The sequence below is a fragment of the Mesorhizobium sp. Cs1299R1N1 genome, from assembly GCF_037179655.1.
Classification (GTDB): Bacteria; Pseudomonadota; Alphaproteobacteria; order Rhizobiales; family Rhizobiaceae; genus Mesorhizobium; species Mesorhizobium salmacidum.
Map to the genome: position 1 here is coordinate 165,819 of NZ_JAPYKR010000003.1, position 425,167 is coordinate 590,985.

General features: G+C 63.8%; 429 protein-coding genes, 1 tRNA gene and 7 pseudogenes (1 of these 437 running past the window's edge). 229 read left to right on the top strand and 208 right to left on the bottom strand.

Translation table 11 applies throughout. The features are described from left to right. The 6 genes from O7A70_RS07645 to O7A70_RS07670 form a co-directional block, all read left to right on the top strand. On the top strand, window positions 1-680 hold the 3' portion of the coding sequence (locus O7A70_RS07645) for a carbohydrate ABC transporter permease (RefSeq protein ID WP_337140207.1). Its footprint begins 235 nt before the window's first position; the window shows 680 of its 915 coding nt (coding positions 236-915); the start codon falls outside the window, past its left edge; the stop codon is at window positions 678-680. A 1-nt stretch (window position 681) separates the two neighbouring features. Beyond that, entirely contained in the window at window positions 682-1,506 is an 825-nt protein-coding gene (locus tag O7A70_RS07650) for a carbohydrate ABC transporter permease (RefSeq protein ID WP_337139830.1), read from the top strand. Window positions 1,507-1,612: 106 nt separating this feature from the next. Beyond that, window positions 1,613-2,356, top strand: coding sequence for a DUF899 family protein (locus tag O7A70_RS07655; RefSeq protein ID WP_337139831.1), 744 nt, complete (start codon window positions 1,613-1,615; stop codon window positions 2,354-2,356). Window positions 2,357-2,429: 73 nt separating this feature from the next. Further along, window positions 2,430-2,987 (top strand): DUF4142 domain-containing protein, encoded by a 558-nt coding sequence (locus tag O7A70_RS07660; protein WP_337139832.1) that lies wholly within the window; start codon window positions 2,430-2,432, stop codon window positions 2,985-2,987. 301 nt (window positions 2,988-3,288) lie between these two features. Further along, complete coding sequence (locus O7A70_RS07665) at window positions 3,289-3,753, top strand: cupin domain-containing protein (protein ID WP_337139833.1); 465 nt, start codon at window positions 3,289-3,291, stop codon at window positions 3,751-3,753. A gap of 236 nt (window positions 3,754-3,989) precedes the next feature. Further along, complete coding sequence (locus O7A70_RS07670) at window positions 3,990-4,382, top strand: RidA family protein (RefSeq protein WP_337139834.1); 393 nt, start codon at window positions 3,990-3,992, stop codon at window positions 4,380-4,382. A 149-nt stretch (window positions 4,383-4,531) separates the two neighbouring features. On the opposite strand, the gene O7A70_RS07675 is transcribed toward O7A70_RS07670, so the two are convergent. The 5 genes from O7A70_RS07675 to O7A70_RS07695 all read right to left on the bottom strand — a co-directional run bounded on the left by O7A70_RS07675 (window position 4,532) and on the right by O7A70_RS07695 (window position 12,358). Next, complete coding sequence (locus O7A70_RS07675; protein ID WP_337139835.1) at window positions 4,532-6,373, bottom strand: NACHT domain-containing protein; 1,842 nt, start codon at window positions 6,371-6,373, stop codon at window positions 4,532-4,534. Window positions 6,374-6,536: 163 nt separating this feature from the next. Then, window positions 6,537-10,034, bottom strand: a complete 3,498-nt coding sequence (gene carB / locus O7A70_RS07680; RefSeq protein ID WP_337139836.1) for a carbamoyl-phosphate synthase large subunit — start codon at window positions 10,032-10,034, stop codon at window positions 6,537-6,539. A 199-nt stretch (window positions 10,035-10,233) separates the two neighbouring features. After that, entirely contained in the window at window positions 10,234-11,013 is a 780-nt protein-coding gene (locus O7A70_RS07685; protein WP_337139837.1) for an SH3 domain-containing protein, read from the bottom strand. Between the two features lie 157 nt (window positions 11,014-11,170). Further along, window positions 11,171-11,941, bottom strand: a complete 771-nt coding sequence (locus O7A70_RS07690; protein ID WP_337139838.1) for a metallophosphoesterase family protein — start codon at window positions 11,939-11,941, stop codon at window positions 11,171-11,173. Window positions 11,942-12,001: 60 nt separating this feature from the next. After that, window positions 12,002-12,358, bottom strand: a complete 357-nt coding sequence (locus tag O7A70_RS07695; protein ID WP_027143252.1) for an ArsR/SmtB family transcription factor — start codon at window positions 12,356-12,358, stop codon at window positions 12,002-12,004. Window positions 12,359-12,552: 194 nt separating this feature from the next. On the opposite strand from O7A70_RS07695, the gene O7A70_RS07700 reads away from it, so the two are divergent. Continuing rightward, complete coding sequence (locus tag O7A70_RS07700; protein WP_337139839.1) at window positions 12,553-13,731, top strand: MFS transporter; 1,179 nt, start codon at window positions 12,553-12,555, stop codon at window positions 13,729-13,731. Between the two features lie 31 nt (window positions 13,732-13,762). Here the strand turns inward: O7A70_RS07700 and O7A70_RS07705 are convergent, their stop codons facing one another. Further along, window positions 13,763-14,227: a MarR family winged helix-turn-helix transcriptional regulator gene (locus O7A70_RS07705; protein ID WP_337139840.1), complete on the bottom strand. Its 465-nt coding sequence runs from the start codon at window positions 14,225-14,227 to the stop codon at window positions 13,763-13,765. 212 nt (window positions 14,228-14,439) lie between these two features. Here O7A70_RS07705 and O7A70_RS07710 point away from each other — a divergent pair, with 212 nt between their 5' ends. Beyond that, the gene (locus tag O7A70_RS07710; protein ID WP_337139841.1) at window positions 14,440-15,234 is read left to right on the top strand and encodes an SDR family NAD(P)-dependent oxidoreductase; all 795 of its coding nucleotides are present in this window, start codon (window positions 14,440-14,442) and stop codon (window positions 15,232-15,234) included. Between the two features lie 87 nt (window positions 15,235-15,321). On the opposite strand, the gene O7A70_RS07715 is transcribed toward O7A70_RS07710, so the two are convergent. Next, window positions 15,322-15,921 (bottom strand): LysE family translocator, encoded by a 600-nt coding sequence (locus O7A70_RS07715; protein WP_337139842.1) that lies wholly within the window; start codon window positions 15,919-15,921, stop codon window positions 15,322-15,324. Window positions 15,922-15,978: 57 nt separating this feature from the next. Here O7A70_RS07715 and O7A70_RS07720 point away from each other — a divergent pair, with 57 nt between their 5' ends. Further along, a complete protein-coding gene (locus O7A70_RS07720) occupies window positions 15,979-16,887 on the top strand; it encodes a LysR family transcriptional regulator (protein ID WP_337139843.1) in 909 nt (302 codons plus the stop codon). A gap of 297 nt (window positions 16,888-17,184) precedes the next feature. On the opposite strand, the gene O7A70_RS07725 is transcribed toward O7A70_RS07720, so the two are convergent. The 5 genes from O7A70_RS07725 to O7A70_RS07745 form a co-directional block, all read right to left on the bottom strand. Further along, a complete protein-coding gene (locus tag O7A70_RS07725) occupies window positions 17,185-17,835 on the bottom strand; it encodes a dihydrofolate reductase family protein (RefSeq protein WP_337139844.1) in 651 nt (216 codons plus the stop codon). A 109-nt stretch (window positions 17,836-17,944) separates the two neighbouring features. Beyond that, the gene (locus O7A70_RS07730) at window positions 17,945-18,781 is read right to left on the bottom strand and encodes a protein-L-isoaspartate O-methyltransferase family protein (RefSeq protein ID WP_337139845.1); all 837 of its coding nucleotides are present in this window, start codon (window positions 18,779-18,781) and stop codon (window positions 17,945-17,947) included. 54 nt (window positions 18,782-18,835) lie between these two features. Continuing rightward, window positions 18,836-20,200, bottom strand: coding sequence for an Nramp family divalent metal transporter (locus O7A70_RS07735; RefSeq protein ID WP_337139846.1), 1,365 nt, complete (start codon window positions 20,198-20,200; stop codon window positions 18,836-18,838). A gap of 263 nt (window positions 20,201-20,463) precedes the next feature. After that, window positions 20,464-21,993: an FAD-dependent monooxygenase gene (locus tag O7A70_RS07740; RefSeq protein ID WP_337139847.1), complete on the bottom strand. Its 1,530-nt coding sequence runs from the start codon at window positions 21,991-21,993 to the stop codon at window positions 20,464-20,466. Further along, window positions 21,990-22,145 carry a hypothetical protein gene (locus O7A70_RS07745; protein WP_337139848.1) on the bottom strand — a complete coding sequence of 52 codons (156 nt, stop codon included), beginning with the start codon at window positions 22,143-22,145 and terminating at the stop codon, window positions 21,990-21,992. The genes O7A70_RS07740 and O7A70_RS07745 overlap by 4 nt, the downstream gene beginning before the upstream one ends. 84 nt (window positions 22,146-22,229) lie before the next feature. Between O7A70_RS07745 and mntR the strand changes: the two genes are divergently transcribed. The 3 genes from mntR to O7A70_RS07760 all read left to right on the top strand — a co-directional run bounded on the left by mntR (window position 22,230) and on the right by O7A70_RS07760 (window position 23,936). After that, entirely contained in the window at window positions 22,230-22,679 is a 450-nt protein-coding gene (gene mntR, locus O7A70_RS07750; RefSeq protein ID WP_027145749.1) for a manganese-binding transcriptional regulator MntR, read from the top strand. Between the two features lie 208 nt (window positions 22,680-22,887). Continuing rightward, window positions 22,888-23,076 carry a hypothetical protein gene (locus tag O7A70_RS07755; protein WP_337139849.1) on the top strand — a complete coding sequence of 63 codons (189 nt, stop codon included), beginning with the start codon at window positions 22,888-22,890 and terminating at the stop codon, window positions 23,074-23,076. Between the two features lie 26 nt (window positions 23,077-23,102). Continuing rightward, window positions 23,103-23,936, top strand: coding sequence for an alpha/beta fold hydrolase (locus O7A70_RS07760; protein WP_337139850.1), 834 nt, complete (start codon window positions 23,103-23,105; stop codon window positions 23,934-23,936). Between the two features lie 53 nt (window positions 23,937-23,989). On the opposite strand, the gene O7A70_RS07765 is transcribed toward O7A70_RS07760, so the two are convergent. After that, on the bottom strand, window positions 23,990-26,059 hold the full coding sequence (locus tag O7A70_RS07765; protein ID WP_337139851.1) for a hypothetical protein: 2,070 nt from the start codon (window positions 26,057-26,059) through the stop codon (window positions 23,990-23,992). 198 nt (window positions 26,060-26,257) lie between these two features. Here O7A70_RS07765 and ypfJ point away from each other — a divergent pair, with 198 nt between their 5' ends. Together ypfJ and O7A70_RS07775 are read left to right on the top strand one after the other, a co-directional pair. Further along, entirely contained in the window at window positions 26,258-27,181 is a 924-nt protein-coding gene (gene ypfJ / locus O7A70_RS07770; RefSeq protein ID WP_140505115.1) for a KPN_02809 family neutral zinc metallopeptidase, read from the top strand. A 155-nt stretch (window positions 27,182-27,336) separates the two neighbouring features. Beyond that, the gene (locus O7A70_RS07775) at window positions 27,337-28,602 is read left to right on the top strand and encodes a TCR/Tet family MFS transporter (protein ID WP_337139852.1); all 1,266 of its coding nucleotides are present in this window, start codon (window positions 27,337-27,339) and stop codon (window positions 28,600-28,602) included. 165 nt (window positions 28,603-28,767) lie between these two features. Here O7A70_RS07775 and carA read toward each other — a convergent pair whose 3' ends face one another. Further along, the gene (gene carA / locus O7A70_RS07780; RefSeq protein WP_337139853.1) at window positions 28,768-29,973 is read right to left on the bottom strand and encodes a glutamine-hydrolyzing carbamoyl-phosphate synthase small subunit; all 1,206 of its coding nucleotides are present in this window, start codon (window positions 29,971-29,973) and stop codon (window positions 28,768-28,770) included. Window positions 29,974-30,248: 275 nt separating this feature from the next. On the opposite strand from carA, the gene O7A70_RS07785 reads away from it, so the two are divergent. Further along, window positions 30,249-30,698 carry a GatB/YqeY domain-containing protein gene (locus O7A70_RS07785; RefSeq protein ID WP_337139854.1) on the top strand — a complete coding sequence of 150 codons (450 nt, stop codon included), beginning with the start codon at window positions 30,249-30,251 and terminating at the stop codon, window positions 30,696-30,698. A gap of 62 nt (window positions 30,699-30,760) precedes the next feature. Here O7A70_RS07785 and O7A70_RS07790 read toward each other — a convergent pair whose 3' ends face one another. After that, window positions 30,761-31,687 (bottom strand): LysR family transcriptional regulator, encoded by a 927-nt coding sequence (locus tag O7A70_RS07790; protein ID WP_337139855.1) that lies wholly within the window; start codon window positions 31,685-31,687, stop codon window positions 30,761-30,763. A 99-nt stretch (window positions 31,688-31,786) separates the two neighbouring features. On the opposite strand from O7A70_RS07790, the gene O7A70_RS07795 reads away from it, so the two are divergent. Then, on the top strand, window positions 31,787-32,578 hold the full coding sequence (locus O7A70_RS07795) for an alpha/beta fold hydrolase (protein ID WP_337139856.1): 792 nt from the start codon (window positions 31,787-31,789) through the stop codon (window positions 32,576-32,578). Between the two features lie 27 nt (window positions 32,579-32,605). Here O7A70_RS07795 and O7A70_RS07800 read toward each other — a convergent pair whose 3' ends face one another. Next, window positions 32,606-33,589 carry a hypothetical protein gene (locus tag O7A70_RS07800; RefSeq protein ID WP_337140208.1) on the bottom strand — a complete coding sequence of 328 codons (984 nt, stop codon included), beginning with the start codon at window positions 33,587-33,589 and terminating at the stop codon, window positions 32,606-32,608. Between the two features lie 285 nt (window positions 33,590-33,874). Here O7A70_RS07800 and O7A70_RS07805 point away from each other — a divergent pair, with 285 nt between their 5' ends. Continuing rightward, window positions 33,875-34,432, top strand: a complete 558-nt coding sequence (locus O7A70_RS07805; protein ID WP_337139857.1) for a GNAT family N-acetyltransferase — start codon at window positions 33,875-33,877, stop codon at window positions 34,430-34,432. Between the two features lie 57 nt (window positions 34,433-34,489). Here O7A70_RS07805 and O7A70_RS07810 read toward each other — a convergent pair whose 3' ends face one another. The 4 genes from O7A70_RS07810 to O7A70_RS07825 form a co-directional block, all read right to left on the bottom strand. Further along, a complete protein-coding gene (locus O7A70_RS07810; RefSeq protein ID WP_337139858.1) occupies window positions 34,490-35,527 on the bottom strand; it encodes a DmpA family aminopeptidase in 1,038 nt (345 codons plus the stop codon). A 1-nt stretch (window position 35,528) separates the two neighbouring features. After that, a complete protein-coding gene (locus O7A70_RS07815; protein WP_337139859.1) occupies window positions 35,529-36,713 on the bottom strand; it encodes an MFS transporter in 1,185 nt (394 codons plus the stop codon). A 94-nt stretch (window positions 36,714-36,807) separates the two neighbouring features. Next, a complete protein-coding gene (locus tag O7A70_RS07820; RefSeq protein WP_337139860.1) occupies window positions 36,808-37,017 on the bottom strand; it encodes a DUF2061 domain-containing protein in 210 nt (69 codons plus the stop codon). Window positions 37,018-37,150: 133 nt separating this feature from the next. Further along, window positions 37,151-38,815, bottom strand: coding sequence for a Na/Pi cotransporter family protein (locus tag O7A70_RS07825; RefSeq protein WP_337139861.1), 1,665 nt, complete (start codon window positions 38,813-38,815; stop codon window positions 37,151-37,153). 380 nt (window positions 38,816-39,195) lie between these two features. On the opposite strand from O7A70_RS07825, the gene O7A70_RS07830 reads away from it, so the two are divergent. The 7 genes and pseudogenes from O7A70_RS07830 to O7A70_RS07860 all read left to right on the top strand — a co-directional run bounded on the left by O7A70_RS07830 (window position 39,196) and on the right by O7A70_RS07860 (window position 46,257). After that, window positions 39,196-39,576, top strand: a complete 381-nt coding sequence (locus tag O7A70_RS07830; protein WP_337139862.1) for an RcnB family protein — start codon at window positions 39,196-39,198, stop codon at window positions 39,574-39,576. Window positions 39,577-39,714: 138 nt separating this feature from the next. Further along, a complete protein-coding gene (gene dnaG / locus O7A70_RS07835; RefSeq protein ID WP_337139863.1) occupies window positions 39,715-41,670 on the top strand; it encodes a DNA primase in 1,956 nt (651 codons plus the stop codon). A 426-nt stretch (window positions 41,671-42,096) separates the two neighbouring features. After that, the gene (gene rpoD / locus O7A70_RS07840) at window positions 42,097-44,121 is read left to right on the top strand and encodes an RNA polymerase sigma factor RpoD (protein WP_337139864.1); all 2,025 of its coding nucleotides are present in this window, start codon (window positions 42,097-42,099) and stop codon (window positions 44,119-44,121) included. A gap of 210 nt (window positions 44,122-44,331) precedes the next feature. Then, entirely contained in the window at window positions 44,332-44,625 is a 294-nt protein-coding gene (locus tag O7A70_RS07845; protein ID WP_140505142.1) for a GYD domain-containing protein, read from the top strand. A gap of 123 nt (window positions 44,626-44,748) precedes the next feature. Further along, a complete protein-coding gene (locus tag O7A70_RS07850; protein ID WP_337139865.1) occupies window positions 44,749-45,021 on the top strand; it encodes a putative hemolysin in 273 nt (90 codons plus the stop codon). 20 nt (window positions 45,022-45,041) lie between these two features. Beyond that, window positions 45,042-45,409, top strand: a pseudogene (locus tag O7A70_RS07855) (thiol-disulfide oxidoreductase DCC family protein). A 155-nt stretch (window positions 45,410-45,564) separates the two neighbouring features. After that, window positions 45,565-46,257, top strand: a complete 693-nt coding sequence (locus O7A70_RS07860; protein ID WP_337139866.1) for a PadR family transcriptional regulator — start codon at window positions 45,565-45,567, stop codon at window positions 46,255-46,257. A 93-nt stretch (window positions 46,258-46,350) separates the two neighbouring features. Here the strand turns inward: O7A70_RS07860 and O7A70_RS07865 are convergent, their stop codons facing one another. Further along, entirely contained in the window at window positions 46,351-46,611 is a 261-nt protein-coding gene (locus tag O7A70_RS07865) for a YiaA/YiaB family inner membrane protein (RefSeq protein ID WP_337139867.1), read from the bottom strand. Between the two features lie 63 nt (window positions 46,612-46,674). Then, window positions 46,675-47,352 (bottom strand): PspA/IM30 family protein, encoded by a 678-nt coding sequence (locus O7A70_RS07870; RefSeq protein WP_337139868.1) that lies wholly within the window; start codon window positions 47,350-47,352, stop codon window positions 46,675-46,677. Between the two features lie 178 nt (window positions 47,353-47,530). Here O7A70_RS07870 and O7A70_RS07875 point away from each other — a divergent pair, with 178 nt between their 5' ends. Both O7A70_RS07875 and O7A70_RS07880 read left to right on the top strand, forming a co-directional pair. Continuing rightward, a complete protein-coding gene (locus O7A70_RS07875; RefSeq protein WP_337139869.1) occupies window positions 47,531-48,172 on the top strand; it encodes a TetR/AcrR family transcriptional regulator in 642 nt (213 codons plus the stop codon). Between the two features lie 44 nt (window positions 48,173-48,216). Further along, window positions 48,217-48,510, top strand: coding sequence for an HlyU family transcriptional regulator (locus O7A70_RS07880; RefSeq protein ID WP_027145774.1), 294 nt, complete (start codon window positions 48,217-48,219; stop codon window positions 48,508-48,510). A 108-nt stretch (window positions 48,511-48,618) separates the two neighbouring features. Here O7A70_RS07880 and O7A70_RS07885 read toward each other — a convergent pair whose 3' ends face one another. Further along, a complete protein-coding gene (locus O7A70_RS07885) occupies window positions 48,619-49,653 on the bottom strand; it encodes a class I SAM-dependent methyltransferase (RefSeq protein WP_337139870.1) in 1,035 nt (344 codons plus the stop codon). A gap of 199 nt (window positions 49,654-49,852) precedes the next feature. Between O7A70_RS07885 and O7A70_RS07890 the strand changes: the two genes are divergently transcribed. Continuing rightward, entirely contained in the window at window positions 49,853-51,946 is a 2,094-nt protein-coding gene (locus tag O7A70_RS07890; protein ID WP_337139871.1) for a putative bifunctional diguanylate cyclase/phosphodiesterase, read from the top strand. Window positions 51,947-52,085: 139 nt separating this feature from the next. On the opposite strand, the gene O7A70_RS07895 is transcribed toward O7A70_RS07890, so the two are convergent. Together O7A70_RS07895 and O7A70_RS07900 are read right to left on the bottom strand one after the other, a co-directional pair. Continuing rightward, window positions 52,086-53,288, bottom strand: coding sequence for an MFS transporter (locus O7A70_RS07895; RefSeq protein WP_337139872.1), 1,203 nt, complete (start codon window positions 53,286-53,288; stop codon window positions 52,086-52,088). A gap of 171 nt (window positions 53,289-53,459) precedes the next feature. Next, window positions 53,460-53,918: an Lrp/AsnC family transcriptional regulator gene (locus O7A70_RS07900; protein WP_140505199.1), complete on the bottom strand. Its 459-nt coding sequence runs from the start codon at window positions 53,916-53,918 to the stop codon at window positions 53,460-53,462. A 171-nt stretch (window positions 53,919-54,089) separates the two neighbouring features. Here O7A70_RS07900 and O7A70_RS07905 point away from each other — a divergent pair, with 171 nt between their 5' ends. Both O7A70_RS07905 and O7A70_RS07910 read left to right on the top strand, forming a co-directional pair. Then, window positions 54,090-54,824 carry an AzlC family ABC transporter permease gene (locus O7A70_RS07905; protein WP_337139873.1) on the top strand — a complete coding sequence of 245 codons (735 nt, stop codon included), beginning with the start codon at window positions 54,090-54,092 and terminating at the stop codon, window positions 54,822-54,824. Further along, window positions 54,821-55,120, top strand: a complete 300-nt coding sequence (locus O7A70_RS07910) for an AzlD family protein (RefSeq protein ID WP_337139874.1) — start codon at window positions 54,821-54,823, stop codon at window positions 55,118-55,120. The genes O7A70_RS07905 and O7A70_RS07910 overlap by 4 nt, the downstream gene beginning before the upstream one ends. Window positions 55,121-55,175: 55 nt before the next feature. Here the strand turns inward: O7A70_RS07910 and O7A70_RS07915 are convergent, their stop codons facing one another. Beyond that, window positions 55,176-55,811, bottom strand: coding sequence for an FMN-dependent NADH-azoreductase (locus tag O7A70_RS07915; RefSeq protein WP_337139875.1), 636 nt, complete (start codon window positions 55,809-55,811; stop codon window positions 55,176-55,178). 106 nt (window positions 55,812-55,917) lie between these two features. On the opposite strand from O7A70_RS07915, the gene O7A70_RS07920 reads away from it, so the two are divergent. Further along, window positions 55,918-56,880, top strand: coding sequence for a LysR family transcriptional regulator (locus O7A70_RS07920; protein ID WP_337139876.1), 963 nt, complete (start codon window positions 55,918-55,920; stop codon window positions 56,878-56,880). Window positions 56,881-57,121: 241 nt separating this feature from the next. On the opposite strand, the gene O7A70_RS07925 is transcribed toward O7A70_RS07920, so the two are convergent. From O7A70_RS07925 to O7A70_RS07935, 3 genes are all read right to left on the bottom strand, one after another. Continuing rightward, window positions 57,122-57,733, bottom strand: coding sequence for a TetR/AcrR family transcriptional regulator (locus tag O7A70_RS07925; RefSeq protein WP_337139877.1), 612 nt, complete (start codon window positions 57,731-57,733; stop codon window positions 57,122-57,124). Between the two features lie 144 nt (window positions 57,734-57,877). Continuing rightward, window positions 57,878-60,988, bottom strand: a complete 3,111-nt coding sequence (locus O7A70_RS07930; RefSeq protein WP_337139878.1) for an efflux RND transporter permease subunit — start codon at window positions 60,986-60,988, stop codon at window positions 57,878-57,880. Between the two features lie 2 nt (window positions 60,989-60,990). Continuing rightward, window positions 60,991-62,103, bottom strand: coding sequence for an efflux RND transporter periplasmic adaptor subunit (locus tag O7A70_RS07935; RefSeq protein WP_337139879.1), 1,113 nt, complete (start codon window positions 62,101-62,103; stop codon window positions 60,991-60,993). Window positions 62,104-62,187: 84 nt separating this feature from the next. Between O7A70_RS07935 and O7A70_RS07940 the strand changes: the two genes are divergently transcribed. From O7A70_RS07940 to O7A70_RS07975, 8 genes are all read left to right on the top strand, one after another. Then, entirely contained in the window at window positions 62,188-62,763 is a 576-nt protein-coding gene (locus O7A70_RS07940) for a TetR family transcriptional regulator (protein ID WP_337140209.1), read from the top strand. A 72-nt stretch (window positions 62,764-62,835) separates the two neighbouring features. Next, a complete protein-coding gene (fabF, locus tag O7A70_RS07945) occupies window positions 62,836-64,140 on the top strand; it encodes a beta-ketoacyl-ACP synthase II (protein ID WP_337139880.1) in 1,305 nt (434 codons plus the stop codon). A 100-nt stretch (window positions 64,141-64,240) separates the two neighbouring features. Further along, entirely contained in the window at window positions 64,241-65,101 is an 861-nt protein-coding gene (locus O7A70_RS07950; RefSeq protein WP_337139881.1) for an oxidoreductase, read from the top strand. A gap of 248 nt (window positions 65,102-65,349) precedes the next feature. Beyond that, on the top strand, window positions 65,350-65,973 hold the full coding sequence (locus tag O7A70_RS07955) for a TetR/AcrR family transcriptional regulator (RefSeq protein WP_337139882.1): 624 nt from the start codon (window positions 65,350-65,352) through the stop codon (window positions 65,971-65,973). Window positions 65,974-66,123: 150 nt separating this feature from the next. Then, the gene (locus O7A70_RS07960) at window positions 66,124-66,627 is read left to right on the top strand and encodes a DUF302 domain-containing protein (protein ID WP_337139883.1); all 504 of its coding nucleotides are present in this window, start codon (window positions 66,124-66,126) and stop codon (window positions 66,625-66,627) included. Next, the gene (locus tag O7A70_RS07965) at window positions 66,627-69,233 is read left to right on the top strand and encodes a xanthine dehydrogenase family protein molybdopterin-binding subunit (RefSeq protein WP_337139884.1); all 2,607 of its coding nucleotides are present in this window, start codon (window positions 66,627-66,629) and stop codon (window positions 69,231-69,233) included. Before O7A70_RS07960 ends, O7A70_RS07965 begins: the two co-directional genes overlap by 1 nt. Further along, a complete protein-coding gene (locus O7A70_RS07970) occupies window positions 69,226-69,705 on the top strand; it encodes a (2Fe-2S)-binding protein (RefSeq protein ID WP_337139885.1) in 480 nt (159 codons plus the stop codon). Before O7A70_RS07965 ends, O7A70_RS07970 begins: the two co-directional genes overlap by 8 nt. A gap of 10 nt (window positions 69,706-69,715) precedes the next feature. Beyond that, complete coding sequence (locus O7A70_RS07975) at window positions 69,716-70,573, top strand: FAD binding domain-containing protein (RefSeq protein ID WP_337139886.1); 858 nt, start codon at window positions 69,716-69,718, stop codon at window positions 70,571-70,573. 382 nt (window positions 70,574-70,955) lie between these two features. Here O7A70_RS07975 and O7A70_RS07980 read toward each other — a convergent pair whose 3' ends face one another. Further along, a complete protein-coding gene (locus tag O7A70_RS07980) occupies window positions 70,956-71,549 on the bottom strand; it encodes a TetR/AcrR family transcriptional regulator (RefSeq protein ID WP_337139887.1) in 594 nt (197 codons plus the stop codon). A gap of 66 nt (window positions 71,550-71,615) precedes the next feature. Here O7A70_RS07980 and O7A70_RS07985 point away from each other — a divergent pair, with 66 nt between their 5' ends. After that, complete coding sequence (locus tag O7A70_RS07985; RefSeq protein ID WP_337139888.1) at window positions 71,616-72,041, top strand: VOC family protein; 426 nt, start codon at window positions 71,616-71,618, stop codon at window positions 72,039-72,041. Window positions 72,042-72,050: 9 nt separating this feature from the next. Here O7A70_RS07985 and O7A70_RS07990 read toward each other — a convergent pair whose 3' ends face one another. After that, window positions 72,051-73,001: a S1C family serine protease gene (locus tag O7A70_RS07990; protein WP_337139889.1), complete on the bottom strand. Its 951-nt coding sequence runs from the start codon at window positions 72,999-73,001 to the stop codon at window positions 72,051-72,053. A 226-nt stretch (window positions 73,002-73,227) separates the two neighbouring features. Between O7A70_RS07990 and O7A70_RS07995 the strand changes: the two genes are divergently transcribed. Together O7A70_RS07995 and O7A70_RS08000 are read left to right on the top strand one after the other, a co-directional pair. Next, entirely contained in the window at window positions 73,228-74,100 is an 873-nt protein-coding gene (locus tag O7A70_RS07995; RefSeq protein ID WP_337139890.1) for a S1C family serine protease, read from the top strand. 8 nt (window positions 74,101-74,108) lie between these two features. Then, on the top strand, window positions 74,109-74,747 hold the full coding sequence (locus O7A70_RS08000) for a helix-turn-helix transcriptional regulator (protein WP_337140210.1): 639 nt from the start codon (window positions 74,109-74,111) through the stop codon (window positions 74,745-74,747). 8 nt (window positions 74,748-74,755) lie between these two features. Here O7A70_RS08000 and O7A70_RS08005 read toward each other — a convergent pair whose 3' ends face one another. Both O7A70_RS08005 and O7A70_RS08010 read right to left on the bottom strand, forming a co-directional pair. Further along, window positions 74,756-75,145 (bottom strand): type II toxin-antitoxin system VapC family toxin, encoded by a 390-nt coding sequence (locus O7A70_RS08005; RefSeq protein WP_337128653.1) that lies wholly within the window; start codon window positions 75,143-75,145, stop codon window positions 74,756-74,758. Next, complete coding sequence (locus tag O7A70_RS08010) at window positions 75,142-75,408, bottom strand: type II toxin-antitoxin system VapB family antitoxin (protein WP_140505177.1); 267 nt, start codon at window positions 75,406-75,408, stop codon at window positions 75,142-75,144. The genes O7A70_RS08005 and O7A70_RS08010 overlap by 4 nt, the downstream gene beginning before the upstream one ends. Before the next feature lie 177 nt (window positions 75,409-75,585). Here O7A70_RS08010 and O7A70_RS08015 point away from each other — a divergent pair, with 177 nt between their 5' ends. Beyond that, window positions 75,586-76,452, top strand: a complete 867-nt coding sequence (locus O7A70_RS08015) for an SDR family oxidoreductase (protein WP_337139891.1) — start codon at window positions 75,586-75,588, stop codon at window positions 76,450-76,452. Here the strand turns inward: O7A70_RS08015 and O7A70_RS08020 are convergent. The 3 genes from O7A70_RS08020 to O7A70_RS08030 form a co-directional block, all read right to left on the bottom strand. After that, window positions 76,449-76,742 carry a type II toxin-antitoxin system RelE/ParE family toxin gene (locus O7A70_RS08020; RefSeq protein ID WP_337139892.1) on the bottom strand — a complete coding sequence of 98 codons (294 nt, stop codon included), beginning with the start codon at window positions 76,740-76,742 and terminating at the stop codon, window positions 76,449-76,451. The genes O7A70_RS08015 and O7A70_RS08020 overlap by 4 nt on opposite strands. After that, window positions 76,742-76,975, bottom strand: a complete 234-nt coding sequence (locus O7A70_RS08025) for a type II toxin-antitoxin system ParD family antitoxin (protein ID WP_027145795.1) — start codon at window positions 76,973-76,975, stop codon at window positions 76,742-76,744. The genes O7A70_RS08020 and O7A70_RS08025 overlap by 1 nt, the downstream gene beginning before the upstream one ends. Before the next feature lie 452 nt (window positions 76,976-77,427). Further along, entirely contained in the window at window positions 77,428-79,737 is a 2,310-nt protein-coding gene (locus tag O7A70_RS08030; protein ID WP_337139893.1) for an OmpA family protein, read from the bottom strand. A 196-nt stretch (window positions 79,738-79,933) separates the two neighbouring features. Here O7A70_RS08030 and O7A70_RS08035 point away from each other — a divergent pair, with 196 nt between their 5' ends. Continuing rightward, window positions 79,934-80,380 (top strand): YcgN family cysteine cluster protein, encoded by a 447-nt coding sequence (locus tag O7A70_RS08035; RefSeq protein WP_027146015.1) that lies wholly within the window; start codon window positions 79,934-79,936, stop codon window positions 80,378-80,380. A 149-nt stretch (window positions 80,381-80,529) separates the two neighbouring features. After that, entirely contained in the window at window positions 80,530-80,919 is a 390-nt protein-coding gene (locus O7A70_RS08040) for a hypothetical protein (protein ID WP_337139894.1), read from the top strand. Between the two features lie 321 nt (window positions 80,920-81,240). On the opposite strand, the gene O7A70_RS08045 is transcribed toward O7A70_RS08040, so the two are convergent. Continuing rightward, complete coding sequence (locus O7A70_RS08045; RefSeq protein ID WP_337139895.1) at window positions 81,241-81,951, bottom strand: SIMPL domain-containing protein; 711 nt, start codon at window positions 81,949-81,951, stop codon at window positions 81,241-81,243. Between the two features lie 134 nt (window positions 81,952-82,085). Between O7A70_RS08045 and O7A70_RS08050 the strand changes: the two genes are divergently transcribed. From O7A70_RS08050 to O7A70_RS08065, 4 genes are all read left to right on the top strand, one after another. Beyond that, window positions 82,086-82,161 (top strand) — tRNA-Ile (locus tag O7A70_RS08050). A gap of 444 nt (window positions 82,162-82,605) precedes the next feature. Continuing rightward, window positions 82,606-84,183: an HD domain-containing phosphohydrolase gene (locus tag O7A70_RS08055; protein WP_337139896.1), complete on the top strand. Its 1,578-nt coding sequence runs from the start codon at window positions 82,606-82,608 to the stop codon at window positions 84,181-84,183. A 90-nt stretch (window positions 84,184-84,273) separates the two neighbouring features. Then, window positions 84,274-84,546: a hypothetical protein gene (locus O7A70_RS08060; protein WP_337139897.1), complete on the top strand. Its 273-nt coding sequence runs from the start codon at window positions 84,274-84,276 to the stop codon at window positions 84,544-84,546. An 87-nt stretch (window positions 84,547-84,633) separates the two neighbouring features. Beyond that, window positions 84,634-85,767 carry a substrate-binding protein gene (locus tag O7A70_RS08065; protein WP_337139898.1) on the top strand — a complete coding sequence of 378 codons (1,134 nt, stop codon included), beginning with the start codon at window positions 84,634-84,636 and terminating at the stop codon, window positions 85,765-85,767. 377 nt (window positions 85,768-86,144) lie between these two features. Here O7A70_RS08065 and O7A70_RS08070 read toward each other — a convergent pair whose 3' ends face one another. The 10 genes from O7A70_RS08070 to O7A70_RS08115 form a co-directional block, all read right to left on the bottom strand. Continuing rightward, the gene (locus O7A70_RS08070; RefSeq protein WP_337139899.1) at window positions 86,145-88,286 is read right to left on the bottom strand and encodes a beta-galactosidase; all 2,142 of its coding nucleotides are present in this window, start codon (window positions 88,284-88,286) and stop codon (window positions 86,145-86,147) included. Between the two features lie 24 nt (window positions 88,287-88,310). Then, entirely contained in the window at window positions 88,311-89,213 is a 903-nt protein-coding gene (locus tag O7A70_RS08075; RefSeq protein ID WP_337139900.1) for a carbohydrate ABC transporter permease, read from the bottom strand. After that, window positions 89,213-90,139, bottom strand: a complete 927-nt coding sequence (locus O7A70_RS08080) for a carbohydrate ABC transporter permease (RefSeq protein WP_337139901.1) — start codon at window positions 90,137-90,139, stop codon at window positions 89,213-89,215. The genes O7A70_RS08075 and O7A70_RS08080 overlap by 1 nt, the downstream gene beginning before the upstream one ends. Before the next feature lie 71 nt (window positions 90,140-90,210). Continuing rightward, window positions 90,211-91,518: an ABC transporter substrate-binding protein gene (locus tag O7A70_RS08085; protein WP_337139902.1), complete on the bottom strand. Its 1,308-nt coding sequence runs from the start codon at window positions 91,516-91,518 to the stop codon at window positions 90,211-90,213. A 109-nt stretch (window positions 91,519-91,627) separates the two neighbouring features. Then, complete coding sequence (locus O7A70_RS08090; protein WP_337139903.1) at window positions 91,628-92,812, bottom strand: ROK family transcriptional regulator; 1,185 nt, start codon at window positions 92,810-92,812, stop codon at window positions 91,628-91,630. Window positions 92,813-93,186: 374 nt separating this feature from the next. After that, window positions 93,187-93,699, bottom strand: a complete 513-nt coding sequence (locus O7A70_RS08095) for a sarcosine oxidase subunit gamma family protein (RefSeq protein WP_337139904.1) — start codon at window positions 93,697-93,699, stop codon at window positions 93,187-93,189. Continuing rightward, on the bottom strand, window positions 93,692-96,646 hold the full coding sequence (locus O7A70_RS08100) for a sarcosine oxidase subunit alpha family protein (RefSeq protein ID WP_337139905.1): 2,955 nt from the start codon (window positions 96,644-96,646) through the stop codon (window positions 93,692-93,694). The genes O7A70_RS08095 and O7A70_RS08100 overlap by 8 nt, the downstream gene beginning before the upstream one ends. Continuing rightward, window positions 96,643-96,909, bottom strand: a complete 267-nt coding sequence (locus O7A70_RS08105) for a sarcosine oxidase subunit delta (protein WP_027146709.1) — start codon at window positions 96,907-96,909, stop codon at window positions 96,643-96,645. Before O7A70_RS08105 ends, O7A70_RS08100 begins: the two co-directional genes overlap by 4 nt. Before the next feature lie 14 nt (window positions 96,910-96,923). Continuing rightward, window positions 96,924-98,180 carry a sarcosine oxidase subunit beta family protein gene (locus O7A70_RS08110; RefSeq protein WP_337139906.1) on the bottom strand — a complete coding sequence of 419 codons (1,257 nt, stop codon included), beginning with the start codon at window positions 98,178-98,180 and terminating at the stop codon, window positions 96,924-96,926. Window positions 98,181-98,189: 9 nt separating this feature from the next. After that, window positions 98,190-99,338 (bottom strand): M24 family metallopeptidase, encoded by a 1,149-nt coding sequence (locus O7A70_RS08115; protein ID WP_337139907.1) that lies wholly within the window; start codon window positions 99,336-99,338, stop codon window positions 98,190-98,192. Window positions 99,339-99,711: 373 nt separating this feature from the next. On the opposite strand from O7A70_RS08115, the gene ehuB reads away from it, so the two are divergent. The 5 genes from ehuB to O7A70_RS08140 are packed head-to-tail and all read left to right on the top strand — an operon-like array spanning window position 99,712 to window position 103,523. Beyond that, entirely contained in the window at window positions 99,712-100,581 is an 870-nt protein-coding gene (gene ehuB / locus O7A70_RS08120) for an ectoine/hydroxyectoine ABC transporter substrate-binding protein EhuB (RefSeq protein ID WP_337139908.1), read from the top strand. A 53-nt stretch (window positions 100,582-100,634) separates the two neighbouring features. Next, window positions 100,635-101,363: an ectoine/hydroxyectoine ABC transporter permease subunit EhuC gene (gene ehuC / locus O7A70_RS08125; RefSeq protein ID WP_337139909.1), complete on the top strand. Its 729-nt coding sequence runs from the start codon at window positions 100,635-100,637 to the stop codon at window positions 101,361-101,363. After that, window positions 101,360-102,019: an ectoine/hydroxyectoine ABC transporter permease subunit EhuD gene (ehuD, locus tag O7A70_RS08130; RefSeq protein WP_027146714.1), complete on the top strand. Its 660-nt coding sequence runs from the start codon at window positions 101,360-101,362 to the stop codon at window positions 102,017-102,019. The genes ehuC and ehuD overlap by 4 nt, the downstream gene beginning before the upstream one ends. Next, the gene (gene ehuA / locus O7A70_RS08135; protein WP_027146715.1) at window positions 102,016-102,795 is read left to right on the top strand and encodes an ectoine/hydroxyectoine ABC transporter ATP-binding protein EhuA; all 780 of its coding nucleotides are present in this window, start codon (window positions 102,016-102,018) and stop codon (window positions 102,793-102,795) included. Before ehuD ends, ehuA begins: the two co-directional genes overlap by 4 nt. Beyond that, window positions 102,792-103,523 (top strand): GntR family transcriptional regulator, encoded by a 732-nt coding sequence (locus O7A70_RS08140; protein ID WP_337139910.1) that lies wholly within the window; start codon window positions 102,792-102,794, stop codon window positions 103,521-103,523. The genes ehuA and O7A70_RS08140 overlap by 4 nt, the downstream gene beginning before the upstream one ends. Window positions 103,524-103,535: 12 nt before the next feature. Here the strand turns inward: O7A70_RS08140 and O7A70_RS08145 are convergent. Together O7A70_RS08145 and O7A70_RS08150 are read right to left on the bottom strand one after the other, a co-directional pair. Further along, window positions 103,536-103,643 (bottom strand): annotated as a pseudogene (locus O7A70_RS08145) (hypothetical protein); the annotation flags it as partial. Between the two features lie 180 nt (window positions 103,644-103,823). Next, on the bottom strand, window positions 103,824-104,861 hold the full coding sequence (locus tag O7A70_RS08150; protein WP_337139911.1) for a LacI family DNA-binding transcriptional regulator: 1,038 nt from the start codon (window positions 104,859-104,861) through the stop codon (window positions 103,824-103,826). A gap of 284 nt (window positions 104,862-105,145) precedes the next feature. On the opposite strand from O7A70_RS08150, the gene O7A70_RS08155 reads away from it, so the two are divergent. From O7A70_RS08155 to O7A70_RS08185, 7 genes are all read left to right on the top strand, one after another. Continuing rightward, the gene (locus O7A70_RS08155) at window positions 105,146-106,153 is read left to right on the top strand and encodes a sterol desaturase family protein (RefSeq protein WP_337139912.1); all 1,008 of its coding nucleotides are present in this window, start codon (window positions 105,146-105,148) and stop codon (window positions 106,151-106,153) included. A gap of 101 nt (window positions 106,154-106,254) precedes the next feature. Beyond that, window positions 106,255-107,235 (top strand): sugar ABC transporter substrate-binding protein, encoded by a 981-nt coding sequence (locus O7A70_RS08160; RefSeq protein ID WP_337139913.1) that lies wholly within the window; start codon window positions 106,255-106,257, stop codon window positions 107,233-107,235. Window positions 107,236-107,403: 168 nt separating this feature from the next. After that, a complete protein-coding gene (locus tag O7A70_RS08165) occupies window positions 107,404-108,408 on the top strand; it encodes an ABC transporter permease (protein WP_337140211.1) in 1,005 nt (334 codons plus the stop codon). Beyond that, the gene (locus tag O7A70_RS08170; protein ID WP_027146656.1) at window positions 108,405-109,229 is read left to right on the top strand and encodes an ATP-binding cassette domain-containing protein; all 825 of its coding nucleotides are present in this window, start codon (window positions 108,405-108,407) and stop codon (window positions 109,227-109,229) included. The genes O7A70_RS08165 and O7A70_RS08170 overlap by 4 nt, the downstream gene beginning before the upstream one ends. Window positions 109,230-109,338: 109 nt before the next feature. Beyond that, window positions 109,339-109,650, top strand: a complete 312-nt coding sequence (locus O7A70_RS08175) for a MocE family 2Fe-2S type ferredoxin (RefSeq protein WP_337108742.1) — start codon at window positions 109,339-109,341, stop codon at window positions 109,648-109,650. A 1-nt stretch (window position 109,651) separates the two neighbouring features. Next, window positions 109,652-110,434, top strand: coding sequence for a hydroxypyruvate isomerase family protein (locus tag O7A70_RS08180; RefSeq protein WP_337139914.1), 783 nt, complete (start codon window positions 109,652-109,654; stop codon window positions 110,432-110,434). Between the two features lie 9 nt (window positions 110,435-110,443). Beyond that, entirely contained in the window at window positions 110,444-111,256 is an 813-nt protein-coding gene (locus O7A70_RS08185; RefSeq protein ID WP_337139915.1) for a 3-methyl-2-oxobutanoate hydroxymethyltransferase, read from the top strand. A gap of 359 nt (window positions 111,257-111,615) precedes the next feature. On the opposite strand, the gene O7A70_RS08190 is transcribed toward O7A70_RS08185, so the two are convergent. Continuing rightward, complete coding sequence (locus tag O7A70_RS08190) at window positions 111,616-113,175, bottom strand: winged helix-turn-helix domain-containing tetratricopeptide repeat protein (protein WP_337139916.1); 1,560 nt, start codon at window positions 113,173-113,175, stop codon at window positions 111,616-111,618. 412 nt (window positions 113,176-113,587) lie between these two features. Here O7A70_RS08190 and O7A70_RS08195 point away from each other — a divergent pair, with 412 nt between their 5' ends. Continuing rightward, window positions 113,588-113,836, top strand: coding sequence for a hypothetical protein (locus O7A70_RS08195; RefSeq protein ID WP_337139917.1), 249 nt, complete (start codon window positions 113,588-113,590; stop codon window positions 113,834-113,836). Between the two features lie 339 nt (window positions 113,837-114,175). On the opposite strand, the gene O7A70_RS08200 is transcribed toward O7A70_RS08195, so the two are convergent. Together O7A70_RS08200 and O7A70_RS08205 are read right to left on the bottom strand one after the other, a co-directional pair. Then, window positions 114,176-114,643: a DUF2267 domain-containing protein gene (locus O7A70_RS08200; protein ID WP_337139918.1), complete on the bottom strand. Its 468-nt coding sequence runs from the start codon at window positions 114,641-114,643 to the stop codon at window positions 114,176-114,178. Window positions 114,644-114,767: 124 nt separating this feature from the next. Continuing rightward, window positions 114,768-115,235 carry a YbhB/YbcL family Raf kinase inhibitor-like protein gene (locus tag O7A70_RS08205; protein WP_337139919.1) on the bottom strand — a complete coding sequence of 156 codons (468 nt, stop codon included), beginning with the start codon at window positions 115,233-115,235 and terminating at the stop codon, window positions 114,768-114,770. A gap of 182 nt (window positions 115,236-115,417) precedes the next feature. On the opposite strand from O7A70_RS08205, the gene O7A70_RS08210 reads away from it, so the two are divergent. The 3 genes from O7A70_RS08210 (at window position 115,418) to O7A70_RS08220 (ending at window position 118,163) form a co-directional block, all read left to right on the top strand. Continuing rightward, window positions 115,418-117,403 carry an erythromycin esterase family protein gene (locus O7A70_RS08210; protein WP_337139920.1) on the top strand — a complete coding sequence of 662 codons (1,986 nt, stop codon included), beginning with the start codon at window positions 115,418-115,420 and terminating at the stop codon, window positions 117,401-117,403. A gap of 22 nt (window positions 117,404-117,425) precedes the next feature. Next, window positions 117,426-117,815, top strand: coding sequence for a dienelactone hydrolase family protein (locus O7A70_RS08215; RefSeq protein ID WP_337139921.1), 390 nt, complete (start codon window positions 117,426-117,428; stop codon window positions 117,813-117,815). Window positions 117,816-117,941: 126 nt separating this feature from the next. Then, window positions 117,942-118,163, top strand: a complete 222-nt coding sequence (locus O7A70_RS08220; RefSeq protein WP_337139922.1) for a hypothetical protein — start codon at window positions 117,942-117,944, stop codon at window positions 118,161-118,163. A gap of 166 nt (window positions 118,164-118,329) precedes the next feature. Here the strand turns inward: O7A70_RS08220 and O7A70_RS08225 are convergent, their stop codons facing one another. Together O7A70_RS08225 and O7A70_RS08230 are read right to left on the bottom strand one after the other, a co-directional pair. Next, a complete protein-coding gene (locus O7A70_RS08225) occupies window positions 118,330-119,520 on the bottom strand; it encodes an NADH-quinone oxidoreductase subunit D (RefSeq protein ID WP_337139923.1) in 1,191 nt (396 codons plus the stop codon). Between the two features lie 65 nt (window positions 119,521-119,585). After that, on the bottom strand, window positions 119,586-119,999 hold the full coding sequence (locus O7A70_RS08230; protein ID WP_337139924.1) for a hypothetical protein: 414 nt from the start codon (window positions 119,997-119,999) through the stop codon (window positions 119,586-119,588). Between the two features lie 185 nt (window positions 120,000-120,184). Between O7A70_RS08230 and O7A70_RS08235 the strand changes: the two genes are divergently transcribed. Further along, a complete protein-coding gene (locus O7A70_RS08235) occupies window positions 120,185-122,596 on the top strand; it encodes a phosphoketolase family protein (protein WP_337139925.1) in 2,412 nt (803 codons plus the stop codon). Continuing rightward, window positions 122,593-123,768 (top strand): acetate/propionate family kinase, encoded by a 1,176-nt coding sequence (locus O7A70_RS08240; protein WP_337139926.1) that lies wholly within the window; start codon window positions 122,593-122,595, stop codon window positions 123,766-123,768. Before O7A70_RS08235 ends, O7A70_RS08240 begins: the two co-directional genes overlap by 4 nt. A gap of 200 nt (window positions 123,769-123,968) precedes the next feature. Here O7A70_RS08240 and O7A70_RS08245 read toward each other — a convergent pair whose 3' ends face one another. Next, window positions 123,969-125,147, bottom strand: coding sequence for a GGDEF domain-containing protein (locus tag O7A70_RS08245; protein ID WP_337140212.1), 1,179 nt, complete (start codon window positions 125,145-125,147; stop codon window positions 123,969-123,971). A 265-nt stretch (window positions 125,148-125,412) separates the two neighbouring features. Between O7A70_RS08245 and O7A70_RS08250 the strand changes: the two genes are divergently transcribed. Then, window positions 125,413-126,345: an NADP-dependent oxidoreductase gene (locus O7A70_RS08250; protein WP_337139927.1), complete on the top strand. Its 933-nt coding sequence runs from the start codon at window positions 125,413-125,415 to the stop codon at window positions 126,343-126,345. Between the two features lie 35 nt (window positions 126,346-126,380). Here O7A70_RS08250 and O7A70_RS08255 read toward each other — a convergent pair whose 3' ends face one another. Continuing rightward, entirely contained in the window at window positions 126,381-127,490 is a 1,110-nt protein-coding gene (locus O7A70_RS08255) for a branched-chain amino acid ABC transporter substrate-binding protein (RefSeq protein ID WP_337139928.1), read from the bottom strand. Window positions 127,491-127,862: 372 nt separating this feature from the next. Between O7A70_RS08255 and O7A70_RS08260 the strand changes: the two genes are divergently transcribed. From O7A70_RS08260 to O7A70_RS08340, 17 genes are all read left to right on the top strand, one after another. Further along, a complete protein-coding gene (locus O7A70_RS08260; RefSeq protein ID WP_337139929.1) occupies window positions 127,863-128,537 on the top strand; it encodes a cytochrome c3 family protein in 675 nt (224 codons plus the stop codon). Continuing rightward, on the top strand, window positions 128,521-131,499 hold the full coding sequence (locus O7A70_RS08265) for a TAT-variant-translocated molybdopterin oxidoreductase (protein WP_337139930.1): 2,979 nt from the start codon (window positions 128,521-128,523) through the stop codon (window positions 131,497-131,499). Before O7A70_RS08260 ends, O7A70_RS08265 begins: the two co-directional genes overlap by 17 nt. Next, the gene (gene nrfD, locus O7A70_RS08270; protein WP_337139931.1) at window positions 131,492-132,871 is read left to right on the top strand and encodes an NrfD/PsrC family molybdoenzyme membrane anchor subunit; all 1,380 of its coding nucleotides are present in this window, start codon (window positions 131,492-131,494) and stop codon (window positions 132,869-132,871) included. The genes O7A70_RS08265 and nrfD overlap by 8 nt, the downstream gene beginning before the upstream one ends. Further along, entirely contained in the window at window positions 132,868-133,395 is a 528-nt protein-coding gene (locus tag O7A70_RS08275; protein WP_337139932.1) for a DUF3341 domain-containing protein, read from the top strand. The genes nrfD and O7A70_RS08275 overlap by 4 nt, the downstream gene beginning before the upstream one ends. Then, window positions 133,392-133,931 carry a c-type cytochrome gene (locus tag O7A70_RS08280; RefSeq protein ID WP_337139933.1) on the top strand — a complete coding sequence of 180 codons (540 nt, stop codon included), beginning with the start codon at window positions 133,392-133,394 and terminating at the stop codon, window positions 133,929-133,931. The genes O7A70_RS08275 and O7A70_RS08280 overlap by 4 nt, the downstream gene beginning before the upstream one ends. After that, entirely contained in the window at window positions 133,928-135,067 is a 1,140-nt protein-coding gene (locus O7A70_RS08285; RefSeq protein ID WP_337139934.1) for a hypothetical protein, read from the top strand. Before O7A70_RS08280 ends, O7A70_RS08285 begins: the two co-directional genes overlap by 4 nt. After that, window positions 135,060-135,557, top strand: a complete 498-nt coding sequence (locus O7A70_RS08290; RefSeq protein ID WP_337139935.1) for a hypothetical protein — start codon at window positions 135,060-135,062, stop codon at window positions 135,555-135,557. The genes O7A70_RS08285 and O7A70_RS08290 overlap by 8 nt, the downstream gene beginning before the upstream one ends. After that, complete coding sequence (locus O7A70_RS08295; RefSeq protein ID WP_337139936.1) at window positions 135,554-136,309, top strand: SCO family protein; 756 nt, start codon at window positions 135,554-135,556, stop codon at window positions 136,307-136,309. Before O7A70_RS08290 ends, O7A70_RS08295 begins: the two co-directional genes overlap by 4 nt. Then, window positions 136,306-137,265, top strand: coding sequence for a cytochrome c oxidase subunit II (gene coxB / locus O7A70_RS08300; protein ID WP_337139937.1), 960 nt, complete (start codon window positions 136,306-136,308; stop codon window positions 137,263-137,265). Before O7A70_RS08295 ends, coxB begins: the two co-directional genes overlap by 4 nt. Further along, complete coding sequence (ctaD, locus tag O7A70_RS08305) at window positions 137,262-138,902, top strand: cytochrome c oxidase subunit I (protein ID WP_337139938.1); 1,641 nt, start codon at window positions 137,262-137,264, stop codon at window positions 138,900-138,902. The genes coxB and ctaD overlap by 4 nt, the downstream gene beginning before the upstream one ends. Beyond that, window positions 138,902-139,540 (top strand): cytochrome c oxidase subunit 3, encoded by a 639-nt coding sequence (locus tag O7A70_RS08310; protein ID WP_337139939.1) that lies wholly within the window; start codon window positions 138,902-138,904, stop codon window positions 139,538-139,540. The genes ctaD and O7A70_RS08310 overlap by 1 nt, the downstream gene beginning before the upstream one ends. Continuing rightward, window positions 139,537-139,791 (top strand): cytochrome C oxidase subunit IV family protein, encoded by a 255-nt coding sequence (locus tag O7A70_RS08315; protein ID WP_051442783.1) that lies wholly within the window; start codon window positions 139,537-139,539, stop codon window positions 139,789-139,791. The genes O7A70_RS08310 and O7A70_RS08315 overlap by 4 nt, the downstream gene beginning before the upstream one ends. A 122-nt stretch (window positions 139,792-139,913) precedes the next feature. Then, window positions 139,914-141,017, top strand: coding sequence for a glycosyltransferase family 2 protein (locus tag O7A70_RS08320; protein ID WP_337139940.1), 1,104 nt, complete (start codon window positions 139,914-139,916; stop codon window positions 141,015-141,017). 2 nt (window positions 141,018-141,019) lie between these two features. Continuing rightward, a complete protein-coding gene (locus O7A70_RS08325; protein WP_337139941.1) occupies window positions 141,020-142,192 on the top strand; it encodes a glycosyltransferase family 2 protein in 1,173 nt (390 codons plus the stop codon). A 6-nt stretch (window positions 142,193-142,198) separates the two neighbouring features. Continuing rightward, entirely contained in the window at window positions 142,199-145,216 is a 3,018-nt protein-coding gene (locus O7A70_RS08330; protein WP_337139942.1) for a trifunctional glycosyltransferase/class I SAM-dependent methyltransferase/polysaccharide deacetylase, read from the top strand. After that, window positions 145,213-146,202 (top strand): glycosyltransferase family 2 protein, encoded by a 990-nt coding sequence (locus O7A70_RS08335; RefSeq protein ID WP_337139943.1) that lies wholly within the window; start codon window positions 145,213-145,215, stop codon window positions 146,200-146,202. The genes O7A70_RS08330 and O7A70_RS08335 overlap by 4 nt, the downstream gene beginning before the upstream one ends. A gap of 101 nt (window positions 146,203-146,303) precedes the next feature. Further along, window positions 146,304-148,013, top strand: a complete 1,710-nt coding sequence (locus O7A70_RS08340) for an ABC transporter ATP-binding protein (protein WP_337139944.1) — start codon at window positions 146,304-146,306, stop codon at window positions 148,011-148,013. A gap of 62 nt (window positions 148,014-148,075) precedes the next feature. Here the strand turns inward: O7A70_RS08340 and galE are convergent, their stop codons facing one another. Continuing rightward, window positions 148,076-149,047: a UDP-glucose 4-epimerase GalE gene (gene galE / locus O7A70_RS08345; protein ID WP_337139945.1), complete on the bottom strand. Its 972-nt coding sequence runs from the start codon at window positions 149,045-149,047 to the stop codon at window positions 148,076-148,078. Continuing rightward, on the bottom strand, window positions 149,044-150,018 hold the full coding sequence (locus tag O7A70_RS08350; RefSeq protein WP_337139946.1) for a UDP-glucuronic acid decarboxylase family protein: 975 nt from the start codon (window positions 150,016-150,018) through the stop codon (window positions 149,044-149,046). The genes galE and O7A70_RS08350 overlap by 4 nt, the downstream gene beginning before the upstream one ends. 372 nt (window positions 150,019-150,390) lie before the next feature. Between O7A70_RS08350 and O7A70_RS08355 the strand changes: the two genes are divergently transcribed. Next, on the top strand, window positions 150,391-151,887 hold the full coding sequence (locus tag O7A70_RS08355; RefSeq protein WP_337139947.1) for an aldehyde dehydrogenase family protein: 1,497 nt from the start codon (window positions 150,391-150,393) through the stop codon (window positions 151,885-151,887). 134 nt (window positions 151,888-152,021) lie between these two features. Then, window positions 152,022-152,300: a hypothetical protein gene (locus O7A70_RS08360; RefSeq protein ID WP_337139948.1), complete on the top strand. Its 279-nt coding sequence runs from the start codon at window positions 152,022-152,024 to the stop codon at window positions 152,298-152,300. A gap of 66 nt (window positions 152,301-152,366) precedes the next feature. On the opposite strand, the gene O7A70_RS08365 is transcribed toward O7A70_RS08360, so the two are convergent. Together O7A70_RS08365 and O7A70_RS08370 are read right to left on the bottom strand one after the other, a co-directional pair. After that, window positions 152,367-152,867: a peptide deformylase gene (locus O7A70_RS08365; RefSeq protein WP_337139949.1), complete on the bottom strand. Its 501-nt coding sequence runs from the start codon at window positions 152,865-152,867 to the stop codon at window positions 152,367-152,369. A gap of 84 nt (window positions 152,868-152,951) precedes the next feature. Continuing rightward, entirely contained in the window at window positions 152,952-154,037 is a 1,086-nt protein-coding gene (locus O7A70_RS08370) for a CaiB/BaiF CoA transferase family protein (RefSeq protein ID WP_337139950.1), read from the bottom strand. A gap of 118 nt (window positions 154,038-154,155) precedes the next feature. Here O7A70_RS08370 and O7A70_RS08375 point away from each other — a divergent pair, with 118 nt between their 5' ends. Together O7A70_RS08375 and O7A70_RS08380 are read left to right on the top strand one after the other, a co-directional pair. Continuing rightward, window positions 154,156-155,178: an LLM class flavin-dependent oxidoreductase gene (locus O7A70_RS08375; protein WP_337139951.1), complete on the top strand. Its 1,023-nt coding sequence runs from the start codon at window positions 154,156-154,158 to the stop codon at window positions 155,176-155,178. Between the two features lie 48 nt (window positions 155,179-155,226). Next, a complete protein-coding gene (locus O7A70_RS08380) occupies window positions 155,227-155,874 on the top strand; it encodes a ThuA domain-containing protein (protein ID WP_337139952.1) in 648 nt (215 codons plus the stop codon). Window position 155,875: 1 nt separating this feature from the next. Here the strand turns inward: O7A70_RS08380 and O7A70_RS08385 are convergent, their stop codons facing one another. The 3 genes from O7A70_RS08385 to O7A70_RS08395 all read right to left on the bottom strand — a co-directional run bounded on the left by O7A70_RS08385 (window position 155,876) and on the right by O7A70_RS08395 (window position 159,401). Further along, on the bottom strand, window positions 155,876-156,295 hold the full coding sequence (locus tag O7A70_RS08385; RefSeq protein ID WP_337139953.1) for a VOC family protein: 420 nt from the start codon (window positions 156,293-156,295) through the stop codon (window positions 155,876-155,878). A 52-nt stretch (window positions 156,296-156,347) separates the two neighbouring features. Beyond that, complete coding sequence (locus O7A70_RS08390) at window positions 156,348-158,366, bottom strand: amidase (protein WP_337139954.1); 2,019 nt, start codon at window positions 158,364-158,366, stop codon at window positions 156,348-156,350. A 108-nt stretch (window positions 158,367-158,474) separates the two neighbouring features. Next, window positions 158,475-159,401: a LysR substrate-binding domain-containing protein gene (locus O7A70_RS08395; protein WP_337139955.1), complete on the bottom strand. Its 927-nt coding sequence runs from the start codon at window positions 159,399-159,401 to the stop codon at window positions 158,475-158,477. An 84-nt stretch (window positions 159,402-159,485) separates the two neighbouring features. Here O7A70_RS08395 and O7A70_RS08400 point away from each other — a divergent pair, with 84 nt between their 5' ends. The 4 genes from O7A70_RS08400 to O7A70_RS08415 all read left to right on the top strand — a co-directional run bounded on the left by O7A70_RS08400 (window position 159,486) and on the right by O7A70_RS08415 (window position 161,505). Further along, window positions 159,486-160,316 carry a class I SAM-dependent methyltransferase gene (locus tag O7A70_RS08400; protein WP_337139956.1) on the top strand — a complete coding sequence of 277 codons (831 nt, stop codon included), beginning with the start codon at window positions 159,486-159,488 and terminating at the stop codon, window positions 160,314-160,316. Window positions 160,317-160,327: 11 nt separating this feature from the next. Next, window positions 160,328-160,837, top strand: coding sequence for a hypothetical protein (locus O7A70_RS08405; RefSeq protein ID WP_337139957.1), 510 nt, complete (start codon window positions 160,328-160,330; stop codon window positions 160,835-160,837). A 25-nt stretch (window positions 160,838-160,862) separates the two neighbouring features. After that, window positions 160,863-161,225: a hypothetical protein gene (locus O7A70_RS08410; RefSeq protein WP_337139958.1), complete on the top strand. Its 363-nt coding sequence runs from the start codon at window positions 160,863-160,865 to the stop codon at window positions 161,223-161,225. 79 nt (window positions 161,226-161,304) lie between these two features. Next, window positions 161,305-161,505, top strand: coding sequence for a hypothetical protein (locus O7A70_RS08415; RefSeq protein WP_027145617.1), 201 nt, complete (start codon window positions 161,305-161,307; stop codon window positions 161,503-161,505). Window positions 161,506-161,580: 75 nt separating this feature from the next. Here the strand turns inward: O7A70_RS08415 and O7A70_RS08420 are convergent, their stop codons facing one another. Then, entirely contained in the window at window positions 161,581-163,587 is a 2,007-nt protein-coding gene (locus O7A70_RS08420; protein ID WP_337139959.1) for a DNA/RNA non-specific endonuclease, read from the bottom strand. Between the two features lie 493 nt (window positions 163,588-164,080). Between O7A70_RS08420 and O7A70_RS08425 the strand changes: the two genes are divergently transcribed. Then, on the top strand, window positions 164,081-165,784 hold the full coding sequence (locus O7A70_RS08425) for a phospholipase D-like domain-containing protein (protein ID WP_337139960.1): 1,704 nt from the start codon (window positions 164,081-164,083) through the stop codon (window positions 165,782-165,784). Window positions 165,785-165,879: 95 nt separating this feature from the next. Here O7A70_RS08425 and O7A70_RS08430 read toward each other — a convergent pair whose 3' ends face one another. From O7A70_RS08430 to O7A70_RS08440, 3 genes are all read right to left on the bottom strand, one after another. Continuing rightward, complete coding sequence (locus tag O7A70_RS08430; RefSeq protein ID WP_337139961.1) at window positions 165,880-167,106, bottom strand: alpha-D-ribose 1-methylphosphonate 5-triphosphate diphosphatase; 1,227 nt, start codon at window positions 167,104-167,106, stop codon at window positions 165,880-165,882. 508 nt (window positions 167,107-167,614) lie between these two features. Then, window positions 167,615-167,992: a hypothetical protein gene (locus O7A70_RS08435; RefSeq protein ID WP_337139962.1), complete on the bottom strand. Its 378-nt coding sequence runs from the start codon at window positions 167,990-167,992 to the stop codon at window positions 167,615-167,617. A gap of 202 nt (window positions 167,993-168,194) precedes the next feature. Further along, window positions 168,195-168,779: a hypothetical protein gene (locus O7A70_RS08440; RefSeq protein ID WP_337139963.1), complete on the bottom strand. Its 585-nt coding sequence runs from the start codon at window positions 168,777-168,779 to the stop codon at window positions 168,195-168,197. Between the two features lie 228 nt (window positions 168,780-169,007). Here O7A70_RS08440 and O7A70_RS08445 point away from each other — a divergent pair, with 228 nt between their 5' ends. Further along, complete coding sequence (locus tag O7A70_RS08445; RefSeq protein ID WP_337139964.1) at window positions 169,008-170,273, top strand: S8 family peptidase; 1,266 nt, start codon at window positions 169,008-169,010, stop codon at window positions 170,271-170,273. A 158-nt stretch (window positions 170,274-170,431) separates the two neighbouring features. Next, window positions 170,432-171,367 carry a DUF1501 domain-containing protein gene (locus O7A70_RS08450; RefSeq protein WP_337139965.1) on the top strand — a complete coding sequence of 312 codons (936 nt, stop codon included), beginning with the start codon at window positions 170,432-170,434 and terminating at the stop codon, window positions 171,365-171,367. A gap of 405 nt (window positions 171,368-171,772) precedes the next feature. On the opposite strand, the gene O7A70_RS08455 is transcribed toward O7A70_RS08450, so the two are convergent. Beyond that, window positions 171,773-173,524, bottom strand: a complete 1,752-nt coding sequence (locus O7A70_RS08455; protein WP_337139966.1) for an adenylate/guanylate cyclase domain-containing protein — start codon at window positions 173,522-173,524, stop codon at window positions 171,773-171,775. Window positions 173,525-173,656: 132 nt separating this feature from the next. On the opposite strand from O7A70_RS08455, the gene O7A70_RS08460 reads away from it, so the two are divergent. Continuing rightward, window positions 173,657-174,895, top strand: a complete 1,239-nt coding sequence (locus O7A70_RS08460; RefSeq protein WP_337139967.1) for a YcaO-like family protein — start codon at window positions 173,657-173,659, stop codon at window positions 174,893-174,895. Between the two features lie 170 nt (window positions 174,896-175,065). Here O7A70_RS08460 and O7A70_RS08465 read toward each other — a convergent pair whose 3' ends face one another. Further along, on the bottom strand, window positions 175,066-175,194 hold the full coding sequence (locus tag O7A70_RS08465; protein WP_337139968.1) for a hypothetical protein: 129 nt from the start codon (window positions 175,192-175,194) through the stop codon (window positions 175,066-175,068). A 59-nt stretch (window positions 175,195-175,253) separates the two neighbouring features. Here O7A70_RS08465 and O7A70_RS08470 point away from each other — a divergent pair, with 59 nt between their 5' ends. Further along, window positions 175,254-175,796, top strand: coding sequence for a GNAT family N-acetyltransferase (locus O7A70_RS08470; RefSeq protein ID WP_337139969.1), 543 nt, complete (start codon window positions 175,254-175,256; stop codon window positions 175,794-175,796). A 65-nt stretch (window positions 175,797-175,861) separates the two neighbouring features. Here the strand turns inward: O7A70_RS08470 and O7A70_RS08475 are convergent, their stop codons facing one another. Further along, the gene (locus O7A70_RS08475) at window positions 175,862-176,872 is read right to left on the bottom strand and encodes an aminopeptidase (RefSeq protein ID WP_337140213.1); all 1,011 of its coding nucleotides are present in this window, start codon (window positions 176,870-176,872) and stop codon (window positions 175,862-175,864) included. A gap of 165 nt (window positions 176,873-177,037) precedes the next feature. Then, window positions 177,038-177,277 carry a hypothetical protein gene (locus O7A70_RS08480; protein WP_337139970.1) on the bottom strand — a complete coding sequence of 80 codons (240 nt, stop codon included), beginning with the start codon at window positions 177,275-177,277 and terminating at the stop codon, window positions 177,038-177,040. Between the two features lie 169 nt (window positions 177,278-177,446). Between O7A70_RS08480 and O7A70_RS08485 the strand changes: the two genes are divergently transcribed. Continuing rightward, window positions 177,447-178,199, top strand: a complete 753-nt coding sequence (locus O7A70_RS08485; protein WP_337139971.1) for an SDR family NAD(P)-dependent oxidoreductase — start codon at window positions 177,447-177,449, stop codon at window positions 178,197-178,199. Then, window positions 178,196-179,122, top strand: coding sequence for a sigma-70 family RNA polymerase sigma factor (locus O7A70_RS08490; protein ID WP_337139972.1), 927 nt, complete (start codon window positions 178,196-178,198; stop codon window positions 179,120-179,122). The genes O7A70_RS08485 and O7A70_RS08490 overlap by 4 nt, the downstream gene beginning before the upstream one ends. A 78-nt stretch (window positions 179,123-179,200) precedes the next feature. Here O7A70_RS08490 and O7A70_RS08495 read toward each other — a convergent pair whose 3' ends face one another. After that, window positions 179,201-179,824, bottom strand: coding sequence for an FMN-binding negative transcriptional regulator (locus O7A70_RS08495; RefSeq protein ID WP_337139973.1), 624 nt, complete (start codon window positions 179,822-179,824; stop codon window positions 179,201-179,203). Between the two features lie 27 nt (window positions 179,825-179,851). Between O7A70_RS08495 and pdxR the strand changes: the two genes are divergently transcribed. Then, the gene (gene pdxR, locus O7A70_RS08500; protein ID WP_337139974.1) at window positions 179,852-181,342 is read left to right on the top strand and encodes a MocR-like pyridoxine biosynthesis transcription factor PdxR; all 1,491 of its coding nucleotides are present in this window, start codon (window positions 179,852-179,854) and stop codon (window positions 181,340-181,342) included. A 2-nt stretch (window positions 181,343-181,344) separates the two neighbouring features. Here pdxR and O7A70_RS08505 read toward each other — a convergent pair whose 3' ends face one another. After that, window positions 181,345-182,493 carry an amidohydrolase gene (locus O7A70_RS08505; RefSeq protein ID WP_337139975.1) on the bottom strand — a complete coding sequence of 383 codons (1,149 nt, stop codon included), beginning with the start codon at window positions 182,491-182,493 and terminating at the stop codon, window positions 181,345-181,347. A gap of 97 nt (window positions 182,494-182,590) precedes the next feature. Next, window positions 182,591-183,046 carry a hypothetical protein gene (locus O7A70_RS08510; RefSeq protein ID WP_337139976.1) on the bottom strand — a complete coding sequence of 152 codons (456 nt, stop codon included), beginning with the start codon at window positions 183,044-183,046 and terminating at the stop codon, window positions 182,591-182,593. A 213-nt stretch (window positions 183,047-183,259) separates the two neighbouring features. Here O7A70_RS08510 and O7A70_RS08515 point away from each other — a divergent pair, with 213 nt between their 5' ends. From O7A70_RS08515 to O7A70_RS08530, 4 genes are read left to right on the top strand one after another with little or no spacing between them, the layout of a single operon-like run. Continuing rightward, window positions 183,260-184,120, top strand: a complete 861-nt coding sequence (locus O7A70_RS08515) for an FAD binding domain-containing protein (RefSeq protein ID WP_337139977.1) — start codon at window positions 183,260-183,262, stop codon at window positions 184,118-184,120. Continuing rightward, the gene (locus O7A70_RS08520) at window positions 184,120-184,596 is read left to right on the top strand and encodes a (2Fe-2S)-binding protein (RefSeq protein ID WP_337132657.1); all 477 of its coding nucleotides are present in this window, start codon (window positions 184,120-184,122) and stop codon (window positions 184,594-184,596) included. Before O7A70_RS08515 ends, O7A70_RS08520 begins: the two co-directional genes overlap by 1 nt. Window positions 184,597-184,606: 10 nt before the next feature. Further along, window positions 184,607-186,871, top strand: a complete 2,265-nt coding sequence (locus O7A70_RS08525) for a xanthine dehydrogenase family protein molybdopterin-binding subunit (RefSeq protein ID WP_337139978.1) — start codon at window positions 184,607-184,609, stop codon at window positions 186,869-186,871. 17 nt (window positions 186,872-186,888) lie between these two features. Then, complete coding sequence (locus tag O7A70_RS08530; RefSeq protein ID WP_337108784.1) at window positions 186,889-187,134, top strand: MoaD/ThiS family protein; 246 nt, start codon at window positions 186,889-186,891, stop codon at window positions 187,132-187,134. Window positions 187,135-187,208: 74 nt separating this feature from the next. On the opposite strand, the gene O7A70_RS08535 is transcribed toward O7A70_RS08530, so the two are convergent. Next, the gene (locus O7A70_RS08535) at window positions 187,209-188,546 is read right to left on the bottom strand and encodes an FRG domain-containing protein (protein WP_337139979.1); all 1,338 of its coding nucleotides are present in this window, start codon (window positions 188,544-188,546) and stop codon (window positions 187,209-187,211) included. Between the two features lie 212 nt (window positions 188,547-188,758). Between O7A70_RS08535 and O7A70_RS08540 the strand changes: the two genes are divergently transcribed. Together O7A70_RS08540 and O7A70_RS08545 are read left to right on the top strand one after the other, a co-directional pair. Continuing rightward, window positions 188,759-191,317: an SIR2 family protein gene (locus O7A70_RS08540; RefSeq protein WP_337139980.1), complete on the top strand. Its 2,559-nt coding sequence runs from the start codon at window positions 188,759-188,761 to the stop codon at window positions 191,315-191,317. Continuing rightward, window positions 191,283-192,785 (top strand): hypothetical protein, encoded by a 1,503-nt coding sequence (locus O7A70_RS08545; RefSeq protein ID WP_337139981.1) that lies wholly within the window; start codon window positions 191,283-191,285, stop codon window positions 192,783-192,785. The genes O7A70_RS08540 and O7A70_RS08545 overlap by 35 nt, the downstream gene beginning before the upstream one ends. A gap of 67 nt (window positions 192,786-192,852) precedes the next feature. Here the strand turns inward: O7A70_RS08545 and O7A70_RS08550 are convergent, their stop codons facing one another. The 3 genes from O7A70_RS08550 to O7A70_RS08560 all read right to left on the bottom strand — a co-directional run bounded on the left by O7A70_RS08550 (window position 192,853) and on the right by O7A70_RS08560 (window position 194,611). Next, window positions 192,853-193,071: a hypothetical protein gene (locus O7A70_RS08550; protein ID WP_337139982.1), complete on the bottom strand. Its 219-nt coding sequence runs from the start codon at window positions 193,069-193,071 to the stop codon at window positions 192,853-192,855. Between the two features lie 75 nt (window positions 193,072-193,146). Next, complete coding sequence (locus tag O7A70_RS08555; protein WP_337139983.1) at window positions 193,147-194,100, bottom strand: ornithine cyclodeaminase family protein; 954 nt, start codon at window positions 194,098-194,100, stop codon at window positions 193,147-193,149. Window positions 194,101-194,164: 64 nt separating this feature from the next. Beyond that, on the bottom strand, window positions 194,165-194,611 hold the full coding sequence (locus tag O7A70_RS08560; RefSeq protein ID WP_337139984.1) for a DOPA 4,5-dioxygenase family protein: 447 nt from the start codon (window positions 194,609-194,611) through the stop codon (window positions 194,165-194,167). A gap of 212 nt (window positions 194,612-194,823) precedes the next feature. On the opposite strand from O7A70_RS08560, the gene O7A70_RS08565 reads away from it, so the two are divergent. Beyond that, window positions 194,824-194,967, top strand: a complete 144-nt coding sequence (locus tag O7A70_RS08565) for a hypothetical protein (protein WP_337139985.1) — start codon at window positions 194,824-194,826, stop codon at window positions 194,965-194,967. Between the two features lie 13 nt (window positions 194,968-194,980). Here O7A70_RS08565 and O7A70_RS08570 read toward each other — a convergent pair whose 3' ends face one another. Together O7A70_RS08570 and O7A70_RS08575 are read right to left on the bottom strand one after the other, a co-directional pair. Next, on the bottom strand, window positions 194,981-197,188 hold the full coding sequence (locus tag O7A70_RS08570; RefSeq protein WP_442921172.1) for a cation:proton antiporter domain-containing protein: 2,208 nt from the start codon (window positions 197,186-197,188) through the stop codon (window positions 194,981-194,983). 219 nt (window positions 197,189-197,407) lie between these two features. Beyond that, on the bottom strand, window positions 197,408-198,100 hold the full coding sequence (locus O7A70_RS08575) for a DUF2270 domain-containing protein (protein ID WP_337139987.1): 693 nt from the start codon (window positions 198,098-198,100) through the stop codon (window positions 197,408-197,410). Window positions 198,101-198,384: 284 nt separating this feature from the next. On the opposite strand from O7A70_RS08575, the gene O7A70_RS08580 reads away from it, so the two are divergent. The 7 genes from O7A70_RS08580 (at window position 198,385) to O7A70_RS08610 (ending at window position 201,850) form a co-directional block, all read left to right on the top strand. Next, window positions 198,385-199,113, top strand: coding sequence for a gamma-glutamylcyclotransferase (locus O7A70_RS08580; protein ID WP_337139988.1), 729 nt, complete (start codon window positions 198,385-198,387; stop codon window positions 199,111-199,113). A 357-nt stretch (window positions 199,114-199,470) separates the two neighbouring features. Then, entirely contained in the window at window positions 199,471-199,794 is a 324-nt protein-coding gene (locus O7A70_RS08585) for an ArsR/SmtB family transcription factor (protein WP_027146469.1), read from the top strand. Further along, entirely contained in the window at window positions 199,791-200,222 is a 432-nt protein-coding gene (locus O7A70_RS08590) for an SRPBCC family protein (RefSeq protein ID WP_337139989.1), read from the top strand. Before O7A70_RS08585 ends, O7A70_RS08590 begins: the two co-directional genes overlap by 4 nt. A gap of 87 nt (window positions 200,223-200,309) precedes the next feature. Then, window positions 200,310-200,702 (top strand): VOC family protein, encoded by a 393-nt coding sequence (locus tag O7A70_RS08595; protein ID WP_337139990.1) that lies wholly within the window; start codon window positions 200,310-200,312, stop codon window positions 200,700-200,702. A gap of 37 nt (window positions 200,703-200,739) precedes the next feature. Then, entirely contained in the window at window positions 200,740-200,961 is a 222-nt protein-coding gene (locus O7A70_RS08600) for a hypothetical protein (RefSeq protein ID WP_337139991.1), read from the top strand. Window positions 200,962-200,973: 12 nt separating this feature from the next. Then, a complete protein-coding gene (locus O7A70_RS08605) occupies window positions 200,974-201,417 on the top strand; it encodes a DUF1801 domain-containing protein (protein WP_337139992.1) in 444 nt (147 codons plus the stop codon). A 34-nt stretch (window positions 201,418-201,451) separates the two neighbouring features. Further along, on the top strand, window positions 201,452-201,850 hold the full coding sequence (locus tag O7A70_RS08610) for a DUF1801 domain-containing protein (RefSeq protein WP_337139993.1): 399 nt from the start codon (window positions 201,452-201,454) through the stop codon (window positions 201,848-201,850). A 177-nt stretch (window positions 201,851-202,027) separates the two neighbouring features. On the opposite strand, the gene O7A70_RS08615 is transcribed toward O7A70_RS08610, so the two are convergent. From O7A70_RS08615 to O7A70_RS08635, 5 genes are all read right to left on the bottom strand, one after another. After that, window positions 202,028-204,010, bottom strand: a complete 1,983-nt coding sequence (locus O7A70_RS08615; RefSeq protein ID WP_337139994.1) for a glycoside hydrolase family 127 protein — start codon at window positions 204,008-204,010, stop codon at window positions 202,028-202,030. 22 nt (window positions 204,011-204,032) lie between these two features. After that, complete coding sequence (locus O7A70_RS08620) at window positions 204,033-204,890, bottom strand: carbohydrate ABC transporter permease (RefSeq protein WP_337139995.1); 858 nt, start codon at window positions 204,888-204,890, stop codon at window positions 204,033-204,035. Then, entirely contained in the window at window positions 204,890-205,816 is a 927-nt protein-coding gene (locus O7A70_RS08625) for a carbohydrate ABC transporter permease (protein WP_337139996.1), read from the bottom strand. The genes O7A70_RS08620 and O7A70_RS08625 overlap by 1 nt, the downstream gene beginning before the upstream one ends. Before the next feature lie 377 nt (window positions 205,817-206,193). Next, the gene (locus O7A70_RS08630) at window positions 206,194-207,441 is read right to left on the bottom strand and encodes an ABC transporter substrate-binding protein (RefSeq protein WP_337139997.1); all 1,248 of its coding nucleotides are present in this window, start codon (window positions 207,439-207,441) and stop codon (window positions 206,194-206,196) included. A gap of 75 nt (window positions 207,442-207,516) precedes the next feature. Next, the gene (locus O7A70_RS08635; RefSeq protein ID WP_337139998.1) at window positions 207,517-208,560 is read right to left on the bottom strand and encodes a LacI family DNA-binding transcriptional regulator; all 1,044 of its coding nucleotides are present in this window, start codon (window positions 208,558-208,560) and stop codon (window positions 207,517-207,519) included. Window positions 208,561-208,923: 363 nt separating this feature from the next. Between O7A70_RS08635 and O7A70_RS08640 the strand changes: the two genes are divergently transcribed. The 3 genes from O7A70_RS08640 to O7A70_RS08650 all read left to right on the top strand — a co-directional run bounded on the left by O7A70_RS08640 (window position 208,924) and on the right by O7A70_RS08650 (window position 209,618). After that, window positions 208,924-209,130, top strand: a complete 207-nt coding sequence (locus tag O7A70_RS08640; RefSeq protein WP_337139999.1) for a hypothetical protein — start codon at window positions 208,924-208,926, stop codon at window positions 209,128-209,130. A gap of 4 nt (window positions 209,131-209,134) precedes the next feature. After that, window positions 209,135-209,326: a hypothetical protein gene (locus O7A70_RS08645; protein WP_027146264.1), complete on the top strand. Its 192-nt coding sequence runs from the start codon at window positions 209,135-209,137 to the stop codon at window positions 209,324-209,326. Between the two features lie 73 nt (window positions 209,327-209,399). Beyond that, window positions 209,400-209,618: a DUF6500 family protein gene (locus tag O7A70_RS08650; RefSeq protein ID WP_337140000.1), complete on the top strand. Its 219-nt coding sequence runs from the start codon at window positions 209,400-209,402 to the stop codon at window positions 209,616-209,618. Here the strand turns inward: O7A70_RS08650 and O7A70_RS08655 are convergent, their stop codons facing one another. Both O7A70_RS08655 and O7A70_RS08660 read right to left on the bottom strand, forming a co-directional pair. Beyond that, entirely contained in the window at window positions 209,619-209,885 is a 267-nt protein-coding gene (locus tag O7A70_RS08655) for a DUF1488 domain-containing protein (protein WP_337140001.1), read from the bottom strand. Next, window positions 209,882-210,136 (bottom strand): hypothetical protein, encoded by a 255-nt coding sequence (locus O7A70_RS08660; RefSeq protein WP_027146267.1) that lies wholly within the window; start codon window positions 210,134-210,136, stop codon window positions 209,882-209,884. The genes O7A70_RS08655 and O7A70_RS08660 overlap by 4 nt, the downstream gene beginning before the upstream one ends. Window positions 210,137-210,379: 243 nt before the next feature. On the opposite strand from O7A70_RS08660, the gene O7A70_RS08665 reads away from it, so the two are divergent. From O7A70_RS08665 to O7A70_RS08685, 5 genes are all read left to right on the top strand, one after another. Then, window positions 210,380-210,694 carry a co-chaperone GroES gene (locus O7A70_RS08665; RefSeq protein WP_337140002.1) on the top strand — a complete coding sequence of 105 codons (315 nt, stop codon included), beginning with the start codon at window positions 210,380-210,382 and terminating at the stop codon, window positions 210,692-210,694. Between the two features lie 58 nt (window positions 210,695-210,752). Beyond that, a complete protein-coding gene (gene groL, locus O7A70_RS08670) occupies window positions 210,753-212,369 on the top strand; it encodes a chaperonin GroEL (protein ID WP_337140003.1) in 1,617 nt (538 codons plus the stop codon). 123 nt (window positions 212,370-212,492) lie between these two features. After that, window positions 212,493-212,651, top strand: coding sequence for a hypothetical protein (locus O7A70_RS08675; RefSeq protein ID WP_337140004.1), 159 nt, complete (start codon window positions 212,493-212,495; stop codon window positions 212,649-212,651). A 282-nt stretch (window positions 212,652-212,933) separates the two neighbouring features. Then, window positions 212,934-213,248, top strand: a complete 315-nt coding sequence (locus tag O7A70_RS08680; protein WP_337140005.1) for a GYD domain-containing protein — start codon at window positions 212,934-212,936, stop codon at window positions 213,246-213,248. A gap of 182 nt (window positions 213,249-213,430) precedes the next feature. Continuing rightward, window positions 213,431-213,928 carry a GAF domain-containing protein gene (locus O7A70_RS08685; protein WP_337140006.1) on the top strand — a complete coding sequence of 166 codons (498 nt, stop codon included), beginning with the start codon at window positions 213,431-213,433 and terminating at the stop codon, window positions 213,926-213,928. 16 nt (window positions 213,929-213,944) lie between these two features. On the opposite strand, the gene O7A70_RS08690 is transcribed toward O7A70_RS08685, so the two are convergent. The 6 genes from O7A70_RS08690 to O7A70_RS08715 all read right to left on the bottom strand — a co-directional run bounded on the left by O7A70_RS08690 (window position 213,945) and on the right by O7A70_RS08715 (window position 218,698). After that, on the bottom strand, window positions 213,945-214,994 hold the full coding sequence (locus tag O7A70_RS08690; protein WP_337140007.1) for an alpha/beta hydrolase family protein: 1,050 nt from the start codon (window positions 214,992-214,994) through the stop codon (window positions 213,945-213,947). A gap of 178 nt (window positions 214,995-215,172) precedes the next feature. Further along, window positions 215,173-216,222, bottom strand: coding sequence for a helix-turn-helix domain-containing protein (locus O7A70_RS08695; protein WP_337140008.1), 1,050 nt, complete (start codon window positions 216,220-216,222; stop codon window positions 215,173-215,175). 204 nt (window positions 216,223-216,426) lie between these two features. Continuing rightward, a complete protein-coding gene (locus O7A70_RS08700) occupies window positions 216,427-217,488 on the bottom strand; it encodes a YeiH family protein (RefSeq protein WP_337140009.1) in 1,062 nt (353 codons plus the stop codon). 148 nt (window positions 217,489-217,636) lie between these two features. Then, window positions 217,637-217,921 (bottom strand): type II toxin-antitoxin system RelE/ParE family toxin, encoded by a 285-nt coding sequence (locus tag O7A70_RS08705; protein WP_027146272.1) that lies wholly within the window; start codon window positions 217,919-217,921, stop codon window positions 217,637-217,639. Continuing rightward, a complete protein-coding gene (locus O7A70_RS08710) occupies window positions 217,918-218,199 on the bottom strand; it encodes a type II toxin-antitoxin system ParD family antitoxin (RefSeq protein WP_032936299.1) in 282 nt (93 codons plus the stop codon). Before O7A70_RS08710 ends, O7A70_RS08705 begins: the two co-directional genes overlap by 4 nt. Window positions 218,200-218,320: 121 nt before the next feature. Next, window positions 218,321-218,698, bottom strand: a complete 378-nt coding sequence (locus O7A70_RS08715; RefSeq protein ID WP_337140010.1) for an ester cyclase — start codon at window positions 218,696-218,698, stop codon at window positions 218,321-218,323. 347 nt (window positions 218,699-219,045) lie between these two features. Between O7A70_RS08715 and O7A70_RS08720 the strand changes: the two genes are divergently transcribed. From O7A70_RS08720 to O7A70_RS08740, 5 genes are all read left to right on the top strand, one after another. Then, on the top strand, window positions 219,046-219,531 hold the full coding sequence (locus O7A70_RS08720) for a GNAT family N-acetyltransferase (RefSeq protein WP_337140011.1): 486 nt from the start codon (window positions 219,046-219,048) through the stop codon (window positions 219,529-219,531). A 2-nt stretch (window positions 219,532-219,533) separates the two neighbouring features. After that, window positions 219,534-219,917, top strand: a complete 384-nt coding sequence (locus O7A70_RS08725; RefSeq protein WP_337140012.1) for an ACT domain-containing protein — start codon at window positions 219,534-219,536, stop codon at window positions 219,915-219,917. 166 nt (window positions 219,918-220,083) lie between these two features. Then, window positions 220,084-221,517 (top strand): aldehyde dehydrogenase family protein, encoded by a 1,434-nt coding sequence (locus O7A70_RS08730; protein ID WP_337140013.1) that lies wholly within the window; start codon window positions 220,084-220,086, stop codon window positions 221,515-221,517. 253 nt (window positions 221,518-221,770) lie between these two features. Beyond that, on the top strand, window positions 221,771-222,181 hold the full coding sequence (locus tag O7A70_RS08735) for an MbcA/ParS/Xre antitoxin family protein (RefSeq protein ID WP_337140014.1): 411 nt from the start codon (window positions 221,771-221,773) through the stop codon (window positions 222,179-222,181). Then, window positions 222,175-222,873 (top strand): RES family NAD+ phosphorylase, encoded by a 699-nt coding sequence (locus tag O7A70_RS08740; protein ID WP_337140015.1) that lies wholly within the window; start codon window positions 222,175-222,177, stop codon window positions 222,871-222,873. Before O7A70_RS08735 ends, O7A70_RS08740 begins: the two co-directional genes overlap by 7 nt. 21 nt (window positions 222,874-222,894) lie before the next feature. Here O7A70_RS08740 and O7A70_RS08745 read toward each other — a convergent pair whose 3' ends face one another. Then, window positions 222,895-223,767, bottom strand: coding sequence for a LysR substrate-binding domain-containing protein (locus O7A70_RS08745; RefSeq protein WP_337140016.1), 873 nt, complete (start codon window positions 223,765-223,767; stop codon window positions 222,895-222,897). Between the two features lie 124 nt (window positions 223,768-223,891). Here O7A70_RS08745 and O7A70_RS08750 point away from each other — a divergent pair, with 124 nt between their 5' ends. Next, window positions 223,892-224,095 carry a hypothetical protein gene (locus O7A70_RS08750; RefSeq protein WP_337140017.1) on the top strand — a complete coding sequence of 68 codons (204 nt, stop codon included), beginning with the start codon at window positions 223,892-223,894 and terminating at the stop codon, window positions 224,093-224,095. 27 nt (window positions 224,096-224,122) lie between these two features. Next, the gene (locus O7A70_RS08755) at window positions 224,123-224,872 is read left to right on the top strand and encodes a sulfite exporter TauE/SafE family protein (protein ID WP_337140018.1); all 750 of its coding nucleotides are present in this window, start codon (window positions 224,123-224,125) and stop codon (window positions 224,870-224,872) included. Window positions 224,873-224,932: 60 nt separating this feature from the next. Here O7A70_RS08755 and O7A70_RS08760 read toward each other — a convergent pair whose 3' ends face one another. Beyond that, on the bottom strand, window positions 224,933-225,502 hold the full coding sequence (locus O7A70_RS08760; protein WP_337140019.1) for a DUF308 domain-containing protein: 570 nt from the start codon (window positions 225,500-225,502) through the stop codon (window positions 224,933-224,935). A 77-nt stretch (window positions 225,503-225,579) separates the two neighbouring features. Beyond that, window positions 225,580-225,720 carry a hypothetical protein gene (locus O7A70_RS08765; protein WP_337140020.1) on the bottom strand — a complete coding sequence of 47 codons (141 nt, stop codon included), beginning with the start codon at window positions 225,718-225,720 and terminating at the stop codon, window positions 225,580-225,582. On the opposite strand from O7A70_RS08765, the gene O7A70_RS08770 reads away from it, so the two are divergent. Further along, window positions 225,719-226,618 carry an AraC family transcriptional regulator gene (locus tag O7A70_RS08770; RefSeq protein WP_337140021.1) on the top strand — a complete coding sequence of 300 codons (900 nt, stop codon included), beginning with the start codon at window positions 225,719-225,721 and terminating at the stop codon, window positions 226,616-226,618. The two genes, O7A70_RS08765 and O7A70_RS08770, sit on opposite strands and share 2 nt — an antisense overlap. A gap of 37 nt (window positions 226,619-226,655) precedes the next feature. Here the strand turns inward: O7A70_RS08770 and O7A70_RS08775 are convergent, their stop codons facing one another. After that, window positions 226,656-227,105: a universal stress protein gene (locus tag O7A70_RS08775; RefSeq protein ID WP_337140022.1), complete on the bottom strand. Its 450-nt coding sequence runs from the start codon at window positions 227,103-227,105 to the stop codon at window positions 226,656-226,658. Window positions 227,106-227,366: 261 nt separating this feature from the next. On the opposite strand from O7A70_RS08775, the gene O7A70_RS08780 reads away from it, so the two are divergent. Further along, on the top strand, window positions 227,367-227,948 hold the full coding sequence (locus O7A70_RS08780; protein WP_337140023.1) for a histidine phosphatase family protein: 582 nt from the start codon (window positions 227,367-227,369) through the stop codon (window positions 227,946-227,948). A gap of 236 nt (window positions 227,949-228,184) precedes the next feature. Here the strand turns inward: O7A70_RS08780 and O7A70_RS08785 are convergent, their stop codons facing one another. From O7A70_RS08785 to O7A70_RS08830, 10 genes are all read right to left on the bottom strand, one after another. Next, window positions 228,185-228,586: a VOC family protein gene (locus O7A70_RS08785; protein WP_337140024.1), complete on the bottom strand. Its 402-nt coding sequence runs from the start codon at window positions 228,584-228,586 to the stop codon at window positions 228,185-228,187. A gap of 76 nt (window positions 228,587-228,662) precedes the next feature. After that, the gene (locus O7A70_RS08790) at window positions 228,663-229,721 is read right to left on the bottom strand and encodes an RNA polymerase subunit sigma-70 (RefSeq protein ID WP_337140025.1); all 1,059 of its coding nucleotides are present in this window, start codon (window positions 229,719-229,721) and stop codon (window positions 228,663-228,665) included. Window positions 229,722-229,761: 40 nt separating this feature from the next. Further along, window positions 229,762-230,508 carry an SDR family oxidoreductase gene (locus O7A70_RS08795; RefSeq protein ID WP_337140027.1) on the bottom strand — a complete coding sequence of 249 codons (747 nt, stop codon included), beginning with the start codon at window positions 230,506-230,508 and terminating at the stop codon, window positions 229,762-229,764. Window positions 230,509-230,616: 108 nt separating this feature from the next. Further along, a complete protein-coding gene (locus O7A70_RS08800; RefSeq protein WP_337140028.1) occupies window positions 230,617-230,835 on the bottom strand; it encodes a hypothetical protein in 219 nt (72 codons plus the stop codon). A gap of 250 nt (window positions 230,836-231,085) precedes the next feature. Next, window positions 231,086-231,838 (bottom strand): pseudouridine synthase, encoded by a 753-nt coding sequence (locus tag O7A70_RS08805; RefSeq protein WP_337140029.1) that lies wholly within the window; start codon window positions 231,836-231,838, stop codon window positions 231,086-231,088. 101 nt (window positions 231,839-231,939) lie between these two features. Further along, window positions 231,940-232,326, bottom strand: coding sequence for a VOC family protein (locus O7A70_RS08810; protein ID WP_337140030.1), 387 nt, complete (start codon window positions 232,324-232,326; stop codon window positions 231,940-231,942). 46 nt (window positions 232,327-232,372) lie between these two features. Then, window positions 232,373-233,191: an alpha/beta fold hydrolase gene (locus O7A70_RS08815; RefSeq protein WP_337140031.1), complete on the bottom strand. Its 819-nt coding sequence runs from the start codon at window positions 233,189-233,191 to the stop codon at window positions 232,373-232,375. After that, window positions 233,181-233,681 (bottom strand): SRPBCC family protein, encoded by a 501-nt coding sequence (locus O7A70_RS08820; RefSeq protein ID WP_337140032.1) that lies wholly within the window; start codon window positions 233,679-233,681, stop codon window positions 233,181-233,183. Before O7A70_RS08820 ends, O7A70_RS08815 begins: the two co-directional genes overlap by 11 nt. Beyond that, entirely contained in the window at window positions 233,678-234,013 is a 336-nt protein-coding gene (locus O7A70_RS08825; protein ID WP_337140033.1) for an ArsR/SmtB family transcription factor, read from the bottom strand. The genes O7A70_RS08820 and O7A70_RS08825 overlap by 4 nt, the downstream gene beginning before the upstream one ends. Window positions 234,014-234,145: 132 nt before the next feature. Continuing rightward, complete coding sequence (locus O7A70_RS08830) at window positions 234,146-235,027, bottom strand: aldo/keto reductase family oxidoreductase (RefSeq protein WP_337140034.1); 882 nt, start codon at window positions 235,025-235,027, stop codon at window positions 234,146-234,148. Between the two features lie 93 nt (window positions 235,028-235,120). On the opposite strand from O7A70_RS08830, the gene O7A70_RS08835 reads away from it, so the two are divergent. Both O7A70_RS08835 and O7A70_RS08840 read left to right on the top strand, forming a co-directional pair. Further along, window positions 235,121-236,026 (top strand): LysR family transcriptional regulator, encoded by a 906-nt coding sequence (locus tag O7A70_RS08835; protein WP_337140035.1) that lies wholly within the window; start codon window positions 235,121-235,123, stop codon window positions 236,024-236,026. A 123-nt stretch (window positions 236,027-236,149) separates the two neighbouring features. After that, the gene (locus O7A70_RS08840; RefSeq protein WP_337140036.1) at window positions 236,150-238,063 is read left to right on the top strand and encodes a diguanylate cyclase; all 1,914 of its coding nucleotides are present in this window, start codon (window positions 236,150-236,152) and stop codon (window positions 238,061-238,063) included. Window positions 238,064-238,174: 111 nt separating this feature from the next. On the opposite strand, the gene O7A70_RS08845 is transcribed toward O7A70_RS08840, so the two are convergent. Further along, window positions 238,175-238,396 (bottom strand): hypothetical protein, encoded by a 222-nt coding sequence (locus tag O7A70_RS08845; RefSeq protein WP_337140037.1) that lies wholly within the window; start codon window positions 238,394-238,396, stop codon window positions 238,175-238,177. Between the two features lie 113 nt (window positions 238,397-238,509). Next, window positions 238,510-238,737, bottom strand: coding sequence for a hypothetical protein (locus O7A70_RS08850; protein ID WP_027146293.1), 228 nt, complete (start codon window positions 238,735-238,737; stop codon window positions 238,510-238,512). An 844-nt stretch (window positions 238,738-239,581) separates the two neighbouring features. On the opposite strand from O7A70_RS08850, the gene O7A70_RS08855 reads away from it, so the two are divergent. After that, on the top strand, window positions 239,582-239,878 hold the full coding sequence (locus tag O7A70_RS08855; protein WP_337140038.1) for a DUF1236 domain-containing protein: 297 nt from the start codon (window positions 239,582-239,584) through the stop codon (window positions 239,876-239,878). Between the two features lie 238 nt (window positions 239,879-240,116). On the opposite strand, the gene O7A70_RS08860 is transcribed toward O7A70_RS08855, so the two are convergent. Next, entirely contained in the window at window positions 240,117-240,596 is a 480-nt protein-coding gene (locus O7A70_RS08860; protein ID WP_337140039.1) for a DUF2127 domain-containing protein, read from the bottom strand. A 47-nt stretch (window positions 240,597-240,643) separates the two neighbouring features. On the opposite strand from O7A70_RS08860, the gene O7A70_RS08865 reads away from it, so the two are divergent. Together O7A70_RS08865 and O7A70_RS08870 are read left to right on the top strand one after the other, a co-directional pair. After that, complete coding sequence (locus tag O7A70_RS08865; RefSeq protein WP_337140040.1) at window positions 240,644-241,186, top strand: phosphatase PAP2 family protein; 543 nt, start codon at window positions 240,644-240,646, stop codon at window positions 241,184-241,186. Between the two features lie 52 nt (window positions 241,187-241,238). Next, a complete protein-coding gene (locus O7A70_RS08870) occupies window positions 241,239-241,691 on the top strand; it encodes an SRPBCC family protein (RefSeq protein ID WP_337140041.1) in 453 nt (150 codons plus the stop codon). 12 nt (window positions 241,692-241,703) lie between these two features. Here the strand turns inward: O7A70_RS08870 and O7A70_RS08875 are convergent, their stop codons facing one another. Then, window positions 241,704-242,555, bottom strand: coding sequence for a helix-turn-helix transcriptional regulator (locus tag O7A70_RS08875; RefSeq protein ID WP_337140042.1), 852 nt, complete (start codon window positions 242,553-242,555; stop codon window positions 241,704-241,706). 90 nt (window positions 242,556-242,645) lie between these two features. Here O7A70_RS08875 and O7A70_RS08880 point away from each other — a divergent pair, with 90 nt between their 5' ends. After that, window positions 242,646-243,530 carry an SDR family oxidoreductase gene (locus O7A70_RS08880; protein WP_337140043.1) on the top strand — a complete coding sequence of 295 codons (885 nt, stop codon included), beginning with the start codon at window positions 242,646-242,648 and terminating at the stop codon, window positions 243,528-243,530. Between the two features lie 46 nt (window positions 243,531-243,576). Here the strand turns inward: O7A70_RS08880 and O7A70_RS08885 are convergent, their stop codons facing one another. From O7A70_RS08885 to O7A70_RS08895, 3 genes are all read right to left on the bottom strand, one after another. Continuing rightward, entirely contained in the window at window positions 243,577-244,275 is a 699-nt protein-coding gene (locus O7A70_RS08885) for a RibD family protein (RefSeq protein ID WP_337140044.1), read from the bottom strand. Between the two features lie 253 nt (window positions 244,276-244,528). After that, complete coding sequence (locus O7A70_RS08890; protein ID WP_337140045.1) at window positions 244,529-244,960, bottom strand: type II toxin-antitoxin system HicB family antitoxin; 432 nt, start codon at window positions 244,958-244,960, stop codon at window positions 244,529-244,531. A gap of 5 nt (window positions 244,961-244,965) precedes the next feature. After that, window positions 244,966-245,154 (bottom strand): type II toxin-antitoxin system HicA family toxin, encoded by a 189-nt coding sequence (locus O7A70_RS08895; protein WP_140763548.1) that lies wholly within the window; start codon window positions 245,152-245,154, stop codon window positions 244,966-244,968. 306 nt (window positions 245,155-245,460) lie between these two features. On the opposite strand from O7A70_RS08895, the gene O7A70_RS08900 reads away from it, so the two are divergent. The 4 genes and pseudogenes from O7A70_RS08900 to O7A70_RS08910 all read left to right on the top strand — a co-directional run bounded on the left by O7A70_RS08900 (window position 245,461) and on the right by O7A70_RS08910 (window position 249,255). Next, window positions 245,461-246,408: a substrate-binding domain-containing protein gene (locus tag O7A70_RS08900; protein WP_337140046.1), complete on the top strand. Its 948-nt coding sequence runs from the start codon at window positions 245,461-245,463 to the stop codon at window positions 246,406-246,408. A gap of 322 nt (window positions 246,409-246,730) precedes the next feature. Continuing rightward, a pseudogene (locus O7A70_RS34180) lies at window positions 246,731-247,159 on the top strand (ATP-binding cassette domain-containing protein); the annotation flags it as partial. Next, a complete protein-coding gene (locus tag O7A70_RS08905) occupies window positions 247,133-248,242 on the top strand; it encodes a sugar ABC transporter ATP-binding protein (RefSeq protein ID WP_442921173.1) in 1,110 nt (369 codons plus the stop codon). The pseudogene O7A70_RS34180 and the gene O7A70_RS08905, both read left to right, overlap by 27 nt. Further along, the gene (locus O7A70_RS08910; protein WP_337140049.1) at window positions 248,239-249,255 is read left to right on the top strand and encodes an ABC transporter permease; all 1,017 of its coding nucleotides are present in this window, start codon (window positions 248,239-248,241) and stop codon (window positions 249,253-249,255) included. The genes O7A70_RS08905 and O7A70_RS08910 overlap by 4 nt, the downstream gene beginning before the upstream one ends. Window positions 249,256-249,517: 262 nt before the next feature. On the opposite strand, the gene O7A70_RS08915 is transcribed toward O7A70_RS08910, so the two are convergent. Beyond that, window positions 249,518-249,880, bottom strand: a complete 363-nt coding sequence (locus O7A70_RS08915; RefSeq protein ID WP_337140050.1) for a hypothetical protein — start codon at window positions 249,878-249,880, stop codon at window positions 249,518-249,520. A gap of 180 nt (window positions 249,881-250,060) precedes the next feature. Here O7A70_RS08915 and O7A70_RS08920 point away from each other — a divergent pair, with 180 nt between their 5' ends. Beyond that, window positions 250,061-250,363 (top strand): hypothetical protein, encoded by a 303-nt coding sequence (locus O7A70_RS08920; RefSeq protein ID WP_027146301.1) that lies wholly within the window; start codon window positions 250,061-250,063, stop codon window positions 250,361-250,363. Between the two features lie 206 nt (window positions 250,364-250,569). Here the strand turns inward: O7A70_RS08920 and O7A70_RS08925 are convergent, their stop codons facing one another. Further along, complete coding sequence (locus O7A70_RS08925) at window positions 250,570-251,265, bottom strand: XRE family transcriptional regulator (RefSeq protein WP_027144203.1); 696 nt, start codon at window positions 251,263-251,265, stop codon at window positions 250,570-250,572. 576 nt (window positions 251,266-251,841) lie between these two features. On the opposite strand from O7A70_RS08925, the gene O7A70_RS08930 reads away from it, so the two are divergent. Continuing rightward, on the top strand, window positions 251,842-252,477 hold the full coding sequence (locus tag O7A70_RS08930; protein WP_337140051.1) for a GcrA family cell cycle regulator: 636 nt from the start codon (window positions 251,842-251,844) through the stop codon (window positions 252,475-252,477). A gap of 115 nt (window positions 252,478-252,592) precedes the next feature. Here the strand turns inward: O7A70_RS08930 and O7A70_RS08935 are convergent, their stop codons facing one another. Both O7A70_RS08935 and O7A70_RS08940 read right to left on the bottom strand, forming a co-directional pair. Continuing rightward, entirely contained in the window at window positions 252,593-252,901 is a 309-nt protein-coding gene (locus O7A70_RS08935) for a DUF982 domain-containing protein (RefSeq protein WP_032935350.1), read from the bottom strand. A gap of 93 nt (window positions 252,902-252,994) precedes the next feature. Further along, a complete protein-coding gene (locus O7A70_RS08940; protein WP_140508531.1) occupies window positions 252,995-253,276 on the bottom strand; it encodes a DUF982 domain-containing protein in 282 nt (93 codons plus the stop codon). A gap of 92 nt (window positions 253,277-253,368) precedes the next feature. On the opposite strand from O7A70_RS08940, the gene O7A70_RS08945 reads away from it, so the two are divergent. From O7A70_RS08945 to O7A70_RS08955, 3 genes are all read left to right on the top strand, one after another. After that, window positions 253,369-254,028 (top strand): YdaU family protein, encoded by a 660-nt coding sequence (locus O7A70_RS08945; protein WP_337140053.1) that lies wholly within the window; start codon window positions 253,369-253,371, stop codon window positions 254,026-254,028. Then, window positions 253,949-254,254, top strand: a complete 306-nt coding sequence (locus O7A70_RS08950) for a hypothetical protein (RefSeq protein ID WP_337140054.1) — start codon at window positions 253,949-253,951, stop codon at window positions 254,252-254,254. Before O7A70_RS08945 ends, O7A70_RS08950 begins: the two co-directional genes overlap by 80 nt. 74 nt (window positions 254,255-254,328) lie before the next feature. After that, the gene (locus tag O7A70_RS08955; protein ID WP_337140055.1) at window positions 254,329-254,922 is read left to right on the top strand and encodes a DUF6456 domain-containing protein; all 594 of its coding nucleotides are present in this window, start codon (window positions 254,329-254,331) and stop codon (window positions 254,920-254,922) included. 82 nt (window positions 254,923-255,004) lie between these two features. Here O7A70_RS08955 and O7A70_RS08960 read toward each other — a convergent pair whose 3' ends face one another. From O7A70_RS08960 to O7A70_RS08970, 3 genes are all read right to left on the bottom strand, one after another. Further along, a complete protein-coding gene (locus O7A70_RS08960) occupies window positions 255,005-255,340 on the bottom strand; it encodes a hypothetical protein (RefSeq protein WP_027144208.1) in 336 nt (111 codons plus the stop codon). A 198-nt stretch (window positions 255,341-255,538) separates the two neighbouring features. Then, a complete protein-coding gene (locus tag O7A70_RS08965; protein WP_337140056.1) occupies window positions 255,539-255,841 on the bottom strand; it encodes a hypothetical protein in 303 nt (100 codons plus the stop codon). Window positions 255,842-256,190: 349 nt separating this feature from the next. Next, window positions 256,191-256,826, bottom strand: a complete 636-nt coding sequence (locus O7A70_RS08970) for a TetR/AcrR family transcriptional regulator (RefSeq protein ID WP_337140057.1) — start codon at window positions 256,824-256,826, stop codon at window positions 256,191-256,193. Window positions 256,827-256,979: 153 nt separating this feature from the next. Here O7A70_RS08970 and O7A70_RS08975 point away from each other — a divergent pair, with 153 nt between their 5' ends. Next, on the top strand, window positions 256,980-257,981 hold the full coding sequence (locus tag O7A70_RS08975) for an NADP-dependent oxidoreductase (RefSeq protein ID WP_337140059.1): 1,002 nt from the start codon (window positions 256,980-256,982) through the stop codon (window positions 257,979-257,981). A gap of 57 nt (window positions 257,982-258,038) precedes the next feature. On the opposite strand, the gene O7A70_RS08980 is transcribed toward O7A70_RS08975, so the two are convergent. The 7 genes from O7A70_RS08980 to O7A70_RS09010 form a co-directional block, all read right to left on the bottom strand. Beyond that, window positions 258,039-258,704, bottom strand: a complete 666-nt coding sequence (locus O7A70_RS08980) for a GntR family transcriptional regulator (RefSeq protein ID WP_337140060.1) — start codon at window positions 258,702-258,704, stop codon at window positions 258,039-258,041. A gap of 331 nt (window positions 258,705-259,035) precedes the next feature. Continuing rightward, window positions 259,036-259,413: a hypothetical protein gene (locus O7A70_RS08985; protein WP_337140061.1), complete on the bottom strand. Its 378-nt coding sequence runs from the start codon at window positions 259,411-259,413 to the stop codon at window positions 259,036-259,038. Window positions 259,414-259,609: 196 nt separating this feature from the next. Next, window positions 259,610-260,641: a hydroxyacid dehydrogenase gene (locus O7A70_RS08990; protein WP_337140062.1), complete on the bottom strand. Its 1,032-nt coding sequence runs from the start codon at window positions 260,639-260,641 to the stop codon at window positions 259,610-259,612. A gap of 349 nt (window positions 260,642-260,990) precedes the next feature. Then, window positions 260,991-261,218, bottom strand: a complete 228-nt coding sequence (locus O7A70_RS08995; RefSeq protein ID WP_245262156.1) for a hypothetical protein — start codon at window positions 261,216-261,218, stop codon at window positions 260,991-260,993. A 33-nt stretch (window positions 261,219-261,251) separates the two neighbouring features. Further along, complete coding sequence (locus O7A70_RS09000) at window positions 261,252-261,455, bottom strand: hypothetical protein (protein ID WP_140508552.1); 204 nt, start codon at window positions 261,453-261,455, stop codon at window positions 261,252-261,254. 206 nt (window positions 261,456-261,661) lie between these two features. Continuing rightward, complete coding sequence (locus O7A70_RS09005) at window positions 261,662-262,864, bottom strand: FAD-dependent oxidoreductase (protein WP_337140063.1); 1,203 nt, start codon at window positions 262,862-262,864, stop codon at window positions 261,662-261,664. 98 nt (window positions 262,865-262,962) lie between these two features. Next, window positions 262,963-264,486 carry a glucosamine inositolphosphorylceramide transferase family protein gene (locus O7A70_RS09010; protein ID WP_337140064.1) on the bottom strand — a complete coding sequence of 508 codons (1,524 nt, stop codon included), beginning with the start codon at window positions 264,484-264,486 and terminating at the stop codon, window positions 262,963-262,965. A gap of 283 nt (window positions 264,487-264,769) precedes the next feature. On the opposite strand from O7A70_RS09010, the gene O7A70_RS09015 reads away from it, so the two are divergent. Together O7A70_RS09015 and O7A70_RS09020 are read left to right on the top strand one after the other, a co-directional pair. After that, window positions 264,770-266,914, top strand: a complete 2,145-nt coding sequence (locus O7A70_RS09015; RefSeq protein ID WP_337140065.1) for a GumC family protein — start codon at window positions 264,770-264,772, stop codon at window positions 266,912-266,914. Window position 266,915: 1 nt separating this feature from the next. Continuing rightward, window positions 266,916-268,262, top strand: a complete 1,347-nt coding sequence (locus O7A70_RS09020; RefSeq protein WP_337140066.1) for a VpsF family polysaccharide biosynthesis protein — start codon at window positions 266,916-266,918, stop codon at window positions 268,260-268,262. Window positions 268,263-268,270: 8 nt separating this feature from the next. Here O7A70_RS09020 and O7A70_RS09025 read toward each other — a convergent pair whose 3' ends face one another. Together O7A70_RS09025 and O7A70_RS09030 are read right to left on the bottom strand one after the other, a co-directional pair. Beyond that, window positions 268,271-269,539, bottom strand: a complete 1,269-nt coding sequence (locus tag O7A70_RS09025; RefSeq protein ID WP_337140067.1) for a glycoside hydrolase family 5 protein — start codon at window positions 269,537-269,539, stop codon at window positions 268,271-268,273. Next, complete coding sequence (locus O7A70_RS09030) at window positions 269,536-270,705, bottom strand: glycosyltransferase (RefSeq protein ID WP_337140068.1); 1,170 nt, start codon at window positions 270,703-270,705, stop codon at window positions 269,536-269,538. The genes O7A70_RS09025 and O7A70_RS09030 overlap by 4 nt, the downstream gene beginning before the upstream one ends. Before the next feature lie 439 nt (window positions 270,706-271,144). Between O7A70_RS09030 and O7A70_RS09035 the strand changes: the two genes are divergently transcribed. The 11 genes from O7A70_RS09035 to O7A70_RS09085 all read left to right on the top strand — a co-directional run bounded on the left by O7A70_RS09035 (window position 271,145) and on the right by O7A70_RS09085 (window position 283,048). Then, complete coding sequence (locus O7A70_RS09035) at window positions 271,145-272,314, top strand: glycosyltransferase family 4 protein (protein WP_337140069.1); 1,170 nt, start codon at window positions 271,145-271,147, stop codon at window positions 272,312-272,314. Next, window positions 272,311-273,612 carry a hypothetical protein gene (locus tag O7A70_RS09040; RefSeq protein ID WP_337140070.1) on the top strand — a complete coding sequence of 434 codons (1,302 nt, stop codon included), beginning with the start codon at window positions 272,311-272,313 and terminating at the stop codon, window positions 273,610-273,612. The genes O7A70_RS09035 and O7A70_RS09040 overlap by 4 nt, the downstream gene beginning before the upstream one ends. 9 nt (window positions 273,613-273,621) lie before the next feature. After that, the gene (locus O7A70_RS09045) at window positions 273,622-274,842 is read left to right on the top strand and encodes a GNAT family N-acetyltransferase (RefSeq protein WP_337140071.1); all 1,221 of its coding nucleotides are present in this window, start codon (window positions 273,622-273,624) and stop codon (window positions 274,840-274,842) included. Between the two features lie 109 nt (window positions 274,843-274,951). Next, complete coding sequence (locus O7A70_RS09050; RefSeq protein WP_337140072.1) at window positions 274,952-275,176, top strand: hypothetical protein; 225 nt, start codon at window positions 274,952-274,954, stop codon at window positions 275,174-275,176. Between the two features lie 94 nt (window positions 275,177-275,270). Next, the gene (gene ligD, locus O7A70_RS09055) at window positions 275,271-277,763 is read left to right on the top strand and encodes a DNA ligase D (RefSeq protein ID WP_337140073.1); all 2,493 of its coding nucleotides are present in this window, start codon (window positions 275,271-275,273) and stop codon (window positions 277,761-277,763) included. Between the two features lie 269 nt (window positions 277,764-278,032). Then, window positions 278,033-278,938, top strand: a complete 906-nt coding sequence (ku, locus tag O7A70_RS09060; protein ID WP_337140074.1) for a non-homologous end joining protein Ku — start codon at window positions 278,033-278,035, stop codon at window positions 278,936-278,938. After that, window positions 278,935-280,068, top strand: coding sequence for a tetratricopeptide repeat protein (locus O7A70_RS09065; protein WP_337140076.1), 1,134 nt, complete (start codon window positions 278,935-278,937; stop codon window positions 280,066-280,068). The genes ku and O7A70_RS09065 overlap by 4 nt, the downstream gene beginning before the upstream one ends. A 190-nt stretch (window positions 280,069-280,258) precedes the next feature. Then, window positions 280,259-280,903 (top strand): alpha/beta hydrolase family protein, encoded by a 645-nt coding sequence (locus O7A70_RS09070; protein ID WP_337140077.1) that lies wholly within the window; start codon window positions 280,259-280,261, stop codon window positions 280,901-280,903. Window positions 280,904-280,908: 5 nt separating this feature from the next. Continuing rightward, window positions 280,909-281,679 (top strand): exodeoxyribonuclease III, encoded by a 771-nt coding sequence (locus O7A70_RS09075; RefSeq protein WP_337140214.1) that lies wholly within the window; start codon window positions 280,909-280,911, stop codon window positions 281,677-281,679. 308 nt (window positions 281,680-281,987) lie between these two features. Beyond that, window positions 281,988-282,446 (top strand): mobile mystery protein A, encoded by a 459-nt coding sequence (locus O7A70_RS09080; protein WP_337140078.1) that lies wholly within the window; start codon window positions 281,988-281,990, stop codon window positions 282,444-282,446. Then, a complete protein-coding gene (locus O7A70_RS09085; RefSeq protein WP_337140079.1) occupies window positions 282,443-283,048 on the top strand; it encodes a mobile mystery protein B in 606 nt (201 codons plus the stop codon). The genes O7A70_RS09080 and O7A70_RS09085 overlap by 4 nt, the downstream gene beginning before the upstream one ends. Before the next feature lie 621 nt (window positions 283,049-283,669). Here the strand turns inward: O7A70_RS09085 and O7A70_RS09090 are convergent. Then, entirely contained in the window at window positions 283,670-284,410 is a 741-nt protein-coding gene (locus tag O7A70_RS09090; RefSeq protein ID WP_337140080.1) for a sulfotransferase family protein, read from the bottom strand. Between the two features lie 214 nt (window positions 284,411-284,624). Here O7A70_RS09090 and O7A70_RS09095 point away from each other — a divergent pair, with 214 nt between their 5' ends. Both O7A70_RS09095 and O7A70_RS09100 read left to right on the top strand, forming a co-directional pair. Continuing rightward, window positions 284,625-284,870 carry an exopolysaccharide production repressor protein gene (locus O7A70_RS09095; protein ID WP_337140081.1) on the top strand — a complete coding sequence of 82 codons (246 nt, stop codon included), beginning with the start codon at window positions 284,625-284,627 and terminating at the stop codon, window positions 284,868-284,870. 553 nt (window positions 284,871-285,423) lie between these two features. After that, window positions 285,424-285,723 (top strand): DUF1236 domain-containing protein, encoded by a 300-nt coding sequence (locus tag O7A70_RS09100; RefSeq protein ID WP_140508581.1) that lies wholly within the window; start codon window positions 285,424-285,426, stop codon window positions 285,721-285,723. Window positions 285,724-285,809: 86 nt separating this feature from the next. On the opposite strand, the gene yghU is transcribed toward O7A70_RS09100, so the two are convergent. Beyond that, window positions 285,810-286,676: a glutathione-dependent disulfide-bond oxidoreductase gene (gene yghU, locus O7A70_RS09105; RefSeq protein WP_337140082.1), complete on the bottom strand. Its 867-nt coding sequence runs from the start codon at window positions 286,674-286,676 to the stop codon at window positions 285,810-285,812. Window positions 286,677-286,924: 248 nt separating this feature from the next. Between yghU and O7A70_RS09110 the strand changes: the two genes are divergently transcribed. Together O7A70_RS09110 and O7A70_RS09115 are read left to right on the top strand one after the other, a co-directional pair. After that, window positions 286,925-287,830 (top strand): S1C family serine protease, encoded by a 906-nt coding sequence (locus O7A70_RS09110; protein WP_337140083.1) that lies wholly within the window; start codon window positions 286,925-286,927, stop codon window positions 287,828-287,830. Window positions 287,831-287,852: 22 nt separating this feature from the next. Beyond that, window positions 287,853-288,839 (top strand): LysR family transcriptional regulator, encoded by a 987-nt coding sequence (locus O7A70_RS09115; RefSeq protein WP_337140084.1) that lies wholly within the window; start codon window positions 287,853-287,855, stop codon window positions 288,837-288,839. Here O7A70_RS09115 and O7A70_RS09120 read toward each other — a convergent pair. Further along, window positions 288,836-289,564, bottom strand: coding sequence for an SDR family oxidoreductase (locus O7A70_RS09120; protein ID WP_337140085.1), 729 nt, complete (start codon window positions 289,562-289,564; stop codon window positions 288,836-288,838). The two genes, O7A70_RS09115 and O7A70_RS09120, sit on opposite strands and share 4 nt — an antisense overlap. A gap of 129 nt (window positions 289,565-289,693) precedes the next feature. After that, window positions 289,694-290,149, bottom strand: a complete 456-nt coding sequence (locus O7A70_RS09125) for a MarR family winged helix-turn-helix transcriptional regulator (RefSeq protein WP_027144235.1) — start codon at window positions 290,147-290,149, stop codon at window positions 289,694-289,696. Window positions 290,150-290,214: 65 nt separating this feature from the next. Between O7A70_RS09125 and O7A70_RS09130 the strand changes: the two genes are divergently transcribed. After that, window positions 290,215-290,688 carry a cupin domain-containing protein gene (locus tag O7A70_RS09130; RefSeq protein WP_337140086.1) on the top strand — a complete coding sequence of 158 codons (474 nt, stop codon included), beginning with the start codon at window positions 290,215-290,217 and terminating at the stop codon, window positions 290,686-290,688. Between the two features lie 27 nt (window positions 290,689-290,715). On the opposite strand, the gene O7A70_RS09135 is transcribed toward O7A70_RS09130, so the two are convergent. Continuing rightward, complete coding sequence (locus O7A70_RS09135) at window positions 290,716-291,060, bottom strand: VOC family protein (RefSeq protein ID WP_337140087.1); 345 nt, start codon at window positions 291,058-291,060, stop codon at window positions 290,716-290,718. Window positions 291,061-291,258: 198 nt separating this feature from the next. On the opposite strand from O7A70_RS09135, the gene O7A70_RS09140 reads away from it, so the two are divergent. Continuing rightward, window positions 291,259-291,858 carry a YdeI/OmpD-associated family protein gene (locus O7A70_RS09140; protein WP_337140088.1) on the top strand — a complete coding sequence of 200 codons (600 nt, stop codon included), beginning with the start codon at window positions 291,259-291,261 and terminating at the stop codon, window positions 291,856-291,858. Between the two features lie 5 nt (window positions 291,859-291,863). On the opposite strand, the gene O7A70_RS09145 is transcribed toward O7A70_RS09140, so the two are convergent. Further along, window positions 291,864-292,493, bottom strand: a complete 630-nt coding sequence (locus O7A70_RS09145; protein ID WP_337140089.1) for a glutathione S-transferase family protein — start codon at window positions 292,491-292,493, stop codon at window positions 291,864-291,866. A 170-nt stretch (window positions 292,494-292,663) separates the two neighbouring features. Between O7A70_RS09145 and O7A70_RS09150 the strand changes: the two genes are divergently transcribed. Both O7A70_RS09150 and O7A70_RS09155 read left to right on the top strand, forming a co-directional pair. Then, window positions 292,664-293,356, top strand: coding sequence for an SDR family NAD(P)-dependent oxidoreductase (locus O7A70_RS09150; protein ID WP_337140090.1), 693 nt, complete (start codon window positions 292,664-292,666; stop codon window positions 293,354-293,356). A gap of 220 nt (window positions 293,357-293,576) precedes the next feature. Beyond that, complete coding sequence (locus O7A70_RS09155) at window positions 293,577-294,701, top strand: transporter substrate-binding domain-containing protein (RefSeq protein WP_337140091.1); 1,125 nt, start codon at window positions 293,577-293,579, stop codon at window positions 294,699-294,701. 95 nt (window positions 294,702-294,796) lie between these two features. On the opposite strand, the gene O7A70_RS09160 is transcribed toward O7A70_RS09155, so the two are convergent. Both O7A70_RS09160 and O7A70_RS09165 read right to left on the bottom strand, forming a co-directional pair. Further along, on the bottom strand, window positions 294,797-295,108 hold the full coding sequence (locus O7A70_RS09160) for a hypothetical protein (RefSeq protein ID WP_337140092.1): 312 nt from the start codon (window positions 295,106-295,108) through the stop codon (window positions 294,797-294,799). A gap of 132 nt (window positions 295,109-295,240) precedes the next feature. After that, on the bottom strand, window positions 295,241-295,555 hold the full coding sequence (locus O7A70_RS09165; protein ID WP_015316871.1) for an EthD family reductase: 315 nt from the start codon (window positions 295,553-295,555) through the stop codon (window positions 295,241-295,243). Window positions 295,556-295,828: 273 nt separating this feature from the next. On the opposite strand from O7A70_RS09165, the gene O7A70_RS09170 reads away from it, so the two are divergent. After that, the gene (locus O7A70_RS09170) at window positions 295,829-297,451 is read left to right on the top strand and encodes an ABC-F family ATP-binding cassette domain-containing protein (RefSeq protein ID WP_337140093.1); all 1,623 of its coding nucleotides are present in this window, start codon (window positions 295,829-295,831) and stop codon (window positions 297,449-297,451) included. A 27-nt stretch (window positions 297,452-297,478) separates the two neighbouring features. Here the strand turns inward: O7A70_RS09170 and O7A70_RS09175 are convergent, their stop codons facing one another. Together O7A70_RS09175 and O7A70_RS09180 are read right to left on the bottom strand one after the other, a co-directional pair. Further along, complete coding sequence (locus O7A70_RS09175; protein WP_337140094.1) at window positions 297,479-297,916, bottom strand: nuclear transport factor 2 family protein; 438 nt, start codon at window positions 297,914-297,916, stop codon at window positions 297,479-297,481. Window positions 297,917-297,990: 74 nt separating this feature from the next. Beyond that, window positions 297,991-298,431, bottom strand: a complete 441-nt coding sequence (locus O7A70_RS09180) for a hypothetical protein (RefSeq protein ID WP_027144247.1) — start codon at window positions 298,429-298,431, stop codon at window positions 297,991-297,993. A gap of 225 nt (window positions 298,432-298,656) precedes the next feature. On the opposite strand from O7A70_RS09180, the gene O7A70_RS09185 reads away from it, so the two are divergent. Continuing rightward, window positions 298,657-299,022, top strand: coding sequence for a hypothetical protein (locus tag O7A70_RS09185; protein ID WP_337140215.1), 366 nt, complete (start codon window positions 298,657-298,659; stop codon window positions 299,020-299,022). 72 nt (window positions 299,023-299,094) lie between these two features. Here O7A70_RS09185 and O7A70_RS09190 read toward each other — a convergent pair whose 3' ends face one another. Then, window positions 299,095-299,796 (bottom strand): hypothetical protein, encoded by a 702-nt coding sequence (locus O7A70_RS09190; protein ID WP_337140095.1) that lies wholly within the window; start codon window positions 299,794-299,796, stop codon window positions 299,095-299,097. A 503-nt stretch (window positions 299,797-300,299) separates the two neighbouring features. Between O7A70_RS09190 and O7A70_RS09195 the strand changes: the two genes are divergently transcribed. After that, entirely contained in the window at window positions 300,300-301,280 is a 981-nt protein-coding gene (locus O7A70_RS09195) for a GlxA family transcriptional regulator (protein ID WP_337140096.1), read from the top strand. Window positions 301,281-301,299: 19 nt separating this feature from the next. Here O7A70_RS09195 and O7A70_RS09200 read toward each other — a convergent pair whose 3' ends face one another. The 6 genes from O7A70_RS09200 to O7A70_RS09225 form a co-directional block, all read right to left on the bottom strand. Beyond that, a complete protein-coding gene (locus O7A70_RS09200) occupies window positions 301,300-302,454 on the bottom strand; it encodes an ABC transporter ATP-binding protein (protein ID WP_337140097.1) in 1,155 nt (384 codons plus the stop codon). Then, window positions 302,447-303,589, bottom strand: coding sequence for an ABC transporter substrate-binding protein (locus tag O7A70_RS09205; protein WP_337140098.1), 1,143 nt, complete (start codon window positions 303,587-303,589; stop codon window positions 302,447-302,449). The genes O7A70_RS09200 and O7A70_RS09205 overlap by 8 nt, the downstream gene beginning before the upstream one ends. Further along, window positions 303,586-304,428: an ABC transporter permease gene (locus O7A70_RS09210; protein ID WP_084636714.1), complete on the bottom strand. Its 843-nt coding sequence runs from the start codon at window positions 304,426-304,428 to the stop codon at window positions 303,586-303,588. The genes O7A70_RS09205 and O7A70_RS09210 overlap by 4 nt, the downstream gene beginning before the upstream one ends. Window positions 304,429-304,441: 13 nt before the next feature. Further along, on the bottom strand, window positions 304,442-305,320 hold the full coding sequence (locus O7A70_RS09215) for an ABC transporter permease (RefSeq protein WP_337140099.1): 879 nt from the start codon (window positions 305,318-305,320) through the stop codon (window positions 304,442-304,444). 223 nt (window positions 305,321-305,543) lie between these two features. Further along, window positions 305,544-307,436 (bottom strand): molecular chaperone HtpG, encoded by a 1,893-nt coding sequence (htpG, locus tag O7A70_RS09220; RefSeq protein WP_337140100.1) that lies wholly within the window; start codon window positions 307,434-307,436, stop codon window positions 305,544-305,546. A gap of 361 nt (window positions 307,437-307,797) precedes the next feature. Next, complete coding sequence (locus tag O7A70_RS09225; protein WP_337140101.1) at window positions 307,798-308,682, bottom strand: hypothetical protein; 885 nt, start codon at window positions 308,680-308,682, stop codon at window positions 307,798-307,800. 174 nt (window positions 308,683-308,856) lie between these two features. Between O7A70_RS09225 and O7A70_RS09230 the strand changes: the two genes are divergently transcribed. Further along, entirely contained in the window at window positions 308,857-310,866 is a 2,010-nt protein-coding gene (locus tag O7A70_RS09230; RefSeq protein ID WP_337140216.1) for an ABC transporter ATP-binding protein/permease, read from the top strand. Between the two features lie 51 nt (window positions 310,867-310,917). Here the strand turns inward: O7A70_RS09230 and O7A70_RS09235 are convergent, their stop codons facing one another. Beyond that, the gene (locus tag O7A70_RS09235) at window positions 310,918-311,640 is read right to left on the bottom strand and encodes a haloacid dehalogenase type II (protein WP_337140102.1); all 723 of its coding nucleotides are present in this window, start codon (window positions 311,638-311,640) and stop codon (window positions 310,918-310,920) included. 48 nt (window positions 311,641-311,688) lie between these two features. Further along, a complete protein-coding gene (locus O7A70_RS09240; protein WP_337140103.1) occupies window positions 311,689-312,624 on the bottom strand; it encodes a DMT family transporter in 936 nt (311 codons plus the stop codon). A gap of 192 nt (window positions 312,625-312,816) precedes the next feature. Between O7A70_RS09240 and O7A70_RS09245 the strand changes: the two genes are divergently transcribed. After that, a complete protein-coding gene (locus tag O7A70_RS09245; protein ID WP_337140104.1) occupies window positions 312,817-313,707 on the top strand; it encodes a LysR family transcriptional regulator in 891 nt (296 codons plus the stop codon). A gap of 655 nt (window positions 313,708-314,362) precedes the next feature. Here O7A70_RS09245 and O7A70_RS09250 read toward each other — a convergent pair. Further along, complete coding sequence (locus O7A70_RS09250) at window positions 314,363-314,902, bottom strand: hypothetical protein (protein ID WP_337140105.1); 540 nt, start codon at window positions 314,900-314,902, stop codon at window positions 314,363-314,365. Between the two features lie 118 nt (window positions 314,903-315,020). Here O7A70_RS09250 and O7A70_RS09255 point away from each other — a divergent pair. Then, window positions 315,021-315,263: pseudogene (locus tag O7A70_RS09255) on the top strand (LysR family transcriptional regulator); the annotation flags it as partial. 67 nt (window positions 315,264-315,330) lie between these two features. On the opposite strand, the gene O7A70_RS09260 reads toward O7A70_RS09255, so the two are convergent. The 6 genes from O7A70_RS09260 to O7A70_RS09285 form a co-directional block, all read right to left on the bottom strand. Continuing rightward, entirely contained in the window at window positions 315,331-316,080 is a 750-nt protein-coding gene (locus tag O7A70_RS09260) for a glucose 1-dehydrogenase (protein WP_337140106.1), read from the bottom strand. Window positions 316,081-316,133: 53 nt separating this feature from the next. After that, on the bottom strand, window positions 316,134-317,138 hold the full coding sequence (locus tag O7A70_RS09265; protein WP_337140107.1) for a sugar-binding protein: 1,005 nt from the start codon (window positions 317,136-317,138) through the stop codon (window positions 316,134-316,136). A gap of 52 nt (window positions 317,139-317,190) precedes the next feature. Further along, complete coding sequence (locus O7A70_RS09270; RefSeq protein ID WP_337140108.1) at window positions 317,191-318,252, bottom strand: ABC transporter permease; 1,062 nt, start codon at window positions 318,250-318,252, stop codon at window positions 317,191-317,193. Window positions 318,253-318,307: 55 nt separating this feature from the next. Further along, window positions 318,308-319,048 (bottom strand): ATP-binding cassette domain-containing protein, encoded by a 741-nt coding sequence (locus tag O7A70_RS09275; RefSeq protein ID WP_337140217.1) that lies wholly within the window; start codon window positions 319,046-319,048, stop codon window positions 318,308-318,310. A 426-nt stretch (window positions 319,049-319,474) separates the two neighbouring features. After that, window positions 319,475-320,641 carry a sulfite oxidase gene (locus O7A70_RS09280; protein WP_337140109.1) on the bottom strand — a complete coding sequence of 389 codons (1,167 nt, stop codon included), beginning with the start codon at window positions 320,639-320,641 and terminating at the stop codon, window positions 319,475-319,477. Between the two features lie 359 nt (window positions 320,642-321,000). Beyond that, the gene (locus O7A70_RS09285) at window positions 321,001-321,792 is read right to left on the bottom strand and encodes an SDR family NAD(P)-dependent oxidoreductase (RefSeq protein WP_337140110.1); all 792 of its coding nucleotides are present in this window, start codon (window positions 321,790-321,792) and stop codon (window positions 321,001-321,003) included. A gap of 100 nt (window positions 321,793-321,892) precedes the next feature. Between O7A70_RS09285 and O7A70_RS09290 the strand changes: the two are divergent. Beyond that, a pseudogene (locus tag O7A70_RS09290) lies at window positions 321,893-322,000 on the top strand (IS5/IS1182 family transposase); the annotation flags it as partial. 79 nt (window positions 322,001-322,079) lie between these two features. Here the strand turns inward: O7A70_RS09290 and O7A70_RS09295 are convergent. From O7A70_RS09295 to O7A70_RS09310, 4 genes are all read right to left on the bottom strand, one after another. Next, complete coding sequence (locus O7A70_RS09295) at window positions 322,080-322,529, bottom strand: OsmC family protein (RefSeq protein WP_337140111.1); 450 nt, start codon at window positions 322,527-322,529, stop codon at window positions 322,080-322,082. Then, window positions 322,526-323,155 carry a GntR family transcriptional regulator gene (locus O7A70_RS09300; protein WP_337140112.1) on the bottom strand — a complete coding sequence of 210 codons (630 nt, stop codon included), beginning with the start codon at window positions 323,153-323,155 and terminating at the stop codon, window positions 322,526-322,528. Before O7A70_RS09300 ends, O7A70_RS09295 begins: the two co-directional genes overlap by 4 nt. Window positions 323,156-323,227: 72 nt before the next feature. Further along, window positions 323,228-324,886 carry an acyl-CoA synthetase gene (locus O7A70_RS09305; RefSeq protein WP_337140113.1) on the bottom strand — a complete coding sequence of 553 codons (1,659 nt, stop codon included), beginning with the start codon at window positions 324,884-324,886 and terminating at the stop codon, window positions 323,228-323,230. A 154-nt stretch (window positions 324,887-325,040) separates the two neighbouring features. Then, window positions 325,041-325,934 carry a LysR family transcriptional regulator gene (locus O7A70_RS09310; RefSeq protein WP_337140114.1) on the bottom strand — a complete coding sequence of 298 codons (894 nt, stop codon included), beginning with the start codon at window positions 325,932-325,934 and terminating at the stop codon, window positions 325,041-325,043. A gap of 103 nt (window positions 325,935-326,037) precedes the next feature. On the opposite strand from O7A70_RS09310, the gene O7A70_RS09315 reads away from it, so the two are divergent. After that, window positions 326,038-326,793 (top strand): SDR family oxidoreductase, encoded by a 756-nt coding sequence (locus tag O7A70_RS09315; protein ID WP_337140115.1) that lies wholly within the window; start codon window positions 326,038-326,040, stop codon window positions 326,791-326,793. Window positions 326,794-326,862: 69 nt separating this feature from the next. Beyond that, window positions 326,863-327,075, top strand: coding sequence for a tautomerase family protein (locus O7A70_RS09320; RefSeq protein WP_027144271.1), 213 nt, complete (start codon window positions 326,863-326,865; stop codon window positions 327,073-327,075). Between the two features lie 179 nt (window positions 327,076-327,254). Here O7A70_RS09320 and O7A70_RS09325 read toward each other — a convergent pair whose 3' ends face one another. Both O7A70_RS09325 and O7A70_RS09330 read right to left on the bottom strand, forming a co-directional pair. Further along, entirely contained in the window at window positions 327,255-328,070 is an 816-nt protein-coding gene (locus tag O7A70_RS09325; protein ID WP_337140116.1) for an oxidoreductase, read from the bottom strand. Window positions 328,071-328,121: 51 nt separating this feature from the next. Then, a complete protein-coding gene (locus O7A70_RS09330; RefSeq protein ID WP_337140117.1) occupies window positions 328,122-328,418 on the bottom strand; it encodes a YciI family protein in 297 nt (98 codons plus the stop codon). Window positions 328,419-328,531: 113 nt separating this feature from the next. Between O7A70_RS09330 and O7A70_RS09335 the strand changes: the two genes are divergently transcribed. Further along, window positions 328,532-328,984, top strand: a complete 453-nt coding sequence (locus O7A70_RS09335; RefSeq protein ID WP_337140118.1) for a winged helix-turn-helix transcriptional regulator — start codon at window positions 328,532-328,534, stop codon at window positions 328,982-328,984. 57 nt (window positions 328,985-329,041) lie between these two features. On the opposite strand, the gene O7A70_RS09340 is transcribed toward O7A70_RS09335, so the two are convergent. Further along, the gene (locus O7A70_RS09340) at window positions 329,042-329,953 is read right to left on the bottom strand and encodes a transcriptional regulator GcvA (RefSeq protein ID WP_337140119.1); all 912 of its coding nucleotides are present in this window, start codon (window positions 329,951-329,953) and stop codon (window positions 329,042-329,044) included. A 215-nt stretch (window positions 329,954-330,168) separates the two neighbouring features. Between O7A70_RS09340 and O7A70_RS09345 the strand changes: the two genes are divergently transcribed. The 3 genes from O7A70_RS09345 to O7A70_RS09355 all read left to right on the top strand — a co-directional run bounded on the left by O7A70_RS09345 (window position 330,169) and on the right by O7A70_RS09355 (window position 332,623). Then, on the top strand, window positions 330,169-330,351 hold the full coding sequence (locus O7A70_RS09345) for a DUF1127 domain-containing protein (protein WP_337140120.1): 183 nt from the start codon (window positions 330,169-330,171) through the stop codon (window positions 330,349-330,351). Beyond that, window positions 330,348-331,244: an NmrA family NAD(P)-binding protein gene (locus O7A70_RS09350; RefSeq protein WP_337140121.1), complete on the top strand. Its 897-nt coding sequence runs from the start codon at window positions 330,348-330,350 to the stop codon at window positions 331,242-331,244. The genes O7A70_RS09345 and O7A70_RS09350 overlap by 4 nt, the downstream gene beginning before the upstream one ends. 278 nt (window positions 331,245-331,522) lie before the next feature. Continuing rightward, window positions 331,523-332,623, top strand: coding sequence for a KamA family radical SAM protein (locus O7A70_RS09355; RefSeq protein ID WP_337140122.1), 1,101 nt, complete (start codon window positions 331,523-331,525; stop codon window positions 332,621-332,623). An 8-nt stretch (window positions 332,624-332,631) separates the two neighbouring features. Here the strand turns inward: O7A70_RS09355 and O7A70_RS09360 are convergent, their stop codons facing one another. The 4 genes from O7A70_RS09360 to O7A70_RS09375 all read right to left on the bottom strand — a co-directional run bounded on the left by O7A70_RS09360 (window position 332,632) and on the right by O7A70_RS09375 (window position 338,221). Continuing rightward, window positions 332,632-333,276 carry a 4'-phosphopantetheinyl transferase family protein gene (locus O7A70_RS09360; protein ID WP_337140123.1) on the bottom strand — a complete coding sequence of 215 codons (645 nt, stop codon included), beginning with the start codon at window positions 333,274-333,276 and terminating at the stop codon, window positions 332,632-332,634. Beyond that, complete coding sequence (locus O7A70_RS09365) at window positions 333,273-333,719, bottom strand: GNAT family N-acetyltransferase (protein ID WP_337140218.1); 447 nt, start codon at window positions 333,717-333,719, stop codon at window positions 333,273-333,275. Before O7A70_RS09365 ends, O7A70_RS09360 begins: the two co-directional genes overlap by 4 nt. Window positions 333,720-333,778: 59 nt before the next feature. Then, complete coding sequence (locus tag O7A70_RS09370) at window positions 333,779-337,894, bottom strand: Pls/PosA family non-ribosomal peptide synthetase (protein WP_337140124.1); 4,116 nt, start codon at window positions 337,892-337,894, stop codon at window positions 333,779-333,781. 201 nt (window positions 337,895-338,095) lie between these two features. Continuing rightward, complete coding sequence (locus tag O7A70_RS09375) at window positions 338,096-338,221, bottom strand: hypothetical protein (protein WP_337140125.1); 126 nt, start codon at window positions 338,219-338,221, stop codon at window positions 338,096-338,098. A gap of 297 nt (window positions 338,222-338,518) precedes the next feature. Between O7A70_RS09375 and O7A70_RS09380 the strand changes: the two genes are divergently transcribed. From O7A70_RS09380 to minE, 11 genes are all read left to right on the top strand, one after another. Next, window positions 338,519-339,490, top strand: coding sequence for an MBL fold metallo-hydrolase (locus tag O7A70_RS09380; protein ID WP_337140126.1), 972 nt, complete (start codon window positions 338,519-338,521; stop codon window positions 339,488-339,490). 31 nt (window positions 339,491-339,521) lie between these two features. Continuing rightward, window positions 339,522-340,001: a tetratricopeptide repeat protein gene (locus tag O7A70_RS09385; RefSeq protein WP_337140127.1), complete on the top strand. Its 480-nt coding sequence runs from the start codon at window positions 339,522-339,524 to the stop codon at window positions 339,999-340,001. Between the two features lie 321 nt (window positions 340,002-340,322). Next, window positions 340,323-340,817 carry a DoxX family protein gene (locus O7A70_RS09390; protein ID WP_337140129.1) on the top strand — a complete coding sequence of 165 codons (495 nt, stop codon included), beginning with the start codon at window positions 340,323-340,325 and terminating at the stop codon, window positions 340,815-340,817. 121 nt (window positions 340,818-340,938) lie between these two features. Then, window positions 340,939-341,535, top strand: a complete 597-nt coding sequence (locus O7A70_RS09395) for a BA14K family protein (RefSeq protein WP_337140130.1) — start codon at window positions 340,939-340,941, stop codon at window positions 341,533-341,535. A 120-nt stretch (window positions 341,536-341,655) separates the two neighbouring features. Further along, complete coding sequence (locus tag O7A70_RS09400) at window positions 341,656-341,979, top strand: DUF2934 domain-containing protein (RefSeq protein WP_337140131.1); 324 nt, start codon at window positions 341,656-341,658, stop codon at window positions 341,977-341,979. A gap of 363 nt (window positions 341,980-342,342) precedes the next feature. Then, a complete protein-coding gene (locus O7A70_RS09405) occupies window positions 342,343-342,630 on the top strand; it encodes a PRC-barrel domain containing protein (protein ID WP_337140132.1) in 288 nt (95 codons plus the stop codon). 50 nt (window positions 342,631-342,680) lie between these two features. After that, window positions 342,681-342,830 (top strand): hypothetical protein, encoded by a 150-nt coding sequence (locus O7A70_RS09410; RefSeq protein ID WP_140509404.1) that lies wholly within the window; start codon window positions 342,681-342,683, stop codon window positions 342,828-342,830. A 450-nt stretch (window positions 342,831-343,280) separates the two neighbouring features. Beyond that, on the top strand, window positions 343,281-344,528 hold the full coding sequence (locus O7A70_RS09415) for a glycosyltransferase (protein WP_337140133.1): 1,248 nt from the start codon (window positions 343,281-343,283) through the stop codon (window positions 344,526-344,528). Window positions 344,529-344,732: 204 nt separating this feature from the next. Beyond that, window positions 344,733-345,575 carry a septum site-determining protein MinC gene (gene minC, locus O7A70_RS09420; RefSeq protein WP_337140134.1) on the top strand — a complete coding sequence of 281 codons (843 nt, stop codon included), beginning with the start codon at window positions 344,733-344,735 and terminating at the stop codon, window positions 345,573-345,575. 158 nt (window positions 345,576-345,733) lie between these two features. Further along, window positions 345,734-346,549: a septum site-determining protein MinD gene (gene minD, locus O7A70_RS09425; protein ID WP_027144292.1), complete on the top strand. Its 816-nt coding sequence runs from the start codon at window positions 345,734-345,736 to the stop codon at window positions 346,547-346,549. Further along, window positions 346,546-346,818: a cell division topological specificity factor MinE gene (gene minE, locus O7A70_RS09430; protein ID WP_027144293.1), complete on the top strand. Its 273-nt coding sequence runs from the start codon at window positions 346,546-346,548 to the stop codon at window positions 346,816-346,818. The genes minD and minE overlap by 4 nt, the downstream gene beginning before the upstream one ends. Window positions 346,819-346,904: 86 nt before the next feature. Here the strand turns inward: minE and O7A70_RS09435 are convergent, their stop codons facing one another. Beyond that, window positions 346,905-347,552 carry a sulfotransferase family protein gene (locus O7A70_RS09435; RefSeq protein WP_337140135.1) on the bottom strand — a complete coding sequence of 216 codons (648 nt, stop codon included), beginning with the start codon at window positions 347,550-347,552 and terminating at the stop codon, window positions 346,905-346,907. A gap of 206 nt (window positions 347,553-347,758) precedes the next feature. On the opposite strand from O7A70_RS09435, the gene O7A70_RS09440 reads away from it, so the two are divergent. The 3 genes from O7A70_RS09440 (at window position 347,759) to O7A70_RS09450 (ending at window position 351,347) form a co-directional block, all read left to right on the top strand. Further along, window positions 347,759-349,225, top strand: a complete 1,467-nt coding sequence (locus O7A70_RS09440; RefSeq protein ID WP_337140136.1) for a hypothetical protein — start codon at window positions 347,759-347,761, stop codon at window positions 349,223-349,225. A 415-nt stretch (window positions 349,226-349,640) separates the two neighbouring features. Continuing rightward, window positions 349,641-350,327 (top strand): aspartyl/asparaginyl beta-hydroxylase domain-containing protein, encoded by a 687-nt coding sequence (locus O7A70_RS09445; protein ID WP_337140137.1) that lies wholly within the window; start codon window positions 349,641-349,643, stop codon window positions 350,325-350,327. A gap of 138 nt (window positions 350,328-350,465) precedes the next feature. Then, window positions 350,466-351,347: a DMT family transporter gene (locus O7A70_RS09450; protein WP_337140138.1), complete on the top strand. Its 882-nt coding sequence runs from the start codon at window positions 350,466-350,468 to the stop codon at window positions 351,345-351,347. A gap of 45 nt (window positions 351,348-351,392) precedes the next feature. Here O7A70_RS09450 and O7A70_RS09455 read toward each other — a convergent pair whose 3' ends face one another. Continuing rightward, window positions 351,393-355,658, bottom strand: a complete 4,266-nt coding sequence (locus tag O7A70_RS09455; RefSeq protein ID WP_337140139.1) for an autotransporter domain-containing protein — start codon at window positions 355,656-355,658, stop codon at window positions 351,393-351,395. A 174-nt stretch (window positions 355,659-355,832) separates the two neighbouring features. Then, window positions 355,833-356,006 (bottom strand): AraC family transcriptional regulator, encoded by a 174-nt coding sequence (locus O7A70_RS09460; RefSeq protein WP_442921171.1) that lies wholly within the window; start codon window positions 356,004-356,006, stop codon window positions 355,833-355,835. Between O7A70_RS09460 and O7A70_RS09465 the strand changes: the two genes are divergently transcribed. From O7A70_RS09465 to O7A70_RS09480, 4 genes are all read left to right on the top strand, one after another. Next, on the top strand, window positions 355,939-356,079 hold the full coding sequence (locus O7A70_RS09465) for a hypothetical protein (protein WP_337140220.1): 141 nt from the start codon (window positions 355,939-355,941) through the stop codon (window positions 356,077-356,079). The genes O7A70_RS09460 and O7A70_RS09465 overlap by 68 nt on opposite strands. 257 nt (window positions 356,080-356,336) lie before the next feature. Continuing rightward, complete coding sequence (locus tag O7A70_RS09470; RefSeq protein ID WP_337140140.1) at window positions 356,337-356,696, top strand: SPW repeat protein; 360 nt, start codon at window positions 356,337-356,339, stop codon at window positions 356,694-356,696. 271 nt (window positions 356,697-356,967) lie between these two features. Then, entirely contained in the window at window positions 356,968-358,371 is a 1,404-nt protein-coding gene (locus O7A70_RS09475) for an NfeD family protein (RefSeq protein ID WP_337140141.1), read from the top strand. Next, a complete protein-coding gene (locus tag O7A70_RS09480; RefSeq protein WP_027146329.1) occupies window positions 358,368-359,129 on the top strand; it encodes a slipin family protein in 762 nt (253 codons plus the stop codon). The genes O7A70_RS09475 and O7A70_RS09480 overlap by 4 nt, the downstream gene beginning before the upstream one ends. 52 nt (window positions 359,130-359,181) lie before the next feature. Here the strand turns inward: O7A70_RS09480 and O7A70_RS09485 are convergent, their stop codons facing one another. Then, a complete protein-coding gene (locus O7A70_RS09485; protein WP_337140142.1) occupies window positions 359,182-360,111 on the bottom strand; it encodes a LysR family transcriptional regulator in 930 nt (309 codons plus the stop codon). 98 nt (window positions 360,112-360,209) lie between these two features. On the opposite strand from O7A70_RS09485, the gene O7A70_RS09490 reads away from it, so the two are divergent. Beyond that, the gene (locus O7A70_RS09490) at window positions 360,210-361,220 is read left to right on the top strand and encodes a zinc-dependent alcohol dehydrogenase family protein (RefSeq protein WP_337140143.1); all 1,011 of its coding nucleotides are present in this window, start codon (window positions 360,210-360,212) and stop codon (window positions 361,218-361,220) included. Window positions 361,221-361,299: 79 nt separating this feature from the next. Here O7A70_RS09490 and O7A70_RS09495 read toward each other — a convergent pair whose 3' ends face one another. The 6 genes from O7A70_RS09495 to O7A70_RS09520 all read right to left on the bottom strand — a co-directional run bounded on the left by O7A70_RS09495 (window position 361,300) and on the right by O7A70_RS09520 (window position 369,046). Next, the gene (locus O7A70_RS09495) at window positions 361,300-363,708 is read right to left on the bottom strand and encodes a xanthine dehydrogenase family protein molybdopterin-binding subunit (protein ID WP_337140144.1); all 2,409 of its coding nucleotides are present in this window, start codon (window positions 363,706-363,708) and stop codon (window positions 361,300-361,302) included. Then, a complete protein-coding gene (locus O7A70_RS09500; protein ID WP_337140145.1) occupies window positions 363,705-364,688 on the bottom strand; it encodes an FAD binding domain-containing protein in 984 nt (327 codons plus the stop codon). The genes O7A70_RS09495 and O7A70_RS09500 overlap by 4 nt, the downstream gene beginning before the upstream one ends. Continuing rightward, window positions 364,685-365,167: a (2Fe-2S)-binding protein gene (locus tag O7A70_RS09505; protein WP_027146334.1), complete on the bottom strand. Its 483-nt coding sequence runs from the start codon at window positions 365,165-365,167 to the stop codon at window positions 364,685-364,687. The genes O7A70_RS09500 and O7A70_RS09505 overlap by 4 nt, the downstream gene beginning before the upstream one ends. A gap of 78 nt (window positions 365,168-365,245) precedes the next feature. Further along, window positions 365,246-367,504: a xanthine dehydrogenase family protein molybdopterin-binding subunit gene (locus O7A70_RS09510; RefSeq protein ID WP_337140146.1), complete on the bottom strand. Its 2,259-nt coding sequence runs from the start codon at window positions 367,502-367,504 to the stop codon at window positions 365,246-365,248. Then, window positions 367,494-368,552 (bottom strand): FAD binding domain-containing protein, encoded by a 1,059-nt coding sequence (locus O7A70_RS09515; RefSeq protein ID WP_337140147.1) that lies wholly within the window; start codon window positions 368,550-368,552, stop codon window positions 367,494-367,496. The genes O7A70_RS09510 and O7A70_RS09515 overlap by 11 nt, the downstream gene beginning before the upstream one ends. Then, entirely contained in the window at window positions 368,549-369,046 is a 498-nt protein-coding gene (locus tag O7A70_RS09520; protein WP_337140148.1) for a (2Fe-2S)-binding protein, read from the bottom strand. The genes O7A70_RS09515 and O7A70_RS09520 overlap by 4 nt, the downstream gene beginning before the upstream one ends. 251 nt (window positions 369,047-369,297) lie before the next feature. On the opposite strand from O7A70_RS09520, the gene O7A70_RS09525 reads away from it, so the two are divergent. After that, window positions 369,298-369,915 carry a TetR/AcrR family transcriptional regulator gene (locus tag O7A70_RS09525; protein WP_337140149.1) on the top strand — a complete coding sequence of 206 codons (618 nt, stop codon included), beginning with the start codon at window positions 369,298-369,300 and terminating at the stop codon, window positions 369,913-369,915. A 54-nt stretch (window positions 369,916-369,969) separates the two neighbouring features. Then, entirely contained in the window at window positions 369,970-370,968 is a 999-nt protein-coding gene (locus O7A70_RS09530) for a bestrophin family protein (protein ID WP_337140150.1), read from the top strand. Between the two features lie 15 nt (window positions 370,969-370,983). Here the strand turns inward: O7A70_RS09530 and O7A70_RS09535 are convergent, their stop codons facing one another. Next, on the bottom strand, window positions 370,984-371,241 hold the full coding sequence (locus O7A70_RS09535; protein WP_337140151.1) for a hypothetical protein: 258 nt from the start codon (window positions 371,239-371,241) through the stop codon (window positions 370,984-370,986). A 96-nt stretch (window positions 371,242-371,337) separates the two neighbouring features. Next, on the bottom strand, window positions 371,338-372,084 hold the full coding sequence (locus O7A70_RS09540) for a DUF899 domain-containing protein (RefSeq protein ID WP_337140152.1): 747 nt from the start codon (window positions 372,082-372,084) through the stop codon (window positions 371,338-371,340). A gap of 326 nt (window positions 372,085-372,410) precedes the next feature. Between O7A70_RS09540 and O7A70_RS09545 the strand changes: the two genes are divergently transcribed. From O7A70_RS09545 to O7A70_RS09555, 3 genes are all read left to right on the top strand, one after another. Beyond that, the gene (locus O7A70_RS09545; RefSeq protein WP_337140153.1) at window positions 372,411-373,631 is read left to right on the top strand and encodes a helix-turn-helix domain-containing protein; all 1,221 of its coding nucleotides are present in this window, start codon (window positions 372,411-372,413) and stop codon (window positions 373,629-373,631) included. Between the two features lie 71 nt (window positions 373,632-373,702). After that, the gene (locus O7A70_RS09550) at window positions 373,703-374,335 is read left to right on the top strand and encodes a Vgb family protein (protein WP_337132484.1); all 633 of its coding nucleotides are present in this window, start codon (window positions 373,703-373,705) and stop codon (window positions 374,333-374,335) included. Between the two features lie 87 nt (window positions 374,336-374,422). Beyond that, window positions 374,423-375,253: an aldo/keto reductase gene (locus O7A70_RS09555; protein ID WP_337140154.1), complete on the top strand. Its 831-nt coding sequence runs from the start codon at window positions 374,423-374,425 to the stop codon at window positions 375,251-375,253. Between the two features lie 78 nt (window positions 375,254-375,331). On the opposite strand, the gene O7A70_RS09560 is transcribed toward O7A70_RS09555, so the two are convergent. Next, window positions 375,332-375,655, bottom strand: coding sequence for an endonuclease domain-containing protein (locus O7A70_RS09560; protein WP_337140155.1), 324 nt, complete (start codon window positions 375,653-375,655; stop codon window positions 375,332-375,334). A 155-nt stretch (window positions 375,656-375,810) separates the two neighbouring features. Continuing rightward, window positions 375,811-376,119, bottom strand: a complete 309-nt coding sequence (locus tag O7A70_RS09565) for a hypothetical protein (RefSeq protein ID WP_027146346.1) — start codon at window positions 376,117-376,119, stop codon at window positions 375,811-375,813. Window positions 376,120-376,317: 198 nt separating this feature from the next. On the opposite strand from O7A70_RS09565, the gene O7A70_RS09570 reads away from it, so the two are divergent. The 3 genes from O7A70_RS09570 to O7A70_RS09580 all read left to right on the top strand — a co-directional run bounded on the left by O7A70_RS09570 (window position 376,318) and on the right by O7A70_RS09580 (window position 379,753). Beyond that, window positions 376,318-377,028: a glutathione S-transferase family protein gene (locus tag O7A70_RS09570; RefSeq protein ID WP_337140156.1), complete on the top strand. Its 711-nt coding sequence runs from the start codon at window positions 376,318-376,320 to the stop codon at window positions 377,026-377,028. A 336-nt stretch (window positions 377,029-377,364) separates the two neighbouring features. Continuing rightward, complete coding sequence (locus O7A70_RS09575; protein ID WP_337140157.1) at window positions 377,365-378,867, top strand: ATP-binding protein; 1,503 nt, start codon at window positions 377,365-377,367, stop codon at window positions 378,865-378,867. A 283-nt stretch (window positions 378,868-379,150) separates the two neighbouring features. Continuing rightward, window positions 379,151-379,753, top strand: coding sequence for a cupin domain-containing protein (locus tag O7A70_RS09580; RefSeq protein WP_337140158.1), 603 nt, complete (start codon window positions 379,151-379,153; stop codon window positions 379,751-379,753). 102 nt (window positions 379,754-379,855) lie between these two features. Here the strand turns inward: O7A70_RS09580 and O7A70_RS09585 are convergent, their stop codons facing one another. The 9 genes from O7A70_RS09585 to O7A70_RS09625 all read right to left on the bottom strand — a co-directional run bounded on the left by O7A70_RS09585 (window position 379,856) and on the right by O7A70_RS09625 (window position 389,871). After that, on the bottom strand, window positions 379,856-380,377 hold the full coding sequence (locus O7A70_RS09585; protein ID WP_337140159.1) for a hypothetical protein: 522 nt from the start codon (window positions 380,375-380,377) through the stop codon (window positions 379,856-379,858). A gap of 82 nt (window positions 380,378-380,459) precedes the next feature. Beyond that, a complete protein-coding gene (locus O7A70_RS09590) occupies window positions 380,460-381,440 on the bottom strand; it encodes an ABC transporter permease (RefSeq protein ID WP_337140160.1) in 981 nt (326 codons plus the stop codon). Between the two features lie 259 nt (window positions 381,441-381,699). Further along, window positions 381,700-382,671 carry an ABC transporter permease gene (locus O7A70_RS09595; protein ID WP_337140161.1) on the bottom strand — a complete coding sequence of 324 codons (972 nt, stop codon included), beginning with the start codon at window positions 382,669-382,671 and terminating at the stop codon, window positions 381,700-381,702. Next, window positions 382,668-384,212, bottom strand: coding sequence for a sugar ABC transporter ATP-binding protein (locus O7A70_RS09600; protein WP_337140162.1), 1,545 nt, complete (start codon window positions 384,210-384,212; stop codon window positions 382,668-382,670). The genes O7A70_RS09595 and O7A70_RS09600 overlap by 4 nt, the downstream gene beginning before the upstream one ends. A 301-nt stretch (window positions 384,213-384,513) precedes the next feature. Then, window positions 384,514-385,548, bottom strand: coding sequence for an ABC transporter substrate-binding protein (locus O7A70_RS09605; RefSeq protein WP_337140163.1), 1,035 nt, complete (start codon window positions 385,546-385,548; stop codon window positions 384,514-384,516). An 89-nt stretch (window positions 385,549-385,637) separates the two neighbouring features. Next, complete coding sequence (locus O7A70_RS09610) at window positions 385,638-386,552, bottom strand: sugar phosphate isomerase/epimerase family protein (RefSeq protein WP_337140164.1); 915 nt, start codon at window positions 386,550-386,552, stop codon at window positions 385,638-385,640. Between the two features lie 35 nt (window positions 386,553-386,587). Continuing rightward, window positions 386,588-388,120, bottom strand: coding sequence for a mannitol dehydrogenase family protein (locus O7A70_RS09615; RefSeq protein ID WP_337140165.1), 1,533 nt, complete (start codon window positions 388,118-388,120; stop codon window positions 386,588-386,590). Continuing rightward, window positions 388,117-388,899, bottom strand: coding sequence for an SDR family oxidoreductase (locus tag O7A70_RS09620; protein ID WP_337140166.1), 783 nt, complete (start codon window positions 388,897-388,899; stop codon window positions 388,117-388,119). Before O7A70_RS09620 ends, O7A70_RS09615 begins: the two co-directional genes overlap by 4 nt. A 78-nt stretch (window positions 388,900-388,977) precedes the next feature. Continuing rightward, the gene (locus O7A70_RS09625; protein ID WP_337140167.1) at window positions 388,978-389,871 is read right to left on the bottom strand and encodes a MurR/RpiR family transcriptional regulator; all 894 of its coding nucleotides are present in this window, start codon (window positions 389,869-389,871) and stop codon (window positions 388,978-388,980) included. A gap of 302 nt (window positions 389,872-390,173) precedes the next feature. Here O7A70_RS09625 and O7A70_RS09630 point away from each other — a divergent pair, with 302 nt between their 5' ends. Beyond that, window positions 390,174-391,361, top strand: a complete 1,188-nt coding sequence (locus O7A70_RS09630; protein WP_337140168.1) for a Gfo/Idh/MocA family protein — start codon at window positions 390,174-390,176, stop codon at window positions 391,359-391,361. Window positions 391,362-391,566: 205 nt separating this feature from the next. Here the strand turns inward: O7A70_RS09630 and O7A70_RS09635 are convergent, their stop codons facing one another. Then, window positions 391,567-392,031 (bottom strand): NUDIX domain-containing protein, encoded by a 465-nt coding sequence (locus tag O7A70_RS09635; protein ID WP_337140169.1) that lies wholly within the window; start codon window positions 392,029-392,031, stop codon window positions 391,567-391,569. 184 nt (window positions 392,032-392,215) lie between these two features. Between O7A70_RS09635 and O7A70_RS09640 the strand changes: the two genes are divergently transcribed. Continuing rightward, a complete protein-coding gene (locus tag O7A70_RS09640) occupies window positions 392,216-392,749 on the top strand; it encodes a sterol desaturase family protein (RefSeq protein ID WP_337140170.1) in 534 nt (177 codons plus the stop codon). A 63-nt stretch (window positions 392,750-392,812) separates the two neighbouring features. Here the strand turns inward: O7A70_RS09640 and O7A70_RS09645 are convergent, their stop codons facing one another. After that, window positions 392,813-393,196 (bottom strand): YkvA family protein, encoded by a 384-nt coding sequence (locus tag O7A70_RS09645; RefSeq protein WP_337140171.1) that lies wholly within the window; start codon window positions 393,194-393,196, stop codon window positions 392,813-392,815. A 292-nt stretch (window positions 393,197-393,488) separates the two neighbouring features. Between O7A70_RS09645 and O7A70_RS09650 the strand changes: the two genes are divergently transcribed. Next, window positions 393,489-393,716 (top strand): tautomerase family protein, encoded by a 228-nt coding sequence (locus O7A70_RS09650; protein WP_337140172.1) that lies wholly within the window; start codon window positions 393,489-393,491, stop codon window positions 393,714-393,716. Then, window positions 393,700-393,849 (top strand): hypothetical protein, encoded by a 150-nt coding sequence (locus O7A70_RS09655; RefSeq protein WP_337140173.1) that lies wholly within the window; start codon window positions 393,700-393,702, stop codon window positions 393,847-393,849. The genes O7A70_RS09650 and O7A70_RS09655 overlap by 17 nt, the downstream gene beginning before the upstream one ends. A gap of 8 nt (window positions 393,850-393,857) precedes the next feature. On the opposite strand, the gene O7A70_RS09660 is transcribed toward O7A70_RS09655, so the two are convergent. From O7A70_RS09660 to O7A70_RS09670, 3 genes are all read right to left on the bottom strand, one after another. Further along, the gene (locus tag O7A70_RS09660; protein ID WP_337140174.1) at window positions 393,858-395,024 is read right to left on the bottom strand and encodes a Fic family protein; all 1,167 of its coding nucleotides are present in this window, start codon (window positions 395,022-395,024) and stop codon (window positions 393,858-393,860) included. A 131-nt stretch (window positions 395,025-395,155) separates the two neighbouring features. Then, complete coding sequence (gene dinB / locus O7A70_RS09665) at window positions 395,156-396,403, bottom strand: DNA polymerase IV (RefSeq protein ID WP_337140175.1); 1,248 nt, start codon at window positions 396,401-396,403, stop codon at window positions 395,156-395,158. Between the two features lie 116 nt (window positions 396,404-396,519). Then, window positions 396,520-396,936 carry a winged helix-turn-helix transcriptional regulator gene (locus O7A70_RS09670; protein ID WP_337140176.1) on the bottom strand — a complete coding sequence of 139 codons (417 nt, stop codon included), beginning with the start codon at window positions 396,934-396,936 and terminating at the stop codon, window positions 396,520-396,522. A gap of 107 nt (window positions 396,937-397,043) precedes the next feature. On the opposite strand from O7A70_RS09670, the gene O7A70_RS09675 reads away from it, so the two are divergent. The 5 genes from O7A70_RS09675 to O7A70_RS09695 all read left to right on the top strand — a co-directional run bounded on the left by O7A70_RS09675 (window position 397,044) and on the right by O7A70_RS09695 (window position 401,142). Beyond that, window positions 397,044-397,631: a dihydrofolate reductase family protein gene (locus tag O7A70_RS09675; protein WP_337140177.1), complete on the top strand. Its 588-nt coding sequence runs from the start codon at window positions 397,044-397,046 to the stop codon at window positions 397,629-397,631. Between the two features lie 127 nt (window positions 397,632-397,758). Then, the gene (locus O7A70_RS09680; protein WP_337140178.1) at window positions 397,759-398,634 is read left to right on the top strand and encodes an SDR family oxidoreductase; all 876 of its coding nucleotides are present in this window, start codon (window positions 397,759-397,761) and stop codon (window positions 398,632-398,634) included. 107 nt (window positions 398,635-398,741) lie between these two features. Further along, complete coding sequence (locus O7A70_RS09685) at window positions 398,742-399,680, top strand: alpha/beta hydrolase (protein WP_337140180.1); 939 nt, start codon at window positions 398,742-398,744, stop codon at window positions 399,678-399,680. Window positions 399,681-399,682: 2 nt separating this feature from the next. Next, complete coding sequence (locus O7A70_RS09690; RefSeq protein ID WP_337140181.1) at window positions 399,683-400,213, top strand: dihydrofolate reductase family protein; 531 nt, start codon at window positions 399,683-399,685, stop codon at window positions 400,211-400,213. Further along, window positions 400,210-401,142, top strand: coding sequence for a sigma-70 family RNA polymerase sigma factor (locus O7A70_RS09695; RefSeq protein WP_337140182.1), 933 nt, complete (start codon window positions 400,210-400,212; stop codon window positions 401,140-401,142). Before O7A70_RS09690 ends, O7A70_RS09695 begins: the two co-directional genes overlap by 4 nt. A gap of 300 nt (window positions 401,143-401,442) precedes the next feature. On the opposite strand, the pseudogene O7A70_RS09700 reads toward O7A70_RS09695, so the two are convergent. The 4 genes and pseudogenes from O7A70_RS09700 to ada all read right to left on the bottom strand — a co-directional run bounded on the left by O7A70_RS09700 (window position 401,443) and on the right by ada (window position 404,371). Then, window positions 401,443-402,185: pseudogene (locus tag O7A70_RS09700) on the bottom strand (2OG-Fe(II) oxygenase). Then, a complete protein-coding gene (locus O7A70_RS09705) occupies window positions 402,182-402,733 on the bottom strand; it encodes a methylated-DNA--[protein]-cysteine S-methyltransferase (RefSeq protein WP_337140183.1) in 552 nt (183 codons plus the stop codon). Before O7A70_RS09705 ends, O7A70_RS09700 begins: the two are co-directional and overlap by 4 nt. A 300-nt stretch (window positions 402,734-403,033) precedes the next feature. Further along, window positions 403,034-403,252: a hypothetical protein gene (locus O7A70_RS09710; protein ID WP_337140184.1), complete on the bottom strand. Its 219-nt coding sequence runs from the start codon at window positions 403,250-403,252 to the stop codon at window positions 403,034-403,036. 21 nt (window positions 403,253-403,273) lie between these two features. Beyond that, a complete protein-coding gene (gene ada, locus O7A70_RS09715) occupies window positions 403,274-404,371 on the bottom strand; it encodes a bifunctional DNA-binding transcriptional regulator/O6-methylguanine-DNA methyltransferase Ada (RefSeq protein ID WP_337140185.1) in 1,098 nt (365 codons plus the stop codon). 229 nt (window positions 404,372-404,600) lie between these two features. Here ada and O7A70_RS09720 point away from each other — a divergent pair, with 229 nt between their 5' ends. Next, entirely contained in the window at window positions 404,601-404,783 is a 183-nt protein-coding gene (locus O7A70_RS09720; protein WP_051442578.1) for a helix-turn-helix domain-containing protein, read from the top strand. 117 nt (window positions 404,784-404,900) lie between these two features. On the opposite strand, the gene O7A70_RS09725 is transcribed toward O7A70_RS09720, so the two are convergent. Beyond that, the gene (locus O7A70_RS09725; protein WP_337140186.1) at window positions 404,901-405,593 is read right to left on the bottom strand and encodes a winged helix-turn-helix transcriptional regulator; all 693 of its coding nucleotides are present in this window, start codon (window positions 405,591-405,593) and stop codon (window positions 404,901-404,903) included. 175 nt (window positions 405,594-405,768) lie between these two features. Here O7A70_RS09725 and O7A70_RS09730 point away from each other — a divergent pair, with 175 nt between their 5' ends. Together O7A70_RS09730 and O7A70_RS09735 are read left to right on the top strand one after the other, a co-directional pair. Further along, on the top strand, window positions 405,769-406,095 hold the full coding sequence (locus O7A70_RS09730; protein WP_027141451.1) for a DUF1330 domain-containing protein: 327 nt from the start codon (window positions 405,769-405,771) through the stop codon (window positions 406,093-406,095). Between the two features lie 115 nt (window positions 406,096-406,210). Next, window positions 406,211-406,747 (top strand): hypothetical protein, encoded by a 537-nt coding sequence (locus O7A70_RS09735; protein ID WP_337140187.1) that lies wholly within the window; start codon window positions 406,211-406,213, stop codon window positions 406,745-406,747. Between the two features lie 126 nt (window positions 406,748-406,873). Here the strand turns inward: O7A70_RS09735 and O7A70_RS09740 are convergent, their stop codons facing one another. After that, window positions 406,874-407,944: a phosphatase PAP2 family protein gene (locus O7A70_RS09740; protein WP_337140188.1), complete on the bottom strand. Its 1,071-nt coding sequence runs from the start codon at window positions 407,942-407,944 to the stop codon at window positions 406,874-406,876. 336 nt (window positions 407,945-408,280) lie between these two features. Between O7A70_RS09740 and O7A70_RS09745 the strand changes: the two genes are divergently transcribed. Then, window positions 408,281-410,386 carry an EAL domain-containing protein gene (locus O7A70_RS09745; protein WP_337140189.1) on the top strand — a complete coding sequence of 702 codons (2,106 nt, stop codon included), beginning with the start codon at window positions 408,281-408,283 and terminating at the stop codon, window positions 410,384-410,386. A gap of 104 nt (window positions 410,387-410,490) precedes the next feature. On the opposite strand, the gene O7A70_RS09750 is transcribed toward O7A70_RS09745, so the two are convergent. Continuing rightward, window positions 410,491-410,685 (bottom strand): hypothetical protein, encoded by a 195-nt coding sequence (locus O7A70_RS09750; protein ID WP_337133163.1) that lies wholly within the window; start codon window positions 410,683-410,685, stop codon window positions 410,491-410,493. A 402-nt stretch (window positions 410,686-411,087) separates the two neighbouring features. Here O7A70_RS09750 and O7A70_RS09755 point away from each other — a divergent pair, with 402 nt between their 5' ends. Further along, entirely contained in the window at window positions 411,088-411,651 is a 564-nt protein-coding gene (locus O7A70_RS09755; RefSeq protein ID WP_337140190.1) for a cytochrome b, read from the top strand. Window positions 411,652-411,657: 6 nt separating this feature from the next. On the opposite strand, the gene O7A70_RS09760 is transcribed toward O7A70_RS09755, so the two are convergent. The 3 genes and pseudogenes from O7A70_RS09760 to O7A70_RS09770 form a co-directional block, all read right to left on the bottom strand. Continuing rightward, the gene (locus tag O7A70_RS09760) at window positions 411,658-412,758 is read right to left on the bottom strand and encodes a serine hydrolase domain-containing protein (RefSeq protein ID WP_337140191.1); all 1,101 of its coding nucleotides are present in this window, start codon (window positions 412,756-412,758) and stop codon (window positions 411,658-411,660) included. Between the two features lie 238 nt (window positions 412,759-412,996). Continuing rightward, window positions 412,997-414,611: pseudogene (locus tag O7A70_RS09765) on the bottom strand (ABC transporter substrate-binding protein). 49 nt (window positions 414,612-414,660) lie between these two features. Next, window positions 414,661-415,794: an NAD(P)/FAD-dependent oxidoreductase gene (locus O7A70_RS09770; RefSeq protein WP_337140192.1), complete on the bottom strand. Its 1,134-nt coding sequence runs from the start codon at window positions 415,792-415,794 to the stop codon at window positions 414,661-414,663. A 142-nt stretch (window positions 415,795-415,936) separates the two neighbouring features. On the opposite strand from O7A70_RS09770, the gene O7A70_RS09775 reads away from it, so the two are divergent. Beyond that, entirely contained in the window at window positions 415,937-416,554 is a 618-nt protein-coding gene (locus O7A70_RS09775) for a helix-turn-helix domain-containing protein (RefSeq protein WP_027141459.1), read from the top strand. Window positions 416,555-416,650: 96 nt separating this feature from the next. On the opposite strand, the gene O7A70_RS09780 is transcribed toward O7A70_RS09775, so the two are convergent. Further along, complete coding sequence (locus tag O7A70_RS09780) at window positions 416,651-417,256, bottom strand: YybH family protein (protein WP_337140193.1); 606 nt, start codon at window positions 417,254-417,256, stop codon at window positions 416,651-416,653. An 18-nt stretch (window positions 417,257-417,274) separates the two neighbouring features. Here O7A70_RS09780 and O7A70_RS09785 point away from each other — a divergent pair, with 18 nt between their 5' ends. Beyond that, window positions 417,275-417,979, top strand: a complete 705-nt coding sequence (locus O7A70_RS09785) for an SDR family oxidoreductase (protein WP_337105133.1) — start codon at window positions 417,275-417,277, stop codon at window positions 417,977-417,979. 254 nt (window positions 417,980-418,233) lie between these two features. Here O7A70_RS09785 and O7A70_RS09790 read toward each other — a convergent pair whose 3' ends face one another. Further along, complete coding sequence (locus tag O7A70_RS09790) at window positions 418,234-419,454, bottom strand: cytochrome-c peroxidase (protein ID WP_337140194.1); 1,221 nt, start codon at window positions 419,452-419,454, stop codon at window positions 418,234-418,236. 211 nt (window positions 419,455-419,665) lie between these two features. On the opposite strand from O7A70_RS09790, the gene O7A70_RS09795 reads away from it, so the two are divergent. Next, window positions 419,666-421,201 carry an acid phosphatase gene (locus O7A70_RS09795; RefSeq protein ID WP_337140196.1) on the top strand — a complete coding sequence of 512 codons (1,536 nt, stop codon included), beginning with the start codon at window positions 419,666-419,668 and terminating at the stop codon, window positions 421,199-421,201. A 51-nt stretch (window positions 421,202-421,252) separates the two neighbouring features. Here O7A70_RS09795 and O7A70_RS09800 read toward each other — a convergent pair whose 3' ends face one another. Then, window positions 421,253-421,879, bottom strand: a complete 627-nt coding sequence (locus O7A70_RS09800; protein ID WP_337140197.1) for a DUF922 domain-containing Zn-dependent protease — start codon at window positions 421,877-421,879, stop codon at window positions 421,253-421,255. 58 nt (window positions 421,880-421,937) lie between these two features. On the opposite strand from O7A70_RS09800, the gene O7A70_RS09805 reads away from it, so the two are divergent. The 4 genes from O7A70_RS09805 to O7A70_RS09820 all read left to right on the top strand — a co-directional run bounded on the left by O7A70_RS09805 (window position 421,938) and on the right by O7A70_RS09820 (window position 424,981). Next, a complete protein-coding gene (locus O7A70_RS09805) occupies window positions 421,938-422,429 on the top strand; it encodes a hypothetical protein (RefSeq protein ID WP_337140198.1) in 492 nt (163 codons plus the stop codon). Between the two features lie 180 nt (window positions 422,430-422,609). Continuing rightward, complete coding sequence (locus tag O7A70_RS09810) at window positions 422,610-422,897, top strand: GIY-YIG nuclease family protein (RefSeq protein ID WP_337140199.1); 288 nt, start codon at window positions 422,610-422,612, stop codon at window positions 422,895-422,897. A 339-nt stretch (window positions 422,898-423,236) separates the two neighbouring features. Next, window positions 423,237-424,406, top strand: coding sequence for an aminotransferase-like domain-containing protein (locus O7A70_RS09815; protein WP_337140219.1), 1,170 nt, complete (start codon window positions 423,237-423,239; stop codon window positions 424,404-424,406). Between the two features lie 155 nt (window positions 424,407-424,561). After that, window positions 424,562-424,981 (top strand): VOC family protein, encoded by a 420-nt coding sequence (locus O7A70_RS09820; protein ID WP_337140200.1) that lies wholly within the window; start codon window positions 424,562-424,564, stop codon window positions 424,979-424,981. The last annotated feature ends 186 nt before the right edge of the window (window positions 424,982-425,167 follow it).

Genomic DNA, 425,167 nt, shown 5'->3' on the forward strand with positions numbered 1-425,167 from the left:
CCGTGTGGAACACCGTGCGGTTCGCGGTTGTCTCGGTGACCTGCGAGACGATCCTCGGCATGGTCGTCGCCCTGGTGCTCAACGCCGAATTTCGAGGCCGCGGCGTCGTCAGGGCGGCGATCCTCATCCCCTGGGCGATCCCGACCATCGTCTCGGCCAAGATGTGGCAGTGGATGCTGAACGACCAGTTCGGCATCATCAATGTCGTGCTGATCAACCTCGGGCTGATCGACCACAAGATCGCCTGGACCGCCAGCGCCGACACGGCGATGGCGGCGGTGCTGATCGTCGACATCTGGAAGACGACGCCCTTCATGGCGCTGCTGATCCTGGCCGCGCTGCAGATGCTGCCGCGCGAGATCATCGAGGTCGCCAGGCTCGACGGCGCCAATCCGTGGCAGATCTTCTGGCGGGTGACCTTGCCGCTGATCCGCCCGGCGGTGATGGTGGCGGTGATCTTCCGGGCACTCGATGCGCTGCGCATCTTCGACCTGGTCTATGTGCTGACGCCCAACAACGCGCACACCAAATCGATGTCGGTGTTCGCCCGCGAGAACCTGTTCGAGTTCGACAAGTTCGCCTATGGCTCGGCCGCCTCGACCCTGCTCTTCCTCATCCTCGCTTTGCTCACCATCCTCACCATCCGCATCGGCCGGATAAGCCTGGAAGGAGGCCGCTGAGATGTGGCTCCTGAAGCGCATAGCCTTCTATCTGCTGATCGGGGCGATCGTTCTCATCGCGGTGTTCCCGTTCTACTATGCCATCGTCACCAGCCTGAAATCGGGGACCGCGCTTTTCCAGGCCGATCTGTGGCCGAAGGCGCCCAGCCTCGGCAATTATCGCAACGTGCTGGCCGAAGGCGCGTTCGTGCACAACCTCCTGAATTCGCTGATCGTCTCGGGCGCGGTGGTGGCGCTCTCGCTGTTCCTCGGCGTCACCGCCGCCTACGCGCTGGCGCGTATCCGCTTTCGCGGCCGCTCGGCATTGCTGTTCGCCATCCTGTCGGTCTCGATGTTCCCGCAGGTGGCGGTGCTGGCCGGGCTGTTCGAACTGGTGCGGATGTTCGGCCTCTACAATTCGCTGTTCGCGCTGATCTTCTCCTACATGATCTTCACCCTGCCGTTCACCGTCTGGGTGCTCACCGCCTTCGTCCGCGACCTGCCGGTCGAGGTCGAGGAGGCGGCGATCCTCGACGGCGCGACGCCGTGGATCATCATCACGCGCATCTTCCTGCCGCTGATGTGGCCGGCGCTGGCGACCACCGGACTGCTGGCCTTCATCGGCGCGTGGAACGAGTTCCTGTTTGCCCTGACCTTCACCTCCAACGATGCGCGGCGGACCGTGCCGGTGGCGATCGCGCTGCTCTCCGGCAATTCGCAGTTCGAAATCCCCTGGGGCAACATCATGGCGGCCTCGGTGATCGTCACCGTGCCGCTGGTGGTGCTGGTGCTGATCTTCCAGCGCAAGATCGTCTCCGGCCTGACCGCCGGCGGGGTCAAGGGGTGAGGCAGTCGCGGGCGCGTAAAAATGTCGGAACCGGTTACGGCGAAACGTCCTTGGGTCGTAGAGCACCCTGCCGGGACGCCGGCGCGACGACTTGAAGGAGCCGATCATGATCACCTTTCCCAACGAAACCGCCAAATACCGCACCGCACGCGAAAAGCTGCTGAAGAAGGAAATCGAGTTGCGCCGCGCCATGGAAGCCGTGGCCGAGGCGCGCCGGGCGCTGCCGCCGGGCGGGCTGGTGCCGCAGGACTATGTGTTCGATGGGCTGGATATGTCAGGCAAGACCGCGAAGATAAAACTCTCGGAGCTGTTCGCGCCCGGCAAGGACACGCTGATCCTCTACCAGATGATGTTCCCGCGCCACCCGCAGGAGACGCGCGACGTCGCGACCAGCGGCGGCACGGCGAAGCTCGCGCGGCCCGACCAGCCATGCCCGTCCTGCACGGCGCTGCTCGACCAGTTCGACGGCGCGGTCGGCCATCTCGAGGCGGCCGGCTTCAACTTCGCCGTCGTGGCCAAGATCGCGCTGGAAAACCTTGTCACACTCGGCCGCGATCGCGGCTGGCGCAACATGCGGCTGGTGTCTTCGGCCAACAACAGTTTCAAGCGCGACTACAACGCCGAGGATGCCGACGGCGCGCAGATCCCGCTGCTGTCGGTGTTCCACCGCGACGGTGACGGGATCAGGCATTTCTGGTCGTCCGAACTCGGCTTCGCGCCTACGGAGCCCGGCCAGGACCCGCGCGCCATCGGCACCTGCGAGATCCTGTGGAACCTGATGGATTTCACCCCGGAGGGCCGGCCGAACTGGAACGAGCAGCTGCAATATGGCGACGCCTGCTGCCACTGAGAGGCCTGGCGCAACTTCGTCTCGCCTGCGACGTTTGGAATCCCGAGGGAACCATTCCGATCGGAGATCCCAGATGAAAATCCTCCTGACCGTGGCCGCCGTCGCGCTGACCGCCGTCGCGCCCGCAGCCCTTGCCCAGACGAACGGCACCAATTCGAACGCGGTCGCGCCCATGTTGCCCGACAGCAAGGTCGACACCCCGACCTTTGTCGGCACCGTGCCCAGCGCCAATGAATTCGAGATCCAGTCGAGCAGGCTGGCCGAACAGAAATCCGCCTCGGCGGACGTCAAGGCCTTCGCCGGCCAGATGATCAAGGACCACACCAAGGCCGGCGAGGACTTCAAGCAGGCGCTGAGCAAGGGGCAGACCACCGCCTCGATCAAGCCCGCCGGACCCGCGCTGCAGCCCAAGGACCAGCAGATGCTGGACCAGCTGAAAGGCGCCAGCGGCAAGGAGTTCGACCAGAAATACGTCATGATGCAGACCGAGGCCCACAAGCAGGCGGTCGCCCTGTTCAGCACCTATGCGAAATCCGGCGACGACCCCGCGCTGAAGGAATTCGCCAAGAAGACGCTGCCGACGCTGAAGGAGCATGAGAAGCACGTAAAGGAGCTCGGCGCGGCGCATTAGGGGGATCCAGCTGGCGCTCTACGGCGCCCCCCTCTGTCCTGCCGGACATCTCCCCCTCAAGTGGGGAGATTGGCAGCTTCGGTGCCGGCTCTCTTTCTGGCAATGGTTGAAAATTGGCGAAGGCCGCGATGACAGCCAATCTCCCCACTTGAGGGGGAGATGTCCGGCAGGACAGAGGGGGGCGCCGTAGAGCGCTACCGCAACCATCCTGCCACTCCCCTGACAAACCCCCACCCCGCAAGGTGGCCCTGTGCCTCCACGCCCCATGCGCTAGACTGCCGGCATCACCCGGGAGCACCCCATGCCCAAGATCGACCTCGCATCCGTGCCCGTCCGCAAGGGCTCCGGCTATCCCCCGCCCTTCGACGCCCCTTGTGCCGACCGCATCCGCCGCCGCCTTGGCGATGCCGGCGGGCTCACCGATTTTGGCGTCAACCTGGTGAATTTGCCGCCGGGCGGCTGGTCGAGCCAGCGCCACTGGCACAGCCACGAGGACGAGCTCGTCTATGTGCTGGAGGGCGAACTGGTGCTGGTCGAGGACGGCGGCGAGACGCTGCTCAAGGCCGGCGACTGCGCGACCTTCGCCAAGAATAGCGGCAATGGCCACCACATGATCAACCGCTCGTCGGCCACCGCGCGCTACCTGGAAGTCGGCTCGCGCAATCCCGATGATGTGATTACCTGCTCGGATGTCGACATGATGAGCCCGAGTTCGGACGGGCGGTTCCTGCACAAGGACGGCACGCCCTATCCGGGGCAAGGGTGAAGGCAGGAAGAAGCGCGCTGGCGTTCCGCCCGAGTCGGGATAAGCTGCCTATAACCGCAGGAGTCGGCGCAAGCCCCCTCATCCGGCCGCTTCGCGTCCACCTTCTCCCCGCTGGGGAGAAGAGCTTGGCGCTGGCGCTCGTAATCTCCTCTCCCCTCGGGGAGAGGTCAGCCGAGCGAAGCGGAGGCTGGGTGAGGGGGCCTTGGCGCCAGCTTGGCCAACAAGGGAGCACCACCATGAAAAAAGAAGTCATCGAAGTACCCGTCATGTCGGACAAGGTGCGGGCGCTGGGCCTGCCCTGTTCGACGGCGGTGAGGGCCAACGGCTTCGTGTTCATCTCGGCGACGCCGCCGGTGGACATGGTGACCGGCGAGATGGTGCGCGGCGACATCGAAACCCAGACAGACGCGTCGCTGAAGGCGCTGAAACACTGCCTGGAAGCGGCCGGCACCTCGCTGGAAAACGTGGTAATGGTGCGCATCTACGCCGTCAACTCCGGCTTCTACAACGCGATAAACAGGGTGTATGCCCGGTATTTCAACGTGAACCCGCCGGCGCGCAGTTTCGTGCCGGTGGCGTCATGGCCGATGGAGTTTGATATCGAGATCGAGTGCGTGGCGGTGGGGTGACCACTCGCTTCAATAGAGTCGGGTCTTGCCGTCCCTGTCGATGATCTCGTGCATCTCGGCAACGCCAAGCGCCAGCTTGCCATGCGAGACCATCGCCTACGGCGATGGTCTCGCGAACTAACTCCGGAGAAACAGGCAAGAATCTCTTCTTACTTCTTTAGAGAATTAGAAAGTAGCTTCCTCTTTCTCTCGTGCTTATCATTCAATTCTTTGATAAGTCTCTTTATAACTTTTGCCAAGTTATTTACGTACCCAACAATTCCAGCTTTCTTTGCAAGCGAAGCTGATATCTTTGTAGATTCTAACAACGAAATCCGTGATTCATCAATTATCTTCTTCGGAAGACTTTTCCACCACTCTGCATCTCCGTGGATATAAACGTTAAATAGATCCACTTGGTAGTGCTGAGTCAATTGTTGAATAAGCTTATAGTTGCATTCAATCACCGGTGCTTGCTTCGAAAATCTAGCCCATGGAACTATGACGTAGGGCTCTTCTTGTTCGCCGTCGCCGTCGCTATCTGCTATCTTGCCTACAACATAATACGGCGCCAGTATCTCTGCCATGGCCTTTATACTCTTGGCGCCATCGATCGCTTCATCAAGGGCGCTCAGACGTTGAATAAGGTACTTCCGTTCAAATTCCTCACTATCGATGTCAATGAACATTTGTATACATTCGTTAACATCAGAAGACTCTTTCACAATAAAATCGATAAATTCGTATGATTCTGGAATGCTTCTTTTTGACAAGAAAAGAGCAGTAAAATATTCCTGGAACGATCGATGTATGAATGAAATTGTTTCCCCTTCCTGGTGCATTATGCATATATTCTTTAGGATATCATGCTGGAAATCCAAGTATTTTAGATTTGAATCCTCGTATTGGATGGCCTTTTCCGAATACCTCCTTAGGGATGACTCATCAAAGCTGTATTTTTTGTCAACGTAGCTCGTGAAACAAAACGTCATGAAAATTCGTTTGAAGTCATCAAGGTCAAGCCCGGTAGCAAATTCTCTATGATACTCCGCTTTTGTGGTGTCATGCTTTCGGAAAAGCACATCGAAGGCTGTGCCGTAAAACACGTGCATCTTAGATGGGATGTCCTGAAACTCACGAAACGTCAGAAGCATCATCGATGCCAGAAGAGGATTGGACAAAAGTTTCTCATGGGATTTGTAAAGCCCACCTTTTATCATCTTCAGAAAAGATGCCTTGTCCTGCACATCGTAGTCTATTCTCTCTATCATACTTTCTACTTGATCTATAGAGAGAGGAGAGACGCTGTATTCTGAAAATGTATTCCAACCGAGGAAGCGATTTATGTCTGGCCTGGAAGACAAAACGATAAAGGTTTCGGGGTAGTCCTGCGCTATTCGTAATATTTGTTTCTCTGCCGTCGCCCGGTTCCGCGTGGCGATTTCATCGAATCCGTCCATCACCAGCGCAAAGGCGCCACTTTTTAAGGCGGCCTGCACCGAGCGTTCTGTTACAAAGTGGTTGAACGGAATTAATTGCTGAGTTATATATGAGACTATATTTTGTTCTTGAAAGTTTATATATCTAAGCTCTATGAATATAGGCACCTTCTTTAGCGATGAGTCCTTCGCCCAGGTGCTATATATATGTTTCATCGTAAACGATTTTCCAGCCCCTAAGGTGGCTGTAATAACAGAATGTTTGGATCTTTTTCCAAAGTCAGCGATATATTTGTCAATGCCGACTATTATATTATTTTGTCCGACTAAGTTAGTCGGCTCGTAGGCTTTTTCCAGTGAAACTGGATGATTTGTTGAAATTAGAGTCTTTACGTTTGAGCATATATGAAGTTTTGTTGCTATATATTTCTCAAATCCCACCGAGTATCTAGCTGAAAGAAAACTAACACCTTCCTTTGAGTTCTGCATTATCCCTAAGAAGGTCTTCTCAACCAATTGTGCTATTGATTTAGATACTCCGTCATTCACCCCTTCACCAAATGCATCCGACACGATTTTCCCCACCCTTAGAATTGTTGCTTCAAATTCAACCCCACCTTAGTTATGACCTTGGCACTGCTTTTGTAAATGGAGGTTCCGCACTTTTCAATCGGTCGTGAGCCCTACAGATTGCTCCCTTTCGGGAGTAAAGTCTCTGACTGGCAAGTTACGGGTTTCAAGCAAAATACTCCTGCAGCGGCCGCACCTCCAGGCTCCCCGCCTTTAGCGCCGCGATCGCTTCCGCCACGGCGGCCGCGCCCGACAGCGTCGTATAATACGGCACCTTCTGCATCAGCGTGGCGCGGCGCAGGGACTTCGAGTCCGACACTGCCTTCTGACCATCCGTCGTGTTGAAGACGATCTGGACCTGGCGGTTGCGGATGGCGTCTTCGATGTGGGGGCGGCCTTCCAGGACCTTGTTGATCTTTTCCGCCACGACGCCGTTTTCGGCGAGGAAGCGTTGCGTGCCTGAGGTGGCCAGCACCTTGAAGCCGAGGCCGGCGAGGCGCTTGACCGCCGGCAGGATGCCCTTCTTGTCCTCGTCGCGCACCGAGACGAACAGCGTGCCGGAGCGGGGCAGGTCGACGCCGGCGCCGAGCTGGCTCTTGGCGAAGGCGAGGGCAAAATCGCGGTCGAGGCCCATGACCTCGCCGGTCGAGCGCATTTCCGGGCCGAGCAGGATGTCGACGCCGGGGAAGCGGGCGAAGGGGAAGACGGCTTCCTTGACCGCGATGTGGCCGGGGTTGCGCGGGTCGGGCATGGCGCCGTAGTGGGAGAAGGCGTCTTCCAGCGTCTCGCCGGCCATGATGCGGGCGGCGATCTTGGCGATGGGACGCCCGATTGTCTTGGCGACGAAGGGCACGGTGCGTGATGCGCGCGGGTTGACCTCCAGCACATAGACCGTGCCGTCCTTGATCGCGTACTGCACGTTCATCAGCCCGCCGACATTGAGGGCGCGGGCAAGGGCCGCCGTCTGGCGTTCCAGCTCGTCGACCAGCTCGGAAGGCAGCGAGTGGACCGGCAACGAGCAGGCCGAGTCGCCCGAATGGATGCCGGCTTCCTCGATGTGTTCGAGAATGCCGGAGACGAAGGTCGCCTTGCCGTCGCAGAGGCAGTCGACATCAACCTCGATGGCGCCGGAGAGATAGGTGTCGAACAGCAGCGGGTTCTTGCCCAGCAGCGTGTTGATCTGGCCGGTCTTGTCGTTGGGGTATTTCTGCTTGATGTCCTCCGGCACCAGGCCGGGCACGGTGTCGAGCAGGTAGCTCTGCAGCATGCCTTCGTCATGGATGATCTGCATGGCGCGGCCGCCGAGCACATAGGAGGGGCGCACCACCAGCGGGAAGCCGAGCTCGCCGGCGACGAGGCGGGCCTGCTCGACCGAGTAGGCGATGCCGTTCTTCGGCTGGCTGAGGTTGAGCTTGTGCAAGAGCTTCTGGAAGCGGTCGCGGTCTTCGGCCAGATCGATCATGTCGGGCGAGGTGCCGAGGATTGGTATGCCCGCCTTCTCCAGCGCATCCGCCAGCTTCAGCGGCGTCTGGCCGCCGAACTGCACGATGACGCCGACCAGCTCGCCCGAGGCCTGCTCGGCGCGCAGGATCTCCAGCACGTCCTCCGCCGTCAGCGGCTCGAAATAGAGCCGGTCCGAGGTGTCGTAGTCGGTCGACACCGTCTCGGGGTTGCAGTTGATCATGATCGCTTCATAGCCGGCATCGCGCAGCGCGAAGGCCGCGTGGCAGCAGCAATAGTCGAACTCGATGCCCTGGCCGATGCGGTTCGGCCCGCCGCCGAGGATGACGACCTTCTTGCGCGACGACACCTGGGCCTCGTTGGCGAGCGCGCCGGCGAAGGGCACTTCATAGGTCGAGTACATGTAGGCGGTGGGCGAGGCGAACTCGGCGGCGCAGGTGTCGATGCGCTTATAAACCGGATGAACGTCGAGCTTTTCGCGAACCTTCTGAACGACTTCGGCGTCGGTCTTCGTCAGCGAGGCGAGGCGGGCATCGGAGAAGCCCATGGCCTTCAGCATGCGGAGATTGACCGCATCCTGGGGGATGCCGTGCTCGCGGATGCGGGCTTCCATGGCCAGGATGCCAGCGATCTGTTCGAGGAACCACGGGTCGATCTTGCACATGGCGTGCACGTCTTCCAGCGACGTGCCCATGCGGATTGCCTGCGCCACCATGCGCAGCCGGTCCGGCGTCGGGGTGCCCAAGGCGGCGCGGATGGCGTTGCGGTCGTCCGGGTTGTTACCCAGGGCATGACCGAGGCCGGGGATCTCGATCTCGTCGAGGCCGGTGAGGCCGGTCTCCAGACCACGCAGTGCCTTCTGCAAAGACTCCTGGAAGGTGCGGCCGATGGCCATGACTTCGCCGACCGACTTCATGGCGGTGGTCAGCACCGGCTCGGCGCCGGGGAACTTTTCAAACGCAAAGCGCGGGATTTTCGTCACGACGTAGTCGATCGATGGTTCGAACGAGGCGGGCGTGGCTCCGCCGGTGATGTCGTTCTCCAGTTCGTCCAGCGTGTAGCCGACGGCGAGTTTGGCGGCGATCTTGGCGATCGGGAAACCGGTCGCCTTGGAGGCGAGCGCGGATGAGCGGGAGACGCGCGGGTTCATCTCGATGACGACGAGGCGGCCATCGGCGGGGTTGACGGCGAACTGCACGTTGGAGCCGCCGGTCTCGACGCCGATCTCGCGCAGCACCGCGATCGAGGCGTTGCGCATCATCTGGTATTCTTTGTCTGTAAGGGTGAGGGCAGGGGCGACGGTGATGCTATCGCCCGTATGCACGCCCATCGGGTCGATGTTCTCGATCGAGCAGACGATGATGCAATTGTCCGCCTTGTCGCGGACGACCTCCATCTCATACTCCTTCCAGCCGAGCACGCTTTCCTCGATCAGCACTTCGGTGGTCGGCGAGGCGTCGAGGCCGGACTGGACGATGTCGTAGAATTCGGCCCTGTTATAGGCGATGCCGCCGCCGGTGCCGCCCATGGTGAAGGAGGGGCGGATGATGGCGGGCAGGCCGACATGGTCGAGCGCCTGGGCGGCGATCGCCATGCCATGGCTGATGTAGCGCTGCTTGCGGTCGCCTTCGCCGAGGTTCCAGCGGGTTTCCAGCGCGTCGAGTTCGGCGTCGAGATTGTCGGGCTTCTCGGCCTTCAGCGCGGCGCGCTCGGCCTCATGCGTCTTGCGATCGGCGTTCTTGACGTCGGTGGCGTTGGCCAGCATCGACTTCGGCGTTTCGAGCCCGATCGTCTTCATCGCCTCGCGAAACAGCGCGCGGTCCTCGGCCTTGTCGATGGCATGCGCGTCGGCGCCGATCATCTCGACATTGTAGCGCTCGAGCACGCCCATGCGGCGCAGCGACAAAGCGGTGTTGAGCGCGGTCTGGCCGCCCATGGTCGGCAGCAGCGCGTCGGGCCGCTCCTTGGCGATGATCTTGGCGACGACCTCCGGCGTGATCGGTTCGATATAGGTGGCATCGGCCAGTTCCGGGTCGGTCATGATGGTGGCCGGGTTGGAATTGACCAGGATGACGCGGAAGCCCTCTTCCTTCAGCGCCTTGCAGGCCTGGGTGCCGGAATAGTCGAACTCGCAGGCCTGGCCGATGACGATGGGGCCGGCCCCGATGATCAGGATCGACTTGATATCGGTGCGTCTGGGCATGTCTGTGAATTCCGTTCGGCAGCGGGCTTGCACAAAAAACCGGGACGGGAAGACCCGGCCGGTTGTGCTCGCGATTCTGGTATCAGGCTAGGAGGGCCTTATAGGGAAGAGTTTTGCCCGATGTAACCCCGAAAATGAAGGGTTCACAGGGCTAAGCAAACAAGCGCCTCATTCCCTCGCGCCGACCTTTGGAGCGTGCCTAGTCCCCCAGCACCACCGTATCCGTGATCTCGAACCGCTCCGCCACGCCGATGCGGATCAGGTTGAGGTTGCCTTCCCTGGTGAAGCGGAAGTTGCTGCCGGCGTCCGAGCTTGCCGGCAGGCCGGCAGCGAAGGAGATGACGCGGCTGCCGCCATCGGGCCAGGTCACGGTCACGTCGGCCTTATCCGTGCCCTTGCGCGCCACGCTCGCCGCGCAAGGCGCCATGGGCTGTCCAACGTAGCGGGCGCAGGGAATTTGCAGGGTTCCATTCGCCGCCAGCGCCAGCCCATAGGCATCCTGCATGGCGATCTCCGCCGCGGATTTCGGCATGGTTTCGGGGCTGGCCGGCTGGCCCGCGCTACCCAACCGGGCGGTCAGGTCGGGTGCATCGGGTGTCGCGCCGGCTTCGGTGGCCACCGCGTCCCCCGCCTGGCCGGGCACCGTCGCCGGATTGAGGGGCACCAGGTAGCGGGCGGGGGCCCAGCCGCTGGCTTTGGGATTGTCAGACTCGATCTTGCACCAGGGATGGCCGTCAATGTCGTTGCAGCCGAGGTTTCTCACGCTCGCACCGGCAGCCAGGCGCGCCTCGGTCTTGCCGATCGCCGACGGCTTGGCGCGGATATTGAGCAGGTCGTCGGGGGCGAGCCCGGTGACGACGGAGATGAACGGCGCCTCTTCGGCATGCGCCGGAACAACAGCCAGCCACGCCGCCATCAGCAACGGACCGGCAATCAGCGCCTGCAAACTTTTTCGGAGCGTAACTGTGCGCCTCATCATTTGGCCGTGCGCCGTACTCAAATCACCATGTCGCGGCGGTTGCGCCGCATGCCCGGCCGGTTTTATAGGGGACGGCGCGCGGCCATGAAAGCCGGAAAATTCAGGCTGACCATGACGGCAAACCATAGTGCTGGGTGGTGCGGTTTACGGATCAGGATCACAGCCGCGCCGCTTCCGGCATGAAGCCGGTACGCAGGCCGTGCGCCCATTCCGCGCGTCCCGCCTGTTCGGCCTGCCGTGCCGCCGCCTCGTGGTCGTAGTCCACCGCGATCATCTCGAACCGATCCGGTTGACCGGCGCCGCCCAAGGTGACGATGCCGTAGCGCGCATGCGGCGAGCCCTGTTCGGAGACATGCGCCGGCGGCGTGTCGTCGTCATAGGCGGGGCAGCCGATGCTGCCCGGGTTGAAGATGACCGGACCGTCAGGAATGCGGATCAACTCGGCCCGGTGGCTGTGGCCGCAGAGCGCGATGCGGCAGGCCGGGTCGAGCGCCTTCAGCCGCCGCCGGATCGTGGCCAGCGGCGCGCGGACCAATTGGCCATCGACGATCGCGTCGAGCAGGTATTTCTCGTCGTGATCCGGGCGGGCATGGAAGGCGATGACGCCAGGCGCGATCTCAAGGGTCAACGGCTGGGCGAACAGTGCATCGCGCTGCGCTGGCGTCAATCGCTGCTGCGCATAGACGTCGGACGCCCACATGGTCTCGTCGGCCGGATCGGCGGCGACGCGGCGGTCATGGTTGCCACGCACCGTCGGCAGCTTGAGCGCTTCCAGCCGTTCCATCGTCTCGCGTGGCCAGAGCGGACCCGAAACGCTGTCGCCGAGATTGACGGTGAGGTCAGCGCCGCCGCGCCGTGCCAAGTCTTCGAGCACGGCGTCGAGGGCGAGAACATTGCCGTGGATGTCGGCGAGAACGGCGATGCGCATGAGGAGCTTCCGTGGGTGGGCGGCAGGACTTGGTTCCTCCCCCGCTTCGCGAGGAAAAGTTCAGACCGGCACTTCCAAATCATGACCACCTACCGCCGGCAGGGCGGCGTCGTCGGCGGCCGCCGCGATGACGCTGTCGAGCAGGCCGGGGAAACGGGCGTCGAGGTCGGCGCGGCGGAGCGTGATCATGCGGTTGGTGCCGACCACTTCGGCGCGTGTGACGCCAGCCTCGCGCAGTTTGGCGAGGTGGTAGCTGAGGTTGGTCTTGGAGGCGAGGTCGAGAAAGCGGCTGCAGTTCAGCGGCACGCCTTCCTTGCTGGCGAGATAGCGCACGATGGCGAGCCGCGTCGGGTCGCCGAGCACGCCGAGCACGATGGGCAGGCTGATCTGGTCCGTATTGGGGTGTGGCAAGCTCATGGCTGGAACCTAAGCGCAGTTCGGGCCGATTTCAACGCGTCGATCCTGCTCAGCTCATACACACGGTTTCTCCACTTCATGACCGTCCTGACACAGTGCTGTCAGCATGGTTCAGCTATTTTGCCCTGGCTCATTGACATGATGGCCTGTTATGTCCAATTGTTCAATAACTTTTGAACTAAGGACGCTTTCCCATGGACAAGAGAATCTTCTGGCTTGCGCTCGGATCGTTTGCGATCTCGACCGAAGGCTTCGTCATCTCCAGCCTCCTGCCCGACATCGCCAGGGATGCCGGCATCTCGGTGCCGCTCGCCGGTTCGCTGATCACCGCCTTCGCGCTCGCCTATGCGATCGGCACGCCGATCCTGGCAACGCTGACCGGTGAATGGGACCGGCGCCGCGTCATCCTGTGGACGCTCGTGTTCTTCGTCATCGGCAATGTCGTCGCCGCCCTGAGCTCATCCTTCGAAGTGCTGCTCGTCGCACGCATCATCATGGCGCTGTCGTCGGGCCTGTTCGCGGCAACCGCGCAAGGCACGGCGGTGGCGCTGGTCGATGACCATCACCGGGCCCGTGCCATCGCCGTCGTCGTCGGCGGCACCACGGTTGCGGTCGCCGTCGGCGCGCCGCTTGGCGCACTGGTCGCGGCCATCGCCGGCTGGCGCGGCACCTTCTACGCCATTGCCGGCCTTGGCGCGCTCGCCGGCGCCATCCTGTGGTACCGGCTGCCGCGCGGCATCATCGGCACCAGGCTGCCGCTGAAGCGCCGGCTGGCGGCGGCCATGCGTCCCGGCGTGATGCCGATCCTGGTGACGACGGTGCTTGCCCTCATTGGCGCCTTCACCGTGTTCAGCTTCATCGCGCCGCTGGCCATTGAAGGCGCCGGGCTGTCGCCTATCGCGCTGCCGGGCATGCTGCTCGCCTTCGGTATCGGCGCCGTCATCGGCAACATTGCCGGCGGCCAGGCAGCCGATCGTTTCGGCGCGACGCGCACTGTCGGCTGGTCACTGGCGCTGAGCGCGGCCATGCTCGTCACCTTTTCGCTGATCCCGACCTTCCTGCCGCATCACCTCGCCGGACCGGCGCTGATGGGCATGATGGTGCCGTGGGGCATCGTCGGCTGGGCCTTCCCGCCGGCGCAGGCGAGCCGCATCATCAAGCTCGCACCCGACGCGGCCCCGATCGTGCTGTCGCTCAATGCCTCGGCGCTCTATCTCGGCGTGGCGCTGGGCGCCGTGGTCGGCGGCGCAGTGCTGCGCTACGGCGCGCCGGCCGATCTCGGCCTGATCGCGGCGGTCTTCCCGGTCATCGGGCTCGGCATCGTGCTAGCCGGGCGGATGTTTGCCAGACCGGTCGCCATGCCGGCGGAATAAGACCTGGAATTGAAATGATGCCGGCCGCTCTTCAGTCAGAAGAAGCGGCCGGCGGCATGTCGAAATCCAGCGCGCTGATGTCGTCCAGCACCGCGCGGAGGTTTGCCGCCTGATCCTTGCCCACCACCGCTTCGAAACGTTGCTGGGCGACATGCCACAGTTTCATCACCTCATCGAGCTTGACGAGGCCTTGCGGCGTCAGCCGCACCCGCTTGACGCGGCGGTCGGCGGGGTCGGCGAAGGTCTCGACATAGCCGTCCCGGATCAGGGGCTTCAGCGTGTGGCCGAGCGCCGACAGGTCCATGATCAGGGAAGCCGCTATGGCGCCCATCGCCGGCTCGTTGCCGATGTGGATCTGGTAGAGCAGGCCCTGCTGCGTGGCCTTGAGACCCGAGGGCGCCAGCACATCGTCATAGTACTGGCCAATCTTGCGCGTCGCGCGACGCAGCATGGCATTGTTGCAGAGCGTCAGTCCGGACGGTGCCTCTTTCGACATGATGGTTTCCTTGGCAGCGACGACATTCTGTCCGGCTGCTGCCTGATAAATAATCCCGGATGCGCTCATTGACAAGATAGTGGCATATGCCTACTTCGTAAAAGTGGCATATGCCACTAAATCAATCAGACGACTTGCCGGGGGCCGAGAGGCTGATGCCTACGATGCCTCGGCCAGGTCGAAGCAACATTCGAGATAGAAGGAACAGGACAATGAGCGAACAGGCAAACAAGGGCACGGCGGTCGTCACCGGCGCTTCATCGGGTATCGGCGCGGTCTATGCGGACCGGCTGGCGGGGCAGGGCTATGATCTGGTTCTGGTGGCGCGCCGTGCCGACCGGCTGCAGGAGCTCGCCGAAAAGCTGCGTTACGCCTACGATCGCAAGGTCAGCGTGATCAGCGCCGACCTCTCGGACGACGACGATGTGCGCCGTGTCGAGCAGGCGATATCAGCAGACGAAACCGTGACGCTGCTGGTCAACAATGCCGGCCTTGGCGGCCAGGCGGTGGTGGCAACCGCGGACGCCGACGCGGCCGAGCGCATGATCAAGGTCAATGTCGTGGCGCTGACCCGGCTGACGCGTGCCGCGCTGCCGGGGCTCTTGGCGCGCAACCGTGGCGGGATCGTCAACATCGCCTCGGTGCTGGCCTTCGATACCTCGTTCGGCGGCATCTACAGCGGCACCAAGGCCTATGTCGTCAACTTCACCGAAGCTCTGCAGCGTGAAGTCGCTGATACCGAGGTAAGGGTTCAGGTGGTGCTGCCGGGCGCGACCCGGACCGATTTCTGGGAGCTTTCCGGCGGCGATATCGATACCCTTCCGAAGGAGATCGTCATGACCGCCGACGATATGGTCGATGCCGCCCTTGTCGGCCTGGCGCTGGGCGAAGCCGTCACCGTGCCGGCGCTTGCCGATACGGGAAAGCTGGACACGTTCCTCGGCGCCCGGCAGGCATTCTACGGCAGCCTGCACGCCGACAAGCCGGCGGCTCGCTACGCCGCTTGAGACCGGACGGGAAGGCTGGCGCGACTTGACAAGACCTGGGTTCCTCACCCACTCATGCGGGGAGAGGAACCCAAGTTCCAATACGCCTTACGCCGACCGCCACATCGGGATGATCGAGGCGGCGAGCACCAGCGCCAGCACGATGTTGAGCACGCGCCATTGCCATTCGGTCTTGAGCAGCCGTGCCAGCACCATGCCGGCCACGCACCAGACGGACAGCGAGATGGCGGCGGTGAGGCCGAAGGTCGAGCCGAGCAGCAGCGCCAGTTGGCCTGGCCCGTCGGCAAGCGCGGCGAAGGAGGCAGCCGCGCCCAGCCCCATCGCCCAGCCCTTCGGGTTCATCCACTGGATGCCGGCGCCGCCCAGGAAACTGTTGGGCCTGGCCATGGCCACGTCGAGATTGGGCGGCCCGGCGCGGCCGATCTTGATTGCCAGCCAGACGAGGTAGAGCGAGCCGGCAATCTTCATGGCAAGTTGCAGCGATGGCATGGCAAGCAGCAGACCGGCAAGCCCGGCGGCGGCCGCCCCCGTCACGGTCGCGAGGCCGGCAGCGCTGCCGATCATCAACGGGACCGAGCGGCGAAAGCCGAACTGCGCGCCTGAAGCGGTCGACAGGGTGGTGGCGATACCTGGTGTGGCAGTGGCCACGAAGGCAAACAGGATCAGCGGCAGGATAGGCTGGAGCATGGGACATCCCCTTGTCGGAAGCTCCATGGTAGGCGCCGGCTCGCATCAGTAAATGCAATGTTTGCGATGATCAGCATTAGCATCTATAATGCTGGAATGATCCGCAATCTCGATACCAGCCTCGTGCGCACCTTCGTCACCGTCGCCGACAAAGCGAGCATGACGGCCGCGGCCAACGCGCTGCACCTGACCCAAGGGGCCGTCAGCCAGCAGGTCAAGCGCCTGGAAGACACGCTCGGCTGCAGCCTTTTCGAACGCGACCGGCGCGGTCTGCGCCTGACCCATTCCGGTGAGCGGCTGTTCGAAAAGGCCAAGCGCCTGCTCAGCCTCAATGACGAGATCTGGACCGACATGGTGGGGAGCGCTGTGGCGGGCCAGGTGCGGCTCGGCGTGCCCTACGATCTTGTCGGCACCTTGCTGGCGCCGGTGCTGAAGACCTATGCGGAGGCCTATCCGCAGGTCGAGATATCGCTGGTCTGCGCCTCCTCGCCGGAACTGGCGGCAGCACTTGCTGCGGGGACCATCGACCTCGCGGTGATCGAGGAGCGGGTCGGTCCGACGTCAGGCGAATGCCTGGCCATCGACCGGCTGGTCTGGGTCGGGGCAAGGGGCGGGGCGGCCCGCGCCAAGCGGCCATTGCCGGTCTCGATCGTCGCCGACACCTGCGCCTTCCGGCCGGTGGTGCTGTCGGCACTCAACGAGCACGGGCTGGAATGGCGCAGCGTGTTCGAGAACGGCAACATCGACGCGACCACGGCGACGGTGCGCTCGGACCTCGCCGTCACCACATGGCTGGCTTCCACCGTGCCTCCGGATCTCGACATATTGCCGTTCGACGCCGGCCTGCCGCCGCTGCCGAATTTTGCCATCAACCTGCATCTGCCGAGGCATGGCGTCGGGCCGGCGGCGCAGGAGTTCGCACGGCATATCCGTGAGGGGCTGGGGCGGCGATTGCAGGCGGCTTGAGGAGTCGCGTCTAGCTGGATCACCCCTCAACCGTCTCGGCGCTACGCGCCGATCCACCGCCCGGGACGAGTCACGGGCCTCGCCCGCCCTTCGGGCCCCACAAGGGGAGAAGGAAGAGCCATCGATGTCATGGCTAATTGCCAATGGAGAGTGGCTGAGCCGAATGCGCCAGGCTCCTCCTTCTCCCCTTGTGGGGCCCGAAGGGCGGGCGAGGCCCGTGACTCGTCCAGGGCGGTGGATCGGCGCGTAGCGCCGAGACGGATGAGGGGTGTTCCAGCTTGATGCCAGGGGTTGAATTTACTTCCAGTTCTTGCGCCGCTCGAGTTCGGCGTCGGAGGGCTTGCCCGTGACAAAGGAGCCGACCTCGATTTCGCCCGCGCGCTCGTAGGTCGCCATGATGACGCCGGTGGTGGAAGCCTGCGATTTGACAAGCTTGAAGGCGGCCGGCATCGCGGCATCGCCGAACAGCCGCTTGCCCTTGCCCAGCAACAGCGGGAAGGTCATCAGCCGGATCTCGTCGATCAGCCCGTTGGCGAGCAAGGTCTGAATGAGATTGCCAGATCCCTGGATGAGCAGGTCAGGTCCATCTTCCTGCCTGAGCCGGCGCAAAGCCGCGATGATGTCGGGGCCAAGCGCGTGCGTGTTCTGCCAGGTCAGAGTGTCCGGCCGATGCGTCGCCACATATTTGGTCGCGGGGTTGAAGGCATCCGCGATCGCATCTTTCTGGTACGGCCAATACGCGGCGAAGATGTCGTAGGTTCTGCGGCCGAGCAGCAGGGCGAAGGGTTTGGAAAATAGGTCATCCATTGCCGCGCCCGCCACCTCGTCAAAGTAGTGGAACGTCCAGCCGCCGAATTTGAAGCCGCCGACCGGATCTTCTTCCGGTCCACCGGGTGCCTGCATGACGCCATCGAGGCTGACGAAGGTTGCGGCGATGATCTTTCTCATTGTGCTCTCCCTTGCTTTCGTCCACGCCGTCGCGGCCGGACTTCAGTCCAAGGACGGACCAGCCGCGCCCATCCCGACAGCGGCCGCGAATCTGGTTCGCCATAGATACTCAATCACCGGCGCTCGGGGCTTCCGACGAGAACCAGACATGCTCGAAGATCGCGGTGGCGCTGCTGTCTGGCTGCCTGTCCTCGATCAGCCAGATCGAGCGGCTGCGCGCGGCCTCTTCGCGTGTCGGGATCTTCGCGGCGGAGTCGGCGGTCGACGCGCCGACACAAGGGATGAACCACGAGCGCATGAACGGGTGGCAGGCGAACCCTTTTTCGCCGCGGGTCACCATCACCGCGAACGGAACGCGCTCGGCCGGACGCCACGGGAAGATCATGCGGCCGCCCGGGCGCAACGCCTTCAGCCATCCGGCGGGAGGGGCGACGACACCGGCATTGACATAGATGATGTCGGATGGCGGCAGGGGCGAGGTCACCGCATCGCCATGGACAACAGTCGCATTGCCGTAGGCTTCGAGATTTCCGCGCGCCAGTTCGGCCATCTGATCGTCGAACTCGAAAGCAGCGACGGTGCCGCCGGGCGAAACCAGCGTGGCAAGCAAAGCCGTGTAGTAACCGCTGCCGGCGCCGATATGCGTGACGGCCTCGCCTGGCTTTGGCGCGAGCTTTCCGATCCATATGGCATGCAGGAAGGGCTCGCCATTGTTGATGCCCTTGTCGGGATCGAGCGCCACGAGCACGTTCTGGTAGATGTGGGCCGGATCGGCGCTTGGTGTCGTGAGCGTGGCGTTGCCGACAATGATCGTCCATGGCCCTGGGCCGAGGAAGGCTTCGCGCGGCACGCTGGCGAACACCTCTTCCAGACGCGGGTCCGATGAGGCGGCGTTGGCCGCCATCAGCCGCGCGTAAAATCTCCTGATGTCTTCGATGTTGCTCATGGCATCGGCAAAGATAGAGCGATCTGGCGGTTTGTCCCGGGATTAAACTGGCCTTCAACCAACCCCGGACATGGTGTCGTAGAGCAGCTTGAAATTGAGCACCAGGATGATGGCCGCGACCACCCAGGCCAATGCCGCCACGCCGCGCGGGATGGCGAGGTTGCCCATCTTCTTCTTGTCGGAGACGAATTGCACCAGCGGGATGACCGCGAAGGGCAGCTGCATGGACAGGATCACCTGACTGAACACCAGCAGCTGGCCGGTGCCCTTCTCGCCATAGAGCGCGGTGACGACCACCACCGGAACGATGGCCAGGCCGCGCGTCAAAAGACGCCGTGCCCAGCTGGGGATGCGCAGGCGCAGAAAACCTTCCATGATGATCTGGCCGGCGAGCGTCGCCGTCACCGTCGAGTTGAGGCCCGAGGCCAGCAGTGCCACGGCAAACAGGATCGAGGCGATGCCCAAGCCAAGCAGCGGCGACAGGAGCTGGAAGGCCTGGTCGATCTCGGCGACATGATGGTGGCCGGTGTCGTGGAAGGCGACCGCCGCGACGATCAGGATGGCGGCGTTGACGAACAGCGCCAGCATCAGGGCGATGGTGGAGTCCATCGTCGCCCATTTGATGGCATCGCGCTTGCCCGCGTCGGTGCGTTCATAGGCGCGGGTCTGCACGATCGAGGAATGCAGATAGAGATTATGCGGCATCACCGTTGCGCCGATGATGCCGATGGCGATGTAGAGCATCGCCGGGTTGGTGACGATCTCGGAGGACGGCACGAACATCGAATGCAGGATCGTGCCGGCCGGCGGGGCGGCAACGAAGATCTGGATGGCAAAGCAGCTGAAGATGATGATCAGAAGCGCGACGACGAAGGCCTCCAGATAGCGGAAACCCTTGTTCATCAAGAGCAGCACCAGGAAAGCGTCGAGCGCTGTGAGAATGGCGCCGCCGATCAGCGGGATGCCGAACAAAAGCTGCAGCGCGATCGCGGTGCCGATCACCTCGGCGAGGTCGCAGGCGATGATGGCGAGCTCGCAGGCGATCCACAGCACGAAGTTGACCGGGCGCGGGTAGTAAGCGCGGCAGGCCTGGGCGAGGTCGCGGCCGGTGGCGATGCCAAGCCGCGCGGCCAGCGCCTGCAGCAGGATCGCCATCAGGTTGGACAGCATGATGATGAACAAAAGCGTGTAGCCGAACTGGGCGCCGCCGGCGAGGTCGGTCGCCCAGTTGCCCGGGTCCATATAGCCGACCGAGACCATGTAGCCCGGGCCCATGAAGGCGAAAAGCCGGCGGAACCAGACGCCTGACGTCGGCACCGCGATGGTGGAATTGACCTCGCGCAGGCTGGGCTGATCGTCTTCCTCCCGTCTGGCGAACCGCCATGCGGACCGGGGGGCTGTGACGTCTGCTTCCAACATGAAAAGGCTTTCCGCGGCTTCCGGAGGATACCCATAAGCTATGCCATGGCTCAACATTATGCAATAGGCTATATTTCATTGTCGGGGCTTTTTGTCCCGGCATTTTACCGGAGGTGGCGGATAACCAATCGGATTCGGTATCCGAGCCGCAGGATCGCCTAGGGCCGGATGATTTCAGGTCGGTTGACCTGAATCTGAATCCGCCTCTAAATCAAAGAGATAGAGGCGGATGTCGTCCGAAAGCCGCTTCACGGCATCATGCCCTAGCGCGCGCTTCCGACAGAAAGTCCTCTACCACTGCAATACCGCTCGAGCCTATCGACCGAAGCCTTGGGATCGGCGAGCGCCACATAGGTGTCGGGCCGCAGGAGATAGAGCGCATCACGGGCCAGGCCCGCCTCTTCATAGGCAGGCCGCCAGTCGAAGACGTTCAGCGGAACCCGATGGCGCTCGCACCATGACCTGACGTCCTCGTTGGCGACGCCGTAGATGTGGATCTGCCATTGCGTGGCGGCGAGCGAGGCAAAATTGTCCAATCCATCGACCGGGGCCCAAGGCAACCGCTCGCCGCCGCGCACTTCGCCCGCGGATCCCTCGCTGAGAGGGCTTTGGCGATAGTTGAGGGTGATCTGCGAAACAGTCCGGAAGATGAATTCGCGAACCCGGTCGATGCCGAGGATCCTGGGCACGACAATCGGCGCGATCCGGGTGCGCACGAGGTCGGCGATGCGCCCGTCGGCAGTGACGAAGGTGAAGATGCGATCGGTGGTGGCAACGAGGCGTCTGGCGAAAGCGATGCGCTCGATCTCATAGCTGTCGAGCAGGGCATCGGGCGCCTGTGCCGCGAGCACGGAAGACAGTTTCCATGCAAGGTTGATCGCGTCCCCGATCCCGGTGTTCATCCCCTGTCCGCCGACCGGACTGTGGATATGCGCCGCGTCGCCCAGCAGGAATGCGCGACCCCTGCGGAATTGACCGGCTACGCGGTGGTGAACATGGTAGGTCGAAAACCAGTTCACCTTTTCGATCTTGATCTTGAGGCTTTCGATCGTCTGGCTGCTGACGTCGTCGAATGTCAGCGTGCCGGCCTGATCCGCGCGCTCGTCCCGGACCGTGCCGATCAGCCGAGCGCGGCGCGTGTCCGCCAGAGGAAAGATCGCCAGGAAGTCGGCTTCGTCCAGATCGACATGCAATTCGCCATTGATCGCTTCACCGGATGCCTCGATATCGGCGACGTAAAAAAGCTCACGGTAGGTGCCACCGGAAAAACCGGCCGACATCGTCTCGCGCACCACGGAATGCGCGCCGTCACAACCCGCCAGATAGCTGAACTCGGCGGTCTCCTCGCCACGTTCGCCCCGCAGGCGGGCGACAATGTGGTCGCCGTGGTCGGTGAAATCATGCAATTCGGTCCGCCGCTCGACGGTGACCCCCAATTGTCCGAGCCGGTCGACCAGAAGGCGTTCGTGCTCGTCCTGCGGAAAGATTTGCAAAAACGAATAGGGCGATAGATCCTCACCGATCGCCGCGAACGGCACGCGCGCCTCCGCTTTGCCCCGCACCCACAGGTTGGCGGCGCGCACCTTGTGGCCGCGCGCGATCACGGCATCGGCCAGATCGAGTTGACGGTAGAGCTCGAGCGTGTGCGCGGCAACGGCCAAGGCGCGCGACGTCGTGCCCGGCCCGGCGGTCTTGTCTATGATGCGGACGCCGACACCCAGCTTGGTGAGCCAAAGCGCCAGCACCAGGCCTGTTGGGCCGGCCCCTACGATCAGAACGTCACTGCGGGTCATGTTTTTTCTCCCTGGCGGTGATTGCAGTCGCGCGGCTTCAGATCAGCAACTCCAAATATGGCCACGGGAGTCGCGGACAATGCCACCTTCTCATCCATGGCATGGAGGAGGAACGTCGTCCCAAAGCGCGTCGCCCGCTTGCCGATCGACAAACATGCCTCCAAATAAACGGCCTGAAGAATCAGAGCCCGTGCTATAAAAGCAGCGACGGCTAAACTTCCGAGGAGGAGCGCGCATTGGCGCTGAAGAACAGACCGGTTCCGCGTGAGCCGTTGCTCGATGCCGATATCCATTCGGAAGGGTTCCGGCAGACGCGCGAAGCGCGCCGCAGCGCGCTGGTCGAGGATTATGTCGAGTTGATCGCCGACCTGATCGAGGATGGCAACGAGGCGCGCCAGGTCGACATCGCCGCTCGCCTCGGCGTCGCCCAGCCGACGGTGGCCAAGATGCTGACGCGGCTCTGCGCCGACGGGCTGGTGTCGCGGAAACCCTATCGCGGCGTGTTCCTGACCGAAGCCGGCCGCAAGGTCGCGGAGGAAAGCCGCATTCGCCACCAGACGGTGGAAGCCTTCCTGCGCTCCCTCGGCGTCAGCGCCGAGACGGCGCGCATCGACGCCGAGGGCATCGAGCACCATGTCAGCGCCGAGACGCTGGAAGCGTTCCGCAAGGCGATGACGGCCCGCTGAAACGCGCTTCATTGCCGAGCTTTCGAACACGTTGCAGCATGTCGCCGCGAATAGAATTCGCCCGACCTGCCGTAAGCTTCTAATTTTGTGCGTGTGGTTATCCCGGAATCGAGGAGACTTCCGGGCGACATGCTTTAGCCGCTGGAACCGTCGGCGCTTATGCGCGTTGGCTCTCATCGCGCGCTTGTTGCGCGCCAGGGAGGAAGCCATGGGCATCGAGCAGGCACCGACCGCAAAAGGCAAGCAGGCAGCCACAGGACTGAAACAGGCGGCCGCCAGGGACGAGCGCAAGACCGAAGCCGAAACGGGACATCCGCTGAAGAAAGGCGCCGATCGTTTCGAGGAACGCTCGAAAAGCTCGGACGGCAAGAGCGCCGGTGCCAAGCAGAAAGAGTAGGCGGCGGTAATTCCGGATCGATGCAGATGACGATCGAGTGGCGCCCGCCCGAACGCTTTGTCTTTCAAGGACATTCCATCGCCTGGGGCGTGATGGGGGAAGGACCGCCCGCCGTCGTTCTCCATGGCACGCCCTTCTCCTCGGTCGAGTGGCGCCGCATCGCGCCATGGCTCTCCAAGCAGCGACGCGTCCACTATTTCGACATGCTTGGCTATGGCTGGTCGGACAAGCCGGACGGCGACGTGTCGCGCGGTATCCAGAACGAATTGTTCGCGGCGCTCTATGCCCACTGGAAGCTGGAACGGCCCGACGTGGTCGCGCATGATTTCGGCGGATCGACCGCTCTGCGCGGTCATCTGCTCAACGGGTTGGATTTCCGCTCGCTGGTGCTGATCGATCCGGTGGCGATCAGCCCGCAAGGCTCGCCGCTCGTCCAGGCGGCCAAACAGAACGAGAAGGTTTTTGCCGAGCTGCCCGCCTATGTTCACGAAGCGATCTTGCGCGCCTATATCAACGGCGCGACTTACAATCCGTTACGCAAGGACGAGATGCAGGCCTATCTGCGTCCATGGCTTGGCGACGAGGGCCAGAAGGCATTCTGGAGGCAAGTCGCACAGATGGATGACAAATACACCGAGGAGGTGGAGTGGCGATATGGCGAAATCCGGTGTCCGGTCACCATCCTGTGGGGCGACAATGACGATTGGATCCCGGTAAAGGACGGCCGGGAGCTGGCGCGGCGCATTCCCGGCGCGACGTTTCAGACAGTCCCTGATGCCAAGCATCTCGTCCAGGAAGATGCACCGGAAGCGATCGCCGCTACGGTCCTTCAGTTCTGGCGGAGCATGGAAGCCGGCTAGGACTGTTCGGAAGGAAGGTTTACTCCGGGGCTGTTGTCCAGTCCCCGGACGGCTCACTCACTGACATCCTGTTTCCAGCTGCGCGGATGGCCGTCGACGCGGAACTGGAAGATGAAATAGGGCGGGATGCAGGTGCCTTCGCCAGGCTTGGCCTCGGGTAGATCCTCATAGCCGGCGGTGCAGATATAGTCCTCGCGGCAGGGATGCGCCTTGTCACAGGCGCGCAGGCCGGCGGTCTTGGTGAATTCCCTGGTGCAGAATTTATGGTCCTTGCCGGACGCGATGCAGTCGTTGAAGCCGGTCTTGGCGAGACGACCGCAACTTGCCTCGTCGGGGAGCTTGTCGCAGCTCGCCTTGCGCAGCATGCCGCCGGGAAAGCCGCCGGTCTTCTGGTCGGGATTGTCGTAGCGCTGGCGTGCCGCGCCATAGCCGGCGAGCTTCACCACCGGCTTCTTGTCGCGCGCAGGGTCGATGCCACAATCCTTGGCGGTGGCGGGCGACAGGCGGCAATATCGGTCGCTGCCCCAGCTCGACATCCTGATCTCGCCGAATTCCACGGGGTCGCCGACCGCAACGCCTTTTTCGCTGACGCAGGTGCCGAAGCCCGGATGGATGGCGCTTTCATGCACGCCGGCGCAGCGCAGGCCGGCACCGCAGGTCCAGTCCTTGAAGCTTTCATCCTCGCCGCGATAGCAGATAGAGCCCCAGCCATTGTAGAGATCGGTGCCTTTCAGCGCCTCGGCATATCTGGGGTCCGGACGGGCGGCGAAACCCCTGGTGAAATCGGGGTGGCCGCCGGCGGCGAATTCCTCGACGATGGCGTGGCGGCGCGGCAGGTCGGCGAAGAAGACGGCAGAGCCGGGCACGAAGACGGCGTTGCGGCGCGGCTCGCTGGCCGGATCGGCGCCGGTGTAGTGGAAGCCGGCGATGCCATGCGTCTGGTGGCAGCCGGTGCAGGACATCTCATTGAGGCGCAGGTTGAAGCCGGCGACCGATTTGATGGTGGCGAGCGTGTTGCCCCTGGCGACATAGTCCTTCAGCGCCTTGTCGATGTCGGCGTCGTCGACCAATCCATGGACGATGTTGTTCTGGGAGCGGCTCAGGCCGCCGGGCGCTACCGACACAGCACTCCTGGCCAGGAATCTTTCGTCGACCACCAGCCGGCCATGGTCGAGGTCATAGATGTTGCGGTCGGTGAGCAGCCATTTGGCGAAGGCTGGCCTGTCGGCCAGCACGGTTGACCGGTCGATCTCGTTTTCCATCCTGGCTTCATAGAAGCTCGACTTCTCTGGATCCCATTTGAAGATCTTCAGGAGATATTCGGCATGGCCGCCGAAATCGCGCCGCGTCGAAGCCGACAGCCTGAGCACCTGCATGTTGAGCTCGATCCGCATGATCTGCGAGGAAGTCAGCATGGCGCCCGACAGCGGGCCTTCGTCGGAGCGCAGCCAGGCGGCGAGCTGTTCCGGCGGCAGGTCCTTTCGACCGGCGGCCAGCCAGCGCCGGGCGACGTCGGCGCAGGACGCGTCGGTAGCGCTCGGCAGGTTCTTCGAAGCGCGGGCCTGCGCCTTCCCGGGCTTGGCGTTGAAGACCAGGCTCATGGTCAACGGCAGGCGGGAGGAGATGCGCTGGCCGGCCTTGCCCTTCACCGATTTTTCCTGAACCGAATAGTGGAAGCGGTAGATCAGCCGGATCTCGCCGCACTCGGTGTGGCCGAGATAACCTCGGTCCATGCGGTTGACGACGCCGGTCAGGTCGAGCGTCGAGCCGTCGTCGTCGATGTACTTGGGATTGAATTTCTGGCTGGTATCGTTCGATTTCGCCATGGCCGCGACATAGGGGTCGGGGCTGGTCTTCGGCTCATCTGCGATCTCGCGCTTGACGGTGTCGCGCACCGTCGTCAGCGCCGGCACCGAAAACAGGCCGCGATTGTCGACGTCACGGGTGAGGCCGAGGGCGGGGCCGAGCAGGCGGCTGATCGACAGGCCGCCTCGCTCCAGCGCCTGCAAGGTGGCGGGATCGGTGACGGCCACGCTGGAATCGAGCGTGACGGCGCCGGCATTTTCGAGCCCGAGCCACAGCAACGCCACCAGCAGCGACAGGAAACCCCCGATCGTCCTCAAGCCTTGAAACCCTCCCCACGCCAGCGATGCTACAGGCCTTGTGCGCTCCCGGCCAGTGCGGTGAAACGGCGATGCCAGGGCTGCCATGCCCATGAAAAATGCTGTGACTTGGAGCAGCCGTTGCGATAATTGTTTGGTGGATCAGGCTGGCCGAGAGATCGGCAGGTCAATCGGAAATTTGCATCGCGGGGAATTGCCATGCTCTGGAGAGGCCGTCGTCAGAGTGATAATATCGAGGACGACCGCAGCGATGGTGGCGGCGGCGGGATCGGTGGTGGTGGCGGCCAGTTCCGCATCCCGATCGGTGGCCGCGCCGGTGGCGGCGGCAGCATATTCCTCGTCATCCTGGTGGTGCTGGCCGGTTGGTATTTCGGCTTCGATCCCTCGGCAATCCTGGGCGGCGGCGACGGCGGCCTGCTGCCGGGTGGTGGCGGCCAGATATCAGACAATAGCGGCAGCCAGGACAGCGGCGGCACACCCGCCAATGACGAGATGAAGCAGTTCGTGGCGACCGTGCTCGCCGAGACGGAAGACACCTGGACCGGCATCTTCAAGTCGCAAGGCCTGACCTATGAGGACCCCAAGCTGGTGCTGTTTTCCGGCCAGGTTCGCTCGGCCTGCGGTTTTGCTTCCGCCGCGGCCGGACCGTTCTATTGTCCGGGCGACCACAAGGTCTATCTCGACATGACCTTCTTCCAGCAGCTCGACCAGCAGTTCGGGGCTTCAGGCGAGTTCGCCCGTGCCTACGTCATCGCGCATGAGGTCGGTCACCACGTGCAGAACCTCACCGGCATCATGGGTAAGTTCAACCAGATGCGCCAAGGCATGAGCGAAGCCGATGCCAACCAGCTGTCGGTGCGCATCGAGCTGCAGGCCGACTGCTTCGCCGGCGTGTGGGCCCATTACACCGGGCAGAAGGGCATATTGGAGCAGGGCGACTTCGAAAGCGCGCTGAACGCGGCCAAGCAGATCGGCGACGATACGCTGCAGAAGAAGATGCAGGGCTATGTCGTGCCGGAAAGCTTCAACCACGGCACCTCGCAGCAGCGGCAGACCTGGCTGACGCGCGGCTACAAGAGCGGCAAGCTGTCGGACTGCAACACGATGAGTGGTTCGCTCTAAGCAGTCGTTTTCGAATAAGGACCTGGCGGCAAGGCGCCGTCAGGGAGTGTCAGGATCAAAGCTTCCTGCCTGTTCCCGCATTGTTCCTTTCCGCCGGCTCGCCTATAAGGTGCGTCCGCCCGTGCCCCAGGGCGGCCAGAGGAGCTTGACCCACCATGATAGACCCCAAGACCGCCAGGCGGGGCCTCGCGCTCGTTTTCACCACGCTGCTGCTCGACATTATCGGCTTCGGCATGATCATGCCGGTGCTGCCTGCTTTTCTCAGGGAATTGACCGGCGTCGGCATCAGCGAAGCAGCGATCGAGGGCGGCTGGCTGTTCTTCGTCTATGCGGCCATGCAGTTCTTTTTCGCGCCCATCATGGGCGGCCTGAGCGACCGGTTCGGGCGGCGGCCGATCCTGCTCGCCTCGGTGCTGACCTTCTCCATCGACAATTTGATCTGCGCGATCGCCTGGTCCTATCCGATGCTGTTCATCGGGCGTGTGCTGGCCGGCATTTCGGGCGCCAGCTATTCGACGACGTCGGCCTTCATCGCCGACATTTCGAACGACGAGAACCGGGCGAAGAATTTCGGCCTGCTCGGCATTGCGTTCGGCGTCGGGTTCGTCATCGGGCCGGTGCTGGGCGGCCTGCTCGGCACGTTCGGCCCGCGCGTGCCGTTCTTTTGCGCCGCCGGGCTGGCCTTCGTGAACTTCCTGATCGCGATGTTCTTCCTGCCCGAAACGCTCGATGAAAAGCATCGCCGCCGCTTCGAATGGAAACGCGCCAATCCGGTCGGCACGCTCCTGCAGATGCGCCAGTATCAGGGTATCGGCTGGATCGGTCTGGTCTTCTTCCTGATGACGCTCGGCCATATGATGTATCCGGCGGTGTGGTCGTTCGTCTCCAACTACCGCTATGGCTGGAGCGAGCAGCAGATCGGCTTCTCGCTCGGCGCTTTCGGCCTGTGCGGCGCGATCGTCATGGGCACGGTGCTGCCGCGCGTCATTCCGAGGCTCGGCGAGTGGAGAACGGCGGTCATCGGCCTGACGTTCACGGCGGCCAGCGCCTTCGGCTATGCCTTCGCCTCGCAAGGCTGGATGGTCTACGCGGTGATCGTCGTCGGCTGCCTGGAAGCGCTGGCCGATCCGCCGCTCAGAAGCCTCGCCGCCGCCAAGGTGCCGCCTTCGGCACAGGGCGAACTGCAAGGCGCGATGACCTCGATCTTCTCGATCACCTCGATCATCACGCCACTGCTCTATACCGCGATCTTTTCCTGGTTCACCGGGCCAAGCGCACCCGTCACCTTCGGCGGCGCGCCCTACCTGGTCGGCGCGTGCTTCCTGATGCTGGCGGTCATCGTCTTCGTCACCAAGGTGGCAAGACCGTCGCCACTCAGCAGCACCTCGACCGATGTGGCCGAGGATGGAGCACAGGCATGACAGTTGCATTCACGCTGACCACGGATGGCGTGTCGTCGGCGCCGGCGATCTTGCGATCGTTTCCATCGGCTTGCGGCCATGGTCAAGGCACTGGAGATCAGCCTCGACCGCCAGCAATGGTCCGCCATCCTGGGGACGGGCGAGGGGCAGCGCTGACGGATCGAGTCAAGCCCTTTCCACCAGCAATTCCTCGCCGCGCTTCTGGCGGATCAGGTTGACGAAGCGGCGGAACAGATAGTGCGAATCCTGCGGGCCGGGCGAGGCCTCGGGGTGATGCTGGACCGAGAACACCGGACGGCCGGTCAGCGCGATGCCGCAGTTCGAGCCGTCGAACAGCGAGACATGCGTTTCCTCGACGCCCGCGGGCAGCGAATCGGCATCGACGGCAAAGCCATGGTTCATCGAGACGATCTCGACCTTGCTTGTCGTATGATCCTTCACCGGATGGTTGGCGCCGTGATGGCCCTGGTGCATCTTGGCGGTCTTGCCGCCCAGCGCCAGCGCCAGCATCTGGTGGCCAAGGCAGATGCCGAACACCGGAATGTCGGTCTTGAGCAGGTCCTGGATGACCGGCACGGCATAGTCGCCGGTTGCTTCCGGATCGCCGGGGCCGTTGGAGAGAAAGATGCCGTCCGGCTGCATTGCGAGGATTTCTTCCGCGTCGGTCTTGGCGGGAACGACGGTGACCTTGGCGCCGAGGCCGGCAAGCAGCCGCAAGATGTTGCGCTTGACGCCGTAGTCTATGGCGACGACATGCAGCGAAGGCTCGGCCTGTTCGCCAAAGCCCTCGTTCCACACCCAGGGCGTCTCGCGCCAGACTGAGGACTGGCCCGACGTGACCTCCTTGGCGAGATCGAGCCCGATCAGGCCCGACCATGCGGCGGCGCGCCGCTTCAGATCGTCGAGGTCGAAGACGCCGTCCGGCGCATGCGCGATGACGGCGTTGGGCATGCCCTTTTCGCGGATCAGCGCGGTGAGCGCGCGGGTGTCGATGCCCGAGAGCGCGACGATGCCGCGCTTCTTCAGCCACTGGTCGAGGTGGCCGGCGGTGCGATAATTGGACGGGTTGGTGACATCGGCCTTGAACACGGCGCCGACAGCGCCGGCGCGGGCGGCCGGATTGAGATCTTCGATGTCCTCGCCATTAGTGCCGATGTTGCCGATATGCGGGAAGGTGAAGGTGACGATCTGGCCGGCATAGGACGGGTCGGTGAGGATTTCCTGGTAGCCGGTGAGTGCGGTGTTGAAGCAGACTTCGGCGACGGCGGAGCCGGTGGCGCCGAGGCCGCGACCCTCGATGACGGTACCGTCCGCCAACACCAGAAGGGCGGTCGGCTTTTCAGTGGCCCAGGCGGGCGTCATCTCGGCCATGGCGGCACTCCTATCAGGCCGCGCGCTTCCATAGCCCGGCGGGCCTTCGCGCGGCAAACGGCGCGAAGCGGCGAATTCGCGGCCTCCACGCACCCAAGCTTCAGTTCATGCAAGGCCCAGTACATAGGGGAAGGGGGCAGGGCGGTCAATGATCATGCGAAATGCCACCGCGATTTATTTCATTGAGGAATATCATAGGCTTGCCCTGGCATATCAGGGTTTGCGTTGACTTGCTCCCGGCGCTATTGTCCGCGCCGACCGAAGGAGAGAGAGCAATGCGCGCGAAAATCGCCGAATCCCTGAAGACCGCGATGAAGGCGCAGGACAAGCACCGGCTGCCGACATTGCGGCTGATCCAGGCCGCCATCCACGACCGCGACATCGCCAATCGCGGTGCCGGCAAGGAACCCGCCAGCGACGAGGAAATCCTGCAGATCCTGGCCAAGATGGTGAAGCAGCGCGAGGAATCGGCCAAGGCATTCGAGGACGGCAAGCGGCCGGAACTGGCGGCGCAGGAACGCGGCGAGATGGAGATCATCCGCGGCTTCCTGCCGACGCAGCTCGACGATGCGGAAGTCACGGCGGCGGCGCGCGAGGCGATTGCCGCGACCGGTGCGGCCAGCCAGAAGGACATGGGCAAGGTGATCGCCGCGCTGAAGCAGAAATATGCCGGCCAGATGGATTTCGGCAAGGCGAGCGGCATCGTCAAGGGGTTGTTACAGTAGGGCTTTTTACCGTCGCATCAGCGACTTCCACACGGCCCACTCGACGCCAAGCCGCGACTTGGCTATTGGGCCGATTTCCGAGGCTCCAACGCGTGGCGCAATGCCGGCGCTTCCTGCTGGATATGGTCCCACAGGCGGTTGGCGATCGGCCCGTGCGGCCGGTCGCGGCGGCGCGCCACCACCAATTCGTCGGTGCGGCCCGGCAGATGACTCCCGGCAATGGACAGTAGCTGTCCGCCGCGCAGCTCTTCCGCGATCAGGAAGTGGGGCAGGTGGCCCCAGCCGAGCCCTTGCAGGATGATCTCCTTCTTCATGGCCTGATCGGGGACCATGCATTGCGGCGCCCCCTCGACCACGAAATAGTCCTGTCGTGGCGAATGCAGGGCGGTGTCGCGCATCACGCATTGGGTGAACGCCTGCATCTTCTCCAGTGTGATCGGTCGTTCGATGCGCTCGGGCAGGAAGCCCGGCGCCACCACGGGAATGAAGGGCACCTTGCTGAGGTCGATCCATTCCACCCGCGCATCACCCTTGTCGATCCAGTGCAGGATGAGATCGGCCTTGTCGTCGAAAAGGCGCTCCCACGGGCCACCGACGGCTTCGAAATGGAGATGCAGCCGGGTGGCGGGACACCGGGCGAAGAACCGTCCGAGCATGCCCAGCACCTCCGGGCGCGGGCAGAGGTCGCCGATCACGACGTGGATTTCGCTTTCCTCGCCCATCGACAGCTGGGCGGCATGGACGCGCAGGCCCTCCAGTTCGCGCAGCATCGATTGCGCGCGACGGTGGAACGACAGCCCCGCTTCGGTCGCACGCACACGGTAGCCGCTGCGATCCAGCAGGACGAGGTCGAGCTGGCGTTCGAGCCTGGCGACGGCGGCGAACACCGCCGGATGCGAGCGGTGGAGCATGGCCGCGGCCGGCTGAAAGCCGCCGGTGCGGATCACGGCGTCGAAGCACTGGAGGTCGTGCAAGGTGAATTCGGCCATGTCAGCTTTGATTACAGAGATTGTCCTATCTTTGTAATATCACCAAAACACGGCCACAGCTACGCTTTGCCTCATTCAACGTTCCAAGAGGATTTCATCATGAGTGAGCTGAATTTCGTGACTGTCGGCGACGGCACGCGCATCGCCTACCGCTTCGACGGCGATGCCGGGAAGCCTGTGCTGGTGCTGTCCAACTCGATCGCAACCACGCTGCATATGTGGGATGGGCAGATCGACGAAATGTCCAGGCATTTCCGCGTTCTGCGCTATGACTTTCGCGGCCATGGCGGGTCGAGCACGCCAGTCGGCGCCTATTCACTCGACCGGCTTGGCCGCGACGTGATCGAACTCATCGATGCGCTCGGCCTTGGGCGCGTGCATTTCCTCGGCCTGTCTCTGGGCGGTTTCGTCGGGCAGTGGCTCGGCATCAACGCGCCCGAGCGGATCGACCGGCTGATCCTGAGCAACACCTCGTCCCATCTCGGGCCGGCAAGTTATTTCGACGAGCGGATTGCCGTCGTGCGACAGGCGCCGGACATGTCGGAAACCGCCGACGTGTTCCTCAACAACTGGTTCCCCGCCGACATGGTGGCGGCCAACGAACCCGTCATCGAGGAATTCCGCGCTATGCTGCTTGCGATCGACCGGCAGGGCCTGGCCGGTCTGTTCGCGGCGGTTCGCGATGCCGACCTTCGCCGCACGGTGGTGCTGATCTCCCGGCCGACACTGGTGATCGCCGGCGAGCACGACACGGTGACGGCGGCGAGCCATAGCGAGCTGATCGCGGCCGCGGTGCCCGGCGCGAAGCTTGTCGTGCTGCCTGCGGTCCACCTGTCGAACGTGGAATACCCCACCGAGTTCGTGCAGGCCGTGCTCGATTTCCTGCGCTGAGCCGAAGCAGGGCGCCGTGGGTACGTCTCACGGCTCCTTGCAGATCGGCAGCGGCTGCGCAGGTGGTGCGGGATGATCCTTCCTGTACTGGGCGATGACAGGCTCGAGCATTTTTCGCGGCCAGAATTTCGGCTTGCCGATTTCCTTCAGGCACGATGCGTTCCAGTAGGTGCCTGAAGCGGAATGGCCGCTGGCAACGGCGGCGATATCGCGCGATTCCGGATAGATGTAGAGCGTCGTCGGATTGTCCTTCACCATCGAGATGAGTTGCGCGGCATCGGCCGGCGACCAGCTGGTGCAGCCGTTGCTGCGTCCGCCGGCATAGTCCACCAGTTTGCCGAACGGCACGAAGCCGTCATGGTCGGCATAGGAACTGTTCGGGGTCTTGCGCATGCACATGCCGCGCAGCACCTGTGCCGCGTGGCCGCCGATCACGCGCTGCCTTGCGTTGGCGGCTTCGCCTTCACCGTCGAACTGGATGAAGGTGCGCTGGAAAGCCACGTCCTGTTTCGCACCAGTGCGATAAAAGCCCTTGAACGAGGTCTTTGCTTCGCGGGTCATGTAGGCACCGCCGGCGGTCAGTTCCGAATCCATGGCATTGCCGAAGTTCTTCGCGCAGCGCCTGCCGTTCGAAAAATCGACGGTGCCTTTCAGGTTCCGGCCGCCGCCGTGACCCGACGAAATTGCCCGAAACGACTGGCTGGCTTCGCATACGACATAGTAGCGGCGGCCGAGCACGCCATTGCCCAGGTCGCCGGGGCGGGTGGCATCCATGGCGAAGTAGCAGGGGTTGCTGACGGCGCCCTGCGCCACCTTCTTCAGGTAAAGCGCGCGCGCCCGCTCCAGCACCACTTGTGAGATCTGGCCATCGCCGTTGCCGACATGGGCCTCCAGCCAGGCCGGAACGGCCGATGGCGCGGCAAAGGACCGGGCCGATGCCATCAAGGCAATGATGGCGACAAGAAGGCTGAGGGTGACGACGACACCCAGCGGGACAGATCTCAACCGCACCGTACCCATTCTCCTGTCCCTTTGTGATTCCCCGCAGAATCACCAGAGGACGATCATAAGGCGCGGCGCGTCATCAGGCGAAACACATCTTGTTTAGCGCGTCGGCAAGTATGCGCGAAGAGACCAGGCCGACGCGCAACCATCCATAAGCTGCCATGCTGGGCCAAGGCTTGGGGCGGAGGCCTGCAAACGTCCCCAATTTTCGATCCACCCATATTGCTCTTCCAGCCGGCTTGAGCGCCCTGCTGTCCAAGGCTATGCCTGCCTCGTCAGGAGGTATCGATCATGATCGAGATCGTCAAACCCGGGCTTGAGCATTTGCCGTCCTACAAGGCGGCGCTCGAGCGCGGCTGGTCGCCGGACAATGTGCGGCTCCTGGAGGCGACGCGCGAGCAGCTTGCGGCCATAGAAGAAAATCCCATGGCGTTCCTCGCCGACCTCGATGATCCCGAGGCCAAAGGGCCCCCCATCGCCTTGCCCGACGGCACGCAGGTGCCACGCCTGCCGGGCTTCCGCCGCTGGATCTGGGACGGCGAGGCATCGGGCTCGATCGGCTTTCGCTGGCAGAAGGGCACGGCGGAACTGCCGCCGCATGTGCTTGGCCATATCGGCTACGCGGTGGTGCCGTGGAAGCGGCGACGCGGCTACGCCACCGAAGCGTTGCGGCTGATGCTGGACGAGGCGAGGGCCGTCGATCTTCCCTATGTCGAGATCACCGCCAAGCCGGGCAATCCGGCCTCGCACAAGGTGATCCTGGCTAATGGCGGCAAACTCGTCGAGCGCTTCTTCGAGGACGCCGCCTATGGCGGGGTGGAGAGCCTTCGGTTCCGGATCGATTTGTAAGAGACCGTTTGGAAAATCTCTGATGGCCAGAGCGAATTTCGAAACGGTCTCTAAGACCTATCGCCTTTCGGCCTGGTCGCGCAGCCAGTCGGCGAGCGATGCGCGGTGCGCGCCGGCCCTGCCGGTGAACGCCTCGGCGGACAGCATGGAGTTCAGCACGGCCTCCTGCGTCGCTTCCGCCGCCGCCCGGAAGAGGATGTCGATGCGTGCTTCGTTGAGCGCGACCAGCGGCACCAGATCGCGGGTTTCATCGTGGTCGACCGGGTTGCCGGTGCTGAAGGCAATGGCTATGTCGCCGCTGCCATTGCCCCAGAAGGAGCCAAGCCTGGCGATGCCAGCCCCAGTGCGGCGCGCCACGCGCTCGAGCTGGCGGTGTTCGAGCGGCACGTCCGTCGCCAGAACGATCATGATCGAGCCGCGTTCGGCCTCGGCGTGCCGCCTGGGGTCGGGCTGGCCTCCATCGGGCAGGACGAGGTCGCCCGGCCTGCCGAAATTCGACAGGACGAGAATGCCAAGATGATGTTCGTCGCCAAGCGCGATCTTCCTGGAGGCCGAGCCTATGCCACCCTTGAAGCCGAAGCAGCTCATTCCCGTTCCGGCGCCGACATTGCCCTGCTCGACCGCGCCCTCACGGGCATCCGCCAACGCGGCAAGGGCATGCTCCTGCGATATCGCCAGGGCCTGGATGTCGTTCAGCGGACCGTCATTGCACTCACCGACCACCGGATTGACCGTTCCGGTGGTGCGGCCGATATCGGGGTTCTGGCGGATGGCGTCACGGATCAGCGCCGTGGCGCAGGTGCCGACCGAGAGCGTGTTGGTCAAGAGAACGGGCGTCTCGATGGTGCCGAGTTCCTGCACCTGCATCAGCCCGACGGTCTTGCCGAAGCCGTTGATGACATGGCTTGCCGCCGTGACCTTCTTGCGGAACAGGTTTCCGCCATGTGGCAGGATCGCGGTCACGCCGGTGTTGATGTCGCCGTCGCGCAGCGTGCAGTGACCGACGCGCACGCCAGGCACATCGGTGATCGCGTTGCGCGTGCCGGCCGGCAAGGTGCCGCAGGTTAGGCCGAAATCGGCGACAGTCCTTGCCATGTTATTCGGCGGCGGCCGGTACCGGCGGGCTGATGTCGCTGCGCCGTTCCCAAAGATGGGAGAGGACAGCCACAATGACGGCGACCAGCATGGCAAACGCGCCAACAACCGGCAGGCTGCGATAGCCGTAGCCGGCATTGAGCATGGCGGCGCCGAGCGACGCGGCCAGCGCGATGCCGATATTGAAGCCAGACGGGATGAGCGAGGCGGCGAGGCCGGAAGCGTCGGCCGTCCAGGACAGGATGCGGGTCTGGATCGGGGTGCCGATGGCGAAGTTGAGACCGCCCCAGACGATGATCGCGACAACCATCGGCACGGGGTACGGGCTGACGGCATAGATGACGGCCAGCGTCACCGCCTGCAGGGCGAGCATGGTGATCAGCGACGGCATCAGTTTCCAGTCCGACAGTTTGCCGCCGAGGAAGACGCCAAGCGTGGCGCCGACGCCGTTGAGCAGCAGCACCCAGGGCACCAGGTTTTCGTCGAGCCCTGTCACCTCCAGCAGCGTCGGGGTGATGTAGGTGAACAGGCAGAACTGGCCGAGCATCAGCATCAGCATAAGGATCAGCGAGGTCCAGACCTGCTGGCGCGCCAGCACGCGGACCTCGCTGGCTAGGCTCGCCACCTTGGCCTGATATCCGGTCGTGCGCGGCAACAGGCCCGCCATGGCCAGAGTTGCCGCCACGCCCAGTGCGCCCATCACCCAGAAGGTCGCGCGCCAGCCCCAGATGTTGCCGATGGCGGTGCCGGCCGGCACGCCGATGACGTTGGAGACGGTGAGGCCCGACAGGATGACGGCGACCGCCATGCCACGCTGATCCTCGCGCACCAGGCCGACGGCAACCACCATGGCGACGCCGAAATAGGCGCCATGCGCGACCGCCACGGCAATGCGCAGCAACAGCATCGAGGTGAAGTCGGGCGCCAGCGCGCAGGCCGCCTGGCCGAGGGTGAAGGCGACGGCGAGGCCGAGCAGCAAGGTCTTGCGCGGCAAGGACTTGGTGGCGAGCGCCAGCAGCGGGCCGCCGATGGCGATGCCGCAGGCATAGCCGGAGACGAGATAGCCGGCGGAGGGAACCGAAACGCCAAGCCCTTGCGCCACCTGCGGCAGCACGCCGGCGATGACGAATTCGGTGGTGCCGAAAGCGAAGGCGGCGATGAACAGGGCGATGAGCGGCAGCGACATGAGCAGAAACCCCCGAAATACAGGGCTCAAACCATGGATAGCCCGGGCAGGCAATCCAGAAATTGTCACGGTCGCTTTAGCTTTTCTTGACCCGTCAGGTCACGGACTTACGTCCGTAAGGAACCTTCAGCCATGCCCGCTCGTGAAAATAATAAAGCAGCGACTTGGTGAAGACCTCCGTTACACCGATGGCGGCCGCAATCTTGATGCTTCCGGTCACCACCAGCGAGATGATCATCGTATCGATGGTGCCGGTCACGCGCCAGGAAAGCGCCTTGGCGAAACTGCGCGAATGGGTTTCCATCGATTTCCTCCCGGTAGAAACGGATTCTTAGCCGACGGATGGGTGAGTAAGCAAAGACTAATTTGGCCGTCCACGGCTGGAATGCCTACCCCTTGTTGCCAAGGTGGATGCCGCCGCGGCGAATCGTTGTCGCCTAGCTGGCCTTCAGCCGTGACCCCGTGAGCAGGCCGCGCTCTTCCAGCACGGGATAGGCCATTGAGGCCAGCAGCGAGTTGATCTGCTTCAGGTCGCGGATGGTATCGAGGTGGATCGAACTGGTTTCGACGCTTTTGGCGGTGCCTTCGCGCAGCCGCAGGAAATGGCTGGCACTGGTTTCCTTTTCGCGGTCGCGCAGCTGGTCCTTCTCCAGCACCAGCTGGCGCGCGGTTTCGGCATCGCGCGAGACCAGCACGTTGAAGGCAAGCCGGGCATTGGCCAGCACCGAGGCGTGGAAGGCGCACAATTCGCTCCAGCCTTCGTCGGTGAATTCCAGCCCGCGTTCGAATTTCTTCTTCACATGGACCAGCATGTTGCGCACGACGATGTCGCCGACCTGCTCGAGCTTGACGCAGGCGCCGATCAGCTCCTGGCAGCGCAGCGCCTCGTCTTCGGTCATCGGGTTCCTCGTGACCTTGGCGAGGTAGAGCTTTATGGCCGCGTGCCTGCGGTCGACACGGTCGTCGAGCGCGGCCAATGCCTTGATCTTGTCCGAGTCGGCGTCCTCATAGAGTTCGATGATACGCTTGAGCATGATCTCGACCGTCTCGCAGACCCGCACCACCTCGCGTGTGGCGTTGGCCAGAGCCTGGCTCGGCACATCGAGCGCGCTTTCGTTGAGCGCCGACAGTTCGACGACGTCGAGCGTGGCGGCCGGCGCCGGCTTGGCGCCGAGTGCCACGATCCTTTCGGAGGCTCGGTAGACCAAACCGGCCAGGGGCAGGCCGGCGAGCAGGATGATCACGTTGAACAGGATATGGGCGTTGACGATCTGATCGGCCGCCGTCGGACCGAGGAAGGCGACATGCGGCCGAAAGATCATGAACAGGATCAGCATGACCAGCGAGCCCAGCCCGCGCATCAGGAGGTTGCCGACCGGCACGACGCGGACTTCGGGGCTGGCCGAGCGTGTCAGCATCGGCGCGATGAGCGATGAACCGAGATTGACCCCAAGGATGAGGACGAGGCCGAGTTCGGGGCTGATCAGACCGCGGCCGGCCAGCGTCGCCATCAACAGCACCGCCGCGATGCTCGACTGGAACAGCCAGGTGATCATTGCCGCCAGCAGGTAGGCGGTGATGGAATCGCTGGAGAAGTAATTGAGGATGACCGGCAGCAGCTGGCTGTTGCGCAGCGGCTCGGACGCCTGGCCGATCATTTCGAGGGACAGGATCAAGAGGCCGATGCCGACCAGGATGCGGCCGATCTGGCGCCAGTCGCGCCGCTCGGTGGCCATGAACATCACCGTGCCTGATGTCAGGCAGAGCGGCACCAGCAGCGTGAGATCGAAGGTCAGCAGCTTGACCACCAGAGCCGAACCGATCTCGGCGCCACGCACGGCCAACTGGCCGGCGGCGCCCGAGACGATGCCGGAACCGGCGAAGGAGCCGACCAGCAAGGTGACGGCGGTCGAGCTTTGCAGCGCGATCGCAAGCCCGGTGCCGGCCAGCACCGCCATGATCGGATTGCGCATGGTGGCGCGCAGACGATGACGCAGCACGTCGCCATAGGCGCGTTCGACGCCGGTCTTGACCATGCGGGTGGCAAACAGCATCAGCGCGACCGCGCCGGCCAGATGCAGAAGGACGACCGAGCCGCTCATCGCCGCGCCTGCGCGCGGGCATGGCGCGCGCTTCGGGCAGCATGGCGACAGGGGGCGAGGACGAGGGCACGAATCATGGTCATGTCAGCCTTGGAATATAGCCGGAATATTTTAGCCGGATAATAAAAATTTGTCGATTTCAAGGGGCCGCCGCGAGGCGACAGCCGGTGTCGGAAAATGGACGGGCCCGCAAATGGTTGCATGGGCCTAAGCAGTGGATTCGGCCGGATCCGCGCCGCTTTTGGCGCCCGTCTTTGCGATGATGTTCAAATCTTTGGATTAACCGGCGGAATTCATTACACAATTGTAATGCTGGCGTTCAGTTTCGGTTCATCCCCTGGCCGCTATTCCCCTGGCATCGACAACCAAGGAGACTTCTGATGAAACGCATTGTCCTTTCCGCTCTCGCCTTCTCGATGCTGGCCGCCACCTCGCTCACCGGCCAGGCAGCGCCGATGAACGCGCCAGTGGCGCCGCAGTCGAACTACGCCAAGGTCGACTGGCAGAAGCCCGCCAACCGGGATGTCAAGAAGCGCGTCATCCAGAAGCGGTTCGTCCAGAAGAAGGTGATCGTGAAGCGGAACCACTGGCGCAACGGCCAGAAATATTCCGGCTGGAGGCAGCACCAGCCGATCCGCGACTATGGCCGCTATGGCCTGCATCGTCCCGGCCGCGGCCAGGAATGGATCCGCGTCGGCAATGACTATGTGCTCGTCGGCATCCTCTCCGGCGTCATCTTCGGTACGCTTGCCGCGCAGTAATCATCTGACACTCGACAAAAAGGAGGCGGTCCGCAATGGCCGCCTTTCTTTTTTGGCCTGTGGAAACCGGGCATCGCCCGCATTAGGGGTCGTCTGAAATCGCGGGCATGATTATATGGTGGCGAAACGAGTTCCCCGATGCGATTTCCGCCCGCCTTCCTCGACGAGATACGCGACCGCGTGCCGATTTCACAGGTCATCGGCCAGCGCGTCGCGTGGGATCGCAAGAAGACCAATACGTCGCGCGGCGACTATTGGGCCTGCTGTCCGTTCCATGGCGAGAAGAGCCCTTCCTTCCACTGCGAGGACAAGAAGGGCCGTTACCACTGTTTCGGCTGCTCGGTCTCGGGCGACCATTTCAAATTCCTGACCGAGCTCGAAGGACTGAGTTTTCCCGAGGCGGTCGAGAAGATCGCCGACATGGCCGGCGTGCCGATGCCGGTTCGCGACGCACAGGAAGAGCGGCGCGAGCAGGAACGTGCCAGCCTGACCGATGTCATGGAGATGGCGACCGCCTTTTTCCAGGAGCGCCTGCAAGGGCCCGAGGGCGCCAAGGCCCGCGCCTATCTGCGCGATCGTGGGCTGACGCCGGCGACACAGCAGTCGTTCCGGCTCGGCTTCGCGCCCGACAGCCGCAACGCGCTGAAGGAGCATCTGGCGGCCAAGGGTGTGCCGAAAGCCGATATCGAAGCCTGCGGGCTGGTGCGCCATGGCGACGACATTCCGGTCTCCTATGACTGGTTCCGCGACCGCATCATGTTCCCGATCCCGGATTCTCGCGGCAAGATCATCGCTTTCGGCGGCCGCGCGCTGGCGCCCGACGCGCTCGCCAAATACATGAACTCGCCCGATACCGAGCTCTTCCACAAGGGTAATGTGCTCTACAATTTCGCCCGCGCCCGGCAAGCGCTGTCAAAGGGGGCTCTGGCCAAGGGCGGCACCGTTATCGCGGTCGAAGGCTACATGGACGTGATCGCGCTGGCGCAGGCGGGCTTCGAGAATGTCGTGGCGCCGCTCGGCACCGCGCTCACCGAAAACCAGCTCGAACTGTTGTGGCGCATGGCGCCGGAGCCGATGCTGTGCTTCGACGGCGACAAGGCCGGGCTGAAGGCGGCCTGGCGGGCCGCCGATCTGGCGCTGCCATCGGTGCAGGCCGGACGCTCGGCGCGCTTCGCGCTGCTGCCGGAAGGCAAGGATCCCGACGATCTGGTCAAGGCCGAGGGGGCGGAGGCCTTCCGCGCCGTGCTGGCCGATGCGCGGCCGCTGGTCGACCTGTTGTGGATGCGCGAGACGGCGGGCGGCGTCTTCGACACGCCCGAGCGGCGGGCGGAATTGGGACAGACACTGCGGGAACTCAGCAGCCGCATCCGCGACGAAAGCACGCGCTACCACTACCAGCAGGAAATGCGCGAGCGGGTGCTGAGCTTCTTCGGCTCGCAGCGCAATGCGCGGCAAGGCCGTCAGGATGGCGGCCGGCCCGGTCAGCGCGGCCAGGGCAAGCCCGCACCCGGCGGGCAATTCGCCAAGGCAGGAGGCGGGCGCATGGCGATCACCGAAAGCCTCGGCCAGTCGGCGCTGGTCAGGCGCGGCGAGGGGATGTCTGTGCGCGAGGCGACGATCATCGTGGCATTGGTCAACCACCCGGCGCTGATCGACGAGAATTTCGCCCATGTCGAGTTCCTCGACCTCGCCAATTCCGACCTGACGCGGCTGCACGCCGCCATCCTCGACGCGATGGCGCATAACATGGCCAATGACCGCCACGCCGTGGTGGCGACGATAGAGCGCGCCGGCTGCGCCGAGATCTGGGAGCGCGCGGTCGGCCTGATCAAGCGGGCGCGGCAATGGCCGGCGCTGGAGACGGCGGCCCTCGAGGATGCCCGCGACGCTCTGAACCAGGCGTTGCACTTGCAGCGCAGCGCGCGCACCTTACATAAGGAGCTGAAACAGGCGGAAGCGGCCCTCGAAGCGGATCCTTCGGACGAAAACTTCCGCCATCTGATCGAAATTCAGGCGCAATTTCAGGATGTACAAGCGACGGAAGCGCTGATCGAAGGATTTGGTGTTTCGTCGGGCAGGGCTGGGCGAGCCTAGGTGCATGCGAGCGCGAAATGAAGGCGCGGCCACGCTTCCCCTGGGGGCGAGGCGCGCTAAGTCGGGTAATTGATTCGCTTTTTTCATGCGAATCATGCCAGAGGCGCTTGACCTTCGGACAGAATGGCGGAATCAGGACGATTCGAAACGTTAACCCGCACCCGCGTCGACGGGAAACAAGCGATGCAAGGTACTTGGTCACTGGACAGGCGGCCCGCCTGACACAGATATCAGGGTTAATCTGGACTTAATGTATGCCGCCCAAGAGTGGAACCCGGTTTTGGGGCAACGGCATGCACCAAACAAAAGAGTGGATGCAGCTCATGGGCCGGGTGAAGCGCGTTTAGAAAAACGGGCGTATCCGATTTGACTGGTCCGACAGCTGACGCGGCCCCCATGGCCGGCCGCTAGGAGAAGATAAAGACTATGGCGACAAAAGAAAAGGAAGAGGTCGAGACCGAACGCGAAGGCGCCACCGATGGGCCCTTGCTCGACCTTTCCGATGATGCTGTCAAGAAGATGATCAAGGCCGCCAAGAAGCGCGGTTATGTCACCATGGACGAGCTGAATTCGGTGCTGCCTTCCGAGGAAGTGACCTCGGAGCAGATCGAGGACACGATGGCGATGCTGTCCGACATGGGCATCAACGTCGTCGAGGATGACGAGCAGGGCGAAGAGGCCGAGGCCGGCGACACAGCCGCCGATGCCGAGGAAGATGCCAACGAGCTTGCCGAGCAGACCGGCACCGCGGTCGCCGCCACCACCACCAAGAAAGAGCCGACCGACCGCACCGACGATCCGGTGCGCATGTATCTGCGCGAAATGGGCTCGGTCGAGCTGCTGTCGCGCGAGGGCGAAATCGCCATCGCCAAGCGCATCGAGGCCGGCCGCGAGACGATGATCGCGGGCCTGTGCGAAAGCCCGCTGACCTTCCAGGCGATCATCATCTGGCGCGACGAGCTCAACGAATCCAAGATCCTGCTGCGCGAGATCATCGACCTCGAAGCCACCTATGCCGGCCCCGAAGCCAAGCAGGCGCCGGTGGTCGAACGTGTCGAGGAAGCGCCCAAGGCCGAGGAAAAGCCGCGCCGCGGACGCGACGATGAAGACGACATCACCAATGTCGGCGCCGATACGCGCGGCATCGGCGACGACGACGAGGAAGACGAGGACGAGGCGAGCCTGTCGCTGGCGGCGATGGAAGCCGAACTGCGCCCGCAGGTGATGGAGACGCTCGACGTCATCGCCGACACCTACAAGAAGCTCAGGAAGCTGCAGGACCAGCAGGTCGAGAACAGGCTGGCCGCCGCCGGCACGCTGTCGCCCAGCCAGGACCGCCGGCTGAAGGAGCTGAAGGATCAGCTGATCAAGGCGGTGAAGTCGCTGTCGCTCAACACGGCGCGCATCGAGGCGCTGGTCGAGCAGCTCTACGACATCAACAAGCGCCTGGTGCAGAACGAGGGCAAGCTTCTGCGCCTCGCCGAAAGCTATGGCGTGCGCCGCGAGGAGTTCCTGAAGGAATATCAGGGCTCCGAACTCGATCCGAACTGGACGCGCTCGATCGCCAACCTGACCTCGCGCGGCTGGAAGGAATTCACCAGGAACGAGAAGGATGCGATCAAGGAGCTGCGCGCCGAGATCCAGCATCTGGCCACCGAAACGGCGATCTCGATCCTGGAATTCCGGAAAATCGTCAACCAGGTGCAGAAGGGCGAGCGCGAAGCCGCGATCGCCAAGAAAGAAATGGTCGAGGCCAATCTGCGCCTCGTCATCTCGATCGCCAAGAAGTACACCAATCGCGGCCTGCAGTTCCTCGACCTGATCCAGGAAGGCAATATCGGCCTGATGAAGGCGGTCGACAAATTCGAATACCGCCGCGGCTACAAGTTCTCGACCTACGCGACATGGTGGATCCGGCAGGCGATCACGCGTTCGATCGCCGACCAGGCCCGCACCATCCGCATTCCGGTGCACATGATCGAGACGATCAACAAGATCGTGCGCACCTCGCGCCAGATGCTGCACGAGATCGGCCGCGAGCCGACGCCGGAGGAACTGGCCGAAAAGCTCGCCATGCCGCTCGAAAAAGTGCGCAAGGTCCTGAAGATCGCCAAGGAGCCGATCTCGCTCGAAACGCCTGTCGGCGACGAGGAGGATTCGCATCTGGGCGATTTCATCGAGGACAAGATGGCGATCCTGCCGATCGACGCGGCGATCCAGGCCAATCTGCGCGAGACCACCACGCGCGTTCTGGCCTCGCTGACGCCGCGTGAAGAGCGCGTGCTCAGAATGCGGTTCGGCATCGGCATGAACACCGACCACACGCTGGAAGAAGTCGGCCAGCAGTTCTCGGTCACCCGCGAGCGTATCCGCCAGATCGAAGCCAAGGCGCTGCGCAAGCTCAAGCACCCGAGCCGGAGCCGCAAGCTGCGCAGCTTCCTGGACAGCTGAGACCTGCCAATCGCATTGGAGATAAAGGGCGCCACGAGCGCCCTTTTTCATGGGCGTGTTCGCTCTTGCGACCCGCGACCTTAGGGAGGATAATTTCGCCTCGGACGCATTTTCTGGGCGACAACCCCGGAAAGCCCGCCCCGGTCGAGGCCGTGTCGACAGACCCACGGCCTGAGTGCCGTGCTCCGTGGCCCCGGAGGGAGGTGTGCCATGACAAGCTACATCGTGCTGATGAACTGGACCGAGCAGGGCGCCAAGAACGTGCGCGAATCCCCGAAGCGGCTCGACGCCGCCAGGAAGCAACTGGGCGAAATGGGCGGATCTTTCAAGGCGTTCTACCTGACCATGGGCGAGTACGACATGGTGGCGGTGGTCGAGGCGCCCGACGACGCGGTCCTGGCGCGTTTTTCGCTGATGCTGGCGGCGGCCGGCAACATCAGGACGCGGACGATGAAGGCCTTCCCCGAATTCGCCTATCGCGAGATCATCACCTCACTTGGATGATGAGGTTTGCGGACAGCCGGATCAGGTGCCGCCTCAACGGCTCTTGATCCGGCGCGCGTTCCGATAGATTTGGCAGTTGCCTCGGGACAGGACGCCTCACCGTGGAGGCCAAGGAGAGATCGCATGAACAATTTTTCGATACTGGCCGTCGGTCTTGCCTTGATGTCGTCGATGCCCATCGACGCCGGCGCCGCGCAAAACCCGGTCGGCATGGCCAATCCCGCATCGGTTCACTGCGGTGCGATCGGCGGCCGCTTCGTGGTCAGGAAAGACAAGGCCGGCAGCGAATACGGGTTTTGCCGCTTGCCCAACGGTCGCCTGTGCGAGGAGTGGGCGCTGTTTCGCGTTCGCGACAACAAATGCGTCGGGCCGAAGGCGGCGATGCGCGGCAAGTGACTGGTAGCGGAACCACGGCTTTGCTGACCGTCTGGTACAACACGCGCTGTCCAGTCTGCGATGCCGGCATCGGTAGGCAGAAGCGGCGGCTGATCGAGGCGGTCAAGGCCGGTCGGGTCGAATTTCGCGATATCAACCTGGAGCCGGATGCGCTGTCGTCGCATGGCGTCTCGCTGGAGGACATCCGCCGCCGGCTGCATGCCACCGATGCGGATGGCAATTTGCTGATCGGCGCCGACTGGCGATCGCGGTCTGGCTGTTAACGCCGGGCGAGGGTTGGCTGGCGAGCCTGTTCGGCAATCGGCTCATGCTGCCGCTGACCGGCCTTGCCTATGATCGCTTCGCCGACCTGCTCTACGGCTGGAACCGGCGCAAAGACCGCTGGTAGTCCATTCGCACTCCATCCATTCCCATCAAGCCTGACGCTTCGATGCCGCGATGTCGCTTGGCTCGCGATCAGATACATCATAAGATATATCTTGACTCGGCAGCACTGCGCGCCTAACTAAGATATATCGTAAGATAGAACTCAAGGAGCAATCAATGCACGGACACAATCATTCCGATCATCATCATTTCGGCGAGCGCATGTTCATGCACATGGCCGGCAAGTTCGGCGGCAAATTTGGTGGCAGAGGGGGCGGCGGCTTCGCTCCGTTCGGCGGCAGGGGCGGTGGCCGCGGCCCGGGCGACATGTTCCGCGCCGGACGGATGCTCGCCGACGGTGACCTCAAGCTGATCACGCTGTCGCTGTTGGCCGAGGCGCCACGCCATGGCTACGACATCATCAAGGCGCTGGAAGAGCGCACCAGCGGCATCTACAGCCCGAGCCCGGGCGTGGTCTATCCGACGCTGACCTTCCTGGAAGAGGCCGGCTACGCCGTGTCGACGAGCGAAGGCAACAAGAAGGTGTTCTCGATCACCGAGGCCGGGCAGGCGCATTTGGCCGACAACCGCGAAATGATCGACGGCGTGCTCGATCATCTCGAGCGCTTCGGCCGCAAGATGGCCAAGGCGCGCGACTGGTTCGGCTGGAACGATGACGGCGAGGACCGCCGCGGCGGCCGCGGCGGCCGTGGCGAGCGCTCGGAAACGCGCGACGAATTCCGCGCCATCCGCCACCGGCTCCGCGCGGCACTCGGCGACATCGTCGATGCCCCAGCCGAAAAGCAGGCCGAGGCGATCGCCATTCTGGAAGCCGCCGCCGAAGCGCTGGAAGCGCTGTCGCACCGCTGAGGCGGGCAAGCTTTCCTCTCACCCCGCTTTGCGAGGGCGAGGACGCAGAAAAGCCCGGGGAGACCCGGGCTTTCTCGTCAGGCCGTGCCGGCATCATTCCTTGCCGACATATTCGCTGATCAACTTTTCGTTGCGCGCCTTCTCGATCTTGGCGGTGGTTTCGGCGGAGATGCGCTCGTCGGTGCGGTACTTGACCAGGTTCACCAGGCTGCCGGTGAGCAGCAGGATGCCCATGGCCCAATAGCCTTTGGTCGACAGGTCGACCGGTGCCAGCCACAGGGACAGGCCAAGCATGAGGTAGGCGGCGCCGACCGAGACGGTGTTGAACATGATGTAGGTCTGATTGCTGTTCATTGTCGTGTTCCTTGACTGGATCGAAGTTGGGTTTGATGTGGTCGTCGTCAGGTCCAAAAATCTTCAGTTGATGGTCTTCAGGCGCTCGAGCACGTCCCTGGCGCGCACCTTCACCGCCGGGCCGTGCCCGGCGTCGGCAAGGCGGTCGCGGATCGCGTCATGACGAAGCTCGCCGTCGATTTCGTCGAGAATGCCGGCTTCCTCGAACGGATCGCTGGCTCCCTTGATGCGGGCCAAAAGCTCCTCGGCGTCGTTGAGGCTCGCCGAATGACCGATCGACCTGACGAGGCGTGACTGCGCCTTGCGCTCGGCATCGATGGCCCGGGCCGAGATCATGCCCTGGTTGAGATCGATGATGCGGCGGTGCGCCCGCTCCACCGAAACGCGCATCCGCAAGGTCTTTTCGCCAAGGCTTTGCACCGTGGCGCGGCGGACCTCGCGTTCATTCTCCAGTTCGGCTATGGCCGCGGCACCGCTTTCGGCCAGCCCGCTGTTGCCGGCGGCCAGCGCGCTGATGGTGCGTGTCTCCAGGTCGGCGTGGCGGCGGTCGAGATGGTCGAGGCCGGCTTGCTCGGCACGCTGGCGCACGATCAGTGAGGCAAGCGTCTGCTTGGCGGCGGCAAATCCCGCCTCGGCATCGCGGATGCGCTGCGCCAGAAGGTCGATGGCGAAGCGATCCTTCAGGCCGTCCTCGGCCCGTGCGCTGGCGCCGTCGAGCAGTGTTCTGATCAGGCTAAGCATGGTTCTTCTCCCTTCGAAGTTTCCGTGAACGATGTTCACAAACTAAACATAGCAGCAAATGAACATTGTTCAAGATGATTTTGAACGCTGTTCACGATATCCGGCATATGGTAAACGAAGGGAAGTAGGGGGCGAAAAAGCGTGCCGTCGAAGGCATGCGCATCCAAAAAGGACTGCTATGGCGCTGGACAAGGAAGAGACCGGCGAGCGGGTGCTGGCCATTGCCGAGACGCTGCTCAACGAAGGCGGCATGGACAATCTGAAGGCCAGGACCATCGCCGAACAGGCGGGCATCTCGGTCGGCTCGGTCTATAATCTGTTTTCCGATCTCGACGGTGTGCACCGCGCCGTCAACATGCGGCTGCTCGACCGGCTGGGGGTCGCGGGCGCTGCGGCGATGGCCGATCTTGGCAGGCGCGGCATCACCGACGTGCGCCAACGGCTGATGGCATTGGCCGGCGCCTATGTTCGCTTCGTCGAGGCGCATCCCGGCAGCTGGCCGGCGCTGCTGGCCTTCAACAGGCGGCGTCCGGTGCTGACCGAGCCCGACGTCTACGAGGCACGGCTCGACCAGTTGTTCGAGATCATCGCCAGCGTCCTTGCCGATGGCGGCTTCGATCTCGACGAGGACACGCGCCGGATCGCCGCGCGAACCCTCTGGTCAAGCGTGCATGGCATCGTCACCAGCGGGTATGCGGGCAGGTCCGTCAGCCGGCAGGCCGACGAGATCGACCGGCAGATCGAGCTCCTGGTCGCCGTCTTCATCAGGGGGCTGGAACGCGGCGGCACATTCGCGCATGCTGAGCCGACAGCGTCGTGAATCGCATACCGACGGCGATCGCAGGCGGCAAGGAGATTTGAGCGATGTCTTTTCTGAAACGTCTTTTCGGCGGCGGTGGCGGCGAAGCGGCCGAGCCCGCAAGTGCCGCGCCCGCCAAGCAGGTCGAGCACAAGGGTTTTACGATCAGCGCCACGCCCTACAAGACCGAAGGCCAGTACCAGACCTGCGGCGTCGTCTCCAAGGAGGTCGATGGCGTGGTGAAGGAGCACAAATTCATCCGTGCCGACCGTTTCGCCGGACTGGACGACGCCGTCGACATCTCGATCAAGAAAGGCATCCAGCTCGTCGACGAGCAGGGCGATCGGATTTTCGGGTAGGGTCCAGCCGTCTCCGAAAGAGCGTGGATCGCGCGTGAGGGGGCTTACACCCTCGAGCACTCCGTGAAGCGCTCGAGGTCCTTGGCCGGCGTGCCATCCAGGTGGGTATTAGCCGCGCTTTTGGATGACGCCGTAGAGCACGTTGCGATTCTCGCCGAAGTACACTTGTGCCTCGACGGTGTTGCGGTCGACGCTGGCATTGATGATGTTCCACATGTCGACTTCCGACCGCAGCAGCAGCACCCAGTCCATGAACGTTTCCCGGTAGCCGGCGTCAGGAGTGCCCTCGGCGTAGTTCGCAAACAGGAATGTCCCGTTCGGCTTCAGCATCTGCAGACAGGTCTTGGCGAGTTTCACGGCGACGTTGTGCTGAAGGTAGTCGTAAAGCCCGGAGGCATAGATGAGATCGAACTTGCCAAGCTTGTGGCCCCTGGTGAGCACGGTCCGTACCGAGCCGTCGATGGCCTCGACCGCGGTGCCTTGGAAATCGCGCGCGATCAGTCCGACGCTCTGGGGATCCTGATCGAGCGCGACCCAGCGCTTGAGGCCGCCCTCGGCCAATGCGGCCGAACGGTTCGCTTCGCGCAGATGGCCGGCCGCGATAGCCAGGACTTCGGTTTCCGGTCCATTCCTGGCCGCGGTCTCATCGACATAGCGGGTCAGCAGATCGCGGCGCTCCCGTGCCGCGACGCATGACGGGACGTTCTGGGTATGGCTGTAAAGCGCCTTGCCGATCTCCGAGGCGTTCGCCACGCTCTCGGCCACGTGCGGGTCACAATAGATGTAGTCGAGCAACTGCGCGTCGCCGGAATAACCCCTGGGCTTGGTGAAGGACCAATGCGTCAGCGGATCCTCGAGAAAGTACTTCTGGATCGGGTGGTTCTGCGCCACCGGTATCAAGGCTTGCCACACGTCGGGATGAACCTTGGCACGCAACGCGTTGAGAAGCGACAGCAGCCGGCGAACGATCTCGGCGGGAAATTTTTGCTGCTCGACCTGTTGCTGTGTCGCGTGGAGGATGAGCGCCAGCTCCGCGCGAGCGGTTTCGAACGCTTCGCCATGATGCTCGGGCTTTCCTCGACGGAGACCACTGGCAATTGCCTCCGCAGTAATCAGACTCTGGCCATCAAAGACAGTTTGCACACCAAGACTCCATAGTTAACAGTCAGTTAACTTATTGCTTAGAATATTCGAATTGCCAATGTCGGGTCGCGGGCATTTTATCGGTATGATTAATTTCCCGCTAACCATGTCAATTCTTTGGGGTTTTTAAGGAGGGGATTCCGGGTTCGAGTTAACGGAAACTTGTCCTGCGTCATTGCATTTGATTGCGCGGCAAGAGATGTCGCGCCCAAGGAGTCGGTCTGCGTTGGGGGCAGAAGCTGCAAAAGAATTCGGAACGCGAGATGCCCTTCAGCCGGGATTTGTCGTGAACGAACGCGCGTCATCCAGAGTGGCCGATGCGGTCGATTCGGAACCGCACGATCCCCGCCAGGAGCTGGGGGCGGCTGAACTTCGCATCCTTTACCGCACGGAAGCCCAGGCGAAACGAAGGAAGGAAGCCAGGCCAGGCCTTTGGATCGCCGTCGTCATCTATGTCTTGTTTTCGGTATCGGATCTGCTGCTGATACCGGATGTGGCCGCCCTTACGATCACGGCCCGCTTCGCTGTCGGACTGACCGCACTGTTGGTCCTGGAAGCACAGCTTCGCCGGGGAGCCGCCACGGACTGGCTTGACGTAACCTGCGCAGCGGCCATCATCTTCGGCTATATCGGCTGGCTTTACCCCGCCTCCATGGGGGCGAACAAGGAAACCGTCGCCTACTATATGGTCTTCGGCACCATTTTCATGATGAGTGCCAATCTCTTCTTCACGTTCCGGTTCAAAGTGTCGATCATAACGTCGACTATAATTTTGTGCATCTTGTATGTGGTGAACTACTTTCTACCCGCGTCGCTGGCATACAAGATGGTATTTGGCACTTTCTACGTTTCGTGCTTCACGTTCACATCCTATGTGAACTGGAAGCTGAACGAAGAGCGCTACAACGTCTTCCTCAACGCGCTGGAAGCCAAGATCCAGCACCATGAGGCCACCGAGCGCGGCAAGGCCCTGCTCAGACTGTCGCGGACGGATCCGCTTACAGGCCTGGAGAACCGGCGCGCCATCGACGAGAAACTGCGTGACTACTGGAATGACTGGCAAAAGCTTGGCCATGGTTTTGCGGCGATCCTCATCGACGTCGACTTCTTCAAGAAGTTCAACGATTGCTATGGCCATCAGGAGGGTGACCGTTGCCTGATCCAGGTCGCCGAGGCGCTCAGCGACCTGATCAAGCAATATGATGGCTCCATCGGCCGCTATGGTGGGGAGGAATTCATCGTCCTGGCTCGCATGGGCAGGAAAGACCAGGTCGCGGATCTCGCCGAAGCCATTTGCCGCACGATCGAGAACCTGGCGATCGCGCACGAGTTGCGGCGGGATGGCGTCGCGATCGTGACGGCGAGCGTGGGCGCGGCATTCACCAGGAAGCAGACCGCCGCCAAGCTGGAGAAGATCATCCACGAGGCCGATCGGGCGCTCTATCTGGCAAAAGCCGGCGGCCGAAATTGTGTCCGGCTGTTCGATCCGACCGATCCCCAGAGCAGCGACGAGAGCGAGAATCTCGCGGCTTTGCTGAAGATCGCGATCGGCCAGGATCTCGTTTCGCTTGTCTATCAGCCCATCCAGGACCTCGCGTCGGGCCGGGTCGAGGCCGTGGAGGCGCTGATGCGTCTCAAGATGCTCGACGGGACCTTGGTTCCGCCGAGCCTGTTCATTCCCGTCGCGGAGCGAACCGGCGCCATCCTCGAGCTCGGGCGTTGGGCAATAAGGACCGTGTGCGCCGAACTCCTGGCGCAGGATCACGTGCGCGTCGTCAGCGTCAACGTCTCGCCGATCCAGCTCAAGACGCCCGGCTTCGCGACATCGGTCGCGACCATTCTGGGCGAGACCGGCGTGACCGGTAACCGGCTGGCCTTCGAGATCACCGAGGGGCTGGAGATGGAGATGCACTCCGACATCCTGCGCTGCATCAGCGATCTGAAGCTGCTCGGGATCAGGATATGGCTCGATGATTTCGGGACGGGCTTCGCCGGCCTTTCGTGGCTTCGTCTCATCGATTTCGATACGGTCAAGATCGACCGCTCGTTTCTCCACGACTGCGGCACCCCCAAGGGCATGGCGATGCTGCAGGACATCATCGCACTGGTCAGAAATCGCGGCCACAAAATCCTGGTCGAAGGGGTGGAGACCGAAGAGCAGATGCTCCTCATGCGCCAGTTTGGCATAGACAAGGTCCAGGGCTTTCATGTCGGCCGCCCGGCTCCGGCCGCGAATTTCCAGACCAAACGGGCCATTCAGAAGCGGCCGTTCACGGTTCTCAAGTCGGCGTGACGCCGAAGCAGGCGGTGGCTTGACCGGCCATGGCCCGTCAAGCCCGTTTGTCATCTGGCCACGATTGCCGTCCGGCCGTGTCTCCTGATTTTATGCGTGTCGTTATCCCGGAACCGAGGACACTTCCGGGCGACATGCATTATGCCGTCTGCAACGCCGTGCGTGGCAGCGGCGGGAAGGCGATGGCTATGCCCGCGGCACCCAGGCCGATGAGAGCCGAGCCGATGAACAGCCAATGGTAGCTGGCATAGGCGTCGAAGATCATGCCGCCGGCAAGCGGCCCTAGCGCCATGCCGAGGCTGGAGAGCATGGTGGCGGCGCCGAATACGGTGCCGAGAATGCGCTGGCCGAAATATTCGCGCGCCAGCACGGCGTAGAGCGGCATGACGCCGCCATAGGTGGCGCCGAAGATGACGGCCAGCATATAGAACTGGTCGAGCTGGCTGATCGAGAGATAGGCGGCAATGACGATCGACTGGATCGCCAGCCCCGCGATCAGCACCGGCTTGACGCCCAGCCTGTCGGCCAGCACGCCGTAGAGCAGCCGGCCGCCGAGGCCAGCCAGACCCTCGACACTGTAGATCGAGACCGCGGCCATCGGGGCGACGCCGCACAGCATGGCGTAGCTGACCATGTGGAAGATCGGGCCGGAATGGGCCGCGCAGCAGGCGAAGAAGGTTAGCCCCAGCACGATGAATTGCGGCGAGCGCAGCGCCTGCCCGACCGTCAGGCCGGCGCCTTCGGCTACTGGTGCCGCAGCCGCACCGGAGGCGGCGGGTTTCGGCGGCTGGCGCACCAGAAGGACGGCGGGCAGCAGGAGCACCCAGGCCAGGAGGCCGATGTCGAACATGGCGGCGCGCCATTCATAGGCCGAGATCAGCCAGCGCGCGAAAGGCGAGATCGTCATCGGCGCCACGCCCATGCCGGCCGAGACCAGCGAAACCGCCAGCCCGCGATTGGTGTCGAACCAGCCTGATGTCAGCGCGATCATCGGTGCGAAAAAGGCGCTGGCCGCGAGCCCGACGAGCACGCCATAGGTGATCTGGAAGGTGAGAAGCGAACCGGCGCGGCTTGCCAGCACCAGCGCCAGCCCGAGCAGCACGGCGCCGATCGTGACGACGATGCGGGCGCCGAACCGGTCGGACAGGGCGCCCCAGGCGAAGCCGCCGAGACCCATCACCAGGAAGTTGAGCGTCATGGCGCTCGAAATGCCCGCGCGCGACCAGTTGGTATCGATCGCCATTGGCTCGAGGAAAATCGCCAGCGAAAACATCGTGCCGATGGCGACACAGGACATCAGCGCGCCAGCCGCGACGATGACCCAACGGTAGGAATGGTTCATGTTTCTTCTCCCAGCCGGGAATAGGATCGATCTTTCGACGCCGCCCGGCAATTCCGGTTGCGTCCCAAGGACGTTCGAGGCGTGCTCGGATCGACATTCCAGATGGAAATTCTTATAGGGCCAGGTGATGGCCTGCGCCTCGTCAAATGCGCTGAGAGATATTTCAAAGGCTCAGATCGGCAGTTCCGATGTGTACTTGATCGTCCAGCTGGGAACGTCGGTCTTGACGTTCTGCACGCCCTTGATGCGGCTCAGATGCTCCGACTGGAAACGGCGATAGTCGTTGATATCTGCCGCCACCACGCGCACCAGGGCGTCGCAGTCGCCCAGCATGAGATAGCATTCCATCACTTGCGGCAGCTTGGCCACCTCGGTGGCGAAGTGCTCGATCGTGTCCTCGTCCTGCGTCTTCAGCCAGATCCGGGTGAAGAAGGTGAGGCCCTTGTCGATGCTGGCCGGATTGAGCACGGCGACATAGCGGTCGATGACGCCGGCTTCCTCCAGGAGCTTGACGCGCCGCAGGCAAGGCGAGGGCGACAGGCCGACCTCATTGGCCAGATCATTGTTGGCCATGCGGCCGTCGCGCTGCAGTGCCCGCAGGATGCGCTTGTCGATGTCGTCGAGCTTCATGGCGTTGAATTCCATTTTCCTGCGGATATGTGACATTCAATGCCAAAATTTGGCGAAAGACAACAATCTTCGCAACCAAATTGCGGGGAGGTGTAGGTATGTTTCGCCCCTGACATCACGAAATTTCCAAACGCAGGGCAGGGCGGCTGCGAGGCCGGCCTATGGCAGACCATGAGCATTTCACAGGCAGTCGAGGCAGCCGGCAATGGTTCGGAATCCGAGTTCCGCCGTGGTGTGATGTCCTGCGCGCCGGTGCTGCTCGGCACCATTCCCTACGCGCTGGTGCTTGGCGCCCAGGCCACGCAGAAGGGGCTGAGCACGGTCGAGTTGTCCATGATGACCGGCCTGAACTTCGCCGGCGGTTCGGAATTCGCGGCGATCCAGTTGTGGACGTCGCCGCCGCACATCCTGCTCATTGTCGCCATCACCTTCCTGGTCAACAGCCGTCATCTGCTGATGGGGGCGGCGCTCGCGCCGTTCCTGCGCGAGCTACCGCGGCGCAAGGTTTTCCCGGCGCTGTTCTTCATGTGCGATGAGAGCTGGGCGCTGGGCCTGGCCGATGCCAAACAGCGTGCCGCCGCGGACATCGGCCCGGCCTTCAGCCCGCGCTATTATATGGGCGCGGCGCTGGCGATGTATCTCACCTGGGTAGCCTTCACGACGCTCGGCGCCTTGCTCGGCCCGATGCTGGGCGATGTCGAGACCTATGGTTTCGACATGGCGTTTCCGGCCGTCTTCCTGGTGCTGATGCGCGGCATGTGGAAAGGCTTTGCCGCCGCGCGACCGTGGCTCGTCAGCCTGGCAGTCGCCGCGCTTGTCTATCTCTTCGTTCCCGGCGCCTGGTATGTCGCGGCGGGTGCTGTGTCGGGGCTGGTCGCGGCCTGGTTGCTGGCAGGTGATGCATGATCGACATGGCAACCCTTCTCACCATCGTGCTGATGGCCGGCGTCACCTATCTGACGCGGATCGGCGGCTATGTCGTGCTGCGCAACCGCGTGCTCAGCACCCGCGCCACGGCGGTGATGGAGGCAGCGCCCGGCTGCGTGCTGATCTCTGTCATCGCCCCGGCCTTCGTGTCGCGGAATCCGGCTGATCTTGCGGCATTGGCCATCACGCTGGCGGCGGCAACGCGGCTTTCCATGCTGCCGACCGTGCTGATCGGGGTCGCTTCGGCCGGCCTCTTGCGGCATCTGATCGGCTGAAGCGAAAAGGCAGGCGCGAACGCCTGCCTTTGGATATGCCATACGGATCAGCGGCTTACGCGGCAGCCGCTACATCACGGCCGGCGGCAACCAACGCATCAACCTTGGCGGTCGCCTTGGCAAGCGCTGCTGTCACCGCGTCAGGGCCCTTGGAGATACCTTCGATGCGGACGACTTCGACATCGGTCATGCCGTTGAAGCCGAGCGCAGTGCGCAGGTAAGGGATGGCGTGGTCCATCTGCACGGCAGCGCCTTCCGAATAGATGCCGCCGGAAGCAAGCACGACATAGACCTTCTTACCGGTGACGAAGCCCTTGGGGCCGTTCTCGCCGTAGGCGAAGCTCTTGCCGGCACGGGTTACGTGGTCGACCCAGGACTTCAGCGTCGAAGAGATGCTGAAGTTAATGAAACCAGTGGCCAGGATCACGGTGTCGGCGGCGAACAGTTCGTCGAGCACGTCATCGGAAACGCCGACCACCTCGGCCTGGCGCGGGGTGCGCGCTTCAACCGGCGTGAAGATGCCTGCCGCATAGTCGGCATCGATATGCGGCAGCGGGCTGGCGACGAGATCGCGCACGACCAGCGTGTTCGATGGGTCGGCAGCGAGAAGCTTCTGAGCGAACTCGGTGGCGATGCGGGTCGAGTGCGAGGCAGCGCCGCGCGGGCTCGAGGTAACAAGAAGAATGGACATGCGGGTCTCTCCAGTTGAATGAATTGTCCCGACATATATGGGCTATCGATCCATCCGATAAACTGGCATATTTTCTATACGATCCATCTATAAAGTAGATACAGCGATGCAGCCGAACCCGACCCTCGACCAGCTCCAGATCCTTGTCGCCGTTGCCGACACCGGCAGTTTCTCGGCCGCCGGCCGCAAGCTCAACCGGGCGCAATCCGTCATCAGTTACGGCATCGCCAATCTCGAGGCGCAGCTTGGGCTGAAGCTGTTCGAACGCGAGGGCACGCGCGAGCCGCAACTGACCGAGATCGGCCGGGCAATGCTGGAGGATGCGCGGCGCATGGTGGGCGTGCTGCAGCGCATCCGCTCGCGCGCCGACGGCCACCATCACGGGCTGGAGGCCGAGGTAGCGCTGTCGGTCGATGCGACGTTGCCGTCTCCGGTGCTGGTGCGAGTGCTCAAGGCGTTCGAGGCGCGGTTTCCGACCGTGATGCTGCGCCTGCATATCGGCACGCTCGGCCTCATTCCCGATCTCGTCGTCAATGGACAGGCCGATCTGGGCATTGGCGGCTTGCTGGGCGATGTCGACGTGCATCTCGTGCGCATCGGCTTCATGTCGCTGGTGCCGGCGGCCGCACCCAGCCATCCGCTGGCACAGTTGCCGAAGCCGGTGGCGCTCGAGGATGTGCGCGAGCACACGCAGCTTGTCGTCACCGACCAGTCGGAGCGCACCAAGGGACGTGATTACGGTGTCTTCGCCTACCGCACCTGGCGCCTGACCGACGTGCGCACCAAGCACATACTGATGCGCGAGGGGCTGGGTTGGGGTGGGCTGCCGCGCTGGCTGATCGCCGACGATCTGGCCAGCGGCCGCCTGGTGGAGCTTGATCTCGAACCCTACAAGGAGGTGAGTTCGCCATTGTTCGCCATGCACCGCAACGATCGCAGCCCGAAGCCGGCGGCCGCCTGGTTGATCGACCGGTTCAAGCGCGGGCTCGGCTGCTTCAACGAGTTCGAGCCGGGCGAGGTGCCCGAAGAGGAGCCGGAGACCCATGGCGTGTCCGGCTCCGGCATCTGACCCGGGCATCCGAGAAATCACCGGATTATCGTCACCCCGGAAACTACGATCTGCGCGGTGCGGGCGGTCAATTTCCCGTGCTTGCGTAGCGTCGGTTTTTCATAAGTCCTTTTCATGTGTCGGTCCCGAATGTGAGCCTTGAGGCAGGAGTGAGCCCTGACATAACGAGATTGGAGAGTTCCGGTTGCGTCGCCTTGCCATTCCGTGCCGCGGACTGTGACACGATCACCAGCCAGCGGCCTCAGTCAGACTTTCCCAGAGCTTTCAGGATAAAGCGAATCTGCTCGCGCAGGCTCGTTTCGGTGTCTTCGCTGTTTCGAACGCAGTGCTCGATTAGAATCGGGTGGAAGAACGGCATGAATGCGGCCTTGACCGCACGCGCCGCTTCCGCCGGGTCCTCGACCTTGAATTCGCCCGCCTCGACGCCCTCGCGAATGATCGCTTTGAAGATCGTCACCATCCGCTCGAGATGCGACTTGATGACCGCCCAATTCCCCTGCATGGCGGCGACAATCATGTCGTGCATGCACCGTTCCTTGATCAGCTTCTTCTTGTTGTGATGGTGAAGTGCGTTCAAGAGCCGGTCGAGTTTCACCGAGGCCGGTACGTTCGTGCGTGCGATCGCAACGGCAATGTCAGCAAACTCATTCAAAACCCTTCTGCAGATGGATTCGTTGATTGCCTCCCTGGAGGGGAAGAAGCGGTAGACGTTCGCCGGGCTCATGCCAAGCCCGGAGGCGATGTCGGCCATCGACGTCTTGTGGCAGCCGATGCGGCGAAAGTGCTCCTCAGCAACCTCCAGGATGCGCGCGCGCATCTCGTCGGGATCAGGTGTTCGAACCGGACGATTCATGCATGTCTCCAGAATTGATGAGCGAACCTGCCGGACTCGCGTGGAAGATCATCTCCAGCCGGCCAGTTCGTGCCGTTGGCCCTGCATGTGTCCAGGCAGAGCCAACGGGCAAGAACTTGAACCGTCTCTTGCGACAACAGAGCCCTACTCGGCCGCCATTGCTGCTGGCAGTTCCGGTTCCTCCGTCGAATCCTCATGGATCTCGTCCGTGGTCGGTTTGATCCGGAACCACGCGACATAGAGCGCGGGAAGGAACAGCAGGATCAGCACCGTGCCGGCCGCCGTGCCGCCGATCAGCGTGAAGGCCATCGATCCCCAGAAGACGGAGTGCGTGAGGGGGATGAAAGCCAGCACGGCGGCAAGTGCGGTCAGGATCACCGGTCTCGTGCGTTGCACCGTGGCCTCGATGACGGCGTGATAGTCGTCAAGGCCGGCGGCACGGTTCTCCTTGATCTGTTCGGTCAGGATCAGCGTGTTGCGCATCAGGATGCCCGCCAGTCCTATCAGGCCCAGAATGGCGTTGAATCCGAAGGGCTGGTTGAAGGCCAGCAACATCGGTACGACGCCAACGAGGCCGAGGGGTGCCGTCAGCATGACCATCGCCATCGTCGAGAACGATCGCACCTGCAGTATGATGACGATCAGCATGGCGGCGAGCATGGCCGGGAAGACCTTACCCAGCGCGGTGTTGGCCTTGGCCGCCTCTTCGATCGATCCACCCATTTCGATGCGATAGCCGGCAGGCAGGGATTTAATCAGCGGCTGAAGGGCCGTCATGATCTGCTTGGAAACCTCTGGAGGCTGGGTCGCCTCATTGATGTCCGAGCGAATCGTGATGACCGGGGTGCGATCACGCCGCTTCAGGATCGGCTCTTCCAGACGGATTTCCGAGTGGCCGATCTGGTCGAGCGGGATCTGGCGACCGTCCCGGCTCATCAGCGAGAAATCCGCTAGACGCGATGGATCCAGTCGCTCGCCGCCGGCGCTGCGTGCCACGATGGGGACATTGCGGATGTCTTCGCGGACCTGCGTGACCGGGATGCCAGTGAGGAGGAATTGGAGCTGCTGGGCCACCTCCGCCGGCGACAGGCCGATGAGGTTCAGTCGATCCTGATCCGGTATGAAGCGCAGTACCGGCGTGCGATTGCCCCAGTCGCGACTGGCCTGCCGCACGTCCGGCACGCCGCGCATGACGTCGAGGGCTTTCTCGGAGATGGCGTACAATTGCGCGGGATCAGGCCCCATGACCCGGAACTCGACCGGGAACGGCGTGTAGGGTCCGAACACGAGTTGCGTAACGCGGACGTTAGCTTCGGGGGCAAGCCCTGTCGCAACCGCTTCACGCAGCCGGTGCTTCAAGGCCTCGCGGGCTTCCGCGTCCGGTGTCAGCACGACGATCTTTGCGAAGGCGGGATCAGGCAGTTCCGGCGCCATGGCGAAGAAGAAGCGCGGGGCGCCCTGGCCGACATAGCTCGTCACGATCTTGGCCTCGGGTTGGCCGCCAAGCCAGTGTTCCAGCTTTTCGATCGTGGCGGTCGTCGTCTCGATGCTGGTGCCTTCCGGCAGGCGAACCTCGACCAGCACTTCGGGACGGTCGGATGTCGGGAAGAACTGCTGCTTGAGACCGCTCATGCCTACAACCGAAAGCGCGAAGACGATGCCGACGGCAGTGCAGGTCACAAACTTGTGGCGCACCGCGCCAGTGATGAGCCGACGAAGGCGCCGATAGTTCGGTGTGTCGTATATGGCATGGACACCGCCTTCGATCGGTTTGATTGCGGGCAGCATCTTGACACCCATATACGGGGTGAAGACCACGGCGACGACCCAGGAGACGATGAGGGCGAAGCCCACGACCCAGAAGATGTTTCCGGCGTATTCGCCGGCCGTCGAGCGCGCGAAGCCCACCGGAAGGAACCCGGCGATCGTCACGAGCGTGCCCGACAGCATCGGCGCCGCGGTATGGCTCCAGGCATAGGCCGCCGCCTTGATGCGGTCCATGCCTTCTTCCATTTTCACCACCATCACCTCGATGGCGATGATGGCGTCGTCCACGAGAAGGCCAAGCGCCAGGATAAGGGCGCCGAGCGTGATGCGGTCGAAGAACCGGCCGGTTTCCAGCATGATGAGGAAGACGACGGCAAGCGTCAGGGGAACGGCGGCCGCCACGACGATGCCGACGCGCCAACCCATGCTGATCAGGGCGATCAGCAGCACCACGCCGAGCGCCATCGCGAATTTGAGCATGAACTCGTTCACCGACGAGCCGATGTTCACGGCCTGGTCGCTGACCTTGGCCAGCGACATCCCGAGAGGCAGCGTTTGTGCGATCGCCGCCGATCTCTCCTCCAGTGCCTTGCCGAGTTCAAGACCATTCCAGCCCTCCTGCATCACCGCCGCGAGCATGATGGTCGGCTCGCCCTGGTGACGGATGACGTAAGTGGCAGGATCCTCGTAGCCGCGCCGGACCTCGGCGATGTCGGAGAGCTTCAACGTCCGTCCGGCAGCGACGATCGGCGTGTCGGCGATCGTCTGGACACTGTCATAAGCGCCGTTGACCCTGATGAAGACCTGCGGCCCCTTTGTGTCGATCGAGCCCGCCGGTGTGACGGTGTTCTGGCGCTGCAAAGCGGCGACGATATCCTGCGCCGACACGCCGAGTGTTGCCAGCTTGGCATAGGAAAACTCGACGAATATCTGTTCGGGACGCTCGCCGAGGATGTTGATCTTCTTGACGCCAGGCACATGCAGAAGGTCCTGGCGAATGGTCTCGGCTTGCCTGGCGAGTTCCCGCATGGGCAAGCCTTTCGCCTTGAGGGCGTAAAGAGCGAAACTCACATCGGAATATTCGTCGTTGACGAAGGGGCCGAGTACGCCGGGCGGCAGGTTGCGGGTTTCATCCCCGAGTTTCTTACGGGCCTGATAGAACTCCTCCTGAACGCTGGATGGCGGTGTGCTGTCCTTCAGCGTGACCGTCAGATACGCATAACCTGGCCGCGTTGTCGTCTCCACCCGGTCGTACCAGGTCAGCTCCTGAAGTCGCTTCTCCAACGGTTCGGCGACGAGGTCCTGCATCTCGCGCGCGGTCGCGCCCGGCCATACCGTCGTGACCGTCAGGGTCTTGATCGTGAAGTTGGGATCCTCCGCCCGTCCAAGCATGAGGAAAGCGTAGGCGCCGGCGGCGACGAGCAGAATAATGAAGAAAAGGGTGACGGCGCGCTCGCGAACGGCGATCGCGGAAAAATTGAGGTTCATCGTCAATTGCTCCCGTTTTCAGAGGCAGTCCTGACGCGAGCGCCCTCCTGCAGGAGATGAGCGCCGAGCGAAACAATCTGATCGCTGGAACTCAGTCCGGAGATCACGGCGGTTTCGCTGGTCACACGAACAAGCTTGACGGGCCGAAAGTGTACGGTCGAGGTTGCGCCGTCCAAGCTCCAGACGCCGGTCTTCTGACCATCATCCAGCACGGCTCCGAGCGGCACCTGGACTTCCGTTTGACTTGCCTGGCTTGCAAGCCGGATGGTTACCGTCGCGCCAAGCGGTGCTGCCGCGGCCTCACCATCGAGCACATAACGGGCCTCATAGGTACGGGTCTGGGGATCGGCAGCGTCCGACAACTGCCGCAGATGCGCCCTAAAATGCCGCCCATCGGCCCCATACATGCCCGCCTCGGCTACCGATCCGATCGCCGGCCGGATCGTTTCGGGAAGCGCGACCACAGCCTCGCGGGGGCCGGCGTTCGCGATCCGAACCACGGTTTGTCCCGCGGTGACAACCTGTCCCGGCTCGCCAAGCGTTTCGACGACCGTTCCGTCGGCGTTCGCGTCCAAGATGGAATAGGCCGCCTCGTTCTCCGCGACCTTCGCTTCCGCTTCCGCCGCTGCAAGCTGCGCCGTCGCGGTATCCAGTGCTGCCTTCGCCTGCTCGTAACGCTGCGGGGTTGCCGCCAATTCCTTCTTGACCAGAACGGCATAGCGCTTTTCGTCCGCACTGGTCTGAACCAGGACAGCGCGTGCCGCGGCGACAGCGTTGCGCTTGGCGGTGAGCGCAAGGGCCAGATCGGTATCATCGATCCGCAGCAGCGGTTGGCCCGCCTTGACCTGCTCTCCGACATTCACAAGGCGCTCGATGATCTTGCCGGGAACGCGAAAGCCTAGATTGCTCTGCACCCGCGCGGCAATGGTGCCTGTAAAGCCGCGCTCGGATCCGGGCACCGGCACCGCCGTCACCAGTCTGACGATCGGTGATTCCTGCCTCGGGTCGGCCGCTGCGGAAGCTGCTTGCGTGCGAATGGAAAGTGTGACGAAGGCCGCCACACCCAATCCCGCGACCAAAACGCTCCCCAGCCCAATAACGTGTTTCTTTTTCATGCCCGTCGCCTCCTGTTAAATAGATTGCATTCACACTCTATATCTGCTATTGATTACGAATGCAATCTAAAAAAGGAGATGACGATGCGCGTAAGTCGCAGTCAGGCTGAGCAGAACCGGCAAACCGTGATCGATGTGGCAAGTCGTCTATTTCGAGAGCACGGCTTTGACGGCATCGGGCTGAAGGATCTGATGAAGGGTGCCGGGCTGACCCAAGGCGCCTTCTACAAGCAATTCGAATCCAAGGACGACTTGGCAGCGCAGGCATCGAGACGAGCGATGGAACACGCGACCCGCAGATGGTCGGCTGTTGCTGCCGGCAGCCCTGACCCCCTTGAAGCCGTTATCGGGCTCTACCTTTCCCTCGGGCATCGCGAAGAGAAGAGCGACGGTTGTCCATTGGTTGCGCTTGGTTCTGATGCGGCGCGTCAAAGCGAGAAGGTGAGAGGTCCATTCCAGGATGGCATCGCCGCTCACCTTGAGGTTCTCGACGAGTTGATGCCTGGGGCGGAAAGCCCGGGAACCCAGCGCAAGGCGATGGCGATGCTGTCGCTCATGGTGGGTGCCGTGACGATCTCCCGTATCCTTAGAGATGAAGAGATGTCGCGGGACTTTCTCGATGCCGCCGCCGGCGAAGCCAGGCGCATCGCGACCTCGTAGGGACCCGTGGTCGCGATCGAACGTCTCCACGGCACCATCACGCGAACGGATCGAACAGAAGCTGGAGTAGACATGCGTCGTATCGTCATTACAGGCATGGGAGCAGTTAGCCCCCTCGGAGCCAACGCGGCGACTTCCTGGTCGCGGCTCCTCGCTGGCCGCTCGGGCATTCGGAGCCTGCCGGATGAAATGGTGGGAGACCTGCCGGCGAAAGTCGGCGGAATTGTTCCCTCCTTGCTGGAGGACCCCGAAGCCGGCTTCGATCCAGACACCGTCCTGGTTCCGAAGGAACAGCGCAGGGCGGACCGCTTCATTCTCTTCGCGCTGGCGGCAGCGGAAGAGGCGCTGGCCCAGGCAAGGTGGAAGCCGGTCTCGGACGATGACAGGGCCCGCACCGCGACGATCATCGCTTCGGGTATCGGAGGATTTCCCGCTATAACCGAAGCCGTGCGAACCGTCGATCAGCGCGGTGTTCGGCGTCTCTCACCGTTCACGGTGCCATCGTTCCTGGTGAACATGGCGGCGGGACAAATTTCGATCCGATACGGCTTCAAGGGTCCGCTCGGCGCCCCGGTGACGGCGTGCGCTGCCGGCATCCAGGCGATCGGCGATGCGGCGCGTCTCATCCGCGCCAATGAAGCCGACATCGCGGTGTGCGGCGGAACGGAAGCCTGCATGAATGCGGTCAGCCTCGGCGGCTTTGCCGCGGCACGCTCCCTTTCGACCTCCTTCAATCACCGTCCCGATCAGGCCTCCCGTCCCTTCGACATGCTGCGTGACGGCTTCGTCATGGGCGAAGGAGCCGGAATCCTGGTCATCGAGGCATTGAGCCACGCGCTTGCGCGCGGCGCCAAGCCGCTCGCCGAACTCGTCGGCTACGGCACGACGGCGGACGCTTATCACATCACCTCCGGTCCCGAGGATGGCGACGGTGCGCGGCGGGCCATGGAGATCGCGATCACCCAAGCCGGTATTTCGCCGCGTGAGGTCCGCCACCTCAATGCGCATGCGACCTCCACGCCGGTCGGCGATGCGGGGGAAATAGAGGCGATCAAAAGGGTCTTTGGCACGGATTTCAGCATCGCCGTCAGCGGAACGAAGTCGGCGACCGGGCACCTGCTCGGAGCCGCCGGTGGGCTTGCAGCGATCTTCACGATCCTGGCGCTCAGGGACCAGGTCGCACCGCCGACCCTCAATTTGAGCGCCCCCGATCCGGCCGGCGACGGGATCGACTTCGTCGCGAATCACGCCCGGCCGATGGAGATGGACTACGCGATCTCCAACGGCTTCGGCTTTGGCGGTGTCAACGCCAGCGCGCTGTTCCGACGCTGGACGGACAAGGTGAGCAGCGCGAACGCCGGAGGGGCCGGTGACTGAGCTTGCCCCTAACCGCTTCCGTTTCTCCAACCGCCAATGGCCGACGAGCGAACGCCACATCTCGAAACGCAAATCCAGATCAAAGAAAGAAATGATTTCCATGAACAAGACCAATCCTGGCGTCGCCCTGGTGACCGGGGCATCCTCCGGCATCGGGCACGCAACGGCCAAAGCCCTGCTCGAGGCGGGCTTTCGCGTATTCGGAACCAGCCGCCGCGCGGCGGGCGAGAGGACCGACGGCGTCACCATGCTGACCTGCGACGTGACCGATGACGCGTCCGTGGCGAAACTGGTCGATGACGTTCTGGCCAAGGCCGGGCGGATCGACCTGCTTGTCAACAATGCCGGCATGGGTCTGTTTGGCGGCGCGGAGGAGTCCTCGATCGCCCAGGCTAAGGCGCTGTTCGACGTGAACGTCTTCGGCGTTCTGCGCGTGACCAACGCGGTGTTGCCGGCAATGCGCCGCCAGGGGAAGGGCAGGATCGTCAATTTGAGTTCGGTGCAGGGGTTCATCCCGGCTCCCTATTTCGCGCTCTATGCGTCGACCAAACATGCCATCGAGGGCTATTCCGAATCGCTCGACCATGAACTGCGTCCGTTCGGCATTCGCGTTGCGCTGGTCGAGCCCGCCTATACCCGTACGTCATTCGAGGAGAATCTCGCCGCTCCCGATCAAGTGCTTGATATCTATGACTCCGCGCGCGCCGGCATGACCATGGCCGTGCGGAAATCGATGGAAAAAGGCGATGCGCCCGAAGTGGTGGCCAAGACCGTTTTGGCGGCTGCGACCGATCCCGCCCCGAGGAGGCGCTATGCGGCGGGAAAAATGGCGCGCCAGGTCAGTTTCCTGCGCCGTTTCGTCCCCGCATCCGCATTCGACACGAGCCTGCGAAAGCAACTCGGGCTTCCCGGGGCGTCGACCCGCGGACGCACGACGCGCCGTTTACAGTGGTTTCGTTGAATGCGCCTCCTTGTCAACGCATCGTGTGCCGCTTGCAGTGGGCCGACAAGCGCGGTCGCCTTGAAGCCGAGGACCGGAAGGTCGAGGCCCGAGCAGGGCTCGCCCGTGATGGCAGGAGCACTGACGCTCCGGCATGTTGCCCACATCGCCACCAGTGGGCGTGTTGACCGCGTTGACTCTGTCGATCGACAACGGATGTCCAACATCATTTTATAGCTCATGCCATTGAACGGTCGAGAGGAGCACCAATGCCGTACGCGCCAAAGCACAAGCAGCAGACCCGGGAGAGGATTGTCGAAGCCGCAGCCCGGCTGTTCAACAGGGGAGGCTTTGCCGAGGTCACGATCGGCGAGATCATGACAGCCGCTGGGGTCACGCATGGCGGCTTCTATCGGCACTTCAGCAGCAAGGAAGAGCTCTACGCCGAGGCCGTGAGGCATTTCCTGAAGAAGGAAGTGCCGGAGCGCTGGCAAAAAGGGCTCGCGGACGCATCCCTGCCCGACCAGCGGTTCGCCAGCTTCGTGGTCGATGCCTACCTGTCGCGCGATCACCTCCAGGACGTCGACGGCTCCTGTCCCTTGGTCGGGCTATCGTCCGACGTTGCGCGCAGCAGCCGCGGCGTCAAGTCCGCCTATCGCGAGGTCGCACAAGCCATGGTCGATGTCTTCAAGACGAATTTGAAGGGGCGTGGAGCGCGCGACCAGGCGATGGTGCTGGTCGCTCTCTGCGTTGGAGGCATGGTGCTGGCCAGAGCGCTCGACGATGAGGATTTGGCCAAGGACTTTCTCGATACGGCCCACAAGCATGCGCTTAAGACGACGGGTTGGCGAGGCGGCCGGGCCCAATCCTCAGCGAAAGTAAGCACTGCGTGAAGCGCGCATCCGTCCTCCTTGGCGACAGGTCCAGAGGTGCGCAAAAGATGATCTTGATCATCTCTTGACGCTGACAGAAAGTCCGCCGCGAGCACAGGCGCCACCGTCGGCAATCCACTCGATCGGCGGCTGAAGTGAGGGACGAGGAGTATGAAGACGATGGCAACCGAACAGACGTTCAGCGTCACGCGACACACCCTGACCACGGACAAGCCGTTCGAGGCGTTCATCAGTGAACTCGAGAAGCACGCGCCTCTGGTCTCGCCGGAGGTACTCGGGGAACTCGCGGATTTGAACCTTCCAGAGGACCAACTCAGGGCGCGGGTCGAGGGTCTCATCGGGTCGAGCGGCTTCGTCCTGTTCATGAAGGCCATACACAATCAACTGTTCTCCCACTTCGGCCGAACCCACGCCAGCGTCCAGTACGCCATCGGCAATCCACTCATCGCGAAAGACGTGTCCGATAAAGCCCCGGCGGTCTGCCTGTACACGCCATTTCGGCTGGCCGCGTACGAGTCGCCGGAGACCCGCAAGACGATCGTGAGCTACGACAGCCCCGCGTCGCTCTTCGGCTCCTTCGGTGTTCCCGAGGCGGCCGAGATCGGCGCAAAGCTCGAGGGAAAGCTGCAGGACCTCCTGGCGCGGTGCCTGTGATGGACAACCGGGCCCAGAATCCGGACTTGCATTCTCCGGTGGCCGAGGGTCCCAGCGTGGGCCGCCCCGTCCGTCGTCTCGAAGACGAACGCTTGCTGCGAGGCGGGAGCCGCTACGTCTCGGACTTGATCGCGACGTCCGACGCCCTGCGCGTCAAGATACTGCGCTCGCCTCACCCCCACGCCCGGATCCTCGCGGTCGACGCCACCGCCGCCCGCGCGATGCCGGGTGTCGTGGCTGTCCTCATGGCCGACGACCTGGCGGGCATCGGCGACCTCCCCTGCGATTGGGAAGCCCCCGGCATGATCGGGGTCCCGCTGCATCCGGTCCTGGCCCGCGACCGTGCTCGGTACGTCGGCGAGCCGATCGCGGCAGTCGCGGCCGAGAGCGCCAACGCAGCGGAGGACGCGCTGGCTGCGATCGAGGTCTCCTACGAGGTTCTCCCCGCGGTCGCCGAACAAGAGGCGGCCATCGAGCCGGGTGCTGCCCAACTTCACGACGCCTTGCCCAACAACATCGGCTACCAGTTCCGCCGTGAGGGCGGCCATGTCGACCGCGCTCTCGCCGACGCCGAAGTCGTCGTGCGACGACGTCTGACCAACAACCGGGTCGCCCCCGCGCCGCTCGAGGGCCGCGTCGTTCTGTCCGAGTTCGCCCTCGCGTCGGGCCGGCTGGTCCACCACACCTCGAGCCAGCTCCCTCACGTCCACGCGCGGTCCCTCGGCGCATGCCTTGGCCTGCCGCTGCATAAGCTGCGGCTGGTCGCCCCAGACATCGGTGGAGGGTTCGGAGCCAAGCTCTGTTTTTACGCCGAGGACGTGATCTGCGCCGTGCTGTCGATGCGCACGGGCCGCGCCTGCGCGTGGGCGGAGGCGCGCGGTGAAAGCTTTCTCGCCACCACGCACGGGCGCGATCAGGTCCAGTACGCCGAGATCGCGGCCCGGCGCGACGGCCGGATCACCGGCTTCCGCTCTCGGCTCGTCGCCGACCTCGGTGCCTATGCTATCGGCATGGGGCCTGGCGTGCCCGCGATCAACACAGGATACGGCGTCTCCGGCCCTTACGACATCCCGAACGTCGCGACTGAGGTGGTGGGGGTCTTCACCAATCGCACGCCCACCGGTCCCTACCGCGGCGCGGGACACCCCGAGGCCACCTTCCTCCTCGAGCGGATGATGGACGAGCTGGCCCGCGAACTCGCGATGGATCCGGCCGAAGTCCGGAGGGTGAATTTCGTGCCCCCGTCCGCCATGCCGCACCGGATGCCGACCGGATGGACGCTCGACTCGGGCGATTACGCCGCCAGCCTGGACGCGGCGCTCGACCTGGCGGGCTACCGAAAGTTGCGTGAGCGTCAGGCGATCTTGCGGGCGGAAGGTCGCTTCCTTGGCATCGGGCTCGCGACCTTCTCCGAGAGTTCGGCCGTTGGCCCCTCGATCGGGATGGGCGCGGTCGGCTTCTGGCGAGCCGGCCACGAAAGCGCGCGCGTGGTCGTCAACGCCGACGGTTCCGCGACCGTCTTCTCCGGCGCGATGAGCACCGGGCAGGGCCACGCGACGAGTCTCGCCCAGATCGCGGCCGACGTACTAGGACTGGCGCCCAACGAGGTCGAGGTCGTGCAGGGCGACACTCAAGCCGTGCCGTTCGGGACCGGCACCTTCAACTCGCGTTCCATGGCGATCGGCGGTACGGCCGTCCACATGGCGGCTGGCAGGCTCCTGGAGAAGGCCCGGAAGATCGCCGCCCACAAGCTCCAGAGGCGCCCCGCGGACCTCACCTTCGAGCACGGCGTTTTCCGAGCCTCGGATGGATTGGGGGTCATCGCGGCGGTCGCACACACCGGAAAGAAGGTCGAGGACCGGGTAGTCCACGCCGTCTTCCGGCGGCGGTTGGGCATGGAACTCCCCCCCTCGGACCGGGAAGCCGAGACTCTGACTCTCGCCGACGTGGCGCGCGACACCCATCTCGGCCTCGACTTGCCGATGGGCACGGCGCCTGGCCTCGACGAGACCGAATTCTTCGATCCAGAAGACATGCCCTTCGCCTACGGCACTCACATTGCCGTCGTCGAGGTCGATCTCGAGACCGGGCAGGTCGCGTTATTGCGTCACGTCGTGGTGGACGACTGCGGCCGGATCATCAATCCCCTGCTCGTCGAAGGGCAGGTGCACGGCGGTGCGGCGCAAGGCGTGGGCCAGGCGCTCATGGAGTCGATGGTCTACGGGATGGGCGGTGAGCCGATGGTCGCTAGTTTCTCCGAGTACGCGATGCCGCGCGCCGCGGACCTACCCTCTTTCGAGACGGGCCATACCGAGGTCCCGACCAAGCTGAATCCGCTCGGCGCCAAGGGCGTCGGCGAGGGCGCCACGATCGGTGCGACCCCGGCAGTCGTTAACGCTGTCCTCGATGCGCTGGCGCCGGTCGGCGTGACCGAGGTGGCGATGCCAATGACCCCAATGCACGTGTGGCGGGCGATCGAACGGGCGCAGGAGGGGCGGCGCAGTCTGGCCCGCGAGACCGGAGCGGAACCGTCATCGCCTGGCGGTTCGCAGGCCGGCGCGTTCATGCTGCTCGTCCAGGCAGCCAAGGGAGGGGACGATGCCTGAACTCGCGATGACGGTGAACGGCCGCGCGGTCCGCGCTGCGGTCGAGGGACGCACGCTCCTCGTCGAGTATCTACGGGAGCACCTTCAACTGACGGGCACGCACGTCGGCTGCGACACGACGCAGTGCGGAGCTTGCGTCGTCCACGTGGACGGCCTCGCGGTGAAGTCGTGCACCATGCTGGCGCTGGAGTGCGAGGGTTCGGCGGTCACGACTATCGAGGGGTTGGCCCCGCGCGGCGCCCCGCTCCACCCCATGCAGGCGGCCTTTCGCGAGCACCATGCTCTTCAGTGCGGCTACTGCACGTCGGGCATGGTGATGATGGCGATCGATATTGCCCGGCGCCGGGGCGCGGTGGACGAGGCGACGATCCGCGAGGAGCTCAAGGGCAATATTTGCCGCTGCACGGGCTACCACAACATCGTCAAAGCGATCGCGGCAGGCACCAAGGCGATGGCCGCCGGGCGCGAGTGAGGACCTTGCCATGAATGAATTCGATTACCATCGGGCCACCTCACTCGACGAGGCTCGTCGGCTCGGCGCCGCGGGGGGAGCGGCCTTGCTCGCCGGAGGCCAGACGCTCCTGCGGGATCTAAAACATCGCCGGCGCGCCCCCGCGAGCCTCGTGAAGATCTCCGGGGTGCTTCCGCGGGAGATCGACCTACGCGACGGCGGGATCACGATCGGAGCCGGCGCGACGCACGCCGAGGTCGCCGTCTCGGAGGTCGTTCGGGACCGGCTGCCGGCGCTGGCGGGCCTGGCAGGACATATCGGTGACCCAGCGGTGCGCCACCGGGCCACACTGGGCGGTGCCGTCGTCGCGCACGAGGTCGCTGGCGACTATCCCGCCGCCTGTCTCGCGCTCGGCGCGACGGTTCACACGACGGGGCGGGACCTCGCCGCCGCCGAGTTCTTCGCCGGCCCCGGCCGGACGGCGCTGGAACCGGGGGAGATCGTCACCGCTGTGACGTTCCCCGTGCCCGCGAAGGCGGCCTACGTCAAGTTTCTGAATCCGGCCGCGCGCTACCCCATGGCCGGGGTGTTCGTGGCGCTCGCGGCGGACGGCCGCCCCCACCTGGCCGTCGCGGCCGTCCGCGCCGACGGCGCATTCCGCTGGCTCGAGGCGGAGGCGGCGCTTGCCGCGACGTTCGTCGGCGACGCGCTTCGAGAGGTGCACATGCCGCTCGATGGCCTGGCGGTAGACCTGTTCGCGGACGCGACCTACCGGGGACGCCTTGCGGAAGTGCTCGCCCGGCGGGCGGTGTTCCTCGCCAACAGTGCCGCTCCCGGGGTCGCGGTGTTCTCGCACGGATCGCCCCTGCAGATCGGAGTTGAGCGATAAGCACGCTGGCCGCCCTCCCGATCTCGGCCCACGGCAGGATGGATCGGCGGAACCGGCTGAGTACGGTGTCGGCGCACCTTCCGGTGGGCGGTGACTATTCTGAGGCTAAGGCCACGACCATGGAGTTGGTAGAGGCCACGGGCTTTGAGGCGCTGGACTCAGGGAGCCTTGTCGATTCCTGGCGTCAGCAGCCCGGCACTCCCGCCTAGTGCACCGAGCTGACAAGCGATCAGCTGAAGGCGGCGCTGCGGTCGGCCGACAAATCCCGCGCTTCCGGAAATCGTGATGCCCTGATCAGGCAGTTCATGGCAGCCGGCGACAAGCTCACGCACGCGGACATCGTCGCCGGCAACCGGGCAGCGACTGTGTGATCATATTCGCATCAGGCGCGGGATAGTCCGTCTATCAGCGCCTTCAAGACGGCGCGGTAGTCCTCGGCTGATGCGCCCGCCTCGATGGCGAGCGCAGCGCGGTCGAAAGCAGAACCGAGCAGCGCCGTCAGCGCCTCCGCCGGCAGCTTTGTCATCGATCGTGCCCGCATGGCGGCGACAAGGCCTTCACGCAGCGAGCGGTTGCCGTGGCGGTTATCGATCGCGTCCATGGCGGTGCGGCCGAGCACGGCCGGGCCGTCGAGCAGCAAGAGCCGCGTGCGGCCGGGCGCGCGCATGGCCATGAGATAGGCATCGGAACCGGCAATCAGCGCATCGCGGGCGCTGAGCGACGGCGGGGAGGCGCGGTCGATCTCCCGCGCCACCGCCGCCGCTTCCTGTTCAACCACGGCGGCGAAAAGCGCCTGCTTGTCGGCAAAGTGGTGATAGAGCGCGCCGCGCGTCACGCCTGCGGCGGCAACGATCTCCGGCGTGCCGGTCTCGGCATAGGATTTTTCCGTAAACAGTTTGCGCGCCGCCGCGATCAGGTCGGCGCGCGTCGCCTCGGTGCGGTCGCGGTTCGAGCGGCGCCCGGATTCCTGTTGCATACATGCAGCCTGTATGTTAATTCGATTTACATGCAGACTGTATGTTAATTGACGGGAGAAGGAAAGATGAAGACGACGAGCTACTACCCGGTGCTGATGACCGGCGATGTCGCCGGCACGGCCGCCTTCTATGTCGAGCATTTCGGCTTCCAGCCGCTGTTTACGAGCGACTGGTACGTGCACCTCCAATCGGTGGACAACCGCAGGGTCAACCTAGGCATCGTCCAGGGCGACCACGAGACGATCCCCGAGGAGGGGCGGGGGCGCACCTCGGGCCTGCTGATCAATTTCGAGGTCCGCGATCCTGACGCAGTCTACGAACGGATCACCGCCGCCGGCCTGCCGATCCTGCGCACGCTGCGCGACGAGTCCTTCGGCCAGCGCCACTTCATCACCAGGGATCCCAACGGCGTGCTGATCGACGTCATCAAGCCGATCCCGCCCAGCGAGGAGTTCCTGGCGCAGTATGCCGAAGGCGCGGCGGGGGTGTGAGCGGCGGGCTCAGCTCGCCCTTGCCACCGGCGTCACCGCCACCTGGCTGACGCCGGTGCGGCGTACCACGGTGCACAGCGTCTCGCGGCCGATGCGCTCGGCGTCGAGCATGCGCACGAGATCGTCGACGCCCGTCACCGGGCGCCCGTCGATGGCGGCGATGACGTCGCCTTCCTTGAGACCTGCCTTGGCCGCCGGGCCGTCCTTCTCGACGCTGCGCAGGCGTACCGCCGTGCTGGTCGAAACCTGCGACAGCAACGCCGCGCGGCGCGGCAGGTTTACGGTGTCGGCGGAGACACCGATGAAGGCGCGGCGCACGCGGCCGAAGCGGATGATCTCGGAAATGACGAACCTGGCGGTGTTGGAGGCGACGGCGAAGGCAATGCCTTGCGCGCCGTGGATCATGGCGGTGTTGACGCCGATCACTTCGCCCGCCGACGACACCAGCGGCCCGCCGGAATTGCCGGGGTTGAGCGCAGCGTCGGTCTGGATGACATCGTCGATCAGCCTGCCGGTCGAGGCGCGCATCGAGCGGCCGAGTGCGGAGACGACGCCAGAGGTAACGGTCCATTCGAAGCCCAGCGGATTGCCGATGGCAATCGCGATCTGGCCGCGCCGCAGCCGCTTGGAATCGCCGAGCGGCGCCACATCGCCGAAGCTGCCATCGGCGCGCACCAAGGCGATGTCGGTGTCGGGGTCGCGGCCGAGCACGCGGCCCTCGCTGGAGGCGCCGTCCGGCATCGAGACGCGCACTGTTCTGGCGTCACCCACGACATGGAAATTGGTGACGACCAGCCCATCCGGCGCGATGACGAAGCCCGAGCCATGGCCGCCCGGGCCGCCGATGCGCTCGATGCGGCAGACGGCCGGGCCGATGCGGTCGACAGCGTCCGCGACGGTCGAGGAATAGGCGTCGAGCAAGGTGTCATCGGATTGGATTTTGGGGGCGGCGAGGGCCATGAGCGGGCTCCGTGTTTTCAGGCACAACGATGCGTTTCTTGCATGCGTGTCGTTGTCCCAAAACCGGTGAGCACTTTTGCGCGACACGCACTATATGTGCGGAGCGGCCCAAACCGCCGCGACCTGACCAGATGGCCAGTCAAACCCGCAACTAGCCGTCAGGCGAGTACCCGCAAGCGCGCCGTCGAGCGATATCTGGGACATGCAAGAAACCCAGGAGACCCTTATGAGCGACTTCAATCTGAGTGCGTTTTCAGACGCCATCGCCGATCTGGCAGCGGAAGCCGCGCCGGCGACGGCGAGCTTCGCCACCCATCACCACCGCACGGCCAGCGCCTTCCATTGGCGCGACGGCTATTTCGTCACCGCCGAGGAAGCCGTCGAGGCCGGCGAGGAGATCGAGCTGACGCTGGTCTCCGGCGCGACGGTGAAGGCCGAACTGGTCGGCCGCGATCCTTCGACGGGCGTCGCCCTGCTGAAGTCCGCCGATGCGGCCACCGCGCCTGTCCTTGCCAGGGCCGATGCCGTTCGGCCGGGCAACATCGCCATTGCCATCGGCAGCAGCCAGGGTTCAGCACTGGCTGTGTCCGGCTCGGTCGGTGAAGTCGGGCCGGCCTGGCGCTCGATGCGCGGCGGCACCATCGACCGGCGCATCAACCTGGCCGTCGGCGCCGGCGGCCGCTTCGAGGGCGGCCCGGTGCTCGACGCCAAGGGCGCGCTGATCGGCATGCTGTTGTTCGGGCCGCGCGGCCGTGCGCTGGTCATGCCCCACGAGACGATCGAACGCGCGGTGGCGACGCTGCGTGAAAAGGGCCATGTCGCACGCGGCTATCTCGGCGCCGGCCTGCATCCGGTGCGTGATCGCGACGCGCATGGCGCAATGGTCATGAGCCTCGACGACAATGGCCCGGCCAAGGCCGCCGGCCTCTCGCTCGGCGACATCATCGTGGCGTGGAACGGCGAGGCCGTGCATGGCCCGCGCGACCTGATCCGCCGGCTCGGGCCTGACAGTGCTGGTGCTTCGGTAACGTTGGGTGTCGTGCGTGGCGGCGAACAGCGCGACGTCGTGCTGACCATCGGCGAAAAGCCGCTGAGCTGAGAGGAATGATGGAAACACTCGCCAGCGACCGGATCGGGACCGACAATGCGGCTTCGCGGCGGCTGGTGGTGCTGATCGCGCTTGGCGATGCCGGGCGCGCCGAGCGCCTGGCCGCCTCGCTTGCCGCCAGCGACGACCTGTTGCCGGTGGTCGTTGGCGGCGGCAGGGCCGATGTCGCGATCGTCGACGACAGGAGCGGTGATGCCGTGCCGGCCTCGGTGCCACGGGTGCTGCTGTCGGTGCGCGCCGGCGGCGAGCGGCCTGCCGGCGAAGTGTCTGCCGTCATGCCCGCCGGCGCGGACGACCTGCTGATCGCCGCGGCGGCGCGGTTGGCCGCCGCTGGCTACAGCATATCGGGTAATGGCCGCGCGCCCGGACGCCGTGAGGATTTCCACGCCGGCGATGGCGAGCCGTTCGAGGATGAAGCTTTGGACGAGCACGCCGCCCGGCCAGCGCTGTCGCCGCGCGAGGCGGAAGTGCTGGCGCTGCTCGCCGAAGGCGCCCCCAACAAGGTGATCGCGAGGCGGCTCAACATTTCCGTGCATACGGCGAAGTTCCACGTCGCCGCGATCCTGATCAAGCTCGGCGCCGCCAATCGTACCGACGCCATCGCCATTGCCATGCGACAAGGGCTGGTGCTGGTCTGATATATCGATCAGACCGCCGCTTCGATATCGGTCAGGCGGAAATCATCACCTTTGAAGAGCAGCGGCATGGCTTCGAGCCGGGCCGTGGCGTAGGCGATGCAGTCGCCGAAGTTCAGCGCCGCCGGGTGCCGGCCCTTGCCATAACGCAGAAAGGCTTGCCGGGCGACAGCTGCATGGTCGGCGGTGAAGTCGATTGTCTCGATCGAGGCGGTGCGCAGGAAGCGGTCGAGGCGATCCAGGATTTCATCCTGCCGGCCGCCCGCGAGCACCATGGTGGTTTCAAGAAAGGTTGGCGCTGCCAGCAACCGTCTCTTGGCTTGCGTGATCGCGAGCACGAAACGTTCGAAGCCCGGCTCGACACGCAAAATGGCGACCAAGACCGAGGAATCGATGATCATTTCGTCGGGATTCCGAATTCGTCGTAACCGAGGATTTCGTCGTCAGTCATCGCATTTTCGCGCTTGGGGATTTTTCCGGCGCTATCGGAAATTGCCATCAACCGTTGAAATAGGTCGCTTGCTTCATCACGAGGCACCAACCGTTCGCGCGCAACCTCGCGCTCAAGGCTCTGACGGATCGCCTCGGTCACGGACACGCGGCGGCGGCGGGCGAGTTCACGCGCCAATTGCTCGACTTCCATGTTCTTGATCGAGAGTGCCATTCTATATTCTACCTATCTATATAGAATATACACCAAACTCCGGGTCAATCCAACATGTTTCAGGCACTCGGCCAGCCAGCCTCCGCAGCGTCACCATGGCTTGCCATCACAAGCTCTTGTATCCCCCTGCTGCGCGGGCAAGGATCGTACAAAGAAGTATGAGGACGCGGAGGAAAAATGTCGCTCAAGGGAAAGACGCTGTTCATCTCCGGCGGGTCGCGCGGCATCGGGCTGGCGATCGCGCTGCGCGCCGCGCGTGACGGCGCCAATGTGACGATCGCGGCCAAGACCGCAGAGCCGCATCCCAAGCTGCCGGGCACGATCTACAGCGCGGCGCAAGAGATCGAGCAGGCGGGCGGCAAGGCGCTGCCGATGCTGTGCGACATCCGCGAGGAAGGGCAGGTCGCCGAGGCGGTCGCCAGGACCGTCGAGAAATTCGGCGGCATCGATATCTGCGTCAACAATGCCAGCGCCATCCAGCTTGCCGGCACGCTGGAAACCGACATGAAGCGCTACGACCTGATGCATCAGATCAACACGCGCGGCACCTTCCTCGTCTCCAAAATGTGCATCCCGCACCTGAAGTTGGCTAAAAACCCTCACATCCTGAATCTGGCGCCGCCGCTCGACATGAAGGCCAAATGGTTCAAGAACCACGTCGCCTACACCATGGCCAAGTTCGGCATGTCGATGTGCACGCTGGGCATGAGCGCGGAATTCGCCAAGGACGGCATCGCCGTCAATTCGCTGTGGCCGATCTCGACCATCGACACGGCGGCGGTGCGCAATCTGCTGGGTGGGGCGACAGTGGCGGCGATGAGCCGGTCGCCAGACATCATGGCCGATGCCGCGCATGCGATCTTCATGCGGCCGTCGCGCGAGGCGACGGGCAATTTCTACATCGACGAGGAGGTGCTGCGCGCCGAGGGTGTCAGCGATTTCTCGGTCTTTGCGCCAGGCGCGATCGGGCCGTTGGCGGGAGATTTCTTTGTGCCGGATGAGGTGTTTGCGAATTCGGACACCAAGATCAGGACAGCTTTCTAAAGATGTCTTGGGTAGTCCATGCGTTGATGCAATATGCGCACGACGGTGATGGATTCGTGGCCGATCCGAAAAAACACAACATGAGACCCGGCGGCATATTTCAGTAAGCCTGGACGGACCGTCGAGGCGCTTCTCGCTATCGTCGGAAACTGGTCAACCAGATCAATCACAGCGTGAACGGTACGGACGTAGGCTTCCGCTCGCTCTGCTCCCCATTCGTTCAACGAATGGTCCCATATGTCGTCCAGATCTCCCTTCGCTTTTGGCGAAAATCGGATGGTTCGCTTCATCAGCGTTTCTTGGATTCGATAAAAGCCTCAATGTCGAATGGCTCGGGATCGCCTGACATGTCTCCGTCATCGATAGCGGCTCGAAGCTGCTCGAGTTTCAACTCCTGTTCTTCCAAAAGGCGCAGCCCCGCGCGAACGGCTTCACTTGCGGAGCCGAAGCGACCGTTTACGATCTGCCTCTGGATAAACGCGTCATACTGATCGCCTAGCACGATAGACGTATTCTTTGGCATATCACTCTCCGATACCAATAGATGGTATCAATTTCCCGGAAACCTGACAAGCATTGGGAACGTTTGGAATCTCGTCTTTCTTTGCTCAGGCCCATCAGCCGGTCGATACGGCACCAGCGCTGAGACGACGAAGGCGAGATGGATGGATGGTTAGTCACATCAATTGGTCAGTCGAACAGAACCACGAGCAACATGGATCTGAAGCAAAAAACCCCGCCGGAGAGGGCCGGCGGGGCTCATTGCGTCCCGCTGGAGTCGGGACGGGGCAGGGAACGCCCAGAGAAGAATCTGGGGTGGGAAGTCCTGGGATTCAATGAGTTGGCCCTAATGGCTGTACAATTCTTGTTGACCCGGTCCTGCTGCCCCTGGTTCCAGCCCATCCCGGTTGACCGGGATGGGACCTTGTTGCCAACCTGATTCCAGAAACTACTGCAAGGCGCTGGAAAGGCAGGTCAATTGTTACTCGCCACCGGCGCCACCAGAGAGGTGATGCGGCGGATGGCGACACGCCGGTTCTCGCGGTTGGGCGCCGAGGTGTCGACCTTCAGATACTCCTCGCCATAACCCTGTGTCGTCAGGTTCTCGGGCGGGATGCCGAAGGCATTGGTCAGCGCTTCCGCAACCGCTTCGGCACGGCGATCCGACAAGGCAAGGTTCGCCTCCGGCGTACCGACGGCGTCGGTATGGCCCTCGATCAGGAAGGTCTCCGCCGGATTCTTCTTCAACAGCTTCTCCATGGCGTCGGCGACACCCTGGAGCTTCTGCACCTCGGTGTCGGAGATCGAAGAGGAGCCGAATTCGAAGTTCAGCGTGTCGAGGTCGATGCGCCTGGCAATGTCACGCACGCGGGCCGAACGCTTGACCTCGTTGATCGAATAGAGGCGCTGCACCTTCTCCACCGGCGGCTGTTCGAGGAAGGTATAGTAGTCGTCGTCGCTTTCGACATCCTCGGAATCGAGAATGTAATCCCGGCGCGGGATGGTCAGCCGCATGGGCGGCAGGTCATCGCCGGGATCGCGCCAGTCATCTTCGTCCTGGTAGCTGCGCTCGTCGACATAGCTCAGCACATATTCGCGACCGTCGGGCGCGATGCGCGACCGCTGCAGGATGTCGCCGTAGCGGTTGCGGATGGTGACGATCCGGAAGCCATTGTCGCGCTCGACGGTCTCGCGCGTGCGGCCCTGCGGCAGGTCCTCGTAGTAGACATCCTTGGCGCCGCGGGTCAGGCGCGGGCGGTCATTGCTCTGGACGAACGTCTGGTTGTTGAACTGGACGATGACCCGGTCACCGATCTCCTTGAGCACGTCGACGCCCTTGGGCCGGCGGCGCTCACGGATGTCCTCGTCGGGCGCGCGCTCGAGGCGCTTGCCCTGCTCCTGCGTCACCGGCACGATCTTTTCGGGCTTGATCGCCTCCTGGGCGGCCCTGTCGTCGGTTGGGGGCGGACCCTGATCCACCGGCGCCACTACCGGCTTGCGGCCCTGGTCACCGCCCTGCTGGGCATTCTGCCCACCATTCTGCTCTTCGCCATTCTGGTTGGCGGGCTGGTTGGCGGGCGTCCGACCGCCCTGGCCATTCTCGCCGCGACCCTTGCGCCTGGCATCCTTCTGGCTGTCGAGGATGGGTGCGGCGTTCTTGTCGGCGGGTGCTTCGCCCTGAACCGGGTTTTCGCCCTGGACAGGCGCGGCTTGTCCAGGGGTAGCGGGCCTACCGGTAGCAGGCTGCTCTCCGGTCGCCGGCTGTTCGCCGGTGGCGGGCTGCTCGCCGGTCGCAGGCTGTTCGCCAGCCGGTTTCCTGCCGTGCTTCTTCGTCTTGTCCTGGGACTGTTCGCCTTGGGCGGGAGGCTGCTCGCCGGCGGGGGCCGGTTCAACCTTCGGCGTCGCTTCGCCGGCAGGAGCCTGCTTCGGTGTCGGGGCGGTCTCCGGCACGGCGGCCGGTGCCTCTTTCTGCTGATCCTGCTTGGGTTTCCTGCCGGGCTTGGTCGGCTGGTTGTCGTTGGCAGGGGCCGCCTCGCCGGCGGGAGCCTGCTCGGTCTGCTGCTGCTGGTCGCGCTTCTTCCTGCGCGGCTGCTGCTCGTCTGTGGCGGGCGCTGCCTGGCCGGCGGGAGCCTGCTCGGTCTGCTGCTGCTGCTGCTGGTCGCGCTTCTTCCTGCGCGGCTGCTGCTCGTCAGTGGCGGGTGCAGCCTGGCCGGCGGGAGCCTGCTCGGTCTGCTGCTGCTGGTCGCGCTTCTTCCTGCGCGGCTGCTGCTCGTCTGTGGCGGGGGCTGCCTCGCCGGCGGGAGCCTGCTCGGCCTGCTGCTGCTGGTCGCGCTTCTTCCTGCGCGGCTGCTGCTCGTCTGTGGCGGGGGCCGCCTCGGCGGCAGGACCCTGCTCGGCCTGCTGCTGCTGGTCGCGCTTCTTCCTGCGCGGCTGCTGCTCGTCGGTGGCGGGTGCAGCCTGGCCGGCGGGAGCCTGCTCGGTCTGCTGCTGCTGGTCGCGCTTCTTCCTGCGTGGCTGCTGTTCCTCGGCCGCGGGGGCGGGCTGCTGGGCGGCCGGGGCGGATTCCGTCTGCTGTTTCTGCTCGCGCTTCTTCTTGCGGAGTTGTTCCTCGTCGCTCTGCCCCTGGTCAGTAGGCGTGTCCTGCGCCAGGATGATCAGCGGTGTCCCCCCGCCTTGCATGGGGCCGAACGCGGCTGTCCCCTGAAGCGGGGACGCGCCTAACGGCGCGGATGCCATCAACAGGCCAAGGGCTGTGCCTGCCAGAATCCGTGGTTGGCGTTTCATCGAAATTCTCCTTGTGGGGTCCCATCCTTGCCGAAACCGCTTTTGACGAAATTGGTTCCAGTTGCCCATGGTTAGGGGCCGTACAGGGCTATTGGCCGGCCTTTTGAAGGCAACTTCGTGTCATTCGGCCGGGTTCCGCCCTATTCCGGCTGTTGTCGCGCTTGACCTTGGCAGCGGCTGGGGCCAAATGCCGGAAATGGAAACGCCGTTCTGGAAAACCAAGACGCTGGAAGCGATGAGCCCCACGGAGTGGGAATCGCTCTGCGACGGCTGCGGCAAGTGCTGCCTGTCGAAGCTCGAGGACGAGGACACCGGCGAAATCTACTGGACCAGCGTCGGCTGCCGGCTGTTCGACGCCGAAAGCTGCCGCTGTGCCGACTATGCCAACCGGCTGGCGCGTGTTCCCGATTGCGTCGGCCTGACGCCGCAGAATGTGCGCACCATCAGCTGGCTGCCCAGCACCTGCGCCTACCGGTTGGTGGCCGAGGGCCACGACCTTTACTGGTGGCACCGGTTGGTCTCGGGCAGTGCCGAAACCGTGCATGAGGCCGGCATCTCGATGCGCGGCCGGGTCAAGGCGAGCGAGACCGACCTTGCCGAACCGGAAGACTATTTTGACTACATGCTCGACGACGAACCCTGACGCGCGCGGAGGGGCCGGCGCTTTGCCCGCCGGCATCACATGAACCGCGGATGAACAGCGAGTTCGTAAATAGTTCAGACAGGCCAGTGCATTCTCCCGCCATCGGTTTCACGAGGACGGGCGCGAGCCCGCGACAAGGAGAGAGAACCATGTATACCACCATCAAGACGGCAGCGCTTTCGGCTCTGGTCGGCCTCGGCACGCTGGCGGCCATCCCCGCCCACGCCGACAGCCTCTATCTCGGTTTCGGCAACAACAACGACCCGCGCTTCGGCGTCTATACCGGCGATGATGACGGCTATCGCCACCGCCGGGACGAGCGCCGCGACGACGAGCGCCGCGACGATTGGCGCCGCGACGATTGGCGCCGCGGCTGTTCGCCGGACCGTGCCCTCGACAAGGCCGAGCGCATGGGGCTGCACCGTGCCCGCATCGTCGATGTCAACCGCCGCGTGGTCAAGGTGATGGGCCGTCAGTACGGCGACCGCATCGTCGTTGTGTTCGCCAACGAACGGGGCTGCCCGGTCATCTATCGCTGAAGACATGATCTTCCGCAGATTAGCAGCGGCATAATCCTCTGCGAGGATTAGCAGCGGCATAATCCTCTGCGAGGATTAGCAGCGAGACCCTCTAGATGGTCGGTCTGGACACGCCATCTGTGATGGTCGGTCTGGACACGCCATCTGCGATGGTCGGTCTGGGGGCATGATCTTCTGCGAAGATCAGCCTGGGGTAGCAGGGCCCCTGTCTATCGGACGGGTGCGGCTCGAAAAAACCCCGCGGGAGCGATCCCGCGGGGTTTTTCATGCGTGCCAAGGGGGTGACCGATGGCCGGCAGGACCGGCCATCGACTCAGCCGGTTACTTCAGTTCGAAGGTAACGGTGACCTGGACATTGTAGGAATTCTCGCCGGCCTGCACCGGCGCCGCGCCGGCCGCCGCGTCGAACGCCTTGGCGTTGATCGGCATCGGCGCCGGCCTGATGTTCTGGTCCGTGATCTCAAGCACCCGGCCGAGACTGACACCCGCCGCCTGGGCCAGCGTCTTGGCCTTGGCCTCGGCGTCGGCGACCGCCTTCTTGCGCGCCTCGGTGAGGGTGGCCGCCGGATTGTCGTTGGTGAAGGCAATGCCGCCGCCCTGGTTGACGCCGAGCGACACCGCCTTGTCGAGGATCTCGCCTGTCTTGTCGACGTCTCGCACCCGCACCGAGAGCGTGTTGGTCACCTGGTAGGCGACGAGTTCGGCGTCCTGGCTGCCGTCCGGCTTGTTGGTGTAGTTGTAGCGGGGGTTGATCTGGATGCCCGCTGTCTGCAGGTCGCGATCCTTGATGCCGGCGGCCTTCATCGCGGCGATCACGGCGGCCATGGCGTCATTGTTGGCGTCGAGTGCGGCGCGCGCCGTCTTGGCTTCGCGCATGACGCTGAGCGTCAGGACCGCCAGATCGGGCGCCACGGTTGCTTCGCCTTCGCCGGACACGATGATGCGGGGCGGCGTCGGCAGATCGGTGGCTCCAGCCATCGCCGGAAAAGCGATTGCAGCGGCGAGCGCGAGGGGCAAAAGATGTCTGGTCATGAAAATCTCCTTGGTCTGCGATCAGGTCGCAGGGGTCGCGTAGAGCGCGATTATGGGTTGATTTGGGCGATCTGCGAAAGCCCGCCGGTAAAGCCTTGTGCCGCGATGCGAAAAACATTAATCCAGCCCGCGTGGGGCCTGTAGCTCAATGGTTAGAGCCGGCGGCTCATAACCGCTTGGTTGGGGGTTCGAGTCCCTCCGGGCCCACCAAAATTCACCTATTATAACTATTTGATTTTATTATATTTTTTCTAAGAGGCCCACAACGTGGACTCGAACCCCCACCGCCGAGAAGAATCATCTGGTCCGCAATCGGGCCTCGGCCGACCACCACTGATGCCGAGGGGCAGGCTACATTCCGCCTGGCCCGGAGCATGTTGGGCTGCAATCAGCTGGGTCGAGCTGATGCAAATTGGAAGACCGTCGCCATGAGGCAACCAGCGCGGACGGCGTCTTGTTGATCGGGAGCAATTTGAGCACCAACTGGCGAGAAATGGCCGCAGGCCTTGAATCGCCCGATCAGGCGGGCTGTTGACCAGCCAATAAGAGCGGCCGATGGGCTGACATGATATCGCCCGGGCAACCTCGGCCTTGTCGCGCTTTTTCCTAGGTATTAGCGGCGCTGGGGGCTAACGTGCCCAGGGGAGGTCGGCAATGACAAAGGTTTCGATCCGCCGGGCGGACTTCATGATGGTCCTCGCCTACGCTTCGGATCTCGCCACCGGCCATTCGCGCGATTTCGCGCTGAAATCCTGCGTGCTTGCGATGCGTATCGCCGAGCTTGCCGGCCTTTCGGAGAACGTCCGGCGCAATGCGTATCACCAGTCTATGCTGCGCTATGTCGGCTGCAATGCGGACACCGATCTTCTCTCGGCCACTTTCGGCGACGAAATCGCGCTGCGCCAGGACCTTGTCGGTCTGGACATGGGCAACCGCGCCGAACTGGGCAGGGTCTTCGCCCAGGCCTTCAAGCGGCTCTATTACGATCTTGACCCCGACGCGCAGGCCAAGGCGATCGAGGCCGCGATGTCGCAGGCGCTCGCCGTGGCCCGCCCGGTGCTCACTGCCCATTGCGAGGTCGCGCAGCGGATCGGCGAGCGGCTCGGCCTGTCCGACGAGATCCGGCGCAACCTTGGACAGATATACGAACGCTGGGACGGCAAGGGCCTGCCGCGTGGGCTGAGCGGCGAATATGTCTTGCCCGCCGTGCGCCTGATTACACTGGCACAGGATGTCATTGCGCTCAGCGACGCCGTCGGCATCGATGCGATGGCCGAAACCGTCGCCAGTCGCGGCGATGGTCCCTACGAAGCGGAGTTGGCCCGGCTCGTCTCCACCAACGCGCCCGCGCTGATGGAGGGCATCGGCGCGACGGTCGATCGCGAGACCATTTTGGCACTGGAGCCCGATCCGCCGGTGACGCTGGACGAGGCGGCTTGCGACGAGGCTTTCCTCGCCATCGCCGACATGATCGACATGCGCATGCCGTTCACTCAGGGCCATTCCCGGATGGTGGCGGAACTGGCCGAGGGTGGAGCACGACGGCTCGGGCTGCCCGAGCCCGATGTCCGCGCCCTGCGCTGGTCGGGCTGCATCCATGACATCGGCGAACTGGTGGTGCCAGTGGCCACCTGGATGCGCAACGGTCCGCTGTCCGTCCGCGAGCGCGACGCGGCACAGTTGCACGCTTATTACGGCGAGCGGGCGCTGGCTTCGTTCGGCCGCGACGGCGACGCCATGGCCGGGATGGTGCTGCGTCATCACGAACGCCTGGACGGCTCGGGCTATCACCGCAAGGTCGGTGGCTCCGACCTGTCGCCGGCGGCGAGGATCCTGGCCGCGGCCGAGGCGTTCCAGACGTCGCGGGAGGAGCGTCCGCACCGCAGGGCGCTGTCCAGCGAGGCGGCGGCGGTGCAACTCCGCGTCGCCGTTCGAGAGGGCTGCATCTGCCCCGAGGCCGCCGAGGCGGTACTGTTCTTCGCCGGGCAGCCGTCGCGCCGGGCGCCGCCGCGTCCGCTCGCTGGCATGACGTCGCGGGAGATCGAGGTGCTGCGCCTTATTGCCGCCGGCCTGACGGCGAAGGCGACGGCGCGCAAGCTCGATATCGCACCAAAAACCGCGGACAACCATATCCAGAGCGTCTATTCCAAGATCGGCGTAACCACCCGTGCCGCCGCGGCGCTCTACGCGGTCGAGCACGGTCTTATCCGACCGGGCGAAACGCAGCCATAGGGAAAACACCCCATGTGCGCCCGCCGCGAGGCGCGCATCGTGATCCTGTCGACGGACCAATGGTGGCCGCGACCGACAGGAGGAAATCAGATGCTTCTCGCAACGACGAAGGTCGCGGACGTCGACCGGTTCATCCGCATCTTTTCGACCAAAGGCGCCGACAAGCGTCGGCTGCACGGCTCGAATGGCGCAACCGTATTCCGGGACCCAAGCGAGGCCGACCGCATCTGGGCGATATTCGACTGGGATGCAGAGGGCTGGAAGAATTTCGTCTCGGACCCCGAAGTGCCGGCGATCCTGCAGGAAGCAGGCCATGTCGGTAAGCCGCAGGCGGCACTGCTGCTCGGCCACTACGAGGCTTGAACGGCGCTGCGCGCCGCCCGCCATCCATCGCGGCGGCGCGCCCGGCGAAGACCCGGAGATGAAACCCCACAATATCGGAGAGATCAGATGAACCAGAATCCCATCAAGATCGGCCTTATCGCCGAACTCACTGGCCCCTTGTCCTTCATGGGCATTGCCAACGCCAATCTCACGACCATGCTTGTGGACGATATCAACGCCGGCGGCGGCCTCCTCGGCCGGCCGGTGAAGCTGATCATCGAAGACGGCGAGACCACCGACAGCGCCGCCAAGGCAAGCGCCGCGAAACTCGTGGATGTCGACAAGGTCGACCTTGTCGTCGGCGGCATCTACAGCTCGACCCGCCTGGCCATCAAGAGCGAGGCCGTCACACGCGGCAAGACGCTCTACATCTACACCGAGCAGTATGAGGGGCAGGAGAACGACGGCCTGATATTCTGCACGGGTCCGGTGCCCGCGCAGCAGGTCGAGCCGCTGATACCGTGGCTGATGAAGACCACAGGGGCGAAAAGCTTCTATCTGCCGTCGGCCGACTACATATGGCCCCACATTCTGAACAAGGCGGCAAGCCGGGTGGTGCGCGCCAATGGCGGCGAGATCGTCGGCGAGGAGTATTTCCCGCTGGATACCGTCGACTTCGGGCGCACGGTGCAGCAGATCATGGCCAGCGGCGCCGACGTCGTGTTCAACACGATCGTTCCGCCGGGGCTGACGCCGTTCCTCGATGAGCTGGATAAGGCCGGATTCGGTAAACGCGGTGGCAGGATCGTCTGTACCTATTTTGATGAGAACTTCCTCAACCTCGTGCCGTCCGAGCAGATCGAGGGCCTCTACAGCTGCCTCGACTACTATCAGGAACTCGACGATCCATATGGCCGCGCGCTTTTGGGTCGCTACACCGAGCGTTTCCCCGGCAGCGCCATGTTAACCGCAGGCAGCGGCTGCACCGGCCACTTCAGGGCGATCAAGATGTGGGAAGCAGCAGTGAACGAAGCCGGTACGCTTGAGCAGGGCGCCGTCATCCGGGCGCTCGATCATGCACGGATCAATCAGGGGCCAGGCGGGCCGGCCGAAATGGTCCCCGGCCAGCACCATGTCCGCATGAACATGTACATCGCGCAGGCGGAGCGCGGTCGCTTCCGGGTCGTCCGGAAGCTGGGTCCGATCGATCCGAACGAGCGTGTGCTCACCGGCGAACCCCAACCCACCACTGCGGACTGATTAGCGGCATTCCCGTGCGTGCAAGTGGCGGGGCGGCTAGATACGGCCCGCCACTGATATCCCAGCGCCGGCGGCAGCGGCGTGCGAAAGGGCGGGTCTTGACCCATACCAGGCCTGATTGCGACGGCTCAGGAATGGCCACTTTGCGCCTGATGTCGGCTGTTGAGATCAAATTCGCCGTTTCCTCAAGCAGCCGTTCGGCTTGGGCGACATGATGTCCGGGATATTTCGACAAACAACACGCCCGAAGCGGTCTTTTGTTGGAGGGATTCGTCGCTTTCGAGGTTTGAGTGTTGCCAGGGAGCTGGGTCCGCACGTGCCAGCCGACGTGGCAATAATGGGTCACGACAATACAGCCTTTGCGATCTCAGTATCGCCTAGTCGAGTTCGATGATGCTGCAGCCATAGGCCGGGAGCGACAACTTACCGCCGCGTACTTTGCCATCGCCGAGCAAATCCTTGCCCGCGGGGACATTGCCGATGCTTGCCAGCTCGCCCAGCGTGTTGAGGATGAACAGCAGGCGGCGGTCCTTGCTCTCGCGGATGGTCGCTTCGACGCCGGCCGGCATGTCGGCGATGAGCGGCACGATACCGGCGGGCGCCAGCACTTGATCGGCCAGCACCTCGACCAGAGCATCGCTGAGATACGTGCCGAGGTAGATGACATTGCCGTTGCCGACTTTGCGCGAAGTCATCGCGGCCTCGCCCTCGGCGAAGCGGCTGGCCCAGCTGCCGATGACCTCGGTGCCCGGAGCCACCTTCAGCAGCTCATAGAGATGCGCCGCCGTCACCTGCGCATTGCCGATCTTGAGCTCGTATTGGCGGCTCGCCGACGTCGCCGGCAGCTTCTTGCGCACCGTGTTGGCGCCGAAGCGGCCGCCATGCTCGAACAGGCCGTCGCCGCCGATCGGCGTCAGCAACCCGAACTCCTCGACCGTGATCCCGGCCAGCGCCGAGAGCCTCTTGCCCGGCGAGGTGTCGCGGATGACGTGGTTGTTAACGTCGCGTGATCCGGTGCGGCCGCCCAGGATTACCGTTCCACCCGCCTTGGCGAAGGCCTCGATCCGCGCCGTCCACGCGTCGGTCCATTTCACCCAATGCGGCACGTAGAGCGCCTTGAGCTTGCTAAGATCATCCTCGGGATGGATGAAGCCGCAGGCGATGTTGTGGCGGTAGCAATAGCGGTGCAGCAGCGTCGCATCGTCCTGCGGGCTCGGCATGCCGATTGGGTAGGAGCGGTGCATCTCCTGATTGTCGAAATCTGATCCGGCGATGCCCAAATCCATGCGCACATGCGTGCCGAGGATCTTGTCCTTGAGCGCCGTGACCTCACCCGCAAACTGCTTGGCCTCGTCATAGCGCCGCCGCGGGATGTCGTCGTGATCGATGATGCCCATCCAATAGATCTCGGCGCCGAAATGCGCCGGCCGCCAGCGGAAGAACATCACGCCATCGGCGCCGCGCGCCACTGACGTATAGGCCATGCGGCGCATCTCGCCGGGTTCGGGCGTCAGCGTCGAGAAGTTCGGCTGCGCACCGAAGCCCGATTGCTGCTCGGGCACGATGAAGTTGCCGGTGAAGCCGCGGCAGATGTCGAGATGCAGCGCCTGTACCTCGCCGACGCCGCCGACCCGCTGCATCTCGTCATAGAGATGCGGGTAGATGTCGAAGCCGAGAAAATCGAGATCGGTCGAGAACTCGCCGCGGAAGTCGATGTCGTCGATCCGTCCCAGATTGTGGAAGACGAACCAGTCTGGATTGGTGGCGCGCAGGATCAGCACCTGATCGTGCTGGAACCGCGCCGTGACGAAGGCGAGGAAGCGGTGATAGTCGACCACATGGGTCGGCCCGACCGGGGCAGGGGCGTAGTCGAGCGGCAGCACCACTTGATCGAAATCGCCGTAGGCGGTGGCCCAGAAATGCCCGCCCCACGCATCGTTGAGCGCGGCGATGGTCTTGTACTTGTCCTTGAGGAAGGCCTGGAACTCGGCCAGAGTCACCTGACCGTAGGACAGTGATCCAGAGGTATTGAACTCATTGTCCGTCTGCCAGCCGATGATGTGCGAATTGCCGCGATAATGCTCGGCCATCGCTTTAGTGATGCGCTTCGAATGCTCGCGGAACACTCCGCTCGCAAGATTGGCGTGCTGGCGCGAGCCATGGCTCATGGCGCGGCCATTGGCATCGACGCGCAACACTTCGGGATAACGCGCCGTCAGCCATCGCGGCGGCGTCGCCGTCGGCGTGCACATGATGGTCTTGATGCCAGCCTTGCCCAGCACATCTATGGCGCGGTCGAACAAATCGAAGTCGAACGTCCCCTCATGCGGCTCGATAATATGCCAGGCGAATTCCGCAAGTCGCACCGCGTTGAAGCCCGCGGCTGCCATGCGGTCGGCGTCGCGCTGCCAATAGCTCTCATCGACATGCTCCGGGTAATGCGGGGTACCGACGAGGAAAGTGTCGGTTGCGATCGGCCGCCAGACAGAGAGCGGCGCGGATTTCGAGGCAGTCGTCATAGTCGGAAAACTCCAGGCGATAGTCTATTTGATGGCGCCGGCGGTGAGGCCGCCCTGCCAGAACCGCTGCAGCAGCAGGAACACCACGATGACCGGGATGATGCTGACCAGCGCGCCGGTGATGATGATCGAGAAGAGCACCTGTCCGCCGCCACCGCCCTGCTGCGCGAGCTGATACCAGGTCGCAAGGCCCACCGTGATCGGCTGATACTCCGGCGTGCGCAGCACGATCAACGGCAGGAAGTAATTGTTCCAGGTCCCGACGAACGAGAGCAGCGCCACGGTCACCATGCCCGGCGCCACCAGCCGCAGCACGATGGCGCGGAAGATCACGAACTCGCCGGCGCCATCCATACGCGCTGCGTCGAGCAGTTCGTCGTCGACGCCCTGCTCGATATAGACGCGCATCAGATAGACGCCGATCGGCGAGATCATCGAGGGCAGGATCACGCCCAGCGGATTGTCGCTGAGTCCCGAAAGCGCCAGCAGCAGGAAGGTCGGCACGACGAGGGCTGTCTGCGGGATCATCACAGCGCCCAAGACCAGTGCAAACAGCAGATTTCGGCCGACGAATTTGAATTTGGCTAACGCATACCCTGCCGCGGTAGCCAAGATCGCGGCGCCGAGCCCGGCGACGGTCGAATAGAGCAGGCTGTTGAACATCCAGCGCATGAAGACGCCGTTGTCGCGCGCCAGAAGATCGCTCAGATTCTGCCAGAAGTTGAACTCGGTGCCGAAGCCGAAGCCGAACGTGGTGAACAGGTCGCCATTCGTCTTCGTTGCCGATAGGACCAGATAGACCAGCGGCATGAAGCTGTAGAGGAGGAACAGTGACAGCAGCAGCGTGAGCATGGTCCGCCAGCGCCGCTGCTCGCCGGGTCGGCGCCTGGCAGCTTCGAAAGTGGCGATGTCGGTGGTCGCAGTCATCATTGCTCCGGCCGACGGCGGTTGGCGATCAGGGTGAAGATGTAGGAGGCCCCGGCGATCACGATGCCAAGCACGAACGAGACGGCGGCCGCATAGCCATACTGCTGGTTCGAAGTCGACAGCGAATAGGCATAGAGGTTCGGCGTGTAGCTCGAATTGATGGTGTTTCTGGCGAGAGCGCGCATCAAATACGGCTCATTGAACAGCTGCAGTGTGCCGTTGATCGAAAAGATGATGGTGAGCAGGATCGCCGGCCACAGCAGCGGCAGTTGGATCATCCGCGCAAATTGCCAGGGCGAGGCGCCATCGACCCGCGCGGCCTCGGCGAGGTCCGAAGGGATCGCCTTCAGCGCGGCGTAGTAGATCACCATATTGTAGCCGACATATTCCCACGTCACGATATTGGCCAATGAGAAGATCATCACGCCCGGCGACAGGAAGTCCGGCGGCGGCAGGTTGAACGCCTTGGCCATCTGCGTGAACGGGCCGAAGGTGGGGCCGTAGAGATAACCCCAGATGATCGTCGCGATCACGCTCGGCACGGCGTAGGGGAGGAAGAAGCCGAGCCGGAAGAGACCCTTGGCATAGACCTGGCCACGATCGAGCACGATGGCGAACAACAGCGCCAGGCCCAGCATGAACGGCACCTGCACGATGCCGAACAAAACGAGGTTCCACACGCCGCCCCAGAATTTGGCGTCTCCCATGACCTTGATGTAGCTGGCTGCACCCGCGAATTGCCGTCCGCCCACCAGCGTGTCGCGGTAGAGGCTCATATAGAACGCATAAACCAGCGGCGCGACGATAAAGGCGACAAACAGCAGCACGAAGGGCGCCAGGAACAGATAGGGCGCGAGCTTTCGTGACGTAAAACCGCGCGATCGCGCTGGGCGCGTCGCTGCGGCTGGCGAATTTGACAATGCCATGGTCCCCCGTCCGGCAAGATGAAGAGATCGGGCGCGCCGGTCAAGCGCGCCCGGCCGTTGCCCGGGAGAAGTCAGGCTACGGTGAAGCCTTGTTCTTTCGCGTAGGTGACCACGGCGTCCTGGATGCGGTCGAACGCATCCGACAGCGTGCCCTTGCCGCCGATCGAGGCGCCGAATTCATCGGTCATCGACTGGTACAAGAAGCCCTGGAACGGGCTCCACTCAAATGGCGTCACAGCGTTCGCTGATTTGGCGAACACTTCGTTCACCGCCTGGCCGCCGTAGAAATCCATCTTGTTGCCCGCCCATTCCGGGCTCGACAGCAGCGCGGAGGTACAGGGGAAGAAGAATTGCTTGGTGGTGTAGAGCATTGTGGCTTCGGGATTCGTTGTCAGCCAAATCGCGACTTCGGCGGCCTCGGGCAGATGCTGGGTCGCTTTCATCACGGCCAGCGATGAGCCACCCCAACTGCCGGTCGCGAACTTGCTCGCGTCCCACTGCGGCAGATCGGCGGCACGCCACTGGCCCGCGCTGGTCTTGGCGAACGAGGTCAGGAACACTGGACCCCAGCCCGCAGTGAGCCAGGTGGCATAGCGGCCCGTGTCGAGGCCGGTGTACCACTCATTGTTGAACCCCGGCTTGGTTTCGATGACACCCGCGGTAATAAGGTCCTGCCAGTAGGCGGCGAAGTCCTTGGAAATCTTGTCGTTGATTCTAATCACGAGCTTGTCGCCGTCGCGGCTGACCGGCTTCCAGCCCATCGGCCACAGCAGAGCAGTGACCCAGTCGCCTGAGCTGAACAGCGCGTCGGTGATGAACACATTCGGATCGGCCGCATGGATCTTCTTGGCCGCATCGGCAAACTCGACCCAGGTGGTGGGCGGCGTGATCCCCTGCTTGTCGAAGATGTCCTTGCGATAGAGCATCGCCATTGGACCGGTATCCTGCGGCATGGCGTTGACCACATCGCCCTTGGCGACCTGTTTCCACGTGGCTTCGGGGAACTCGCCCTTATGGGCATTGGCGTACTGGCCGATGTCGGCGAAGGCGTCGACCTGGCGGAAGCTCTCGAGGTGCTGGTATTCGATTTGGACAACGTCGGGCAGGCCGCTGCCCGCCTGCAGGCCCGCACGGACCGCCTGATACTCCGGCTCGCCCTGGCCGGCATTCACGAGTTCGATCCGGATACCCGGATGCGCGGCGTTGAACATGTCGACCTGAAGCTGGAGATTCGGCACCCACGACCACACAAGCACCTTGATGGGCTCGGCACCGCGAACTGCCGCAGGCAGAGCCGCTACCGCAACGCTCGCACCCGCAACTTTCAAGAAGTCACGACGCTGCATCGTCCGCCCAAGCGGATTGAAAATCTTCGTCATTGAAGTCCTCCCACGAAAGATACGCTCCCCACGACGCAGGGTGCGGTTTTCTTTCAGTTAGAAACTTAATGCCGACATACGGTCGCTGTCAATTGCGATCGATTGATCGTCAGTCGGCCATCACGAGGCTGTCGGCAGGGTTGAGGGTCGTCGCATCGAGCACCAGGCGCACCGCTCCAAGCACGATGTCGCGGTGCCCAAGCGCGCCTATCACGAGGCGCGGCGGGTCGTACACATTGCCCTTGAGGCGGTGCCGCAGCACATCGAGCACCAGATCACCGCCGCCGACGATCCGGCCCGCGAGTACGATGATTTCCGGGTTCATGAAGGCAGCAACACTGCCCACCGCCATCGTCGCATAGTCGAGCAGTTCGGTGACAACCGGCGCGATTTTGTCCACCTGCCGGTCGGTGACGGCGGCCAGGGTGAGCTTTCCCGCCGCATACTGGGTGTTGGCCTCTTCGAGCATCTTGGTCGCTTGTTCGGGGATGCCGAAAAAGCGCAGCGATTGCTTGTCGCCCAGATGTTCGAACGGCCGCCCGGTGAGGAGGGGGTCATCGAGATACCAGCCGAGCTCGCCCGCCGCATGCGAGTGCCCGCCATAGAGCTTGCCGTCGATGACGACGCCCGCGCCGGCGCCGGGCCCGATCGAGAGGCTCACGACGCTGTCGGCGCCACGCCCGGCCCCAAATCCCCATTCGCCCACGGCGGCGAGGTTGCGCCCGTTTTCGACGACGATGGGCATCTGAAAATGCTCGCTGAGCCGCGCTCGCAACGGCATGTCGCGCCAGCCGAGCCCGAGCGTCAGCACCACTTCGCCCTCCGGCTGCCTGACGATCGAGGGCAGGCCAATGCCGATGCCGCGAATGGTCTGGTCGCGCGGGTGGGGGGCCGCCATCAGCCGGCGGATCAGGCCGACCAGCTTCTCGAAATTGCGCTCGCCATCATCGTCGGCAGTTTCGTGCATTTCGGTCTGCACGACGCCCTCGAGATTGGCCACGGCGCCATAGAACTCGCCCTTGCCGGCCTCGATGCCGATGATCGCATGCGCCGCGCCGCGGAACTTGATGCGTGCCCGGGGACGGCCCCGGACATTAGGCTCGTCAAACCCGTCATACGCCACCAAATCCTCGGCAATCAGATCCTCGATCACCCGCATCACCGTGGGCAGGCTGATGTTCAGTCGCTCGGCGAGGCTCGAAGGTGATGCCACTCCTTCGGTGCGGATCAAATCCACCACGGCCGAACGATTGAGTCGGCGTAACAGGCTCGACGTCGTGGGCTGGCGCTTCATTCATGGACCAGTTGCAAAAGGCCGGCGGACCGGCAACGAGCGTCGGCATAGACCAGAACAGAGATAGAGTCCGCCTTTTTCTGATGACGCTTAACGCTGAGCGGCGAAGGCAACTGCGGTAGCCGGTCGATGATCGCCGCGAGATGGCGAGACGGACGCACTTCTTGGGCTTGAGTCTCAATGCCCGCCTTTGGGCGAGGCGCACCTCGCGTTCCGTGAGCGTTTACTGATTGATCGGAGCCTCCGGCCTACGGGAGCGGGCGAGAGCGGTCTTCGAGGTCGGAGGCCGAAAAGAGCAGGACGAGGTATGTGATCAGCGGTTGCTGATCCTGGTCTGGCCGCCGCTCTGGTCAGCAAGGGTAAATGGCTTCGTCTCAGCTCTCCGCAGGACTGGCCTGGTGGTCCATAATCCAATCATGGAGACTGCGAGAGAAGGTTCGCGGCACAATGAGGTCGCATGCGGTCTCGCCGGTGCGCAGCAAGAGCACTGGTACATGGTGGAAGGATGTCTGCACGGCCCGGCCCGGAGCGGCGGCCGGCGCATGCCAGTCGACGGCCATGCAGGTTGAGAGAACGCTCGAGATGTCGACCCCGGCCAGGCCGAACCGCACGCGACCTTCGCCAAGACAAACCGAACAGCCGAGATCCGGATCGATGGCGAGAGTCGGCGCCTGCGTCCCGTCATCGAGCGCCAGCCACAGACGGCGGGGTGCAATGCGGATGACGAGAAGGCTCTGGTGGCGAACCGTCTCTCCGACCGAGGCGGGAAGGTTTGCACCAAGCGACGCCGAGAGGCTCGATTCGAATTGGCTTAGCGTTCCGTCCCAGCCTTCGACCTGGATGAGCGGGCAATCGGCCACGGAAAGGGTGAAATCCGACCTAGCCATGCAGCCGTTCTCCTTGCGGATCGAGGAATATCGGCGAGACGACGCGGGCTCGCACGGTTTCGGCCTTCATGGGATAGACGGCCACGACCTCGCTTCCCTCGGTCGCGAGGTCGCCGGCAAGCAGCGCCAGCCCGATATAGCGGTCACGTTCGGGGCTGAAGGTGACGGAGGTGACGCGCCCCCATCCATGACCGGTTGCTTTCTCGCCCGGCCGGAACAGGACGGAGCCACCGCGCAGCCGCTTTCCGTCCTCCATGCATTCCAGTCCGACCAGGCGTTGCCGGTCATACGCGAGCAGGGCAGGGCGCCGCCGCAGCACATCGCCGACAAAGCCGCTGCGCTTGCCGACCATACGGCCAAGGCCGATATCGTCGAGCGTCGTGCGCCCATCGATTTCAGGTCCCGCGACATGGCCTTTCTCGACACGCAGCGCACCGAGCGCCTCGATGCCGTAGGGCTTCAACTCCAGCGGCCCGCCAGCTTCCAACAAGCAGCTCCAGAGCTGTTCGCCGGCGGTTGCGCCGACATAGATTTCATAGGCGCGCTCGCCGGAATAGCTGAGACGCAGGATTCGCAGCGCGCGGCCTCGCCATTCGCCCTCGTGCGAGCCCATATGCGGCAGCGCTTCGTTAGAAACGTCGAGCGACGGAAACGCCGCCGCAAGGATCGCACGAGCCTCCGGTCCAGCGATCGACATTGCCGCCCATTCGTCGCTCACCGAGGAAACCGCGACGCGCAGTTCCGGCCATGCGGTATCCAGCAGGAATTCCAACCGCGACAGCACGTCGGCGGCCTTGGCGGTCGACGTGGTCATGAAGAACCGGCTTTCCGCCAGCCGCGTCGTGGTGCCGTCGTCGAAGACAATGCCATCATCGCGCAGCATGATGCCGTACCGGGCGCGGCCGACCTGCAGCTTGGCGAAGCCGTTGGCGTAGATACGGTCGAGGAACGTTGCGGCGTCAGGACCCTGGACGTCGATCTTGCCCAGGGTGGAGATGTCCATCAAGCCGGCAGCCCGGCGCACATTCCGCATTTCGGCGACATAGGCTTCGTTCACGTCGGCCCCGGACCGCCTATAGAACCAGGGCCGCATCCACAGACCGACTTCGAGCATCTCCGCGCCGTTCGCCAAATGCCAGTCATGCATCGGCGTGCGGCGGAACGGCTTGAAATGGTGGCCGGTGGCGCGGCCGGCGAGCGCGCCGATGGCGACCGGCGTGAAGGGCGGGCGGAAGATCGTGGTGCCAGTCTCGGGGATTGTTGCGCCGCGCAAGGCGGCCATCGCGGACAGCCCCGGAAAATTGCTGGTCTTGCCTTGGTCGGTCCCCATACCGAGCGTCGTGTATCGCTTCAGATGCTCGATCGACTCATAGCCTTCGCGGTGGGCGAGTTCGATGTCCTTTGTCGTCACGTCCATCTGGAAATCGACGAACGCTTTTCCCCCTTGGGCGCACGGGACTTCGCGAAACGGGGTCGTGACGGTTTCGCCCAGATCGAGCTTCGAAGGAGTTGGTACTGGCGCCGACTTGCCACAGAAGGATGCCGCTTCGATGCCAGCACGATGGCCGTCTTCGTTAGCATCGGCGGTCGCATGGATGCCCATCATCGCGCCGGCGCCGAACTGGTTGGCCGGAAACGCACCTGGCACAAAGCCGCCTATGTCTTCGCGATATCGAGGCTTTACGCCCAGATGCGAAGCGAGGTGCACGGTCGGCGACCAGCCGCCGGACACGCAGACCAGATCGCAGGCGGCCTCGAATCGTCCGTCCGGTCCCTTGAGCGTTGCACGCTTCACGCAATGGCCTCCGCGCAGGTCGAGAATGCGTGTTGCGGGCCGCACCGCGACCCCGAGGCGTGTGGCCTCCACGACAAGCGCCGCAGGGATAGTGGTGCGCAGGTCTGATACCGTCACCTCCGCGCCGGCCTCGGCAAGGTCGAAGGCCGTGCGCCAAGCGCCGTCATTGGTGGTGGCGACGATAACTTTCCTGCCCGGCAGAACAGCGAAACGGTTGAGATATATTCGGGCGGCGGAGGCAAGCATGACGCCGGGCAGGTCGTTGTTCGGGAACACCATCGGACGCTCGATGGCGCCGGTGGCGAAAACGACCGAGCGGGCGCGAAGCATGGTGACTGTCTGCCGAGCTTGCCCCGAGTACGGCGGACGGTCTTGGTTGCGTTGTTCGACCAGTCCTATGACATTGCCGTCGTAGATGCCGAAAGCGCTGGTCCGCTTCATCAACGTGACGGTTTCGAAGCTCTCCAGTTCGGCTTCGACCTGGCTAAGCCACGAGGCGGCCGCGCCGTCGGACCCTTCGGCCAGAAGCTGGCCGCCGAGAAGGAAATCCTGCTCGATCAGCACGACCCGCGCGCCGGCCGCGGCGGCGGCGCGCGCCGCCGATAGTCCTGCCGGACCGGCGCCGATGATTGCAACATCGGCAAAGGCATGACGAACCTCATAGCGATCGGGATCCGGCTCGGTACCGGCCCGGCCCAGACCCGCCGCCCTGCGGATGAAATGCTCGTAGACCTTCCAGGAACGCCGCGTCGGACCCATGAAGCTTTTGTAGTAGAAGCCGGCCGAAAGGAACGGCGCGAACAGACCGTTGGCGCTCTGCACGTCGAAGGCGAGCGACGGCCAGCGGTTCTGGCTTTCCGCGGCCATGCCGTCGCCAAGTTCCAGCATCGTTGCCGGCAGGTTCGGCTCGCGCCTGCCGCCAGTTCCGAGCGTGACCAGCGCGTTCGGCTCCTCCGGCCCGGCGGAAAGAATGCCGCGCGGACGATGATATTTGAAGCTGCGCCCGACCAGGGTGACGCCGTTGGCGAGCAATGCGGATGCAAGCGTGTCGCCGCGATATCCGGCTAGTCCTTTGCCGTCGAAGCTGAATTCGATGGAATGGGAGCGATCGACGCGGCCGCCCTCTGGCAGCCGCTTGTTCCGAGCATTCATGCTTGCGACGTCCTGGCGAAGGCGACCGAGGAAATGACGTGGTTGCGCGTGTCGCGCTCGACCACCAGCCACTGGCGGCAGCCGGTCACGTGCTGCCAGAATTCGCGATGAAGGCCAGCCGGGTTTTTCCGGATATAGACATAGGCATACCAGGCCTCCGGATCGGGATCGTCATGGGCCGGACGCCTGACGGAAGCATCGCCGCCATAGCGGAATTCGTCATGATCACGCGGACCACAGCACGGGCATTCGAAGCGCAGCATTTTCTTCCAGCCTCCTATTGCAGCCAGGCGGAGGGGCCAGCGCCGGCCTCGTCCAGCGTGCGGCCAGTCCGGAAGCGGTCGAGCCCGTAGGCAGCGACCAAGGGATGCGGCTTGCCGGTGGCGATGGTATGGGCGAAGCACCAGCCAGAAGCCGGCGTTGCCTTGAAGCCGCCATAGCACCAGCCGCCGTTGAGATAGAGGCCGTCGATCGGCGTTGGGCAGATGATCGGACTGGCATCGGGTGTCATGTCCATGACGCCGCCCCAATGACGCAGCAGACGGATGCGCGAGATGCAAGGCATCAGCGCGATCGCCGCCTCCGCCACTTCGCGCACGACGCCGAGATTGCCGCGCTGGGCGTAGGAATTGTAGCCATCGAGATTGCCGCCGAAGACCAACCCGCCCTTGTCCGACTGGCTGACGTAGAAATGATCGGCGCCATAGGCGACGACATGGTCGACCAGTGGCTTCAGCGGTTCGGTGACGAAGGCCTGCAGGACATGGCTTTCTATCGGTAGTTCAAGGTCGGCCTTGGCGCCGAGCGTGGATGTATGGCCGGCGACGGCGAGCCCGACCTTGCCTGCTCCGATCCGCCCTTTCGTCGTTTCAACGCCGACGATCCCGTTGCCATCGCGGATAAAGCCCGTCACTTCGCAATTCTGGATAATGTCGACGCCATGGCCATCGGCGGCGCGCGCATAGCCCCAGGCTACGGCGTCATGGCGCGCCGTGCCCGCGCGGCCCTGGAAGATGGCGCCATGGATCGGGAAGCGAGCCGTGTCGGAAAAATCGAGATAGGGCACCAGCCGGCGCACGTCGTCGCGATCGAGGATATCGGCGTCGATGCCGTTCAGACGCATGACGTTCGCGCGGTGGCTGAAGCCGTCGAGCTGGTCGGCTGAGTGCGCGGTGACGAGTTGGCCGCGCTGCGAGAACATGACGTTGAAGTTCAGCGCCCGCGACATGCCCTCCCAGAGCTTCATCGAGAATTCGTAGAACTGGGTGTTGCCGTCGAGCAGGTAGTTGGAGCGGATGACGGTGGTGTTGCGGCCGACATTGCCGCCGCCGACATAACCCTTCTCCAGGACGGCGACATTGCGGACGCCGTGGTTTTCGGCGAGGTAGAAGGCGGTGGCGAGGCCGTGTCCGCCACCGCCGACGACGATCACGTCGTAAGACGGTTTGGGGTCCGCCGCCCGCCAGGCGCGCTGCCAGTTCTTCTGGCCCGACAGCGCATTGCGGAAAATCGAGAATGCCGAGTAGGGTGCCATGCGCGCGGCCTACCGAACGATCGGGCCGGTCGGAGTGCGGGTCAGCACTTGCGCGCCCGCATCGGTCAAAAGCACGGTGTTGGAGATGAAGTCGTCACCACTCCCCGTGCCCATCAGCCAGGACAGGATGTGGAAGCTCATCCCCGTCTCGATTTCGAGATCAGAATCGTGGCGGAGCCCGGTCACCGAATTGCCGCCGGTCCATGAGGGCGGCTGGCCGGCACCGACGAGATAGCCGCAGTGATGGCGGCGATAGTGGGAAAGGCCGGCTTCGTCGGCGACAGCCTGCCAGGCGGCATAGACATCGCGCGCCTTGGCCCCCGGACGCAGCGCCTTGACGACCGCGTCGAACGCCCTGGCGGTCACTTCGGCCATCCTGGCATCCTCGTCGCTGATGTGGCCGATACGGACAAGCCGGCCGAGCGGTGCGTGGTAGCGCGAGATACAGCCGGACAGTTCGACGAAGACCGGTTCGCCCTTGCGATAGATACCGTCGCCCCAAGTCGCGTGCTCTTCGCCCAGTCGCGCTGCCGGGCGGATGAAAGGGCCAAAGCCTGGCGCATGGCCGCCGGCGCGGATCATCGCCGAAACACATTGGGCGGCAACCTCCTGTTCGGCGGCGCCGTCCGAAATCGCCGCGATCGCGGCTCCAGCGGCGGCGTCGGTCACTTCCGCGGCCAGCCGCATCAGGGCTTGTTCCTCGGCGCTCTTCACCCGCCGCATCCTGTCGACCAGGCCGGAAACGTCGCTCCACTTGGCATCGACTTGCGTCTGCAAGGCCACGGCAAGCCCATGACTCAAGCCCGCCGTCCAGTATTCAAGGCCGAGCCGCTTGCCGGAGAGGCCGAGTCCCGCCAGCACACGCGCGGCAAGATCAGCCGCTGTTTCGCTATCGGAATGGCCGCGGAATTCCGCCGCAGTCACCTGCTTCTCGATCGTCACCCTTTCCATCGAACGGGTGACGAGGACAGGTTTTCCCTGGAGCGGCACGATCAGCAGGTGAGGGGCAAAATAGCCCCAGTGGTCGAGCCCGGTAAGATAGAAGACGTTCTCCGGCGAAGCGAAGACAGCGGCGTCGAGTTCGCACTCGGCCAGGACTTTGCGGATCCTTGCGAGGCGGCCGGCGATTTCGGTTTCGGAGAAGGGATTGCGGTCCATCGGGCATCCTCATGCGTGCTGTTGCCGGCTTCGTCGCCGTCATGGTCTCTCGGCAGGCCCGGCTTCCCGCCAGTCATGCCGGTCGATAACGACGCGTTGGCGCGCCGCGATTACTCCGGCTGCGTGAATGTTCCCGCGTTCGTCACGCCCTGCCTTCCGGATATGCTGTCGTCCTACTGAGTTGGCCAAATTTGCCCAAATTGTGCACATCTTGACGGAAGCTTGGCCTGTATTTGGGCCAAGTTTCGCAGAATTCCGTGTCTTTGCTTGCACAATCTGTAAGGCAGTTGTATACGTCTGGTCAAGCGCGTTTCAGCCTCGAAGAAGGTCGTTGCGCTGGGAACCATCATCGGTAGTTCAACGGGAGAAAAGCATGTTCAAATCATCGATATCGCGTCGTGTCGTCGTCAAGGCGGCGGCCTGTCTTGCACTTGCCGCGACGTCACTGGCGTCGTTGCCCGCCGATGCGGAGACCACCCTCGAACGGGCCAAGAAGGACGGCTACATCCGCGTCGGCTTCGCCAACGAGGCACCGTTCGGCTTCGCCACGCCCGACGGCAAGCTGACCGGCGAGGCGCCGGAAGTCGCCAAGGCGGTGCTCGCCAAGATGGGCATCCCGCAGGTCGATGGCGTGCTGACCGAATTCGGCTCGCTCATCCCGGGTCTCAAGGCCGGCCGTTTCGACATCATCGCCGCCGGCATGTTCATAACCCCGAAGCGCTGCGCCGAGATCAACTACTCGGAGCCGTCCTACGGCATCGGCGAAGCCATGCTGGTGATGAAGGGCAATCCCAAGGGTGTGAAGGACTTTTCGACCTTCAAGGACAACCCGGACCTCAAGCTCGCCGTTATGGCCGGGGCGGTCGAAGGCGGCTTCGCCAAGGAGGCGGGTGTCTCTGACGGACAGATTGTTTCCCTGCCCGACCAATCCAGCCTTGTCGCAGCCGTTCAGGCCGGCCGCGCCGACGCAGCCGCGCTGACCGCGCTTTCAATCGCCGAAATGGCCAAGAAGGCCGACGGCGTCGAATCGACCAAGCCCTTCGGCGAGGTCGCCGGCAAGTCGGTGAAGGGCCATGGCGGTTTCGGCTTCCGCAAGGAAGACACCGATCTGCAGGAAGCCTTCAATGCCGAGCTGAAGAAATTCCTTGGCTCGCCGGAGCATATCGCGCTGGTCGAGCCGCTCGGCTTCGGCAAGGATTACCTGCCGAATAAGACCACCGCCGAGCTCTGCGCCGGGAAATAGGGTCCCAACTGCTGGGCGGCGCGAAGGCGCCGCCCTTTTTTCCGGAGAGGCAGATGGGAATTGGCACGCTTGTGGCGATGCTCGCGATTGCGCTCGCCGTCATCGGTATCCTGGCGACACAGGCAAGCTACAGCCTGTTCCTGCCCGGCTTGCTGCAGGGCGCGACTTTGACGATCGAGATCGCCATCCTTGGCAGCCTGCTCGCGGTTATCATGGGGGTGCTCGCCGCGCTCGCCCGGCTCTATGGCCCGGCGCCGCTCAGGTGGCTGGCAACGGTCTATGTCGAGATCTTTCGCGGCACCTCGGCGCTGGTGCAACTCTTCTGGCTGTTTTTCGTGCTGCCGCAATTCGGCGTCACGCTCAATGCGTTTCTGGTGGCGGTTGTTGCGCTCGGCCTGAACGTCGGTGCCTACGGATCGGAGGTGGTGCGTGGCGCGATCCTGTCTGTCGCTCGCGGCCAGTGGGAGGCATGCACGGCGTTGAATATGAGCCGTGCCCAGATGCTGCGGCGAGTGATCCTGCCGCAAGCCGTCGTCGCCATGATACCGCCCTGGGGTAATCTGTTCATCGAGCTTCTCAAGTCGACGTCGCTGGTCTCGCTGATCACCCTGGCGGATCTCGCCTTCAAGGCGCAACAGATGAACCAGAATACGTTCAAGACCATTCCGATCTTCACCCTCGTCCTGCTGATGTATCTTGTGATGTCGCTGGTCCTCACGATCGGCATGCGGCTTCTCGAAAGACGTGCATCGGCCGGTCTGGCGCGGGGGAAGGCAGCATGATCTGGGACTGGAGCTTCACCCTCGAAATCCTGCCGGTGCTGGCGCACGCGGCAATCGTCTCCGTCGAGGCGACGCTGATCGGCTTCGTTCTGGCCGCCACCCTCGGCCTGGTGCTGGCGGTTGTGCGCATAGCCGTGCCATGGACCGGCTGGACGATTTCGGTGCTGGTCGAGTTGATCCGTTCGACACCGCTGCTCATCCAGATATTCTTCATCTATTTCGTCTTCCCGAAGTTTGGCCTGGTGCTCGATGCCTTCACCGCCGGGGTGCTTGCCATTGGCATCCACTACGCCGCCTATTGCTCCGAGGTTTATCGCGCCGGTTTCGACAACATCCATCGCGGGCAGTGGGAGGCCTCGATCGCGCTCAATCTTTCGGCCTGGACGACGTTTCGCGACATCATCATCCCGCAGGCGATCCCGCCGATCGTTCCGGCCCTTGGCAATTACCTCGTCGCCCTGTTCAAGGAGACGCCGCTGCTCTCCGCGATCGCCGTGATGGAGCTGATGCAGACCGCCAAGATCATCGGCTCCGACACCTTCCGCTACACCGAGCCGATAACGCTGGTCGGCCTGTTCTTCCTTGCCATGAGCCTGGTTTCGGCCGCGCTCATCCGCGCTCTCGAACGCCTGCTCAACCGGAGGACCATGCGATGACCGAACAACCGATGGTCCGTTTCGAAAATGTCTCGAAACGCTACGGCGCGCTGACGGTTCTCGACGAGCTCAATCTTGAAATCGCGCGTGGCGAAAAAGTCTCCGTCATCGGCCCGTCCGGCTCCGGCAAGACGACCGTGCTGCGCATGCTGATGACGCTGGAGACGATCAACGATGGCGTCATCTGGGTCGAGGGCGAGCCGCTGACCCACATGAAGAAGAACGGCAAACTCGTGCCTGCCGACCTTGCCCACATTCGCCGCATCAGGGCGAAGATCGGTATGGTGTTCCAGTCCTTCAATCTCTTCCCGCATATGACGGCAATGGCCAACTGCATCGAGGCGCCGATGACGGTGCTCGGCATGAAGCGGACGGAAGCAGAAGCACGGGCGGCCGAGCTTCTCGACCTGGTCGGGCTATCCCAGAAGAAGGACCACTACCCGTCTCAGTTGTCTGGTGGTCAGCAGCAGCGCGTGGCAATCGCCAGGGCGCTGGCCATGCGGCCCAAGATCATGCTGTTTGACGAGGTAACGTCGGCGCTCGACCCGGAGCTTGTCGGCGAAGTGCTGCAGGTGATAAGGCAGATCGGTCGCGAGCACGATCTGACCATGCTGATGGTCACCCATCAGATGGGCTTCGCCAAGGAGTTTTCCGATCGCGTCTGCTTCTTCTACCAAGGCAAGATCTGCGAGCAGGGGCCGCCAGGCGAACTGTTCGGAGCGCCGAAGAATGAACGAACACGGCAGTTCCTGCACGCTGTCCTGGAGGCTGGATGACGCTTGAGACGGATGTCGCGCCCATGGTAGCAGCCGACCCGCAGCCGCGCCCGCTTTCGGCGCGCGAGCGGTTCGAGCGCATCTACCGCATCTTGCGCGACCGCATCTGTCTGCTTGACTATGCACCGGGAAGCCATCTTTCCGAGGAAGAGCTGGCTCAGGAATTCGAGATCAGCCGGACACCGGTTCGACGTGTGCTGGCGCGCCTCGAATCCGAGGGTCTCGTCCAATCCGTCCATGGCGTCGGCACGATCGTCACCGATGTCGATATCGAGGAATTGCAGCAGGTTTATCACCTGAGGCTGGAACTGGCGCTCCTCGTCGGCAAGCTTTCGCCGATCCCGCGCACGGCGGAGGATCTCGATCGGATTCGAGCGCTCATCACGCGCTGTGATTCCGATATTCTCAACCCCGACCAGCGCGCCTTCCTTCGCCTTAACATGGATTTCTTCTACGAACTTACCGCGATGACTGGCAATCAGCCACTGCGCGAGATCAGCGAGCGCCTGTATTTTCAGGTGGCGCGGGTCGTCCTGAAGATGATGCCGCAATTGGGTCTTGTCGAAGAATTCACTGCCTTCCGCCGGGAGATGGAGGAAGTCCTTGCCGCGGCGGAAATCGGAGATTGGGAATCGATCGGCCACATAAGGCGCGCTCATATCTCGATGAGCTTTCGTCGCATGATGCGCCATGTCGGTGAGGCCACCGGTTTAGACAGCGCCAAGTGATCCGCTCATTGGTCAGCGATCGATCTCGCCGAACACGATGTCGAGGGATCCGATGATTGCGGCGACATCGGCGATGTGACCCCTTTTAGAACGACGGCTTCGCGCCTGATGTCGGCCGTTTTCCGGCGTGTTGGACTTTGTCCAAGAGCGGACGTCCGTGGAAAGCTATGCGTCGAAATGTCGTGCCCCATCTCGCCCCCGATGAGGAAAGCTCAGCGTTTTCCAAAGGGCGCAAGATCATGTTGGACCTTTGTCGGAACTTCCATATGAAGCTCCTAACGCTGTGCTGTAATCTTTGCTCTAAATATTCTCCCGCGTGTATATCTCGAACGGCAAGATGGCGGTCAAATTGCCACCATCGTTCGGGGCGGCAACGGCGCGGACCATACCGGTCAGCGCTTCGAGCGCGATTCGGGCGAGCGGGTGCGAGATGATGAAGGTCAGCGTGCCGTCGAGCAGCGCCGGGCGGGTCGACTCCATCAACTCGTAGCCGACGACGACGATGCTGCCGGCGCGGCCGGTGGAGCGCAGGGCCGCGATAGTGCCGGTGATGCCACCACCGGCGACATAGAGGCCGGACAGATCCGGATTTTCGTTCAGCAACTTCTCGGTCATCTCCTGTGCGATGGCGCTCGATTCGAAGGTCAGCAGCGGCTCCAGCAGCGTGAAATCAGGGGCGTGCTCGCGGAAATAGGAGCGGAAGCCGCTCTCGTTCATTTCCTGGCAGCGATAGCGGTGATTGCCGACAAGGATGCCGAGCTTGCCGGGCGCCTTGCAGACATGCTCGAACACCCAGGCCGCGGTGCGGCCGACCTTCCAGCCGTCCAGCCCGATGTAATGAACCTGACCCGTCGCCGATATCTGCGAGATCAGCGCAAACACCGGCACGTTGCGGGCCTGCAGCGCATCGACCGCCTGGGTGACAAGCGGATGGACGGCGGCGACGACGCCGACGGCGTCGCATTCGGCGCCGAGCGCCAGCAGGCGCGCTCCGACATTCTGCGGCGACAGGTCGTCAAGAAACTCGATTCGCAGCTCAATCTCGCAGTCGGGCATGGTCGGCGCCACCGCGCGCAGCGCCTCGGCGATGTTGCGGTAGAAGGCGCGGCCGGGCTGGTGCAGCAGGAAGCCAAAGCGGTAGTGCAGCCTTGCGGCCGCTATGCGGCTGCGCAGCGCGCCCGTGCCGTAGAAGCCGATCTGCTCGGCCGCCAGCCTGACGCGCTCGCGCGTGCCTTGGCGGACGGCGCCGGTGCCGCTCAGCACCCGGTTGACGGTAGCCACCGAAACATTCGCCTCGGCGGCCACATCCCTGATCGTCGGCCGCTTATTCTGATCCATTTCGTCTCATCCGCCTGTGGCAATTGACACGAAGATATCATTTATCATGTCAGATTGATATGAATGACACAATCAGTTTGGAACAAACATTCTATTCTTGATACATTTTGGATCAAGATGTTTATCTTGTTAAAAGCAAGCAAGGCGGACGCACCGCCAGCCCAGGGATAGCAGCAGCACAGCGCAGACGGGTTTCGCCCATCGCTCTCAGGCGGTTTGAGGCAGCGTGCGCGTGCGGCCCGTCCCAAGGCGTTGCAGGTGCGGCATTGCTGGTGGAGGATTGCATGGACGATCTCAAATATGGCGTGCGCGACAAGCGCGGCGACTGGAAGCCGAACGGACGCATCGAGGGAGCGCCGTTGTGGAACTGGCCGCCCAGGCTGCCGAAGATCCTGGCATGGCTGCCCGGCTATATCTGGCCGTGGAATGCCTTCCATATGGCCACGGCGCTGCTCTACTGGTTCTATATCGTGCCCAGTGTCGAGACGATGAAGACCATCGGCTGGGGCTGGGCACTATGGCTCTACGCCGTCAACGCGGCGGCGATCCTCGTCTTCTACGGCATCTTCGAACTGCGCTACTACATCAAGCGCGCCCAAGCGACGCGCTTCAAGTACAACCACAAATTCCCAAGCGACGCGCCCTCCGAAGTGTTCTGGTTCCAGAGCCAGAACATCGACAACTTCCTGCGCTCGTTCTTCATCACCATCCCGTTGTGGACCGTGGTCGAAGTCGTCTTCCTCTGGTGCTTTGCCAATGGTTACGTGCCGTGGATCGGCTGGTCTGATCACCCGGTCTACCTCGCTGCCCTTGTGCTGGTCGCGCCGGCCATCCACGAGGTGCATTTCTTCTTCATCCACCGGCTGATCCACTGGGGGCCGCTCTATCGCTGGATCCATTCGGTCCACCACAATTCGATCAACCCGTCGCCCTGGTCATCGCTGTCGATGCATCCGGTGGAAGGGTTCCTCTATCACGCGGTCGCCTTCTGGCACCTGGTCATCCCCTCCAATCCGATCGTCGCGCTGTTCCAGCTGCATATCGCCGGCTTCGGCGCCGTCAACGGCCATCTCGGCTTTGATAAGCTGGAGGTGACCGAGGACACAGCGGTCGAGAGCCACGCTTACGCGCATTACCTGCATCACAAATATTTCGAGGTGAACTACGGCGGCGACGGGCTGATCCCGCTCGATCGATGGTTCGGCACCTTGCACGACGGCACCAGAGAGGGTGACGCCATGATGGACGCCCGGTTCCAGAAAAAGAAGGAGCGCATGAACGCCAGGCCGTGACCGACGCCAGGCAAAGCATCGATCACCCGACGCACCGGGAGGGGAGCGTTTGAAACGAAGTTTTCCAATCCGTCTGATGACGGCAACCGGGAGGAAATGAAATGAACCATATCACGAAGCTTTTGACGGCGGGGATGACGGCAGTTGTGGTCGCGACAGGTGCCACAGCCGCAATGGCCGACGGGGCGAAAATCTTCGTCATCGGCGGCAAGGCGGACGACCCGTTCTGGTCGAAGGTCAAGAAGGGCGCCGACGATGCCGGCAAGGTCGCCGAACTGACCGGCGGCTCGGTGACCTGGCTCGGTCCGCAGAACTACGACAATCTCGGCCCGGACGCCGCCAAGCTGATCCGCACCGCGCTCAGCCAGAAGCCGAGCGCCATCGTCGGGCCGGATTGGGTGCCCGAGGCCATGGATGACGCCTTCAAGGAAGTCGTTGCCGCCGGTGTGCCGCTCATCATCTACAATTCCGGCGGCATGGATGCGGCCAAGCGGCTCGGCGCCATGAACTATGTCGGCAATGAGGAATACGTGGCCGGTCTCGGCGGCGGCACCTATTTCGGCAGCCACGGCGCCAAGAATGTATTATGCGTCAACACCTTGCCAGGCTCCACCAACACGGAAGACCGCTGCAAGGGCATAGCTGACGCCATCGCCAAGAGCGGCGGCAAATCCACCCAGCTGCCGCTGCCTTCATCCAGCTTCGGCAACCCGACCGCGGTCGCCGAGGCGATCAAGGCCGCTGTGCTGAAAGACAACACCCTCGACGGCCTTATCACCATCAGCGCCGGCGACGCCAACAGTGCGGCCAACGCCATCAGCCAGGCCAATCTTGGCGACAAGGTCAAGCTCGCTTCCTTCGACATGGACGAAACCGGCCTGCAGCGTATCAAGGACGGCACACAATTGTTCGCTGTCGACCAGCAGCCCTATCTGCAGGGCTATCTCGCGGTGTCGCTGCTCAACGGCTTCGTCAACTATGGGCTCGACCTGCCGACGAAGCCGGTGCTGACCGGACCAGGGATCGTCGATGCCGCCAACGTCGGCGCGACGATGGGTGGTGCGGCGGCCGGCGCCCGATAGCTCGCTCGGAGTGTCCGGCCCTCCGTGGGCCGGACATCATCAGCCCCGCCGCCGCCGAAAGGTCGCGCCAGGCTCCCTATTATTCAAGCCAGGGACACTTCGATGATATCCCAAGCCCATCACCAACCTTCCGTGGCGACGGCTGCGCCGTTCGTTCCGCGCTCTTCGATGCCCTCGGTCGGCAGCCTCGTGCGTCGCCCGGAAGTCGGCTCGCTGATCGGCATGATCGCAGTCCTGATCTTCTTCTCAATCTTCGGCGGCGCCAATTTCCTGTCGGCCGGGGGTGCGGCGAGTTGGCTCAACGTCGCCTCGGAACTCGGCATCATCGCGCTTCCCATCGGGTTGCTGATGATCGCCGGGCATCTCGATCTCTCCGTGGGGTCGATGATCCCCGCCAGCTCGATGACCGTCGCCATCATCTCGGGCCACTATGATCTGCCGATCATCGTCGGCATTCTCGCGTCGCTCGGCCTTGGCCTGGCCGTCGGCTTCATCAACGGCGTGCTGGTCATCCGCACCAAGGTGCCGTCCTTTGTCGTCACCCTTGCAACGCTGTTCGCATTGGCCGGCCTGACACTCGGCCTCTCGGTCATCCTGTCCGGCAGCACCAGCGTCGCGCTGAAGAGTGGCTCCGCCGCCAAGCTGCTGTTCGGCGACTATCTCGGCGGCAAGTTCCAGGTGACGCTGTTCTGGTGGATCGCCGCCATTTTGATCGTCGGCTTCATCCTGAACTTCTCGCGCTTCGGCAACTGGATCCTGGCCATGGGCGGCGACGCCGTCAGCGCCCGCAATGCCGGCATCCCGACCGACCGGGTGACCATCGCGCTGTTCATGAGCAGCGGCCTGTGCGCCTCCTTCGTCGGCATGTCGCAGGCCATCCTCTACAACAGTGCCCAGGTGGCCGCCGGCCAGTCCTTCATCTTCAACTCGATCATCGCGGTGGTCATCGGAGGCGTGCTGCTCACCGGCGGCTATGGTTCGGTGGTCGGCATCGTGCTCGGCACGCTGACCTTCTCCATCGTCAACCAGGGCATTTTCTACACCGGCTTCGACGCCAACTGGGCAAGCCTGATCATCGGCGTCCTGCTGCTGGCGGCCGTGCTGATGAACAACACCTTCCGCACCATGGCGCTGACCTACGCGCCGCGCACCAAATCGAGGGTTCGCTCATGACCACGCCCCTGCTCAGGCTGACCGGGATCAACAAGTCGTTCGGTCCGATCGACGTGCTCCACGACATTTCGCTGGAGGTCAACAGAGGCGAGGTGTTGTGCCTGCTCGGCGACAATGGCGCCGGCAAGTCGACGCTGATCAAGATCCTCTCCGGCGTCCACAAACCGACATCGGGCACGATGGACATGGATGGCAAATCCGTCGCCTTCGACAGCCCGCGCGACGCCAGCGACCATGGTATCGCCACCGTCCACCAATTCGGCGGGACGTTCCCGCTGATGAGCATCGGCCGTTCCTTCTTCGTCGGCGCCGAGCCGACGCGGCGCTGGGGACCGCTGACCATCTACGACCGCAAGCGGGCCAACGAGATCGCCGTCACCGAGATGCGCCAGCTCGGCATCACCCGCATCGACGACGGCGACCGCCTGGTCGGCGGACTGTCCGGTGGCGAACGCCAGGCGCTGGCGATCGCGCGCGCCGTCCACTTCGGCGCCAGCGTGCTGATCCTCGACGAGCCGACCGCGGCACTCGGCGTCAAGGAGGCGGCGCATGTGCTGCGCATCGTCCTGCAAGCGCGCCGCAAGGGCATTGCGGTCATCTTCATCACCCACAATGTCGTCCACGCGCTGACCGTGGGCGACCACTTCGCCGTCCTCATCAGAGGTTCCAAGGCCGCCGACTTCCGCAAGGGTGAGAAAAGCCGCGAGGCCATTACCGACCTGATGGCGGGCGGCGAGCAGATGGCCGAGCTCGAAGCCGAGATCGAGAGCTTCTCGGCGGCTGACAACGGCCATGCGCCGCGGGGCGCGAGCCATGCGTGACCAGTGAAGACGCCCATCTCCTCCCGGGCATCTTCCTGTACGGCCGGCGGAATGCGTGGTCCGCCGGCCGCCTTTTTCAACCAACCAAGGAACAGACGGCAGAGTGACAATGGCAAAATGGATCAAAGCGTGCGCGACCGATGACATCGAAGAAGAGGACGTCATCCGCTTCGATCACGAGGGCCGGACCTTCGCCATCTACCGCAGCCCCGATGATGCGTTCTTCTGCACCGACGGGCTGTGCACGCACGAGAAGGTGCATCTGAGCGACGGGTTGGTTATGGAACACAGGATCGAATGCCCGAAGCACAACGGCGTGTTCGACTACCGGACCGGCGAAGCGTTGCGCGCACCGGTCTGCGTGAACCTGAAAACCTACACCACGAAGGTCGAGGACGGCCGCGTGTACATCGAGGTCTGACATGTCCGATACCTTTACGCTTGCGGCTTGCGCCGAGATGCTCTGGCGCGACCGGCCGATGGAATGGCGCGTCAAGCGCCTCACCGAAATGGGTTTTCAGGTCGGCCTCTGGAACTGGCCCGATCACGATCTCGCAATGCTGGAAAGATCCGGCGCGACCTTCTCGATCATGAACGGTTATTTGCGCGGCCGGCTGGCCGATGACGAAGGTGCTGCCGAACTGTTGAAGACGGCGAAGGAGACCGCGGCGATCGGCAAGCGCCTTGGCGTTGCGCGGCTCAACCTGCACGGCACCGGGCTGGGCGAAGGCGGCCTGCCGGTCACGCCCTGCGAGACCGTAACCGGCGCGATGTGGCTCAAGGCACGCGACACGCTGAACCGCATTGCGGACCTCGCCGAGGTTGAAGGCGTGACATTCACGCTGGAGAATTTGAACCTTCCGGTCGACCATCCCGGCGTGCCGTTTGCACGCGCCGAAGACACGCTTGCGCTGGTATCGAGCGTCAACCGGCCGGGCCTGCGCCTCAACCTCGACCTCTACCATGCGCAGATCGGCGAAGGGAACCTGATCGAACTGTGCCGCGCCTGCCTGCCATGGATCGGCGAGATCCAGGTGGCCGATGTGCCCGGACGCATGGAGCCCGGCAGCGGCGAGATCAATTACCGGGGCATCGCCCGTGCGCTGAAGGACATGGGCTATCGCGGGCCGGTGGGCATGGAGGCGTTCGCCTCCGGCGACCCCGAGGCAGCACTGCTGGCCTTCCGCGAAGCTTTCACCGTCTAAGGAACGAAAATGGTCGCCAAGAGCACTCGCCCAACCGTCGCCGATATCCGCACCATGAAAAGCCGCGGCCAAAAGATTTCCATGCTCTACGTCACCTCGCTCGAAGAGGCGGCGGCGGCGGATGCGGCCGGCGTCGACATGCTGTCGATCGAGAGCCGTTTCTTCTCGCCCGAGATGCGCGAGGCGGCGGGCCGCTGCTTCGTGCAGGTCGGGCTGCCTTACGGGCCATCCGGCAATCTGGTCACGGCGGAGGACTATCTGAAAACCGCCTACCACTTCATGCGCATCGGCGGCGACTGCTTCTACTGTGCCGCCTCGCTCGATATCCAGAAGACGCTCTGCGACAACGCCGTGCCTGTCGTTGCCCATGTTGGCCTGATCCCCTCGCAATGCACTTGGACCGGCGGTTTCAAGGCTGTCGGCAGGACGGCCGACAGCGCGCGTGCGGTGTGGGACCACGTCAAGCGGCTGGAAGCCATCGGCTGCTTCGGCGCCGAGCTGGAAGTGGTGCCTGACCGCGTTGCCGAACTGATTACTGCGAGTACGCCGATGATCATGCTGGGCATGGGCGCCGGGCCGCATGCCGACGCGCAGTATCTGTTCAGCGAGGATGTGCTCGGCCACACATCAGGCCACAAGCCGCGCCATGCAAAGACCTACCGCAACTTCGCCGCCGAGTATGAGCGGCTGCAGCACGAGCGCATCGCCGCTTATCGCGAGTTCATCGCCGACGTCCAGACCGGCGCCTACCCCGAGCCGCAGCACGTGGTTCAGATCACTGATGACGAGTTCTCCACCTTCAGGACCGCTCTCAGGCTTTAGGAGCCAAGATACTCAACAGGCCGCGAGATTCCCTTGAAGGTCAGCTATCTCCGCTACGGACACAAAAGCGGACAGTCTGCTTTCAGCCCCATTCACGAAATCAGCAGCTCGACGTAGATGCCCGTCACTGGCGTTATCATCACCTTCAGGCATCACTGTAGAAGCTTCTTGCCAGCCATCGGGACACCTTTGAGCGAGGCGCATTTGATCGACTGGGCGTAGCAATCTTTTGGGTGGGACAAAAAGATTGAAAAGCATTGGAACAGATTTGAATATCGGATGGTCCAACCGGATTCTAACTAGTTGATTATGTTCGTTTTCCAAGCATCCTCCGGGCCCACCATTGTCGTTGAGCGCCGTTACTGTGGCAGCCCCGCTCTCCTGAGAGCTTCGATATACTTGTTGCGATCGTCCATTCGCCGAAACAGTGGCAGCACATCGGCAAGATTCGAGATCCGCAGCGCGGGATCGAACTCGCACAGGCGAGCGATCATTTCCCGTGCCTCCGCAGGTCGCCCCGCCAGAGCATGACCCGCCGCCGCTACACGCATCGCGCTCGCGTAGTTCCGATGGTGGAGCAACGACTTTCCCGCCCAAATGACAGCCTCATCGTAGCGGCCTGCGCAAAAATGCGCGAGCCCGGTGTTGAACTGCCAGGCGAACAGGCGTGGATCCAATGGGCTTAGGCGCATGGCAAGCGCCGAGTGTTCGACAGCCTTATCCGGCTCGCCCAGGCAAGCCCTCACCCAGCCGCTGGAGCCCCAAGCATTGGCCAGGTTCGGGTTGAGGATGAGCGCGCGATCGATGCAAGCGGCGCTGTCATCGAGGTCGCCGCCTACATAGCCGAGAACGTATCCCCCGTAGGAGAGCGCAATCGCGTCGCCTCTCCCGAGTTCAACCGCTCTCCTGGCCAGTCGAGTAGCTTCGGCAATCTCTTGCGCGCGGTCGACCATCCAGTTGTTGCTCTTGCGGGTAGCGTAGCACCGCGCCGCCCGGGCATGGGCTGCAGCAAATTCCCGGTCACGTTCGATCGCTTTCATGAAGAGCCGCAAGGCATCGTCAATGGCCGATCTGTCGGTGATCGTCCGGTCAAAAGCCGCCAGTCCTCGGAGATAGTAGTCGTACGCGTCGAGGCTCTCTGTCGGCTTGCGCTTGGCGCGCTCGATCTCAGCCTCCTCCACTTTCGGTGTGATCGCGCCAACGATGCTTGAGGCGACTTCATCCTGCAGAACGAAGACTTCCGCCAGGGTCCCGTCAAAGCGATCCGCCCAAAGATGGGCGCCGGTCGAGGTATCAATGAGCTGACCGGTAATCCGCAGGCGGTCTCCCGCCCGGCGCACGCTGCCCTCGACCACGTAGCGCACTCCCAGTTCGCGCCCCACCTGTTTCACATCCACGGGCCGACCTTTGTAGGTGAAACTCGAATTGCGTGCGATGACAAAGAGAGGGCGGAAGCGAGCCAGCGCAGTGATAATATCCTCCACCACGCCGTCCGCGAAATACTCTTGCTCGCTGTCGCCGCTCAGATTCTGAAATGGCAGCACGGCAAGCGACGGCATGTCGGGGAGTTCAAGCGTGTGGCGAGCGGCTGCGAGCGGCTGTACCTCCAGCACTTCGCCGGGCAGGATGTAGCCGCGCTTGGCCACTGTGCGGATCAGCTTCTGCTCCTTGTCGCCCAACGCGCGTCTGATGTCGCTGATGCACTGGGTGAGCGAATCCTCGGTGACGATGACATCGTTCCACACGATGCGCAGAAGCTCGTCCTTCGACACCACCCGACCAGCGTTGCGAACAAGAAAGCTCAGCAGTTCGAATGATTTCGGCCGTAACGCGATCTCGGCCGAACCGTAGCGCAAGGTTCCGCAGCGCGCATCAAGGCTGAATCCGGCGAAGCGGTAGATCGGCTGCGGCTCGCTCATCTTGCTCTTTTGGGGGCCTGCCTTCAGAACTTCTTGGGATCCCGATTACAGTTATAACATCGCCGGGGTGCAGATGCATCTTCGCCGGCGGTACAAACTTCAGCGTCGCATACTTCCAATCATACTTCATATGAAGGATTGTGACGGACGCAAGAGTTTCTACATCATCCGCAGATGCCGGCCGCCTCACTTCACGAGCGGCGATATCCTTCGTCGTCGGATCGGACCGCGGCAAGCCCGGCCCGATTTCATGCCGATGAGGTGAGGCCGGCAAACCGGCTGCGCCTCACGTTGCAGGATATGTGCATCGTGATTGCCCGCCACGCTTTCAGAACAGTTTCAGCGCGCCTTCAGGACATGCGGATCGGATCGTCGCAAGCTCTCCCACGTACTCCAGAAACGGGAGGCCAAAATGGCTCACACGGAAACTCGCGCCAGTCATAGTCAGTGGACGGGTCGCTTCTCCAGATTTTTGCTGGAGAGCACAGCAGCGGCGATCGCAGCTTTCAGGATATGGCGGCTCAACGCTGCAAGACGTAGAGAAATCGCAGGTTTGACGGTCGAGCAATTGAGAGACATCGGCCACCCATTGGCAGATGCGCCAACACCCACGTTCGACGTCAAAGCGGGCCTGATCGCCAACTTGATGTCGATGAGATGAGATCGGCGAGTTAGCCGCGCGGAGCGCCACCTACGGTCGCGCCAGCTTCGTCTCCTTCGGTCGAAAATCCCGAGGAGACATTGCTGCAGCACAGCTTTTGCCGGCTTGGCGATGCCACACCGGACACGCTTTTGCGGCTAGGGCCCGCGCAATCCCTTATCCGGTTTCTACGGCGGAGAATGACTGATGTCGAAGCTGCATGCCAATCTGCTTCTTCTGCTTGGCTCACAACAAACAGGAGATCCGACATGAAGCGACTGCGAGAGTTCAAAGGCACCACAACCCGCATCGAATATGACGCGGAGCTTCGATCCGATTATCTACTGAACAGGACTTGATCTACTGAACAGAACTTGCCTCGGAATGCGATGCATCCGGGTCGGGCCAGATAGTCCGCACGTCCGCAGGCATCGCGTCGCGAACCTTGCGGATCTGGTCGGGGTTCAAGTAGTGCGACAGCACAGCCAAGACGGCCTGCGTTGCGTCGACCACATCGGTCGGGCTCGACATGGAGAGTTCGTCGCTGATCCTCCGCAAGAACACTTCCCGCGAACGCTCGCGCTTGGGCATCACCTCCGGCCGGAACTGGTCGTAGTAGGTTCCCCGGACCAGAAGGGGCAATTCGGCTCCGAGATGGGCGGCGAGCTCGACAGGAATTTGATCGCGGACGGCACGCAAAACCGCTCCTAATGCGTGCCAGGCGAGTTGTTTGTCGGGACCGATCGCGTCCTTATGCGAGAGTTCGCGCAGCCAGACGTGAGTTGTTTGCAGGGTCTTGTCGAAGACATCGAGGCCCGTGGAATTCATGTTATCCTCCTAAAGTCGGTTCCCGGGATGCCCGGTCGCCACGACACAGTCGTTTCGGCTTTGAATGCCAATGGGGCACGCCGGGTCCGGAGAAACGGCGGACATCTCGGCATCGAGACGAGCATCACGCCCTCTCGTAGGTGCCGACAAGTTCGGCCTGTGCGATCACATGCGGCTTTGCCCGATCCAATATGTCGGCGACCTTGGCCTTCTCGCCACAATGCAGCGTTTCGACATCGAGGGCCGCGAGGCGGAAATGATAGTGATGGACACCGTGGCCCTTGGGCGGCTGCGGTCCGTCGTAGCGCGGGTTGCCAAAATCATTGACGCCATGGCCAAGGCTTTCGGTCTTGGCGCCGGCCGTCGTACCCTCCGGCAAGCGGTCGCGTTCCGCAGGGATGTCGTAGATGCCCCAATGGCGGAAGATCCCGGAGGGAGCGTCGGGATCCTCCACGACCAAGACGAAGCTTCGAGTGCCCTGAGGCGCTTCCTTCCAGGTCAGCGGGGGCGACAGGTTCTCCCCGTCGCGCACATATTCATCCGGAATCCTGTCGCCGTCCCGGAAGGCCGGACTTTCAATCGAAAATGCCATGACGTTCACCTCAGTCGTGGTGATTTTTGAGCGTTCGCGTCGTCCTTGGATTTACTCGGAACGTATGGGCCTGGAGCGAGTTCCAGTAGGATCGACAAAAGCTCCAGGCGGGGGCCTCTCGCGGCCAGCTTGGGATTCTCGAAGTCGGTCGAGGCGGAAACCGCGCATTTGGACCGAAGCTCATGACCGTCGTATTTTCAGACCGCCGCGAGGCCGGGCGAAAACTTGCAACCGAACTGAAGGATTATGCCGGGCGCCGCGATGTCATCGTACTGGCGCTTCCACGTGGCGGCGTTCCAGTCGCCTATGAAGTCGCTCGTGCGTTGAAGGCGCCGCTCGATGTCTTCGTCGTTCGCAAGCTAGGTGTACCAGGCCATGAGGAGCTGGCCATGGGCGCGATCGCGACCTCCGGCGTGCGCGTTCTGAACGAACAGCTTGTTGATGAACTCTCCGTGCCGCAGCATGTCATCGATGCGGTTGCCTCCAGGGAGGAACAGGAACTTCTGCGTCGCGAGCGCCTGTATCGCGGCGGCAGGCCTCCGCTCCGGGTCAAGGGGCGAACCGTCATTATCGTCGATGACGGCCTTGCGACCGGATCGACAATGCGGGCGGCTATCAGTGCGCTTCGCGAGAGCCGTCCGGCCCGCATCATCGCGGCCGTTCCTGTCGGCAGCCCGGATACCTGCGATGCGATGAGGGCCGACGCCGACGAAGTTGTCTGTGCGACGACGCCGCAGCCGCTCCTCGGTGTTGGACGCTGGTATGAGGATTTTTCGCAGACGAGCGATGAGGAAGTGAAGACCCTCTTGGCCAGGGCAGGGCAACGATCCACTGCGGCCGACAAGGTTGGAGCCGAGCAGCCGGCGGCGAGCACACTGCGCAGGCGCGTCGTGCGGCTTGCCGGCAGAGCAGGCGATTACGACCGGCTCATCGAGGCGATCGGGAAGGCACGCTTCGTGCTGCTCGGCGAGGCCTCGCATGGCACGCATGAATTCTATCAAGAGCGGGCACTGATCACGCGAAGGCTTATCGAGGAGAAGGGCTTTTCGGCCGTCGCTGTCGAGGCCGACTGGCCCGACGCCTATCGGGTCAATCGCTACGTCCAGGGTGCAAGCGATGATCTCGATGCCAAGGAGGCGCTGGCGGACTTCCGGCGTTTCCCGACCTGGATGTGGCGGAACAGGGTTGTCGTCGAGTTCATCGAATGGCTGCGCGACCGCAATGACTCACTCGCGCAGGCAAAGGCCGGCTTTTATGGCCTCGACCTCTATGCCCTGCACGGCGCGATGAAGGCGGTGCTTCGCTATCTCGAGGCAGTCGAGCCGGCCGCCGCGGAAGTCGCGCGGCGGCGCTATGCCTGCTTCGATCACTTTGGGCCGGATCCCCAGGTTTATGGCTTCATCGCCGGCAGCGACATCGAAAAGTCCTGTGAGGATGCCGTGATCGCGCAACTGGTCGAGACGTTGAAACGCCGTCCCGCGGCGAAGCCTAACTCGCTCCTTCCGGAAGACGAGCTCTTCGCTGCCCAGCAGAATGCACGGCTGGTGAAGAATGCGGAGGCTTATTACCGCGCCATGTTCCTGGCGCCGGAATCGACCTGGAATTTGCGCGACCGGCACATGGCAGAGACCTTCGAGGCGCTTGCGGCCCATCTCAGCCGGCGAGGACGTCCGGCAAAGGTCGTGATCTGGGCGCATAATTCGCATCTTGGCGACGCGCGAGCGACGGACAAGAGCCGGCGCGACGAGATCAACCTCGGACAGCTCCTCCGCGAAACCCATAAGGGCGATACATTTCTTGTCGGCCTCACGACGCACCACGGCACGGTGACGGCGGCGTCCGACTGGGGCGGCCCAGCGGAGCGCAAGACTGTGCGACCCGCGCTTGCAAGCAGCTATGAGGCGCTGTTCCACGAAGTCTCTTCCGACCGGTTCCACCTCGATGTGCGCAATGCAGGCGCGGACTTGCCAAGACGGCTTCTGGAGCGTGCGATCGGGGTCATCTATCGTCCCGAAACCGAGCGGGTCAGCCACTACTTCCATGCCAATCTGGCCGAACAGTTCGACGCCGTGCTGCATTTCGACGAGACCAGGGCGGTCGAACCGCTGGAACGCAGCTCTGAATGGGATGCGGGCGAACTGGCGGAAACCTATCCGTTCGGCGTGTAGAAGATCAGCTTAGCGAGGCGAAATGAGCCCAGCTTCAACCATAGCCGCCAACCAGCAGATTGTGCATGTTCCAGCAGGCGACGTCATGCTCGAAGGCAACCTGTCGCTGCCTCTCGATCCTCAAGGACTGGTGCTCTTCGCCCACGGCAGCGGGAGCAGCCGGCACAGCCCGCGCAATCGCTATGTGGCCGAACGGCTGAACGAGGCGAAATTGGCCACTCTGCTCATTGACCTGCTGACGACCGACGAGGAGCGGATCGATCAGGTCACGGCCGAGCTGCGTTTCAACATCGGACTGCTCGCCGATCGCCTGGTCCAGGCGACGGACTGGTTGAGTTCGTTTGGGAGCACATCCGGGCTGCGGCTCGGCTATTTCAAGGAAGCGGCGCTCCTTGACTTGCCGACCCGTTAGGCATCGGCGAAATCGATTTGGTGATTCGCCTTTTTTCCGTCAAGGGCTGTTCGTTAAAATTTGTTCCCTCGGAACGGCAGATGGTTCGCGGGCGTTGATCCTGGATCACCCCGGAGGAAATCGTACATGCGCACGGCTTTGACAAAGGACGACGTGACTTCAGTGCTCGGTCCAATCGAGGAGGCTACCGTCGCGGAAATCATTGCAACCGGCGCCTCCGCCGAGGAGCTTCGCGAAGCCTGGGCGTGGCTCAATGAAGACGAGGCGTTGATGAGCGAAGGACGGCCGCTGCCCGGGACTCGCGTGGCCGCCTTGATCGGCCTGCTGGAGCCGGAAGAGGAGGAATAAGGGATCCGAAGCGTGCGATGAAGCCATCGATGGTGGATCAGGAGCGCCCGGTACAGGTTGTAGCGGGACGAAACGGCACAATGCGGGAGCATTCACGTTTCCGGCCTACGAAAAAATTCCGCCGGCCGAAATCGGAGATTGGCAATCGATCGGATCCGCGCATTGGTCAGCGATCAATTTCGCCGAAGACGATATCGAGGGATCCGATGATTGCGGCGACATCGGCGATCATGTGACCCCTGGATAGGAAATCCATCGCCTGCAGGTGGGCAAAGGACGGCGCACGTATCTTGCATCGATAGGGAACATTGCTTCCGTTCGAAACCAGATAGACGCCAAATTCCCCTTTCGGCGCTTCGACGGCGGCGTATACTTCTCCTGCCGGCACACGAAGGCCTTCGGTATAAAGTTTGAAATGGTGGATGGTCGCTTCCATCGATCGCTTCATCTTGGCGCGCGGTGGCGGTGTGATCTTCTGGTTCGGAATCGCCACAGGCCCTTGGCCTTCGGGTGCGCGCAGCTTTTCCAGGCATTGCTTCATGATCCGGACCGACTGGCGCATTTCCTCCATGCGAATCAGGTAACGATCGTAACAGTCGCCGTTCTTGCCGACGGGAATATCGAAATCCATCTCGGGATAGCATTCGTATGGCTGTGCCTTGCGCAGGTCCCATGGCGCCCCGGATCCGCGTACCATCACGCCGGAGAAGCCCCAGGCCCAGGCGTCATCGAGGCCAATCGCGCCAACATCGACATTGCGTTGCTTGAAAATACGACTGTTGGTGAGCAGGCCGTCAAGATTGTCGCAGACCTTGAGGAACGGGTCGCAAAAATCCCAGATGTCGTCAAGAAGCGCGGCAGGCAGGTCCTGGTGCACGCCTCCAATCCTGAAATAATTCGCATGCATACGGGCGCCGGAGGCGCGCTCGTAGAAGACCATCAACTTCTCACGCTCCGCGAAACCCCAGAGCGGCGGCGTCAGGGCGCCTATGTCCATGGCCTGGGTCGTGACGTTGAGGAGATGCGACAGAAGCCGGCCGATTTCGCAAAACAGAACGCGGATAAGTTGCCCACGCCTTGGCACCGATATTTCGAGCAATTTCTCGGCGGCGAGGCAGAAGGCATGCTCCTGATTCATCGGCGCGACGTAATCCAACCGGTCGAAATAAGGCAGGGCCTGCAGATAGTTCTTGTACTCTATGAGCTTTTCAGTGCCGCGATGGAGCAGGCCGATATGTGGATCGGCACGGTCGACGATCTCGCCATCCAGTTCCAGCACCAACCGCAGAACCCCGTGGGCCGACGGATGCTGCGGTCCGAAATTGATGGTGAAGTTGCGAACAGCGGCTTCGGCCATGGCGGCTCTCGGCGATATCTGCGTTTCAGTGCTTTACGGCGCGACCGTATCGTTCGGGGTGCCGATCAAGTTGTGGTCTGGATGATCAGGGTCAACGTGCCATCGCCATCGATGTTGGCGGCCACGACCTGTGAAGAGTTGAGCCCGTTCGCCCTCAGCGCCGTTGTTGCCTGGGGCGATGCATCGATGGAGTTCTGCAGCCGCAGCAGATCTTCCGCACTGGTCTGGGTAATCACGGCTTCCGCCTGCGCTTTGATTTCCGCAGGCAGATCCTCGACGGCGACAACGGCAATATTGGTGAAATTCTGGTCAGCCGCCCCTTGCCCGGGCTGCGGTATCTGCTCCGGCTGGGGCTCCAAGGGTGTTATCTGAGGAACAGGCGTCATCCGAGGAACCTGCGGGTTGATGGCTTGCCCGTAGAGGGACTGCGTGACGACCGCTCCGGAAAGCGCGGCAACTATCATCAACAACATCCGCATCGTCGTTCCCTGGATTATTTCGAAACGTCGAAGACAACCCTTGTGCCGGGCGATGGTTCCGTACGCACGGCGGCCGCTGGGCAATTTTAGTCGTTTCCAATCGTTTCCGCTTGCTGCCAATTTGGCCTTGCTCGGGCGCGAAGCCGCTCCAGTTAACCCAGCGAACCGAGGCTGGAGACTGGGTGATGGACAACAAGACCGCCGCGACGACGCAGGTGATCAGCCTCGAACGGATCGACCTCATGAACCGCTACTGGCGCGCCGCGAATTACATCTCGGTTGGCCAGATCTATCTGCTCGACAATCCGCTGCTGCGCCAACCCTTGAGGGCCGAGCATGTGAAGCCGCGGCTGCTTGGCCATTGGGGCACGACGCCGGGGCTCAATTTCGTCTACCTGCATCTCAACCGGATTATCCGTGAGCGTGATCTCGATGTGCTGTTTATCTGCGGCCCGGGGCATGGCGGTCCGGCAATGGTCGCCAACACTTGGCTCGAGGGCACCTATAGCGAGATCTACCCCGATATTGGCCAAGGCGAAGACGGCCTGAGAAAACTGTTCCGGCAGTTTTCCTTTCCAGGTGGAGTGCCAAGCCACGTGGCGCCAGAGACACCCGGCTCCATTCACGAGGGTGGAGAGCTCGGATATGCGCTGGTCCATGCTTTCGGCGCCGCATTCGACAATCCGGATCTGACAGTCGCCTGCATCGTCGGCGACGGCGAAGCCGAGACCGGTCCACTCGCCGCGGCGTGGCATTCAAACAAGTTCCTGAACCCGGCGTCGGACGGCGCCGTCCTGCCGATCCTGCACCTCAACGGCTACAAGATCGCCAACCCGACGATCCTCGGCCGCATGGACGACGAGGAACTGCGCGACCTCTTCACCGGCTACGGCTACGAACCGTTCTTTGTCGAAGGCCATGAGCCGGTTGCCATGCACCAGGCGATGGCCGGGACGCTCGACACGGTGCTCGATCGGATCCATTCCATTCAAGAGCAAGCCCGACGTTCAGGATGGCGTGGCGAACGCCCACGATGGCCGATGATCGTCCTGCGCAGCCCCAAGGGCTGGACTGGGCCGAAAGAGGTCGATGGCGAAAAAGTCGAGGGTTTCTGGCGCTCGCACCAAGTGCCGGTCTCGAACGCCCGCGGCAATGACGAGCACCGCAAGATCCTCGAAACCTGGATGCGAAGCTACGAACCGGAACAACTGTTCGATAAGGATGGACATCTGCTGCCGGAACTCGCGGCCCTTGCCCCAGCTGGAACAAGGCGCATGGGCGCAACTCCATATGCCAATGGCGGGCTGTTGAAGCGCGACCTTGTGCTACCGGACTGGAAAAGCCTGGCACTCGAAGTGCCTCGGCCCGGGGGCGTCGTTGCCGAAGCGACACGGACTTGCGGTGGCTATCTTCGCGAGGTCTTTCGACTAAACGCCAAAGCGCGGAATTTCCGGCTGGTGGGACCGGACGAGACGTCTTCCAATCGCCTTGACGCAGTGTTCGAGGCCACGGATCGGATATGGATGGAGCGCATCGAACCTTACGACGTCCATCTTTCCCGCGACGGCCGCGTCATGGAAGTGCTGAGCGAGCATCTCTGCCAGGGATGGCTGGAAGGTTATCTGCTCACCGGCCGACACGGTCTGTTCTCATGCTATGAGGCGTTCATTCACATCGTCGATTCCATGGTCAACCAGCATGCCAAATGGTTGAAAACTTCTGGCGAGCTTGCCTGGCGCAAGCCGATCGCCTCGCTCAATTACCTGCTGACCTCTCATGTATGGCGGCAGGATCACAATGGCTTCAGCCATCAGGATCCGGGCTTTGCCGACTTTGTCGCCAACAAGAAGGCTGACACGGTCAGGCTCTATTTCCCGCCGGATGCCAACACGCTGCTGTGGATTACCGACCATTGCCTGAGAACCTACAACCGCATCAATGTCATCACCGCCGGCAAGCAGCGGGCGCCGCAATGGCTGTCCATGGAAGACGCTGAAGCGCACTGCAAGGCCGGCGCAGGCATCTGGGAATGGGCCGGCACGGTTTCGAAAGGCGAGGAGCCGGATGTGGTGCTGGCCTGTGCCGGCGATGTTCCGACGCTGGAAACGCTGGCTGCGACGGACCTTCTTCGCTCCGCAATTCCCGATCTGAAAATCCGCGTCGTCAATGTCGTCGACCTGATGACATTGCAGTCGAACACCGAACACCCTCACGGCCTCACCGACCAGGCTTTCGATGCGCTGTTCACGAAGACAAGGCCGGTCATCTTCGCCTATCATGGCTATCCCTATCTCATCCATCGCCTGACCTACCGTCGTGCCAACCATGACAACATGCATGTGCACGGCTTTCGCGAGGAGGGCACGACGACGACGCCATTCGACATGGTGGTGCTCAACGAACTCGATCGCTACCACCTCGCACTTGCCGCGATCGCACGTGTGCCGGGCTTGGCCGAAAGGGCGGAAAGCCTCGCCGCGGACCTTGACGGCAGGCTGGCAAGGCACAAGGCCTATGTCCGCGAGTACGGCGAAGACATGCCCGAGATCCAGAAATGGAGTTGGCCGGCTGCGAGCGGGGGAAAGGCTGGTCGATGAGCCAATCGATCCTGGCGCTGAATGCCGGCTCGTCCAGTGTCAAGTTCGCCCTATACGATCTTGCCTCGCCAGACGGCCAGCAGCTCGTTTCGCGCGGCACTCTGGATTTGGGCGACGCGCCCAGGCTCACCGCGAAAGCGGCCGATGGAACAGTGCAGTGCGACAGGCAGTTCACCGCGGACGATCCGCATGGGGCGGGCATAGGCGAAATACTGAGTTTGGTGCAGGGGGAACTTGGTGGAAGAAAACTGATCTGCGCCGGCCACCGTATCGTGCATGGCGGAAAGGAGTTCAGCAAACCTGTCCGTCTGACGCCCGCCACCATCGAGGCACTGGAAGGGCTGACCGCACTCGCGCCTTTGCACCAGCCTCGCAGTATCGCGCCGGTTCGCGCGATAGCTGCATTGCAGCCGGATCTGCCACAGGTCGGATGTTTCGACACCGCGTTTCACCAGACGATCGATCCGCTGGTGCGGCGCTTTGCCATTCCGCAAGAATATGAACGGGAGGGACTGCGGCGCTACGGATTTCATGGCCTCTCCTACGAATATATCGCTAGGCGGCTGAGCGAGATATCGCCCGCGCTCGCGGCGAAGCGAACAATCGTCGCTCATCTCGGAAACGGGGCAAGCCTCTGCGCTCTGCGCGAGGGCAAAAGCGTCGATACCACCATGAGCTTTTCGGCACTGGACGGTCTTGTCATGGGCACTCGGTGCGGCGCCATCGACCCCGGCGTGCTGTTGTACCTCCTGCTGGAGAGAGGCATGGCAGCGGACGAGTTGCAGACAATGCTCTATGAGAAATCCGGACTGCTCGGGGTATCCGGCATCTCGGGCGACATGCGCACGCTGGAGGCAAGCAGCGATCCTCGCGCCCACGAGGCAATTGAGCTTTTCGCCTTCCGTGCCGCGAGGGAAGCAGCCGCGCTCGCAAACACCTTGGGCGGTCTCGAATGTCTCGTATTCACCGCCGGCATCGGCGAACGCTCATCGTCCATCCGCAAGACGATCTGCGAGAAATTGACTTGGCTCGGCATGGCGCTCGACGAGCCGGCCAATGACATCCATGCCGAAATCATAAGCCGTCCGGACAGCAAGGTGGAAGTGCGCGTGGTTGCAACCGACGAGGAGAACGTCATCGCGCGCCACAGCCGCGTGGTGATGCAGGTCTAAGGACCCGCGACTCAGTTGAGCGAGCTGGAGTCCTGTTCCACCTTGGTTGCGGAGGCCCGCGCAAGCGAGCCCGTGTTCCTTGGAACCTCCAAAGTTGAAGTTTGTTGAAGCGCAATAAGTGTTGTCGGTCTTGCGATCTCCGAGGGCTCACCGTTGCCGCGCACGGTCGGGGGAAACGGGTACAGTATCTTGTACGCCAATCACGAGGAGCTGCGTACGGACATAGGCGGCTCACGATCATGCTGCGCTACCGCCCGCAGAATGCTCGTCCGGTTGCGTCCGGCTCTCTTCGCGGCATACAGGGCAGAATCCGCGCCGGAGATAAGCTGGTCCAAATTCGCTTCTTGAGTGTTGGCGATCGAGATCCCGGCACTCACTGTGGCCGCAATCTCGGTTTTGTCGAACAGGACCGGCGTTTCCGCGAAAGCCGCGCGAACGCGATCGACCATCAGCCTGGCCTCGTTGATTGTCGTGTCGGGTAGCAGAAGCGCGAATTCTTCTCCTCCGATCCTGCCAAAAATGTCGCTCGGCCGGATGGCGCGCGCGACACGCTGTGCGAATTCGGCAATGACTTTGTCGCCGCCTGGATGGCCGTATCTGTCGTTGATAGCCTTGAAATGGTCGATATCGAAGAGAGCAACGGCGATCTCGCCGGATGTCGCGGATCGATTTGTGAACTTGGCCGCGCTGGATTCGAAGAAGCCTCGGCGATTGAGAGCACCGGTCAGTTGATCGCTCATGGCGAGCTCGCGAAGCCGACGTTGAGAACGCTCGCCAGTCATCAGAATTCCGAGAACGACGATTGCCACCATTGCTACCGCGGACTGGAAGGGGGCAAAGGTGAGCCATCCCCGGAGTGGTCCCTGGCCGATCTGGTCGCGCATGGCAACGAGAACGACCGCCTGGCTGTAGCTGACGACGGTCTCAAACAGGCAGATTGTCGCGATACAGAGGCGCGTCGAAAATTCCCTGAAAGATGAGCGCCACAGATCGATGCCGACGAGAAGCGTCGCCGTGCCGATGGCAACGTTGAAGTCCACCTGGCGCAGCGCGTAGCTTTGATAGGCCAGGGGCAGCCCCAATGCCCAGAGGAGCGGCGGCAGCAAAGCCAGACGCGGCAATGGCCGCTGCTCGAAGACACGAAGACCACACCAAAATGCGCTGACGCCGAACAGGGCAAAAAAACCGGGAATGCCCAGTTCGCTGAGCTGGGGGAGCGCGTGGCGCTGTGCCGCAAGAATGACGCCAAGGGCGGAGAGCAAAAAACCGATCACCCACCACGAATAGGATTTAGTCGAGCGATCGCGCACCCATGTGATCACGACAATGAGGCAACCCAGCGCGCATGCGGCTTCCGCCAGCAGCCCGACGGTGAACATATCGAACAAGGACCACAACTCCCAAGCCCTTCCACAGTCGATGACCTACTGCGTATCGCCTTAACGGAAGGGCAAAGCATCCGCTACAATTTGAACGGCTGAACGCCGCGTGCAGATAGCAAGCGGCTTCGAGGACCTTGCCTGGTTCCAAAAATATCGATCGAGTTGAACCTTCCGCCATCTCAGCTGTTTGGTCACATGCCCCGGCTCTCCGCATGCCCGTAGCTCGCGGTGAGGGGGAAGAAAAAGCTGACACGGGAGTACGATGATGGCGACCATGAAAGCCGTTCGCATCCACGAATTTGGCGGACCGGACGTTCTCTCACTCGAGGACGCTCCGTTTCCGCAGCCGCACGATGATGAGGTCTTGCTGAAGGTCCATGCCAGCAGCGTCAATCCGGTTGATTACAAAATCAGATCCGGAGGCGGAAAGAAGGACCAACTGCCGATGACGCTTGGCCGTGACGTTTCCGGCACCGTCGAACTCTGCGGCACGCGGGCGCACACGCTCAAAAAAGGCGATCCGTTCTATGCGATGCTGGGACCGGATCGCGGTGGCCAAGCTGAATATGTTGTGGTGAAGGCAATCGAAATGGCCGCCAAGCCACAGTCCGTGGACCACCTGCATGCGGCAGCGGTGCCGCTTGCAGCGCTCACCGCCTGGCAGGGGCTTTTCGACCATGGTGCACTGACGGCCGGGCAGCGCGTCCTGATCCATGGCGGGGCTGGCGGGGTCGGCCATTTTGCTGTCCAGTTGGCAAAGGCAAAGGGCGCTTTCGTCGCGACCACCGTTTCCGGCGAGGATCTCGAATTCGCGCGCTCACTGGGGGCCGACCAGGCCATCGATTACAAAACCGAGCGGTTCGAGAATATTGTCGGCAAGGTTGATCTCGTCTTCGATCTGGTCGCTGGCGAGACGCAGGATCGCTCCTGGGCCGTCGTCAAGCCTGGCGGGATAATCGTGTCGACGCTGGCGGAACCTTCTATTGAGAGCGCACGCAAAGCCGGAGCCCGCGGCATTCATTACATGGCGAAGCCGAATGCAGCCCAGCTTGGCGAAATCGGTCGCCTGATTGACGAAGGCAAAGTGCGGCCGCACGTCGACGCGACCTTTCCGCTGCAGGACGCCGCTGCCGCCGAAGCCTGGCTAGAAAACAAGCATGTGCGCGGAAAGGTCGTGCTCGAAGTTGCGCCTTGATTTCGAGGCAGCCTGGGCTGTCTTTCACAAGCGCCTCAGTCTTCTGGCTCGTCCTGGCTGCCCTCCTTCTTCACAACGGCTACCTGTTGGAATCGACCACTCTCAATCCTGTGCAACGCCGTAACCGCAGCGCGATTGTCACCGTTGGCATCCCAGGAAATCTTTTGTTCGTATGCAATTCCCTGGCGATGTATCCCGCGCAGCGCGTCCGCGATGCGATCCCGGGTCGGGTCGCCGTTGTGCGAGGCGACCCGGATGGCATCGATCAACGTCGCCGCGGCGTCAAAGGCATTGACGGCATAATTCCTGATCTGTCCGAAACGCCGCTCGTATCGATCGGCCATTTCCAGCGATCCGGCAATTTCACCCAGTTGCGGACATGCTGAAAGAACGAGGACGCCTTCACCCTGCTCGGCGGCGGCTCCGGCCGGCTCCAGAAAATTTCCGACGTCCCAGCAACCATCGCCGGTGGCGAACAGGCGATCATCCTGCCGGGTTCGCATTTCCTTCACCAGAGGGGCGCCCTCGAAAGTCCCGCCATAGAAGATGGCGCTCGCTTCCCGAGGCAAGGAGGCCACGAGATCCGCGAAATTTCTTTCGCCTTCCTGAACTGTGTGCCGCCGCAGAACAGAGCCGCCGGCAGCTTCAAATGCGGCGGCGAACTCCTTGCTCATGCTCCTTCCATAGACGGTGTCGGTCTGGATGACGACGACGGTTTTCTTGCCCAACTGGCGGACCATGTATTGGGCGATGGCGAGCCCTGTCGCATCATCACTGTTGGTGAAACGGTAAACGTTGCTCCATCCGGAGTGCGTTAGTGCCGGGTTGGAGACGATCGGACCGATCAACGGCAGACCGGCCGCGGCATAGAGAGGCGCGACCTGCAAGGTTACATTGCTGTTGTAATGGCCGATCGCTGCGACGGCGGCGGCATTGCGAACGAATTCCTTCACGACCCGCTCGCCGTCTTCCTCGCGACCTTTGTCGTCGAGGACGACCGCTTCGATCCGATGGCCGTTGATGCCACCGGCCTCGTTCGCGCCATCGACGGCGAGCTGGATGGCGTTGGCCATTTCGCGACCGAGCGTCTCGCCCATCCCGCCGAGCGGCACGCCGACGCCAATCTTCAGTGGTGTGTCGGTCAAAGCGGTCAACTCTCGTCGGCCCGGACTGAGTACTGAGCGACCGCCCCGGACAGGCGACGAGGCGCCTTTGTATGGTCGGCAAGAATATGGTCAGGCAATGCCGCTCCCGGCACTATGTCCTGTCTCATGGGCTGTCGCCTCTGTGGTGGCGCGTTTGTCGGTCTAACCGAAGTGCGGCGTTTATGTTCCCATCCGACTTCATGGCAACATTCCCGCGTGGCATCGATCGTGATGATTTCGAACGCCGGGGGATTGCGCAGGGTTGCGATTCCCGGCGGTTTTCGGCTGCGCTCGAGAGTCACCATTTTGTGAGTATTCCCCGCCGACGGAACCTTTGTCGTACCGCCGCCGTTAGGCGCTCGATCCAAAGCCATGCAAATCGGCGAGGGGATGCCGCAGGTCTTTTCCAGCAATGCCAACGGGATTGCCCGCTTCATACTGTGGGGACTTTGTTTCTTCGCGATTTTCGCGGCCATCGGCGGCACGGCACTTTTGCGTTCGGGGTTCATCACCGGTGTTGGCCGTCCCGTGGCACAGGCAGTCCCGTTCAGTCACAAGCATCATGTCGGCGATATCGGGCTGGACTGCCGCTATTGCCACAATGGCGTCGAGACATCGGCGTCCGCGGGATTGCCCGCGACCGAGGTGTGCATGACCTGCCACTCGCAGATATTCACCAATGCCGACATGCTGGCGCCGGTGCGCGCAAGCCTTGCCTCAGGACAGCCGCTGCAATGGCAGCGCGTCAATTCGGTGCCGGACTTCGTCTACTTCAACCACTCCATCCACATCGCCAAGGGCGTCGCCTGCGAGACCTGCCACGGCGATGTCGACGACATGCCGCTGATGCAGCGCGCGCATTCATTGTCGATGGAATGGTGCCTGGGCTGCCATCGCGATCCCGGCCCCAATCTCCGTCCGCCGCAGGACGTTTTCCTGCTGCACTGGAATCCGCCGCGGGACATCGAACAGGTCAGGCGTTCCCTGATCAGCATCCTTGATATCCACCCCGAGACGATGACGGATTGCTATGTCTGCCATCGCTGACATCAAGCCAGTCTCGGCTTCCGATCTAGCGGCATTGCGGCGGGCAGCGACGGGACGCGAGCCGTGGCGGAGCCTGGATGAACTGGCCGATACGGCCGAGTTCCGGCGCTTCGTCGAGGCGGAATTTCCGGCCATCGCCGAACGCCTGCCGTTCAGCCTCGACCGACGCACCTTGTTGAAGCTGATGGGCGCGTCACTCTCGCTGGCCGGTCTGACCGCCTGCAGCGAGGCCGAACGCATCGTGCCTTACGTGCGCCAGCCGGAAAACATCGTTCCCGGCAAGCCGCTCTATTATGCGACGGCCCTTTCCAGCGATGGCTACGGCATCGGCGCGGTCGTCGAGAGCCATGAAGGGCGGCCGACCAAGGTCGAGGGCAATCCGGATCATCCGGCCTCGCGCGGCGCTACCGATGCCATCATGCAGGCGGCGGTGCTGTCGCTGTTCGATCCCGAACGGTCTCGCACCCCGCTCAGGCAAGGCGAACCTGCGAGTTACGGCGACTTTCTCAAAGACATGGCGAAGCTTGCGGGCGGATTGGCCGCTTCGGGCGGGCAAGGTTTGGCACTGCTGATCGAGGTGACAACATCGCCGACGACCAAGGCGCAGATCGGATCGCTCAAGCAGCGCTACCCCAAACTTCGCGTCTTCAAGCACGATCCGCTTGCGGCCAGCGCGAACGAGCAGGCAACGGCCAAACTGTTCGGCAGGCCGCTGACACCGATCTACCATTTCGACCGCGCCGATGTGATCGTCAGCCTTGATGCCGATTTCCTCGGCGAAGGGCCGGGACGTCTGGCCTATGCCCGCGATTTCGCGCAGCGGCGGCGCGTGCGCAAGCCGGCGGACACGATGAACCGTCTCTACGTCGTCGAAACGACGCCCACAATCACGGGTGCGGCGGCGGATCATCGCCGTGCCGTCAGACCGAGTCTGGTGGAAGGCATTGCGGCGGCGATAAAGGCAGCTCTCGAAGGCGAGCACGACGCGGCGAGTTTGCCGGCGCTCGGCATGGAATACGCGCTTGTCGACAATCTCCGCGATGCCGGCCGCAATGCCCTGGTGGTGCCTGGCGCGCACCAGACACCGTTCGTGCATGCCGTGGCCTTTGCCATGAATGCCAAGCTTGGAGCCGTCGGCAACACGCTGGATTTCATCGAGCCGCCGCACGCCATGCCGATCGACGGCGATCTTGCCGCGCTTTGCCAGGCCATCACGAGCGGATCGGTCGACAGCGCCATCGTGCTCGGCTCCAATCCCTTGCACACGGCGCCGTCGGACGTCGATGTGCGCAAGGCCTTTTCGAAGCTGAAGCTTCTCGTCCACTGGGGACTCTATCGCGACGAGACAGCATTCATAGCCGGCTGGCACATTCCCGCCGCGCACGAGTTGGAGAGCTGGAGCGACATCCGTGCCTATGACGGCACGGCCTCGATCGTGCAGCCGCTGATCCAGCCTCTGTTCGGAGGCAGGAGCCTGCATCAGCTGCTGGCGGAGCTCGGCGGTGAGTTCGATGCCGATATGCAAGCCCTGGTGCGCCCGACATGGGCTGACATGGACGAGGCAGGCTGGCGAAAGGCATTGCGCGATGGCGTCGTGCCGAACAGCGCCGTTGCTCCCGTCGTCGTCTCGATGCCGGCGGATATCGGCGATCCCGCGCCGCATGCTCCTGTTGCCAATCGGCTGGAGGTTCGCTTCGAGGCCGATCCCTGGCTTCGCGACGGCCGCAACGCCAATTCGCCGTGGCTGCAAGAGTTGCCCCGCCCGCTGAGCAAGCTCGTCTGGGGCAATGCGGCCCTGATCTCGCCGGCGACCGCACAGCGCCTGGGGCTCGAAAACGGGCAAGTGGTCAATCTGGCGCGAGGCGGCAAGGATCTCGACGCGCCGGCCTGGATCATGCCCGGACAGCCTGACGACACGGTGACGCTGTCGCTCGGGTTCAGCCGCAAGATCGGTTCGGTCGCCGCGTTGTCCGGTGGCTACGATGCCTTCATCCTGCGTACCACGGAGGCTCCGTGGTTTGCCGATGGCCTCGTGTTGACCGCGCGCGACGGGTCGGCGCGGGTGGTGACGACCCAGCACCACCAGGCGATGGAGGGCAGGGCGATCGTGCGGCACGCTACGCTCGACGCCTTCAGGCAAGATCCGCATTTCGTTCGTGACGGTGTGCCGCCGGCGCCGACGGAATCGCTGTACCCCGACTGGACCTACGACCAGGAAGCCTGGGGCATGTCGATCGACCTCTCGGCCTGCATCGGCTGCATGGCTTGCGTATCGGCCTGCCAGGCCGAGAACAACATCGCGAGCGTCGGACCGGATGAAGCCGCCCGCGGTCACGAAATGCATTGGCTGCGCATCGACCGTTACTACGCAGGCGCGGTCGACGACCCCGACACCTTCTTCCAACCCGTGCCTTGCATGCATTGCGAGAAGGCGCCCTGCGAGGCGGTCTGTCCGGTCAACGCGACGATCCACACCCATGACGGCCTGAACGCGCAGGTCTACAACCGCTGCATCGGCACACGCTATTGTTCGCAGAACTGCCCTTACAAGGTGCGCCGCTTCAATTTCCTCAAGTACCAGGAGTTCGACAAGGACAGCGCCGGGCCACAGCAGGCCGTGCATAATCCTGACGTCACCGTGCGCTCGCGCGGCGTCATGGAAAAATGCACTTATTGCGTCCAGCGCGTTGCCGAAAAGCGCATCCGCGCGCAGATCGAGAACCGCGAAATCGCCGATGGCGAAGTCGTCACCGCTTGCCAGCAGGCATGCCCGACACAGGCCATCATCTTTGGGGACCTCAACAGGAAGGGTTCTCAGGTATCGCGCGAGAAAGCCGCGCCGCATAACTATGCCCTGCTCGAAGAGCTGAACACGCGGCCGCGCACCACCTATCTCGGCAAGATCACCAATCCGAACGCCGGGATCGGCGGCAAGCCAGGCACAGAGACCGGCGATGGCTGAAGCGGTCGCCGTCAGAGCCGGAAAAGCCCAGCCGCAAGCGCCGGTGCTGCGGGGGCGCCATGATTTTCCCGAGATCAGCGGCCGTATCAGCGCGATTGTCCTGCAAGGCAAGCTGCCGCGCTTCTTCTGGGCGGCGTTCTTCGTCTGCTTCGCCTTCGTGCTGCTGTTCCTCTATTCCATCACCTACCTGATCTCGGTCGGCGTGGGCGCTTACGGCGTCAACATTCCTGTGGTCTGGGGCACGATGATTTCCAGCTTCGTCTGGTGGATCGGCATCGGCCATGCCGGCACGCTGATCTCGGCGGTGCTGCTTTTGCTGCGCCAGCCCTGGCGTGCCTCGATCAACCGCTTCGCCGAGGCGATGACGCTGTTTGCCGTGGCAATGGCCGGGCTCTACCCGATCCTGCATCTCGGCCGGCCATGGTTCTTCTACTGGCTGCTGCCCCTGCCCAACACCCATATGCATTGGCCACAATGGCGCAGCCCGCTGGTCTGGGATTTTGCCGCGATTTCCACCTACGCCAGCGTGTCGCTGCTGTTCTGGTACATGGGACTGCTGCCGGATCTCGGCGTGCTGCGCGACCGCGCCAGATCGCGCGCCGGCCAACTCTTCTACGGCATCCTGGCGCTTGGCTGGCGCGGCTCGGCCTACCATTGGGCGCGCTATCGGACCGTCTATTTCCTGATGGCGGCCCTTGCCACACCGCTCGTCGTGTCGGTGCATTCGATCGTCGCGCTCGATTTCACCTATGCCATCACGCCTGGCTATCACTCGACGATCTTCCCGCCTTACTTCGTTGCCGGCGCGCTGCTCTCCGGCTTTGCCATGGTGCTGACCATCGCCATTCCCTTGCGCTGGGCGTTCGCGGTCGAAGACCTGATCACGTTGCGCCACATGGAGAACGCCGCCAAGCTGATGATCGCGGCCGGCATGATCGTCATCTACGGCTATGCGTCGGAAGCATTCTTCGCCTGGTATTCCGGGCAGCCCTATGAGCGCGCGATGATGGCCCAGCGCGCAGTCGGTCCTTACGCGCCATTGTTCTGGATCATGCTGTTTTGCAATTGCATCGTGCTGCAGCTGCTCTGGCTGCGCCGCGTGCGGCTCAACATGCCGGTTTTGTTTTCGATCGCATTGGTCATCAACATCGGCATGTGGCTGGAGCGCTACGTCATCGTGGTGACCGGTCCGAGCCGTGACTACCTGCCGTCGTCCTGGGGCGAGCAGTCGCTGACCTGGCTCGATTTCGGCATCCTGTTCGGTTCGATCGGCACCTTCTTCGCGCTGGTCTTCCTGTTCATCCGCATCCTGCCGGCGATCACCATCTTCGAGGTCGAGGAATTGGTCGAAGAGAAAGGCGGGGCCGCATGAGCCTCCATGGCGTCATCGCGGCATTCGCCGATCCCGATGCGCTGACGCAGGCGGCGCGGACGATGCGCGACAAGGGTTACCGGCACATGGATGCGTTCTCGCCCTTCGAGGTGCGCGGCCTTGCCGAAATTCTGGGCATGCCAAGGACACGGCTGCCATGGGCGGTGCTGGCGGGCGGCATTGCCGGCGGGCTGCTGGTTTATGCGCTGATCCTCTATTCGGTCGAGATCGACTATCCCGTCAATGTCGGCGGCAGGCCACTGCATTCCTGGCCGCCTTTCATGGTGATCGCCTTCGAGGCAGCCATACTGGGCGCGGCCCTGGCCGGCTTCGTCGGCATGCTCCGCGCGAATGGTTTGCCGCAATATTACCATCCGGTGTTCAACGCCAAAACTTTCACCTACGCGCAGGGCGGCAAGTTCTACCTTCTCGTCGAAGCCACCGATCCGAAATACCGCAAGGGCATCACCAGGCGGCAGCTGACCCGGCTTGGCGCGCAGACAGTCGAGGATGTGGAGGCATGAGATGGCGGACGCCGCTCTTGCCATTCATCCTGCTGCTCGCCGGCTGCAAACAGGACATGGCCGACCAGCCACGCTACAATCCGCTCGAGGCCAGCAAGCAATTCGCCGACGGCATGTCGGCCCGGACGCCGGTCGATGGCAGCGTGGCGCGCGACGCCGACCTAGCGGCAACGCCCGACAGATTTCCGTACCCGGTCACCCCAGCGCTTCTCCAGCGCGGGCAGCAACGCTTCGACATCTTCTGCTCGCCCTGCCATGGCCGCACCGGCGACGGTCACGGCATGGTGGTCCAGCGCGGTTTCCCGGCGCCGCCGAGCTATCATCAGGACGCGCTGCGCAAGGCACCTGATCGCCATTTCTACGACGTGATCACCAACGGCTATGGCGCGATGTATTCCTACGCCGCGAGGGTGCCATCGACCGATCGATGGGCGATCGTCGCCTATATCAGGGCCTTGCAATATTCACGCTACGCACCTGGCAAGGCGCTGCCGGATACCCTTCGCGCGAAACTAGATGCGGAGGCCGCGCGATGAGGCATTTCGCATGGCCCGATGGTGTTTTTGCTCCGATGGTTGTTGCGGCCGCCGCGGGACTTCTGCTTTGCGGCATCGGACTTTTTCTCAATCCGCAGGCAACGCTTGCCGGTTGGCTGACGACAGCGCTGTTCCTGCTCGGACTGCCGCTTGGCGCGATGACTGTCCTGATGGTCCATGGCCTGACCGGCGGCCGCTGGGGCGACGCGCTGCGTCCGCCCCTGCGCGCCATCGTCGCGACACTGCCTGTGGGGCTGTTGTTGTTTCTACCTGTCCTCGCCCGGCTCGATCTGGTCTTTCCCTGGGTGGGAGCGGACCCTGCGATGCTGCCGGAAGCAGTGCGGCAAAAACTTGCCTATCTCAACGTGCCATTCTTCATCGGTCGCTTCCTGATGTGTGCACTGGCGTGGCTGGTGCTCGCTTGGCTCGTCGTCGGCTGGACAGCGCCTGAGGGCGACAGATCCAGCCGCGGGACCGCTACCGGCTATGCGATCGGACTCATCGTCCACGGCCTGGCAGCAACAGTGCTTGCCATCGACTGGATGCTGTCGATAGAGCCGGAGTTCACGTCGACCATCTACGCGCTGCTCGAAGCCGCTGCCGAAGTCGTCGGCGCGTGTGCATTGGCTCTGGTGGTGTTGGCAGCCAGCCGCGCGATCGAGACGATGCCCGGTGGCGAGGAGGACGTGGCGCTTGGCGAAGACGTCGCCAACATGCTGTTCGGCTTCATGCTGATGTGGACGTACCTGTCCTTCATGCAGTGGCTGATCGTCTGGGCCGGCGACCTGCCGGAAGAAATCCACTGGTACGTCCTTCGTGGCCGGAACGGCTGGCAATATCTGCTCTGGCTGCTGATCGCGCTGCAGTTCGTGGTGCCGTTCTTCGCCTTCCTCATACGTTCGGTCAAACGCAGCCATCGTGGCCTGCTGGGGCTTGGCGCGGTCGTTCTTGCCGGGCATTTCCTTGACGTCGTCTGGCGCGTTCGCCCGTCGCTGTCGGCAGCAGGCGCGCAGGTGTCGTGGCCGGACCTGGCGGCGTTTGCAGGGGCGGGTGGCGCGTGGTGTGCGTGTTTCCTCTATCTCTGGGCGAGGCCGGATCGCATTGCTGTGTGGCGCAGGAGGCTGGTCCGTGGCTAAGGCCTCGCATCCTGAAACGCGTGATGTCTGGCCACGCGCCCTGCTGCTCTTCGGGGTCGCCCTGCTGGTCTTCCTGGCGCTTGCGGCGCTGGCGCTGAAGCTGATTTTCGACACGGCGCCATACTGGCCCTTGGTGAATGCCGGGAAGACCAGCGAAGCAGGTCCCGCATTACAGCGCTTGCCGGGAGCCGATCTCGCGGCGTTCCGCAAGCGGGAAGATGAGGAACTCGGCAGGCTTGCCTGGGTTGATCGCGGTGCCGGCATAGCGCGCATTCCAATCCAAGACGCGATGAAGCTGGTTGCAGCGCAAGGTCTGCCGGACTGGGCGGGCGCGGCCGCTTCGCCAGGTCAGGATTGCGGCTTGCTCGAAGACCAGGTCCCACGCGCGCCACAGGCCAGCGATTGCCACGCCGGATCATTCACCGCGCAGCCAAACGACAAGGCGCCCCAGCCGAGCCAAGCCGCACCGGCTCCGGGGGCGAGCCCATGACGCGTTTGGGGCTGCTGGTATTCTTGTTGCTTCTTCCAGCTGCCGCCAGCGCTTCGGCGCGGCCGTCTTTCGATCCGCAAATCGGCGCCCAGCTCGATCTCGACCGGGTTTTCAGAGATAGCTCCGGAAAGCTGGCGCCATTGTCTGCCATCCTCGACGGTCGGCCGGCGCTCGTCATCTTCGGCTATGACAAGTGTCCCAATTTGTGCGGTGTCACACAGCAGGCGGTGGCCTCGGATCTGAACAAAACCGGGCTGGATCCTTCGACCTATCACGCGCTTTTCGTCTCGATAGATCCTTCCGAGGCGGTTGCAGACGCGGCCTCCGTCCGGAGCGAGGTCGCGCAGTCCGCCGGTGAGGCCGGCTTGTCGGCCTGGCGTTTTCTGACCAGTGCCGATGGCGGGGGTGCCGACCTTGCATCGGAGGCCGGCATCACCTTCGACCGGCGTGACCGCATCGCCCAATACGTCCATCCGATCGCCGTCATCGCGCTGACGCCGCAAGGGCGGATCGCACAGGTGCTGCCGGCGCTGACTTTCGAGCCGCGCGATTTGAGGCTTGCTCTGGTCGAGGCGTCGGCGGGGCGGCTGGGATCGATCGCCGACCATGTCTTCTTGCTCTGCGCCGGCTTCGATAGCTCCAAAGGGCAGTACACCTCGACGATACAGGCGGTTCTGAAGACAGCGGGGCTGGCAACGCTGCTGGGGCTCTGTGCGAGCCTTTTCATGCTGACGCGGGGGAGGCGGGTTTGAGCTTCGGCATCCCCTTCACGCCACCCGAGGCCTCGTCGATCGCCGGCAGCGTCGACATGTTGTTTTACACCTTGCTGGCATTCACCGCGGCCTTGGGGATCTTCCTGGCCAGCCTCGTCATCTTCTATGCCATCAAGTATCGCGCCGGCTCCAAGGCGGAACGAACCGGCGAGCGCGCGCGCAGCCTGCCCCTGGAAGTGGCCTGGACAGTAGCGAGCCTGCTGATCGCTTTCGTCATCTTCGGGTGGGGCGCCGTGCTGTTCCTGCGCCGCGAACATCCGCCGCTCGACGCGCTCGAAATCGCCGGCCTCGGCAAGCAATGGATGTGGGAGTTCCGCCATCCCGGCGGCCAGCGCGAGATCAACGAACTGCATGTGCCGGTCGGAAAGACGGTGATCGTCTCTCTGGCATCGCAGGATGTCATCCACTCGTTCTTCGTGCCGGCCTTCCGGGTCAAGCAGGACGCCGTGCCGGGGCGCACCACCCATGTCTGGTTCATAGCCGACGAGCCCGGACGCTATCATCTGTTCTGCGCGCAATACTGCGGCACGCAGCATTCGGAAATGGGTGGCTGGGTAACGGCGATGCCGCCGGAAGATTATGCGGCGTGGCTGGGAAACCAGGGCAAGGGCGACACGCTCGCGGCCGAAGGTGAAAAACTGTTTCGGGCGCTCGGCTGTTCCGGCTGCCATGAAAAGTCCAGCAAGGTGAGGGCTCCGGATCTTGCCGGCATCTTCGGACGGCCGGTGGCGTTGGAGAACCAGCAGACTGTCGTCGCCGACGAACGCTATCTGCGCAATTCCATCATCGAGCCGAAGAAGGAAATCGCCGCCGGTTACGATCCGGTGATGCCGAGCTTCGATGGAATTGTCGACGAGGGCGAGATGCAGATGCTGCTCGCCTATCTCAAATCGCTTTCACCGCGGGCGGCAACCAGGAACGAGGCGACCCAATGAGCACCGAAGCGCTGAGGCCTTCGAGCTATCTTGGCGAGGGCGCCGGTCCCGCCGCATGGCTGTTGACCACCGACCACAAGCGCGTCGCCTGGCTCTATTTGATGTCGCTTACGGCTTTCTTCTTCCTCGGCGGCGCCTTTGCCGTGCTGATGCGCGTGGAACTTGCCACGCCTGCCGGCGACCTCGTCTCCGACGATACCTACAACCGATTGTTCTCCCTGCACGGCATCATCATGGTGTGGTTTTTCCTGGTGCCGTCGATCCCGGCGACATTAGGCAATTTCCTTTTGCCACTGATGATCGGCGCGCGCGATCTCGCCTTCCCGCGCCTCAACCTCGCCAGCTGGTATGTGTTCATCCTCGGCAGTGCCTTTGCCCTGGCCTCGGTGCTCGCCGGCGGCGTCGACACGGGCTGGACGTTCTACACGCCGCTCTCGACGCTCTACGCCAACGGCTTCGTCTCCATGGCGGCGCTTGGCGTCTTTATCGTCGGTTTCTCGACGATCATGACCGGCATCAATTTCATCGTCACCATCCACACGTTGCGCGCGCCGGGACTGACCTGGTTCCGGCTGCCGATCTTCGTCTGGACGATGTACGCCACCGCGCTGGTGATGGTGCTGGCAACGCCGGTGCTGGCGGCCTCGCTGATCCTGATCGTGCTTGAGCGGGTGTTCGGCATCGGCATCTTCAACCCGGCGCTCGGCGGCGACCCGTTGCTATTCCAGCATCTGTTCTGGTTCTATTCGCACCCGGCCGTCTACATCATGATTTTGCCAGGCATGGGCGTGGTCTCGGAGGTGCTGCCCTGCTTCAGCCGCCGGCCGCTGTTCGGCTACAAGGCCGTTGCCCTGTCCTCAATGGCAATCGCGGTGTTCGGCTTCCTCGTCTGGGGCCACCACATGTTCGTCTCCGGCCAATCGGCCTATGCCGGGGTGCTGTTCTCTTTCCTGTCGTTCTGTGTCGCCATCCCCTCGGCCATAAAAGTGTTCAACTGGAGCCTGACGCTGCGCAAGGGCGAGATCACCTTCGAGACGCCGATGCTTTACGCGCTGTTCTTCCTGGCGCTGTTCACCTTCGGCGGGCTGGCTGGTCTGTTCCTGGCGGCCCTCGCCATCGATGTCCACGTCCACGACACCTACTTCGTCGTGGCGCATTTCCACTACATCATGGTTGGCGGCATGGTGACCGCCTACATGGCGGGGCTGCATTTCTGGTGGCCGAAACTGACCGGCCGCATGTATTCCGAGACGTGGGGGCGGATCGCGGCGACCGTCACCTTCCTCGGCTTCAACCTGACTTTCTTCCCGCAATTCGTGCTCGGTTTTATCGGCATGCCGCGGCGGTATCATACCTATCCGCCCGAATTTCAATTCTGGCATGTCCTGTCGTCCGCTGGCGCGGTGGTGCTGGCGTTTGGCTACCTGATGCCGTTGTTCTATCTCGGCTGGTCGATGTTTCGAGGTGCGCGAGCGCCCGCCAATCCGTGGCGCGCGACCGGGCTCGAATGGCAGACGGCTTCACCACCGCCACCGCATAATTTCGATACCATGCCGAGCGTCAGCCGGCCCGCTTATGACTATGCGATGAAGGGGTTGCAGCACGAGACGTTCAGCCCGCACAAGGACGAAGCCTGATGCGTTCATCCACCGAAAGTGTCGCCTTCGATACAAAGGCCCGCGAGAAGGCTGCCGACACGTTCGGCATGTGGGTGTTCATCGGGTCCGAGGCGATGCTGTTCGGCGCGATCCTGCTGGTGTTCCTGATCGCAAGGATCAGCTACGGCACGGCTTTTGCGGCTGCTTCACAACACCTGTCGCTGCCGCTCGGCACGCTGAACACGGCCGTTCTTTTGACCAGCAGCTTTGCAATGGTGCTTGCTCACACGTTCACGGCCAGGCGGCGTTGGCGCCCGGCTGTCTGGGCGTTGATCTGCACGAGCCTGCTTGGAATTGTTTTTCTATTCGTCAAGGCCGTCGAGTACGGCAGGGAATTCAAGGAGGGCCTGGCGCCGGTTCTTGGTGCGCCGTTCAGCTTCACAGGCCCCGATCCGACCCACGCCGAGTTCTTCTTCGCGCTTTATTTCGCCATGACATCGCTGCATGCGCTGCACCTGATATGTGGCATCGCCGTGATCGCCGGCATGCTGCTGCTTTGGCCAGGAACCACGGAGGCCAGCCGCATCCATCGTGTCCAGGCAATCGGGCTTTACTGGCATTTCGTCGATATCGTCTGGGTCTTCCTGTTTCCCGTTCTCTACCTGATCAACCGATGAGCCACATCCGCAAACTTATAGTCGCTTATCTCGGGTTGCTGGCCTTGCTGGCATTGACGGTGGGCTCGTCGTTCCTCGACCTCGGCGGATTGAACTCCGCGCTCAACCTGGCGATCGCGGCGGCCAAGGCCGCGATCATCGCCACTCTGTTCATGCACCTGACCAGCGAGGGCATCTTGCCTCGGCTGGCGGTGGCGGCGACAGGCCTGTGGCTAGCCGTTCTGTTTGGCCTGACGTTGATCGGACAATAGGGCCGAGCCTGCCAGATTTGGATTCAGCGACGCCGCAATCACAGCGCGACCAGGATATTCGCTACCGGACAGGACTCGGCGACCGGAGCCTTCCGGTTGACTGGCTTGTTAAGGAAAAGCTAATGGACTGGCGGTTTCGCCGCGAATTCGCCCCGATCTTTGACGAGAGCGGTACCGACGACCATGCCCGCATAATTTTTATCAACCGTTGCGGAGAAAACGAAGTCCCGATGATCTCGGACAAAGCCACAGTTGGCGTCGTGGTGCCGATGTTCAATGCCGAGCGAACCATTCGCTCTACCTTGACCAGCATCTGCCGGCAGAGCTACCAGACATTGGACATCGTCGTGGTCGACGATGGATCGACGGACGGGTCCGCATCGATCGTGGCCTCCTGCGCCGAGAAGGATCGGCGCATACGCCTCATAGGGCAGTCAAATGGCGGTGTCGCGCAGGCTCGCAACAGCGGTGCCGCTTCTACTGACGCAGAGTTTCTGGCGTTTGTCGACGCGGATGATCTTTGGGCTCCATCCAAAATAGCACTTCAGTTGGGCGCCTTGAGGGAGGGTGGCTCGTCAGCAGGCCTGGCCTATTGTTGGTTTGCGCATATCGACGAGGACGATCGGGTATTCTCGCTGCACAATCAGCCCGATGCCCAAGGTCACGTTCTCCAGCGCATGTGCAGACAAAATTTTGTCGGTAACGGAAGTTCGATGCTTGTCCGCCGCTCCGCATTCGAGCGAGCCGGACAATTCGATCCGTCGCTGCGAGCCAGGAGCGCACAGGGCTGCGAGGACCTTCTGATGTGTCTGAGAATAGCGGAAAGTTACGAGTTCCGCGTCGTGCCCCAGTACCTCGTGGGTTACCGGACGACGAATTTCAACATGTCGAGCGATGTCATGCAGATGCTTCGTTCCTGTGAAATTGTCCTTGCCGAGTTTCGTCGAAAATATCCGCAATTCGAAAGCGATCTCGATGCCCATCTGGTCGACATGATCCAGTGGCTTGCCACAAGAGCTTTGATTGAGGGACGGTTTCGCGCGGCCGGCAGCCTGTTGAAGACGTCAGTCACCCTGGACCCGCGCACGACGATTTCGTGTTTGCCCGACATGGTAAACGCATATTGCCGGGCCAGGCTGGTTCCTCGCTGGATCAAGGTTGGCATGAAACGGATGCTACGCACAGACGCCGAGTTTCGGCCTGTTTATGGCGAAATTAGCTGGTGAAGATGTCATCCATCCCAGGCGGGCACGCGAATACACTGGAAGCGGAACTGCGCGAGATGTTTGGCGTGGACGGCTGCGCGGGTGTCCGCCATGTGGATTTGGACATCCAAGATGCTCCCGAAGGCTGCGATGCCGGCATGATCGTCTTGTGGCGCGGCGGACTGCCGGTCGGGCATTTGCTCAGGGCGAGCGACGGGGAGTGCCGCATTGCCCCAATGGCGACCGCTCAAGACTCAAGCGTGACTACACCGGTTCTGGACCTGCCGAGCGCCAGCGTGGTCATCTGCACGCGCGACAGGCCGAACGAATTGCGGCGCTGCCTCGCCTCGCTTCCTCGGCAAACCTTCCCGCCTGAAGAGATCATTGTGGTCGACAACGCATCGAGAGGCAGCGAAACGCGCGAGGTAGCGCTCGCTGCCGGCGCGATTTATGTACGCGAGGACCGACCTGGCCTGGATATAGCCCGCAATCGCGGAGCCTTGCGTGCAACCTCGCAGATCGTCGCATACACTGATGATGACGTTCTGCTTCATCCGCAATGGCTTGAGCGGCTGGTCACGGCATTCGACAGCCCCTCGATCGGCGCGGTGACGGGTCTCGTATTGCCCGCCGAGCTTGCCACCGAAGCGCAGCGCTATTTCGAGACATTCTGGAGTTTCGGGCAGGGCTATACACCTCGAATTTTCCGCGCGGCCGATTTTGCCGCCAGCAGGCACGAGGTGTTCCCAGCCTGGAAAATCGGGGCCGGCGCCAGCATGGCGTTCCGCCGCGACGTGTTCGACCACGCCGGGTTGTTCGACGAGCGCCTCGACGTCGGTCAGGCCGGATGTTCGGGCGATTCCGAATATTGGTACCGGCTGCTCGCCAATGGATATGACTGCCGTTACCAGCCCACCTCCGTCGCGTTCCATTTCCACAGGCGGACGATGGAAGGCTTGGCCAAGCAAATCTACTCCTACATGCGCGGTCACTCAGCGGCGTTGCTCGTCCAGCACGAACGGACCGGCGTCAAGGCGAATTTGACGCAGGTTCTCAAATGGAAGCCACTTTGGTACCTTGGCAGGGTTCGCAGGAGGCTGCTTGGACGCAGGGTCCCTGAGGACCATTTCCTTTGGCAGGAAATCGCCGGCTATGCTTCGGGAATCCTGTTCTACCTCCGAACCAGGCGCGGGTAAGACGGCGTGACGCATAATCCCTTGGTTTCAGTCGTGGTGCCTGCGCGGAACGCCGAGGTCACGCTCACACAAGCGCTCGATTGCCTCCTCGCTCAGGGCATCGCTGATTGGGAGGCGATCATCGTCGACGATGGCTCGACGGATAATACCGCGCAAATCATCGCCGGTTATGTTGAGCGCGATGCCCGGTTTCGGACAGCGAACTCTCGCGCCAATAGTGCCGCGGGCGCGCGCAATGAAGGGATTTCGATGGCGCGTGGCCGCTGGCTGATGTTCCTGGATGCGGACGATTGGGTGGACGCCGGCTTCCTCGCAAAGATGCTGGCCGCACTGGAGACCGCGCCGGATGCCGTGGCTTGCTATTGCGGTTCCCGGCGTGTGATGCCCGATGGCGCACTGACCCCGTCGAGCATCGCGACCGAGGTTGCGATTGAACCCTTCGAGGCATTCGCGCGCCGATGTGCCATCCGCACGCACGCGCTGCTGATCGATCGGGCGACAATTGTCGCGTTGGGCGGCTTTGATGTGTCGCTTAACACCTGCGAAGACTGGGATTTGTGGCAGCGCGTCGCACGTCAAGGCAAAAATTGGGTGATGGTCGACGAGCCGCTCGCTTTTTATCGGGCAAGCCCCAACTCGCTCACCGGCAATTCGAGGCAGATGCTGGCAGACGCGGAAATCGTTATCGCCCGCGGCTTTTCCGCCGACTCCAGGGTCAAGCATCCAGCGTCGGCGCATGCCAATGGGGCGATCTCGGCGGACGGCCGCACCGCTTCCCAAGCACTGGCGTGGTTCGCGCTGTGGATCGCGGCAGCTGATTGCGGCCGCGGCGGTGGCTCGATCAACCGGCAGATCCTGCTTGCGCTCCCGGCCAGATATGAATGGGCGCGTGAGATCGCCAAGGTGATTTTCGACGGCCTGATGGTGGGAAGCCTATCGGTGCCGGAGCAATTGGCTTCCAGGTGGGACAGGTTCGGCGGCCCCTTGAGCGGGCTGATCATCGACCTCGGCCAAGTCTGGGGCGATCCCGTGGCGGGTCGCCGCGTACAATATCATCTTGAGCAAATGCTTCTCGACTTCGACGATCTTGCCGCGCCGCGCCCGCTGGCGCTAACGCTCGGCATTCGCGTCGACGCTCGAAATCCAACCTCAACCGAGCTTCCGGAAGGAATCGATCAAATCTATGCCTACCTGATGATGGATGGCCAGATCGAAGCTGTCGTGCAGTTCGGTGCGCTCGGGAGAGTGACGAGGCGTCATTGGATCGAACTGATTCTGGATTTCGTGACTCCTCAGGAGGTCATACGCGGCCTGTCGGGCTACCAGCGCATCGCGTTTCGCCTCCGGAAGGGCGCCGCGCGGCTGGCGGGCCGATCGCCTGCACCGGATCTGCAACAGAACGCTGTAGCCGACAAGCAGGATAAGTTTGCAGCAGAGGCATTGCTGTCGGCGGCGGGACGCCGGTCTGATCCGGGCAGCCACTACGACAGACTGGCGCGGTTGACAGCGGAAGCCGAAGGGCTGGTACGTTCGAGTGCCGAGGCGATAGAACCTCTTGCGCCGCCGCGCCGTGTCCAGGCCGAGGGTGGGCGCGACAATGATCGCGCGTCGTTCTGGGATCGCCATTTCGCGACTGAGGATCCCTGGAACTACGGTTCGGCCTATGAGCAGGAAAAATACGAGCGGCAGCTCGAGATTCTGCCGGCCCGTCCCATAGGACGGGCGCTTGAGCTGGCCTGCGCGGAGGGCCACTTCACGCGACAACTGGCGCCGCTGGTGGGCCATTTGACCGCCACCGATATTTCCGCCGTAGCCGTCGAACGCGCGCGCGCGCGCTGCTCGGATCAACTGAATGTCGAGTTCGCCGTGCTGGATTTCGCCGCAGATATCCTGCCGGGTGGAATGGACCTGATCATTTGCTCGGAGGTGCTTTATTTCCTGGACGATCCCGCCGAATTGCGGCAACTCGCCTCAAAACTCGTCGCGGCGTTGGCGCCTGGCGGCAGTCTTGTCAGCGCACACGCATTCGTGCTTCGGGACAATCTGGAACGGACGGGCTTCGATTGGGATAACAAATTCGGCGCACAGGTGATCTCGCAGACGTTGGCAGCGACGGAAGGCCTCGTCCTCGAGCGATCGATCCAGACCGATCTCTACCGCATCGACCGCTTTCGCCGCGAGTCACCTGAAGATGCGGCAACGGAACCGACGATCGACCATGTCCCAATCCGCGCGCCGATCGAAATGGAGGTCGCGCGAAATATCGTCTGGGGCGGGGCGCGGGCGCTGCGCCGCGAGGTTGCGCGCAGCGAGCGGCGGCAACGCATCCCCGTTCTCATGTATCACAGCATCTGCGATGACGGTCCGCCCGCGCTCGCCCGTTATCGGTTGACGCCCGCCGCGTTTGCCGAACAGATGGAATGGCTGCGCGCCAATGGCTTTCACACGATCATTTCCGATCAGCTGGAATGGTTCGTCGCCAACCGCCATCCTTTCGTTGGCCGCCCGGTGCTTATCACCTTCGATGATGGTTTTCAGAATTTTGCCGACCAAACCTGGCCGATCTTGCGAGCGAACGACTTGACCGCAGAGGTGTTCCTGGTGACGGACCTGGTGGGGGGAAGCGCGCAGTGGGATGCCGACTTTGGTCCACCGGCGCCGCTCATGGACGCCGGGACGGTGCGTCGCCTCGCCACCGAGGGTGTATTCTTCGGAAGCCATCTGGCGACGCATCGCGCCATCGACGGTCTTTCTAGCTCCGACCTGGCCGGTGAGCTGTTACGCTCACGGATGTTCATCGAACGGTGGACCGGCCGGCCGACGATGGCGTTCGCGGCACCTTTCTCGGTCACCGACCGACGGCTTGGCCGGCTGGCCAAGGAGTGCGGCTATCGGATCGGCTTTGGCGGCCGACATGGGCCGGCGGACCTCGATTGCGATCCGATCGACCTTCCCCGCATCGAGATTCGCGGCGATCGTTCGCTCGACGACTTTGTTGCCATTATAGAGGCCGTCCTTGAATGAACGGCGAACCGGTCAGCGTCATCATCCCCGCGTACAACGCGCAAGATACGATCGACGAGACGCTCCGCAGCGTTCGCTCGCAGTCCTACAAGGCGCTTGAGATCATTGTCGTCGACGATGGCTCGCGCGACCAGACTGTTGCCATCGCCCGGCGTCACATGGAGATCGACCCGCGCGTGCGGCTGATCGAGCAGGCAAACGCCGGGGTAGCCGCTGCCCGCAACAGGGGATGGCAAGCGGCGCGATCTGATCTGATCGCATTTGTCGATGCCGACGATCTCTGGGCGCCGACCAAGATCGAGCGGCAGATGGCTGTGTTCGATCGGACGGACGAGAAAGTAGGGCTCGTCTACTGCTGGTATCTGGTGGTCGATGCCCAGGGTACGGTAACCGATGACCGGCATCGGCCAAACTGGCGCGGCGAAGTGCTTGAGCGCCTCTTCCACGGCAATTTCGTTGGTAACGGCAGCGCCGCCCTGGTACGCCGACAGGCACTGATAGATGCCGGCGGTTTCGAGAGCGGGCTGCGCGAGGCCGGTGCGCAGGGTTGTGAAGATATCCTTTTCTACTGCCGCGTCGCCGAAGGGTATCACTTCGAAGTCGTCGAAGAGCCGCTGGTCGGGTATCGCTATTTGCCGGGAAATATGTCGAGCGACATGACCCGCATGCTGCGATCCTGGATGCTCGTGGTGGACGAGATGCTCGGCCGCCACCCGGATGCGGCACCGACGCTGCGTGAGGGCCTGCATTTCTATTCGGCCTGGCTCCTGGAGCGAACATTGCGCCAGAGGCAACCGCGCTATGTGCTCCCGATCCTGTCACTGTTGCTGCGCCACCATCCGGTGATCGCCATGCGGATAATCGCCTTCGATTTGCCGTGGATCGGTACGCATCTGGCCAAGCGTGCCGCGACGAGGCTGGCGCGCGGTCGGGGGCCGATCCGCCCGCAGGTGACCACGCGCTTCCCGATCGGGGACCTGAAATGAGCGACGCCAAGGACGCCATACGCCGCGGTGCGGTCCGTGCTTCGTTGCGCGATCTTTCACACCTGCTTCGCATCGTTGGAAAGCCGCGCTGGGCGACCCCCGTGCTGCTGGCGCTTGGTTTTCTGTCGTCCTTGGCCGAGACGCTCGGCATCACCCTGATCCTGCTGTTCCTCTATCTGGTGTCCAACCGGATCACGGAGGCAGGAGGTGGCCTTCAAGGTCGAGCGCTGGGCCTGGCAGTCGCCTGGTTCGGTAGTCCTACCCGGCTCGCCTTGGCGATCCTGCTGCTCATCCTCGCGCGTGGGGCGCTGGCGCTGGTATATTCGTTGATCAGCTCCAGCATTGGCGAACGGATCAGCGAACGGTCGCGAAACCTCGTCCACCAGCAATATCTCAGGGTCGCTTTCGGAACCATCCAGCAGCACGAGCAATCGCAACTCATGGAGGTGCTCGGGACGGAATCGTGGTTGGTCGCGCAGGCTTATGGCGCGGTCACCCGGCTCATCATAAATAGCTGCTCGATCGTCGTGTTCGCTGTCTTCCTGCTCACGATCTCCTGGAAGATCCTGCTGATCGCAGCTCTCGGCTCAATCGCGATCTCCACGATCCTGCGCATCTTTTCGCGGCCCGCGCGTGACCTGGGCCATCAGGTGAAGAAGATCCACCAATTGCTCGGCGAGCACATGCTCATGACGCTCCAGGCGTTGCGCACCATCCGCGCCTACGGACAGGAGGAGCTTCATCAGCGCCGCTTCGTGCAATCGTCGGCGGCCGCGCGCAACGCTTCGTTGTCCATGATCCGCCTGTCGTCATGGATCGGGCCAACGACCGAGATCGGCTACCTCGGAATGTTGGGCTCAATCGTCCTGGTCTCAGGGTGGTGGCACATCAGCTTCGAGGTGACGCTGGCCGCGGTCGCGCTGCTGTATCGATTGCAACCGCATACCCAGGAGTTCGAAAGCAACCTGCTGTTTCTGGCGCAGATGCAGCCGCAACTGCGCTCGGTGTTGGAGATGATCCAGTCCGAAGACAAGGAATATCCATCGCAGGGAACAATCGCGCTCAGGAATTTGGACGCGAGTATCGTCTTCGAGCGCGTAACCTTTGGATATGATCCAAACGCGCCGGTGCTCACGGACCTGTCGCTCGAGATTCCAGCCGGAGTAACCACGGCGCTGATCGGCGCAAGCGGCGCCGGCAAGACCACGATCGTCAATCTCCTCCTGCGGCTGTACGAACCGACCTCCGGAGAGATCAAGATCGACGGTACCCGGCTCCAGGATATCAGGCGGGACGATTGGCTTTCCAAGATCGCGGTGACCGGGCAGGACGTCGACCTGGTCGAGGGCACGGTGACGGAGAACATCCGAATGGCCAAAGCCGATGCGACCGAAGAAGAGATCCTTGCCGCCGCCCGCAGTGCGGGTGTCGCGGCATTCGTCGAGGAACTTCCCGACGGTTACGACACCTGGATCGGACAGGAAGGACTGCGATTTTCCGGTGGCCAGCGACAGCGCATCGGCCTCGCAAGAGCTGTATTGCGCGATCCGGACTTCCTGATCCTGGACGAGGCTATGAACGCACTCGATACCGCGCTCGAGGACCAGGTTCGGCGTGCGATTGATAGAAAGCTTGGCAACAGGACCATTTTGCTGATCACACACCGCATCGAAACGGCGCGTGACGCCGCAAACGTCATTTGGATAGAGGACGGCAGAGTGAACAGCCAAGGGCCCGCTTCTCTCGTCGTTCCTCAATATCAACGTCGCCAGCACGAAATCGTATGTGCCTCCGAGGCCGAGGGTAAGTGATCCCTCCTCGAGGACGCCGCTTTGTGGATGGTGGTGTAGGGCCACCCGGCCGTCTGGCGTAGCTATCGGCTGCGATACCAAGCCAATGCCGTCTCGACGATCCTGTCGATTCCAGATTGCTCGGGCACCCAGCCGAGTTCCCGGTGCGCCTTGCCGGCCGCGGCCACGAGCGCTGGCGGGTCACCAGCCCTGCGCGGACCGTAGACCACCGGAACGCGCGATCCCGAAGCCCGGTTCACCGCATCGACCAATTCCTTCACCGTCGTTCCGGTTCCGGTTCCGAGATTGTAGACGTCGACACCCTTGTCGCGGAGAAGCTTCTCCCCTGCCAGGACGTGGGCACGCGCGAGATCGGTGACATGGACATAGTCCCGCACCGCGGTTCCATCGCGGGTGTCGAAGTCGGTGCCGTTGACGGTAAAGATCCGGCCCGGCCTGACCGCCGCCTCGATAGCGAGCGGTATGACGTGTGTTTCCGGTTCATGCCGTTCACCGATCTCGCCGTCGGGATCGCATCCGGCCGCGTTGAAATACCGGAGCACGACCGCGTTCAGACCATGGGCGAACGACAGACTGTCCACCATCCGTTCTATGATGAATTTCGACCATCCATAGGGATTGATGGGCGACTGCGGATGCAGTTCGTCAATCGGCGAGCGAACCGGTACGCCATAGGACGCGCAGGTGCTGGAAAAGATCAGCTTGTCGGCGCCGGCCTTCAGCATTTCCTCCAATAAAACCAGCGAGCCGAAACTGTTGTTTCGGTAATAGAGTTCCGGGCGCTCGACAGACTCGCCCACATAGGCGTAGGCGGCGAAATGCGCCACCACATCGGGCTTGTATTGCCGCAGCGCCGCCGACACGGCCGCGGCGTCGCAAATATCGCCCTCGACGAGCGGCCCCCATTTGACCGCGTCGCGCCAACCGCGCGAGAGATTGTCATATGCAATGACGGACCAACCGGCTTCGGCGAAAGCCTTGCAACAATGGGATCCGATATAGCCGGCCCCGCCGGTGACCAGGACTGTCTTCATTCGGCGGCCGCGGGCCGCAAATGCCCAGACGAAGCCAAGCCTTCGAAATAGGCAATGGTCTTGGCAAGACCATCGCGCAATGCGGTTTTCGGCCTCCAATTCAACTCGTGCAAGGCTGTCCCGATATCGGGTTGTCGCTGTTTTGGATCGTCGATCGGCAGCGGCATGAATTCGATCGTCGACCGGCTTCCAGTGAGCTCGATCACAAGATTGGCGAGTTCGAGCATCGTAAATTCGACCGGATTGCCAAGGTTGATCGGACCGGTAACATCGTCAGCCGTCTGCATCATGCGAACCAGACCTCCGATGAGATCGTCGACATAACAAAATGAACGTGTCTGCTGGCCCGTGCCGTACACTGTTATCGGCTCGTTCTGCAGTGCTTGCACGATGAAGTTGGAAATGACGCGGCCGTCGTCCGGACGCATCCTCGGGCCGTATGTGTTGAAGATGCGCGCGACTTTGATCCGCAGCCTATGCTGTCGCCAATAGTCGAAAAACAGAGTTTCGGCACATCTTTTGCCTTCGTCGTAACAGGAACGAGGTCCTATCGGGTTTACCCGGCCCCAATAGTCCTCGGTCTGCGGGTGAATTTCGGGGTCGCCGTAAACTTCCGACGTGGACGCCTGAAGAATTTTTGCGCGAACGCGCTTGGCCAGGCCCAGCATGTTGATTGCCCCGTGGACGCTGGTCTTGGTCGTCTGGACCGGATCGAACTGGTAGTGAACCGGGCTCGCAGGGCAGGCGAGATTGTATATCTCATCAACTTCTACGTAGAGTGGAAACGTGACATCGTGGCGGATGATCTCGAAGGACCTGTTGTCGAGCAAATGCGAGACGTTTCTTCGGCTTCCGGTGAAGAAATTGTCGACACATATAACCTCGTGACCTTCGCCAAGCAGTCGCTCGCACAAGAACGATCCCAGGAAACCCGCGCCTCCAGTGACCAGGATTCGTTTTGCCACCTGCATTTTGGGATCTCCAGGCCGATTTAGGATAATTCAGGAACTAGCCTGACAGTTGGGCGACTTTCCAGCCTACCGCTTTCAATTTACATTACCGACAAGACATGTTGCCTAAGTGCGCGCCCAGCGGTGTCTCGGCATTGTTTGGATCACACGAAGCGTATGGGTTGGCCAGCCGCCTGCTAGCCAATTGATTTTCCAATGGCTTCCCGCCCTGCGGGTCCACTATCAGCCTTGACTTAAGACGCCCGCGCGGGCCGATGCGGATGCACTGCGTACCCCCGGTCGTGGCCGCCAAAAAAGCCTTTTCAGCTTTCCTTGTTTGAGGTCGCCCGCGCCGGGAGTATTAGTCGCCACGGAATTCGGGAGGAGGAAGAGATGACGCTGAATTTCGACCCGAGGGCGAAGGCCACGACGCTCTATCACGGCGAATTCCGACCGATGTTCATCGGCGGCAAGTGGGTCGCGGCGCAGTCCGGCGAGGAGATGCAGGCGCTGAACCCGGCGACCGGCGAAGTGCTGGCGACGGTGCCGCGTGGCTCGGCCGTCGATATCGACGCGGCGGTGAGCGCGGCGCGCGCGGCGTTCGAAGGTCCCTGGTCCAAGTTCTCGCCCTACGAGCGGCAATGCGTGCTGCTCAGGATCGCCGACCTGTTCGAGATACATTGGGAGGAGCTCAGCGTCTCCGACACGCTCGACATGGGGCTGCCGATCACGCGCACGTTGGCCAACCGGCGCCGCGTCATCGGCATGCTGCGCTTCTATGGCGGCATGGCGACCGCGCTGCATGGCGAGGCGATCGACAATTCCATTCCCGGCGAGATCGTCACCTTCACAAGGCGCGAACCGGTCGGCGTCGTCGGCGCGATCATTCCCTGGAATGCGCCGACCGCCGCCTCGATCTGGAAGATCGCGCCGGCGCTCGCCACAGGCTGCACGGTCGTGCTGAAACCTTCGGAGGATGCATCGCTGACGCCGCTGCTGATCGCCCGGCTGATGCAGGAGGCCGGCGTTCCCGACGGCGTCGTCAACATCGTCACCGGAACCGGCGCCGAAGCGGGTGCGCGGCTCGCCGAACACCCCGACGTCAACAAGATCGTCTTCACCGGCTCGACTATCACTGGCCAAGCGATCGCACGAGCGGGGGTGACCAATCTCAAGCGCGTTTCGCTGGAGCTCGGCGGCAAGTCACCGATCATCGTCTGCCGCGACGCCGATATCGACAAGGCGGTTCCGATCGCGGCGATGGCGGTATTCGTGCATTCGGGCCAGATCTGCATTGCCGGCTCGCGCCTGTTCGTGGCGCGCGAAATCCATGACGAATTCGTGCGCCGGCTGGCCGAGTTCGCCGGCAGGCTGCGCGTCGGCCACGGCATCGAGGCGGAAACCGAAATCGGACCTCTCATCAATGCGAGGCAAGCCGGCAAGGTGGAAGGCTACATCAAGGCCGGCAGCGACGAAGGCGCCGAACTGGTCGCCGGCGGCGCGCGGCTGACAGGCGAACTCTACGATGGCGGCAACTTCATCGCGCCGACCGTGTTCGGCGCGGTGTCGGACAGCATGACCATCGCGCGCGAAGAGATTTTTGGGCCGGTCATTTCGGCGATGCCGTTCGATACGCTCGACGAGGCCGTCACCCGCGCCAACGCAACGCCCTACGGTCTGGCCGCCGGCATCTTCACCAGCCATCTCGGCACCGCGCACAAGCTGGCGCGCCGCATCAAGGCCGGCTCGGTCTGGGTCAACATGTACCATGCCATCGACCCGGCGGTGCCGTTCGGTGGCATGAAGATGTCCGGCCATGGCCGCGAAGGCGGCATCGAGCACCTGCACGAGTATCTGGAGACCAAATCGGTCTGGATCCAGACCGACTAGGTGTCCCGACATTCAGGTGAGGCCGGGCCGCATTGCGTCCGGCCGCAAATCGGCTGGCAACGCCCTGGTCCAGGAACTTCTCGTCATCTGAGGATTTGAATATAAGATGGAATTCAAGCAGAAGGGTGATTGCGATGACGACCAAACGGTTAGCGATCTGCGTTCTTGCCGTCGCAATGGGCTTCGGCATGTCCTCGTCGGCATTCGCAGGGGCCAAGCACCGTCACTACCAACAGGGCGAACAGGAACGCTACGTTCCCGCGAACGACGATCTCATCGATTTCCTGTTCGGCGGCCCGCGCTATTATGACCAGCAGTTGTTCACGACGGCTGCGGGGGCCTGCTCCTACCACCGGACTGGTCCGGACGGGTTTGCGATAAACAAGATCAACGATCACCACTGCGGGAAATAATCGCCTGCCGGCCATCAGGCCAGCACGTTGCGAAGGCCGGCGCCGCTTCTCCTGCGGGTACAGCGTCTACACGGCTCGCATCAGCTTGCCGTAGCGCTTGATCAGCCGGTCGCGCTTGAGGCGCGTCAGCCTGTGCGTCCAGAAGAGCCCGTCGAGCTGATCGATCTCATGCTGGTGGCAAACCGCCAGCAGGCCCTCGGCATCCTCGAACCGCTCATTGCCATCCAGATCCTGATAGCGGACACGTATGCGGGCGTGCCGCTCGATGTCCTCGGTGACGCCGGGCATCGAAACGCTGCCTTCCGCGTGACGGATCATCTCGGTGGAGGCCTGGATGACAGATGGATTTACATAGACTCCCGGCTCTGCGGCGGAAGGAAGCTGGATCACGACCAGGCGTTTCAAGATGCCGATATGCGGGCCGGTGATGCCGATCCCGGGTGCCGCATGCATGGTGTCGATGAGGTCGCCGGCCAAACCGTGCAGGTCCCTGTCGAACAGCTCTACAGGCTCCGCGACGGCACGGAGGAGGGGATTGGGGAACTTTATGATCGGTCGAACCGCCACGGACCTCGTCCTATCTGCCATTTATCTTCGCGCGGTGAGACCGTAGGCGACCGGCGAACACAGGCATAGCCTGGCACGGCGCCATCACGGTTCCGCCAGGCCGGCACGGATTTCAGCATCGTGCTCGCCGCGCGCCGGGCTCTTGGCCGATGTCTTTTGTTCCCGTCCGGAAAAGCGCGGCGCGGCAGCCGCCTGAAGCGCGCCGTCCACCGTCTGCCACGTGCCACGCGCGGCCATGTGCGGATGCCGGGCGGCTTCATGGGGGCCAAGCACCGGTCCGACGCAGGCGTCGGACCCTTCGAACAGTTTGACCCATTCGTCGCGGGGTTTCGTGGCAAAGATCGCTGCAAGCCGGTCGCCGAGCGCCGGCCACAGATCGCGATCGAACTGGTTGGCGAATTGCGGATCGGCGGTGAGGCCAAGCCTGTCGAGGAAGAGCGCGTAGAATTTCGGCTCGATGCACTGGACGCTGATGAAGCCGCCATCCGATGTCCGGTAGACGCGGCACCAATGCGGTCCGTCGAGCAGGCTTTGACCGCGCTCGGCTGCGAGCGCGCCGGACTGGCCGAGCGACATCAGCAGGTTCATCATGTGGGCCGAGCCGTCGACGATCGCGGCATCGACGATGGTGCCTTTGCCGCCGGCGCGGACATTCATGATGCCGGCCAGCATGCCGATCACCAGATAGAGCGCGCCGCCGCCTATGTCGCCGACCAGCGTCGGCGGTGCCATGGGCGGTTCTCCCGGCACGGAGGCGTACCAGAGCGCGCCCGACACGCCGATATAGTTCATGTCATGCCCGGCGGTGGCTGCAAGCGGTCCGTCCTGGCCCCAGCCGGTCATGCGGCCGTAGACCAGGCGCGGGTTGACGGCGAGGCACACCTCCGGGCCGAGCCCGAGACGCTCCATCACGCCGGGCCGGAACCCCTCGATCAGCCCGTCGGCGGTGGCGATGAGACGCATCAGCACGGCCACGTCCCCATCATTCTTCAGGTCGAGCGCGATGGAGCGCTTGCCGCGATCGAGCAGCGAGCACTCAGGCTGACCGGGTACAGCTGGGTGCTTGCGGTGGACGACGATGACATCGGCACCGTGATCGGCGAGCAACATGCCGGCGAAGGGCGCCGGCCCCAGCGCCTCGATCTCGACGATGCGGATTCCCCTGAGCATCCCATCCTCCACAGCGTTGGTGCTTTGTATTGCGAACTTTTGGCACCGAGAGGGCGACGGTGTGTAACCCCGCTCTTTTGCCATTGAAGCCCGTGTCGCTCGCATATACTTCACGGCGATGAAGAAAATCGGTTTCCTGTCATTCGGGCACTGGACGCCCTCGTCGCAATCGCAGGTGCGTTCGGCTTCGGACGCGCTGCTGCAATCCATCGATCTCGCGGTCGCGGCCGAGCAGCTCGGCGCGGACGGCGCCTATTTCCGCGTGCATCACTTCGCCCGCCAGCTCGCATCGCCATTCCCGCTGCTGGCGGCCGTCGGCGCCAAGACCAGCCGCATCGAGATCGGTACGGCGGTCATCGACATGCGCTACGAAAATCCGCTCTACATGGCTGAGGATGCGGGTGCCGCCGACATCATCGCCGGCGGACGCCTGCAGCTCGGCATCAGCCGTGGCTCGCCCGAGCAGGTGATCGATGGCTGGCGTTACTTCGGCTACGTGCCGCAGGAAGGCAAAAACGACGCCGACATGGCCCGCCATCACGCCGAGGTCTTCCTCGACACGCTGCGCGGCGAAGGCTTCGCCCAGCCCAATCCACGGCCGATGTTTCCCAATCCACCCGGCCTGCTCAGGCTCGAGCCGCATTCGGAGGGCTTGCGCGAGCGCATCTGGTGGGGCGCGGCCACCAACGCAACCTCGCAATGGGCGGCGAAACTCGGCATGAATTTGCAGAGCTCGACGCTGAAATTCGACGAGAGCGGCAAGCCGTTCCATGTCCAGCAGGCCGAGCAGATCCGCATCTATCGCGAGGCGTGGAAGGCGGCGGGCCACAAGCGCGAACCGCGCGTCTCGGTCAGCCGCAGCATCTTCGCGCTGGTCGACGATCGCGACCGCGCTTATTTCGGCCGCGGCAATGAGAGCCGCGACCAGATCGGCTTCATCGAGGAGAATACGCGAGCGATCTTCGGCCGCAGCTACGCCGCCGAGCCGGACGTGCTGATCAAGGAGCTTGCGCAGGACGAGGCGATCGCCGAGGCCGATACGCTGCTGCTCACGGTTCCCAACCAGCTCGGCGTCGACTACAACGCCCATGTCATCGAGGCGATCCTCACCCATGTCGCGCCGGCGCTCGGCTGGCGCTGACCATGCGGCGAGCGGTCGTCGGTCTAATGGATCGAGGGAGGTTGCCGCATGTCGAAGAAAGCCCTGATTGCCTGGGGCGGCTGGGAAGGCCACACACCGGAGCGCAGCGCCAACGTCGTGCGCGATATGCTCGAGCGTAACGGGTTCGCTGTCACGCTCGGCCACGGCACGGCGATGTTCGCCGATCCGGACCTTGCTTCATTCGATCTCATCGTGCCCGTCATCACCATGTCGACGATTGAAAAGGCCGAACTGAAGAACCTGACGCAGGCCGTTCGCCAAGGGAGCGGGCTCGGCGGTTTTCACGGCACGATGGGCGACAGTTTCCGCAATGAGCCAGACTACCAGTTCATGACCGGCGGCCAGTGGGTCGCGCATCCTGGTGACATCATCGACTATCGTGTCGTCATCGCCCGGCCGGACGACCCGATCACCAACGGCGTCAGCGGTTTCGCCTACCGGTCGGAGCAATATTACATGCATGTCGATCCGGGCAACGAGGTGCTGGCGACGACCACCTTCACCGACGCTCACTTCCCCGGGATTGGCGGCGTCGTCATGCCGGTCGTCTGGAAGCGCCGCTATGGCGCCGGCAAGGTCTTTTACAGTTCGCTTGGCCACACGGCGGATGAGTTCGCGGTGCCGGAAATGGCGCTGATTGCCGAGCGCGGTTTGCTGTGGGCCGCGCGCGACTAGCCTACCAGTCGGCGATCCGGTCGCCGCCGGTGAACTGCGCGCTTTTGCCGGTGTATTCGAACAGTTCGATCTTCACGCCGTTGGGGTCGCGCAGCCACGCCTGGTAGGTGTCGTCGCAGGCGAGTTTCCTGGCGGTGACGTCGACGTCCATGGACGTGATGTGGGCGATCGCTGTATCGATGTTCTCCACTTCCAGGCAGAAATGGTTGATCTGGTCCATCTCGCTGAAACGCGCGCCATCCTTCTGGAAAACCTCGACATGGCTGCGGCCGCCGCAATTGAGGTAGAACCCGAAAATCGCTCCGTCGCGCAGGAAGTTGAACTGGACGTCCATGCCAAGGACATCGTGATAGAAGCGCCGCGTCTCTTCGAGGTCATTGGCGAAGATGCAGACATGGGCGAGTTGCTTGACCTTGATCATGGCTGGGTCCCGTGGTCTGGCCGGTTGCGCAGGCGGCTCGTACAGCGCATCATCACTCGATTCCGCCGGTAACCGCATACGCGCCGACGGTGCGCCCATCCTGCAACCGGACGACAGCCGTCACGATTGAGCCGTAGGAGCCGCGCCAGACGCTGTGGAACCGCTGGTGCTCGGGGGTCGGGACGAGCGTATGCCCGGTGAAGCGCATACCGCTGCTTTGCATCGCGACGGGCTCTCCGTTGACATGGACGTTGATGCCGGTTTCGAGTTCATCGACAGGCAGGTCAATCGTGACGGTGATCTCATCCTGATCGACCGAATGGATCGTCTCGGCCGCAAGCTTGATGGTGAGCGCAGGCGCCTTGCCATTGCCGGCCTGGACGGGTCGGCCTGAAAACACATCGCCGGCCAACTCGGGCGTGCGCGGCGGGCGGGTGCGGCGCTGCGTGGCGTGCTCGAAATCGCCGGCCATGCACAGCAGCCTTTCGTCGTCATAAGCCTTGCCGGCGAAGGTCAGGCCGACCGGCATGCCGATGTCGGCCATGGTGCCCATCGGCACGGTGACGGTCGGGATGCCGAAATGGCGCCAGACCAGATTGCCATTGGCGACCCAGGTGCCGTTGCGCCAGGCAAGATCGGCGGACGCTTCGTTGACGTCGGCGTCGGCCGGGCCGACATCGGCGGCGGCCGGCAGCACCACGGCGTCGAGGCGGTTGGCGTCGAGCCACTCCTCGAAATCGACGCGCCTTGTCGTCTCCAGTCCCTTGATGCCGTCCTCCAGCGCGGGAATGTCGGCCAACGGCGTGACGCCCGATTTCGCGCGCTCGACATACCGCGCCAAGTCGAAGCCGCCCTCATAACGGTCTGGCAGCGTGCCGGGCGGCTGCGGGAAAATCCTGGGGCCGTCGACCGCGGCGAGATCGGGTAAAGCGGGGTCGGCATTGGCGCGCAGGAAATCGTCCCAGCCCCAGATGCTGAGGTCCCAGAGTTCGCGCTCGGCGAAATCCCGCGGCACCAGTCCGCGCTCGACCATGGTTCGCGCGCCGGGGCGGTCGCGCTCGTAGTTGGAGACGACGGGAAAATCGACCTCGACCACCTCGGCGCCAAGCCGTCGCAAATCCGCCGCCGCTTGCTCCCATAGGGCGAGCACCGAGGCACGGGTTTCGATTGGCCGGTCGGCCTCGCTGTCGCGGCCGATATACATCCTGGGCACGCCGAGCCGCTTGCCCCGGAGCGACCCTTCCAACGTCATGTCCGTGTAGCGCGGCGGGCGTAGCTCGGAACTTCTAGGCAAAGCGACCCAAGGCTGCGCGCGCCAGAAATCGCCTCGCGTTTCCGGATCGTCGGCGACGATGACGTCGAGCAGTTCCAGCATGTCGGGTACGCTGCGCGTGTGCGGGACCACCACGTCCATGGTCGGCACCAAGGGCCAGTTGCCGCGCACCGAGATCACGCCACGCGAGGGCGTGTATGCGACGAGCGCATTGTTGGTGGCGGGAGCGCGGCCGGACGACCAGGTTTCCTCGCCGAGCCCGAAGGCGCAGAAACTGGCCGCCGTCGCGGTGCCCGAGCCATTGGAGGAGCCCGACGCGAAGGCGGCGGTCAGGTAGTCGGCATTGTAGGGGCTTTCGGCGCGGCCATAGACGCCGCGCTGCATGCCGCCATTGGCCATGGGCGGCATGTTGGTAAGGCCGATCAGCACCGCGCCGCCGGCACGCAGCCGGGCGATGGTGAAGGCATCCTCGTTGGCGACGAGATGCTCGAAGGCCGGCGAGCCGGCGGCGACCGTCAGGCCCTTGACCTTGTAGCTGTCCTTGGCGGTGTAGGGGATGCCGTCGAGCGGGCTGAGCAGGGCGCCGGCGCGCCGCCGCTCGTCGGAAGCGGCGGCTTCCTCGAACATGGCTGGGTTGAGCACCGGCACGGCGTTCAGCGCGATGCCGTGTCGGTCGAAATGTGCGATGCGCCTGAGATAGGCCGCGACCAGTTCGACTGAGGTGACAGTGCCGTCATCGAGCGCGCGCCGCAGTTGGTCGATCGTTGCTTCGACGAGGTGAAGGCTGGTGTCGGTCATCATTGTTCCCAGGCCTCTGTCTGTATGCCATGTGTCTGTACGCCATGGATGAGCGAGGCCGCCGGCTTCGGCAAGCGCCAATCGCAATTCGTTGCGGGCCAGGTGGGCTCAGGCGCGTGCCTCGGCATCGCTCCGGCGCCTGACATGGTCGATGAACGCGCGCAGCTTGGGCAAGACCTGGCGCTTCCCCGGGAAGTACAGGAAAAGCCCAGGCAAGGTCACGGCAAAGGATCTCAGCACCTCCTGCAACCGGCCGTCAGCGACCGGCACGCTGGCGAGCGGCTGGGGCACCTGGGCGAGGCCGGCCCCTTGCATCGCCGCGCCCAGAAGCGTCGGGTAATCATGCGCGATCAGCGGCCCGGAGACGATGGCCTCGACCGACTTGTTGCCGTCGACAAAGGGCCAGGGCGCGATCGATCCGTTTGACCGGCGCATGCGCAGGCAGGCATGGCTGCGCAGATCCTCGATGCGTTGCGGCACGTTCCGCTGGCGCAGATAATCAGGGCTGCCGACGACCACGAATGGCAGCGGCGGCGTCAAGCGCACCGCGATCATGTCGGCGGCGACAAATTCGCCGGGCCGGATGCCTGCGTCGAAGCCCTCGGCGGCAAGATCGACGAGTTCTCCACTGGCGACGATCTCCAGCTCGATTTCCGGATAGGCCTGGCAGAAGGATGCGATGAGGGGCTCCAGCAGGATCGGCACCACCGACGGCGGTACCGAGAGGCGCAGCAGTCCGGTCGGCCGCTGGCCGAGGTCGCGCGCCACCTCGCTCGCGGCGACCAGTTCTTCGAATGCGGGTCCGGCGCGCGACAGAAAGCGCTCCCCGGCTTCGGTCAGGCCGACGCTGCGCGTCGTGCGGATGAAGAGCGCGGCGCCGATGCGCGCCTCGAGCGCGCGGATCGCCTGGCTCATCGCCGACGGCGTCACCTTGAGTTCGGCCGCCGCCTTGCGGAAGTTGCGATGCCGGGCGACGCTCAGGAAGGCCTCGACGCCGTCGAGCGCTCCCTGCCTGACTGTGAAGTTCTGCTTCATGGCGCATCGACATTATCGCGGATAGTCGCGGTTCGAAAGCGCCTCTATCTCTGCAGCAACGACGGAAATCCAGAGGAAACCGCAATGACGGATAATCTCGAGGCAGTGCGCGCTCACTACCGCGCGAGCGGCCTGACCGAGCGTCTCAAGACGGCGCTGGCCGCTTTAGGACCGGAGGGCCAACGGCCCATGCCGGAGCAGCTGGCGGGGCTCGACCAGTTCCACACCCGTGGGCTGGCGGCGACCGCCGAGCTTGCCGGGTTGGCCGGGATTGGCCCGGAAACGATCGTCCTCGATGTCGGATCGGGGCTCGGTGGGCCGGCCCGCTTCCTGGCGGCGACCCATGGCTGCCGGGTGACGGGCGTAGACCTCAGCGAGCCTTTCGTCGAGGCCGCGCACTATCTGACCGAACGAATGGGGCTGGGCGAACAGGTGACGTTCGAGGGCGCCAGCGCACTGGCGCTTCCCTTCGACGACAGCCATTTCGATGTCGTGTTGCTGCAGCACGTGGCGATGAACATCACCGAGCGCGAACGGCTCTATGACGAGATCAGGCGGGTGCTTAAGCCGGGCGGCAGGTTTGCCACCTACGACGTCGTGTTGAACGGCGGCGATCCGCATTATCCCGTTCCCTGGGCACGAAGTCCGGCGGAGAGTTTCTTGCTCACGGCGGCTGAAACGCTAGCGCGGATCGAGCAGGCAGGCTTTGAAACGCTGGTATGGCAAGACGACACCGAGGCAGCCAAGGCGTGGTTTTCGCAATTGCGGGCGTCCGGACCGCCCCCTTTGCTCAATCTCGGCCTCGTCATGGGGCCGGACTTCGCGGGAGTTGCCGCCAACCTCGGACGCAATCTGGGGGAAGGCCGGCTGGGCATCCTGACCGCCGTCTTCGAAGCCATTCCGGGCAAGGCTTGAAGGAGGCAGGAATGTCACCGGCCATGATCTTCGACATCCATCTCGCTCTGGGCTACGTGCCATGGTTGCTGTGCTTCGGCGCCTATGCCTGGCCCAGGCTCAAGTCGATGGACCGCCTTGAGGCGCAACGTGCCATCGCCACGCTGCACAGCTTCCGCTTCTTCGGGCTTGTCTTCATGCTTCCAGGTGTCGTCGCGCCCAATCTGCCGGCTGGTTTCGCCGTCCTTGCGGCCTATGGTGACTTCGCCACCGGCCTGCTGGCCATGCTGGCGCTTCTGACGGCACGCAGACATCAGCTATTCTGGCCGCTCGTCGTCGCCTTCAATCTCGTGGGAACCGTCGACATCGTCGTCGACTATTATCACGGGGTCCAACTCGGCCTTCCCGATCTGGCAGGGGAACTGGGGGCCGCCTACGCGATCCCGATCCTCTATGTGCCGCTTCTGATGATCACGCACATCGCCGCCTTCTATCTGCTGATGCGTCGCCGGCCTGAGGCGGTTCAGGGCTCCCACCCCTGATGAGGAGGGACGGCATCGCCCTCGGTTGCCGCCTGCCTCCTTCATCTTCTCGATGATTTCGGCCATCAGCGGCGTTCCTCGGGAAAAATCGATTCTTTATGCAACCTCTGATGGGCGCGTGCGTTACACGGCTTCCGGGGGAGGTGAGGTTTGCGATTTGGAGCGTTTCGAGATCCTGTACGAGCCGACAGGCACGTTTTCCATTTTCGACAGATACACCGAATTGCCGGTTGCGGTGGAAGGCAGGACTTTGATCGGGCTCTGTCGGCACGAAGTGCCGCTGGCCCTGCTCGCCGTCATGGAACCCGACGACAGCGGGGTGCCGTCGCTCTGGCTGTTGAGCGGCTGTCGATCATACGAATATCAACGAGACGACTTGCAAGCGTGAATGAATGCTCGCATAAGTTGCGACAAGGCATACAGCATGACAGAAAATGGTGCCGTTATCATAGCATGAAGGGGGAATCATGCCCGATCAGAATGCGCTTATCCGCGCAGCTATCGCACGGCTGCTCTCGGAGAAAACCGGGGTCGCCGTGATTTCGATGAAGGAGAGTATCGAGGAACTGCCGGCGACAGCCCGCAAGGCGCAGACCATTGAAACCCTGCAGGATTTGCTGCTGGAAATGGCAGAGGAGCGTGGAATGATGGTGGAGCTCGATCTTTAGCTCCGAACCCAATCGACATTCTGATCGGGTTCGGACCCGGCATGCGTGCCGTTTCGTGCGGCCGAAGGGATTCCTTCAAAACGCAATGTCGTCCGCGCTTCGGATCGGGCGGGAGGATTCAATCGCGGTCGTCTCGACGCTGCCCATGCGATCCATCTTGCGCAGCGCGCCGAAATCAAGGTTGGTCAATTCCTCGATAAGCTTGATCGGGCGCTGGAATACGCGCGCCTCGTCCACACTGTAGGGATTGTATCGTGTCGCCTCGAAGATTGGCGAAATGGTCGACGATTGCTCAACGACAAAACCGGTCACCGACACTGTGCCATCCGGCCGTTTGAAAATGCAGATTTTCCAGAACGACCATGGGATTTGCCACGGTCCGCCTTTCAAGCCTTCCCCATAGAAATTATCGTCCGGCCGCAGGATCGGGCCCGTCATCACGCTCGCTTTCTGTGCGTTCTTGTCCGCGCGGGCGAGTACGAAATCCTCCAGATTGCCCCAGGTTTCGGAGTTGTAGACATGTTCCTGGGGAGCCGCGTTCGTATAGTGGAACGTGTCGTCACCGGCCCGGTCCGCGACAGCCTGCGGTCCCCAGACCGGATCCAGACGACGCACAAGGTGTCCGCGATCGATCTGGATGCCTTTTCCCGGGACCGAGCCGTAAACCTCCGCCAATGTCTGCTGATTGGCCGGAAGCCGTTCGTCCCGGCGCCAGTTCGGTGATTTCGTCGATTTGAGGCTGTTGCCGTCGATGTTGACAGCCGTCCAGATCGCAAGCCTGCGTTCCACATTCACGGCCAGGCTGAAATGCGTGTAATCGAAGACTGTCTTGTCGTTGGTGTTGTTTTTCGCCAACGTCCCCTTGAAACCGCTGCCCGTTTTCGGCATCGGAACAATGAGGTCCGGGCCAAGGAACTTGGGATCGTAGCCAAGCGAATCCGCGAAGGCCGGGTCGGTGAAGCGGGTTGTCTCAAAAGCCGTGGCTTCAGGCGCATTCGGGATCGTCTCCCACTTGCGGGGTGTGGTGGTTGCCTGGGCTGGGCGCGGCCGGTAGGCCGCATGAGGCTCGTAGGAAAGCATCGCCATGATCTTCGCGGCGTCGGCGCTGAACGGCGCGGCAGCCTGGAGATGCGCCCATATGGCGCTGATGCGGATACCTTCATTGGCGATCCAGTTCTTGGCACTCTCGCCATCGGCCTCGGTCCAGACCTTGCCGTTCTTGTTCAGCGGCTCGCCTTTCTGGTTCCGATCGACGATCGCCTGATGGTGAATTGCCACCAAATCCCACTGGTCATTGAAGACCGGTGCTCCCGACGAGCCCGGTTCGGTATCGGCCGTGTAATGGATGAAGGCAGGGTTGATCCGCGGAAACTTTTTCTCATCGAGCGCGATGATCCGATTTTCACGCACCACCACCTGCTTGGTGCCGCCGCCAGGATGCTGAATGATCGAGACATGCTCGCCCGTGATGCCCTTGCCACTCATCGGGATCAGCGGCAGCACGCCGAAATCCGTTATCGGCGTTCCATCATGGCCCATCGGTGAAATGGCGACGATGGTGAAGTCGAGGTCGACACTCGTATAGAACGCTTCCATCGGCGCGAAGGGAAAGATGCGCCCGCGTCGCTCGACGAAATTCGCGTCGAGTTCGTAGCCGAATTCGGCGAGGCTGCGGCTTGCGGTTTCCCCATCGGGAAGAACATGGTTGTTCGTCACCAGAAGCGCCGCCGTGGCAAGAAAGCCGGTGGCATAGTCTGGCGGTCCGCTTGCCATGCCGAGGGTCTTGACGCGGCAGACGGATTTCGCCGTTTGCAGGCCCCGCTCAAAGAAGTTGACGCTGACGATATCGCGCTTGCCGATGAGCCGCTCGAATGCGTTCGGATCGTTGCGGTTGATCAGGTCGAGCCTTACCGCGATGCGCTCCGGCTTGTCGGTGCCAAGTACTTTCGATGGTCCGGCATCGAACGAAGCGCTTTTCCTTTTCTGATCGACGGACTTCTGGCGCTCCACGGCCTCTTTCGCCGCCAGGCTTTTCTCCTGCTCAAGTCTTTGCGCCCGCTCCGCATCGTCAATCCGCACCATGCATGCCCCTCTGGCGTGGCTCCCCGCAATCCCGCTGGCGGATTTGCCGGTAAAGCCGTTCGGTTCACTCCCTTGCCGGGCGGCCAACGAGATTTCCGCGTCGCAGTATTCCGCTGAACGTCATATTCCAGGGCGCGGCAGGAAACGACCGGCGCGTCCATGTTACCATAGGAAATAAATCCGCCCAATATTTGGACTCTTCTTGCCAGAAACGCCGGCGCGAGCAGTCCAGGCAATAACCTATCTCTGCAATACGCTTGGCACAAGCTTCGAGTTCGGAAGAGGCAAAGATTGAGTTTTGCGTTCTAATAAGCCGGCGAAATTATGTGGCGAGGAATGTTGCCAATTTCATCGAAAAGACGGCAATGTATAGACATCTTTCGCCCTTCTTTCGTTTGCGCGATTCCCGGATAAAAGCTTTTCTATACTGAATGATCCAGTGCTGATACTGTTGGAGGGATAAGAAGTCCTGACAGCGGCGAGGGAGGCTTATGTGGCTGATATCATCTTGAAAGTGTTTGCAAATGCCGACGATGTGCATCTCGTCTGGTCGCATCAGGAGGACATTGAGGGATGCCTGGGATTTGCCATCCAGTGCCGCCGCGGCGCCTCCGCGCCCAACTATCTGTCGAACCGCGTCGGGTTCGAAGACGATACGGAGGTCGACAAGGACGGCAACCGGATCGCCTCGCGTTCCTCGCGGATCTGGCCATTTCAACGCTATGACTGGACAGACCACGCCGCCGACCTTGGCGACGTCATTGCCTATCGTATCGTCGCGAGGGTCAAGGGTGCCGCCGGCGCGCTGGAAGACGGGCCGGCGAGCGAATGGTCCGAAATGCTGACACTTTCCGCCGATTGCGGCGACGGTGCGAGTGTCCACTTCAACCGGGGTTATGTGCTGTCGCAGTTCATGGCGCGCTACATGAAGCGCAAGGGGATCACGCTCAAGGAGTTGAAGGAAACCGCCGTCGTCGTCAGCAAGAATGTCGACCGTGAGGCGAGGGCCTTTCTGGGCGGCACTTTGCGCGAAACGATGCTGAAGATGATGGCCGAGGTCGCGGCCGATGAGGAGCTGGAGCTGCATGCCGCGCTCTATGAGCTCAGCGACGAGGAACTCATCGACGGGCTCCGCGCGATCGGCAAACGGGCGAAGATCGTCCTGGCGAATGGAAGCGTCGATGCCGAGGGCGAGGACGAAAACGCGGATGCGCGGGCGCGTCTGCGCGGCGCGGATGTTGTCGTGCACGACCGCTTCCTCGCGCCGAAAGCACTGGCCCACAACAAGTTCCTGGTCATCGGGCGCGCCGCGGATGACAAGTTCGAGCCGGCCAAGGTGTGGACCGGCAGCACGAACTGGACACCGACCGGTCTCTGCACGCAGCTCAACAATGGCATCATGCTCGAGCATCCGGTGCTGGCAAAGCGGTATGAAGCGCAGTTCAACCTGCTGGTCGACGCAAAGAGCGCGGTTTCCGACGACCTGCTGCGATCCAACAATTCGCCCGAGCAAGGCATCGCGTTCGGTGCCGGCACCATCGACAGCTGGTTCTCGAGCCTGAGCGATGAAATCGACATCAAGGAACTCGTCAAACTGGTGGAAGGTGCGCAGCATGGGGTCTTCTTCGTGATGTTTCAGCCGGGCAACGAGCCGGTGCGAACATTGCTCAGGCTTCAGAAGGAGAAGAAGCTCTATGTGCGCGGCGTCGCGACCCGATTCACCGGCAAGGGTCTCGAGGAGTTCAAGCTGCTGAAGGCCAAGCCCGAGGATTTTTTCCTCGATGCGGCGCAGGACACCGGGGTTGAGAAATCGGTTGGGCAATGGGCCGTGGAAGGTACGGCTGCAGACTTCGAATCGGCCATAGGTCACGCCATCACGCATTCAAAAGTGCTGGTGATCGATCCATTCAGCGACGATCCCATCGTCGTCACGGGCTCACATAATTTTTCGCACTCGGCGAGTGCCGCCAACGACGAGAACTTCATCGTCATTCGGGGCCACAAGAAGATCGCCATGCATTACGCCATCAACGCCATGCAGACCTACAGCCACTATCGCTGGCGTGCCTATCTCGCGGAGGCGGCCAGGGAGAAGAAGGATCCCTTCCAATATCTGTCGCGTGACCCGGACTGGCAAAAGCGCCGGACCACCGGCGAGACCAAGCGCATGCTGGCGTTCTGGATGGCAGGCACCTAGAGCAATTCCGGGAAAACCGTGAAATGGTTTCCCGGGAAAGGCGCGTCGCCTTTCCCCTGCAGTGTGTAAAAACAAAGCGTTAGAGCCGTTTGCCGTTACCGGGAGAACGGCGAACGGCTCAGCGTGCCGTCGCCGTAGATCATGCGGCCGGCGCGGAAGGTTGCGCGCACACGTGGCACCGGCTGGCGGTCGGCGACGACGAGATCGGCCAGAAGCCCGGCTTCGATGGCGCCGCGATCGGTGAGCCCGAGCGCCGCGGCCGGATTGGCGCTCGCCAGCGCCGCGGCCTTCGCCAGGCCACTGTCGCGCAGTTCCGCCAGGCCGAGCAAGGCCGGCAGGATCGAGGCCGGGTGATAGTCGCTGGCCAGCATGTCGAGCAGCCCGGCCTCATAGGCCTGGCGGGCGGAAAGATTGCCCGAATAGGATTCTCCACGCAGCGCGTTGGGCGCGCCCATGGCCGTATACATGCCCAGCCGGCGGGCTTCCCGCGCAGCCTCCAGGGTCACCGGAAATTCGCTGAGCACGGTTCCCAGGCCGTGGACAAATTCCACCTTTTCCAGCGTGTCGTCATCATGCGAGGCGAGCACGATGCCGCGGGCGCGGGCAAAGGCTGACAGGTTCTGCAGCGTGCCGAGCACACCGCCATGCCCGTTTCGATCGGCCATGCGCTTGCCGACGACCTCTGATACATCGGCTATCGACATGCCGCGCTCCTTGGCCAGGCGGGCGATATACAATTCGACATCGCGGTACTGTCCCTGTCCGGGCGTATGATCCATCAGCGAAACCAGATGCAGCTTGCCGGCATCCATCAGCCTTTCCAGCACGCCGACAGCCGCGGTGAACGTCACCTCGAAACGGGCATGGATGCGGTGATCGACCAGAAGGTCGTCTTTCAGCCCGGTGATGGTCTCGATGATGGAAGATGTGTGTTCTTCCGAGCGCAGCAAGGCCGCGGTGGCGCTGTTGCCGATGAAGGAGAGCGCGGCATAGGCGGTGGTCACGCCGCAGGAGGCCAGCCGCTTGTCGAGTTCGGCGATGCCGATTGCCATCGGCACGTGGACACCGCTGCGCGGCTCCACTTCCCGCTCCACCATGTCGCCATGCATATCGATGAAGCCAGGCAGCAGCAGACGACCGCCGCCGATGAGGTCGGCATTCTCGACAGGTTGGTCGCTGATTTCGGCGATCCGGCCGTCCTCGATCCTGACAGCGCCGTTGGCAATGACACGGTCGCGCAGGACAATCTCGAATTCACTCAGCCACATCTGGTTCTTCGACTGATCCCGGTGGGTCGCGGCCCTGTCTGTCCGTTCAAGCATGGTCGTCTCCGAAAACAGCATTCCACATTTCCCGATCGCCCTCCGGCCAGGCGGTTTCAAGGCGTATCATGCGGATGTTTCAGTTCCGATGATCGGATAGGCTGGCTTCGTGACAGCGTTGTGTAGGACAGGCAGGTCGGCACGTCATGCTGCGCCGTGGATGGAGCCGCAAGATGTGAAGATACGAGACGCACGTTGGTTGCCTCCGTCAGGAATGCGCCTCATGTCGGCCATAGAGGCGAACTTTATCTCGGCCAGGAAGCAGACATTGCGGTGACCGCGCTGGAGGTCGTGGTTGCGCCATGAGCCGACGCTGAGCACCAAGGCTATGGTAAATCTTGATGTTGGCCGGAAGCGGAAGACCGAAAATGTCAACAATGTCTGCCAATGCGCCTACCGTCCGGTGCCAAGCTACGACCGCTGTTGTTCTCGGCGCCGCTTGTCTGCCCGCTTCAACTGATCGCGGACATACTCGGCCGATCGGCGACTGTTGGTGGTCGTGATCTTGTCATTGGCCAAAGACCCCGTTGGCCGATTGCTGGGAGAAGCCATGTTTCAAGGCATTGTCGACTGCGTCGATAACTTGGTCCAAGTTGTCGAGCGCCTCAAAAGTTCTTTCATGGCGCCGGGCGGCCCGCCGGATGCCAACGAACAGTCCGCCGGCCAAGCTAAGCACAAGCGGTATTGTTCCGCCGCGCATGCCGACGCCGCCGTGGTGCGAGCGAGCACCGCGCCTGCCGATTGAGCTGGAATGCGCGCCGTCGCTGCAGGTTGTTTCCCCGCGAAATGGAAGCAAGCAGATCATCAGCACCATGAACGTTGCAGAGCCAACAGCCCAGGGGCTGTTGATGAAGCGGCGATAAATTCTTCTGAGATGGCGAAGCATACGGGCAGTGCATAATTGTTCGAATTCCGATGGCCAAGCCAAAAAGCGCTACCACCCGCGGCTAGGATGGCGCAGCCCCTCAACACGTTGCAAAGCGCCCCTAGATTTTCTGTACTACGCTTCGCGACCAAGGAGCCCTACCAGCTGGAGCGGGACCGCAATAAGGTGCTCCAAGGGATGCGCCTTGCCGGGCTAAGTCCGGCTACCTGCAGCCAAACAGCACCGCCGCGCCAAGCTCGTCATGATAATGCCGCCCCTGTCCAAATCTATGGTATTTTTCCAAGTAGTCGAGCAGGTCGGCCCTGATAAGGATGTCTTCCGGTATCTGCGGTACCACGACGTAGATTTTTCCCGCCTCGTCGAATTCAGGTTCCACCGTCACCCCATCGACGATTTGGTTCAAAACGGCCGTAAGTTCGGCTTTCAAATGAGAACTGGGGCTGCCGACATTAGAAAAGGCCAACCCGTTCGTGAAATCGCCCGCCGTTGGAAAAGGAGTGGCTCCGTCGGCAAGGAATATCGGCAGTTGCTGCTTATAGTCCGCCACCGCGCTTGGGGTTCCGACCCTGAGGTTAGTCTTAGTACTACCACCGCTGTCGCGAAGGTTGATACTTTGGCCGGCAGCTGTGAATATTTGGCGATTTATTGTAATCTTCAGAGGGTTTCCAACCGTACTATCGACCGACAAGATGGTGGCCGGCGTAGGCAGGAGTTTGAGCCACGTCTCGACAATGGCCGCGCCGATTTCCCGCGCTTGTCGACCCTTCCTGAGATTCGCTCTGGGCATCGCATGCTTCTCGACACAGGACCATCTGTGAGCGTATGCGCGTTTCGCAGCTACCGCAAGATAGCTCTCGATGTGGAACGACGCCCAATTCATGTTCTTATAGACAGCGCACTGCCTTTGGGGGCATGCTGTTTCCGTAGACGTAGGAGGCTTGCTGTGGTCGTTCTACAGTTCCGCGCTGTTCTTATCGTGAGCGTCTTGTCATTGGCTGCCACTCAGAGACCGTCATTGGCAGACGAGATGCCTGCAAATGAGATCGCCGCGACATTTGTTGCGCCTTACGGCGACATGCCTACGAACTCGAACAACTCGGCGGATTTTAAAGCAGAAATCCAGAAAACTGACAAAAAGGAAGTGATTTCGGTAGATTTTCCCGAAATAGGTAAAAGCTTTTTAACGTTAAAAATTACGGAAACAAGAGTTAAAGAGCTTGAATCTCAAGGGTTTGAACTTGCCGATCCATTTTCTGTTACCCTCTTTGACGCAGCTAGATGCAAAAATAATCCGAGGATAATCAAAAAGGATACCACCACCACTATCCAGGACGTTCCCGCAAACGTCTGCCGTGTGGTCGGGTCACCGGTGGAAAGCACATACGGCCCCGAGGTGTGGGTGCTAGACAGCGGAGTTGACCCGGTTGCGGTCAGTTCAAATCTTCTGAATGTGGCGACAAAGGTCGACTGTACGCAAGGCAGTTGCGTGATGGGGGCCGTGGATGATGAGCTGGGACACGGAACCATGGTCGCAGGTATCATTGGAGGAAGGACTTTTAAAGATGGATCGTCGCACTACACGGGACTGGCAGGGGTTAGCCCTAAGGTATCTCTGAATATCATTAAAATATTTGGTGATGATGTAACTGTAAGCGTCTGGGACCAACCTGTTAAAGCAATAAGATACGTCTTGGATCACGCCAAAGCTGGTGACGTTGTAAACATAAGCTGGGGAGCTAACTCTCTTGAGAGTGCAAGGGCTGGCGGATACAGCAATGATATAACTTTGTTAGATATGCTATTTCATTTGATGGCGGATCGGAAACTACAAATTGTTGTGGCGGCAGGAAATGCGGAGCGAGCAAATGGCAATGGCGGATGGTCGTGGGCCGAAGGGTTCACGCCGGCAAATTCTGCGCCGTATACTTCGCCGGTCAGTCCTGGGGCGATATATAGTGTTTCTGCGGCTGACAGTAAATATGATTCAATGACTATGAAGTGGTCCGACAAGCTGTGGCAAGGCAGTGCATTCGGCGCTTCGTTTGCAGAACCTGGCGTCGAGGCGCGGTCCTTGTGGCTGTCGGATGATTCAAATAATCCGCAACAGAATGTGTGTTGGGGAACTTCATTCGCTGCACCAATTCTGGCTGGTTTGCTGGTTCGCGGGTCAGTGTCGCCAGGCGACTTTACGGATAGTACCTATCCTGACGCGGACACAGTTGCGTACGTGACTGCGGGCAAGTCGGACGCTACCACACCAAAGCACCCAAAATGCAACTGACCCGAAGGGCAGCCCTGCAAGGGATTCTACTATCCTCCATGCTTCGTCCAATCGCGGCAAGGGCTAGACCGGCGGCATGCGAGCCGAAACTCCTGTTGGTATTTCTCCGGGGTGGACTCGATTGCGTTGCGACGATCCCTCCGTTTGGGGATCCTGAATTGCTAACCCTGCGCGAAGCTCAGGCGCTTGTGAATGAGGAGGGGGCGACCGAAACACTCAAGCTGGACGGATTTTTTGCGCTTCATCCAGCACTGGCGCCGCTTCTGTCCTACTTTAATGCCGGGGAGTTGCTGATCGTCCCAGGGACGGCCATTGCGGGAGTGGAAAGATCTCATGCAGCCTCGGAATTTGCTTTGTTCGGGAGCGACTTTGACGGCCTCACGGGCTGGCCCAGACTGGCCTCGCTCGCCTTAGGGACTGAACCATGGCGGATCGGTCCGGCCGACCGATCCATCGATCTCATATCGGATTTGGCGTGGGGCAATCCGCTGCTGGACTTGGCCCTGCTTTCCCCTGAGCAAGCACAGGTGGGCGGATCGAAATGTGTGGAAGATCCGCTCGCGCAGCGAAGCTTATGCCAAGCGGCCAGGTTCACTTGCGCGGCGACCCGTGCGGCACAGGCGCTGGCAACGGAGGGCGGTCCTCGGATCGCAACGCTCGAATTGCCTGGGTTCGATACGCACATCAGCCAGGGCGTGCGTCTGGCGCGAGCATTGAAGGCCCTGGCAGACGGGCTCGTTTCGTTCGCCGAAGCGTCTGGAACGGCCTGGAACAGAACAGTTGTCTTGGTCGTGACTGAGTTCGGCCGAGCAGTGCCATTCAACGCAGACGGCGGAACCGATCACGGGACGGCCAGCGTCACGTTCCTGATGGGCGGTGCCGTTGCCGGCGGCCGAGTCGGCAATCAGTGGCCTGGGCTGGCACCCAGCCAACTTCGCGGCGGAACCGATCTTGCCGCTACGACCGATCTGCGAGCAATAATCAAGGCCGTATTAATTGAGCATCTTCGCCTTCCCGACCGGGCTGTTGCTAAGGTATTTCCGAGCGCTGCTGAACTGCCAGCGTCAATTGGTTTGTTTCGGGATGCAGGTTGATTGCCGTTAATCGGGCACGTTTGAACTATTCCTTCCATGATCGGCAGACCTCGCCGGATATCCTGCGATTGAGGGATCGTTGCGGCCGTCTTGCGGCGAGTAGCTATGCTCTGCACAAATTGCAGGACCTTGGGACATCGTTCCGCTACATCTACTATGCACCGAGCGGGCCCAAGTTGCTGATCCTATTGCGGTTTCGGTGAGCCCGGCGATTATCCGAACCGCTCCATCATGTGACCCAAATTTTGGGCTTGGTGACATTATGGCTCTGTCCACAGGGTAGGTGGTGCGCGAGAGGACCTGCTGGATTACCTGGGGGCGTACCACAAAAACGCGCAGGGTCGGCACTATCATGAAGAGCTTGCGTCCGCGGTCCTTTTCGGCTGCCGATAGCAAACTTCAATTTCAGTTCGGCAGCCCTGCGGCGAGCAGCCCTCTAAGCAGCGTGGCCCGATCCTCCTCCAGGCGATAGGGCTCCTTGGCCACGAATCGACTGCAAGAAAAGCTGGGCGTACCCGCCACCACGCGAGCCGCATACAACTTTGCGTCGCTGTCCCGGCCAAGCGCCGAGCTCGAAGCGGCCATGTAGGCGGTAACCCATGCCGGCATTGTCGATGAACGGCTCAAAGCGACCAGTGCCAACTCGGGCCGGCCCGCAATAAAGTGGACGATGCCGCGAAACGGCCAATACCAGGATGGTTCGTAGAGTGGATCGAGCACCTGCGCCCGCTCGAACCATTGCATGGCGCGATCCGGCTCGCCGCCAAATGTGTAGAGGGTGCCGAGATAAGAGACTTGCTCGGGATCGTTCGGATTGAGGTAGAGGGCCCGTGCGTAGAGTTGCGCAGCGACGTCGAAGTCTCGCAAGTGCAGCAGCACCCAGCCGAGAATGTTGAGGCAAACCGGATCGTTGGCGGACAACGCAACCGCCTTCTTGGCAATTGTATGCGCCTCTTCGAGCAGGGCATCGGAAGATCCCATGTCGCGAAACCATTCCAGCTGCTTGCAGTGAGCCAGCTTGGCATAGGCGCGCCCATAGGTCGGATCGAGGTCGATGGCGCGCTGATACCATTGCCTGGCTTCCGCTTCGGACGCGAGGTCGCCCAGCGGCAGGGCGTTGCCGCGCAGCACGCACTCATAGGCCGCCAGGTTGGCCGGCGGCTTGCGCCGCGCCTTCTCAGCACCCGCTGCCTTGAGGCGCCCGATAACTGTGCCCACGATCTTGCGGACCAGTTCATCCTGCACATCGAATATGTCCTGATCGTCGCTGTCATAATGCTCGGCCCAGACGTCACCGCCGGACGTGGCGTCAACCAGTTCGCACGAAAGGCGGATACGCCTCCCCATCCTCCGGATTCGACCCGCAAGCTCGAAATCGAGCCCGATATCCGAGACCAGCTTCGGCAGTTCCACATCCTTGAGCCGCAACGAGGTATGATATGACGCGACGGAGAGCTGCGTGAACCGCGTCAGCTCGGTGATGACGTCTTCTGTGAACCCTTCGCTGAAATAGGGTTCCACGCCGCCGGTGCTGACAAATGGGCGGACCAGGATCGATGGCGTGTTCGAGCCCGAAGTCTCGGCGCCGATCCTCGGAGCGGGGCCGTCGGGTCTGTGAATAAGCGAGTAGACGGCTACGGGTCGGGGAATGTTCTTGAGCTGAAACTCGCCGCAATATTCGAACGGCAATTGCAACCCTGCGCGGACCTCCTCATGCACTTTCGCCGAAAGGCAAATGCCTCCGGGGGCGGCGATCTGTTCAAGGCGCGCAGCCACGTTTACACCGTCGCCGAACACGTCTCCGTCCCCGTCGACGATAATATCGCCGAAATTTATCCCCATTCGAAGCAACAGACCGGGCGACGATCGCTCAGGGCTTGCGAGATAGGCCTGAATAGCCACGCCACACCGGACCGCTTCGACCGCGCTGAGGAACTCCGCTACGACGCCGTCGCCGGTGTTCTTTACAACGCGGCCGTCATGCCGATGAACGTAGCCTGGGACCTCGTCGCGCATCAGCGCCCGGACGCGGGTGAACGTGCCTTCCTCGTCTTCCGCCATTTGTTGCGAATAGCCGACCACATCGGCGACCACGATCGCAGCCAGGCGTCGCTTCAGGGTGCCGTTGTTTGCGGTCAATCCATGCTTTGGGGTCATCCATACCTCGGGTCGGACGTCCGAACGTACTTTAGCACATTTGCATGATGCTATCGCGCATGGCAGCGTGTAAACTGCTACACGAGAGCTTCCGACGTACGACAGAGCGAAATCCGTTCTGAAGCGCTCGCAATGCGAAAGATCCGCACATTCGAGGTCTGCGTGGGCTCAAGTCTTCTTTATGGCCCGGTTGTGATCTCGGACCCATTGCTCGGCTGTCCTCTCACTGTGGCGGCCGGCCGCGTTCGCGCCGCCAGGGATGGCGATGAGAGCACTTACTTCGTGTCTGGTTGTGGCACGACAGCCGAGCAGGCGCTGCAAGGCTGCCTTTATGAGGCGGACGAGACCTACTTCGCCCAGATCATTCCCGAGGCGCGAATTCTCCGGTCGTATGCCAATGCGATCGAGGGGCGGGTCGTCGAGCCGCCCGACGTCCTTCTTTTCAGCGAAGAGCAATATGACCGGCGAGAGGCCGGGAACCGACAGTCCCGCAACATGGTACCGGCCCGCTGGGACAGATCCGCGCCTGAAGACTGGATCCTGAGTGACGACAAGCTCGGTACGGAGCAAGCCTGGGTGCCCGCGGGCCTGTGTTTCCTCGGATATGATCCCGGTGGCGAGGAATCATCTTTGCCGGCTGCCGACTCGAACGGACTTGCGCTGGGCATCAACCCTGAGGACGCTGCGATGAGCGCCCTTCTCGAGCTGATAGAGCGAGATGCGACCTCTATCTGGTGGCACAATCGACTTGTTCTGCCTCGAATCGATCCGAAGTCGAGGGCAAGCGACACCGTATCGTCTTACGAGGATTGGCTTCGGCACCAAGGTCGCGAATTGCGGCTTCTGCGACTTACGTTGGATTTGGCGGTGCCAGTCGTTGCGGCAATCTCCAGCGACAGTTCCGGCCGGTGTCCGGCGATGGGGTTTGCGGCAGGCGCATCGTGGTCAGCGGCTGCCACAAGGGCGGTCGGCGAGCTTGCTCAATGCGAAGCGAACCTTGCTCTGCTCTCCCAACAGGCGCAGCAACAGGGCACGACCCGGTTTACGCCCGGGGCGCGGCAGCTTTATCGCTGGCATCAAGAGACGGATCTTGGGCTGTGTCCATATCTGCAGGGCGGGAATAGCGGGCCTGCTTGCACCGATGAATCGACACTTGACTACGCCTCATGCGTCAAACTCTGCCACGAACGAAACCTGGAGATATTCGCCGTCATCCTGATGCAGGATGAGCAGCGGTCCCTTGTCCGCATTTTCGCTCCGGGCTTGCGTTCGACCAAACCAAGGTTTGGTCCCGGCAGGCTCTATTCTGTTCCAGGCATTCTTGGCCTCACGCCTGCGGGCTCAATATGCCGAGACCCTCTCCCATTTTAGCGCGAAACCAAAAGCTGCTGCAAAGTCCAATTTGGGACCAACACCGGGGGGCAAGCTCTACCGCTTCCGCTCCCTTAAAGCTGCCATTCCGGTGTCGGCCCCATAACGGCCGTTCACCGCGAATCGCCAAACGCGTTACCATTGTCCCGCCCTATGGTGGGCTGGCACCATCACGAAATCTTATGCCACTCGCTGACCGACGGCAGCCGGGTGGCCCCGGACCGATTGAAGCGCTGGATGTAATGCGCGGCGCTGAAGGCGGTCGGGCGTATCTTGGAGCCGAAGGCCGTCCTGGCCATTTGCGGCGCGCCTTTCAGCGCCGTTGCATTGGCGCCGCCTTGGGTCGAAAATGCCTCCGATGAAAGCAGTCCCCAGGCTCACCACACCAAGGCTCGTGCTTCGGGCGCCGAGCGAGCGGGATATCCCGGCATGGTTTGCGCGCGCCACCGATGTCGAATCCGCCTCCCTTGCCGGCGATCCCGTTCCCGAGGACGTAAGCGCGGGCGAGCGATGGTTAGCCCACTCGCGTCAGCGCTTCGCCGATGGTAAGGCGATCCAGTGGTCCATAGACCGGGCATCGGAGGCGATCGGGACGATAACCCTGTCCTTCGCAACCGACGCCAAGGCAGCCGCATTGGGATTTGTGCTGGCGCGTGCGCATTGGGGGCAGGGACTGGGCAGCGAGGCCGCGCGAGAAGTCATTCGCTATGCTTTTGACACCCTGGCGCTTGACCAACTGACGGCCGAGGCGGCGGCGCGCAATGTCGCGTCGCTGCGGATCTTGGCGAAGCTCGGCTTCAAACATGTCGAGAGCTTCGTCGATGAGTCCGACGGCGAGCACTGTGAGCGTTTTGCGCTCGACGCAGACGCCGGGACGTCACTCTTGGCGAGCCAGGCTTAGAGCCATCCGCTCGCGGCCCGGGCTGACATCGGAGCACTCTAAAGAGCAGCCCGTGCTTGTTCAAGTCAATCACACGAAGTCGCAGCCTTGAGCGCTTCGGCACGGGCCGGTTCGGGCAAATTCGCGATCCTTCGAACAGAAGCGTAGAACCTCGGATAATCGCCGGAGCATAAATTGAACAGGCGAATAAACGCCGGAACCTGTTCGCCGTAGACGGCGGTCGCGGCGAGCTTTGCGTTGTTGATCGGGGCATCGAACCAGGCGTCGTATCCCCTGTATCCGGCCCAGCTTCTGTCGCGCATTTGCCGGTAGCGCATCCGCAGCCTGTCGAGCGTGGCTGCCTTGGCTGCCGCCATCTCATCCGGGGTGCGGGAGCTTTCATAGACCTGCCGCAACTCGTCGCGCGTTTTCGACACCAGTCCGAGAAAATCGGCGCTGCGCTTGCGATCGGCTTCATAGCGGCGCAATCCGGCGCGATCGCCGGCCGCGCGGAGCCATTTTCTTGTGCCGGTGGTTTCGACGGCAACCGCGAAAGCCTCATTGAATGCGGAATCGCCGTTCACATAGAGGCGCTGATGCGCCAGTTCATGAAAGATGAGGCTCGCGAGATAGGTGTCGTCCTGACGCAGCATGGTGCTGAGCAACGGGTCACTGGACCAGCCCAGTGTGGAATACGCGGTGATGCCGGTGACATAGACGTCCAGCCCCTGTTCATGAAGTGCGACGGCGGTTTCGGTCGCGGATTTCCGATCGAAGTAACCCCGGTACGGAACGCAGCCGAAAACCGGAAAGCACCATGTCTTTGGCGTGAGCGAGAATTGCGGGGCGGCAAAAACGGCCCAGGTCACAGCAACCCGGTGGATGTCGACGTAGCTGCGGTAGCTGCTGTTTTCGGGCAGTGCCAGCTCGTCTGTCGCGAACCGCCTTATGGCGCGCGCCGACGTCAATTTGGTGCGCAATGCCGCAGGTGTCGAAGGGGCCTTGATCAGTTTTCCGACGTCTTCGCGCGCGGCCATGATCCGGACATGGCCCTCCAGCGATTGCGCGTAGTAGGAAATGCTGGTGCAACCGCTCATGGCGGACGCCACGATCGCCGCGGCAAACAATCGAAAAACGCGCTTCACTTCTTCCCCACCGCTTCGTCACCTGCCCATGGAGCACATGTCCGGGGGACCGTCCACTGGGCATGACCTCGAAGCTGCCGGTCTGCCGCCGGCACCATATTGGCGGCGGGTAGTGGGTCAGTTTGAAATTTGCTCTGGCGGATCGATAACAGTGACATGCCGTTCCTCGATCCAGATAGAGTGCATGAAGGCAGGTTCTCCAAAAACCTCGCCGACTTCTAATTCAAGAAGATGCTCCCCTGAAACAATTGTGGTGCTGATAACCTCAAACTTTCGCCCGACACATCCAAGGAAGAGCTCTTTGGTTCGCATCTCGTCGTCGTCCCGAAGATCATCGGGAACACTCTCGACGATCACTAGGGGTGCCCGCAGAAATCATAGGGGGTCTCCAGGCTATCACAGGGTCCACAAATCTGACCCGCAGCCTGGCGGCGTGTCTAGGCGCCATCACCAAGTTTGCCCACCCCCTGACTCTTTTCCCGATCCTCAAACGTCTTAGCTACAGTGAAACACTGGAGCAGGGTCAATGAGCCTCAGGGATATGAAGATCGTGGTCACCGGCGGCAGCCGTGGGCTTGGCCTCGGATTGGTCGAAGCGCTGGTCGAGCAGGGCGCCAGCGTGACCGTGGTCGCGCGGGGCGCCGAGGCGCTGGAAGCGGTCGGTGCGCGGCTTGGGGTCGCCACCATTGCGGCCGATGTCACCGACGAGGACGCGGCCTATCGCATTCTTGGCGAGGTTCGCCCAGACATAGTGGTGCTGAACGCCGGTGCCACGCCCCGGATGGGGCGGCTGGACCAGTTGAAGTGGGAGGATTTCTCCATCGCCTGGGAAACCGACGTCAAGGCCGGGCTCTACTGGCTGCAGGCGGCGCTGAACCTGCCGCTCAAGCCGGGCAGCCGGGTGCTGGTCGGGTCGAGCGGTGCCGCCGTCACCGGGTCGCAGATGTCGGGCGGCTATGGCGGCTCCAAGCGGATGCTGTGGTTCATGGCCAAATACGCCAATGGCGTGGCGCAGGAGAAGGGCCTCGGCATACGCTTCCAAGCGATCCTGCCGCGCCAGATGATCCTCGGCACCGGGATCGGCGATGCGGGCGCCGGCGCCTATGCCGGCTCGATGGGCATCACGCCGGAAGAATTCATCACCCGCTTCGGCGCGCCGATGCCGCCCCGGGCTTTCGGCGACAGGGTGGTTTGCGTGCTGGAAGACCCGCAATATGCCGAGGGCGTCGTCTTCGGCCTCAGCGGCGACGCGGGCGTGACGATCATGGAGGGCCCTTGAGCGAGGGAAAGTCAGCCGTGGAGCGCGACCGGCAGGAAGGGCTGCTAGCCCTTGCCGCCGCCTTGCGGCCGGAGCTGCACCGCTATTGTTCGCGGCTGATGGGCTCGGTCATCGACGGCGAGGATGTGGTGCAGGATACGTTCGCGCGCGCCTTCGTTGCCCTTGACGAGTTGCGCGAGGTGCCGCGGCTCAGGCCCTGGCTGTTCCGGATCGCCCACAACCGCGCGCTGGACCTTTTGCGCAGCCGCGCGATCCGTGCCGCCGAGCCCATCGAGGCGGCGCTGGAGATTGCCGACGAGGCCGACCCGGTGGAGATGCTAATGCGCAGGCAAGCCGTGCAAACCGCCGTGTCGCGCTTCGCGGAGCTTCCGGTGCCGCAACGCAGCGTGATCATCCTGAGGGATGTGCTCGACGAGCCGCTGGCCGACATCGCCGCCTTGCTTGGTATCACGGTCGATGCGGTGAAGGCGCATCTGGCGCGCGGCCGCGTCCGGCTTCGGCGGATCAACGCCGAGGCCAATCCGCTCCCCGATGCGCGCATCGCATCCGCGGCAACCGTGCGCTACGTCACTCTGTTCAACCGACGCGACTGGGACGGCTTGCGCGCGCTGCTCGCCGACGATGTGCGGCTCCACCAGTCCATGCACCCGCCGCGCGCGGGCGCCGCCGACGTCGGCATGTTCTTCACGATCTACGCCAAGAGCGACGGCTTGTGGCTCAGGCCGGCATGGGTCGAGGGCCGCGAGGTGATCGCGGTGTTCGAAGACCGGGCCGCCCCGAAGCCGCATCATTTCATGTGGCTGGAATGGCGCGAAGGCCGGATCAGCTTCATTCGCGACTACCGTTATGTCCACTACGTTCTCGATGACGCGGACCTGGTGCTGGCGAGGGAAGCCGGCTCTGGTGGCAATGGACGCCGATAGGCGACAGCAGGTCGCGGGCCAGATCGAAGCCTGACGGCGGCGGGCGCGGGCTGCCGCATCAAGGCGAGGCGTCATGCTTTACGACGGGATCAAGGACGAGACCTCGCGGTCGGACGGCCGCTCGCTCGTCGCCAGCCCGGTGGCCACGCCGGCGCGGTCGGCGGCGTTGCGGTTCTGGCTCATCTTGCGTTTGCCCTCGAGCCTCACGACCGGCATGCGCAGGCCGACAATGCCGCGAAGCTGCGACTGAATGAAGTCGGGCGGCGCGTCCGAGACCGCCCATGGCGCGGCGCGCGCGCCTTCATGCAGGTTCGTCAGCCGGGTGACGACCTCCAGCAGCCTGTCCGCATCGTCGAAGAACTCGACCGGCCCGTAGGCGTGGACGGCGGCGTAGTTCCAGGTCGGCACGACCTTGCCGGTTTCCTGCTTGGTCGCGTACCAGGCCGGCGTCACATAGGCGTCCGGCCCCATGAAGATGGCGAGCCCGTTGCCGACAGCCGGAACACGCCACTGCGGGTTGGCCCTGGCCAGATGGCCATGGATGACGCCGTGCTCGCCCTCGGTCTCGTCGAGAAAAAGCGGCAGGGGGGTGGCGAGCGGCCCGTCCGCCGTGGCGGTGACGAGGTTGGCCAGCCGCGCGGCGCGGATCGTCGCCATGAGGCTGTCCTTGTCGTCGTCGCGGAAGGCGGGCGGGGTGTACATTTTGAACTCCTTGCGTTGCAGGGACAGATGGCAGACAATCTGGCCTGTTGGAAATATCCAGTTTGGAAGAGTTTAGGTGGTCCAGTTGAGGTGGTCCAGTTGATCGGGGACGGAGCCGCGCGCCGCATCATCGCGGCGATCAAGGAACAGATCCACAGCGGCGCCTATCAGCCGGGCGACCGTCTGCCGTCGACCCGGGTCTTCGCCGCTGAATGGGGCGCGTCGCGCACGACCGTGACGGCGGCCTACAGCCAGCTCATCGCCGAGGGTTACCTGACCTCGCGGGCCGGGGCACGCGCGGAAGTGGCGCAAGGGTTGGGGGCCGCGGCGGCGCCGAAGCCCGCCGTGGCGGCCGCGCCCCGGCACCTCTCGGCCTTCGCGCAACGCCTGCTTGCGCTGCCGGCGCCAAACCTCGCGCAACCGGCGCGGGTCGCGGACTTCCGCTATGGCGACCTGTCGGGAGCCGACTTTCCGGTGCTGGCCTGGCGGCGCGCGATGAACAGGGCCAGCGTGCGGCGCGGCGCGCGGCTGGCCTATGGCGATCCCCAGGGGTCGGCCGATCTGCGCGCCGCGCTGCAAGGCTATCTCTGGCGGGCCCGCGGCATCAGCTGCACGTCCGACCGGATCGTGATCGTGAACGGCTCGCAGCAGGGCCTCGACCTCTGCGCCCGGCTGCTGCTCGACGCCGGCGACCGCTTCGTCATCGAAAACCCCGGCTACCTGCTTGCCCGCCAGGCCTTCGCGGCGGCGGGCGGTGTCGCCACGCCCATCGCCGTCGATCGCGACGGGCTGAGGACGGACGCGCTGCCGCCGGCTCGGCTCGCCTATGTGACGCCCTCGCACCAGTTTCCGCTCGGCGGCATCCTGTCGGCGACGCGCCGGCGCGCGCTCCTGGCCTGGGCCGCGCGGGAAGGCGCCTACATCATCGAAGATGATTACGACGGCGAATACCGCTACGACATCGCACCCATTCCGCCGCTGCAGACGCTGGACGCGGACATGGTCATCTATGCCGGCACGCTGTCCAAGACGCTGTCGCCGACGCTGCGGCTCGGCTATCTCGTCATGCCCGCCGGCCTGCGCCAGGCTTTCAGTGCCGCCAAGCGGCTGACGGACCGGCACTCTCCGCTGCTGGAGCAGGACGCGCTGGCCGACATGCTGGCCAGCGGCGCCTATGAGCGCCACGTGCGCGCCATTCGCAGGAAGAACGCCGAACGAAGGGCGCTGCTGCTGCAGGCGCTGGCGGACAATCTCGGCCCGTTGGTCACCATCGAGGGCGCCGACACCGGGCTGCATCTCGTCATCTGGGTGAATGGAGTCGCCGCCGGGCGCGTTGCGGCGATCGTCACGGCCGCGCGGGCCGCCGGGATCGGCCTCCATCCGGTGTCGCCGCTCTACGACCCGGCCGGGCCGCAGCCGGCCCTGGCGGGGTTCATCCTCGGCTATGCCGGGCTCCACGCCGAGGCCTTGCGGCAGGGCGTGGCGGTGCTGGCGACGGTGCTGGCCGGGTTGCGCTGAAATCAGCCGAGAAGGTTGCGCGCCGCGCGCATGAAGATCCTCGAGCCGATCGGGATCAGGTCGTCGGGAAAGTCATAATCGGGATTGTGCAGCGCCGGGTGGCGTTCGCCGGCGCCGAGGAAGAACATCGCCGAGGAGGCGCTGTGGCCGAACAGGCCGAAATCCTCCGAGGCGCGCATCGGCAGGGCTTCCTCGCCATGCGCGACGCTCTCTTCATCGAGGGCGCGCCGCAGATGCTCGACCGCGTCCGGCGCGTTGACGCTGGCGACGAAGATCTCGTGATAATCCCAGCTGACGGAGAGTCCGTGGCGGCCGGCGATCTCCTTGACCAGCGCCTCGGCGGCGGCACAGAGGTCCGCCATGCGCTCGTCGCGGCGGGTGCGCAGCGTCGCCCAGACCTCGGCGTAAGCGGGCGCGATGCCGAACACGGCCTCGCCCATCTCGGCATGGGTGACGGTGACCATGGAGAAGTCGTCATCGGCGAAGGTCGCGCGGCCGAGCGCGGGCAAAGCCGGCATCAGCTCCGAGATCGCGAGCATGGGCGAAGTTCCGGTCTCGGGCATGGAGGAATGCGCGGTCTTGCCCTCCAGCACGATGCGCATGCCGCGCGAGGCGCAGTTGACCACGCCGGGCTTGAGCCTGACCTCGCCGAACGGCACGCCGGGCAGATTGTGCAGCGAGAAGGCGAAATCGGGCGCGATCTCGCCGAAGCGCGGATCGGCGACGACGCCGGCCGCGCCATTGCCGGTTTCCTCCGCCGGCTGGAACATCAGCACGACGCGGCCGCTGGCAGGCCGCTCGCGGCCGAACTGGCGGCCAAGCGAGGCCAGGATCGCGGTGTGTCCGTCATGGCCGCACATATGCGACTTGCCCGGCACCCGCGACGAATGCGGCACGCCAGACAGTTCCTCGATCGGCAGCGCATCGAGTTCGGACCGAAACAGGACGGTCGGTCCGTTTTTGCCGCTGTCGTAGATGGCCGCGACGCCGTGGCCGCCGAGGCCGGTCAGCACCTTGTCGGGCCCGGTGTCGGCGAGGAAGGCGACGACCTCTTTCGCCGTCTTCTCCTCCTCGTTCGAGATTTCCGGCTGCCGGTGCAGCTTGCGCCGCCACTCGGTCAGTTCGACAATGTCGCGATTGGTCAGGGTCATGTTTTTCGCCTCCACTGCGGTCCTGTGCTAGCGATAAACGGCCATGCCTGCCACGGTCCAAGTTCCGGGCTTTGGCGGGCCAGGCCTCCCGACGGACTTACTTTACGCGGTTGGGGCAGAGCGCCTTGAACTGCTCGAGCGTATAGTCGTAGCCCGAAGCGCCCGAGCCATCGAGCACCACGTTCTCGTCGACGGCGGTGATCCGGTAATCGGTCGGCACATCGGTGCCCTTGTTGCGGCCCTGGAACAGCATCTTGGCGCCATAGAAGGTGGTGAACTCGCCGGCCTTGCAGTTGGCGGTGATTTCGAAGTGCAGCGGCGCCTTCATTTCCGCGTCGACGCACTCCTCGGTGAAATCGTGGCCGTATTCGCGGCAGTAGACGCGGGCGTTCCGCCTGTCGTGTCTGGCCAGGATGCTGGCGTGCGAGGAGCCGATGCCCGACTTTTTGACGATGGCAAGCTCCATTCCGACCCTGGAACCGTAGTCGAGCGTCGCGGCGCCAGCCGGCGCGGCCAGCAGCATGGCGCAAGGCACAGCCAAGAGACGTCGCATGGAAACTCCTCCCCTGGGGTAGAGGATTGACGCGCGGCATCCTCCGGTCAAGCCTTAATGTGGCCCTGCACTTACGCTTCCCTGGGCGGGCTTCAGGTCAGGTGGACCGCATTTTGCCGCACCTGGCCCAATCGCCTCGGCCCGGGAAACGGATGGTCATTATGAGACGATTGTTTATAACGGTCGCTGAAATCGCGATACCAAGGGGAGACGATGCGCTACATACGTCCGCTTTCAATCGAAGATGCCGTGGGCCAACTGGCCCAATCGGCCGGCCCCGCCGCGATCCTTGCCGGAGGCAGTGACCTGCTGGTGAGGATGAAGGGCGGCTTTGTCGAACCCGAACTGATCATCGACATCAAGTCGATCGCCGGCTTGCGCGACATCAGGGAAACCGCCGACGGCTTCAGCATCGGTGCCGCCGTGCCCTGCGCCGTGCTGGGCGAGAACGCCGGCTTGAAGAAGGCCTGGCCTGGCGTGGTCGAGGCGGCGAAGCTGATCGGTTCCAAGCAGGTGCAGGGACGCTGCACGATTGTTGGCAATCTCTGCAACGCCTCGCCGGCGGCCGACAGCGTGCCGGCGCTGGTGGCGGCTGGCGCTCGCGCCGTGGTCGTCGGCCCGTCGGGCAAGCGCACCATCGCCGTGGAGACCGTGCCGACCGCGCCGGGCCGGACCTCGCTCGCCAAGGGCGAGATCATCGAGGCGATCCTGCTCGACAAGCGCGCGCCGCGCTCGGCCGATGCGTATCTCAGGTTCATTCCGCGCACCGAGATGGACATCGCCGTGGTCAGCGCCGGCGTGAACCTGACGCTGGACGCAGCCGGCGTCGTGACGGCCGCCCGTGTGGCGATCGGCGCCGCGGCGCCGACCGTGTTGCTGGTGGAAGAAGGGGCCGAGGCCCTGATCGGCCGCAAGCTCGACGAGGCAGCGCTGGAGCGGCTGGCCAAGGTCTGCGCCGGGGCCTGCCGCCCGATCGACGACAAGCGAGGCACAATCGAATTCAGACGCAAGGTTGCGGGCGTGCTGGCCAGGAGAGCCGCACAGACCGCCTATGCACGCGCAGGAGGCAAATGATGGCTGGTGTAGCTGTTTCAACCACAATCAACGGCGACAGCGTCGAATATCTCTGCCAACCCGACGAGACCCTGCTCGACGTGCTGCGCGATCGGCTCGGGCTGACCGGCGCCAAGGAAGGCTGCGGCACCGGCGATTGCGGCGCCTGCAGCGTCATCGTCGACGACCGGCTGGTGTGTTCGTGCCTGGTGCTCGGCGCGGAAGCGGAAGGCCGCCGCATCGAGACCGTCGAGGGCATGGCGCATGGCGACACGCTGCACCCGCTGCAGCAGAAGTTTTTGGAGCACGCCGCCCTGCAATGCGGCATCTGTACGCCCGGCTTCCTGATCGCGGCCAAGGACCTGCTCGCGAAAAACCCCGACCCGACCGAGGAGGAAATCCGCTTCGGGCTGGCGGGGAATCTCTGCCGCTGCACCGGCTATGACAAGATCGTGCGCGCCGTCCAGGACGCCGCAATCGTCATGAAACAAGCGTAGGAGCGTGACCATGAATTTCGATCCACGGTACTCCAACCGCAATTTCGCTTCCGTAGGCACCCGCCCGATCCGTCCCGACGGCGTCGACAAGGTGACCGGACGCGCCCGCTACGGCGCCGACTTCAACATGGCCGGCCAGCTGGTCGGCCGCGTGCTGCGCAGCCCGCACGCGCATGCCAAGATCAGGAAGATCGACACCTCGAAGGCGGAAGCGCTTGCCGGCGTCAAGGCGGTGATCACCGCCGCCGACCTGCCTGATCTGACCGATGGCGATGCCGCCATGTACGACATCCTCGACAATTGCATGGCGCGCACCAAGGCGCTCTATGACGGCCATGCGGTGGCTGCCGTCGCCGCGATCGATGCCCACACGGCCAGGCAAGCGCTGAAGCTGATCGTGGTCGACTACGAGGTGCTGCCGCATGTCACCGATGTCGACGAGGCGATGCAGCACCACGCGCCGCTGATCAACGACACGGTCTTCACCGAGGGGCTTGAGGAAAAGCCGGCAAAGCCGTCCAACGTCACCAAGCGCTCGCAGTTCGGCCATGGCGACGTCCATCAGGGCTTCGGCCACGCCGATTTCATTGTCGAGCGCTCGTTCAAGACCGAGCAGACGCACCAGGGCTATATCGAGCCGCATGCCTGCGTCGCCAATGTCAGCTCCGACGGCACGGCGGACCTGTGGGTCTGCACGCAGGGCCATTTCGTCTACCGCCAGCACTGCGCGCAGCTGCTTGGCATGGAAGCCTCGAAGCTGCGCGTCACCTCCTCGGAGATCGGCGGCGGTTTCGGCGGCAAGACCCATGTCTGGGCCGAGCCGGTGGCGCTCGCTCTGTCGCGCAAGGCCGGCCGCCCGGTGAAGCTGGTGATGACCCGCGACGAGGTGTTCCGCGCCTCTGGCCCGACCAGCGCCACCTCGATCGACGTCAAGATCGGCGCCCGCAAGGACGGCACCATCACGGCGGCCGAAGCGACGCTGCGCTACACAAGCGGTCCCTATGCCGGCACCTGGGCCGAGATCGGCGCCATGACGGCGTTCGCCTGCTACAGGCTCGACAACGTCAAGACAGTGGGCTTCGAAGTGCTGGTCAACCGGCCGAAGACCGCCGCCTATCGCGCGCCGTCGGCCCCCATGGCGGCCTTCGCGGTGGAAAGCACCGTCGACGAGCTCGCCAAGGAGCTCGGCATGGATCCGGTCGAGTTCCGCATCAGGAACGCCGCCCAGGAAGGCACCCGGTCGTCCTACGGCCCGGTCTACGGCCCGATCGGCATCGGCCCGACGCTGGAAGCGGTGAAGAACCATGCGCACATGAAGGCGCCGCTTAAAGCAAACCAGGGGCGCGGCATGGCCTGCGGCTTCTGGTTCAATTTCGGCGGCCAGACCTGCACCGACCTGAACATCGGCATGGACGGCTCGGTTTCGCTTGCCGTCGGCACGGTCGACGTCGGCGGGTCCCGCGCTTCGCTGTCGCTGGTGGCGGCGGAGGAGCTCGGCATCGCCTATGAACAGGTCAAGGCCATCGTCGCCGACACGTCGAGCCTCGGCTACAATGACATGACCGACGGCAGCCGGGGCACCTTCTCGTCCTCGATGGCGACCATCTCGGCCGCCCGCAACGCGATCAAGATCCTGCGCGAGCGCGCCGCGCAGATGTGGGATATCCCGGTCGACGACGTGGTCTGGGAACAGGGCCACGCGGTCGCCAGGGGCGAGAAGCACGGCAATCTCGGCAAGCTGTCGCTGAAGGAGATCGCGGCGCAGTCCGGCAAGACCGGCGGGCCGATCGCCGGCCATAGCGAGCTCGTCGCCGATGGCGCCGGCGTCTCCTTCGCCACTCATATATGCGACGTCGAGGTCGACCCCGAGACGGGTTCGACCAGGGTGATCCGCTACACGGTGGTGCAGGATGCCGGCAAGGCGGTGCACCCGACCTATGTCGAGGGCCAGTACCAGGGCGGCGCGGCGCAAGGCATCGGCTGGGCGCTCAACGAGGAGTATATCTACGGCAAGGACGGGCGGCTGCAGAACGCCGGCTTCCTCGACTACCGCATCCCGGTCTGCTCCGACCTGCCGATGATCGACACGCAGATCCTGGAAATCCCCAACCCCAACCACCCCTATGGCGTGCGCGGCGTCGGCGAAACCTCGATCGTGCCGCCGCTGGCGGCGATCGCCAACGCGGTCTCGAACGCGGCGGGCGTGCGCATGACCCACATCCCGATGTCGCCACCCCGCATCCTGGCGGCGATCGAGGCGGAACGGGAAGGCTAGGGCCAGATGAGGTTCTGATGGTCGAAGTCACGCTCTGGGGCGCGCTGGCCACGACCGCCGGAGGCAACAGCAAGGTCGAAGTCGAGGCCAAGGACATAAGGGAGCTGTTCAGGAAACTCGCTGAACAGTATCCCGGCCTGGAGCCATGGATCGATCGGGGGATCGCGGTCGCGATCGATGGGACGATTTACCGGGATACTTGGTCGAAGGAGCTGCCGCCGGGGGCGGAGATTTTTTTGCTGCCGAGGTTGGCTGGGGGGTGAGGGGGTACTCAAGATTTGGCAGTGCGGTATCGAACAAAAACTGTCGTTCTGCGACGTCTGGCTCTAACTGCCGCTTAGGCTACCTCGTACTTTCTGGCGACATCACTCGCCGCCTTCTCGATGCCCGGGTAGATTGTGCTGGCCTTGATATTGAGCTTGTCCAATTGGGCTAGGATTGCCACTTTCTGCCGGACCCGTATTCGTGACACTTCAAGGCTGCTATGCCCGGTCTCAGGCAGAATGGCATCTTTTCCGAAGAGCAAAAACGCGCCAGACTGAGAGATCATCCGCTCATGGGTTTTGCGAGCCCTTACAAAGACGATCTTCTGCAAATCGGCAGGCTTTATACGGCCCTCAAAATAGGGCTTCTCACGCTTGATAAAGTGGAGCAGTTTCTGAACTATGGGATCGAGGTTGAATTCCGCCTGAGACATTGTGAGGTCCATCGCATTCTTCTCCTCGTCCTTCATCAAGCAGAGGTTCGAAATACAACTAACTCGGTCGGAATCGAAACCCAGCACATCCGCGCTCCGTGCCCGCAAGACAATGACCTCGCCATCAAGCTCGTTTCCGGCCTCATCTTTTTTCGTTTCAGAACAGCAAAAATACAGAGCAACAAGTGGGTTCGAGCTCACATCAAGCAGGCGTGTCGGAAGTCCGAAGTGCTGCATGCGCACCAACCTGTCGAGCATCGAGCGATCGTTAGCAAACTGGGCGTCTTGATCGCTTAGAAGTTCGCGGACCATTATCTCTTCTTTGGGAAGAAAGCGGTATCCGCCCTCATCATTCAGGCGGAAAAGAGAAGGTGCGAGCCGATAATTGAAGTTCGAATGCCCGCGGTAAAATATTTCCTCTCCTGATTGTTCGGTGAGCCCTAGAACCTGAGTCATGTAAGCCTGAAGCGTTTCGACAACTGGGATATCCGGTTGTGCCGGCTGTGGTGGGATCGGCGCAGCAATATTGGCAACAACAGGCGGCAGGGGAACGATTTCTTGCAAAGCAGCAGCTAAATCTGCGGCTTTGATAGCCCAATGGGTCCGATGTAGTTCGAACTTATCCATTCGGAAAGCCTTGCGGAAAGCTTCCCGGCTCGCAATTGGCACCTCGCCGAAATCATGAGTTAACTGGAATGTATAGTGAATCTCGCTTCCGACGACGGACAGACCTGAAACGTTTCCGAGCCTGATGCGGAAAATTTCATTGTTGTCATCGTCGCGGTCGAGTTCACTCATGAACACTGTGGGCAGCTGTTCGAGGTATGCTAAACTATCTGCCGAAATGGGCTGAAAGCTGGCCGCGATCGAAGGGTCTGTGTATTCCAGAAACCGCGAGAGGGTGAACGTGTCGTTATGTGCAGTTCCTAGCTCAACATTCCAGGCGGAATCATTGCCTGCCATCACAATACTGAACACGACGTACCCCCCTGCTCCTGGCTGATGCTACCTCGAAATGTCCATGCGGTAAAATGATTGAGCTCCGTTGTGGCGGTGATGCAGGCCGGTCGACGAAAACGATCAGGCTGGTCCCGGCTGGCGGACAGTTAAGTGTTGAAAACTCATTCCTCTGCGACAAAAGGGCCCGCTTGTACTTGTTTTGTTCATGCGAATCGGCGCAGACTTAGAGGATGACTCACTCTGCCAGTGTCGCATTGCTCTGTTCATTGCTGAGACCGGACAACGATGCACGACCGACATTTCTGTTCGGAGCTGGAGCATCGTTCACTTCAGGTGTGCCGCTAGCGGCAGAAAGCGTCAAGCGCCTTGCAAAGCAGGCTTACGCCGATCGGGTCCTTGGCGGGAAGACGCTTCCTGAGCAAATTAAGATGTCAGAATGGGTGTCCTGGTTACAGGGCCAGGCATGGTTTGTCCGTGGCGAAGATCATCTTGCGGAGAATTTCCCGCTTGTGATCGAGCATCAGCTAAAGCCAGAAGCCTATCGTAGATCCGTGTTGCTTGATCTTGTCGCGTTGAAACAAGACTTGAGCGAGGGCTACCGCGCCGTGGCGGAACTGGTCTTGCGAGGACTGACCGGCACGATTCTAACCACAAATTTCGACATCTGCCTCCCAAAGGCGCTGCATGACAAGCAACCGCATATTAGGCATGTCTCCGAGGTTAATCGGGCGCCGGGCGATTTCAATGAGTTCTCGCCATTCGCGCGCGCCCAGATTGTCTGGCTGCACGGCAAGGCTGAGCAATATACGGACCGGAACCTGATTAGTGAGACGCAGGAACTTAACCCGGTTCTGGTGCAGAAACTCTTGCCACTTCTTGAGGCCACGCCCCTGGTGGTCGTTGGTTATCGAGGTGCGGAACAATCCGTGATGAGGTCGCTCCTTGGTGCGGAAACAGGTCTCAAATTCAGGCAGGGCGTTTTCTGGTGTCGGCGCATGGGCGATGTGCCCCACCCTAGCGTCGAAGCCCTTGCTCAGCGGCTCGGCACTAATTTCCAGTACCTCGATATCGATGGGTTTGACGAGCTGTTCTGCGACCTGAACCGCGACCTCGCCGGTGTGCAACGGTTTGCGCCGGCCAACACGCCCGAAGCCGTTCGGCAATTCGATGACGAGCCGGTTGCCGGCGCGACATGGGCAGACATCGATGCGGATCTCGCACTGAGTACGTTGCGCCAATACTGTTCAAGGCTGGAACGTGGGATCATCGATTCCACCAAGTTGAAACCTTTGATGCGAGAACTGGGCCTTCTCGCCGGCGATAGTGGCGTCGAGCGGCCGAGCGTCGCATGTGTGTTGCTGTTTGGTCGGGAACCTGGCCGATTCTTCTCGTATGGCGTGGTGTCAGCCACGATCGCGAGGAAGAAACGCAGGCTTTTTGCCGGTAACCTCATAGGGCAGTATCAGGCCATTCTGGACTGGTTTGACGAGGAAAAGATCAACCCCGTCCTGAAAGTGAAGGGCCGCCGTCAGCATGAGACTCGGCCGGCCTATCCCGAGCGCGCCTTGGTCGAACTTCTTGTGAACATGATTGTTCATCGCGACTACGCGGCGGCAAAGCCGTCGCAGATTGATGTTCTCCCGGGTCATTCGGTACGCTTCTCCAATCCTGGTGCGGCATTGAAGGATGCAACAGACCGCCTGCGGATGGGGCCAGATGGAGCCTTCGTGCCCGTACCTGAATTCAGCGATCTACGTAACCGCGCCCTGTGCGACATCTTTTTCGGGATGAGCGCCATGGAGCGTGCCGGCACGGGCCTTACTGACACCTGCGAGCTTGCATCTGAACTCGGCGGAGCTGCAAGTTTCGCCTATCCGCCTGGGGAGGATAGCTTCGTCGCAGAATTATTCCGGGTCGAAGCTTCGGCAGGCTCTGCATCTGTGGCACGTGACCACCGCCCGGTTGGAACCTACGTCCTAAATTTACTCCCGTTCGTGGCGACTCCGCAGTACCTAACGCATATTCCGCTCGCCGCTCGTCGCTGGGATGAGCTTGAAAAGAAAGTCCCTTTCGATGAGGCAGGTACTTTCGTGTTTGAGTGGCGTACAGGTGATCTTTGGTGCTTCCTCTCCGAGGTCGTCGCTAACACGATTTTTGCGCCTGCCGCAGCCGCACCGGCCCGCTCCATCCCATTGGCCGAAGTGGAACAGGACCGCGTCCTCTTGAGCAAATTCTCTTGGCTGGCACGGCGCCACTTTGAGCACCACCTGAAGCAGTTTGAGAGTCAAGGGCTGATCATCGAGAAGGACAAGAAAGGCCATCTGGCGCGGCGCGCATACTTCACGGCGTTCCGGGGAAACAACCGGACGCTCGTCTATGACAGCCCAAGCAGAAAAAACATCCGGCGCGATGTCGTGAAGCGTCGCGGCGAAGATCACAATCTGTGGTTCGAATGCGAAGGCTTCGGCTACGAGGTGGTGCGGCAAGCTAATGTCTGGGGCATCCGCATCAAGCCATTCTATATGTTCGCCAAGCGTGACGGAATATCGCCGCTCCCGGGCTATATGCGCGCAAGCAAAGCTACCCGCCGCATCAAGTTCGACCGAAACGCCAATGTTGAGAGCGATCTCACATTCTGGGGTCGATTCCTGTCGCTGGGAGCACAGACGATTAATATCGGCGGCCGGTACGTCGATGATCTTCTGCTTGATGGAGGGTTTGTGACGGTCGATGTTCAGGAAGGAGGACTAGTCGATGGCTCTGCCGCTCAAGATCGTCGTTCTGCCTGAACCGACCTTGGAATTCTCTAATGCCGCACGTGATATCGACCCACGCCGGGGTCTCGCTGCAAATGGCCCTGTGGATAACAGGGGTTTGCGGACGATAAGGCTCGGGCTCGTGGGCCTGCCTGAGGACATCCAAGCCGCTCGCGCTTGGATAACGCGGATGGAAAGGTTCTCGGCTGCCGTTGAAGGAAATTCAAACCGCTTTCGCGACTGGCCTGGCCTTGAGAAGGCACTTAACAGCCGATTCGTGGTAGAAGACGCGTTCCTGCGGCCGGTGGAACCGGCAGTCTACAACACGCTTTTTCGAGATGCGCTCACCGGGAGGGCCTTCAATGAGCTGGTTGAATTGTTCGATGGCCGGATTAGTAGCCTGTTTGGCGATGACGCCCCAGACTGCATCGTCGTATGCATTAAGCCAGAACTTGGAGATTTGCGGGTTGCCAATCCCGGCCTGACGCCAGAGGAGCGTAAAGCACTCGAAGTGCTTCGGGCGGAAGAAGAAAGCGACCAGCTCGCACTCTTCCAGCCGTCGCCTGACGAACTGAAGGCCGCCGAGGCGCTATACACGATGGCGGATGATCTACTATTTCGGACGTTCTACCGCGCCATCAAGGCGCGGACGATGACCCACGACGAAGCCGTGCCTATTCAAATCCTGCGGCGCGATGCGATTGATCGGCCAGACGATAAGGGCCAAAGCCACGCGACCCGCTTCTGGAATATCGCCACCTCTATCTATTACAAGGCGCGTGGCATTCCGTGGCGGCCAACAGATCTGCCCAAGAACGTCTGTTTCGTCGGCATATCTTTTCATCACATGAAGAAACGAAGCGGCCACCTCGTTTACGCCAGCGTAGCGCAGGCCTATTCGACAGACGTAGAGCCTTTTGCCATGAAAGGGGCAAATATCGATTACGAACAGCGCCGTGACCGACAGCCTTATCTTAATGAAGGTCAGGCGAAGGCTCTGTTGGAAGACGTGCTCGCGCAATATAGCGACAGGGCCGGGGTGATGCCCGACCGTGTAGTGATTCATAAGACGACTGGGTATCAGCTCGAAGAATTGGATGGCTTCAGGAAAGCTGCGAAGGATCGGGTTGCGACCGTCGATTGCGTTTGGATGCGTTCGACGGCGTTTCGAATGGTCCGGAAAGGTTTGGAGGAGCCATGGCGGGGAACGCTGTGTACGCTCATGGATCAATCGTACCTTTTCACGGGCGGTTACGTGCCGTGGTGGAATGAATATCCCGGGATGCATATTCCGGCACCCCTGGAGATTGGCTGTGCCGGGCCTGGCGACGTGCGGGAGCGTGCCAAGGAAATTCTCACGCTCACTAAGATGAATTGGAACTCCAGCGATGGAATTGCGCGTCTGCCAATCACGCTCCTCTTTGCGCGTAAGGTCGGCGAGCTGATGTGCGAACTGTCGGACAATGCGACGCCGAAGCCTTCATATCGATTCTACGTCTAGCTTATATCTTATCGCCGCGTTCCACTCTTGTAAGAACCCCTCACGCCCCCCAACGTCGGCTCCGTATTCACCTCCAGCGCTTCCTCCCGTCCTCGCACAGAACCTCCCCATGCACCTCCAACGCCCGCCCTATCCAGATCGGGTCGGCCAGGTGGTCGCGTTTGGGGTTGGTAGGGTGGATGTGGATATCCCGGTGCTTCAGCATCAGCCAGGGAGCCAGCGTGGTGGCGAAGGAGACCTGGGCCTGCCGTGCGGCTGGTCTGTCGTGCCAATTACCCAGGGACACGCGAAAACGTTCCGCGGCCATTCTGCGCCGCTCGGCTCTGCGTCGACGCCGAACCGAAAACCCGCCCCGCGGCCCCTACGCAGCCGCCTGCGCCCGCACATACGCCAGTCCCGCCACCGCAAGATCCCCCACCGCCAGCCCTCGAAAAACAAACGCCGTGATCTCACCCGGCCTCTTTCTCCCCGCAAAATCGCCGCAGACCAAACCTGTCAGGTCGCCGGCGACCAGTGCTGGATCAACCATGGGGTTGGGCATTTTCGCTTCCTGCTCCAGGTCGTCGACGACGATGCGGTCGAAGCGGCGCATCGTCCGCGGCAGCCAGGGCAGGGCCTGGTCGGTCATTACGGTGAAGCTTCCCGGCTTCAGCCAGTTCGCATCGAGGAATGGCGCGGGCCTGGGCACCAGGGTCACCGTCGTCACCACCATGTCGGCGCCTTCGATCGCGGCCCTTGCCGTGTCGCATGGGACTGCTTGCAGCCCTCGCGAGCGTGCCATCTGGCACAGCGCGTCGCGATTGGCGGTGCCGCGGCCGAAGGCGCGGATTTCGCGCAAGGGGAAGAGGTGGGCGAAGGCTTCGAGATGGCCGCGCGCCTGCACGCCGCAGCCGATGAAGGCCAGGGACGACGCGTCGCCGCGTGCCATGCGCCTGGCGGCGACGGCGCTCAAGGCGGCCGTGCGTTTCTCGGTCACCCAATTGCCGTCGACCAGGGCAAGCGGCAGGCCTGTTTCGGCGTCGAGCAGCGTGATCAGGGAATTCAGCGTGGGCAGTCCGCGCCCGGCGTTGCGCGGATTGACGACCAGCGATTTCGTGGCCAGCACCGGCGGCGTGGAGGCAACGCCGAGCGTCGCCATGATGTAGCGGTCGTCGCCCGGCAGCACGACCGCTTTCGGGGCGCACCAGACTTCGCCGCGCCGCTGGCCGACGATCTGGCGTTCGATCTCGTCGACCATGTCGACTGTCGAGATCGACAGGCGGTCGAGCAGCGCCGATGACAGAAAGGGCAAGGTTTCAGCGGCCAAGGGTTTCATCCAGTCATTCCCATGGGATCATCAAACCCGCGAGAGGGCCAAACCCCCGCTCATCGCGGGCACCTCACGCCTCCAGCGTCGGCTCCGTGTTTACCTCCAGCGCCTCTTCCGCCTCATGCTCCTCGCCGAGAGCCTCGCCATGCACCGCCAGCGGGCGGCCGATCCAGATCGGGTCGACCAGGTGGTCGCGCTTGGGGTTGGTGGTGTTGGGGTGGATGAGGATGCTGAGGCCCTGGTGGTTCAGCATCAGCCAGGGCACCAGCGTGGCGAAAATCCCGGGGGCGAAGGAGACCTGGTACATGGCCTGCCCATGCGGGCCGACCGGTCCGTCGTGCCAATTGCCCAGGCGCACGCGGAAACGTTCGGCGATGCGCTGGCGCAGCCATTCGGCATGCTGCCGCTCGGCCTGCCCGTCATAGTAGATATGGGCGTGGTAGCTGGCGATCTCGGCCAGTTGTCTTGGATTGGGGGGGCTCGGCTGCCCGGCCGGCGTTGAACTGACTTTGCTCATCTCGGTTCTCCCCCTGGTGTCGCGTCCGGCGGAACTTTAGCCGAAGCGCGGCTATCTTGTCTGTAGCCGGGGCGGCGTGCGCCGAGGTCGGCGACAAACAGGCTGTGGGCGCCGCGCAATGGTCGGCTATTCGATCGAATTTCTTTGCAACCCGTTAATTCGGCCATGCGTCAATAAGCATCTGCTAATTATCCGATGGCGTGGGGTACGCAATGACCAAGAATCTCGGCAATGGACGCTATGTGCCGCCCAGGGACACAAGCGTCTCCTTCCTCGGCAAGGTCGCGCCGGCGCTGTTCCCGCTCGTCGTGGCGGCGCTGGGCTATGCGATCGGGCGGCAATTCTTCGGCTTTTAGCACCGAAAGGGCATCAAGCGCCGGTCTCGGTTGCCGCCTCCTCGGCCTCGGCTCGCCTGACGCGGTCGCTGGCCAGAAGCACGACCGGGCAGGCGACGGCAGCCAGCACCGCGGTCGCCGTGTCGCCGAAGAACAGCTCGTCGCCCGGCCGCTGCGTGACGCCCATAACCACCATGGCGGCACCCTTGCCCGCCTCCCTGGCGATCGCCCTGTCGGGCGTGGCACGCGTCCTGATCGCGGTCTCGACGGCAACGCCATAGCGGTCGGCGAGATCGGCGACATCCTTGAGCACGGCCTCCTCGCGGCGGTGCGAAACCGAGCTTGGCGGGCTGCCCTTGCGGGCCTGCGAGACATAGAGGGCTTTCACGCGGGCCCGGTGCGGCCGCGCCAAGGCGAGCGCGAAATCGGCCGCGCGGCGCGCGACTTCGGTGCCGTTGACGGGAACCAGAATGGTCGCGCCGGCGCGCAGCAACGGCATCTTGCCGCTGGATTTGGCGCCATTCAGCACCAGGCAGAGCGGCCGGTCGAAGCCGCTGGTGATATCCTTCAGGGTACCGCTGAAGGTGCCCTTGTCGGTCAGCGCGTTGTCCAGCCCGACCAGCAGCAGGCCGTAGCCCTTGCGCGCTTCGGCGGCGATCGTTTCGGTGGTGGCCTGAAGCTCGGTGCGGGCCGTGAGGTGGACCTTGTCGACGGGCGTATCCTCGGCCTTGCGGACAGCCCTGGCGCTTCTGGCCGCCCCTTTCTTGACCTGCTGCGAGGCCCGCTCGGGACCTTTGTCGCAGGCAGGGCCGGGCAGTTGCCCGCCCTCCAGGTGGAGCAGCGTGGTCGGCATGCCGCTGCCGCCGCCGACCAGACCGGCGAGATAGGCGGTGAACTTGCCGACCGGGCTGTCGTCGACGAGCAGCAGCAACCGCTCCAGCTTCGAGACGAAGCCGCGCTCGTCGAGCAGTTCGCGGTCGACGCGCTGCTTTTCTGCATCGCCGACCGGCAGCCGGCCGAGCGCCCAGCGCAGCATTGGCGGCATGGCCAGCGTGGTGATAACGGCCATGGTGACGATCATCGTGAACAGATTGTGGGAGAGGATGTTCATCGACAGGCCGATCGAGGCGACGATGACCTCGGTCGAGCCGCGCGCGTTCATGGCGCTGCCGATGGCGGTGGCCTCCTTCAGCGACATGCCGGACAGGCGGCCGCCGAGGAAGGCGCCCGAGAATTTGCCGATGCTGGCGATCAGCACCAGCGCCAGCGTCAGCAGCGCCAGCGTCGGGTCGGCAAGCACGGTGAGGTCCGCCGACAGGCCGGCCATGCCGAAAAACACCGGCATGAACAGGGCCGTGATGACGCCGCGCAACTGGCCCTCGATGTGGTTGGACAGGATCGGCGATTCTCCGACCAGTATGCCGGCGACGAAGGCGCCGAGCACGGTGTGGACGCCGATCAGGTTGGTGATCAGCGCCATCACGCCCATGATGATGAGGATGACCGATATGACGGCGTATTCGCTACGGAAGGAATCGTTGCTCCAGCGGATCAGCGCGAACACCGCGCGGCGGCCGATGGTGAAGGAAAACACCATGAACAGCGCCACTTCGGCCACGGTGGTGATGAGCGGCACCACTTGCAGGCTGCCATTGGTGGCGATGCCGAAGGTGACGGCGATGATCAGCCAGCCGATCGTGTCCTCGATGATCGCCGAGGAGATGATGATCTGGCCGAGGTTGCGGCGCATGAAGTTCATTTCGCGCACCACCATGGCGACGATCTTGACCGAGGAGATCGACAGCGCCGTGCCGAGGAACAGCCCGGCGACGATGCGCTGCGTCGGCTCGGGCAACAGCGAGCCCGGTAGCACCTGCGCCAGCGCGAAGCCACAGGCAAAGGGCACGACGACGCCGGTGATCGAGATCGAAAAGCAGGCCGCGCCCACCCGCCGTACGAGGCGCAGATCCGTCTCCATGCCGGTCAGCAGCAGGAGGAGCAGAATGCCGAGCTGCGAGACGGCATCGATCATGCTTTTCTGTGCCGGGTCGGTGGAAAAGATCAGATGCTGCGCGTCGGGCCAGAGCCAGCCGAACAGCGACGGCCCGAGCAGGATGCCGCCGATCAGCTGGCCCATGATCGCCGGCTGGCGATAGCGCTGGAAGATTTCGCCCAGCCCGCGCCCGACCAGAAGCAGGAGGACGATCTCGGCGACGAACAGCCCTTCGGCCGAGCCGCCCATGCCCGAGGCGTGACCGGCCGGCTGGGCGGCCAGCGCGTGGCTTGCCGGTGCCAGAAGGAGAATGGCCAGCGAAAAGGCGACCGCGGCGCCGTGCGACCTTGTTGCCGTTGGGTGGATCATGGGTCCCTTCAAGACGCCGCCGCGGACTGACCATAACAACGCGCGGCTGAGGTTTGCGTTGCAGCCTCCGTCGCGAGATATTGGCGTCAGATATCGGGCTTAGACGTGGACGTCGCCGAAGGAGAGCTCGCCGTCATCGCCCGGCGTCAGGAAGGCGGCGGCCACCAGGCCGGCATAGAGGAAGGCAACCACCGCGACGATGGCCGCGCCTGGAACGGGACCGAGCGCCGCCGCGCCGACGGCCTCGCGCAATGTGCCGGCAAAGCCGACCGGCGCGCCCTGATTGATCAGGCTCGGCGTCGACAGTTTGAGGACCCAGGCAAGCAGCAGGATCAGCATCATGTGCAGGTAGTTGCGGCGCAGCCGGCGCGCCAGCGCCACACGCTGCGAGACCAGGAATTTCGGCGTGCGCAGGCTCTCGCCGAGGATCAGCAGCCAGTCGGAAGCAAAGTCGGGCTGCGGCGAGAAGATCTGCGCGAAATAATGGCGCTCGAACTGGCGCACGCGGGCGCGGTAGACATCGAAGAAGCGGTAGCGGCGCGCCTCGATCCACAACAAGAGCAGCACCAGCAGCATGGCGAACAGCAGCACGCCGTGATGGGCGCTGGCCGTCGACAGCGACACCGACAGCATCGCCGCGACAACCGTGATCGCCCAATTGCTGGTGCGGTCCAGGCGGTCGCGCCAGCCGGCCATGCGGGCGATCTCGGCGCGATGGAAATGGGACATCACGGTGACCAGTTCGCCTGGCAAAAGGGGCCTGCCGACGGGCGTTGCCGGCGCATCGTTCATGACTTCCTCCCAACCTGATGCAACGTTCCGGGAGCGATGTCGTTCCATGGCGCCGTGGCCCCGCGCCAAATGGGACGGGTGGTCGCTTTCTCCCGGGTTTCCCCGCGCAGTATGTCGCCTTCGGACGTCGCGGGCGCGCGGAACTCGTTCAGGCGCCGGCGGGACAGCGCCCCCCTCTGTCCTGCCGGACATCTCCCCCGCTTGGGGGGAGATTGGCAGCGTCGGCAGCCTCTTGAGTATCTGCCTCCGCTGGGCAACATGGCTGCCATGGCCGAGGCATGCGAATGAACAAGCCGATTTCCGCCGCACCGCGCAAGCCCGCGCTCCGCAAGCCGCCGATGGCGCTGACCGAGGCGCTGGTGGCGCGCACCTTGCGCGCGGTCGAGGATGCCGGGCCGACGCCGGGCATGGTCTATATGACCGACCAGGATTATGCGCGGTTTCGCGACGAGATCCTGGCCAGCGCGCCGGCCGGGCCGCTGAAACTGTTCGCCTATGGCTCGCTCCTGTGGAAACCGGCGGGAGAGGTGCGGGGTGGCGAACGGGCGGTGGCGCGGGGCTGGCACCGGTCGTTCTGCTTCACCGTGCAGCGCTTTCGCGGCACGCTCGATCAGCCCGGCCTGATGATGGCGCTCGACCGTGGCGGCCAGTGCCAGGGGATGGTGTTCGAGATCGCCGAACCGGTGGCCGACAATCTGGAAGCGCTGCTGCGCCGCGAGATGACCATCCTGCCCGCCGTCAACGTGCCGCGCTGGCTGCGGGTCAGCACCGAAGGCGGGACGGGCCAGGCGCTCGGCTTCGTCGTCGATCCCGCCAATCCGCGCTATGCCGGCAAGCTCGACAAGCCCGCGGTCGCGGCGACGCTGGCCAGAGCCGTCGGCCATTGGGGCTCGGGCGCGCAATATCTGTTCGAGACGATCCGCCACCTAGACGCCTGCGGCATCCGCGACCGCAACCTGTGGCAGTTGCAGGAACTGGTGGCGCAGGAGATCGGGCGGAGCCATGCCCGCTGAAAAACCGAGCCGGCGCCGCGCGAATGCGCCTGCGTGAACAGGAAATGGCTGACGACCGCCGAAGGGCGGGGGGGCGGGGTATCGACGGTCGCCTGAGCGGAAGGGGCCATGGATTGAGCAAACTACGTTGCGGCAGGCCCTTACCTATAATAGCTGATTTGGCCACGATGAACAGTCTGTTCGTCCGGTTGGGACGAAGCCGCTGTCAGCGGGTGAAGGCGATCGCGTCCACCGCCGAAGGAACTATGTTGGCTTTGCCGTCCATCTCACCGATATTCCTGTCGCTCCATGTTCCGGCTTGACATACATATCCCGGCGGTTATACGTAACCAATAGCCAACGGGTTATTGATTAGACATGACCGATGCTCACGATGCGCTGTTCAGGACGCTTGCCGACCCGACGCGGCGCGCCATCTTCGAACGATTGTGCCGCCAGGGGGAGCAGACCGTGGGCGCTCTGACAATCCAGTCCGGCGTCTCGCAGCCGGCGGTGTCGAAGCATCTCGGCTTGCTGAAGCAGGCCGGGCTGGTGCGCGACCGGCATGAGGGCCGTCAGACGCATTACAGCGCGCAGCTTGCCGCGCTGGCGCCGCTGATGGACTGGACACGCCATATGGCGGGGTTCTGGGAAAGCCGGTTCGACGACCTCGAGGATTTGCTCAAGAGGATGGACCAGTGAACGATAGTGCCCAGGAGACCCGCACTGTCGTCGTCGAGCGGGAAATCTCCCATCCACCCGAAAAACTCTGGCGCGCGCTGACGCAACCGCATCTGATCGAGGAGTGGCTGATGAAGAACGATTTCGATCCGGTCGTGGGCCATCGCTTCAACATCAGCGCCGACTGGGGCGGCGTACTGGACTGCGAGGTGCTTGCCGTCGAGCCGCACAAGACGCTGTCCTACAGCTGGAACCTGGCGCACAAGGATCCGGCCTTCGATCTCAGGAGCGTGGTGACTTTCACGCTCACCCCGACGCCGACGGGAACCCATCTGCGCATGGAGCAGGCCGGTTTCCGGCCCGACCAGAGGCGGGCCTATGGCGGCGCCAAGGTGGGGTGGCCGCAATTCCTGGAGAAGCTGGAAGAGCTTCTGGCGCGGACGGACTGAGGTCTCCGGCCAGGCCGAAAGCCACACGGCACTATTAACACTATTAAAGGGCGGTTCTCCGCCAGCAAAACCCATGGAGAAAAAGCGATGAAACTCAAACTGACCAGCATCTATGTCGACGATCAGGAAAAGGCGCTTGCCTTCTATACCGACGTGCTGGGCTTCACCAAGAAAGCCGATTTCAGCAACGGGCCGTTCCGCTGGCTGACGGTCGTCTCGGCCGAAGAGCCCGACGGGACCGAATTGCAGCTGGCGCTGAACGACAACCCGGCGGCCAAGGCCTACCAGCAGGCGACCTTCAAACAGGGCCAGCCGGCGCTGATGCTGTTCACCGACGACATCAAGGGCGACCACGAGCGCATCAAGGCGAATGGCGGTGCCTTCGCCATGGCGCCGACCGCGGTGACCGGCTCGACCATCGCCCAGGTGAATGATGGCTGCGGCAATCTCGTCCAGATCACGGAGCTGGCGCGCTGGTAAGGGGCGCCGGTTTCAACGCATGCAAGAGGAGGTAGCATTGGACTGGAGCAAATGGATCAGGCAGACGCATCGCTGGCTGTCGATCATCTTTACGGCAACCGTCGCCGCGAACTTCGCCACCATGGCGTTCGGGCAGCCTCCCGCCTGGGTGGTCTATTCGCCACTCCTGCCGCTCTTTCTTTTGCTGTTCAGCGGCCTTTATATGTTCGTGCTGCCCTATATTTCCAGGGGACGCAGCGTGCAGCGGGCCAACGGATAGGAAGGAAGCCGCATGGCCAAGATCGAGCAGAAATCGAGCGAGCCCGCCAAGGCCGAGCCGAAGCTGCTTTCCGGCGGCAACCCGCAGATCGCCAAGGGCTATGGCGACGCCCCGGTGCAGGCCTACATCGCGGCCATGCCGGGTTGGAAACGCGAGGTCGGCCAGCGCCTCGACGCGCTCATCGAGCGCGCCGTGCCCGGTGTCCACAAGGCGGTCAAATGGAACTCGCCCTTCTACGGCGTCGAAGGCGAGGGCTGGTTCCTCAACATCCATTGCTTCGCCAAATACATCAAGGTGGCTTTCTTTCGCGGCCAGTCGCTGGACCCGGTGCCGCCGGTCGCGTCCAAGAGCAGGGATACGCGCTATGTCCACATCCACGAGGACGAGGCCTTCGACGAGGCGCAGTTCAGCGCCTGGGTGAAGCAGGCCAGCCAATTGCCTGGCGAGCGCATGTGAGCGCGCTATTTCCAGCGTTTGAAGGAGAAACGGCATGACGACCACCGGACTGCAGGACAGCAAATCCCCCTCCGAGCTGATCGACGGCAGGATCAGCGAACTCGGCGATTGGCGCGGCGAGATGCTGGGGCGGCTGCGCGCGCTGATCCATCAAGCCGATCCCGACGTGGTCGAGACCTGGAAATGGCGCGGCGTCCCGGTGTGGGAGGATGCCGGCATGATCTGCACGGGCGAGACCTACAAGGCCGTCGTCAAGCTGACCTTCGCCAAAGGGGCTGCGCTGCCCGATCCCGCACGCCTGTTCAACTCCAGCCTCGAAGGCAATACGCGCCGCGCCATCGATTTCCAGAAGGGCGAAGAGATCGACGAGGAGGCCTTCAAGGCGCTGGTGCGCGCCGCCGTGGCGTTGAACAAATCGAAGGCGCGAAGGTAACCGCGTCTGTCGACAAAGGCCGCCGTCGGTGCTGCCCCTCACTGTCCTGCCGGACATCTCTCCCCGTAAACGGGGCGAGAGGGGCTGGCCGCGACGCCGGCGCCCGGTGATCCACTCTTTCATCGTCCAGCGCATCGGCTTCGGCATGTTCTGTTCGAGCGGCCAAGGCGTCCGCGGTCAGCCGTCCCGCAGCCAGACCAGCATCTCGCCGGGCTCGCGGTTGTCCCAGGCGAAATAGGGGATGGCGGTCAGCCGCGTCTCGACCTTGGCCGGCGGTTCGGAACGATAGAGCCCGTCCTGCCAGCCGTCGCCGGCATCGGCTTGCGCCGTGGCTGAAAGCGTCACCACACCGCCGAGCAGGTCCGGTTCGTCATGCGCCTCTATGCCGACCGTGCGCGGCAGGGTCAGGCGATGCAGGCTGGTGTCATTGTCGGTCGCCTCGACGCAGTAGATCAGCGGCCCGCGCGACAGCGCGACGCGGCCGACATCCTGCCGGACCTCGGGATTGGCGTAGAGCCGCTCGATCGGCATTTCGAGATCGAGCCGGACACGGTCGCCCTTTGTCCAGTTGCGCCGGATCGCGGCGTAGCCGTCGCTGGTCAGTTCCTCGAGGTCGACCGCCTCGCCGTTGATTTCCAGCTTGGCACTGGAACTCCAGCCCGGCACCCGCAAATGCAGCGTGAACGCCACCGGCGCCTGCGGCTCGACCGTGATCTCGACCGCGCCATCCCAGGGATAGCGGCTCGCTTGCGCCAGCGTGACCGGCACGCCCGATATGTCGAAGCGGGCGGCGGAGTCGCCGTAGAGATGCACGGCAAGGGCGTCGTCCGCCAGGCTGTAGAAATAGCTGCCGATGGAGGCGACCATGCGCCCGACATTGGGCGGGCAGCAGGGGCAGCGGTGCCATTTCCATCTGTTGTGCTTGCCCCGGCTTTCCAGCGGGTTCTCGTAGAAGAACAGCGAGCCGTCGAGCGACAGGCCGGAGATGGAACCGTTATAGAGCGCGCGTTCCATCATGTCGGCGTAGCGGGCGTTCGGTCCCATGCCGAGCATGCGGCTTGCCCAGAACACCAGCCCGACCGAGGCGCAGGTTTCGGCATAGGCGGTTTCGTTGGGTAGGTCGTAGTCGCTGGTGAACCCCTCATTGTGCGCCGACGGCCCGAGCCCGCCGGTGATGTAGAGGTTCTTGGTGGTGAGGTCGTCCCACAGGCGGTCGAGCGCCACCCGCAGCGTGTCGTCGCCATATTCGGTGGCGATGTCGGCCATGCCCGAATAGAGATACATGGCCCGCACCGCATGGCCGACGACCTTGTCCTGCTCGCGCACCGGAATGTGCGACTGGCTGTATTCGTAGGTCTTGAAATGATAGGCCTTCGGGTCGGTGCCGCGCGCGCGCGCCTCCTCGTCGAAATAATGCGGCTGTTGGCCGCGCTGGTCGATGAAGTATTTGGCCAGCTCCATGTACTTTTGTTCGCCCGTCACCCGCGCCAGCTTCACCAGCGCCAGCTCGATCTCCTCATGGCCGCAATAGCCTTTCTTCTTGCCGGGCTCGGGCCCGAGTACCGAGGCGATGTGGTCGGCGTAGCGGCACATGATGTCGAGCAGCTTGCGCTTGCCCGTCGCCTGGTAGTAGGCGACCGCACCCTCGATCAGGTGGCCGGCACAATAGAGCTCGTGGCAATCGCGCAGATTGGTCCAGCGCTTGCCGGGCTGGATGCGCTGATACCAGCTGGAGAGATAGCCGTCCTCCTGCTGCAGCCTGCCGTACATGTCGATGACGGCGTCGATCTTGTTCTCCAGTTCGGGGTTCTTGCGCCGGTAGAGCGAATAGGCCGCGGTCTCGATCGTCTTGCCGAGATCGGAATCCCAGAACATCTGCGTGGTCACCGTCGAACCGGTGAAGCCGGGGGAGGCGGCCTCGTCGGGAGACGGCGAGTGGAACGGGATGACAATTCCGGGCGAGGGGCGGTCGGGGTCGATCTGCTCCAGCATGCGCGCCTCCACGCAGCGGTCGTAGAGGATGTCGGCTGTGCGCGTGGCGACCGCCTCGGCGCGGTCGCCCCAGAAGCCGCGCACGTCCACCTGCGGCACCGGAAGCGGGCGGAAGGCGAGCTTCGGCTTGCCCGTTCTAGCCGTTCTTGCGGTTTGCGATCCGGTCATGAACTCACTCCAATTCGGTCTGTTATTTGACGGCCCCGGCCATCAGGCCGCGGATGTAGAAGCGCTGCAAAGCGAGGAACAGGATCAGGCACGGCACCATCATCACGGTGACGCCCGCCTGCACGGCGCCCCAGTCGATGGCGCCGAAACGGCCCGACTGAAGTGCGGTCATCATCACCGGCAGCGTGAATTTGGACTGGTCGGTCATCAGCACCAGGGCGGCGAGGAATTCGTTCCAGGCGCCGAGGAAGGCGAACAGCGCGATGGTGACGACGCCAGGCCAGACCAGCGGCAGCATGACCTTTATGAGCATGGTGGCGTTGCCGGCGCCGTCCATGCGCGCGGCTTCCTCGATCTCGCGCGGCACCGCGTCGAAGGCATTGCGCATCATGAAGATCGAGAACGGCAGCTGCAGCGTCACATAGACGCCGACCAGCCCGGTCAGCGTGTTGTGCAGGCCAAGCTTGGTCAGCACCAGGAAGATCGGCGTCAGGATCGACTGGAACGGGATCATGATCGTCGACAGGATGAGGACGAAGAACAGATCCTTCAGGGGAAACCGAAACCGCGAAAAACCGTAGCCGGCGAGCACGCTGACGATGACCGACAATATGACCGTCATCACCGAGACATAGATGCTGTTCTGCGCCGAGGCCCACAGGCCATCGCCGAAGCTGTTCAACGTGGCGTAGTTTTCCAGCGAGAACCCGGTCGTCGGCCAGGGCGGCAGCGGCGGCAGGCGGGCCTCCTGCGCCGGCTTGAAGGCCGACAGCACCGTCCACACGATCGGCGCCACGAACAGCACCGAGGCGACGATGCCGGTGGAGTGCCTGGCCAAGTGCGCGGCGAGCTTGCCTCTGCCTGACATCGCCTGCGCCATCAGTCGAGCCCCTCGGGCTTGCGCAGCAACCAGAGCTGGACGAGGCTGAGCGCCACAAGGATGACCAGCAGCACCATGGAAAGCGCGGCGCCATAGCCGAGCTTGAACGAGACGAAGGACTGGTTGAAGATCCAGTACACCGCCGTCAGCGTCTGGTTGCGCGGGCCGCCGCGCAGGATGATGTAGAACTGGTCGAAGGCAAGGATCGAACCGGCCACCGACAGGATGAGCGCCAGCGCCAGCGTGCGGCGCATCAGCGGCAGGGTGATCGCCCGGAACCGCGCGAACGGTCCGGCGCCGTCGATAACGGCTGCCTCCTGCAGGTCCTGCGGGATCGATTGCAGGCCGGTCATCAGGATGATCATGGTGAAGCCGGCGACCTTCCACACCACCATGGCGATGATCGACCAGAAGGCCGGCTGGAAGGTGGCGAGCAGGTTGAATTTCTTGTCGATCAGGCCGAGGTCGTAGGCGGCCGGGCTGAACAGGCCGGAATCGACGTTGAGGAGCCATGACCAGAGCAGGCTCGCCGAGGCAAAGCCGACCACCGCCGGCATGAAGAACATGGTGCGGTAGAGATTGGTGAACGGGCGCGGCCGCTCGATGAAGATCGCCAGCGGAAAGGCGACGGCGAAGATCGCGATGGTGACGACCAGCGTGTAGTAGCCGGTGAATCTCAGCGCGTTCCAGAACCTGGTGTCGCGCAGGATCGCCCAGTAATTGCCGAGGCCTATGAAGGAGTGTTCGCCCATCAGCGGCCAGTTGTGCAGCGACATCCAGGCCGTCATGCCGAGCGGGATGACGAAGAACAGCATGACCAGCGCCACCGCCGGCGCGACATAAAGCAGGCCGATCCATTGCCGGCGCCCGGCACCGACGAGTTTTCGGACGCGGGGCGGGGCGGTGGTTGTGGTGATGGCGGTCATGGCTGAGCTCCTCCTTCTCCCCCTGTGGGGTGAGCGGCCGGTTCGCCGAAGGCGAATTCATCGTGCCGGTGGCACGATGAAAGGCCAGCGAACGCCGGGACGCTGCGAAGCAGCGGGGACCCGGCAGGGTGGATCGGCCACCCCCCGGCCCTTCGCAGGCTCAGGGCGTTCGAAGCTCGAAAAGCCAAGCAGTTGGCTTTTCGTCCGCTGCGCGGACCGCTTCTCACCCCACAAGGGGAGAAGGGGGAGCGAGCCTTGCCACGCACCGAATTCGTGATAAAAGTGAGGTTTCTCAACGCGATAGCCTGCTATTTGAATCAAAACAATTTCCGGCCGCCCGCCCAGGGAGACAGGCGGGCGGCCGGACAGGCGTGCGCTTACTTCTGCGGCGCCTGGTCGATGATCGACTGCATAGTCTCCTGGGCGTTGGCGATCGCGCCGTCGACGTCGTCGCCGAAGAAGACCTCGTTGATCATCTGCGTCCACGGGCCGTTGGCGGAGTTGATCAGGTCGTTGAACACCACCGAATAGGGCGTCTTGCCCTTGGCCATCGCCTCGGCGGCGATCTGGTAGCGCGGATCGAGATCCTTGAGCGCGTCCTTGGCGATGTCGCCGCGCACTGGCAGGCTGCCGTATTTGGCGAGGATCGTCTGGCCTTCGAGCGAATAGGCGAAGTCCAGGAACTCTTTCACCACGGCGAGTTTCTTGGTGCCCTTGGTGACGACGAAATTGTCGCCGCCGGCAAAGGACGACCAGTTGCCATCCTTGCCCGGCAGGAAGGTGACGCCGTAGTCGACATTGGGATATTGCGTGTTGAGCGCACCGATGGCGAAGGCGCCGGACGGCGAGATGCCGATATTGCCGGCGGCGAAGGCGGCAAAGAAATTGGCGCCGGTGTCGGTCTGCGCGCCCGCCGGCACCAGGTCCTTCTTGACCATGGAGCGGTAGAGATCAATGGCGCCACGCAGCTGCGGGCTGTCCAGCGTCGCCTTCGAGCCGTCCTCCGACAGGATGTCGCCGCCCGAGGCCCAGATCAGCGGCGTGAAGGTGAAGATGTTGCAGCCGCCGCAATTGCCGGAGAAGTAGAAGCCCTTGATGTTGCCGCCAAGCGCATTGACCTTCTCGGCGTCGGCTTCGATCTCGGCCCAGTTGGCGGGACCTTTCTCGGGGTCGAGGCCGGCCTGCTTGAACAGCTTCTTGTTCCAGATCAGCACCGAGGCGTCGGCCGAGAAGGGCAAGCCGTAAATATGGTCCTTGTAAGTGCCGGTCTTCACATGCGCCGGCGACAGGCTGGAAAAATAGGGCAGGGACTTCGCCCAGTCGGTGATGTCCTCCAGCTGGCCGGCGGCGGCGAAGGAGGGCGTGTAGATCAGGTCGAGCGACAGCGCGTCGGGCGCCGTGCCGCCGGCCGCCGCCGCGCCATATTTCGGGATGATCTCGGCATTGGGGATGATGTCGAGCTTGACCTGGTCCTTGTTCCCCTTGTTGAAGGCGTCGACGATCCTTGGCATGAAGTTCGAGCCGTCGGCGCGTACCCAGATGTTGGCGGTATCGGCGGCGGCAAATTGCAAGCCGCAGCCCAGGGCGGCGGCCGTCAGGCCCAGTTTGGCAATCAAAGTCCTCATGTTCTCCTCCTCCACATTTGGCCGCGATGCGCGGCTTGCCGCCGATTGCGGCGCTTCGTTCTTCAGCCGTCTTTCTCAGCCATCCGGCAGGCGGCCGCAGGACTGCCGCACCACCAGCCGGCACGGCAGTTTTCTGATACCTGGCGTGGCGGGTTTGCCGCCGACCAGGGAAAGCAGGGTTAGCCCGGCCTCGCGGCCCAGTGCTGCCAGGTTCATGTCGACCGAGGTCAGCGGCGGGCGGGTCGCCTCGGCCACGATCTCCCAATTGTCGAAGCCGATGACGCCGACATCGCCGGGAACGCTCAAGCCTCGTTCGCGCAATGCATCGATGACGCCGCGCGCGATCTGATCGTTGCCACAGAAGACGGCGTCCGGTTTTTCGCCGTTGGTGTCGAACAGTTTTGCCACGGCGTCATGTCCCCAGGCTTCCGACCAGGAGCCGAGCAGCGGCTCGATCACCGGGAGGCCGTTTTCCGTCAGCACGGCGCGGTAAGCCTGCGCCCGTTCGTGCACCACGGCAAAGCTCGCCGGTCCGCTGACATGGGCGATGCGCTTGCGGCCGAGCCGGCAGAAATGCTCGATCGCCAGCCGCGCCCCGTCGCCGTCGTCGGAGACGAAGGCGACGGCGTCGGGATCGGGCTGGGTGAAGGCGTAGATCACCGGGACGCGCAGATTGGCGAGATCGACCGGCAAATGGCGGTCGATGCGTTTGCCGGTGGCGATGATGCCGTCGACGCGCTTGTCGAGCATGGCCTCGACATGGAGCTGGCCGAGGCGCGGATCCTCCTCGACATTGCACAGGAACACCGAAACGCCGGCATCGACCAGCGCGTCCGATATACCCGACATCAGCGGCAGCGAGAAACGGCCATAGGTATCATTGGTGAGCAGGCCGACGGTGAAGGAGCGGCGTCTGAGCAGGCTCTGCGCCAGGCTGTTGGGACGAAAACCCAGGCTGCGCGCCGTCTCACGGATGCGCTCGCGGGTCTCGGCCGTCATGCGCCCCTGGTCGTTGAGCGCCTTGGAGGCGGTAGCGACGCTGACGCCGGCCTGCGCGGCCACGTCACGCAAGGTGACGGGCTTGGGAAAGACCGGAACTGGCGGGGCGTCCGATGCCATCGCGGCAAGAATCCTTAGTTGGGAAAAGGTTTTCCCTTACCGGCCGGAATAAGGCCCGGCCAATGGCCGAGCCCGATCCTTAACTGGAAAAACCTTTTCTCAACTCAAGGCTAGGCCAGATCGAAGGACTGATCAAGGGGAAAAGTTGTGGTCGCTCGCGAGATCGGATTTCGCGATGGGTGCCGTCAATCGAAGCGGGGACCACTGTTGGCCGCGTGCGCCAGCTGAAAGGATCCGACATCTCCCGGACCGATCGGCAGGTGGCGCCGATTTGGTATGCAAGGAGTTCGCGAAAGGGTGCTATGGAGGGGCCGGGCATCCCTTTGCCGGGGAGCCCATCTCGCGACATTCGAGGTCAGTTTCGTGCGTAAACCGTCGCTCTTGCCCGTCTTTGGAAAACTTGGCGCCAAGGCACCGGTTGCCGTCATTCCTGTGCCGGTCCGGCCGGCAGGTCTTGCGGCGCGATTGCGGCAGGCCCTGGCCTCGCATGGCGCCACGGCGTTGCAATTGTCGGTCGTCGTCTGGACGGTCGCTATTCTCGGCGCCGCATTTCTCTTCGCGCGAGGCTAGCCGCATGGCCGACCGTTATACACTGCGCATGGACTTGCCCCAAAGCTGGGCCATCATCGATGTCTTTACCGGCCAGCCCGCGGTGGTCAGGCAAAGGGTGATGGTCGGCATGAGCCCGCAGGATGCCAACGCGCTGGTCGATCAGATGAATATCCGCGACGTCAAGCGCCGGGAGAGGGCCGAACGTAAGTCCTGACCTGTCCAACGTTTGCCGAGGGCGGCACTTGGCGCGGGCAAGATCCCGCCGCACCGCAAATCAGAGGATTCCCGTGAGAGCCAGCCTGAAGCAGAAGATACTGGAGGTCTGTGACCGCAGGATTTCCGAAAAAGGGCCCAGCGTCGGCGTGTCGTTCTATGCGTTCTTCGCCAACAGGAACGACGACCCCGAGTTGCTGATGGAAGTCGCCGATTGGTGGATCAGAACCCACCGCCTCGACCATTTTGAAAAGGCTGCGAAGATACGCACGATGGTCGCGCACCTCTGCTGATCAGCCGAAATCGGCGGCCGTCAGCGCATACAGGCTCTTGTGGGTGCGGCCGTAGGCCTTGGCGGCGACATCGTGGATAGTGGAACTCGACCTGTCGAAGGCGGCAAGATAGCCGGCCTCGTCGGCGGCGGTGTCCGGCTGTATCCTGGTCATGGCGTCGGCGGCCACGGAGAAGGAAATCTGGAGCATGCCATCATGGCCGACGAAGCGAATGCGTTGGCCGGCCACGTCATAGCTGCGGCTGCGATTGGGAAAAGTCAGGCTCATGTCTTGACCCCCGTCGTGGCAGCCTTCTTGGCCACCCGTTTCGTCTTAGGCGTCGGGTTCAGCGCTTCCGCCACGCGGTCGGCCTCTTCCTTGGCCAGCCGCAACTCCCTCAGCCTTGCCGTCTTGATCTCCCTGGCTTTCGCCTCGGACATGTATTCGGCGGTTGCCTTGTTGCGCTCCGCGTTCTTCTTCTGCTTGTCGACAAAGCGGGCTTCAGCTTTTTCCATGATCGTCTGATTGCCGTCGGCCATCGAAGTCTCCTTTGCGCATGAAATCGTGAAAACGAACTTGTCAGATAAATAGGCGCTCGACCGGCAAAATTCAACTTTTTGAAATATTTGGCTGATTTCGGATATCAGGAAACCGGGTGCGAAAATAATACTTCCAATATCTAATTCCGTCCCACGATAAATTTTGGCACTCCTATCTATCGAGTGCCAAACCGCCTATAAAGAGGGCGCGGCCGCCTATGCCGGCCCCAGAAAGAAGTTCTCATGAAGTTCCGTCCACTCCACGACCGCGTCGTCATCCGGCGCGCCGAAGGCGATACAAAATCCAAGGGCGGCATCATCATTCCCGACAATGCCAAGGAAAAGCCGCAGGAAGGCGAAGTCATTGCCGTCGGTCCGGGGGTGCGCGACGAAAAGGGCGCGCTCGTTCCGCTCGACGTCAAGGCCGGCGACTTGATCCTGTTCGGCAAATGGTCGGGGACCGAGGTCAAGATCGACGGCGAAGACCTGCTGATCATGAAGGAAGCCGACATCATGGGCGTCATCGAAAAGGCTGTCGAAGCCAAGAAGGCCGCCTGACTGGAGCGCCGCGCGTTCGGCGCGGCGACTGGCCCCTCAAACTCGAACGGAAAAAATCATGTCCGCCAAGGAAATCAAATTCTCCACCGATGCGCGTGACCGCATGCTGCGCGGCGTCGAAATCCTCACCGATGCGGTGAAGGTGACGCTGGGCCCCAAGGGCCGCAACGTCATCATCGACAAGGCTTATGGCGCCCCGCGCATCACCAAGGATGGCGTCACCGTCGCCAAGGAAATCGAGCTTGCCGACAAATTCGAGAACATGGGCGCGCAGATGGTGCGCGAAGTGGCCTCGAAGACCAACGACCTCGCCGGTGACGGCACCACGACAGCCACGCTGCTGGCCGCTTCGATCCTGCGCGAAGGCGCCAAACTGGTCGCCGCCGGCATGAACCCGATGGATTTGAAACGCGGCATCGACCAGGCCGTCGCCGCCGTCGTCGGGGAAATCAAGGCGAAGGCCAAGAAGGTCAAGTCGTCGGCCGAGATCGCGCAGGTCGGCACCATTGCCGCCAACGGCGACGCCAGCGTCGGCGAAATGATCGCCAAGGCGATGAACAAGGTCGGCAATGACGGCGTCATCACCGTCGAGGAAGCCAAGACCGCCGAAACCGAACTCGACGTCGTCGAAGGCATGCAGTTCGACCGCGGCTATCTCAGCCCCTACTTCGTCACCAATGCCGACAAGATGCGCGCCGAGCTTGAGGACCCCTACATCCTCATTCACGAGAAAAAACTCGGCAATCTGCAGGCGATGCTGCCCATCCTCGAAGCGGTGGTGCAGGGCGGCAGGCCGCTGCTGATCATTTCCGAGGACGTCGAAGGCGAGGCCCTCGCCACCCTGGTCGTGAACAAGCTGCGCGGCGGCCTCAAGGTCGCGGCCGTCAAGGCGCCGGGCTTCGGCGACCGTCGCAAGGCGATGCTGGAAGACATCGCGGTGCTCACATCGGGCCAGATGATTTCCGAGGATCTCGGCATCAAGCTCGAAAACGTCACCATCGAGATGCTCGGCCGCGCCAAGCGCGTGCTGGTCGAGAAGGACACCACCACGATCATCGACGGCGCCGGCACCAAGGCGACCATCCAGGCACGAGTCGCCCAGATCAAGGGCCAGATCGAGGAGACGACCTCGGACTACGACAAGGAAAAGCTGCAGGAGCGGTTGGCCAAGCTGTCAGGCGGCGTTGCCGTCATCCGCGTCGGCGGCGCCACCGAATCGGAAGTGAAGGAAAAGAAAGACCGTATCGACGACGCGCTGAACGCCACGCGCGCAGCCGTGGAAGAAGGCATCGTGCCAGGCGGCGGCGTAGCCCTGCTTCGTGCCCGTTCGGCGCTATCAGGCCTGAATGGCGCCAACGCCGATGTCACCGCCGGCATCTCCATCGTGCTTCGCGCGCTTGAGGCGCCGATTCGCCAGATCGCCGAGAATTCCGGCGTCGAGGGCTCGATCGTTGTCGGCAAGCTCGCCGACAGCAAGGACCACGATCAGGGCTTCGACGCCCAGAAAGAGGTCTATGTCGACATGATCAAGGCCGGGATCGTCGACCCGGCGAAGGTGGTGCGCGCAGCATTGCAGGACGCCGGCTCGATCGCGGCCTTGCTGATCACCGCCGAGGCTATGATCACCGACGTCCCGCCGAAGGATGCGGCACCGGCGGGCGGCGGCGGCTACTAAGATCCAGCCCGGACTGCGAAAGGTGGTTCATGGAGGCCACCTTTTCAGGCCCGACCTGTGAGATTCGATATTACCGCCGGGGATTTCTCCCGGCGCACGGGCCTCTAGCCAGGAGATCGATCCATGATCGTGTTCACGCAGAAGCCAGAGACGGCCGTCACGACCGAAACGACCGAGGAAAGCCGCTTCGACCGCATCCGCAGGATTGCCGCCGACAAGCACAAGAAGTCCGATCCGGATACGGCGGCGCCACCAAAGGCCGAACCCAAACGCCCGATGTAAGGCCGCGCCGCTACTGGCCGTTCAACCTCAGACCACATCGCGTGTCAACGGCGCGAGCTCGATGCCGTTGGCCGAGCGTGGTCCAGCCAGACAACTTCCCGTCGGCAGTGTCGGAGTGTCCGGTATTGTCATTATATTAGCTTAAGCGCATATTTGTCCGGCAGCGAGCCCTTGGCCGCCAACGCGTCCCGGGGGCGCTTGCGATTGTTCCGAAAAATAAATCACTCCGTGCCGCTCGAATTATGGAGCAGCACGAGACAATGACATTTGGAGGAAATACCCATGAAAGTGATTATCTTGGCAAACTATGCGCCTCATGCCGCCAAAGGATTGATGCAAGGCTCGGACAGGCAGGCTGCGGTCAAGGCGCTTTTTGAAAGCGTTGGCGGCAAGGTGAGCAGCGTGATGTTCACGCGCGGCATCTATGACGTCGTTGTCAATGGCGAGGTGCCGGACCAGTCAGCGGGGATTGGCATGTCCCTTGCGGTGCGAGCGAGCGGCTCGTTGACCGAGATGGTTGTACTGGAAGAACTCGATATGAAGGCAGTGCTCGCGGCCGCCAAAAAGGCTGCGGACGCGTACAAACCCGCCGGCTGACGAACTTGCCTTCTTGATCAAGGCAGCACGGTTCGATGGACGTGCCGTGCTGCCGAGTGTCCGACAGGGCATCTTCTTCCGACTTTCGCGGCGACTGGAATTCAAGCTAGTATCGTCGGGTGGTCGTTTGGTGCAGAGAGCTTGCGGAAACGGAACCGCGCTTCTCAGTTCGGAGACAAGTCATGTTTGCGGCCCAGGCCATCGATACCTCAGACAAGGTCGCTTTCTATCGTGACCTCGCCAAGCAATTGAAGGCGCTGCTCGAGGGGGAGCACGACTCGATCGCCAACGCCGCCAACACCTCGGCGCTGATCTTCCAGATGGTGCCCGACCTCAACTGGGCCGGCTTCTACTTCCTGGCATCGGACGAGGAAATGGTGCTGGGCCCCTTCCAGGGCAAGCCGGCCTGCGTGCGCATCGCGGTGGGCAAGGGCGTATGCGGAACGGCGGTCGAACTCGGCACCTCGATGCTGATCAAGGACGTGCATGATTTCCCCGGCCACATCGCCTGCGACGCCGCCTCGCGCTCCGAGATGGTGGTGCTCCTGGAAGACGACGAGGGCGTCTTCGGCGTGCTCGACCTCGACAGCCCGACGCCCGGCCGTTTCGACAGTGCCGACCAGGCCGGCATCGAGGCACTGGCGGCGATCTATGTCGCGGCGAGTTCGTTCCAGGACTGATTCTCGGGCAGCATAGTCAAGGCGCTGCCTTCAGCGCGCGCTTGAAGGCCATGGTCGCCATGTCGATCAGTTGCGCGTGGATTTGCGCGCGTGATCGGCCCGTGCCGTCGTCGCATACGGGATCGCCGATTTCTAGGGATATGATGAGCGCCGGCGCGCCGGGCTTGCACTCGCCGAACATGCTGTAATGGCTGGCATCCCCGATCGTCGCATAGCTGGCATGGGGGATCGCCTTGGCGATGCCCGACGCATCGGTGGTCGCGGGGATTTTCCCCGGCGAGCCAAGATTGACGATATCGACCGGGATTTTGATGCCGGAAAAGCTCCCGGCATCAAAGATATCCGATGGTGCGGGGTCGATCGCCATGACGAAGCGGACGCGCCGGTCGCTGTTGTCGCGGCCGGCAAGCCGCATGTCCATGGCGTGGAGGTCGACGCCGCTTTGCCTCACCCAGCCGCACAGCGAGGCGTTGAGCAGGTCGGTGTCGCAATAGGCCTCCAGCAGCTTCGGGTCGACGCGCGCGCCGGCAATGGCGAGCGTCGTGCCGCCGCCCATGGAGAGGCCAAGGGCGCCCACTTTGCCTTGCTCGATGTGGTGCCGGAAGGAGGCCTCGTTTTCCATCGCGTCCAGGGTTGCCGCCAGATCGGTGGGCCGCAACCACAGCTTCATCGTCTCGGCGGCGGACCTGTCTTTCCCGCCATTTCCCGGATGGGTGGGCGCGGCGACGATGAAGCCTTGACCCGCCAGGGGCGACGCTATCCAGCTCAGGGCTTGCGGGATGCCGGCCAGACCGGCGCCATGCGAGAGCAGGATGAGCGGGAATTTGCCGGGGGATATCGGCGCATCGCGCTCGGCGGACGTTCCGGTGAAGAGCTGGCTGTCGCCGAGCATGACAGCCACACCGCCCGGTTCTGCCGGGTACCAGACGGTGACGTCGAGATCGCCGCCGCGCTCCACCGATCGGGCGGCAACTTGGCGAACTCCGACGGCTTCGCCGGCATTGGCCTGATATTGCAGCGCAAGCGTGGAAACGATGATGGTGCAAAGCGCGGTTCGAAATGTCATTAAGTCCTCCGTTCACCGAAAGCGCGCCATCGCTGGAGACCCCGAAGGCTCCGGGCAACAGCTTTGGTCGCCACGTCGATGACGCGATATCGCCGGATCCGGGCAGCACCCGCGACCTCGATCGTGATCAAGGACGTCCACAATCGCGATTTGGTACGGCCGCCGTGGAACGGCGTACTCAACCGCTCACGCGGCTCGCAAGGGATGGCGCCTGCGCGTTCTTCTCGCGCCAGGCAAGTGGGGTCGTGCCGGTCACGCGGCGGAACTCGCGGTTGAAGTTCGATTTGGTTTGGAAGCCGGCGGCGAACATGATTTCGGTGACGGACTGGCCGGTTTCGCCGAGCAGCCGGCAGGCCTCGGCAATGCGGTGTTCGTTGACATATTGCGAGACGTTCCTGGCCATAGCCCGGTTGATGGCCGCCGAGATCTGGCGCGCCGGAATTCCGGCGCGCCGGGCAAGCCGGTTGAGGTTGAGATTGGCGTCGCGGTAGAGTTTCTTCTCCTGCATCAGCTCGTTCACCCTAAGGATCGTGTCGGCGTCTTCGCTCGCATCGGGTGGCGATGAAACGTCCATCGGATCGGCTACGGCGCCGGGAACATGGCTTTGGCTGGCCGCCGCCGCCGCTACCCCGACAATGACGAGAATGAAAAGATTGGCGATGCCGATGATCGTGGCGGCACGGTCGTCATGGCCTGATGCCAGCTCGAAGGACACCAGCATGTCGACCAGGGCCGACAGGCATAGTGCCGATGCCGCCGCGATGATGGCCCTGTAGGCAGGCACCGCGCCGTCGAAAGGCGCGAGCCGAAGCCCGTCCGCGCCGGACCGTAACAGCCACAGGATGGCTGTGGCATAGATGAAGTCGATTGCGATGAGCGCCACGTCCACCGCATAGCGCCAGACGATGATCAGCAGCATGACGATTGCCGCCGGCGCCGCATGGATCATCAGCAAGGCCGGCCACCGGCGGTCGCTGGTGCGGACCAGCTTCGAGACGCCGGCATAGAGCAGCGAGGGCATGATGGCGGCGGAGACGGGAGCGACGTAGCCAACCTCGCGGATGCCATAACCCCAGCGCAGGCCGGTTAATACGGATTGCAGCGCGGCAAGCAGGATCAGGCCAAGAAGCGGCAGGTTGGGCGCAGCCTCATCCTCGCGCCTGGCGACGACCCAAAGCAGGATGAACAGCAACAGCGCGACGACGAAGGGCAAGGGAACGAACGGCATGGGTGGGGCTCTGTGCTGACAGGCGGACCCTAGCCGAAGTGGTCTCGATTCCCAATTGGCGCGGTTCGGTGTTCGATAGAATCTCCGGCCAGCTTTAACTGCTTGTTTTTACGCAGTTCCCAGGGGGAAGCGCTACGCGCTTCTCCCGGGAAAACCGCTACGCCCGTTTCCTGGAATTGCTCCAGCGATCGGGCTCAGCCCGTCTCAGGCCAATTTCACCAGCATCAGGCTGAAGCAGCCGATGAACAGGAAGGCGCAGAAGGCGAGCGCCAGCGGGCGCAGGCCGCGCGAGCGCAACTGCGAAATGTCGGCCTGCAGGCCCATGGCGGCCAGTCCCATGGTCAGCATGATGGTGGTGGCGAGCGCCATCGCCTGCTTCACTTCGGCCGGTATCGCGACAAGGCTGTTCAGCGCCACGACGGCGACAAAGGCGGCGACGAACCACGGCATGGGCGGTCGCGCCGTCGACTGGTCGCTGCTCCCGCGGCGCGCCATCAGGCCGAGCGCGACGACCATCGGCGCCAGCATGGCGACGCGGGTGAGCTTGGCCACGGTGGCGATCTCGCCGGACTGGGTGCCGTTCTGGAAGCCGGCGCCGATGACCTGCGCCACCTCATGGATCGAGGCGCCCGCCCACAGGCCGAAAGCGTGCTGGTCGAGGCCGAGCAGCGGCGCCAGCAGCGGGAAGCCGAGCATGGCGAAGGTGCCGAACAAGGTAATCGAGGCGACGGCGTAGGTAACGTCCTCGTCGCGCGCATCGGTGACGATGTTGGTGGCGACGATCGCCGAGGCGCCGCAGATCGAGGTGCCGGCGGCGATCAGCTGCGCCAGCCTGGCGTCGACGCCGATCAGCCGGCCGAGCGTGATGGTGAAGAGGAAGGTGGCGCCAAGGGTCAGCGCCACGATGCCGACGCCGCCGGCGCCGATCGAGACGACCTGGCCGAGCGTCAGCTGGAAACCGAGCAGCACGATGGCGAAGCGCAAAAGGCGCTTTTGCGAGAAGGCAATGCCGGCCTTGGCGTGCACCGGTGTGCCGAGCACGTTGGAATAGATCATGCCGGCGACGACGGCCAGGATCATCGGGCTGAACAGGGCGAAGCCGGAGACATTGCGGGCCGAGAAGGCGACGGCGGTGATCATCGCCACCAGCACGATGCCGGGGATGATGCCGTTCCAAAGGGAATCGAGGCGCTTGCGGCCCTGCGCCAGATCCTCGGAGATCGTGCTTTTCGGAATATCGTTCGCGATGCGGGTCAGGGAAGGCAATGCAATTCTCCAGGCGAGTGCAGCGGAGAAATGCCATTTCAGGATCAATCATTCCAACGAATTATTTTCGTTAGAATGATCGAGTTTTCCGAACGATTGTCAGTCTGGGAAAGTCGGGCACCGAACTGAGAGGGTGCAATACGTCGGGCTACAACAACTCCTGCCACCGCCGTGCTCCATGGACAACACGCACGATCTCCGCCCCGTCGTCTGTCTGGCGATAAAGGATCAAGTAATTTCCGGCCGGGAACGTGCGCAAGCCTGCTCGCACTTCCGGTCGGGCAACGCCCATGCCCGGCATGTCGGCGATGCGTTGGCAATGGGCGTGGATTTCATCATACCAACGCAAAGCCGCCGAGGGACTGTCCTCGGCTATATAAAGTGCGATGGCTTCGATATCCGCTTCGGCCTCCGGCCGTAGGCGCAGCGTCATCGTGACGTGCGCTCGGCGATCCTCGCCTCGAGCTTGCTTTTGATCCGGGCGAAGGCATCCCGTCCGTCTACGGCGTTCCCGCTTGCCATGCCTTCGTCCCAAAGCCGGCCCAACTCATCGATGGCATGGTCGCGTTGCGTCCGACGAAACTTCCACTCGCGCAAGGCCTCGCGCATAACTTCGCTCGCCGACGCGTATTCGCCCGCCGCGACGACCTCGCGCATCATGGTTGCCATTTCAGGCGTTAGGGCAACGCTCACTTTCTCGACATTGGCCATCCGCATGTTCTCCTTACGTACGCAAAGTAGGCAAGTTTACTACCTGACGCAAGGGCGATAGCCCGCCTTGGACGCCCCGCTCAAGGCCTTCGCGGATTTCATTCGCGCAGCGGCGACTGCGTCAGAGCTGCGCTTCGATCGCCGCCTTGTCGATCACCGACCAGACGTGCCTGATCCTGCCGTCGAGAAACTCGTAAAACACGTTCTCGCTGAAGGAGACTTTCCTGCCGTTGATGGGCAGGCCGAGGAAAGTTCCCTTGGGCGTGCAGTTGAACTGGAGGCGGCTCGCAATGAATGGCGGGTCGGAGATCAACAGCTGGACGTCGAAATAGAGGTCCGGGATTTCGCGGAAATCCCGCTCCAGCATGTCGCGGTAGCCTGACAGTCCAACCCGGTCGCCATTGTAATGCACTTCGTCATGGACGAAGCGATGCAGCCTTTGCCAATCCTGGTTGTTGAGACAGTCGATATAGCCTCGATAGAGATCGGTTTCGCTCACGGCGATGGCTCCATTGCTTGAACGCCCGATCGGGAAGATAGAACGGCCACGGATACAATCCAGCGCTTTACCCGAAGGCGTCGACCAACGGCGGGAAGGCCGGCGTCGCCGGCGGCGGTTGGCCCAACGACCGGGCCAGACGGTGCCTTGACGCATCACGGTTGCTGCTCCAGCTTGCCGCCATGTTCGTTCTCGCGCCCGCCGACACCAAGCGACGCCGCCTTCGCACCGTGCGGAGCGGCACGCTGATTGCGCGACGAGGAAGACCGGCTTTATAGATCCGCTTCCTTTCCCACAGCCCGCCCGCGAAAAACGCCGGCGGGCTGTTTCATGCCTGGAGCCTTGTGATGATTGCCAATTCTTCCATCCGGTTTCGTCCAGCCGAGCCTGCCGACGCCGCAGCGATCCGCGACATCGTGCGCGCCGCCTATGCCAGATGGGTGCCGGTGATCGGCCGCGAGCCGCTGCCGATGCGTGCCGATTATGACAAGGCCGTCGCCGAGCATCCGTTCGATCTCGCCGTCGCGGAGGACCGCATTGTCGGCATGATCGAAACCATGCTGGCCGACGATCACCTGTGGATCGAGAATGTCTGCGTCGCGCCGCAGATGCAGGGCAGGGGCATCGGCCGGCTGCTGCTGGAGCGTGCGGAAACCAAGGCGCGCGAGGCAGGACGCCGGGAGCTCCGCCTGTTGACCAACGGCGCCTTCGAAGCCAATGTGTCGCTCTATCGCACGCTTGGCTATACGATCGATCGGGAGGAGCCGTTCATGAACGGAACGACGGTCTATATGAGCAAGCGGCCAGTTGGATGCCCGCCAATCGGAGCGTGAGGATGGCTGCCAGGATCAAGCTTAAGCAACTCACTGGCCTCTATGCGATTTCGCGGCTTCAAGCCGGTGACGGCATTCCTGCATGGGCGGACGGGCCGGGCTTCGTCAGCATCACCAGAACCGATGACGAGCTCTCGATCACCTGCCTCCAGGATCGCGTGCCGGATGCCGTAAAGCATGATCGCGACTGGGTCGCCTTCAAATTGCAGGGCCCCTTTGCGTTCGACGAAACCGGCATTGTGCTGTCGGTCATAAAGCCGTTGTCGGAAAACGGTTTGGGCATCTTCCTGGTATCGACATTCGATGGCGACCACCTGCTGGTGAAAGCGGCGGACGAGCCCGCGGCGAGAGGCTTCCTGCGCGAAGCCGGGCATACGCTGCTATAGTCTGCTCATCGCCGGCCGCCGATCAACGATTGGCGCGCTGGCTCAACCACTGGCGCGCTGGCTCAACCACTTCGGGGGTTGCGTTTGACAGCGCCGTTTGCGCATCGTTATTTCTCGCCCGATATGACGGCCCGCGCGGCCATGCGGCACACCCCAGGAGAAACCCATGTCACACAATCTGCAGTTCTATATCGATGGCGCATGGGTCGATCCTGTCGTGCCCAACACGCTCGACGTCGTCGATCCGTCGAATGAAGATGTCTTCGCGCAGATCTCGCTCGGCTCCAAGGCCGATGTCGACAAGGCGGTGGCCGCTGCCAAGCGCGCCTTCGACACATATGTCTTCACCTCGGTCGAGGAACGCCTCGACATCCTCAACCGCGTCATCGAGGTTTACAAGAAGCGCAGCAAGGACCTGGCGCTGGCCGTGTCGCGCGAGATGGGCGCGCCGCGCCAGATGGCGCTCGACAGCCAGGTCGGCATTGGCCTGGCGCATCTGACCAAGATGGCCGAGACACTGAAGAGCTTCCAGTTCCGCCACGTCAAGGGCAACCACCTCGTGGTCAAGGAGCCGATCGGCGTCGTCGGCCTGATCACGCCGTGGAACTGGCCGCTGAACCAGATCACCTGCAAGGTCGGTCCGGCACTCGCGGCCGGCTGCACCATGGTGCTGAAGCCGTCAGAAATCGCGCCGCTCGATGCCATCATCTTCGCCGAGATCATCGACGAGGCCGGCGTGCCGAAGGGCGTGTTCAACCTCGTCAACGGCGACGGCCCCGGCGTCGGCCAGGCGCTGTCCAGCCACCCCGACATCGACATGATGTCGTTCACCGGTTCGACGCGGGCCGGCATATTGGTGGCCAAGGCCGCGGCCGACACGGTCAAGCGTGTGCATCAGGAGCTTGGCGGCAAATCGGCCAATATCCTGTTCCCGGATGTCGATCTCGCCACCGCCGTGAGCAAGGGGGTCGCCGGCTGCTTCAGCAACAGCGGCCAGTCCTGCAACGCGCCGACGCGCATGTTCGTGCCGCGCGACCGCCACGACGAGGCCGCAGGATATGCCAAGGTGGCGGCTGAAAAGTTCACCGTCGGCCCGGCCGATGGCGCCAACACCACGCTCGGCCCCGTCGTCAGCCAGGTCCAGTTCGACAAGATCCAGGACCTGATCCAGAGCGGCATCGACGAGGGTGCGACGCTGGTCGCCGGCGGCCCCGGACGCCCTGCCGAACTCAACCGCGGCTACTATGTCAGTCCGACCGTTTTCGCCGACGTCACCCACGACATGCGCATCGCGCGCGAAGAGGTTTTTGGACCGGTGCTGGCGATCCTGCCCTACGACACGGTCGAACAGGCGGTCGAGCAGGCCAACGACACCGTCTATGGCCTTGCTTCCTACATCCAGGCCAAGGACCTGCAGAAGGCGCGCGACGTGGCCGCGCGCATGCGCTCGGGCAATGTCTACATCAACTATCCCCAATGGGACGCCGGCCTGCCCTTCGGCGGCTACAAGCAGTCCGGCAACGGCCGCGAATACGCCGAATACGGGCTGGAGGATTTCCTCGAGATCAAGGGCATCGCGGGGTATGAGGCGGCGGAGTAAGGCACGCGCGCCAGATTTTCCTCTCCCCCGCAAAGCTGGGGAGAGGTGGCTGCGAAGCGGTCGGAGAGGGGGCTGCGGCGTTGGCGGGCTCGCGCTGAATTCTTTCGAGGCGGCGCTGCCCCCGCTCCGTCTCGGCTTCGCCGAGCCACCTTTCTCCCCATTTCATTGGGGGCGAGGAACCCAAGTTCTGATGGGCTTGTCCTTGCCAATTGGCAGATACATGCTATATATCTGCCATTAGCGAGGTCCAGACATGCAGCTTCAGTCCATCGTCACTACACCGGCCACGGTCGGCAGCGCCATTTCGGATGAGGAGGCGGGTGCCTTGGCGCGGACCACGGTCAATCTGTTCAAGGCCTGGAATCTCAGCGACTTCGAGGCCTGCGTGCTGCTTGGCGGCATCTCGGCGCGCACCTGGGCGCGGTGGAAGGAGGGCGGCGTCGGCCGGATCGACCGCGACCTGCGCACCCGCATGGCCCATCTGATGGGCATCCACAAGGGGCTGCGCTATCTCTTCACCGAGCCGGCGCGCGGCTATGCCTGGATCCGCAAGCCCAATGCCGCCTTCGGCGGGCAATCGGCGCTCGACCTGATGCTGCGCGGCGACATTTCCGATCTCGCGGCAATGCGTGAATGGCTCGACGCGGAGCGTGGTGCATGGTGAGTGGACTTGCGGTCCGGCGCCGCATCCACTGGCCCCAGACCTATCGCATCATCCGCTCCATCCATCCGCCGATCGACCTGTTCGAGGACATCGCAGACCCGCGCGACTGGGAGGCGCTGGCCGCCGTCGAGGAGAAGACCAATCCGCGCATCCGGCTCGAGCTCGGCGATCTCGGCAAGGTGCCGGCCGCAAGGCGTGTTTCGGGTCCAGGCGCCAGTTTCGTCATGGCGCCTTTCGTGCATTGCTCGACGTTACGGCCCGGCCGCTTCTCGGACGGCAGCTACGGTATCTATTATGCCGGCGACAGCGAGGACGTGGTGCTGGCCGAAACCATCCACCATCACCAGGAATTCATGCGCGCCACCAATGAGGCGCCCGGCTGGACGGCCGATTTCCGCGTGCTGATCGGCAGCGTCGACCGCGACCTCGACGACGTCAACGCCGTGCCCGGCGTGCTCGACCCGGACGACTACGCCGCGTCGCAGGCGGAAGGGCGGGCGCTGCGGGCCGCCGGCAGCGACGGGCTGGTGTGGAACAGCGTGCGCATGGCGGAAGGAGAGTGCATCGGCATCTTCTGGCCCGACGTCATCGATGTCCCGGTCCAGGGCCGCCACTACAGTTATCACTGGGACGGCGCCCGCGTCGATTTCGTGCGACAGCACGATACGGGCAAGGTGCTGGAGGTGGTGTGAGCAGGCCGGTGCGGCTTGACCTCACACCAGCGCCGCCGCCAGCAGTTTCGCCTGCGGCGTCAGCGCTTCGAAGCTGCGGGCGCACAGGTTGAGCTGGCGCGTGGCCCAGTCGTCGGTGAGCCGCAGGCTGCGCAGCGTGCGGGCGGAGCGGCGCGCGGCACTTTCGGGCACGATGGCGATGCCGGCGCCTTGGGAGACCAGCCGGCAGACATCGTCGAGGCCTGGCACGCGGATGCGAAAATGGAGATGGCCGCCGAGCCGGGCGGCCTGGCGGGCTATGTGCTCCTGCAAGGGATGGCCGGCGCTCAAGCCGACGAAGGGCTCGCCGAGAATGTCGGCAAGGGCGGCATGATGGCCTTCTAGGCCGGGCTGGGTCCGCGCGATGATCACCACCAGCCGGTCGACGAAGAACGGCTTCTGCTCGAGATGGGAAAGGCCGGCCCAGCTGGCGGCGATGCCGAGATCGGCCGCACCGTTCGCCACCGCCTCGGCGATCTCATTGCTGGGGCGTTCATCGAGGTCGATGTCGATCCCGGGATGCGCCGCCAGGAAAGCCGGCAGTATGTCGCGCAGCAGCTCACTGGTTGCCGCCGTGTTGGCCATCAGCCGCACGCGGGCGCGCAGGCCCGTGGCATAGGCGCCGAGGTCGCCGGCCATGGCTTCGATCTGGTTCTGCACCGCCCGCGCATGGTGGAGCAGCGCCTGTCCGGCCGCCGTCGGCACCACGCCGCGCCGCCGCCGCTCCAGAAGCGGCGCGCCGAGGCTTTCCTCCATGCCCTTGATGCGCGCGCTGGCCGAGGCGAGGGCGAGGCCGGCGAGTTCGGCGCCACGCGTGATGCTGCCGCGTTCGGCCACCAGCAGGAACAGCCGGAGATCGGTGAGGTCGAAGCGCATTTTTCGCTCCTGCAAATCGTATCGTGCCCCAATCAGCCTTCGTTCAGGCCGAAGGCTGGCAGCGCAACTTCCACATTGTGGGCGGCCTGCATGTCAGTCAAATCATTTGCGATGGAGATGGGTGATGCGTGAAAAAACATCAGGCCGGCAAGGGCTCGGGATTCTTGAAAGCGCGGCGATCGTGCTGGCGCTGGCGGTGGCCTCGCTTGCCGTGGCGCAAGCGCAGCCTGGCGCGCGGGGATGCGGGGTGACGACGGCTTCCGTCAGCCGCGATGCCGTGCCGGCAAAGCCGGAAGCCGAGGCGACGGACATGTTGCTGCATGACTGAAGGAACCGGCGTGCCCAAGGTCCATCCATGCTGAGCGCCGGGGCCATCGGCTTCATCGGTGCCGTTTTCGTGGCCGCCGGCCTCGTCAAGGGCGTCGTCGGGATGGGGTTGCCGACCGTGGCGATGGGCCTGCTGGCCGTGACCATGCCGCCGGCGCAGGCCGCCGCCCTGCTGTTGATCCCGTCGCTGGTCACTAATCTCTGGCAGTTGTTCACCGGTCCGTCCTTCGGCGGCTTGTGCAAACGCCTGTGGACGATGATGGCCGGCGTCGTCATTGGCACCGTGACCGGCGCCGGCCTGCTGACCGGCGCGCACACGATGATGGCCTCGGCCGGGCTTGGCGCCGCGCTGGTGCTCTATGCGCTTGCCGGTCTGGCCAAGGCCGGCTTCACCACGCCGGCGCGCCACGAAGCCTGGATATCGCCGCTGGTCGGTGTGGCGACCGGCCTGGTCACCGGCGCCACCGGCGTCTTCGTCATTCCGGCGGTGCCTTACCTGCAATCGCTGCGGCTGGAGAAAGAGGACCTCATCCAGGCGCTCGGCCTGTCCTTCACCGTATCGACCGTGGCCCTTGGCTTCGGCCTATTCACGACCGGCGCGTTGGTATCGCCGCAACTGGTGGGATCGGTCCTGGCATTGGCGCCCGCGCTGGCCGGCATGTTCATCGGCCAGGCGCTGCGGCAGCGAATGAGCGTCGAGACTTTTCGCACGGTGTTTTTCGCCGGCTTGCTGGCGCTCGGGATTTATCTCGCGCTGGAGGCTGTGCCGCGGGGCTAAAAAGGGCCGGGCCGTGGAACCTCTTGCGAATGTTTCGGCCAGGCCCGGCACGCGCCAGGATCAGGCCGTGGGCTTGCGTGCCTGCATGACGCTCAGCCATATCGCCGAGACGAGAAAATAGAAGGCGCCGAACGCGGCATAGGGGGCGATGTCGGTGATGCCAGGTGTCGCGGCGCCGATTGCCTGTCTGATGAAGAAGCCGCCGGCAAGGGCTGACTGCGCACCGCTCAGCACCATCGCCCATTGCGCGCCTGCCCGCCAACGGCGCACGCCGGTCGCAAGCTGGAACAGGCCGGAGAGAATGGCCCACGCCCCGAACACCGCCAGGACCGCGTGCGGTCCCTGTCCAAGGGCGATGAAGACCGCGATGGCCGTGATCGTGCTGACCGCCGCGTTGAGCGCCTGGCTGGGATTGGCCTTCAGGCCGCCGCTGCGCCGCGCATCCAGACTATTGGCGATCGCGTCCCAGGCGGGATAGGCGACCAGCAGCAGCGCCGCGACCGGCGGCGCGCTTTTGCCAAGGATAAAGGCGGCCACTACCCAGGCGACCGAAAAGCCGGCCCGCAGGAAATAATATGACTTCAGCCATTGCGATGCGGCGTCGGGCGCCTGGAGTGTTTGAGTGCTCATTGGAACGTCCTGTCTTGTTGGTTGGAATGGCCCGAGGGCGGCGAGTCGACCCGCTTGATCGACTGGGGATCATGTCCTCAGGTTGGATGATTGGAACAGCTCATGCTCGCGGCTTTGCTTGCGGGAATGGCTTTAATCCAAGGCAAAAACAGCGCATAATCAGCACGAAATGCGCTATCGTCGTTAGGAATGTAGGGGAACCGGCTGACCGCATCCATGATGGAATCGCCTGAAAATTTGACCATTCTTCCGGATGGAGCATCCCACGTTACCGGCGATCTCCTGTCGCATGTGCTGGCGCAGATCAGGCTTACCGGGGACCAGGTTTTTTCGCGCACGCTGGCAAAGGCGGAACAATTCGATCTCGACGAAGGGCAAGCCCATATCGTCGTGGTGACAGCCGGCGCGCTGCGCATGGAGAGCGAGGATCAGGCCCCTGTCGTTATCGAGGCCGGCGACCTCGTGCTCCTGCCTCGCGGCCCCGGTGGGTTGCGGCTGGTGGCGTCGCATCCGCACGTGGCGATCGTCGCCTGCCGCTTCTGGTTCGATCCGGACAGTCTTCGGGGGATGATCTTTGCCTTGCCGCGATACATCCATATCGGGCGTGCCCAGGGGGCAGGGTGGATCGACGGAATGCTGCCCTTCCTGATGATCGAAACCAGCGACGCCCAGCCCGGCGCGGCCTTGATGATTTCCCGCATCATCGATCTCATGGTCATCCGCACCTTGCGCAGTTGGGTCCATGAAGGACACGCCACGGGCTGGCTCGGCGGGCTTTCGGATGCACGCATCGCCCGTTCCCTGAAAGCCATCCACGAAAGGCCGCTGCAGCGGTGGAGCATCAATGAACTGGCCGAAAAGGCCGGCATGTCCCGTTCCAGCTTCTGCGAGCGGTTCGCCGCGCTCGTCGGGCGCTCGCCGCTGCGCTACCAGAATGAATGGCGCCTGGGCGTGGCCCGGGACCTGCTGGCCAGGCGAGACGCGCGCGTGGGCGAGATCGGCTTGCGCATCGGCTACGAGTCCGAGGCCGCCTTCAGCCGCGCTTACAAACAGCTTTTCGGGCATCCGCCACGGGTTGAATATGCCCTGACGAATGAACCCGCGAAGCAGTCCTGACCGACGGCGCCATTTTGAAGAACTCGAGTTGCGGCCGCTACCGCACCACGAGCACCGGGATCTCGGTGTAGGACAGCACTTCCGCCGTCTGGCTGCCCAGAAGCAGCCTGCCCAGCCCGCGTCGGCCATGCGAGGCCATGACGATCAGGTCGCAACCTTGCGCCTTGGACAGGTCCAGGATCGCTTCGGCGGGTCGGTTGTCCTCGACATGGACCAGCTTGGCGGACACGCCGGCGGCGTCGGCCGATGCCTTGCACTTGTCGAGCACTTCCTTGCCGTAGCGGCGCGCTTCTTCCTGGTAGACGGCCAGCTCATCGCCGGCGGCATAGCCGGCCATGGAGCCGCCCCAGGCGAAGATCGGGAATTGTTCCGAAACGGTGATGAAGGTGACGGCGGCGCCGATGCCCTTGGCCAGCGTGAGGCCATGGGCAACGCCCTTGTCGGCCAGGTCCGAGCCGTCGGTGGCGATGAGCAGATGTTTGTACATGATGATCCGACCTGTGATGCCTGATGACTATCCAACAGAGATAGTTATGCCCCCGCGCTCATTCATTGAGCCAATGCAGCGGGGATCAGGGCCAGAGATGTGGCCCAATATCGGTGCTTGTTGTCGGGAGCGGCCGACCGTTGGCCTCGGCGCCGCCCCTCAGCGCCAATCTATCGAGAAGAGGCATGGCACAATTTCGCCGGCCGGATTCCCCTTTGCGAAACCGTCCTCTAAGGTGCCGCCGACATCGAAGGGCATCCCATGAGCAACGCGTTTCCGCAGATCCATCTGGTCCGGCATGGCGAGACGGCATGGAGCCTTTCGGGGCAGCATACCGGGCGCACCGACATGCCGCTGACGCCGGCCGGCGAGGCGGCCGCGCGCGGCGTGGCGGAGCGGCTCAAAGGCCTGTCGTTTTCCACGGTTTGGTCGAGCCCTTCGCAGCGCGCCTACAACACCAGCGCGCTTGCCGGCTTTGGCGCGACAAGCGTCAAGGTGGACGACCTGCAGGAGTGGGATTACGGTGCCTATGAAGGGCGTACGACGAAAGAGATCCTGGCCGAGCGGCCGGGCTGGAACGTGTTTCGCGATGGCTGCCCGCAAGGCGAGATGGCGGCCGATGTCGGCGCCCGTGCCGACAGGATCATCGAGCGCCTGCGCAGGGTCAACGCCGACATACTGATCTTTTCCAGCGCGCATTTCCTGCGCGTGCTTGCCGCCCGCTGGCTCGGCCTGCCGCCGGAAGGCGGCGCGCTGTTCGTGCTCGACACGGCCAGCATCAGCGTGCTCGGCTACGAGCATGACCTCGGCGAGCCGGTCGTGCGCAAGTGGAACCTGAGATAGGGGAGCAACGGCGCCTCCGCAGCGCGGAAAGCGCCCGTCACTTCGTCATCCAGGGCGGAGCAAGGAGCGTAGCGACGCGGCGCAGACCCGAGGATACATGCCGTGACTTCAAGGTGTCGCCACGGTGCCTATCCTGCTCCGCTGCACTCCTCGATTGCTGTCACGGCATGGATACCAGGGTCTCCGCGACGCCGCTTCGCGGCTGCTTCGCACTGGTATGACGAAGTTGGGGAAACCTACCTCTCGAACTTCCTGATTGCCTCGGCGGTGACGGGCTGGAAGAAATTCACCAGATTGCCGTCGGGGTCGCGGAACAGCAGCGAGCGGTTGCCCCAGGGCATGGTGGTGGGCTGCTGCACGGTCGTGTTCTTGATGAAGTCCGACAGCCGGGCGAATTCGGCATCGACGTCGCCGACGCGGAATTCGAGGATGGCCGTGTGGTTGTCGGCGGGACGGGCGATGTCGCCGCCGAACAGCATCAAGGTGCGCGTGCTGCCGATCGCCAGCGTGCAGACCGGCGTCGCCAGTTCGGCGAAGTCTTCCGTGTACACCGTAACCGGCATGCCGGTGATCTCGCCGTAGAAGCGCACGAGGCGCTGGACATCTGATGTGATGATGCGGACAGAGACGAAATTCATCGCATTGGCTCCTTGATCTCGAAGCCGCGACCGGCTCCCGACCGATCCATAGACCAGGTCTCCTGCCAGCTTTCTGTCAGGAGATGGGTTGCGATGGCCGCGCTTGCGGCTCGGACCAGACCGGCGGCAGGCCGAAGGCTGCGAACAAATCGGGCCCGAGCGGGCCAACATAGACCGTCAGCGCGGCGATCTGGCCGTCGGCCGGCTCGATGACGTGCAGCGATTGCGCGCGCCATTCCGGTTCGTGAAGCCGCCGCGCATAGATCGCCACGGCGGGCTGGCCATTGGCCCTTGTCGCCACCGCGCGGTAGCCGGCGAAATTGTTCCACACGGTGTCGAAGAAACCGTGGATCGCCTGGCGGCCCTGGTACCAGTCGTGCCAGGGCGGCATGTGGTAGGTGGCATCCTCGCGCAGGAGTTCGATGAAGCCGTCGAGATTGGCGGCATCCCAGGTCCTGATATAGCGTTCGAGCAGCAGGTCCTCGTCGGCGCTCGGCCGCGCGCGCTGCAGTGGCCGCCCCTTGGGAAGGCGTTCGCCGAGTGTGACGCGCGCCCGCTGCAAGGCGCTGTTGATCGACGCCGTAGAGCCGCCCAGCAATTGCGCCGCCTCCAGCGCCGACCAGCCGAGCACGTCGCAAAGCAGGAGCGCGGCGCGCTGCCTGGGCGGCAGAAGCTGGATCGCCGCGACGAAGGCAAGCCGGACGGCCTCGCGGGTTTCGTAACGCGCTTCGGGGCCCGGTTCGCCGTCGGCGAGATCCGGCAGCTCGGCGTCGGGATAGGGCTCCAGCCAGGTCAGTTCGGCGGCTGGGCCGGCAGCGGCGCGGCCTTCGGTCGGCGGCCGTGCCGGCTCTTCGAGAATGCGGCGCGTCGACGACCTTGCCTTGATCGCGTTGAGGCAGCTGTTGGTGGCAATGGCGTAGAGCCAGCCACGCGGCGAGCCGTGGCCGTCGAATTGCGAGCGGCCGCGCCATGCTTTCAGGAAAGTGTCCTGGACGAGGTCGTCGGCCTCGTGGAGCGAACCCATCATGCGGTAGCAGTGCAGCTTGAGTTCGCGGCGGTGGGTGATGGTCAGGCGCTCGAAGGCGGGCCGGTCGAGGACCGGCCGGCCCGATGGCCCGGCAGGAGCGTCTGTCATTTCGAGCTCGCCATGATGATTTCGGGCCATCCTGCGCGCCTCACGCCGCCGCCGCAAGGCCGCTGCCGCTCACCGTGAAGGCGGTGCCCTGCATCTTGCCGGCAGCGAGCGCGACCACGGCGCTGGCGACATCGGCGGGCGTCTGCACATCGGTCATGCTGGCCAGGAAATCCGCCGGGCTGATGCCGAGATAGGCCGAAACGCCTGATATGCCGCGCTGGCCGACGCCGGTGCCGGCCATGATGCGCATCGGCGCCAGCGCCATGAAACGCAGGCCAAGGCCAAGCCGGTCGGCTTCCTTCTGGCTATGGGCGGCAAGGAACATCTGCATGCGCTTGGCGCCGGAATAGCCGCCGGAGTTCGGCGGGCCGCCGCTGAATGCAGCGCCGCTGGAGATCAGCACCACGCGGCTGCCGGGCTTCAGCCGGCCGCGTAGCGCCGCCCGGCAGAACAGGAAGGACGCCTTGACGTCCATTTCCCAATTGGCCGAGAACTCGTCCCAGCTCTGGTCCTGAATCGGTGCCGACGGGGCGAAGGCACCGGCGCAGATCACCAGCACGTCCGGTTCGAGCGCCGCGAACACTGCCTCTGGCGCGGCCTCCCGCGTGGCGTCCGCCGCCAGCGTCCTTACGCCCGACGCCTCCCAGGAAAGTTCCTTCAAAGCGTCCGCGCCCCGGGCGACGGCGAGCACGGTTGCTCCCTCGCTCAGTGCGGCTTCCACGATGGAGCGGCCGACGCCCCGGCTGCCTCCGACGACGACGACATTTTGACCTTGCAACGATCCCATGGATCACCTCGCGTTCCGGCCCGGAGGATTCCGGCGCCTAATGATCAGGACAGCGGAGGCGGGTGGAAATCATCGGTACGCGAGTAAAAATCTTTCGCGGGGCGCCCGTCAGGCGGCTCTCGGGCAGTGGGTCAGTTTGAAATTTTGATCAAGACGGATGGCCGAAGACAGCCAATATAAGCGCCACCATCCCGAAGGTGCAAAAAAAGACAACAGCGCCGCATGCAAGTACCCGGCGCGCGACTTGGAAACGGGGTGACCAAAATTGAGCATGGAGCCTCGCGTCTCGGCTCCCCATTCGCTCGCTCCAAGGAAGGTTCTGCTCATCAATCGATCCATAGAAGTCAGTGCGCAGAATTATACCTGCGAGTGAGATGAACATAGCTGAAAAGCTCAGCACCAATACAATGACGCAGACTGTTATTGGAATGAATAAATGAGGATTGTCGGTCCATTCATATTTCAAATTTCCCTCCGCCTTTGTCCCGGTCCGCGAACCTGAGGCTTCTCCGCCGCATTAGCCTCGATCAGCGCGACAATATCGCGGATTTCCCAAAGCTTGTCAGTCGGCAATTCTTCAGCCTGCCAGCAATGCCAGCTCCTCAGCTGTCAAATGCCGCGCCGTGCCCTTGGCGAGGTCGCCGAGCGGCAGGCTGCCGATGGCGATGCGGATGAGACGCTTGACCTCGATGCCGTGGGCGGCAAGCAGGCGGCGGATGTGACGGTTCTTGCCTTCGTCGAGCACGATCTCCAGCCAGGCGGTTCGGCCGCCGCTGCGCAAAAGCTCGATCGCGTTGGCGGTCAGGGTCTCGCCGTCGACGGTGACGCCAGTGCGCAGCTCCTCCAGCGTCGTTTCATCCGGCGCCGTGGCGACCTGCACGTGATAGGTCTTGGGCAGATGCGAGGCCGGATCCATCAGCCGGTTGGCGAAGCGTGTGTCGTTGGTCATCAACAGCAAGCCTTCGCTCGCCTTGTCGAGGCGGCCGACCGGCGAGACATAAGGCAAATCGAGCCCTTCGAGACAGGCATAGACGGTGTCGCGCTCGAGCGGATCATCGCGGGTGGTGACGAGCCCGCGCGGCTTGTTGAGCATCAGATAGACCTTGCGCTCGGCAATGACCGCTTCGCCATCGACGACGATGCGGTCGCGGCTCATGTCGACGCGCAGCGAGGCATCGCGCACCACCTTGCCGCCGACGCGCACGCGGCCCGCCGCGATCAGCACCTGCGCCTGCGTGCGCGAACACAGGCCGAGTTTTGACAGCGCGCGGTTCAGGCTGACGCCAGCGCTCGCCGGCCTGCCGGTGTGGGGTGTTGGTCTTGCTGCCATGCTGTTTCGGATCGGTCCGTTTCATCGGACAGATGCCACGGGTGGCATGCGCCTCGCAAGCTGCGCGCGGCCGGTCTATTCCTAGCGCAGGAATAAGCGCTTCAGGCGGATGGCTCGGCCATCACGATGAAATTGCCGCAGGTGTCGTCAAAGAAGGCTGATGTCACCGGGCCCGTGCGTTCCGGAGGCCTGAGAAATTTCACGCCGCGCCCGGTGAGCCGGTCAAACTGTGCGTGGATGTCGCTGACAGTGATGAGCGCCGCCGGGAAACGGGCGTTGTAAAGCGCTCGCTGCGCGGCACGCGCCGGCGGGGCGCTGTTGGGTTCGAGCACAAGTTCCGTGCCGGCATCGTCGGGCGCCACGACCGTCAACCAGCGGATCGGACCGCTGTCGTCATCATGCCTTTTCACAAAACCCATGACCGAGGTGTAGAAGGCCAGCGCCTTGTCCTGGTCGTCAACCTTGATGAGGATATGGCGAAGCAGCATGGTTGTTTTCCTTTCATTCGCCCGGTGTTGGCGTCCGTGCCAAATCCTAACTGTTGAAGAACGCCGTCAGAACCGGCACGTGGGCGGCGGGTTTCAGCATGTGGTTTTGGCCGGGCAGCGTCCGGTAGCTTGCATTGGGCAGTGCTTCGGCCAGCGCCCTGTTGCCATGCCGCATCCATGGCGGGCTTTTGCCGCCATCCGTCACCAGCACCGGCACGCGCAGCGATGCCCAGCGGTCGGGGCCGAGCGGCTTGCCAAGCTGGTCGTCGGCGACGATGGCGCCGTCATGCGGCAGGGTGTGCGCGACGGCCTTGAGCCGTCGCCAGATCGGCGTGAGCTTCATGAGAACAATGAGCAGGCGGGGCATGCCCACCGATTTGAGGAAGACGGCTATGGCGTCGCCGCGCCGGCCTTGCGCGACGGCATCCCTGATGGCTGCCCAGTCGGCCTGCGTTGTCTTGCGGCTGTCGTCGATGATGAGTGGCGCCTCGTAGAGCGCGAGCTTGCTGATGCCGGGCAGGCGGGTTGCCGCCATGAGCGCCAGCATGGCGCCCGACGACATGCCCCAGATATAGGCCTCCCCGCCGGCGGCCCGCAGCACCGCCTCGATGTCGTCGACCTCGCGCTCGACCACGTAGGGCGCGGTGTCACCGCTGTCGCCACGGCCGCGCCGGTCATAGCGGAACACGGTGAAGTCGTCCGCGAGCGCCTTGGCCAGCGGACCGCTCGGTCCCATCGTGCGCGAGCACAGTGCGCCGTCGACCAGGATGAGCGGGTGGCCGTGGCCCCGGCGCTCGCAGGCGATTGGCGTTCCATCCCGCGACAGCACGGTTTGCGTGGAAGGTTTCGCGTTCTCACCTTGCATGGTTGGCATCTCGATCGATCAGGTGCTCCAGGCGGTCGAAGCTCTGCATCCAGCCGCCGCGCATGCCCAGCGCCAGCAGGCGCTCGCGGTCGGCGGCACTCGCCAGCGTCACCTCGAAATGGACATGGGTTCGCGTGCCATCGGGCGTAAAGGTCACGGTATGGCGGCTCTGGCCCGGCGGATTGCCGGCCCATTCGCGGATTTCCGGATCCGGTTCGTCGCGGTAGCTCAGCCTGACGTTCTCGACGACTTCGAGATAGCTGCCCTGGTTGCGGTAGAGCGCGCCGCTGGCGGTCAGCATGTCGACGCGCCAGCGGCCGCCGACGCGCACGTCGAGCACGCAAAGGGGAATGGTGCAGCCCTTGACGCCCCACCACTGCGCCACCAGCCTGGGATCGGTCCATAGCCGAAAGACGCGTGCCACCGGAGCCTCGAACACCCGTTCGATGGCGAAGCTGCGATCGGCGGTATCTCGCACGCGATCGCTCATGGCGTCTTTTCCGGATCGCGCCGCAGCAGGTCCTCCATGCGGTCGAAGCGGCCCTCCCAGAGTTTTCGGTAATCGTCGAGCCAGCGGTCGACGTCGCGCAGCGGCTTCAGCTCGATGCGGCTCAGATGTTTCTGCGCCGCACGACTGCGGGTAACGAGGCCGGCCTGCTCAAGCACGCCGATATGCTTGGACACGGCGCGCACGGTGAGCGCGAAGGGTTGCGCCAGTTCCGCGACCGAGGCTTCCCCATCGAGCAGCCGGGCAAGGATGGCGCGCCGCGTGGGATCGGCGAGCGCGGCGAATGTATGGTCAAGAGAGAATTCAACGGTCATTACGGAACCATTTAGTTCTAGAACTAAATGGTTCTATAAATGATTTGAACTGACGCGTCAACAAGCTTGGGAAGCCCGCGAGGTGGAAGCGCCTGCCGGGAGGACGGTTCCGCCCGGCAGCCTCTGGAAGTCTCAGGCGGCTGCCTTCTCGGCCGCGATGCCGTTCAAGACCTGGATCACATCGGTCGGCAGCTTCAGCTCGGCCGCCGCCAGGTTCTCCCTGAGATGGCCGGCCGACGAGGTGCCGGGGATGAGCAGAATATTGGGGGAGCGCTGCAACAGCCAGGCGAGCGCCACCTGCATGGGTGTCGCGCCAAGTTCTTGCGCGACGTTGGCAAGCGTGCTCGACTGCAGCGGCGTGAAACCGCCGAGCGGGAAGAACGGCACATAGGCGATGCCGTCGGCGGCAAGCTCGTCGATCAGCGCGTCATCCTGGCGATGCGCGATGTTGTATTGGTTCTGCACGCAGACGATGTCGACCATGCCGCGCCCCTGCGCGATCTGTTTGCGGGTGACATTGCTCAGGCCGATATGGCGCACCAGGCCCTGGCGCTGCAGTTCGGCGAGCGTGTCGAGCTGCGGCTCGAGCGACCCTTCGGCGGGTCCGTGTATCCCATGCATGGAGCGCAGGTTGACGACCTCGATCACGTCCAGCCCGAGATTGCGCAGATTGTCATGCACGGCCTGCGTCAGCTCCCGCGGTGACATTGCGGGGATCCACGATGCATCCGCGCCGCGCCGGGCACTGATCTTGGTGACGATGGTGAGGTTGGCGGGGTAGGGGTGCAGCGCCTCGCGGATGATCTGGTTGGTGACGTGCGGGCCGTAGAAATCGCTGGTGTCGATATGGTCGACGCCGCTGGCAATGGCCTCGCGCAGCACGGCGAGTGCGGCGTCGCGGTCCTTTGGCGGGCCGAAGACGCCCGGTCCGGCCAGTTGCATGGCGCCGTAGCCGAGGCGCTTCACGGTGCGGTCGCCGAGTTTGAAAGTTCCGGCCTTGCTGATGTCGGTCATGGTGTCATCTCCTTTGGGTCAGCCAGATATAGACAACGCGCGCTTGCACGATAATATGGTGCAATCGGAACGGCCTGTGCGGAAAGGCGAACAATGGTGGCGGATCTGGGCGACCTCCAGGCGTTCATGGCCGTGGCGCGCGCCGGCGGCTTCCGCGAGGCAGCCCGGGTGGGTGGCGTCAGTGCCTCCAGCCTCAGCGAGACGGTGCGGCGGCTGGAGAGCGGGCTCGGCGTGCGGCTCCTCAACCGCACCACGCGCAGCGTGGCGCCGACCGAAGCCGGCGCGCGCCTGCTCGAGCGGCTCGGTCCTGCGCTCGGCGAGGTCGATGCGGCCCTCGACGTGGTCAACGGCTTTCGCGGCCGCCCGGCGGGCACGCTGCGGCTCAACGTGCCGGTCGTCGCGGCGAAACTGGTGCTGCCGCGCCTTTTGCCGCCTTTCCTCGCCGCCTATCCCGACATCCGGCTGGAAGTGACCGCCGAGGACAGTTTCGTCGACATACTGGCGAGCGGTTGCGACGCCGGCATCCGCTATGGCGAGCGGCTGGAGCAGGACATGATCGCCGTGCCGATCGGCCCGCGCCGGCAGCGCTTCGCCACCGCCGCCGCTACGGCCTATCTTGACCGGCACGGCCGGCCCGGCCATCCACGCGACCTGCTCGATCATGCCTGCCTGCGCGGTCGCTTCGCCAGCGGCTTCACGCCGCCCTGGGAGTTCGAACGCGACGGCGAGGTGGTGAGCGTCGACCCAACCGGCCCGCTGCTGGTCAGCACCGGTACGGCAATGGCGCTTGCGCTCGAGGTGGCGGTCGCCGGCGGCGGCATCGTCTCGCTGTTCGAGGACTGGCTGCGCCCCTATTTCGACGACGGCCGGCTGGAGCCGGTGCTGGAGCCCTGGTGGCAGGAATTTTCAGGCCCGTTCCTCTACTATCCCGGCCGCCGCCTGACGCCAGCGCCGCTGCGCGCGTTCATCGATTTTGTCGGTGGGATGCGCTGGGGGTGATCCCGGACCGACATCGTGCTGCGAGTTGCGCCAAGGCCAAATCCCCCGATGTAACACTTTGTTGTCATTGAGGGCCTATCAGGGAGGCGGTACGGCGAAAGCCCGATAAGGGAAAGGCGCGCAATGGGTTCGCCCTGGTCCGAATTGCTGGCCAATCTCGCGGTCGTGGCGATGTTCGTTTCGGTCTGGATCCACACGCATGTGTGGCTGGATCGCTGGCCGGCCGCCGCGAAGGCAGCGACCTTCGGCGCGCTGATGGGCGCCGGCGCCATCGTCCTGATGCTGACGCCCATGCAGTTGCAGCCGGGCGTGCTCGCCGATCTCAGGGCGACGATGATTGCCGTTGCCGGCTTCTTCGGCGGTCCTGTCGCCGGCATCGTCGCCGGGGTCATGGCGGGTGCCTTCCGGACGTTCGAGGGCGGCATCGGCGCCTTCGCCGGCGCGGTGGGGATCGCGGCCGCCATGCTGGTCGGTGTCGCCGGCAACCTTGCCCTGAAGGGCCGCCACGCCACCATACTCGACATCATGATCCTTGGCGCGGCCGCGGCGGCGGCATCACTGCTTGGCCTCAGCGTCCTGCCGCGGGATGTCCTGCAAGTGGTTCTGCCTGATGTGGCGCTGCCTTCCTCCCTGCTCATCTTTGTCTCGGTGGTGCTGTCGGGGCTGACGTTCTACCAGGAGCGGCGTCGCCTCGAAGCGCTGCAGTCCCGGCGCATCTACAAGGCCGTGGTGGAGACGCTGCCCGACTGCCTCAATGTCAAGGATCTCGACGGGCGGTTCATCGCGGCCAACCCGGCAACGGCCGAATTGCTGCAAGCGCCCGACGCCAAGGCACTGATCGGCAAGACGGACTTCGACTTCTTTCCGCATGAGACGGCCAAAGGCTTCCGCGAGGACGAGCTTGTCGTGCTGGCGTCGGGCGCCTCGTCCACCATCGAACAGCGCCTTCACCGCGAGGACGGCACCGATAGCTGGCTGGCGACCTTGAAAGCTCCGTTCCGCGACAGGACCGGGGCGGTGGTCGGTCTGATCACCCACAATCGCGACATCACCGCGCGCAAGCAGCTCGAGACCGAGCTGGCGGAAAGCCAGGCAAGGCTCGGAGACGCCCTGACGCACATGGCCGACGGCCTGGTGATGTTCGACCTGGACGGCAAGATGGTGTTGTGCAACGCCCGGTACCGCGCCATGTTTCCGAAGACGGCCGACATAAGAGTGCCGGGTGCCGACTACCGCGACATCTTGCGCGCTTCGGCGGCGCGCGGCGAAGGCATCACGCCGCCGGACGCGGTCGAGGACTGGATCGCCGGCATCATGGCCTCGCAGAAGCTTATCAGTCACCGTCAGGTCCGGCTTGCCGACGGGCGCTGGCTCGATGTGCGCACCCGGCCGACCGGCGATGGCGGAAGCCTCAGCATGTTTTCCGACATCACCGAGGCCAAGCAAGTCGAGGCCGAACTGATGGCCGCCAATGAGAAGCTGAACCTCCTGGCGCACCGCGACGGCCTGACCGAACTGTTGACGCGGCGCGCCTTCGACGAAGCGCTGGCGCACGAATTCGCCCGCGCCAGTCGCAACGCAATGCCGCTTAGCCTGCTGATCATCGACGTCGACTGGTTCAAGCGGTTCAACGACCATTACGGCCATCCGGCGGGCGATGAGTGCCTGCGCGTCATCAGCCGCTGCATCGGGGCGGCAGCCCGCCGGCCGGCGGACGCCGCCGCCCGCTATGGCGGCGAGGAGTTCGGGCTCATCCTGCCCGAGACCGACGCGCGAGGGGCCTTCGTCATCGCCGAAAACCTCAGGAGCAAGGTGCGCGACCTCGCTGTTGGGCATGCCGGCAGCGAAAAAGGCATCGTCACCGTCAGCATCGGTGTCAGCACCTTCGAGGCCGCCGCCGCCATCGAGATCGCCGATCTTTTGAGCCGCGCCGACGAGGCGCTCTACGGCGCCAAGGCCGCGGGGCGGGACCGGGTACATGGCTGGCGTCCGCACCTCAGCGGCCAACGCTCGACCGGTTCGCGGCGCAAGACTTGAACCTTCCCAAATCCTGGGCGCCGGGCTGCCGGTAGAGTCTGGATCGAGGCTGAGCTGGCGATTGCCTGAACGAGGATCAGGCCAGGCACCTTTCTCAGGGGTGTGTAAGCTTCAACCGGTGTGAACTGAATCCGCGCTGGCGGGATCGAGCTTCACAAGACGAGCCTTCGCCTCGCCGACGCGTTGTTGCGCCGATCGTATCCTGTCACAAAGCCTCAGATTGATACCAACGCCACAGTCCTCGTCCAGCATCGCGTTTGCACGTTCGAGGGCGAGTTCCGCTCGGTTAAGTCGCTGCCTCGCCCTGGCCAGTTCCAAGGTCAGAAGTTCCATTACTGCTGTTTCCGTGGTTACGGTCCCTTCAGGTGGGAAACCGTTGCCGGTCGTTTTGGTTCCGGCTGTTCGCGCGCTGCCGCATTCGCTGCCGCGCGCGCCCAGGATGGCCGTTAGGACGGCCTTGGATGGGCAAGGCTGGTGTCGAAAGTGTCCGGCAGGACAGGTGTGCCATTGGGAGCAGTCGAGGCTGTCGTCATCCTGTCGACCGCCGGGATGATGACCATGCGGGCATGCTGCTCCGGCCACAACGGCTTTCCGAAAAGGAAGAACGTGCTGGCGAGAAAACAGACCAGCAAGAGGACGGCCAAGGTGTTGGCGATGATCTCACCTAACTGCATTATCTCTCCTCCAAATCACGCACCTGCAATGGGCAACGAGCACCCGCCGAGTTGCGGGCCGAACGATAAAGGCACAACCTGCCTGCGCACCGGCCGAGCCTCCGCCAATGGTGGTAGCCGGAGCATGGCCCGGCCTGCTCGCAACGTACCGAGCCCTCCGCCAAGGCAGGCCGGGCTGCCTCTCCTGAAGCGTCATGAACGGACCGCGATTTCCGCGGGCAGCGGCGAGCGTTGATTCCCCCGCCAACGGTTGAGCCCGATCCGCGGGGTGACGGAAAGCACGCCGAGATCCGTTAGACAGGGATTGTATGGACGCATCCGCTGTCCCATCGCCTCAACTCGGCGCCACGATTGCCAGTGAGAAACGACAAGGGCTGCTACCAGCTTAAGGTAAAGCTGACGAGCAGGACGGCGATCAAGGCCGATAACGGGACCGCCATCAACAGCGCCGCCTCCATAAGTCGGCTTTCCTTGTCGGTGAACATCAGAATCTCCTCACATCTCGGCCCGAAACCAGGGAATTCAGGGTTCGCCCACCGCATGGAAGCAGTGGCCGAACCCTATTGGCGCAGGAAGGGACGTAGCTGCGCCAATTCGAAAAAACACGCGCGGTCGCAGTCCGACTTTCGCCGGCTACCTGCCGGTGACCTTGCAGCGAACAACGAGCGTGAAAGACGGCCGTTCCCGGCGGAGGCTCCGGCAGGACCATTGCGTTTTAAGATGGGACCTAAGTCTGGGGCAGGCCGGACCGAAGCCCGATCCTGGAACATTCAATCCCGCCTGAAGTTCGATCGGCAGCGCGGTGACAATGTTGTAGCTGTGCAGGTTTCAGATGGAGGAACTCATGAAAAAGAGTCTTGCCGCCGTAGCCGCGGTTCTGTTGCTCGCAGGCGTCGGCGCGGCCGCCGCCGAGGACGTCGTCATCCAGCCCGAGCAGGAAACAGTGATCAAGGAATATGTGAAGAAGCAGCCGCTGGCTTCGGTCAAGGTTCCCGGCGTGGAACTCAATATCGGCACGGCCTTGCCAGATACCGTTGAACTCCACGAAGTTCCCAACGTCAAATATCGCTACACCGTGATCGACAACCGGACGGTGATCGTGGACCCGGGCACCCACAAGATCGTCAAGATCATCGAGTAGCCGCGCCTGGCCCGCCGCCCGGCTGGCGGCGGGCCAATTGCGCAAAGTGCGTTGCCCGAGGGCCGCGGCTTCGCTGATGGTCATCGGCTCGATCTCGCCATCGAGCGTCGATCTTCACCTCGGGATCATCTCGGCAGAACTCCCGGATCACCTGCCGGCACTCGGCCATGGCACCCTCCGTTGGGGGACATTGCAAACATGGATCTTGTGAGCGATCCGGCAGGCGAATGCCGTACCGCTAGCGACTTGCTACCTTGTGCCGCAGAACGAGGCGGTATTCATGCCAGATCAGCCAGATGACGATCAGGTCGAATACGGTGAGCACGATCAGCCCGGCGGAGTGGGTATAGCTGAAGCGGTAGAGCTGGTAGGCGATGAAGATCAGCAAGGCGACAAGCGATGCCGGATAGGCCCATAGCTTGCCCCGCAACAGCCCTGCGACCAGGGCAATCTTGATGAGGCCGTGACTGAGAAGGTAGAAGGCGTAGAAATGCTGCGTGCCGACGGAGAAATGGCTTGCCGCGTTCATCAAATGGCCGGCGATGAAATCGTGCGGGTCCTCGACCAGCTCTTCCTGTGTCAGCCTGTTCACCAGCGACACGATCGTGCTGGTGCTGACGACGGCGAGCAGCAGGCCGCCGACGCATTCGATCAGGGCGTGTGCGCCTTTTAGCAGCAGGCTGACCTCGAAAATCTGGTGGACACGCTGCTCGTTCATGCAGTCTCCTGGCGTTTGGCGTGGCGCGTCGATGACAGGGTGAGTTGATGGACGTGACGATTACACATTGGATCAATTCGGCGGCGGGAATAAGCCCAGTGCTGGATCAGATCATGATAGCCGCAACGAAATTCGGTGTTCCGCTTCTGGTGGCCTGCGTCGTGCTGCAATGGTGGAGCAGGACGGACAGGACGCATGTGCGTCATGCCGCGATCGCAGCCGGACTGTCTTTCCTGATCGGACTTGGCGCCAACCAGATCATCCTGCTTTTCGTGCATCGCGTGCGTCCGTACGACGCCGGCGTGACCCATCTTATCATTCCCGCCAGCATCGACTGGTCGTTCCCTTCGGATCACGCGACAGCGGCTTTCGCCATCGTTGCCGCATTCGCCCTGCAGGCGCTTCCGAGGCGCGCGCTCGTATTCGGAGCAATGGCGCTGCTGGTTTGCTGCTCGCGGCTGTTTGTAGGCATCCACTACGCGACGGATGTGCTTGGCGGCGCCCTGACCGGTATTGTCGCCGCCGTGCTTGTCCGCGCCATATATCGCGAAGACTCCAGGCTCGACCGGCTGGCGACAAACATCCTGTGAGGGAAATCGGCTGTCGAGCAAACTCGGCCGTAACCGTGCAGGCCTTGCGCCCATGACCGATTCCCCAGACGTCTCGGCTATCGTCAAGACCATCGCCATCGATGCCGAACCGACGACGGTCTGGCGGGTGCTAACCACGCCGTCGATGATCGAGACATGGATGTCCGATGAAGAACTGATGGTCAGCCTGCGGACGGATGTCGGCGGGGCGATCGTGATGCGCGGGCTGCTGCATGGAACCCCGTTCGAGAACCGTGGCTCTGTCCGAGCCTTCGAGCCGGGGCGGCGGTTCGCCTACAGTTACTGGAGCACGCTGTCGGCTTCGCGCCTTGCCGACAGGCCTGAAAACCACACGATGGTCAGCTTCGTGCTCGCGCCGGCGGACGGGGGAACGCTGCTGACGCTGACGCTCAGCGATTTCGCCGAACCGTCGATCCGACCGCATGCCAATCTTTACTGGGGGCCGACCTTGCGGATCCTGAAGGCGGTGTGCGAACGGAGCTGAGCGCGGCAGGCATCATTGCGACGGATCCGCCGCCTCTTGCTCTTTGCGGCGCCGGGCCAGCGCGCGAATTCGGTCCGCGACCTTGCCGTCCACGGGGTTATAGACGGTCAGGCTCAAATCCGGCCGGCCGTCGACCGCGAAGGCCGAATATTCGAGCTCGATGTCGCCGAGTTCGGGATGCTTCAGGCGCTTTGTCCCGTCGCCATGGCTGAGCACGTCGTTTTCCCGCCACAGGGCGGCAAACTCGGGACTGGCGCTGCAAAGCTCGTCCACGAGCTGGGCGACCTCGGACACCGCGCCGGCGCGCGCCGCGTCGGCCCGGAACGCGCCGACCACGAAGCGGGCGAGGTTCTCCCAATCGTGCTGCTTGGCGCGGATGGTGGGGCTCAGGAACATGAAACGCAGGATGTTGCGCTGACCCGGGGGCAGGGTGCTGTAGTCGGTCATCACGATTTGCGCGGCGCGGTTCCAGGCGACGACATCCCAGGTCGCCGTCTTGATCAAGGCCGGGCTTGCCTCGAGCGTGTCGATAAGGCGCTGCAGCCTGGGGCTGACGCCGTCGGCGCCGATGTAGCGGACCTCGGGCGGACGCCCCAGCCCCAGCATGAAAAGATGTTCGCGCTCGGCCTCGGTCAGCAGCAGCCCCTTGGCGATCCGGTTCAGCACGTCGGCCGAAGGCGCGCCGCCGCGGCCCTGTTCCAGCCATGTGTACCAGGTCGGGCTGATGTTGGCGCGCTGGGCGACCTCTTCCCGGCGCAGTCCCGGCGTGCGTCTGCGCCCCGAGAAGCCGAACGACGAGGGGTCGAGCCGGGTGCGCCGGTCTTTCAGAAATGCCGCGAGCGAACCGGCGGAATTGTTGGGCATCCTGTTAGTCATTATACCATGATAAGATCACTACTTTAATGGAATAATAGACCAGCGATATTGCGCGGGCAACTGTGCAGGAGATTTTGCATGCGTATCTTTCTTACCGGCGCCACCGGCTTCATCGGTTCGGCGATTGTCCCCGAACTTCTTCAGGCCGGCCATCAGGTAATCGGCGTCACTCGCTCGGATGCCGGCGCCGAGGCGTTGGCCGCCGCGGGCGTGGAGGTGTATCGCGGAACACTCGAGGATCCTGAGGGCCTGCGCGACGGCGCGGCGAAGGCGGAAGCGGTGGTCCACACGGCCTTCGACCATGATTTTTCGAGGTTCGCCGAGAATTGCGAAAAGGACAGGCGCGTCATCACGGCACTCGGCCAGGCACTCGCCGGCTCCGACCGGCCGCTGGTGATCACGTCGGGCACCGGCATGGGCGCCCCCGGCCATGGCCAGTTGGCGGTCGAGGACGTCTTCAACCCCAGCCATCCCAATCCGCGCGTCGCCTCCGAACTCGCCGGGAATGCCCTGCTGGAAGCGGGCATCAACGTGTCGGTGATGCGGCTGCCGCAGGTCCATAACACGGTCAAGCAGGGGCTGATCTCGCCGCTCATCGAAATCGCGCGCCAGAAAGGCGTCTCGGCCTATGTCGGTGAAGGCCGCAATCGCTTTGCGGCGGGCCACCTCCTCGACGTGGCGCGCCTCTATCGCCTTGCCGTGGAAAAGCGGCAGCCGGGCGCCCGCTATCACGCCGTCGGCGAGGAAGGCGTCGAGGTGCGCGCGATCGCCGAGGCGCTTGGCCGGGGCCTGAACCTGCCGGCCGTTTCGATCGCGCCGGAAAAGGCGGCGGAGCATTTCGGCTGGATGGCGATGTTCGCCCCCATGGACCTGCCGGCCTCCAGCACGCTGACCCAGGCGCGGCTCGGCTGGCGTCCGACCGGACCGACGCTGATCGCCGATCTCGACGCCATGCGATACTGATCCGCGTAAGAGGCGGCGGCTTCAACGAGGGCATGACGGTTAGCCGTCAGCCTGGCATGACGGCGTAGCGCAGATGGACGAGGCCATGTGCCAGAGTTTCGCAGCTTTTGAGCGATAGCCGCACCTTGTCTGCAAGGCCGGCCTCGCCGAACTCGACAAACCCCTGGTTTGCCGCCCGCGCATCGAGCGCGGGGGCAACGAGAAGGCTGAGTTCGTCGACAAGCCCCGTCGCGAAGAAGGAGCCGTTGATGCCGGCGCCACCTTCGAGCAGCAGCCTGCGGATGCCGAGTTCGCGCCCGAGCACGTCGAGCATCGCGACGAGATCGATGCCGGCCGTTTGCGACACGATATAGGACACGCCGTCGGCGGCGAGTTCGGCCAGATGGCTGTCCTCGACATCACGCCCAAGCAGCACCACGACATGATCGCCGCCGATGTCGGGTTTGGCGAAGTGGAGCTTGCCGGAGGCATCAAGCGCCACGGCATAGCTGTCCGCGTCGCGCCGCGCGAAATGATGCGGCCGCTCGACCTTCTCAGCATGCGCCGGCGGGTGCGCGCCGGCCTTGCTCATCTCGGCCATGGTGACGCGGCCGACGATCCAGGCGTCGCCTTCGAGATCGCTGTGAATCTGCTCATAGAGGCCCGACCACTCGGCCCGGCTGCCATCGGGGCTGGCGGTATAGCGGCTCGGATGAAGGCTGCCGTCGATCGAGGCAAGCATATGGCAGATGATGTGCGGCTTCATGCGATTTCTCCGGGGATGGGATTGCAAAATTCAGGCCCTGTCGTCGTGCGTGCCCTCCCAAACCGCACCACTTCTACAGCGTCGGGGCGAATAGGATTCGGTCGACCTGCTGTAAGCTTCTGATCTTATGCATGTCGATATCCCGGAACCGAGGACACTTCCGGGCGACATGCATTAGGCGCCCGCACGAGACGGGACGGCTGGGCCGAAGGAGGAGCGAACCCTCGCAGACCGTGAAGTAACGCCGGCTATGTCAATTGCAATGTTTGGGGCGTGACCGGGCTAAGGCCGCTTCAAGCGCCATCACCTTCTCCGCTGCCTTCGCCAGAAACCCGGATCGCGTATAGCCATGGGCTTCGGCGAAGGCATCGATCCGCTGGAGAACGTCGTCCGGCAGGGTCACGTTGATACGCACCGCCTTCCTGGCTCCGGTCCTTGCCGCGACCAGGATTGCAACGCCGTCGCGATTGTCGGCGTCTGTCATTACGACCTCCAGACTGGAAGGCTCCGGAATGGCATCGCCATCCTCGACCAAACCTTCGATATGGAGGGCAAGGGCCTCTTCAGCCATGGACCGGGCGTCATCCAGATCCTTGCCGGCGGTAATCACGCCTGGGAAATCGGGAAAAGACACGCCGAAGTCGCTGTCGGCATCCTTGTGGATCAGTCCGATGTACTGCTTCATGTCCGTCACCTCAGTTTCAGTCCAGATTGCTTTTCAATGCTGCGCAAGGTGCCTATCGGGATATCGCGCTTGGGATGGGGAACGGTGACACGCCCTGGCTTGTCGCGGTGTTTGAATTGCGCATGGCTGCCCTTTCGAGCGACCTCGAACCAACCGTCAGCTTCCAACAGGCGGATGATTTCAGCGCTTGTCATGTGTATTTATACACATCGAAAGGTGATCTTTCAATAGCAATGTGGATGGGAACCCTGGAGCGGCCCGCCTACATTCCGACAATTCCGACAAGTCGCTGTCCGGCTCTGTTATATCGATGTTGCACAAACGGTTGACCCTGGGTTAGCATCCTCTTGTTGACGCCGATCGGAGGAATTTAGGCGGTCAGCTGGAGCGGCATGCGTTCTTGGCGCAAGGAGGATGCTCCAACACTTTAACCGGCGCGTGATCCTTCCTGAAACCGGTCCCGGTTTTTAGGGACGTGCGCTTCTGTGGAGGAGGAACCCATGAACAGACGCGAATTCCTGATGACGTCCGTGGCCGCTGGCGCCATGATGCTGGTCGCACGCTCGGCTTTCGCCGCGGACAAACTGACCATTCTCGGCTCGGTGCCCAGTCTCGGCTTTCCGTTCTTCGTGCACATGCTGAACGAGATCAAGGCCGAAGCGCAGGCGCAAGGCGTCAACCTGACCGAGAGCGACGGCCAGAACTCGGCCACCAAGCAGACCGCCGACATCGAGGCGGCGCTGGTGCAGAAGGTCAACGCCATAGTCATCTCGCCGCTCGACGTCAACGCGCTGGCGCCAGCCATCGAGGAAGCGGTCAAGGCCGGCGTTCCCGTGGTGACGATCGACCGCCGCGTCGACGGTGTCCAGGGCATCCTTGCCCATGTCGGCGCCGACAACGTCAAGGGCGGCGAGGCGGAAGCCCAGGCCGTGGTTGCGGCATTCCCCAATGGCGCCAAGCTGTTCCACCTGCAGGGCCAGCCGGGCGCGGGTCCCGCGATCGACCGCAACAAGGGCGTGCACAATGTGCTCGATCCGCTGAAGGACAAGTACCAGATCATCTATGAGCAAACCGCCAACTTCGCCCGCGCCGAGGCGCTGACGGTGACGGAAGCCGGCCTTGCCGCCAACGGCAAGCCGGACGCCATCATCTGCGCCAATGACGACATGGCGCTGGGCGCGCTCGAAGCGTGTGCCGCACGCAACTTCAGCGACGTCAAGATCTACGGCTTCGATGCGCTGCCGGAAGCGCTGGTCGCCGTGCGCGACGGCAAGCTCGCCGGCACGGTCGAACAGTTCCCCGGCAAGCAGTCGCGCACCGCCGTGCAGATTGCGGTCGCCTTCGCCAAGGACAAGACCGAGCCGAAGGAGAAGCTGGTGCTGCTGACCCCCATCGTCATCGGCAAGGACAATCTCGACAAGGCGGAAAGGCTGAACGAGACGAAGTAGGCCGACTTGAAAGACCGGCGGGACAGCGCCCCCCTCTGTCCTGCCGGACATCTCCCCCTCAAAAGGGGGGAGATCGGATGTCCCGACGTCGGCGCTCCTCCTGCAATGTTGGTGATTGGCGAAAGCAGGGCAACAGCCGATCTCCCCCCTTGAGGGGGAGATGTCCGGCAGGACAGAGGGGGGCGTTCAAGCGCAACCTGGCCAATATAGGGATGGCAACAAGGAGAAGTCTTTGCCTTTAGCTGAAGCCGCATCCCCCGTCCTGCTTGCCGTCGAGGGCGTCACCAAGCATTTCTCCGGCGTCACCGCGCTGAGCGATGTCTCGCTCGATGTCCGCCCCGGCGAAATCCTCGGCCTTCTTGGCGAGAACGGCGCGGGAAAATCGACGCTCTTGAAAATCCTGTCCGGTGTCATGCCGCCTTCCGGCGGCCGCATCACCTTCGACGGCGCCGACTACCAGCCGGCGAGCCCGCAGGATGCCAAGCGGCACGGCATCGTCACCATCTACCAGGAGCTCAGCCTGATTCCGACGCTGACGGTGGCGGAGAATATTTTCATCGGCCGCGCGCCGACCGGGCCGCTCGGACTGGTGAGCTGGCGCAAGATGGAGCAGGATTCCCGCGCCATCATTGCCCGCGTCGGTCTCTCCATCGACCCGATGACGCCGGTGTCGGCGCTGTCGGTGGCCGAGCAGCAACTGGTCGAGATCGCCCGTGCATTGTCTTTGAAAAGCCGCCTGATCATCATGGACGAGCCGACTTCGGCGCTGACCGAGACAGAGGTGCAGCGCCTGCTGTCGATCATGGACCGGCTGCGCAAGGACCATGTCGCGATCATGTTCGTCACCCACCGGCTGGAAGAGGCATCCGCCATCTGCGACCGCATGACGGTGCTGCGCGACGGCAGGCTGGCGGGGCATCTCGACCGTCAGGGCGGGCCGATCAAGCTGCCCGCCATCATCGAGAAAATGGTCGGGCGCGCCGCCTCCGAACTTTACGCGCGGCCGGCGCAACGCGCGGTGGCCGGCGATGTCGTGCTTTCCGTGCGCGGCTTGCGCACCGTGCGTGACCCCGAGGCGCCGCATGCCATCGTGCTCGACGGCGTCGACATGGACCTCAAGGCCGGCGAAATCCTCGGCGTTGCCGGCCTCGTCGGCTCAGGCCGCACCGAGCTGGCGCGCGCCATTTTCGGCGCCGACCGGATCGCTGCGGGAACGATCACGCTCGACGGCAAGGAAATCGCGCCTGCTTCGCCAGCCGACGCCATCGCGCTCGGCATCGGCCTGGTGCCGGAGGACCGCAAGCACCAGGCGATCTTTGCCGCGCTTGGTATCCTGCCGAATTTCTCGGTCGCCTCGCTTGGGCGTTTCAGCAACGGCTTCGGCTTCATGGCCGAGCGGCGCGAGCGCGACGCGCTGTCGGGGTTCAGGAAGATGCTGTCGATCCGCATGGCGTCGGCCGAACAGGCGATCGAGGGCCTGTCGGGCGGCAACCAGCAGAAGGTGATCCTGGCGCGCTGGCTGGCGCGCGACCCGAAAGTGCTGATCGTCGACGAGCCGACGCGCGGCGTCGACGTCGGAGCCAAGGCGGAGGTGCACCAGATCCTGGTGCAACTGGCGGCGCGCGGCATCGCGGTGATGATGATCTCGTCCGAGCTGCCCGAGGTGCTGGCGGTGTCGGACCGCATCGTTACCATGCGCAAGGGGCGCATCACCGGGCAGATGCCGGGCGTCGAGGCAAACGAGGAAAAGCTGATGGAATTGATGGCGCTCGACAGGCAGGATACGCCGCGACAGGACGCGCCGGCACAGGATACGGAAGGGCAGGCAGGATGAGCATCGCCGAGGAACAGAACCAGCGTGGCGGCGTGACGATCGCCCGGCTTTTGATGAGCTTCGGGCCGCTGCTGTTCCTGGCGGCCCTCGTCGTCGTCTTCACCGTGCTGAAGCCGAGCTTCATGGACCCGATCAACCTGTTCAACATCACCAGGCAGATCTCGATCACCGGGTTGATCGCGCTCGGCATGACTTTCGTCATCCTCACCGCCGGCATCGATCTGTCGGTCGGCTCGCTGCTGGCCTTCTGCGGCATGGTGGCGGCCGTGGTGGCCAAGGGCGGCACCGCCAACACGCTGTCGCTGTCGACGTCAGGCACGCAGGGTTTTGGCTGGTTCGCGGCACTGCTGGCCGCGGTGGTGGTGGGCGCCTTGGCCGGCGGCGTGCAGGGGTTCGCGATCACAAGGCTGAAAGTGCCGCCCTTCGTCGTCACGCTGGGCGGGCTGACGGTGTTCCGCGGGCTGACGCTGACCATCTCCAATGGCGGTCCGATCTCCGGCTTCGACGCCTCGATGCGCTGGTTCGGCACCGGCCTGATCGGCCCGGTGCCGGTGCCGGCGCTGATCTTCGCCGTCGCCGCCATCCTGTGCCACATCGTGCTGCGCTACACCCGCTACGGCCGCGCCGTCTATGCCGTCGGCGGCAATGCCGAAGCGGCACGACTGTCGGGCCTGCGCGTCGACCGCATCCTGGTCTCTGTCTATGTCATCGTCGGCTTCTTCGCCGGGCTCGCCGCCTTCGTGCTGTCGGCGAGGCTGAATTCTTCCGAAGCGGTGGCCGGTATCGGCTATGAGCTGACGGTGATCTCCGCCGTCGTCATCGGCGGCACCTCGCTGTTCGGCGGTATCGGCTCGGTCGGCGGCACGGTGGTGGGCGCGGCGCTGATCGGCGTGCTGCAGAACGGGCTGCAGTTCAACAACGTCTCTTCCTATACGCAAAGCATCGTCATCGGGCTCATCCTGATCCTGGCGGTGGCGTTCGATCGGTGGCTGAAATCACGGGTGAGGCGGTGAGGGGAGTTTTTTCCTTCTCCCCTTGTGGGAGAAGGTGGCCTCGCGAAGCGAGGTCGGATGAGGGGTGTTCCAGGGAACGCAAACGCCTCACTCCGCTGGAACATCCCTCATCCGTCTCGGCGCTGACGCGCCGATCCACCGCCCTGGGCGAGTCACGGGCCTCGCCCGCCCTTCGGGCCCCCCAAGGGGAAAAGGGATCACCGGCTGCCGCGTTGCTTGCAAAACGTCCTCGCCTGAAACCCGCAAACGGCGCTGTCGAGCCTCAAGCCGCCTGGCTTGCCCACAAACCATGGCCGTAGCGGCGGAAGAAACGGGCTATGAGAAGCTGCTGCCTTGCCCTGGCGAGATCGGGCAGGCGCCGTTCCTGGCGCCAGCGCGGCATGTTTCGCCAGCCGGCGATGAACCGGATCGCATCCTCGACGGCTTCGTGCGCCGATAGCGCCGGGCCGATCGCGGCCAGGAACAGAAGTTCCGACGGTCTCAATTCGTCGATGACGGCCTTGCGCCTGAAATGATCCAGGCGGGCCTGCGCGATGCCGTTGCGGCGGATCGCCTCGAAGGCTTCGAGCAAAGCGGGGCTGTCGCCGGTGTAACCGCAGGCGCGCGCGAAATCGGCGGCATCCATTCTTGCTCCCGGATCTGGCGCGCGCAATTCCGCGCCGACTCACATTTGCAAGCTGAATATAAGCATAACTCAAATAGACATAGAAGAGAGACTTTTGGAGGAGTTTGGAAACTGCGACTCGACTCCTGCTTCAAAACACGGGAATATGTGAACAAATCACGAACAAACGACGGAGGAACGATGGCGTTGCCGGGCAGGGAAGCAGTGATCGCGCAGGTCGCCTCGCTGTCGGTCGAGTGCGCCGATTGCGGCCGCAACAGGTGGTGGCGACCCGATCAGTTGAAGCGCTTCGGGGTGAACGGGAACACGCCGCTGGCCGCGCTGTCGGGTCGCATCGTCTGCTCGGCCTGCCGTGCCGACGGGCTGCCGGGCACCGCGATCTCGATCCAGGCCGCGTTCATCGACGAGCGCCAGCGCGTGCGCTCGGAAGCGCGGATGCTGAGCGATCGCGAAGCGCCGCTGGCAGGCTCGAGGCGGGCTTGAGAGGCGCTGGTTCTTCCTTCTCCCCCTGTGGGAGAAGGTGGATCGGCGCGTAGCGCCGAGACGGTTGAGGGGTGTTCCAGCGGAGTGAGACGTCGGCTTTCCTGGGAAAAACCTCATCCGGCCTCGCTTCGCGAGGCCGCCACCCTGTGCTAGTCACGGGCCTCGCCCGCCCTTCGGACCCCACACGGGGAGAAGGAAAGCGAGCCTCAATACCCCAGCAGTTCCTTCAGCGGGATGACGCGCCAGACTTGCTTGATGGCGTAGCGGTTGAAGGTCAGCGTCTTGGGCGGATTGTATTGTTCGACCACCAGCTCGCCCGCCGTGCGCCGGACCAGTTTCTTGATGAAGGCCTTGCCGTTCTTCTCGTTCTCTTCCGGAAAGGTCTCGATCACCACATGGTCGCCCGGCACCGCGTCGCGGCCGCCGCAATAGATCATGTCGCCGGGCTCGTAGCGCGGCACCATGGAATCCGAGAGCACATGCAGCGCGAACACTTTCGGCAGGTTGCGGACCCCTGGCGGACGCTGGACGTATCCCGCAGGCTCGCCGTTGAAGGTGAAGTCGCCGTCATCGCCGCCGACGGCGGCGCCGAGCACCGGAATATCCATGGCTCCGGCCGGCAGGGGGCCGGCATCGGTGACGATCTCGGCGTCCGCCACCGGGCCGGCATCGTCGAGGAAAACGACCTCGCCCTTGCCGAGCGCCACGGGGTCGACACGCAGGAAGGCGGCGGTCTTCAACAGGTTCTCGGTCTTGGGCAGGTTGCGCCCGGTTTCCCAGTTGCCGACGGCGGCGACATCGGTGTCGTTGTGCTCGGCGATGTGGCGCATGACCAGGCCGCGCTGCTTGCGTGCCTGGCGGATCGCGGCCCCGACCCTGATCGACAGTTGCGTTTTCACCATGGCCTCATGTGACCAACAAGTCCTGCTTTCGTCCATGAAAGAATGGCTTGCATCAATTTTTGAGTTATGCTTATATCACCTCATGCAAAAGCTCAACCCTCTCAGAGTCGACAGCGCCTCCAGCCCGGCCTTGCCGGGCTGCCCTTTCCCTTCCGCCCCGGCCGTCTCCTCCCCGGCCGAGGCGAAGCGCGAAGCCGATTGCCTTGGTGCATCGGCCGCGCGTCCGGTCCGCCCGTCACTGGCGGCCGGAACGGCCGGAGCCGCCGCTCCCCGCGGCTCCGGCCCCCCATTCGACCCGGCCGCGGGTTGTTCCCTGATCCGCACGCGAGACGGCACCGTCATCGCTGACGAGCCGACGACGGGCAGGGCGGTCTCAGCCCCTGACGGGGACATGGCGACGGCACGGCTTGCGCGCCTCGCCGCGCCGGCCGACCGGCGAGGCTGACAGTCCACGGCAATCCCAGCGGCCGACAGGCCGGACCAAGCCCGGTAGCGCCCATGGCGTCCGCGGGCGAACCCGACGCTTGCCTGACGGTGCCGTGCGCGGCGGCCGCTGGCCGCGCAATGGAGACGGACATGACAGGCTACAGCGACAGCGAATTGCAGGCGATTGCCGCCTGGCTGAAGGACGGGCTTTCGGCATCGAGGATCGCGGCCGCGTTCAGCGCACTGCGTGGCGCGCGCGTATCGCGCAACGCCATCATCGGCATCGTCCACCGCAACGGCATGCTGGGCGCGATCGGCTTTGCCAACGGCAAGGGCCTGCCGGCGGCCGTTATGGCGACGGCCAAGGCAGCGCGCCGCGCCGCCAAGGCGGAAACCATAATCGAACGTGCCGGCGCCGCGCTGCAGCCGGCCAAACCCGCCATGCGGCCGAAGCGGGCTCCTTCGCCCGTCCGGCCACGGCTTTTCCAGCGCGAGGCGGGCGTGCTGATCGCCGATGGGGAAACCTACCGTTTCAAGGTACCCGCACCGCCACGGGGTCCCATCGGCCGACAGCCGCATGGCGTGGCCATGCGCTTCATCGACTGCCTGTTCAGCCGCTGTCGAGCGCCGCTCGACCTGGCGCTGGAGGAAGACCCTCAAAATGGTGCGCCCGGCGGGCGGCCGGGCCAGGACATGCTGTGCTGCGGCATGCGCACCAAGGCAATGAAAAGCTACTGCACCTATCATCAGGCGCGCTTCCAGCGCCGTGTTTGCGAGGCCGGGTGAAGCTTGGTCCCTTCTTCCAGGTTACGGGGAGAAAGTCGCGCCTGCGTGCCGTCGCCAGTCCCGATCGCCGCGAAATATTGGGAGAATTGCTTTGAACAGCTATCGGGCCGCACCGCTATTTCGGTATCTGGCGGCCCTGTTTGGGCAGGCGGCTCTGCACCGTTCGTTGCTCCAGCACCGTCGCCGGGCCGCCGCCGGCAACCAGGATGCCGGCAACGCGGGCAAAGCCGGTGAACACTTTTATCGCATCGGACTGCGAGATCTGCGCCGCGATGGCCGCGCTGCAGGCGTTGAGCGCGCTGCGATAGACGTGGCCCCGCCGCTCGATCGGCCAACGCTGGAGGAAATCGGCGGCATCGCTGACGTTTTCGATCTCCTCGACATGTCCGTCCAGGGACACTTTGAGCGGTACTCCGGTTTTCATCGTACCCACGGCGTTCACCTTCGGTCCACGCGCGGCATTCAAGCCGACGCTCATAAACGCACAAGGCCGGCAAGCGGTTGCATCGCCGCCCTCTCAGGGGCTCGCCGCGGCGTCGAGCCACTCATGCGCGCGGCTTCTTGGCTTGGCTACCAATATGCCTTGTTGCCTTGCCGCCTCTCGAAAGGCCTCGAAGGCGGGGCGCGGGCAGCAAGTACCCTCGACCGCGAGCCGGATGAGCCGGGCTGCCTCGAGATAGGCCGGCGCGGTCTTGTCGGGCCATTGGTGACGAAGCGCCGTTGCCGCATCGGCCACCGAGCCGACCAGCATGGTCTTGTTGTCGCAAAAACGCAGGGTCACCGGCATGAAAGCCGTCATGGGCAAACCTCCCCTAGGCATGGACGCGTCATAACGTCCGGACCGGCGGCTGGTTCCATCAGCGCGGCTGGAAGCACGGCGTGGAGCGCGGCATGAGCGAACGGCCCTTCATGCAGCTCTACGTCTCTGATTTCGTCGGCGACACGCTGCAGCTCTCCACCGAGCAGATCGGCGCCTACATGCTGCTGCTGATGGCAATGTGGAATGCCGGCGGCGGCTTGCCCGACGATGACGCCAGGCTGGCGCGCGTGGCGCGGCTGCCGTTGAAACGATGGCGGGCGATCAGCGCCGAGCTGCTGGCCTTCTTCGAGCGCGAGAGCGGCGAGATCGGTCACAAGAGGCTGACGAAGGAGCTGCGCAAGGCGCGGCTCAAGAGCGAGGCGAGGGCGGCCGCCGGCGCGCGCGGCGGGGCCGCCACCGCCTTGAAAACAAAGGCGCATGCCGGGGCAAATGCCGATGTTTTGATGCGGCATTCTCCAGATTCCAGAAACCAGATGGAAAAAGCTCCCGCTTTTTCAGCGCGCGAGGCGCGCGAAAGACCGGGGACTTCGATTGGGGGTGAGGCGACGTCGGGATCGCGCGGCCCGGGCCGGCCCAAGAAACCGCCGGGCTGGATCAGGCCGAAAACCCACAGCGACGCCGCCAACGCCATCATCGAGGAGATCCGCGGATATGACCACGGCCGAACTGCAGCAGGCGACGAAGGCGCTGGCGGCAATGTTCTCCTGCTTCCCGCAATCCGCCCTGACTGATGTCGAGATGCAGCTGCGCGGCTATCTCGGCGCCGTCAGGGATGCCGAGCTGGCTGACTTGCAGGCCGCCATCCAGCGCTTCGTGCGCGGCGAGGTGAAGAGCGGCAACGCGCAGTTCTGCCCTTCGAGCGCGCAGCTCTGCATCGAAGTGCGCGAGCGGCGCTTAATGCGGGAGCTGCTGGCGCGGCGCGGCGCCGAGGCGGCTGCAAAGCTGGCGAAGCGATGAGGAGTTTCGATCGACAGGTCGGCGCGAAGGATCGCGACCTTCCAAGGAAACACACCCCAACAGGAGCCACATCCATGCCCAGGAAAACCAAAGCCGCCAGACCGCAGGCGCCGAAACTGTCGAAGGGCGAGGCCGAGCAGGTGCGCATCCGCCGCGAGGTCGGCCATGATTTCGCACTGAAGGACGATGCCTTCGGCCGCAAGCGGTTGACATCAGGCACGGCCGAGGCGCGGCGCGTCTACGAGGTGTCGAATGACGGCCACGCTTCCACCGGCGGCATCGTACGGGTGCGCAATGTCGACCCGCTCCTGGGCATCACCTCGCTGTCGCGCCAGCAGCGCGAGGCCGGCCTGCGCTACCGCGAGCATTTCCAGTCCAGCCAGCGGGCTGATATCAAGCCGATGCGCTGGACGGAGCGCGTCGACGGCGGTCGCATCGGCGGCGGCATCGCCGACAGCGTGCTCAACGCCGGCCGCGCGCATGCCGCCGCGACACGGGCGCTCGGGCATTGGGACGTGGCGGCGATCGTGCAGAAGGTCGTGTGCCTGGAACAGCCGGCGAGGACCGTGGCCGAGCAGGATGGCGAAGGACGCGACGTGGTGACGAAGCTGCTGAAGCTGGGGCTCGACCTGCTGGCCGTGCATTATGGGATGATGATGGGCCGGTGAGGTGGTCCAACACCGCCGAATGCTTCTGCAAACGGCTATGATTGATCCGGCCGACGGCAGCCGGCCAGATCAATTTGAACGGTCAATAGCGGCAGACACGCACTCTTTCGATGATCCGGTGGTGATGACGCCAGTGCTTCACCACTTCGGTGTGGCAGCGACGACTGTGCATGCCGTAATAGCGCGGCCGATAGCCGTTATCGTACATGCTGTAACGGTAGTGGTGACGGCCGTAATAGGGACCATAGTCGGAGTAGTCGCGGTAATAGTCCCCATAGTAGTCGCGATGTCTGGGAACGTAATAATCGTCATCATAGCCGTTCCCGATGCCGAGCGTGATGCTGGCGGCATTCGCGGGGGCCATCACCGCCACCGCCGAAGCAACCGCGATCACGGAAGCGAGCAAGAGTTTTTTCATGACAACCTCCTCTTTCAAGGTGTGTCTAATAAACGCTGAGGTCGCAGCCCTGTTCCCATAAATCGGTGAATCGATGGGTTCGACTTGTGGGCCGTGGCGGCGGAAAGCACCTGCCGGGCGGTGTCTGGCCGCACCTGTCAGCAGTCACAAAAAAGACAACCCCGCGAGCGAGGCTGTCTCCATGGCCGCGCCGCGTTGTCAGCTGCCGCCAATCAATTTCACGCTGCTGCAGAATTCCGGATGCGTGTTGGTGGGGTTGGCGTTCTTGACCTCGTCAGCGCAGGCGGTTCTCATCGCCGTCTGGTCTTCGGGCGTCAGCGCCTTCCAGGCTCTCGCGAAGGCGTCGTTGCTGACCATCGTCTTCATGCCGAAGTCCGTGTAGAACGGCTTCATCTTGGCAGGATCATCGAGAGCGGACGTTCCCTTGCTGGATCCCGCGAGAGCCGAACCGGCGACCATTGAAAGCGCCATCGCGCCAAGACAGATCATCTTGATGTTCATGGTGAGGTCCTTCCCTGTTGCTTTGTGACCGTCGAAGCAACGATCAAGCTTTTTAGCGAAACAGTTTGCCCGGAAGTTCCGGATTGTCAGGTCAAAATTGCTCAAACAAGCCAAAACATATTCCAGAAAATCCTAAAACGTTCGAGAAATTCGAACGCAGGGCAGGGGGGTCCAGGACTTTGTTATTTTCGCCATCCTTCTCCCAGTTTCGCGATTTGCGGACGGTTCCGGAGGCGGTCTCGGCTCGGCAAAAAAAGTCCCGCCGGAGAGCCAGCGAGGCATTGATTGGAGGGTCTTGTCATCGCCCGGAAGGCGATCACGCAGCAACGAGGGCGGCTCGCGGAAAGTTTCAGCGCTCCCTCTCTGTTTTCGCGGCGATGGTTACGCCGGTCTCTGCCGGCTCCTGCCCGGCGGCGCCGCGCGGCTGCGCCATCGACCGGGCCGCATCCGCTCCGGCCGCCAGGATGCGATCCGACAGGTCCCCACCCTCCACCGCGCGGGCCAGTTGAAGCGCGCCGATGAGCGTCGCGAAGATACCGAATGCCACGGCCTCCGGATCGCTTGTATGCCGCGGGACAGCGGCCGACACCTGGCGCACCAAAGTCATCAAGCGTTCGGTGTAGAGTTGTCGCGTTTCCAGCTGCTCCCGCGCGATTTCCGGCAATAGGGCGGCGGAAGCGCAGCCCGTGCCCGGATTGTCGCGGTGCTGCGCCGACAGATAGGCGTCTATGGCCGTTGCCAGGCCGCCGGAGGCCAGCGCCTGCGCGATCTGGCCCGACTGACCCTCCAGCGCCCCCGCCACGCATTCCCGGACAAGTGCCGCCTTGGAGGGAAAGTGCGGATAGAAGGCGCCGTTGGTCAGCCCGGCGTCGCTCATGATGCTTGCCAGTCCCGAGGCGGCGATGCCGTCGTCCCGGAACCGCTGTGTGGCGACCTCCATGATCCGGCTGCGCGATGTGTCCTTCCGGCCCTTTTCGTACCGCATGTCCTGTCCTTCCCAGACCTCTATTGCATTATGATCATAATCTGATATTACGAACATAATTCAACGCCTGGAAGAAAGCTAGCCCTGACTGGCTCTGGAGCATCAAAATGAAGCGCATTTCGGAAAGACCGCGATCGTGAACGAGCGAGTACGATGAAAGCCTTTGTCGCCGACAAATATGAGAAGAAAGGCGCGCTCCGGCTCGCCGATATGCCGAAGCCGGAATTGCAAGACAATGATGTCCTGGTCGAGGTCCACGCCGCCGGCGTGAACCTTCTGGATTCCAAGCTGCGGGACGGGGAGTTCAAACTCATTGTGCCTTATCGGCCACCCTTCGTCCTTGGCCACGACGTGGCCGGTATTGTCGTGCGGGCCGGATCGAAGGTCCGCAAGTTCAAAGCCGGCGACGAAGTCTATGCACGGCCGCGCGACGGCCGGATTGGGACATTCGCCGAATTCATCGCCATGGATGAGGCCGACGTTGCCCTGAAGCCGAAAAACCTCAGCATGGAGGAGGCGGCTTCCATTCCCCTGGTTGGTCTGACCGCCTGGCAAGTGCTGGTCGAAAGGGCAGGGCTGAGGAAAGGCCAGAAGGTCTTTATCCAGGCCGGCTCCGGCGGGGTGGGCACGTTTGCCATCCAACTGGCGAAGCATCTCGGCGCGACGGTTGCGACAACGGCGAGCGCGGCGAGCATGGACCTGGTGAAAAGTCTCGGCGCCGATGTCGTCGTCGACTATCGCAAGGACGATTTCGAGAAGGTCCTGCAGGGCTACGACGTCGTCGTGAACAGCCAGGATGCCAAGACGCTCGAAAAATCGCTGCGCGTGCTGAAACCGGGCGGCAAGCTGATATCCATTTCCGGCCCGCCGGATCCCGAGTTCGCCAGGAAGCAAGGCCTCAACGTCGTGCTGAAGCTGGTGCTGCGGCTGCTTAGTCTTAGCATACGCCGCAGGGCCAAACGCGCCGGTGTGGACTATTCCTTCCTGTTCATGTGGGCGCAGGGCGACCAGCTGAGCCGGATCACGTCGCTCATCGAAACCGGCGTCGTACGTCCTGTCATGGACCGGACTTTTCCGTTCGAACAGACCAACGAGGCCTTGGCCTATGTCGAAACGGGGCGGGCCAAGGGCAAGGTGGTCGTGAAGGTCAGATAGAGACGGCCGGGAGCCGCAGGACCAATGTCGCGGCGACGCCCGGTTCGCTAGCCGGCGCTAGCCCGCCGGTCCTGTCTCGACCTCCTGGAGATAAAAAACCTTGCTCGGCTGCAGATGGTCGACGCAGAGCTGCGCCAGCACCCAATTGTCGCTGCGTTTCAGCGCCTCGATCATCATCAGGTGGTGCTGGCGCGAGATGTAGAGCTTGTCCCGGTCGGCCAGCGAATTGGCCCGCACCGGCAGGCTGAGGCGCATATAGTGCTCGATCGAGGACACCAGATAGGCATTGCCGCAGGCCGAGAACATGGTGAGGTGGAAACGGTCATTGGCCTCGTGAATGCCTCTGAGGTAACCGGCGTCGACATGGGCGCTGTAGACGTGGTGGATCTCGGTCAATTCCGCGATCAGCGCGTCGCTCGCCGGCAGGCGGATCATCAGCGCGGCCTGCCGCTGCAGCATCTCGCGCACCTCGTAGATCTGGCGGACCTCCTCGGGCGCGAGCCGGCGCACCATGGCGCCCTTGTTGCGCTCGCGCGTGGCGACGCCGAGCCTTTCCAACTGGCAGAGGGCCTGGCGGATGGTGTGGCGCGAGACCGGGAAACGGGCCAGAAGCACGTCCTCGACCAGGCGCGTGCCGGGCGCCAGCCGGCCGAAGATGATGTCTTCCTCCAGCGCGTGGACGATATCGGCTTCCTTGCCGCCATAGTCGACCGTGTTGAGCATCGCGACCCTCTTGTTGGTCCGGCCAATGAGGATTGACCCCGGCCAATTTCTCATTGGCCGCAGGCCACTCTAGAGCATTTCCGGCGAAAACAGGATGCTCCATCCGTTTGTTCGCTGCTTGCGGGCCGACAGGGAAAGGCCCGCCACCGACGCGACTCGTGACGGGCCTTCTGGAGTACGCCGGGCTTCCGACCGCCCGGCTATTGCAAAACCTGCCGGCGGCGCGATCGTTCCATCACAACAGGAAGCTTACCTCGGGGGAACGGGCCTTGCGGAGGTGCAGGTACCCCCGGTAACGGCCGACAGTCTCTCACGCTTCGAAAGCATCGGCTTATTTGTGAATGAGCCATTCTATCAAGCCGGTCTCGACCCGCTCGCAGCCGGTAAACTCGGACACCAGGTTTTTGGCCAGATCGCGCCATTGACACTCGGGCAGGTTCGCTTCCCTGACCAAATCTCGAAATACAGCGCGGAGAATGTCGGCATCGAAGGCGGAGACGGCAACGGGAGCCGCGTCTTCCCAGGCTTGGGCGGTGTCATCGCGATGGCGTCGGCGAAGCCGGTTCAAAAGCTCGCGTGATTGCGCGATCACACGCCGGGAATGGTCTAAATCGCGGCGAAAGGCGGCGTTTCCAGCAATGGAACGATGCCGTAACAGGAAGCTGGCTTCGATAGCTGCCTGCGCCATGTCTATATGGCTTTCAACCATCGCTACCTCCCTCAGGACTAATTTACTCCTCCGAAGGGGTATCTCAAAGGGGATTCAACGTACGATTTGGTACGAGGGGGAAGCTTGGCGGAGTATTGAACGGACCGGCCCGAACAGCGTAGGCGTGCGCAACGGCGACGCCCGCTTTGGTCGGCTCTAATGTCCGACGACCATGTCAGCCCCTGGGCGACATGTATTAGTTCCTGTCCGACGGCTTCGAGCGCATCCTCGACACTGTCTCGCGCTCGGCGCGTTTGGAGCGCAGCGGCGGCAGGCCGCGATCGATCAGGTCCATGTCTTCCAGCACCATGTCGCCCATGCGCTTGAAGGCGACGTCGAGGGCGCCGGCGCGGTGGGCGGAGCGCAGGAAGCCGGGCAGCGCGCGCACGGGATGGTCGCCCGCCAGCGGCTCTTCGGGGAAGACGTCGCTGGCGGCGAGGATGTGGCCGCTCTTCACCGCCGCCATCAAGGCGGGGAAGTCGACCACGCCGGCACGGCTGAGCAGGATGAAGGCAGCGCCCGTGCGCATACTGGCGAAAGCATCGGCGCCCAGAAAACCCTGGTTCTCCGAGGTCACCGAGGCGACGACGAAAACGAAGTCGCTTTGCGATAGCACCTCGTCCAGCGAAGCCGGCTCGACGCCATTTTCCCTCAGGATCGACGGCGGCAGCCAGGGGTCGAACACCTTCGTGCGGGTGCGGAAGCCCGACAGCAGGCGGTTGAGCGCGCGGCCGAGATCGCCGAAGCCGATGATGCCGACATCGGCGCCCGAAAGCAGCCGCGCCGTCTGGTTGCCGTCGCCGCCCCATAGTTCCTGCCCTTGGCGGAAAGCGAGGTCGGCATCGACGATGCCGCGGGCAAGGTTGAGCGCCATGGCCAGGCCGAGTTCGGCCACCGGCTCGGCGAAGACCAGGCCCGTCGTGACGACATGGATGCCGCGCGAAAACAGCGTTTCATAGGGCATGTTGTTGAGGAGATTGCTCTCGACATTGAAGACGCAGCGCAGCGCCTTCATCGCGTCAAGCGTCTCCGGCGAGATCGGCGGTTGGCCGACGATGTAGCGGGCCTCGGCCAGCACCTCGGCCGGCAGTCGCGCTACACCGTGCGGCGTCGTCTCGACGATGCGGTAACGCGCCTTGAGCCGCGCCAGCTGCGGCGGCGTGAAGATCAGCTCGAGCGTGCGCGGCTCGGGCGCGCTGATGACCAGCGGCAAGGCGGTCTCTGACATGGCAAGCTCCTCCCGAAACGGCTTGTGGCGCTTTCTCGGTCCTAAATCTATCCCGGACTAGCGGATTTAAAAGCACGGTAGACCGATTTACTCGGCGCAGGAGCGTTTCGCTCAAATCAGAGAGCCGTCCCGGCACGATTGACATTGGCGCAAAGCCGGTCTTCTCTGCGTATCCAACAAAGGGGGAATAGCTGATGAAGAAATACGAGAAGCCAAGCTGGCAGAAGCGCGAACGGCTTTCGGCCGTCACTGCCGCCGTTGTATTTTCGGTAACGCTGACCTGAAGGCATTCGCTAGCCGTGACAAAGGCGCGACCGGTCGCGCCGTTTGCTTTGGGAAAAGCACGCCATCACCCCCGCGGCTTTGGCGGTGCGGGCTTCTGTTCCTCGCCGCTTGGCTCGGCGGACAGCCGCTGCTTGCGAAGGCGGGCGGTCTTTGCGTCGCGGGCCTTTCGTTCGGCGTCGAGGATGATCCGCGACTCGCGATCCGCTCTCTCAAGCTTTTTCTTGTCGACCAATCGGGCCACTTCGTTCTCCGGCGGCATGTCGCATTCCATAAAACCAATCGTGTGCGGCAAGGTTCCGCCGGATGCCGGCTGCGAGCGACCGCGTCAGGATTTTGCCTGGCCTGACCGCTCGGCGCGATGGCCGGTCTGCCAGCTGGTGAGTTGGCGCTCGGCCTCGGATATGGTCACGCTCATCAAGCCGTCAAATTCGGCCATGGCTTCCATATGCCCATGATCAATGATGGATTTGCGAAGAATGCGCATCGCCAGAATGGCATCCTGCAACGCGCGGTCGATGTTCTTGACCATGACAGGATCTCCTGCGGGCATAACCTGCCTGCGCGCCGCTGGTTCCGGCTGAACGGCACTGGATTTGCCATTTTTCAGCGCTATGTCATTGTCCTGGGAAGCGCTCCGCCGCTCCCCTTCCGCCGCAAGGGAGGGACAAGGTAGAGGTGCTTTCCTTGGGACGGCACTAGGGAAGCGCCTTCTGACGATAGAGGGCGGGAGGCCCCTCACGCCATACCCGGCTCCCGCCGCAAATGGCGCATCTTGCGGCCGATGATCATTAGCTGGCGTGCCGTGTTGTTGCGCAGGCGCCGCGCGCGCCATTCCAGTCCGGTTTCGGTGGTGATCCGCTTGGCATATACGCTCACACGCATGCCTGCCTTATCGGAAGCTAACTTGACCGGATCGTCATAGAAGGTGCCGATCTTGTCAGCCGCCATGCCTGGTGTTTCCAGCCAGCGTGGAATGTGGACGGAATGGAGCTGATCGACGTCGATCATGACCCGCCCTATGCCGACGCCCGGCGTCGGGCATGTCGTACAGAACGCGTCGCCAATGAAGACGACCCCGTCGCGGCGGTGGCCTTGCGTCGTGGTCAGATTGACCTGCCGGACCTCGACGGGACTCGCGACAGCGAAGTTGCCGCATTGCGCCGATATTTCGGGCATCAACTCGCAAAGCATCTTTTGCGGATCCGCCCGGAAATCCCTCGTCCATTGATCGGCCACGGTGCGATAGACGAACATGTTGGCCCGCATCTTGTCGCCGAGAGGGAAGATGCTGATGTAGGCTACGCGGTCGCTCGCCCGCCTGCCGTAGCAGGTGACGGCCCGAAAGCCGCAGTCGCGCTGTGAGACAGCGAGGTCGAAACCCATCGACAGCGAATGGGCTTTCGATTGCTCCACGCGTTCGACGCCGATGGCGCGCCGCACCGCTTCGCCGTAGCCGGTGGCGACCACCAGCAGGCGGGCAATGATGACGCTGCCGTCGCTCAGCACCAGGCGCTGCCGGTCCGGTCCGGTCGAGACCTCGACGACCTTGCCGACCGTCAGCGGCACTTGCGGGGGAAGGGCGTCACGAAGCCCGTTGATCAACGCGCCGTAGGAAAATGCGTATTCCGGCCTGCGCTCACGCGCGAACAACTGCCCGAGGCGGAAGACGTGAATGTCGTCGAACGGTGTGACGAGACGTTTGATCGTTTCGTCGAGGCCGAGCTTCTCGAACAGCCGTATCTGGTCGGTACCGATTTTCTCGGCCCGGAACTCGTCGTGATGGATCCGGTGCGGATCGATCAGCGCCACCTTGCGGCCGGCTTTTCCCAAGGCGGTGGCCAGCGTGGTACCGGCCATTCCGGCGCCAACGATCGCCACGTCGACTTCGGCCGGAACAGCCTCGACGGTGGTCATCTCGCTGCCCTTCATGCCAGTCATCTTCTGTCTCCACAAAGTGTGGTGGAAAATATCTTCCGGGCCGTATCAACCTCAAGCAACCAGCGCGGGTGGCTGGTAGTAACAAATGTTTAGGTTAACTACGGTCGGATCTTCCGTTTCCAGCGCGGCGCGAGCGCCGAGCCGTCGATGAACTCCAGGCCGCCCGCCTCGTTGAGCGTGTGCAGCTTACGCCCGCTCCATAGCGCGCCGGGGGTTAAGATCGTCTCGACACGCTGGTCCATGCCGTTCAAATCAATGTGAGTGACGCGTGCGATGCCAAGGGCGCCGCCGTAGCTCCTGCGGCAGTCCTGCACCGGGCGCAGCAACTGGCCGCCGCGCTCCACCATGCGTCCGGCCGGCCGCGCCGAGGCGATATCGATCAGCACCGGATTCTTGGGATGCGGCGTCCAGGGGCCGCGAAAGTCCGGCGCCGACCACAGATGCAGCGCGTCGGAGAAAGCGCCGCCTCCGTCCCGGGGGGTGCCTTCACCGTCCCGGACGGTGGCAAACATCCACCACGAGCCACCATGCTCGACCAAGGTGGCGTCGCTGGCGACGATATCGGACAGCAGCGTCGCTTCCTTGACCCATCCGCCGGGGAAGGCGGTGGCGCGGTAGAGATCCACCGTGCGGTTGGCGCAGCTTTCCGGCACCATCCAGACCTCGCCGTCACGCTCGAAGACGAAGGGGTAGGACAGGTGGTAGGGCAGGTCGAGCACCGGCTCCGGGCGGCCGATCGGCCCCGACGGGCCGAACGGCACGGCGGAGATGATGGCTCTGCCTAGGCGGTGGACATAGTCCTCGACGAACAGGGTTACCTGTCCCTGGTAAAGGATCGGGAACGGATCGGCGTAGAAGCGGCTGCCGTCGTCGGGCAGCTCTTGCCAACCCGATGCCGGATGCGCGCGCAGATCGAACAGATCCCGCCCTCCGGTCTCGCGCCAGCCGACCTTCCAGTGCGGGGCATTGTAGCAGAGATGGTAGATCTTCTGGACGATGCGCCGCGCCAGCGCCTTGCCCGCCCTGACGCCGAGCTTGCCGGCCGAGGGCAGCGACGGCGCACCCCTGCCGTCCACCGGCTCGGGCAGGACGGGCAGGGCGCCGCGTGCGGCACCCGTCACCGCCGCCAGGATCAGGCTTGCCGTGCGCGCCAGCATGTCCTGGAAGGCGGCAAGCGCGATGCCGCCATATTCGGTGCCCAGGCGTCCTTCGGCGACGACGGCACCATTCTCCTCGACGCGGGCCAGCGGGGTCCGGCCATCGAGGATCGACGCCAGCAGGGCGGCTTCGCCGCCGGCGCCATCATAGGTCACACGCCAGACGCGTGTTCCCTCCACCTGCACGTCGCCGCAGAGGTCGAGCACGAGGTCCGGCGAGACGGGCGTCCGCGTTTGGAAGGGTGCCAGCGCCGACAGCGGCAGGCGCTTGGCCAACCCATCCGCGGGCAAGCCGTGGATGACCGTTTCAAGCTGGAACAGCGCGGCGATGCTGCCTGGAATGCCGCTCCCGGCCGGGCGTGCGTCGATGCTGACCTCGACATCGGCGAGCGCGGCCAGGCGCTGCAGCAGCAGCAGGTGAAAAGCACGGAGGCAGTCGCTGTCCAGGCGCAGGCTGACCTGCATGTCGCACCCCTAGAATTCTGATGTTCGGTAACGGCCGGTGTTCGATTTTTGGGCACGATGGGTGGGCGACGGTCGGACTGGAGGGAGATGTTGCTCCATTTCCATTCGTTTCCCGCTCGCTTGCGCCCTGTCAACACGGCCCATGCCTTTGCTACGCAAACTCCGTGCCAAAAATCAGAAGAGCTCCCAACATAATTAATAGTGTTTTAACAGTTGGAGTAATAGCTAGGCTGAAGCCGCAATTTAGTCTTTTGAGGCATATGGAGTGTTGTCGGAGCGACCTTTGCAATCATCCCTGCTCTCGTTGCCGCAACAACAAGCTCCGCAGGTGATGCAATATGCGCCGGAGCCACCTCCGGCCGCGTCGTATCCATCCTCGTCCGTCGAGTTGGGTGACCTGAAGCGTATATTGGTGCGCCGCCGTTTCCTGATCCTCGCCACAGCCGCACTGCTGACCCTTGCAGCGCTGCTCTATGGACTGTTCACGCCGGCGCTCTACAGCTCGGTGGCGGAGATCATCGTCGATCCGCAAGACCTGCAGGTGGTCACCAACGACGTCAATCCGAGCCGGGTTCCGCCCGATGGCGGCATCACCATGGTGGAAAGCCAGGTTGCCGTCGTCCAGTCGAGCGGCGTGCTGCTCAGGGCTATCGCGGCGACCAACCTGACCGAGGATCCGGAATTCAACGGGCAAGGTGGGTTGTTGAGCCGTTTGCTCGGCGGCGTGCTGGGCTCGGAGTCGACCGAGACGGACAAGATGGGCGAAACCGACAAGACGGGGACGACGCTCGATGCACTGCGCCGGCGGCTGGCGGTCAAGCGGGCCGACAAGGTGCTGGTCCTCGACGTGATCGTTACCGCCAAGAGCGCCGACAAGGCGGCGAAGCTCGCCAATGCCATCGCGCAGGCCTACCTGGCCGACCAGGCCGCGGCGCGCGCGAAGATGGCCACGGACGCTTCCGACTCCATCAGCGCGCGGCTGGAAGAACAGCGCAAGCGCGTCCAGCGGGCCGAGAATGCGGTCGAGGCCTACAAGTCCGCCAACAACATGGTGATGGCCGCGGGCAATCTGGTCAGCGACCAGGAACTGACCGAGATCAACACGCAGCTGGCGGCCGCCCAGAGCCGCACCGCGACGCTGAAGGCGCAGGTCGACCAGTTGCGCCGGTCCGGCGGCGCACCGGACGCGACCTCGGAAGCGATGCGCTCGGCGGTGATTTCGAGCCTGCGGGCACAGGAGGCGACGCTTGTCGACCAGGTCTCGCAGCTCGGCACGGAACTCGGGCCGCGCCACCCCTCGATGATGGCGGCCCAGCAGCAACTGCGCGACACGCGCGCGCTCATCGCGCGCGAACTCGGCCGCATCGGCGCCGCCGCCGAAACCGACTATGAGCGGGCACTGGCCAACCAGCAGGCGCTGGAGGCCAAGGTGGCGGGCATGAAGAGCAAGTCGCTAGACACCGACCAGGCCTCGGTCAAGCTGCGCGAACTGCAGCGCGATCTCGAGGCGGTGCGCTCGGTCTACGCCACCTACCTGCAGCGGGCGCAGGAAACGCGCGAGCAGGTCAATGTCGACAGCACCAATGCGCGCATCATCTCCGACGCCATGCCGGCCCTGAAGAAGAGCTGGCCGCCGCTGTTGCTGCTGGTATTCGGCGCGTTCTTCGGCGGGCTGGGGCTCGGCACCGGCATGGCGCTGATCGCGGAATATTCATCGCCGACGGTGCTTTCCAGCGCGCAGATGCAATCGGCGATCGACGCGCCCGTGGTGGGCGTGCTGCCGGCAAAATCGGCGCGCCGCCGCTGGTGGCCTTTCGGCGGCGCCGCCCAGGCCGGACAGAAGATGGACGCCGTCGCCGGCCTGGCGTTGAGGCGCCTGTTCTCCTCCAGCCGACGTCCGCCGGACTGGCCGCTGGTGCCGTCCATCCTGCTGACGTCGGCACCGGAAGATGCCGCGCAACGGGGCCGGGTGGCGCGCCTGCTGGCCAACGCCGCGGCTGCCAGGGGCAGCCGTGTCCTGTTCATCGACACCAATGCCGGCAAGGGCCACAAGGAACCGCAGCCCGGCCTGCTCGACGTGCTGCGCGGCGAATATGCGTTCGAGGCGCTGAGCCAGTACGCGCCCGGCAGCAACGTCGCGGTTCTCGGCAAGGGTCGGCCAAAGGCTGCCTTCTCCGAGGCGCAGGGCGTCTATTACACGCAGCACATGCTGGCCCAGGCGAGCCGCAATTTCGAACTCGTCATCGTCGACGGCGGCGCGCTGGCCGACAATCTCAACGCCTCGCCTCTGGTCGCCATGGTCGACGAGATCGTGCTTGTCGCCACGCTGAACGCGACGCCGATGCGCGATGTCACGGCGGCCGCGCAGGCCATTTCGGTCATGGGGCGGTTGCCGACCGGCGCCTTGCTGGTCGACGAGGCGGCCTGACATGTCTGCCATCCGGGGTGCCGCCCGGTCCGCCACCCCGGCAGCCGGCTGGGCCAGCCAGGGTCAAGCAGCGGCTTCGCGCCGCACCGGCAATTCACTCGACTGGGTGACCGGCTATGGCCTGGTTGCGGTGGTGGCGTTGCTGTTCAGCATCTCGGGCGGCATGCTGTGGCTGGTGGGCTACAATTACGACGGGCTGACCGGCAATCCGGCGACCAAGATCCATCCCTCCACCTATCTGCTCGTGCTGATGTTTGCCTGGCGCGCCTGCACGTTCGGCAACCCGGTTGGCTACACGTTGGCCGTCGCCGACAGGCGGCCGGCGAGCGCGCTGCTGGCCGTCATGTCGATCATGCTGCTGGTCATCGTCATCATCAGGCAGCGCCCCGGCATGGCCGGGATGATCGACACCTTCGTGGCGCCGGCGCTGCTGGTGATGATGCTGGCCGAGGCCGATGAAAAGATATTCGCCCGCATGCAAACGGTGGTGCACGCGGTGATGACGGTGAACGCGCTGCTGGCGCTGTTCGAGTTCGCCACCAAGACGCTGGTCTTCCCTTACCGGCTCGACGGCGTGGTGTTCATGAACGACCTGCGCTCGACGGCGCTTCAGGGGCATCCGCTGTCCAACGCCACGATCACCGCGATCTACGTGCTGGCGCTGCTTTCGGGTTCGCGATCGCTGTCCATGCCGTTGCGGCTCGGGCTGATCGGCCTGCAATGCGCGGCGCTGGTCGTGTTCGGCGGGCGCTCGGCCATGGTGACGACGATCGCGCTCGGCGGCATCTATCTGCTTTTCAGCGGCGTCGCTTATCTGCGGCGAGGACGTATCAGCCTGCCGGGTGCCGCCCTTGCGGTCATGCTCGCCTCGCTGCTGCCAGTCGTGCTCGCCATGCTGTTCTCCTACGGCTTCTTCGACGCGCTGCTGGAACGCTTCGTGTCGGACAGCGGCAGCGCCAATGCCCGCGTCGAAATGTTCGAGCTCTTCAAGCATTTCGAACTGCGCGACTTGATCGTCGGGCCCGATATCGATCTCATCGAAAGCCTGCGCCGCATCAACGGCCTCGAACAGGGCATCGAGAACCCGATCATCCGCCTGCTCCTCTATCAGGGCGCCTTCTTCACCCTGCTGTTGTTTCTGGGCTTCGCACTGTTCATGCACGAAGTGGCGCGCCGCTGCCATCCCGGCATCTGGCTGACGATGCTGGGCTGGCTGATCCTGCTCAACACCTCCGAAAGCCTGGCGTCCAAGACGACGCTGATGACCAAGTTCGTGGTGATCGCGCTGGCGCTGTACCGGCCTGTGAGGGTGGGGGTACGACGCCCGGCGCAAGCGCCGCGAGCGTAGCGCTCTCTCTACTCCGCCATCCTCAGCCCCAGCGCATCCACCATCGCAGGGTCGAGCGCCCGCGTCGTGTCGTCCATCATGCCCATGCCGTCGAAGAGGTCCCAGAAGGCCCAGGGGAAGCCTGATGCCTCGGCGCTCTGCCTGACATCTGATATGTAGCGGGCGCGGTCGGGGTTGGGGGCGGCGACGTAGCGGGCGTCGGTGCGCAGCGCGCCGAATTCGCCCATGATGACGCGCTGCGGCGCGATGCCGTGGCTGTCGGCCCAATCGCGCGCCTGGCTCAGATATTTGTCGATGAACCAGCGGTCGGGCCCGGCGTCGAAATAGACCTTCAGCACGCGTTCGGTCTCGGCAAAGGCGGCCTGCTTGTCCGCTTCGGAGGTCTTGGTGTCCTGAGCCATGCGCGCCCTGACCGAAGCCAGCGTCCGTTCGAACGAACCGGCGGAGGCCGGCCATGGCACGTTGTTGAGCGCGCGGTAGACGGGCTCGCGCATCCAGGGCGCGCCCTGATGGCTGAACAGATAGGGTTCGTAGAAATGGAAGGTGAAGAGGATCGGCTCGAAGGCCGCCAGCGGTTCCGGATCGAGCACGGCGAGCCCGCTCACCATCGAGCCGCAGCCGCCGGTGACGACAAGCGGCAAGGTCCGGGATGACGCCCTGGCCGCCGTCAAAAGGGCCGCCTGGACATTCGACCAGACATTGGAGGAGCAGGATTGCGGCGGCTCGTTGACGGGTTCCAGCGCCACCATGCCCTGTGCGAACCGCTGCAGCCTGCCGGCAAGCGTGCCGACCAGCGCGCGATAGGCTTCGAATTCCGGCGCGGCGGTGCTGGAGACCATGCGGTCGGGATTCCAGTAATGGGTGGCGCCGTTGGCCTGCACGTTGACGATGATGCCCAGACCGGCATCGATGACCGCCGCCACGGCATCGTCCAGCATCGTCAGCAATTTTGCGCGCGTGGCGGCGTCGGCGGCCAGGAACGGGCCGGGATCGACGGGCAGGCGGATGAAATCGAGCCCGGCCTGGCGCAGCCGGCGAAGGTCGTCCGGTGTCGGCACCGGCCGCTGCGACTGGAAGGGCGGCCAGTCATAATCGGTGCGCGGCGCCGGAAATTCGCGTGTCAGCGCGAACCAGGGCCAGGCATTGACGCCGCGGCGAAAGCGCCATTCGCCAGTGGCGGCCAGCGCGGGCGATGCGGTCGAAAGCGCCGCCGTGGCGGGCATCAGCGCCGTCGACAGCGCGGTCCTCAGCAGCCGCCGTCGCGACCAGCCTGTCATACGGCGCCGGGCGAGGGGCGGTCGACCGGCACGGTCGCAGCGGCGGGCACGCCCAGAAGCCGATAGGCTTCGCTTTCATAGGCAAGCAGGACGTCGTCCCAGCGAAAGGCTTCGTTGGCGCGGGCCCTCGCGGCCTCGCCACAGGTCCTGACCAGGGCGTCATCTTCCATCGCCTGCCGCATCCGCTCAGCGCAGCTCCGCGCGTCGGTGAAATAGATGGCGGCCGCGCCCGCGGTCCATCGGTTGTAGGGATTGTCGTGGGCGATCACCATGTTGCCGGCGGCCAGCGCCTCGACCAGCGACGGGTTGGTGCCGCCGACCGTGTGGCCATGCAGATAGGCGCGCGCGTGAAAACGCAGCGCCTTCACCGCCGCCTGATCGTAAATGGCGCCGGGCAGCACCACCGAGGCGTTCGCCGCCTTGCGAACGGCGACATGATAAGGGATCTGGTCGGAAAGCGTGCCCAGAACCACCAGCTTCATGTCGCGCTGCTGGCTGCAGAAGGCTTCGACGATGGGCAGGATGTTGTTGTCGGGCTCGATGCGCGCGATCGAGATCAGATATTTGCCGGGCTCGAGGCCGAGCGCGCGCACCGGCGCCTCCGGTGCCGAGGTCACGGGGTCGGCGCCATAGGTGATGGTGGCTATGGCGCTGCGCGGCCGGCGCGTCGCCAGGTGTTCCGCGATCACGGGATGGTCGGCGACCAGACGGTGCGAGGCCCAGGCGCCGATCCACTCGTTGAGCCAGAACCATGTGCGCGCCGCCACACCCCATTTGGGCCGGCGCCACTCGATGCCGTCCATGTTGGTGATGATCTTGCGCCGCATCAGCCTCAGCCAGGTCAGGAAGACCGCGCCATTATAGCCGAGTACCAGGCAGACACCGGGCCGACGGGCAGCGTCGAGCACGCATTGCCAGTCGAATTCCAGCGTCGCGCGCGGGCCCTTCGAGGCGACCTGGACATGGATGAGCTCGATGCCTTTCCAGGTGTCGACGCGCACCCTCTGGTCGACCCGCTCGACTTCATGCTGGCAGTAGACGCCGACCTTCCAGCCGCGCCCGGCAAGAAACAGCGCCACCTTCTCGGCGAAGGTTTCAAAGCCGCCATGGGCAGCGGGAATGCCGCGCGTCCCGAGGATCAGGATGGTGGGCGTTTCCGGTTTCATGGCTGGTGGCGCTTTCAAATCCGCTCGCTCCGCAATGCGCGGGCCGTCTCGTCTGGAAACCACAGTCCAGCGATATCCATGCCAGACTCAGTTCCGCCCATCATCGCACCGGGGTGTAAAATATTTCTTCCAGCGGCCGGAGTTGTTTCACTATCGGTCAACTATCCCGGCGTATGTGTATCGAAACAAGGCAATGCCGCGACCTGGCGACCAGCAGACGGTCAAGTCAGGGCCGGCATGATCCTTGCTCATGGACTTCTGTGCGCCACATCGGCGGAGGACGTGCGGCATTGGCATGGTGATCCGGGCTCCACACCGCGCGTCACCATGCCGGCTATAAGTGAAGTCCAAAGGGGTGTTGGGCTTGAAATTTCCAGTCGCCTGATCCGTCAGGTGGCGGGATCATCAAACTACCCCTGGCAGAAAGATGCATGGGAATATGCGGATTGCATGCGTCCATCAGGGCTATGAACTCTATGGTTCCGACCGCAGCTTCGCGGAGAGCGTGGCCGCGCTGCGCGCCGCGTTTCCGTCAGCCGACATCGAAGTGGTCCTGCCGCGCGGCGGACCGATCGTACGGATTCTCGAACCGCATGCGACCCGGATCGTCTTCGAGCCGCTCTGGGTGCTGAGGCGCCAGGCCATTGCGCGCCTTGCCACGATCGAGATGGCGCGGCTGCCGGTCGCGGTGCTGAGGGCCTGGCGGCGGCTCAGGGATTGCGATCTCACCTATGTCAACACCTCGATCGTGGCCGACTACGCGCTGGCCGCGCGCCTTCTGCCGCACAAGGCCGTGCTGCACATCCACGAAATTCCCGAAGGCGCCATGCGCAGGATCCTTGTCGGCCTGATGCACTGGAGCCATGCCGATCTCATCTTCAACTCGCGCGCCACCCGCGCCGCGTTCGGCGAGCCCAGATCCGCGCGCTCCCATGTGGTCTATAACGGCGTCGCCGGCCCGGCCGCGGCCGAAGCGACGACCTATGACGGCAAGCGCCCGCTCAAGGTGCTGCTGCTTGGCCGCATCAACAGGATCAAGGGCCAGGAAGTGCTTTTGGAGGCGATCGCCTCGCTGCCGGCGGGACTCAAGTCGAGGATCGAGGTGCGGCTGGTCGGCGGGGCCTTCGAAAGCGTCGAACGCGAACGCGCGCTCGCCGAACTGGTCGGGAGCATGGGGCTCGCCGGACGCGTCAGCGTGCTGCCGTTCATTTCCGACCCGTCCGAGCACTATCACTGGGCCGATATCGTCACCGTGCCGTCGCGGCGTCCCGAGTCGCTCGGCCGTGTCGCCATCGAGGCGATGGCCTTTGGCCGGCCGCCGCTGGTGTCGGCGATCGGCGGGCTGGTCGAGGTGGTCGCCGACGGCGAGACCGGCTGGCATGTTCCGCCCGGCGATGCCGCCGCCCTTGCCGGCAAACTCGAGGAAATCATCCTGCGGCCCGAGGCATGGCGCTCCTTTGTCGCCGCCGGGCGGGCGCGCTACGACGCGGTCTTCAGCGAGCCGGTCGCGGCGGCGGCGATCGCGGCAATAGCCGCGGACAAGCTGAAGGCGGCCATCGCCAAGCCGGGCCGGACGGCAACCCCCCGCCAGGCGGAGACACGGCCGTGAAACTGCCTGGCCATCTGGTGCGGCGCCTCGTGCTGATGATCGGCGGCGAGGCGATGCAGAGCGGCTTCCACTTTGCCCTCAACATCGCGCTGCTGCACATGCTGTCGGCGCAAGGCTACGGCCTCTTCGCCATCGGCATGGTGATGGGCGGCGTCGGCCTGTCCTACATCAGGTCGCTCACCGCCGTTCCCGCCTCGATATGGATGAGCAAGAGCACCAATAGCGCCGGCGTCAATGCCTATGACGTGGCCTTCGGGACGGCGGCGCTGGTCGTTGCGTTGCTGATGGCCATCGGCACGGCGATCGTGATGCGTCTTTTGGGCGATCCCAGCGGAATTGCCGCCGGCTGTTTCGTCGGCGCATGGTCGCTGCGCAGCCACATGCGCACGGCCTTCTTCGCGCGCCGCCAGCAGGTGATCGTCTCCATCAGCGATGCCGCCTTCACGACCGCCGGCACCATCATGGCCGGCCTGGCGATCTGGCTGGCCAGGGATGCGCTGCAGAGCGTGTTCTATGCACTTGCGGCGGCCAACCTGTTTGGCATCTTCGTCCTGGTCCGGCTGGCGCGCCGCACGATGCGCATCAGCTTCCGCATGCCGACGCGGCGGCGCTATGCAAGGCTCTGGTCGCAGCTCTGCTGGTCGGCTTTCAGCGCTACCACCACCAACATCCAGGGCCAATGCCTGGCGCTGCTGGTCGCGGGCATTGCCGGGCCGGCCGCCTATGCGCCGCTGGCGGCGGTGCTCGTGCTGTTCGCGCCGCTGCGCATCATCAGCCTCGCCTTCGTGAACATGACGCAGCCGGAACTGGCCAAGCTGATGCGCGGCAACGAAACGCGCCGTGTCTGGGCGCAGGCAAAGCTGTGGGCTGTCGTCATGGGGTTCGGCGCGGTGGCCTATGGATGCGCCATCATGTTCGTCCTGCCGATGATAAAGTCCCAGGCTCTCCAGGATGCTTCGGTCGGGTTCATCGGGCTTTTCGTGATCGCGAATTTCGTCCCGATCATGCTCTACATCATGCCCCGCGTCGTGCTCGAGATAATGGGTGACTTCCGCATCGTCGCGTTCATCACCTTGGGCGGCGCCATTGTCGGACTGGCGTTGATCGCGATCCTGCTGGCGGTCGCGTCTCCGCCCTGGTCGCTGGCGGGTTCCGCGGTCTCCGAGATCTTCGTGCTCGTGGCATCATGGTACTTCGTGCATCACCGCATGTGGAACATCGAACACCCGGACCAGCAGCACGACAGCCGGCTGGGCTCGTGGCGGCGGGCGGTTTCGTTCGCCGCGGCAAGACGATAGGAGAGAGATGTGTCAGGCCAGGCAGTGCAAATTGCTGCGGTGACGGACTTGCCCGGCGGGCAGGTTCGGCATCCCGCCGCGATCGCGGCGAACGTCGCCTATACGGCGAAACTGCACACCAGCCTGGAGGCGGTCAGGCCGCTCTGGCTGCGCCTCCAGGCGGGTGGCGTGTGCACCGGCCACCAGAATTTCGCCTGGGCGGAAGGGATCGTGGCGCGGCTGATGCCGGAAAGCGCGGAACTCCTCATCGTCGAGGTGGGCGACGCCGTGACCGGCGAAACCAGAATGCTGGTGCCGCTGATGCGGCGTAGGGCGTTCCACCATTGGGTGGTCGAATGGTTGAGCGGTGGCGTCTGCGACTACGCGGCGCCGCTGCTGGCTGATGCCACCCCGTGGACCAGGCAATCCGCGCAGGCTGCGTGGACGGCGGTGCGCTCGGCGCTGCCGCCGTCGGACCGCGTCCACATCGTGGGAATTCCGCGACAGATCCACGGCGTCGTCAATCCGCTGGCCTTGCTCCCGACCACGCGCGATTCCATCCAGACCGCCTTCGGCCTCGCCATCGACGGCGACCCGGAAACAGTCCTCAAGCGTCATTGCAGGCCATCCTTCGTCAAGGAATTCGGCAAGGACTGGCGTCGCCTCGAACGGCTTGGCAGCGTGGAACTGGTCGAGGCCGACGCGCCGGCCGAGGTTGAGCGTATCTTCGGTGAACTGGTGCGGATGCGGCTCGATCGCTTTCGCGAGCTTGGTCGCTTCGACTTGCTGACGCAGGAGAAGATCGTCGATTTCTACCGAAACGCTGCCATTCAGGGCCTGTCGGATGGTTCGGTGCGGCTTTTCGGGCTGCGCGTCGGCGAGGCCCTGATCGCGGTTCAATATCTGCTGGTTCATCAAGGGACCGTTCATGCTCTCCTGATAGCGATGGACCAGAGCGTCGCGCCCAATGTCTCACCAGGGCTTGCAATCATGGGCAGGTTGATCGGCTGGGGGCGCGAACAGGGCTTTGGGTATTTCGACCTGTCCGTCGGAAACCAGGGCTACAAGGAACATATGGGCGCAAAAGGTTCGGTATTGGCCGAACTCTGCCATGGGTTCACGATGCGGGGCAGTGTGGCCGATGCCGTCATCGAGTTCCGCAGGCGGGCCGAGGCTTTCGTGCGCACCAAGCCGGGGCTTTACAAGGCCGTGCAGGGCGCGATGCGCCGTTTGCGGCGGTTGAAGAACTGAAGGACGCCCGCGAAATTGACAGGGCCGCGCGTCTCCGCCATCCTTGGGGGCAGTCGCCGAGCCGCCAAGAGCGGCCGAGTTCCTTGTCGGGCGACCGAGGGCGAAGCGCATGTCCACTGCCGTGAACAGCCAGAACTCCAAGCGCGCCGCGGTGCGCAAGGCGCTCGACCGCCACAAGGTCTACATCACCGCGCAGCGTTTCTCCGATGGCGCCTACAGTGCGCGCGTGCTGGTCGACGGCGAGGCCTACTGGGTCGACGAATTCCGCTTGAGCCAATTGCAGCAGGGGCTGTCGCCGGCCGAGCTGGAGCTGACGCCGGCGATTGACGATTGAGACCAAGTGAAAAATCGCGAATGGTGCAAACGTAGCGCCCTACGGCGCGACGGAACGAGGCGGTTGTTGATTTCCGCCAGGCTCGGCTTTTGACATGCCGCCCGCCAAGCTCCAGACCTATCGCGCCAAGCGCGAATTCTCGAAGACGCCGGAGCCGGCGGGCGGGTCGATGGCCGGCGACGGCAACCGCTTCGTCATCCATAAGCACCATGCGACGGCGGACCACTACGATCTGCGCCTGCAGGTCGGCGATGTCTTGAAAAGCTGGGCGGTGCCGCGCGGGCCCTCGCTCAACCCCGCCGACAAAAGGCTGGCCGTCGAGACCGAGGACCATCCGCTCGAATATATCGATTTCGAGGGCGTCATCCCCGAAGGCGAATATGGCGGCGGGCCGATGATCGTCTGGGACACCGGCATCTGGGCGCCGATGGACGACGTCGACAAAAGCCTGCGCACCGGCGCCTTCAAGTTCCGGCTGGCCGGCGAAAAGCTCAATGGCGGCTGGATGCTGACGCGCCTGAAGCCCAAGCCCGGCGAAGACGAGAACAAGAAGAACTGGCTGCTGTTCAAGGAGCGTGACCTCGCCGCCGACACAGCGCTGAACATCCTCGAAGCGCGACCGGAAAGCGTGAAATCCGGCCTGCGCATCGAGGAGCTGGTGGCGCCGCCGAAGCCGGCCGCGAAGTCCGCGCCAAAGCCTGGGTCGTTGAAGCCGGGCGACCTGCCCGGCGCGGCCAAGGCGCCGGCACTGAGCCGTATCGAGCCGCAACTGGCCACGCAGGTGCCGAAGCCGCCGGGTGGCGAAAGCCTTGCCGACAATACCAACGAGCTCTGGTTGCACGAGATCAAGTTCGACGGCTACCGCACCATGGCGCATGTCTCCAACGGGGAGGTCCGGCTGATCACCCGTGGCGGCATCGACTGGACGAAGCGCTATGGCGACCTTCCCCATGCGTTCGCCAAGCTGCCGTGCCGCGAGGCGATCATCGACGGCGAGATCGTCGTGCTCGACGCCAAGGGCATTTCCCGCTTTGCGCTGCTGCAGGACGCGCTGGCGGCGGGCGCCGGCAGCAAGCTGCACTTCTACGCCTTCGATCTCCTGCAACTCGACGGCTGGGACCTGATGAAAGTGCCGCTCATCCGGCGCAAGGCGCTGCTGGCCGAACTGCTTGGCGGGCTTGGCGCCAACTCCGCCATCCAGTTCTCCGACCATGTCGAAGGTTCGGGGCAGGGGCTCTACGACCAGGTGACGGAACTCGGCCTGGAGGGCGTGGTTTCCAAGCGCGCGACCGCCATCTATCAGAGCGGCCGCACCAAGAGCTGGACCAAGACCAAGGCGCTCGAAAAGGGCGATTTCGTCATCGCCGGCTACACCACTTCTGACGCGGCCGAGGGGCTGGCCGCGCTCGGCATGGCCGAGTGGGTGGACGGCGAACTGCACTATCGCGGCAAGGTTGGCACCGGCTTCGATGCCGCGACCGCGGCCGACCTGCTGGCCCGGCTGGAGCCGCTCACGTCAGGCGCGACGCCGCCGGAAGGTGTGCCGCGCGAGATCATGCGCGAGATGCACTGGGTCAAGCCTCTGTTTTCGGCGCGCATTCATTTTGCCAACCGAACCGCGGACAATGCGCTGCGCCATGGTGTGTTTCGCGGTCTGCGTGACGTCGGCCTGTCGACGCCGGTGTCGGCAAAACGCAAGCGGCTGATCGCTGAAGCCGACCTTGCCACCATCTGGGTGACAAACCCGACGCGGCGGCTGTTTGGCAAGAACGGCCCGACCAAGCTCGACATCGCCGTCTATTACGCGCTGGTCGGCGACTTCATGCTGCCGCACATCCTTGGCCGCCCGGTGTCGCTGGTGCGCTGCCCGACCGGCCTGCCCAAGGACTGCTTCTTCCAGCGCCATGCCTTCACCGGCATGCCGCCTTCGGTGGTGACGTTCCAGGCGACCAATTCCGAGGGCGAGACCAAGTCCTATCTCTCGGTCGAGGGCGCCAAGGGCTATCTGGCGCTGGCGCAGTTCGGCGTCGTCGAGTTCCACACCTGGGGCACCCATCGCACCAGCCTCGACAAGCCCGATCAGATCGTCTTCGACCTCGACCCGGGCGAGGGGATTTCCTGGCGCGAGGTGGTCGAGGCCGCCGTCCACATCAAGGGCGAGCTGGAGGGGCTGGGGCTGGTGCCGTTCGCAAAGACTTCCGGCGGCAGCGGCATCCACATCACGGTTCCGGTGACCGGCAAGCAGAACTGGAAGAAGCTGCACCAGGCGACCAGCGCGATATCAACGCATCTTACGGCCACCGCGCCAGACACCTTCACCACTACCATGGGCAAGGAAAACCGCAAGCGGCGCATCTTCATCGACTATCACCGCAACGCGCGCGGCCACACCTCCGCCGCCCCTTATTCGCTGCGCGCCCGCACCAACCTGCCGGCCTCGACGCCGGTGAGCTGGAGCGATCTGGAGGCGATCGATGCGCCGCAGGATTTGAATTACGCGTCGCTGCCGGGGTTGCTGGAGACATCGGGTGATCCGTGGGCTGAGATTGACGAGTTCGCGCGGGATTTGCCCGCCTCCCTTTCCTAGGATCCTCGCCGTGTCGCTTCGCTCCTTGCTTCGCCGTAGGAACGAAGGCATGGCCGCCCAGGCTAACGGCCAGCGCCACACCAATTCCATCGACGCTTCCGACAATTTGAATTATTCTCCGCCCGTGACCCTCGAAAACCGGCGGGAAGATTTCGTCAGGGATTTGCCGCTATTGTGCCGGGTCGGTGTAGGATTTGCGCAGCCTTGTTCGTCCTTCGGACGAAGCGCTGCGAAGTAACTGTCAGCGCGTGGCCGCGTAGGAGTTCATCATGGCGCCCAGGGCAAGTTGGAAAGGTTACCTCAAACTCAGTCTGGTCAGCTGTCCGGTGCGGCTATACCCCGCCACCAGCGCCAGCGAACGCATCTCGTTCAACCAGCTGCACAAGAAGACCCATAACCGCATCAACATGAAGCCGGTCGACCCTGAACTGGGGCTCGTCGAACGCGCGGATCTGGTCAAGGGCTATGAGTACGAGGACAAGCAGTACATCATCATCGATGATGCCGACCTTGACGCGGTGCGCATCGAATCCAATCACACGATGAACATCGAGGCCTTCGTCGACGAGGACGAGGTCGACGTCATCTACCAGGACGCGCCCTATTACATGGCGCCGGACGGGGCGATGGCAGAAGAGACCTTCGCCGTGCTGCGCGAGGCGATGCGCAAATCCGGCAAGCTCGCCATCGCCCGGCTGGTGTTGTCCAGCCGAGAGCGCGTGGTGACGATCGGCGCGCGCGAGAACGGCATGTTCGTGTGTACGTTGAGGAACCCGAACGAAGTGCGTGGCACAGCTGAATATTTCGGCAACATTCCGGCCGGCAAGCCTGACCCTGAAATGCTGCAGCTTGCCGAAGCGCTGATCAAGCAGAAGGAAACCACCTTCGATCCGAAGAATTACGAGGACCGCTACGAAGTCGCGCTGATGACGATGATCCGCGAGAAGCTGAAGGGCCACAAGCCGATCATCGCGGCGGCACCGGAACGCGGCAATGTCATCAACCTGATGGATGCGCTGAAGGCCAGCCTGTCGCAGTCGAAGCCGCCGGCCAAGTCGAAGAGCAAGGCCGACGAGGCCGCCAAGCCCGCCGCCAAGAAGGCGGCAGCGGGTGGTGCGCCTGAAAATCCGCTCAAGGCCAACCTGCTCAAGGCGGTCGGCAAGAGCAAGAAATGACGGCACCGGCCGTTCCGGGTGCGGTCTTTGGTACGATCGGCGCGCTGGCGGCGTTTCCGCTCAGGCTCGCCGCGCGCGAGGTGGAGCGCCAGCACGGCCAGCTCAGGCGCGGCGTCACCAGGCGTACCACCCATGTCGTGTTCGGACGGACCTTGCTGGCCAAGGCCGGGCTGACCAAGGCCGGACTGACCAAAAATAGTGACGGCGAGATCGAACGCCGCCTCGGCGCCGAGCGCGGGGCCGGGCGCATTCTCTTGAGCGAGAACGGTTTCCTGCGGCTGCTCGGGCTGATGAAGGCGCCCGAGGCGCCCTCACTGTCGCGCCAATCGCTGATCGACCAGTCCAGGCTGTCCGGCGCCGATCTCGACCGGCTCAGCCTGTTCGATGCCTTCGAGCATGATGGCGAGCCCTATTCCTTCCGCGACCTGATCCTGGCACGCAAATATGCCGGGCTGATCGCCGGCGGCGCCACATGGGGCGCGATCGCGCGCTCAGTCCACCGCTCCGGCCCCGCCGCTTCGCTCACCGCCAAGTCGCTCAATGTCGGCTCGCAGCATGGCCGTCCCGACGCCATCTATCTCGAAGGCGGCCAGAGCGAACTCGACGGGCAATTGCTGTTCGATCTGGGAGCCGCCGCCATTGGTGACGACACGCTGGAAGATCTGTTCGCCGAGGCGGAAGCGGCGGAGGAGGGCGGCGACCATGACGATGCCGCCGCACTCTACCAGCGCTGCCTCGCCATCGATCCGACCGACGCCATCGCCGCCTTCAACCGCGCCAACTGTTTGCGCGGGTCCGGGCGCGTGGCGGAAGCCGCGCACGATTATGCCAGGGCGATCAAACTCGACCCGGCCTTCGTCGAGGCCTGGTTCAACCTCGCCGGCCTGATGAGCGAGCAAGGCCGCGACGCCTCGGCGCGAAGGCATTTGCAGAAGGCGATCGGGCTCGACAGGAATTATGCCGATCCTGTCTTCAACCTGGCGCGGCTGGAGTTTGACGCGGGCCATCTGCTTGAGGCGCGACGGCTGTGGGTGCGGTATCTGGAGCTCGACGCGGCATCGGAATGGGCTGGAGTGGCGGCCAGGGGCGTGCAGTTCGTGGATATGCAGCTGGCAAAGTCGGCGGGGTGAGGGTCTTTCCTCCTCCCCTTGTGGGAGAGGTGGCCTCGCGAAGCGAGGTCGGATGAGGGGTGTTCCAGGGAACGCCAACGTCTCACTTCGCTGGAACACCCCTCAACCGTCTCGGCGCTACGCGCCGATCCACCTTCTCCCACAAGGGGAGAAGGAGTCACCAAGGCCGAGCCACGGGAGTTCTGTATCCATGACCACCTTCCTCTTCGATGGCCACGACACCGCCCCCGTGACCATCCTGCTTGCGCATGGCGCCGGCGCCTCAATGGATTCGCCCTCGATGACCGCTACCGCCAAGGCACTCGCCGCCGTGGGCTTCCAGGTCGCGCGCTTTGAATTCCACTACATGGCGGCGCGCCGTTATGGCCAGCGCAAGCCGCCGCCGCGCGCCGAGACGGTGAACCCGGAATACATCAAGGCGATCGCGGACCTCAGGGCAAAGGGCGTGACGGGCAAGCTCATCATCGGCGGCAAGTCGATGGGCGGGCGCGTCGCTTCCATGGTCGCCGACGAGATGTTTTCCAAGGGCGAGATATCGGGGCTGGTCTGCCTGGGCTATCCCTTCCATCCGCCTGGCAAGCCCGAGCAATTGCGGACAAAACATCTCGCCGGGCTGAAGACGCCGACGCTGATTTTTCAAGGGACGCGCGACGAGTTCGGCACGAAGGAAGAGGTCGCGACCTACGGTCTTTCCGATGCTATCGAAGTGATCTGGCTGGAGGACGGCGACCATGATCTCAAGCCGCGCAAGAGCATTTCGGGCTTCTCCACGGCGGATCATCTGGCGACGCTGGCGGAGACGGTGAAGGCGTGGGTGGGCAGGATCGCCCCCTGATCCCGATGAAGATCGCCTCCTTCAACATCAACAACATCAACAGCCGGCTGGACAAGCTGCTGGCGTGGCTCGCCACCGCAAGACCCGATGTCGTCTGCCTGCAGGAATTGAAGGCGCGCGACACGCAGTTTCCGCGTACCGCGCTTGCTGATGCCGGCTACGGCGCGGTGTGGAAGGGCGAGCCGACCTGGAACGGCGTCGCCATACTCGCGCGCGGTGCCGAGCCGGTGCTGACCCGCGATGCCTTGCCCGGCGATGATGCCGACCGGCAGAGCCGCTATATCGAGGCGGCGGTGAATGGCATCGTTATCGCCTGTCTCTATGCGCCGAACGGCAATCCGCAGCCGGGGCCGAAATTCACCTACAAGCTCGCCTGGCACGCGCGGCTGGAGGCGCATGCGGCACAACTGCTGGACACCGGACTGCCTGTCGTGCTGGCCGGCGACTACAACATCGTGCCCGAGCCGCGCGACATCTACGCCACCCGCTCCTATGACGACAACGCGCTGGTGCAGCCGCAAAGCCGCGCCGCCTTCGCCGCGCTGCTCGAACAAGGCTGGACCGATGCGTTGCGCAAGAAATATCCGAAGGAGACGCTCTACACCTTCTGGGATTACCGCCGGAACCGCTGGCAGCGCGACGCCGGCCTGCGGCTCGATCATATCCTGCTGTCGAAGACGCTCGTGCGCCGGCTGAAGGGAGCGGGCATAGACCGCGACGTGCGCGGGCAGGACGGCGCCAGCGACCATGCGCCGGTCTGGGTGGAACTGGGGTGAGGGGCTTTCCGGCCGCTGATCATCCTTTTGGTTACTCCCCATGACAACGGCGAGCGGCCATCATCGAGGCCCCTCCGCCATGAGTGACCTCGGGCCTCATCGGAATCCTTGTCGCGGCGCTCGCGATCATTGCGCTGCCGTCGTCGTCATCCGGCTGTTGCGCAAAGCGCATCCGCCGCCGCGTCCTGCGCCGGGCATCATGTTGCGGTTCCTCGACAGGCATGTCAATGTAAATGTTGACATTGTGCGATATTTTGTATAGGTAAATATCTACACATTTCAATTTAATGTCAATACATGAGTTTACAATGAGCGTGAAGCAGGCCGTTCGCCAACAGTATCAGGCCTTGGTGGATCTCGCCCAAGATGGCAATTTGCAGCTTCCCGCGGAAGGGTGGATACGCACCGTGCGAAAGGCGCTCGGCATGTCCGGCGCCCAGCTCGCAGGGCGGATGGGCGTTACCCGCGCCCGTATTGCCCAGGCCGAACAAGCCGAACTCCAGGGCGGCGTCACCTTGAAGTCGATGCAGGCAACGGCCGAGGCGATGGGATGCCGGTTCGTCTACGCGTTCGTGCCACCCGACGGCATCGAGGCGATTATCGGCGCCCAGGCACGCAAGAAGGCGCAGGCGATCGTCGCCACGGCCGGCAAACACATGGCGCTTGAAAACCAGGCGGTATCTGGCAACCGGACGGAGCGCGAAGTGAGCCGCCTGGCAAGCGGTCTGATGCATGAAATGCCGTCCGACTTCTGGCAGGACAAATGACGGTTACGCCTGACTATCCGGTGGGCGCGACGCCGCTTGACCCAAACGAGCTTGGCGGACTGAGGCACAAGCACATCACGACCCAGGCCGAACTGGACGAGCTGGAACAGTCCAACATCGCGTCCGGCCTGCTGTGGCTATCCCGGACGCGAAGGAAGGACATTCTCACTCACGGTTTTGCGGTCGAGCTTCACCGGCGGCTGTTCGGGGAGGTGTGGCACTGGGCGGGCGCTTTCAGGACGACCGGCAAGAACATCGGCGTGGACCCGGTGCAAATCGGGGTGCAGTTGCGGGAGGCGCTGGACGACGCGCTGTATTGGGCGGATCGTGGCACCTATGTGCCCGTGGAGGCAGCCGTGCGGCTTCACCACCGGATTGTGTTCATCCATCCGTTCGCGAACGGCAATGGCCGCCATGCCCGCATCCTGGCGGACGCCATGCTCGAAAAGGTGTACGGCGTCGATCCGATCGATTGGGCGGATGGGGCTGACCTGTTGAAAATGAACGAGAGACGGGCGGCGTATATTTCGGCGTTGAAGGCAGCCGATCGACACGACATCAGCCCATTGCTGGCTTTTGCCGGGCTGGCAGCAAAGCCGTGACAGCCAGGCGCTTGCCATGGTCGACGCGGACGGGGGGCGCATTGTTGGGGTGCTCGGCGCCCGCGCCAACCAGGGCGGCTCGTACCGCCGCGACAACTTTATCGCACATCGCCCAGACGTCCGAAACTTCCGCGAAAGCGGAATAGGCAGGGGCTGCAAGGCCCTGCATTCTAGCCGGGCACAATCGGCCAATCATCAGGCGGCATTGCGGGCATGGCGATGACGCGCGATGGCAAAGGGCCGGCGCCTCTGGACCGACCGGCGCGCGTTGCCTGCGCGTCGCGGATCGAACCATCCGGTTTCCCTTGTAGGACCAAGGTCTTGGGTGGTGCGCGCAAAAGTCCGAGGGGCCCTGTTCGGTTCCGGCAATGTCCATTGGATGTTCCGCTATTTCATCCAATCGAGATATAATCATGCGGCCTTGCAGCGGGGTTGAGAAGGGTGAAAAGCCTGGTCGAACGGCCATGAACTGGTGACCCGTCCGGCAGGGAAGGCAAGCGCAAAATTCCAGCGAGAGCAGCTGCTGGTCAGCCTGCCCGACCGAAAGCTGGCAGTCGGTCGTTTGTTTCGGGAGCGAAAACTCGGCCCGCTCCACGCAGGCAGGCGCGCTTGGGCTTGCCGTCAGCCCAGCCACCACCACAATGCCGCGATCACCGCCGCGATGGCAGCCACCGCCAGTCCCAGCATGATATAGGAGCCCGTGATGATGTCGCGGATGATCTTCTTGATCGTTTCGCGGTCGTTCAGGTTTGGGAAGGGTTCGTTCGGCTGCGCCACGTCGAGAAAATGGCAGAGCGGGGCCCAGCCCTCACTGACCTTGAACACCAGCAGCTTTTCCGGCGGCACGGCTGCCTTCACTTCGTCGACATAGGCATTGTAGCGGGCAACCGCCCTATCCCGGTCGCCCATGACACCGGCCAATGTGCGGCCCCAGATGAGCTTGCGCGACATGTCGCCGAACTTCCGGCCGAACGGGGTGAGCCATTCCAGAATCTTGAACTGCCACAGGTTCTCGGTGAAGTAGATGGTGTCGATCGTGCTTTCGTACCACGCCTCGGCGCCGCGTGGGTGCAATGTCAGCAGCACCTTGGCATCGGGGTAGGCCACCATCAGTTCGCGCCACACGCAGCAGCCTGGATTGTCGACCGTGGCGGTGTAATTGGCGAACACCTTGCCCCAGTCCTGCTGCGAACCGGGCGGGCTGTTGGCCACCTTGCGCCAGAAATCGAGATGGCCTGTGTTGGCCTTGTTCATGATCACTTCCTGCATGTGATAGCAGGGCAGGCCGAGCTTGTTCAACGCGGCAAAGGTCGACCATGTGCCGGTGCGGCCGAAACCGGCCCCGATCAATTTAAGCGTCATTCCCAATCCCCCCGGACTTCTTTTCCCGACTACCGCGGTCCGTGAGCATCAAACTGCTCCTGCCAGCGCCACCGTGCAACAAATTTCTAAGGGGATGCCGAGCCGGAGATCGCGTACTTGCGTAGTTGCTAAAATAATGAAAGCCTGTGCGCGATGCGGAGATTTGGGCAGGGAGTCGCCCGGACCGGGACGGGTTCGGCGATCTTGAAGGTCGATGTATTTTGGGCCATTTCTCGTCGGAATGTCGGCGACCACGATCCTTGTCGCGGTCTGGACCTATATTGCTACCGGTTCCTTCTGGGAGGCGCTTGCCTGGACAGTGGTGGTCCTGGTCGTCCTGCAGGTCGGCTACTTCGTGCTCGTCCTGGGGCTGATCTACAGGCGCGCGCAAGACACCACGATGGGCCAGGATGCAGTCAACCCGGTGCCGCCGTTACACCGGGACGGCGTCCGGCATTAAGGGCGCGCTTCGCGGCTCGCTATCCCTCCGCCCCAGGAGAATCTCTCAGGGCCTTGCTGGCCAGCGTATTCAGCATCGCGCGGAATTCGCTGGCGGCGCATTTCCGGTAAATCGCGGCGGCCATGGTGGAACGAAGCCGCGGTGCGTGCGTTTTCCTGCCTCGATCGGTGAGGCGCCACCTCCACCGGTCCGTTGAAGGTCCGCTCCTGCTCCCGGCGGGGCGGGCCTTTTTTGGAGGCGAGGTAAAGCATGGGAACGACACCCCTCGCTATACGTTAGCTGTTGCCAAGGCGGTGTACAGAGCGAATAGCCCTAGAAAGAGGCGCCATTTCTTGCCCTTGCAAGGTGATATGCCTTGATTTTCCCGCAATCCAGAAGAAGTTCTGTTAGATCTGCGAAGCATGCTAGTGTTGATATCTTCACTTATATTTGTAGCGAAATGTGGCATATTGTTGGTTAAGCGCCTCATTTATTTCACAAGCAGATATGGAACCTCCGACTTGCGTGAGAGTTTCCCTTCAGGCGGAGCGAATGCCCAATCACGGAGGTTGTCATGAAACATTATCTTACGAGTGCTGCGGCTGCGATCGTCCTGCTGGGCGGCGTCGGCGCGGCTCTGGCGGACACCATCGTGGTCCAGCCGGAACAGGAGACGGTCGTTCGCGAATATATCAAGAGAGAGCCGCTGGCGTCGGTGAACCTTCTGGGCGTCGAACTCAAGCTCGGCTCCTCGGTGCCGGACAAGGTCGAACTGCGTGAAGTTCCCAACGTCAGGTATCGCGTCGCGGTGATCAATGATCAGACCGTGCTGGTGGATCCCGACACCCGTCAGATCGTGGAAGTTCTTCACTGATCCGTCTCAGGCATCAAGCAAAAAGCCCATCACCGGTTTAACGCCGGTGATGGGCTTTTGTTTTGACGCCGGCCAGGTGCTCAAATCTACTCGGCGGCGAGCCTGTCCTGCGTCCTGGTGTCGAAATCGCTGGCGTCATGGCGTTCATGCAGCTGCATGGCCGGTTCGCCAAAGGCGCGGTTGACCATGCGGCCACGCTTTACCGCTGGGCGTTGATCGATCGCCTTCGCCCAGCGCTGCACGTTTTTATACTCGTGCACCGACAGGAAGGTGGCGGAATCATTATACTGCCGGCCGAGCGCCAGCCCGCCGTACCAGGGCCATACCGCCATGTCGGCGATGGTGTAATCCTTGCCGCCAAGATATTCCGTTTCGGCCAGACGGCGGTCGAGAACGTCCATCTGGCGCTTCACCTCCATCGAGAAGCGGTCGATGGCATATTCGAACTTTTCCGGTGCATAGGCGTAGAAATGGCCAAAGCCGCCGCCGAGATAGGGGGCCGAGCCCATCTGCCAGAACAGCCAGGATAGCACTTCCGCCCGCGCCGGCTGCTCGGCCGGCAGGAATTCGCCGAATTTCTCGGCGAGATAGACCAGGATCGAGCCGGATTCGAAGACGCGCACCGGGGACTTGCCGCTGTGGTCCATCAGCGCCGGGATCTTGGAATTGGGATTGACCTCGACAAAGCCGCTGCCGAACTGGTCGCCATCGTTGATGCGGATCAGCCATGCATCGTATTCGGCGCCCTCGTGGCCAAGCGCCAGGAGTTCTTCGAGCATCACCGTCACCTTGACGCCGTTTGGCGTCGCCAGCGAATAAAGCTGCAGCGGGTGCTTGCCGACCGGCAGTTCCTTGTCATGCGTCGGTCCGGCGATCGGCCGGTTGATACTGGCAAAGGCGCCACCATTGCCCTTGTTCCAGGTCCATACTTTCGGCGGGGTATATTCGGTCATGTCGGCTCTCGTATCGTGGGAGGATGGCAGGTCACCCATAGCTAGGGCTGCGGAGAGGGAAGTTCAACTTGTGTTGAACTATTGTCAATGCGGGGCGCGACGCATCGCCTGCCGGGCGTTCGAAATTCGAAAGCCAAGCAGTTGGCTTTTCCTGCCCTATGGCCACCGTTTCTCACCCCCTTGCAGCATCTCCCCCGTGGCATACCTATAGAAGAAGCCGCCAGGCATTCGCATCGCAGGACAAAATCATGACCATCAATCCCAATCCGCGTTCCGTCGTTGCCGTGCGGGCGACCGTTCCGGAGGATGCCTTCACGGCCGGGGCACTGGGCACGCTCAGGGAAGGCAGCGGCGTCGTCATCCGCAATGACGGGCTGGTGCTGACCATCGGCTATCTCATCACAGAGGCGGAGGAGGTCTGGCTGACCTCGCATGACGGCCGCGTCATCCCCGCTCACGCGCTCGCCTACGACCAGGAATCGGGCTTCGGCCTCGTTCAGGCGCTGGCGCCGACCGGTCTGCCGGCCGTGGCGCTGGGTGATGCCGGCAAGGCCAGGATCGGCGACGCGGTGGTGCTTGCCGACGGCATCGGCCGGGCGGTCGAGGCCAAGATCGTCACCAAGCAGGAATTCGCCGGCTATTGGGAGTATCTGCTCGACGAAGCGATCTTCATCGCGCCGGCGCATCCGTCCTGGGGCGGCGCGCCATTGTTCAACGCCGAGGGCGCGCTGCTCGGGATCGGTTCGCTGCGCTTGCAGATGAGCCGCGCCGGCGAGGTTGCCGATATCAACATGGTGGTGCCGATCGACCTGTTGCCGCCGATCCTCGACGACCTGCTGACGCGTGGCCACGTGGCCAAGCCGCCGCGCCCGTGGCTCGGCGCGCTGTCGGCCGAAAGCGACGGCAAGGTGGTGGTGATGAGCGTGACCGAGGGCGGCCCGGCGGCCAAGGCCGGCCTGCGCGAAGGCGACGTCATTTCCGAGGTCCGCGACGGTGCGGTCGACGGGCTCGCCGATTTCTATCGCAAGCTTTGGGAAAGCGGCTCGGCCGGCGCCGAGATCCCGATGCGGGTGGTGCGCGACGGCCGCGAGACCTGGCTGCGTGTCAAGTCCGCCGACCGCGGCAGTTTCCTGAAAAAGCCGCAGCTGCAGTAGGTCGGGCATTTTCGGCCAGCCCATGCATCCAAGACTGCTCAAGACCTTCCTCGCGGTGGCGCGCAGCCGCAACATCACGCGCGCCGCCGAGATGGTTCATCTCGCCCAGTCGAGCGTCAGCGACCAGGTCCAGTCGCTGGAGGCCGAGCTGGGCGCTGTCTTGTTCACACGCTCGAAATCAGGGCTGGAGCTGACGCCGGCGGGGCTGGCGCTGAGGCCCATCGCCGAAGAGCTGCTGCGGCTCGACGGCGAGGCGCGCGCCGCGGTTCAGGCGGCGTCTGGCCAGACCAGCGGCGCGCTGACCATCGGCGCGCTGGAGACGATCGCCTCGGCCCGGCTGGCGCCCTGGCTGCCGGGGTTCCAGGCCAGTCACCCCGACATCGCCGTCCGGATGAAGGTGACCGACAGCGGCACGCTGCTGCGCCAGCTGGAGGACGGCGACATCGATGTCGCCTTCTGCTTCAATCGCCGCGATGTTCCAAATGGCGGCGTCGATCAACGCTTCGCCAGGCATACGATAGCGGCCGAACCGCTGGTGCTGATCGCCGCGCCGGGGCAGAACCTGGTTCCGTGCGATCTGGCCGCCCTTGCCGCAAAACGTTTCGTGGCAACGGAGCCTGGATGCATCTACCGGCACATGTTCGACACCGCCTTCGCCGAGGCGGGCATCGGAGCCTCGGAACTTGCCGCCGAAGTCGGCAGCATCGGCGCCATTGCCCGGCTGGTGGCGGCCGGCGCGGGGCTGGGCCTCGTTCCACGTCTGGCCGTCAGCGACGCGCTTCAGCGTGGTGAGCTGATCGAACTGCCATGGCCTGGCCGAGCGCAAGTGGCGCCGCTGACGATGATCTGGCGGCGCCGGCGCGTCCAGCCGCCGGCACTCCGGCACCTGCTTGCCGCCGCGCGCGACACACTGGCGCCGCCGCACTCCGGAACCGGCTCAGGATCTGAGTCGGCGAGCCGCTCCAAGGCCTTGTTTCCAAACAATTCCGGGAAAACCGTCGTCAGCTAGACCAAGCGATGCCCGCCCTCGACATGCAGCGTCGTGCCAGTCGTAAAACCATTGCCCATGAGGAAGAAAATCGCGTCGGCGATGTCGTCGGGCTGGCCGATCCTGCCGACCGGCAGCCGCTCGGCCATCGCCGCAAGTGTCTCTGCTTTCCTGTCGCCGGCCACCTGCGCCCAAATCTCGGTATCGACCCAGCCGGGCGAGACGGCGTTGACGCGGATCGGCGCGAGTTCCACCGCCAGCGCGCGCACCATCCCTTCGAGCGCGGCATTGACGGCGGCGACGACCGAACCGCGCGCGGCCGGCCGGTAGGCGGCGATGCCGGAAACGAAGGTCATCGAGCCGGCCACTGCCAGCCGTGGCGCGCCGTGCTTGGCCAGCAGCAGCGGCCCGAAGATCTTGCTGTCGACCACGCGTTGCGCCGCCGCGAGATCGAGCTCCGGCAGCAGCCGGTAGGCGCCTTCGATGTCGGCGGCTGTGCTGACGATATGGTCGAGGCCGCCGGTCCCGGCGAACAACGCCGCGACCTGATCTTCCCGCGTGATGTCGACAGCGGCCACGTCCAGGCCCGCGGGATTGCCCAGCGCCTCACAGGCCTGCCGCAACCTGTCTTCGCCGCGCCCGGCGATGATGACTTCAGCGCCGGCCTCGACGCAACGTCTGGCAAGCGCCAGGCCCATGCCGGATCCGCCGCCGACGATCAGGATCTTCCGGGTTGAAATGCTCATATTCGCTCTGCCTTCGTTTGGTTGGACAAGGGCAGGGAATTGGCAGCTCGATGCGGAAAGCGAAAACGGAAGAAACCGATAGTGTCATCGGAAGGGCCGATTATGCCAGCCCATATGAGCCTCGTCCCGTCAGCGTACCAGCGGGCTATCCCAAACGACGAACAACAGCGCCTTTAACTGGGCGAAGCGCTGCGGTCCGAGTTCGGTGCGCCACTCCTCCTCGATGTCGCGCAATATGTCGACCATTTTCCAGAAAGCGGCGTGGCCGCGCTCGGTGGACCGCACCACGCGCGCGCTGCCTTCACCGTCGGAGCGGACGAGATAGCCGTAGCCTTCCAGACTGCTGAGCAACTGGTTGATGGCTTGCTTGCTCATGCCGGCCCGCTCGGCGATCGTGCCGGGCCGCGCTCCGTCCGGGCCGGGAAACTGCAGCACGGCCATGTGCGGCAGGCGCAATTCGTCGAAACCCGCGTCGTTGAGCTCCTTGATCAGCCGGCGCTGGATCGCCTGCGCCGGCACGCGCAACAGGGCGCCGATCAAAAGGTCCTCGGTCTTGGTCTGCAGAACTTCGGTGGACGTGGCCATTGACGATCCGGTAAATTGAGTTTACTGATTACTAGTAAATGTAATTTACCGGAGGGGTTTGCGCAATGTCATCCATAAATCTTCAGGTCAATCCAGCCGAAGAGGCCATCGGCGACAAGATGCTATCGATTCGCTTCCTGGTGACGGGCGACAATTCGAACGGCAGCGTCGCCGCCTTCGAGTTGAAAGTGGCTGGCGGATCGCGGCTGCTGGCGCCGGCGCACAGCCACGATCACTATGAAGAGACGATCTACGGCGTTGACGGGGTGCTGACCTGGACCGTGGACGGCAAGGCGATCGATGTCGGAGCGGGAGAGGCGCTGTGCATTCCACGCGGCGCCGTCCACCGGTTCGACAACAAGGGCGTCAACGACGCGACGGTACTATGTATCGTGACCCCGGCGGCGATCGGTCCGGACTATTTCCGCGAGATTTTCGCAATGTTCCATGCCGCCGCCGGTGGCCCGCCGGACAAGGCCAGCATGATGGAGATCATGCGTCGCCACGGGCTGACGCCGGCGGCACCGACACCGGCCTAGAACACGAGCGCTGGGGCCGCGGCGGCTCTATTCCCGCTCCGCACTCTCAAACACCACCAGATTGCCATCGGGATCGCGCATGCGCATGATCCAGGAACGGCCGGCCTTCTCGATCGGGCCGGGTTCGAGGCCCGCATCCACCAGTCTGTGCCGTTCTGGCGCCAGGGGCAGCACGCCGAGCGTCAGCGTCGAGGTGCCGGCTTTTTCCTTGTCCTCGAAGAGCTGCACCTCGGCGCTTTCCGTGAACTGCCATTCGGCAAGGCCAGGCATCGGCCGGCGCAGCGGCGGCTTGCCGAAGAGTTTTCCATACCAGTCGATGCTGGGCTCGAGGTCGGAGCAACTGACATGGGCGAAAACGGTCTGCACGGCCATCGTGATCGTCCATGGCGATTGCACTCTCTTGTCGGAACGCGGCGATGGATGGTGTGTTCCGTTGCCTGGCGGCAGCGTGCCCCACTGCTGACGAAAATTGGCAGTGAACATGCCACCATGATGCGGGGAATCGCACGATGCCGGAGGCAAGATTACAGTGATGCCAGCGACAACGACACTGATCCGGCAGGTGCACTAATGGCGCCGGTCAAAGTCGACCCCGACAAGGTGCGGGAATTCGCCGACGCGGCCAGTTTCTACAGCTGGCTTGCCCAGCACCACGCCACGGAAACCGAAGTGTGGATCAAGGTTCACAAGGTGGGGTCGGGACTGAAGTCGATCACACCGAAGGAGGCCATCGATGTCGTGCTGTGCTTCGGCTGGATCGATGCCGTGCGCAAGGGGCTGGACGAGAACAGTTTCCTGCAGCGCTACACACCGCGCGGCAAAAAAAGCATCTGGAGCAAGATCAACGTCGACAATGTGGCGCACCTCGTCGAGGAGAGCCGCATGACCGGGCATGGACTGAGAGAGGTCGAGGCGGCCAAGGCCGACGGGCGCTGGGCGCGCGCCTATGGCAGCGGCAAGGCGATGAAAATCCCCGACGATCTGCAAGCGGCGATCGACGCCGAGCCGGCGGCGAAGGCGATGCTGGAAAAGCTCAGCGCGCAGAACCGCTTCGCGCTCGCCTTCCGCACCCACAACATGAAGACCGAGGCTGGCCGCAAGAAGAAGATCGAAGCCTTCGTCGCGATGCTGAAGTGCGGCGAGACGATCCATCCACAGGGGAAGAAGTAGGCCCTTCAGGCGCCCGAATGCGGGTCGATGCCGTAGGGATGGACGGGGTAGCCGGGTCCGATGGCATCGCGTACGCGGTTGGTCCATGCTGCGAACCCCGGATAGTCCGCGAGCGAGAAGCCGCAATCCCGGGCGCGATGGCTGTAGGCATAGACGGCGATATCGGCGATGGTGAGGTCGCTGCCGGCGAGAAACGGCGCCTCGCCAAGGCTGCGGTTCAGGGCGGCGAGCGTGCGGGCTCCGGCTTCGCGCTTGCCGGCAACCATGGCCTGGTTGCGCTCAAGCCGTCCGGTCAGGGTCCAGAAACGCAGCGAGCCGATGACGGGCTCGACGTTATATTGTTCGAAGAACAGCCACTGCATGACCTTGGCACGCCGATAGCGGTCCGACGGCAGGAAGGGCGTGCCCTCGGCAAGGTAGGTGAGGATCGCATTGGATTCGGCGATGGCGCTGCCATCCTCGAGTTGAAGGACGGGGACAGCGCCTGCCGGGTTGAGCGCCAGGAAGGCATCGGTATGGCTCTCGCCCTCGAAAATCGAGACAAGGCGCGTGACGTGAGGGATCTTGAGCAGCCCTAGCAGGACCCGGACCTTCCAGCCGTTCTGCGACGGCAGATAATCGTGAAGCGTGAGCATGACCGGTCCCCTTGATGGGTGAAGATCGCATATAGCCGCGCCCGCCGACACCCGATTCCCGCGCAACCATTTCATGCGCGTCATCGCATGATGACTGCTATCTCCTCCCTCTAATAAAACAGGTCCACCCGTGCCATTTTGCCCCGAGATGACCGACAAAGAGGCTTCCCATGAACACAAACAAAGTCGCCCTCGTCACCGGCGCAAATCGCGGCATCGGTCTTGAAACCGGGCGGCAACTCGCGGCGCTCGGCTTCACCGTTCTGCTCGGCGTGCGCGATCTCGCCAAGGGCGAGGCGGCGGCGAAAGGGCTCGATGGCGCTGTCGAGGCCATTGCGCTCGATGTCGCCGCGCCCGACGCGGCGGCGTTAGCCGCCGCCGAGGTCGAACGCCGGTTCGGCCGGCTCGACGTGCTGATCAACAACGCCGCCATCCACTACGACACCGGCTCGCGCGCCTTGCGGCCCGACTGGACTGTCATCCTCGAGGCGTTCGAGACCAATGTCTTCGGCGCCTGGCGGGTGGCCGCCGCCTTCGCGCCGCTGCTGCGGGCCGGCGGCCATGGCAGGCTGGTCAACGTCTCCTCCGAAGGCGGTTCTCTGGCCTCGATGGGCGCGGGCGCGCCAGCCTATTCGACCTCGAAGGCGACGCTCAATGCGCTGACCCGCGTGCTGGCGGCCGAACTGCGCGGCTCGGGCGTGCTGGTCAACGCGATCTGCCCGGGCTGGGTCGCCACCGACATGGGCGGGCCGGGCGGGCGCCCGGTGGCGCAAGGGGCGGCGGGCATCGTGTGGGCCGCGACCTTGCCCGACGACGGCCCGACGGGCGGCTTTTTTCGCGATGGCAAGAGGCTGCCGTGGTGACGGCGGGACGCGGGCAGGTTCGGGCGGCGCTCGGCATTGCATAGCAGCGTTCGGCATCTGAATCGGGAAATCGTGCCAAACGATTGTTTTCGCATCAATCTCGCCGGACATCCGTGCATCACCTCCTCCATGGCGGGTGGACGAAGGCCGGCATGGCGGCTATTTTTTCGAGCCCGCGACCAGATCGCGCGGCGCAATCGGTCGCCGGGAGTTGTTGCCGTTGAGAAGAATTGCTTCGTGGACGATGGCGCTGATCCTCGTTGCCGTCGCCGCGTGCGTCGGGGCTGGCGCCGCCGTCGGCCAGGCACAAACGCCTGCCGAGCTGCCTTTGCCGTCGGCCGTGTCGTCGAAGGACATATCGGTCGGGGTAAAGGCCGCGCCGCCCTTCGCCTTCAAGCTGCAGGACGGCACCTGGTCGGGATTGAGCATCGACCTCTGGCAGAAGATGGCCGGGCGGCTCAACCTTCGCTTCCACTATGTCGAAGTGCCTGGCGTGCAGGACCAGATCGATGGCGTCGTCAGCGGCAAATTCGACGTGGCGACGGCCGCGATCACGGTCACGGCAGACCGCGAAAAGGCCGTCGACTTCACGCAGCCCTTTTTCACGACCGGGCTCGGCATCGCTACACCGCTCAACAGCCAGCCGTCATGGCGGCCGATTTTGCACGCGCTGACCTCGTTCGGCTTCCTGCAGGCCGTGCTGGCGCTGATCGTCATCTCGGTCGTGGTCGGCGTCCTGATCTGGATGTTCGAGCGCCGCCACAATGAGGATTTCGGCGGCGGCGTCGCCAAGGGCCTGTTTTCCAGCATGTGGTGGTCGACGATTGCCGCGACCCAGGCCAGCACCGGCGATTTCGGCCCGCGAACCGTGCCGGGGCGTGTGCTGGCCGCGCTGTGGATGATGGGATCGATCATCGCCATCGCGGTGTTCACTGCCGGCGTCACATCGGTGCTGACCGTGACGCAGATGGAAGGCATGGTGCAGGGCGAAAGCGACCTCGCCACGGTCCGGGTCGGTGCCGTGCAGAATTCCTCGACCGCGTCCTACCTGGATTCCACCCATATCCGCCATCAGGACTTTGCCACCGTCCAGCAGGGCCTGGACACGCTGCGCGCCGGCAAGATCGATGCGCTGGTCCACGACAAGCCGCTGCTTGGCTGGCTGGTCGGACAGAACTACGGCGCGAGCCTGCGGGTCCTCGACGCGACCTTCGACCAGCAGCAATATGCCATCGCCCTGCCGCTCGGCAGTAGGCTTCGCAAGCCGCTCGATGTCGCCCTGCTGCAAACCATGGAAAGCGACTGGTGGAAACAGGCGGTCTTCCAGTATTTGGGCGAGAAATAGGCTATCGGCATGAGAGCGGGGACGGACAGCTCGCGGCATTGCGCGCAAGAAAAAGCCGCCCTTTTTCAGGACGGCTCTTCGGGTGATGGCTGTCGTCACTGATCGAGGTCGACCGGGGTCACCCCGAGGAGCTTCAGGGCGTTGGCGTAGGTCCGGATGCCTTGCGCCTGCTTGCTCCCGGCGCAGAACCGGTTCGCCTTGTCCTGCAGTGCCGTTACCTCCGCGATCTGTCTCGCACTGGCACCCGGTTTGGCCTTGGCCTGGATGGCAGCGTCGAGTTGGAGGCCGAGCCGGCTGCAATATTCGGTCCGGGTGACCGCCGCCTGCGCGCCCGACTGTACGACGGCAAGCATGGCGAGCGAAATGCCTGTCAGGGCGCCCATCCATCCGGCCGAACGTCGTTGCATTGCAGGCACTATCCCTTGGCGTGTCTGGCGGCCGCTGCCCGGCTGCCACGGGGATGGTTATCGCAGACGATCTTTTCGCCAGTTTTTCCAGGATGTTGAATCTTGTTTCTGGAGTGTGTCTGGAGGCCGGGTTCACACTTCGTCGGCGTCGAACAGCAGCATCGTCAGATCGTCGTCGCCCGGGGCCAATATCCGCCGGTCGGCGGCGCAGGCAACGCCGACTTCGCTGGCGAACGCGGCGCGGATGTCGTCGAGGCTGTCGAAATACAATGTCCCCACCAGATACGGCATCTCGCCCGCCGAGAGTTTGACGATGGGCCGCCTGCTGACATCGTAGCGCCGCAGGCCGGGGAGCTTCTTGGCGAGCGGTATATGAACATCGAAATAGTGCCGGTCGAACGCGGCCGGATCGGCCGGGGTTTTGTAGATCACAAGCATCTTGGCCATTGCCCGTATTCCTGTCCTGTTGATGTCGATGGTCAAGCCGTGCAGGCCGCCAAACCGAAGTCGTTCGACATTGGCGGATTTCGACCGCCGGTCGATTTTTATCTGCGCGGGCCGGGGGGCGGGGCTATGCGACAGCCGATTTCCCGACTTGAGGAGATCGGCGCCTCGCGCTCCCGCGGGCATCTGCGGCGCTTCTGCCTCTTCCCCCGGCACCGTCATTCGCGTAAGGGCGCGGGCAAATCCCAATTCCGCATCGATATCCCTCGGAACATCATGATCAGACTTGAAAACATCGGCAAGCAGAACGGCCGTCAGCTTGTCTTCATCGAGGCGTCGGCCTCCCTGCAGAAGGGCGAGAAGATCGGCCTCGTCGGACCCAACGGTGCCGGCAAGACGACGCTGTTTCGCATGATCACCGGGCAGGAACTGCCCGATGAGGGCCAGGTGCAGGTCGATCGCGGCGTCACCATCGGCTATTTCAGCCAGGATGTCGGCGACATGGCAGGCCACAGCGCGGTGGCCGAAGTGATGAACGGCGCCGGACCGGTCAGCGACGTGGCGGCCGAGATGGCGGAACTCGAGGCTGCCATGGCCGATCCCGACCAGGCCGACCGGATGGACGAGATCATCGAACAATATGGCGAGGCGCAGCACCGCTTCGAGGAGCTCGACGGCTATGCGCTGGACGGACGCGCGCGCGAAGTGCTGGACGGTCTCGGCTTCAGCCAGGAGATGATGGACGGCGATGTCGGCAAGCTGTCGGGCGGCTGGAAGATGCGCGTGGCGCTGGCCCGCATCCTGCTGATGCGCCCCGACGTCATGCTGCTCGACGAACCGTCGAACCATCTCGACCTCGAAAGCCTGATCTGGCTTGAGCAGTTCCTGAAGGGCTATGACGGCGCGCTGCTGATGACCTCGCACGATCGCGAGTTCATGAACCGCATCGTCAACAAGATCGTCGAGATCGATGCGGGATCGCTCACCGCCTATTCCGGCAATTATGAATTCTACCAGCAGCAGCGGGCGATCGCCGACAAGCAGCAGCAGGCGCAGTTCGAGCGCCAGCAGGCGATGCTGGCCAAGGAAATCGCCTTCATCGAGCGCTTCAAGGCGCGCGCCTCGCACGCAGCCCAGGTGCAGAGCCGGGTGAAGAAGCTCGACAAGATCGACCGCGTCGAGCCGCCAAAGCGCCGCCAGGTGGTGAATTTCGAGTTCCAACCGGCGCCGCGCTGCGGCGAGGACGTCGTCACATTGAAGAACGTGCACAAGGCCTATGGCAGCCGCACCATCTATGAAGGGCTCGACTTCCAGGTCCGCCGCCGCGAGCGCTGGTGCATCATGGGCGTCAACGGCGCCGGCAAGTCGACGCTCCTGAAGCTGGTGGCCGGTGCCTCCGATCCCGACACCGGCACGGTGGCGCGGGGACCGAGCGTGAAAATGGGCTATTTCGCCCAGCACGCCATGGAGTTGCTGGAAGGCGAGCGCACCGTGTTCCAGACGCTGGAGGACAATTTCCCGCAGGCCGGCCAGGCGCCGCTTCGGGCGCTCGCCGGTTGCTTCGGCTTTTCCGGCGACGAGATCGAGAAGAAATGCCGGGTGCTGTCGGGCGGCGAGAAGGCGCGGCTGGTGATGGCGCTGATGCTGTTCGACCCGCCCAACCTCTTGGTGCTGGACGAGCCGACCAACCATCTCGACATCACCACCAAGCAGATGCTGATCGAGGCGCTGTCGCAATATGAAGGCACGATGCTGTTCGTCTCGCACGACCGGCATTTCCTGGCAGCGCTGTCGAACCGCGTGCTCGAATTGACGCCCGAAGGCATCCACACCTATGGCGGCGGCTATACGGAATATGTCGAGCGCACCGGACAGGAAGCGCCGGGGCTGAGGAGCTGAGCGGGTAGGGAGCCGCCGAAGCGGGACCTAAAGCAGGCCGTGTTTCCTGAATTCGGCCTGCTCGTCCCCGCTGATCCAGCCGAACACCTTCAGCTTCCCGTCACGCCTTTCGAGGAGATAGCTGACCTCGAAATCAATGGTGATGAGCTGCGCCTTCTTGTTCTGGTACTCCCCGGACCATTGCACCTTTGCCACGCAGTGGTCCTGATCGATCGGCGTCACGGACACATCCCTGCACGTCATCTTCCCGGCGCCCATGGCCCTGTAGCCCTCGAAGCCCTTCTTCATGATTTCGATCAGTTGCTTGCCGTTTTCGCCGGCCATTACCCCGCCAGGGGTGACTGAGATGAAAGCGGACGAATAGATGTCGGCGACATCCTTCAAACCGGCATCCGACAAGAGCGCGTCATTGTAGAATTCCGAATAGGCCTCGAAGAATTTCGCGACCTCGGCCTTGGCGATCATCGTCTTCCTCTCCCCTGAACGGGACGGGAAACCGCTTCACACTTCTCCTGGAACTGCTCCGAGGGGTGACGCGCCTACCTCAGCGCGATGCTCATGCCGCTGAGATCGGCGTTCACTTGCAGGCCCACCTGTCTGCCCGTGAGTTGGAGTTGGGCGCCCTTGTCGTTGGTCATCACGATCACCTGAGCGCCTCTGCCGAGCGCGCCGCCGCCGCCGGCCGCGCCGTATACGCCAGTCACGTCCCGGGCGCGCCTGATGTGGCGCACGGTGCCCTGGAAATACGTCTTGGAGACGCCGAAGGCGAGGCCGCCCGAAACCCCGCCGATCGAGATCGGATATTTCCGGCCATGGAAGGTCAGCGTGCCCTCGCCACCGGAGCCGCCGACGAAGAAGGCCGCCTTGTAGACGGAGAAGCGGATCGTGCCGCTGTCGGCATGCGCGGCGCTGGCAAGGCTGACGCCTACCGTGGCGATGGCGGCTACGGCGATTGAACGAAATCCGGAGGAAATAGTCATGATGGGAGCTCCTGAAGGGTGGCTGCCTTGCTCGCCGGCAAGAATGTCGGCATCGCATCAACTTACAACTGAACAGTCTCGCCCATCATTTGTTCCAAGCGGCGGTCTGAATCTGGCGGCGGGAAGGCCGCCACGAAAAGAGGCCAGGCTCTCTGGTCGCGGCGGTCTTCTTGTGGGATGGAGACGTCGGTGTACTCTCCACGGCGGCTGGCAAAGGGATTCGGGATGAGAATTGCGACGGGGCTTGCAATGTCCGCGTTGGCCGCGACAATGGCCGGATGCGCGACGTCTCCGGTCGACTATGGAGCCTCGCTTTCGCAGCAGGACCAGAAATGGGCGACGCCGCAATGCCAGCAAGCCCGGGCGGCGGCTTCGGACTACGCGGTCCGCGAAAAACAGCACCCGGGTTGGGAATTCGTCGCACTTGGCCCCTACGGGTTGGGGATCATAGCGGCGACCAAGGAGCACGAGCAGAAGCAACGAAAGCTGCTCGCACGCGACGTGCATCTGCAATGTTCGAGCCTACCCCTGCCAAAGGAATTGCAAGGTGATTTGAGCCCTGCCAGTCCCAGTCAGGCGAAATATCCATAACCGGGGACGGGTGCGGATGCGGATGCGACCACTCGACGAAAAACCGTTACACGGTTTTTCCTGGGGTTCGCTCTAGCGTAGCAATCCGTCCGCCTCGAATGTGTCCCAACCTTCGAGCTTTGGCGCATCGTCCTTTCCCGCATTTCTGGTCTTGCGGGCGTTGCCCGTCCGCTTGCCTGCTCGCGTCAGTGCGGCCTTGCCGGCCCCGCGCCGTCTGTTCTCGGACACTTCCAGCGCATCCTCCTCCCGCCAGGCGGTCGCCAGGTCACGGTCAAGAATGTCCTCGATGTGGCGTGGGTCGAAGACATGGAAGGTCACGGCCTTGGATCGCCCGCGCATCTTCACGGTGCGCGTGCCGATGCTTATCAGGCGACCATCCCTGAGCCATTTGTGCCGCTCTCGGGAGGAGATGGTGAGGATGTCCTCCGCCTCTCGCGGCAGCACGGGCAGTGCCTCGATTCCCTCCAGCGTCCTGGAGATGGTTGCCGAGGCGGCCCGGAACGCATCCGCGTCGGTTCGCAACATGCGCAAGACGACGCGACCCGTCTCGGCCTTGGCAAATTTCCGCACCGTCCATGGCAGCCTGGCTCGAATTTCGCGTTCGATCCCCTTCAGGCGCAAGGAAGAGCCAAGCGTCGCCGACGGCGGCAGCGGCCATTCGGCAACCATTGACGCGGTGCCCGTGCCTTGCCCGGCCGTGCGATCAGGGGCGGTGGCAATTTTCGCCGCGATGCCGCTCAGGATCTTCCGAATGGAGCCGCGCTTCTTGTCCATGTTTCGTTTTCGCTCATCGGGTGCCTTCGTGGAAGCACAGTTCGCACAGCGGACAACCGAAATCAGGGTCAAACAGTTCCCCAGGCATGCGCAGGCGGAGGACTGTTGACTTCATCTGGATGCAACCTCCACACAAGCGGCCCTGGACAGGTGATCCAACGAACCGCAGGCTGGTTCCAATATTGCGCCACGGATTTCGCAAGGAGCGCTCGCCTACAACGACAGGTCAGATCGTTGCGAAATTGAAATTCCCGAGGCGCTGACCACACCTCTGTTCGTCCCATCGAGGCCTGATCGACCGTTGGAATTGCACTTGGTCCGAGTCGGAGGGCGATCCTATTACCCTCGAGGCCAGTGATGGCATGTGTTGGGCGAGGGCGCCCTGAACTGCGCCGCCGTCGACAAGCAAGAAGTCCGGTGCCGCTTTTGGCAAACACATCGTCCGGTGTTTCAGCATATTGTGCTGGCTGAACAAGCTAGAGACAAGACGGTTCCGAACAACAATGGCTAGGCGGTTTGCGTTTCTCCTGGTGCGCGACTTCACGCTGTCGCCGCTGTCGCTGTTCATCGACACGCTGCGGCTGGCCGGCGATGAAGGTGATCGCAGCCGCAGGATAGAGTTCGACTGGGAGATCGTCGGCGAACGCGGTCTGCCGATCCGGGCAAGTTGCGGCGTCGAATTGCTGCCGACCGGGGGGATCGGCAATCCCGAGGATTTCGACAATGTCGTCGTGGTCGGCGGCCTGCTCGACACCAACCGCAGCCTGAGTTCCGAAAAGGAGGCGTTCCTGTTGCGGGCCGCCGGCAAGGGGGTGCCGCTGACGGCGCTCTGCACGGGAAGCTTCGTGCTGGCGCGCTACGGTTTGCTCGATGGCTACAGCGCCGCCGTCAGCTGGTTTCACATCAAGGACTTCCGCAGCCGGTTCCCGGAGGTCAATGCCCATGCCGACAGCCTATTTTCCGTCGACCGGGGCCGCTCGACATGCGCGGGCGGCACGGGTGCCGCCGATCTTGCCGGCCATTTCGTGTCCCAGTTCATCGGCCAGAAGGCGGCGGAAAAGGCCGCCAAGATCCTCGTCCTTGACCGGATCAGAAGCAGCAGGGATGTGCAGCCCGTCGGCGACCTGTTTCCGGAGGCGTCGAGCCGGGCGGTGAAGCGCGCTTTGCTGTTGATGGAGAGCAATCTCCAGGAGACGCTGTCGGTCGCCGAGATCGCAAGCCGCCTGAACTGCTCGCGGCGCCAGCTCGAACGGCTCTTCGGGTTGGAATTGGGCATCGGCCCGATGGCGGCATATCTCGCGTTACGAGTGCACCATGCGAAGTCGCTGCTCGAAGGCAGCGACCTGCAGATCGGCGAAATCGCCTACCGCTGCGGCTTCACCAATGCCGGCCATTTCAGCCGCGTGTTCCGCCAGCAGACCGGCATCACGCCAACCCATCTCAGGCATCCCAACCGCAGGCCCGGCGGCGCGACGATACAATGAAGTCCGCTACGTGCGGCGCCTATGAAATCCGCTGGCCGTCCTCGTCGAGCAGAACGCAGCCCTCGGGATCGAATCCGAGGTCGGCCGTCTCGCCTTCGCGGAGGACGCGGCCATTGATCGGCGCGTTGGCGCGGAGGCTGGTCTTGCCGCCGATGTCGATCTCGTAGATCGCGCTGCCGCCCAGATACGAGGCCGAGACGACACGGCCAGTGAGCCGGTTGACGCTCGTTCCAGCACCGACCGAGAATTTCTGCGGCCGGACCACGACGGTGACCTTGCTGCCGTCGCCAAGCCGCCTTGGACAAGCCACGTTGATCGTCTGGCCGGTGGCAAGCACCACCGCTTGGCCGAACCTGCTCACGGTCCCGGCAAGCATGTTGGCCTTGCCGAGGAAGTCGGCGACGAAGGCCGTGGCCGGCGTCTCATAGACCTCCAGCGGGGTTCCGATTTGCTCAACCGCGCCGGCGTTCATCACCACGATGCGATCCGACATGGAGAGCGCTTCTTCCTGGTCGTGCGTGACGAAGATGGCGGTGATGCCGGTTTCTTTCTGGATCTTCTTGATCTCGACGCGCATCTCCTCGCGCATGTTGGCGTCCAGCGCCGATAGCGGCTCGTCAAGCAGCAGCACCTGCGGCTCGAAGACGATGGCGCGGGCAAGCGCGATGCGCTGCTGCTGCCCGCCCGACAGCTGCGATGGCAGCTTCTTCTCGCTGCCCGGCAGCCGCACCATTTCGAGCGCCTTGCCGACCTTGCGGGCGATCTCGGGCTTTGGCACATTGCGGTACTTCAGGCCGAAGGCGACGTTGTCGAACACGTTCTTGTGCGGGAACAGCGCGTAGCTCTGGAAGACCAGCCCGATGTTGCGCTTGTAGATCGGGACGTCGTCGACCCGCCGCCCGTCGATCATGATCTGGCCGCCCGAAATATCGACCAGGCCGGCTATGGAGCGCAGGATCGTGGTCTTGCCGCAGCCCGAGGGCCCGAGCAAGGTGACGAAGCTGCCCTTGCGGATCGAGAGCGAGAAATCGCGCACGGCGACGAACTTGCCGTAGGCGATGTCGATGTCGCGGAACTCGACCGCCGGGCTGTTCGCCTCGGCGGCCGCGCTCGCGCCGGCTGCCCCGGCCAGGACAGGCCGGGGATGGAGTGTCGTGTCCTGGCTTTCAGGCACCTTTGGAAATCCTGTTCCACTGCTTGGTCCAGGCGTCCTCGTTGGTCGCCCAGTAGGTCGGATCGGCGAAGGTCAGCGACTTCATCGTGCCGGTCTTGTCGAACGCCGGCAGCTTCTCGATCTTCTCGCTCAGCTTGACCTTGTTCGGGTCGAGCGACGGCGGATAGCTCTGGCCCTCGGCCACCGCGATCGAGGTCGCCGGGTCGAGCATGAAGTTGATGAGCTCCTCGCACTCGGCCATGGGCGAGCCCTTCAGGATCAGCATGTCCTCCATCCAGGCATAGGAACCGGCCGGATCGAGATAGCCGATCGGATGGCCCTGGTCCTGCAGCGCCGCGACGCGGCCCGACCACGCATCGGTCACCACGATCTCGCCCTTGGAAAGCAGATCCATCAGTTCCGCGCCGGAGCTCCAGAACTTCTTGGCCAGGTCGCGCGTCTCGCGCACCTTGGCCCAGATGGCATCCATGTCCTTGAGGTTGTTGGGATCCTGCCCGGTGGCGAGCGCCGCGTACCAGACGCGCGTCGTCATGTCGGAATAGCCGCCGACCTTGCCGGCATATTTCTTGTCGAGAAGCAGGGCCGCGCCTTTTTCCTTGGCTTCCTCCGGCGAGATCACCTTGGTGTTGTAGGCGATACCCGTCGTGCCGTAGTCGTAGGGTATGGCCGAAAGCTTTGGCGTCAGCTTGCGGAACGGCTCGATCATCGGCTGAAGCACATTCGCCATGTTGGGAATGTTGGCCTCGTTGATCTCCGAGGTCAGGCCGGCGTTCACATATTTGATGTAGTAGTTGACGCCCGAGGAATGGATGACCTGGTAGTCGCCGGGCTTGGCGGTCTTGATCTTGGTGATGATCTCATCCTCGTCGCCGAACGTGCCCTGGACCACCTTGATCTTGGTCTTGGTCGTGTAGGGCTGGAAGGCGAACTTGTCGATCGCGTCCTGCACCGTGCCGCCCCAGCCGTCGAAGCGAACCTCCTGGACAGCGGCGAGCGCCCGGCCCATCCACGGCATGGAAAGGCCCGACGATGCTGCCGCGGCGGCGGTCAGTGTCAGGAAAGAGCGGCGGCTCAGGTCGCCATTGGCGTATCGGTCGTGCAGCCGTTCCAGCCGCTTGGTGGTGGTGAGTTTCATTGTGTTTCCTCCTTTGGTTCGCCACGTCTTCTCAGTTTTGTCAGGCTTTGCAGGATCAGGCCGCCGATCAGCGGGATGCCGACGGTCACCAGGATCATCACGGTGCCAAGTGCGTTGATTTCCGGACTGATCGAGATCTTGAGCATGGAAAGGATCTGGGTGGGCATGGTCTCGACGCCGGCCGGCCGCCAGAACAGGCTGGCCGAGGTGTTGTCGAACGAGATGGTGAAGGCGAGCAGCGCGCCGCCCACCACGGCCGGAATGAGCAGCGGCAGCGTGATCTCGCGGAACGACGAAAAGCGCGAGGCGCCGAGCGACAGCGCCGCCTCCTCATAGACGCGCCGGATGCCGATCATGCGCGCCTGGGCGATCAGCACCACATAGGGCACGGCAAGCAGGATATGACCGAGCACCAGCAAAAGCATGGTCCTCGGCTGGTCGACCGCCTTGATCAGCACCAGCAGGCCGACGCCGAGGATGGTTTCGGGCACCAGCGCCGGCAGGATCACCAGCGTGCTCAGCGCCTGCTTGCCGCGAAAATCGAAGCGCACCAGGGCAAATGCCGTGGTGACGCCGATGGCGGTGGTGACGATCGCCGTGACCAATGCGATCCACAAGGACGTGCGAAAGGCGGCCAGCACCGCCTCGTTGGCCATCAGCTTGCCGTACCATTGCAGGCTGAAGCCGGTCATCGGGAAGCCGCCGAACATCGAGGCGTTGAACGACAGGATCACCGTCGCCACGATCGGCGCGAACATGAAGATGTAGACGCAGACCGTGACGAAGCCGGTCAGCCGCCAGGCCCATCTGCCTTCCTGCTTGCGCCGTGTTCCTCTCATCCGCCAAGCCTCGTCATCCGCCAAGCCCTTTGACGATCTGCGACATGCCCATGTAGCGCGTGTAGACGGCGGCGAAGAAGCCGAGCACGACGAACAGCACGATCGAAAGCGTGGCGCCCATCGGCCAGTTCAGCTCGCCCATGATGGTGTCGTAGATCAGGTTGCCGAACAGCGCGTCGCGGCCCGAGCCGAGAAGCTGCGGCGTCACATAGCTGCCGGCGGCCAGCACGAAGCAGAGCAGCAGGCCCGCCGCCAGGCCTGGCAGCGACAGCGGCAGCGTGACCTCTCGGAACGCCTGCGCGCTCGTGCAGCCCATCGAGCGGGCCGCCGAAATCAACGTGCGATCAATGCTCTCCAGGCTGACATAGACGTTGAGGATCATGTAGGGCAGCAGAAAATGCAGCATGCCCAGAATGACCGCGCCCTCGTTATAGAGCATCGGCAACGGCTCGTTGATGATGCCCATTTTGAGCAGCGCGACATTGATGACGCCCTGTTCGCCCAGGATGTTGATCCAGGAGAAGGTGCGGATGGTGAAGCTGATCCAGAACGGCACGATCAGCAAAAGCAGCAGCAGCCATTTGTGCTTGAAGGTCGTGGCCCAGATGAAATAGGCGGGAAAATAGCCGAGCACGCCGCAGAGCAGCGCCGTCATGGCCCCGACCCTCAACGTCTTCAGAAGGAAGCCGTGATAGTAGCTGTCGGTTAGGAATTCATGCCAGTTCGCGGTGGTCAGCGCGCTCGTTTCCACGCCGGCGGTGACGAAGGTGAAGAAGGTGTAGGCGCCCATCACGGCGATCGGCAGCACCAGGAAAAAGATCAGCAGCAGGAGCACCGGCGCGACGAGCATCCAGGCCAGCCGTGGATCATACAATGTCCATCGTCGTTTCATGAGCACCCGGACGTCCGCGCTTTCTTTGAAGCGCTGTTTTGTTCCCGGTGCCAAGATTGGGTGATTGGAGGCGCGATGTCTACAGTCGGCGATTGAGCCAGTGGACTTCAACCCGTGGCCGGCTGAGATAGACGTCGAAATTTGTCGGCAGACGGGGTCGCTGTGCAATCCCGTCTAACAACCTCGATCGACAAACACGTCGAGGACGGCTGGCCGGCGCGCCTCAGCCTTTGGAGATGCCGCGCGCGATCAGCCGGGCAAGGCGCTCCGAGAATGCCCTGGCGTCGGCCGGCTTGTCGCCGTCGAGCACGCGCGCCTCGTCGTAGAGAAGGTGGGCGGCATCGTCCTTGAAGGCCTGTTCGTCGTCGCCGAGGCCGGCGAGCGCCAGCACGCGCTCGTGCCGGGGGTTGATTTCGAGGATCGGTTTGGCCGTCTTGTCGAGGCGGCCGGCGGCGTTGAGCAGCCGCTCGAACTGCCGGTCCGGACCATGTTCGGGCGCGACCAGGCAGACCGCGCTTTCGGTCAGGCGGTCGGAAGGCTTCACATCCGATACGGCATCGCCGAGCGCGGTCTTGACGAAGGCCAGGAAGCCATCGACTTCGGGCGTCGCCGCGGTGTCCGGCGTCTTCGCATCGTCGAGCAGCGGGATCTCGGAAAGCTCCGCCCCGCCCTGCGTCACCGACTTGAACGGCTTGCCGTCGAATTCCGGCGCCATCGAGGTCCAGAAACTGTCGACCGGGTCGGTGAGCAGCAGCACCTCGATGCCGCGTGCCCTAAAACCTTCGAGCTGCGGCGAGGCTTCGAGCCGCGCGCGGTCGTCGCCGGCCATGAAGAAGATCGCCTTCTGGCCTTCCTTCATCGCCGAGACATAATCGGCAAGGCCGCGCCAGCCTTCGCCAGAGGTGGTCGAACGGAAGCGGGCGAGCTTCAAGAGCTGCTCGCGCCGCTCATGGTCCTCGTAGAGCCCTTCCTTGAGGACGACGCCGAAATTCTCCCAGATTTTGGCATAAGCCTCGGCCTCGTTCTCCGCCAGCTTGGCGAGATCGCCGAGCACGCGGTTGGTCAGGCCCTTGCGGATCGCGGCCAGCAGCGGGCTTTCCTGGATCATCTCGCGCGAGACGTTGAGCGGCAGGTCGGCGGAATCGACCAGCCCACGCATGAAGCGCAGGTAGCGCGGCAACAAATCGGCCTCGTCGGTGATGAAGACGCGGCGCACATAGAGCTTCATGCGGCCCTTGCGGTCCTGGTCGAAGAGGTCGAACGGACGCGAGCCGGGCACGAAGGCAAGTACGCTGTATTCCTGCCGGCCTTCGGCGCGGAAATGGATGGTGGCGGCCGGCTCGTCATACTGGCCGGAGAGGCCGCGGTAGAAGTCGGTGTATTCCTCGGGCTTGATCTCGCTCTTTGGCCTGATCCAAAGCGCCGTGCCATCGGCAATGTCGCGCGCCTCGGCGCCGGGTTTCTCGATGAGCGTGATCGGCACCGGCACGTGGCCCGACTGCGATTTCGCCAGTTGCTCGAGCCGGTAGGATCCGGTGTAGGACACGGCATCGTCCATCAGATGCAGCACGACGCGGGTGCCGCGCCTGGGAGCGGCTTCGAGCGGGGCGGGGGCGATCTCGTAGGACCCCTTGCCGTCGGACGACCAGCGCCAGGCCTCGTCGCTTCCCGCCAGGCGGCTGATGACGTCGACGCGGGTCGCCACCATGAAGGCGGAGTAGAAGCCGACGCCGAACTGGCCGATGAGCTGCGTGTCTTCGCTCGCATTGCCGGCGCCGACGCGCTCGATGAAGGCGCGCGTGCCCGAGCGCGCGATCGTGCCCAGCGCCTCCGTCATGTCGTCGCGGCTCATGCCGATGCCGTTGTCCTCGACGGTGATCAGCTTGCTGTCGGCGTCGGCCGATATCGAGATGCGCGGTTTCGGATCGTAGGCCAGCAACTCCGGATGGCTGACGGCCTCGAAGCGCAGCTTTTCGCAGGCGTCGGCGGCGTTGGAAATCAGTTCACGCAGGAAGACGTCCTTATCGGAATAGACCGAGTGCACCATCATGTGCAGCAGCCGCGAAACATCCGCCTCGAATGCCTTGGTTTCCGTAGTTTTTGTGTCTGTCGTCATTGCCGAGTTTCCCACGCTGTTCATCCGCCCGCCGCGCCATGGGGCGTGCAGGACTTCCTTTCAACCATTTTCAACCGTGCTGGCAACCGCGTTCAGCAAGGCCAGCGCGCCGACAATATCGTCATGGGGTGCGGGGGCCGCAAGGGGGCAAGAATTGGCGTCGGCGCCGAAGCTGCCAATCTCCCCCCCTTGTGGGGGAGATGGCCGGCAGGCCAGAGGGGGGCGCTGTCCCGCCGACATCTCAGCCGACGCCCGTGCTGCTCCCATGTTTTTTGGTAAGCCGAGATCCTTCGCGCCCCCCTCTGCCCTGCCGGGCATCTCCCCCACGAGGGGGGAGATTGGCTGCTTTGGCGCATTGCCCCTACTTGCCCGCCATGTGGTCGGCAAGCGTCTGCGCCTGGGCAAGCAGTGCGGGGAAGACGGGGTTGTCGGGCAGGTTCTTGGCGATGCAGGCGCGGAAGTCGCTGTCGCCTTTTGCCCAGGCGGCGTCGGCGGCATCGGATGTATTGTCGTCGCCGTCGCCGGTGGCTTGCTTGACCAGTTTCTGCGCGGCGGCGTCGGCGGCGGTCCAGACCGCGTCGCAGGCCGCGATCTTCGGGACGGGGGGCGTCGCGGGCGCCTCGGCGATCATGACGCTGTTGCCCCTAACGAGCGTGACGACGACCTCCTGGTCGTAGTTCGGCCCGACATCCTGTGCCCAGCCGCCGAGGCGGGCAATCGCCATGTCGGCGCCATCGGGCGTCTTCAGAGTGAAGTCGAGCGTGCCTGTGAAAGCGGCGTCGCTGCCGATGGCCTGGGTGTAGAAGGCATCGAGCTTCAGCGCCGCGTCGAAGCTGGTGGGCAGCTTGAGATCGGCGTCCGTCTCGGCGGCGCGCGATTGGAGCCAGCGCTCGACAAGCCCGCGCGTCGATACCACGATGCTGGGGCCGTCCTCGGTGCCGTGGCGCAGCCCGTCCAGCATGCCGAAGCCGACATCGGAGGAACTGAGGCTTTCGATGTTGATCGTGCCGGCCGCCGGAAAACCCTTGACCGTGAAAGGCCCGAGAAGCACCGAAAGGCGCTGCTCGAGATCGGCGCGGGCCTTTTCACTGGCAGCATCGAGTGTCTCGACGGGAGCGTTCGCGCTTTCCATCGCGGCGATGGCTGATATCGCCTTGTCGCGCGCGGCGATGTAGTCGTCCTCCGGCGAAGCGGCATAGGCCGCACCGCTCGCCAGCGCGAACACCAAAGTCCAGACCAGACGCATCGTGGAACCTCCGTTTTTACAAGCTCTTCGCGTGGCTTGGTGGCGATTGTGCGGCGGTGAAGTCTGGCGAGGCGTTGCAGATATCGGAGTACCAGGACAGCCTTCGCACGGTGGGAGGCCGTCATATGGAGGAGGACAATGAAACCTTCCGATTTCCACGCCGTTATGGCCGTTGTGGCAGACATCAAACCCAAACCGAAGCCGGCCGGCGGCGCCAAGCCAAACGGTGCCAGCAAGCCCCGCCGGGAGAAGGCACCCGATGTCGAGGCCGCCTCCGAGGTCGTGGGCGAGGCCGCACCGCCGCCAGCGGCGGGGGAGCCCGATCCGCAACTGAGCCCCGAACAGGCCGAGCAGGCGCGCAAGAAATATCTGCTGAAGCGTTTCTGGATCAGCGCGCGCGGTTATTGGAGCCGGCGCGGCGACAAGCTCGCCTGGCCATTCACGATCGGACTCCTGATTATGATCTGCGTCAATGTCGGCTTCCAGTACGGGATCAATGTCTGGAACCGCTCGATCTTCGACGCCATCGAACAGCGCAATGCACCGACCGTCTATTTCCTGAGCGCCGTATTCGTGCCGCTGGTGCTTGGAAGCGCCAGCCTCGTCGTCGCGCAGGTTTATCTGCGCATGACCATCCAGCGCCGCTGGCGCTCCTGGCTCACCACATCGGTCATCGGCCGCTGGCTCACCAATGGCCGCTACTACCAGCTCAATCTCGTCAGCGGCGATCACCAGAACCCCGAGGCCCGCATCGCCGACGATCTGCGGATCGCCACCGAATCGCCCGTCGATTTCGTCTCCGGCGTGCTCAACGCCTTCCTGGCGGCTTCGACCTTCATTGTCGTGCTGTGGACGATCGGCGGCGCGCTGACGCTGCCGATCGGCGGGGCCAACATCACCATTCCAGGCTTCCTCGTCGTCACCGCGGTCATCTATGCGGCCATCACTTCCACCTCGATGGTGGTCATCGGCCGGCATTTCGTCGAACTCTCCGAGCAGAAGAACCAGGCGGAAGCGGAATTTCGCTACACGCTGATGCGTGTGCGCGAAAACGGCGAGAGCATCGCCTTGCTCGGCGGCGAGCAGGAGGAACGCAGCGGCATCGACAGGACCTTCGCCGGCGTGCTGAAGCGGTGGGCGATGCTTGCGGGCCAGCACATGCGCACGGCGCTGGTCTCGCAGGGATCGAGCCTGTTCGCGCCCGTGGTGCCGGTGCTTTTGTGCGCGCCAAAATTCCTCGAGGGCTCGATGTCGCTCGGGCAGGTCATGCAGGCGGCATCGGCCTTTGCCATCGTCCAGGGCGCGTTCGGATGGCTGGTCGACAACTACCCGCGTCTCGCCGACTGGAACGCCTCGGCACGACGCATCGCTTCGCTGATGATGTCGCTCGACGGGCTCGAGCGCGCGGAAGAGAGCGACGCGCTCGGGCGCATCACTCGCGGCCAGACCAAGGACGATACGATGCTCAGCCTCAACGATCTCTCCGTGTCGCTCGATGACGGCACCGCCGTGGTCAAGGAAACCGAGGTCGTGATCCAACCGGGCGAGCGGCTGCTGGTGGCCGGTGAATCCGGTACGGGCAAGAGCACGCTGGTGCGGGCGATAGCGGGGCTGTGGCCGTGGGGTGGCGGCAGCGTCGATTTCCACCCCGGCAAGCGCCTGTTCATGCTGCCGCAGCGCCCCTACATTCCCTCGGGCACGCTGCGCCGGGCGGCCGCCTATCCAGGTGCCGCCGACGACTGGACGGTCCCACAGATCAGGGCCGCCCTCGACAAGGTGGGGCTCGCTTATCTCGGCGACCGGATCGACGAAGAGGCGCCATGGGACCAGACCCTGTCGGGCGGCGAAAAGCAGCGGCTGGCCTTCGCGCGGCTCCTCCTGCACGCGCCCGACATCATCGTGCTGGATGAGGCAACGGCGGCACTCGACGAGAAGAGCCAGGACAGGATGATGGAGACCATCATCCAGGAATTGCCCAATGTGACCATCTTGAGCGTGGCGCATCGGGCCGAACTGGAGGCGTTTCACAGCCGCAAGATCACGCTCGAGCGGCGCAAGGGGGGCGCCAAGCTCGTCAGCGATATCGATCTTGTCCCGCGCAGGCGCAGGGGCTTGCTCGGCCGCGCCTTGTGGGGTTCCGGTGGGCGGGCCGAAAAGCGCGGCGCCGCCCGTAAAAAGAATTGATGGCCGTCAGGCGAGTGGGCTTCCGCCGGGATGGGCCCGGCGGCTCTGCCATCAGCCGCGCAATTCCTCCCTATGCGCCTTCGCGAGGTCGGCCATGCTGTCGAAGCGGAAGTCCACCTTCGGCATGTCGCCGGGATGCATCGTGGCCCCAAAACCCTGATCGGCGTGCCGGCGGTGGATCCAGCACGATGCGAGGCCCAGCCGGTTGGCGACGGTGTGATCGTGGAACAGGCTTTCGGCCGTGTGCAGGACCTCCTTGTCGCCAATCCCGAGCGTCGCAAGCTTTTCAAGCATATAGTCGAAATTCCGGGACGACGGCTTGTAGGAGCCGATGTCCTCCGCCGTGTAGATCGCATCGAAATCGACGCCGAGTTTCCTGTTGCTGAAGGAGAAGCTCGTATTGTCGACGTTGGAAAGGATGACCAGCCTGTAGTGCTTCTTGAGGTATTGCAGGGCGGCGGCGGTGTCGGCAAAGGCCGGCCAGTCCTTCACGCTTTGGCCATAGGCGATGCATTCCTCCGCCGTGACCACGACGCCCCATTCCTCGGCGAGCCGCTTGTAGACGACAGCGAGAAGATCGCGGTAGCGTTTCTGCGGCGTCCAGTTCTGCTGGCTGGATTCATGCCTTGCGTGCGCCTGCAGGATCTCGTCGCGGCCGAGGCCGCGGCCAACCCGTCCGGTCAGCGGCTTCAGGGCTTCGATCATGCCGGATTCCCAATCTATGAGGGTGCCGTAGCAGTCGAAGGACAGCGCCTTGAAATCAGTCAGCTTCATGGGGTTCACTCCCTTGGGGTCCATGGTCGGTTTGGTGCGGGATCACGATCAATCGGCCGGTTGCCCGATCAGGCCTGGACTTGTCTCGCCCTTGGATACCGTGCCGCGCGGCGACGTCAGCCAGACGCCGAACAGCGTCACCGCAAGGCCGAGGACCATCGCCGCCGAAAGCGGCTCGCCGAAGAGCAGCCAGGCCCAGAGCATCGTCACCGGCGGGCTGAGATAGATCACGCTGCTGACCTGCGCGGCGCTATGGAGGCGCAGGCTCACATAGTAGACGCCGTAGCAGAAGAAGGTCGAAAACAGCACCAGCCAGGCGATGCCGAACTCGAACCGGCCATCGAGAGGCGGCATCAGCCCGCCATTCCAGCCGGCGCAGGCGGCAAAAAGCATCGCCGCCGTCAGGCATTGGATGCACAGGCTCTGGTGGATGGGCATGTCGATCGTTCCCATCCGTTTCTGCAGCACGGTCGCCAGGGCGAAGACCACCATGGACGCGATGGTCACAATATATGCCCAGGCCGGCGCCGTTCCGAGGCTGAGGCTGTTGAGCGAGACGATCAGCATACCCAGCGCCCCTAGCGCCGTTCCGGTCCATTGCCTCGATGTCAGCCGGTGGCCCAGGATGGGCTGCGACAGTGCCGCGATGGCGAGGGGGACGAGGTCGGAGATCAGCGCGACCAGGCCGGTCGGTACGCGCTGGCCGATGGCAAGCGCGAAGCCGCCGAGATAGAGGAACATCATCGCCACGCCGAACGCTATCTGCCGCATCAGGGCGCGTGCGCCGATGCGCGGCCCGACCATGAGCGCGAAGGGCAGAAGGATCAGTCCCGACATCAAGGTCCGCCAGAACAGCACCAGCATGACATCGGCACTCTCGCTGGCGTAGCGGATGCCGACGAAGCCGGAACTCCAGCTTACGACCAGCGCGGCCGCCATGAGCGGCCAGGCCAGGCGATGGGGCTGATGTTTCGGGAGCGTCATGCGGTCATTCGTTGAATGGGTGCGGGGTTGAATGGGTGCCGGGGCGGACTTATGGCGGCACGCACGCGTTTGCACATGACAAATTTCGATGCATCCATGAAATAGCCACGAAACCTGGCATATCGATTTGCCTGCTAACAGGTTCTGCGCAAGGATTTGGGAGCGCCGCTTTCGTTTCAAACGAGGATTGTCATGGCTGGAGTGATGAGCCGCCGCCTGGATGTCGATGCCTTGCGGGCGATGGTGGCGATCGAGAAACATGGCGGCGTCACCCGTGCGGCCGAGGTGCTGGGCCTGTCGCAGTCGGCCGTCAGCCACAAGATCAGGCGGCTGGAAGCGAGCCTCGACTGCGAAATCCTCAGCCGCAAGGCCAATGCGCCGATGTTCACCAGTTCAGGGCAGGATCTGCTGGGCTATGCCAGGCGCATCCTGGGCATCCATGACGAGGCGATCCTGAGCCTGTCGAAAAGCACGCTGCAAGGAAAGATCGCGTTGGGGATGACCGAGGACACGACCTGCACGGACCTGTCGCGCATTCTTGGCCGGTTTCGCCGGCTCCATCCCGAGGTGAGCGTGCGCACGCAAGTGCGCATGAGCCTGGCCTTGCAGAAGCTGCTGGGCGAGGGGGCGCTCGACGCGGCCATTATCCAGGTGTTCCAGCACGAGGTCCGGCCCACCGACATCCTGCTCTTCCGCGAGAGCCTGCATTGGGTGAAGTCGCCCGAGCTGATCCTGGCGAAAGGGGACCCGGTCCCGTTCTTGTCCTTCGACGACAACTGCTTCTATCGCCGCTGGTGCCTCGATCTCGGCCAGGACGAGGGAACGGTGTTCGAGATCGTGTTCGAATGTTCGAGTGCCGCCGGCATCATCGCCGGCGTGACCTCCGGGCTCGGCGTCGCGCTGCTCAGCCAGCGGCACCTGCAGCCCGGCATGGAGATCGCCGACAAGCAGTTCCCTAAGCCTCCGGACCTCGCCTACGTCATCCGCCGCGCCCGCAACGCCCGCAACCCCGCGCTGGAGACGCTGGTGAAGGAGATCGAGGCCGAGGTGAGACGCCACGGGACGCTGCAGATCGCGGTGTGAGGGGATGGCGGAGAGGCGTGGGCGTTCTGGAGTGCAAGAAAGTCTCGCTTTTCCCGCCTTGAGCCGATCGATGCTGGACGTCTGCTTTGCGCTGTCGGCGAAACGGGAGCGTGGCGCCTCAACGCCTTGCCCGCGCCGCCTCAGTCAATCCGAACGCAACAGCCCGCTTCCTGCGCGGCCTTTTGAATTTCACACCGCAACAGCTGGGATGGGTTGCGGAACGCAAGGAACGAGTCAGCCGGCGTTCGCGTTATTTAACCTCGAACTAATGGAGGTAACCGTGAGAAAGCTGATATTGGCATCTGTGCTCGCGCTTGCTGCCACAGCCGCTGTGACTTCACCAACCAAGGCGCAATTTCTGTTCTCACCGTTCGGTGGTTTTTTTGGTGGTTTCGGAGGCCCGCCATTCCCCTATCGGCCCTATTACAACCCGTATTACAACCCGTATTACGGTCCGTACTACGGTTCGTATTATCAGCCATATCGACCATACTTCCGATACCACCACAGGTATTATCACCGGTACTATTACCCGCACCGGTATCACCACCACAGGCGACATCACAGGCACTACTATAGGTAGCTACGGTTGAGCCGTTGGTCAGGCCGACGATCCCAGGCGCCTTGAAAGGGAAGGAGGTCAATCATCCGCTCATCATCTGGCGCGGTTCTTCGCGGACGGCTGCGATCTGTCCCTGCCTTTCGATCCCTGGGCCGCTTTGACCAACCGATCCAGCACTGGGAAATCTTTCAAATCTCGATAGGGCGTCAGGTCGAGGTCGTGAGGGACGGCCTTCACCTTCTCCTCGTCGATGGGCTTCTCGTTGCTCTTCATCAGGGCCTGGTAGGCCTGCCATGAAACACGGGCCGCGCGGACGGCATCTCGCTCCGTCCGCAGCGCTATTTGGTGGGCATGCAGATAGTGAAGTCGCAATTTGTCCAAGAGCGATTTCTCGACCACCTCGTGGGTGACCAAAAAGGGCTCAAGCCTTACGGCCCGGCCTTGCGACGCCATGGTGCGCGGTAAGTGGCGGTCGATATAGACGGTTCGCCCATCCTCGCTGTAACCGGCAAGATAGGGAATGTCGAAGTCGTGGTTCACCTCGACCCGCCGCTGCAAGGCAAGCACGACGTCTGTGAGGACGGCATTGTCCACATCCTCGGATTTGTGGCGGGCTTCGTCCTCGAGTTTCATCAGCAGCAACCTGCAAGCAAACGTGCCACTCCACCAACGAGGCCCTTTCCGCATGGTTCCTTCCGATCGCAATCATGATGATGTCGCGCTCTCTGCGGTCTCGGAAGTTTCCTGTTGGGGCGCGCTCGATGCGGCCATCATCCGGATGTTCCAGCATGAGGTCCGGCCCACCGACATCCTGCTCTTCCGCGAGAGCCCGCATTGGGTGAAGTCGCCCGAACTGATCCTGGCGAAAGGGGACCCGGTCCCGTTCCTGTCCTTCGACGACAACTGCTCCTATCGCCGTTGGGGCCTCGATCTCGGCCAGGGCGAGGGAACGGTGTTCGAGATCGTGTTCGAATGTTCGAGGGCTTCGGCAATTTTTGGTGGCGGGCGATCTCCATCGCCCTGGCACACGCCCCGACAGACGGGTGAAAGCAGTTAGCGGTTCAGAGCGAAACCGATAGACCGCCGTCGACGGCCAATACATGTCCATTGACGTAGGCGGCAGCATCTGAGGCGAGAAACACCGCGGCTCCGCCGAGTTCCTCAGCCCGGGCCCAGCGGCCTGCAGGGGTCCGCGCTTCGACCCATTTGGTGAAGGCTTCGTCGTTCATTAGCGCGGTGTTGAGTTCCGTTGCGAAATACCCGGGCGCGATCGCGTTGATCGTGATGCCGTGACGGCCCATCTCAGCTGCAGTGGAGCGTGTCAATCCATGCAGGCCCGCCTTCGCGGCAACATAGGCATGAATGGTGGGACGGCCAAGGATCCCTGCAACCGATCCGGTGTTTATGATACGCCCAAACTTGTTGGGCAGCATCAAGCGCACGGCGTCGCGTATCATTCGAAAGCAGGACGAAAGATTGACGGCAATCACCCTGTCGAAATCCTCGTCCTCCCATTCCACCAACGGCCTGCGATGCTGGATGCCAGCGTTGTTGATCAGAATATCCAGGCGGCCATGGCGTTCGACTATTCCTTCGAGCGATGCCTTCGAGATCGCCGCATCGGTGACATCGAACGGCAGGGCTTCGGCATCGATCCTCTCCGCCGCTGCTGACAGGGCGTGGATGTCGCGGGCATTGACGATCACCGTCGCGCCGTTCTCGGCAAGTGCCTTGGCCATGGCGAAGCCGAGGCCACGCGAAGCGCCCGTCACCAATGCGACACGGCCCTTGAGCGAGAACAATTGAGACATAGAGGTTCCTGTAGCAAGGGGCGGGAGTTTCCTCCCGCCCTTAGGCAAAAGCACTATTTGGCGACGCAGGTATCCGCAGTCTGTGGAGTACAAACGTCGAGGCCCGTGTAGGTCGGGTCAGCCGGCGGAGCCTTGCCGTCCTTCATATCCTTCAGTGCCATCATCGTCTTGTAGCCCATTTCGAACGGGCGCTGGCCAACCTGCCCGAGGGAGTATCCTTCCTTCATTTGTTCAATTTGCGTGGGCAAGGTATCGGCAACGACCAGCGCCAGTTCCTTCTTGGCGATCTTGTCCTTGTACGGTGCGACCGCAGCACGGTTGGCGTCGGGGATGAACTGCGGGAAGCCACCGGTTGGGATGAACGCGTCGAGACTCGGGTTCTTCGCCATGATGTCTTCAAACTGCTGCACCGAAAGAGGAAAATCATCGTTAGTATAGAGCGGACAGCCTTCGATTTCGGTCCAGCCGTTCTGACCGGTTAGCCGGTCCCCGGGCGAGGCGGCCGACTTGGTGCCCGAAAGCGTGTCGCGAATGCCCTGCATGCGTTCATTGTGGTTGGCCGCCGCCGCGCCGCCCGATTGGATGCAGATCGTGCCCCCCTTGGGCTTGACCTGCATGGCCAGCTTGGCAAGGTTCACACCGATCTCATAATTGTGGGTGCCGATATAGGCGACGCGAAGATCCTTGTTCTCGGGCAGGAGGTCGGAATCCCAGGTGAGCACCGGGATACCGGCTTCCTTGGCGGCCTGCAGCGCAACCGCCATCGCCGCGGCATTCGATGGCGACACGGCGATGCCGTCCACCTTCTTGGCTACGAGATCCTGCACGATCTGAACCTGCTCGTCGCCGCCGCCATGCTCGCCGGGGCCTATATACATGCACTCCACGGCGCCCTTCGATTCAGCTTCGGCCTTCTTGCAGCCGTCGCGTGCCTGGTCGAAAAAGGGATTGTTCATGTTCTTCGGTACCAGGGCGAAGGTATATTTCGCCTGGGCGCCGGAAACGGCGAGCACCATTGCGCCAAGCGCCACGGCCGCCGTCAGCAGATGTTTTTTCATGTCACGTTCTCCTCCTAGCTGGACGTCCCGCAGGCCTCCCGCCGGCGGGTTTCTAGCGGCTTTTCTTGGGCATCAAGACGGCCAGCGATTTGGCGAGAATGGATTTGCCGCCGGTTTGCATGCCCAGGAGAACCGCAAGAACGATGAAGGCGCCGACGAAGGCACCCTGCCAATTTGAATCGATGCCGGCCATCAGCAGAGCGTTCCTGATCACCTCCAGGAAGGCTGAACCGATGATCGCGCCGAAGGCCGTGCCGGCGCCGCCCATGAGGCTGGCGCCGCCAATGACCGTCGCGGCGATCACGCGCAGCTCGTATCCCTGGCCCATGGCGTTGATGGCTGAGCCGTTGTAGCCGAGGAGCAGGAGGGACGCGAGCGAGGCGGTGAAAGCCGAGAAGACGTAGGCCTCGAATTTGATCCAGTCGACCGGAACGCCGGTGAGTCGTGCCGCGTCCTCATTGCCGCCGATGGCGAAGAGATGCCGGGCCCAGGCAGTAAAATTGAACACGAAGCCGACGATGAGGGCGAGAACCACCATGGTCCAGAATTGCGATGACAGTTCTGGTATCCAGTGCGGTGCCCAGTGCTCGGGCCCATGCAGCGGCCATCTCCACTGACCGATCGCTTTCACGATTGGAGCATCGGGCCCGAATTGGTAGAGCATTTGGTTGGCCGAAAATACGACCGCGAGCGAGCGCGCCGCGGACAGCATGCCGAGGGTGACCACGAAGGATGGCATTCCGACATAAGCGACGAAGAAACCATTGACCGCGCCGCAAGCCATACCGGCGAAAAGGCCGATGGCGAAGGCCACGTACCAGGGATAGTGCCAGGTCAGAAACAGGCCGGCGACAATGACCACGAGGCCCATGATCGAGCCGACCGACAGATCGATGCCACCAGTAATGATCACCACCGTCATGCCGAGCGCCATGATGCCGAAAGGTGCGAGGTTGCGCGTGACGTTGGCGGCGTTTTCGGAAGTCCCGAAGCTCGGTTCCATGGCAGTCATCCAGGTGACGAGTGCAATGAGCGCGATCGTCACCCAGAAGGGCTGACTTGACACCACACTTTGGAGCGCGGTCTTTTCCTTGGTCGGGACGAACTCAGACATGCCCGGTCGGCTGGTTTCCCGGGCGGACTCCCTGACACTAACTGTCTCCCGAGCACTATTCGCCACGGATGGCCCCCGTTATTAGTCCAGTGATTTCCTCGGGTGACGTCTCGCCGGCATCCTTGTCGGCAACCTTCGAACCCCGCCTGAGCACAATGATGCGATCCGAGACAGCGAAAACGTCAGGCATGCGATGGCTGATCAACATGACGCCAACCCCTTGCGCTTTGAGGCGTCGGATCAATTCAAGCACTTCCGCCACCTGACGCACCGAAATAGCGGCGGTCGGTTCGTCCATCAGCACCAGCTTGGCGTTTGAAAGCCGGGTCCGCGCGATGGCTACCGCCTGACGCTGCCCACCCGACATCTTCCTGACGAGGTCGCTCGGCCGGGTTTCCGATTTCAGTTCCTTGAACAGCGATGCCGAACGCTCGATCATCGCCTGTTTATCGAGCACCTTGATTGGCCAGAAGCCCTTCTTCATCTCGCGGCCAAGAAAGACGTTCTGCGCGGCCGTCAAATTATCGGCGAGCGCAAGATCCTGATAGACGACTTCGATACCTTTGGCCCGCGCTTGGACGGGTTTATGGAAGTGACAAACCTCGCCGTCCACGACAATTTCGCCGTCGTTCGGCGGGAAATTCCCGGCCACCGTTTTGACTATTGTCGACTTGCCGGCACCGTTGTCCCCCATCAGCCCCACGACTTCGCCTCGCTCCACTTGGAAGCTAACGTCCGTCAGGGCCTGGATGGCCCCAAAATTCTTGGAGACGTGGCGAACCTCAAGTACCGGCATCGCGGTCCTCTCCGGACAACATTGCCAATTGTCCCGGCCATATGCAGGACAGCTAATCAGCGAAACGCTTTCAACACAATGATTTATTGGATCAGGATTTCCGGCGATCACCTTAACTGAGACGGCGGGAGAGGTTCGGCCTAGCGGATTGATTTCAGCCCATGCCGCTATTCGGATTGCGATCTCAACAAGCTTGCTCCGAGCAGAATGTCCGCTCACTTACACCTGACCCTGGAAGCCGCCAGTCAGCTTCCGGCCAAAACCGGACCCACCTATCCGCTACACGAAGTGCAGCTTTGCGCCTTTAAGCGGAAGGCCGTCCCGCTCACGCGGATACGCTTGCTCGACAGTGACGAAATGACCCCATGTTCGGCATGAGGTCAAATCGATCCTCTCGTGAGGTGTACGGCCTACTGGTAGACCTTCTCAAACAATGCCGATCCGACGCGTGATCTGGCCGTTGCTTTCCCAGTATGTGTGTTTTTTGGCAATCCATGGATCATCCATGGCAGGCTGGATTTGTCCCGCCGTATCAGTGGCGCGCGAGGTGACCGAGTGCTCGCCCTTTGCCGGGTCTTTCCAGTCGAGATACCACACCTTCCAGGCGAATTCGGCTTCTTCACCATGGTCTATCGTCGCTTCAATCCATGGGCCGTCATCAACCTTCACTTCGACCTTGGCTATCGGGGCGCCCCAGGCCGCACCGCTGATCCGGTATCCGGCATCGCTACGCGTCACTCTGGCGGGCGCCGACTTCAGCAATGCACGGCCGACCGAGGTCTCGGCCCACACCGTCTCGCCATGGTGCTCTTCCTCGCGGATGGTGACGTAGTCTCGTGCCATCAATTGACTCATGAAGCGCGTATTGCGTATCTCAATGCGCTTGAGCCACTTGACGTTGGCGATGCCATACCATCCGGGAGCGATGAGCCGTACCGGTGAACCGTTGGGTTGCGGCAGGGCGGCCCCATTCATCTCGTAGCAGAGGATGTTGTTGGGATTGGTCGCATCGGCGAGCGACATGCTGCGGGCGAAATTCTGGTGCATCTTGACGTCGCGGTTATTGTCCTTGAGCGCGATGTCACCGACATCAGTGCCCCAGAAAACAACTTCGATGCCGTTTTCCTTGACCCCTGCCTCTTCAAGTATGGCGGCGAGCGGCGTGCCAGCCCAGCGGGCGTTGCCAATGCCGCCGGTAAAGAATGGAAAGCCATGATTGCCCGAACATTCCACCGTGAAAGCCACTTCTTGGCGCGGCCGCGCCTTGAGGTCGGCGAGCGACAGGCTCAGAGGCTTCTTCACCAGCCCATCGATTTCCAGCTTCCAGGCATTCACATCAATGCTTGGCCGATCAAAATGAGCGATGCTGAAGAACTTGTCATTGGGTGTCACCCAGGAATCCATATCCTCCCAGACAAGCTGGCTCTTGATGACCGCGGGAACGGGATTGGGCTGCGGCTGGTCTAGCCACGGGATCACTGTCTCACCCGCCCGGCTTGGAAAGGCGTGGGCAAACTGTGAATTGAAGACCGCCAGTGCGGCAACGGCCGCGCTGCCTTGAACGATGAATTCGCGGCGTGCAAGATGATGCATGATGGTTCCTCCTCCAGTGTGAAAAGCTGTTTTCTCCTCCAGGCATAAAAGTGACAGCGGCCGGAATCGCACAAGGGAGAGGCCGGCCGAGGCGGGCAATCTTGAGAGCGCTCGGAATGTGGCGAGCTAGAAGCGCGCCGTGTCTTAGGCGGATTCTCCCGCTCTCAGTCGCAGGCCCTATCAGGTCCCAGCCAGCGATCTGCGAACGTACGCCTTATGTGCGCTCGTGGCGAGGACAAACATAAGGATTCGCTAATTAACAAACGATGATTGCGGCCTTCCCGTCCGGGGGCGAAATGGGGTGGAAAGCGGACCGACTGCTTTGCCGCGTCGCGAAAGCAGTCGAATAATTGTGCCCGTCAAAGCGCGTGGCCACCGGCAACCTGAATGACTTGCCCTGTAACCCACGACGATGCGTCACTCAGCAGGAACATCACTGCATCGGCTATGTCGTCTGGCTTACCCAATCGACGCAATGGGATGGAGGGCAGCACTTGCTGTTCCAGCGCATCATCGATGTAGCCGGTTTGAACGGGGCCTGGAGCCACTGCGTTTACGGCAATGCCGGATGGCCCCAGTTCGATCGCCGCCGCTCTGGTCATTGCCTCCAAAGCAGCCTTGCTGGTTCCGTAAAAGACTTGGTGAGGGAAGGCGCGGGCAGCGTCGGTGCTGATATTGACAATGCGCCCTCCCGATCCCCGCCTGGACATGATGCGACGGGCGAAATCCGCCATAAGCATCGAGGGAGCGGCGAGATTGACGTCATAGTGCCGACGATAGCGCCCGAAATCCGCGTCGATCAAACTGTCAGGCAGCTCGCAGGCAGCAGCGTTATTTACCAGCCCGTCAAGTGCGCCGATTGCACCTTCAGCCTCGGATACAAGCGCGGAGATCTCATTGTCGACGGAGAGATCGGCCGCAACGGTAACGGCTTTACCTCCGAGCTGACGAATAGTTTCCACAACCTCGGAGGCCGCATCCTCACCAAGGACGGTATGTGCCCCTCGGGAGAATCCAGCAGAGGCGGGAAGATAGTGGATGGCGACGTTAGCACCTTGCCCAGCGAGTGCGATCGCAATCGCACGGCCGATGCCCGAATTCGCGCCAGTAACGAGATAGTTTCTGCCTGTCAGGCCGAAATGGAGTTTCATGAAATGCTTCCAGATAGACATACCGCACGAGACCGCCGCGCGTTGCGCTTCTTCGGTCCAGCAAAGACCCGATCCTGCTTCAGCCTCTTCCTCTGCAAGGCGCAACCTCGTCGAGCGCTTCTTCAATAAGGCCAAGCAGTTCCGCCGTATTGCCACCCGTTACGACAAGCTGGCCGAGAACTATCTCGCCGCCCTCGAACTCGTCTCAAATCCGCATCTGGTTACGCGGTAATGAGTCTACGCCCTGGTGGCTTTTGAGCCGGTCGCCATGCCGCCTAATGCCTCTCTCAAGTGACGACCTGGATTTCCGTCTTCACGGAATTGGCAATGAAGCACTGTTCATGCGCCGAGTGGTGCAGTTCCGATTCTGTTGCGGCGGTTGGCTTCTTCCCCGCGTAGACAATGGTCGGATTGAGGTCAACGCGGCTGACAACCAATCGTCCGTCCACCTTCTCCATCACGCCGATCGCCTTGTCGGTATAGCTCTCGACGACAATTCCCTGGGGCGCCGCGATCGAGAGAAAAGTCAACATATGGCAACTGGAAATCGCCGCGATGTAGGCCTCCTCCGGATCGACGTTGGCTTCCACTGAATAAGGAAGCGGAACGATATGCGGCGAAGCCGAGGCCGGGACCACTTGGCCTCCGTCGAAGCGCCAAACGTGTGCGCGGCTGTAGCGCTTGTCGGTAAATACTGCTCCTTCTCGCTCCCAGTGCACCTCGACGGTCATTTTCATGATTGATCCTTTGTCGGAATGGAAAGAAGTCTTGCAGTCGTCCGGGTTAAATGGCGGCGAAGATGCTGCGCAGCCGCGTCGAACTCGCGCCTCGCACAAGCGGCAACGATCGCCGCGTGTTCCTCGAAGAAATCAATTCGCTCCTGGGCGCCACGCTCTTGGTGAAGGGTCGATCGCCGGGATTCTCGTCGAAGGTCTCCGACGGTCTTAAGCAATCGAGTATTCGTGCAACCGCTGTACAGGGCGAGGTGAAACTGTTGGTCGAGCTCCAGAATCCGCGACGGATCGTACTCCGCGAATAGCTCGTCGTTGAGCCTCTCTGCCTTACGCAAGGCGGAAGGCTGAAGTCCCGGCATAGACTGCTCCAAGGCAGCGACCTCCAAAATGGCCCGAAGTTCGCAAAGTTCAGTCGCCTCCCGTTCCGAGAGGATCGCCACCGCCAAGCTTCGATCGGGTCGCCGCACGACCAAGCCACTTCCGAGCAAGCGGTTCAGGGCCTGTCTGACTGGCTGGCGGCTCACCCCGAAACGCTCGGCGATCGATTCCTGCTTTAGAACCGAGCCTGGTGCCAATTCACCTGACTCAATCTCGTCATGCAGCTCGCTGAAAATAGACTTTGGATCCATGGATCCAAATAGTATGGTAGCTCGGAGTTTGGTCAAGCCCTAATCAGCTTCAAATGCGTCCTCGCGCCCCCTTCACCACTTCCTTTTCTCCACCTCTGCCTTCCGCAGCAAAAACCGCTGGATCTTGCCGCTCGGTGTCTTCGGCAGCTCCGTCACGAAGTCGATCTCGCGCGGATAGGCGTGGGCCGAGAGGCGTTTTCTGACATGTTGCGCCAGTTCCTCGGCGAGCTCCGGGCTGCCTTTGTAGGCGGGCGCCAGGATGACGAAGGCTTTGACGATTTCGGTGCGCTGCGGGTCGGGCACGCCCACCACTGCCGCCTCGTTGACCGCTGGGTGTTCGATCAGCGCGCTTTCGACGTCGAAGGGGCCGATGCGGTAGCCTGACGAGGTGATGACGTCGTCGGCGCGGCCGATGAAGGAGACCGAGCCGTCCGGCTCGTATTCGACCGTGTCGCCGGTGCGGTAGTAGCCGCCTGAAATGGCCGGGGTTTCGGCCTGGTGGTAGCCGCCGAACCAGCCCAGCGGCGAGTTGGCGGTGTCGACGGCGAGGATACCGGGCTGGTTGGGGCCGAGCTCGTTGCCGGCCTCGTCCAGCACCACCATGCGGTAGCCCGGCATGGCGAAGCCGGCGGAGCCCGCGCGGACAGGGTGCGCGAGGCCATGGTGGTTGTTGACCATCATGCCGTTCTCGGTCTGGCCGTAATGGTCATGGATTGGCGCGGCGAGATGGGCGTCGAACCAGCGGATCACTTCCGGGTTGAGCGGCTCGCCGGCGCTGCTCACCACGCGCAGCCGGCCTTTTACACGCGCGGCCGCCTCGGGGCCTTCGGCGAGCAGCAGGCGGAAGGCGGTCGGCGAGCCGGCAAGGCTGGTGACGCCGAGCCGCTCGATGACGTCATAGGTGCTCTTGGCGGTGAAGGCGCCTTCGTTGAAGGTAGTGGCGATGCCGAGCAGCAGAGGGCCGGTAATGGCGTAGTAGAGGCCGTAGGCCCAGCCGGGATCGGCGATGTTCCAGAAGATGTCGTCGGGGCGCAGGCCGATCGCATCGCGCATGTAGGCGCCGAAGGCCATGAGCGCGCTGAGCGGCACCGGCACGCCCTTGGGCAGGCCCGTGGTGCCCGAGGTCGACATCATCATGAACAGGTCTTGCCCCTTGCGCATCACCGGCTCGCAGTCGGGGGAGGCGGCGGCGAGGGCGGCGCGGAAATCGATATCGCCTTCAGCCACCGCATCGCCAGCGCCGAGGATGGTGGCGATTTGCGGAGGGTTCGCGACCTCGTCGAGCTTGCCGCGATTGGCGGGATTGGTCACCACCAGCTTAGCCGCGCTGTAGCCCAGGCGATGCTCGATCGCCTTCGGGCCGAAGGCGGTGAACAGCGGCTGGTAGACGGCGCCGATGCGCCAGGCGCCGAGGATCAGCGCCACCAGGTCGGGAATGCGCGGCAGCATGCCGGCAACGACATCGCCGGGGCCGACGCCCAACTGCTTCAGCAGGTTGCCGACGCGGCCGGACATGTCGGCGAGATCGTCGAAGCTGAATTCGCTGAGCTCGCCGCCGGCCGAGATGGCGCGCAGCGCCAGGCGGTTTCTGCCGGTGTGCCGGCCGCAGCATTCGACATAGGCGTTGATGCCGGTCGCGGGGTCGCCCTGCAGTCTGGCGATCTCATCCTCGATACGAAAGCCCGCAACGGCATCGTCATAGCGCGGCAAGCCGGTCTGTGTCGTGGTCATGAAAATCCTCCCTGACGGCGCTCCATGTCCCATGGCGCGCTGTCGCGGCGACATTGACACCAGATGGCTCCGATGGGCAACGATGGGTGCCTGTTCCTTTGTGTTGACGCAATTCCGGACGGAAAACCGCTACACACTTTTCCTGGAATTGCTCTTACAAGTTCGCCTCGGCGAAGATGCGTGCCGCCCAGTCGAGGAAGACGCGCAGGCGCGGCGAGAGCTGCCGGTTCTGCGGGTAGAGCGCCGACAGCGGTGTCGGCGAAGGCGGGTACTCGGCCAGCACTTCGACCAGCGTGCCGTCGGCAAGGTCCTTCTCGAAGCGATAGCGCGGCGCCTGGATGAGGCCGAGGCCGAGCCGCGCCAAGTCGGCGGCGGTGTCGGAATTGTTGGCGGCGACGCGGCCGGGCAGCCTGACCTCGCGCGTCTTGCCGCCGACGGTGAATTCGAAGGGCAGCACCTCGCCGGTGCGCGAGGAGACGAAGCCGATGGCCTGATGGCCGTCCAGCGCATCGGGGGAGGCGGGCGTGCCGTGGCGACAGAGATAGGCAGGGCTGGCGCAGGTCATCTCGCGGATCATGCCAAGGCGCCGCATGATCATGCCGCTGTCCGGCGGCTCGCCGACCCGGATGACGCAGTCGACACCCTCGCGCACGAGGTCGACCAGTCGGTCGCCCTGGCCGATCTGCAGGTCGATGCGGGGAAAGCGGGCGAGGAATTCCGGCAGGCGCGGCAACAGGAAGGTGCGGGTGAGCAGCGTGCTGGCGTCGATGCGCAGCAGGCCGAACGGCTCGGCGTCGCGGAAGGCGGCCTCGGCATCCTCGATCTCGGCCAGGATCGACAGGCAGCGCCGGTAATAGGCCTCGCCGTCCTGCGTGGCGTTCACCTGGCGCGTCGTGCGCTCCAGCAGCCGCGCGCCAAGATGCTCTTCCAGCCGCCGGACCGCTTCCGTCGCGGTCGAGCGCGGCAGGCTGAGATCGGCGGCGGCAGCGGTGAAGCTGCGCCGTTCCAGCACGCGAACGAAGAGCCGCATCGTGTCGAGCCGATCCATGACCTTTGTTCGCAGTTTCCGAATAGTGATGTCAAGAGATGGTTGATTATCCGGAAATTGGCCTCGCCTATATCCGTCTCACCGAGAAAACGGAGAGACTTCCATGACATCTGACCAAACAAGTACGGGCCAAGCCAGGGCGGCGATCGTGACCGGCGCCTCGAAGGGCATCGGCGCGGCGATCGCGCGGCGGCTCGCCGGCGACGGTATCGCCGTCGTCGTCAATTATGCGCGGGGACAAGCGGAGGCCGAGGCGCTGGTGCGCGCCATCGAAGCCGATGGCGGCAAGGCGATCGCCGTGCAGGCCGACATCGCCGATCCGGCCGGCATCGCCAGCCTTTTCGATGCCGGCGAGAAGGCGTTCGGCGGAATCGACATCCTTATCAACAATGCCGGCATCATGAAGCTTTCGCCGATCGCGCAGGCCGATGACGCCTTCTTCGACACCCAGGTCGCGATCAATCTCGGCGGCGTGTTCCGTGGCATGCGCGAAGGCGCAAAACGCCTTCGCGATGGCGGCCGCATCGTCAATTTCTCGAGCAGCGTGGTCGGCCTCTACCAGCCGGGTTACGGCGTCTATGCCGCCACCAAGGCGGCGGTCGAGGCGATGACGCATATCCTGGCCAAGGAGCTTGGCGCGCGCAGCGTCACCGTCAACGCGGTGGCGCCCGGACCGGTCGAGACGGCGCTGTTCACGGACGGCAAGAGCGCGGCGCAGATCGAGGCCACCGCCAAAATGATCCCGCTCGGCAGGCTCGGCCAGCCCGACGACATCGCCGGCGTGGTCTCGTTCCTGGCCGGGCCGGACAGCGGCTGGGTCAACGGGCAAATCATCCGCGCCAATGGCGGTGTGATCTGAGGCGGCAGGCCGCTGCTGCCTTGCCAACCTTCTCCATCCCAAAACCTGAAAAGAAACAAGGAAAAGATCATGCCGTTCGCCAACATCAAGATGCCGCAGGCGGCGCTCTCCAAGGCGCAGAAGGAAGACCTCATCCATCGCACGACGGCCATGTTCGTCGACTTTTTCGGCGAGGGCGTGCGGCCCTACACGATGGTGCTGGTGGAGGAAGTCGCCGACGGCGGCTATGGCCGCGCCGACGAGGTTTTCATCGTGCCGGAAGCTTTTCGCGCCAAGGAATAGGCCTCCGAACGCGATACCCGCCATATGACGACTGGTGGCGGCGCACGCCAACGTCCACTCTGCCCGCGGGGGCGACATGTATCAGCGGCGGCGGCCGGGTGGGCAGCTCTTGGCTGTCCACCTGTCTCGCTTCGTTCAGGGCGGCGTCTCAAAACTGGCCCGCCGAACAGTGGCGTTTGTCACGCCGGCAGGTTCATCTGTTTTCGAAGGCTTTTGTCGAAGGCATTCGCGGGAACAAACCGTCGCAGCAGGTACAGGCGGCGCGCCTGCTTGCTGGCGGGATAGCGCAGCTTCGGTAATGTCGCGGTGGCCGCGGTGACGACCGCCTGGCCGACGATCTCGGGAGCATCGCCGGCTTCGATCGCACTGTTCCAGACCGCGGTCGCCGTTGCCCGCGCCTGATCATAGACGCTCATCATCCTGTCCGGCTTCGTCGCATTGTGATCGAGAGCGGTGCGGGTGAAGGCCGGTTCGACCAGCAGGACGCGAATACCGAAGGGACGGACCTCATGATCCAGCGATTCGGAATAGCCCTCGACGGCATGTTTCGTGGATGTGTAGAGCGCGCTGAACGGGCTGGGGACAAAGCCGACGACCGAACTGATGTTGACGATCCGGCCGCTGCCTTGGCGCCGCATGACCGGCAGCACCTCGTTTGTGACGCGGATGAGACCGAAAACGTTGACGTCGAAAAGGGCTTTTGCCTGTTCGACCGACGATTCTTCCGCACCCGCGATCAGTGCATTGCCGGCATTGTTGACGAGCAGGTCGATGCGCCCGGCCTGGCTTACGACCTCCGACACCATGCGTGCGACGGAGTCCGCCTCGGTCACGTTGCAGCTCAGCATGGTGATCCCGGCCGGCGACCCGGTTGCGGCTTTCCGGCTCGTGCCGAAGACGCGGTAGCCGGCCGACAGAAGGGCCTTGGCCGTTGCAAGCCCGATACCGCCGGCGGCCCCGGTGACGACGGCGACGCCGCGATTTTTGGTATTCATTTCAATATCCTTCGAGATGTACGGGTCATGGCGCTTGTGCTGACGCACGGGTCAGCAGCGCACGCTCAGGTGAAGCATGGGGTGATGTTCGTAATGCCCGGCGCCATTCCTCACGATGGGGTCTTGCGAGGTTATCGCCTGGATGTCCTGGCCCTCGGCGATCCGGTAGAGCGACAGGCCATAGCCGCCGCGTGGATCCATCACCGGACCATGGGCGACGATCAGTCCGCGATCGAGCAACTCGTCCAGAAAGGCGCCATGCTGCTTCATCCATTCCCGCTCGTCGCCGGTCATGGTCGCGAGAAAGTCGGCGCGGGGCGGGATGTACTTGCACAGATAGAACTTCATTTGGGAACTCCAGCGGCGCGAGTCCGGCCGTCACCTTCACTTTTCGGTGGAACGGCTTCGCGGGATCAGATACTATCAAATTAGTAGTAAGTCACTATCAAAATGGTATCGACGTGAAGAATCTTTCCAACCAGCCCTGTTTGATCGCCCGCAGCCTCGGCTCGGTGGGCGACACGTGGAGCATGCTGATCATGCGTGACGCCCATGCGGGGCTCAGCCGTTTCGACGAATTTCGCAAGAACCTCGGCATCGCCCCGACGATGCTGACCAGCCGGCTGGCAACCCTGACGGAGGAAGGCCTGCTGGAGAAGCGGCGATATTCAGAGCGGCCGCCACGCGATGAATATGTGCTGACCCAGGCGGGTCAGGATTTGCTTCCCGTGCTGTTTTCGCTCGCCGCATGGGGGGCAAGGCACCGGGGCGGCGGCGATTTCACCCGGTTCTTCGACGCCGAGACAGGAACCGAAATCGACCCGGTCAGCATCGATCGCGGGACCGGAGCGCCGATCGGCAGCCGTCCCATCCAGATCGTGATGCCCAAGCTGCCTGACGATCCGTCGGACTGACTGGTTGCGTAGCCTCCGCTCCGGAACGGACGAGAGTTCAGGTGGCCCTTCGCCGGATCAGCCGCTCTTCTTCGCGCCGACCCAGTCGACCGCGATCTCGGCGAACAGCCAGTCGCGGAAGGCCCTGATCTTCTTCTGGCGCAGCGCGCCTTCGGGATAGACGACGTAGTAGCTGGCCGCTGATTTCAACGCCAGGTCGAAGGGCCGGACCAGCCGGCCTGCCGCGAGGTCGGCCGAGACCAGTGCACTGCGGCCGAGCAGCACGCCTTCGCCATGCACCGCGGCCTCGACGGCGAAGGTGGCGGAATCGAAGCGCACGCCGCGTTTGGGGTCGATGCCTTCGACGCCTGCCTGTTCAAGCCATGTCGCCCAGTCGATGCGGAAGGCGTCGTGGATCAGCTTGTGATGCCTCAAATCCCCGGGCTGCCGCAGCGGATGGTCGCCTTCCAGGAGTTCGGGACTGCAGACGGGGAAGACCTCTTCATCGGCGAGGAATTCCGCCGTCACCCCGGTATAGCCGCCACGGCCGTAGCGGATGGATATGTCGATGCCGTCGCTGACGAAATCGGCCAGCACGCCCGAGGTCGCCAGCCGCACGTCGATGTCGGGATTGGCGCGATGAAAGCGATGCAGCCTCGGCACCAGCCAGCGCCCGGCGAAACCATCCGACGTGCTGACGTTGAGGATGCGGGTCGAGCGGTCGGGCGTGGCGGCGATGGTGGCGGCGGCGATCTGGTCGAGCGCCTTGCCGACCTCCGCCGCATAGGCCGCGCCGACAGCGGTGAGGCGCACGGAGCGTGTGCCGCGATCGAAGAGCTGGATGCCCAGCCTGTCCTCGATGTTGCGGATGGCGCGGCTGACCGCGCCATGGGTGAGGTTGAGCTCTTCGGCGGCCTTGGAGAAACTCAAATGTCTGGCGGCCGCATCGAAGGCGGGCAAAGCGGTGAGGGGCGGCAATCTGCGCGGCATGGTTCGACCTGTGAGTGTTGCTCACAAATCCTGCACAAAGAGTCGTTTGTCGTCCAGCCGCGAATGACCCAATATTCAGGCGTATCAAGCATCCATACCGGACTTCCGGTTCATCGATGTGCTGAATTGACCAGACAAGTGTGAGCAATCGTCATGCTCGCCCCGCCCGGGCGATATCGGCAGGCTTGCGCCCAGTGAAACACAGGAGACGGATCATGACCTTGACCCTTCGACCCATCGGCACCGTGGTGAGCGGCCTTGCCATGCGAAGCGCGGCAGCGTTCGAGCGCCGCCGCACGCTGCGCCAGATCTCCCGGCTTTCCGATCGCCGTTTGCATGACATTGGCCTCGAACGCGACTGGGACGGTTCCGTCCTTGGCAATGGGAGGGCGATATGACCAGCACCCTGATCATCGGCGCGACCGGGCTTCTCGGCAGCGAGATGGCGAAGGCCAGCGCGCGCAATGGCGACAGCCTCCATGTCCTCGTCCGGTCGACCACATCAGTCAATGAAGCGCGGATGCGCCCGCTCAAGGAATTGGGCGCCACGGTGCATGTCGGCGATCTCGACGACTACGACAGCCTTGTGCGCGCCGTCGGCAAGGTCGATCGTGTCATCAGCTCGGTGCATGTCGGTTCGGCCAGCGAGATGACGCTGGTGCGCGCCGTCAGGGATGCCGGCGTCTCCCGCTATGTGCCGTCCGCCGGCTTCGGCCTCGACTTTGCGGCCGCCGCACCCGGTTCGATCGAACCGCTCGACATCAAGCGGGCCGTCTTCGACGCAGTCAGGGAGGCCGACCTGCCCTATACCGTGATCTACACCAACGGCTTCTTCTCGACCTGGGTGGCGACACTGGGCGACCTGACGCGCTTCGGTTCGTCGCCATTGCCGCCCGACGAGGTGACGCTCTATGGCGACGGCAATGTGCCGGCGACGTTTGTCAGCGAGAAGGATATCGCGGCGGTCACCTTGCGTGCGCTGGAGGATCCCGACGCCGTTCGCAGCGAAATCCGGATCGCGCAGAACAAGATCACGCAGGGCGCGATGATCGAGCTGTGGCGCCGGGTGAGCGGCCGCTCGCCGCGCGTCAAGCAGATGAGCGCCGAGGAGCTTGAAGCGCTGATCGCGGCGGTTCCCGGCCTTGGATTGCTGCGCGCATTCTGGATCCGCGGCGAGACCGCGCTTGAGACGGCCACGCCTGAAGCGGGTGAGCTTTATCCGGAACTGAGGTTTGAAAGCATCGAAAGCGCTTTTGTGACGATGGCGGGCGCGGGTGGGCGGAGGTTGTGAAGGCAAAGGTGGCACTCTACGGCGCCCCCCTCTGTCCTGCCGGACATCTCCCCCTCAAGGGGGGAGATTGGCAGCTCGGGCGCCGGCGTTCCCCTTGTAACTTTGGAGATTGGCGAAGGCCGTCGCGACATCCGATCTCCCCCCTCTCGTGGGGGAGATGTCCGGCAGGACAGAGGGGGGCGCCGTAGAGCGCGGCGGACATGGTTGGCGTTGCGGCAGTGGTTGACCCGACAGCCCATCCAGCCGATAGGTCCGCGCGAACAGCCCGAGACCTGCCGATGCCAAACCTCAAAGATGCAACCCGCGCCGCCGACGCCGCCTGGCAGGACGACGTCCGCGCCGGGGTGCGCCATGCGCGCGACCTCGCCTCCTTGCCGCTCTCGCCGGCCGAACGTGAGGCCGCGCAAGCCGCCGCCACGCTCCACAAGGTGCGCGCGCCAAAGAGCTATCTCGACCTGATCGACTGGAACGATCCCGCCGATCCGATCCGGGCGCAGGTGATCCCGTCGCCTGGGGAATTGGACGAGGCGGAGGGCGAGCTCGGCGACCCGATCGCCGATCACCAGTTCAGCCCGGTGCCTCGCCTGACGCATCGCCATGCCGACCGGGTGCTTTTATTCCCGACCTATCAATGCGCGGTCTATTGCCGGTTCTGCTTCCGCAAGGAATCGCTGACCTCGATCGGCCGGGGCTATACGCGCGAGGCGCTGGGGCCGGCGCTGGCCTATATCGCCGGCCACCCCGAAATCCGCGAGGTGATCCTGACCGGCGGCGATCCGCTGTCGCTGCCCGATGCGGCGCTTGCCGAAATCCGTGCCCGCATCGAGACCATCCCCCATGTCCGGCTCTTGCGCATCCACACGCGTGTGCCGGTGGCGTTGCCTTCGCGCATCACGCCAGGGCTCGTCGCGGCACTGCAGGGCCGGCTGATGGTGACGGTGGTCACCCACTTCAACCACGCGCGCGAGATCACCGATGCCACCGAAGCGGCTTGCCGCGTCTTGCGGCAGGCTGGATTCGTGCTGCTCAACCAGAGCGTTCTGCTCAAGGGCGTCAACGATACGGTCGAGGTGCTGGAAGAGCTCTGCCGCGAGCTGATGTACCGGCTGGGGACAAAACCCTATTATCTGCACCATGGCGACCTGGCGCGCGGCATGGCGCACCGCCGCACCACGATCGCCGAAGGCCAGGCGCTGGTGGAAGCGCTGCGGTCCCGCCTGTCGGGCATCTGCAATCCGGTCTATGTGATCGACCTGCCGGATGGGGGAGGCAAGGTGCCGCTCGGACCTTGCCATGTCGAGCAACAGGACGGGCAGAGCTGGCGGATACGCGGGCTGGATGGGGAGGTGAGGGATTATCGCGAGGTGGTTGGCGAATAGGCCGATGCCTATTCTGCAATAAACGCCAGCACGACCACGCGCGCGGCGATGCAGTATGCGATGCTGACCTTGCGGCCGGTGCTCGTTGTCGCGTGGCCGGTCTCGAGGTCCACGGCGATGTCCTCATAGCCCAGCACCTCGCGATCCAGCGGATAGGCAGCCTTGTAGACCGCTTCCTTGGCGGCGAAGAGGATGCGGCCGGCGAGCTGCCGGTCGGCTGCACCCATCCGGTCGGCGGGAATGGCTACGAGCGAGAAAATGTCGTCGGGCAGGGGCAGCGCCGGCTCGACGTCGATGCCGAGCGAGCCGATGCAGGCAACGGGCGCGACCGCCGCCACCGCCATGTCATCGTCATGCGCGAGCGAGCCCGTTATCCCCTCCGGCCAGGCGGGTGCACCTGATGGAGTGCGCAAGAGGGCGAAACCGTCGAAACCGGCGTCCGCCAGCAGCCGGTGCGCGATCCAGCGCGCCGCGCCACTGGCCCGCCGCATGGCCGGCTGGCGTGCGGGGATCGAGCCTGCCTCCGCCGGCAACAGATGGGCCTCGTCGCCGTCGCGGATGATCCGGCAACCGGTGCGGACCCCGGCCGGGGCCATGGCGGCCATGGCGCGCGCCAGGGCGATTTCCTCGGACGGATCGGCTGATGGCGTCATCGGTCGCCGGCCGGGAGAACGAGATCGGCGATCATTTCGCCGTCCTCATCGAGCCCCTCCTCGACGAAACCGGCGCTGCGGTAGAGCCGCCGTGCCGCCTCGTTCTCCGGTTCGTAGCATATCGACACGTGCCTGATGTGGCCGAGCCCGCGGATTTCCTCCAGCACCGCCCGCAGCGCGGCCTTGCCGTAGCCCTGGCCCTGCCAGGCGCGGTCGATCATGAAGCGGTAGATGCGCGCCTCGTCGTCGTCCCGTGGCGCCTCGTACATCAGGAATCCGACAAGCTGGTCCCCGACTATGACGGCGCGCGGCCGCGCGTCCCGATCGGATCCGGCTTCGCGCAGGGAGTCCGCATTGCTGGCGACGAAATCCATCTGCTCCGGCGCCAGCTGCAACGCGGTGACCAAAGCGCGATTGGCCTTGGTCACGGGAGCGATACGGATGTCCACTGTGCCTTCCGATCGCTCTGCCACGTAGCCTCCGATGATATCGGGCTCAAGCGTCAGGACGCCCTGGAGCCGTCTTCCATGATCGGCTCGACGAACCGGTGCAGCTTGGCCGGGTTGCCGCGCCAGATGGAGTTGGGCTCCAGCTCTTCGCCCTTCATCACGAAGGAATCGGCATCGACCATCGATCCCTTGCCCATTACAACGCCGTAATGGACAAAGGCGGAGGGCCCGAGCGTGCAGCCATCGCCGATGCGGATGAAATCGGACTTGAACGCGCCTTCCTCCAGCGAATGGGCCTGGATGACGCAGCCCTCATTGAGCGTCACATCGTCGCCAATCTCCACCAGCGAACGCTCGGTCAGGTTGGCGCCGCCGTCATAGACGCGCTTGCCCACCTTGACGCCCAGCATGCGCAGGATCATCGGCCGGAACGGCGTGCCGCCGAACAGGCGCACGATAGGCGAATCCGCCAACTTCCAGTGGCGCTCATGGCGCCAGAAGGTGACGTCGTAGATCGTCGTTATCCGCGGCTTCAGCCTACGGAAACCAAGGCTTGCCCGCTCGACGAAGATGTAGAACGGAATGGTGATCGCCGAGGTCAAAAGCACCGCCGCGAAGAGGGCGATTTCCGCCCATTCGGTATAATAGTTGAGCGCCCGGTCCCAGATCGCCAGCGTGGCGAACAGCATGACCCATTGCGTGGCCATGAACAGGAGGATCGTCACCAGATTGTGACGGTTCTTGAGCGGGATGCGCTGGCGCCGGTCTGCCTCGTCGATGCCGGCGATGAGTTCCTTGTCGCGGTTCACCATGCGCGGGATTTCAAAGGGCGGCGAGCCCAGAAGGCCGACATTCTCGCGCAACGGCCCGTCGATCGGGACCATCACCTTGGTGCCGAGCAGGACGTTGTCGCCCGTGCGTCCATCCGGCGGATAGTAGATGTTGTTGCCGAGATAGTTGCGCTCGCCGATCCGCGTCGGCTCGAGCCGGAACGCGGAGGCGGACTTGTGCATGTTGATCATGAAAAGCCCGTCCGACACCATGGTCTCGGTGCCGATCTCGCACAGCAGCGGGTTTTCATGCTGCTGGTTGGAGCCGAAATTGGAGCCGGTCTGCACCACCTTGTTGAGGTTCCAGCCGATGGCGCTCATGTAGTGGACGATGGCCGAGCTGTCGCCGAACAGCAGCCCGAGCACGCGTGAGTTGCTCGAGAACTCGGCGACCGTCTGCAGCCAGTAGCGAAAGCCGTAAAGCGTGTAGGTGCGGCCGGGTTTCAGGATCAGGCTGAACAGGCGCGGCACCACCGTGGCGGCGAGGAAGGCCGAGGCGATGTAGCCGAAAAGCGTGACCGTGGTGCCGATCGCCACGATGCCGATCGTCTCCTGATAGTCGTCGCCGACATTCTCCCAATAGCTGTGGAACAAAAGCGGCAGCGGGGTGACGATGGCAAACAGCCCTATCAGCTGCACGGCTTCGTAGAGGAAACGCCGGATGCGGGGAGGGTTGACGTTGCGCACCTTGCAATAGTCCGCCGTGGTCGGCACCGCCGGCGATCCATGCCAGTGTTCGCCGTCCGGGATGCTTTGCCCGCGCTGCAGCGAGGACGAATGGCCGAGCTGCCCGCCTTCGCCGATCGCGGTGTCGATGTCGAGCGTGCAGCCGACGCCGACGAAGGCGTCACGGCCGATGGTCAGCGGCCCGGTGTGGATATAGCCGGCCTGGGCACGATAGCCGAGGATCAGCGATTCCTTGCGCAGGATCGTACGGTCGCCGATCGAAATCAGGTCCGTGCACACGGGCACGGCACGGGATTCGATGACCACGTTCTTGCCGATCCTGGTTCCCAGAAGCTGCAGGTACAGGCTGTAGAGCGGGCTTCCGCGGAACAGCACGACGGGTGCCGTGCGGATCAAGGTCTTGACCACCCAGAAGCGATAGTAACGCAGGCCCCAGATCGGGAACACTTCCGCCTTCCAGCGGCCGACCAGCACCCATTTGGCGGCAACGGCAAAGCCCGACATGCCGAAGAACACGCCGGCCGAGAGCACCACGCACCTGACATAAAGCTGAAGCGGGTCGTCGAGCGTGTCATAGACCCAGTTGAGGCCGTCATTGACCGCCCACAACGCCACGTAGCTGTAAAGCGCGTAAAACAGCAACTGCGCCGCGCCGCAGGTCCAGTAGACGAGGTTGGACGCCTGGCGGGTGAGAACGGGCTCGTTGGTGGCCGTCGTCATCTCTTCCGCCACGCTCAGGTGATTGGCCAGGCGCGCCACGGTTGGATAGAGATAGATGTCGCGCATGGACGTCGTCGCCCATTCCTTGCGGGTGCGCACGCGGGCGCAGAAATGCGCCATGAGCAGCGAGTTGGCACCGAGATCGTCGAAGAAATTGTCCTCGACGGACACGTCGTCGAATCTCAGCACGGCGCATAGCGCGTCGGCCAGGAAACGCTCGTCGTCATTGCCGGGCGGCACCATGGCGCGGTCGGCCGAAAGCCGGACGCTCGTCGGTTTGGGAAGCTGGCGAAGATCGACCTTGTTGGAGACCGTCATCGGGATCGCCGGCAGTTCCTCCAGATAGGAGGGCACCATGTAGTCCGGCAGCCGCCGCTTCATCGTCTGGGCGATGTCGGCGCGCGAGAGCGCCGGCTGGCCGGCCTTGGGCGCGTAATAGGCAACGAGCTCGACGCGGCCGGTCTCGATCTCCCAGGTGGTGACGGCGGCCTGCGCGATTTCAGGCTGGTCCAGCAGCACGGCCTCGATCTCGCCGAGTTCGATGCGATAGCCGCGGATCTTCACCTGGGTGTCGATGCGCCCGGCATACTCGATCTCGCCGGCGTCGTTGATCCGGCCAAGATCGCCGGTGCGGTAGATGCGCTTGGACGGGTTGTTCGGCAGACCGAGGAAATCGGCGATGAACTTCTGTTCGGTCAGGTCCGGCCTGTTGAGATAGCCGACCGCCAGCCCGATGCCGGCAATGCCGATCTCGCCCAGTTCACCTGGTTCGGCAAGTTGCGGCAGCGAAGGGTCGAGAATGACGATCGAATAGGTGGGCAGCGGCGCGCCGATCGTCACCGGCCGGTCCGGCATTAGTGCACCCATGGTTGCCGTGACGGTCGCCTCGGTCGGGCCATAGGTATTGAGGATCTGCCGGCCGGGCTTCGACCAGCGCGCCACCAGATTGTGGGGGCAGGCCTCGCCGCCCACCAGCAGCGTGCGCAGGCTGGGCACGTCCGACGTCATGGACGACAGAAGCGTCGGGCTGCAGGCCATGCAGGTGATGTCGTGATGGCGCAGGAAATCGGCGAGCTCTTCGCCCACCAGAGGCATCTGGCCCGGTGCGGGCACGACGGTCGCGCCGGCGACGAACGGCACCCAGATCTCCTCGGAGGAAAAGTCGAAGGCGATGGTCATGCCCTGGTAGACGCGATCGCCCGGCCGGTAGCCGTAGGACGCGGCGGCGACGCGGATAAAGTTGACAAAACTCTGGTGGCGGATGGCCACGCCCTTGGGCCTGCCGGTCGTGCCCGACGTATAGAGGATATAGCAGATGTCTTCGATCGCAGTGGCGGCCGGCGCCTTGTGCGGCTTCAGCGGCGCGTCGGACTGGGCTGATATTTCGGCGGCGGCGCTGTCGATCAACAGATGCGGAACCGGCAGCTGGTCGGCCCGCGATGCATAGGTGGCGATGGTGACGATCAGGCTGACGTTGGCGTCTTCGATGATGAGCGCCATGCGCTCTTCGGGAAAGGCGGTCGCCAGCGGCACGAAGGCGGCGCCCGCCTTCGCCACGGCGAGCAGGGCCACATAGGTTTCCGCGGACCGGTCGAGAATGAGGCCGACGCGGTCGCCCGGCCGCACGCCACGCTTGACCAGCAGGCGGGCGAACTGGTTGGCACGGCTATCCAGCTCCTGATAGGTCCAGCCGCGGCCCTCCGAGATCACCGCCGGCAGCGTGGCGAATGTTTCGGCGAGTTGCTCGAAGACCTTGTCGAGCCGCTCGCCCGGCTGACCTGCCCGGGCAAAATCGGCACCCACCAGGACCTGGCTGCGCGCTCCGGAGGCAATTCCCGCAAGCGCATCGGCGCTGTCGGGGCTGGTCTCGGGCTCTCCGCCCGATCTTGCCGCTTCCCTGTCCAGTTCGGCGATATCGATACCGTGGTCCATTTCCAAACTTTCTCGTCCTGGCGAAGCTCTCACAGGCACATCTCGATCATGCCGCCGCTCGAGCAGGCATTGTCGGCTGCGCCGCCGCTGCAATTTGATCGTTGTTGATGGAGGTGGAATGACCGAAGCTTCCAAAACGGAAGATTCCGGTATCCCGACCGGCGATCGCTGACCGCCGGGTCCTCTTTGGCCGGGCGGTTATCACAGTATCGACCGCTCCGTCTTCACATGTTCGGGAGCATGGACGCGGGGGATCGCCTGGGCACCGCGCACGGCGAGCGACATGCCGGGCAGGGCACCCATCCATCCGTTCGAACCTCGTTGCATCGCCCGTACCCAAACCCCGTATGCCTTGCGCGGCGGCCAGATTTCCGGCCGTTGAGGGATGCTTATGCCATCCGATCTTTTCGCCAGTTTTTCCGAACTGTTGAAACTTGTTTCTGGATTGTGTCTGGGCGCGCCCTTCCGGCTGGCCGCTGCCGCCGGTTTCGGCCTTCCAGAAAAATCTCACCGCCCCCGGGAATAAAGCGGAGCCCTTGCGGGTCTTCTCTGCAAGCGGCGGCCACGGCTTGGCCCCCCGTCATTCCTTCAAAAAGTAGCCACAACTCAACAGAGGAGATCACCATGTTCAGCATGTCACGCCGCACAGTGCTTCAATCCGCCGCCGCCGCTGCCGCCCTTGGCCTTGCCGGCAAGCTGGAATTCACCCGGCCCGCTTTCGCGCAGACGCCGGTGGAACCCACAGTCGGCTTCTACAAATACTCGGTCGGCGATATCGAGGTCACCGCCATCTATGACGGCATCTGGAAGAGGCCGCATGACCCGGCCTTCATCAGGGATGTCTCGGTCGACGACACCAAGGCGGCACTCGCCAAGGCGGGGCTGACCACCGACTTCATGCCCATTCCGCTCACCGTCGCCGTGCTCAAGATGGGCGGCAAGCTGATCATGATGGATGCCGGCTCCGGCGTCGGCCAGTGGCAGGCCAACGCCACGCATCTGCCGGCCAACATGGCCGCCGCCGGCATCGACTACAAGGCGATCGACACCATCATGATCTCGCATTTCCACCCCGACCATGTCTGGGGCCTGATGGAGAAGGGCACCAACACGCCGGTGTTCCCCAATGCCGAGCTGATCGTCAACGCCACCGAGTACGTCTGGTGGACCGATCCCAGCCGTCTGGCCAAGCTGCCCGAGGGCCGCAAGCCGGCGGGCAAGCGCATCGCCGAGAACTTCCCGAAATGGAAGAACTGGAAGCTGGTCGAGGACGGCGCCGAGGTCATGCCCGGTATCCAGATCATCGCCGCGCCAGGCCACACGCCCGGCCACTCGGTGTATCTCGCCAATTCCGGCAAGGAGCAGCTGATGATATCGGCCGACACCATGTATGTGCCGGCGCTGCTGGCGCCGCATCCGGAATGGCAGGGCGCTTACGACCAGGACGGGCCGACGGCGATCGCCACGCGCCACAAGATCATCGACCGGGTGATCGCCGACAACATCCGCATTTCCGGCTCGCACTTCCCGTTCCCCGGCACCGGCGTCTTTGTGAAAGACGGCAGCGCCTATGGCTTCACTCCGGTCCAGATTTGAGCGCCAGCACCCAACCCAAGCGAGAAAGACAATGAAACAATCCTTTTTGGGCAGAAACGCCGTGTTCGGCCTGCTCGGCGCCATTGCCGTGCTGACCGTCGTTCCCGTCGCCACAATCATGCCGGCCTTTGCGGTGGACGACATCGAGGGCGCCGACGCGCCCGACCTCACCGCCGTCAAGGCCAAGCTCGACGCCAGGGACTATAAGGGCGCGCTGGCCGATCTGCGGGACCTCGCGCAGGACAACCAGCAGGCCGACGTCTATAATTTGCTCGGCTTCACACTGCGCAAGACCGGCGACTTCGACACCGCGCTGACCTACTACAACAAGGCGCTGGAGTTGAAGCCCGACCACAAGGCGGCCCGCGAATATCTGGGCGAGCTCTATGTCGAGACCGGCGATATGGCCAAGGCCAATCAGCAACTGGCCTCACTGCAGCAACTCTGCCCGGCCGGCTGCGAGGAGCTTTCCGACCTGCAAAAGGCCATCGACACCAAGGTGACGAAGTAAGTTCCCCCTCACCCGGATTGCCAACCGAATTGCGAAGGGCAATTCGGGGCAATCCGACCTCTCCCCGAGGGGAGAGGAGGAAGCCGGCACAAGCGCAAGCCTCTTCTCCCCAGCGGGGAGAAGGTGGCCGCGCAGCGGCCGGATGAGGGGGCCTTGGCGCGAACCCGTCCCCAACACACCAAAATTCGGGCGCTCGTGGCTGGCGCCCATTGCCGGAGCCGGCGCCTCTCCCTCGAGCCGGCTCCGGCCCTTTCAGACATCACATTCGGCAGGCGCCATTCCCGCTTGGCGTCGCCTGTGCCCAAAATATTGGAGCCGACCATGACCCTGAACCAACGCGCCGCGAAGCTGCTCGCCACCAGACTGTATCTGAGGGACGTGGCGCTGCTCGCCGGCCGCCTGCTTTTGTCCCTCATCTTCCTGCATGAGGGCGCCACGCTGGCCACCCATTTCGAAGGCGCCGCCAAGGCAATGGCGGCGCTTGGCGTCGGCCTGCCGCTGTTCATCGCTATCGTAGCCCTGCAACTGGGGGCAGGGCTTTCCGTCGCAACGGGCCTGCTGACGCGGCTGGGCGCCATCGGGCTCGGCCTGTTCTGCCTTGCCACCGCAACCCTGTTCCACACCAACTTCGCCAGCCAGAACGAACTGCTGCATTTTGAAAAGGATCTTGCGATCGCCGGCGGCATGTTCGTGCTGGCCGCGGCCGGCGCCGGCAGGTTCTCGCTGGACTGGCTCCTAGCCGGCTACCTGCAGCAGCGGCGGCGCGACAGGGACATGGTGGCGGCGCTGCTGGCGGTGGAGACCAGTTTTCCCTGAGGCTGCCGGTTTGAGCGGGGCTGAGCCCGCGCGCCTCGTCCAAGCACGCTTGCGACACGCACTTTGCTGGAACCAGCCTTGATGCTCCGCATTCTATAAGCAGGGGCTGAAGGAGCGTGACGTGAAAGCGATTGTGGCACTGGTCAGCGGCTTCGTTTTGACGCTGGCGGTTTTCGGCAGCGGGCTCGCCTTCGCCGCCTGGTTGCTTGCCGCCAAGCCCGCGCATGAGGCAAGGCCGACCGTCAGCGTGGCGGAGCTCTGGACCAGGAACGCGCGGCCGGTGAACAAGGCGGCGCAGAACCTCGAACGCTTGCCGGCCGACCAGCCCGCCCCGCCCGACATCGCCGCCAAGGAGCCGGCACCCGATCCGGCCGCGACCGGCTCGATCGAGCCCGCGGCAAGCGACGCGGCGCTGCCGGCGTCCCATCTCCAGTGGTGCGCCAGCCGCTACCGCTCCTACCATCCCGACGACAACAGCTACTTGTCCTATAGCGGGCGGCTGCGCCCCTGCGTCTCGCCCTATCTCGACGCCGGCGCCGACCAGGGCGCAAAGCCTTCAGCCGACGTCAGCTATGCCGAAACGGGCGACGCCGCTTCGGCGGCCACGGGGCTTTCCGCCGACCATGTCGATTCCTGCTTCAACCGCTACCGCTCCTACCGGCCCGAGGACAACAGCTACCAGCCCTATTCCGGCGGACCCAGGCGCCAGTGCGAATAGCCACCGGATGCGGGACCAGCGCTGCATAATGGGCGCCCTGTGACCCCAACGATCACGCAGATTTTTTGGATCGTTCGGATCGGCGCGGCGTTCATGCCTCACATGAGTGGAGGAAAAGAGATGAGCGACGACCGCGACGACAAGATCAGAACCCGCGCCTATGAGATCTGGCAGCGCGAAGGCGGCGCGCATGGCGACCATGACCGGCACTGGCGCCAGGCCGAGATGGAGATCGACCGGGAAGCCGCCCTGCCGCTGACGGCGGATGACGCGCTGCCGCAGACCGGCGAGATCGCCAGCTCCGACGTTCTGCAGGTTGAAGCGCTGGCGGCACGCACGGGCATATCGGGCGACGAGGCGCAGGAGCTGATCGACAGGCTCGGCACCGACCGCGCCGCGATCGAGCAGGCCGCGCGCAACCTCAAGGCCAAGCGCAGGCGCTGAACGCGAGGCATTTCGAGACAATGCGTTGGCGCGGCTTGATGAGAAGATGATTGATCGAGCCGGTCCCCAAATCCGCAAAGTCAATTCTCTACGACGCCCCCCTCTGTCCTGCCGGACATCTCCCCCTCAAGGGGGGAGATCAGCTGTCACCGCCCCTTTCGCCAATCACCAAGTCGCAAAAGCAGAGCCGGCGGCAAAGCTGCTAATCTCCCCCCTTGAGGGGGAGATGTCCGGCAGGACAGAGGGGGGTAGAGCGCTGTCCTCCGTCATCTGCGCCCGCCACTTCCGTCATCCGCGGCAATGTCGGAACCCTTGGCCGCCTCGGAGGTTCACCCTGTCCCAGCCCCCAGAGGAGATGCACTCATGGACCACGCAAACCACGTCAGGCTCCGCCCCGCCGAACTGACCCCCGACACGCTTGAAGGCGCGACGATCTACGGGCCCAACGACGAAAAGATCGGCTCCGTCGACCATATGCATGGCAGCGGCAAGGTCGTCATCGATGTCGGCGGCTTCCTCGGCATCGGCGCCAAACCGGTCGCCGTCGCCGCCAACGAACTCGATTTCATGCGCGACGAGGACGGCGACGTCCACGCCGTGACCAGCTGGACCAAGGACCAGCTGAAAGCCATGCCCGAACACCGCGACTGACAACAAGAAGGGCTCGGCGATCGCCGGGCCCTTCGCCAAGGGAGAGACCGATGATCAGGAAGCTGAAAGACGGAAAATACCGGCTCTATTCAAGGAAGAAGGACGAGAAGACGGGGAAGCGGCGAAATTTGGGGACGTTTGATACGCGGGAAGCGGCGGAGAAGCATGAACGGGAGGTGCAGTATTTCAAGCGGGGGTGAGGGATTACCGCATCTTGCCGGCTGCATGGCTATCACGACGCGCTCCAGCGACCAGCCTAAGACCGTTGTTGACCCTTTGGAGCCTCGCCATCCTCTGCCTCTGCGTACGAATGGCAGCGCGTACGAATGGCAGCAATGCCCGCATGTCGGGCATTCTTAGAGCCCGGCTCCTCTACTAGGCGGACGCGGACATTGTCGGTGTCCAGGCCACAAGCTAGCTCTTGATCTGCCGGCCGCTGGTGGGCCCGGAGCGGACATTCGACTTGAAAGCTGACGCCTGGGCTGCCATAGAAATTGCGGGTGTCCGGTCAGTTCCGCTGGGCAGGTATGAACGTTGGTCGGGCCGCCAACGGGAGTAGTCCCTTCGGAACGGCTTATGGCCTTTCAGCAACGAGTTCATCTGGGCACTCTGTGTTGTCCTCCGGAGAAGCATTTCTCAGGAGCGAGTTTATGAGAGTCGCAATCCACACCCTTGGCACACGCGGCGACGTGCAGCCCTATCTGGCTCTCGCACTCGGTCTTAAGCAAGCGGGGCACGAGGTGCTGATCGCCGCGCCCTCTCAGTTCGAATCTTTCGTCCGGACGCGTGGGATCGCGTTCGCGCATCTGCCCGCTGAATTCCTCGAGCTGATGGAAACCCCGGAAGCAAAGGCAGCGATGGCCGGCAGTGCCGGCTTCGCTGCCGGCTTCAAGATGATCAAACAGTTCAGGCCGATCGGACGCAAACAACTCACGGCCGAGTGGCAGGCCGCCCGGCAGTTTCGCCCTGAGTTGTTCATTTATCATCCCAAGGCGATCGCCGCGCCGCACATCGCGGAAAAGCAATCCTGTCCAGCCGTTCTCGCCTCGCCCCTGCCAGGCTTTACGCCGACAGCCGCATTTGCAAGCCCGCTGGTTCAGTTCCGTTCGCTTGGTCCCCTCAACAAGCTTACGCACAGTGTGATGGCGCATAGCGGCGATGCGCTCTTTCGTAAAATGGTCGGCGAGTGGCGCGCCACCGAGCTCGAACTCCCGCGGAAACCGGAGAAAAAGCTGCGCCCCCGAGCAACGCTCTATGCTTACAGTCCACACGTCCTGCCCGTTCCGCCCGACTGGCCGGACACGGTTGCAGTGACGGGCTACTGGTTCCTGAGCGGCAATACCGATTGGCGTCCAAACGCACACCTCCAAAGTTTCATAGAGGGTGGGGAGCCGCCTGTTTATGTCGGCTTCGGCAGCATGCCGGGCATCGATCCGCTGTCCTTGACGAAACTCGTGGTTGACGCGCTGGCCAAGGCCGGAAGACGCGGCGTCCTCGCAATCGGCGGCGGCGCCATTAGAAGCGATCTCGGGATCGGTCATGTCCACTTCATCGAGGGCGCACCGCACGAGATGCTGTTCCCGCTCATGTCGGCCTGCGTCCATCACGGCGGCGCTGGCACAACAGCGGCCGCGCTTCGAGCCGGCAAGCCGAACGTCATTTGTCCGTTCTTTGGTGACCAGCCGTTCTGGGCAAAGCGGATCGAGGATCTGGGCGCGGGACCTGCGCCAATCGACAAGAAGAAGCTATCCGCGGACCTGCTGGCCGCGGCCATCGCAGAGGCCACGGGGAGTGCATTTATGCATCAGAGAGCAAGCAAGCTCGGCGAAGCGATCGGGGCCGAAGACGGTGTCGGCAACGCAATTAGCTTCCTTGAACGCCAGCGCCTTCTACGTTGAGGACCAAATTCTAAGCGCCGGCTTTACGAGGGCCGTCTTGGAGCGGCCCAAATCAACACACCCCAACATGTAGGCCGGTGTCCGCTGCCGGCGCGTAGCCGGCCTCCAATTTCCCGTGCGTGCTGCCAGGTTGGCCCACCCCCGTTAACCATTCGTTAACCATTAACCCCCTAGCGTTTACCTCTCAGTAAGGATTCGCTGGCCGTGACCTTTGCCGCCCCCGTCGAAACAAAATCCATTCGTTTTCGCGCCCGTTCGTTCGTGGCCTTTTCGCTCACGCCGGAGGCGCCGATTTCGGCGTGGCTGGAGGGGCTGGATCACTGGATCGGCAATTCGCCGGGGTATTTTGCCGGGCGGCCGGTGGTGCTCGATTTGAACGTGCTGAAGCCCGAGGTCGCCGACATCGCGCTGCTGGTCGCTTCGCTCGGCGCGCGCGGCATCCGGGTCTATGCGATCGAGCTCGAAGGGGCTTCGCTGGGGCTTGACCTGCCGCCGCTTTTGACCGGCGCCAAGGAGGCGACTTCGGACGGCCTGCTTTCCGGCCGCAAGGGCAAGGCGGAGGCGTTGGAAGAAGCCGGCAAGCTGGAGACGGTGTTTTCGGATCGCGGCAAGGACGCCGGCAAGCCCGAAGAGGGCAAGCCGGTCGAAATCAAGGCCGAGGCCGGCAAGGGCAAGGCTGCCAAGGCGGCGGAAGCCGGCGTGGTGGAAGCGGTGCAGGCCGGCACGCTGATGGTCAAGTCGCCGATCCGCTCGGGGCAGTCGATCTTCCATCCGCATGGCGATGTCATCGTGCTCGGCTCGGTCGCGTCCGGCTCCGAGATCATCGCGGCGGGCTCGATCCATGTCTATGGCACGCTGCGCGGCCGCGCCATCGCCGGCTCGCAGGGCAATCGGTCGGCGCGCATCTTCTGCCGCAGGAACGAGGCGGAGCTGATCTCGGTCGACGGCTGGTACACGACCGCCGAGGAGATGGAAGGCGTCTCGCGCGGCAAGGCCGTGCAGGCCTTCCTCGAAGGCGACATGCTCGCCGTCGTGCCCCTGAACTAGGGCGGCGCGATGCTGACGCCCGGTTTCACGGTTCCGGTCCGGACAAGCGCCGAAGCACCGCGCGCAAGCCTCGGACCGGTTTGGGATGGCATGATGGCAGGCTCTGACCGTGCGGCGCACGGCATAACAAACGACAACAGGCAACGGAGGCTTTTTCCATGGGCAAGGTAGTGGTCGTCACATCGGGCAAGGGGGGCGTCGGCAAGACCACCTCGACGGCCGCGCTGGGTGCAGCGGTCGCCAAGACCGGCAAGAAGGTGGCGCTGGTCGATTTCGACGTCGGCCTGCGCAACCTCGACCTGATCATGGGCGCCGAGCGGCGCGTGGTGTTCGACCTCGTCAACGTCATCCAGGGTCAAGCCAAGCTGTCGCAGGCGCTGATCCGCGACAAGCGCGTCGACACGCTGTTCCTGCTGCCGGCCTCGCAGACGCGCGACAAGGATGCGCTGACCGAGCAGGGCGTCGGCGAGGTGATCGACAAGCTGCGGTCGGTGTTCGACTATGTCTTCTGCGACAGCCCGGCCGGCATCGAGCGCGGCGCGCAGCTCGCCATGCGCTTCGCCGACGAGGCGGTCATCGTCACCAATCCGGAAGTGTCGTCGGTGCGCGATTCCGACCGCATCATCGGCCTGCTCGACGCCCGCACCATGCGCGCCGAACAGGGCGAGCAGATCGCCAAGCATGTGCTGGTCACGCGCTATGACGCGGCGCGGGCGGCGCGCGGCGAAATGCTCTCGATCGACGACGTGCTGGAGATCCTGTCGGTGCCGCTGCTCGGCATCATCCCGGAAAGCCAGGATGTGCTGCGCGCCTCCAATCTCGGTTCGCCGGTGACGCTGTCTGAACCGCTCAACAACGCCGCCAAGGCCTATCTCGAAGCGGCAAGGCGGCTGGAAGGCGAAGATTTGCCGGTGGTGGTGCCCTTCGAACGCAAGGGCTTTCTCGACCGTCTGCTCGGAAGGAGGGCCGCATGAGCATCCTCGACCTCTTCAAGCGGCGCACCAGCGCGCCGGTGGCGCGCGAGCGGCTGCAGGTGCTGCTCGCCTATGAGCGCCGCAGCCGTGGCCAGCCCGATCTCGTCTCCATCCTGCGCGAGGAGATCATGGCTGTGATCGCCAGGCATGTGCAGATCGACCAGGATTATCTCCAGGTCTCGATGGATCGCGGCGAGACCATGTCGACGCTGGAAATCGACATCCAGATCCCCAACAAGAGCGCCGTGCCGCTGGCCATGGCGGGGTAAAAACGCCGCGCTTTCTCCTCGCCCCACTCCAGAGGGGGCGAGGAACCCGGATTTTGCCGGGCCGGCACCGTGGGTATGCGTCCAGATCAGTTCAGCGAAAATCTCGACCTGAAGCCCGCGGCGTTGTTGCGATTGGGATAGTCCTGATCCGGTATCGCAACGCCGAGATGGCTGCACAGCGGTTCCCAGCCATCGCCAAGGGCGTGGACCAGCAGCCGCTCCGGTGGCACCCCGGCGTACACCGCACGGACATTGGCCTCGTAGCAGGCAATGGCATGCGCTCGATCGCCAGGCCGGCCGCCGAACACCTGCCTGGCGATCAGGGCAAGGCCCAGCGATTCCCGATCCACGCTTTGCTCAAGTCCCGCCGCGATCGTTTTTTCAAAACTCTCCCACCAGCTTTCGGCCGAACGGTAGGTCAGGATCACCCTGGCATTCGGATAGAATTCGATCAGTTCGCGCCAGTAGTACGCCGAGGGCCAGTCCAGACAGGAGACATAGCCCGAGAGCAGCTGGTTCCAGTCCGGCGCGGCACCTTGGGCCAGCGCGCGCCACATCCGTTTCTGCTCCTCGTTGCCGATCACTTCGTGCATGTGATGACATGGGCCGAAGCCGAGAATGGCCAGCGCCTCGCGCATCGAATCCGTGCCCGTTCGGCCGAAGCCGGTTCCGATCACCTTGATCGACATCTCCACGCCCTCCCGTTCGACCTGCAAACCGTTTGCCGGCACCATATCAGGCCGCACACCACGTTCACACCGTCGCGAACGCCACGGTCCGCGCCGGAGGCTTGGCACCGGCTGCTCGCGGCATCCAAGTCGCCAGTGTCGAAAATTTACATTTTCCACCGGGGGCTTCCCCTGCGGAATAAGCGGATGTAAGGATACATATTAGCAGTTTGTTAAATATCCGGTTTTGGTTGCGTAAGAGGGAGTTCCGTATGAACTTCAAGAGCCTGATCAAGCGTGCTGAAGACGTAGATAACGCACTCCAGGAGTTGCAGGACGATCTGGCGGACGCCCTGGATGCCAGCCTCGATAGCGAATTCGAGTCACCGCCAAAGGGCGACGGTGTCCCCGATGCCGAGTCAGGCGCCGATGCCTCGCCGCCACAAGCCGATGCCGAATATGCGGATGCCGCGGACAATCCGGATGACGCGGGCAATGCCGAAACCGCCAAAACCGCGCCACGACTGACCCCCCACGCCCAGACCCGGCTGGCGGCGTTGAATGCCTTCGAAGGGATGTTCCACGACGCCAGGGATTATCTGGACGAGATCAACGGCAAACTGTCGGAGATCTCGACCTCGCACCATCTGACGCGCGAATTCCTCAACATCCTCCACACCGACATTCTTCGCGCCAACGAGCTGGAGCTCGCGAATGCCGGCCTGATCACGGAGCAAAGAGCGCTGTCGGAAAAGCTGCACGACACGGCGGCAAAGCTGCGCGAGCGTGACGGCGCGTGCGAATTGCTGCAGCAGCGCGAGACAAGTCTGGTCCAGGACCGGGAGACGCTTCGCGCAACGCTTGCGGCGGTAAGGCTCGAGCTCACCGAGACGGCCAATGCCAGCGCCAAACGCGACGCGGAATTCGGCGACATCGCCAACCGGCTGACGGCCAGGACGGTCGAAGCCAACAGGCGCCTGCGCGAGAGCAAGATGCTGCGGGAAAAACATGTCAGCCTCTCGGCCGAGCTCGACAAGGTGCTGAAGCGGGAGACCCAGGCGCGCCACAGGCTGGACGAGCTTTCGACAATCCACGCCAGCGAAGCGGCGCGGCTTGCCGAACTGATGGCGGCGCTCGGCAAGAGCGAGAAAGAGGAGATCCGGCTGCAGAAGGCGCTCGAGGCCACACAGGCCAAGCTGGCGGAAAAGTCCGAGTCGGCCAGCATGATGGAAGGCGACTGGGAAGCCGAACGGGCTCGCGCCCAGACGGAAATGCGCGGATTGCGTTCCGAGATACAAGACCTGGAATCGCGGCTGGAGCGGGCCTCGAACGAGAACAGCGCGGCCGCCGCCGAGATGGCCAGGCTCAAGACCGAGCTGGACGACGCGGTGGCCGAAAAGAAGATCGCCGATGAGAGATTGTCCGCGCTCACGGATGAGAACGAAGCAGACAAGCTGAGCCTTTCCAGGGCGAACGCCAATCTTTCGCAGCTCACGCTGCAACAGGCGTCGGAGGACATACAACGGGATGTCCAGCGGCAGGAATGCGACGATCTGCGGGCCGAAATCGCGTCGCTCAATGCCCGGATCAAGGAATTGCTGCCCTACGAGCGGCTCCACAAGGCCACCAACGGCAGACCGCGAGAGGGCGAGGTGGTGGAGATCGCCGCCGTGGTGGCCGAGAAAGCCCGGGCAACGGGCAGGCGGCCCATCCGCAGGAACCTGCGCGCCACGTCGTAGCTCGGCTCCGCAGGTCTCGTTGCCCAGCGCTTCGGGCTCAGCGTGCGCTGTTCAATGCCGGGCAGTCGAAAGCGGCCGTCGAGGCCGCCAGGCGCACCGCGACCAGTATCTCATCACCTACCGGTCTTCGGTATTGACCGCGCTCGGCGAGACAAGTCTTCTCGACGCGCTCCACGCCCAGCACTTGCTCTACTCGGCTGAGGATTCGCTGCTGCAGAGCCGCGTCCTGCCGGCGACCAACTACGTCGAAATGAGGCGCTCGGCGGCGGTTGAGATGGCGCGGTCGATACCGCCAAGCCCGAGATCGTCGACGTCAAGACGGGGCCGCGGATAGTATCGTAGTTCACGACGCAATGAACAAAAAGTGCAACCCGAACCATCGGCGGCCCGTTTATCGTGCTCTCGAGGCAATGAGATGTCGCGCATCTACGATCTTGCATCCGATGGGGTCCGGCGTGTCTATGAAAAGCGCATAGACGCGCCGGCTATCCTCGATGCCGCCACCGATTTTCCGAACGCGGCGAAATTCACCGCCGCCTGGCAGGCCATTCGCGACGAAGCGCTTGCCGTGCGGCCGGGTGGGGCGCCGCGCTTCCACGACATCATGCCGGAACAGGCCGAGATCTCGGCCAATGACGGCCTCGACTGGCGCATGTTCGTGCTCAAGGCCTACGACATCGGGATACCCGAAAACCTGGCGCGGATGCCGGTTCTGAGCCGGTTGCTCGCCGAGTGCCCCGAAGTCAAATCGGCGGCCATCTCGTTCCTGGCGCCGCGCAAGCACATTCCCAGCCATCGCGGACCGTTTCGCGGCATCATGCGCTTTCATCTCGGCCTGGTCATTCCGCGGCAGGCCGATGGCCGCCCGGCGACCATCATGATGATCAATCATCAGGAGAAGCGGATCACGGATGGCGAAGGCCTGCTCTGGGACGACACTTTCCCGCACGAGGTGATGAACAATGCCGACGAGCCCCGCGTTGCGCTGCTGCTCGATGTCTGGCGTCCGGGAATGCCGCTGGACATGGAAGTCCTGTCCCGGCTGATCGTGCGCGGCGTGCAGGCGGGCATGCGCCACAGGGGCGTGTCCTTTTCCGGCTGAACTGCGCGACCGCCGTTCATCCCATTTGGCCGTGCCCTCATCGACGCATCCGCGCTGTCTCACGACAGCAAGGCCGGTTCAGCCTATTGCGTTCCTGCCAGCAGGTTTGCGCCTGCCGGCATGGAGGATGAAGCACAAGTGACATCAATGCCGGTTGCCAGCCGCGAAGCAGCACCCTTGCCGGTCGCGGCACTGATGGGCGCCATGGTGTCGATCCAGATCGGCGCCACCTTCGCCAAGACGCTGTTCCCGGTGATCGGCGCGCAGGGCACGACGACGCTCAGGCTGGTCATCGGCGCGCTGATGCTGATCGCGGTGCTGCGGCCCTGGCAGATGCGGCCCTCGCGCGCCACTCTGCCGTGGCTCGTCGCCTATGGGGTGACGCTGTGCGCGCTCAACCTTCTGTTCTACGCAGCGCTTGCCAGGATCCCGCTCGGCGTCGCGGTGGCGCTGGAGTTTTCCGGTCCCCTGCTCGTGGCGACGCTGACCTCGCGGCGGGCCAGCGACTTTGCCTGGATCGCGCTGGCGGTCGCCGGCATCGTCCTGTTGTCGCCTTTCATCCGCTCGCTGCAGCCGCTTGATCCAACCGGCGTGATGCTGGCGCTGGCCGCCGGCGGGTTCTGGGCGCTCTATATCGTGCTGGCGCAGAAGGCGGGCGCGGAACTCGGCACCCGCACCACCGCCTATGGCATGGCCATCGCCGCCGTGCTGGTGCTGCCCTTCGGCATCGCGGAAGCAGGATCGGCGCTGCTCGCGCCATCGATCCTGGTCAGCGCGCTGCTCGTCGGCCTGTTTTCCAGCGCGCTGCCGTTCTTCCTGGAAATGGTGGCGCTGACCCGCATGCCGGCGCGCATTTATGGCACGCTGACCTGCCTGGAACCGGGACTCGGCGCGCTGGCCGGGTTTTTATTCCTGCGGGAAAACCTGACCATGCCGCAACTGGCCGGCATCGCCGCCGTGATCGTGGCCGCCGGCGGCACCGCGCTGACCTCGAAGCCGCCGGTGCCTTCGCCGGAGTAGGGTCGGGTCGAGGAAGGCGCAGGCTCACGCTGCACGGCCGGTTGTTCAAAACCGCAGGCCCAGATTGATCTTCGCGCCCTGGTCGACCGTGCCGCCGCCGAACTGCCCGGTGTAGGACAGGCCGAGCGTCGCATTGGCCGACATGTCGAGGTCGAGGCCGGCCTCGATCACCGCGGCGTCCCTGGCGACAGGCACGCCGGCGATCGTGAAGGCGTCACCTCCGGTGAAGGCGAAGCTGGACGTCGGCGTGACATCGCCGAAGGCGTGGCGCCAGCCGAGCATGCCGCGCGCGGTGGCGTCGATGCCGCCAAGCATGAAGCCGGTCGAGCCCCGCAGGCCCAGCGTGGTGAAGGTGGCGTTGGTGCTTGCGCCGGTGCTGGTCAAGGCCGCCGCACCGCCCGTTTCGGTGAAGCCGTCGGTATGCAGGCTGACATAAGCGAGATTGGCGAAGGGTTCGAACTTGAAGCGCCCGGCATCGGCCTTATAGGCGAGTTCGCCGAACACTTGCGCCGTGCCGGCGTCGTAGTCGGCCGAGAGCTGATCGGCGAAGCCGTTGAAGGCGACGGAGCGTTTTGTCGAGAGGCTGCTCCAGCTGTAGGCCGCACCGGTGCGGAAGGCGATGGCACCCCAATTTGTGCCGCCATAGAGGCCGAGATGGTAGCTGTCGCTCTTGCCGGATGACTGACGCTCATCCACCTCAAAGGAGGAATGGCTGTAGCCGCCAATGAGGCCAATGCGCCAGCCGCCGACCAAAGTGTCGGCACCGGCCAGCAGGCCACCGGTCGAGCGGTCGAAGGCGGCGGCGTTGCCGTCGGAATCCGTCTTGCCCCAGGAGCCGAAGCCCTGGCCCCAGACGGCGAAGCGGTCGGTATCGGCGGCGACCATTTCGGGCCCGCCTTCGCCATAAGCCATGACCGGCAACGCTGCCGCACCAATATCGCCGAAGGCGGCGCAGATGCGATTGCTGGCGGCGTCGCGGACGAAGCGGCTGTCCTCCAGCAGCATGCCCTTGGCCGAGGCGTGAATTTCGCCCGAAAGCTGGTCGAAAGCGTCCTGGGCGGCGGCTTCACTCGGCAGGGCGAAGATGGCATCAAACAGCGGATTGCCGGCGCCAAGGCTTTCGGCGCCGCCGCCGGTGGCGATCTGATTGGGCGTCAGGCCGACGTCGGCGAAGGCCTTTGCCTGCATCACGTCAAGATAGACATGCGTCGGGTCGTAACTGGCGAAAAGGCCGCTGAACGGGCCCAGCCCGCTGATCGTGTAGGTGCCGGTGACGCCGGCGTCGGCCTCCAGTACCGTGTAATGCGTGCCAACCACGTAAGGCGCGGCGTCCGTCTTGACCAGGTCGAGAATGGCGCCGGCGGCGATGGTCGCCGTACCCGTCGCATCAATAAGATCGGACTGGCCGGTCGAGGTCAGCTCGACTTGGTAGATCGAGCCCGCCGCCTGGTCGAGATTGCCCGCGACATGCAGCGTGCCGATCGAATTGCCCGGCGCGATGATGCCGCCCGAATGCGCCGCGATGGCGCCCACCGTGCCATTGCCGCCCAGTGTGCCGCCGGTGATGGTCACAAGCGAACTCGCCAGCGACCCGTTCACGGCCAGCCGTCCGCCGCTCACGTTGGTCGCACCGGTGAAACCGCTCGAATTGGCCGTCAGGTTGGTGTTGCCGGCGATCTGGTTGATCGTTCCCAGCCCGCTGACGGCAGCGCCGAACACGTAGTTGGCGTCAGTGTGATTGAAATTGAGCGCGCCCGTGCCATTGCCGAATTGCAACGCCGCCGGATCGAAGATGCCGGCGCCCGTCGCCGCGGAGCCTGCCGCGCCGCCGATGTTGAGGGTGCCGGTTGAGCCGGCCTGGCCGGCGATCACGGTAAGGCCGTCCGCTATGACCGTGCCGCCGTTGGAGAGCGTCACTGACCCCGTGCCGCCGAAACCGATCGCCAAGTCGCCATGGACCTCCCATAGCGAGGTCGGGCCATCGACGGTTGCCTGGCCCGATGCATCGGCACCGATCGCCAGGTAAGCAAGGCCGCCGGAGGCCACGCCGCCATTGGTGACGGCGAGCGTGCCGTTTCCGAGGCCGCCGAGATACATCCCGTTCTTGTTGGTCCATTTGGAGCCCGAACCGTCGACGCTAACTCCACCCGTGGCTGTTGCTCCCGCGCCGACAAAAACGTAATCGGCATCCGCTGAACCGCCGCCGGAGATTGAAAGTATCGCATGGCCGCTGCTGCCCACGGTAAGAAGCTTGTCGGTGCTCCAGGAAGATCCCGGCCCGTTCACTGTCACCGCCGCTGTGGCGGTACCGAATTCACCGAGGGTCGCAGCCTGGTTGACGACCTGGCCGCCGTCGCCGATCTGGAGGGAACCGGCGCCCTTGAAGCCGACGGACAGATCGCCCGAATTCATCCAGGTCGACCCCGGTCCATTGACCGAAACCCCGCTGGCCGAACCGATTTCGAGCGCGACGAAGCCTTTGATGTCACTGACAATGCCGCCATTTGAAATCGTCAGCATGCCGGTGCCCTGATCACCGACGATCAGGTTCGAACTGTTTGTCCAGCTCGAGCCCGCGCCATCGACGGTGGCCGTGCCCATGGAGCCCGCGGCATTGCCCACATAGCCGGTGTGATTGCTGACAGCGCCGCCATTGGTGATCGTCAGCGTGCCCGTACCCTGGTCGCCGACAATCAGATCCGAACTGTCCGTCCAGGTCGAGCCGGCGCCGTCGACCGTTACGGTGCCGACCGCGGCGGCGCCGCCGCCGATGGTGGCAGCGCCACTGCTGACGGTCCCGCCTTGCGAGACCTTCAGCGTGCCGGTGCCGAGCCCGCCGACATACAGGTTCCCGCTGCTGTTCCAGGCCGCGCCCGCGCCTCTGACGAACACTGTGCCGGTCGAACCCGCCGAGTCGCCAACATAGGCCGAGGCATTGCTGACGACGCCGCCCTCGGTTATCCCCAGGGTGCCGGCGCCGAAATCGCCTACCGCCAGGTTGGAGTTGATGGTCCAGGTCGAGCCGGTGTTTTCGATAAACACCGTGCCGGTCGAGCCTGCCTTCGCGCCGATAGTCGCCCAGAAGCTGCTGACGGCGCCGCCGTGGGAGATCGCCAGGGTGCCGTCGCCGTAATCGCCCACAGCCAGGTTGGAGCTGCTTTTCCAGGTCGAGCCGGCGCCATCGACGAACGCCAGGCCGGTCGAGCCTGCCATCGCGCCGATCATACCGTTTTTGTTGCTGACTGCGCCGCCGTTCGAGACCCCCAGCCTGCCCTCACCTTGGAAGCCGATGAAGAGGTCGGAGGTGTTGCTCCAGGTCGAGCCGGCACCATCGACCGTCACCTGGCCCTGGGAGCCCACATCATAGCCGGCATAACCCACCGAACTGGTGACCACGCCGCCATTCGTGATCGTCAGCGCGCCGAAGCCCGCGTTCCCGACCGCGAGCGCCGCGTTCGCCCAGGCCGAGCCAGCACCGTCGACAGTTGCTGTGCCAATGGAGCCCGCCAGATTACCCAGAATGCCGCTCTGATTGCTGACCGTGCCGCCTTTCGAAATGTTCAGCGCACCGGTGCCCTGATCGCCGACGAACAGGTGGGAAGAATTCGCCCATATCGAACCCGCTCCGTCGACCGTCACCGCGCCGGTGGAGCCCGCATGCCAACCTACGGTCCCCACGGCATTGCTGACCAAGCCGCCATTGGTGATGTCCAGCGTGCCGGTGCCAAATTCGGCGATGTAGAGATCCCCACTGTTGATCCATGTCGAGCCCGGGCCGTCCACCGTTGCGGTGCCGGTGCCCAGGCCATAGCCGACATGACCCACTGTGTCGCTCACAGCGCCGCCGCCGGAGATCGTCAACGTGCCGGTGCTGCCGGTGCCCAAGGCAAGGAAAAGATCCGAACTGTTGTTCCAAATGGAGCCTGGTCCAACGACCTTTACAGTGCCGTTTGCGTTCGAAACGTAGCCGACGAAGCCGGCGGTGTCGGCAAGCGTGCCCCCATTGGTGATCGTCAGCGAGCCCGAGTAACTCGAAATGGTGCCCATAAACAGATAATGGGCGGCCGCATTCGCCGCATCGACCACGGTCGGGTGAGGGAACACCGGATCGAGAATGACGTCGTCGCTCGATGTCGGGACAGCGGCGGATTTCCAGTTTCCGGTGGCGAACCAGTTCGTGGAGGCGGCGCCGGTCCAGACCTCGGCTGCTGATGCAGGGATCGGCTGGCCAAGGCCGATCAGCGCCGTCGACGTCAGCGCCAGATATTTCAACGCCTGCGCCTTGCGGCCTTCAAATCCATTCTGCGGCATTCAATCCCCTGACATGACAGTCGTTTCGCCCTGAGGCTGACATGTCATCGGCGCCCGGCTGTTGTCTTGGGCAAGGCCGCACTGGAATTGGACTGGAGTGAGGTGCCGTGCCTTTTTCGCGCACTGTGGCGGTTTGGCCCGCTGATTGCCGCCGGTGCCCTGGCTTTCGGTCTCTCACGGAGACAATCGGGCATGGCCGCGCCGGTTCACCCGTCGCGGAGGTGCCCAGGTCCATCTGGCGCTCGTCTGCGTACGGCCGAACCGGAGACGGAAGCAGCGGTTGAAGTACGACACATCGCTGAATCCGCTTATCATGGCGATGTCGCTGACCCGCATGCCGGCGCGCATCCATGGCACGCTGACCTGCCTGGAACCGGGGCTCGGCGCGCTGGCCGCAACTGGCCGGCATCGCCGCCCCTAATCGTGGCCGCCGCCGGCACGGCGCTGACCTCCAAGCCGCCGGTGCCGTCGCCGGAGTAGGAGAGGCCGTCTCTTCGTCGCCGATCTCCGACGTCGGCTCCTTCATGGACTTCGCAAGAATACAACCCCACCTACGCCCGGCCGAGGCTGCCGCCGAGCAGGTCTTGAAGGCCACGCGAAGCATAATTACATCAATGACTAAGCGTGCGTCGCACGCGAATGTAATGCTTTGGTCAAGCTTCATCTATGGAGGTTGTCATGGCTAATATGCTCATGGAAGGAAAGAAGGGCCAGGACTGGCTCAATCTGGTCCTTGCCATCTGCCTGTTCATCTCACCTTGGATAATCGGCTTCGCTGCTGAAACCGCACCTGCATGGAACGCCTGGGTTGTTGGCGTCGTGCTGGGTGTCATGGCTCTGGCAGCGCTTACCGCATTCGCCGAGTGGGAAGAATGGGTGAGTGTCGTTCTCGGGCTCTGGCTGATCGTTTCGCCCTGGCTACTCGGTTTCATGGCGAACACACATGCGATGGCCACTGACGTCGTTCTCGGCGTGCTGGTGGTTGCCGTATCCGGCTGGGCCGTCTGGGACTTCCGTCACCCGCACGCGCACGCGTGATTGGGACGGACCAAGGTGGGGCTCGGCGCGCGAGTGACGGGCTCCTCCCGCAGATATGGAATGCGCGTCCAAGGTACACGAAATTTGGGCTGGCGCCCTGGTGCCGCGAGGGCGATGGGTGCCGCGCGCCGCGTTCGGGCACTTTTGTGAATGTCCGCCGGCATCCGTTTGCCGGACCACCCGTGCCGATCTGGCCACCCGCTTGCGATCGGGAGGCCGCGCCCATGGATTTCGGTGAGATCGAACCCATATCTTGGGTAGGAGTTTGAGCGTGACCTTCGCGCGGGTGGCCCTTCTTGCCGCGGCCTTCGTCGTCGCGGCTGTGCTTTCTCCCGTCTCCTCAGCCGGGAGCGAAAAGGTTGCGCTGAGCGTCGCCATTGACGGCGCCATCGGGCCGGCAAGCAGCAGGCAGCTCAAGGAAGCGCTCGATGCCGCGGCCAGGCGGGACGCGGCGGTCCTCATCCTGCAGCTCGACACGCCGGGCGGACTGGTCACCTCGATGCGCGAGATGATCGCCGACATCCTGGCGTCGCCGGTGCCTGTCATCGGCTATGTCGCGCCGGCCGGCGGCCATGCGGCAAGTGCCGGCACCTATATCCTCTATGCCACCCATGTCGCGGCGATGGCGCCCGGCACCAATCTGGGTGCGGCGACGCCGATGGAGATTGGCGGCTTGCCGTCGCTTCCGGACGGCGACAAGGGCGATCAGAAGGAGGTGGGTGACCAGAAGGGCGGGGGCGACCAGAAGGAAGCCGGCGGGCGGCCGGCGGGCGACGCGATGATGGCCAAGGTGACCAATGACGCGGTCGCCCTGATCCGCTCTCTTGCCGAACTGCGCGGGCGCAACGGCGACTGGGGCGAGAAGGCCGTGCGCGAAGCGGCGAGCCTTTCGGCCAATGCGGCATTACAGGAACATGTGATCGATCTCGTCGCCCGCGACACCACCGAGCTGCTGCAACTGGCCGATGGGCGCACCGTCGATGTGGCCGGCAAGAAAGTGGTGCTGGCGACGAAGGGGCTGCCGGTCGAGACGCTGGAGCCGGGCTGGTTCATCCAGCTGCTTTCCGTCATCACCGATCCGAACACCGCCGTCATCCTGATGCTGGTCGGCGTCTATGGCATCGTCTTCGAGTTCACCAGCCCGGGCGCGGTCGCGCCTGGCGTCATCGGCACCACCTGTCTCGTGCTCGGCCTCTATGCGCTCGATCTCCTGCCGATCAACTATACCGGCCTTGCCCTGATGCTGCTCGGCGTCATTTTCCTGATCATCGAGGCCTTCAATCCCACGGTCGTGCTCGGGCTCGGCGGCGTGGTCGCCTTTCTGTTCGGTGCCGCCATGCTGCTGCGGGTCGAGGGGCCGGGCTTTGCCCTGTCATGGGCCGTCATCGGTCCCGCCGCCGCGCTGACGCTTGGATTGGCGCTGCTGAGCGGCACCTATCTCTGGGCGGCGCGCCGGAAGCCGCCGCGCGTCGGCGGCGAGGCAATGCGCGGCCAGCCGGCCGAGATCCTCGACTGGCAGGGCGGCGAGGGCCATGTGCTGGCCTTGGGTGAGCGCTGGCGGGCCAGGGCCGATGAACCCGTCGCGGCCGGCGACAGCGTCGAGGTGACCGAGATCGCCGATCTCGTGCTGACCGTGCGACGGCGCGACGCGGGAAGGAATGGAGCAAGGCAATGAACATCGGTTATGTGGCCTACCTAGTACTTGCGCTTCTTGTGGTCATGTTCCTGTCCGCGGCTATCCGCATCCTCAGGGAATATCAGCGCGGCGTGGTCTTCACGCTCGGCCGCTTCACCGGGGTCAGGGGACCCGGCCTCATCATTCTGATCCCCTTCGTCCAGCAGATGGTGAAGGTCGACCTGCGCGTGGTGGTGCAGGACGTGCCGCCGCAGGACGTGATTTCGCGCGACAACGTCTCGGTGAAGGTCAATGCCGTGCTTTATTTCCGCATCGTCGACGCCGAGCGGGCGGTCATCCAGGTCGAGGACTACATGGCCGCCACCAACCAGCTGGCGCAGACCACGCTGCGATCGGTGCTCGGCAAGCACGAGCTCGACGAGATGCTGGCCGAGCGCGACAAGCTCAACAGCGACATCCAGGAAATCCTTGACCAGCGCACCGATGCGTGGGGCATCAAGGTGTCCAATGTCGAGATCAAGCATGTCGACCTCAACGAGAACATGGTCCGCGCCATCGCCAAACAGGCCGAGGCCGAGCGGCTGCGGCGCGCCAAGGTGATCAATGCCGAAGGCGAGCAGCAGGCGGCGGCGAAACTGGTCGAGGCGGGCCGCATGCTTGCCGCCGAGCCGCAGGCCATGCAGCTGCGCTATTTCGAGGCCTTGCACGACATCGCCGGCGAGCGCTCGTCCACGGTGGTGTTCCCGCTGCCGGTGGACTTGCTCAGCCAATTCCTGAAGCACGGGAAGAGCGCGTAGTTCCCCCACGAGAGGGCGATCGGCGTCTTCGCCAGCCACATAGCTTCAACCTTCACCGCCGCCACGGCGGCTCCGGCGCGAAGCGCTTGCCGATCCAGTCGGTGAAGGCGCGGGTCTTGGCGGCTTTTCCCTTGGCCGAAGGCGTGACGACGTAGACCGCGCCTTCGTCCGCCAGCGTCCACTCCTCCAGCACGGGCACCAGCCGTCCGTCGGCAAGCTCGCGGCCGACCAGCCAATCAGTGCTCATCATCAAGCCGACGCCTTGCACGGCGGCGTCGACCAGCACCTCGGCATCGTCGGTGACCAACGGCCCCGAAACCTCGATGCGTGCGCGCCGGCCCTCGCGGTCGGTCATCTCCCAGGCTGGAAAGGTCTGGAAGCCCGAGAAGCCCAGGCAGGCATGGTCGAGCAGCGCCTGGGGTGTCTCCGGCCTGCCCCTGCGGGCGAGATAGGAGGGAGCGGCGCAGAGCAGCCGGCGTCGGGTCGCCACCTTGCGTGCCACCAGGCGCGAATCCTCCAGGCTGCCCAGCCGCACGGCGACATCGAAATTCTCGGCGACCAGATCGGTGAAGCGGTTGGAGAATTCGGCCTCGATGCGGACATCGGGAAATTCGGCAAGGAACTGAGGCAGCAGCGGCCCGATCCACATGCGCCCGAACGTGCCGGGCAGCGCCAGCCTGAGCACGCCGCGCGGGCCGCCCCCGGCATGCGCGGACGCTGCGGCCTCAGCCTCGTCGACGGATGCGAGGATGGCGCGCACACGCACCAGGAATTCGGCACCCGCTTCGGTCAGCGACACGCTGCGCGTCGTGCGCGAGAGCAACCTCACCCCAAGCCGCGCCTCCAGCGATTGCAGGCGCCGCGACAGGATGGTCGCGTCGCGCCCGACACGTGCCGCCGCCCGGGTGAAGGAGCGCGCCTCGGCGATAGCGGCGAAGGCGGCCATCTCGGCAAGGGCAGCGGGTTCGTGAGATTGCTGCATTATTCACAGTTCTCAATTGCAAAAAACAAGGATTATCCAGAGATAGCGCAGCAAATAGGTTCACTCAATCGAACAAATCGTCCCACCGGAGTGAAACCATGAAAGCCATCGAACTCAGCCAGCCCAGGCTGGACGCCTTCCGCGCCGCCACTGTTGCAACCCCCGAACCGCAGCGCGGCGAGGTGCTGATCCGCCAGCGTGCGGCGAGCCTCAATTTCGTCGATGTGGCGGTGGCGAGCGGCAATTATCCCGGACCGAGTTTCCCGCTCATCCCCGTCGCCGACGGCGCCGGCGAGATCGTCGCGCTGGGCGAGGGCGTTACCAGGTTCGCCATCGGTGATCGCGTCGTCGCGCATGCCAAGCCGCGCTGGATCGGTGGGCCGCCCCGGCCTTACGAGATGACGCAGATGCGCGGCGTCTCGATGCCGGGGTCGCTGGCCGAATATGTGGCGCTGCCGGCCAATTCGCTGGTGGCGGTCCCGGCGCATCTCTCCTTCGAGGCGGCTTCGACCCTGCCGATCGCCGGCACCACCGCCTGGAACGCCGTCCGCGCCGCCAATGTCGGGCCGGGCTCGGTCGTGGTGCTGCTTGGCACTGGCGGCGTCTCGATCTTTACCCTGCAGCTCGCGAAAGCCGCCGGCGCCACCGTCATCATCACCTCGTCGTCGGACGAAAAGCTGGAGCGGGCGAAGGCGCTCGGCGCCGATCATCTCATCAACTACCGCGCGACGCCCGACTGGGACGGCAAGGTGCTGGAGCTGACCGGCGGCCTCGGCGCCGACCTCATCGTCGAGACCGGCGGAACCGCCACCTTCGCCCGTGCGGTCAACGCCACCGCGCCCGGCGGCACGCTGTTCACCATCGGCTTCGTCACCGGTGCGGAAGCCACGATCAATCTGCTGCCGATCATCATCAAGGCGCTGAAGGTGGTCGGCAACAACACCGGATCCGTATCCAATCTTTTCGACGCCGCCCGTGCCATCGGCGCGGCCAGGATCGAGCCGGTGGTCGACAAGATGTTTTCACCCGATCAAGCGAGCGAAGCCTACACCCACATGGCCGCCGGCGGCCTGCATTTCGGCAAGCTGGTGTTCGGGCTGGAGTGGTGAAGCAGCCGATCTCCCCCCTCGTGGGGGAGATGCCCGGCAGGGCAGAGGGGGCGCGAAGGATCAAGGCCTTTCGGTCAATCTAGAAGCGCTGGGGAGCTTGCGCTTCGCAACCGCTGAGACGCCGGCGGGACAGCGCCCCCCTCTGGCCTGCCGGCCATCTCCCCCTCAAGGGGGGAGATTGGCAGTTCCACCCTCCGATCAGCTTTTCCAACGTGATGGGCAGATCCCGGATCCGCTTGCCCGTTGCGTGGAACACGGCATTGGCAATGGCCGGCGCCATGCCGACGATCGCCAGTTCGCCGACACCCTTGCCGCCGAGCACGGAGGAGTGCAGGTCGGGGATGCCGACCGAGATCACCTCGATCTCGGGGACGTCGGCGTTGGTCGGGACGAGATAATCGGCGAGGTTGTTGTTGACGATGCGGCCGTGGCGGCGGTCCATGATGCCTTCTTCGAGCAGCGCCTGGCCGATACCCATGATGATGCCGCCCTTCCACTGGCTTTCGGCCAGCTTCGGATTGTAGAGCCGGCCCGAATCCAGCGCCGACACCACCCGCGACACGCGCACCGTGCCGAAATCCTCGTCGACGCGCACCTCGACGAAATGCGCGCACCAGGAGTGGCGGGAATAGTCGCCCTCGGTGTGCGGCAGCGCCATGGCGATGGTGGTGTAGTTCTTGTAGCGATCCTCTGCCGTCGAATTGGCCGGCATGGTGTCGCCGGTCGCCTCGATGCCGTCGCGGCCGATGCTTTTGAGCAGTTCGGCGACCGAGACATCGGGACCATCGCCGCGTGGCGAGCCGATGCGGCCATTGGCGACGACCAAAGTGTTGGCCTGCAGCGTGTGGAAGGGCGAGCGCGGATCGCTGATGGCCAAGCCGATCAGCTGGTCGAGCGCCGAGGTCGCCGCCTTGTGGACCGCGCCCGTCATCACGCCGGCCAGCCGTGAGCCGCCGGTGACGCCGGCGCGGGGAAACCGGGAATCGCCGAGCTTCACCACGACGTCGTCTGCGCTCACGCCAACCGTTTCGGCGGCGGTCTGCGCCAGGATGGTGTAGGTGCCCTGGCCCATGTCGATCGAGGAGCTCTCGACCTCGACCGAGCCGTCGGCCAGGATGCGCACCATCGCTTCGCCATAGGCGCGCCGCACCGGATAGGTGCCGGCGGCGACGCCCCAGCCGATCAGCTGGTTGCCGTCGCGCATCGAGCGCGGCTCGGCTGTGCGCCTGGCCCATCCGAAGCGTTCGGCGCCTGCTGCAAAAGCTTCGCGCAACTGTCTGGTCGACCAGGCTTTTTTCGCGTGCGGGTCCTGCTCGGCGTAGTTCTTCAGCCGGATCTCCAGCGGATCGATGCCGACCTCGTAGGCGAGCTCGTCGATGGCGCTTTCGATGCCGAAGGCCGATGGGTTTTCACCCGGCGCGCGCATGGCGCCCGGCACCACCGAATTCACCCGCACGACATTCTGTTTCGACGAGAAGTTTGGCGTCGCGTACATGATCGAGGTGACCGACCCCAGCGGCTCGACCCACATGCCGTCGATGGACGTTTCGTTGACGCCGCGATGCACGATCGACTGGATCATGCCGTCACGGTCGGCGCCGATCGTCACCGTCTGGCGGGTTGCGGCGCGGCCGCCATAGCTGGTGAAGGTCTGCGGCCGCGTCATCACCAGCCGCACCGGCCGGCCGAGCATCTTCGCGGCACTCGCGGCAATCGCGCCATGGCTGAGCGCCAGTGCCTTGGAACCGAAGCCGCCACCGACATAGGGCGACACCAGCCGCACATTCTCGAACGGCACGGCGAACCATTCGGCATAGGTGCGCGCCATGCCGTCCAGCCACTGGCTCGGCTCCCACACGGTGAGGTGGTCACCCTCCCAGCGGGCGATCAGGCCATGTGGCTCCATCGGCGCCTGGTATTCGCGTGGCGTGTTATAGGCGGCGCAGATGCGCACCGGGGCGGAGGCGAAGGCGGCGGACGCGTCGCCCCATTCCTTGGTCATGGCATCGATCGGAATGCCGTCGCCGGCCTTGCCGTCGCTGAGGTCGACGATTGCCGGCGTCTCGTCATAGCTGACCTTGACCAGCGCCGCCGCGGCGACCGCCTGCTCGAAAGTCTCGGCGACGACGGCGGCGACGTGCTGGCCCGAGAAGGTGATGTCGCGCGCCAGCGGGCAATACGGTTTGTCGGGCGGCGGGGTGCCGAACCAGTCCGAGGCGGTTCTCAGGCTGATGATGGTGTCCGGGGTCAGCACCTTGAGTACGCCCGGTGCTGCCTCGGCCGCCTTGCTGTCGATGGCGCGCACCTTGCCGGATGCGATGGTACTTTCGACCAGTGCGGCGTAGGCGAGGCCTTCGAGCTGCTGCTCAACGGCGTATTTGGCGGCACCCGTGATCTTGGCCGGACCGTCGACGCGCGACAGCCGGCCGCCGACCGCGTCCGCGCCGCCGTCGAACGCATCGCCATGTCTGATGTTGTGAACGGTCATGCCGTTTCTCCCATCTTGAGAATAGCCCTAGCCACGACGCGCGGCGCGAGCTCGATCTTGTAATGATTGGCGCCTTGGTCGACGGCGCCTTCGACGGCGAGCAGGCTGGCGGTCCGAACAGCTTCCGGCTCCAGCACCTTGCCTTTCAGCGCGGCTTCCACGGCCCGCGCCCGCCAGGGTTTGGTCGCAACACCACCGAGCGCCACGCGCAGATCGCGGATGGTGCGTCCGTCGGATTCCAGTTCGAGCCCGACGGCGGCACTGGCCGCCGCGAACTCGTAGGACTGCCGGTCGCGGACCTTCAGATAGGTCGAGCGGTGGGCGGCGGCGGAAGAGGGGATTTCGATGGCGGTGATCATCTCCCCCGGCTCGATCGCGTGTTCCCTGTCCGGCGTCGTGCCGGGCAACAGGAAAAAGTCATCGACCCGGATGCGCCGATCGCCGAGACGGACTGTCGCGTCGAAGGCGACGAGCACGGTGGCGAGGTCGCCCGGGTACATGGCGATGCAGGCGTCGCTGGTGCCGAGCACGGCATGGCCCCTGGTGACGCCGCCGATCGCCGAACAGCCGCTGCCTGATACACGCTTGTTGCAGGCCGAAAAGTTCGAGGGATCGCGGAAATAGGGGCAGCGCGTGCGCTGCATCAAATTGCCGCCGATGGTCGCCATGTTGCGGATCTGCGCCGAGGCTGCCTGCCATAGCGCCTCCGAGATGGCGGGGAAGCGGCTCTTGATGTCGTCGTGGTCGGCGACATGGCCCATCCTGGCGAGCGCGCCGATGATGGTGCTGTGCTCGCCGATCTCGATCCGGTCCAGTCCCTTGAGATGGGTGATGTCAACCAGCGTGTCGGGTTCGGCGACGCCGCATTTGGCGAGGTCGATCAGCGTGGTGCCGCCGGCGAGCAGCATGGCGCCGGGGAGCGCGGCCGCCTGGCGGGCGGCGTCGACCGAAGTGGCGCGAAGATAGGAAAAATCCCTCATGACGCGGCCTCCAGCGCTGCCTGGCGCACGGCGGCGACGATGTGCGGATAGGCGCCGCAGCGGCAGAGATTGCCGGCCATGTATTCGCGGATTTCCTCGTCCGAGCCGGCATGGCCCTCGCGAATGCAGGCCACCGCCGACATGATCTGGCCTGGCGTGCAATAGCCGCACTGGAAGGCGTCCTGTTCGAGGAAGGCAGCCTGCACGGGATGCAGTTCGCCCTCCCGTGCAAGCCCCTCTATGGTGGTGATGGTGCGACCCGCGGCCTGTGCGGCCAATGTCAGGCAGGCCAGCACGCGCTCGCCGTCGACATGGACGGTGCAGGCGCCGCACTGGCCATGGTCGCAGCCCTTCTTGGTGCCGGTCAGGCCGAGCCTGTCACGCAAGGCGTCGAGCAGCGTGACACGCGGTTCGAGTTCCAGCGTGTGACGCTGGCCGTTGATATCGAGATGGACAGGAATTGTGGTCTTGCTCGTCATGGGCGTCTGGCTCCAGTTGCTTGACGCTTGGGGAATGAATTGGGGAGGGTCCAACCGTTGCTTCGGACGGACCGCTCCTCACCCCAGCAGGTCCTCGATCCGGATCGGAAAGCGCCGCGGGCGCACGCCGGTCGCGTGCCAGACCGCATTGGCCACGGCGCCGGCCGTGCCGGTGATGCCGATTTCACCGACGCCCTTGATGCCGAGTGCGTTCACGTGAGGGTCGTCCTCGTGAACCAGCAGCGCCTCGACCGACGGCACGTCGGCATTCACCGGGACATGGTATTCGGCGAGGTTGGCGTTCTGGATCCGGCCGGAGCGCCGGTCGGTGACGGCTTCCTCATGCAGCGCGAAGGAAACGCCCCAGATCATCCCGCCATAATACTGGCTGCGCACCAGCCGCGGATTGATGACCCGTCCGGCGGCGAATGCGCCGACCAGCCGGGTGACCCGGATCTGGCCTAAATCCGGGTCGACTTTCACCTCGGCGAACACGGCGCCATGCGCGTGCTTGGCGTAGGTCTCCTGCGACGCCGGATCCGGAGCGCCCTTGCCATGGCCTTCGATCTCGGCAAGACCCGGGCGGGCGAGGATCTCGCTATAGCTTTCGCCGCGGCTTTCGTCATCGCGGCGGTAGAGGCGTCCGCCGCGCGCCAGGACACCTTCATTGCCGGCGCCGAACAGCGGCGAGGCTTCGTTGCCCGTGGCGAGATCGGCAAGCCTGGCGATAACGGCCGCACCCGCATTGTGGATGGCCATGCCGGCCGTCGCCGTGTGACCCGACCCGCCGGCGATGCCCGCATTGGGCAGGTCGGAACTGCCGGCCCTGAAATCGACCTGGTCGATGTCGAGCCCCAGCCCGTCTGCCGCAATCTGGGCAAAGGCCGTCCAGGCGCCTTGGCCCATGTCCTGAGCGCCGGTCTCCATCAAGCCGCTGCCGTCGGCCCTCAGCACCGCGCGTGCCTCGGCCTGGAACATGAGCGCCGGGAACGTCGCCGTGCCCATGCCCCAGCCGGTAAGGAAACCGTCCGCGTCGCGCATCCGCCGCGGCTGCAGCGGCCGGCTCGCCCAGCCAAACGCCTCGGCCGCCTGTTCGTAACATTCGCGCAGCGCCTTGGAGGAGAACGGCTTGCCGGTCATGGGCTCGACTTCGGCATAATTCCTGAGCCGGAATTCCAGCGGGTCCATGCCGCAGGCATGGGCCGCCTCGTCGATGGCGCTTTCCAGCGCGATCGATCCGGTGGCCTCGCCCGGCGCCCGCATGAACAGCGGCGTGCCGGTGTCGAGCCGCACGGCATCGTGCGAGGTGGCGATGGCCGGACTGGCATAGAGCGTGTGCGAGGCGTCCGCCGCCGGTTCGAAGAAATCGTCGAACGTGCTCGATGTGGTCCTGGCGTGGTGGGAGATCGCGGTCAGCCGCCCTTCGCCATCCATGCCCATGCGCAATGTCTGGCGGGTCGGGGCGCGATGGCCGACCGGGCCGTACATCTGCTCGCGCCGCAGCACCAGCTTGACCGGGCGGCCGACGAGACGCGCCGCCAGGATGCCGAGCACCTGTGGCCCGGAGATCATGCCCTTGGAGCCGAAACCGCCACCCAGGAACGGGCTGCGGATGTGGACGTTCCGCGGCGCGATGCCGAACAGGCCGGCGATGCGCCCTTGCGCCATGGCAAGGCCCTGGCTCGGCGTGTCGATCGTCAGCTGGTCGCCATCCCAGGCAGCGACGATTGCGTGGGGCTCCATGGCATTGTGGTACTGCGCCGGCGTCTCGTAAGCCGCCTCGATCCGCGTTCTTGCCGATTCGAGGCCGGCCTCGACATCGCCCTTCTCCTGCACCGCCGGGTTGCCGACGCCGACGCCGCGCGGCACGAAGCTTTTGCCGCCATCGAGACCAACGCGCGCCGGCAGCGTTTCATAGCGCGGCGACAGCAGCGCCGCGCCTTCGGTCGCCGCTTCCAGCGTCTCCGCGATCACCACGGCAATGCTCTGGTTGGGATAGCGAACCCCATCGTTCTGCAGCAGGTCGAGCCGGAACATGAAGGGATGGTCCTTGGCATCCGGATCGACGGCGAGCGCCGGCCGGTTCAGTGGCGTCATCACCTCGACCACGCCCGGATGCGCCTTGGCCGCCTCGATATCCAGCGACGCGACCCGGCCGCGCGCGATGCTCGAGACGGCGAGCACGGCATAGAGCATGCCGGGCGGGTGGTTATCGGCGGCGTAACGCGCCGCCCCCGTCACTTTCAAGAATCCGTCGCGGCGGGTCAGCGGCTGGCCGATGCTGGAGCCCTGCCGCGTATGGGCGGGTTGCTGGTTGAGACTGAGTTCAAGCGTCATGGCGCACTCCGGGAATGGAGGAAAAGGGGGAGGCAGGAAGAGCCGGCATCCGCTCGGGCGTTCCGGCCTTTGCGGCCATCAGCGCCCTGACGACAATGCGGCGGGCAAGCTCGATCTTGAAGGCATTGTCGCCGGAGGGGCTGGCGTCGGACAACGCGGCATCCGCGGCGCGAACGAAGCTCGCCTCGTCGGCATCGGCGCCAAGCAGCACCGCTTCCGCCGAACGCGCGCGCCACGGCTTGGCCGCCACGCCGCCCAGCGCCAGCCTTGCGCCGCGGATCTTGCCGCGATCGACGACAAGTGCCGCGGCCGCCGAAACGACCGCGAAGGCATAGGAGGTGCGTTCGCGCACTTTCAAATAGCGGGCGTGAGCGGCGAAGGAAGCTGCTTCCGCCGGCAGGCGCACCGCAACGATCAACTCGCCCGGCTCCAGCACGGTCTCGCGCTGCGGGGTGTCGCCCGGAAGCCGGTGGAATTCCTCCAGCGTCACATGGCGCCGGCCTTCCTTGCCCTCGATCTCGACCACGGCGTCCAGCGCCACCAGGGGCACGCAGAAATCGGAGGGATGGGTGGCGATGCAGGCATCGCTCCAGCCCAGGATGGCATGCAGGCGGTTCTCGCCGCCCAGTGCCGAGCAGCCGGAACCGGGTTCGCGCCTGTTGCAGGCACTGGCGGTGTCATGGAAGTAACTGCACCGCGTGCGCTGCAACAGATTGCCGCCGACGGTGGCGGCATTGCGAAGTTGCGCAGAGGCGCCTGACAGCAGCGCCTCGGCCACCGCCGGATAGGCCTTGGCGAAGGCCGGATCGTGTGCGAGATCGGCATTGCGGACCAGCGCGCCGATGCGCAGGCCGCCATCATCGAGCGTTTCGATGCGATTGAGTTCCGGCAGCCGGGTAATGTCGACGATCCGTTCGGGGCTGGTAATGCCGCCCTTCATCAGATCCAGCAGGTTGGTGCCGCCGGCGAGATAGGCCGAGCCCGGTCCGGCCGCCGCCGCTATGGCGTCGGAGATGGTGGCCGGCCTGATAAAATCGAAGTCTCTCATGCCGCGGTCCTCCGGTCGGTTCCGGCAAGGTGTTGCCGGGCCTCCAGAACGGCCTCAACGATGCCGCCATAGGCCGCGCAGCGGCAGATGTTGCCGCTCAGCCCCTCGCGGATACGCTCGGGATCGTCTCCAGCCTGTCCTTCGGCGATCAGGCCGAGCGTGCTCATGATCTGGCCGGGTGTGCAGAAGCCGCACTGGAAGCCGTCATGGGCGATGAAGGCGGCCTGCACCGGATGCAGTTCTTCACCGTGAGCGACGCCTTCGATGGTCAGCACCTCGGCGCCGTCGTGGCTGACCGCCAGCGCGAGGCAGGAATTAATGCGCTTGCCGTCGACCAGCACCGTGCAGGCGCCGCACTGGCCGCGGTCGCAGCCCTTCTTGGTACCGGAGAGCTCAAGCCGCTCGCGCAGCAGGTCGAGCAAGGTGACGCGGGTGTCGACCTCGAGTTCGTGGCGGTGTCCATTGACGGTAAGCGAGATGGGAAGGGTGGTCATGGGCGTCTGGCTCCAGTTGCTTGACGCTGAGGGGGATGATCTGGCGCTTGGGAGGGGAAGGACAAGGTCAGGCGGCGGCTAATCCGCCGCGGGTAGGGAAGGTGACAGCTTGCGGCTTCGAAAGACGTGACATACCGGGCTCCCTGATTATATGATAAAGGTGCTCCACTAAAACGGAGGCGCCTCCGTTTATCTACGTGGGGGCTGGCCGGGCATGGTTCAAGCCCCCATATCCCTGGTGGAGAAAAAAATTGGCTTTTGAGCCCGTCACAACTGTCGACCAAAAACCCGCCGCCGCCGACAAACCGCTGCGCGCGGATGCCCAGCGCAACCGCGACCGGCTGGCCGAGGTCGCGGCGGCTATGTTTGCCGAGCGCGGCATCGATGCCTCGCTGGAGGAGATCGCGCGCCGCGCCGGCGTCGGTATCGGCACGCTCTACCGGCATTTCCCGACGCGCGAGCATCTGGTCGAGGTGGTCTACCGCCGCGAGGCGGAGGCGCTATGCGCGGCGGCCGGCGAGCTTGCGGCAAAACATCCCTCCGATCTAGCTCTGGAAGAGTGGATGCGCCGCTTCGTCGACTATATCGCCACCAAGCGCGGCCTGGCGACCAGCCTGCGCATCCTGTTCACCACCAATTCGACGCTCTTCTCCGACACGTCGGGCCGGGTCTCGCAGGCGCTGCGGCAACTGGTCGAGGCGGCGGTGGCCGACGGCACGATCCGCGGCGACGTCGATGCCTCCGACGTGCTGCATGCGCTAGGCGGCATCTACTCGGCGCCCGACACGCCTGAGTGGCGCGACCGTTCGCGGCGGTTGGTGAAGCTGTTGATGGACGGCTTGCGGTTCGGGGCAGGGAAGGCTGGGTGAACGGGGATAATGGCCGCGCAACCGTGCGCGACAGGATGATTTGAGGGGCATTCAATGTATGTAGGCCGTTCCTACAAGGTGGTCGATTTCGCGCTGTGGTCGCGGCGCAGCGTGCTCTACATGGTGGTGGTGAGCGGGCTGGCCGTGGCGGCCTACCGCCTGCCGGGCATTGCCGGGTTCTCCGTGCCATGGTCGGTGGTGCTGGTGCTCGGCACCACCGTATCGCTCGTCGCCGGCTTCAAGAATTCGCAGGTGCTCACCCGCAGCGGTGAGGCGCTGCAGGCTTTCACGCAGATCACGGCCAGCAGCCGGATGTGGTCCAATTTCTGCCGGGACTTCCTCGATGCGCCGACGGCTCGGAAGCTCATCTACCGCCACATCGCCTGGATGACGGCGCTGCGATACGCACTGCGGCGGCCGATGCCGTGGGAATCGATGGGGAAGGCCGCCAATATCGAATACAGGCGGCGTTACCACATCCAGGAGGACGGGGGCTCGATCGCCGACGAATTGCGTCCGCTGCTGGGCGACCAAACCGTTGATGTCCTGAAATCGCCTCGTCCGGCGATAGCCTTGCTCGAAATGCAGTCGGTCCAGGTCAACGGGCTGCTCAAGGACGCCAAGGTTCCGGCGCAGGTCTATGTCGAACTGACGAAGCTGATCCGCGACTTCCACGACCAGCAGGCGCGCTGCGACCGTATAAAGAACAATCCCTATCCCCGGCAATACGCCATCGTCAGTTCCATGTTCGTCATGATCTTCTGCACGCTGCTGCCGTTCGGCGTGGTTCCGGTGTTCGCCGACATGGGCAAACTGGACGGCATGCTCGGCTCGATCGCCATCTGGCTGACAATCCCGTTCAGCACGCTGCTGGGCTGGGCCTACATGTCCCTCGACCAAGTCGGCGAGAGCAGCGCCAACCCTTTCGAGGGCAACGCCAACGATGTGCCGATCTCGCAAATCTGCCGCGACATCGAGATCGAGATTCGCGCCGGGCTCGGCGAGAGCGACCTTCCCAAGCCCTTGCCGCCGGTCAACGACATCGCGATGTGAGGCGGGAGCGGGCGCCTACCGGCGGGAGATCACCCGCAGCCAGGGCGCCAGGTGGAAAGCGCTCATCAGCAGGTACATGGCGGGCATCCCGGTCAGGATTGAGCCGGCCAGCGGCGAGGCGCCCATGCATGGCATGGCGGCATCGCCGCCTTGAAGGCGGGAAAGCAGCGCCATCAGTGCGAAGGTGGGCGCTGCTGCCAGGCACAGCCAGTCGGCGATGCCACGAGGGGCGGCATTCTCGGCGCTGCCGATGCCGGATTGGATATCGCTCATGGTCTTATTCCCTTGGTGATTGCGACCCGTCGGGACCTGGGTCCTCGGCCCTGCCGGAGGCGGGAGAGGAACCCAGGCTGGACAGGCCTGCGCCGGTTACTGCTTGTCCTTGTCGCGGAAGGCGGCTTCGCCGGCGGCGGACACCTCGGCCCATTTCTTGTCGGCTCCGGCTTCGTAGTTGTCGTGCCAGTTCCACCAACTGTAGAGCGGGGTCTGCGGGTAGCCTTCGGGCGAGTCCTCCCAGAGCTCCTGGCGGCCGAGCGGCGTGACGTCGAGATAGCTCCAGACGGTGCCCAACGCCTCGTCGCCGCGGTTGTTGATGAAATAGGTGCGGAAGATGCGGTCGCCATCATGAATGAACACGTTGTGGCCGTGCCATTCGTCGACGCCGAAATCCTTGTCGAAGCCGTCGGTGATCGTGTACCAGGGCATCTCCCAGCCCATCCGTTGCTTCAGCCGCGCAATGTCGGCCTGTGGCGCGCGCGAGGCATAGGCAAGCGTGGTGTTGCGGGCGTTGAGATGGGCGAGGTGGCCGACCTGGTCGGCGCCGAGCGAGCAGCCGCGGCAGGCGTGCTCCGGCCAGCCATAGACGCCAGGCTCGAAGAAGGCGCGGTAGACGATCAACTGGCGGCGGCCTTCGAACAGGTCGAGCAGGCTCACCTTGCCGTCGGGGCCCTCAAAGACATAAGCCTTGTCCACTTCCGTCCACGGCATGCGCCGGCGTTCGGCCGACAGCGCGTCCCTGGCGCGCATCGTCGCCTTCTCCTTCACCAGCATCTTTTGGTGCGCGGCTTCCCAGTCTTGCCGTGAAACGATCGGCGGGGTCTTCATCGTCATGGTCATTGGTCTTCTCCTTTGCCAGTCGTGGCGTCGTTGCGGTGTGGTGTTGCCTGGGGATGTCGGGGTGCCGCAGGCGCGGCGGAATCCAAGAGATCCGGTCCGGCGCAGCAAGGGTGGCGTGCTGCGTGCTTGGCCGTATCATTGGCCGTGTCGAGGTCGGGGTCGATGGAAGCAGGCATCTTTTGTATCTCCTATGCGTGCCGTCATTGCCGACTTGCTGGGCCGACTTGCTGGGCCGACTTGCTGGGCCGACTTGCTGGTTGACGGTACTGACGTAAGTTAGGGCGGCTCGGTGCCGAGGTGGGAGTTACAAGTGTGACGGGATTTGAATGGACTCGCTGATCACCTCGGCAGCGCTGGCGCTGGCGGCCGGCGATCCGCTTGGGGCGCTCGACCGCGTCGCCCTGCGCGAGGATGCGCCGGCGCTGGCGCTGCGCGGCATCGCCATGGCGCAGCTCGGCGACTTCGATCGCGCCAAGCTCTTGTTGCGGCGGGCCGCGCGCGCCTTCAGCCCGAAAGAGGCGGTCGCGCGCGCCAGATGCGTCGTCGCCGAGGCCGAGATCGCGCTGGTCTCGCGTGATCTCGGTTGGCCGGCCAAGGCGCTCGACGCGGCCCGCACGGCGCTGGAAAAACACGGCGACCGGTTGAACGCGGCGCATGCCGGCCACCTCAAGGTGCGCCGCCTGCTGCTGATCGGCCGCCTCGACGAGGCCGAGCATGTGCTGGCCGGGCTCGACCCGGCGCCGCTTCCGCCGGCGGCCAGGGCCGCGCACGAGCTCGCCGTCGCCGGCATCGCCATGCGGCGCCTGCGGACCAGGCCGGCGCGCGCGGCGCTGGAGTGGGCGCGACATGCCGCCCGCAAGGCCGGCATTCCCGGCCTTATCGCGGAGGTCGACAGCGCGTGGCAGGCATTGGAAACACCCGCGGCGCGATTGATCGCGCAGGGCAGGGAGCAGCCGCTGCTGCTCGAAGAGGTCGAGGCGTTGCAGGGATCGCCGGCGCTGGTCGTCGATGCTTTCCGCTACGCCGTGCGCGCTGGGCGGACCACGGTTTCGCTGGCAAGCCGGCCTGTGCTGTTCGCCTTGGCGCGGACGCTCGCCGAGGCCTGGCCCGGGGACGTGTCGCGGGGCGAACTCGTGGCGCGGGCCTTCGGCGGCAGGCATGCCGATGAATCGCATCGCGCGCGCCTGCGCGTCGAGATCGGGCGACTGCGCGCCGAGCTTCGCGCACTGGCCGGCATCAGCGCCACCAAGCATGGCTTCACGCTGGCGCCGCGCCAGGCGCGCGCGGTGATGGTGCTGGCGCGGCCGATCGAGGAGCGGCACGCGGCCGTGCTGGCCTTGCTGGCCGACGGCGAGGCCTGGTCGAGCTCGGCCCTGGCGCTGGCGCTTGGAACCGGCCAGCGCAGCGTACAACGGGCGCTCGAGCCGCTTGCCGAGGCCGGCAAGGTGCAGTCCTTCGGCCAAGGCCGGGCGCGCCGCTGGATGACGCCGCCGGTGGCGGGTTTCACGACCACCTTGTTACTCCCGGCGCCGCTGCCAAACGGCTAAGTGTGTCGATATTCAGGTGATGCCGGCCTGCAAAGGTCAGCGGGATGACGACCACACTAAAGGATCAAGAAATGAAACATTCAGCGGCCGAAATTTTGAGGGAATACGGACCCTTTCCCGGTGCCAAGACGGTGGCCGGGGTGAGCTTTGACGGCAAGAACGTCTGGTTCGCCTCGGGCGACAGGCTGAACGCCTTCGACCCGGAGAGCGGGCAGGCCTTGCGTTCGATCGATGTCGCGGCGCACGCCGGCACCGCCTATGACGGCCGGCATTTCTTCCAGCTCGCCAAGGACCGCATCCAGAAGATCGATCCCGACACGGGCGAGGTGCTTTCCACCATTCCGGCACCCGGCAATGGCGGCGATTCCGGTTTGACCTGGGCCGAAGGCACGCTGTGGGTGGGGCAGCACCGGGAGCGCAAGATCCACCAGATCGATCCCGAGACCGGAGCGATCCTGCGCACCATCGAATCCAACCGTTTCGTCACCGGGGTGACCTGGGTCGAGGGCGAATTGTGGCACGCCACCTGGGAGGGCGACGAAAGCGAACTGCGCCGCGTCGACCCACGGACGGGCAAGGTCCTGGAGAAGCTCGACATGCCTGCCGGCATGGGCGTCTCGGGGCTGGAGTCCGATGGCGGCGACCGCCTCTTCTGCGGCAGCGGAAACGCCGGCGTGGTGCGGGCGGTGCGTCGGCCGAAATAGGGACCGCGAATTTTCCCTCGGCGACTGGCCGTTGCGCGATGTCGGGCCTAGATAGGCTGGACCATCCCCCCGCAAAAGGACCAGATCATGCCCGAACAGATCACGTTGAACGACGGCGCCGCCATTCCCGCGCTTGGCCTTGGCGTGTGGCAGGTCGATCACGACATCACCGCGCAGGTAGTGGGCTGGGCGATCAAGGCCGGTTACCGGCTGATCGACACCGCCGAGGGTTATCAGAACGAGGAAGGGGTCGGCGAGGCGATCCGCGCCGCCAGCGTGCCGCAAAGCGAGCTGTTCATCACCTCGAAGCTGCGCAACGGTGCCCACCAGCGCGATGCGGCGCTTCGTGCCTTCGACGACACGATGCAGAAGCTCGGCGTCGAGCAGCTCGACCTGTTCCTGATCCATTGGCCGGTGCCCAGCCAGGACAAATATGTCGAGGCGTGGAAGACGCTCGTCGAGCTGAAGCAGGCCGGCCGCATCAAGTCGATCGGCGTCTCGAATTTCAATCCTGATCATCTGGAACGCATCATCGGCGAGACGGGCGTGACACCAGTCGTCAACCAGGTCGAGTTGCATCCGCACTTCCAGCAGCGCGCGCTCAGGGAGTTTCACGCCCGGCACGACATTCATACGGAAAGCTGGAGTCCGTTGGGCAGCGGCCGCCTGCTGAGCGATCCGACCATATCAGGCATTGCCCGCAAACACGGCAAGTCCGCCGCGCAGACGATGATCCGCTGGCATCTCCAGCAAGGGCTGATCGTCATCCCGAAATCGGTCCGCCAGGACCGTATCGCGGCCAATTTCGACGTCTTCGATTTCGAACTGGACGCGCAGGACCTGGAGACGATCGCCGGCATGGATTCGGCTGACGGCCGCAACGGGCCGAACCCGGCCACGGCAGCCTTTTTGTTCTGAGCGTGCCAATCGGCCGATCTCCCCCCTCGTGGGGGAGATGCCCGGCAGGGCAGAGGGGGGCACTGTCCCGCCGGCCTCTCAGTCCGTACCACCCAAACCCGCCACGATGACAATATGCTGGCAGACATTTTCGATGTCGCGGATGACATCGTCATTCCAAAACCGGAGCACGGTCCAGCCGTCCTGTTCCAGCCGCTTCGTCCTGAAGGTGTCGGCCGCTGCAAGCTCTGCGTCGCCGTGCTGCGATCCATCGAGTTCGACGACGAGCTTCTTCTGAGGGCACGCAAAGTCGACGATATAGCCGGCAATAGGCAATTGTCTTCGAAAGCCAAGCCTCATCAGCCGATGCGCGCGAAGTTCATTCCAGAGCTTTAACTCCGCGTCGGTCATGACCTTGCGCATCGATCGAGCGTTTGCGCGGTTTTGTGGGGGCAATGGCGTATGCGGCATGGCAGCTTCGATTGTGATTGAGGTTGGCGCTCTACGGCGCCCCCCTCTGTCCTGCCGGACATCTCCCCCACGAGGGGGGGGAGATCGGCGGCTTCGCCCTCGGCGCGTTAAATCCCCGAGCCGTCCAGCTGTTGCGCGTCGTCGCCTTCCCATGGCGCCGGCATCGAGGCGCCCCGGCTGAGATTGGCCGAGGGCATCGGCATCCAGCACTTCAGCTCCGGCTCGGCGTATTCGACGACGCGGCCGGGCGAGGAATCGGAGGCGCGCCAGCCTTCCTCACCGAACTGATCGGCGCGTGACCAGTAGGCGAGGTCGACTTCCGCTGGCCCCTGCTCGGACGGGCGGACCGTAACGAGTATCCGGCTGCCGTCTTTTGGCGCGCTGGACATGTGGCGCCAGCGGTCGGGCTCATCCATCGTTCTTCCTCCTGCCTTGCTGCGGGATGAAGTGTCGCCTCGCCACCGGAGGCGGTCAACCCAAACTTTGCACGACCCGTCCTGTTTCAATGGGCTGCTCGTTCCGCCCGGTCCGCTGGGAATGTATGATTGGTCGGATTGCACCAGCCGCATCCGTCCTTGATCTGGCGATGGTCGCCGGGACAAAGAGAGGCATTCATGAGTGACAGTGTCGAGCCGACGCCGGCTGGAGTGGAAACAAAACTGTACTTCAGCCGCAACCCCAATCCGCGCCTGGGGGTCGCGGTGGCGCGTCATCTCGGGGCGAAAGTGACCTTCGAATTCGCGTCGCCGTTCGCGCCGGGGCAAGCGGAGCGATTCCGGCCGCTCAATCCCAACCTTTCCCTCCCCATACTGGCGTGGCCGGGCGGCAGCCTGTGGGAGGCCGACGCCATAGCCTGCCGGTTGTCGCGCGACATGGGTTCGGATTTCTGGCGCAGCGGCGAGGATGAGCCCGACATGATCCGCTGGCTGAGCTGGGGCAAGGAGAATTTCGTGCGGGCCTGCGACATGGTGCATTTCGAGCGCGGCACCAAGCAGCGCTATCACATCGGGCCGATCGATCACCAACTGGTCGAGGAGGGGCTGAAACTGTTTCACACGACGGCGGCGATCCTGGAGAGCGCGCTTGCGGGCCGGCAATGGCTGGTCGGGGACGAAGTCTCGTATGCCGACTTCCGCATGGCGACGTTCCTGCCGTTCAACGACGTCGCTGGGCTGCCGCTTGGTGATTATCCCGCGCTCACCCGCTGGTACGGGCGCCTTGAAGCCATCGACGCCTGGCGTGATCCCTTCGAGGGTCTGGATTCGCCGCGATTGCCGCCAGTCCCGGGACAGATCGAGCCGCATGAGGCGGCGCCGAGGCTGTAACCGAAAGGGGTGGCGACCGGCGTATACGTTTGGAGAGAAACTTGAAGACGCCGGCCGCCTTTGGGGGCGTTGGGTGCATCACGTTGGGGCACGATGCAGGGTCAGGTTAGGCGGATGCCTGGTGTCCGCAATCGGAACACCGGCCCATGGTGAACAAGTGGTTACTATCCACAGGTCAGGGCTGTAAACGGCAGGCGGCCCGCCGGTTTCGGCCGTCCATCGCGGCCACTTCGTCGTTCTCTCGGCTGTGCGCAACGCGAATCGCCGGCCATGCCACGCTCGACGGGCCGCGATCGGGTTGATAAGCCCGTCTGCGAAGGAGCTGATGAGTCTGGCATGACCGTTGCGATCGAGATGGGACACACGACGGCGGGCGACCCGGCGAAGCTCGATCTCGAGGAATTGCTGGCGACCCGCCTTCTGGTGCAGGGCAATTCGGGCTCCGGCAAGTCGCATTTGTTGCGGCGGCTCCTGGAGCAGAGCGCGCCTTGGGTGCAGCAGACCATCATCGACCCCGAAGGCGACTTCGTTTCGCTGGGCGAACGATACGGCCATCTGGTCATAGATGCCGAGGAGCATACCGAGCGCGGGCTGCAGGCCGCCGGCGAGCGGGCGCGTATCCATCGCGTCTCGACCGTGCTCAACCTGGAAGGGCTCGATGCCGAGAACCAGATGCGGCGGGCCGCCGCCTTTCTCGGCGGGCTGTTCGAGGTCGCGCGCGACCACTGGTACCCGATGCTGGTGGTGGTCGACGAGGCGCAGCTTTTCGCGCCGGCGGTGGCCGGCGAGGTATCGGACGAGGCGCGCAAACTCTCGCTCGGCGCCATGACCAATCTGATGTGCCGTGGCCGCAAGCGGGGGCTGGCTGGCATCATCGCCACGCAGCGGCTGGCCAAGCTCGCCAAGAACGTCGCGGCGGAAGCCTCCAACTTCCTCATGGGCCGCACCTTCCTCGATATCGACATGGCGCGCGCCGCCGATCTCCTGGGCATGGAGCGGCGGCAGGCGGAAGCCTTTCGCGATCTGGAGCGCGGGCAGTTCATGGCGCTGGGGCCGGCGCTGTCGCGCCGCCCGCTCGGCCTGCGCATCGGCCCGACCGACACCAGCCCGCGCAACGGCACGCCCAGGCTGATGCCGCTGCCGGAGGCGGCGCTCGAGGACGCCCGCGCCATCATCCTGGCCGCCCCGCCGCCGGAGACGATGCGCGCGCCACGCCGGGTGGCGTCGCCGGACCTGCTGGAGCAGCTGATGGCGGCGAAATCGGCGCCGCGCGACATCCGCCCCGAACCGGCGGAGCCGCAAATCAGCGCCGAGGATCTGGCGGAGCGGCGCGAGCGGGTGGACCGCGTGCTGCGCGCCATTCTTGCACAACCTGACGCAGGCTTCCGCGTGATCGGCGTGCTCTACCAGGAGTTCGTCGTACGCTGCCGCATCGAGGGTCTCGCTTCGGTCGTGCCTGATCTGCCCGCATTCCGCCGCATGTTGACGCGCGCCCGTGCCGGGCTGGGGTCTGAAACCAGCGAGGACGATGTGTGGCGCGACGTCTCGGTGCGCGCCTCGCTGCTGCCGGAGGACATGCAGGGCGTGTTCATGATGATCGCGCGCGCGGCGAAGGAGGGCTGGCCGTGCCCAAGCGATGGCGCGATCGCCCGCGCCTATGGCTCGCATTCCATGCGCCGGGCCCGGCGGCTGCTCACCTATATCGAGGAGCAGGGTCTCATCGTCTGCCAGCTCGACGGCGCCGGCCGGCGCACCGTGACGCTGGTCGAACTCGCCTGGGCCACGGCGCCCGGCGACCCCAACGCCGAGGAGGCGGAGCAGGGGAGCCTGGCGCTGTGAGAGCGCTATGAAGCATTCAACCTTGGGCTGTCGCAGGCATCCTGGCAAGACCGGCCGGATGCGGTCGCTTGTCGGCTTTCGGTGAGGGCCAGCCGTGCGACGCCGCCACCCTAACTGGACGGTGATGACACCGTCGACCGCCCGCCATCCCGATGGGATGATGAGCCGGTCCGTCCCGATGTGCGGCGATCGGTTCCCGGCTTCGCGGGCGCGGAGCCTGCCGGGAACCAGCGACGGCCACGCAGGTTGAATCAGCGTTGGTTTCCCGAGGCGAGGCGACGTCATGAGCATCCTGCAAAGCATCAAGAAAGCAGCCGAACAGGTGACCGGTGCCGCAAGACCGGACAGACAGCAGGCAGCCGATCTTGTCAGGCCACGAAAATCGAACGAGTTCAGGTTTGGGGATGATGGCCTGGTGCCCAACCATCCGTCCTGGCCGCTGGTGGTTTATCGCGGTGCCGTGACGCTGCCGGAGGACTTCGATCCCGCGGCCGTCATGGAGGAGCTTTTCTCGGCCAATGGCTGGGGGGACAGCTGGCGCAACGGCATCTACGACTATGTCCACTACCATTCGCGCATCCACGAAGTGCTGGGCGTGGCGCGCGGTACGGCGAAAGTCCGGTTCGGCGGCAAGAAGGGGCGAACGCTGGCGCTGAAGGCCGGCGATGTCGCGGTTCTTCCAGCCGGCACCGGGCACCAGCGCATCTCCGCCTCAGACGACTTTCTCGTGGTTGGCGCCTATCCGCCATCCGGCACCTATGACGAATGCACGACTACCGCCGACCACGCCAAGGCAGTGGCGACGATCCCCAGGGTCGGCCGGCCGCGCAAGGACCCGGTTTACGGAAGCAAAGGCCCGCTGCTGGCGGCGTGGAAGAAAGACTGAATTCGCAGAAGCCCAGGAGAGCAAAACTCATTGGCGCATGCCCTGCCTCGGCACGAGCGCTCGAGCGGATCGACGCAACAGCATCACATCGGTGGAACGCTCTCAAACGCCCGCGATCGCCAGAAGCCAAGCCAGGATATCGAGCAACAGAAAGACCAGCGCAAACTGCAACGCCATCCGGAGCCGCTGGATAATCCGCCAGTTGCTGGCCATGTCCGCCTTGATGCGGAGGGCCAGCGCGCGGTGCATGGCCGACATCGTCGTCGGCTTGTCGCCATCGACATAGTGATGGAGCAGTTCTTCTGGATCGAAGCGAAATGTGTATTGATGGTAGGGCCAAAGCATGAAGACGATCAGCCCGCCGATGCTGAACAGCAGGGTTACGGCGGCCCAGTCCCAAACTCCAAGCCCGTTGGAAAGGGCCGCGCCGCCCAGCAACGAGTTTGCGAATGCGGTGGCGAAGATGAGGCTCCCGGCGCGGGTGTTCATGTTCTCGACAACGGTCTGCTGATGCGTGAGACCTCTCACCGCCTCCTGATAAATAAACGCAAGACGAGGATCGTCGTCGTCAAGACCGCCTGCGACAGGTCTGTTGCTTTCTCCTCCATGCGGACGTGCGGCCATAAGGGTGCCTCTCTGGCAGGGCAGGGGAGGCGCAGCTTAACCCAAAATCCTTAGCCGTTAACCACTGCCTTTCGAGATGCTTCTACCGCTCCTCGATAATCCGCAGATACGCCGCCGTCAGGAACAGAACGATCAGCCCGAACAAGATCCGCCTCGCACCTTCCGGCATTTGCAAGATGGTGAGCAGCGTGGTCAGCACGGTGAGGATCAGCGCGCCGATGATGGTGCCGGTGTAGCCGCCGCGGCCGCCGAAGATCGAGGTGCCGCCGATGACGGCCGCCGCCACCGAAGGCAGCACCAGCGGCTCGGCGAGCGAGAGCGAAGGGGCCTTGATCAGGCCGATATAGAGCAGGCCGGTGATGCCGGCGAGCATGCTGGAGGAGATGTAGAGCGCTGTTATGACCTGCCAGTACTGGACGCCGGAGAGGCGGGTCGCGCGCTCATTGTCGCCGACGGCGTAGAGCAGGCGGCCGAAACCGGTGCGGGCGAGCGTGAAGACGATGAGGGCGGCCAGCGGCACGAACAGCAGCAGCGCGTTGGGAAAGCCGGAGGTGACGCCGGTGCCGAGCCAGGCGAGGAAGTCGGGGATTTTGGCGCCCGACGCGATCACCGTGCGCTGATAGACCTGCAGGCAGCCGGTGCCGATCAGGCTGGTGCCCAGCGTCATGATCAGCGGGTGGACGCGGAACACGCCGACGCCGATGCCGTTGATGAGACCGATCAGCACCGCCGGCATCATCGCCAGCAGGAACGCCACCGCCGGGTCCTGGTTCACCACTTGCGTCGCCATGATGAAGGCGCTCATCGTCGCCACCGTGCCGACCGAAAGGTCGATGCCGCCGGTCAGCATGGTCATGGTCTGGCAGCCGGCGAGGATCGCCAGCGGTATGGCGAACTTGATCGTGTTGGCGATCCAGCGCTCGTTGACGATGCCAGGGCGCAGGATCTGCAGGATCACCACCAGGATGACCAGCAGGATGATCAGCGGGATAAGGGGCCGGTCGGCCATGAAACGCTTCAGGCGGCGGCCAAAGGGAATGGGCGTGATCGCGGTGCTGCTCATGGCGCGGCTCCTGCTCGCGATGGGGTGGGGTAGGTGGCGTTGCAGGGGAAGGGTGGCGCTCTACGGCGCCCCCCTCTGGCCTGCCGGCCATCTCCCCCTCTAGTGGGGAGATTGGATGTCGTGACGGCTTTCGCCAATAGTCGGCGCTGCAAGAATGAGCGGGGCGCCAAAGCTGCCAATCTCCCCCCTTGAGGGGGAGATGTCCGGCAGGACAGAGGGGGGCGCCGTAGGGCACTACGTGCCAATTCACACCTGCTCATCATTGCCGCCCCCGCATCGTAATAAACGCGCCGAACATCACCACGGCGACCATGATCAGGCCTTCGATGATGGCGGTGACGTTGGGGTCTATGGCGAGCAAAGTAAGGTCGGTGCGCACCAGGCGCAGCACGAAGACGGCGACGATGGGGCCGAGCAGGCCGCCCTTGCCGCCGCCGAGCGCCACGCCGCCCAGCACGACCGCGGCGACGCTGGCGAGCAGATAGGGGCCGGGGATGGGGGCGCCGATGCCGGTGCTCATGGTCAGCGCCAGCCCGCCCATGGCCGCGAACAGGCCCGACAGTGCGTAGGCGATGACTCTTGTGCGGGCAACAGGCACGCCGCTGCGGAACGCCGCCAGTTCGCTCGAGCCGATGGCATAGATGGAAAGGCCGAGGCGCGAGCGCCGAAGCGGGATCCAGACGATGCAGAGGCAGACGACCAGCACCAGAAGCGCCTTGGGCAGCCAGGCATCGATGGTATCAGGCAGGCCCGGTATCGGCACGGTGCCCGAGATCAGCGCCTTCAGCCATTCGGCGGCCGCCCCGCCCGGCGCGCCGAGCACCAGAAGGGCGGCGCCCTGAAGCACGAACAGCATGGCGAGCGTAACGACAATGTCGGGCACGCGGGTGACGACGATGAGCAGGCCGTTGAGCGCGCCCAGCACAAAACCCATGGCGAGCACGAAGGGCACCACGAACAGGGCGTATTCCTCCGAGGCGCCGTTCATCATCGAGGCGGCGGTGACGCTGGTCAGCGCCATCATGGCGGCGACCGAGAGGTCGATGCCGCCGGCGATGACGACAACGGTCTGGGCGGCGACGGCAAAGGCATAGGGTAGCACGGCTCGCGCCAGCGAGCCGAAATCGCCGCTGCCATAGCCGGGCTGGATCAGTTTTGTCGCGATGAACAGAACGATCAACAGGGCAAACAGGCCTGTTACCCAGCCCTGGCGGCGCAGGAAATGGCTCATGGCGTTGCCTCCGGCGCGTCGGAAGCATTGGCCGTAGGGTCAGCCAAAATGCCGATATCGGCCTTGGCGCCGCGCGGCAGGCCGTAGGCGGCGCGCATCAGCGCCGGTTCATCCGCTTCCTCGACAGGGAAAATGTCGACGAGGCGGCCGCCGAAGATGACGATGACGCGGTCGCAGACGCGCTGTACCTCTTCGAGTTCGGAGGTGTAGAACAGCACCGACTTGCCATTGCCGGCGAGCTCGCGCAGCAGCTTATAGATCTCCTGCTTGGTGCCGACATCGATGCCGCGCGTCGGGTCGAAGCACAGGATGGTGCGGGCATCCGCCGCGATCCAGCGGGCGATGGTCACCTTCTGCTGGTTGCCGCCGGAGAGGCGCTGCACCTCGCCCTGGGCGCGAGTATCGATCTGCAGGCGCTGGATGGCGCTCGCCACCGTGGCGCGCTCCTTGCGCATGGCAATTGGTCCCCAGTTGCGCAGGGGGGCGCTGAAGGGGAGCGCAATGTTCTCGCGCACCGAGCGCTGCATGGCGAGCGCTTCGGAACGGTCGCCGGGCACATAGGCGATGCCGGCGCGGATGGCGTCGATCGGGTGGGCGAATTTCACTGGGCTGCCGTCGACCTCGATCGTGCCGCCCGACGGTTTGATCGAGCCGGCAAGAGCGGCGAACAGCTCGTCCTGGCCCTGGCCTTCCAGCGCCACCACGCCGGCGACCTCGCCATCCCCGAGGTCGAAGGAGACGTCGCTGAGCTTGGTACCGACGCGCAGGTTGCGTACGGCGATGCGCGGGCGGGCAGGGGGGCGGGCCTTCTCGCTGGCGCCGCGGCCGGCGACATGGGTCTTGACGATGCGGCTGCCGAGCATCAGCTCGACGATCTTTTCTTCCACGCCCGGCACGATGTCGACGACGCCGACGGTCGCGCCGTCGCGCAGCACCGTGGCGCGGTCGCAGAGCGCGGCGATCTCGACGAAGCGATGCGAGATGAAGATTACGGCGCGGCCGGCGTCGCCCTGGCGGCGCACTACCTCCAGCACTTTTTCGGCAAGGTTGGCGGGCAGTGCCGCCGTCATCTCGTCGAGCAGCAGCACATCGGGCTCGACCGCCAGCGCACGGGCAAGGTCCAGCACGCGCAGCACGGCCAGCGGAATGTCACGCGCGGTGTCACGCAGGTCGAGGTCAGGAATGCCGAGCTCGCGCACCCAGGCGCGGAACGGCTCGACCGGAGTGCCGGTCAGCCGCAGATTGGACAGCACGTCGAGATCGGGGATCAGCGACGGCTCCTGGTAGACGGGCAAAAGCCCGGCGCGCCGCGCGGCGGCGGGCGAGCGTATGTCGCGCGCCTCGCCACGGACCAGGATGCGGCCGGCATTGGCTGATATGGCGCCGGTCAGGATTTTCACCAGCGTCGACTTGCCGGCGCCATTGGCGCCCATCAAGGCGTGCACCTCGCCCGGTAGGACGGAGAGCGACGCGTTACGCAAGGCGGCAACCGCGCCGTAATTCTTGGCGACGCCCGTGGCGTCGAGGAGGAGATTGGTCAAATCGTGTGGTTCTCGGTGAAGCTGTTCAGATGTTTGAAGGAGCTCAATTGCTTTGACAGGTTGGCACTCTACGAGGCCCCCCTCTGTCCTGCCGGACATCTCCCCCTCAAGGGGGGAGATTGGCCGTCGTCTCGACTTTCGCCAACTTTCAACGTTGCAAGACGAGAGCCGGCGCCGGAATTGTCAATCTCCCCCCTTGAGGGGGAGATGTCCGGCAGGACAGAGGGGGGCGACTTAGAACGCCGACCTTCGCATGACGAGGAGGCGACCCGCCGTCCTCGTCACGTAATTCAAACCCGGCTTACTCCCCCGGGCCCTTGCAAGCCACGATCTGGTCCTTGGTGTAAGTCGTCCAGTCCGGGATCGAGATCGAGACCGGCCATTCCGGGCTGAGCGACGGGTCGGCGGCGGCCTTCAGCTTGGCCTTGCCTTCGTCGGTGGCGTTGTCCCACAGCTGCGGGTCGACCAGCACGGTCTGCTGGGCCGGCTTCTTGCCGTCGAGGATCTGCAGGGCGAGCGTCACACCGGCGCCGCCGATCGAGCCGGGGTTGGTGACGGCAGCGCCGACGAGGCCCTTGACCGAGCTCAGCTGGCCGACGAAACCGGCATTGTCGGCGCCGACCACCGGCACCAGCGGCGCCTGCGATTCGACCAGCGCGTCGACGATGACGTTGTCGATGCCCGAGGTCCACACGCCGTTGAACGGCGTTCCGGTGGCGAGGAACGACAGCATCTGCTGCTTGGCCTGGTCCTGCTGCCAGCCGGTGAAGACTTCCTGCGCGACCTTCACGTCGGGGAATTCGGCCAGCGCCTTCTTGAAGCCTTTGTCGCGATCGCTGTCGGCCGACGCGCCGGCCGCACCGCGCATATAAAACACCTCGCCCTTGCCGCCCATCTGGCCGAACAGCCATTTGGCGCCGAGATAGGCATATTGTTCCTGGTTGTTGGAAATGATGTAGGCCGACGGTTCGGTGACCGCCTGGTCGACGGCGACGACGACGATGCCGGCCTTGGTGGCTTCTTCCAGGCCCGCCTTGATGCCGGCCGGATCGGCGGGGTTGACGACGATGGCGTCTACCTTGGCGCTGATCAGGTTGCGGATGTCTTCCAGCTGGCCGGCGGCATCGGTGTTGCGGTGGGCGATGTTGAGCTTGGTCACTTCGCCGGAGGCGAGCGCCTGCGCCTTCATGGCGCACACCATCTCTTCGCGCCAGCCATTGCCCTGCACGGTGTTGGAAATGCCGATCGTGTATTTGCCGGCGGCGGACGAGACACCCACCGAGGCCAGCAGTGCCGCGCTGGCAAGCAGCGGGATCATGGTCAGATATTTCTTCATTTCAGTCTTCCTCCACATTTGTTTTCAGTTCAGTTTTAATCCGTTAAGCCGCGCCACTCACAAACAGAGTCAAGTGGCCCGCCATGCCATCACTTGACGAAGGGACGCAGCACGTCGCGGGCGAGCAGAAAGCCCCGCTTCACCTGATCGTCGCTGCCTTCAAATCGCCTGTCCTCGTGTTCGATGATGACCGATCCGTCATAGCCGGCGCGATAGAGGCCGGAGAAGAAGCCGCTCCAGTCGACATCGCCCAGCCCCGGCATGCGCGGCACCTGCCAGCCTATGCCGGCTGACAAAATTCCGCGCTCGTAGAAACCGTCATGATCAATCATCAGGTCCTTGGCGTGGGCGTGGAGCATGTAGGGGCCGAATTCCCTGATGAAGCGGGCCTGGTCGATCATCTGCCAGACCAGGTGCGAGGGGTCGAAATTCATGCCGACATCGCCGCCCCAGCTCTCCAGGATGCGTCGCCAGACCTGCGGCGAATAGGCGATGTTGTGCCCGCCCGGCCATTCGTCATAGCTGAAGATCATCGGGCAGTTCTCGAAAGCGAGTTTTACCCCGTGGTCGCGCGCATGGGCGACGATTTCAGGCCAGACTTTCAGCGCGTCCTGCCAGTTGACGTCAACGGTCTTGGACGCATCGCCGCCGCAGAAGGTGTTGACCACTGATGCACCCATGTTGGCGGCCAGCACGATGACCTTTTTGAGATGGCCGATGACCGCCTCGCGGTGCGCGGCATCGGGATGCAGCGGGTTGGGGTAGTAGCCGAGGCCGGAGATGGACATGTTCTTTTCCGCCAGCGACGCGGCAATCTCTTTTGCCTGCGAGGCCGACGTGCCGGCAGCGTCGATATGGCTGGTGCCGGCATAGCGGCGGGTCGCGCCGGAGGTTTTCGGCCAGCAGGCGATTTCCAAGGCCTCGAAGCCGACGGAGCTTGCCCAGCCGGCGACCTCGCCTAGCGGCGTCTCCGCGAACGGTGCGGTGAGCAGTCCAAGTTTCATCATGCCTCCCCTGACCGCGACCCCGCGATCGATGCCTATAATGCCGATTGTTTGGATCGCTTCAACCTCGCGACCTCGTCTTGTTCGAGACTGTGACGGACTGCCGCCATCGGATCGTCCGACAGCAGTTCGCCAAGCGCCGAAGCCGCGGCCTGCCGGAACGTCTCGTTCGCGGCAAGGTCGGGATCGAAAATCGTGTCGATGGCCAGGATGGCGGAAGCCAGAGCCGGCGCATCGTTGCCCGTCGCGTCGGCTATTGCCGCGACCTTGCCGGCATAGGGATCCGACACCGGCCAGCGTTTGCCGAAGCGGGCCGAGGCCAGGATCAGATAGGCCATCCAGCCGGCGACCGGCACCGACAAAAGGCCGATGCTGGCCCCCTGGTTCAGCCGGTCGCGGATCGGGTTGAGCAGGCGCTGGACGATCTTCTGCGAGCCATCGGTGGCGATCTGGTGGTTGCGGTGGCGGATGGCGGTGTTGCGCAAGCGGCCGAGGCTCTGGTCGACATAAGCCAGTGGCTCCATGCCAGGCACCGGCATCAGCGTCGGCAGGGTTTCCTCGACCAGCATGCGCCTGACGAAGACCGACAGCAGCGGGTCGGCGATGGCATCGAATGTGTGTTCGAGGCCAGCCAGTACGCCGAGCGTGGCGAGCGTCGTCTGCGCGCCGTTCAGCACCCGCATCTTGAGATGCTCGAAGGGCGTGACATCGTCGACGAAAGTCGCGCCGGCCAGGTCCCAGCGGGGCACGCGGCCGGCGAACTTTTTCTCGATCACCCATTGCCGGAACGGTTCGCCGACGGCGACGGCGGCATCGCGGTAGCCGAACCACTGTTCGACGCTATCGAGGTCGTCCCGCGTCACCGCCGGCGCTATGCGGTCGACCATGGCCGAAGGGAAGGTGGCATTGGCCGCGATCCAGTCGGCGAGCCCATTGCCGCGCCGCTCGGCAAAGCTCCGCACGACATTTTCCAGGATGACGCCATTGGCCGGAATGTTGTCGCAGGAGAGCAGTGTCAGCTTCCGGCCATGCGTGGCCCGGCGCATCTCCAGCGCCCGTGTGAGGATGCCGGGCACGCTGCGCGGAGTGTCCGGGTTGGCAAGGTCATGGACGATGTCGGGATGGCCGAGGTCGAGCGCGCCGCTCGACGGGATGTGGCAATAGCCTTTTTCCGTCACCGTCATCGTCACCAGTTCGATGTCGGGCGAGGCGAGCGCGGTGAGCGCCGGTGCGGCGCTGTCCTGGCTGTCGATCACCTTCACGATGCTGCCAATGACGCGCGCCTCGACATAGCCGTTCTCGCGGATCAGCCTGGTGTAGAGGCCGCCTTGCCGGCCGAGCGTGTCGGCGAGGGTGGGCGGGCGGATGTTGATGCCGACAATGCCCCAGCGGTCGAATTGCAACGACAAGAGTTCGTCGGTGTATTCGGCCTGATGGCAGCGGTGGAAGGCGCCGACGCCAAGATGCGCCACGCCGGGTGACAGCGACGCCCGGTCATAGGATGGCCTTTGCACGGCAGCGGGAAGCCGCTCCAGCAGCCTGGGCTCGAGCGTTTCGATGCTGCTCACCGGTTCGCCCCGATCACCGACTGCTCCTGGTCGATCACCGCACCGGTCATCGGCCCGGCCGCGTCGGAAAGCAGGAAGACGGCGAGGTTGGCGATATCCTCGGGCCTGAGTAGCCGGCCAAAGGGCTGCGCGGCATTGGCGGCGTCGAGCCAGCCCGGGCCGTTGCCCAGCGTCTCGGCCTGCATGATGCGTTCGGCCGGCGTGTCGGTCCAGCCGACATTGATGCCGTTGACGCGGATGCGGTCGAAGCGGTGGGCGTTGGCGGCGTTCTTGGTCAGCGTCGCCAGCGCGCCCTTGGTGGCGGAATAAACGGCCAACTCCGGCGAGCCGCAATGGGCGTTGATCGACAGGATGTTGACGATCGCCCCGCTTTGGTCGCGCTTCTTCATGTCGGCGATCGCGGCCTGCATCAGGAAGAAGGGTGCGCGCGCATTGACCGCGAACAGCGCCGCCCAGTCGTCCAACGACGCGTCGAGAAAGGAGGCGCGGTCGGTCAGGCCGGCGGCGTTGACCAGTCCGTCGATGCGGCCGAAGTGGTCGATGCAGGCCTGCGCCAGAGCGGCGGGGGTTGCCGGATCCCCCAGGTCGGCGGCGACGAAGAGCGTCGGCGTACCCAATCGCAAAAGCTCCGCCGCCACGGCATCGCCGCGCTTGCTGTCGCGCCCGGTGATCAGCAGGCCAGCAGCGCCGGAACGCGCCAGCGTCTCGGCAATGGCGCGGCCTATGCCTTGCGTAGACCCGGTGACCAGTATCACCTTGCCGTCGAGCCTGGTCTCCATTCCTCCTCCCGGAACAAAGTTTCTATTTTTTGAAATATGGAACGATAATTCCCGGTAGTCAATTGTGCCAGCAGCGCCTCATGTGCCGCGGCGCGCGGCGACGCCTTGGACCAGCGCCATGCCGACCGCCAGCGATGCCGCCAGCGAGCGGAAACCGGCGAAGTCCGATTCCACCACCTCCAGCCAGCTGTCCGAGAGCCGGATCAGCGGCGAGAAGGTACTGTCGGTGATGGTGACGATGCGGGCGCCGCGTTCGTGCGCCACCGCGACGAGGTCGGGCGTGATCGAATTGTAGGGGCTGAAGGAGACCGCCAGCACCGCATCCTGCCTGCCGATGCAGCCGACCTGGTCGAGCGCGGTGGAGCCGACATTGTCGACCAGCACATTGCGTACGCCTTGCTGCGAAAGCGTCAGCGACAGATAGGTGGTGACGGGGAAGGCGCGCTTGGAGCCGATGACATAGATCAGGTCCGCTTGTGCCAGCGTCCCTGCCATCTTCTCGAAGCTTTCGACATCGAAGCCGCTTTCGATGCGGCCGAGCGAGGCCTGCGAGGCGCCGACCATGCCGTGCAGGAAATGCAGGGCGGCGTTTGGCTCGGCCTCGGCGCGCGGCTCGCCGCGTCCTTCCGGCCAGGATCCCTTGACATGGTCCTTGAACAGGCCCTGGAAATCGGAAAAACCGGAATAGCCGAAGATCTGGGCAAAGCGCACCAGCGTCGAGGGCTGGACGCCGGCCTGCGCCGCCACCTGGGCGATGGTGCCGAGCGCCACCTCGCTCGGATGCTGCCACAGGAAGATCGCCACCTGGCGCAGGCGCTTGGGAAAATGCACCGTGCCGGAAGACAGCACGGCGCGCAGTTCCTCATAGGTCCGCGGCTGTATATAGCCAAGCGCCGCCAGCGAACGCCCGCGCTTGCGCGTCGCAGCCTCGCCGGTACTCGATCGTCCGGATGGTTTTCTCGCCCCGCTCATGAATTCAGGCTAGCGCGATACGATCGTTTTACAATATGGAAATTGGAAATCCTGTTCGAAGTGATGTCTTGGAGAGGATGTAAACGGTTCAAAGTTGGGCTCTACGAGGCCCCCCTCTGTCCTGCCGGACATCTCCCCCTCAAGGGGGGAGATCGGACGTCGCCTATGCTTTCGCCAACCATGAGCGTTGCAGGAAGGGCGCCGCGATCAACACTGCAAATCTCCCCCCAAGAGGGGGAGATGTCCGGCAGGACAGAGGGGGGCGCCGTAGAACTCGACGGGGATAGCCAGGAGGAGAAAACATGGTCTACGCAACATCGGATGGATCGACGCGCCAGCGTCTGCGGGTCGGCATGGTCGGCGGCGGCCGCAATGCCTTCATCGGCGCGGTGCACCGGCTGGCCATGCGCCTCGACGACCAGATCGCGCTGGTTGCCGGCGCGCTGTCGTCCGACCCGGACAACGCCGCCGCCTCGGCCGCCGAGATCGGCATCGCGCCGGAGCGCAGCTATGCCGATTATCGCGCCATGGCCAAGGCAGAGGCCGCGCGGCCGGATGGCATCGAGGCGGTCGTCATCGTCACGCCCAACCATCTGCACGCGCCGATCGCCACCGCCTTCCTCGAGGCCGGCATCGACGTGATCTGCGACAAGCCGCTGTCGACGACGCTCGGTGACGCCGAAGCGCTGGTGGCGCTGGCGCGCGCGAAAAAGCGCCGCTTCGTCGTCACGCTCAACAACACCGGCTACGCCATGGTGCGCCAGGCGCGCGAAATGGTGGTGGCGGGCGAGCTTGGCCGGATCGTGTCGGTGCATGGCGCTTATATCCAGGACTGGCTGACCAAGCCGATCGACGCCGACGGCCAGAAGCAGGCGGAGTGGCGCACCGATCCGGCGAGGGCAGGGCAGTCGGCGGTGCTGGCCGATATCGGCGTGCACGCCTTCAACCTGGCAAGCTTCATTTCCGGCCGCGAGGCCGAGACGGTGTCGGCCGACCTGTTCACCGCGGTGCCCGGACGCCGGCTGGACGACAACGCCCATGTGCTGGTGCGCTGGACCGACGGCGCGCGCGGCACGATCCTGGCCAGCCAGACGTCGCCCGGCCACTACAACGACCTCTCCGTGCGCATCTATGGCGACAAAGCCGGGCTCGAATGGTCAGGCGCGTGGCCGGAGGAACTGCGCTTTTCCGTCCATGGCGAGGAAACCCGCACGCTGGTGCGCGGCGGCCATGGCTCGACGGCTGAATCCCGCCGCGTGTCGCGCATGCCGGCGGCACACCCGGAGGGTTATATCGAGGCCTTCGCCAATTTCTACCGCGACGCCGCCGACATCATCCGCGTCCACCGCTCGGGTGGCGCGGTCGATCCGGCGCGCGCGGCGCAGGTGCCCGACGTGGTCGACGGCGCACGCGGCGTGAAGTTCGTCGCCGCGGCGGTGGAGTCGAACGCGGCCCGCGGGGCGTGGACGGCGGCACGGTTTGCGGGATGACAGCCGATCTCCCCCCTCGTGGGGGAGATGCCCGGCAGGGCAGAGGGGGGCGCGAAGGATCGCAAGCCAGTCGGTATGATCATCTTTTCATAAGCCCGCAGACGGACATGCTGATTGAGGAGAGGCTGGCGGAACAGCGCCCCCCTCTGGCCTGCCGGCCATCTCCCCCACGAGGGGGGAGATCGGCAGCTTTTGCCGCCGGCGATCATGTCACGCCCAGCTGTTTGGCTAGGTCGACCAGCATCGGGCGCTGGCCCTTCAGGATCTTCACCTCGGCTTCGGCCAACGTGAACCAACCGGCTCTGTCGACCTCCGGGAATTCCTTCATCCTTCCGGATCGTGGCGGCCATTCCATGGTGAAGGTGTTGCTCTTGATAGTGGCCACATCGATGTCGGCCTCGACGGACCAGGCCGTGACGATCTTGCCGCCCGGTTGCCGGTAGTCGCCAAGGCGGGCGAAGGGGCCTTCGATCTTTATACCGAGCTCTTCCTCGGCCTCGCGTCGTGCCGCCGCCAGTTCGCCCTCACCCTCGTCGACAAGGCCCTTCGGGATCGACCAGGCGCCATCGTCCTTCTTCGCCCAGAACGGGCCGCCGGGATGGACCAGCAGCACCTGGATGCTATTACCGCCGCGGCGATGGATCAGCAGGCCCGCGCTGCGTTTTGCCATGTTTGCACGTCCGTTTGCGGCACTGGTGCGAAGCCGGTCGATCCTGCGTTGACCATTGCCGACCTTGCACCGGGAAATTGCGACGCTATGTCAGTCGCGTCTGCATTGCACCTCATGCGCGAGTCCGGCAATCTGATAGCATCGTTTTTTTGGGGCGGCGTCGAAAGTCAGGTGAGGCGTCTGAATGCAGCTGGGTCTGATCGGCTACTACAGCGACTTCGTGGTCTATCCCCTGGTGATCGCCATATTGGGCGTGGCCGGGCTGATCGAGGCCGGAGAGGAAAGCGCGCCGGATTGGATCGGCACGGCGCTGATCTGCCTTGGCCTGTGGACGCTGATCGAATACGTCCTGCACCGGTTCGTGCTGCACCACGTCCCCTGGATACGGGACCTGCATGACCGTCACCATGTCGAGGAGCGCAGCCCGGTGGGCACGCCCACCTGGCTCAGCCTCGGCGTGCATGCGCTGGTGGCGTTCCTGCCTGTCTGGATGGTCTCGGATTTCGTGACCGCCAGCGCGGTGAGCTGCGGGTTGATGCTGGGCTACCTCTGGTACATCAGCGTCCACCACATGATCCATCACTGGCATCCGGCCCATGCGAGCTATCTCTATACGCTCAAGCGCCGCCACGCGGTGCACCACCATATCGACGACAACGCCAATTTCGGCGTGACGTCGATATTCTGGGACCGGATTTTCGGCACCGCGCGGCTTTGACGTGGGTCTCTCGACAGGCCACCAACATCATTTGTGGTCCGCCGTGCGGTCGAGCGATGAAATCTAGGCCGAGCGATCTGGCCAGAATAGCCAGATGAGCGCGGCGGCCATCAGAATCCAGATTCCGACGATGAATGCGAGACCGACGCGGCTGGTCGGTTTGGATCGGCGAATGGCCTCCGCGCGAAACTCCGCCATCAGATCGGCGGGGATCAACTTCACCGCAAGCAGGATGCCGAGTGGTACGATGATCAGGTCGTCCAAATATCCGAGTACGGGAATGAAATCGGGTATCAGATCGATAGGACTGAGCGCGTAGGCGGCGACCGCGCCGGCGGCAAATTTGGCGTACCAGGGAACGCGAGGATCGCGGGCGGCCAGCCACAAGGCTACCACATCGCGCTTGATGGCCCTCGCCCATTGCTTTGCCTTGTCAAGGACAGTCACACGGCAACTCTCTTTTTGTAGACCCCGCACCGTAGGTCTCTCCGCTCGTTACAGCATGTCGCGGCGAATAGGATTCGCCCGACCTGCTGCAAGCTTCTGATTTTATGCATGTCGTTATCCCGGAACCGAGGACACTTGCGGGCGACATGCATTGCTTCGATCATTGCAAGGATGTCCACGATCCGCAAACTGATCCGCCACCCAATTTCGGGTAGTGTCTCAGTTTGAAATCTGGAGCCGCAAAAGCCGTTGTCGCGGGCCGTCCCGAACTCCTATATGCTTAGCGGAAAGCATGGAGGCGCGGTTGCCATACGTCAAAGTGGAAATTGCCAAGGGCATCGCATCGGTCAAGCAGAAGCGCGCCGTCATACGCGGCATGACCGACGTGCTTGTCAAGGAGCTTGGGCGCGACCCGGAATACGTCTTTGTCGTCATTGACGAGGTGGACACAGATAACTGGGGCCGCAAAGGCGAGTCCCTTACCGAGCTTTGGAGGCAGCGCGATGCCGACCGGACCTAAAGGACAGAAGCGCCGCGCCGATGTGATCGGCAATGCTGTCCGCGTCATGCGCATTGCCACAGGCGAGGAAACCGACGAACCGAAAGCAAAAAGCTATAAGAAGGGTAAGGAAGACGGGAGAGCCTCCCTCTAAGGCTCCCGCTAAACCGGCAACGAAAGCTGCGAAGCCTTAGCCCTTTTTGAAACAAGGTCATACGGGTTTTGCGCCTTCGATTTGTCAGCGAACCTTCGACTCAAACCGGCGATCATCTCCCCCGCAACATAATAGCGACCACGCTTCTCCCCGACGGGTATAAGCAATCCTTTTGCACACAGGTCTTTTAGATCCCGGCTCGCGACGACCTCCGAAATTTCGTTTTCGGTTCGGTGCCTCAAATTTCTGACCTTATATCCGAAGGCAGCATCCATTAACGCTAATTGCACGCGCTCATTTATCTTTAATTTCTTTGTAATTTGATCGATAGCCTCCCAAACTTGACCAATCTGCGCGTTCCTCTTTTTAAGAGTGATCGCCTGTTGGTAATGCGCGACTAAGCAAAAGCGCACCCAAGGTGTTGCATCGTTGCCTGGGTTCCATTTGCCTTGGGCTGTTTCTGCGAGAATTTTGTAATAGGCATCGGTATTGCGGCCAAGCCATTCCTCAATACTACAAAAAACCGGAGCGACAACGCCTTTGCGCGCCAATATCAATGTTTGCAGGGCGCGGGCCATCCGTCCGTTGCCGTCCTTAAAGGGATGGATCATCGCGAGATTGAGATGAACCATGGCGCCTAGGACCATCGAAGAATCGACGGCAGGCAAACTATTGGCTTGCGCCACAAGCTCGTCGATAAGGCCCGGAACAAGCTCAGCATCTGGTCCTTCATACACTGTGTCCTTTGATGGCTCGTGCACGACGTAGATGGCACCATTACGCCACTGGCCGGGCCATTTTGTCATGTCGTAGTTGAGCATCATGTAGTGAAGGCTTCGGATCAATTGAGCGTTGATTTCGAGGTGCGGGTCGTCATGCAATCGGAGAACGTAAGTCATTGCCGTTCGGTATCCGTTGAGCGCACGGATGGTCTCTTCCTCCAATGTCTCAGGTCGCTCGTCGTCTACAATAGCAACAGCTTCGGCCAGATTGGCGTTTATGCCCTCGATGCTATTGGAGCCTTGGAGGGCGCGTGCAAAGGTGTTCCGTCGCAAAAAACCTGTCCACCGGATCGGGTTCACGCTGACTTGATATTTTAGCTCGCTTCTAAGTCCACGGATCATTTCAAGAACGTCATGATCGGTAGCATCGAGCGTCGGATAGGTGTGGATCATGTCGGTTATCCCGTTTCATACCGTCGTGACGACGATATATAATTAACTTTTCGACGAAGTCAATTTATATATCCCACATGAACAAGCTACCCCTCCAGACCCCGCGTGGCGAGGGGCCGAGGCTCCTCCGCTCACAACTCCTTTTGCGCCAACTCCCTGAATTCGTCGGGCACCGAGCGGGCCGCTTCCAGCGCCACCGTGCCGTAGCCGACCGCCTGCTTGCCGAAGCGCTCGCGGATCTTGTCGATGGCGCGGTCGGCGCCGAAGCGGGCGAGACCCTTTTGGCTGCCCGGGCGGCGCTTCTCGTCGGCGAGGCCAAGCGGCAGGTCGAGCTGCAGTTCGGCGCTTTCCTCCAGATGTGACACCGAGATCGCCAGCAGCGAGATGGTCTTCTCCCGTGGATGATCGGCGAGCACGCCGCGCACCAGGTCGCCGGCGATCTCGGCCAGCATGGCGGTCGCCGAGATCGGCTGCTCCAGCGTGATCGAGCGGGTGACGGCGCTGAGATCGGCGAAGCGCACGCGCACCGTCACCGTGCGGCCGGGGCGGTTCCTGGCGCGCAGCCGGCTGGCGACGCGGTCGGCCAGATGCAGCAGCGTCGGCACGATCACCCGCGCCACGGCCGGCTTTTGCCCAAGCGCCGACTGCGCGCCGGCCGAGTGCGCCCGGCGCTTCGTCTCCAGTCTGCGCGGATCGCGGTTCCAGGACAGGGCCGCAAGCTTTTCGCCGGCGGCGGGGCCGAGCAGCCGGGTCAGTGCGCCGCTGTGCGTCCGGGCCAGCTCGCCGATGGTCTCGACGCCGATCTCGGCCAGCCGCGCCCTGGTTGCCGGCCCGACGCCCCACATCAGCGCGACCGGCAAATCGTGCAGGAAGGCAAGCTCGGTGCCGGGATCGACCACCACCAGCCCGTCGGGCTTTGCGACCTGCGAGGCGATCTTGGCCAAATGCTTGGTGCGCGCCACGCCGATCGAGATCGGCAGGCCGAGTTCGGCGCGCACACGGCGGCGGATCACGGTCGCGATCTCCCGGGGAGAGCCGAACAAATGCGTGCAGCCGGCGACATCGGCGAAGGCCTCGTCGATGGAGATGCGCTCGACCACCGGCGTGAAATCGTCGAGCACCTTGATCGCCGCGTCGCCCAGCCGCTGGTAGTGGCTGAAATTGCCGCCGACGAAGATCAATTGCGGGCAAAGCTCGCGCGCCTTGCGCCCCGGCATGCCGCCGCGCACGCCAAAAGCGCGCGCTTCGTAAGAGGCCGCGAGCACCACGCCGCCACCGACCGCGATCGGCTTGCCGCGCAGCGTCGGGTCGAGCAACTGCTCCACCGAGGCATAGAAGGCGTCGAGATCGGCATGCAGGATGGTGGCCGTCGTTTCCATCCTGTTCCGCTCATCCGCGATTGCTGATAGACCAGAACACATAGAGAACAAATGCAGATCGTTGTCAATGCGGGGCCGTAGGATCCGTCCTTCTTCCATGGGGGAGGAGGAAAGGCCTAAACAATATGTTCCGCCCGCAGTGCCACCTTCATCCGTTCCAGCGCCGGCTCGCCGCCGGCCGCCAGTTCTTCTGCGATGCGGGCGAGTTGACCGTCGGCCTTGCGGTGCCTGCTGCCCCAGGCGCCGAGCGTGGCCAGCACCGGCAAGAGGTCGATGCCGGCTTCGGTCAGCCGGTAGATCGCCTTCAGCCCGTGGCTGGGATCGTCGCTGCGGGTGAGGATGCCTTCATCCTGCAGCGTCTGCAGCCGCTCGGCCAATGTGCGCGAGGAGATGCCTTCATCGGATTGCAGGAACTCGCGAAAATGCCTTTTGCCGGCGAAGACCAGGTCGCGGATGATGAGCAGCGTCCAGCGGTCGCCGAGCAGTTCCAGCGACAGGTTGATCGGGCAAGCGGATCTTTCACGCGTCGACATCTCTATGGTTCCGTTTTTATATCACTTTACTATTGACACCATTTTTCCGAAGGGTCAAATGGTTCCGAAAGTAAATCATTTCCAGCCAATCCGACGAGGACACCCCGATGAAAAAGCTCATTCTTCAGATGCAGATGTCGATCGACGGTTTCGTCGGCGCCGATGCTGACCAGCCGTGGCAGCTCTGGGAGTGGGGCGACGACAATGGCTGGGACGCCGAGCTGAAACAGGATTTCAACGCCGTGTTCGCCGGCATCGACACCATCCTGCTCAGCCGCAAGATGGCCGAGGAGGGTTATCTCACCCATTGGGGCAATGCGGCGAGGAAATATCCGGCCGATCCGTTCTATGCCTTCGCCCGGCGCATCGTCGACGCGCGCAAGGTGGTGCCGAGCGACAGGCTCGAGGCCTCGCGTTGGGAGCGCACGACAGTGGTGAGCGGCGACCTGCCGCGCGAGGTCAACGCGCTGAAGGCGGGCGACGGCGGCGACATGGCCGTCTTCGGCGGCGCCGGCTTTGCGTCCGCGCTGATCGCGGCCGGGCTGGTCGACGAGTTCCAGCTGTTCGTCAATCCAGCCGTGCTGGGCGCCGGCCGTCGCATCTTCGAGCAAGGCGGGTTCCGGAACCTGCGGCTGCTTGGTTCGAAGGCCTACGCCTGCGGCATGGTGGTCAGCCGCTACGCGCCGGCAGGCTGATTGCCGGCGTACAGGCCTGGCGCCGACAAAAAAGCCGTTTGGCCGGAATCCTTTGCCCGCTTCTCTTCGTCTTCAAGGTGCGGTCGTCGCAAGGGCGGCCGCATCAATCTGAATGGAGAGACAGACCATGATCCTGGTGACAGGCGCCACCGGCCTGAACGGCAAGGCAATCGTGCGCGAGTTCGCGCGGCAGAAGCATCAAGCGAGGGCGCTGGTTCGCGATCTGGACCGGGCATCGGCGGCGGGGCTCGGCGGACTTGCCGGCGTCGACCTGATCGAGGGCGATATGCGCCGGGCGGAGACGCTTGGCGCCGCACTTAATGGCATCGATCGCGTGCTGATGATTTCGACCGCGGCCGAGGACATGGTCGAGACGCAGTGCCGTTTCATCGATGCCTGCAAGCAGGCCGGCGTCGCGCATGTGGTGAAGTTTTCCGGTGCCGAATCCAACATCGGCTATGACGCGACGAAGTTCCGCTTCACGCGCATGCATGAGGAAATCGAGCGCTATCTCGAAGCGGCCGGGATGGCGTGGACCCACCTTCGCCCCAGCCAGTTCATGCAGGTCTATTTGCGCGACGCGCCGACCATCGCCACCGAAGGCGCCTTCCATCTGGCGCTTGGCGACACCGAACTGTCGCCCGTCGATGTCGAGGATATCGCCAAGGTCGCCGTCCGGCTGCTGTGCGACGGTGGCCACGAACGCGAGAGCCTCGACATGACCGGACCCGAGGCGCTGACGATGAGCGACATCGCGGCGCGGATATCGCAGGCGATCGGCAAGCCGGTCCGCTACGTCGATGTCAGCCCGCGGGAGCGCCGGCGCAATCTGCTGGCCGCCGGCGTCCCCGCCGACTTCGCCGACGCACTGGACGAGCAACTGGCGGAGCGGCTTCGGCGACCGAAATCGCGTGTGCATCTGGCGACGCATGAGATGTTCGGCGTGCGGCCGACGCCGTTCGTCGAATTCGCCCGGCGTCATGCCGCGATGTTTGGAGGCTGAGCGCGTCCGCAAAAAAGCGCCCACCGTCACGTATCCTTTTTGTCTGCCCGTACGTCTCTGCCTTCCGAAGGTCGCGCTTCCGCGATCCGCAACCCGAGGAGAATATCATGGCGAGCATCGAGAGCGAGGCAAACAGGAACCATTACGCTGTTATGGCGGCCAATGCGGGCAAGCTGACCAGCCCGCAGGCGATCATCGACCACAACGATATCCACTGGACGGCGCTGACCGGCGAGCCGCGCGGCGTCGACTATATCGAGGTCGATGCCGGCGGCGTGCCGGCGATGTGGGTGGTGCCGAAAGGCGCCGACGAGCAGCGGGTGCTGTTTTATGCGCATGGCGGCGGCTTCATCGGCGGCTCGATCTACACCCACCGCAAGCTGGTCGGCCATCTCGCCAAGGCCGTCGGCTGCCGGGCGCTGCTCTACGATTATCCGCTGGCGCATCAGGCCAAGCACCCGGCCCAGCTGGAGGCCGCGATATCGGCCTGGAACTGGCTCGTCGACCAGGGCTTCGACCCCGGGCGGATCGTGATTGCCGGCGACTCCTGCGGCGCGGTGCCGACCTATGGCGTCCTGCAGCGGCTGCGTGCGCAAGGGCGGCCGCTGCCGGTCGCCACGCTGATCATCTCCGGCTGGTTCGACATGGCGCTGACCGCCGCCAGCTATCAGACCAACCGCGAAAAAGACCCGGCGTTCGCCAAGGAAGCCGTCGACTGGCTGGCGGCCAATTTCATCGGCGATGCCGATCGGCGCGATCCCGAGGTCAGCCCGCTCTACGCCGATCTCTCCGGCTTTCCACCGGTCTTCCTGCAGGCCGGCGCCGACGAGACGCTGGTCGACGAAAGCCGCATGTTCGCCGAGCGGGCGAGGCAGGCGGGGGTCGAGACGCGGCTCGACGTGTTCGACGGCATGCTGCACTCCTTCCAGATGATGGCTGGGCGGGCGCCGGAGGCCGACGATGCCATTGCCCGCTTCGCCGCCTGGGTACGGCCGAGACTGGGGCTGCCGGCTGCCGGTGAGAAGACCCGCGAAAAGGCGGCGTGAGCATGCGACGGCTGATCGTGTCGAGTTTCGTCTCGCTGGACGGCGTCATCGAGGGGCCCATGACATGGGCCTCGCCGTTCTTCGTCGGAGAGAATGTGGACCATGCCTTGCAGGCGCTTTCGAACGTCGAGTTCTTCCTGCTTGGCCGCGCCACCTACGAGATGTTCTTCGCGCGCTGGCCTGGGATCAAGGGTCCGTACATGGACCGGATCAACGGCCTGAAGAAGCTGGTCGCCTCGACGACGCTGAAGACGGTGTCGTGGAATGCCGCGCTCATCAACGGCGACGTCGCCGAGGCGCTCGCGGCGCTGAAACGCCAGCCGGGCGGCGACATCCTGAAATATGGCGTGTCGCAGCTCGACCGCACCTTGCTTTCCGCGGGGCTGGTGGACGAGTATCATCTGTCGATCGTGCCGACATGGGTCGGGCACGGCAAGCGCGCCTTCGACGATGTTGGTTCCATCAACCTCGATCTTGTCGGCACGCATCGTTTCGACAATGGCGTGGTGACCCTGATCTATGTGCCGCGATGAACCAGCAGATCCGCAAATCTCTCGACACGGCGCAAGGCATGCGGGCCTGGCCTGAGCCCGACCGCGTGTTCGACCTGCGCTATGCCGCGTTCCTGGAGACGGTTTCGCATCTGCGCGCCAGGCTGCATCGCTATTGCGCGCGCATGACCGGCTCGGCGCTGGATGGCGAGGACATCATGCAGGAGGCGCTGTTCGAGGCCTATCGCAAGATCGAGCTGCTCGACGACGCGCAGGCGCTACGGCCGTGGCTTTTCCGCATCGCGCATAACCGCTGCATCGACTTCATCCGCAATCGCCGCACGCGGCACGCGGCCGAGGCCTTCTATGCCGGCGACGACATCGTGCTGCCGGTCGAGCCGGCCGGTCCGGGGGCCGGCCGCGCCATCGAGCGGCTGGTCGTGCATCTGCCACCGAAGGAGCGCGCCTGCGTGCTGCTCAAGGATGTCTTCGACCATTCGCTGGAGGAGATCGCCGACCTCGTCGGTTCGACATCGGGCGGCGTCAAGTCGGCGCTCAATCGCGGCCGCGCCAAGCTCGCCGCTCTGCCAGCGCAACCGGTCGCGGCGCCGCCACACGATCCTGAACTGGAGCGGCTGCTCGACCGCTATGTCGCGCTCTTCAATGCCAGGGACTGGGACGGCGTGCGGGCGCTGACCAGCGCCGATGCGCGCCTGCAGGTTTCGGACTGCTACAACGGCCTGCTCTCGGCCTCGCCCTACTTCGTGGAATATGAGCGCAACGAGCTGCCCTGGCGCATGCGGCCAGGCGCGTTCGAAGGGGAGATCGTGCTGGTCGTCGACAGGCAATATGGCGAGGTCTGGCGGCCGGCCTATCTGGTGCGGATCCGTGCCGATGGCGGCATGATCAAGAGCATTGCCGACTATTACGCGTGTCCCTGGATCCTGGAGATGGCGGCCGCCGATGGGTGAGGAAGCTCGGCATCGAAGACCTTCGGAAATATCCATGTGAGGTTTGACACCAAAGGCGCAACGTGGCCGGAGCAGGTATAGATGCGGACTGGACGGGGAGCGGCGCGCATGGCCATCAGGAGATTGCCGTATTGGATGGGCGCTGCTTCAGCGGCTTTGTTTCCTCCGGGGTCGGTTTTTCCGTCCAACGCCATACCCCAGCTTTCGGATTTGAAGGCTGGCAAGCCCAGCACGCGGGATGTCGGCAATTACGCTCCGGCGAAATGATCCGCCGAGGCCGGCGGGGACTTCTGTTCGCACTCACTTCGCGTCATGAAAAATGATGCCGACGGTATGGCGCATGCCTGAGCGCAGGCGGCTGACGCCGTGGCGCAGATTGACGCGGTAATTGCCTTTGGTTCCCTGCACCGGCCGGTTGTGGACAGCGAAAGCCACCGCGTCGCCCTGGCGCAAGGGCACCACTTCGACCCGGCTCTGCATGCGCGGCCGCTGTTCGGTCAGCGCGAATTCGCCGCCGGTGAAATCCTCGCCGGGCTCGGAAAGCAGGATCGCCACCTGCAGCGGGAAGGCGAGGTCGCCGTAGAGGTCCTGGTGCAGGCAGTTGAAGTCGCCAGGCACATATTGCAGCAAGAGCGGCGTCGGCCTGACCTGGCCGGCGGCATGGCACTGTTCGAGAAACGCTGCATGCGTGCTGGGGTAGCGCATGGCGATCCCCATGCGCTCGTTCCACCGGTTGGCGACCTCGGCCAGCCTCGGATAGAGCGCGCCGCGCAGGCCGCCGATGAGATCGGGCAAGGGATAGCGGAAATAACGGTATTCGCCCTTGCCGAAGCCATGCCTGGCCATGTGGATGTGGCTGCGGAAATGCTGCTCCTGGGGTAGAGGCCGGCGAGCTGCCGGCACTCTTGCGGTGACAGCAGCTTTTCCATCACCGCGCAGCCGAAGCCGTCGAGCTCGGCGGTAAGCGCCGGCCAGTCGTAGGCGGCGATGCGTGTCTCGGCGGCTTCGACCAGCGACGGTGCAACCCTGGCGTCGGCGTTCATATCGCGGCCTCCCTTTCCAACAAGGCGCGCTTGCGTTCGATCCCCCAGCGGTAGCCGGACAGCGAGCCGTCGGCGCGCAGCACGCGGTGGCAAGGAATGCCGAGCGCGATGGCGTTGGCGGCACAGGCCGTCGCCACGGCGCGAGCGCCGTCCGGCATGCCGAGGCGCCGGGCAAGGGCGGTGTAGGTGGTGGTGGCGCCGCACGGGATCGTGCGCAGCACCGCCCACACACGTTGCTGGAAGGGCGTGCCGTGACGCATGTCGAGCGGCAGGTCGAGACCGGCGCCGGGCGTTTCGATGAAGCGCGCTGTCGCCGCGACATCGTCGCGCAAGCCGGCCTTGTCTTCGAGCAGCACCCTGCCGGGGAAGCGGTCCGTGAGGTCCTGTTCCAGTGTAATGGTGTCGAAACCGATCAGGATGGCGCAGACGCCGACGGGGCTGCGCGCCACGAGGATGTTTCCAAGCGCGGACTGGCCGATCGCATAGGTGATGGTGTCGAGGGCGGCGCTGGCGGCTGTCGCCGGCATATGGGTTTGCATGTGGTTCATTGCCTTCACTCCTTGTTGTGCCTGAACCCTAGCCACGGGCCGGATGTTCCTCACTCCGGTGCTTGCTTTCAAATTGAAGTCTCAGCTCACGAGCGCTCACCACGACCGCCGAGTTCTGTGGCGCCCCCCTCTGTCCTGCCGGACATCTCCCCCACGAGGGGGGAGATTGGCTGTCATCGCGGCTTTCGCCAATCTTCCAACGTCGCAAGAAAAGAGCCGACGCCACAACTGCCAATCTCCCCCCAAGTGGGGGAGATGTCCGGCAGGACAGAGGGGGGCGCCGTAGAGCGCTAAGCGTATCTAAGCGACACGCGTGACGGACACTTCGCCGAGCACGAACACTTCGCCGGTCACCAACCGCAGCTCGAACTCACCGCTCGCCGTGCGGCCCCATTCGGCCTGGCCGGCATCGACGAGCTCTCCCATGGCGGCCATCACCAGCGTCTTCGCGTCCTCTCGGCTGACGGCAGCGCCGTTGGCGACCTGGCTGTTCGCACCGGCGGTGGAAGACCTGGCCATCGCGCGCATTGCCGGGTCTCCTCAGGCCCGCGAAGGCCGGCCGGCTTCGCGGTCGAGCAGCGCGCGTTTGCGCTCCGCGCCCCAGGCATAGCCCGACGGGGCGCCGTCCTTCCTGATCACGCGGTGGCAGGGAATAGCGACCGCAAGGGCGTTGGCCGCACAGGCGGCGGCGATGGCGCGGGTCGCCTTCGGCGCGCCGATACGCCGCGCGATCTCAGCGTAGGAGACGGTGCGGCCGGCCGGGATGTCCCGCAAGGCCTGCCAGACGCGCTGCTGGAACGCGGTGCCGCGCACGTCGAGCGGCAGGTCGAGACCGAGCGCCGGCGCCTCGACGAAGCCGATGACGCGGGCGACCAGCGCCTCGTAGTCGCTGTCGCCGCCGACCAGCCGTGCCTTGGGGAAACGGTCCTGCAGGTCGCGTACCAGCGCGTCGGGATCATGGCCAAGCAGGATCGAGGCGACGCCCTTGCGGCTCGAGGCGACCAGGATGGTGCCGAGCGACGTTTCGCCGACGGCGAAGCGGATCTCCTCGTTGGCGCCGCCGGCACGGTAGCGCGTCGGCGTCATGCCGAGCATGCCGGTCGATTTTTCGTAGAAGCGCCCGCTCGAATTGAAGCCGGCATCGTAGATCGCCGATGTCACGCTGACGCCGTCTTCCAGGCCCTGGCGGACCCTGGTGGCACGCTGGGCCGCTGCATAGTCTTTCGGCGTCAGCCCGGTGACCGCCTTGAAAACGCGGTGGAAATAGCCGGGGCTGCGGCCGGCGGCATCGGCCAGTTCGGCGAGCGACGGTTCCACCTCGCTCGCCTCGATCCTGCGGCAGGCATCGGCGACCATCCCGGCGTTGGCGGCCTCGAGCGAAGGGCCGTCCGGATTGCAGCGCCGGCATGGGCGAAAGCCTGTCGCCTTGGCCTGATCCAGCATGCCGTGCAATTGCACGTTCTTCGGATTGGCGCGCCGCGACGGGCAGGACGGCCGACAATAGACACCGGTGGTTGCCACCGAATACCAGAATTCCCCGTCGGCCGACTTGTCGCGTGCCACGATGCGCGCCCAGCGCGGATCATCGGCCACCGGCAGCGGCGCGGGTTGCAGATGTTTGGCCAGGGTGATGAACATGGTGCATTGAAGCCGCCAAAAGCCGGCCTCGCCACCCGTTTCCTGCCAACTGTCAGGAAGGGAAGCTTGATCAATGTTCGTGACGTTTTGGTGGGGAGACCGGAATGCGCTACAATTTCTGGTGCCTTGAATTGGCGCTTTGGCAAACGATCTGATTTCAAACCGAGATACACCCAATTTCCCTCCCAGCTCGGGCAAAGAACGACAAAGTTGATCCGGAGAAGGTGTGATGGAAAACATTCGACCCATTAAGACCGAAGCCGATTACGATTGGGCGATCGCCGAAATCACCAAATACTTCGAAAATGAGCCGGAGATCGGCTCTCCCGACGGTGATCGCTTTGGCGTTCTCGCAACTCTGATCGAGGCTTATGAGGAAAAGCACTATCCGATTCAGGCACGATCCCGTTGAATCCATTCATTCGCACATGTTCAACGTGTCGCGAAAGGCTTCGGCCGAGGTGATCGGACTATCGCCTCGGACAACATGCATGGGCCTTCTCCACGCGCTTGCCGACAGCACCGGCTCCTACGCCGCGCGTTTGGGTTCCACCGCGAACGGGCTGAGGCCGAGCCAGGTCTGCATTTGCCTGCCGATGGCCTGGTCGCCGGTCAGGACGACCTTCGCACCGGCCTTTTCGACGGTGAGCACTCCCATCCAGATCGCCGTCATCGTGTGCAGGTCGGTCGAGACATAGAGGTCGACGTCGAAGCCCGGATCGTACCAGCACAGGTCGACTTCACCGTGCTTTTCGACGATCAGCCACCATGAGCGTTTGGAGGCGGGGAGTTCCTGATACAGAAATTGTATCACCGTGCGTCCCTCGGGCAGCGGCAAGGGGTTCAGGTTGCGCCGCATGTCCCACATCAGCAGCGAAGGATCGAGGTTCTTGAGGGACAGCCGGGACTCGACCCATTTCTGGCCCCAAAAGCCCATCGCCTCGACGACCGGGCGCAGATCGCGGCCGGCCTCGGTCAGGCGGTAGTCGAAAATGCCTTTTTCTCCCTGGACCTCCTTGCGCTCGACGATCCCCGCCAGCTCAAGCTCCTTCAGCCGTTGCGACAGAAGGGTCGGCGACATTTTGGGCACGCCGCGGCGCAGGTCGTTGAAGCGGGTCGACCCTGCCACGAGCTCACGCATCAGCACCATCGTCCAGCGGGTGCACAGCACCTCGGCGGCCATCGATAGCGGGCAGAACTGTTTATATCCGTGCTGGGTCATGACTTGTGCCTCTCCCTCGAACCTTGGGGAACATTAGCCCTTCGCGATTGAAGCGGCGAGTACAGAAACTGTACCGGCCCAGTACAGATCGCGGACTGGCTGGCGCGGGCCTTGCCATGCGAGCCCTTTGGCCGGCGCACGGGATACCCCTGTGCGCCGCAACCAGGAGACCACAATGACTGCTTACGTTATCGCCGATATCAAGATGAGAGATCCGAAATGGGTCCCGGCCTATGCCGCCTCGGTGCACGACCTCGTCCACAAGCATGGCGGCAAATATCTGTCGCGCAGCGGCAATGTGAAGACGCTCGAAGGCATGCCGCTCGACACGACGCTGATCGCCCTGATGGCTTTTCCGTCGGAAGCCGCGGCGCGCGCCTTCACCAACGATCCGGCCTATGCGCCTTTCGTTTCGGCCCGTCAGGACGGCAGCGACAGCCGTTTCCAGCTGATCGACGACACCGATCTGGCCGGAACGATCCCGTATCTGCCGAAGGGATGACCGGCATTCGCCGCGTCGTTTTCGGGATCTCCAAGCAGCAACAGCCACGGCGCTTGCCTGTCGCGCCGCCGTATTGCCGGCGGCCGGCCAGCCGTGCTTTTTCAACAGGAATGGAATGGATATGAAATCAAACTTTCGCAACGGGCTTCTCATGGCGGGGGCCATGCTGGCCGTCTGCACCACCTTCGCACAGGCGCATCAGGAGGCGGCGGCGGGCGCGCCGGATGCCAGTCCGCTGGCCGAGAAGGTGCGGGCCGCCAACAGCCGGTTTCTCGACGTCAACGCCGCGACTGCGGAAGGCTATGCGCCTATTCCCTGCGCCAGCGGCATCACCGGCGGCGCCATGGGCATCCACTATGTCAATGGCGGGTATCTGAAGGACGACAAGATCGACATCGCCCGTCCCGAAGCGGTGATGTACGAGCCGATGGCCGACGGCACGCTGAAGCTGGTGGCGGTCGAATACATCACCTCGAAGGGGCCGGCCTCGCTCGAGGGACAGCTGTTCAACTTCAACAGCGCGCCCAACCGTTATGGCCTGGGTGAGTTCTACGAGCTGCATGTCTGGGCCTGGAAAGGCAACCCGACCGGCACATTCGCCGACATGAACCCGAAAGTGTCATGCGAGCACGCGATGGCGCCGAGCCAGTAACCGGCATCGCCAGGCGGCGCCAATGCCGCCTGGCCGTTGTCCCGAAGTTCCTGTCGACCCCACGAAATCAGCGATGCAGGCGTAGCAGACGGCTCTTGCCGCCTCCGACGAAGCCAGACAGGCTGATCATTGCGATGCCGTTTCGGGCAGCGGCAGTTCCATCCCGGCGCTGTCCCGGCTCGCCCGCGGCAGAACGAAACGTCCGGTCAGGTACCACAGCACGGACACGACAAGGACGGAAAGGTAGCCGTCCACGGCATAGTGCCAGCCGGTGTAGACCGAACCGAACAGGATAAACGCCGCGAAGGACCAGCTGGCAAACGCCCACCGGCGACCGAAACCGCTCAGAAAGAACGCGTTGAGCGTGGCGAAGGCGACATGCATGCTTGGCATGGCGGAAATCCCGCCGCCAAGTTCCGGCCGTTTGCTTTCGAAGGCGGCAAGCAGATAGTTGGCATAGATATGAACCGGCGCGGCATAGCTGTTGTGCGCCAGAGCGTCCCGCAATGCGCCAAATCGGTCGCCGCCATAGAACTGGTCGTGGAATATCGGACCCGTGGACGACAACAACGTGGCCAGGACCGTGCCGCACACGATCGTGGTCAGCGCCAGCGCCCAGAGATAGCGCAGACGCCCTGCCGGGTTGTTCCAGAAGGCGACGAACAGCAAAGTGCCGAACCATTGCACGTGCCAACCGTATCCGTAGCCGAAGAAAACGACGGCCGAGACGGATTCGGGAACGACGCTGTGCGCCCATGCCCAGGGGTCGGCGCCATGCAACCCAAGATCAAGTTCCGCCAGCATGCCGTCGGCGTAGAATGGCACGAAGTCCGGGATGGAGATCTTGAAGGTGGTGAAGGCCGTGATGCCGAGAAAGGACAGGAGGATCACGGGTGCGGCGCCCAGCCAGCGCTGCCGGATCGTGTCGAGCATGAACCTGGTTGGGTTTTGCCTGGAGAATGTCAGGGCCACCAGGCCGAGACCGGCTGCAAACAGCGCGGGCAGAAAGAAAACGAAGGGCCGGGCGTAGGATTGGGCCAGGTGCAGGTACCGGTCCGGCTCGAGGCAAAGCGCGGCCAAGGCGTAAGCCAGACACATGGCCGTCAGCAGCCAGCCGCTCCTGGTCGTCTCGATGTCCAGGTCAAGAACGGCAAGGGTGCGGCCATCGCCGTCCCGGTGTCCGGTGTACGCACTCATCGAAGACATCCCGCCAGCTGCCCAAGATTTCCGAATCTTGTCTATAACGCGAAGTATTACTTTCCGGTTACACCTGGGAGGAAGGCTCTTTCAAGTATCGGACGGATATGATTCTTCCATTTTCCTCAAGGAATTGTTCACGAAGACGTCGACGAAATGCGGCAGTGTCGATGATTGCCGGCTCCGCCGGAAACGCCGCCGCGCCTCCGCCGCGATCGAAGAGGGCATCGCTGTCCAGGCGATCGAGCAGACATTCCGCCCCTCCGCTGTCCGGTAACTGTTTCTTCTCTGGTTTTGCGGCAGATTGCCGGTGGGGTGGGGCAGGCGAAACGGACGATGGCGGGTCAGGGCAAGAAAAGTCGCAACGGAGCGTTCTGGGCCAAGGCCCTGGAGAGCGCCGATCTTGGCGTCTGGGACTGGAACCTTCGCACCGGCGATTGCTTCTATTCGGCGACCTGGGCGCGGATGCTGGGTTACGAGGAGGACGAACTCGCCAATGCCAGCGACCTGTGGCTGCAACTGACCCATCCCGACGACCGGGAACGGGCGCTGGCCAGCGGCGACCGCCACATTGCCGGGCTGACCGACGCCATCGAGACCGAACTCAGGCTCAAGCACAAGCAGGGCCATTGGATATGGGTGCTCGACCGCGGCGGCATCGTCGAGCGCGACGCCGACGGCAAGCCGCTCAGGCTGATGGGCGTGCAGACCGACATCTCGAAGCAGAAGGCGGCCGAAGCCGCGCTCGAACAGGTCAATATCCGCTTTCGCCTCGCGCTCGCCGCCAGCGGCAGCGGCATCTGGCACTACGACATCGCCACCAACAAGAGCTATTGGGACGCGCGCACAAGGGAGATATTCGGCCTCGTCGCCGTGACCGATGAGGTGACGGCCGATCTCTGGCACAGCTACCTGCATCCCGACGACAAGGACGCCGCCGAACGCGCGCACAGGGTGCCGTTGGAAACCGACGGCGTCATCGCCGCGCAGTACCGCATCATCAAGCGCGACGGCCAGATCCGCCACGTCGAATCACTGCTGCGCTTCGTCGCCGCGGCGGGCGCGGCCGGCCTGGTTCTCGGCACGGTGCGCGACATCACCGAGGACAAGGTGCGCGAACAGGAACTGGCCTTCGCCGCCCGTCACGACGCATTGACCGGACTCTGGAATCGCACCGCTTTCGACAGGCTGCTCGCCGACCACATCGTCACCGGCGCGTCTCTGGCGGTGTTCTACATCGACCTCGACTACTTCAAGGCGCTCAACGATTTCGCCGGCCATGCCGCGGGCGATCTGGCGCTGAAGAGCGTCGCGGCGGGTATTGGCCGTTGCCTGCCGCCGTCGGCGCATGCGGCGCGGCTCGGCGGCGACGAGTTCGCGCTGATGGTGCCCGATTGCGATACCGTGCAAGCCGAACAACTGGCCGGCGCCATCCTGGCGGCCGTGCGCGACGCCGATCTCGGCCTTGCCGCCACGTCACGCCGGCTGGCGGCCAGCATCGGCATCGCCATCGTCCGCGACCGTGTCACCACGGTTGCCGACGCCCTGGCCTGCGCCGACGATGCCTGCTACGCGGCCAAGGCCGCCGGGCGTGATCGCTTCGCGCTGTTTTCGACCGATGCCGCCTCCGGTTCGGGCGGCCTCAACGCGGCACGGCTCGCCGCCGACACGGTGGATGCCATGGACGACGGCAGGCTGAAACTGTTCGGCCAGGAGATCCACCGGCTAGGCAGGCCCTGGGATGAGAGCCGCCATGTCGAGGTGCTGGCGCGGCTTGACGGAAAGGGCGGCCGGCTGATCCCGCCCGGCGAATTCATACCGGCGGCGGAGCGCTTCGGCGTTGCCGCGCGGCTCGACCGCTGGATCATCCGCACCGCGCTGTCGCGGCACGGCGCGGCGATGAAATCCGGCGCGATCACGCTCGGCTTCAACCTCTCGGCGCAGACGCTGAGCGATCCCGGGCTGTGGGACTTCGTCGACAGCATCATCGAGGAAACCGGGGCGCCGCATTCGGGCATCGGCTTCGAGATCACCGAAACCGCCGCCGTCACCAATTTCGATGCCGCCGAAACCTTCGTGCGCAAGGCGCGCGAGCGGCGCTGCAAGGTCAGCCTCGACGATTTCGGCGCCGGCATGAGCTCGTTCGAATATCTCAGGCGCTTTCCGGTCGATGCCATCAAGATCGACGGCTCCTTCATCGAGCACGTCACGGAAAGCCGCTTCGACCGCGAGATCGTGCTGGCCATCGCCAGCATCGCCCGCAGCCTCGGCTGCGCCGTCGTGGCCGAGAAGATCGAGCGGCAGGACACGGTGGCCATGCTGGACGATATGGGCGTCGAGTTCGGCCAGGGCTTCCTGCTGCACCGGCCCGAACCGCTGGAGCGGATCGTGGCGCGCGCGGCGCAAATGGCGGGCGACGCATCAAGTCGCAAGGCGTCCTGACGGACAACTTGCATGTCGCTCCGAAAGCGGCCTGGATAACGACATTCGTGAAGACGAAGACTTGATGCGCGCAGCCCGAATCCGCTCAGCGCGGCGGGTTTTGTTCAGCCGTGTCGGCGCGCCGCCGCTCGGGGAAATTCCAGCACCCCGGGTTCCGGCTTCCTGTGCTGTGCTTCCGCCACCGTCTCGATCAACAGATCGAGGGCCTCGCATGTCGAACGGCTCGTCTCGTCATTGCCGCGCAGATAGTGGTAGGCGCGTTCGAGATGAAGACGGGCGGCTGAAAAATCACTGTTCAATGGTCCCTCCATGATACCGCCCTAATGTATCTTGGCCGGCCTGGCGCAATTTGGGGTAAATATCCACAGGCGCCTTTTATTCAAATGCCGCCGAATGCCTGGCGGCCGGCGGCGACACGTCGTGTCAGGAGTGGCGGCGCCGCGGCCTTGCGCGGTCTGGCGGCGCGCCTACAGCTTCTGATTTTATGCATGTCGTTGTCCCGGAACCGGGGACACTTCCGGGCGACATGCATTAAACTGCGCTCTTTTGTCCGAGTATGAGCTGAACCTTGTCAGGCCGCGCCGCCGGCGAACTCGGTGATGGCCGCCATTCGCGCAGCAAACCCATGTCGCCTGAGGAACAGCTGAAATAAGGCCACATTCGAGGGCGAGGGGAGATGTCCAACTGTTCGGAGCTCTCGCATGTCGCTGTCCGGCACGACAACCCGCTATGGACGCCTCGCCCAGGCATTTCATTGGCTGACGGCACTGCTGGTGCTCATTGCTTTCCTGGTCTCGGCGGGTGGCCCTCCGGAGCGGGTCTATTCAGCGGCCAGGGCGTCGACGCTGCTGCTGCACGAGTCGCTCGGCTTTGCCGTTTTCTGCTTGCTGGTCATTCGCCTGGTCTGGCGCCGGTTCGATCGCATTCCCGAGGCGCCGGCCATGCCTGCCTGGATGGAGGTCGCCTCGAAGGCAACGCATTGGGCGCTCTATGCGCTGCTGTTCGCGGTTCCGGCGACAGCCATGGTCGGCGCCTTGTTCGACGGCCACCCGGTCACTGTCTATGGGTTGGGCGCGATCGGTCCGTTTTCCGGCACCTGGGGCGCGCCGCTGGCGGAGATCCATGGCACGCTCGGCGATATCATGATGTGGCTCGCTGGCCTGCACGCGGCCGCTGCCATCTTCCATCACGTCTTCCTTCGCGACCGGGTGCTGAGCCAGATGCTGCCGGGCCTGCCCGATCCATCGTCCGGGCAGGGCGGCTGAACGCTGTCAGTCGAGAATGATGCGGATCGCCTGGTCGACCACCGGGTGCAGGCCGCTGGCCTGGAAGGACAAGCGGTTGCCGGAACCGACATTGCTGGTCATGGCGATGGTGAGGTCCGTCTCGGGATCGTGCAGCATGACGGCGACATAACCTGGGATGCTGCCCTGGTGGCCGTAGAAGGCGCGGTCGGCATAGGCGCTCTGGAACATGCCCGCGCCGGTCTCGCGCATGCGGGTGCCTGGAAAGCTCGCCGGCACGCGGTGTTCGAACATCTCGGCGAAGAACGGCGGTGACAACAGCTTCCCAGAAAACAGGCCGCGCATGAAACCCGCCATGTCGGATGGCGTCGACATCATGTCGCCGCAGCCATAGGCCGCGTTGAACGGGAAGGAGTCGGACGAGTCCTGCAGCTCGTCGGAATAGGGCAGCACACCGTCCATGCGCCACATCTCGCCGCCCGAGGCGATGTCGGTGGGCGCGTTCGGCGCCGGCGGCGGCCGGTGGTAATAGCCGCGCACCATCGACTTTTCCGGAAACGCTTCGGTCGCCGGCGACCAGGTGTTCTCCAGGCCGAGCGGCTGCAGGATCGCGCTTCTGACATAGGCGCCCAGCGGCTGGCCGGTGACGGCCTCGATCACCATGCCGGCCAGGACATAGCCGGTGTTGTTGTAGACGGCTGGCCCGCCCGGCGCCTTCTGCTTGTCGGAGGCAAAGGCGATGTCGACCAGCTGTCGCGGCGTCCACTGCCGGCCCGGGTCCATCGGAATGTAGTATTCGAATTCCGGCAGGCCGCTGCGGTGGTTGATCAACTGGCGCACTGAAATATCGCCGGCGCCCGGCAGGTCCGGGAACCAGGATGAGATCGGCGCGCCGAGGTCGAGCTTGCCGGTCTCGGCGAGGTTGACCAGGGCGGCGGCGACGAAGGTCTTGGTGCAGCTGCCGATCTTGAACAGCTGGTCTGGCGTGACTGATGTGCCATGCGCGCGGTCGGCGAGGCCGGCGGTAAGGGCGGTCGGCGTTGAGTCACCCTTGGCGTAGGCCAGCGAGGCACCCACCGCGCCGTCGGCAAGGTAGCTGTTTAGGAGGGAGGTCAGTTTTTTTGGCATGATGATCTCGCTTTTGTGGAGCACGGGATTTTCGCAAATCTGCTGGCGTTGTGCCCTTGGAGAGGCCCCCTCATCCGGCCCTTCGGGCCACCTTCTCCCCGTCGGGGAGAAGAGGGCGCCATGCTTCGTCAGGCTCGCCATTAGAGCTGTTGAAAGGAGAGCCGAGCGCTCGACCACCTCTTCTCCCCACCGGGGAGAAGGTGGCCCGAAGGGCCGGATGAGGGGGCGGCGGCCAGCCTTACTCCGCCATGTCGACGGCGGCGAAATTCTGCCGGCCGAAGGGGTCGAGCACGTAGTTGAGCACGCTCTTGCGGATCGGGATCGCGACCATCGAATGGGCGATCGGCGCCACCGGCACCACGGCCTTCAGGATCGCTTGCGCCTTCCCGTAGATCGCGGCGCGCTCCTTCGGGTCGGCGGCGACGCGGCCCTCGTCAAGCAGTTTCTCTAAATCCTTGTCGCACCAGCGCGAGCGGTTGGAGCCGCCCTTCACGCCGTCGCAGGAGAGGAGATAGCTCAGCATGTTGTCGGGGTCGCCATTGTCGCTGCTGCCGCCTAGCAGGAAGGTGTCCTGTTCGCCCGCCGCGGTGCGCTTGAGATATTCGCCCCATTCGAAGCTGACGATATCCGAGTGCACACCGACCTTGGCCCAGTCCGCCTGGATCATCTCGGCCATGCGCTTGGCGTTGGGGTTATAGGGGCGCGACACCGGCATCGCCCACAGGCTGATCTTGAGGCCGCTATCGTGGCCGGCCTCCTTCAGCAGTTTCTTCGCGCCCTCGGGATCATAGTCGATGCCGGCATCGGTGACGGCGCCGAGCTGCGCCGGCGGCACGACGCTGCCGGCCACCGTGCCGGCGCCGGCGTAGACGGCATCGACGATCGCCTTGCGGTCGATGGCCTTGGCCAGTGCCGTGCGCACGCGCACGTCGCCCAGCGGCTGGTGTTCGACATTGAAGCCGAGGATGCCGATGTTCTGGCCCTTGAGATCGAGAACCGTGATGTCGGGATCGGCGCGCAGGTCGGCGACCGCGGTTGGCGGCGGCGGCGCGGCGACCTGGCATTCATTGGCCTTGATGCGCTCGACGCGGGTGGTTGGCTCGGGCGTGACGGCGAAGACCAGCGTGTCGATCTTCGGCGCACCGCGCCAGTAATCCTTGTTGGCGGCGTAGCGGACCTGGCGGCACATAGGCCTGAAGCACGAAAGGCCCGGTGCCGACCGGCATGCTGTCGATCAGCTCCGGCGTGCCGGCCGCGACCATCTTTTGCGTCTGCTCCAGCGACAGGATGGAGAGATAGTCGAGCGCCAGCCCGGCCAGGAAGGTGACATTGGCTGACGTCAGCGTGAAGCGCACGGTGTAGTCGTCGACCTTGTCTATTCTGTCGATCAGCGTGCCCATGCCGAGCGCGTTGAAGTACTCGTAAGCGCCGCCGCCGAGCTTGTGATAGGGATCGTTGGCATCGCGCTGGCGGTTGAAGGTGTAGAGCACGTCATCCGCGTTGAAGTCGCGCGAGGGCGTGAAATGCTCGTTCGACTGGAATTTCACGCCGTGCCTGAGATGGAAGGTGTAGGTCTTGCCATCCGATGAAACATCCCAGCTTTCGGCCAGCGCCGGTCCGACCTCCGTCGTGCCCGGCTTGAACTCGACCAGCCGGTTGAAGATCGTCTTGGCGGCGGCGTCCATGGTGGAATCGGCGATGCCGATCGCCGGGTTGAAGGTCTCGGGATTGGCCTCCGAGCAATAGACCAGCGTCTTAGCGTAGGCCTGCCCGCCGACGAGGACGGATGAGGCCAGAAGGGACGTGGCCAGAAGGGACGGGGCAAGCACTGTGCGCAGAACGGTGGATTTCATCGCAAACGCTCCTGATGACACTTTACGGGGTGAGGGAAGGGCTGAAAATTCATGGGGCCGCCGCCGGGACAAGGAAGCGGTCGGGCGCCAGCGCCGCGGCGGTGACGCCGAGCGCCGTGACATCCCCCGGGATGGACTGCCCGCGCAGCAGCGCCGCGCTCAGCCTGGCCAATGTTAGCGACACCTGGAAGCCATAGCCGCCCTGGCCGCCGAGCCAGAAGAAGCCGGGAAGGCGCGGGTCGAAGCCGGCGACCGGCGTGCGGTCGGGCGCGAAGGTGCGCAGGCCCGCCCATGGCGTCGACGGACGCCCGATGCGCATCGATGTCGCCTGTTCGATGCGGTCGACGGCGATGGCGACGTCGATGTCTTCCGGCCAGGCGTCGCAAGGCTCGGAGTCCGTCTCGTCGGCAAGCGAGCCGATCAGCCTGCCGGCATCGGGCTTGAAGTAGAACTGCTCGTGCAGGTCGACCACCAGCGGCCAGCCGGCGATATCCATCCCGGCGGGCGGATCGAACAGGAAGGCGGTGCGCCGTTTGGGCTGGAAGCCGAGGCCCGGCAGCCCCGCCATGCCGGCGACGACATCGACCCAGGCGCCGGCGGCGTTGACCACGATGTCGGCCGAGTAGACGCCGGCGCTCGTTTCAACCCGAAAAGCGCTGCCGTCGCGTGATATGGCGCGGACCTCCTCGCCGGTGCGGATGATGCCGCCGCTGGCTTTCAGCGCCGAGGCGCTGGACCCCAGCATCTTGCCCGTGTCGACATCCACTGCCTCCGGCTCATAGACGCCGCCGCAGGTGTTTTGCCTGGCAATGACCGGAACCAGCCCGTGGAGCTCGGCCGCCGACAGGCGGCGCACGCTGGGCAACAGCGCCTGCAATTCATGAGCCAGCTTGTCGATGGCGGCATCGTCACCAGTCCATCCGACGTGCAGCGCGCCGCGCCGGTGGGCGACGAAACCGCCCTCGACTATCGCCTGCCGGCTGGCCAGCGTCAGCCCGCGCACCAGGCGGTTGCCATAGGTCTCGGTGAACAGAGCGGCGGAGCGGCCGCTGGCGTGGTAGCCGAGATGCGGTTCGCGCTCGATGACGGTGACATCGGCCCAGTCCGCCACCTCGGCGGCAAGGGAGAGACCGGCGATGCCGCCGCCGATGACGATGATCTTCGTGGGAGAATTCGACTGCATCAATCAGTGGTAAAAATAATTTCGTATCCAGTCAATATTTAGCGTATAAGAAAATTGTTGGTGTTGTTGATGGCCCGCTCGAGTTCGACTACCTAGGATGAACCCCGCGGTAGTGACGTGCCGCCGCTTCATGGAGCTGACAATGTCGGAGCAACCGAATCTCGGTGATTGTCTGCGTGCCCTGAGAAAAAGACATGGCTGGACCTTGCAGGAGGTCAGCTCTCTCACCGGCGTCGCGGTGTCGACGCTATCCAAGGTCGAGAACGACCAGATGTCGCTGAGCTACGACAAGCTGTTACAGATCTGCGAAGGGCTCGGTATCCATGTGACGGAACTGCTCAGCGGCGACCGCAAGCAGCCGGCGGCGCGCACTCGCCGTTCGGTGACCTCGCAGTCCAACACGCTGCGCCAGCTGACCCGCAACTACGACTACCGGTACCTCGCCACCGACCTGGTGCGCAAGCGCATGGTGCCGATCCACGCCTATGCGCGCGCCCGCACGCCGGAAGAGTTCGGTCCGCTGACCCGGCATGCCGGCGAGGAGTTCCTGATCGTGCTCAAGGGCGAGATCGAACTGCACACCGACCAATACGCGCCGGTGCGGCTGAAAGCGGGCGAGAGCGTCTACATCGATTCCACCATGGGCCACGCCTATCTCTCGGTGGGCGAGGGCGACGCCGAGATGCTGTGCGTCTGCTCCGGCGACGAGCCCGACATGGAAGGCACGCTGCTCTCGGTGCTGGAGACGGTGGAGGGGTAGGGGCTTTCGAACACCGCCGCCGTCGCACCCCGGGCGCTAATTTGCGTGGTTATCAATGCCTTCCGGAGGCGATCCCGCAATCGCATCTCGGATGCCTCATTGCCGATCCAGCGTCTCCTCTTTTTTCGTGGTGACGAGGTTTGCATCGCGTGCAAGCCTCCATTGCCCGTCTTTCTCCTTGCGCAGGAGCGTCAGCGTATATCCCGACCGATGCACGCTACCGCCCGGCGAGGTGGCGCTCATTTCAATGCGGTTTCGGATAAAGGCCCAGTCTCCAAGCAGTTGCAGTTCGAGGATTTCGCTCGTTCCGTCGATCCTTGCTCCAGCCATGCCTTGCGACGCTTTGGCAAAGGCCGCCTTGCCGAACGGCTCCTGGCCGGGAACCGTGAAGATCACGTCGTCGGTCATCAGCGAAAGCACGGTCGCCAGATCGCCGCTTTTGCTGGCCGTCATCCAGGTGTCGACCACTTGCCTGATGGCTTTTTCGTCGTCGTTCATCGCGCAGTCCTCCGGGTGAGTTCGGAAATCGGCGAGAGCAGAGATAGTGCGGTCCGCCGTATCAGCAACAACGGTTGCGGCGGCGATCGCAGGCTGGTCGGGTGGCGCCGGCTTGCGTTGAGTTTTTCTGCAACCTGGATCAGCCTTTCCGGTTCGAACTGGCCGACGAAACCAGCTATATGACTCGCTGAAAACTCCCGCCAACGTAATGAGGAAAACCCAATGAATTCAGAAAAAACAGCTGTCATCGTGGCCGGCGGCAGCGGCATGGGCGCGGCGGCGGCAAAGCGCCTGGCGGCGGATGGGTTCAAGGTGGCGATCCTGTCCTCGTCCGGCAAGGGCGAGGCGCTGGCCAAGGAGCTTGGCGGGCTCGGCGTCACCGGCTCCAACCAGTCGAACGACGACCTGCAGCGTCTCGCCGACCTGACGCTGGAGCGCTATGGCCGCATCGACGTGCTGGTCAACAGCGGCGGCCATGGGCCGCGCGCGCCGATCCTGGAGATCACGGATGAGCAGTGGCACACCGGCATGGACGTCTACCTGATGAACGTCATCCGGCCGGTGCGTATCGTGGCGCCGCAGATGGTCAAGCAGAAGGGCGGCGCCATCATCAACATCTCGACGGCCTGGGTGGCCGAGCCGAGCGCGATGTTCCCGACCTCGGCCGTGTTCCGCGCCGGCCTTGCCGCCTACACCAAGATTTTCGCCAACACCTATGCATCAGACAATGTGCGCATGAACAATGTGCTGCCCGGCTGGATCGACAGCCTGCCCACCACCGAAGAGCGCCGCGACAACGTGCCGATGCAACGCTACGGGACGAGCGAGGAGATCGCCGCGACCATTGCTTTTTTGGCTTCGGAAGGGGCCGGGTACATTACCGGGCAGAGTATCCGCGTGGATGGGGGTGTTATCCGGGCGCTGTGAGGGATTTGGTCCGATTTTTTGGAGACGCCGGCGGGCCAGCGCCCCCCTCTGCCCTGCCGGGCATCTCCCCCTCAAGGGGGGAGATTGGCAGCTTTGGCGCCGGTTCTTTTCCTCAACACCGAAAATTAGCGAAAGCCATGGTGACATCCGATCTCCCCCCTCGAGGGGGAGATGTCCGGCAGGACAGAGGGGGGCGCTGGCCCGCCGGCGTTCCGTTTTGGGTGCCATGCTCGTCCCGACGCTTCAGTGGCCCGTCACCGCTGATCCGCATCCGTCAGCGTCCGCAGGAACGCCACGATGTCGTCGATCTCGGTGTCGTTGAGCGCCGGCTTGTCGCCGGGCTTTTTGCCGTTGAAGGGCGGATCCTGGTTGAGATTTCCCCAGTAAGCCTTTGGCAGATCGTCATATTGCCTCACCGTGCCGTCTGCATTCCTGGGATACCAGTGGCCGGGGTCGGTGTCGCGGCTGGCGTAGAAGGCGACGGCGTCGCGCAGCGTGTGGACGTAGCCGTTGTGGAAGAAGCTCTTGCGCAGCGCGACATTGCGCAGCGTCGGTGTCTTGAACAGGCCGCAATAGTCGGTGCGGCCGTGGAAATCGGTGCGCAGCGGGCCGCACAGGCCGAGATCGGCATAGGCGGGGTCGGCGTTGGCCGGGATGGCCGGATTGCGCGGTACGGCGATGGCGATCAGGCCGAAATCGGTGAATTGCGGCGGCTCGCCGTCATTGGCGGGTTCGCTGAGGTGGCAGGAGGCGCAATTGCCTTTCGCCTCGTCCTCGAACAGGGCGCGGCCGCGCAGTTCCTGCGCCGACAGCGTCGCCTTGCCGGCGAGGAAGGCGTCGTAGCGGCTGGAATAGGGATAGAAATCGGCGGCGCCCTGCTCGAATGTGCCGAGCGCCTCGGCGGCGGCGTCGAAGGCGTCGCCCGGGCGGTCGAAGACATCGTTGCCGAAGGTTGCCTTGAACTCGTCGGCATAGGCCGATCTACGCAGGGCGGCGGTGACCGTCCCCGCATCCTTGTTGGCCATCTCGAAGGGCGAGAGCAGGGGGATTTTCGCCTGATCCTTGCCGTGGTCGGCGCGGCCATCCCAGGTCAGGCCGCCGGTCGGACCGTTGTCGACGCTCTCGTCGCCTTCGTCCTCGGAATCGTAGAAGTGCTCGGTGAAGGCGGGAGCGGCCTGGAGATAGCGCAGCGAGGGCACCGCGCGCACGCCCGGCTGGTCGAGATGCGGTCCGCCCACCTCGACTGGAGCTGCCGAGGCCGGGCCGAAAGCGTGGCGCGGATCATGGCAGGACGAGCAGGCCTGCCTGCCCGAGGCCGACAGCGTCGGGTCGAAGAACATTTTTCGCCCCAAGGCGGTCAGCGCCTCGGCACGCGCGAAAGCTTGCGCGCGCGATAGCGGACCGGGATGGACGCCATCCGCCGTATTCGCGGGCGCGGCACAGCCAAATGTCGAGATCGCGGCAATCGCGATCATCAGGCTTTTCCATCGTCTTCTGGTCATGGAGCATGGTCCGCTTTGGCCGGGAAATAGGAATGGAGTGCAACGGATTGATGACCGGCCCCAGTGCTCACGAAACCGTGTTCGCCGCGGCGGCGGATGTCACAAAGGTGACAAGGCATCCACGTTAGCTGCCCCGATGGTTCCCGCGCCCCTCTAGCCACAGTCAAGCCACGAGGTCTTCCCGATGACGAGGCTCAAACTCCTCACTTCCTTCTGCCTGGCCGGTTCGGCCCTGCTTCCCCTCGCGGCGGCCAATGCCGCCCCTCCCGGCTTCGACAAGATCGACACCGTCGTCGTCATCTATGCCGAGAACCGCAGCTTCGACAATCTCTATGGCGGCTTCCCCGGCGCCAACGGGCTGGCCAATGTCTCGGCCGATCAGGCGCGCCAGCTCGACCGCGACGGCAAGCCGCTCACCGAGCTGCCGCCGGCCTGGGGCGGGCTGACCGGAAAGGGCGTCACGCCCGTGGTGACGGAGGCTGAGACCGCGCATCTCGCCAACGCTGCCTTCGCCATTGACGATCCCAAGGGCTTCAACGAAGGCACCAACGTCATCACCCATGATCTGTGGCACCGCTTCTACCAGGAGCAGATGCAGATCGACGGCGGCAAGAACGATAAATTCGTCGCCTGGGCCGATTCCGGCGGCCTTGTCATGGGGCACTATGATGGCTCCAGCCTGCCGATGTGGCAGGTCGCGAAGAAGTATGTGCTGGCCGACAATTTCTTCCAGGGCGCCTTCGGCGGCTCCTTCCTCAACCATTTCCAGCTCGCCTGCGCCTGTACGCCGGTCTATCCGCACGCCGACACCAGTCCGATCAAGGGCCAGATCGCCGTGGTCGAGGCCGATGGCACGACGCTGAAGGTCGCCGACAATTCGCCGGCCTCGGCACTCGGCGGCGTACCGAAATTCGTCAATGACGGCGCCATCACGCCCGACTTCCATGCCGTCAACACCATGCAGCCGCCCTATCAGCCGAGCGCCAACAAGCCGGTAGAGGGCGGCGACAAGGCGCTGGCCGACCCGGCCGCGCCCACCACCCTGCCGCCGCAGCACGACATCACCATCGGCGATCTGCTGTCGCTGAAGGGGGTGAACTGGGCTTGGTATGCCGGCGCCTGGCAGGCAACGCTCGATGGCAAGAACGCGACGCCGGTGCCGAACTTCCAGTTCCATCACCAGCCGTTCAACTATTTCGCCGCCTACGCGCCAGGCACCGCCGCGCGCACCGAGCATCTGCGGGACGGCGGCCTGGACGGCACCGAGTTCATCAAGGCGATCGATGACGGCAAGCTGCCGGCGGTGAGTTTCTACAAGCCGCAAGGCAATCTCAACGAGCACGGCGGCTATGCCGACGTGGCCAGCGGCGACCGGCATCTGGCCGACCTCATTTCGCATCTGGAGAAGAGCCCGCAATGGAGCCACATGCTGGTGGTCGTCACTTATGACGAGAATGGCGGCTTCTGGGATCACGTCGCGCCGCCCAAGGCCGACCGCTGGGGCCCGGGCAACCGCATCCCGGCCTTAATCGTCTCGCCCTATGCCAGGATGGGCACGGTCGACCACACGCAATACGACACGACCTCTATCCTGCGCTTCATCACCGCGCGCTACGACCTGCCGGTACTAACCGGCATCGTTGCCCGCGACAAGGCGCTGGCCGCCCATGGCGAGCCGCCGATGGGGGATCTGAGCGCGGCGCTGGATCTCAGCCGGTAGACCCGAGCGAACCGCGGATATGCCGCCGCGCCGCACGGCGCGGTGGCCTTCTCAGCCGCCATTCACCAGCGCAAGAATGAGCTTCTGCAGATTGCCGCCTTGGCCGAGTTCGACGCGGTCGAAATCGCGGCTTGCCTGCCGCTGCGCCTGCGAGAGCGCGGACAGGCGCTTGGTCATCTCGACCCGGATCTTGCTGCATTTTGGATCATCGGGAACGGTCAGGCCCACCGTCTCCGCCTCGATTCTGCGCGCCATGTCGACAATGGTCGCGCCATGCACCCTTTCGTGGGCGCTGACGCCGGCGAGGAAAACCTCCCAGTTCTTCTGGATGGCCGAGGGCAGCGGCGATGAGGGGCTGGGCAAGGTGTAGGTGATGATGAGCTTGGGCTTCGCCGAAACCAGCACGCAGGCTCCGGCACGCGCCTGATAATCCCTTGTCCAGGTCAGCTTGAAATTGGTCTGGGCGATGGCGCGGGCAATGCCGGCATTCGGCCCGTTCTGGCCGATCGACCGGTAGAGTTCGAGTCCGGACTGGCCTGAAATGGCGTAGGTCTCGACCTTCTCGACCGGCTTCCACTCGGCCTGCGCGGCGAACGGCGAGGCCACCAGGGCGGCGGTCACAAGACACAGGCGAATACAAGCTCTCAACACCAAGGTGCCCCGCACATGCAATGCCATTCAACGGCTTTTCCTATATGCTGCCGGCGGGTGCTGCAAATGCCCGAAGGGGGAAGTCATGAAAAGATATCTCGTTGCCGCCGGAGCCTTGGCGGCATTGCTTGGCACGCAGCCGGCCTTTGCCGCGTCCTGCGGCTGGAGCGCGAAGATGGAAGAAGACGAGGGCGGCAGCGTGCTGACGGCTTCCGTCTGCGGCGGGCCGAAAGGCGACGCGCAGTTGATGCTGACCTGTTTCGACAATCCGGTGCTGAGCTACGACCTGGGTGCCAGCGGCCCGCAACTGGAACCGGGCATCAACGGTTCGTTCGACTTCAAGGCCGATGGCAAGACGGTGACCAAGACGCTGCAACTGGAGGAAATGTACAATTATTTCGTGGTCGATCTCGCCAAGGCCGATCCGCTGCTCGACCTGCTGCGCTCGAAGGGGGACGTGTCGGTCAGCGCGGCCAAATATGGCGCTATCAGCTTTCCGCTGAAGGGATCGAGCGCGGCCATCGGCAAGGTGCTGGCGCAGTGCGGCAAGGCCAAGCCCGCGGGGGACGGGGATTGATTGGTGGTGCTGTGCGGCAGCTATGGCGGCTGTGGCGGCTATCCATATTGTCGTCATCCTAGGGCGCAGCAAGGAGCGAAGCGACGCAGCGCAGACCCTAGGATCCATGCCGTGACGTTCGCCGAAGAACATAGCGGAAACAGGATGTTCTCCCGACGCGTTACTCGATATCCTTGACTTATGACCGGCTATGTCTACATGATCGCGAGCCAGAAGGGTGGCACCATCTATATCGGTGTTACCAACGATCTCGGTCGCCGCATGCCGGAGCACAAGTCGGGCCAAGGCTCGCATTTCACCAGCCGATATGGTGTGCAGCGACTGGTCTGGTATGAAGAATATTTCGATATCACCGATGCCATTCAGCGCGAGAAATCGCTAAAACGCTGGTCGCGGCAATGGAAGATCGAACTGATCGAAAAAGCAAATCCGGAATGGTTCGAGTTGTTCCGCGGCACTGGGTGGTAGCGCTGTGTCCTGGCCCGCTTTGGTTCGTTGCAGGCGTCGCGGCATGGATCCTAGGGTCTCCGCGACGGAGCTGCGCTCCTGCTTCGCCCTAGGATGACGAAGGATGAGATAGCCGCACCAGCCATCAACCCCGAAAACCAGCGCCTCCCGCCATCGCCGTGGCCAGCACGCTGTCGCCGGTTCCGGCTTGGCGGCGACTGGCGTATAGCGGAAGCCTTTCAGGCACTATTCAAATCCCCGGCAAAGCGGATATAGGTCAGTTAGGTTGACCTATATAAGAAAACGTCGGGGAGGCGTGTCTTGACCCTTTTGAACCTGTTGGCTTCGCGCTCGTCGCGTATGAAGGCGTCGGAAATCCGCGAGCTGTTGAAGCTGCTCGACCAGCCCGACATCATCTCGTTCGCCGGCGGCATTCCCGATCCGTCGCTGTTTCCGGCCGAAGCCATCCGCGATGCCTATGCCGATGTGCTCGGCGGGGCGGAAGCCGGGGCCGCGTTGCAGTACCAGGTCTCGGAAGGCTATCTGCCGCTGCGGCGCTGGCTTGCCGGGCAGATGGGCAAACTCGGCATTGCCTGCGACGAGGCCAACATCTTCATCACCTCCGGCTCGCAGCAGGCGCTGGATTATCTCGGCAAGCTGTTCCTGTCGCCGGGCGATACCGCGCTGGTGACATGGCCGACCTATCTCGGCGCGCTGCAGGCCTTCAATGCCTACGAGCCGCGCTACGACCGGCTGCGGCCCGAGGGCGGCAACATGACACCGGCGGCCTACCACACCGCTGCAGCCGCCAATGGCGGGCGGGTGAAATTCGCCTATCTGGTGCCCGACTTCGCCAACCCGACCGGCGCCACGCTGGACCGAAAGCAGCGCGAGGCGGTGCTCGACCTTGCCGGCGAGCTCGACATCGCCGTCATCGAGGACGCCGCCTATCGGGCGCTGCGCTATGACGGCGAGGGTGTGCCGCCGATCCTGGCGCTCGACTGCGCGCGGTCCGGCGGCATCGACAAGGCGCGCACGCTCTATTGCGGCTCGTTTTCGAAAATCCTGTCGCCGGGCATGCGCGTCGGCTGGGTCTGCGCGCCGCGCCACGTGGTCGAAAAACTGGTGCTGATGAAGCAGGCTTCGGACCTGCACAGCCCGTCGGTCAACCAGATGGTGATGCACCGCGTCGCCGAATCCGTGTTCGACGGCCAGGTGGAAAAACTCATCGGCGCCTATCGCGAGCGCCGCGACGGCCTGCTTGGCGCGCTGGAAGCCAACATGCCGGAGGGCGTGAGCTGGAGCCGCCCGGAAGGCGGCATGTTCGTCTGGGTGACGCTGCCGGAAGGCGCCGACGCCACGGAACTCCTGGCGCGGTCGGTGAAGGAGGCGCGCGTCGCCTTCGTGCCCGGCAATGCCTTCCACGCCGACGGCACCGGCCGCAACACGCTGCGGCTGTCGTTCACGCTGGCCGACCGCCGCGCGGTGAGCGAGGGCATTCCACAGCTGGCGGCGCTGCTCAAGGGTTAGACCCGCAGCCGAGCGCCGCGCCATCAAACTTCCGGTCAGCCGAAAAGTTCCGTCGGGCCCAAAAAATTGTCGCTGGTTGTCAGCAGATGCAGGCGCCCCGCGTTGACGCCTTGCCGCCCGCGCCTAAATTCGAGGCCTTGCGAGGAGGAGCTTTCATGGAACTGCATCGCGGCCGGCTCATCGACCACCTGCAGCTCGTGGTCCGGGATCTCCCCGCCAGCCGGCGTTTCTACGAGGCGCTGTTCCAAGTGCTTGGTGTCCCGATCGGCGGCACCGGCGAGGATTATTTCTGGGCCGACGAATTGTTCATCTCCAGTGTCGACAGCCGGGCCGCACAGGGAAAGCTGACCGGCCGCCATCATCTGGCCTTCCAGGCCAGGGATCACGCCATGGTCGATGCCTTTCACAGGGCCGGACTCGAGGCCGGGGGCACGGACAATGGCGCGCCCGGCGAGCGGCCCTATCATCCCGGCTATTATGCCGCCTTCCTGCTCGACCCGGACGGCAACAACATCGAGGCCGTCCACCACGGCCCGGCCAACCGGAGTTCCGCTTCCGTGAAGATCACGTTCTAGGGTGTATTGATGTTCAGGTGAGGTCGGCCTGCAAATGCCGGCTTCCTGCGCTTCCGGTGCTCATATGTGGACGGCCCCCTGCTTGCAAGGTTTTGGCTGAAGATGATTTGATCGGATCGCTTGCGCTCATATGTCCGGCCTTTTGCGCGCGGATATGTGAGCGCTGGCCTAGATGGGCTTCACGGA

Coding starts and splice junctions, on each gene's coding strand:
- O7A70_RS07650 (WP_337139830.1), top strand. CDS start 682: ATGTGGCTCCTGAAGCGCATAGCCTTCTATCTGCTGATCGGGGCGATC.
- O7A70_RS07655 (WP_337139831.1), top strand. CDS start 1,613: ATGATCACCTTTCCCAACGAAACCGCCAAATACCGCACCGCACGCGAA.
- O7A70_RS07660 (WP_337139832.1), top strand. CDS start 2,430: ATGAAAATCCTCCTGACCGTGGCCGCCGTCGCGCTGACCGCCGTCGCG.
- O7A70_RS07665 (WP_337139833.1), top strand. CDS start 3,289: ATGCCCAAGATCGACCTCGCATCCGTGCCCGTCCGCAAGGGCTCCGGC.
- O7A70_RS07670 (WP_337139834.1), top strand. CDS start 3,990: ATGAAAAAAGAAGTCATCGAAGTACCCGTCATGTCGGACAAGGTGCGG.
- carB (WP_337139836.1), bottom strand. CDS start 10,034: ATGCCCAGACGCACCGATATCAAGTCGATCCTGATCATCGGGGCCGGC.
- O7A70_RS07685 (WP_337139837.1), bottom strand. CDS start 11,013: ATGATGAGGCGCACAGTTACGCTCCGAAAAAGTTTGCAGGCGCTGATT.
- O7A70_RS07690 (WP_337139838.1), bottom strand. CDS start 11,941: ATGCGCATCGCCGTTCTCGCCGACATCCACGGCAATGTTCTCGCCCTC.
- O7A70_RS07695 (WP_027143252.1), bottom strand. CDS start 12,358: ATGAGCTTGCCACACCCCAATACGGACCAGATCAGCCTGCCCATCGTG.
- O7A70_RS07700 (WP_337139839.1), top strand. CDS start 12,553: ATGGACAAGAGAATCTTCTGGCTTGCGCTCGGATCGTTTGCGATCTCG.
- O7A70_RS07705 (WP_337139840.1), bottom strand. CDS start 14,227: ATGTCGAAAGAGGCACCGTCCGGACTGACGCTCTGCAACAATGCCATG.
- O7A70_RS07710 (WP_337139841.1), top strand. CDS start 14,440: ATGAGCGAACAGGCAAACAAGGGCACGGCGGTCGTCACCGGCGCTTCA.
- O7A70_RS07715 (WP_337139842.1), bottom strand. CDS start 15,921: ATGCTCCAGCCTATCCTGCCGCTGATCCTGTTTGCCTTCGTGGCCACT.
- O7A70_RS07720 (WP_337139843.1), top strand. CDS start 15,979: ATGTTTGCGATGATCAGCATTAGCATCTATAATGCTGGAATGATCCGC.
- O7A70_RS07725 (WP_337139844.1), bottom strand. CDS start 17,835: ATGAGAAAGATCATCGCCGCAACCTTCGTCAGCCTCGATGGCGTCATG.
- O7A70_RS07730 (WP_337139845.1), bottom strand. CDS start 18,781: ATGAGCAACATCGAAGACATCAGGAGATTTTACGCGCGGCTGATGGCG.
- O7A70_RS07735 (WP_337139846.1), bottom strand. CDS start 20,200: ATGTTGGAAGCAGACGTCACAGCCCCCCGGTCCGCATGGCGGTTCGCC.
- O7A70_RS07740 (WP_337139847.1), bottom strand. CDS start 21,993: ATGACCCGCAGTGACGTTCTGATCGTAGGGGCCGGCCCAACAGGCCTG.
- O7A70_RS07755 (WP_337139849.1), top strand. CDS start 22,888: ATGGGCATCGAGCAGGCACCGACCGCAAAAGGCAAGCAGGCAGCCACA.
- O7A70_RS07760 (WP_337139850.1), top strand. CDS start 23,103: ATGACGATCGAGTGGCGCCCGCCCGAACGCTTTGTCTTTCAAGGACAT.
- ypfJ (WP_140505115.1), top strand. CDS start 26,258: ATGCTCTGGAGAGGCCGTCGTCAGAGTGATAATATCGAGGACGACCGC.
- O7A70_RS07775 (WP_337139852.1), top strand. CDS start 27,337: ATGATAGACCCCAAGACCGCCAGGCGGGGCCTCGCGCTCGTTTTCACC.
- carA (WP_337139853.1), bottom strand. CDS start 29,973: ATGGCCGAGATGACGCCCGCCTGGGCCACTGAAAAGCCGACCGCCCTT.
- O7A70_RS07785 (WP_337139854.1), top strand. CDS start 30,249: ATGCGCGCGAAAATCGCCGAATCCCTGAAGACCGCGATGAAGGCGCAG.
- O7A70_RS07790 (WP_337139855.1), bottom strand. CDS start 31,687: ATGGCCGAATTCACCTTGCACGACCTCCAGTGCTTCGACGCCGTGATC.
- O7A70_RS07795 (WP_337139856.1), top strand. CDS start 31,787: ATGAGTGAGCTGAATTTCGTGACTGTCGGCGACGGCACGCGCATCGCC.
- O7A70_RS07805 (WP_337139857.1), top strand. CDS start 33,875: ATGATCGAGATCGTCAAACCCGGGCTTGAGCATTTGCCGTCCTACAAG.
- O7A70_RS07810 (WP_337139858.1), bottom strand. CDS start 35,527: ATGGCAAGGACTGTCGCCGATTTCGGCCTAACCTGCGGCACCTTGCCG.
- O7A70_RS07815 (WP_337139859.1), bottom strand. CDS start 36,713: ATGTCGCTGCCGCTCATCGCCCTGTTCATCGCCGCCTTCGCTTTCGGC.
- O7A70_RS07820 (WP_337139860.1), bottom strand. CDS start 37,017: ATGGAAACCCATTCGCGCAGTTTCGCCAAGGCGCTTTCCTGGCGCGTG.
- O7A70_RS07825 (WP_337139861.1), bottom strand. CDS start 38,815: ATGAGCGGCTCGGTCGTCCTTCTGCATCTGGCCGGCGCGGTCGCGCTG.
- O7A70_RS07830 (WP_337139862.1), top strand. CDS start 39,196: ATGAAACGCATTGTCCTTTCCGCTCTCGCCTTCTCGATGCTGGCCGCC.
- dnaG (WP_337139863.1), top strand. CDS start 39,715: ATGCGATTTCCGCCCGCCTTCCTCGACGAGATACGCGACCGCGTGCCG.
- rpoD (WP_337139864.1), top strand. CDS start 42,097: ATGGCGACAAAAGAAAAGGAAGAGGTCGAGACCGAACGCGAAGGCGCC.
- O7A70_RS07845 (WP_140505142.1), top strand. CDS start 44,332: ATGACAAGCTACATCGTGCTGATGAACTGGACCGAGCAGGGCGCCAAG.
- O7A70_RS07850 (WP_337139865.1), top strand. CDS start 44,749: ATGAACAATTTTTCGATACTGGCCGTCGGTCTTGCCTTGATGTCGTCG.
- O7A70_RS07860 (WP_337139866.1), top strand. CDS start 45,565: ATGCACGGACACAATCATTCCGATCATCATCATTTCGGCGAGCGCATG.
- O7A70_RS07865 (WP_337139867.1), bottom strand. CDS start 46,611: ATGAACAGCAATCAGACCTACATCATGTTCAACACCGTCTCGGTCGGC.
- O7A70_RS07870 (WP_337139868.1), bottom strand. CDS start 47,352: ATGCTTAGCCTGATCAGAACACTGCTCGACGGCGCCAGCGCACGGGCC.
- O7A70_RS07875 (WP_337139869.1), top strand. CDS start 47,531: ATGGCGCTGGACAAGGAAGAGACCGGCGAGCGGGTGCTGGCCATTGCC.
- O7A70_RS07880 (WP_027145774.1), top strand. CDS start 48,217: ATGTCTTTTCTGAAACGTCTTTTCGGCGGCGGTGGCGGCGAAGCGGCC.
- O7A70_RS07890 (WP_337139871.1), top strand. CDS start 49,853: ATGTCGCGCCCAAGGAGTCGGTCTGCGTTGGGGGCAGAAGCTGCAAAA.
- O7A70_RS07895 (WP_337139872.1), bottom strand. CDS start 53,288: ATGAACCATTCCTACCGTTGGGTCATCGTCGCGGCTGGCGCGCTGATG.
- O7A70_RS07900 (WP_140505199.1), bottom strand. CDS start 53,918: ATGAAGCTCGACGACATCGACAAGCGCATCCTGCGGGCACTGCAGCGC.
- O7A70_RS07905 (WP_337139873.1), top strand. CDS start 54,090: ATGAGCATTTCACAGGCAGTCGAGGCAGCCGGCAATGGTTCGGAATCC.
- O7A70_RS07910 (WP_337139874.1), top strand. CDS start 54,821: ATGATCGACATGGCAACCCTTCTCACCATCGTGCTGATGGCCGGCGTC.
- O7A70_RS07915 (WP_337139875.1), bottom strand. CDS start 55,811: ATGTCCATTCTTCTTGTTACCTCGAGCCCGCGCGGCGCTGCCTCGCAC.
- O7A70_RS07920 (WP_337139876.1), top strand. CDS start 55,918: ATGCAGCCGAACCCGACCCTCGACCAGCTCCAGATCCTTGTCGCCGTT.
- O7A70_RS07925 (WP_337139877.1), bottom strand. CDS start 57,733: ATGAATCGTCCGGTTCGAACACCTGATCCCGACGAGATGCGCGCGCGC.
- O7A70_RS07930 (WP_337139878.1), bottom strand. CDS start 60,988: ATGAACCTCAATTTTTCCGCGATCGCCGTTCGCGAGCGCGCCGTCACC.
- O7A70_RS07935 (WP_337139879.1), bottom strand. CDS start 62,103: ATGAAAAAGAAACACGTTATTGGGCTGGGGAGCGTTTTGGTCGCGGGA.
- O7A70_RS07940 (WP_337140209.1), top strand. CDS start 62,188: ATGCGCGTAAGTCGCAGTCAGGCTGAGCAGAACCGGCAAACCGTGATC.
- fabF (WP_337139880.1), top strand. CDS start 62,836: ATGCGTCGTATCGTCATTACAGGCATGGGAGCAGTTAGCCCCCTCGGA.
- O7A70_RS07950 (WP_337139881.1), top strand. CDS start 64,241: ATGAACAAGACCAATCCTGGCGTCGCCCTGGTGACCGGGGCATCCTCC.
- O7A70_RS07955 (WP_337139882.1), top strand. CDS start 65,350: ATGCCGTACGCGCCAAAGCACAAGCAGCAGACCCGGGAGAGGATTGTC.
- O7A70_RS07960 (WP_337139883.1), top strand. CDS start 66,124: ATGAAGACGATGGCAACCGAACAGACGTTCAGCGTCACGCGACACACC.
- O7A70_RS07965 (WP_337139884.1), top strand. CDS start 66,627: ATGGACAACCGGGCCCAGAATCCGGACTTGCATTCTCCGGTGGCCGAG.
- O7A70_RS07970 (WP_337139885.1), top strand. CDS start 69,226: ATGCCTGAACTCGCGATGACGGTGAACGGCCGCGCGGTCCGCGCTGCG.
- O7A70_RS07975 (WP_337139886.1), top strand. CDS start 69,716: ATGAATGAATTCGATTACCATCGGGCCACCTCACTCGACGAGGCTCGT.
- O7A70_RS07980 (WP_337139887.1), bottom strand. CDS start 71,549: ATGCAACAGGAATCCGGGCGCCGCTCGAACCGCGACCGCACCGAGGCG.
- O7A70_RS07985 (WP_337139888.1), top strand. CDS start 71,616: ATGAAGACGACGAGCTACTACCCGGTGCTGATGACCGGCGATGTCGCC.
- O7A70_RS07990 (WP_337139889.1), bottom strand. CDS start 73,001: ATGGCCCTCGCCGCCCCCAAAATCCAATCCGATGACACCTTGCTCGAC.
- O7A70_RS07995 (WP_337139890.1), top strand. CDS start 73,228: ATGAGCGACTTCAATCTGAGTGCGTTTTCAGACGCCATCGCCGATCTG.
- O7A70_RS08000 (WP_337140210.1), top strand. CDS start 74,109: ATGGAAACACTCGCCAGCGACCGGATCGGGACCGACAATGCGGCTTCG.
- O7A70_RS08005 (WP_337128653.1), bottom strand. CDS start 75,145: ATGATCATCGATTCCTCGGTCTTGGTCGCCATTTTGCGTGTCGAGCCG.
- O7A70_RS08010 (WP_140505177.1), bottom strand. CDS start 75,408: ATGGCACTCTCGATCAAGAACATGGAAGTCGAGCAATTGGCGCGTGAA.
- O7A70_RS08015 (WP_337139891.1), top strand. CDS start 75,586: ATGTCGCTCAAGGGAAAGACGCTGTTCATCTCCGGCGGGTCGCGCGGC.
- O7A70_RS08020 (WP_337139892.1), bottom strand. CDS start 76,742: ATGAAGCGAACCATCCGATTTTCGCCAAAAGCGAAGGGAGATCTGGAC.
- O7A70_RS08025 (WP_027145795.1), bottom strand. CDS start 76,975: ATGCCAAAGAATACGTCTATCGTGCTAGGCGATCAGTATGACGCGTTT.
- O7A70_RS08030 (WP_337139893.1), bottom strand. CDS start 79,737: ATGAAACGCCAACCACGGATTCTGGCAGGCACAGCCCTTGGCCTGTTG.
- O7A70_RS08035 (WP_027146015.1), top strand. CDS start 79,934: ATGGAAACGCCGTTCTGGAAAACCAAGACGCTGGAAGCGATGAGCCCC.
- O7A70_RS08040 (WP_337139894.1), top strand. CDS start 80,530: ATGTATACCACCATCAAGACGGCAGCGCTTTCGGCTCTGGTCGGCCTC.
- O7A70_RS08045 (WP_337139895.1), bottom strand. CDS start 81,951: ATGACCAGACATCTTTTGCCCCTCGCGCTCGCCGCTGCAATCGCTTTT.
- O7A70_RS08055 (WP_337139896.1), top strand. CDS start 82,606: ATGACAAAGGTTTCGATCCGCCGGGCGGACTTCATGATGGTCCTCGCC.
- O7A70_RS08060 (WP_337139897.1), top strand. CDS start 84,274: ATGCTTCTCGCAACGACGAAGGTCGCGGACGTCGACCGGTTCATCCGC.
- O7A70_RS08065 (WP_337139898.1), top strand. CDS start 84,634: ATGAACCAGAATCCCATCAAGATCGGCCTTATCGCCGAACTCACTGGC.
- O7A70_RS08070 (WP_337139899.1), bottom strand. CDS start 88,286: ATGACGACTGCCTCGAAATCCGCGCCGCTCTCTGTCTGGCGGCCGATC.
- O7A70_RS08075 (WP_337139900.1), bottom strand. CDS start 89,213: ATGACTGCGACCACCGACATCGCCACTTTCGAAGCTGCCAGGCGCCGA.
- O7A70_RS08080 (WP_337139901.1), bottom strand. CDS start 90,139: ATGGCATTGTCAAATTCGCCAGCCGCAGCGACGCGCCCAGCGCGATCG.
- O7A70_RS08085 (WP_337139902.1), bottom strand. CDS start 91,518: ATGACGAAGATTTTCAATCCGCTTGGGCGGACGATGCAGCGTCGTGAC.
- O7A70_RS08090 (WP_337139903.1), bottom strand. CDS start 92,812: ATGAAGCGCCAGCCCACGACGTCGAGCCTGTTACGCCGACTCAATCGT.
- O7A70_RS08095 (WP_337139904.1), bottom strand. CDS start 93,699: ATGGCTAGGTCGGATTTCACCCTTTCCGTGGCCGATTGCCCGCTCATC.
- O7A70_RS08100 (WP_337139905.1), bottom strand. CDS start 96,646: ATGAATGCTCGGAACAAGCGGCTGCCAGAGGGCGGCCGCGTCGATCGC.
- O7A70_RS08105 (WP_027146709.1), bottom strand. CDS start 96,909: ATGCTGCGCTTCGAATGCCCGTGCTGTGGTCCGCGTGATCATGACGAA.
- O7A70_RS08110 (WP_337139906.1), bottom strand. CDS start 98,180: ATGGCACCCTACTCGGCATTCTCGATTTTCCGCAATGCGCTGTCGGGC.
- O7A70_RS08115 (WP_337139907.1), bottom strand. CDS start 99,338: ATGGACCGCAATCCCTTCTCCGAAACCGAAATCGCCGGCCGCCTCGCA.
- ehuB (WP_337139908.1), top strand. CDS start 99,712: ATGTTCAAATCATCGATATCGCGTCGTGTCGTCGTCAAGGCGGCGGCC.
- ehuC (WP_337139909.1), top strand. CDS start 100,635: ATGGGAATTGGCACGCTTGTGGCGATGCTCGCGATTGCGCTCGCCGTC.
- ehuD (WP_027146714.1), top strand. CDS start 101,360: ATGATCTGGGACTGGAGCTTCACCCTCGAAATCCTGCCGGTGCTGGCG.
- ehuA (WP_027146715.1), top strand. CDS start 102,016: ATGACCGAACAACCGATGGTCCGTTTCGAAAATGTCTCGAAACGCTAC.
- O7A70_RS08140 (WP_337139910.1), top strand. CDS start 102,792: ATGACGCTTGAGACGGATGTCGCGCCCATGGTAGCAGCCGACCCGCAG.
- O7A70_RS08150 (WP_337139911.1), bottom strand. CDS start 104,861: ATGGATCAGAATAAGCGGCCGACGATCAGGGATGTGGCCGCCGAGGCG.
- O7A70_RS08155 (WP_337139912.1), top strand. CDS start 105,146: ATGGACGATCTCAAATATGGCGTGCGCGACAAGCGCGGCGACTGGAAG.
- O7A70_RS08160 (WP_337139913.1), top strand. CDS start 106,255: ATGAACCATATCACGAAGCTTTTGACGGCGGGGATGACGGCAGTTGTG.
- O7A70_RS08165 (WP_337140211.1), top strand. CDS start 107,404: ATGCCCTCGGTCGGCAGCCTCGTGCGTCGCCCGGAAGTCGGCTCGCTG.
- O7A70_RS08170 (WP_027146656.1), top strand. CDS start 108,405: ATGACCACGCCCCTGCTCAGGCTGACCGGGATCAACAAGTCGTTCGGT.
- O7A70_RS08175 (WP_337108742.1), top strand. CDS start 109,339: ATGGCAAAATGGATCAAAGCGTGCGCGACCGATGACATCGAAGAAGAG.
- O7A70_RS08180 (WP_337139914.1), top strand. CDS start 109,652: ATGTCCGATACCTTTACGCTTGCGGCTTGCGCCGAGATGCTCTGGCGC.
- O7A70_RS08185 (WP_337139915.1), top strand. CDS start 110,444: ATGGTCGCCAAGAGCACTCGCCCAACCGTCGCCGATATCCGCACCATG.
- O7A70_RS08190 (WP_337139916.1), bottom strand. CDS start 113,175: ATGAGCGAGCCGCAGCCGATCTACCGCTTCGCCGGATTCAGCCTTGAT.
- O7A70_RS08195 (WP_337139917.1), top strand. CDS start 113,588: ATGGCTCACACGGAAACTCGCGCCAGTCATAGTCAGTGGACGGGTCGC.
- O7A70_RS08200 (WP_337139918.1), bottom strand. CDS start 114,643: ATGAATTCCACGGGCCTCGATGTCTTCGACAAGACCCTGCAAACAACT.
- O7A70_RS08205 (WP_337139919.1), bottom strand. CDS start 115,235: ATGGCATTTTCGATTGAAAGTCCGGCCTTCCGGGACGGCGACAGGATT.
- O7A70_RS08210 (WP_337139920.1), top strand. CDS start 115,418: ATGACCGTCGTATTTTCAGACCGCCGCGAGGCCGGGCGAAAACTTGCA.
- O7A70_RS08215 (WP_337139921.1), top strand. CDS start 117,426: ATGAGCCCAGCTTCAACCATAGCCGCCAACCAGCAGATTGTGCATGTT.
- O7A70_RS08220 (WP_337139922.1), top strand. CDS start 117,942: ATGCGCACGGCTTTGACAAAGGACGACGTGACTTCAGTGCTCGGTCCA.
- O7A70_RS08225 (WP_337139923.1), bottom strand. CDS start 119,520: ATGGCCGAAGCCGCTGTTCGCAACTTCACCATCAATTTCGGACCGCAG.
- O7A70_RS08230 (WP_337139924.1), bottom strand. CDS start 119,999: ATGCGGATGTTGTTGATGATAGTTGCCGCGCTTTCCGGAGCGGTCGTC.
- O7A70_RS08235 (WP_337139925.1), top strand. CDS start 120,185: ATGGACAACAAGACCGCCGCGACGACGCAGGTGATCAGCCTCGAACGG.
- O7A70_RS08240 (WP_337139926.1), top strand. CDS start 122,593: ATGAGCCAATCGATCCTGGCGCTGAATGCCGGCTCGTCCAGTGTCAAG.
- O7A70_RS08245 (WP_337140212.1), bottom strand. CDS start 125,147: ATGTTCACCGTCGGGCTGCTGGCGGAAGCCGCATGCGCGCTGGGTTGC.
- O7A70_RS08250 (WP_337139927.1), top strand. CDS start 125,413: ATGATGGCGACCATGAAAGCCGTTCGCATCCACGAATTTGGCGGACCG.
- O7A70_RS08260 (WP_337139929.1), top strand. CDS start 127,863: ATGCAAATCGGCGAGGGGATGCCGCAGGTCTTTTCCAGCAATGCCAAC.
- O7A70_RS08265 (WP_337139930.1), top strand. CDS start 128,521: ATGTCTGCCATCGCTGACATCAAGCCAGTCTCGGCTTCCGATCTAGCG.
- nrfD (WP_337139931.1), top strand. CDS start 131,492: ATGGCTGAAGCGGTCGCCGTCAGAGCCGGAAAAGCCCAGCCGCAAGCG.
- O7A70_RS08275 (WP_337139932.1), top strand. CDS start 132,868: ATGAGCCTCCATGGCGTCATCGCGGCATTCGCCGATCCCGATGCGCTG.
- O7A70_RS08280 (WP_337139933.1), top strand. CDS start 133,392: ATGAGATGGCGGACGCCGCTCTTGCCATTCATCCTGCTGCTCGCCGGC.
- O7A70_RS08285 (WP_337139934.1), top strand. CDS start 133,928: ATGAGGCATTTCGCATGGCCCGATGGTGTTTTTGCTCCGATGGTTGTT.
- O7A70_RS08295 (WP_337139936.1), top strand. CDS start 135,554: ATGACGCGTTTGGGGCTGCTGGTATTCTTGTTGCTTCTTCCAGCTGCC.
- ctaD (WP_337139938.1), top strand. CDS start 137,262: ATGAGCACCGAAGCGCTGAGGCCTTCGAGCTATCTTGGCGAGGGCGCC.
- O7A70_RS08310 (WP_337139939.1), top strand. CDS start 138,902: ATGCGTTCATCCACCGAAAGTGTCGCCTTCGATACAAAGGCCCGCGAG.
- O7A70_RS08315 (WP_051442783.1), top strand. CDS start 139,537: ATGAGCCACATCCGCAAACTTATAGTCGCTTATCTCGGGTTGCTGGCC.
- O7A70_RS08320 (WP_337139940.1), top strand. CDS start 139,914: ATGGACTGGCGGTTTCGCCGCGAATTCGCCCCGATCTTTGACGAGAGC.
- O7A70_RS08325 (WP_337139941.1), top strand. CDS start 141,020: ATGTCATCCATCCCAGGCGGGCACGCGAATACACTGGAAGCGGAACTG.
- O7A70_RS08335 (WP_337139943.1), top strand. CDS start 145,213: ATGAACGGCGAACCGGTCAGCGTCATCATCCCCGCGTACAACGCGCAA.
- galE (WP_337139945.1), bottom strand. CDS start 149,047: ATGAAGACAGTCCTGGTCACCGGCGGGGCCGGCTATATCGGATCCCAT.
- O7A70_RS08350 (WP_337139946.1), bottom strand. CDS start 150,018: ATGCAGGTGGCAAAACGAATCCTGGTCACTGGAGGCGCGGGTTTCCTG.
- O7A70_RS08355 (WP_337139947.1), top strand. CDS start 150,391: ATGACGCTGAATTTCGACCCGAGGGCGAAGGCCACGACGCTCTATCAC.
- O7A70_RS08360 (WP_337139948.1), top strand. CDS start 152,022: ATGACGACCAAACGGTTAGCGATCTGCGTTCTTGCCGTCGCAATGGGC.
- O7A70_RS08370 (WP_337139950.1), bottom strand. CDS start 154,037: ATGCTCAGGGGAATCCGCATCGTCGAGATCGAGGCGCTGGGGCCGGCG.
- O7A70_RS08375 (WP_337139951.1), top strand. CDS start 154,156: ATGAAGAAAATCGGTTTCCTGTCATTCGGGCACTGGACGCCCTCGTCG.
- O7A70_RS08380 (WP_337139952.1), top strand. CDS start 155,227: ATGTCGAAGAAAGCCCTGATTGCCTGGGGCGGCTGGGAAGGCCACACA.
- O7A70_RS08385 (WP_337139953.1), bottom strand. CDS start 156,295: ATGATCAAGGTCAAGCAACTCGCCCATGTCTGCATCTTCGCCAATGAC.
- O7A70_RS08390 (WP_337139954.1), bottom strand. CDS start 158,366: ATGACCGACACCAGCCTTCACCTCGTCGAAGCAACGATCGACCAACTG.
- O7A70_RS08395 (WP_337139955.1), bottom strand. CDS start 159,401: ATGAAGCAGAACTTCACAGTCAGGCAGGGAGCGCTCGACGGCGTCGAG.
- O7A70_RS08400 (WP_337139956.1), top strand. CDS start 159,486: ATGACGGATAATCTCGAGGCAGTGCGCGCTCACTACCGCGCGAGCGGC.
- O7A70_RS08405 (WP_337139957.1), top strand. CDS start 160,328: ATGTCACCGGCCATGATCTTCGACATCCATCTCGCTCTGGGCTACGTG.
- O7A70_RS08415 (WP_027145617.1), top strand. CDS start 161,305: ATGCCCGATCAGAATGCGCTTATCCGCGCAGCTATCGCACGGCTGCTC.
- O7A70_RS08420 (WP_337139959.1), bottom strand. CDS start 163,587: ATGGTGCGGATTGACGATGCGGAGCGGGCGCAAAGACTTGAGCAGGAG.
- O7A70_RS08430 (WP_337139961.1), bottom strand. CDS start 167,106: ATGCTTGAACGGACAGACAGGGCCGCGACCCACCGGGATCAGTCGAAG.
- O7A70_RS08435 (WP_337139962.1), bottom strand. CDS start 167,992: ATGCTTCGCCATCTCAGAAGAATTTATCGCCGCTTCATCAACAGCCCC.
- O7A70_RS08440 (WP_337139963.1), bottom strand. CDS start 168,779: ATGCCCAGAGCGAATCTCAGGAAGGGTCGACAAGCGCGGGAAATCGGC.
- O7A70_RS08455 (WP_337139966.1), bottom strand. CDS start 173,524: ATGACCCCAAAGCATGGATTGACCGCAAACAACGGCACCCTGAAGCGA.
- O7A70_RS08460 (WP_337139967.1), top strand. CDS start 173,657: ATGCGAAAGATCCGCACATTCGAGGTCTGCGTGGGCTCAAGTCTTCTT.
- O7A70_RS08465 (WP_337139968.1), bottom strand. CDS start 175,194: ATGGCCAGGACGGCCTTCGGCTCCAAGATACGCCCGACCGCCTTCAGC.
- O7A70_RS08470 (WP_337139969.1), top strand. CDS start 175,254: ATGAAAGCAGTCCCCAGGCTCACCACACCAAGGCTCGTGCTTCGGGCG.
- O7A70_RS08475 (WP_337140213.1), bottom strand. CDS start 176,872: ATGAGCGGTTGCACCAGCATTTCCTACTACGCGCAATCGCTGGAGGGC.
- O7A70_RS08485 (WP_337139971.1), top strand. CDS start 177,447: ATGAGCCTCAGGGATATGAAGATCGTGGTCACCGGCGGCAGCCGTGGG.
- O7A70_RS08495 (WP_337139973.1), bottom strand. CDS start 179,824: ATGTACACCCCGCCCGCCTTCCGCGACGACGACAAGGACAGCCTCATG.
- pdxR (WP_337139974.1), top strand. CDS start 179,852: ATGGCAGACAATCTGGCCTGTTGGAAATATCCAGTTTGGAAGAGTTTA.
- O7A70_RS08505 (WP_337139975.1), bottom strand. CDS start 182,493: ATGACCCTGACCAATCGCGACATTGTCGAACTGACCGAGTGGCGGCGC.
- O7A70_RS08510 (WP_337139976.1), bottom strand. CDS start 183,046: ATGCGACGTCTCTTGGCTGTGCCTTGCGCCATGCTGCTGGCCGCGCCG.
- O7A70_RS08515 (WP_337139977.1), top strand. CDS start 183,260: ATGCGCTACATACGTCCGCTTTCAATCGAAGATGCCGTGGGCCAACTG.
- O7A70_RS08520 (WP_337132657.1), top strand. CDS start 184,120: ATGGCTGGTGTAGCTGTTTCAACCACAATCAACGGCGACAGCGTCGAA.
- O7A70_RS08525 (WP_337139978.1), top strand. CDS start 184,607: ATGAATTTCGATCCACGGTACTCCAACCGCAATTTCGCTTCCGTAGGC.
- O7A70_RS08530 (WP_337108784.1), top strand. CDS start 186,889: ATGGTCGAAGTCACGCTCTGGGGCGCGCTGGCCACGACCGCCGGAGGC.
- O7A70_RS08540 (WP_337139980.1), top strand. CDS start 188,759: ATGACTCACTCTGCCAGTGTCGCATTGCTCTGTTCATTGCTGAGACCG.
- O7A70_RS08545 (WP_337139981.1), top strand. CDS start 191,283: ATGGCTCTGCCGCTCAAGATCGTCGTTCTGCCTGAACCGACCTTGGAA.
- O7A70_RS08555 (WP_337139983.1), bottom strand. CDS start 194,100: ATGAAACCCTTGGCCGCTGAAACCTTGCCCTTTCTGTCATCGGCGCTG.
- O7A70_RS08560 (WP_337139984.1), bottom strand. CDS start 194,611: ATGAGCAAAGTCAGTTCAACGCCGGCCGGGCAGCCGAGCCCCCCCAAT.
- O7A70_RS08565 (WP_337139985.1), top strand. CDS start 194,824: ATGACCAAGAATCTCGGCAATGGACGCTATGTGCCGCCCAGGGACACA.
- O7A70_RS08570 (WP_442921172.1), bottom strand. CDS start 197,188: ATGGGCGGCTCGGCCGAAGGGCTGTTCGTCGCCGAGATCGTCCTCCTG.
- O7A70_RS08575 (WP_337139987.1), bottom strand. CDS start 198,100: ATGAACGATGCGCCGGCAACGCCCGTCGGCAGGCCCCTTTTGCCAGGC.
- O7A70_RS08580 (WP_337139988.1), top strand. CDS start 198,385: ATGAACAAGCCGATTTCCGCCGCACCGCGCAAGCCCGCGCTCCGCAAG.
- O7A70_RS08585 (WP_027146469.1), top strand. CDS start 199,471: ATGACCGATGCTCACGATGCGCTGTTCAGGACGCTTGCCGACCCGACG.
- O7A70_RS08595 (WP_337139990.1), top strand. CDS start 200,310: ATGAAACTCAAACTGACCAGCATCTATGTCGACGATCAGGAAAAGGCG.
- O7A70_RS08605 (WP_337139992.1), top strand. CDS start 200,974: ATGGCCAAGATCGAGCAGAAATCGAGCGAGCCCGCCAAGGCCGAGCCG.
- O7A70_RS08610 (WP_337139993.1), top strand. CDS start 201,452: ATGACGACCACCGGACTGCAGGACAGCAAATCCCCCTCCGAGCTGATC.
- O7A70_RS08615 (WP_337139994.1), bottom strand. CDS start 204,010: ATGACCGGATCGCAAACCGCAAGAACGGCTAGAACGGGCAAGCCGAAG.
- O7A70_RS08620 (WP_337139995.1), bottom strand. CDS start 204,890: ATGGCGCAGGCGATGTCAGGCAGAGGCAAGCTCGCCGCGCACTTGGCC.
- O7A70_RS08625 (WP_337139996.1), bottom strand. CDS start 205,816: ATGACCGCCATCACCACAACCACCGCCCCGCCCCGCGTCCGAAAACTC.
- O7A70_RS08630 (WP_337139997.1), bottom strand. CDS start 207,441: ATGAGGACTTTGATTGCCAAACTGGGCCTGACGGCCGCCGCCCTGGGC.
- O7A70_RS08635 (WP_337139998.1), bottom strand. CDS start 208,560: ATGGCATCGGACGCCCCGCCAGTTCCGGTCTTTCCCAAGCCCGTCACC.
- O7A70_RS08645 (WP_027146264.1), top strand. CDS start 209,135: ATGGCCGACCGTTATACACTGCGCATGGACTTGCCCCAAAGCTGGGCC.
- O7A70_RS08655 (WP_337140001.1), bottom strand. CDS start 209,885: ATGAGCCTGACTTTTCCCAATCGCAGCCGCAGCTATGACGTGGCCGGC.
- O7A70_RS08660 (WP_027146267.1), bottom strand. CDS start 210,136: ATGGCCGACGGCAATCAGACGATCATGGAAAAAGCTGAAGCCCGCTTT.
- O7A70_RS08665 (WP_337140002.1), top strand. CDS start 210,380: ATGAAGTTCCGTCCACTCCACGACCGCGTCGTCATCCGGCGCGCCGAA.
- groL (WP_337140003.1), top strand. CDS start 210,753: ATGTCCGCCAAGGAAATCAAATTCTCCACCGATGCGCGTGACCGCATG.
- O7A70_RS08675 (WP_337140004.1), top strand. CDS start 212,493: ATGATCGTGTTCACGCAGAAGCCAGAGACGGCCGTCACGACCGAAACG.
- O7A70_RS08680 (WP_337140005.1), top strand. CDS start 212,934: ATGAAAGTGATTATCTTGGCAAACTATGCGCCTCATGCCGCCAAAGGA.
- O7A70_RS08685 (WP_337140006.1), top strand. CDS start 213,431: ATGTTTGCGGCCCAGGCCATCGATACCTCAGACAAGGTCGCTTTCTAT.
- O7A70_RS08690 (WP_337140007.1), bottom strand. CDS start 214,994: ATGACATTTCGAACCGCGCTTTGCACCATCATCGTTTCCACGCTTGCG.
- O7A70_RS08695 (WP_337140008.1), bottom strand. CDS start 216,222: ATGCCGTTCGTTCCCTTGCCCTTCGTCGTCGCGCTGTTGCTGTTCATC.
- O7A70_RS08705 (WP_027146272.1), bottom strand. CDS start 217,921: ATGACGCTGCGCCTACGGCCGGAGGCCGAAGCGGATATCGAAGCCATC.
- O7A70_RS08710 (WP_032936299.1), bottom strand. CDS start 218,199: ATGGCCAATGTCGAGAAAGTGAGCGTTGCCCTAACGCCTGAAATGGCA.
- O7A70_RS08720 (WP_337140011.1), top strand. CDS start 219,046: ATGATTGCCAATTCTTCCATCCGGTTTCGTCCAGCCGAGCCTGCCGAC.
- O7A70_RS08725 (WP_337140012.1), top strand. CDS start 219,534: ATGGCTGCCAGGATCAAGCTTAAGCAACTCACTGGCCTCTATGCGATT.
- O7A70_RS08730 (WP_337140013.1), top strand. CDS start 220,084: ATGTCACACAATCTGCAGTTCTATATCGATGGCGCATGGGTCGATCCT.
- O7A70_RS08735 (WP_337140014.1), top strand. CDS start 221,771: ATGCAGCTTCAGTCCATCGTCACTACACCGGCCACGGTCGGCAGCGCC.
- O7A70_RS08740 (WP_337140015.1), top strand. CDS start 222,175: ATGGTGAGTGGACTTGCGGTCCGGCGCCGCATCCACTGGCCCCAGACC.
- O7A70_RS08745 (WP_337140016.1), bottom strand. CDS start 223,767: ATGCGCTTCGACCTCACCGATCTCCGGCTGTTCCTGCTGGTGGCCGAA.
- O7A70_RS08750 (WP_337140017.1), top strand. CDS start 223,892: ATGCGTGAAAAAACATCAGGCCGGCAAGGGCTCGGGATTCTTGAAAGC.
- O7A70_RS08755 (WP_337140018.1), top strand. CDS start 224,123: ATGCTGAGCGCCGGGGCCATCGGCTTCATCGGTGCCGTTTTCGTGGCC.
- O7A70_RS08760 (WP_337140019.1), bottom strand. CDS start 225,502: ATGAGCACTCAAACACTCCAGGCGCCCGACGCCGCATCGCAATGGCTG.
- O7A70_RS08770 (WP_337140021.1), top strand. CDS start 225,719: ATGATGGAATCGCCTGAAAATTTGACCATTCTTCCGGATGGAGCATCC.
- O7A70_RS08765 (WP_337140020.1), bottom strand. CDS start 225,720: ATGGATGCGGTCAGCCGGTTCCCCTACATTCCTAACGACGATAGCGCA.
- O7A70_RS08775 (WP_337140022.1), bottom strand. CDS start 227,105: ATGTACAAACATCTGCTCATCGCCACCGACGGCTCGGACCTGGCCGAC.
- O7A70_RS08780 (WP_337140023.1), top strand. CDS start 227,367: ATGAGCAACGCGTTTCCGCAGATCCATCTGGTCCGGCATGGCGAGACG.
- O7A70_RS08785 (WP_337140024.1), bottom strand. CDS start 228,586: ATGAATTTCGTCTCTGTCCGCATCATCACATCAGATGTCCAGCGCCTC.
- O7A70_RS08790 (WP_337140025.1), bottom strand. CDS start 229,721: ATGACAGACGCTCCTGCCGGGCCATCGGGCCGGCCGGTCCTCGACCGG.
- O7A70_RS08795 (WP_337140027.1), bottom strand. CDS start 230,508: ATGGGATCGTTGCAAGGTCAAAATGTCGTCGTCGTCGGAGGCAGCCGG.
- O7A70_RS08800 (WP_337140028.1), bottom strand. CDS start 230,835: ATGAGCAGAACCTTCCTTGGAGCGAGCGAATGGGGAGCCGAGACGCGA.
- O7A70_RS08805 (WP_337140029.1), bottom strand. CDS start 231,838: ATGGCAGCAAGACCAACACCCCACACCGGCAGGCCGGCGAGCGCTGGC.
- O7A70_RS08810 (WP_337140030.1), bottom strand. CDS start 232,326: ATGCTGCTTCGCCATATCCTCATCAAGGTTGACGACCAGGACAAGGCG.
- O7A70_RS08815 (WP_337140031.1), bottom strand. CDS start 233,191: ATGCAAGGTGAGAACGCGAAACCTTCCACGCAAACCGTGCTGTCGCGG.
- O7A70_RS08820 (WP_337140032.1), bottom strand. CDS start 233,681: ATGAGCGATCGCGTGCGAGATACCGCCGATCGCAGCTTCGCCATCGAA.
- O7A70_RS08825 (WP_337140033.1), bottom strand. CDS start 234,013: ATGACCGTTGAATTCTCTCTTGACCATACATTCGCCGCGCTCGCCGAT.
- O7A70_RS08830 (WP_337140034.1), bottom strand. CDS start 235,027: ATGACCGACATCAGCAAGGCCGGAACTTTCAAACTCGGCGACCGCACC.
- O7A70_RS08835 (WP_337140035.1), top strand. CDS start 235,121: ATGGTGGCGGATCTGGGCGACCTCCAGGCGTTCATGGCCGTGGCGCGC.
- O7A70_RS08840 (WP_337140036.1), top strand. CDS start 236,150: ATGGGTTCGCCCTGGTCCGAATTGCTGGCCAATCTCGCGGTCGTGGCG.
- O7A70_RS08845 (WP_337140037.1), bottom strand. CDS start 238,396: ATGGAACTTCTGACCTTGGAACTGGCCAGGGCGAGGCAGCGACTTAAC.
- O7A70_RS08850 (WP_027146293.1), bottom strand. CDS start 238,737: ATGCAGTTAGGTGAGATCATCGCCAACACCTTGGCCGTCCTCTTGCTG.
- O7A70_RS08855 (WP_337140038.1), top strand. CDS start 239,582: ATGAAAAAGAGTCTTGCCGCCGTAGCCGCGGTTCTGTTGCTCGCAGGC.
- O7A70_RS08860 (WP_337140039.1), bottom strand. CDS start 240,596: ATGAACGAGCAGCGTGTCCACCAGATTTTCGAGGTCAGCCTGCTGCTA.
- O7A70_RS08865 (WP_337140040.1), top strand. CDS start 240,644: ATGGACGTGACGATTACACATTGGATCAATTCGGCGGCGGGAATAAGC.
- O7A70_RS08870 (WP_337140041.1), top strand. CDS start 241,239: ATGACCGATTCCCCAGACGTCTCGGCTATCGTCAAGACCATCGCCATC.
- O7A70_RS08875 (WP_337140042.1), bottom strand. CDS start 242,555: ATGCCCAACAATTCCGCCGGTTCGCTCGCGGCATTTCTGAAAGACCGG.
- O7A70_RS08880 (WP_337140043.1), top strand. CDS start 242,646: ATGCGTATCTTTCTTACCGGCGCCACCGGCTTCATCGGTTCGGCGATT.
- O7A70_RS08885 (WP_337140044.1), bottom strand. CDS start 244,275: ATGAAGCCGCACATCATCTGCCATATGCTTGCCTCGATCGACGGCAGC.
- O7A70_RS08890 (WP_337140045.1), bottom strand. CDS start 244,960: ATGAAGCAGTACATCGGACTGATCCACAAGGATGCCGACAGCGACTTC.
- O7A70_RS08895 (WP_140763548.1), bottom strand. CDS start 245,154: ATGACAAGCGCTGAAATCATCCGCCTGTTGGAAGCTGACGGTTGGTTC.
- O7A70_RS08900 (WP_337140046.1), top strand. CDS start 245,461: ATGAACAGACGCGAATTCCTGATGACGTCCGTGGCCGCTGGCGCCATG.
- O7A70_RS08910 (WP_337140049.1), top strand. CDS start 248,239: ATGAGCATCGCCGAGGAACAGAACCAGCGTGGCGGCGTGACGATCGCC.
- O7A70_RS08915 (WP_337140050.1), bottom strand. CDS start 249,880: ATGGATGCCGCCGATTTCGCGCGCGCCTGCGGTTACACCGGCGACAGC.
- O7A70_RS08920 (WP_027146301.1), top strand. CDS start 250,061: ATGGCGTTGCCGGGCAGGGAAGCAGTGATCGCGCAGGTCGCCTCGCTG.
- O7A70_RS08925 (WP_027144203.1), bottom strand. CDS start 251,265: ATGGTGAAAACGCAACTGTCGATCAGGGTCGGGGCCGCGATCCGCCAG.
- O7A70_RS08930 (WP_337140051.1), top strand. CDS start 251,842: ATGACAGGCTACAGCGACAGCGAATTGCAGGCGATTGCCGCCTGGCTG.
- O7A70_RS08935 (WP_032935350.1), bottom strand. CDS start 252,901: ATGAAAACCGGAGTACCGCTCAAAGTGTCCCTGGACGGACATGTCGAG.
- O7A70_RS08940 (WP_140508531.1), bottom strand. CDS start 253,276: ATGACGGCTTTCATGCCGGTGACCCTGCGTTTTTGCGACAACAAGACC.
- O7A70_RS08945 (WP_337140053.1), top strand. CDS start 253,369: ATGAGCGAACGGCCCTTCATGCAGCTCTACGTCTCTGATTTCGTCGGC.
- O7A70_RS08950 (WP_337140054.1), top strand. CDS start 253,949: ATGACCACGGCCGAACTGCAGCAGGCGACGAAGGCGCTGGCGGCAATG.
- O7A70_RS08955 (WP_337140055.1), top strand. CDS start 254,329: ATGCCCAGGAAAACCAAAGCCGCCAGACCGCAGGCGCCGAAACTGTCG.
- O7A70_RS08960 (WP_027144208.1), bottom strand. CDS start 255,340: ATGAAAAAACTCTTGCTCGCTTCCGTGATCGCGGTTGCTTCGGCGGTG.
- O7A70_RS08965 (WP_337140056.1), bottom strand. CDS start 255,841: ATGAACATCAAGATGATCTGTCTTGGCGCGATGGCGCTTTCAATGGTC.
- O7A70_RS08970 (WP_337140057.1), bottom strand. CDS start 256,826: ATGCGGTACGAAAAGGGCCGGAAGGACACATCGCGCAGCCGGATCATG.
- O7A70_RS08975 (WP_337140059.1), top strand. CDS start 256,980: ATGAAAGCCTTTGTCGCCGACAAATATGAGAAGAAAGGCGCGCTCCGG.
- O7A70_RS08980 (WP_337140060.1), bottom strand. CDS start 258,704: ATGCTCAACACGGTCGACTATGGCGGCAAGGAAGCCGATATCGTCCAC.
- O7A70_RS08985 (WP_337140061.1), bottom strand. CDS start 259,413: ATGGTTGAAAGCCATATAGACATGGCGCAGGCAGCTATCGAAGCCAGC.
- O7A70_RS08990 (WP_337140062.1), bottom strand. CDS start 260,641: ATGTCAGAGACCGCCTTGCCGCTGGTCATCAGCGCGCCCGAGCCGCGC.
- O7A70_RS09000 (WP_140508552.1), bottom strand. CDS start 261,455: ATGGTCAAGAACATCGACCGCGCGTTGCAGGATGCCATTCTGGCGATG.
- O7A70_RS09005 (WP_337140063.1), bottom strand. CDS start 262,864: ATGACTGGCATGAAGGGCAGCGAGATGACCACCGTCGAGGCTGTTCCG.
- O7A70_RS09010 (WP_337140064.1), bottom strand. CDS start 264,486: ATGCAGGTCAGCCTGCGCCTGGACAGCGACTGCCTCCGTGCTTTTCAC.
- O7A70_RS09020 (WP_337140066.1), top strand. CDS start 266,916: ATGTCTGCCATCCGGGGTGCCGCCCGGTCCGCCACCCCGGCAGCCGGC.
- O7A70_RS09025 (WP_337140067.1), bottom strand. CDS start 269,539: ATGACAGGCTGGTCGCGACGGCGGCTGCTGAGGACCGCGCTGTCGACG.
- O7A70_RS09030 (WP_337140068.1), bottom strand. CDS start 270,705: ATGAAACCGGAAACGCCCACCATCCTGATCCTCGGGACGCGCGGCATT.
- O7A70_RS09035 (WP_337140069.1), top strand. CDS start 271,145: ATGCGGATTGCATGCGTCCATCAGGGCTATGAACTCTATGGTTCCGAC.
- O7A70_RS09050 (WP_337140072.1), top strand. CDS start 274,952: ATGTCCACTGCCGTGAACAGCCAGAACTCCAAGCGCGCCGCGGTGCGC.
- ligD (WP_337140073.1), top strand. CDS start 275,271: ATGCCGCCCGCCAAGCTCCAGACCTATCGCGCCAAGCGCGAATTCTCG.
- ku (WP_337140074.1), top strand. CDS start 278,033: ATGGCGCCCAGGGCAAGTTGGAAAGGTTACCTCAAACTCAGTCTGGTC.
- O7A70_RS09065 (WP_337140076.1), top strand. CDS start 278,935: ATGACGGCACCGGCCGTTCCGGGTGCGGTCTTTGGTACGATCGGCGCG.
- O7A70_RS09070 (WP_337140077.1), top strand. CDS start 280,259: ATGACCACCTTCCTCTTCGATGGCCACGACACCGCCCCCGTGACCATC.
- O7A70_RS09075 (WP_337140214.1), top strand. CDS start 280,909: ATGAAGATCGCCTCCTTCAACATCAACAACATCAACAGCCGGCTGGAC.
- O7A70_RS09080 (WP_337140078.1), top strand. CDS start 281,988: ATGAGCGTGAAGCAGGCCGTTCGCCAACAGTATCAGGCCTTGGTGGAT.
- O7A70_RS09085 (WP_337140079.1), top strand. CDS start 282,443: ATGACGGTTACGCCTGACTATCCGGTGGGCGCGACGCCGCTTGACCCA.
- O7A70_RS09090 (WP_337140080.1), bottom strand. CDS start 284,410: ATGACGCTTAAATTGATCGGGGCCGGTTTCGGCCGCACCGGCACATGG.
- O7A70_RS09095 (WP_337140081.1), top strand. CDS start 284,625: ATGTATTTTGGGCCATTTCTCGTCGGAATGTCGGCGACCACGATCCTT.
- O7A70_RS09100 (WP_140508581.1), top strand. CDS start 285,424: ATGAAACATTATCTTACGAGTGCTGCGGCTGCGATCGTCCTGCTGGGC.
- yghU (WP_337140082.1), bottom strand. CDS start 286,676: ATGACCGAATATACCCCGCCGAAAGTATGGACCTGGAACAAGGGCAAT.
- O7A70_RS09110 (WP_337140083.1), top strand. CDS start 286,925: ATGACCATCAATCCCAATCCGCGTTCCGTCGTTGCCGTGCGGGCGACC.
- O7A70_RS09115 (WP_337140084.1), top strand. CDS start 287,853: ATGCATCCAAGACTGCTCAAGACCTTCCTCGCGGTGGCGCGCAGCCGC.
- O7A70_RS09120 (WP_337140085.1), bottom strand. CDS start 289,564: ATGAGCATTTCAACCCGGAAGATCCTGATCGTCGGCGGCGGATCCGGC.
- O7A70_RS09125 (WP_027144235.1), bottom strand. CDS start 290,149: ATGGCCACGTCCACCGAAGTTCTGCAGACCAAGACCGAGGACCTTTTG.
- O7A70_RS09130 (WP_337140086.1), top strand. CDS start 290,215: ATGTCATCCATAAATCTTCAGGTCAATCCAGCCGAAGAGGCCATCGGC.
- O7A70_RS09135 (WP_337140087.1), bottom strand. CDS start 291,060: ATGGCCGTGCAGACCGTTTTCGCCCATGTCAGTTGCTCCGACCTCGAG.
- O7A70_RS09140 (WP_337140088.1), top strand. CDS start 291,259: ATGGCGCCGGTCAAAGTCGACCCCGACAAGGTGCGGGAATTCGCCGAC.
- O7A70_RS09145 (WP_337140089.1), bottom strand. CDS start 292,493: ATGCTCACGCTTCACGATTATCTGCCGTCGCAGAACGGCTGGAAGGTC.
- O7A70_RS09150 (WP_337140090.1), top strand. CDS start 292,664: ATGAACACAAACAAAGTCGCCCTCGTCACCGGCGCAAATCGCGGCATC.
- O7A70_RS09160 (WP_337140092.1), bottom strand. CDS start 295,108: ATGCAACGACGTTCGGCCGGATGGATGGGCGCCCTGACAGGCATTTCG.
- O7A70_RS09165 (WP_015316871.1), bottom strand. CDS start 295,555: ATGGCCAAGATGCTTGTGATCTACAAAACCCCGGCCGATCCGGCCGCG.
- O7A70_RS09170 (WP_337140093.1), top strand. CDS start 295,829: ATGATCAGACTTGAAAACATCGGCAAGCAGAACGGCCGTCAGCTTGTC.
- O7A70_RS09175 (WP_337140094.1), bottom strand. CDS start 297,916: ATGATCGCCAAGGCCGAGGTCGCGAAATTCTTCGAGGCCTATTCGGAA.
- O7A70_RS09180 (WP_027144247.1), bottom strand. CDS start 298,431: ATGACTATTTCCTCCGGATTTCGTTCAATCGCCGTAGCCGCCATCGCC.
- O7A70_RS09185 (WP_337140215.1), top strand. CDS start 298,657: ATGAGAATTGCGACGGGGCTTGCAATGTCCGCGTTGGCCGCGACAATG.
- O7A70_RS09190 (WP_337140095.1), bottom strand. CDS start 299,796: ATGGACAAGAAGCGCGGCTCCATTCGGAAGATCCTGAGCGGCATCGCG.
- O7A70_RS09195 (WP_337140096.1), top strand. CDS start 300,300: ATGGCTAGGCGGTTTGCGTTTCTCCTGGTGCGCGACTTCACGCTGTCG.
- O7A70_RS09205 (WP_337140098.1), bottom strand. CDS start 303,589: ATGAAACTCACCACCACCAAGCGGCTGGAACGGCTGCACGACCGATAC.
- O7A70_RS09210 (WP_084636714.1), bottom strand. CDS start 304,428: ATGAGAGGAACACGGCGCAAGCAGGAAGGCAGATGGGCCTGGCGGCTG.
- O7A70_RS09215 (WP_337140099.1), bottom strand. CDS start 305,320: ATGAAACGACGATGGACATTGTATGATCCACGGCTGGCCTGGATGCTC.
- htpG (WP_337140100.1), bottom strand. CDS start 307,436: ATGACGACAGACACAAAAACTACGGAAACCAAGGCATTCGAGGCGGAT.
- O7A70_RS09225 (WP_337140101.1), bottom strand. CDS start 308,682: ATGCGTCTGGTCTGGACTTTGGTGTTCGCGCTGGCGAGCGGTGCGGCC.
- O7A70_RS09235 (WP_337140102.1), bottom strand. CDS start 311,640: ATGAAGCTGACTGATTTCAAGGCGCTGTCCTTCGACTGCTACGGCACC.
- O7A70_RS09240 (WP_337140103.1), bottom strand. CDS start 312,624: ATGACGCTCCCGAAACATCAGCCCCATCGCCTGGCCTGGCCGCTCATG.
- O7A70_RS09245 (WP_337140104.1), top strand. CDS start 312,817: ATGGCTGGAGTGATGAGCCGCCGCCTGGATGTCGATGCCTTGCGGGCG.
- O7A70_RS09250 (WP_337140105.1), bottom strand. CDS start 314,902: ATGAAACTCGAGGACGAAGCCCGCCACAAATCCGAGGATGTGGACAAT.
- O7A70_RS09260 (WP_337140106.1), bottom strand. CDS start 316,080: ATGTCTCAATTGTTCTCGCTCAAGGGCCGTGTCGCATTGGTGACGGGC.
- O7A70_RS09265 (WP_337140107.1), bottom strand. CDS start 317,138: ATGAAAAAACATCTGCTGACGGCGGCCGTGGCGCTTGGCGCAATGGTG.
- O7A70_RS09270 (WP_337140108.1), bottom strand. CDS start 318,252: ATGTCTGAGTTCGTCCCGACCAAGGAAAAGACCGCGCTCCAAAGTGTG.
- O7A70_RS09275 (WP_337140217.1), bottom strand. CDS start 319,048: ATGCCGGTACTTGAGGTTCGCCACGTCTCCAAGAATTTTGGGGCCATC.
- O7A70_RS09280 (WP_337140109.1), bottom strand. CDS start 320,641: ATGCATCATCTTGCACGCCGCGAATTCATCGTTCAAGGCAGCGCGGCC.
- O7A70_RS09285 (WP_337140110.1), bottom strand. CDS start 321,792: ATGAAACTCCATTTCGGCCTGACAGGCAGAAACTATCTCGTTACTGGC.
- O7A70_RS09295 (WP_337140111.1), bottom strand. CDS start 322,529: ATGAAAATGACCGTCGAGGTGCACTGGGAGCGAGAAGGAGCAGTATTT.
- O7A70_RS09300 (WP_337140112.1), bottom strand. CDS start 323,155: ATGGATCCAAAGTCTATTTTCAGCGAGCTGCATGACGAGATTGAGTCA.
- O7A70_RS09305 (WP_337140113.1), bottom strand. CDS start 324,886: ATGACCACGACACAGACCGGCTTGCCGCGCTATGACGATGCCGTTGCG.
- O7A70_RS09310 (WP_337140114.1), bottom strand. CDS start 325,934: ATGGATCGGCTCGACACGATGCGGCTCTTCGTTCGCGTGCTGGAACGG.
- O7A70_RS09315 (WP_337140115.1), top strand. CDS start 326,038: ATGACATCTGACCAAACAAGTACGGGCCAAGCCAGGGCGGCGATCGTG.
- O7A70_RS09320 (WP_027144271.1), top strand. CDS start 326,863: ATGCCGTTCGCCAACATCAAGATGCCGCAGGCGGCGCTCTCCAAGGCG.
- O7A70_RS09325 (WP_337140116.1), bottom strand. CDS start 328,070: ATGAATACCAAAAATCGCGGCGTCGCCGTCGTCACCGGGGCCGCCGGC.
- O7A70_RS09330 (WP_337140117.1), bottom strand. CDS start 328,418: ATGAAGTTCTATCTGTGCAAGTACATCCCGCCCCGCGCCGACTTTCTC.
- O7A70_RS09340 (WP_337140119.1), bottom strand. CDS start 329,953: ATGCCGCGCAGATTGCCGCCCCTCACCGCTTTGCCCGCCTTCGATGCG.
- O7A70_RS09345 (WP_337140120.1), top strand. CDS start 330,169: ATGACCTTGACCCTTCGACCCATCGGCACCGTGGTGAGCGGCCTTGCC.
- O7A70_RS09350 (WP_337140121.1), top strand. CDS start 330,348: ATGACCAGCACCCTGATCATCGGCGCGACCGGGCTTCTCGGCAGCGAG.
- O7A70_RS09355 (WP_337140122.1), top strand. CDS start 331,523: ATGCCAAACCTCAAAGATGCAACCCGCGCCGCCGACGCCGCCTGGCAG.
- O7A70_RS09360 (WP_337140123.1), bottom strand. CDS start 333,276: ATGACGCCATCAGCCGATCCGTCCGAGGAAATCGCCCTGGCGCGCGCC.
- O7A70_RS09370 (WP_337140124.1), bottom strand. CDS start 337,894: ATGGACCACGGTATCGATATCGCCGAACTGGACAGGGAAGCGGCAAGA.
- O7A70_RS09375 (WP_337140125.1), bottom strand. CDS start 338,221: ATGCAACGAGGTTCGAACGGATGGATGGGTGCCCTGCCCGGCATGTCG.
- O7A70_RS09380 (WP_337140126.1), top strand. CDS start 338,519: ATGTTCAGCATGTCACGCCGCACAGTGCTTCAATCCGCCGCCGCCGCT.
- O7A70_RS09385 (WP_337140127.1), top strand. CDS start 339,522: ATGAAACAATCCTTTTTGGGCAGAAACGCCGTGTTCGGCCTGCTCGGC.
- O7A70_RS09390 (WP_337140129.1), top strand. CDS start 340,323: ATGACCCTGAACCAACGCGCCGCGAAGCTGCTCGCCACCAGACTGTAT.
- O7A70_RS09400 (WP_337140131.1), top strand. CDS start 341,656: ATGAGCGACGACCGCGACGACAAGATCAGAACCCGCGCCTATGAGATC.
- O7A70_RS09405 (WP_337140132.1), top strand. CDS start 342,343: ATGGACCACGCAAACCACGTCAGGCTCCGCCCCGCCGAACTGACCCCC.
- O7A70_RS09410 (WP_140509404.1), top strand. CDS start 342,681: ATGATCAGGAAGCTGAAAGACGGAAAATACCGGCTCTATTCAAGGAAG.
- O7A70_RS09415 (WP_337140133.1), top strand. CDS start 343,281: ATGAGAGTCGCAATCCACACCCTTGGCACACGCGGCGACGTGCAGCCC.
- minD (WP_027144292.1), top strand. CDS start 345,734: ATGGGCAAGGTAGTGGTCGTCACATCGGGCAAGGGGGGCGTCGGCAAG.
- minE (WP_027144293.1), top strand. CDS start 346,546: ATGAGCATCCTCGACCTCTTCAAGCGGCGCACCAGCGCGCCGGTGGCG.
- O7A70_RS09435 (WP_337140135.1), bottom strand. CDS start 347,552: ATGGTGCCGGCAAACGGTTTGCAGGTCGAACGGGAGGGCGTGGAGATG.
- O7A70_RS09440 (WP_337140136.1), top strand. CDS start 347,759: ATGAACTTCAAGAGCCTGATCAAGCGTGCTGAAGACGTAGATAACGCA.
- O7A70_RS09445 (WP_337140137.1), top strand. CDS start 349,641: ATGTCGCGCATCTACGATCTTGCATCCGATGGGGTCCGGCGTGTCTAT.
- O7A70_RS09455 (WP_337140139.1), bottom strand. CDS start 355,658: ATGCCGCAGAATGGATTTGAAGGCCGCAAGGCGCAGGCGTTGAAATAT.
- O7A70_RS09460 (WP_442921171.1), bottom strand. CDS start 356,006: ATGCGCGCCGGCATGCGGGTCAGCGACATCGCCATGATAAGCGGATTC.
- O7A70_RS09470 (WP_337140140.1), top strand. CDS start 356,337: ATGGCTAATATGCTCATGGAAGGAAAGAAGGGCCAGGACTGGCTCAAT.
- O7A70_RS09480 (WP_027146329.1), top strand. CDS start 358,368: ATGAACATCGGTTATGTGGCCTACCTAGTACTTGCGCTTCTTGTGGTC.
- O7A70_RS09485 (WP_337140142.1), bottom strand. CDS start 360,111: ATGCAGCAATCTCACGAACCCGCTGCCCTTGCCGAGATGGCCGCCTTC.
- O7A70_RS09490 (WP_337140143.1), top strand. CDS start 360,210: ATGAAAGCCATCGAACTCAGCCAGCCCAGGCTGGACGCCTTCCGCGCC.
- O7A70_RS09495 (WP_337140144.1), bottom strand. CDS start 363,708: ATGACCGTTCACAACATCAGACATGGCGATGCGTTCGACGGCGGCGCG.
- O7A70_RS09500 (WP_337140145.1), bottom strand. CDS start 364,688: ATGAGGGATTTTTCCTATCTTCGCGCCACTTCGGTCGACGCCGCCCGC.
- O7A70_RS09505 (WP_027146334.1), bottom strand. CDS start 365,167: ATGACGAGCAAGACCACAATTCCTGTCCATCTCGATATCAACGGCCAG.
- O7A70_RS09510 (WP_337140146.1), bottom strand. CDS start 367,504: ATGACGCTTGAACTCAGTCTCAACCAGCAACCCGCCCATACGCGGCAG.
- O7A70_RS09515 (WP_337140147.1), bottom strand. CDS start 368,552: ATGAGAGACTTCGATTTTATCAGGCCGGCCACCATCTCCGACGCCATA.
- O7A70_RS09520 (WP_337140148.1), bottom strand. CDS start 369,046: ATGACCACCCTTCCCATCTCGCTTACCGTCAATGGACACCGCCACGAA.
- O7A70_RS09530 (WP_337140150.1), top strand. CDS start 369,970: ATGTATGTAGGCCGTTCCTACAAGGTGGTCGATTTCGCGCTGTGGTCG.
- O7A70_RS09535 (WP_337140151.1), bottom strand. CDS start 371,241: ATGAGCGATATCCAATCCGGCATCGGCAGCGCCGAGAATGCCGCCCCT.
- O7A70_RS09540 (WP_337140152.1), bottom strand. CDS start 372,084: ATGACCATGACGATGAAGACCCCGCCGATCGTTTCACGGCAAGACTGG.
- O7A70_RS09545 (WP_337140153.1), top strand. CDS start 372,411: ATGGACTCGCTGATCACCTCGGCAGCGCTGGCGCTGGCGGCCGGCGAT.
- O7A70_RS09550 (WP_337132484.1), top strand. CDS start 373,703: ATGAAACATTCAGCGGCCGAAATTTTGAGGGAATACGGACCCTTTCCC.
- O7A70_RS09555 (WP_337140154.1), top strand. CDS start 374,423: ATGCCCGAACAGATCACGTTGAACGACGGCGCCGCCATTCCCGCGCTT.
- O7A70_RS09560 (WP_337140155.1), bottom strand. CDS start 375,655: ATGCGCAAGGTCATGACCGACGCGGAGTTAAAGCTCTGGAATGAACTT.
- O7A70_RS09565 (WP_027146346.1), bottom strand. CDS start 376,119: ATGGATGAGCCCGACCGCTGGCGCCACATGTCCAGCGCGCCAAAAGAC.
- O7A70_RS09570 (WP_337140156.1), top strand. CDS start 376,318: ATGAGTGACAGTGTCGAGCCGACGCCGGCTGGAGTGGAAACAAAACTG.
- O7A70_RS09575 (WP_337140157.1), top strand. CDS start 377,365: ATGACCGTTGCGATCGAGATGGGACACACGACGGCGGGCGACCCGGCG.
- O7A70_RS09580 (WP_337140158.1), top strand. CDS start 379,151: ATGAGCATCCTGCAAAGCATCAAGAAAGCAGCCGAACAGGTGACCGGT.
- O7A70_RS09585 (WP_337140159.1), bottom strand. CDS start 380,377: ATGGCCGCACGTCCGCATGGAGGAGAAAGCAACAGACCTGTCGCAGGC.
- O7A70_RS09590 (WP_337140160.1), bottom strand. CDS start 381,440: ATGAGCAGCACCGCGATCACGCCCATTCCCTTTGGCCGCCGCCTGAAG.
- O7A70_RS09595 (WP_337140161.1), bottom strand. CDS start 382,671: ATGAGCCATTTCCTGCGCCGCCAGGGCTGGGTAACAGGCCTGTTTGCC.
- O7A70_RS09605 (WP_337140163.1), bottom strand. CDS start 385,548: ATGAAGAAATATCTGACCATGATCCCGCTGCTTGCCAGCGCGGCACTG.
- O7A70_RS09610 (WP_337140164.1), bottom strand. CDS start 386,552: ATGAAACTTGGACTGCTCACCGCACCGTTCGCGGAGACGCCGCTAGGC.
- O7A70_RS09620 (WP_337140166.1), bottom strand. CDS start 388,899: ATGGAGACCAGGCTCGACGGCAAGGTGATACTGGTCACCGGGTCTACG.
- O7A70_RS09625 (WP_337140167.1), bottom strand. CDS start 389,871: ATGAGCGGGGCGAGAAAACCATCCGGACGATCGAGTACCGGCGAGGCT.
- O7A70_RS09630 (WP_337140168.1), top strand. CDS start 390,174: ATGGTCTACGCAACATCGGATGGATCGACGCGCCAGCGTCTGCGGGTC.
- O7A70_RS09635 (WP_337140169.1), bottom strand. CDS start 392,031: ATGGCAAAACGCAGCGCGGGCCTGCTGATCCATCGCCGCGGCGGTAAT.
- O7A70_RS09640 (WP_337140170.1), top strand. CDS start 392,216: ATGCAGCTGGGTCTGATCGGCTACTACAGCGACTTCGTGGTCTATCCC.
- O7A70_RS09650 (WP_337140172.1), top strand. CDS start 393,489: ATGGAGGCGCGGTTGCCATACGTCAAAGTGGAAATTGCCAAGGGCATC.
- O7A70_RS09655 (WP_337140173.1), top strand. CDS start 393,700: ATGCCGACCGGACCTAAAGGACAGAAGCGCCGCGCCGATGTGATCGGC.
- O7A70_RS09660 (WP_337140174.1), bottom strand. CDS start 395,024: ATGATCCACACCTATCCGACGCTCGATGCTACCGATCATGACGTTCTT.
- dinB (WP_337140175.1), bottom strand. CDS start 396,403: ATGGAAACGACGGCCACCATCCTGCATGCCGATCTCGACGCCTTCTAT.
- O7A70_RS09670 (WP_337140176.1), bottom strand. CDS start 396,936: ATGTCGACGCGTGAAAGATCCGCTTGCCCGATCAACCTGTCGCTGGAA.
- O7A70_RS09675 (WP_337140177.1), top strand. CDS start 397,044: ATGAAAAAGCTCATTCTTCAGATGCAGATGTCGATCGACGGTTTCGTC.
- O7A70_RS09680 (WP_337140178.1), top strand. CDS start 397,759: ATGATCCTGGTGACAGGCGCCACCGGCCTGAACGGCAAGGCAATCGTG.
- O7A70_RS09685 (WP_337140180.1), top strand. CDS start 398,742: ATGGCGAGCATCGAGAGCGAGGCAAACAGGAACCATTACGCTGTTATG.
- O7A70_RS09690 (WP_337140181.1), top strand. CDS start 399,683: ATGCGACGGCTGATCGTGTCGAGTTTCGTCTCGCTGGACGGCGTCATC.
- O7A70_RS09695 (WP_337140182.1), top strand. CDS start 400,210: ATGAACCAGCAGATCCGCAAATCTCTCGACACGGCGCAAGGCATGCGG.
- O7A70_RS09705 (WP_337140183.1), bottom strand. CDS start 402,733: ATGAACCACATGCAAACCCATATGCCGGCGACAGCCGCCAGCGCCGCC.
- O7A70_RS09710 (WP_337140184.1), bottom strand. CDS start 403,252: ATGGCCAGGTCTTCCACCGCCGGTGCGAACAGCCAGGTCGCCAACGGC.
- ada (WP_337140185.1), bottom strand. CDS start 404,371: ATGTTCATCACCCTGGCCAAACATCTGCAACCCGCGCCGCTGCCGGTG.
- O7A70_RS09720 (WP_051442578.1), top strand. CDS start 404,601: ATGGAAAACATTCGACCCATTAAGACCGAAGCCGATTACGATTGGGCG.
- O7A70_RS09725 (WP_337140186.1), bottom strand. CDS start 405,593: ATGACCCAGCACGGATATAAACAGTTCTGCCCGCTATCGATGGCCGCC.
- O7A70_RS09730 (WP_027141451.1), top strand. CDS start 405,769: ATGACTGCTTACGTTATCGCCGATATCAAGATGAGAGATCCGAAATGG.
- O7A70_RS09735 (WP_337140187.1), top strand. CDS start 406,211: ATGGATATGAAATCAAACTTTCGCAACGGGCTTCTCATGGCGGGGGCC.
- O7A70_RS09740 (WP_337140188.1), bottom strand. CDS start 407,944: ATGAGTGCGTACACCGGACACCGGGACGGCGATGGCCGCACCCTTGCC.
- O7A70_RS09745 (WP_337140189.1), top strand. CDS start 408,281: ATGGCGGGTCAGGGCAAGAAAAGTCGCAACGGAGCGTTCTGGGCCAAG.
- O7A70_RS09755 (WP_337140190.1), top strand. CDS start 411,088: ATGTCGCTGTCCGGCACGACAACCCGCTATGGACGCCTCGCCCAGGCA.
- O7A70_RS09760 (WP_337140191.1), bottom strand. CDS start 412,758: ATGCCAAAAAAACTGACCTCCCTCCTAAACAGCTACCTTGCCGACGGC.
- O7A70_RS09770 (WP_337140192.1), bottom strand. CDS start 415,794: ATGCAGTCGAATTCTCCCACGAAGATCATCGTCATCGGCGGCGGCATC.
- O7A70_RS09775 (WP_027141459.1), top strand. CDS start 415,937: ATGTCGGAGCAACCGAATCTCGGTGATTGTCTGCGTGCCCTGAGAAAA.
- O7A70_RS09785 (WP_337105133.1), top strand. CDS start 417,275: ATGAATTCAGAAAAAACAGCTGTCATCGTGGCCGGCGGCAGCGGCATG.
- O7A70_RS09790 (WP_337140194.1), bottom strand. CDS start 419,454: ATGATCGCGATTGCCGCGATCTCGACATTTGGCTGTGCCGCGCCCGCG.
- O7A70_RS09795 (WP_337140196.1), top strand. CDS start 419,666: ATGACGAGGCTCAAACTCCTCACTTCCTTCTGCCTGGCCGGTTCGGCC.
- O7A70_RS09800 (WP_337140197.1), bottom strand. CDS start 421,879: ATGGCATTGCATGTGCGGGGCACCTTGGTGTTGAGAGCTTGTATTCGC.
- O7A70_RS09805 (WP_337140198.1), top strand. CDS start 421,938: ATGAAAAGATATCTCGTTGCCGCCGGAGCCTTGGCGGCATTGCTTGGC.
- O7A70_RS09810 (WP_337140199.1), top strand. CDS start 422,610: ATGACCGGCTATGTCTACATGATCGCGAGCCAGAAGGGTGGCACCATC.
- O7A70_RS09815 (WP_337140219.1), top strand. CDS start 423,237: ATGAAGGCGTCGGAAATCCGCGAGCTGTTGAAGCTGCTCGACCAGCCC.
- O7A70_RS09820 (WP_337140200.1), top strand. CDS start 424,562: ATGGAACTGCATCGCGGCCGGCTCATCGACCACCTGCAGCTCGTGGTC.